Annotated in this window: 414 protein-coding genes, 2 tRNA genes, 1 pseudogene and 2 riboswitches (2 of these 419 running past the window's edge); of the genes and pseudogenes, 204 read left to right on the forward strand and 213 right to left on the reverse strand. The window is 63.2% G+C overall.

What is annotated here, in order from left to right; all coding sequences use genetic code 11:
• On the forward strand, positions 1–431 hold the final stretch of the coding sequence (locus MesoLj_RS27790) for a TIGR03808 family TAT-translocated repetitive protein (protein ID WP_202323266.1). The gene continues 946 nt to the left of window position 1, outside the view; only the last 431 of its 1,377 coding nucleotides appear in the window; the start codon falls outside the window, past its left edge; its stop codon occupies positions 429–431.
• 9 nt (positions 432–440) lie between these two features.
• On the opposite strand, the gene MesoLj_RS27795 is transcribed toward MesoLj_RS27790, so the two are convergent.
• Together MesoLj_RS27795 and MesoLj_RS27800 are read right to left on the reverse strand one after the other, a co-directional pair.
• Entirely contained in the window at positions 441–1,445 is a 1,005-nt protein-coding gene (locus tag MesoLj_RS27795) for an asparaginase (protein WP_202323267.1), read from the reverse strand.
• 28 nt (positions 1,446–1,473) lie between these two features.
• Positions 1,474–2,640: an acetyl-CoA acetyltransferase gene (locus tag MesoLj_RS27800; protein ID WP_202323268.1), complete on the reverse strand. Its 1,167-nt coding sequence runs from the start codon at positions 2,638–2,640 to the stop codon at positions 1,474–1,476.
• A 201-nt stretch (positions 2,641–2,841) separates the two neighbouring features.
• Here MesoLj_RS27800 and betI point away from each other — a divergent pair, with 201 nt between their 5' ends.
• From betI to betB, 6 genes are all read left to right on the forward strand, one after another.
• Positions 2,842–3,432, forward strand: a complete 591-nt coding sequence (betI, locus tag MesoLj_RS27805; RefSeq protein WP_140768712.1) for a choline-binding transcriptional repressor BetI — start codon at positions 2,842–2,844, stop codon at positions 3,430–3,432.
• The gene (gene betC, locus MesoLj_RS27810; protein WP_202323269.1) at positions 3,429–4,958 is read left to right on the forward strand and encodes a choline-sulfatase; all 1,530 of its coding nucleotides are present in this window, start codon (positions 3,429–3,431) and stop codon (positions 4,956–4,958) included. The genes betI and betC overlap by 4 nt, the downstream gene beginning before the upstream one ends.
• Positions 4,959–5,960 carry a threonine/serine dehydratase gene (locus tag MesoLj_RS27815; protein WP_202323270.1) on the forward strand — a complete coding sequence of 334 codons (1,002 nt, stop codon included), beginning with the start codon at positions 4,959–4,961 and terminating at the stop codon, positions 5,958–5,960.
• A 31-nt stretch (positions 5,961–5,991) separates the two neighbouring features.
• On the forward strand, positions 5,992–6,459 hold the full coding sequence (locus MesoLj_RS27820) for a hypothetical protein (RefSeq protein ID WP_202323271.1): 468 nt from the start codon (positions 5,992–5,994) through the stop codon (positions 6,457–6,459).
• Positions 6,452–8,104 carry a choline dehydrogenase gene (betA, locus tag MesoLj_RS27825; RefSeq protein ID WP_202323272.1) on the forward strand — a complete coding sequence of 551 codons (1,653 nt, stop codon included), beginning with the start codon at positions 6,452–6,454 and terminating at the stop codon, positions 8,102–8,104. Before MesoLj_RS27820 ends, betA begins: the two co-directional genes overlap by 8 nt.
• Positions 8,105–8,166: 62 nt before the next feature.
• Positions 8,167–9,630 carry a betaine-aldehyde dehydrogenase gene (gene betB, locus MesoLj_RS27830; RefSeq protein WP_202323273.1) on the forward strand — a complete coding sequence of 488 codons (1,464 nt, stop codon included), beginning with the start codon at positions 8,167–8,169 and terminating at the stop codon, positions 9,628–9,630.
• A gap of 6 nt (positions 9,631–9,636) precedes the next feature.
• On the opposite strand, the gene MesoLj_RS27835 is transcribed toward betB, so the two are convergent.
• Genes MesoLj_RS27835 through MesoLj_RS27845 form a run of 3 tightly spaced genes read right to left on the reverse strand, consistent with a single transcriptional unit; the run spans position 9,637 to position 13,430 of the window.
• Entirely contained in the window at positions 9,637–10,245 is a 609-nt protein-coding gene (locus tag MesoLj_RS27835) for a hypothetical protein (RefSeq protein ID WP_202323274.1), read from the reverse strand.
• A 4-nt stretch (positions 10,246–10,249) separates the two neighbouring features.
• Positions 10,250–12,487 (reverse strand): AGE family epimerase/isomerase, encoded by a 2,238-nt coding sequence (locus tag MesoLj_RS27840; protein ID WP_202323275.1) that lies wholly within the window; start codon positions 12,485–12,487, stop codon positions 10,250–10,252.
• A 43-nt stretch (positions 12,488–12,530) separates the two neighbouring features.
• Positions 12,531–13,430 (reverse strand): LysR family transcriptional regulator, encoded by a 900-nt coding sequence (locus tag MesoLj_RS27845; protein ID WP_202327495.1) that lies wholly within the window; start codon positions 13,428–13,430, stop codon positions 12,531–12,533.
• A gap of 99 nt (positions 13,431–13,529) precedes the next feature.
• Between MesoLj_RS27845 and MesoLj_RS27850 the strand changes: the two genes are divergently transcribed.
• The 6 genes from MesoLj_RS27850 (at position 13,530) to MesoLj_RS27875 (ending at position 17,804) form a co-directional block, all read left to right on the forward strand.
• Positions 13,530–14,414, forward strand: a complete 885-nt coding sequence (locus MesoLj_RS27850) for an NmrA/HSCARG family protein (RefSeq protein WP_202323276.1) — start codon at positions 13,530–13,532, stop codon at positions 14,412–14,414.
• A gap of 75 nt (positions 14,415–14,489) precedes the next feature.
• Positions 14,490–14,566 (forward strand) — tRNA-Pro (locus MesoLj_RS27855).
• A 703-nt stretch (positions 14,567–15,269) separates the two neighbouring features.
• Positions 15,270–15,557 (forward strand): hypothetical protein, encoded by a 288-nt coding sequence (locus MesoLj_RS27860; RefSeq protein WP_140768728.1) that lies wholly within the window; start codon positions 15,270–15,272, stop codon positions 15,555–15,557.
• Between the two features lie 1,065 nt (positions 15,558–16,622).
• The gene (locus tag MesoLj_RS27865; RefSeq protein ID WP_202327497.1) at positions 16,623–16,838 is read left to right on the forward strand and encodes a hypothetical protein; all 216 of its coding nucleotides are present in this window, start codon (positions 16,623–16,625) and stop codon (positions 16,836–16,838) included.
• Between the two features lie 4 nt (positions 16,839–16,842).
• Positions 16,843–17,280 (forward strand): hypothetical protein, encoded by a 438-nt coding sequence (locus MesoLj_RS27870; protein WP_202323277.1) that lies wholly within the window; start codon positions 16,843–16,845, stop codon positions 17,278–17,280.
• 179 nt (positions 17,281–17,459) lie between these two features.
• The gene (locus MesoLj_RS27875) at positions 17,460–17,804 is read left to right on the forward strand and encodes a hypothetical protein (protein WP_202323278.1); all 345 of its coding nucleotides are present in this window, start codon (positions 17,460–17,462) and stop codon (positions 17,802–17,804) included.
• A gap of 46 nt (positions 17,805–17,850) precedes the next feature.
• Here MesoLj_RS27875 and MesoLj_RS27880 read toward each other — a convergent pair whose 3' ends face one another.
• The 4 genes from MesoLj_RS27880 to MesoLj_RS27895 all read right to left on the reverse strand — a co-directional run bounded on the left by MesoLj_RS27880 (position 17,851) and on the right by MesoLj_RS27895 (position 23,296).
• Positions 17,851–19,470 (reverse strand): ABC transporter ATP-binding protein, encoded by a 1,620-nt coding sequence (locus tag MesoLj_RS27880; RefSeq protein ID WP_202323279.1) that lies wholly within the window; start codon positions 19,468–19,470, stop codon positions 17,851–17,853.
• A 32-nt stretch (positions 19,471–19,502) separates the two neighbouring features.
• Positions 19,503–20,624: an ABC transporter permease gene (locus tag MesoLj_RS27885; protein WP_202323280.1), complete on the reverse strand. Its 1,122-nt coding sequence runs from the start codon at positions 20,622–20,624 to the stop codon at positions 19,503–19,505.
• The gene (locus MesoLj_RS27890) at positions 20,617–21,540 is read right to left on the reverse strand and encodes an ABC transporter permease subunit (protein WP_140768736.1); all 924 of its coding nucleotides are present in this window, start codon (positions 21,538–21,540) and stop codon (positions 20,617–20,619) included. Before MesoLj_RS27890 ends, MesoLj_RS27885 begins: the two co-directional genes overlap by 8 nt.
• A gap of 163 nt (positions 21,541–21,703) precedes the next feature.
• Entirely contained in the window at positions 21,704–23,296 is a 1,593-nt protein-coding gene (locus MesoLj_RS27895) for a peptide ABC transporter substrate-binding protein (RefSeq protein ID WP_140769727.1), read from the reverse strand.
• Between the two features lie 283 nt (positions 23,297–23,579).
• Between MesoLj_RS27895 and MesoLj_RS27900 the strand changes: the two genes are divergently transcribed.
• Both MesoLj_RS27900 and MesoLj_RS27905 read left to right on the forward strand, forming a co-directional pair.
• Entirely contained in the window at positions 23,580–24,026 is a 447-nt protein-coding gene (locus MesoLj_RS27900) for a TadE/TadG family type IV pilus assembly protein (RefSeq protein ID WP_140769729.1), read from the forward strand.
• Positions 24,027–25,796, forward strand: a complete 1,770-nt coding sequence (locus MesoLj_RS27905; protein ID WP_140768738.1) for a TadG family pilus assembly protein — start codon at positions 24,027–24,029, stop codon at positions 25,794–25,796.
• A gap of 48 nt (positions 25,797–25,844) precedes the next feature.
• Here MesoLj_RS27905 and bglA read toward each other — a convergent pair whose 3' ends face one another.
• From bglA to MesoLj_RS27955, 10 genes are all read right to left on the reverse strand, one after another.
• Positions 25,845–27,470 (reverse strand): beta-galactosidase BglA, encoded by a 1,626-nt coding sequence (gene bglA / locus MesoLj_RS27910; RefSeq protein WP_202323281.1) that lies wholly within the window; start codon positions 27,468–27,470, stop codon positions 25,845–25,847.
• Positions 27,470–29,470, reverse strand: a complete 2,001-nt coding sequence (glgX, locus tag MesoLj_RS27915) for a glycogen debranching protein GlgX (protein ID WP_202323282.1) — start codon at positions 29,468–29,470, stop codon at positions 27,470–27,472. The genes bglA and glgX overlap by 1 nt, the downstream gene beginning before the upstream one ends.
• Before the next feature lie 199 nt (positions 29,471–29,669).
• Positions 29,670–31,298: an alpha-D-glucose phosphate-specific phosphoglucomutase gene (locus tag MesoLj_RS27920; protein ID WP_202323283.1), complete on the reverse strand. Its 1,629-nt coding sequence runs from the start codon at positions 31,296–31,298 to the stop codon at positions 29,670–29,672.
• Between the two features lie 3 nt (positions 31,299–31,301).
• Complete coding sequence (gene glgA / locus MesoLj_RS27925; protein ID WP_140768744.1) at positions 31,302–32,747, reverse strand: glycogen synthase GlgA; 1,446 nt, start codon at positions 32,745–32,747, stop codon at positions 31,302–31,304.
• A gap of 69 nt (positions 32,748–32,816) precedes the next feature.
• A complete protein-coding gene (glgC, locus tag MesoLj_RS27930) occupies positions 32,817–34,082 on the reverse strand; it encodes a glucose-1-phosphate adenylyltransferase (protein WP_140768746.1) in 1,266 nt (421 codons plus the stop codon).
• 48 nt (positions 34,083–34,130) lie between these two features.
• Positions 34,131–36,344 (reverse strand): 1,4-alpha-glucan branching protein GlgB, encoded by a 2,214-nt coding sequence (glgB, locus tag MesoLj_RS27935; RefSeq protein ID WP_140768748.1) that lies wholly within the window; start codon positions 36,342–36,344, stop codon positions 34,131–34,133.
• A gap of 106 nt (positions 36,345–36,450) precedes the next feature.
• Complete coding sequence (locus MesoLj_RS27940) at positions 36,451–38,919, reverse strand: glycogen/starch/alpha-glucan phosphorylase (protein WP_202323284.1); 2,469 nt, start codon at positions 38,917–38,919, stop codon at positions 36,451–36,453.
• 131 nt (positions 38,920–39,050) lie between these two features.
• Complete coding sequence (locus MesoLj_RS27945; protein WP_244493895.1) at positions 39,051–39,860, reverse strand: ATP-binding cassette domain-containing protein; 810 nt, start codon at positions 39,858–39,860, stop codon at positions 39,051–39,053.
• Positions 39,836–40,897, reverse strand: a complete 1,062-nt coding sequence (locus MesoLj_RS27950; RefSeq protein WP_140768752.1) for an ABC transporter permease — start codon at positions 40,895–40,897, stop codon at positions 39,836–39,838. The genes MesoLj_RS27945 and MesoLj_RS27950 overlap by 25 nt, the downstream gene beginning before the upstream one ends.
• 160 nt (positions 40,898–41,057) lie before the next feature.
• Positions 41,058–42,035, reverse strand: coding sequence for a sugar ABC transporter substrate-binding protein (locus MesoLj_RS27955; protein WP_394811859.1), 978 nt, complete (start codon positions 42,033–42,035; stop codon positions 41,058–41,060).
• A gap of 268 nt (positions 42,036–42,303) precedes the next feature.
• Here MesoLj_RS27955 and MesoLj_RS27960 point away from each other — a divergent pair, with 268 nt between their 5' ends.
• The 4 genes from MesoLj_RS27960 (at position 42,304) to MesoLj_RS27975 (ending at position 46,302) form a co-directional block, all read left to right on the forward strand.
• The gene (locus MesoLj_RS27960) at positions 42,304–43,530 is read left to right on the forward strand and encodes an ROK family transcriptional regulator (protein WP_140768754.1); all 1,227 of its coding nucleotides are present in this window, start codon (positions 42,304–42,306) and stop codon (positions 43,528–43,530) included.
• On the forward strand, positions 43,531–43,977 hold the full coding sequence (locus tag MesoLj_RS27965; protein ID WP_140768756.1) for an RbsD/FucU family protein: 447 nt from the start codon (positions 43,531–43,533) through the stop codon (positions 43,975–43,977).
• On the forward strand, positions 43,974–44,897 hold the full coding sequence (locus MesoLj_RS27970) for a carbohydrate kinase family protein (RefSeq protein ID WP_202323285.1): 924 nt from the start codon (positions 43,974–43,976) through the stop codon (positions 44,895–44,897). Before MesoLj_RS27965 ends, MesoLj_RS27970 begins: the two co-directional genes overlap by 4 nt.
• Before the next feature lie 262 nt (positions 44,898–45,159).
• On the forward strand, positions 45,160–46,302 hold the full coding sequence (locus tag MesoLj_RS27975; protein ID WP_202323286.1) for a DegT/DnrJ/EryC1/StrS family aminotransferase: 1,143 nt from the start codon (positions 45,160–45,162) through the stop codon (positions 46,300–46,302).
• Between the two features lie 93 nt (positions 46,303–46,395).
• Here the strand turns inward: MesoLj_RS27975 and MesoLj_RS27980 are convergent, their stop codons facing one another.
• The 4 genes from MesoLj_RS27980 to cysD are packed head-to-tail and all read right to left on the reverse strand — an operon-like array spanning position 46,396 to position 51,380.
• Positions 46,396–47,661: an O-antigen ligase family protein gene (locus MesoLj_RS27980; protein WP_202323287.1), complete on the reverse strand. Its 1,266-nt coding sequence runs from the start codon at positions 47,659–47,661 to the stop codon at positions 46,396–46,398.
• Between the two features lie 38 nt (positions 47,662–47,699).
• Positions 47,700–48,524 carry a 3'(2'),5'-bisphosphate nucleotidase CysQ gene (cysQ, locus tag MesoLj_RS27985; RefSeq protein WP_202327499.1) on the reverse strand — a complete coding sequence of 275 codons (825 nt, stop codon included), beginning with the start codon at positions 48,522–48,524 and terminating at the stop codon, positions 47,700–47,702.
• A 10-nt stretch (positions 48,525–48,534) separates the two neighbouring features.
• Positions 48,535–50,472, reverse strand: coding sequence for a sulfate adenylyltransferase subunit CysN (cysN, locus tag MesoLj_RS27990; RefSeq protein WP_202323288.1), 1,938 nt, complete (start codon positions 50,470–50,472; stop codon positions 48,535–48,537).
• A 2-nt stretch (positions 50,473–50,474) separates the two neighbouring features.
• The gene (cysD, locus tag MesoLj_RS27995) at positions 50,475–51,380 is read right to left on the reverse strand and encodes a sulfate adenylyltransferase subunit CysD (RefSeq protein WP_140768766.1); all 906 of its coding nucleotides are present in this window, start codon (positions 51,378–51,380) and stop codon (positions 50,475–50,477) included.
• Between the two features lie 494 nt (positions 51,381–51,874).
• On the opposite strand from cysD, the gene MesoLj_RS28000 reads away from it, so the two are divergent.
• Positions 51,875–53,206 carry an O-antigen ligase family protein gene (locus MesoLj_RS28000; protein ID WP_202323289.1) on the forward strand — a complete coding sequence of 444 codons (1,332 nt, stop codon included), beginning with the start codon at positions 51,875–51,877 and terminating at the stop codon, positions 53,204–53,206.
• An 18-nt stretch (positions 53,207–53,224) separates the two neighbouring features.
• Positions 53,225–54,178 (forward strand): NAD-dependent epimerase/dehydratase family protein, encoded by a 954-nt coding sequence (locus MesoLj_RS28005; protein WP_202323290.1) that lies wholly within the window; start codon positions 53,225–53,227, stop codon positions 54,176–54,178.
• Here MesoLj_RS28005 and MesoLj_RS28010 read toward each other — a convergent pair.
• Positions 54,157–54,705 carry a sugar transferase gene (locus tag MesoLj_RS28010; RefSeq protein WP_202323291.1) on the reverse strand — a complete coding sequence of 183 codons (549 nt, stop codon included), beginning with the start codon at positions 54,703–54,705 and terminating at the stop codon, positions 54,157–54,159. The genes MesoLj_RS28005 and MesoLj_RS28010 overlap by 22 nt on opposite strands.
• A gap of 225 nt (positions 54,706–54,930) precedes the next feature.
• On the reverse strand, positions 54,931–56,919 hold the full coding sequence (locus MesoLj_RS28015) for a nucleoside-diphosphate sugar epimerase/dehydratase (RefSeq protein WP_181179577.1): 1,989 nt from the start codon (positions 56,917–56,919) through the stop codon (positions 54,931–54,933).
• Positions 56,920–57,326: 407 nt separating this feature from the next.
• Here MesoLj_RS28015 and MesoLj_RS28020 point away from each other — a divergent pair, with 407 nt between their 5' ends.
• The 10 genes from MesoLj_RS28020 (at position 57,327) to MesoLj_RS28065 (ending at position 69,148) form a co-directional block, all read left to right on the forward strand.
• Positions 57,327–58,757 (forward strand): phosphomannomutase, encoded by a 1,431-nt coding sequence (locus MesoLj_RS28020; protein ID WP_202323292.1) that lies wholly within the window; start codon positions 57,327–57,329, stop codon positions 58,755–58,757.
• The gene (locus MesoLj_RS28025) at positions 58,757–60,172 is read left to right on the forward strand and encodes a mannose-1-phosphate guanylyltransferase/mannose-6-phosphate isomerase (protein WP_202323293.1); all 1,416 of its coding nucleotides are present in this window, start codon (positions 58,757–58,759) and stop codon (positions 60,170–60,172) included. The genes MesoLj_RS28020 and MesoLj_RS28025 overlap by 1 nt, the downstream gene beginning before the upstream one ends.
• A 57-nt stretch (positions 60,173–60,229) precedes the next feature.
• Complete coding sequence (gene gmd / locus MesoLj_RS28030; RefSeq protein WP_202323294.1) at positions 60,230–61,216, forward strand: GDP-mannose 4,6-dehydratase; 987 nt, start codon at positions 60,230–60,232, stop codon at positions 61,214–61,216.
• Positions 61,217–61,254: 38 nt separating this feature from the next.
• Positions 61,255–62,199, forward strand: a complete 945-nt coding sequence (locus MesoLj_RS28035) for a GDP-mannose 4,6-dehydratase (RefSeq protein WP_244735178.1) — start codon at positions 61,255–61,257, stop codon at positions 62,197–62,199.
• Positions 62,200–62,232: 33 nt separating this feature from the next.
• A complete protein-coding gene (locus MesoLj_RS28040; RefSeq protein WP_202323296.1) occupies positions 62,233–63,018 on the forward strand; it encodes an ABC transporter permease in 786 nt (261 codons plus the stop codon).
• A gap of 2 nt (positions 63,019–63,020) precedes the next feature.
• A complete protein-coding gene (locus MesoLj_RS28045; protein WP_140768784.1) occupies positions 63,021–64,247 on the forward strand; it encodes an ABC transporter ATP-binding protein in 1,227 nt (408 codons plus the stop codon).
• Complete coding sequence (locus tag MesoLj_RS28050) at positions 64,244–65,290, forward strand: class I SAM-dependent methyltransferase (RefSeq protein ID WP_202323297.1); 1,047 nt, start codon at positions 64,244–64,246, stop codon at positions 65,288–65,290. The genes MesoLj_RS28045 and MesoLj_RS28050 overlap by 4 nt, the downstream gene beginning before the upstream one ends.
• Positions 65,291–65,328: 38 nt before the next feature.
• Complete coding sequence (locus tag MesoLj_RS28055; protein WP_202323298.1) at positions 65,329–66,918, forward strand: glycosyltransferase; 1,590 nt, start codon at positions 65,329–65,331, stop codon at positions 66,916–66,918.
• Positions 66,919–66,933: 15 nt separating this feature from the next.
• Positions 66,934–68,097, forward strand: a complete 1,164-nt coding sequence (locus MesoLj_RS28060; RefSeq protein WP_202323299.1) for a glycosyltransferase — start codon at positions 66,934–66,936, stop codon at positions 68,095–68,097.
• A 346-nt stretch (positions 68,098–68,443) separates the two neighbouring features.
• Positions 68,444–69,148, forward strand: a complete 705-nt coding sequence (locus tag MesoLj_RS28065) for a methyltransferase domain-containing protein (protein WP_202323300.1) — start codon at positions 68,444–68,446, stop codon at positions 69,146–69,148.
• 2 nt (positions 69,149–69,150) lie between these two features.
• Here the strand turns inward: MesoLj_RS28065 and MesoLj_RS28070 are convergent, their stop codons facing one another.
• From MesoLj_RS28070 to MesoLj_RS28080, 3 genes are read right to left on the reverse strand one after another with little or no spacing between them, the layout of a single operon-like run.
• Positions 69,151–71,397 (reverse strand): DUF7024 domain-containing protein, encoded by a 2,247-nt coding sequence (locus tag MesoLj_RS28070; RefSeq protein WP_202323301.1) that lies wholly within the window; start codon positions 71,395–71,397, stop codon positions 69,151–69,153.
• On the reverse strand, positions 71,384–72,295 hold the full coding sequence (locus MesoLj_RS28075) for a hypothetical protein (RefSeq protein ID WP_244735179.1): 912 nt from the start codon (positions 72,293–72,295) through the stop codon (positions 71,384–71,386). The genes MesoLj_RS28070 and MesoLj_RS28075 overlap by 14 nt, the downstream gene beginning before the upstream one ends.
• 4 nt (positions 72,296–72,299) lie before the next feature.
• Positions 72,300–73,283: a glycosyltransferase family 2 protein gene (locus tag MesoLj_RS28080; protein ID WP_202327503.1), complete on the reverse strand. Its 984-nt coding sequence runs from the start codon at positions 73,281–73,283 to the stop codon at positions 72,300–72,302.
• A gap of 341 nt (positions 73,284–73,624) precedes the next feature.
• Here MesoLj_RS28080 and MesoLj_RS28085 point away from each other — a divergent pair, with 341 nt between their 5' ends.
• Entirely contained in the window at positions 73,625–75,730 is a 2,106-nt protein-coding gene (locus MesoLj_RS28085) for a DUF7024 domain-containing protein (RefSeq protein ID WP_202323302.1), read from the forward strand.
• Positions 75,731–75,821: 91 nt separating this feature from the next.
• Here MesoLj_RS28085 and MesoLj_RS28090 read toward each other — a convergent pair whose 3' ends face one another.
• The 3 genes from MesoLj_RS28090 to MesoLj_RS28100 form a co-directional block, all read right to left on the reverse strand.
• Complete coding sequence (locus MesoLj_RS28090; RefSeq protein WP_202323303.1) at positions 75,822–76,193, reverse strand: EamA family transporter; 372 nt, start codon at positions 76,191–76,193, stop codon at positions 75,822–75,824.
• A complete protein-coding gene (locus MesoLj_RS28095) occupies positions 76,186–76,965 on the reverse strand; it encodes a class I SAM-dependent methyltransferase (RefSeq protein ID WP_202323304.1) in 780 nt (259 codons plus the stop codon). Before MesoLj_RS28095 ends, MesoLj_RS28090 begins: the two co-directional genes overlap by 8 nt.
• Positions 76,966–77,078: 113 nt before the next feature.
• On the reverse strand, positions 77,079–78,140 hold the full coding sequence (locus MesoLj_RS28100; protein WP_244735180.1) for a glycosyltransferase family 2 protein: 1,062 nt from the start codon (positions 78,138–78,140) through the stop codon (positions 77,079–77,081).
• A 353-nt stretch (positions 78,141–78,493) separates the two neighbouring features.
• Here MesoLj_RS28100 and MesoLj_RS28105 point away from each other — a divergent pair, with 353 nt between their 5' ends.
• Positions 78,494–79,618, forward strand: a complete 1,125-nt coding sequence (locus MesoLj_RS28105) for a glycosyltransferase family 4 protein (RefSeq protein WP_202323306.1) — start codon at positions 78,494–78,496, stop codon at positions 79,616–79,618.
• Positions 79,615–80,733 (forward strand): glycosyltransferase family 4 protein, encoded by a 1,119-nt coding sequence (locus tag MesoLj_RS28110; protein ID WP_202323307.1) that lies wholly within the window; start codon positions 79,615–79,617, stop codon positions 80,731–80,733. The genes MesoLj_RS28105 and MesoLj_RS28110 overlap by 4 nt, the downstream gene beginning before the upstream one ends.
• 57 nt (positions 80,734–80,790) lie before the next feature.
• On the opposite strand, the gene rfbD is transcribed toward MesoLj_RS28110, so the two are convergent.
• The 6 genes from rfbD to MesoLj_RS28140 all read right to left on the reverse strand — a co-directional run bounded on the left by rfbD (position 80,791) and on the right by MesoLj_RS28140 (position 85,980).
• Complete coding sequence (gene rfbD, locus MesoLj_RS28115; protein WP_202323308.1) at positions 80,791–81,690, reverse strand: dTDP-4-dehydrorhamnose reductase; 900 nt, start codon at positions 81,688–81,690, stop codon at positions 80,791–80,793.
• Positions 81,687–82,757 carry a dTDP-glucose 4,6-dehydratase gene (rfbB, locus tag MesoLj_RS28120; RefSeq protein WP_202323309.1) on the reverse strand — a complete coding sequence of 357 codons (1,071 nt, stop codon included), beginning with the start codon at positions 82,755–82,757 and terminating at the stop codon, positions 81,687–81,689. The genes rfbD and rfbB overlap by 4 nt, the downstream gene beginning before the upstream one ends.
• Positions 82,758–82,770: 13 nt before the next feature.
• Positions 82,771–83,322: a dTDP-4-dehydrorhamnose 3,5-epimerase gene (gene rfbC / locus MesoLj_RS28125; RefSeq protein ID WP_202323310.1), complete on the reverse strand. Its 552-nt coding sequence runs from the start codon at positions 83,320–83,322 to the stop codon at positions 82,771–82,773.
• Between the two features lie 3 nt (positions 83,323–83,325).
• Positions 83,326–84,207: a glucose-1-phosphate thymidylyltransferase RfbA gene (rfbA, locus tag MesoLj_RS28130; protein WP_202323311.1), complete on the reverse strand. Its 882-nt coding sequence runs from the start codon at positions 84,205–84,207 to the stop codon at positions 83,326–83,328.
• Positions 84,208–84,257: 50 nt separating this feature from the next.
• Positions 84,258–85,325, reverse strand: a complete 1,068-nt coding sequence (locus MesoLj_RS28135; RefSeq protein WP_202323312.1) for an NAD-dependent epimerase — start codon at positions 85,323–85,325, stop codon at positions 84,258–84,260.
• A 64-nt stretch (positions 85,326–85,389) separates the two neighbouring features.
• Complete coding sequence (locus MesoLj_RS28140; protein WP_202323313.1) at positions 85,390–85,980, reverse strand: biotin transporter BioY; 591 nt, start codon at positions 85,978–85,980, stop codon at positions 85,390–85,392.
• A gap of 114 nt (positions 85,981–86,094) precedes the next feature.
• Here MesoLj_RS28140 and MesoLj_RS28145 point away from each other — a divergent pair, with 114 nt between their 5' ends.
• On the forward strand, positions 86,095–87,000 hold the full coding sequence (locus tag MesoLj_RS28145; RefSeq protein ID WP_202323314.1) for an MBL fold metallo-hydrolase: 906 nt from the start codon (positions 86,095–86,097) through the stop codon (positions 86,998–87,000).
• A 55-nt stretch (positions 87,001–87,055) separates the two neighbouring features.
• Here the strand turns inward: MesoLj_RS28145 and MesoLj_RS28150 are convergent, their stop codons facing one another.
• Both MesoLj_RS28150 and MesoLj_RS28155 read right to left on the reverse strand, forming a co-directional pair.
• Complete coding sequence (locus MesoLj_RS28150) at positions 87,056–87,841, reverse strand: DUF1499 domain-containing protein (RefSeq protein ID WP_202323315.1); 786 nt, start codon at positions 87,839–87,841, stop codon at positions 87,056–87,058.
• A gap of 80 nt (positions 87,842–87,921) precedes the next feature.
• A complete protein-coding gene (locus MesoLj_RS28155) occupies positions 87,922–89,550 on the reverse strand; it encodes a fatty-acid--CoA ligase (protein WP_202323316.1) in 1,629 nt (542 codons plus the stop codon).
• A 321-nt stretch (positions 89,551–89,871) separates the two neighbouring features.
• On the opposite strand from MesoLj_RS28155, the gene MesoLj_RS28160 reads away from it, so the two are divergent.
• Positions 89,872–90,228, forward strand: coding sequence for a hypothetical protein (locus MesoLj_RS28160; RefSeq protein WP_140768824.1), 357 nt, complete (start codon positions 89,872–89,874; stop codon positions 90,226–90,228).
• 132 nt (positions 90,229–90,360) lie between these two features.
• Positions 90,361–90,750: a DUF427 domain-containing protein gene (locus MesoLj_RS28165; protein ID WP_202323317.1), complete on the forward strand. Its 390-nt coding sequence runs from the start codon at positions 90,361–90,363 to the stop codon at positions 90,748–90,750.
• 74 nt (positions 90,751–90,824) lie between these two features.
• Here MesoLj_RS28165 and MesoLj_RS28170 read toward each other — a convergent pair whose 3' ends face one another.
• The 3 genes from MesoLj_RS28170 to ppdK all read right to left on the reverse strand — a co-directional run bounded on the left by MesoLj_RS28170 (position 90,825) and on the right by ppdK (position 95,670).
• Positions 90,825–91,565 carry a polysaccharide deacetylase family protein gene (locus MesoLj_RS28170; protein WP_202323318.1) on the reverse strand — a complete coding sequence of 247 codons (741 nt, stop codon included), beginning with the start codon at positions 91,563–91,565 and terminating at the stop codon, positions 90,825–90,827.
• 203 nt (positions 91,566–91,768) lie between these two features.
• A complete protein-coding gene (locus MesoLj_RS28175) occupies positions 91,769–92,872 on the reverse strand; it encodes a glycosyltransferase family 9 protein (RefSeq protein ID WP_202323319.1) in 1,104 nt (367 codons plus the stop codon).
• A gap of 119 nt (positions 92,873–92,991) precedes the next feature.
• Complete coding sequence (gene ppdK / locus MesoLj_RS28180; protein ID WP_202323320.1) at positions 92,992–95,670, reverse strand: pyruvate, phosphate dikinase; 2,679 nt, start codon at positions 95,668–95,670, stop codon at positions 92,992–92,994.
• Positions 95,671–95,895: 225 nt separating this feature from the next.
• On the opposite strand from ppdK, the gene MesoLj_RS28185 reads away from it, so the two are divergent.
• From MesoLj_RS28185 to MesoLj_RS28195, 3 genes are all read left to right on the forward strand, one after another.
• Positions 95,896–96,240 carry a VOC family protein gene (locus MesoLj_RS28185; protein WP_056563877.1) on the forward strand — a complete coding sequence of 115 codons (345 nt, stop codon included), beginning with the start codon at positions 95,896–95,898 and terminating at the stop codon, positions 96,238–96,240.
• A 139-nt stretch (positions 96,241–96,379) separates the two neighbouring features.
• Positions 96,380–96,454 (forward strand) — tRNA-Gln (locus MesoLj_RS28190).
• A 349-nt stretch (positions 96,455–96,803) separates the two neighbouring features.
• Positions 96,804–97,676 (forward strand): phytanoyl-CoA dioxygenase family protein, encoded by an 873-nt coding sequence (locus tag MesoLj_RS28195; protein ID WP_202323321.1) that lies wholly within the window; start codon positions 96,804–96,806, stop codon positions 97,674–97,676.
• 86 nt (positions 97,677–97,762) lie between these two features.
• On the opposite strand, the gene MesoLj_RS28200 is transcribed toward MesoLj_RS28195, so the two are convergent.
• Positions 97,763–98,662, reverse strand: coding sequence for a LysR family transcriptional regulator (locus MesoLj_RS28200; RefSeq protein WP_202323322.1), 900 nt, complete (start codon positions 98,660–98,662; stop codon positions 97,763–97,765).
• A 128-nt stretch (positions 98,663–98,790) separates the two neighbouring features.
• Here MesoLj_RS28200 and MesoLj_RS28205 point away from each other — a divergent pair, with 128 nt between their 5' ends.
• Together MesoLj_RS28205 and MesoLj_RS28210 are read left to right on the forward strand one after the other, a co-directional pair.
• The gene (locus tag MesoLj_RS28205) at positions 98,791–100,428 is read left to right on the forward strand and encodes an ABC transporter substrate-binding protein (protein ID WP_202323323.1); all 1,638 of its coding nucleotides are present in this window, start codon (positions 98,791–98,793) and stop codon (positions 100,426–100,428) included.
• 508 nt (positions 100,429–100,936) lie between these two features.
• Entirely contained in the window at positions 100,937–101,284 is a 348-nt protein-coding gene (locus tag MesoLj_RS28210) for a hypothetical protein (RefSeq protein ID WP_244735181.1), read from the forward strand.
• A gap of 51 nt (positions 101,285–101,335) precedes the next feature.
• On the opposite strand, the gene MesoLj_RS28215 is transcribed toward MesoLj_RS28210, so the two are convergent.
• The 3 genes from MesoLj_RS28215 to MesoLj_RS28225 all read right to left on the reverse strand — a co-directional run bounded on the left by MesoLj_RS28215 (position 101,336) and on the right by MesoLj_RS28225 (position 106,259).
• Positions 101,336–104,794, reverse strand: a complete 3,459-nt coding sequence (locus MesoLj_RS28215; RefSeq protein WP_202323324.1) for a chromosome segregation SMC family protein — start codon at positions 104,792–104,794, stop codon at positions 101,336–101,338.
• Positions 104,795–104,851: 57 nt separating this feature from the next.
• Positions 104,852–105,595 (reverse strand): DsbA family protein, encoded by a 744-nt coding sequence (locus tag MesoLj_RS28220; RefSeq protein ID WP_140768844.1) that lies wholly within the window; start codon positions 105,593–105,595, stop codon positions 104,852–104,854.
• 154 nt (positions 105,596–105,749) lie between these two features.
• Positions 105,750–106,259: a DUF721 domain-containing protein gene (locus tag MesoLj_RS28225; RefSeq protein WP_056563897.1), complete on the reverse strand. Its 510-nt coding sequence runs from the start codon at positions 106,257–106,259 to the stop codon at positions 105,750–105,752.
• 54 nt (positions 106,260–106,313) lie between these two features.
• On the opposite strand from MesoLj_RS28225, the gene mutY reads away from it, so the two are divergent.
• Together mutY and MesoLj_RS28235 are read left to right on the forward strand one after the other, a co-directional pair.
• Entirely contained in the window at positions 106,314–107,453 is a 1,140-nt protein-coding gene (mutY, locus tag MesoLj_RS28230; RefSeq protein ID WP_202323325.1) for an A/G-specific adenine glycosylase, read from the forward strand.
• Positions 107,446–108,057: an HAD family hydrolase gene (locus tag MesoLj_RS28235; protein ID WP_140768848.1), complete on the forward strand. Its 612-nt coding sequence runs from the start codon at positions 107,446–107,448 to the stop codon at positions 108,055–108,057. The genes mutY and MesoLj_RS28235 overlap by 8 nt, the downstream gene beginning before the upstream one ends.
• 65 nt (positions 108,058–108,122) lie before the next feature.
• On the opposite strand, the gene MesoLj_RS28240 is transcribed toward MesoLj_RS28235, so the two are convergent.
• Complete coding sequence (locus tag MesoLj_RS28240; RefSeq protein WP_140768850.1) at positions 108,123–109,256, reverse strand: site-specific DNA-methyltransferase; 1,134 nt, start codon at positions 109,254–109,256, stop codon at positions 108,123–108,125.
• A 178-nt stretch (positions 109,257–109,434) separates the two neighbouring features.
• Here MesoLj_RS28240 and MesoLj_RS28245 point away from each other — a divergent pair, with 178 nt between their 5' ends.
• Positions 109,435–110,124: an HAD family hydrolase gene (locus MesoLj_RS28245; protein WP_202323326.1), complete on the forward strand. Its 690-nt coding sequence runs from the start codon at positions 109,435–109,437 to the stop codon at positions 110,122–110,124.
• 42 nt (positions 110,125–110,166) lie between these two features.
• Here MesoLj_RS28245 and MesoLj_RS28250 read toward each other — a convergent pair whose 3' ends face one another.
• Complete coding sequence (locus tag MesoLj_RS28250) at positions 110,167–110,898, reverse strand: hypothetical protein (protein ID WP_140768854.1); 732 nt, start codon at positions 110,896–110,898, stop codon at positions 110,167–110,169.
• A 129-nt stretch (positions 110,899–111,027) separates the two neighbouring features.
• On the opposite strand from MesoLj_RS28250, the gene thrC reads away from it, so the two are divergent.
• Genes thrC through MesoLj_RS28270 form a run of 4 tightly spaced genes read left to right on the forward strand, consistent with a single transcriptional unit; the run spans position 111,028 to position 117,235 of the window.
• Positions 111,028–112,425 carry a threonine synthase gene (gene thrC, locus MesoLj_RS28255; protein WP_202323327.1) on the forward strand — a complete coding sequence of 466 codons (1,398 nt, stop codon included), beginning with the start codon at positions 111,028–111,030 and terminating at the stop codon, positions 112,423–112,425.
• Positions 112,426–112,439: 14 nt separating this feature from the next.
• The gene (locus MesoLj_RS28260) at positions 112,440–113,732 is read left to right on the forward strand and encodes a M16 family metallopeptidase (RefSeq protein ID WP_140768858.1); all 1,293 of its coding nucleotides are present in this window, start codon (positions 112,440–112,442) and stop codon (positions 113,730–113,732) included.
• Positions 113,733–113,746: 14 nt separating this feature from the next.
• A complete protein-coding gene (locus MesoLj_RS28265) occupies positions 113,747–114,343 on the forward strand; it encodes a GNAT family N-acetyltransferase (RefSeq protein WP_202323328.1) in 597 nt (198 codons plus the stop codon).
• A gap of 3 nt (positions 114,344–114,346) precedes the next feature.
• Positions 114,347–117,235: an EAL domain-containing protein gene (locus MesoLj_RS28270; RefSeq protein WP_056563918.1), complete on the forward strand. Its 2,889-nt coding sequence runs from the start codon at positions 114,347–114,349 to the stop codon at positions 117,233–117,235.
• 315 nt (positions 117,236–117,550) lie between these two features.
• Here MesoLj_RS28270 and MesoLj_RS28275 read toward each other — a convergent pair whose 3' ends face one another.
• Positions 117,551–118,159, reverse strand: coding sequence for a YqgE/AlgH family protein (locus MesoLj_RS28275; protein ID WP_056563921.1), 609 nt, complete (start codon positions 118,157–118,159; stop codon positions 117,551–117,553).
• A gap of 171 nt (positions 118,160–118,330) precedes the next feature.
• Here MesoLj_RS28275 and MesoLj_RS28280 point away from each other — a divergent pair, with 171 nt between their 5' ends.
• From MesoLj_RS28280 to MesoLj_RS28290, 3 genes are all read left to right on the forward strand, one after another.
• Positions 118,331–119,137 carry a protein-disulfide reductase DsbD domain-containing protein gene (locus MesoLj_RS28280; RefSeq protein ID WP_202323329.1) on the forward strand — a complete coding sequence of 269 codons (807 nt, stop codon included), beginning with the start codon at positions 118,331–118,333 and terminating at the stop codon, positions 119,135–119,137.
• Between the two features lie 76 nt (positions 119,138–119,213).
• Positions 119,214–119,696 carry a peroxiredoxin gene (locus MesoLj_RS28285; protein WP_056563927.1) on the forward strand — a complete coding sequence of 161 codons (483 nt, stop codon included), beginning with the start codon at positions 119,214–119,216 and terminating at the stop codon, positions 119,694–119,696.
• A gap of 92 nt (positions 119,697–119,788) precedes the next feature.
• Positions 119,789–120,265 (forward strand): DUF2938 domain-containing protein, encoded by a 477-nt coding sequence (locus tag MesoLj_RS28290; protein ID WP_202323330.1) that lies wholly within the window; start codon positions 119,789–119,791, stop codon positions 120,263–120,265.
• Positions 120,266–120,269: 4 nt separating this feature from the next.
• Here MesoLj_RS28290 and MesoLj_RS28295 read toward each other — a convergent pair whose 3' ends face one another.
• The 15 genes from MesoLj_RS28295 to coxB form a co-directional block, all read right to left on the reverse strand.
• Positions 120,270–120,581 carry a type II toxin-antitoxin system RelE/ParE family toxin gene (locus tag MesoLj_RS28295; protein ID WP_202323331.1) on the reverse strand — a complete coding sequence of 104 codons (312 nt, stop codon included), beginning with the start codon at positions 120,579–120,581 and terminating at the stop codon, positions 120,270–120,272.
• On the reverse strand, positions 120,571–120,852 hold the full coding sequence (locus MesoLj_RS28300; RefSeq protein ID WP_202323332.1) for a type II toxin-antitoxin system ParD family antitoxin: 282 nt from the start codon (positions 120,850–120,852) through the stop codon (positions 120,571–120,573). Before MesoLj_RS28300 ends, MesoLj_RS28295 begins: the two co-directional genes overlap by 11 nt.
• Before the next feature lie 121 nt (positions 120,853–120,973).
• Positions 120,974–121,552 carry a histidine phosphatase family protein gene (locus MesoLj_RS28305; RefSeq protein WP_202323333.1) on the reverse strand — a complete coding sequence of 193 codons (579 nt, stop codon included), beginning with the start codon at positions 121,550–121,552 and terminating at the stop codon, positions 120,974–120,976.
• Between the two features lie 40 nt (positions 121,553–121,592).
• Complete coding sequence (gene rnhA, locus MesoLj_RS28310; RefSeq protein WP_140768876.1) at positions 121,593–122,126, reverse strand: ribonuclease HI; 534 nt, start codon at positions 122,124–122,126, stop codon at positions 121,593–121,595.
• Positions 122,123–123,100 (reverse strand): homoserine kinase, encoded by a 978-nt coding sequence (locus MesoLj_RS28315; protein ID WP_202323334.1) that lies wholly within the window; start codon positions 123,098–123,100, stop codon positions 122,123–122,125. The genes rnhA and MesoLj_RS28315 overlap by 4 nt, the downstream gene beginning before the upstream one ends.
• 5 nt (positions 123,101–123,105) lie before the next feature.
• Complete coding sequence (gene ispH / locus MesoLj_RS28320; protein ID WP_202323335.1) at positions 123,106–124,116, reverse strand: 4-hydroxy-3-methylbut-2-enyl diphosphate reductase; 1,011 nt, start codon at positions 124,114–124,116, stop codon at positions 123,106–123,108.
• A 122-nt stretch (positions 124,117–124,238) separates the two neighbouring features.
• The gene (locus MesoLj_RS28325; RefSeq protein ID WP_202323336.1) at positions 124,239–124,994 is read right to left on the reverse strand and encodes an SURF1 family protein; all 756 of its coding nucleotides are present in this window, start codon (positions 124,992–124,994) and stop codon (positions 124,239–124,241) included.
• Positions 124,991–125,377: a DUF983 domain-containing protein gene (locus MesoLj_RS28330; protein WP_140768882.1), complete on the reverse strand. Its 387-nt coding sequence runs from the start codon at positions 125,375–125,377 to the stop codon at positions 124,991–124,993. Before MesoLj_RS28330 ends, MesoLj_RS28325 begins: the two co-directional genes overlap by 4 nt.
• Before the next feature lie 2 nt (positions 125,378–125,379).
• Positions 125,380–125,871, reverse strand: a complete 492-nt coding sequence (locus MesoLj_RS28335) for a L,D-transpeptidase family protein (protein ID WP_202323337.1) — start codon at positions 125,869–125,871, stop codon at positions 125,380–125,382.
• A gap of 91 nt (positions 125,872–125,962) precedes the next feature.
• Complete coding sequence (locus tag MesoLj_RS28340) at positions 125,963–126,841, reverse strand: cytochrome c oxidase subunit 3 (RefSeq protein WP_202323338.1); 879 nt, start codon at positions 126,839–126,841, stop codon at positions 125,963–125,965.
• A gap of 1 nt (position 126,842) precedes the next feature.
• Positions 126,843–127,475 carry a cytochrome c oxidase assembly protein gene (locus MesoLj_RS28345; protein ID WP_140768888.1) on the reverse strand — a complete coding sequence of 211 codons (633 nt, stop codon included), beginning with the start codon at positions 127,473–127,475 and terminating at the stop codon, positions 126,843–126,845.
• Positions 127,475–127,636: a hypothetical protein gene (locus MesoLj_RS28350; protein ID WP_140768890.1), complete on the reverse strand. Its 162-nt coding sequence runs from the start codon at positions 127,634–127,636 to the stop codon at positions 127,475–127,477. The genes MesoLj_RS28345 and MesoLj_RS28350 overlap by 1 nt, the downstream gene beginning before the upstream one ends.
• A gap of 2 nt (positions 127,637–127,638) precedes the next feature.
• Positions 127,639–128,583 (reverse strand): heme o synthase, encoded by a 945-nt coding sequence (locus MesoLj_RS28355; RefSeq protein ID WP_202323339.1) that lies wholly within the window; start codon positions 128,581–128,583, stop codon positions 127,639–127,641.
• 75 nt (positions 128,584–128,658) lie between these two features.
• Entirely contained in the window at positions 128,659–130,311 is a 1,653-nt protein-coding gene (ctaD, locus tag MesoLj_RS28360) for a cytochrome c oxidase subunit I (RefSeq protein WP_140768894.1), read from the reverse strand.
• A 38-nt stretch (positions 130,312–130,349) separates the two neighbouring features.
• Positions 130,350–131,366 (reverse strand): cytochrome c oxidase subunit II, encoded by a 1,017-nt coding sequence (gene coxB / locus MesoLj_RS28365; protein WP_181179586.1) that lies wholly within the window; start codon positions 131,364–131,366, stop codon positions 130,350–130,352.
• A gap of 259 nt (positions 131,367–131,625) precedes the next feature.
• Here coxB and MesoLj_RS28370 point away from each other — a divergent pair, with 259 nt between their 5' ends.
• The 4 genes from MesoLj_RS28370 to MesoLj_RS28385 all read left to right on the forward strand — a co-directional run bounded on the left by MesoLj_RS28370 (position 131,626) and on the right by MesoLj_RS28385 (position 135,034).
• A complete protein-coding gene (locus MesoLj_RS28370) occupies positions 131,626–132,186 on the forward strand; it encodes an invasion associated locus B family protein (protein WP_202323340.1) in 561 nt (186 codons plus the stop codon).
• Between the two features lie 76 nt (positions 132,187–132,262).
• Entirely contained in the window at positions 132,263–132,730 is a 468-nt protein-coding gene (locus MesoLj_RS28375) for a YbjN domain-containing protein (RefSeq protein WP_202323341.1), read from the forward strand.
• Positions 132,731–132,847: 117 nt separating this feature from the next.
• Entirely contained in the window at positions 132,848–134,260 is a 1,413-nt protein-coding gene (gene tldD / locus MesoLj_RS28380; protein WP_202323342.1) for a metalloprotease TldD, read from the forward strand.
• A gap of 66 nt (positions 134,261–134,326) precedes the next feature.
• Positions 134,327–135,034: an NAD-dependent deacylase gene (locus tag MesoLj_RS28385; RefSeq protein ID WP_202323343.1), complete on the forward strand. Its 708-nt coding sequence runs from the start codon at positions 134,327–134,329 to the stop codon at positions 135,032–135,034.
• Positions 135,035–135,091: 57 nt separating this feature from the next.
• Here the strand turns inward: MesoLj_RS28385 and MesoLj_RS36430 are convergent, their stop codons facing one another.
• Complete coding sequence (locus MesoLj_RS36430) at positions 135,092–135,289, reverse strand: hypothetical protein (protein WP_244735592.1); 198 nt, start codon at positions 135,287–135,289, stop codon at positions 135,092–135,094.
• On the opposite strand from MesoLj_RS36430, the gene MesoLj_RS28390 reads away from it, so the two are divergent.
• Positions 135,282–135,869: a transglutaminase-like cysteine peptidase gene (locus MesoLj_RS28390; RefSeq protein WP_446720340.1), complete on the forward strand. Its 588-nt coding sequence runs from the start codon at positions 135,282–135,284 to the stop codon at positions 135,867–135,869. The genes MesoLj_RS36430 and MesoLj_RS28390 overlap by 8 nt on opposite strands.
• Before the next feature lie 164 nt (positions 135,870–136,033).
• Here the strand turns inward: MesoLj_RS28390 and MesoLj_RS36680 are convergent, their stop codons facing one another.
• Positions 136,034–136,159, reverse strand: a complete 126-nt coding sequence (locus tag MesoLj_RS36680; protein ID WP_274534531.1) for a hypothetical protein — start codon at positions 136,157–136,159, stop codon at positions 136,034–136,036.
• Here MesoLj_RS36680 and MesoLj_RS36435 point away from each other — a divergent pair.
• Entirely contained in the window at positions 136,158–136,346 is a 189-nt protein-coding gene (locus MesoLj_RS36435) for a hypothetical protein (RefSeq protein WP_244735183.1), read from the forward strand. The genes MesoLj_RS36680 and MesoLj_RS36435 overlap by 2 nt on opposite strands.
• Positions 136,347–136,549: 203 nt before the next feature.
• On the opposite strand, the gene MesoLj_RS28400 is transcribed toward MesoLj_RS36435, so the two are convergent.
• The 3 genes from MesoLj_RS28400 to MesoLj_RS28410 form a co-directional block, all read right to left on the reverse strand.
• A complete protein-coding gene (locus MesoLj_RS28400) occupies positions 136,550–138,940 on the reverse strand; it encodes a caspase family protein (protein ID WP_202323346.1) in 2,391 nt (796 codons plus the stop codon).
• 136 nt (positions 138,941–139,076) lie between these two features.
• On the reverse strand, positions 139,077–140,321 hold the full coding sequence (locus MesoLj_RS28405) for a class I SAM-dependent RNA methyltransferase (RefSeq protein WP_202323347.1): 1,245 nt from the start codon (positions 140,319–140,321) through the stop codon (positions 139,077–139,079).
• Positions 140,318–141,082 carry a TlyA family RNA methyltransferase gene (locus tag MesoLj_RS28410; RefSeq protein WP_202323348.1) on the reverse strand — a complete coding sequence of 255 codons (765 nt, stop codon included), beginning with the start codon at positions 141,080–141,082 and terminating at the stop codon, positions 140,318–140,320. Before MesoLj_RS28410 ends, MesoLj_RS28405 begins: the two co-directional genes overlap by 4 nt.
• A 165-nt stretch (positions 141,083–141,247) precedes the next feature.
• On the opposite strand from MesoLj_RS28410, the gene MesoLj_RS28415 reads away from it, so the two are divergent.
• Positions 141,248–141,649 (forward strand): GFA family protein, encoded by a 402-nt coding sequence (locus tag MesoLj_RS28415; RefSeq protein WP_202323349.1) that lies wholly within the window; start codon positions 141,248–141,250, stop codon positions 141,647–141,649.
• On the opposite strand, the gene MesoLj_RS28420 is transcribed toward MesoLj_RS28415, so the two are convergent.
• From MesoLj_RS28420 to MesoLj_RS28445, 6 genes are all read right to left on the reverse strand, one after another.
• The gene (locus MesoLj_RS28420) at positions 141,646–141,939 is read right to left on the reverse strand and encodes a hypothetical protein (RefSeq protein ID WP_202323350.1); all 294 of its coding nucleotides are present in this window, start codon (positions 141,937–141,939) and stop codon (positions 141,646–141,648) included. The two genes, MesoLj_RS28415 and MesoLj_RS28420, sit on opposite strands and share 4 nt — an antisense overlap.
• Before the next feature lie 148 nt (positions 141,940–142,087).
• Positions 142,088–144,001 carry a 1-deoxy-D-xylulose-5-phosphate synthase gene (gene dxs / locus MesoLj_RS28425; RefSeq protein ID WP_202323351.1) on the reverse strand — a complete coding sequence of 638 codons (1,914 nt, stop codon included), beginning with the start codon at positions 143,999–144,001 and terminating at the stop codon, positions 142,088–142,090.
• 102 nt (positions 144,002–144,103) lie between these two features.
• Complete coding sequence (locus MesoLj_RS28430; protein ID WP_202323352.1) at positions 144,104–145,024, reverse strand: pirin family protein; 921 nt, start codon at positions 145,022–145,024, stop codon at positions 144,104–144,106.
• Between the two features lie 40 nt (positions 145,025–145,064).
• The gene (locus tag MesoLj_RS28435; protein ID WP_202323353.1) at positions 145,065–145,331 is read right to left on the reverse strand and encodes a DUF2277 domain-containing protein; all 267 of its coding nucleotides are present in this window, start codon (positions 145,329–145,331) and stop codon (positions 145,065–145,067) included.
• A 112-nt stretch (positions 145,332–145,443) separates the two neighbouring features.
• On the reverse strand, positions 145,444–145,695 hold the full coding sequence (locus MesoLj_RS28440; RefSeq protein WP_056565628.1) for an exodeoxyribonuclease VII small subunit: 252 nt from the start codon (positions 145,693–145,695) through the stop codon (positions 145,444–145,446).
• Positions 145,696–145,698: 3 nt separating this feature from the next.
• Positions 145,699–146,625, reverse strand: a complete 927-nt coding sequence (locus MesoLj_RS28445) for a histone deacetylase family protein (RefSeq protein ID WP_140768926.1) — start codon at positions 146,623–146,625, stop codon at positions 145,699–145,701.
• A gap of 164 nt (positions 146,626–146,789) precedes the next feature.
• Positions 146,790–146,985: riboswitch (cobalamin riboswitch) on the forward strand.
• Positions 146,986–147,032: 47 nt separating this feature from the next.
• Between MesoLj_RS28445 and bluB the strand changes: the two are divergent.
• Positions 147,033–147,692: pseudogene (gene bluB / locus MesoLj_RS36440) on the forward strand (5,6-dimethylbenzimidazole synthase); the annotation flags it as partial.
• A 92-nt stretch (positions 147,693–147,784) separates the two neighbouring features.
• On the opposite strand, the gene MesoLj_RS28455 reads toward bluB, so the two are convergent.
• Positions 147,785–148,768, reverse strand: coding sequence for a hypothetical protein (locus tag MesoLj_RS28455; RefSeq protein WP_244735184.1), 984 nt, complete (start codon positions 148,766–148,768; stop codon positions 147,785–147,787).
• 91 nt (positions 148,769–148,859) lie between these two features.
• Complete coding sequence (locus MesoLj_RS28460) at positions 148,860–149,468, reverse strand: TetR/AcrR family transcriptional regulator (protein WP_202323355.1); 609 nt, start codon at positions 149,466–149,468, stop codon at positions 148,860–148,862.
• A gap of 120 nt (positions 149,469–149,588) precedes the next feature.
• Between MesoLj_RS28460 and MesoLj_RS28465 the strand changes: the two genes are divergently transcribed.
• A complete protein-coding gene (locus tag MesoLj_RS28465) occupies positions 149,589–150,812 on the forward strand; it encodes an MFS transporter (RefSeq protein ID WP_202323356.1) in 1,224 nt (407 codons plus the stop codon).
• Between the two features lie 231 nt (positions 150,813–151,043).
• Here MesoLj_RS28465 and ribB read toward each other — a convergent pair whose 3' ends face one another.
• Entirely contained in the window at positions 151,044–152,144 is a 1,101-nt protein-coding gene (ribB, locus tag MesoLj_RS28470; protein ID WP_140768934.1) for a 3,4-dihydroxy-2-butanone-4-phosphate synthase, read from the reverse strand.
• Positions 152,145–152,260: 116 nt separating this feature from the next.
• Positions 152,261–153,367: a chorismate synthase gene (gene aroC / locus MesoLj_RS28475; protein WP_140768936.1), complete on the reverse strand. Its 1,107-nt coding sequence runs from the start codon at positions 153,365–153,367 to the stop codon at positions 152,261–152,263.
• 184 nt (positions 153,368–153,551) lie between these two features.
• Here aroC and MesoLj_RS28480 point away from each other — a divergent pair, with 184 nt between their 5' ends.
• Positions 153,552–153,812 carry a DUF1344 domain-containing protein gene (locus MesoLj_RS28480; RefSeq protein ID WP_056564015.1) on the forward strand — a complete coding sequence of 87 codons (261 nt, stop codon included), beginning with the start codon at positions 153,552–153,554 and terminating at the stop codon, positions 153,810–153,812.
• Positions 153,813–153,822: 10 nt separating this feature from the next.
• Here MesoLj_RS28480 and MesoLj_RS28485 read toward each other — a convergent pair whose 3' ends face one another.
• From MesoLj_RS28485 to MesoLj_RS28500, 4 genes are all read right to left on the reverse strand, one after another.
• Positions 153,823–154,410, reverse strand: coding sequence for a histidine phosphatase family protein (locus MesoLj_RS28485; RefSeq protein WP_202323357.1), 588 nt, complete (start codon positions 154,408–154,410; stop codon positions 153,823–153,825).
• Between the two features lie 52 nt (positions 154,411–154,462).
• The gene (gene fabI / locus MesoLj_RS28490; RefSeq protein WP_140768940.1) at positions 154,463–155,284 is read right to left on the reverse strand and encodes an enoyl-ACP reductase FabI; all 822 of its coding nucleotides are present in this window, start codon (positions 155,282–155,284) and stop codon (positions 154,463–154,465) included.
• A 105-nt stretch (positions 155,285–155,389) separates the two neighbouring features.
• Positions 155,390–156,316 carry a DnaJ C-terminal domain-containing protein gene (locus MesoLj_RS28495; protein ID WP_202323358.1) on the reverse strand — a complete coding sequence of 309 codons (927 nt, stop codon included), beginning with the start codon at positions 156,314–156,316 and terminating at the stop codon, positions 155,390–155,392.
• Between the two features lie 100 nt (positions 156,317–156,416).
• Positions 156,417–156,878, reverse strand: a complete 462-nt coding sequence (locus MesoLj_RS28500) for an RT0821/Lpp0805 family surface protein (protein WP_140768944.1) — start codon at positions 156,876–156,878, stop codon at positions 156,417–156,419.
• Between the two features lie 40 nt (positions 156,879–156,918).
• Between MesoLj_RS28500 and pdxH the strand changes: the two genes are divergently transcribed.
• On the forward strand, positions 156,919–157,536 hold the full coding sequence (pdxH, locus tag MesoLj_RS28505) for a pyridoxamine 5'-phosphate oxidase (protein WP_202323359.1): 618 nt from the start codon (positions 156,919–156,921) through the stop codon (positions 157,534–157,536).
• A 7-nt stretch (positions 157,537–157,543) separates the two neighbouring features.
• Here pdxH and MesoLj_RS28510 read toward each other — a convergent pair whose 3' ends face one another.
• A complete protein-coding gene (locus tag MesoLj_RS28510) occupies positions 157,544–158,293 on the reverse strand; it encodes a crotonase/enoyl-CoA hydratase family protein (RefSeq protein ID WP_202323360.1) in 750 nt (249 codons plus the stop codon).
• 19 nt (positions 158,294–158,312) lie between these two features.
• Complete coding sequence (locus MesoLj_RS28515) at positions 158,313–160,082, reverse strand: acyl-CoA dehydrogenase family protein (RefSeq protein WP_202323361.1); 1,770 nt, start codon at positions 160,080–160,082, stop codon at positions 158,313–158,315.
• 213 nt (positions 160,083–160,295) lie between these two features.
• Here MesoLj_RS28515 and MesoLj_RS28520 point away from each other — a divergent pair, with 213 nt between their 5' ends.
• A complete protein-coding gene (locus MesoLj_RS28520) occupies positions 160,296–160,532 on the forward strand; it encodes a hypothetical protein (protein WP_140768952.1) in 237 nt (78 codons plus the stop codon).
• A 65-nt stretch (positions 160,533–160,597) separates the two neighbouring features.
• Here the strand turns inward: MesoLj_RS28520 and MesoLj_RS28525 are convergent, their stop codons facing one another.
• Positions 160,598–161,698, reverse strand: coding sequence for an autotransporter domain-containing protein (locus MesoLj_RS28525; protein WP_244735185.1), 1,101 nt, complete (start codon positions 161,696–161,698; stop codon positions 160,598–160,600).
• A gap of 428 nt (positions 161,699–162,126) precedes the next feature.
• On the opposite strand from MesoLj_RS28525, the gene MesoLj_RS28530 reads away from it, so the two are divergent.
• On the forward strand, positions 162,127–163,569 hold the full coding sequence (locus tag MesoLj_RS28530; RefSeq protein ID WP_202323363.1) for a caspase family protein: 1,443 nt from the start codon (positions 162,127–162,129) through the stop codon (positions 163,567–163,569).
• 245 nt (positions 163,570–163,814) lie between these two features.
• A complete protein-coding gene (locus MesoLj_RS28535; RefSeq protein WP_202323364.1) occupies positions 163,815–164,912 on the forward strand; it encodes a glycoside hydrolase family 25 protein in 1,098 nt (365 codons plus the stop codon).
• 16 nt (positions 164,913–164,928) lie between these two features.
• On the opposite strand, the gene purD is transcribed toward MesoLj_RS28535, so the two are convergent.
• Positions 164,929–166,206, reverse strand: a complete 1,278-nt coding sequence (purD, locus tag MesoLj_RS28540; RefSeq protein ID WP_202323365.1) for a phosphoribosylamine--glycine ligase — start codon at positions 166,204–166,206, stop codon at positions 164,929–164,931.
• A gap of 152 nt (positions 166,207–166,358) precedes the next feature.
• Positions 166,359–167,180, reverse strand: coding sequence for a phytanoyl-CoA dioxygenase family protein (locus MesoLj_RS28545; RefSeq protein WP_202323366.1), 822 nt, complete (start codon positions 167,178–167,180; stop codon positions 166,359–166,361).
• 90 nt (positions 167,181–167,270) lie between these two features.
• Between MesoLj_RS28545 and MesoLj_RS28550 the strand changes: the two genes are divergently transcribed.
• Both MesoLj_RS28550 and ubiA read left to right on the forward strand, forming a co-directional pair.
• Positions 167,271–168,182 carry a LysR family transcriptional regulator gene (locus MesoLj_RS28550; RefSeq protein ID WP_202323367.1) on the forward strand — a complete coding sequence of 304 codons (912 nt, stop codon included), beginning with the start codon at positions 167,271–167,273 and terminating at the stop codon, positions 168,180–168,182.
• Positions 168,183–168,250: 68 nt separating this feature from the next.
• Complete coding sequence (gene ubiA, locus MesoLj_RS28555) at positions 168,251–169,234, forward strand: 4-hydroxybenzoate octaprenyltransferase (RefSeq protein ID WP_202327505.1); 984 nt, start codon at positions 168,251–168,253, stop codon at positions 169,232–169,234.
• A 96-nt stretch (positions 169,235–169,330) separates the two neighbouring features.
• Here ubiA and MesoLj_RS28560 read toward each other — a convergent pair whose 3' ends face one another.
• The 3 genes from MesoLj_RS28560 to MesoLj_RS28570 all read right to left on the reverse strand — a co-directional run bounded on the left by MesoLj_RS28560 (position 169,331) and on the right by MesoLj_RS28570 (position 172,496).
• Entirely contained in the window at positions 169,331–169,897 is a 567-nt protein-coding gene (locus tag MesoLj_RS28560) for a DUF6101 family protein (protein WP_140768968.1), read from the reverse strand.
• Positions 169,898–170,081: 184 nt separating this feature from the next.
• On the reverse strand, positions 170,082–171,512 hold the full coding sequence (locus MesoLj_RS28565; protein ID WP_202323368.1) for an FAD-binding oxidoreductase: 1,431 nt from the start codon (positions 171,510–171,512) through the stop codon (positions 170,082–170,084).
• 9 nt (positions 171,513–171,521) lie between these two features.
• Entirely contained in the window at positions 171,522–172,496 is a 975-nt protein-coding gene (locus tag MesoLj_RS28570; protein ID WP_202323369.1) for an L-threonylcarbamoyladenylate synthase, read from the reverse strand.
• A gap of 178 nt (positions 172,497–172,674) precedes the next feature.
• Here MesoLj_RS28570 and MesoLj_RS28575 point away from each other — a divergent pair, with 178 nt between their 5' ends.
• Positions 172,675–173,115, forward strand: coding sequence for a hypothetical protein (locus tag MesoLj_RS28575; protein ID WP_140768974.1), 441 nt, complete (start codon positions 172,675–172,677; stop codon positions 173,113–173,115).
• 178 nt (positions 173,116–173,293) lie between these two features.
• Complete coding sequence (locus tag MesoLj_RS28580) at positions 173,294–173,683, forward strand: hypothetical protein (RefSeq protein ID WP_172351411.1); 390 nt, start codon at positions 173,294–173,296, stop codon at positions 173,681–173,683.
• Positions 173,684–173,761: 78 nt separating this feature from the next.
• On the opposite strand, the gene MesoLj_RS28585 is transcribed toward MesoLj_RS28580, so the two are convergent.
• Both MesoLj_RS28585 and glyS read right to left on the reverse strand, forming a co-directional pair.
• The gene (locus tag MesoLj_RS28585; RefSeq protein ID WP_140768978.1) at positions 173,762–174,055 is read right to left on the reverse strand and encodes an ATPase; all 294 of its coding nucleotides are present in this window, start codon (positions 174,053–174,055) and stop codon (positions 173,762–173,764) included.
• Positions 174,056–174,165: 110 nt separating this feature from the next.
• Positions 174,166–176,544, reverse strand: a complete 2,379-nt coding sequence (glyS, locus tag MesoLj_RS28590; RefSeq protein ID WP_202323370.1) for a glycine--tRNA ligase subunit beta — start codon at positions 176,542–176,544, stop codon at positions 174,166–174,168.
• Between the two features lie 226 nt (positions 176,545–176,770).
• Between glyS and MesoLj_RS28595 the strand changes: the two genes are divergently transcribed.
• Positions 176,771–176,947: a hypothetical protein gene (locus MesoLj_RS28595; protein ID WP_202323371.1), complete on the forward strand. Its 177-nt coding sequence runs from the start codon at positions 176,771–176,773 to the stop codon at positions 176,945–176,947.
• A 1-nt stretch (position 176,948) separates the two neighbouring features.
• On the opposite strand, the gene MesoLj_RS28600 is transcribed toward MesoLj_RS28595, so the two are convergent.
• Positions 176,949–177,869, reverse strand: coding sequence for a glycine--tRNA ligase subunit alpha (locus MesoLj_RS28600; RefSeq protein WP_171883367.1), 921 nt, complete (start codon positions 177,867–177,869; stop codon positions 176,949–176,951).
• Between the two features lie 228 nt (positions 177,870–178,097).
• Between MesoLj_RS28600 and MesoLj_RS28605 the strand changes: the two genes are divergently transcribed.
• Complete coding sequence (locus tag MesoLj_RS28605) at positions 178,098–178,559, forward strand: GNAT family N-acetyltransferase (protein WP_202323372.1); 462 nt, start codon at positions 178,098–178,100, stop codon at positions 178,557–178,559.
• Between the two features lie 68 nt (positions 178,560–178,627).
• Here the strand turns inward: MesoLj_RS28605 and MesoLj_RS28610 are convergent, their stop codons facing one another.
• The 5 genes from MesoLj_RS28610 to MesoLj_RS28630 form a co-directional block, all read right to left on the reverse strand.
• Positions 178,628–180,403, reverse strand: coding sequence for a tetratricopeptide repeat protein (locus tag MesoLj_RS28610; RefSeq protein WP_202323373.1), 1,776 nt, complete (start codon positions 180,401–180,403; stop codon positions 178,628–178,630).
• A 183-nt stretch (positions 180,404–180,586) separates the two neighbouring features.
• Complete coding sequence (locus MesoLj_RS28615; RefSeq protein WP_202323374.1) at positions 180,587–181,024, reverse strand: DUF1284 domain-containing protein; 438 nt, start codon at positions 181,022–181,024, stop codon at positions 180,587–180,589.
• Positions 181,021–181,614: a biotin transporter BioY gene (locus tag MesoLj_RS28620; protein ID WP_202323375.1), complete on the reverse strand. Its 594-nt coding sequence runs from the start codon at positions 181,612–181,614 to the stop codon at positions 181,021–181,023. Before MesoLj_RS28620 ends, MesoLj_RS28615 begins: the two co-directional genes overlap by 4 nt.
• A gap of 189 nt (positions 181,615–181,803) precedes the next feature.
• A complete protein-coding gene (locus MesoLj_RS28625; RefSeq protein ID WP_140768994.1) occupies positions 181,804–182,472 on the reverse strand; it encodes a GntR family transcriptional regulator in 669 nt (222 codons plus the stop codon).
• Between the two features lie 107 nt (positions 182,473–182,579).
• Positions 182,580–183,596, reverse strand: a complete 1,017-nt coding sequence (locus MesoLj_RS28630) for a polyprenyl synthetase family protein (protein ID WP_140768996.1) — start codon at positions 183,594–183,596, stop codon at positions 182,580–182,582.
• Between the two features lie 199 nt (positions 183,597–183,795).
• On the opposite strand from MesoLj_RS28630, the gene MesoLj_RS28635 reads away from it, so the two are divergent.
• The 7 genes from MesoLj_RS28635 (at position 183,796) to MesoLj_RS28665 (ending at position 188,134) form a co-directional block, all read left to right on the forward strand.
• Positions 183,796–184,020 (forward strand): putative signal transducing protein, encoded by a 225-nt coding sequence (locus MesoLj_RS28635; protein WP_202323376.1) that lies wholly within the window; start codon positions 183,796–183,798, stop codon positions 184,018–184,020.
• Positions 184,020–184,835, forward strand: a complete 816-nt coding sequence (locus tag MesoLj_RS28640) for a tRNA1(Val) (adenine(37)-N6)-methyltransferase (protein ID WP_202323377.1) — start codon at positions 184,020–184,022, stop codon at positions 184,833–184,835. Before MesoLj_RS28635 ends, MesoLj_RS28640 begins: the two co-directional genes overlap by 1 nt.
• Positions 184,836–184,915: 80 nt before the next feature.
• A complete protein-coding gene (locus MesoLj_RS28645; protein WP_140769000.1) occupies positions 184,916–185,776 on the forward strand; it encodes a S49 family peptidase in 861 nt (286 codons plus the stop codon).
• A gap of 140 nt (positions 185,777–185,916) precedes the next feature.
• Complete coding sequence (locus MesoLj_RS28650; RefSeq protein ID WP_013896713.1) at positions 185,917–186,102, forward strand: membrane protein; 186 nt, start codon at positions 185,917–185,919, stop codon at positions 186,100–186,102.
• 26 nt (positions 186,103–186,128) lie between these two features.
• A complete protein-coding gene (locus MesoLj_RS28655) occupies positions 186,129–187,016 on the forward strand; it encodes a 4-(cytidine 5'-diphospho)-2-C-methyl-D-erythritol kinase (protein ID WP_202323378.1) in 888 nt (295 codons plus the stop codon).
• Between the two features lies 1 nt (position 187,017).
• Positions 187,018–187,572 carry a molybdenum cofactor biosynthesis protein B gene (gene moaB, locus MesoLj_RS28660; protein WP_202323379.1) on the forward strand — a complete coding sequence of 185 codons (555 nt, stop codon included), beginning with the start codon at positions 187,018–187,020 and terminating at the stop codon, positions 187,570–187,572.
• 142 nt (positions 187,573–187,714) lie between these two features.
• Entirely contained in the window at positions 187,715–188,134 is a 420-nt protein-coding gene (locus tag MesoLj_RS28665) for a GFA family protein (RefSeq protein ID WP_202323380.1), read from the forward strand.
• 6 nt (positions 188,135–188,140) lie between these two features.
• On the opposite strand, the gene MesoLj_RS28670 is transcribed toward MesoLj_RS28665, so the two are convergent.
• Together MesoLj_RS28670 and MesoLj_RS28675 are read right to left on the reverse strand one after the other, a co-directional pair.
• Positions 188,141–189,115 (reverse strand): hypothetical protein, encoded by a 975-nt coding sequence (locus tag MesoLj_RS28670; RefSeq protein ID WP_202323381.1) that lies wholly within the window; start codon positions 189,113–189,115, stop codon positions 188,141–188,143.
• A 144-nt stretch (positions 189,116–189,259) separates the two neighbouring features.
• Positions 189,260–189,787, reverse strand: a complete 528-nt coding sequence (locus MesoLj_RS28675) for a glycosyltransferase (RefSeq protein ID WP_202323382.1) — start codon at positions 189,785–189,787, stop codon at positions 189,260–189,262.
• A gap of 150 nt (positions 189,788–189,937) precedes the next feature.
• On the opposite strand from MesoLj_RS28675, the gene MesoLj_RS28680 reads away from it, so the two are divergent.
• Together MesoLj_RS28680 and MesoLj_RS28685 are read left to right on the forward strand one after the other, a co-directional pair.
• Complete coding sequence (locus MesoLj_RS28680; protein ID WP_140769737.1) at positions 189,938–191,092, forward strand: PA0069 family radical SAM protein; 1,155 nt, start codon at positions 189,938–189,940, stop codon at positions 191,090–191,092.
• A gap of 153 nt (positions 191,093–191,245) precedes the next feature.
• Complete coding sequence (locus MesoLj_RS28685) at positions 191,246–191,941, forward strand: ribonuclease HII (RefSeq protein WP_202323383.1); 696 nt, start codon at positions 191,246–191,248, stop codon at positions 191,939–191,941.
• Positions 191,942–192,223: 282 nt separating this feature from the next.
• Here the strand turns inward: MesoLj_RS28685 and MesoLj_RS28690 are convergent, their stop codons facing one another.
• The 7 genes from MesoLj_RS28690 to MesoLj_RS28720 form a co-directional block, all read right to left on the reverse strand.
• Positions 192,224–192,715 carry a F0F1 ATP synthase subunit B gene (locus tag MesoLj_RS28690; protein WP_140769016.1) on the reverse strand — a complete coding sequence of 164 codons (492 nt, stop codon included), beginning with the start codon at positions 192,713–192,715 and terminating at the stop codon, positions 192,224–192,226.
• A 10-nt stretch (positions 192,716–192,725) separates the two neighbouring features.
• A complete protein-coding gene (locus MesoLj_RS28695) occupies positions 192,726–193,328 on the reverse strand; it encodes a F0F1 ATP synthase subunit B (protein ID WP_056564126.1) in 603 nt (200 codons plus the stop codon).
• Positions 193,329–193,392: 64 nt separating this feature from the next.
• The gene (locus MesoLj_RS28700) at positions 193,393–193,617 is read right to left on the reverse strand and encodes a F0F1 ATP synthase subunit C (RefSeq protein ID WP_013896722.1); all 225 of its coding nucleotides are present in this window, start codon (positions 193,615–193,617) and stop codon (positions 193,393–193,395) included.
• Between the two features lie 84 nt (positions 193,618–193,701).
• Positions 193,702–194,460, reverse strand: coding sequence for a F0F1 ATP synthase subunit A (locus MesoLj_RS28705; RefSeq protein WP_019856924.1), 759 nt, complete (start codon positions 194,458–194,460; stop codon positions 193,702–193,704).
• Between the two features lie 84 nt (positions 194,461–194,544).
• Positions 194,545–194,952 (reverse strand): AtpZ/AtpI family protein, encoded by a 408-nt coding sequence (locus MesoLj_RS28710; RefSeq protein WP_140769018.1) that lies wholly within the window; start codon positions 194,950–194,952, stop codon positions 194,545–194,547.
• Between the two features lie 256 nt (positions 194,953–195,208).
• Positions 195,209–196,393 (reverse strand): cell wall hydrolase, encoded by a 1,185-nt coding sequence (locus MesoLj_RS28715; protein WP_140769019.1) that lies wholly within the window; start codon positions 196,391–196,393, stop codon positions 195,209–195,211.
• A gap of 145 nt (positions 196,394–196,538) precedes the next feature.
• Complete coding sequence (locus MesoLj_RS28720; protein ID WP_202323384.1) at positions 196,539–197,831, reverse strand: MFS transporter; 1,293 nt, start codon at positions 197,829–197,831, stop codon at positions 196,539–196,541.
• 119 nt (positions 197,832–197,950) lie between these two features.
• On the opposite strand from MesoLj_RS28720, the gene MesoLj_RS28725 reads away from it, so the two are divergent.
• The gene (locus MesoLj_RS28725) at positions 197,951–198,868 is read left to right on the forward strand and encodes a LysR substrate-binding domain-containing protein (protein ID WP_202323385.1); all 918 of its coding nucleotides are present in this window, start codon (positions 197,951–197,953) and stop codon (positions 198,866–198,868) included.
• Between the two features lie 17 nt (positions 198,869–198,885).
• On the opposite strand, the gene der is transcribed toward MesoLj_RS28725, so the two are convergent.
• Together der and MesoLj_RS28735 are read right to left on the reverse strand one after the other, a co-directional pair.
• Positions 198,886–200,325 carry a ribosome biogenesis GTPase Der gene (der, locus tag MesoLj_RS28730; RefSeq protein ID WP_140769024.1) on the reverse strand — a complete coding sequence of 480 codons (1,440 nt, stop codon included), beginning with the start codon at positions 200,323–200,325 and terminating at the stop codon, positions 198,886–198,888.
• Positions 200,326–200,388: 63 nt separating this feature from the next.
• A complete protein-coding gene (locus tag MesoLj_RS28735; RefSeq protein ID WP_140769025.1) occupies positions 200,389–201,054 on the reverse strand; it encodes a tetratricopeptide repeat protein in 666 nt (221 codons plus the stop codon).
• Positions 201,055–201,248: 194 nt separating this feature from the next.
• On the opposite strand from MesoLj_RS28735, the gene MesoLj_RS28740 reads away from it, so the two are divergent.
• Positions 201,249–202,256: a polysaccharide deacetylase family protein gene (locus tag MesoLj_RS28740; RefSeq protein ID WP_202323386.1), complete on the forward strand. Its 1,008-nt coding sequence runs from the start codon at positions 201,249–201,251 to the stop codon at positions 202,254–202,256.
• 33 nt (positions 202,257–202,289) lie between these two features.
• On the opposite strand, the gene sbmA is transcribed toward MesoLj_RS28740, so the two are convergent.
• From sbmA to MesoLj_RS36755, 3 genes are all read right to left on the reverse strand, one after another.
• The gene (gene sbmA, locus MesoLj_RS28745) at positions 202,290–203,549 is read right to left on the reverse strand and encodes a peptide antibiotic transporter SbmA (RefSeq protein ID WP_140769029.1); all 1,260 of its coding nucleotides are present in this window, start codon (positions 203,547–203,549) and stop codon (positions 202,290–202,292) included.
• A gap of 111 nt (positions 203,550–203,660) precedes the next feature.
• Positions 203,661–204,818: a YbfB/YjiJ family MFS transporter gene (locus tag MesoLj_RS28750; protein WP_244735186.1), complete on the reverse strand. Its 1,158-nt coding sequence runs from the start codon at positions 204,816–204,818 to the stop codon at positions 203,661–203,663.
• 119 nt (positions 204,819–204,937) lie between these two features.
• Positions 204,938–205,282, reverse strand: coding sequence for a hypothetical protein (locus tag MesoLj_RS36755; protein WP_342215802.1), 345 nt, complete (start codon positions 205,280–205,282; stop codon positions 204,938–204,940).
• Here MesoLj_RS36755 and MesoLj_RS28760 point away from each other — a divergent pair.
• The 3 genes from MesoLj_RS28760 to MesoLj_RS28770 are packed head-to-tail and all read left to right on the forward strand — an operon-like array spanning position 205,259 to position 207,886.
• Positions 205,259–206,251: a LysR substrate-binding domain-containing protein gene (locus MesoLj_RS28760; protein WP_202323387.1), complete on the forward strand. Its 993-nt coding sequence runs from the start codon at positions 205,259–205,261 to the stop codon at positions 206,249–206,251. The genes MesoLj_RS36755 and MesoLj_RS28760 overlap by 24 nt on opposite strands.
• A complete protein-coding gene (locus tag MesoLj_RS28765) occupies positions 206,248–207,504 on the forward strand; it encodes an aminopeptidase (RefSeq protein WP_140769033.1) in 1,257 nt (418 codons plus the stop codon). The genes MesoLj_RS28760 and MesoLj_RS28765 overlap by 4 nt, the downstream gene beginning before the upstream one ends.
• 25 nt (positions 207,505–207,529) lie before the next feature.
• Positions 207,530–207,886 carry a DUF488 domain-containing protein gene (locus tag MesoLj_RS28770; RefSeq protein ID WP_202323388.1) on the forward strand — a complete coding sequence of 119 codons (357 nt, stop codon included), beginning with the start codon at positions 207,530–207,532 and terminating at the stop codon, positions 207,884–207,886.
• 222 nt (positions 207,887–208,108) lie between these two features.
• Here MesoLj_RS28770 and MesoLj_RS28775 read toward each other — a convergent pair whose 3' ends face one another.
• Positions 208,109–208,459 (reverse strand): ArsC family reductase, encoded by a 351-nt coding sequence (locus MesoLj_RS28775; RefSeq protein WP_202323389.1) that lies wholly within the window; start codon positions 208,457–208,459, stop codon positions 208,109–208,111.
• Positions 208,460–208,628: 169 nt separating this feature from the next.
• On the opposite strand from MesoLj_RS28775, the gene MesoLj_RS28780 reads away from it, so the two are divergent.
• Positions 208,629–208,985 (forward strand): ArsR/SmtB family transcription factor, encoded by a 357-nt coding sequence (locus tag MesoLj_RS28780; RefSeq protein ID WP_202323390.1) that lies wholly within the window; start codon positions 208,629–208,631, stop codon positions 208,983–208,985.
• Positions 208,982–209,461 (forward strand): SRPBCC family protein, encoded by a 480-nt coding sequence (locus MesoLj_RS28785; RefSeq protein WP_202323391.1) that lies wholly within the window; start codon positions 208,982–208,984, stop codon positions 209,459–209,461. The genes MesoLj_RS28780 and MesoLj_RS28785 overlap by 4 nt, the downstream gene beginning before the upstream one ends.
• An 89-nt stretch (positions 209,462–209,550) precedes the next feature.
• Here MesoLj_RS28785 and MesoLj_RS28790 read toward each other — a convergent pair whose 3' ends face one another.
• The 7 genes from MesoLj_RS28790 to MesoLj_RS28820 all read right to left on the reverse strand — a co-directional run bounded on the left by MesoLj_RS28790 (position 209,551) and on the right by MesoLj_RS28820 (position 215,468).
• On the reverse strand, positions 209,551–209,904 hold the full coding sequence (locus tag MesoLj_RS28790) for a SnoaL-like domain-containing protein (protein WP_202323392.1): 354 nt from the start codon (positions 209,902–209,904) through the stop codon (positions 209,551–209,553).
• A gap of 129 nt (positions 209,905–210,033) precedes the next feature.
• Positions 210,034–210,672: a 2'-5' RNA ligase family protein gene (locus tag MesoLj_RS28795; protein WP_202323393.1), complete on the reverse strand. Its 639-nt coding sequence runs from the start codon at positions 210,670–210,672 to the stop codon at positions 210,034–210,036.
• A 139-nt stretch (positions 210,673–210,811) separates the two neighbouring features.
• Positions 210,812–211,897, reverse strand: a complete 1,086-nt coding sequence (locus MesoLj_RS28800; RefSeq protein ID WP_202323394.1) for an ABC transporter ATP-binding protein — start codon at positions 211,895–211,897, stop codon at positions 210,812–210,814.
• Positions 211,887–212,495, reverse strand: a complete 609-nt coding sequence (locus MesoLj_RS28805) for a cupin domain-containing protein (RefSeq protein WP_202323395.1) — start codon at positions 212,493–212,495, stop codon at positions 211,887–211,889. The genes MesoLj_RS28800 and MesoLj_RS28805 overlap by 11 nt, the downstream gene beginning before the upstream one ends.
• 176 nt (positions 212,496–212,671) lie before the next feature.
• Positions 212,672–213,739 carry an ABC transporter substrate-binding protein gene (locus MesoLj_RS28810; protein ID WP_140769055.1) on the reverse strand — a complete coding sequence of 356 codons (1,068 nt, stop codon included), beginning with the start codon at positions 213,737–213,739 and terminating at the stop codon, positions 212,672–212,674.
• A gap of 26 nt (positions 213,740–213,765) precedes the next feature.
• Positions 213,766–214,587, reverse strand: a complete 822-nt coding sequence (locus tag MesoLj_RS28815; RefSeq protein WP_202323396.1) for an ABC transporter permease — start codon at positions 214,585–214,587, stop codon at positions 213,766–213,768.
• Positions 214,584–215,468, reverse strand: a complete 885-nt coding sequence (locus MesoLj_RS28820) for an ABC transporter permease (protein ID WP_202323397.1) — start codon at positions 215,466–215,468, stop codon at positions 214,584–214,586. Before MesoLj_RS28820 ends, MesoLj_RS28815 begins: the two co-directional genes overlap by 4 nt.
• Positions 215,469–215,818: 350 nt before the next feature.
• Here MesoLj_RS28820 and MesoLj_RS28825 point away from each other — a divergent pair, with 350 nt between their 5' ends.
• From MesoLj_RS28825 to MesoLj_RS28850, 6 genes are all read left to right on the forward strand, one after another.
• Positions 215,819–216,976 carry a fumarylacetoacetate hydrolase family protein gene (locus MesoLj_RS28825; RefSeq protein ID WP_140769061.1) on the forward strand — a complete coding sequence of 386 codons (1,158 nt, stop codon included), beginning with the start codon at positions 215,819–215,821 and terminating at the stop codon, positions 216,974–216,976.
• 103 nt (positions 216,977–217,079) lie between these two features.
• Entirely contained in the window at positions 217,080–217,244 is a 165-nt protein-coding gene (locus tag MesoLj_RS28830) for an ATP-binding cassette domain-containing protein (protein WP_202323398.1), read from the forward strand.
• Between the two features lie 223 nt (positions 217,245–217,467).
• The gene (locus MesoLj_RS28835) at positions 217,468–218,403 is read left to right on the forward strand and encodes a substrate-binding domain-containing protein (protein ID WP_019856893.1); all 936 of its coding nucleotides are present in this window, start codon (positions 217,468–217,470) and stop codon (positions 218,401–218,403) included.
• 117 nt (positions 218,404–218,520) lie between these two features.
• Positions 218,521–219,507 carry an ABC transporter permease gene (locus tag MesoLj_RS28840; protein WP_202323399.1) on the forward strand — a complete coding sequence of 329 codons (987 nt, stop codon included), beginning with the start codon at positions 218,521–218,523 and terminating at the stop codon, positions 219,505–219,507.
• A 3-nt stretch (positions 219,508–219,510) separates the two neighbouring features.
• A complete protein-coding gene (locus MesoLj_RS28845; RefSeq protein WP_202323400.1) occupies positions 219,511–220,302 on the forward strand; it encodes an ATP-binding cassette domain-containing protein in 792 nt (263 codons plus the stop codon).
• Between the two features lie 137 nt (positions 220,303–220,439).
• Complete coding sequence (locus tag MesoLj_RS28850) at positions 220,440–221,462, forward strand: LacI family DNA-binding transcriptional regulator (RefSeq protein ID WP_140769071.1); 1,023 nt, start codon at positions 220,440–220,442, stop codon at positions 221,460–221,462.
• Positions 221,463–221,775: 313 nt separating this feature from the next.
• Here the strand turns inward: MesoLj_RS28850 and MesoLj_RS28855 are convergent, their stop codons facing one another.
• Entirely contained in the window at positions 221,776–222,366 is a 591-nt protein-coding gene (locus MesoLj_RS28855; protein ID WP_202323401.1) for a TetR/AcrR family transcriptional regulator, read from the reverse strand.
• A gap of 479 nt (positions 222,367–222,845) precedes the next feature.
• Here MesoLj_RS28855 and MesoLj_RS28860 point away from each other — a divergent pair, with 479 nt between their 5' ends.
• Both MesoLj_RS28860 and MesoLj_RS28865 read left to right on the forward strand, forming a co-directional pair.
• Positions 222,846–226,031, forward strand: coding sequence for an efflux RND transporter permease subunit (locus MesoLj_RS28860; protein ID WP_202323402.1), 3,186 nt, complete (start codon positions 222,846–222,848; stop codon positions 226,029–226,031).
• Positions 226,032–226,046: 15 nt separating this feature from the next.
• The gene (locus MesoLj_RS28865; protein WP_140769079.1) at positions 226,047–227,201 is read left to right on the forward strand and encodes an efflux RND transporter periplasmic adaptor subunit; all 1,155 of its coding nucleotides are present in this window, start codon (positions 226,047–226,049) and stop codon (positions 227,199–227,201) included.
• 44 nt (positions 227,202–227,245) lie between these two features.
• Here MesoLj_RS28865 and MesoLj_RS28870 read toward each other — a convergent pair whose 3' ends face one another.
• Complete coding sequence (locus tag MesoLj_RS28870; protein WP_140769081.1) at positions 227,246–228,154, reverse strand: LysR substrate-binding domain-containing protein; 909 nt, start codon at positions 228,152–228,154, stop codon at positions 227,246–227,248.
• Between the two features lie 101 nt (positions 228,155–228,255).
• On the opposite strand from MesoLj_RS28870, the gene MesoLj_RS28875 reads away from it, so the two are divergent.
• The 9 genes from MesoLj_RS28875 to MesoLj_RS28915 all read left to right on the forward strand — a co-directional run bounded on the left by MesoLj_RS28875 (position 228,256) and on the right by MesoLj_RS28915 (position 240,530).
• The gene (locus MesoLj_RS28875) at positions 228,256–229,044 is read left to right on the forward strand and encodes a HalD/BesD family halogenase (RefSeq protein ID WP_140769083.1); all 789 of its coding nucleotides are present in this window, start codon (positions 228,256–228,258) and stop codon (positions 229,042–229,044) included.
• 122 nt (positions 229,045–229,166) lie between these two features.
• Complete coding sequence (locus MesoLj_RS28880) at positions 229,167–229,892, forward strand: GntR family transcriptional regulator (protein ID WP_140769743.1); 726 nt, start codon at positions 229,167–229,169, stop codon at positions 229,890–229,892.
• Positions 229,893–229,948: 56 nt separating this feature from the next.
• Positions 229,949–231,052, forward strand: a complete 1,104-nt coding sequence (locus tag MesoLj_RS28885) for a mandelate racemase/muconate lactonizing enzyme family protein (RefSeq protein ID WP_202323403.1) — start codon at positions 229,949–229,951, stop codon at positions 231,050–231,052.
• A gap of 1 nt (position 231,053) precedes the next feature.
• Positions 231,054–232,238, forward strand: a complete 1,185-nt coding sequence (locus MesoLj_RS28890; RefSeq protein WP_202323404.1) for a mandelate racemase/muconate lactonizing enzyme family protein — start codon at positions 231,054–231,056, stop codon at positions 232,236–232,238.
• A gap of 266 nt (positions 232,239–232,504) precedes the next feature.
• On the forward strand, positions 232,505–234,169 hold the full coding sequence (locus MesoLj_RS28895; RefSeq protein WP_202323405.1) for an ABC transporter substrate-binding protein: 1,665 nt from the start codon (positions 232,505–232,507) through the stop codon (positions 234,167–234,169).
• 134 nt (positions 234,170–234,303) lie between these two features.
• Complete coding sequence (locus tag MesoLj_RS28900) at positions 234,304–236,664, forward strand: molybdopterin guanine dinucleotide-containing S/N-oxide reductase (RefSeq protein WP_202323406.1); 2,361 nt, start codon at positions 234,304–234,306, stop codon at positions 236,662–236,664.
• Positions 236,665–236,729: 65 nt separating this feature from the next.
• On the forward strand, positions 236,730–237,620 hold the full coding sequence (locus MesoLj_RS28905; protein ID WP_056565658.1) for an ABC transporter permease: 891 nt from the start codon (positions 236,730–236,732) through the stop codon (positions 237,618–237,620).
• Complete coding sequence (locus MesoLj_RS28910; protein WP_202323407.1) at positions 237,617–238,495, forward strand: ABC transporter permease; 879 nt, start codon at positions 237,617–237,619, stop codon at positions 238,493–238,495. Before MesoLj_RS28905 ends, MesoLj_RS28910 begins: the two co-directional genes overlap by 4 nt.
• Positions 238,488–240,530: a dipeptide ABC transporter ATP-binding protein gene (locus MesoLj_RS28915; protein ID WP_202323408.1), complete on the forward strand. Its 2,043-nt coding sequence runs from the start codon at positions 238,488–238,490 to the stop codon at positions 240,528–240,530. Before MesoLj_RS28910 ends, MesoLj_RS28915 begins: the two co-directional genes overlap by 8 nt.
• 37 nt (positions 240,531–240,567) lie before the next feature.
• On the opposite strand, the gene MesoLj_RS28920 is transcribed toward MesoLj_RS28915, so the two are convergent.
• Positions 240,568–241,470 (reverse strand): LysR family transcriptional regulator, encoded by a 903-nt coding sequence (locus MesoLj_RS28920; RefSeq protein ID WP_202323409.1) that lies wholly within the window; start codon positions 241,468–241,470, stop codon positions 240,568–240,570.
• Positions 241,471–241,585: 115 nt separating this feature from the next.
• On the opposite strand from MesoLj_RS28920, the gene MesoLj_RS28925 reads away from it, so the two are divergent.
• From MesoLj_RS28925 to MesoLj_RS28955, 7 genes are all read left to right on the forward strand, one after another.
• Complete coding sequence (locus MesoLj_RS28925) at positions 241,586–243,241, forward strand: ABC transporter substrate-binding protein (protein WP_202323410.1); 1,656 nt, start codon at positions 241,586–241,588, stop codon at positions 243,239–243,241.
• A gap of 171 nt (positions 243,242–243,412) precedes the next feature.
• Positions 243,413–244,282, forward strand: coding sequence for a DUF427 domain-containing protein (locus MesoLj_RS28930; RefSeq protein ID WP_140769100.1), 870 nt, complete (start codon positions 243,413–243,415; stop codon positions 244,280–244,282).
• A gap of 93 nt (positions 244,283–244,375) precedes the next feature.
• Positions 244,376–245,140: an SDR family oxidoreductase gene (locus MesoLj_RS28935; RefSeq protein ID WP_140769102.1), complete on the forward strand. Its 765-nt coding sequence runs from the start codon at positions 244,376–244,378 to the stop codon at positions 245,138–245,140.
• 250 nt (positions 245,141–245,390) lie between these two features.
• A complete protein-coding gene (locus tag MesoLj_RS28940; protein ID WP_181179603.1) occupies positions 245,391–245,546 on the forward strand; it encodes a hypothetical protein in 156 nt (51 codons plus the stop codon).
• Between the two features lie 27 nt (positions 245,547–245,573).
• Positions 245,574–246,548, forward strand: coding sequence for an ABC transporter substrate-binding protein (locus MesoLj_RS28945; RefSeq protein WP_140769103.1), 975 nt, complete (start codon positions 245,574–245,576; stop codon positions 246,546–246,548).
• Between the two features lie 78 nt (positions 246,549–246,626).
• Positions 246,627–247,706, forward strand: a complete 1,080-nt coding sequence (locus MesoLj_RS28950) for a quaternary amine ABC transporter ATP-binding protein (RefSeq protein WP_202323411.1) — start codon at positions 246,627–246,629, stop codon at positions 247,704–247,706.
• Complete coding sequence (locus tag MesoLj_RS28955; protein ID WP_202323412.1) at positions 247,703–249,682, forward strand: ABC transporter permease; 1,980 nt, start codon at positions 247,703–247,705, stop codon at positions 249,680–249,682. Before MesoLj_RS28950 ends, MesoLj_RS28955 begins: the two co-directional genes overlap by 4 nt.
• A 21-nt stretch (positions 249,683–249,703) precedes the next feature.
• On the opposite strand, the gene MesoLj_RS28960 is transcribed toward MesoLj_RS28955, so the two are convergent.
• Positions 249,704–251,062, reverse strand: a complete 1,359-nt coding sequence (locus MesoLj_RS28960; protein ID WP_202323413.1) for an NAD(P)-binding domain-containing protein — start codon at positions 251,060–251,062, stop codon at positions 249,704–249,706.
• 258 nt (positions 251,063–251,320) lie between these two features.
• Between MesoLj_RS28960 and MesoLj_RS28965 the strand changes: the two genes are divergently transcribed.
• On the forward strand, positions 251,321–252,040 hold the full coding sequence (locus MesoLj_RS28965; RefSeq protein ID WP_202323414.1) for a helix-turn-helix domain-containing protein: 720 nt from the start codon (positions 251,321–251,323) through the stop codon (positions 252,038–252,040).
• Between the two features lie 45 nt (positions 252,041–252,085).
• Here MesoLj_RS28965 and MesoLj_RS28970 read toward each other — a convergent pair whose 3' ends face one another.
• The 4 genes from MesoLj_RS28970 to MesoLj_RS28985 all read right to left on the reverse strand — a co-directional run bounded on the left by MesoLj_RS28970 (position 252,086) and on the right by MesoLj_RS28985 (position 255,948).
• Complete coding sequence (locus tag MesoLj_RS28970) at positions 252,086–253,126, reverse strand: heme-dependent oxidative N-demethylase family protein (protein WP_202323415.1); 1,041 nt, start codon at positions 253,124–253,126, stop codon at positions 252,086–252,088.
• Positions 253,127–253,135: 9 nt separating this feature from the next.
• Positions 253,136–254,101, reverse strand: a complete 966-nt coding sequence (locus tag MesoLj_RS28975) for a PDR/VanB family oxidoreductase (RefSeq protein ID WP_202323416.1) — start codon at positions 254,099–254,101, stop codon at positions 253,136–253,138.
• Positions 254,098–254,694: a dimethylamine monooxygenase subunit DmmA family protein gene (locus MesoLj_RS28980; RefSeq protein ID WP_202323417.1), complete on the reverse strand. Its 597-nt coding sequence runs from the start codon at positions 254,692–254,694 to the stop codon at positions 254,098–254,100. The genes MesoLj_RS28975 and MesoLj_RS28980 overlap by 4 nt, the downstream gene beginning before the upstream one ends.
• A 120-nt stretch (positions 254,695–254,814) precedes the next feature.
• On the reverse strand, positions 254,815–255,948 hold the full coding sequence (locus MesoLj_RS28985; RefSeq protein WP_143972480.1) for an aminomethyltransferase family protein: 1,134 nt from the start codon (positions 255,946–255,948) through the stop codon (positions 254,815–254,817).
• A gap of 286 nt (positions 255,949–256,234) precedes the next feature.
• Here MesoLj_RS28985 and MesoLj_RS28990 point away from each other — a divergent pair, with 286 nt between their 5' ends.
• The 16 genes from MesoLj_RS28990 to MesoLj_RS29065 all read left to right on the forward strand — a co-directional run bounded on the left by MesoLj_RS28990 (position 256,235) and on the right by MesoLj_RS29065 (position 273,906).
• On the forward strand, positions 256,235–256,522 hold the full coding sequence (locus MesoLj_RS28990; protein WP_056564288.1) for a hypothetical protein: 288 nt from the start codon (positions 256,235–256,237) through the stop codon (positions 256,520–256,522).
• 12 nt (positions 256,523–256,534) lie between these two features.
• Positions 256,535–256,912 (forward strand): hypothetical protein, encoded by a 378-nt coding sequence (locus tag MesoLj_RS28995; protein ID WP_140769120.1) that lies wholly within the window; start codon positions 256,535–256,537, stop codon positions 256,910–256,912.
• Between the two features lie 39 nt (positions 256,913–256,951).
• Positions 256,952–257,107, forward strand: a complete 156-nt coding sequence (locus MesoLj_RS29000) for a hypothetical protein (protein ID WP_202327623.1) — start codon at positions 256,952–256,954, stop codon at positions 257,105–257,107.
• Between the two features lie 14 nt (positions 257,108–257,121).
• Positions 257,122–258,525, forward strand: a complete 1,404-nt coding sequence (locus MesoLj_RS29005; protein ID WP_202323418.1) for an APC family permease — start codon at positions 257,122–257,124, stop codon at positions 258,523–258,525.
• Between the two features lie 44 nt (positions 258,526–258,569).
• A complete protein-coding gene (locus tag MesoLj_RS29010) occupies positions 258,570–259,259 on the forward strand; it encodes a hypothetical protein (RefSeq protein WP_202323419.1) in 690 nt (229 codons plus the stop codon).
• Positions 259,256–259,585, forward strand: coding sequence for a hypothetical protein (locus MesoLj_RS29015; protein WP_202323420.1), 330 nt, complete (start codon positions 259,256–259,258; stop codon positions 259,583–259,585). Before MesoLj_RS29010 ends, MesoLj_RS29015 begins: the two co-directional genes overlap by 4 nt.
• A gap of 103 nt (positions 259,586–259,688) precedes the next feature.
• Positions 259,689–260,585, forward strand: coding sequence for a class II glutamine amidotransferase (locus MesoLj_RS29020; protein WP_202323421.1), 897 nt, complete (start codon positions 259,689–259,691; stop codon positions 260,583–260,585).
• A gap of 4 nt (positions 260,586–260,589) precedes the next feature.
• The gene (locus tag MesoLj_RS29025) at positions 260,590–261,321 is read left to right on the forward strand and encodes a GltB/FmdC/FwdC-like GXGXG domain-containing protein (RefSeq protein WP_140769130.1); all 732 of its coding nucleotides are present in this window, start codon (positions 260,590–260,592) and stop codon (positions 261,319–261,321) included.
• A 6-nt stretch (positions 261,322–261,327) separates the two neighbouring features.
• Positions 261,328–262,656: an FMN-binding glutamate synthase family protein gene (locus tag MesoLj_RS29030; RefSeq protein WP_010914750.1), complete on the forward strand. Its 1,329-nt coding sequence runs from the start codon at positions 261,328–261,330 to the stop codon at positions 262,654–262,656.
• Positions 262,657–262,691: 35 nt separating this feature from the next.
• On the forward strand, positions 262,692–263,999 hold the full coding sequence (glnT, locus tag MesoLj_RS29035) for a type III glutamate--ammonia ligase (protein WP_140769132.1): 1,308 nt from the start codon (positions 262,692–262,694) through the stop codon (positions 263,997–263,999).
• A gap of 93 nt (positions 264,000–264,092) precedes the next feature.
• The gene (locus MesoLj_RS29040; protein ID WP_140769134.1) at positions 264,093–265,346 is read left to right on the forward strand and encodes a sarcosine oxidase subunit beta family protein; all 1,254 of its coding nucleotides are present in this window, start codon (positions 264,093–264,095) and stop codon (positions 265,344–265,346) included.
• Positions 265,347–265,362: 16 nt separating this feature from the next.
• Positions 265,363–265,638, forward strand: a complete 276-nt coding sequence (locus tag MesoLj_RS29045) for a sarcosine oxidase subunit delta (protein WP_140769136.1) — start codon at positions 265,363–265,365, stop codon at positions 265,636–265,638.
• On the forward strand, positions 265,638–268,619 hold the full coding sequence (locus MesoLj_RS29050; RefSeq protein ID WP_202323422.1) for a sarcosine oxidase subunit alpha: 2,982 nt from the start codon (positions 265,638–265,640) through the stop codon (positions 268,617–268,619). Before MesoLj_RS29045 ends, MesoLj_RS29050 begins: the two co-directional genes overlap by 1 nt.
• Entirely contained in the window at positions 268,612–269,235 is a 624-nt protein-coding gene (locus MesoLj_RS29055; protein WP_202323423.1) for a sarcosine oxidase subunit gamma, read from the forward strand. The genes MesoLj_RS29050 and MesoLj_RS29055 overlap by 8 nt, the downstream gene beginning before the upstream one ends.
• A 141-nt stretch (positions 269,236–269,376) precedes the next feature.
• Positions 269,377–271,746, forward strand: a complete 2,370-nt coding sequence (locus MesoLj_RS29060; RefSeq protein WP_202323424.1) for a DUF1989 domain-containing protein — start codon at positions 269,377–269,379, stop codon at positions 271,744–271,746.
• A gap of 450 nt (positions 271,747–272,196) precedes the next feature.
• Complete coding sequence (locus tag MesoLj_RS29065) at positions 272,197–273,906, forward strand: APC family permease (protein ID WP_202323425.1); 1,710 nt, start codon at positions 272,197–272,199, stop codon at positions 273,904–273,906.
• Between the two features lie 74 nt (positions 273,907–273,980).
• On the opposite strand, the gene MesoLj_RS29070 is transcribed toward MesoLj_RS29065, so the two are convergent.
• The 5 genes from MesoLj_RS29070 to MesoLj_RS29090 all read right to left on the reverse strand — a co-directional run bounded on the left by MesoLj_RS29070 (position 273,981) and on the right by MesoLj_RS29090 (position 282,795).
• Complete coding sequence (locus tag MesoLj_RS29070) at positions 273,981–275,336, reverse strand: LLM class flavin-dependent oxidoreductase (protein WP_202323426.1); 1,356 nt, start codon at positions 275,334–275,336, stop codon at positions 273,981–273,983.
• A 191-nt stretch (positions 275,337–275,527) separates the two neighbouring features.
• Positions 275,528–278,668 carry an efflux RND transporter permease subunit gene (locus MesoLj_RS29075; protein WP_202323427.1) on the reverse strand — a complete coding sequence of 1,047 codons (3,141 nt, stop codon included), beginning with the start codon at positions 278,666–278,668 and terminating at the stop codon, positions 275,528–275,530.
• A 243-nt stretch (positions 278,669–278,911) separates the two neighbouring features.
• Positions 278,912–280,054: an efflux RND transporter periplasmic adaptor subunit gene (locus tag MesoLj_RS29080; RefSeq protein WP_202323428.1), complete on the reverse strand. Its 1,143-nt coding sequence runs from the start codon at positions 280,052–280,054 to the stop codon at positions 278,912–278,914.
• Between the two features lie 48 nt (positions 280,055–280,102).
• A complete protein-coding gene (locus tag MesoLj_RS29085) occupies positions 280,103–280,708 on the reverse strand; it encodes a TetR family transcriptional regulator (RefSeq protein ID WP_140769152.1) in 606 nt (201 codons plus the stop codon).
• A 446-nt stretch (positions 280,709–281,154) separates the two neighbouring features.
• Positions 281,155–282,795 (reverse strand): acyl-CoA synthetase, encoded by a 1,641-nt coding sequence (locus MesoLj_RS29090; protein ID WP_202323429.1) that lies wholly within the window; start codon positions 282,793–282,795, stop codon positions 281,155–281,157.
• Between the two features lie 201 nt (positions 282,796–282,996).
• Here MesoLj_RS29090 and MesoLj_RS29095 point away from each other — a divergent pair, with 201 nt between their 5' ends.
• Positions 282,997–283,962 carry a sugar-binding transcriptional regulator gene (locus MesoLj_RS29095; protein WP_202323430.1) on the forward strand — a complete coding sequence of 322 codons (966 nt, stop codon included), beginning with the start codon at positions 282,997–282,999 and terminating at the stop codon, positions 283,960–283,962.
• Positions 283,963–284,049: 87 nt separating this feature from the next.
• Entirely contained in the window at positions 284,050–286,104 is a 2,055-nt protein-coding gene (locus MesoLj_RS29100; protein ID WP_202323431.1) for a bifunctional aldolase/short-chain dehydrogenase, read from the forward strand.
• A 67-nt stretch (positions 286,105–286,171) separates the two neighbouring features.
• On the opposite strand, the gene MesoLj_RS29105 is transcribed toward MesoLj_RS29100, so the two are convergent.
• The 3 genes from MesoLj_RS29105 to MesoLj_RS29115 form a co-directional block, all read right to left on the reverse strand.
• Positions 286,172–287,224: a substrate-binding domain-containing protein gene (locus tag MesoLj_RS29105; RefSeq protein ID WP_140769162.1), complete on the reverse strand. Its 1,053-nt coding sequence runs from the start codon at positions 287,222–287,224 to the stop codon at positions 286,172–286,174.
• 48 nt (positions 287,225–287,272) lie between these two features.
• Positions 287,273–288,268: an ABC transporter permease gene (locus MesoLj_RS29110; RefSeq protein WP_202323432.1), complete on the reverse strand. Its 996-nt coding sequence runs from the start codon at positions 288,266–288,268 to the stop codon at positions 287,273–287,275.
• Positions 288,269–288,349: 81 nt separating this feature from the next.
• Positions 288,350–289,861: a sugar ABC transporter ATP-binding protein gene (locus MesoLj_RS29115; RefSeq protein WP_202323433.1), complete on the reverse strand. Its 1,512-nt coding sequence runs from the start codon at positions 289,859–289,861 to the stop codon at positions 288,350–288,352.
• A gap of 137 nt (positions 289,862–289,998) precedes the next feature.
• On the opposite strand from MesoLj_RS29115, the gene mtnK reads away from it, so the two are divergent.
• Both mtnK and mtnA read left to right on the forward strand, forming a co-directional pair.
• On the forward strand, positions 289,999–291,273 hold the full coding sequence (gene mtnK / locus MesoLj_RS29120; protein ID WP_202323434.1) for an S-methyl-5-thioribose kinase: 1,275 nt from the start codon (positions 289,999–290,001) through the stop codon (positions 291,271–291,273).
• A complete protein-coding gene (gene mtnA / locus MesoLj_RS29125; protein ID WP_140769170.1) occupies positions 291,270–292,364 on the forward strand; it encodes an S-methyl-5-thioribose-1-phosphate isomerase in 1,095 nt (364 codons plus the stop codon). The genes mtnK and mtnA overlap by 4 nt, the downstream gene beginning before the upstream one ends.
• Before the next feature lie 10 nt (positions 292,365–292,374).
• On the opposite strand, the gene MesoLj_RS29130 is transcribed toward mtnA, so the two are convergent.
• Positions 292,375–292,914, reverse strand: coding sequence for an Lrp/AsnC family transcriptional regulator (locus MesoLj_RS29130; protein WP_202323435.1), 540 nt, complete (start codon positions 292,912–292,914; stop codon positions 292,375–292,377).
• 48 nt (positions 292,915–292,962) lie between these two features.
• On the opposite strand from MesoLj_RS29130, the gene MesoLj_RS29135 reads away from it, so the two are divergent.
• The 4 genes from MesoLj_RS29135 to dhaL all read left to right on the forward strand — a co-directional run bounded on the left by MesoLj_RS29135 (position 292,963) and on the right by dhaL (position 296,694).
• Complete coding sequence (locus MesoLj_RS29135; protein WP_202323436.1) at positions 292,963–294,138, forward strand: MFS transporter; 1,176 nt, start codon at positions 292,963–292,965, stop codon at positions 294,136–294,138.
• 102 nt (positions 294,139–294,240) lie between these two features.
• Positions 294,241–294,399, forward strand: a riboswitch (FMN riboswitch).
• A gap of 77 nt (positions 294,400–294,476) precedes the next feature.
• Positions 294,477–294,950 carry a 6,7-dimethyl-8-ribityllumazine synthase gene (locus tag MesoLj_RS29140; RefSeq protein ID WP_202323437.1) on the forward strand — a complete coding sequence of 158 codons (474 nt, stop codon included), beginning with the start codon at positions 294,477–294,479 and terminating at the stop codon, positions 294,948–294,950.
• A 70-nt stretch (positions 294,951–295,020) separates the two neighbouring features.
• Positions 295,021–296,034, forward strand: coding sequence for a dihydroxyacetone kinase subunit DhaK (locus MesoLj_RS29145; protein WP_181179608.1), 1,014 nt, complete (start codon positions 295,021–295,023; stop codon positions 296,032–296,034).
• Between the two features lie 15 nt (positions 296,035–296,049).
• Positions 296,050–296,694 (forward strand): dihydroxyacetone kinase subunit DhaL, encoded by a 645-nt coding sequence (gene dhaL, locus MesoLj_RS29150; protein WP_202323438.1) that lies wholly within the window; start codon positions 296,050–296,052, stop codon positions 296,692–296,694.
• Here the strand turns inward: dhaL and MesoLj_RS29155 are convergent.
• Positions 296,689–298,614 (reverse strand): autotransporter outer membrane beta-barrel domain-containing protein, encoded by a 1,926-nt coding sequence (locus MesoLj_RS29155; RefSeq protein WP_202323439.1) that lies wholly within the window; start codon positions 298,612–298,614, stop codon positions 296,689–296,691. The two genes, dhaL and MesoLj_RS29155, sit on opposite strands and share 6 nt — an antisense overlap.
• A gap of 251 nt (positions 298,615–298,865) precedes the next feature.
• On the opposite strand from MesoLj_RS29155, the gene MesoLj_RS29160 reads away from it, so the two are divergent.
• A complete protein-coding gene (locus tag MesoLj_RS29160) occupies positions 298,866–299,600 on the forward strand; it encodes a FadR/GntR family transcriptional regulator (protein WP_244735188.1) in 735 nt (244 codons plus the stop codon).
• 69 nt (positions 299,601–299,669) lie between these two features.
• Here the strand turns inward: MesoLj_RS29160 and derI are convergent, their stop codons facing one another.
• The 3 genes from derI to MesoLj_RS29175 form a co-directional block, all read right to left on the reverse strand.
• Positions 299,670–300,113, reverse strand: a complete 444-nt coding sequence (gene derI, locus MesoLj_RS29165; protein WP_202323441.1) for a D-erythrulose-4-phosphate isomerase — start codon at positions 300,111–300,113, stop codon at positions 299,670–299,672.
• Positions 300,114–300,140: 27 nt separating this feature from the next.
• Entirely contained in the window at positions 300,141–300,869 is a 729-nt protein-coding gene (locus MesoLj_RS29170; RefSeq protein WP_244735581.1) for a triose-phosphate isomerase, read from the reverse strand.
• A gap of 78 nt (positions 300,870–300,947) precedes the next feature.
• Positions 300,948–301,718, reverse strand: coding sequence for a DeoR/GlpR family DNA-binding transcription regulator (locus MesoLj_RS29175; protein ID WP_202323443.1), 771 nt, complete (start codon positions 301,716–301,718; stop codon positions 300,948–300,950).
• 270 nt (positions 301,719–301,988) lie between these two features.
• Between MesoLj_RS29175 and fba the strand changes: the two genes are divergently transcribed.
• Positions 301,989–303,053, forward strand: a complete 1,065-nt coding sequence (gene fba / locus MesoLj_RS29180) for a class II fructose-bisphosphate aldolase (RefSeq protein WP_202323444.1) — start codon at positions 301,989–301,991, stop codon at positions 303,051–303,053.
• A 64-nt stretch (positions 303,054–303,117) separates the two neighbouring features.
• Here fba and MesoLj_RS29185 read toward each other — a convergent pair whose 3' ends face one another.
• From MesoLj_RS29185 to MesoLj_RS29270, 18 genes are all read right to left on the reverse strand, one after another.
• Positions 303,118–304,059 (reverse strand): sugar phosphate isomerase/epimerase family protein, encoded by a 942-nt coding sequence (locus MesoLj_RS29185; protein ID WP_202323445.1) that lies wholly within the window; start codon positions 304,057–304,059, stop codon positions 303,118–303,120.
• Between the two features lie 45 nt (positions 304,060–304,104).
• Positions 304,105–305,193 (reverse strand): class II aldolase/adducin family protein, encoded by a 1,089-nt coding sequence (locus MesoLj_RS29190; protein ID WP_244735189.1) that lies wholly within the window; start codon positions 305,191–305,193, stop codon positions 304,105–304,107.
• Positions 305,163–306,680 carry a glycerol-3-phosphate dehydrogenase gene (locus MesoLj_RS29195; RefSeq protein ID WP_202323446.1) on the reverse strand — a complete coding sequence of 506 codons (1,518 nt, stop codon included), beginning with the start codon at positions 306,678–306,680 and terminating at the stop codon, positions 305,163–305,165. The genes MesoLj_RS29190 and MesoLj_RS29195 overlap by 31 nt, the downstream gene beginning before the upstream one ends.
• Positions 306,681–306,725: 45 nt before the next feature.
• Positions 306,726–307,766 (reverse strand): 2-hydroxyacid dehydrogenase, encoded by a 1,041-nt coding sequence (locus MesoLj_RS29200; protein WP_202323447.1) that lies wholly within the window; start codon positions 307,764–307,766, stop codon positions 306,726–306,728.
• Positions 307,767–307,776: 10 nt separating this feature from the next.
• On the reverse strand, positions 307,777–309,330 hold the full coding sequence (locus MesoLj_RS29205; protein ID WP_202323448.1) for an FGGY-family carbohydrate kinase: 1,554 nt from the start codon (positions 309,328–309,330) through the stop codon (positions 307,777–307,779).
• Positions 309,330–310,454 (reverse strand): ABC transporter ATP-binding protein, encoded by a 1,125-nt coding sequence (locus tag MesoLj_RS29210; protein WP_202323449.1) that lies wholly within the window; start codon positions 310,452–310,454, stop codon positions 309,330–309,332. Before MesoLj_RS29210 ends, MesoLj_RS29205 begins: the two co-directional genes overlap by 1 nt.
• Entirely contained in the window at positions 310,451–311,569 is a 1,119-nt protein-coding gene (locus tag MesoLj_RS29215; RefSeq protein WP_202323450.1) for an ABC transporter ATP-binding protein, read from the reverse strand. The genes MesoLj_RS29210 and MesoLj_RS29215 overlap by 4 nt, the downstream gene beginning before the upstream one ends.
• A gap of 2 nt (positions 311,570–311,571) precedes the next feature.
• Positions 311,572–312,429 carry a carbohydrate ABC transporter permease gene (locus MesoLj_RS29220; protein ID WP_056564414.1) on the reverse strand — a complete coding sequence of 286 codons (858 nt, stop codon included), beginning with the start codon at positions 312,427–312,429 and terminating at the stop codon, positions 311,572–311,574.
• A 9-nt stretch (positions 312,430–312,438) separates the two neighbouring features.
• The gene (locus tag MesoLj_RS29225) at positions 312,439–313,362 is read right to left on the reverse strand and encodes a carbohydrate ABC transporter permease (RefSeq protein ID WP_140769198.1); all 924 of its coding nucleotides are present in this window, start codon (positions 313,360–313,362) and stop codon (positions 312,439–312,441) included.
• 158 nt (positions 313,363–313,520) lie between these two features.
• Positions 313,521–314,966, reverse strand: a complete 1,446-nt coding sequence (locus tag MesoLj_RS29230) for an ABC transporter substrate-binding protein (protein WP_140769200.1) — start codon at positions 314,964–314,966, stop codon at positions 313,521–313,523.
• Between the two features lie 45 nt (positions 314,967–315,011).
• The gene (locus MesoLj_RS29235) at positions 315,012–315,986 is read right to left on the reverse strand and encodes a sugar-binding transcriptional regulator (protein WP_115143718.1); all 975 of its coding nucleotides are present in this window, start codon (positions 315,984–315,986) and stop codon (positions 315,012–315,014) included.
• 237 nt (positions 315,987–316,223) lie between these two features.
• Positions 316,224–317,459 carry a VWA domain-containing protein gene (locus MesoLj_RS29240; protein ID WP_202323451.1) on the reverse strand — a complete coding sequence of 412 codons (1,236 nt, stop codon included), beginning with the start codon at positions 317,457–317,459 and terminating at the stop codon, positions 316,224–316,226.
• Entirely contained in the window at positions 317,452–319,695 is a 2,244-nt protein-coding gene (locus MesoLj_RS29245; protein WP_202323452.1) for a DUF5682 family protein, read from the reverse strand. Before MesoLj_RS29245 ends, MesoLj_RS29240 begins: the two co-directional genes overlap by 8 nt.
• 4 nt (positions 319,696–319,699) lie before the next feature.
• A complete protein-coding gene (locus tag MesoLj_RS29250; RefSeq protein WP_202323453.1) occupies positions 319,700–320,779 on the reverse strand; it encodes an ATP-binding protein in 1,080 nt (359 codons plus the stop codon).
• Between the two features lie 31 nt (positions 320,780–320,810).
• On the reverse strand, positions 320,811–322,238 hold the full coding sequence (locus MesoLj_RS29255) for a DUF5691 domain-containing protein (RefSeq protein ID WP_202323454.1): 1,428 nt from the start codon (positions 322,236–322,238) through the stop codon (positions 320,811–320,813).
• On the reverse strand, positions 322,235–323,620 hold the full coding sequence (locus MesoLj_RS29260; protein ID WP_244735190.1) for an SWIM zinc finger family protein: 1,386 nt from the start codon (positions 323,618–323,620) through the stop codon (positions 322,235–322,237). Before MesoLj_RS29260 ends, MesoLj_RS29255 begins: the two co-directional genes overlap by 4 nt.
• A 205-nt stretch (positions 323,621–323,825) precedes the next feature.
• Positions 323,826–324,857, reverse strand: coding sequence for a cell division protein FtsZ (gene ftsZ, locus MesoLj_RS29265; RefSeq protein WP_202323456.1), 1,032 nt, complete (start codon positions 324,855–324,857; stop codon positions 323,826–323,828).
• 230 nt (positions 324,858–325,087) lie between these two features.
• The gene (locus MesoLj_RS29270) at positions 325,088–325,909 is read right to left on the reverse strand and encodes a LuxR C-terminal-related transcriptional regulator (protein ID WP_244735191.1); all 822 of its coding nucleotides are present in this window, start codon (positions 325,907–325,909) and stop codon (positions 325,088–325,090) included.
• Positions 325,910–326,052: 143 nt separating this feature from the next.
• Here MesoLj_RS29270 and MesoLj_RS29275 point away from each other — a divergent pair, with 143 nt between their 5' ends.
• The 11 genes from MesoLj_RS29275 to MesoLj_RS29325 all read left to right on the forward strand — a co-directional run bounded on the left by MesoLj_RS29275 (position 326,053) and on the right by MesoLj_RS29325 (position 338,437).
• Positions 326,053–328,158 (forward strand): N,N-dimethylformamidase beta subunit family domain-containing protein, encoded by a 2,106-nt coding sequence (locus MesoLj_RS29275; protein WP_202323457.1) that lies wholly within the window; start codon positions 326,053–326,055, stop codon positions 328,156–328,158.
• A 41-nt stretch (positions 328,159–328,199) separates the two neighbouring features.
• On the forward strand, positions 328,200–329,198 hold the full coding sequence (locus tag MesoLj_RS29280) for an ABC transporter substrate-binding protein (RefSeq protein WP_202323458.1): 999 nt from the start codon (positions 328,200–328,202) through the stop codon (positions 329,196–329,198).
• A gap of 64 nt (positions 329,199–329,262) precedes the next feature.
• Positions 329,263–330,147, forward strand: a complete 885-nt coding sequence (locus MesoLj_RS29285) for a polysaccharide deacetylase family protein (protein ID WP_202323459.1) — start codon at positions 329,263–329,265, stop codon at positions 330,145–330,147.
• Positions 330,144–330,857, forward strand: a complete 714-nt coding sequence (locus MesoLj_RS29290; protein WP_202323460.1) for an SDR family NAD(P)-dependent oxidoreductase — start codon at positions 330,144–330,146, stop codon at positions 330,855–330,857. Before MesoLj_RS29285 ends, MesoLj_RS29290 begins: the two co-directional genes overlap by 4 nt.
• 22 nt (positions 330,858–330,879) lie before the next feature.
• Positions 330,880–331,620 carry an SDR family NAD(P)-dependent oxidoreductase gene (locus MesoLj_RS29295; RefSeq protein ID WP_202323461.1) on the forward strand — a complete coding sequence of 247 codons (741 nt, stop codon included), beginning with the start codon at positions 330,880–330,882 and terminating at the stop codon, positions 331,618–331,620.
• 30 nt (positions 331,621–331,650) lie between these two features.
• Entirely contained in the window at positions 331,651–333,054 is a 1,404-nt protein-coding gene (gene hisD, locus MesoLj_RS29300) for a histidinol dehydrogenase (protein ID WP_202323462.1), read from the forward strand.
• A 35-nt stretch (positions 333,055–333,089) separates the two neighbouring features.
• Complete coding sequence (locus MesoLj_RS29305) at positions 333,090–333,893, forward strand: ABC transporter permease (RefSeq protein WP_140769217.1); 804 nt, start codon at positions 333,090–333,092, stop codon at positions 333,891–333,893.
• 1 nt (position 333,894) lies between these two features.
• Complete coding sequence (locus MesoLj_RS29310; RefSeq protein WP_244735192.1) at positions 333,895–334,680, forward strand: ABC transporter ATP-binding protein; 786 nt, start codon at positions 333,895–333,897, stop codon at positions 334,678–334,680.
• 158 nt (positions 334,681–334,838) lie between these two features.
• Positions 334,839–335,537 carry a GntR family transcriptional regulator gene (locus MesoLj_RS29315; protein ID WP_202323463.1) on the forward strand — a complete coding sequence of 233 codons (699 nt, stop codon included), beginning with the start codon at positions 334,839–334,841 and terminating at the stop codon, positions 335,535–335,537.
• A gap of 523 nt (positions 335,538–336,060) precedes the next feature.
• A complete protein-coding gene (locus tag MesoLj_RS29320) occupies positions 336,061–337,416 on the forward strand; it encodes a glutamine synthetase family protein (protein WP_202323464.1) in 1,356 nt (451 codons plus the stop codon).
• A gap of 136 nt (positions 337,417–337,552) precedes the next feature.
• Positions 337,553–338,437: a helix-turn-helix domain-containing protein gene (locus MesoLj_RS29325; RefSeq protein WP_202323465.1), complete on the forward strand. Its 885-nt coding sequence runs from the start codon at positions 337,553–337,555 to the stop codon at positions 338,435–338,437.
• Positions 338,438–338,470: 33 nt separating this feature from the next.
• Here MesoLj_RS29325 and MesoLj_RS29330 read toward each other — a convergent pair whose 3' ends face one another.
• The 3 genes from MesoLj_RS29330 to MesoLj_RS29340 form a co-directional block, all read right to left on the reverse strand.
• Positions 338,471–339,286 carry an aspartate/glutamate racemase family protein gene (locus MesoLj_RS29330; RefSeq protein ID WP_202323466.1) on the reverse strand — a complete coding sequence of 272 codons (816 nt, stop codon included), beginning with the start codon at positions 339,284–339,286 and terminating at the stop codon, positions 338,471–338,473.
• Positions 339,283–340,575 (reverse strand): dicarboxylate/amino acid:cation symporter, encoded by a 1,293-nt coding sequence (locus MesoLj_RS29335; RefSeq protein ID WP_244735193.1) that lies wholly within the window; start codon positions 340,573–340,575, stop codon positions 339,283–339,285. The genes MesoLj_RS29330 and MesoLj_RS29335 overlap by 4 nt, the downstream gene beginning before the upstream one ends.
• Positions 340,576–340,651: 76 nt before the next feature.
• Entirely contained in the window at positions 340,652–341,482 is an 831-nt protein-coding gene (locus MesoLj_RS29340; protein ID WP_202323468.1) for a substrate-binding periplasmic protein, read from the reverse strand.
• Positions 341,483–341,896: 414 nt separating this feature from the next.
• Here MesoLj_RS29340 and MesoLj_RS29345 point away from each other — a divergent pair, with 414 nt between their 5' ends.
• The 3 genes from MesoLj_RS29345 to fhuB are packed head-to-tail and all read left to right on the forward strand — an operon-like array spanning position 341,897 to position 347,014.
• Positions 341,897–344,110, forward strand: a complete 2,214-nt coding sequence (locus MesoLj_RS29345) for a TonB-dependent siderophore receptor (RefSeq protein ID WP_244735194.1) — start codon at positions 341,897–341,899, stop codon at positions 344,108–344,110.
• 25 nt (positions 344,111–344,135) lie between these two features.
• Entirely contained in the window at positions 344,136–345,011 is an 876-nt protein-coding gene (locus MesoLj_RS29350) for an ABC transporter substrate-binding protein (RefSeq protein ID WP_202327517.1), read from the forward strand.
• A complete protein-coding gene (gene fhuB, locus MesoLj_RS29355; protein ID WP_202323469.1) occupies positions 345,008–347,014 on the forward strand; it encodes a Fe(3+)-hydroxamate ABC transporter permease FhuB in 2,007 nt (668 codons plus the stop codon). The genes MesoLj_RS29350 and fhuB overlap by 4 nt, the downstream gene beginning before the upstream one ends.
• A 19-nt stretch (positions 347,015–347,033) precedes the next feature.
• Here fhuB and MesoLj_RS29360 read toward each other — a convergent pair whose 3' ends face one another.
• Complete coding sequence (locus tag MesoLj_RS29360; protein WP_202323470.1) at positions 347,034–347,885, reverse strand: MurR/RpiR family transcriptional regulator; 852 nt, start codon at positions 347,883–347,885, stop codon at positions 347,034–347,036.
• Positions 347,886–348,053: 168 nt separating this feature from the next.
• Between MesoLj_RS29360 and murA the strand changes: the two genes are divergently transcribed.
• From murA to MesoLj_RS29405, 9 genes are all read left to right on the forward strand, one after another.
• Entirely contained in the window at positions 348,054–349,310 is a 1,257-nt protein-coding gene (gene murA, locus MesoLj_RS29365) for a UDP-N-acetylglucosamine 1-carboxyvinyltransferase (protein ID WP_202323471.1), read from the forward strand.
• Complete coding sequence (locus MesoLj_RS29370) at positions 349,307–350,185, forward strand: N-acetylglucosamine kinase (protein WP_202323472.1); 879 nt, start codon at positions 349,307–349,309, stop codon at positions 350,183–350,185. Before murA ends, MesoLj_RS29370 begins: the two co-directional genes overlap by 4 nt.
• Before the next feature lie 170 nt (positions 350,186–350,355).
• Positions 350,356–351,279 (forward strand): N-acetylmuramic acid 6-phosphate etherase, encoded by a 924-nt coding sequence (gene murQ / locus MesoLj_RS29375; RefSeq protein ID WP_140769233.1) that lies wholly within the window; start codon positions 350,356–350,358, stop codon positions 351,277–351,279.
• A 226-nt stretch (positions 351,280–351,505) separates the two neighbouring features.
• Entirely contained in the window at positions 351,506–353,023 is a 1,518-nt protein-coding gene (locus MesoLj_RS29380) for an ABC transporter substrate-binding protein (protein ID WP_202323473.1), read from the forward strand.
• Positions 353,024–353,053: 30 nt separating this feature from the next.
• Positions 353,054–354,013: an ABC transporter permease gene (locus MesoLj_RS29385; protein ID WP_202323474.1), complete on the forward strand. Its 960-nt coding sequence runs from the start codon at positions 353,054–353,056 to the stop codon at positions 354,011–354,013.
• Positions 354,013–354,852, forward strand: a complete 840-nt coding sequence (locus MesoLj_RS29390) for an ABC transporter permease (protein ID WP_202323475.1) — start codon at positions 354,013–354,015, stop codon at positions 354,850–354,852. The genes MesoLj_RS29385 and MesoLj_RS29390 overlap by 1 nt, the downstream gene beginning before the upstream one ends.
• Complete coding sequence (locus MesoLj_RS29395) at positions 354,849–356,597, forward strand: ABC transporter ATP-binding protein (RefSeq protein WP_202323476.1); 1,749 nt, start codon at positions 354,849–354,851, stop codon at positions 356,595–356,597. The genes MesoLj_RS29390 and MesoLj_RS29395 overlap by 4 nt, the downstream gene beginning before the upstream one ends.
• A 223-nt stretch (positions 356,598–356,820) precedes the next feature.
• Positions 356,821–357,819, forward strand: coding sequence for a serine hydrolase domain-containing protein (locus MesoLj_RS29400; protein ID WP_202323477.1), 999 nt, complete (start codon positions 356,821–356,823; stop codon positions 357,817–357,819).
• A gap of 10 nt (positions 357,820–357,829) precedes the next feature.
• Positions 357,830–358,945, forward strand: coding sequence for an anhydro-N-acetylmuramic acid kinase (locus MesoLj_RS29405; RefSeq protein WP_202323478.1), 1,116 nt, complete (start codon positions 357,830–357,832; stop codon positions 358,943–358,945).
• Here the strand turns inward: MesoLj_RS29405 and MesoLj_RS29410 are convergent.
• The 3 genes from MesoLj_RS29410 to MesoLj_RS29420 all read right to left on the reverse strand — a co-directional run bounded on the left by MesoLj_RS29410 (position 358,942) and on the right by MesoLj_RS29420 (position 362,629).
• Positions 358,942–359,364, reverse strand: coding sequence for a GNAT family N-acetyltransferase (locus MesoLj_RS29410; RefSeq protein ID WP_202323479.1), 423 nt, complete (start codon positions 359,362–359,364; stop codon positions 358,942–358,944). The two genes, MesoLj_RS29405 and MesoLj_RS29410, sit on opposite strands and share 4 nt — an antisense overlap.
• A gap of 68 nt (positions 359,365–359,432) precedes the next feature.
• Entirely contained in the window at positions 359,433–360,815 is a 1,383-nt protein-coding gene (locus MesoLj_RS29415) for a sigma-54-dependent transcriptional regulator (RefSeq protein ID WP_202323480.1), read from the reverse strand.
• A complete protein-coding gene (locus tag MesoLj_RS29420; RefSeq protein ID WP_202327519.1) occupies positions 360,812–362,629 on the reverse strand; it encodes a sensor histidine kinase in 1,818 nt (605 codons plus the stop codon). The genes MesoLj_RS29415 and MesoLj_RS29420 overlap by 4 nt, the downstream gene beginning before the upstream one ends.
• 310 nt (positions 362,630–362,939) lie before the next feature.
• On the opposite strand from MesoLj_RS29420, the gene MesoLj_RS29425 reads away from it, so the two are divergent.
• Positions 362,940–364,268 carry a dicarboxylate/amino acid:cation symporter gene (locus MesoLj_RS29425; protein ID WP_202323481.1) on the forward strand — a complete coding sequence of 443 codons (1,329 nt, stop codon included), beginning with the start codon at positions 362,940–362,942 and terminating at the stop codon, positions 364,266–364,268.
• A 70-nt stretch (positions 364,269–364,338) separates the two neighbouring features.
• On the opposite strand, the gene MesoLj_RS29430 is transcribed toward MesoLj_RS29425, so the two are convergent.
• From MesoLj_RS29430 to MesoLj_RS29475, 10 genes are read right to left on the reverse strand one after another with little or no spacing between them, the layout of a single operon-like run.
• On the reverse strand, positions 364,339–365,439 hold the full coding sequence (locus MesoLj_RS29430) for an ABC transporter ATP-binding protein (RefSeq protein ID WP_202323482.1): 1,101 nt from the start codon (positions 365,437–365,439) through the stop codon (positions 364,339–364,341).
• Positions 365,432–366,454: an ROK family protein gene (locus tag MesoLj_RS29435; protein WP_202323483.1), complete on the reverse strand. Its 1,023-nt coding sequence runs from the start codon at positions 366,452–366,454 to the stop codon at positions 365,432–365,434. The genes MesoLj_RS29430 and MesoLj_RS29435 overlap by 8 nt, the downstream gene beginning before the upstream one ends.
• A complete protein-coding gene (locus MesoLj_RS29440; RefSeq protein WP_140769257.1) occupies positions 366,451–367,173 on the reverse strand; it encodes a ribulose-phosphate 3-epimerase in 723 nt (240 codons plus the stop codon). Before MesoLj_RS29440 ends, MesoLj_RS29435 begins: the two co-directional genes overlap by 4 nt.
• Positions 367,170–368,003: an alpha/beta fold hydrolase gene (locus MesoLj_RS29445; protein ID WP_202323484.1), complete on the reverse strand. Its 834-nt coding sequence runs from the start codon at positions 368,001–368,003 to the stop codon at positions 367,170–367,172. The genes MesoLj_RS29440 and MesoLj_RS29445 overlap by 4 nt, the downstream gene beginning before the upstream one ends.
• On the reverse strand, positions 368,003–368,821 hold the full coding sequence (locus MesoLj_RS29450; RefSeq protein ID WP_202323485.1) for a sugar phosphate isomerase/epimerase family protein: 819 nt from the start codon (positions 368,819–368,821) through the stop codon (positions 368,003–368,005). The genes MesoLj_RS29445 and MesoLj_RS29450 overlap by 1 nt, the downstream gene beginning before the upstream one ends.
• Positions 368,821–369,897, reverse strand: coding sequence for a Gfo/Idh/MocA family protein (locus tag MesoLj_RS29455; RefSeq protein ID WP_202323486.1), 1,077 nt, complete (start codon positions 369,895–369,897; stop codon positions 368,821–368,823). The genes MesoLj_RS29450 and MesoLj_RS29455 overlap by 1 nt, the downstream gene beginning before the upstream one ends.
• 11 nt (positions 369,898–369,908) lie before the next feature.
• The gene (locus tag MesoLj_RS29460) at positions 369,909–370,730 is read right to left on the reverse strand and encodes a sugar phosphate isomerase/epimerase family protein (protein WP_202323487.1); all 822 of its coding nucleotides are present in this window, start codon (positions 370,728–370,730) and stop codon (positions 369,909–369,911) included.
• 5 nt (positions 370,731–370,735) lie between these two features.
• Positions 370,736–371,572 (reverse strand): carbohydrate ABC transporter permease, encoded by an 837-nt coding sequence (locus MesoLj_RS29465; protein ID WP_202323488.1) that lies wholly within the window; start codon positions 371,570–371,572, stop codon positions 370,736–370,738.
• Positions 371,569–372,501, reverse strand: coding sequence for a carbohydrate ABC transporter permease (locus MesoLj_RS29470; RefSeq protein WP_140769268.1), 933 nt, complete (start codon positions 372,499–372,501; stop codon positions 371,569–371,571). Before MesoLj_RS29470 ends, MesoLj_RS29465 begins: the two co-directional genes overlap by 4 nt.
• Before the next feature lie 2 nt (positions 372,502–372,503).
• Positions 372,504–373,850 (reverse strand): ABC transporter substrate-binding protein, encoded by a 1,347-nt coding sequence (locus tag MesoLj_RS29475; RefSeq protein ID WP_202323489.1) that lies wholly within the window; start codon positions 373,848–373,850, stop codon positions 372,504–372,506.
• A gap of 175 nt (positions 373,851–374,025) precedes the next feature.
• Between MesoLj_RS29475 and MesoLj_RS29480 the strand changes: the two genes are divergently transcribed.
• Both MesoLj_RS29480 and MesoLj_RS29485 read left to right on the forward strand, forming a co-directional pair.
• Positions 374,026–375,174, forward strand: coding sequence for a Gfo/Idh/MocA family protein (locus MesoLj_RS29480; protein ID WP_202323490.1), 1,149 nt, complete (start codon positions 374,026–374,028; stop codon positions 375,172–375,174).
• A gap of 135 nt (positions 375,175–375,309) precedes the next feature.
• A complete protein-coding gene (locus MesoLj_RS29485; RefSeq protein ID WP_202323491.1) occupies positions 375,310–376,260 on the forward strand; it encodes an alpha/beta hydrolase in 951 nt (316 codons plus the stop codon).
• On the opposite strand, the gene MesoLj_RS29490 is transcribed toward MesoLj_RS29485, so the two are convergent.
• Positions 376,248–377,282 (reverse strand): LacI family DNA-binding transcriptional regulator, encoded by a 1,035-nt coding sequence (locus MesoLj_RS29490; RefSeq protein WP_202323492.1) that lies wholly within the window; start codon positions 377,280–377,282, stop codon positions 376,248–376,250. The two genes, MesoLj_RS29485 and MesoLj_RS29490, sit on opposite strands and share 13 nt — an antisense overlap.
• A 265-nt stretch (positions 377,283–377,547) precedes the next feature.
• Here MesoLj_RS29490 and MesoLj_RS29495 point away from each other — a divergent pair, with 265 nt between their 5' ends.
• Both MesoLj_RS29495 and MesoLj_RS29500 read left to right on the forward strand, forming a co-directional pair.
• Entirely contained in the window at positions 377,548–378,501 is a 954-nt protein-coding gene (locus MesoLj_RS29495; protein WP_202323493.1) for a sugar kinase, read from the forward strand.
• Entirely contained in the window at positions 378,498–379,781 is a 1,284-nt protein-coding gene (locus MesoLj_RS29500; RefSeq protein ID WP_202323494.1) for a D-tagatose-bisphosphate aldolase, class II, non-catalytic subunit, read from the forward strand. The genes MesoLj_RS29495 and MesoLj_RS29500 overlap by 4 nt, the downstream gene beginning before the upstream one ends.
• Before the next feature lie 71 nt (positions 379,782–379,852).
• Here MesoLj_RS29500 and MesoLj_RS29505 read toward each other — a convergent pair whose 3' ends face one another.
• From MesoLj_RS29505 to MesoLj_RS29555, 11 genes are all read right to left on the reverse strand, one after another.
• Positions 379,853–381,373 carry a zinc-binding dehydrogenase gene (locus tag MesoLj_RS29505; RefSeq protein WP_202323495.1) on the reverse strand — a complete coding sequence of 507 codons (1,521 nt, stop codon included), beginning with the start codon at positions 381,371–381,373 and terminating at the stop codon, positions 379,853–379,855.
• 9 nt (positions 381,374–381,382) lie between these two features.
• Positions 381,383–381,820 (reverse strand): SRPBCC family protein, encoded by a 438-nt coding sequence (locus tag MesoLj_RS29510; RefSeq protein ID WP_202323496.1) that lies wholly within the window; start codon positions 381,818–381,820, stop codon positions 381,383–381,385.
• A 41-nt stretch (positions 381,821–381,861) separates the two neighbouring features.
• Positions 381,862–384,048, reverse strand: coding sequence for a flotillin domain-containing protein (locus MesoLj_RS29515; RefSeq protein WP_202323497.1), 2,187 nt, complete (start codon positions 384,046–384,048; stop codon positions 381,862–381,864).
• 89 nt (positions 384,049–384,137) lie between these two features.
• Positions 384,138–386,354, reverse strand: coding sequence for an ABC transporter permease (locus MesoLj_RS29520; protein WP_202323498.1), 2,217 nt, complete (start codon positions 386,352–386,354; stop codon positions 384,138–384,140).
• Entirely contained in the window at positions 386,347–387,132 is a 786-nt protein-coding gene (locus MesoLj_RS29525) for an ABC transporter ATP-binding protein (RefSeq protein WP_202323499.1), read from the reverse strand. The genes MesoLj_RS29520 and MesoLj_RS29525 overlap by 8 nt, the downstream gene beginning before the upstream one ends.
• A 24-nt stretch (positions 387,133–387,156) precedes the next feature.
• Positions 387,157–388,404, reverse strand: a complete 1,248-nt coding sequence (locus MesoLj_RS29530) for an ABC transporter substrate-binding protein (RefSeq protein ID WP_140769287.1) — start codon at positions 388,402–388,404, stop codon at positions 387,157–387,159.
• A gap of 50 nt (positions 388,405–388,454) precedes the next feature.
• Positions 388,455–389,483: a branched-chain amino acid ABC transporter permease gene (locus tag MesoLj_RS29535; protein WP_202323500.1), complete on the reverse strand. Its 1,029-nt coding sequence runs from the start codon at positions 389,481–389,483 to the stop codon at positions 388,455–388,457.
• On the reverse strand, positions 389,480–390,529 hold the full coding sequence (locus tag MesoLj_RS29540) for a branched-chain amino acid ABC transporter permease (RefSeq protein WP_244735196.1): 1,050 nt from the start codon (positions 390,527–390,529) through the stop codon (positions 389,480–389,482). The genes MesoLj_RS29535 and MesoLj_RS29540 overlap by 4 nt, the downstream gene beginning before the upstream one ends.
• Positions 390,526–391,866 carry a metal-dependent hydrolase family protein gene (locus MesoLj_RS29545; RefSeq protein WP_202323501.1) on the reverse strand — a complete coding sequence of 447 codons (1,341 nt, stop codon included), beginning with the start codon at positions 391,864–391,866 and terminating at the stop codon, positions 390,526–390,528. The genes MesoLj_RS29540 and MesoLj_RS29545 overlap by 4 nt, the downstream gene beginning before the upstream one ends.
• A gap of 52 nt (positions 391,867–391,918) precedes the next feature.
• Entirely contained in the window at positions 391,919–392,698 is a 780-nt protein-coding gene (locus MesoLj_RS29550; protein WP_202323502.1) for an alpha/beta fold hydrolase, read from the reverse strand.
• Positions 392,695–393,573 carry a fumarylacetoacetate hydrolase family protein gene (locus MesoLj_RS29555; RefSeq protein ID WP_140769296.1) on the reverse strand — a complete coding sequence of 293 codons (879 nt, stop codon included), beginning with the start codon at positions 393,571–393,573 and terminating at the stop codon, positions 392,695–392,697. The genes MesoLj_RS29550 and MesoLj_RS29555 overlap by 4 nt, the downstream gene beginning before the upstream one ends.
• Positions 393,574–393,797: 224 nt before the next feature.
• On the opposite strand from MesoLj_RS29555, the gene MesoLj_RS29560 reads away from it, so the two are divergent.
• The gene (locus MesoLj_RS29560) at positions 393,798–394,469 is read left to right on the forward strand and encodes a FadR/GntR family transcriptional regulator (RefSeq protein ID WP_056564565.1); all 672 of its coding nucleotides are present in this window, start codon (positions 393,798–393,800) and stop codon (positions 394,467–394,469) included.
• 18 nt (positions 394,470–394,487) lie between these two features.
• On the opposite strand, the gene pobA is transcribed toward MesoLj_RS29560, so the two are convergent.
• Genes pobA through pcaD form a run of 6 tightly spaced genes read right to left on the reverse strand, consistent with a single transcriptional unit; the run spans position 394,488 to position 399,293 of the window.
• Positions 394,488–395,660, reverse strand: coding sequence for a 4-hydroxybenzoate 3-monooxygenase (gene pobA / locus MesoLj_RS29565; RefSeq protein WP_202323503.1), 1,173 nt, complete (start codon positions 395,658–395,660; stop codon positions 394,488–394,490).
• Positions 395,660–396,712, reverse strand: coding sequence for a 3-carboxy-cis,cis-muconate cycloisomerase (locus MesoLj_RS29570; protein WP_202323504.1), 1,053 nt, complete (start codon positions 396,710–396,712; stop codon positions 395,660–395,662). Before MesoLj_RS29570 ends, pobA begins: the two co-directional genes overlap by 1 nt.
• A 12-nt stretch (positions 396,713–396,724) precedes the next feature.
• Positions 396,725–397,339, reverse strand: a complete 615-nt coding sequence (gene pcaG / locus MesoLj_RS29575) for a protocatechuate 3,4-dioxygenase subunit alpha (protein ID WP_202323505.1) — start codon at positions 397,337–397,339, stop codon at positions 396,725–396,727.
• A complete protein-coding gene (gene pcaH / locus MesoLj_RS29580; RefSeq protein WP_202323506.1) occupies positions 397,339–398,094 on the reverse strand; it encodes a protocatechuate 3,4-dioxygenase subunit beta in 756 nt (251 codons plus the stop codon). The genes pcaG and pcaH overlap by 1 nt, the downstream gene beginning before the upstream one ends.
• Positions 398,084–398,491 carry a 4-carboxymuconolactone decarboxylase gene (gene pcaC, locus MesoLj_RS29585; protein WP_202323507.1) on the reverse strand — a complete coding sequence of 136 codons (408 nt, stop codon included), beginning with the start codon at positions 398,489–398,491 and terminating at the stop codon, positions 398,084–398,086. Before pcaC ends, pcaH begins: the two co-directional genes overlap by 11 nt.
• Positions 398,484–399,293 carry a 3-oxoadipate enol-lactonase gene (gene pcaD, locus MesoLj_RS29590; protein WP_202323508.1) on the reverse strand — a complete coding sequence of 270 codons (810 nt, stop codon included), beginning with the start codon at positions 399,291–399,293 and terminating at the stop codon, positions 398,484–398,486. Before pcaD ends, pcaC begins: the two co-directional genes overlap by 8 nt.
• A 93-nt stretch (positions 399,294–399,386) precedes the next feature.
• Here pcaD and pcaQ point away from each other — a divergent pair, with 93 nt between their 5' ends.
• Positions 399,387–400,304, forward strand: a complete 918-nt coding sequence (pcaQ, locus tag MesoLj_RS29595) for a pca operon transcription factor PcaQ (protein WP_140769311.1) — start codon at positions 399,387–399,389, stop codon at positions 400,302–400,304.
• A gap of 78 nt (positions 400,305–400,382) precedes the next feature.
• Here pcaQ and MesoLj_RS29600 read toward each other — a convergent pair whose 3' ends face one another.
• Complete coding sequence (locus tag MesoLj_RS29600) at positions 400,383–401,312, reverse strand: aldose 1-epimerase (protein ID WP_202323509.1); 930 nt, start codon at positions 401,310–401,312, stop codon at positions 400,383–400,385.
• A gap of 61 nt (positions 401,313–401,373) precedes the next feature.
• Here MesoLj_RS29600 and MesoLj_RS29605 point away from each other — a divergent pair, with 61 nt between their 5' ends.
• From MesoLj_RS29605 to MesoLj_RS29640, 8 genes are all read left to right on the forward strand, one after another.
• On the forward strand, positions 401,374–402,165 hold the full coding sequence (locus MesoLj_RS29605; RefSeq protein ID WP_202323510.1) for a FadR/GntR family transcriptional regulator: 792 nt from the start codon (positions 401,374–401,376) through the stop codon (positions 402,163–402,165).
• On the forward strand, positions 402,162–403,889 hold the full coding sequence (locus MesoLj_RS29610; protein WP_202323511.1) for an IlvD/Edd family dehydratase: 1,728 nt from the start codon (positions 402,162–402,164) through the stop codon (positions 403,887–403,889). Before MesoLj_RS29605 ends, MesoLj_RS29610 begins: the two co-directional genes overlap by 4 nt.
• Before the next feature lie 9 nt (positions 403,890–403,898).
• The gene (locus tag MesoLj_RS29615) at positions 403,899–404,678 is read left to right on the forward strand and encodes an SDR family NAD(P)-dependent oxidoreductase (RefSeq protein ID WP_202323512.1); all 780 of its coding nucleotides are present in this window, start codon (positions 403,899–403,901) and stop codon (positions 404,676–404,678) included.
• A 32-nt stretch (positions 404,679–404,710) separates the two neighbouring features.
• On the forward strand, positions 404,711–405,709 hold the full coding sequence (araD1, locus tag MesoLj_RS29620; RefSeq protein ID WP_140769319.1) for an AraD1 family protein: 999 nt from the start codon (positions 404,711–404,713) through the stop codon (positions 405,707–405,709).
• A gap of 52 nt (positions 405,710–405,761) precedes the next feature.
• Positions 405,762–406,787, forward strand: coding sequence for an ABC transporter substrate-binding protein (locus tag MesoLj_RS29625; protein WP_202323513.1), 1,026 nt, complete (start codon positions 405,762–405,764; stop codon positions 406,785–406,787).
• Between the two features lie 76 nt (positions 406,788–406,863).
• The gene (locus MesoLj_RS29630; protein WP_140769322.1) at positions 406,864–407,967 is read left to right on the forward strand and encodes an ABC transporter ATP-binding protein; all 1,104 of its coding nucleotides are present in this window, start codon (positions 406,864–406,866) and stop codon (positions 407,965–407,967) included.
• The gene (locus MesoLj_RS29635; protein ID WP_202323514.1) at positions 407,964–408,830 is read left to right on the forward strand and encodes an ABC transporter permease; all 867 of its coding nucleotides are present in this window, start codon (positions 407,964–407,966) and stop codon (positions 408,828–408,830) included. The genes MesoLj_RS29630 and MesoLj_RS29635 overlap by 4 nt, the downstream gene beginning before the upstream one ends.
• A complete protein-coding gene (locus tag MesoLj_RS29640) occupies positions 408,827–409,627 on the forward strand; it encodes an ABC transporter permease (protein ID WP_140769326.1) in 801 nt (266 codons plus the stop codon). Before MesoLj_RS29635 ends, MesoLj_RS29640 begins: the two co-directional genes overlap by 4 nt.
• Positions 409,628–409,642: 15 nt before the next feature.
• On the opposite strand, the gene MesoLj_RS29645 is transcribed toward MesoLj_RS29640, so the two are convergent.
• The 7 genes from MesoLj_RS29645 to MesoLj_RS29675 form a co-directional block, all read right to left on the reverse strand.
• Positions 409,643–411,046, reverse strand: a complete 1,404-nt coding sequence (locus MesoLj_RS29645; protein ID WP_202323515.1) for an FAD-binding oxidoreductase — start codon at positions 411,044–411,046, stop codon at positions 409,643–409,645.
• Positions 411,047–411,261: 215 nt separating this feature from the next.
• Entirely contained in the window at positions 411,262–412,521 is a 1,260-nt protein-coding gene (locus MesoLj_RS29650; protein ID WP_202323516.1) for an ABC transporter substrate-binding protein, read from the reverse strand.
• Positions 412,522–412,570: 49 nt separating this feature from the next.
• Positions 412,571–413,002, reverse strand: coding sequence for a DUF4440 domain-containing protein (locus tag MesoLj_RS29655; RefSeq protein WP_202323517.1), 432 nt, complete (start codon positions 413,000–413,002; stop codon positions 412,571–412,573).
• Positions 412,999–414,054 (reverse strand): aldo/keto reductase, encoded by a 1,056-nt coding sequence (locus tag MesoLj_RS29660; protein WP_202323518.1) that lies wholly within the window; start codon positions 414,052–414,054, stop codon positions 412,999–413,001. The genes MesoLj_RS29655 and MesoLj_RS29660 overlap by 4 nt, the downstream gene beginning before the upstream one ends.
• Entirely contained in the window at positions 414,051–414,404 is a 354-nt protein-coding gene (locus MesoLj_RS29665; RefSeq protein ID WP_056564617.1) for a TIGR04076 family protein, read from the reverse strand. The genes MesoLj_RS29660 and MesoLj_RS29665 overlap by 4 nt, the downstream gene beginning before the upstream one ends.
• Before the next feature lies 1 nt (position 414,405).
• Positions 414,406–414,888, reverse strand: coding sequence for a DUF3830 family protein (locus tag MesoLj_RS29670; protein ID WP_202323519.1), 483 nt, complete (start codon positions 414,886–414,888; stop codon positions 414,406–414,408).
• On the reverse strand, positions 414,885–415,619 hold the full coding sequence (locus MesoLj_RS29675) for a GntR family transcriptional regulator (protein WP_202323520.1): 735 nt from the start codon (positions 415,617–415,619) through the stop codon (positions 414,885–414,887). The genes MesoLj_RS29670 and MesoLj_RS29675 overlap by 4 nt, the downstream gene beginning before the upstream one ends.
• A gap of 126 nt (positions 415,620–415,745) precedes the next feature.
• Here MesoLj_RS29675 and MesoLj_RS29680 point away from each other — a divergent pair, with 126 nt between their 5' ends.
• From MesoLj_RS29680 to MesoLj_RS29700, 5 genes are read left to right on the forward strand one after another with little or no spacing between them, the layout of a single operon-like run.
• Positions 415,746–416,546: an ABC transporter ATP-binding protein gene (locus MesoLj_RS29680; protein WP_202323521.1), complete on the forward strand. Its 801-nt coding sequence runs from the start codon at positions 415,746–415,748 to the stop codon at positions 416,544–416,546.
• A complete protein-coding gene (locus MesoLj_RS29685; protein WP_202323522.1) occupies positions 416,543–417,292 on the forward strand; it encodes a branched-chain amino acid ABC transporter ATP-binding protein in 750 nt (249 codons plus the stop codon). The genes MesoLj_RS29680 and MesoLj_RS29685 overlap by 4 nt, the downstream gene beginning before the upstream one ends.
• Positions 417,289–418,197 carry a branched-chain amino acid ABC transporter permease gene (locus tag MesoLj_RS29690; protein ID WP_202323523.1) on the forward strand — a complete coding sequence of 303 codons (909 nt, stop codon included), beginning with the start codon at positions 417,289–417,291 and terminating at the stop codon, positions 418,195–418,197. The genes MesoLj_RS29685 and MesoLj_RS29690 overlap by 4 nt, the downstream gene beginning before the upstream one ends.
• Positions 418,194–419,177 (forward strand): branched-chain amino acid ABC transporter permease, encoded by a 984-nt coding sequence (locus tag MesoLj_RS29695; protein WP_181179614.1) that lies wholly within the window; start codon positions 418,194–418,196, stop codon positions 419,175–419,177. Before MesoLj_RS29690 ends, MesoLj_RS29695 begins: the two co-directional genes overlap by 4 nt.
• Entirely contained in the window at positions 419,174–420,478 is a 1,305-nt protein-coding gene (locus MesoLj_RS29700) for an NAD(P)/FAD-dependent oxidoreductase (protein WP_202323524.1), read from the forward strand. Before MesoLj_RS29695 ends, MesoLj_RS29700 begins: the two co-directional genes overlap by 4 nt.
• A 5-nt stretch (positions 420,479–420,483) precedes the next feature.
• Here MesoLj_RS29700 and MesoLj_RS29705 read toward each other — a convergent pair whose 3' ends face one another.
• From MesoLj_RS29705 to MesoLj_RS29720, 4 genes are read right to left on the reverse strand one after another with little or no spacing between them, the layout of a single operon-like run.
• Positions 420,484–421,161, reverse strand: coding sequence for a GntR family transcriptional regulator (locus MesoLj_RS29705; RefSeq protein ID WP_202323525.1), 678 nt, complete (start codon positions 421,159–421,161; stop codon positions 420,484–420,486).
• Between the two features lie 16 nt (positions 421,162–421,177).
• On the reverse strand, positions 421,178–422,488 hold the full coding sequence (locus MesoLj_RS29710; protein ID WP_202323526.1) for an aspartate aminotransferase family protein: 1,311 nt from the start codon (positions 422,486–422,488) through the stop codon (positions 421,178–421,180).
• Positions 422,489–423,547, reverse strand: a complete 1,059-nt coding sequence (locus MesoLj_RS29715; RefSeq protein ID WP_202323527.1) for a phosphotransferase — start codon at positions 423,545–423,547, stop codon at positions 422,489–422,491. It abuts the gene before it with no gap.
• Positions 423,544–424,845, reverse strand: coding sequence for an ArgE/DapE family deacylase (locus MesoLj_RS29720; RefSeq protein WP_181179617.1), 1,302 nt, complete (start codon positions 424,843–424,845; stop codon positions 423,544–423,546). Before MesoLj_RS29720 ends, MesoLj_RS29715 begins: the two co-directional genes overlap by 4 nt.
• A 177-nt stretch (positions 424,846–425,022) precedes the next feature.
• On the opposite strand from MesoLj_RS29720, the gene MesoLj_RS29725 reads away from it, so the two are divergent.
• From MesoLj_RS29725 to MesoLj_RS29760, 8 genes are all read left to right on the forward strand, one after another.
• Positions 425,023–425,670 carry a GNAT family N-acetyltransferase gene (locus tag MesoLj_RS29725; protein ID WP_244735197.1) on the forward strand — a complete coding sequence of 216 codons (648 nt, stop codon included), beginning with the start codon at positions 425,023–425,025 and terminating at the stop codon, positions 425,668–425,670.
• Complete coding sequence (locus MesoLj_RS29730) at positions 425,667–428,381, forward strand: LuxR C-terminal-related transcriptional regulator (RefSeq protein ID WP_202323529.1); 2,715 nt, start codon at positions 425,667–425,669, stop codon at positions 428,379–428,381. The genes MesoLj_RS29725 and MesoLj_RS29730 overlap by 4 nt, the downstream gene beginning before the upstream one ends.
• Positions 428,382–428,466: 85 nt before the next feature.
• A complete protein-coding gene (locus tag MesoLj_RS29735; protein ID WP_202323530.1) occupies positions 428,467–429,588 on the forward strand; it encodes a class II histone deacetylase in 1,122 nt (373 codons plus the stop codon).
• Between the two features lie 4 nt (positions 429,589–429,592).
• Positions 429,593–430,450, forward strand: coding sequence for an urea ABC transporter permease subunit UrtB (gene urtB / locus MesoLj_RS29740; RefSeq protein ID WP_140769356.1), 858 nt, complete (start codon positions 429,593–429,595; stop codon positions 430,448–430,450).
• On the forward strand, positions 430,447–431,433 hold the full coding sequence (locus MesoLj_RS29745; RefSeq protein ID WP_202323531.1) for a branched-chain amino acid ABC transporter permease: 987 nt from the start codon (positions 430,447–430,449) through the stop codon (positions 431,431–431,433). Before urtB ends, MesoLj_RS29745 begins: the two co-directional genes overlap by 4 nt.
• Positions 431,430–432,134, forward strand: a complete 705-nt coding sequence (locus MesoLj_RS29750) for an ATP-binding cassette domain-containing protein (RefSeq protein ID WP_202323532.1) — start codon at positions 431,430–431,432, stop codon at positions 432,132–432,134. The genes MesoLj_RS29745 and MesoLj_RS29750 overlap by 4 nt, the downstream gene beginning before the upstream one ends.
• 2 nt (positions 432,135–432,136) lie before the next feature.
• Positions 432,137–432,838 carry an ABC transporter ATP-binding protein gene (locus tag MesoLj_RS29755; protein WP_202323533.1) on the forward strand — a complete coding sequence of 234 codons (702 nt, stop codon included), beginning with the start codon at positions 432,137–432,139 and terminating at the stop codon, positions 432,836–432,838.
• A gap of 81 nt (positions 432,839–432,919) precedes the next feature.
• Positions 432,920–434,089: a substrate-binding protein gene (locus MesoLj_RS29760; RefSeq protein ID WP_202323534.1), complete on the forward strand. Its 1,170-nt coding sequence runs from the start codon at positions 432,920–432,922 to the stop codon at positions 434,087–434,089.
• A 44-nt stretch (positions 434,090–434,133) separates the two neighbouring features.
• Here the strand turns inward: MesoLj_RS29760 and MesoLj_RS29765 are convergent, their stop codons facing one another.
• Complete coding sequence (locus MesoLj_RS29765; protein ID WP_202323535.1) at positions 434,134–435,780, reverse strand: acetolactate synthase large subunit; 1,647 nt, start codon at positions 435,778–435,780, stop codon at positions 434,134–434,136.
• Positions 435,781–435,905: 125 nt separating this feature from the next.
• Entirely contained in the window at positions 435,906–437,240 is a 1,335-nt protein-coding gene (locus tag MesoLj_RS29770; protein ID WP_181179621.1) for an aromatic ring-hydroxylating oxygenase subunit alpha, read from the reverse strand.
• 134 nt (positions 437,241–437,374) lie between these two features.
• Here MesoLj_RS29770 and MesoLj_RS29775 point away from each other — a divergent pair, with 134 nt between their 5' ends.
• Entirely contained in the window at positions 437,375–438,268 is an 894-nt protein-coding gene (locus MesoLj_RS29775; RefSeq protein WP_202323536.1) for a LysR family transcriptional regulator, read from the forward strand.
• Positions 438,269–438,272: 4 nt separating this feature from the next.
• On the opposite strand, the gene MesoLj_RS29780 is transcribed toward MesoLj_RS29775, so the two are convergent.
• Both MesoLj_RS29780 and MesoLj_RS29785 read right to left on the reverse strand, forming a co-directional pair.
• Complete coding sequence (locus tag MesoLj_RS29780) at positions 438,273–439,544, reverse strand: NAD(P)/FAD-dependent oxidoreductase (RefSeq protein WP_202323537.1); 1,272 nt, start codon at positions 439,542–439,544, stop codon at positions 438,273–438,275.
• A gap of 20 nt (positions 439,545–439,564) precedes the next feature.
• Positions 439,565–441,544 (reverse strand): S9 family peptidase, encoded by a 1,980-nt coding sequence (locus MesoLj_RS29785; RefSeq protein WP_202323538.1) that lies wholly within the window; start codon positions 441,542–441,544, stop codon positions 439,565–439,567.
• Between the two features lie 220 nt (positions 441,545–441,764).
• Here MesoLj_RS29785 and MesoLj_RS29790 point away from each other — a divergent pair, with 220 nt between their 5' ends.
• The 7 genes from MesoLj_RS29790 to MesoLj_RS29820 all read left to right on the forward strand — a co-directional run bounded on the left by MesoLj_RS29790 (position 441,765) and on the right by MesoLj_RS29820 (position 450,501).
• The gene (locus tag MesoLj_RS29790) at positions 441,765–442,757 is read left to right on the forward strand and encodes a dipeptidase (protein ID WP_202323539.1); all 993 of its coding nucleotides are present in this window, start codon (positions 441,765–441,767) and stop codon (positions 442,755–442,757) included.
• A gap of 290 nt (positions 442,758–443,047) precedes the next feature.
• On the forward strand, positions 443,048–444,607 hold the full coding sequence (locus MesoLj_RS29795; RefSeq protein WP_140769377.1) for an ABC transporter substrate-binding protein: 1,560 nt from the start codon (positions 443,048–443,050) through the stop codon (positions 444,605–444,607).
• A gap of 52 nt (positions 444,608–444,659) precedes the next feature.
• Entirely contained in the window at positions 444,660–445,607 is a 948-nt protein-coding gene (locus MesoLj_RS29800; protein WP_202323540.1) for an ABC transporter permease, read from the forward strand.
• Positions 445,585–446,475 carry an ABC transporter permease gene (locus tag MesoLj_RS29805; RefSeq protein ID WP_244735198.1) on the forward strand — a complete coding sequence of 297 codons (891 nt, stop codon included), beginning with the start codon at positions 445,585–445,587 and terminating at the stop codon, positions 446,473–446,475. The genes MesoLj_RS29800 and MesoLj_RS29805 overlap by 23 nt, the downstream gene beginning before the upstream one ends.
• A complete protein-coding gene (locus MesoLj_RS29810) occupies positions 446,472–447,455 on the forward strand; it encodes an ABC transporter ATP-binding protein (RefSeq protein ID WP_202323541.1) in 984 nt (327 codons plus the stop codon). Before MesoLj_RS29805 ends, MesoLj_RS29810 begins: the two co-directional genes overlap by 4 nt.
• A complete protein-coding gene (locus tag MesoLj_RS29815) occupies positions 447,452–448,429 on the forward strand; it encodes an ABC transporter ATP-binding protein (RefSeq protein WP_140769381.1) in 978 nt (325 codons plus the stop codon). The genes MesoLj_RS29810 and MesoLj_RS29815 overlap by 4 nt, the downstream gene beginning before the upstream one ends.
• Positions 448,430–448,473: 44 nt before the next feature.
• Positions 448,474–450,501: a CocE/NonD family hydrolase gene (locus tag MesoLj_RS29820; RefSeq protein ID WP_202323542.1), complete on the forward strand. Its 2,028-nt coding sequence runs from the start codon at positions 448,474–448,476 to the stop codon at positions 450,499–450,501.
• A 20-nt stretch (positions 450,502–450,521) separates the two neighbouring features.
• On the opposite strand, the gene MesoLj_RS29825 is transcribed toward MesoLj_RS29820, so the two are convergent.
• Entirely contained in the window at positions 450,522–451,424 is a 903-nt protein-coding gene (locus tag MesoLj_RS29825) for a LysR family transcriptional regulator (protein WP_202323543.1), read from the reverse strand.
• Positions 451,425–451,526: 102 nt separating this feature from the next.
• Between MesoLj_RS29825 and MesoLj_RS29830 the strand changes: the two genes are divergently transcribed.
• From MesoLj_RS29830 to MesoLj_RS29840, 3 genes are all read left to right on the forward strand, one after another.
• Positions 451,527–452,516 (forward strand): zinc-dependent alcohol dehydrogenase family protein, encoded by a 990-nt coding sequence (locus tag MesoLj_RS29830; RefSeq protein ID WP_202323544.1) that lies wholly within the window; start codon positions 451,527–451,529, stop codon positions 452,514–452,516.
• Between the two features lie 229 nt (positions 452,517–452,745).
• The gene (locus MesoLj_RS29835) at positions 452,746–453,045 is read left to right on the forward strand and encodes a TFIIB-type zinc ribbon-containing protein (RefSeq protein WP_140769388.1); all 300 of its coding nucleotides are present in this window, start codon (positions 452,746–452,748) and stop codon (positions 453,043–453,045) included.
• Between the two features lie 75 nt (positions 453,046–453,120).
• Positions 453,121–454,104, forward strand: coding sequence for a Tim44 domain-containing protein (locus MesoLj_RS29840; protein WP_202323545.1), 984 nt, complete (start codon positions 453,121–453,123; stop codon positions 454,102–454,104).
• 35 nt (positions 454,105–454,139) lie between these two features.
• On the opposite strand, the gene MesoLj_RS29845 is transcribed toward MesoLj_RS29840, so the two are convergent.
• Positions 454,140–455,237, reverse strand: a complete 1,098-nt coding sequence (locus MesoLj_RS29845) for a lactonase family protein (RefSeq protein ID WP_202323546.1) — start codon at positions 455,235–455,237, stop codon at positions 454,140–454,142.
• A gap of 198 nt (positions 455,238–455,435) precedes the next feature.
• On the opposite strand from MesoLj_RS29845, the gene MesoLj_RS29850 reads away from it, so the two are divergent.
• The 3 genes in view from MesoLj_RS29850 to MesoLj_RS29860 are tightly spaced (at most 14 nt apart) and all read left to right on the forward strand, a layout consistent with a single transcriptional unit that may run on beyond the window.
• On the forward strand, positions 455,436–455,987 hold the full coding sequence (locus MesoLj_RS29850; RefSeq protein ID WP_172351616.1) for a MaoC family dehydratase: 552 nt from the start codon (positions 455,436–455,438) through the stop codon (positions 455,985–455,987).
• Between the two features lie 2 nt (positions 455,988–455,989).
• Positions 455,990–457,150 (forward strand): CaiB/BaiF CoA transferase family protein, encoded by a 1,161-nt coding sequence (locus tag MesoLj_RS29855; protein ID WP_202323547.1) that lies wholly within the window; start codon positions 455,990–455,992, stop codon positions 457,148–457,150.
• A gap of 14 nt (positions 457,151–457,164) precedes the next feature.
• Positions 457,165–458,160 carry the 5' portion of an extracellular solute-binding protein gene (locus MesoLj_RS29860; RefSeq protein ID WP_202327521.1) on the forward strand. It continues 150 nt past the right edge of the window, so the window shows 996 of its 1,146 coding nt (coding positions 1–996); the start codon lies at positions 457,165–457,167; its stop codon lies off the right edge, out of view.

The following is a 458,160-nucleotide window of genomic DNA, read 5'->3' on the forward strand; positions in this document are numbered from 1 at the left end:
CGATCGTCAACTTCAACGAAGGCGGCCGCATGGGTGTCTGCTCCGGCAACATCGTGCGCAATCTGTCGACCAGCGGTCCCTACACCGCCGATCCGCCCGGATTCGGCGTCGGCATTGCCGTCGAGGCCGACACCACCGTTTCCAACAATGTCATCGAAAACGCGCCGCTCTATGGCATGTCGATCGGCTGGGGCCCGTATCTGCGCAATGTGGTGGCCACTGGCAACATCATCCGCAAGGCAGGCACAGGTATCGTCGTCAGCGTGGTCGAGGGTGCCGGCACGGCCGTCATCTCCGACAACGTCATCGACGGCACGCTGAACGGCGCCGTCATCGGCCAGCGCTGGGCGCAGCCGGTGACGGCAGACCTGACCCAGTCAAGCAACAGCGGCTTTGCGCATCTGACCGTCGAGCGCAACCGCGTCAGTTGAGAGCAATCTTCAATTCAAAGCTGGGGTCGGCCTCAGCGCCCCGACCTTGGCGCCGATCCGGCTTTCGATCGGCGCATTAGCCAGTTCGAGCAGCTTCGCCGAAAGGGCTTCGTCGGCACGCAGCAGCCTGGCAAGCACTGCGGCGACCATGGCTTCACTGGCGCGGCCGGCGCCATCGTCGCATTTGATCGCTATGCCGAGGCCAAGTTCAGGTATCGCGCTGCAGTGGACGCCTTCGGCGCCGCCTTTCGCAAAGATCCGGCCAGGAGCTGCTTCCATCAGCGCGACGTCTTCGCGACCTGTGCCGGCGACAAAGAAGGGCTCCGCCATGCAGGCGGAAAGCAGGCGCTTCGCCGCCTTGGCTCGCTCGGGACCGAAACCATTCGTCGTCGCCATGCGGGCAAAGCCGAGGGCGAAACTCCTGAGCGGCACCGCATAGGTCGGGATCGAGCAGCCGTCGGTCGCTCGCTCATCCGCGCCGTGGACAGCGCCGGTGACAGCCTGCATGGCGTCGCGAACCATTTCCTGCAGGGCGTGCCCCGCCTTGACATAACCACGGTGCGCAATGCCGGAGTGCACGCAGGTGCAGAGGAACCCGGAATGCTTGCCCGAGCAGTTGTTGTGCAGCGCGTTGGGCAAATCGCCGGTGCGGGCGAGCGCAATCTCGGCGCTATGGTTCGAGGGCCAATGCGCGCCGCATTCGAGCGCCGACCCGTCCAGCCCGGCCCTGGCCAACATGGAGCGTGCCAGTTCGACATGCGCCGGCTCGCCCGAATGCGAGGCGCAGGCCAGCGCTAGTTCGCGGTTGCCGAAGCCATAGGCATCGGCAGCGCCGCTTTCGACGAGCGGCAGGGCCTGGATCGCCTTGACCGCCGAGCGCGGGAACACCGGCCTCGAGGTGTCGCCGATCTCCAGGACCGCTTTGCCGTCGGCATCGAAGACAGCGACAGCACCGCGATGCGCGCTCTCGACGATCGCGCCGCGCAGAACCTCGATCAGAACCGGATTTGTCATATGACCTCCCGCAAAATGCTGGGGCGGTTTATCTGATCCTGTCGAGAATGGAAACGTAGTTGGCGACCGCCGCTCCGCCCATGTTGAAGATACCGCCAAGCTTCGCGCCCGGCACCTGGATACCGCCGGCTTCGCCGACAAGCTGCATGGCGGTCAGCACATGCATCGAGACGCCAGTTGCACCGATCGGGTGGCCCTTGGCCTTCAGCCCGCCGGACGGATTGACCGGCAGGCGGCCGTCTTTCGCCGTCGTGCCGTCCAGCGCCAGCCTGGCGCCCTCGCCCGGCTTGGCCAGCCCCATCGCCTCGTATTCGATCAGTTCGGCGATGGTGAAGCAGTCGTGCGTCTCGACAAAGGACAGGTCGTCCAGCGTCACGCCGGCGTTCTTCAGCGCGCGGGTCCAGGCCTGTTCGCAGCCTTCGAAGGACAGGATGTCGCGCTTCGACATCGGCAGGAAGTCCTGCACATGTTCGTTGGCGCGGAAGGCGACGGCGCGGCGCATCTTCAGCGCCGTTGCCGTGTCGGCAAGGACAAGGGCGGCGGCACCGTCGGAGACCAGCGAGCAGTCGGTGCGCTTCAGCGGACCGGCGACGAAGGGGTTCTTCTCGCTCTCCTGCCGGCAGAACTCATAGCCGAAATCCTTGCGCATCTGCGCATAGGGATTGTCGACGCCATTCTTGTGGTTCTTGGCCGCGATCATCGCCAGCGCATCCGACTGGTCGCCATAACGTTGGAAATAGGCCTGCGCGATCTTGCCGAAGACACCGGCGAAGCCCGCGGGCGTCTCGCCGTCCTCCGGCAGATAGGACGCCTTAAGCAGGTTCTTGCCGATCTCGGGCCCGGGCGTCGTCGTCATCTGCTCGGCGCCGACCACCAGCACGATGCGGGCCGCGTTGGCATCGATGGCGCGGATGCCTTGCCTGACCGCCGCCGATCCCGTGGCGCAGGCATTCTCGACACGCGTTGCCGGCTTGAAACGCAGCCGGTCGTCCGCCTGAAGCACCAGGCTGGCGGTGAAATCCTGCGCCGAAAAGCCGGCGTTGAAATGGCCGAGCACGATCTCGTCGACCTCGTCCGGGCCGATGCCGGCATGGTCGAGCGCGTCCGTCGCGACCTTGACGATCAGGTTCTCGAGCGTCTCGCCCTCAAGCTTGCCGAAGCGCGAATGCGCCCAGCCGACGATGCATGCGGTCATGGCAATCTCCATCCTTGGCGCGAGCCCAGCATATGGGCTAACGGCACATCTTTCGCCTTTATTGTTCAAATATAAACATTCTCGCCCGAGCCGTGAAGGGCCGCAAGCAGACAATCGCTTGGTGCAGGTCGCGCCCATGTCGATTTTTTGTTGATTGACCCGTCAATAAAAAATAATCTCCCCGCAAAAATCGGGAACGACATGCCCAAAGTCGGAATGGAGCCACTGCGCCGCAAGGCGCTCATCGACGCGACGATCTCGGCGATCGGCGAGCGCGGTTCGCTTGACGTGACCATGTCCGAGATCGCCGGGCGGGCCGGCGTGTCCTCCGCGCTTGCCCATCACTATTTCGGCGCCAAGGACGAGCTGCTGCTGGCGACGATGCGGCATATCCTGGCCGAACTGACCATCGACATGCGCCGGGCCCTGCAATCCGCCGCCTCCCCGCGCGAACGCGTTTCGGCCGTGGTCGCCGTCAACTTCTCCGACATACAGTTCCAGCCGGAAACCATCGCCGCCTGGCTCGCCTTCTATGTCGAGGCGCAGAAATCATCCGCGCTGCGCCGGCTGCTCAGGGTCTATGCACGGCGGCTGCACTCGAACCTGATGAGCGGGCTGACCGGCATCCTGCCCAGGGCAGAGGCCGACCGCGCCGCCGAAGCGACGGCGGCGATGATCGACGGGCTCTACATCAGGCGGGCGCTGAAGGACGGCGTGCCCGACGCCGCGACCGCGATCGCGCTGGTCGAGGACTATCTCGAAACCAAACTCGGCGAGCGGCACAAACAGTGACAGTCAAGCGACCCAATTTCCTGATCGTCATGGTCGATCAGCTCAACGGGACTTTTTTCCCCGATGGGCCGGCCGCGTTTCTCCACGCGCCGCATCTGAAAGCGTTGGCGGCCCGCTCGGCGCGCTTCAGGAACAACTACACGGCCTCACCGCTCTGCGCGCCGGGCCGTGCCTCGTTCATGAGCGGCCAGTTGCCGTCGCGCACCGAGGTCTATGACAACGCCGCCGAATTCGCTTCGTCGATCCCGACCTTTGCCCATCACCTGCGCGCCGACGGCTATCACACCGTGCTTTCGGGCAAGATGCATTTCGTCGGCCCCGATCAGTTGCACGGCTTCGAGGAGCGGCTGACGACCGACATCTATCCCGCCGATTTCGGCTGGACGCCGGACTACCGCAAGCCCGGCGAGCGGATCGACTGGTGGTATCACAATCTGGGTTCGGTGACCGGCGCCGGCGTCGCCGAGATCTCGAACCAGATGGAATATGACGACGAGGTCGCCTTCCACGCGGTGCAGAAGCTCTATGACTTCGCCCGCGTCTCCGAGGATGCCGCGCACCGGCCCTGGTGCCTGACGGTCTCCTTCACCCATCCCCACGACCCCTATGTGGCACGGCGGCAGTACTGGGATCTCTACGAGGATTGCCCGGCGCTCGAACCAGAAGTGGGCTTCATCCCCTACGACGGCCAAGACCCGCATTCGCAGCGGCTCTACCAGGCTTCCGACTACGACAGTTTCGACATCACGGCAGAGCAGGTCCGCCGCTCGCGGCGGGGTTACTTCGCCAACATCTCCTATCTCGACGACAAGGTGGGCGAACTGATGTCGGTGCTCGAGCGCACGCGCATGCTCGACGACACGATCGTCCTGTTCTGCTCGGACCATGGCGACATGCTCGGCGAGCGCGGCCTGTGGTTCAAGATGTGCTTCTTCGAGGGCTCGGCGCGGGTGCCGCTGATGATCGCCGGCAAGGGCGTGCCGGCCGGGCTGATCGAGGCTCCGGTCTCCAATCTCGACGTGACGCCGACATTGTGCGATCTCGCCGGCATCGACATGAGCGCGATCGCGCCATGGACCGACGGCCAGTCGCTGCTGCCGCTGCTCGAAGGCAAGCCGCGAACGGCGCCGGTGCTGATGGAATATGCGGCCGAAGGCTCCAACGCGCCCTTGGTGGCGATCCGTGACGGCCGCTACAAGTTCGTCCACTGCGAGATCGATCCGCCGCAACTCCATGACATCGAAGCAGACCCACATGAATTGAGCAATCTCGCAACCGATCCGGCGCATGCGGATCTGGTGGCGGCTTTCATGGAAAAGGTCCGCGCACGCTGGGATACGGCGGCTTTCGACGCTGCCGTGCGGGCCAGCCAGGCGCGGCGCTGGGTGGTCTATCCGGCACTGCGCAACGGAACGCACTACCCCTGGGAGTTCCAGCCGCTGCAGAAGGCTTCGGAACGTTACATGCGCAACCACATGGATCTCAACGTGCTCGAAGAGCAGAAGCGGTTTCCGCGAGGCGAATAAATGGCAGACCTTCTCGTCCCCTCCCTTGACCATCTCAAGCAGGCCTACGCCGTCACCTCCAAGGCGACGCAGATCACGCCGCTGCTGGAATCGGCCGCACTCGCCAGGGAAACCGGTGCGGCCCGCGTCTTCATCAAGCCGGAATCACTGCAATGGGCGGGATCGTTCAAGATACGCGGCGCCTATTGGCGGTTGAAACGGCTTTCGTCCGACGAGGCGAGGAAGGGCGTCGTTGCCTATTCCTCCGGCAATTTCGCGCAAGGACTGGCCGCCGCCGGCCAGGCGCTCGGCATTCCCGTCACCATCGTCATGCCGATCGATGCACCGGCCGCCAAGCGTGACGCGACCGCCGGCTACGGCGCACGCGTCGTGCTGACCGACCATGGCGACCGCGCGCGTGAGGAAGTCGCCGCCGCCAAGGCGCGCGAGATCGCCGAGACGGAAGGGCTGGCACTGCTGCATCCGTTCGACGATCCCGAGATCATCGCCGGCCAGGCGGGCGCCGGCCTCGAAGCGCTCGACCAGCTTGCCGCCAAGGACGCCAGCGCCGACCTGTTGTTCTGCTCGGTCGGCGGCGGTGGACTGATCGGCGGCGTTTCGCTCGCCTTCCACTACCTGTCGCCCGCAACCGAGATCATCGGCGTCGAGCCGGAAGGTTTCAACGGCATGGGTTCGTCGCTGGCGCATGGCAGCATCGAGACGATGCCGATCGGTCCGAAGTCGATCTGCGACGGGCTGATGTCGCGACGGCCGGGCGATGCGCCGTTCGCCGCAGTCAAGGCCGCCGGCGTTCGCGGCATCACCGTCGACGATCAATCTGTGCGCCGCGCCATGCGGATCGCTTTCGAGCGCATGAAACTGGTGCTCGAACCGTCCGGGGCTGCATCACTGGCGGCACTGCTCGGCGGCAAGGTGGATGTGAAGGACAGAAACGTCCTTGTTGTGGCTACCGGCGGCAATGTCTCGCTCGCCGATTTTATGGCGCATATGAACCATGCTTGAAGTCTATCAAACGATTTGAGGCTGAGGAATGATGTCCAGTACCGATCCTAAAGTCGACGTCTTCGTGTTTTCATCCGACAGCATCACGAACATATGGGCCGGCTACGGAGCTAGAACGTGGGCCGTCCGGGCTGGTGATTCAGCCGGGACTAAAGCCAAAATCACAAAATCATCTCGCTTTGTCCCGGGGTCATTTGGATTGCTTTACTGCAAACCATGGAAGGCTTTTACCGTGCCTTTCGTCTCAACCACAGCTCCTGATACGCAGCGAGTTGAGAAGGAAATATGGCACGACGACTGGATATTGCCGTTCGCATTCGCACCCTTGTCCAGCCCGAAAGACAGCCTAATTGGCAACGATCTCTACGATCTTCTGGAAGGCGTAGGTAGTAACTACTCAAACTACCTGAGCGTTCAAGGTAATTTTGATTTTCAACCATCATCAATCTTGAGGAAAGATTGGGAACTTATTATTCGAAAGCTTTCCCCAAATGCTTGAAGCGGATTTCGTCATCATCGGCTCCGGCTCCGCCGGTTCGGCCATGGCCTATCGCCTGTCGGAGGACGGCAAGCATTCGGTCATCGTCATCGAATTCGGCGGCAGCGATATCGGGCCGCTGATCCAGATGCCCTCGGCTTTATCGATCCCGCTCAACATGAGCCTCTACGACTGGGGCTTTGCCAGCGAGCCGGAGCCGCATCTCGGTGGCCGCGTGCTGGCGACGCCGCGCGGCAAGGTCATCGGCGGCTCGTCCTCGATCAATGGCATGGTCTATGTGCGCGGGCACGCGCGCGATTTCGACCACTGGGCCGAGCAAGGGGCTACCGGATGGAGCTTTGCCGACGTGCTCCCCTATTTCAAGCGCATGGAAGACTCCGATGGCGGCGAGGATGGCTGGCGCGGCAAAAGCGGCCCGCTGCATGTCCAGCGCGGCTCGCGTAGAAATCCGCTCTATGGCGCCTTCGTCGAGGCGGGCCGCCAGGCGGGGTTCGAACTGACCGACGACTACAATGGCGCCAAGCAGGAAGGCTTCGGCCCAATGGAGCAGACCATTCGCGGCGGTCGCCGCTGGTCGGCGGCATCAGCCTATCTGAAGCCGGCGCTCAGGCGGAAAAACGTGAGTCTGGTCAAGGGCTTTGCGCGCCGGGTGATCATCGAGAATCAACGCGCCATCGGCGTGGAAATCGAAGCTCACAAACAGATTCAGGTCGTTAAGGCGCGACGCGAGGTAATCGTCGCCGCGTCGTCGATCAACTCGCCAAAGATCCTGATGCTGTCCGGCATCGGACCGGCTGAGCATTTGCGCGAAAACGGCATCGCCGTCGTCGCCGACCGCCCCGGCGTCGGCCGCAATCTGCAGGATCACCTGGAACTCTACATCCAGCAGGAATCGACCAAGCCGATCACCCTGAATTCGGTGCTCAACCCTTTTTCCAAGGCGATGATCGGCGCGCAATGGCTGTTCTTCAAGTCCGGCCTCGGCGCTACCAACCATTTCGAGGCGGCGGCCTTCGTGCGCTCCCAGGCCGGTGTCGACTATCCGGACATCCAGTACCATTTCATCCCCGCGGCGGTGCGCTATGACGGCAAGGCGGCGGCGAAGTCGCACGGCTTCCAGGCTCATGTCGGACCGATGCGGTCGAAGTCGCGCGGCTCGGTGACGCTGCGCTCGCCGGACCCGAAAGCGAAGCCGGTGATCCACTTCAACTACATGTCGCATCCGGACGATTGGGCGGAGTTCCGCCACTGTATCCGGCTGACACGCGAAATCTTCGGCCAGAAGGCCTTCGACGCCTATCGCGGCCAGGAGATCTCGCCGGGCAGCCATGTACAGTCGGACGACGATCTCGACGTCTTCATCCGCGACCACGCCGAAAGCGCCTACCACCCCTGCGGCACCTGCAAGATGGGCCGTGCCGACGACATCATGAGTGTCGTCGATGCGGAATGCCGGGTGATCGGCGTCGAGGGACTGCGGGTCGCCGACTCTTCGATCTTCCCGCGCGTCACCAACGGCAATCTCAATGCACCGTCGATCATGACCGGTGAAAAGGCGTCCGACCACATTCTTGGCCGCACGCCGCTGGCGCCATCCAACCAGGAACCATGGATCAATCCACGCTGGCAGGCGTCGGACAGATAGAGCATGATCCACCCATAGATTGAGCCGCCCACTTTCGCGGCGCCGGACCATTGGAGACTCCCATGCGCGCCCAGCCCACGGCATCGCACTATGTCAACGGCCGCTATATCGACGACGAGCAGGGCGCGCCGCTGCCCGTCATCTACCCGGCAACCGGCGAGACCATCGCCATGCTGCGCTCGGCGACGCCGAACGTCCTGGAACTCGCCATCGAGGCAGCGCGGGCCGCGCAGCCGGCCTGGGCGCGCCTGAAGCCGGTCGAGCGCGGACGCATCCTGCACCGCGCCGCCGACATTCTTCGCGCCCGCAACGCCGACCTCGCCCGCATCGAGACGCTCGACACCGGCAAGGCGATCCAGGAGACGCTGGTGGCGGACGCGCCTTCCGCCGCCGACTGCCTTGAATATTTCGGCGGCGCGGTCGCCGCCTATAATGGCGAGGCCGTCGATCTCGGCGGGCCTTTCGCCTACACGCGGCGCGAGGCGCTCGGCGTCTGTGTCGGCATCGGCGCATGGAACTACCCGATCCAGATCGCCGGCTGGAAATCGGCACCGGCGCTGGCCATGGGCAATGCCATGGTGTTCAAGCCGTCGGAGAACACGCCGCTTTCAGCACTGGCGCTGGCCGAGATTTACAGCGAGGCCGGCCTGCCCGACGGGCTGTTCAATGTGGTGCAGGGCTATGGGGATGTCGGCGCCGGACTGGTGGGGCACGATGTCGTCGCCAAGGTCTCGGTGACCGGCTCAGTGCCCACCGGCCGCAAGGTGCTGTCGCTCGCCGGCTCGAAGATGAAGCACGCGACGATGGAGCTCGGCGGCAAGTCGCCGCTGATCGTCTTCGACGACGCCGACATCGAAAACGCCATCGGCGGCGCCATGCTCGGCAATTTCTACTCGACCGGCCAGATCTGCTCCAACGGGACCCGCGTCTTCGTGCAGAGCGGCATTCACGACCGCTTTGTCGAGCGGCTGGTCGAGCGGACGAAGAAAATTCGCATCGGCGATCCGCTCGACCCCGAAACCCAGATGGGGCCTCTGGTATCGAAAGCACAGCATGAGAAGGTTGTCGGCTATATCGGTATCGGCAAGCAGGATGGCGCCACACTGGCCTGCGGCGGCAATGTCCCCTCGCTGCAAGGTTTTGACGGCGGCTTCTTCGTCGAGCCGACAGTCTTCACCGGTGTCACCGACACGATGCGCATCGCCCGCGAGGAGATCTTCGGGCCTGTCATGAGCGTGCTGAAATTCGACGGCGAGGACGAGGTGATCGATCGCGCCAACGACACCGAATTCGGCCTCGCCGCCGGTGTCTTTACCCGCGACCTGTCGCGCGCCCATCGTGTCATCGCCGAATTGCAGGCCGGCACCTGCTGGATCAATGCCTACAATCTGACGCCGGTCGAAATCCCCTTCGGCGGCTTCAAGCAGTCCGGCATCGGCCGCGAAAACTCGCTGGCGGCACTGGCGCTCTATTCGCAGCTCAAGTCGATCTATGTCGAGACGGGGGATGTGGCAAGCCCGTATTGATTTGCTTCAGGCTTCGCCCCTTCTAGCAAGGGCCACGATCGCCTTCTCAACGATTTCCTCGTCCTTCAAGTCTGAGAGCAATACGATTATATTTGACTTGAGCCCACTTCCTATCGCGCCGCCAATCCGGAACAGTCCACTTCTAACATACACAGGTTGCGCAAGTTTTAGGTGAACGACAACAGTATCCCTGACGGATTGAAACCTTATGTGCTCGACGTTGCTCCATGGCATCGGCTCGTCTAACTGACGCCTATCCCACAACGTTTGTCTGTCAAGAATGAGTAATGGGCGCGAACTCGCCGCGTCGAATATCATCCTTACAAGCATTCCCGCAAAGAGGACGCTGACAAAAAGGCACCCGACCACTCCAGCCACCCACGCTATTCGATCGAGTGAGTTGCCGGTCTCCCAATTTTGAACTGCGATCGAATAGAATCTTATTGAAGAGGACAGTGCCCACACGGCGGCGATTCCGAAGATCGGATAATACCAACGAAAACGGCCACGGGCCTCTAATGGAAGATCTATCCTCTGTGGCGGAATGTCCTGAGTCTTCCAGAGGGTTGTATCACCCGGAACGTCCACAAATTCGCTACCGCCCGCCTCACCCAACGTCTCACCCCTTCTCCGCCGTCCCGTCCAGATACTGCGTCAGCGCGCAGACCAGGTGATAAAAGATGCTGGCCGGAACATCCGACGCCAGCGAGCGGCCGCGTTCGTCGATGCGGTCTATCCACAGGCCGAGCGGCGCCGGGTCGATGTGCCAGCGGAACAGCCGGCCAACCCGTTCCTCGATCTCCGGCTTGAGATCGGGGCCGCCCGAACCATCCAGCGCAATCGCCGCCTTGACCGCTTCGGCCTGCGGCCAGCTGCGCGAGATCAGGTCCAGCGGCAGCCCCTGCCGCGAGACCGCGCCATAGGCAAGGCCGGTGGCACGGTTGAGGCCATTGGCGATGGCCGAGGCGTAGAGCTTCCTGGCGAAGCCGCTCAGTTCGGCCTGGCCGCTGCGTCCGGCGAAATCGACCAGCAGCGAAGCCCATTCGAAGTGATGGCCGGGCTCGGTCCACGCGCCCTTCTCACCGGCCGCCGGCCTCCATTCATCATCGAAATATTCGCCCAGCGTCCAGCTTTCCCGGTCGAAGAAATGGCTGCGGAACAGATCGATGATGCGCGCCGCGCGGCGCAGGTGAGCACGCTCGCCGGTTGCCTGATGCCAGGCCAGGAACGCCTCGAGCAGATGCATGTGCGGGTTGGAGCGCCGCTCGCCCTTCCCGTCCGATGTTTCGAGAAAACCGGTCATGCGATGATCCTCGAGATGCGCGTCGAGGAACGCGAAAGTTTCCTCGCCGAGCCGCAAGGCATCGGGATTGCCCGACATATGGGCATGGGCGAGCGCCAGAAGCACGCAGGAATGATCGTATGCATCCTCGGTGGCATCGGCGACGGAGCCGTCGACATGGAGCGTACGCACCCAGCCGCCTTTGTCGGTGCGGCCATTCCTGGCCATGAACTCGATACCGTGGCTGATCAGCCGGTCGGCCGGACCATGCCAGCCGCGCGCGCTGGCGACCGCGAAGGCATAGACCTGCCTGGCCTGGGTCCGCATGCGCTTGGGCTTCATGAGCGGGTTGGTGTCAAAGCCCAGCACTTCATGGAAACCGCCATGGCGCTCGTCGACGCCTGATGTCGACCACAGCGGCAATGTCTCCTGAAACAGCCAGTGGTGCACACGCCGCCGCCAGGCGCCGCTTTCGATGACGCGGTCATGCGCCGGCGTGAACCTGGTTTCCAGCCGGCCCGATTTCTCGAGCTGCTCGACGATCTTCTTGACGTGCTGGCTGTGACTGACCGGCGCGACGAAAGTCGCGTCGGCGGTCGAAACGATGGCTACATCCTTCATGGCGATCGCCGACAACAGGCGGCCGTCGCTGCGGATGTAGGAGTTCTCGCAATCGATGGCGACGACATCGCCGATGACGACATTGCCTTGCTCGTCGGCCGGACCGACATCGAGCAGCGACTGCCAGGAGCCGAGATCGTTCCAGCGGAAGTCGGCCGGCACCATGGCAATGCCTTGCGCCCGTTCCATGATGGCATAGTCGATCGAGATCGAAGGGATGGCTTCATAGAGCTCCAGCGGCATATAGAGGCCGGACAGGTCCGATGTCGCCGCATTGTAGGCAGCCGCGGTGGCCTGCCAGATGTCCGGCTGGAACGCCGCGAAGGCATCGCGCATGGCCTCGGCTCGAAACAGGAAGATGCCGGTGTTCCAGTAAAAGTTTTCCGCCCTGAGATAGCTCTGCGCCGTCGCAAGGTCCGGCTTTTCGACGAAGCGCGTGACGTCGAAGATGCCGCCCTGCGCACGTGCCACCTCGATATAGCCATAGCCGGTCTCGGGCTGTGTCGGCTTGATGCCGAACACCACGAGCCGGCCGGCGCGCGCCGCCTCGGCGCCGGCCTCGATGCTCTGCCAGAATTGCCCTGCGGTCGATATTTCGTGGTCCGATGGCACAACCAGGACCAGGCTGTCGCCGAATTCGGACAGAGTGCGCAGCGTTGCCAGTGCGATCACGGCGGCGGTGTTGCGCCCCGTGGGCTCGAACAGCGGACCGCCGCCCGCAAGGTCCAGCCCGGCCAGGTCGGCATGGACACGCTCGGCATGGCGCTCCGAGGCGATCAGGAAGATCGGCGTTTGGCCCGCGGGCCTTGCCGTCAGCCGGCGCAAGGTCTTGGCCAGCATGGAACCGTCGCCGGACAGGTCGTGAAACTGCTTGGGATTGTCCTCGCGCGACAGCGGCCAGAGCCGCGAACCGACGCCGCCGCTCATGACAAAACTGACGATGCGCTGGCTCATTCGGGTCTCGCTTAGAAGTTGGTCTGGGGTAGCAGGCATGCCTTTAAGCCGTGTTTACCCGATTGGAAATGCGCTCGACCGCCAGATCGATGAAGGCCTTGACCAGGGGGGAAAGGTGCCGGCTGCTGGGATAGAGAACGTGCAGGCCACCGGCCGGTGTCGTATAGCCGTCGAGGACGCGCCGCAACCGCCCCTCGTTGATCAATCCCTCCGCTATCGGCTGTGGCAATTGAGCGATGCCGAAGTCCGCGAGCGCGGCCGCCACCACCGCCTGCATCTCATTGGCGGCGAAGCGCCCGGCGACTACGACGGTTTCCTGGCCTTGTGGGCCATCCAGCACCCAATGAGCGCCTGAGGCCGACGGACCCGCGATGACGCATCGATGGCGGGCGAGATCGGCCGGGCTTTCCGGCATCCCGTATCGGGCGAGATAGGCGGGGCTGGCGCAGAGCAGCCTGTGCGTGGAACCGAGCTTGCGGGCAATCAGCGTCGAATCCTCCAGTCTCCCGGTACGGAAGGCGAGATCGATGCCATCCTCGACCAGATTGAGCTTTTCGTCGGTGAGGCGAAGTTCGACATTGGTCTTCGGGTACAGCGTCAGAAAGTCGACCACGGCGCGGATGAGGAAGTGCCCCCCAAAACCAACCGGAGCCGAGATTCGGACCGTGCCCGAAGGCTCCGCCCTCGCCTCGGCGAGGTGCAGATTGGCCTCTTCTATCGTCCGCAGCCCCTGGCTGCTCCGCTCATAGTAGAGACGCCCGGCATCCGTCAGGTTGAGGCTGCGCGTGGTGCGCTGCAGCAGACGCACGCCGACCTCGCGTTCGAGCGCGGCGACACGGCGGCTGACCGTCGTCTTGGGCATGGCGAGGAGGCGCGCCGCGGCGGTGAAGCTGCCGGCTTCGACGACGCGGGCAAACACGACAATATCGTTGAGGTCGATCATTGCACTCAAAATTGGGACAAAGTTTTCCAATTATATACAATTATGCATCAATGCGATAGGCCCTAGCTTTGCTCCAGACAAACATAAGGAGCAGATCAGATGACCAGCAAACGAAACATTCTTGTGACCGGTGCCACGGGCCAGCAAGGCGGTGCGGTGGCGCATGCCCTGCTGTCCAGGGGCCATCGCGTCAAGGCATTGACGCGCAAGCCGGACAGCGAAGCCGCGCGGCAACTGGCGGTGGCTGGCGCCGAGGTTGTCGCCGGCGATCTCGCCGACGCGGTCTCAGTCGTGAAGGCCGCAAAAGGCGCCGACACCATGTTCCTGATGGGCAACAGCTACGAGGCCGGCCTTGAGGAAGAGACCCGCCAGGGGATTCTAGCCGCCGATGCGGCAAAGGCCGCCGGCATCGGACACCTGATCTATTCATCCGTTGCCGACGCCGACAAGAAGACCGGCATTCCGCATTTCGAAAGCAAATACCTGGTCGAGCAGCATGTCAGGCAGCTCGGCATTCCCTATACGATCAGCGCGCCGGTCGCCTTCATGGAGAATGTCGTCGCACCGTGGTCGATCGGCGCGCTCAGCCAGGGCAGCCATGCCTTCGCCATGCCGCCGAAGCGTGTCCTCCAACTGGTCTCGCTGGCGGATATCGGCGCGTTCGTCGCCACTCTGGCCGAGCGGCGCGAACGCGTGTTCGGCAAGCGCTTCGATTTTGCAGGGGATGAATTGTCAGGTGAAGAGCAGGCAAGAATCCTGTCCGAGGCCATCGGCCACCCGATCCGCTATCAGGAGATCCCGATCGCGGCCGCCCGCCAGCAGAGCGAGGACGCGGCACTGATGTTCGAATGGTTCGACCGCGTCGGCTACGACGTCGACATCGCCGCCTTGCAAAGGGAGTTCCCCGAAGTGCGCTGGCACGGTTTTGCCGACTGGGCGCACGCATTTAACTGGAACATCAGCGGCCTGCGCGACGAAAGCTGATGAAATGCGACAGAAGTGCTGCCATTGCCGCTTGCAGGAATGAAGTGTGGCGGCTATAAGCCCGCCGTCTGGTCACGGAGTGTAGCGCAGCCTGGTAGCGCACCTCGTTCGGGACGAGGGGGTCGCAGGTTCAAATCCTGCCACTCCGACCAGAAAAACAACGTGTTAGCGCATCCCGACTTTGGCGCTTGATTGATATGCCACCTGACAACAGGGCGAGATTATACCCCTCCTCAGTTGAGTTGGCTGAGAGTCATATCCAACGCGCCATGCAGCAAAGAGGAGCGGTAAGCTCCCTGCCGTAATATTGGTTTGCGGCCGTCAGCCCATGGGCGCTTCCCAGCATTCGCTCGGCTGATCACGTGCCCACAAGAAGTGTCGACAAACCTTACTCCCGTCACACTTATCGGAGGCCAAAGAAGCTCAATATCGCCAACACGATGACTATCGCTCCAACGAGCCAGATGATGTTGTTCATGATCTCTCTCCTGTTGCCTGGGAAGCCCGCGCCTCTGGCGGAGGACGCGGACCGATCGGCCTTTGCCGGCCGATCTTCGGCAGACACCGAGGCGTCTGCCGCAGGGAGTAGAACTATTAGATAGACCTAATGTTCCGCCGAATGGCAGACCGAATGTCGCGAATTTTTGAGCGCAGATCGTCGCGCCGATTGAATGAGCGCAACCGGTGCATCGGACCACTTCGAAAGGCGCCCCCTTCTCTGCCTTGGGCAATGCGATCGCCCGACCTTCGACTTGCCCGCAGGCATCCCTACCGCCTTGGGAAAGCCCCGGAACCAAAGCGGCCAGCCGCAGTTGTATCCACCGAAGGGCTATTCCAGTCAGTGGAGAAATTATAATGAAAACAATGCTCATGTGCGCTTTGGCGCTTTCCGTGGGATTCCCGGTCGTGGCCTCGGCAGCCGAGGCCGATGTGGTTATCCGGACCCACCATCGACACCACCACCAGGTCAGGATCATCAACGAGGATGGACAACGACTGCATCACCGTCACCACGGCACGGTTGCTTTCTATGACCATGGCCGCCGGCATCATCACCATCGTCGCGATGCCCTCGTGGTTACGGGTTCCGTCTCCACACACCATCACCGCCATCCGGTGGTGATCGAGAACGGCGGCTACTGATAAAACGGCCGGCGGCCCGGCTTATTATCAGGAGTCGGGCCAACTCGGCCTTTGTCCCAGGTGAACATCCACATAGATGCGCTCGGAGAATGCGCCGGGGTACCCTGACTGGTGCTGGTCGATACCCTCGCCCCGTCATCGACGCGAGCTTGACTTACCCACAGGCTGGCCCGGCAAGAATTCAGACCAGAGTCAGGGATGTGATCGGCGGCGTCTTTCGAAGATGTCGATCTTGCGGCTGTATGTCATCCGAATTTGATTGTCACAACCTTCACAGGTCAGCGACTTGACGCTCTTTATCAGGCGACCTTTACGGATCATCATTCGGTTGCATCGAGGACATTGGATCATCATGTCATCATCATACCGGTCCGGTGAAAGTGCCATATTCGCCTCCCAATGACGCTGGCAAGCAACGTACGTGCCGCATGGATATCTCGGTTGTGATGTGTGGAGCGGCCAGCGTTAATCGAGCGTGATTTGTTGGTTCACGATCCGCGATTCCGGTCTGGCATTGGAGCCATGCGTAGCGGGTTGGTCGCGGAAGTCCGCGCAATCTCACCACTTGTTGTGGAAGTTCTGATCGTTCAGCCCAGGGCGTGACAAACCATTTGTTGCTGCGTTGCCGTCATTCAGCCCTTCTTCCGCTCTCCGATTTGAGACTGAGGGTTCGCCCGCCGCATGGAGGCGGCGGGCGAACCCTATCGGCGCAGGAAGGGACATAGCTGCGCCAATCTGCAAGACATTCGTGCGCGATCTCTCGGATGGTCAGCCAAGAGTTATTCCAATCGCCATGAAGGTGATGGCCACCGCGAAGGTCAGTGCGAGCAACCAGCGTGCTTGGCCAACACTCTTCTCCATCACTTCCTCCTGAACATGCAGCGGACAACGGCTGCGAACGGGGGCTGTTCCGGGCAGCAGCACGGATAGGACCATTGCAGTTGAGAGCCAGACTTAAGTCCGGCGCCATACCAGACCGAAGCCCAACCAGGGAACGATTGCGCTTCGACCCTGTTCGGTTGACTGGGCGCGAGGGCGATCAAGCGGAATTGGATGAAAGTCACCATGCCGAACAGTGAGGCCGCAAGATCCGATGCATTGGGGACGCGCGTAGCCGACCTCAAGGCCAGGATGCAGCAAGCCCGGATTACCATCAGCGAAATGAAGACATTCCAAAAGGTCGTGGCCATGATGGAGGACGGACAGGGCAGCATCGATGGCGACGATTTGATCGCCGCGTCCTTCGTGAACGACACGTTGCTCGACAAGGAAACGCCCTGAGACCATGCGGACTATCAGCAGGCTTTTTGATTCCCATGCCGAAGCGGGCCGGGTTGCCGGAGAACTGGTGGCGGCTGGTGTTCCTCACGTTCAGATTGCCATTATCGGACCCTACCAGGATGAAGTCGGAGTTCTGAAGTCTCCGGGCGTCATTCTCGGTTTGGTCGGTGCGGCGTTGGCGTGCCTTGGCGCCGTGGCCGTCTACGGTCTCAATTCCCTTCAGGCCGGATTACCGGCAATAGCCGTGATTTGCGCGGTCTGTGGCGGCGCTGGCGGGCTGCTCGGCTCATTCATCAAGACTGCAGCCAAACCCGACGATCGCAGCGTCGCCGAGGGGATCGTCCTGGTGACGGCGCATGTCGATGAGAACAAGAGCGATATCGCCCAGACAGTGCTGCGTGGTGATGCCCCCATGGCCGGACTAGTCGCCGAGACAGCGTGAGGATCCCAGGAGATGACAAGCCGACAAGCCGTGCGAACGAGCATGCGCCGGCATATGGCATCTCGTCACGCCCGGCGCGAATTGCGATCGGGCTCGACAGCAGGCGCAAACTTTGTCGAAATGGGCATCGGCTCTAGGCAATTCGATGAAAGCCGGTAAGCTGGCGACCGGATGCGGACATGAATTTTATCTCAACGACAGCTTCGACACCGGTTCTTGTGATTGCCGTGCTTCTCGTGGCCGGCTGCTCCTCGATCAGCAGAACGACAGATCCGGCGAAGTACGACAAGATGACCTGTATCGAGCTCAACAGCGCGCTGGGCGAAACCGCCAACGAAATCTCGCAAACCGCGATTACGCGCGGCAAGGTCGCCAACACCAGTGTTCCCCGCTGGCTGCTTGGTGGCTCACGCGTGAAAACCGCCGTCGCCAATCGGGAAACAGCCAGGATAGACCGGCTGAAACAGCAGCAGGATGCCATTGCCGCTGCGCGCGCACGCAAGTGCCCGAGGTCCGCGGACTGAGCGGACGGACGCCGCCACGATGATTGCCTTCAGTTGAAGCGCCGCCTCAGGCGCTCAGCCGAAAGCGCGTCACGTCGATCGCCGCGTTCATCAGCGTCTGCGTGTAAGGCGCTTGCGGGTTGCTGAAGATCGCCTCGGTCGGCCCCTCCTCGACAATCTTTCCCTGCTTCATGACGATGATGTAGTCGGCCATGGCGCGCACCACGGCAAGGTCGTGGCTGATGAAGAGGTAGGACAGTTCATGGTCGGCCTGCAGCTTGCGCAGCAGTTCGACGATCTGCTTTTGCACCGAGCGATCAAGCGCGGAGGTAGGCTCGTCCAGCACGACCATTTTGGGCTTCAGGATCATGGCGCGTGCAATGGCGATGCGCTGCCGCTGGCCGCCTGAGAATTCATGCGGGTAGCGGTTGCGGGCGTTGGGATCGAGCCCGACTTCGCGCAAGGCCTCGACCGCGCGCTGGTCACGCTGCTTGCTCGAAAGATCAGGCTCATGCACCAGAAGGCCTTCGGTGATGACCTGGCCGACGGTCATGCGCGGCGACAGCGAGCCGAACGGATCCTGGAAGACGAGTTGCATCTGGCGCCGCAGCGGCCGCATCGCCTGCCGGTCGGCCGCGGAAATGTCGCGATCGCCAAAACGGATCAAACCATCGCTCGGCAGCAGCCGCAGCAAGGCGCGGCCGAGTGTCGATTTGCCCGAACCGGATTCGCCGACGATGCCGATGGTCTGGTTGCGCTGAAGCCGGATCGAAATGTCATCGACAGCACGCAGCATCAGTGGCTCGCCGGCCAGAAACCCGCCGCCGATCCTGAACGTGACTTCGACATTCCTGCCTTCGAGCACCACGGGCGCATTGGCCGGCGGTGGTGCCTTGGTTCCGGTCGGCTCGGCCGCCAGCAGCATCTTGGTGTAGGTGTGCTGCGGGTTTGCGAAGATCGCTTCCGCCTCGCCTTCCTCGACCACCTCGCCCTGGCGCATGACATAGACACGGTCGGCGAAACGCCGGACGATGCCGAGGTCGTGGGTGATGAAGACGATCGCCATGCCGAGCTTGCGCTGCAGTTCGGCGAGCAACATCAGGATCTGCGCCTGGATGGTCACGTCGAGCGCCGTCGTCGGCTCGTCGGCGATCAGGATGTCGGGATCGTTGGCCAGCGCCATGGCGATCATCACGCGCTGGCGCTGGCCGCCGGACATTTCGTGCGGATAGGATTTCATCCGCCGCTCGGGATCTGGAATATGCACGAGCCGCAAGAGCCTGAGCGCCTCCTCGCGTGCCTCGGCGGCATTCAGGCCGCGATGCCGGCGGATCGGCTCGATCAGCTGGTTGCCGATCGAATAGAGCGGATCGAGCGAGGTCATCGGCTCCTGGAAGATCATGCTGATCTTGGCGCCGCGCACCTTGTTCAGGTCGGACTTGCTCAGTGTCAGCAGGTTGCGGCCGCGATAGTCGACATGGCCCGTGGCTTCGCCATTCGAGGCCAGCAGGCTCATCGCCGCCATCATGGTCTGGCTCTTGCCGGAACCGGACTCGCCGACCACGGCAACGGTCTCGCCGGCATTGACGTGGATGTTGATGCCCTTCACCGCCTCGACGGCGCCGTCGAGCGTGCGGAAGCGGACGCGCAGGTCCTTGACGGCGAGGATCGTTTCGGGAGTGGCCATGTCAGCGGTCCCCATCTCAGCGATCCCCCATCTCATCGATCCCTTGGGTCGAGCGCGTCGCGCAGGCCATCGCCGACGAAATTCAGGGCGAACAGCGTCGAGACGAGGAAGAAAGCGGGGAACAGGAGCAGCCAGTTGGCGGTGCCGATGTTCTTGGCGCCGACCGAAATCAGCACGCCCCAGCTGGTCATCGGCTCCTGTACGCCGAGGCCGAGGAACGACAGGAAACTCTCCAGGATGATGACCTGCGGCACCAGCAGCGTCATGTAGATCACCACCGGACCGAGCAGATTGGGGATGACATGGCGCAACAGGATGCCGCGCTGGCCGACGCCCATGGCTTCGGCAGCCTGGACATATTCCTGGCGGCGGATGGACAGCGCCTGGCCGCGCACGATGCGGGCCATGTCGAGCCACAGCACCGCGCCGACGGCCAGGAACATCAGCACGAAGTTGCGGCCGAAGAACACCACCAGCATGATGACGAAGAAGATGAACGGCAAGGAATAGAGCACATCGACGATGCGCATCATCACCTCGTCGATCTTGCCACCGGAAAAGCCGGCGGCGGCGCCATAGATCACGCCAATAACCACCGCCACGACGCCGGCGAGCAGGCCGATGGCCAGCGAGATGCGCCCGGCCATCAGCGTGCGCGACAGCAGATCGCGGCCGGTGTTGTCGGTCCCGAACAGGAAATATTGCTGCTTGACCGATGTGCTCATCGTCACTTCGAGCCCGTCGGGCGATTTGTTCTCGATCCTGGTGTCGTCAAAGGCATCGGAGCGGTCGAGATAGCGGATGTTGCGATCATCGATCGGTTTGGTCGAGGTGACCGTGACCGTGACGCGGCTGCCTTCCTGATGCCATTCCTTGAGGTCGACACGCATGCGCTTGATGGCGTCCGAGAGCGCGCCCTGGATCATGTCTGGCTTCGGGTAGGCCGACAGGCTTGGCGGCATGCGCACATAGTCGGCATAGATGGTCGTGTATTGATGCGGCACGAACCAGGGGCCGAACACGCTGACGATCCCGATCAAGGCGAGATAGTAGAGGCTGAACATGGCAGCGCGGTTGGCCTTGAGGCGCGCCCAGGCATCGCCCCAGAGCGAGCGGCCAACGATGGTGGGAGCCGTGGCTGCGATGTCAGTCATAGCGCACCCTCGGATCGACGACCGCGTACATGACGTCGACGATCAGGTTGAAGATGATGGTGAAGATGGCGATCACCACCACCGTCCCCATCACCAGCGTGTAGTCGCGGTTGAGCGCTGCATCGACGAAATAGCGGCCGACGCCTGGAATGGAAAAGATCGTCTCGACGATGACAGAACCGGTCAAAAGGGCCGCCGCCGCGGGGCCGGTAAACGATACGATCGGCAGGATGGCGCCGCGCAGGGCGTGCTTGACCACCACCGACCAGTCGGAAAGGCCGAGCGCGCGCGCCGTGCGGATATGGTGGGAGCGCAGAGATTCGATCATCGAGCCGCGCATCAGGCGGGCAACGATGGCGATCTGCGGCAAGGCAAGGGTGAGCACCGGACCGACCTTGTTGATGAAGGCGCCATCGCCCCAGCCGCCGATCGGCAGCAGCTTCCAGGTCAATCCGAAGAGGAGCTGGATCACCGGCGCGATGACGAAGGTCGGGATGGTGCTGCCGGCGGTCGCCAGTGCAATCACCGTATAGTCGCCAAGCTTGTTCTGGTTGAGTGCGGCGATGGTGCCGAGCAACGAACCCAGCAGCAGCGCCAGGATCAGCGCCGACGCACCGAGTTGCACCGAAATGGGCAGGCCCTTGGCGAACAGTTCGGTGACGGTGAAGTCCGGCATGTTGTAGCTCGGGCCGAAATTGCCGCGTAGCAGATTGCCCAGATAGTGGACATATTGCAGCCAGAGCGGGTCGTTGAGGCCGAATTGGGCTTCAAGGTTGGCCTTGATCTCGGGGCTCAGCCCCCGCTCCTGGTTGAATGGGCCGCCTGGCGCGACGCGCATCAGGAAAAACGCCATCGTCACGATGACGAACAGCGTCGGTATGGCGGTCAAAAGCCGCCGGAATACGTATCGCAGCATCGGTGCCCCGCTTGATCCGAAGCACCAACGTCCAGTTGGACGATTGCGCTCCAGCCTTCAAATCTTCGCACCGGATTTTCCGAAAATCGATTGCGCTTCCCGGGCCGATGCGATGGCAGACCAGCGCCGCCGCGCGAGGAGTGCGCGGCGGCTTGGCCAGGGATCAGTCCTTGCTGACGAAACGCGACGGATGGACGTCCATCACATTGTCGACGAAGCCATGCAGCTTCGAGGAAACGATGTCGTGGTAGCTATAGTAGAGAAGCGGAATCTGGCCGACGTCGTCGACAAGAATGCGCTCGGCCTCGGAGAGCTCCTTCATGCGCTCCTCGGGCTTGCCGCCGGCGGCGGCCGCCTTGTCCATGGCCGCTTCATAGGCCGGGCTGTTGTAGTTCGAGTAGTTGTTGCCGCTCGCCTTGCGCGAAATGCCGAGGAAGGTTTCCGGATCCTTGTAGTCGGCGATCCAGGCGGCACGCGCCACGTCATAGTCGCCCTTCTGCTCAAGGAAGGAGTAGTGCGTCTTGGTGTCGGTGTTGAGCAGCGTGACGTCGACGCCAAGCGGCTTCAACTGCTCCTGGATGGCAACCGCGGTGTTCTTGTGGTTCTCCGAGGTGTTGTAGCGGATTTCCATCTTCAGCGGATGTTCGGGCGTGTAGCCAAGCTTCTCGAGGATTTTCTTGGCGGCGTCCTCGCGATCGATCTGCGGCATGTCGGCGTATTTGGCCATTGCGGGCGTGTAGCCCTCGATGCCGGGAGGCACCATGGAATAGCCGGGCAGCATCGAGTTCTGCCAGACCTTTTCGGCGATGAAGTCGCGGTCGATCGCCATCGAAATGGCGTTGCGCAGTTCAGGGTTGTTCCACGGCGCCTTGTCGGTCTTGATCGCGTAGTAATAGGTGCCGAGATATGGGCCGACATGGATCTGGTCGCCGAACTTGGTCTTGAGGTCGGCGAGCTGTTCGGTCGGCAGATCGTCGTAGCTGTCGAGTTCGCCGGCTTCGAAGCGCTTCATGGCCGAGGAGCGATCTTCGGTCGGGATGTAGTTGACCACGTCGAACTTGACGGTCGCCGCGTCCCAGAATTTCGGATTCTTGACCAGTTTCATATGGTCGTTGGGGACCCATTCGGCCAGCGTATAGGCGCCGTTCGAAACAAGGTTGCCGGGCTTGATCCAGTCGGCGCCGAGCTTTTCGATCGAGGCCTTGCTGACCGGATAGGTCGCCTGATGGGTCAGCATCTCCAGGAAGTAAGGCGTCGGCGCCTTCAGCGTCACTTCCAGGGTGTTGGCGTCGATCGCCTTGACGCCCATGTCCTCGGGCTTGCCCTTCTTGGTGTTGACGTCCTCCGCACCCTTCACCGGATAGAGCATCGAGGCATATTCGGCGCCGGTCGCGGGGTCTTCCAGCCGATGGAAGGCGTAGACGAAATCGTCGGCCGTCACCGGGCTGCCGTCCGACCACATGCCGTCCTTGCGCAGCTTGAAGGTGTAGACGGTGCCGTCATCCGATACCGTCCAGCTTTCGGCGGCGCCCGGAATGAGGTTCGCCTTCTCGTCCTGCATGACCAGTCCCTGGAACAGGTCACGCAACACATTGGCTTCATAGACCGTCGAGGTCTTGTGCGGGTCGACCGATTCCGACTCAGCGGCGGTGCCCCTGTTATAGACGGTCTCCGCGAAAGCCGGCGTGTAGAACGCACCGGCGGCTACGGCCATGGTGGTGGCGAACACCGTCGCCTTCAGCATGTTTTTCAGCATGAAGTTCTCCCTGTCGGCGCTGCCGTCGGCGCGCCTTTTCGTGTTGACGCCCCGGGACCGATATCTGGTTCCTTCAAGCGTGCCACCGGTTCCCTCCGGCAGCTGGTGGCAGGAGACTAGACAGGAGGTAAGCTGTTTTCAACCGAGTACTGATTGACCCTAAGTCAATCCTCCCAACCGAAGAAGCAACGGCTAAATTAGAGCGGCTTTTTCAATTGTACGCACTCTCTGGTTGTACCCAGAGTTTTCGCTTTCTGCATGCGAATTTTGGCATGCTGTTATCATGGTTCAGAACCTCATTTCCAAGGCCCGAAAGCGCGCTTTCCGAACAGACAATTCGGGAACTTCAGCGGTTGAATTCGCTTTGCTGTCGCCGCTCTTTATCCTCATAATACTCGGAATGGTTGCGTACGGCATCTATTTTGGCGCCGCCAACTCGATCCAGCAGATCGCGGCCGACGCCGCCAGGACGGCCATTGCAGGATTGAACCAGACCGAGCGGCAAACGCTGGTGGCCTCCTTCCTCACCAACAATGCCGGCGGCTACCCCTTCGTGGACGTCAGTAAACTGACCTACCAGGCCAATGACAGCGTAGCCGATGGAAGCCAGTTCGTGGTGTCTATCTCCTACGATGCGCGCAACCTGCCGATCTGGAATCTCTTCCCGGGCATAGCCATGCCGGGGACCACCATCAAGCGCCAGTCAACGATCAGGGTCGGGGGTATCTGAATGCCGCAGCGTCGGGGCAAGGGCATCGGCCGGCTTGTACGGTCGATGCTGGGAGACAGGAATGCGAACTTTGCCGTCATGACGGCACTGAGCGCTCCGGTCGCGCTGGCGCTGGCCGCGGTGGCCATCGATGAAGCCTCCATCTATACCGAACGCCGCGAAGCCCAGGCGATGGTCGATCTGGCGGCGATCACCGCCGCCTCGAACATCAACAATGTCAACACGGCGGTCGTGACCACGCTCACCGACAACGGCATGCCGGGTGTCGTCGTTCAGGCCTCGGGCCAGACCATTCCCCCGGCCGTCGGAAAGACGGTGGTGACGGTCACAAAGGGCCGATATGCCTCATCGACCGCCAATGTCACCCAGCGCTTCCAGGCGGGTGTGACACCTTACAATGCAGTGCGTGTCACGCTGGCGAAAATCCCCGCCCGCTATTTCGCGAGCTCGCTCATCCCCACTCCGGTCATCGGCACCCAAGCCACGGCCAGCATGACGCCGCAGGCCGCATTCTCGGTCGGATCGAGGCTGCTCAGCGTCAACGGCGGCATCCTCAACGCGCTTCTAAGCGGACTTCTCGGCGGCAACATCTCGCTCAGCGTCATGGACTATAACGGGCTGATATCGGCCGACGTCAGCGTGCTCTCCTTTGTCAGTGCCCTGGCCACACAACTGAACATCACCGCCGGCACCTATTCAAACGTGCTGGCCTCGAAGGCGACTGTCGGCCAGATCGCCACAGCCATGGCCAACGTTCCTGGTCTCGGCAATACGGCCAAGGTCGCCCTGCAGACCGTCGCCACCAAGTCGACGAGCACGGTCAAGATCCCGCTCAGCAGTCTTATCGACCTTGGTTCCGTCGGCAGCCTGGGCCTCGGACAACAGCCGTCCGGCCTTGGGGTCGACGCAAGCGCCATGGGGATGCTGACCGCCGCCGCCGTGCTCGCCAACGGCACCAACCAGGCGGCGGTCGATCTCGGCGCCACCATCCCCGGGCTGCTCTCCACCAAGCTTAACATCGCCATTGGCGAGCCGGCGCAATCCTCGCCCTGGCTGGCGGTCGATGGCATCGGCACCGTCGTGCGGACCGCCCAGACGCGCATCAAGCTGACGGCCTCGGTCGGCATCGGCACACCCGGCCTCAGCGGCGGCATCAGCCTGCTGGCCGTCAATCTGCCGCTCAATGTGGAAGTCGCCTACGCCGAAGCCAAGCTGACCGACATAACCTGTCCGACAGGGCCTTCCAGCATCAGCGTTTCCATCGCCGCACATCCCGGTATTGCCCAGTTGAACCTGGCCAACAGCAACAACGCCTCCGGTTTCGCCGATTTCAGCCAGCCGCAGACCTTCACCGACGCCGAGATCGCCGATGTGAGCCTGAGGATCCTGCTAATCAACATCCCGCTGATCCAGGTGATGGGTTCGGCCGCGACCGCGATCACCAACAACAGCCCGCAGACCCTGACCTTCAACGCGACCGACATCGCCAACAAGACGATCAAGACCGTTTCGACGCGCAACATCTCGCAGTCGCTCACCACGTCGCTGGTCAACAATTTGTCGCTTTCGGTCAATGCGCTCGGTCTCGGCATCGATTTGACGGCCCTGCTCGGAACGGTCAAACCAGCAGTTGTGGCCCTGCTCAACACCGTGACGGCGCCCGTCGACGACTTGCTCTACAATGTGCTGTCGGCCCTGGGGGTCGGTGTCGGCCAGGCCGACGTGCGTGTCACCGGGGCGACGTGCGGACGCGCCGTGCTCGTTCAATGAGCTTTGTAGACAGGCGGTCGCCTGGCCGGGACGCGGTCGAACCGCCAGTCAGTCGAGCCGACCAAGGAAGCAACCGAGAGCCGGCAGCGAGAGCGCTTCTTCCCCGATAGCAGCTTCGCCATCCAAGACAGCCGCAATTGTTCCGATGTCCCCTGGCAATTGCCAATTCGCCGGCTCCGCGGCGAAATTGAAGACACAGAGCAGCCTCTGTCCGCCACCTTCGCGGATGAAGGCGAGCACATCACCCTCGGCGTCGAGAAAGCGGATCGAACCGCTGACCAGTGCTGGATGACGCCTGCGCAAGGCAAGCGTCGAACGGTAGGCGGACAGCACAGATTGGTCGTTGCCGTTCTGCACATCGGCGGCGCGGGCGCGATGGCTGGCCGGGACCGGCAGCCAGGGCCTGGCGGTCGAGAAACCCGCATTGTCGGCGCCGGCCTCCCAGACCATCGGCGTGCGGCAACCATCCCTGCCCTTCACGCCAGGCCAGAAGCGGATGCCGACGGGATCGCGCAGATCCTCGTAGGCCAACTCCGCCTCTTCCAGGCCGAGTTCCTCGCCCTGATAGAGGCAGATCGAGCCGCGCAGGCAAGCGAGCAGCGTTATCGAGAATCTGGCCACCGTGTCAGGATCGCCGTCCGGCCTTGTCCAGCGGCTGACATGGCGCACCACGTCATGATTGGAGAACGCCCAGCAGACCCAACCGTCGACGACCGCATGTTCGAAAGCCTCGACGCAGCCGCGCACATGCGCCGCCGAAAATTGCGAACCGAGCAGGTCGAAGGTGTAGCACATCTGCAGCTTGTCGCCGCCGGAAGTGTAGGCGGCCAGCGTCTGCAGCGAGCGGCCCTCGTCGCCGATTTCACCCACCGCGGCACGGCCCTCATACTCGTCCAGCAATGCCCGGAAACGTTTGAGGAAAGCCAGGTTTTCCGGCTGCGTCTTGTCGAACAGATGCTCCTGGTAAAGGTAGGTGTTGGTTTCGCCATTGGTGCCGGCGACACTCGACGCCAAGGGCGGATTGCTGCGTAGCCAGCGGTCGTGGACATAGTAATTGACGGTGTCGAGCCGGAAACCGTCGACGCCGCGCTCCAGCCAGAACCGAACCGTGTCCAGCAGTGCATCCTGGACCTCGCGATTGTGGAAATTCAGGTCGGGCTGCGAGGCGAGGAAATTGTGCATGTAATACTGCCGGCGGGTCGAATCCCACTCCCAGGCAGGGCCACCGAAGACGGACAGCCAGTTGTTGGGCGCATTGCCGTCGGGCTTCGCATCGGCCCAGACATACCAGTCGGCCTTGGGGTTGTCGCGGCTGGCGCGGCTTTCGATGAACCATTCATGCTTGTCGGATGAGTGCGACAGCACCTGGTCGATGACGACTTTCAGGCCCAGCCGGTGCGCTTCGGCGACCAGGGTGTCGAAATCCTCCAGCGAACCGAACATCGGATCAACGTCGCTATAGTCCGACACGTCGTAGCCCATGTCGGCCATCGGCGACTTGAAGAAGGGCGACAGCCAGACGGCATCGACGCCAAGCGAGGCGATGTGGGCGAGCCTTGCCGTGATACCCCTGAGATCGCCGCTGCCATCGCCGGTCGTGTCCTGGAAGGAACGCGGATAGACCTGGTAGATGACGCAGCCGCGCCACCACTCGTTGGCATCTTCATCGGCCATCACGACCCCTTCCCGGCGCCGCCCTTTTGAGTCAGGCGCTCGATCATGAAATTGACGCTGCGGCCCGGCATTGGCCGCGCAAGGTCGACCGCCTGCGTTTCGATCGCCGGCTGCCATCGGAACCCTTCCCTTTCGGGCAAGGTGAAGACGCATTGGCGGCGATCGCCATTGATGATGACGGCAAGGCGGCCGCCGCCTGCATCGCCCAATAGCATGACAAGGCGATGTCGGCCGGGATCGTTCCAGTCCGCCTCGGCCAGCGGCATGCCGGTCTCAGTCAACCAGACGACGTCGGGGATGCCTGAGGCCTCGGCCGATTGTCCCATCAGGAAACGCGTATCCGACAATGCCGGGACGGCGCGGCGGAGTGTGGCCAGCGCCGATGCGTAACGCTCCAGCACCTGGTCGCGGCCCGTCCAATCCAGCCAGGTGATGGTGTTGTCCTGCGCGTAGGCGTTGTTGTTGCCCTTCTGGGTGCGACCAAATTCGTCGCCCGCAGTCAGCATGATGGTGCCCCGCGAGGCAAATAGTGTGGCAAGCAGCGCGCACTGGTCTTCGAAGCGCGCTTTGCCGATCGCCGCGTTGTCCGTCTCGCCCTCGGCGCCATTGTTCCAGGACAAATTGTCGTTGTGGCCATCGCGGTTCTGCTCGCCATTGGCCGCGTTATGCTTACGCTCATAGGCGACGATATCGGCCAGCGTCATGCCATCATGCGCGGCGATGAAATTGACCGTTCGGCTGGCTGGTTGGCCTGCCTTGCCAAAAACATCGGATGAGCCGGCAAGCCGGGTCGCCAACGCTCCAACCGCGCCGACATCGCCACGCCAGAAGCGTCTGGCGTCGTCGCGATAGCGATCGTTCCATTCGAGGAAGCGCGCGGGGAAATTGCCGAGCTGATAGCCGTCCGGGCCGATGTCCCAGGGTTCGGCGACCAGCACGCGATCGGCAAGGACCGGATCGCCGGCGATAGCATCGAGCAAGGGCGCCGCCGGATCGAACACGCCATCGACGCGGCCCAGCACCGGTGCCAGATCGAAGCGAAAGCCGTCGACGCCGGCATGGCGGACAAAATGGCGAAGCGTGTCGAGCACCATGTCGCGCACCACCGGATGGTCGCACGCGACCGTGTTGCCAGTGCCGGTGTCATTGACCAGCCTGCCATCCGGCTGGTGCCGGTAGTAGGCTTGATTGTCGAGGCCGCGCAACGACAGCGTCGGCCCCAGCCTGTCGCTTTCGCCTGTGTGGTTGAAGACGAGATCGAGGATGGTGCCGATGCCGGCCTGGCGCAGCCTCGCGACGGTTTCGCGCAATTCGGCCGGACCGCCGGGCGCCAGCCGTGGATCGAGCGCCATGAAGGTGACGGGGTTATAGCCCCAGGCGTTGCTCAGGCCCAGCGGTGGCAGATGCCGCTCGTCGATCGACGCCGTCACCGGCATCAGTTCGACCGCGGACACACCGAGGCGCTTCAGATGCGCGATGATAGCGGGGTGGGCGAGCGCTGCGAGGGTACCGCGCTGTTCTTCCGGCACATCCGGGTGGAGCTTCGTGAAGGAGCGGACGTTCAGTTCGTAGATCAGGCCGCCCGGACTAAACAGCGGCTGCAGCACGGGCACTGCCTTGGGCAAGGCCCTTGCCACGGTCTTGGGCATCAACGGCGCGGTGTCCGCCCCCTCGTTACGCCGCGCGGCGAGCCGCCAGTGATAAGCATAAGGCCGGTCGATTTCCACGGCGTAGGGATCGGTCAGCAGCTTGTCGGGATCGAACCACAGCCCAAGCTCGGGCGCATAATCGCCGTCGGCACGGAAACCATATAGCGTGCCCGCGGCAAGGCCGGAAACGAAGAGCGCATGCACCCCCTCGCCTTCCGGCCTCAGTTCCAGCCGGTCGAGCTCGCGGCCTCCTTGCTGATCGAAGATCGAGACCCAAAGGCGACGGGCCGACGCGGACCATGCGGCAAAGCGGATGCCTTCGGGGGTGATTGTGGCACCGAGTTGGGTCATGCGAGCGCCTCCCCTTCTCCCCTTGTGGGAGAAGGTGGATCGGCGCGCAGCGCCGAGACGGATGAGGGGTGTGTGACGGAACGAGGCGTTGGCAATCTCGATCGAAGAACGCGCCAAGCTGGAGCACCCCTCATCCGACCTCGCTTCGCGAGGCCACCTTCTCCCACAAGGGGAGAAGGGAAAGCCCTCAACGCCACCCTCAAGTAATCACGCTCGGCTTGTTGCGGCCGGTGTGGCTCTTGATCCCGGCAATGTCGTCGGCGGCGGCGATGAGGTCGGCGAGTGCGACCTGGGTGTCGAGATCGTGCCGCGCCTTGTCCGGCTCGTAGCGCTCGATATAGACGCGCAAGGTGGCACCCGAAGTACCCGTGCCGGAGAGCCGGAAGACGACGCGAGAACCGCCTTCGAACAGCACCCTGATGCCCTGGTGCTCGCTGGTCGAGCCGTCGACCGGGTCATGATAGGCGAAGTCGTCGGCCTTGGTGATCTTCAGGCCGCGCACGCTGGTGCCGGGCAGCGAGCCGAGCTTGGCGCGCAGTTCGTCGACCAGCGCATTGGCGTGGTCGCTCTCGACCTCCTCATAGTCGTGGCGCGAATAGTAGTTGCGCCCGTAGGCCGCCCAGTGCTCGGTGACGACCTGCTTGCAGCTTTCGCCGCGCGCGGCGAGGATGTTGAGCCACAACAGCACCGCCCAAAGGCCGTCCTTCTCGCGGACATGGTTGGAGCCGGTGCCGGCACTTTCCTCGCCACAGATCGTCGCCATGCCGGCATCGAGCAGATTGCCGAAGAACTTCCAGCCTGTCGGGGTCTCATAGATGCCGATGCCGAGTTTTTCGGCGACCCGGTCGGCCGCGCCACTGGTCGGCATCGAGCGGGCAATGCCCTTCAGCCCGTCCTTGTAGCCGGGCGCCAGGCGGGCATTGGCGGCAAGCATGGCCACCGAATCCGACGGGGTGACGAAAATGCCCTTGCCGATGATCAGATTGCGGTCGCCGTCGCCGTCGGAAGCGGCACCAAAATCCGGCGCATCCGGACCCATCATCTCATCATAGAGGTGCTTGGCGTGGACCAGGTTCGGATCGGGATGATGGCCGCCGAAATCGGGCAGCGGCTTGAAGTTGCGGCAGGTGCCGTTGGGCGCGCCAAGCCGGTTTTCAAGGATCTCCTTGGCATAGGGGCCGGTCACCGCGTGCATGGCGTCGAAGCGCATGCGGAAGCCTGACTTGAACAGTTTGCGCAGCGCGTCGAAATCGAACAGGCTTTCCATCAGTTCGGCATAGTCGGCGACCGGATCGATGATCTCGACCGTCATGCCGGCGGCCTTGACCGTGCCGATCGTGTCGATGTCGATCGGATCGATGTCCGATGTCTTGAAGCTCGAAATCGCCTTGGTTTTCTCGAAGATCGCGTCGGTCAGCTTTTCCGGCGCCGGGCCACCATTGCCGGCATTGTACTTGATGCCGAAATCCTCGTGCGGGCCGCCCGGATTATGGCTGGCCGACAGGATGATGCCGCCGAAGGTCTTGTATTTGCGGATGACATGCGAGGCGGCGGGCGTCGACAGGATGCCGCCCTGCCCGACCATCACCTTGCCAAAGCCGTTGGCGGCGGCCATGGCGATCGCCTTCTGGATGACCTCGCGGTTGTAGAAGCGGCCGTCGCCACCGATCACCAGGGTCTTGCCCTTGAACCCGTCGAGCGCGTCGAAGATCGACTGGATGAAGTTCTCGGCATAATGCTCCTGCTGGAACACAGGCACCTTCTTGCGCAGGCCCGACGTGCCGGGCTTCTGGTCGGAGTAGGGTTTGGTGGGGACGGTGCGTATCATGCTTCAGGCGACCCTTTTCGAAAGCAGCAGGCGATAGAGTTCAACGTATTTTTCGGCGCTTCGATCCCACGACACATCGGTCTTCATGCCCTGACGCTGGATGGTTTCGAAGACCGCGGGGTTGGCGTAGGCTTCGGCCAGGCGGCTTATGGCGTGCAGCATCGCGCCGCCATTGTTGGGTGCGAACTGGAACCCTGTCGCCACGCCGGCCGCCATCGCCGCTTCGTTGGCGTCGATGATGGTGTCGGCGAGGCCGCCGGTGCGGGCAACCACCGGTACACAGCCGTAGCGCAGGCCGTAGAGCTGCGTCAGACCGCAGGGTTCGAAGCGTGATGGGATGACGATGGCGTCGCAGCCGCCCTGCATGGTGTGCGACAGCCCCTCATCATAGCCGACGACCACGCCGATGCGGCCACGGTGGCGTGCGGCGGCGGCAAGCAATGCGCCTTCCAGGCCGGCGTCGCCCGAGCCCAGTATGGCCAAGCGTACACCGGTCGCGACGACACCGTCGATCACCGTCGCCAATATGTCCATGCCCTTCTGCCAGGTCAGCCGGCTGATGACGCAGACGATGGGGCTATCGTCCCGGTCGAGGCCGAAGCGATCCTCCACGGCGGCCCTGTTCGGTGCCCGCGCCTTGAGCGTGGCGGCCGTATAGTTCGATACCAGATGCTTGTCTGTCTCCGGATCCCAGATGGCTGTGTCGATGCCATTGACGATGCCGTAGAGATCGCTGGAGCGCATGTTGATCAGTCCGTCGAGACCCATGCCAAACTCCGGCGAGCGGATCTCCTGCGCATAGGTCGGGCTGACGGTGGTGATCGCCCAGGCGGCCTGCAGGCCGGCCTTGAGGAAGCCGACGCCGCCATAATATTCGACGCCGTCAAGCGCCATCGCCGCCGCGGGCAGACCGAGCTCGCCGAAGATGCCGGCGCCGAACTGGCCCTGGAAGGCGAGATTATGCACGGTCATCATCGAAGGCGTGCCGACCGCCTTGCCGTAGCGCATATAGGCCAGCGTCATCGCAGACTGCCAGTCATGGGCATGGACGATGTCTGGCAGGTAGCCCGAGATGGCGCCGCCGGCGATATCGGCACCGGCCTGGCTCAGCGCCGCGAAGCGCCGCCAATTGTCCGGCCAATCCGCTCCCGAAGCATTGCCATAGGGACCACCGGGCCGGTCGAACAGATGCGGCGCGTCGAGCACGAAAAGATCGAGCCCGGCAAGCTCGACAGAGTGGATGGAGGCCTTGCCGCCTTGCAGCAACGGATACTGGTAGACGGCCTTCCTTTTCTTGAAGCCTTCCATCACCACGGGAAAGCCTGGAATGAGCGTGCGCATGGCCACGCCCTTGGCTGCCAGCGCGACGGGCAGCGCACCGGTCACATCGGCCAGTCCGCCGGTCTTGATCAGCGGGAAGATCTCGGGCGTGACCGACAGAACCTGCATGCGTCTATCCGATCCTGTTCTGAGCAATTCCCGTGGGAAAACCGTTCTCACACTTTTCCTGGAATTGCTCTAGAGCCCGAGTTTGTTGATCATGTCCTGTGTGACCAGGCAGATGCCCTTTTCCGAAACGCGGAAGCGCTTGGCGTCGAGCACGGGATCCTCGCCGATCACCAACCCTTCCGGTATCCTTACACCGTGGTCAATGACGACGCGTTTCAACTTTGCGTTCCGTCCGACATGAACGTCGGGCAGCATGACGACCTCTTCCAGCGTCGAATAGGAATTGATGCGCGCGCCGGTAAAGATCAGGCTTTTCTTCAGCGTCGCGCCGGAGACGATGCAATCGCCCGAGACCAGGGAGGAAACGGCCGAGCCGCGCCGGCCGTCCTCGTCATGGACGAATTTTGCCGGCGGCTTCAACTCGGCATAGGTCCAGATCGGCCAGTCGCGGTCGTAGAGGTCGAGCTCCGGCGTCACATCGGTCAAGTCGATATTGGCTTCCCAATAGGCGTCGACGGTTCCGACATCGCGCCAGTAGGCTTCGTTCTCCGCCGTCGAGCGTACGCAGGACTTGGTGAAGCGGTGCGCGATCGCCTTACCATGCTGGACGATATAGGGGATGATGTCCTTGCCGAAATCGCGGCTGGAGCCGGGCTCGGCGGCGTCGCGGCGCAGTTGCTCCATCAGGAACTTGGTCTTGAAGACGTAGATGCCCATCGAGGCCAGGGCGAATTCCGGGTTGCCCGGAATGCCTGGCGGATCGGCCGGCTTTTCGACGAAGGCGATGATGTTGTCCTTGGCATCGACATGCATGACGCCGAAGCCTGTCGCTTCCATGCGCGGCACTTCGAGGCAGCCGACCGTGACGTCGGCATTGGCGTCGACATGCTGGCGCAGCATCATCTCGTAGTCCATCTTGTAAATATGGTCGCCGGCGAGGATGACCATGTATTCCGGGCCATAGGCCTCGATGATGTCGATGTTCTGGTAGACGGCGTCCGCCGTGCCCTCATACCACTGCGTTTCCGACACACGCTGGCTGGCGGGAAGGATGTCGAAGCTTTCGTTTCGTTCCGGCCTCAGGAAGTTCCAGCCGCGCTGCAGGTGGCGGATCAGCGAATGCGCCTTGTACTGGGTGGCGACCCCAAGGCGGCGAATGCCCGAGTTGAGCGCATTGGAGAGCGCGAAGTCGATGATGCGCGTCTTGCCGCCGAAATAGACCGCCGGCTTGGCGCGACGGTCGGTCAGTTCCTTGAGGCGGCTGCCACGGCCGCCGGCCAGTACGTAGGCCATGGCATCGCGCGCCAGCGGCTGGGTCCGTTTCAAGTCTGCCATTTCTACCCTCCCAAGTTACTCAAGTCTCGCCATTTCGCCGCGACGGGCTCAGTCGACAACGAGTTCGAGCATGATCGTCGACAGCGGCGGCAGAAGCATCGTTGCCGAGATGCTCTTGCCTTCCGCCCTTGCCTCGACCATGCCGCCATTGCCCATGCCGGAGCCGCCATATTCGGATGCGTCGGTGTTGATGATCTCGCGCCACTTGCCGGCCTTCGGCAACGGCACGCGATAATTGTCGCGCGGCACTGGCGTGAAGTTGGAGATGACGGCCACCGGGCTGCCGCCAGGCGCGTTGCGCACCCAGGCGAAAACCGAATTCTGGCTGTCGTCGACGATCAGCCAGGAAAATCCCTCTGGTTCGCAGTCGCGGCCATGCAGCGCCGGGCGCGACCTGTAGAGATAGTTGAGATCGCGCACCGTCTGCCAGACGCCGCGATGCGGGCGGAAATCGAGCAGGTTCCAGTCGAGAGCGCGTGCCTCGCTCCATTCGCGGCGCTGCGCGAACTCCTGTCCCATGAACAACAGCTTCTTGCCGGGATAGCCCCACATGAAGCCGTAATAGGCACGCAAGGTCGCGAATTTCTGCCAGTCGTCGCCGGCCATCTTGCCCAGCAGCGTGCCTTTGCCGTGCACGACCTCGTCATGCGAGAGCGGCAACACGAAATTCTCCGAGAAGGCGTAGGTCAGGCCGAAGGTCAGGTCGTTGTGGTGGTGCTTGCGGAAGATCGGCTCCTTGGAAAAATACTCCAGCGTGTCGTGCATGAAGCCCATGTTCCACTTGAAGCCGAAACCCAGCCCGCCCTCATGCACCGGCGCGGAGACCTTCGGCCATGAGGTGGATTCCTCGGCGATGGTCATGACGCCCGGATGATGGCCGTAGACCTCCTTGTTCATCTTCTGCAGGAAAGAGACCGCTTCGAGGTTCTCGCGGCCGCCCTTCTCGTTGGGAATCCATTCGCCGGCCTTGCGCGAATAGTCGAGGTAGAGCATCGAGGCGACCGCATCGACGCGCAAACCGTCGACATGGTATTTCTCGGCCCAGAACAGCGCGTTGTTGACCAGGAAAGACACCACCTCGCGGCGACCGAAATTGTAGATCGCGGTGTTCCAGTCGGGATGAAAACCCTTGCGCGGGTCGGCATGTTCGTAGAGCGCGGTGCCGTCGAAATGGGCCAGGCCATGCGCGTCGACCGGAAAATGCGCCGGCACCCAGTCGAGGATGACGCCAACGCCGGCGCGGTGCGCCCCATCGACGAAACGGGCAAAACCGTCCGGGTCGCCGAAGCGGGCCGACGGCGCATAGAGGCCGGTCGTCTGATAACCCCAGGACGGGTCATAGGGATGTTCGGAGATCGGCATGAACTCGATGTGGGTGAAACCGGTCTCGACCACGTAGGGGATCAGCCGATCGGCCATTTCGTCCCATGACAGGAACGTGCCGTCGTCGCCAAGCTGCCAGGACCCGGCGTGGACTTCGTAGATCGAAATGGCTTCGCGCCGATGATCGGCATTGCGCCAGAAATTGCGGTGGGCCTCGTCGCCCCACTCATGCCCCGGCGGCACCGCAACGACCGAAGCCGTGGCCGGACGCAGTTCGGATTTGAACGCGAACGGGTCGGCCTTCAGCGGCAGTCTGACGCCATCGGGGCCGATGATCTCGTATTTGTAGGGTCGGCCGGCACCGATGTCGGGCACGAACAATTCCCAGATGCCGGTATCGCGGCGATCACGCATCGTGTGACGACGGCCATCCCAGTCGTTGAAATCGCCGACCACCGAGACGCGCCGCGCATTGGGAGCCCAGACGGCGAAATGCACGCCGGTGGCACCCTCGTGCTCGATGACATGCGCGCCAAGCTTGTCGAACAGCCTGAGGTGCGAACCCTCGGCGATATAGTAGTCGTCCATCGGCCCGAGCACCGGGCCGAACGAATAGGGATCGGTCAGCCACCAGTCGCCGCCGGCATTGCGCGCGTGGTAGCGCAGCGGTTGCCGCTTCCTGATCGACAGCTTGCCTTCGAAGAAGCCGGCATCATCACGCCTGGACAACTCACCGGCCTCGATGCCCGTCAGCGTATAGGCTGCGACGGTTTCGGCATGCGGAACGAAGCAGCGGGCAAACAAGCTCTTGCCGATCTCGTGGACGCCAAGGACTGCAAACGGATCCCCGTGCGTGCCGGCGACAATCGCCGCAACATCGCTGGCTGGCGCCAGTCCGTCCGGCCCGCTTGTCGCAGCGGTCGCGCGCGGCTTCCTCATCAGGCAGTGTCCCTCCCAGGGCACCAGGTGTTTGTTTCTGGTGATGTGAGTTGACATTCAACCCGCATCACCGGGACCACTTTGTTCGTGGCCTCATGCAATCACATCAGACAGGCACGTTCCAGATTTCTTTCGCGTATTGGCGGATCGTGCGATCGGAGGAAAACCAGCCGACGCGCGCGACATTGCGGATCGCCCGGGCATACCAATCCGGGCTGTTGCGCCAGACGGCGTCGACCTCGCGCTGGGCGGCGGTGTAGGCATCGAAATCGGCGGCGACCATGAACCAGTCGCTGTCGTAGAGGCCGTTGATGAGATCGCGGTAGCGGTCCGGGTCGTCCGGCGAGAAGACACCCGAGGATACGGCCGCGACCGCCTGCGCCAGTTCGGAGGACCCCTCGATCACGGCGCGCGGGTTGTAGCCATTGTTGCGCCGCTCGGCGACCTCGGCCGTTGTCAGGCCGAAGATGAAGATGTTGTCGTCGCCGACGCATTCCTTGATCTCGACATTGGCCCCGTCGAGCGTGCCGATGGTCAACGCGCCGTTGAGCGCGAACTTCATGTTGCCGGTGCCCGACGCCTCCATGCCGGCGGTCGATATCTGCTCGGACAGGTCGGCGGCCGGCATCATGATTTCGGCCAGGCTGACATTGTAATTCGGCACGAACACCACCTTCAGCAAACCGCGAACGGCCGGGTCGCGGTTGATGACCCTGGCGACGTCATTGGCGAGTTTGATGATCAGCTTGGCGTTGTGGTAGCTGGGCGCCGCCTTGCCTCCGAAAAACTTCACGCGGGGCATCCAGTCACGCTCGGGATGCGAGCGGATCTGGTCGTAAAGCGCAATCGCCTCGAGGATGTTGAGAAGCTGGCGCTTGTATTCGTGGATGCGCTTGACCTGGATGTCGAACAGCGCCGACGGATCGACCTTGATGCCGAGCCGGTCGGCGACGAGATTGGCCAGCCGCACCTTGTTCTGTCGCTTGACGCCCGCGAACTTCTCCCGGAACGCGCTGTCATCGGCAAAGCCGTCGAGCCCCTTGATGCCCTCGATGTCGTCCAGAAACCGGTCGCCGATCGCCTCGCGGGCGAGCGAGGTCAGTCCCGGGTTGCACTGGATCAGCCAGCGCCGCGGCGTGATGCCGTTGGTCTTGTTGTTGATGCGGTCGGGATAGAGCTTGTGCAGGTCGGCGAACACCGTTTCCTTCATCAGCTCGGTGTGCAGCGCCGAGACGCCATTGATGGAGTGCGAGCCGACAAAGGCCAGATTGCCCATGCGAACGCGGCGGTCGCCGTTTTCCTGGATCAGCGAGATGCGGCTGATCTGCTCGCCCGAGAACTGGTTGGTGGCGCGGGCCTCCAGAAGCACCTGCGCGTTGATGGCGTAGACGATCTGCATATGGCGCGGCAAAAGCCGTTCGAACAGCGGCACCGGCCAGCTTTCCAGCGCCTCGGGAAGGAGCGTGTGGTTGGTGTAGCCGAAGGTGCGCTTGGTGATATCCCAGGCGAGGTCGAAGTCCATGCCGTGGACATCCATCAGGAGCCGCATCAGCTCCGGCACCGCGATCGCCGGATGGGTGTCGTTCAAGTGGATCGCGGCCTTGTCGGGCAGCGATTTCAGGTCGCCATACTGGCTCAGATGCCGCTGCGCGATGTCCTGCAGCGAGGCGGTGGAGAAGAAATATTCCTGCCGCAGCCTGAGCTCCTGCCCGGCGACATGGGAATCGGCGGGATAGAGCACGCGCGACAACGCGTCGGCCTTGTTGCTCTCTGCCAGCGCGCCGATGTGGTCGCCCGCATTGAACTTGTCGAGCAGGATCGGATCGACCGGCATGCCCGACCACAGCCGCAGCGTGTTGACGCGGTTTGCCCGCCAGCCGACGACGGGCGTGTCGTAGGCAACGGCCAGGACATGCTCGGTCGGCTTCCAGACATGGCGCTCGAGCCGGCCATCCTTTGACGTGATGGACTCCACCGAGCCGCCGAAGCCGACTTCGAAGGAGCGTTCGCGCCGTTCGAATTCCCATGGGTTGCCGTGATCGAGCCAGGTTTCGGGCAGTTCGACCTGCCAGCCGTCATGGATTTCCTGGCGGAACATGCCGTTGGCGTAGCGGATGCCGTAGCCATGCGCGGGAATGTCGACGGTGGCCATGCTTTCCATGAAGCAGGCGGCGAGCCGGCCAAGGCCGCCATTGCCGAGCGCCGCATCGGGCTCGAGCGCCGCGATGAGATCGAGGTCGACGCCGAGAGACGACAGCGCCTCGCGCATATTGTCCATCAGGCCGAGATTGGAGAAGGCGTCGCGCATCAGGCGGCCGATGAGGAATTCCAGCGACAGATAATAGACGCGCTTTTCCTGCTGGTCGTAGGCCTCTTTGGTCGCCTGCATCCAGTGATCGACGATGCGATCGCGCACGACCTTGATCGAGGCGGTCAGCCAATCATATTGCGTCGCGACGGTGGTGTCCTTGCCGACCCTGTATTTGAGGGCCATCAAGACTTCCCTTGCGAGCGTCTTCGGATCTGGATTTTCGAGCAGTGGCGGAAGGGTTTCGGATGTCATCGCGCGCGTCATGCTACCTCTCGTGCGGTTGCAACGATCATACCGGCTTTCACCATTCATCCCAGCCCATGTTACCGCATCGCAACATATATTCAATCGATTTAGATGAAGGTCCGCCAGCTTACCCTGCGGCAATTTGGCGGTCAGGCGGCCAGCGCGGCCTCCGGAGGCGCCTTCGCGCCGGTCATGAAGGCGACCGCATCGGACATCGTATACTGCTTGGGATCGATGACGGCGAGACGACGACCGAGGCGGTGGATGTGGACACGGTCGGCCACCTCGAAGACATGCGGCATGTTGTGCGAGATCAGCACGATGGGCAGGCCGCGCTTCTTGACGTCGAGGATCAGTTCGAGCACGCGGCGGCTCTCCTTGACGCCAAGGGCGGCCGTCGGTTCGTCCATGATCACAACGCGGCTGCCGAAGGCAGCGGCGCGCGCCACCGCGACACCCTGGCGCTGGCCGCCCGAGAGCGTCTCCACCGCCTGACCGATGTTCTGGATGGTCATCAGGCCGAGTTCTGTCAGCTTGTCGCGGGCGCGCTTTTCCATCGCCGGACGGTCGAGCATGCGCAGCCATTGGCCGAGAAAGCCGGGTTTGCGGATCTCGCGGCCGAGGAACATGTTGTCGGCGATCGACAGTGCCGGCGACAGGGCCAGGTTCTGGTAGACGGTTTCGATGCCGGCTTCGCGGGCTTCCATTGGCGACTTGAAGGCAACGGTTTTGCCTTCGAGCCGTATTTCGCCTTCGTCTGGCACGACGGCGCCTGAAATCGCCTTGATGAGCGATGACTTGCCGGCACCGTTGTCGCCGATGACGGCGAGAATTTCGCCGGGGTAGAGGTCGAAGTCGGCATTGTCGAGGGCGGTGACGCGGCCATAGCGCTTGACCAAGCCACGCGCGGTGAGAATGGGTTCCTGGGTCATGACTATGCCGAAACCTTTCTGATCCATTGGTCGACCGCCACGGCGCCGATGATCAACACACCGGTGAGCAGCACTTTCCATTGCGGATCGGCGCCCAGCATGTTGAGTCCCATTGAGACGACGCCGACGATCATGGCGCCGAACAGCGTGCCCAGGATCGAGCCGCGCCCGCCGAAGAGGGAGATACCGCCGATCACCGTCGCGGTGATCGCCTGCAGATTGTAGTCGGTGACTGCCGCCGACGGCGAGATCGAACCATTACGGCCGATGGAGACCCAGGCGGCGAAAGCGGCGATCAGCCCGGCAAGGGTGTAGACCGTCACCAGCACCTTCTTGGTCTGGATGCCCGACAGCTTGGCCGCCTCCTGGTCGTCGCCGACGGCGTAGACATGGCGGCCCCAAGCGGTGTGGTTGAGCACGTACCAGAGCAGCAGCACCAGCGCGACCATGGCGATGACGCCGAGCGTCAGCACCGCGGTTCCGACCTTGAAGCTCAGGGCGAACAGATGCAGCAGCGGCGCCTGGGTGTCGACGTCGGTGTCACGGATGGTCTCGTTGGCCGAATAGATGAAGTTCGTGGCCATGACGATGTTCCAGGTGCCCAACGTCACGATGAAAGGCGGCAGCTTCATGTAGGCGACCAGCAACCCGTTGAGCAGTCCGCAGGCAGCACCGGCGGCAAGCCCGATCGCCACCGCGAGCACGCTCGGCAGGCCGTAGCTGACGGCGCAATTGCCCATGATCACGGCTGAAATCACCATGATGACGCCGATCGACAGGTCGATGCCGGCGGTCAGGATGACCAGCGTCTGCGCAGCGCCCAGAATGCCGACGATGGCAATCTGCTGCAGGATCAGCGTCAACGTGTAGGACGAGAAGAAGCGCCCGCCAATGGTGATGCCGAAGATCATGATCGACAGGACCAGCACGATCAGCGGCACCGCTGCCGGTGTCGAATGCAGGAAATGCTGGATGCGCCTGACTGCCGATTTGTGCTCGTCGAACGCAGCAACGCTGGTGTCGCTGCTCGAGAGAACTTTCTCGAATTCCTGAGCTTGAGACATGTTTCCTCCCCGTAGGGTGTCAGCCACGCGCCGACGCCCGTCCACGCCTTTCCGGTCTATCGCCGGGATTGTTCGCGGTCACGCGAGCCATCGTCCACCCGAAGCGGCCGGGGATCAAGCCCCGACCGCTCGAGTTCGGTAATTGCCGGTCAGACCAGCATCAGCCCCAGCACTTGGCGAGGCCTTCCTTGGTGTCGATGGACTTCACGCCCTTGGCCGGCTTGTCGGTCACCAGATTGACGCCGGTGTCGAAGAAATTCTTGCCTTCGGTCGGCTTCGGCTTGGTTCCATCCTTGGCGAAGGCGGCGATCGCCTCGATGCCGAGCGCTGCCATCTGCAGCGGGTATTGCTGCGACGTCGCGCCGATGACACCCTCTGTCACCGACTTCACGCCGGGGCAGCCGCCGTCGACGGAGACGATCAGCACCTGCTTTTCAAGGCCGACGGCCTTGAGCGCCTGGTAGGCGCCGACAGCGGCCGGCTCGTTGATGGTGTGGATGACGTTGATGGTGTTGTCCTTCTGCAGAAGGTTCTCCATCGCCTTGCGGCCGCCCTCCTCGTTGCCGTTGGTGACGTCGTGGCCGACGATGCGCGGATCGGTCTCATCGCCGATCTTGTTGGGATCCTTCACGTCGATGCCGTAGCCCATCATGAAGCCCTGGTCGCGCAGCACGTCCACCGTCGGCTGCGACGGCGTCAGGTCGAGGAAGCCGATCTTGGCGTCCTTGGCCTTGTCGCCGAGCGTCGCGGCGGCCCAGGCGCCGATCAGCTTGCCGGCTTCCAGATTGTCGGTCGCGAAGGTCGCGTCGGCCGCGTCGATCGGGTCGAGCGGTGTGTCGAGCGCGATCACCAGCAGGCCGGCGTCGCGGGCCTTCTTGACGGTCGGTACGATGCCCTTGGTGTCGGAGGCGGTGATCAGGATACCCTTGGCGCCGTCGGCGATGCAGCTTTCGATCGCGGCCACCTGGCTCTCACTGTCGCCGTCGATCTTGCCGGCATAGGTCTTGAGGTCGACGCCGAGTTCCTTGGCCTTGGCCGTGGCACCCTCCTTCATCTTGACGAAGAAGGGGTTGGTATCGGTCTTGGTGATCAGGCAAGCGCCGACACCGGCCGCGGATGCGGACGAGGCAAACGCCATCAGACCCAGGGCAGCCGCGGCAAACACGGTCGATTTCAACAGTTTTGTATTGGTCACGATCTTCCTCCCAGTGGAACCATTCCGGATGCCGGCCAACCGGCATCTACGGCGCATCCAACGAATTTCTCCCAGCGTGGACGCCTCTTCAACAGACACCAGACCGAGGGCCCTGTCAATAATTAAATCACTCTTATTTATTATTGACAGCCTTGCGTCCTTCACTCATTCTGGCCCAAAAGCATTGAGGGGAAACGACGGGAGGAACAGGGTGGAAACCGCCACTGCGAGGCACGGTTCGCCCGAAGCGAATGAGAGCCTGATTCACCGCGGCACCAACCAGAGCGGCATGCGCGACCACAACGAGCGGCTGGTGCTCTCGCTGGTGCGTCAGCATGGCAGCCTGGCGAAATCCGATATCGCGCGCATGACCGGACTGTCGGCGCAGACGGTTTCGGTCATCATGCGCGAGCTGGAGGAAGAAGGCCTGCTCGTGCGCCAGGCACCGCTGCGCGGCAAGATCGGCCAGCCCTCGATACCGATGGCGCTCAATCCGGAGGGCGCCTTCTTCATCGGCCTCAAGATCGGCCGCCGCAGCGCGGAACTGGTGCTGATCGATTTTCTCGGGAATGTGCGCTCTATGCTGCAGCACTCCTATCGCTATCCGGCACCGCGCGAGACGGTGGAATTCGTCACCGATGGCATGAAAAAGATGCGCGGCGAACTGACGCCGGCGCAGGACAAGCGCATTGCCGGGCTCGGCATCGCCATGCCGTTCGAATTGTGGAACTGGGCCGACACCGCCGGCGCGCCGCGCGACGTCATGGACGAATGGCGCCACCGCGACATCAGGGGCGATATCCAGGCGCAATGCGATTTTCCGGTCTATCTGCAAAACGACGCTACGTCGGCCTGCGGCGCGGAGCTCGTCTTCGGCCAGGCGGGCGGCGCGCGTGATTTCGTTTATTTCTACATCGGCGCCTTCGCCGGCGGCGGCATCGTACTCAACGGCCGGCTGTTCGGCGGCCCGACCGGCAATGCCGGCGCGCTTGGCTCCATGCCGGTGCCCGGACCGGACGGCAAGCCGACCCAGCTGATCGACGTGGCGTCGATCGCCATGCTGGAAAAAGCGCTCAATGCCCGCGGCGTCGAGGCTTCGCATCTGTGGACGTCACCCGAGGACTGGGGCGAGATCGGCTCCGAACTCGACGACTGGATCGCCAGCGCCTCACGGGCGCTTGCCTATGCCATCGTCGCGGCGTCCTCGGTCATCGATTTCGAGGCGGCGGTGGTCGACGGCTGGATGCCGCGGGCGGTGCGCCGTCGGCTGGTCAATGCCATTATCGCGGCCATCGCGACAATCGACGGCGAAGGCTTGAAACTGCCCGCCGTTCGCGAGGGAACCGTCGGCATCCATGCCCGGGCGCTCGGCGGCGCTAGCCTGCCGCTGTCCGAACGCTTCCTGATCGGTTCGACGACGATTTCCAGGAGCGCCTGAATGCTGATCGGAATCCCGGCGCTGCTCGGTCCGGACCTTCTGGCGACATTGCGCGCCATGGGTCATGGCGACGAGATCGCCCTGGTCGACGGAAATTATCCGGCAGAGGAGCAGGCAAGGCGCCTCATCCGGGCCGACGGTCATCCGCTCATTCCGGTGCTCGACGCGATCCTGAGTATCCTGCCGGTGGATGACGCGGTGCCGGAAGCGTTGTTCCGCGCATCCGTGAAAGGCGACCCGTCGCGCGCCGATCCGGTCCATCACGAGATAGAGGCGATCTGCGCCAAACGCGCGCCCGGCCGCAAGGTGGTTGCGCTGGCCGGCGCCGACTTCTATGCACGGGTCAAATCGGCGCATGCCATCGTCGCGACAAGCGAGCCGCGGCTTTACGCCAACATCATCATCCGCAAGGGCGTGATCTATCCGCCGGAGACGAGGAAACCATGATCCTTTGCTGCGGCGAAGCCCTGATCGACATGTTGCCGCGCACCACGACACAGGGTGAGCCTGCCTTTGCTCCCTATGTCGGTGGCGCGGTGTTCAACACGGCTATCGCGCTTGGACGGCTCGGCGCGCCGGCCGGCTTCTTTTCGGGCCTGTCGTCGGATCTTTTCGGCGGCCAGTTCAGGGACGCGCTGGGGGCGAGCAAGGTCAGTTCCACCTACGCCCATACCTCGCCCAGGCCGACGACGCTGGCCTTCGTGAAGCTCACCAACGGCCAGGCGACCTATACCTTCTACGACGAGAACACCGCCGGACGCCTGCTTACCATCGATGACCTGCCGGTGCTTGGAAACGAGATCGAGGCCATGCTGTTCGGCGCCATCAGCCTGATCTCGGAGCCTGCCGGCAGTGCCTATGAAGAGTTCATGCGGCGCGAGCACGCGAGCCGTGTCATGATGCTCGATCCCAACATCCGGCCGAACTTCATCCCGGACAAGGCCAAGCACCTCACGCGCATCCGGGAGATGATGGCGATGGCCGATATCGTGAAACTGTCGGACGAAGACCTCAACTGGTTCGGCGAAGCCGGTTCGCACGAGGACGTCGTGCGAAACTGGCTTGAGCGCGGCCCGAAACTGATCGTCGTTACGCATGGCAGCGAAGGTGCTGTCGGTTACACCAAGGACCACGCCGTCACCGTGATGCCGGAAAAGGTCGAGGTGGTCGACACGGTCGGTGCGGGCGATACATTCAATGCCGGCATCCTTGCCTCCCTGCATGAACAGGGCCTGCTGACGAAGGCGGCCATCGGCGACCTCACGCAAGACGCGATCCGCAAGGCACTGGCGCTTGGTGCCAAGGCAGCGGCGGTGACCGTATCACGCGCCGGCGCCAATCCACCGTGGCGGCACGAAATTGCCTGAGCAACGTTCAACATAAGTTGAGCCAGTCGATCACTTTATGTTTCGCAGGACAGATCCCCGGGGCTATAAAGGCCGGATCGCGCCCGACGAGGCCCGGATTTCCGGCATCTGGCCAGCATCCGCCGGAAGCAGTGGTAACAGACCGCAACAGCCGGGCAATCGGCGGCCCCGAGCGTCCGGCTTTCTCGGCAGGCGCAACTCTGGTACCAGCGGGCCGTTATCTGGCTAAACCGCCTTGTTAAAAACCGTTTTTGAGGCCGACATGCAGTTCATTGATCTTGGCGCGCAGCGCGAACGCATCCGCGACCGGCTGAAAGCCGCGATCGACCATGTTGTCGAGGACGGCCGCTACATCCTCGGGCCCCAGGTCGCGGAATTCGAGAAGAAGCTCGCCGCCTATGTCGGCACCAAGCATGTCGTGGCCTGCGCCAACGGCACCGATGCGCTGCTGCTGCCGCTGTTCGCGGCCGGCATCGGCCCGGGCGATGCCGTGTTCGTGCCGAGCTTCACCTTCGCCGCCACCGCCGAAGTGGTGGCGTTGGCCAAGGCGGAACCCGTCTTCGTCGATGTCGATCCCGCAACCTACAACATCGACATCGCCAGTCTCGAGGCGGCGATCACCATGATCAAGAAGGAAGGCCGGCTGAAGCCGAAGGCGATCATCCCGGTCGACCTGTTCGGCCTTGCCGCCGACTACGAGGCAATCATGGCCATTGCCGACCGCGAAGGACTGTTGGTGATCGAGGACGCCGCCCAGTCGATGGGCGGATCGCATGGCGGCAAGATGTGCGGTGCCTTCGGCCATGTCGGCTCGACCAGCTTCTACCCGGCCAAGCCGCTTGGCTGCTATGGCGACGGCGGCGCGATGTTCACCAACGATGACGCGCTGGCCGACAAGCTGCGTTCCTTTGCCTTCCACGGCAAGGGCGAGACCCAATACGACAATGTTCGCGTCGGCATCAATTCGCGGCTCGACACGCTGCAGGCGGCGATCCTCATCGAAAAGCTCGCCATCCTCGAAGACGAGATGGTCGCGCGCCAGGTGGTGGCAAATCGCTATGCCGAAGGGCTCGGCGACATCGTCACGGCTGCCCGCAATCTCGATGGCAGCCGGTCCGCCTGGGCCCAATACGCGATCGAGACGCCCAAGCGCGACGGTCTGAAGGCGCATCTCGGCGAGAAGGGTATTCCGTCCGTCATCTACTACGTCAAGCCGCTGCATGCCCAGGTCGCCTATCGCGACTACCCGCGCACGCCGACCGGCCTTGCCGTTTCGGAGGACCTGCCGAAGCGCATCCTGTGCCTACCGATGCACCCCTATCTCAGTGAAGCCGACCAGGACCGGATCATCGAGACGATCCGCAACTATATCGGCTCGAACTCGGCGCAGGCCGCGGCGGAGTAGCTTTCGGAACCACCAGGTTCCGGCACGCATCGCCCGCCTGCTTCAAAGGATGAATCGCAGGCTGGCGCGCGACGGCGGAGCTTGAGCATCAGTTCACCGTTTCACGGAAACCGCAGCGCCGCCTTTGGTCCGCTTGTCCGTTCCAGGCTGAGCAACGGAACGACAGTTCAGTATGCAGATGCTGGCCGTGAAGACCAAGGCGCCTAGAACCCATGACAGCCAGATCCTGTGGTCGACCGACAATTCGACCACAGCCACGATCAGACAGCTACCGGCCATGAAATGGCAAGGGCCCTTCAAACGGCCAATGGTCCTCATGATCGCGGCCAGCAGCAATCCGTAGACAGCGATACCCAATACTCCCAGTTCATACCACAAATCGAATACGATATTATGTGCGCTGGGGAGATCCACCAGCAGATAATATGTAGGGTTCACGACAACGCCGGCCGCGTTTCTCATCGTGTTCGCGCCATGACCAAGAATTGGTCTGTCCGCAATATGAGGAGAGATCATCTTCCAGAGATCAAGCCGCGCGGCAAAGGTCCCGGGATGGAAGGCCAGCCAGCCCCTCGCCTCGAGCAAGGCAAACAGGGGCGAGACAACGAACGGCGCAATCAAGGCGAGAAACAAATACACGGCAAGGAACACGACGAAAGCACATTGCCGGTATTTCGCGGGGATGGCGAAAATCAACGCCACGATGATTATCGCCACATCGACACCAGTCGATTGGCCATACAGCAAGGTCAGCACGGCAAAGATGGCTGCAATGCCCTTCCAGAGCGGCTTCGATTGGGCAAGCAGGATGACGGCAAAGAACGCTCCGTATACGGTGATCTTGTGGAGCGTGAAAATATTTCCCACAAATCGGGGATCCTCGGTACAGAACGCGAAATACAATTCCCGCCCCATCACGCACAACGTGCCAATCAGCAGGCCAGTCAATGATGACTTTGTCAGCCGGTCACGCTGAGCGTCCGTAAGTGCGAGGATGCACTGAAACAGCAATATGGCGGCAATCGAATAGCTAAAAACGTCTCTCGTCGCCACAAGGGAGCGGGTCTTGTCGTCCGACCACAGAACACTCGAAAAAATGAAACAGGACAAGGCACCGAGGGCTACGGCAAGGCTTTTCGTCCCCTCGGCAAAGCTCAAGCGCTTGGTCGAAAGGAAAAGAGCGCCGGCGAGAGCAGCGACGAATGCCACGACTGTCGGAGACATTTCAATGAAAACGAACAGGACAGGAGAGACAGCATAGACACCGATCAATGTCCTGAAGATTATTTCATCACGATCTCTCGTGGATGCCGGGAACCCGCCGAGGATGACGGCATGGCTTTTTTCAAGCAAGGACATTGAATTTCCGACTCAGCGAACTGTCGGTCCGGGATAGCTTATTTCCCCAGGCTTTTAACCCCCGAGCCCGTGGGCGCCCTTGCCGGCTCGAACCTGCCGGTGGCGATGAAATGCGGATTGGCGAAATCCTCGTCGTCGGCCTGATCGCGTTTGCCGTAGGCCAAGGGCTTGCCGTCCAGAGTGCGTGTCGTACCGCCCGCCGCGCGCAACACCGCGTCGCCCGCGGCGGTGTCCCACTCCATGGTGCGCCCGAAACGCGGATAGACGTCTGCCTCGGCACTCGCCAGAAGACAGAATTTCAAGGACGAACCGACCGAGACGATCTCGGCGGCGCCGAGGTCGCGAATATAGGCTTCGGTTTCCGGCGTGTTGTGCGACCGGCTGGCAACCACGGCCAGCGGGGCTGCTGCGGTCCTCACCGAAATCGGCCTGCGGCCGACGATCTGGTAGTCGCCGTCGATTTCCAGGGCTTCCGCCCTGCCCGGCCGGCCGGAAAAGAAACGGCCGGTGCAAGGCGCAAAGACGACACCGACTTCCGGCACACCATGGCGCACAAGCGCGATGTTGACGGTGAAGTCGGTGCGGCGATTGACGAATTCCTTGGTACCGTCGAGCGGATCGACGAGGAAGAAGGCGTCGCCAAGATCGGTCGGCATGACACCGGCCGCCGCCTCCTCCTCGGCCACGCAGGGAATCTCGGGAAATGCGGCGCGCAGGCCGGCGAGAATGATCTTCTCGCTCTCGCGGTCCGCCTCGGTCACCGGCGAGGAGTCTGATTTGCGGTCAACCGCGCAGCCGGCGTGGAAGACACGCATGACCTCGCGTCCGGCCGCCAGGGCCAGTTGCTCGAAGATGTCGAGCATCGACTTGTCGTCAGATACCGCCGCCGTTGTCATATTGGTCTTCGGCAATGTCACGCTCGTTCAGCCAGTGTTCCAGGGCATCTACCATCTCTTCAGCCGATCTGCCGAGCGTCTTGAGATGGATTTCCGGTTTTTCCGGCGCCTCGTAGGGGGAATCGACACCGGTGAAGTTCTTGATCTCGCCGTTCAGCGCCCGGGCATAGAGGCCCTTCGGATCGCGCCTGGCGCACTCCTCGAAAGGCGTGTCGACAAACACCTCGATGAACTCGCCATCGGCCATCAGTTCGCGCGCCATGCGCCGTTCGGCGCTGAACGGCGAAATGAACGAGACAATGACGATCAGCCCGGCATCGGCCATCAGCTTGGCCACTTCGGCCACGCGGCGGATGTTCTCGACCCGGTCGGCATCGGTGAATCCGAGATCGCGGTTGAGACCGTGACGGACATTGTCGCCGTCCAGGATATAGGTGTGCCGGCCGGTGGCGAACAGCTTCTTCTCGAATAGATTGGCGATGGTCGACTTGCCGGAGCCCGAAAGCCCGGTGAACCAGAACACAGCGGGCCGCTGGTTCTTCATGTCGGCGCGCACGCGCTTGCCGACATCGAGCGATTGCCAGTGGATGTTTTCGGCGCGACGCAGCGAGTGCACGATCATGCCGGCGCCGACGGTGGCGTTCGAGATGCGATCGATCAGGATGAAGGCGCCGGTGGTGCGGTTGTCGGCGAAGGGATCGAAGGCGATCGGCGCCCGCGTCGAGATGTTGCAGATGCCGACTTCGTTCATTTCAAGCGACTTGGCCGCTTCATGGGCGAAGTCGTTGACATTGATGCGGTATTTCAGGTCGGTGACGGTAGCGCTGGTCTGGTCGGTCTCGGTGCGCAGGATGTAGGAACGGCCCGGCAGCAGCGCATGCTCGTCAAACCAGACGATGTTGGCGGCGAACTGATCGGCAACCTGCGGCCTGGCGGCCGGCGACACCAGCATGTTGCCCCTGGAGACCTCGACCTCATCGTCAAGAACAAGCGTGATGGCCTGGCCGGCCACCGCCTGTTTGAGATCTCCGCCATGGGCGACAATGCGTTTGACATGCGAGGACTTGCCGGATTTGGCGACCACGACCTCGTCGCCCGGCGCAATAGCGCCGGACGCTATCGTGCCGGCAAAGCCGCGGAAGTCGAGATTGGGGCGGTTGACGTACTGCACCGGAAAACGAAACGGCTGCTCGACAGCCGCCTCTTCGACCGAAACGGTCTCGAGGTGCTCGATCAGCGTCGGGCCGGAATACCATTGCATATTGTCGGAGCGGCCGCTGACATTGTCGCCGTAGCGGGCCGACATCGGGATCGGCACGATGGTCTGGAAGCCGAGGTCACGCGAGAATTGTCCGTAGTCTTCGACGAGCCGGTCGAAAACCGCCTGGTCGAAATCGACGAGATCGATCTTGTTGACCGCCAGCACGATGTGGCGAATGCCGAGCAGCGAAGCGATGATCGAATGACGCCTTGTCTGGCGCAGCACCCCTTGCCGAGCATCGATCAGCACGATCGCCAGGTCGGCGGTCGAGGCGCCCGTCGCCATGTTGCGCGTATATTGTTCGTGGCCGGGCGTGTCGGCGACGATGAACTTGCGCTTCGGCGTGGCAAAGAAGCGGTAGGCGACGTCGATGGTGATGCCTTGCTCGCGCTCGGCCTCGAGGCCGTCGACCAGCAGCGCGAAATCGATGTCGTCGCCGGTGGTGCCGTGCTTGCGCGAATCGCGCTCGAGCGCGGCGAGCTGGTCCTCGAAGATCTGCTTGGTGTCGGACAACAAGCGTCCGATCAGCGTCGACTTGCCGTCGTCGACCGAACCGCAGGTCAGGAAGCGCAGCAGCGACTTCTTCTCCTGCGCGGCTAGATAATCACGGACGCTGTCGGTGGGAGCAAGGCTTTTTGCCATGATATGACGCATGGTCAGAAATACCCCTCGCGCTTCTTCTTTTCCATCGAGCCTGCCTCATCACGGTCGATCAGGCGACCTTGGCGTTCAGAGGTGCGCGCGGTCAGCATCTCGCCAACGATGGCTTCGAGCGTGTCGGCATCCGATTCTATGGCGCCGGTGAGCGGATAGCAGCCCAAAGTGCGGAACCGCACCAGCCGGTTCTCGACCGACTCGCCGGGGCGCAGTTTCATGCGGTCGTCGTCCTTGAGGATCAGCATGCCGTCGCGTTCCACCACCGGCCGTTCCTTGGCGAAATAGAGCGGCACGATCGGGATGTTCTCCTGCAGGATGTACTGCCAGATATCGAGTTCGGTCCAGTTCGACAGCGGGAAGACGCGGATCGATTCGCCCGATGCGATGCGGGTGTTGAAGATCTTCCACATTTCGGGGCGCTGGTTCTTCGGATCCCACACGTGCTGGGCGTTGCGGAACGAGAATATACGTTCCTTGGCGCGCGACTTCTCCTCGTCGCGGCGGGCGCCGCCAAAGGCGGCATCGAAACCGTATTTGTCGAGCGCCTGGCGCAGCGCCACGGTCTTCATCACATGGGTATGGGTGTTCGAGCCGTGGTCGAACGGATTGATGTTGTCGCGCACGCCGTCTTCGTTGACATGGACCAACAGGTCGAAGCCGAGTTTTTGCGCCATCTGATCGCGAAAAGCGATCATTTCGCGGAATTTCCAGGTGGTGTCGACGTGAAGAAATGGAAATGGCGGCTTGGCGGGATAGAACGCCTTCATCGCCAGATGCATCAGCACGGATGAATCCTTGCCGACCGAATAGAGCATGACCGGCTTGGTGAAGGCGGCCGCAACCTCGCGGAATATGTGGATGGACTCGGCTTCAAGCCGCTGCAGGTGCGTAAGCGCTATGGTCATGGACTGTGAGCGTTCTCTCGTGCCTTGCGACAGAAGACCTTGCGTCAAATCATCGAGCTTTTTGCGCCCGGTTCAAGCTTCGCTTCTGGACAAAGTGTTTTCGTGCGGGCGTTCTAGCAGATCGGCGCACGGCAGAACAATGCAAGACGAGCTTGGCGGCTGTCAGTTCGAGAATGAATTTTCCATGCTTTCGCCAGAACCCGGAAATTTCTGTTCGCAGGGCCTCCAATCGAGAAAAGGCAGGAAAAATATTGCCCGGGAGAACGTGACGGCAAACGCTTCCGGAACCCTTTCCCAATCGACGGGCGCCGGCCGCCGATTTTCGGTGACAACCAGCCCCGCCGCACTATCGAAAAATTAGCCCAGCCGCTATACAAGCCTCTCGAAGCGGGCAAGATGCATCATGAGGCATGGGCGATTTCGAGGCGAGCACATTCGGTTCCACTAAACGGGATGTGCCGCATAAAGCTACTCGAGAATAGCGAGCCCGAAACTTGGACCGGCTTTCGTCTGTAAGACAGCAATTCACGCCTTCGCGGATCAATATCTACTTTTCCATTCTTTGCTTCTTTTTTCCCCCGGTTCTGGGATCGGCGGTCAGCTTCGTGTTCAATGGTGGTGGCCTGTGGTCCATCCTTTTGATCGCCTTCAGGAAAAGACGCTTCAACATCGACCCGGCGATGATGGTGCTGACGGTCGCGATCTATGCCTATTGCGCGGCCAATCTCGTGGCTTCCATCGTCAACAACGCGATCACTCGGGACGCGTCGCACCTGATACCGCTCGTCACCTTCCTGTTTTTCCCCATCTCCTATTCGACCTGGAGCATTACGCGGAAAACGACGCTTGTGCGCATCATCGTGCTGAGCAGCATGGCGGCCTGTTTTGTGGCGCTGTTTCTGGCGGTCTTCCAGCAATATTGGCTTGGTAAGCGCGCCGAGGGCGGAGCCGGCAACGCAATCGTGTTCGCGGAGGTCCTGTGCCTTGGAGTGATGGTCTGTGTGGCCGGTGCCCTGTCGGGCATCGAGCGACGCCGGATCGCCCTCATCTGCGCGGCACTCGGTGGGACGATCGCCATCATCTACTCCCAAACACGCATTATCTGGCTGGCACTGCTGATCGCCGGCATCGCCGTTCTGCTGATCAACCAGCAGAAACTGAGAGGAAGAAATGCCGTGCGCCTGCTGTTGCTGTTGCTGGCGGTCGGCGTCGTGGTCGCTGCTGTCGGCTTCCACACCATATCCGGGCGGGTCGATTTTCTGCGCTCCGACTGGGATGCGCTTGCCACCCATGGCGACCACACGACACCCCTGGGATTGCGCGCCGCTCTGTGGGATATCGGCCTCAAGGCGTTTCATGAGATGCCATTGTTCGGACATGGAGTGGGTGCCACCCAGACCTTGATAAAACAGGGCTTCCAGGATCAGTTCGGCATGGACGCCGGCTTCAGTCATTTCCACAACGGCTTTCTGACCGCCCTGGTGCAGGCGGGAATACTGGGCGCCGTGACGCTGGCGGCGATCTTCGTGGTTGCCGCCAGGAATGCCGCCCTGGTGCTGCGCAACAGCACGGATCCAATCGAACGGTTCGGCGCTACCATGATCGTCATCGTTCTGATCACCTATCTGACCGCGGGGATGACGGGCATCCTGATCGGCCATGACATTCTGGATTCGGTTCTGATGGTGTTCCTGGTGTCGGGAACCTATCTTGCCTCCGGGCGTCAGGCTCCGTTGGCGGAAGGCCAGGCACTTTCGCTTGCGACGGAAGGTCAGATCCTTCCGTCAACGACGAAGGAGCAGGCGCTTCCGTCCGCCATCCAATAGCGGTTCCGGGCAAAGGCCATGAGAGTTCTGGTGACAGGCGCGACGGGCTTCATCGGCCGTCAGGTGGTGCACCGGCTCCGCGAGGCAGGCGCCGAGCTTCGCCTCGCGTCCCGCCACCCGGAGAGGCTCGGCCCCGGACATGACGCCATGCGGATGCCCGGTTTCGACGCTCCGGCCGCCGCCTTCCTGGCGCTTACCAGGGATGTCACGGATGTCGTCCATTGCGCGGGCCTGAACAATGATGAAGGCAACGCCACCGAAGCCGATTTCCGGGCGGCCAATGCGGAATTGAGCGCGCGGCTGGCGCAGGCCGCCGCCGAGCAGGCAAGCGGACGCTTCATCCAACTGTCCTCGATCCGGGCCGTGATCGGCGCACGCGTCAGCGCAATGATCAACGAGGACACGATGCCCGATCCGCGATGCGCCTATGGGCGCTCGAAGCGTGAAGCCGAAGTCAGGGTGCTGGACGCCTATGCGTCGCATGGCCGTTCCGACGCCACCGTATTGCGGCTGCCTCCAGTCTACGGAAGCGGCATGAAGGGAAACCTGGCAACGCTGATGCGCCTGGCCGACACGGCCCTGCCGCTGCCGACAGGTGCCCTGACGGCAACCCGTTCCCTGCTGTCATCACAATCAGCGGCGGGAGCGATATGGCATCTGCTGAGCCGTTCAGGGCCACTGCGCCCGATCTACATTGCCGGCGATGTGCCGCCGGTTTCGATCGCTGACATTGTGCGCGCCTTCCGCAGCGGTTTCGGACGGCCGACGCGCCTGATGGCCGTGCCGGCCGCGCCGTTGCGGGCAGCCGCGATCCTCTTGGGCAAGCGGATATTCTGGGACAATATGACCGCGACGCAGGTATGCGACCCTGCCATGCTGGTGTCCGAAGGCTGGCTGCCGGAAACCGGCACGCTGGAACGGCTGGCCGAGATGGCGCGGCTCGCAAACGCTCAATCGCCTCCGTTGCGATAGAGCGTTCCAAACAGGATACGAAGATCAAGCCAGAATGACGCCGTCCTGAGATAGGTGGCATCCGTTTCGGCCAGGAGCCGCGGATTCGACATGTCGATGCCCTTGATCTGGGCCATGCCCGTTATGCCTGGAAGTGCTGTCAAAACCCCCAGCTGCCTGCGATACTCGATCAATTCCGTCTGTGTCGGCAGGCAGGGACGCGGCCCGACCAGGCTCATCTCGCCCTTCAGGACATTCCAGAATTGCGGCAGTTCATCGAGCTTGAACTTCCGCAAGGTCCTTCCGACGGCAGTCACGGCATTCGCAGGCGCTTCATGCGAGGGCAAGGACGGCGTCCCCTGGACCATCGTCCTCAATTTGTGGCAGCGAAACAACGCGCCGTCGAGACCGACCCGTGTCTGGGAAAAAATTGCTGGACCGGGTGACGATGCCCGCACGGCAAGCATGGCGAGCAATAAAACAGGAGATGTGGCCACCAGCAGCAGGGCCGCGCCGGCAAGATCGAAGATTTTCTTGGCTGCCTTCATGAATGGCCGATCGTGCTCCCTGCCAAAAGCCCCGCGGGACAACACCGCTGATGAAGCCGTCATCCGGTCGACCTAGCACGTGGTCGCCTCTCGACCAAGCGCACCGCAGGCCATTCAAGGTTCAGTACATGGGGTGCCGGTTGGTCCCGGCGGAAAGCCGCCGATGGAGACAGTTTTTGCGTTTGCGCCGACCAGGTTTCAGGACTCAAAGGTCGGCCCGGCAGGTTAAGTCGCCTGCCCAGCCGTTTTCGGGATTGCCTGCAGGTCCGTGCTCCCCCTCGCCTTCTTGGCGCGGTCGAGACCCGCCAGCACGGCGAGCGACGCGGCCTTGCCCTGATTCTTCACCGATTGCTGAAGCGCAGCAAGTGCGACCTGGACATCCGACCACTCCACAACGTCCGTGCTCAAGCCAAAAATCTTCGAAATGCCGAGTTCGACGAGTTCCTCGTCTTCACCATGCAGCGTTTCATGGAGCTTTTCGCCAGGCCTGATGCCGGTAAAGCGGATTGGGATGTCCGTGTACGGGCTCTTTCCCGACATGCGGATCATCGTTTCGGCCACTTCGAGGATCGGCACCGGCTTGCCCATGTCGAGCATGTAGACGGCATAATCTTCGCCGCTTGGCCGCGATGCGGCATCGGCAGCCGACATGATGACGAGATCGACGGCTTCGGCCACTGTCATGAAATAGCGTGTCATGCGCCGGTCGGTGATGGTGACAGGTCCGCCAGCCTCGATCTGCGACTGGAATATGGTCGCCACGGAACCGTTGCTGCCAAAGACGTTGCCGAAACGGACCGCGATGAACTTGGTGGCGGGACGGCGCCCACCCGGATCGGTCGGGGGTGTCCCATGCAAGGCGCTGACGATCTGTTCCGCAGCCCGCTTCGTGATGCCAAGCACGGACGACGGATCCACGGCCTTGTCGCTCGACACCAGGACAAACTGCGCCACTCCGCATCTGGCGGCAACCTCCGCGCAGACGAGTGTCCCGAAAACATTGGTCTGGATGGCCGAGTCCCAATTCTCCTCGAGCAGCGGAACGTGCTTCAGCGCCGCCGCATGGAAGATGATATCCGGTTTGAATTCCGAGACGACCCGGGTTATCTGGCGCCGATCGGCGACGTCGGCAATGCGGACCTTGAGGCGGTCATGGTGCTGCTCGTCAATATATTGGCTCAACTGGAAGATGCCGAACTCGGAATTGTCGGCAACCAGGACTGCCTCGGCGCCAAGCTCCAGCGACCGTTTGACCAGGGTTCGGCCGATCGAACCGGCGCCACCCGTCACCAGAACCCGCTTACCGCCGACGAAGGCGCCGATGCGTTTGATATCGGAAGGCACCGTCGAGCGACGCAGGATCGTTTCCATCTCGACAGCGTCGAGAACGAGCTTTCCCTCCTGCCCCAGTTGCGAAAGCCCCGAGAACTGCACGACCGCTATGTCGCCATGCCGGGCGACCCGAACGAGTTCGGAATATTCTTCGATCTCATGCTCGGCACCGCTGCCGAAAATAAGCAGGTCGAGACTTGCCGTCCCCTTTGCGTATTCCTCGAGCGCCTCGACCAGACGAGGGCGAATGGCCACGACGGGTACGCCCTGGATACGGGTGCCCTCGGGAGCCCCGTTTTCGATCGCCAGGATTCCGACGATGGAATACTCGGCCGGCTGGGCTGTGCGGGTGAAACGGATGATCACGTCGGCCTCGCTCAATTTGCCGACGAACATCGCCCGCTTGATCGAGGCCTTGCCGGTGCCGCGGCTCAAGATGCGCCAACTCGCACCATCGCGAAGGAACCGATAGAAAATCCGAGGCGCGGAAATGATGGTGAAAGAAACCAGAAAGAAGACAATAAACTGGCGCTCGTTGAGGCCCGCCACAGGTTGAAAGGAACGGACAACGAGCGAAACGCAGTAAAGCGTGACAGTCAAGATTCCGCAACTCTTCAGGATGTTGAAGAAATCCGGCGTCGAGGCGAAACGCCACACGGTGTTGTAAAGGCCGCAATATCTAAACAGCAGGTGGCTGAGAACGATGATGCTCGCCCAGCAAGCAAAACCCGCTGAGGAAAAGGCTTCGAACGACAGTCTCGATTGCGATAAAGTCAGGCTGAGCGCCACCGCGATCAGGACCATCACGATATCCAGAACCATGATGATAGCGCGACGCACCTTCGGCCGAAGTCCGGATACGGCTTCTATGTGGGATGTCATCGGGCAGTACTGAACTCCGGGCGTGAGAACTTCGACACTAGTACGGAGCCAGATCGAATACCATTCGCCACCGGCCACCTGTTATTAGCGCCAAATCCTCGGCCCCCGCCTTCTCTATCGCATAGCGTGGACTTGAGGCCATCGCCAGAGATTTTTTCACAGGCGGTTTGATCAGGACCGGGCATATCGATCAGGACCGGGTGCAACAGCAAGTGCAAAAGTAGCTCTCGCTCATACAAGTCACGAGGCTCCCGGACCGATATTCACCAAGTGTCGTCGAAATCATTGCCGGTGCACTATTTTGAAGATCACAAGGGAAACGCTGGGCGGCTGGCCAAGCGATTTTCGGTTGACAGAGGAGCCTACTGCAATATGACGGCCTTTCCTTCACCAGCCAAAGCGAAGTGATGAAATTTGGATCGAGTGGCCTTCGAGGCCTGGCTTCGGAACTGCTCGGGAAGCCGAGTGGACTTTACACCGAGGCTTTCGCCTGGCGCCTGGCCGCCGGCGGGGGGCAACCGAAAGCCAGGGTGCTGGTAGGTCGCGACCTACGCGACAGCAGCCCCACCATTGCCGCCAACTGCATGGCGGCCCTGGCGGCAAACGGACTTCAGCCGATCGATTGCGGCGCCATTCCGACACCGGCTTTGGCGCTCTATGGCCTGCAGCATGGCATGGCGGCGCTCATGGTGACGGGTTCGCATATTCCTGCCGACCGCAACGGCATCAAATTCTACAGCCCGCATGGCGAGATCAGCAAAGCCGATGAAGCCGCCATGGCGCAGTATGCCGCTGAAAAGTCAGATTCCTATCGCTCGCCGCCATCCGCAGAAACCGCATTTCCGACACACCATGATCAGGCGATCGCCGCCTATCGCGCACGCGCTAAGGATATATTGAAGCCCGGCTCGCTTTCGGGTTTAAGGATCGGCGTCTATCAGCACAGCTCGGTCGCGGCGGATCTCCTGGTCGAGATTCTCCGATCCTTCGGCGCCAGCGTAACACCTGTCGGGAAATCCGATACTTTCGTGCCTGTTGACACGGAAGCTGTGAGCCCCGCCACAATTGCAAAATTCAGGGATTGGGCGCGAGAATTCAAACTCGATGCCATCGTGTCGACAGACGCCGATGCCGATCGTCCGCTCATCACCGACGAGAACGGCGACCTGTTTCGCGGCGACCTGATCGGCCTCGCCGTAGCCTTGTATTTGCGGGCAGATGTTGTCGTGACACCGGTGACGTCCAATTCAGGCATTTCGAAAACCTTCGGTTTTGAGGTGCTGAGGACGAAGGTCGGATCTCCGTTCGTCATCGAAGCCATGGAAGCTTCATACCGTGCCGGCAGCATCGTCCTCGGCTTTGAGGCCAATGGCGGCGTGCTCCTTGGGTCGGACTGTTCGCTGCACGGGAGGACATTGACGGCACTGCCGACGCGCGATGCGATGCTCCCTATCCTTGCCGTCCTTGGCACGGTTGCGTCGACAGGAAAAAAGCTGTCGCATCTGCGCGAACTTTGGAAGCTCCCGGCGTGTGCTAGCGAGCGCCTTGAAAATTTCCCGGTTGAAAGTTCGCGCAGCCTGATGCGTCGGCTCGCCGATCGGGAACAATTGCAGCGATTTCTGGCCCCTTTCGGGACTGTCGCCGAAGTCGATGAGACCGATGGCCTCAGGACACGAATGGCGACCGGCGAGATCATCCATCTGCGGCCTTCCGGCAACGCGCCGGAACTGCGGTGCTACTCGGAGGCCGCAAAACCGGACAGAGCGGCGGCGATCGTGGCGCTTACGCTTGAAAGGGCGCGGGCAATCACATCCACAGACGAAACAGAGGTCGTTTAATGAAAGTGGTTCCCGTCATCATCAGCGGGGGAGCCGGATCGCGGCTATGGCCTGCCTCGAGGCAATCGCACCCCAAGCCTTTCCTCAAAGTGGCAGACGGACACTCTCTTATTCAACACACCGTGTTGCGCGCTGCTTCGATCGAGGGCGTCGTGGAACTCGTTGCGGTGACGTCCGGTGACCACCTCTTCCTGACCAAGGACGACTTCGACCAGCTGGACTCAGTCGTGCTGCCACGCACATTTCTGCTTGAGCCGGAGGGCCGGGATACGGCCGCTGCCGTTGCCGCCGCCACGATCCACGCGAAGGCGACGCAGGGACCTGACGCAATCTTGTGCGTCTTTCCCGCGGATCACATGATCGGCAATCTGCCTGCGTTTCTGAATGTCATGGGCCGAGCCATCGATCACGCGAAGCAGGGCCGAATCGCAACCCTGGGCATAAATCCAACCAGGCCGGATACCGCGTTCGGTTACATCGAAGCCGATGGCGAAAAAGTTGTCCGTTTCGTTGAAAAGCCGGACCTCGAGACCGCTCAAGCCTATCTCGCATCCAAGCGTTTCTTCTGGAACGCCGGCATCTTCTGCTTCACCGCCCAAACCATGCTCACCGAAATGGCCGTGCATTGTCCCGCGGTCATCGAGGCCGTTTCCAGAAGCTATGAGAACGCCCGTTTCAGCGAAGGCGAAGGCTTTGCCAAAATCGAACTCGCGCCCGAGCATTTCGGCTCGGCTCCGCGTATCTCTCTCGACCACGCGGTCATGGAGAAGGCGGGCAATCTTGCCGTGATACCCTGCGACATGGATTGGAACGACATCGGATCCTGGAACGCGATGGCAGAATTGATCGCCCCCGACGAAAACGGAAACAGGATACGCGGCGATATTCACATGATCGGCACCGCCGGCAGCTATATCAGCTCCGACAGGCGGGTCATCGGCACCGTCGGCGTCAACGACCTGATAATCGTCGATTCCCCGGATGCGTTGCTTGTCGCATCCCGCGACCGCGTTCAGGACGTCAAAAAGCTGTTCGAAGGTCTCAAGGCTTCCGGACATGGGGCGCATCTCCTTCACAGCACGGTACACCGCCCCTGGGGAACCTATACGGTTCTGGAGGAAGGCGAGCGCTTCAAGATCAAACGCATCGAGGTCAAGCCTGGCAGGCGTTTGAGCCTGCAAATGCATTACCATCGATCGGAGCACTGGGTCGTGGTCAGCGGCTCCGCGAAAATCGTCAATGGCGACCAGGAGTTGTTCCTGGCAACCAACGAATCAACCTACATCCCCTGCGGCCATAAACATCGGCTGGAAAACCCCGGCAGAATTGACCTGGTGATCATTGAAGTGCAAAGCGGCGATTATCTCGGCGAAGATGATATCGTGCGCTTCGACGACATATATGGTCGCGCCTGACAATCCCCCGGCTCGCGATGCTTGGCGAGCAACCACCAGATACAATCGAGAACATTGATGACAAAGAAAGCTTTGATCACCGGCATTACCGGGCAGGATGGCGCATATTTGGCGCAGTTGCTGCTTTCCAAGGGCTACGAGGTCCACGGACTGGCGCGGCGATCGAGCACGGCTGACGTCAACACAACGCGCCTGAAATGGCTTGGCATCGAAAACGATGTCCGGATCGTTGATGGCAACCTGACGGATCTGTCCGGGCTGGCTCGAACCATGCGCGACGTTAAGCCCGACGAGGTCTACAACCTTGCCGCCCAATCCTTCGTCAAATCATCGTGGCAGCAGCCGATCCTGACGGGCAACGTCACCGGCATAGGCGTGACCAATGTGCTCGAGGCACTTCGCCTCGAATCGCCCGAAGCCCGTTTCTACCAGGCGTCGTCCTCGGAAATGTACGGTCTTATCCAGGAGCCCATGCAGTCGGAGACAACGCCCTTCCATCCGCGTTCGCCTTACGCGGTTGCGAAGCTCTATGGCCACTGGATTACCATCAATTATCGCGAAAGCTTCGGCCTGCATGCCTCGAGCGGCATCCTGTTCAATCATGAATCTCCGCTCCGCGGCATTGAGTTCGTCACCCGAAAAGTCACGGATGCGGTGGCGCGCATCAAGACAGGCCTGGCAAAGGAGTTGCGGCTCGGCAACATCGATGCCAAGCGCGATTGGGGTCACTCCAAGGACTATGTCCGTGCCATGTGGCTTATGGTGCAGCAGGACCAGCCGGACGATTACGTCGTCGCGACAGGCAGGACGACGACCGTGCGCGACATGTGCCGAATCGCGTTCGAGCATGTCGGGCTCAAGATCGACGATCACCTTGTGATCGACCCGGTCCTGTTCAGACCGGCCGAAGTCGAAATTCTGCTCGGAAACCCTGCGAAAGCAAAGCAGAAGCTGGGATGGGAGGCGACGATCTCGCTGGAAGACATGATCCGTGAAATGGTGGACGCCGATCTCGAACGTCACGCCAACTCCGCCAAGCGCTGAGTTGAGCGGAGAGCTTTTTTTGCGTTATGGTCGATAGGTTGACGCATCGCATCCTGATAACCGGGGCAACAGGGTTTGTCGGCACGGCACTGTTGCGGTTGCTGGAGCGGGAACATGCTGGCTGCAAGGTGTTCCCGCTTGGCCACGGCGCAGGCCAACGAAACGCGATCGACCTGCAGGACCGAAAGGGGATCGACGAGGTCGTCCGCGAAGTGCAGCCCACCGCGCTCATTCATCTGGCCGCGGTCGCCGCACCTTCCGATGCGCGCAACGCGCCACGGCATGCCTGGAACGTCAATTTCACGGGAACGATGAACCTCGCCCAATCCGTGCTGCACCACGCGCCGGATGCCCGGTTCGTCTATGTGGGCAGTTCCGAAGCCTATGGCGCTTCCTTCCGGAGCGCGACAGGTCCGGTGACGGAAGATGTGCCGCTTCGGCCGATGACGGTCTACGGCGCCACCAAGGCGGCCGCGGACCTGATGATCGGGCAAATGGCGTATGAAGGTTTGCGCGCTGTGCGCTTTCGTCCCTTCAACCACACCGGCCCCGGTCAGTCCGATGCCTATGTGGTTTCCGCCTTCGCACGCCAGGTCGCTGAGATCGTGTCCGGCAAAAGCGAACCGGTCATTCACGTTGGGAATCTCGAGGCGGAGCGCGATTTCCTCGATGTTCGCGACGTGGTGCGCGCGTATGCGAGTTCCGTGGTGCTGAATCTGGATGCCGCGCCGGACCAAGTCTACAACATCGCATCGGGACAACCCCGGAAAATCCGTGATATCCTGGATACGCTTGTTGCGCAGTCGGGCATCGACATCGAAGTACGCGCCGACCCTGAAAAACTCCGCCCGAACGAGATTCCCACCGCATCAGGTGATGCTTCAAAGGCACGCGCCGAGCTGAATTGGCAGCCTTTGGTGCCGTTCGAGCAGACAATAGCCGACGTTTTCGGGTATTGGCACCGGCTATGTGACGCCCGATGACGACATCACCGCAGCGCGCCAAAGGTTGAGCACATGTTTCGAAGCCTGTGGCAGTACCGCCATTTCATCATTTCCTCCATCAGGGGCGACCTGAAAGGGCGTTTCGTGCGGTCGCGCCTGGGCGGCCTGTGGTTCATCCTTCACCCGCTTGCGCAGGCACTCATCTTCTCGATCGTCCTTTCGGAAGTTCTCAAGGCAAGGCTCCCGGACACGGACAGCCCCGCGGCCTATCCGATCTATCTCCTGTCCGGCATGGCGGCCTGGACGCTGTTCAGCGAGATTCTGACACGCAGCATGACCGTCTTCATCGAGCAGGCACCCGTGATGAAGAAGATCGCCTTTCCGCGCTTGTGCCTGCCCGTCATCGTGGGGGGCACGGCACTCATCAACCACCTGCTGCTGCTCGTCGCCCTGTTTGTCATCTTCATCTTCCTCGGGCATATTCCGGGCCGCGCCCTTGTCTTGCTGCCGATCGGGATCATCCTGATTGCCGCGATCGGCTTCGGCCTTGGCGTGATCCTCGGCGTGATGAACGTGTTCATTCGCGATGTGGCGCAAGTCATGATGATCGTGCTGCAACTCTGGTACTGGCTGACGCCGATCGTCTATCCCGCCAATGTTCTGCCCGAAAAATATGCTTTTCTGATCGGCCTCAATCCGATCGCACCGCTGGTGGCGCTCTATCAGGACGCGTTGTTGTTCAACCGCTGGCCAAACCCTGAAAGCCTGATCGTGCCGGTTGTACTTGGAGTTGTGAGCATGGCTTTCGCAATGATCTTCTTTCGGCGCGCAAGCCCCGAACTCGTCGACGTGCTGTAGCCATGACCGTGCTTTCCGTCAGCCATCTGTCGAAACGCTATGCGAGCTATGCAAGCAATCTGGAAAGGTTTGCCGGCTGGTTCGGCGCGCCCGTCAAGCCCACGGAGGAATTCTGGCCGGTAAGGGACATCTCGTTCTCCCTGGCGGCCGGCGAGGCGTTGGGTCTCATCGGCCAGAATGGTGCCGGCAAGAGCACGCTTCTGAAGCTGATCACCGGCACCGTGCGGCCTACCGAAGGCACGGCAAGCGTTGGCGGGCGCATCAGCGCCATCCTCGAACTCGGGCTCGGCTTCAACCCCGAATTCACGGGGCGCCAGAACGCCTACCATGCCGGCGGGCTGATGGGGCTCTCGCAAACGCGGCTTGCCGAATTGATGCCGCACATCGAGGACTTTGCCGAGATCGGCGACTTCTTCGACCAGCCGCTGCGAACCTATTCGAGCGGCATGCAGGCGCGGCTGGCCTTCGCGCTGGCCACCGCTGAACGGCCCGAGGTGCTGATCGTCGACGAAGTGCTTTCGGTGGGCGACAGCTATTTCCAGCACAAGAGCTTCGACCGGATACGCAGTTTCAGGGCTGCCGGCACGTCGATCATTCTGGTCACTCACGGCATGGGCGACGTCAGATCCTTGTGTGACCGGGTGATTCTGCTGGACAAGGGACGTGTGCTGAAGGATGGGCCGCCCGACGAAGTGGTCGACTACTACAACGCCCTGATCGCGACCAAGGAGAACGCCAAGCTGACCATCGAGCAACGGCGCGAAAAGGACGATTGGCTTTACAGCAGGAGCGGGACCAAGGCGGCCGCGGTGGAATCCGTCGCGCTGATCGACGGCGAAAACGGGAAGCCGATCAAGACCGCCATCTCCGGACAGAGCGTGACAATTCGAGCCCGGATAGAAGCGAAGGAGGATATTCCGGAACTCGTCATCGGGTTCATGCTGAAAGACCGCGCCGGCCACACAGTTTGGGGAACCAACACTTGGCATACGGGCCAGGTGCTTTCTGGCATCAAAGCCGGAGACAAGGTGGAATGTAACCTGCGCCTTGCCTGCGCACTTGGGCAGGGTTCATACGGGCTTTCCATTTCGCTCCACACGGGAGACGTTCACATCGACAACAATTTCGACTGGATTGAAAACGTCGAGGTTTTCGACGTCATCAATTCAGACCGCCCGTTTTTTGTCGGGACGAGCCGCCTTGAACACGTGTTCGAAATCGTCAGATGAAAAAAACTTTCGATGATCTCTACAAGGCCTTCGAGGATCGCTTTCGCGGCTCGAGGGAACTCGTCAAGGATCGGCTGAAGATCTACCAGCCCTTGCTGGCGCAGGTACCGCGACAGGCTGAGGGACCGACCCTGGCGATCGATCTTGGCTGCGGACGCGGCGAATGGCTGGAAATACTCGCCGAGGCCGGGTTCGACGCCACGGGTGTGGATTTGAACGGAGGCATGGCGCAGGAGGCAGTCGAACGTGGACTAAACATCGAACTGCATGACGCCGTAGAATATCTAAAGAGGCAGCCGGACTGTAGCGCTGTTGTGATCTCGGCCTTCCATATGGTCGAGCACGTGCCAACCGAATATCTGATCGAGTTGCTGGACGAGTGCCATCGGGTGATGGCGAAGGACGGCCTGCTTATCCTAGAAACCCCCAATCCGGAAAATATATCGGTGGGCGTGAACACTTTCCATCTCGACCCGACGCATAAGAGTCCCCTGCCGCCGAGTCTTTTGGGATTTCTAGTAGAGCAGGCTGGGTTCCCTGAGACCGCCATTCTGAGGCTGAATGGCGAACCAATGATCGAAGCGGGGCCGATCGAGCGCAGCGTCCATGTTATGTTCGATATGGCGCGAGACTATGCGTGTCTAGCAAGAAAGCGAGATGAGCAATCTGGCGAAAAAGCTGAATCACTTGCCGAATTTGTGCAGGTCGAGTCACAGCAAGCCCCTAACGATATGACTAAAATAAAAAGCTGGCTTCATTCCGCTGACACCGAGATCGCCAGCAACTCGAATACGACTACGTTACAGGTAATTCCTAAAATTGACCATCTTCATCAGCTGATATCAAACCTTACCGCGCAGATAAAACTTTCACAAAATGACATTGACGAATTTCGCCATACCATTTCCCTTCTTGTACAACAAACCGAAGAGAATAATTCGAAGAATTATATAATTGAAAAAAGATTCGCAAAACTTGAGTCAACACTAATATACAAAATATTTAGATTTACCTCTACGCTGTTTTCCAAGGCTGACAAATAGGAATGGCCCACGCCAGTGAAAATCTCAGGACCGAATTCGTGACAGCTGTCATGCCAAAATCCGCAACAACCACCTCCAAACCTGGCTTCACTTCACCTTCACGAGGCCGCATCCTCGTCGATCTCAGCACCAGCTGGCGTCATCGGTCTTCCCCTCCTGTCGGCATAATCCGATGCGAACATGAGGTAGCGAGACATTTCCTCTCAGAGTCTCCGGGAAGCGTCATTTTTGGATTTTTCTCTGACGAGACTCAAGAATATAGCCAGATCCCGCAAGATATCGTTATGCAGATGATCACAAGCTCCGCGTCTTCGGGCAGCTCGCCTTCATCCAGCAAGGATACCCCAAGCGACCATAATTTGGTTGACGGCTCTTCTTCGAACAAGTCGCACTTCAAGACTTTCGTGGCCGGTTTATTATTCGCCAATTATATGGCAGGACGAGCTTCCGGCTTCAGCAACTGGCGCCTCAAAGGAGCAACACGAGCCAAGCAGTACGTAGCCGACCACCATGACGAGATTGATTTTGACACGTTGGGTAAATTGGCCAGATTCTGGTCCCCCGGCTCCTCAGTCGACCTGAGGGCACCACTTAGCGGTCTTCGCATGACCTTGGTTCACAGCGCACCACCGCCCGGCTCGTTACCGGTGCAGATGGACACCATCGGCGCAATACTACTGCCCGGAGTTTTCTGGGAGGGAAGCAAGGCGAAATGGCTTTGGAAAATAAAGTCACAGAAACATATTCACGTCAGCCTGCTTTTGTTCGACCTTATTCCGATTGTCGTTCGCCAGTTCTCGGAGTCCGGAGCCGCGCAGAATTTTGCCGCGTGCCTCCACTATCTGCTTTGGGCTTGCGACCATTTCTTCTGCATATCTGACAGCACGGCTTACGATCTGCGGCGGTATGCCGATGCATGCGGCTATCCCTCAATTCCGGACAGCAAAGCACAAATTTGTAGATTGGGCCCTGCGCGATTCGTAAACGAAACAACTCCTCATTTGACAGAATATCCACGTATACTTGAATCAAATGGGATCAATCCTGGAGAGTTTGTACTCTTTGTTAGCACGATTGAGTCTCGAAAAAACCATGACTTCGCGTATCATTTATGGCGGCGCCTTGCACTGAAGCACAGCGCAAAGCTATTACCCCTTGTCTTTGCCGGCAAGCAGGGTTGGGACACTGATAGCCTCATGAGGAAGATCGCTCAGGACCCTGCTATTGGTGGACGTCATATCGCCCACTTCGACAACGTTAGTGATGACCAGCTGCGCTGGTTGTACGCAAATTGCGCATTTACAATCTTTCCCTCTCACTACGAAGGCTTCGGCATGACCGTGGCCGAGAGCCTAGCTTTTGGAAAACCATGTATCGCATCGAAGGGGTCATCGATAGAGGAGGCAGGACAAGGGCTTGCAGATCATATCGATACTCTTGACGGCATCGGATGGATTGAGACCATTGAGAAATACATGTTTGACAAAAAGGCTCTTGATCTCAAGTCTGAGCACATAAAGAATAACTACAAATCCTATACCTGGGAAGAATTTACTACGCCGATCGTTCAACACATGCTTGATACCACAGGCTTAACGTCGAGTAATAAATTCGGTATTCGACAGTAGCCAAAGGAAGACGGCATGGATTATGACGTTTCGTACATCGGCGTGTACCCCATCAGCAAACCGTACCATGGAGGGCAGCGAAGAGTTCGAGCATTCGTTGACGCGCTGATCGAGAGTGGGATGCGTGTTGATTACTTGCCGATATTCTCAGCTATTTCTTATCCTGAATATGACCGAGGCGAAGGCGAGTTCGCTTTTGGCAGGGAGTTGCATACGGCGCTCGTTTCCGGCGGAGGAAAGTTAGACCTTCATGCGCACTCGATATTCGGCCTGGAGCCCGCATATAAACAGAGTCTCTTGGCCAGGATTAGGCGGTGCTCGCCAAAGGTAATCATCTTTGAACAGCCTTGGCACGCAGCGTTATTATCCGATCTTAGAGAACAAGGCCTAGACCGCGCGAAGATCGTCTATTCGAGTCAAAATGTTGAATCACAGCTTATGGCTTCTGCCCTCGACCGGAGCGAGGCAGAGAGGCTGGAGCGTGAGCTAGTCGAGGCGGCGGATCTGGTGGTTGCTTGCACGCAATACGATGCCAACGTCTACGCGGGATGGGGAGCGAAGAAGATTTGTGTGTTCGGCAATGGACATATACGCCGCAACGCATCTGAAAGTTTATTGCGCTCTTGGCGGCACGAACTTAGATACCGGAAAGTTGCAGTCTTTACCGGCAGTGCGCATCCACCTAATGCCGAAGGTTTTTTTGAATTGTTCCTTCCTGCTCCGGGATGCATTCCACCTGACGCTAGGCTTGTGGTTGTGGGGGGAGTTTGCGACCTGATTACATCGTCCCCCCTATACGCGTCGAATCGTTCGATATTCGCCGAGACAACAATGCTCATCGGGCGCCAGGAGGAGGATGCGCTGAACGCGTTATTCGAGTTGGCCGAAGTTGTAGTATTGCCGGTAACCTCTGGTGGTGGATCTAATTTGAAAACAGCCGAAGCTCTTCTTTCGTTGAAGCCAATCGTTGGTACCTCTAAGAGCTTCGTCGGATTTGAAGACTACAAGACGCTGGCAGGGGTTACAATTACCGACGACCCGGCGAAATTCAAACAAGCCATTAGAGACGTGTTTCTATTTGGAGGAAAATCCGCAAGGCGATTCGAAGAAGTGCGTAATTTGACCTGGGAAAATGTTTTGCGCGGCTATCCGTCCTACATAAAGAACCTTTCACTCTAATTTAAGGCGCCACCAAGTGGTACTTGCCCGAATGCGCATGGATTTTTCACTCACTCGCCCCAAGGGGCGGGCCGCCGATGAGGGCCAATGAAGAAATGGCATGGAAGATGGCAAGCGGCCGAAGTCGGGGCAACGAGCGAATTGGAATGTAAGACGAGTTTATGGGTTTTATCTAATCGTCATCCCCTTGGCCGTCAGGTCCACGAGGCTGTCGCTCCAGCCGCCTTTGAGCAAGATCACGAGAGCATAAGCACCTGCAGGAAATGGGATCCATAGAGCCTCTCGTTTTATGATGAGAAAGAGTTGCGTGTGCGGTTGGGTGGCGTTAGTTGAAAGGACGATATAGGTGGAGACTAACGTGCCAAACGCGTCTGCAAAAAAACAGTCGGAATTGTTCCATTATAAGAAGCTAAATTTAGGATGTGGCTGGGACATCCGAGAGGGCTTCCTTAATGTTGACCTTCATGACTTCCACAAGCCGGATTATGTTGCCGATATCCTGGATTTGCATGAATTACCGAGCGGCCACTACAACGTGATTGTCGCACAGGACGTGCTTGAGCATATCGAACGAGCAAAGCAGGTCCCGGCCCTGAAGGAATGGGCGAGGCTCTTGTCTGCCCACGGGCGACTGAAGATTCGGCTCCCGAGTCTGTTCGACATGTTGCGGACGGGCACCGGACCGGGATGGTTCTCTACCCATGCGCATGCGCATTTGGTCAATATGGTCTACGGCACCCAAGCGTACAATGGCGATTATCACCTCGCCGGGCACACTGCTTTGACCTTGGTGGATGCGGGAAAGCAGGTGGGTCTGGTTATAAGTCGCGCCGCGATCAAGGACGGCTGGCTTTTCGATGTGGAGTTCGCCAGGAATACCGAGGAACTCTCTAAGGAGGAATTCGTCCACAACGTCTATTTCGAGGAGCTCGGCCGCCCGGTCGATCCGTCCGGTCTCAAGATGAGTTTGGACATTTTGGCCCGCAAAGGCCGTGATATGCTCGTGGCGATCATCCGCGACTCTGCCGAGTGGAAGTCCCTTCGGGCTTAGTGTCAGAGCTTAAGACAAGGCTCGTCAGGCTTGGTTAGGCAGATAGCGGCTATACCCAAACCAAGAGTGCGAAGATCGCCTGACACTCCCGCATCCTTTGGGGATTTGGCGTTAGGAATGAAGAATTCTATATCCACGGCGCTGACGCCTTGCGGCAATTCAAGTCGCTCTATCTTGCGTGACGACTGGATCGTAAACTCCCATTCGTCGGACCTTTTGCCGTTGACGCTAATTCCAATCTTCTGATTTGCGAGGTTGCCGCCAACGAAGCCTCGAGCATCAAGCTCAAGAACTTTGCGTTCACCGTTGGCGGAGAGTTGATAATAGAGAGTCGCGTGGTTGCCGGCCGTCCAGCGCCCCCAAGCCTCGACGCCAGACCATCCGTTACCACAAACGGCGCTGGGGTCGGAGAACTTCAATCGAGACGACAAAGCAAGGGGAACTCCATCCTTGCAGATATACGCAGCGGCGAGCGCGGAAAGCCTGTCACTGGGCAAGCGACGCAGATCGGGCTTAAGTCGGAGAAAAGTGAAATTTTCAGCGCGAGTGACATCCACCATTCCCGATGATTGAATCTCATCTATGTAAGGTTGCATTTCGTCAGAGTACTCTGGGGCATGCGGCCATTCATGAGCTGCCCATAGTAGATCCATGTAGGGTATCGCCACGACATCCGCATCTTTTCGTGTGAGCAGCGAAAGAACTTTCTTCCCGAAATCAGGGCCAGTCTTACCGATCTCAAATGCACGCATCGTATCGGGCCAACTTCCTATCGCGGCGGTAAGATTCTTATCACCGCCAATGTTATAGGTCTTTATTCCTATTTTGCTCGCCATGTAATTTGCAAAGAAGTCGTTTCGAAATGGCAGAAAGGCAACTTTTTCCGCCGACCGAAAGCTCGGTTTCAGGCCCTCAACATAATCGTCAATATCCGCGATCTCCTGGCGAGAATGCGCGTTGGCGACCATTATTGCGCGCGTTGGAATATTGAAGGCGATGCCAGCTGATATGATTGCAATCGTGATGGCCGACTGTATACGATGACTTGCCACATGTAGCGCCAGCAGTGCCCACGCTCCGAACATGCCAAGCGCTACCCATCTGTAACTGGCGCGCATGTTGTTAAACCCAGGCAAATATGTCGAGAGAACTTCGGTTCCGGTCTGCCATGGGGCATATTGGAGCGGCATCAACGCATCGATACCCTCCGGCCTCAGTACATTTAATTTGAACGACGGCCCCAAGGCCATGTAGAAGCCACAGAGGCTGATAAACAGGAATGCGGCCTTCAATCTAGCGTCGAACGATCTCGTCACGACTGAGTAAATCCCTGCAATTATTAATATTAAAGCGAAAGAATCCTTAAATACCGACCCATCACCAAAATAATCACCATCCTGGCGAATTGCACTCCAGCCTATTAAATCAGCTATCCAAATGATTCCTTTCGTAGGAATAAAAAAGAATTCTAAATTTGCCCCGTATGCTCTAAATATATCCAAATTCTCTACATCAAATCTGCTTTTGCCTATATACAAAGCATACAAGGAATATGAAAATAAGAAAGAAACGAATATTATTGGAGATACACTATATAAAATATATTTTCGTGTCGTTGAATTACTTATTATTTCTACAAAAAATAATATTGCAGACCCAACTGCAAACATCATAAAAGTATATCCATCCATAAACACCGCCACAAAAGTGGCCCCAAAGAACAAAATGGATGAAGGCAAACGGCAATTTTCACGCATCAACCGCAATTGGGCGTAGAAGTACGAAGGCAAAAGTGCCATTCCAAGGGACACCATGGAATAGTCCGCGTGCTGCCATATAACGGGTAGAGTGAGCCACAGCAGAGCGCAGACGAGCGAGATTCCACCTTGGGCACCGATGAGGCGTACAAATCTGTATGCGCCGTAAAATGCAACAGTGAACCACAGTGCGAACGCCAACGCATATGCATCGGCAGGTGGGACGCCGATCTTTAGGAAAAGTGCGGTTGGCAAGGCCGCAGCAAGTCCGAATGATATGGCTGCCGGCTCCGGCAAACCAAAATTAGTCGCATAAATGGAGAAGCCATTGGCAAACGACTGCGCGAAACCCAATGTCCAGATGGCTTGACCTGTCGTAGGCACCATAAAGCCGGGCAATGCGCCGTTCACAAACAGGCCGATAAATAGAGCAACCGTCGCAAGCACAGCAAAACTGAATTTATAGAGCAGCGTTCCGTCAGTCTTGCCCATAGTTCATCCCATAGAATCTGCCGACAATCTGCCCGCCAGTAAAAAACAAAAGATCGCCCAGGACAGTAACTGTTCGACCGATCACCACCGCCAAAAGAATGACCGGGCCGGAACTAATCCCGCCAAGCATGAACAGCAGGACCGCCTCCCTCACGCCGAGTCCTGCGGGCGCACCAGGCGTAATGAGGCCCACGAGCCAGGCAATTACATAGGCGCCTGCTATTGCCGGATAGAGCATCAAATCACCTGAGCCCCCTGCAAGAACAAAAGCCGCGACAAATACCAAACCCGCAAGCGCGATGAAGGTGAGATAGAAGGCCACAGCCGCAGCGAAATCGGCACCGCCGGTGCGAGCGGCCAACCAAAGCGCGACCGCCAATACGGCGGCGAAAGAAACCCAGCCTAACCAACCGGGCACACCGGCTGCGACGAAAGGAACCACAAGTGGCGTAAACAGGATTCCGGCTGCGGCCTGAATCGCCAACTCGTAGACCGTTGACTTGGCCAGAGGTCCGTTGCCAATTCCCGCCGCCAAACCGATTGCCTGCCGCCCTGCGAACTGGAAAATATTACCGGGAACATACTTGGCCAGTTGCGAGATGGCGTAGGCATAGATTGCCCACGGTCGTGAGACTGTAACGTCGAGGTGACGGAGCAGACGCTGCCAGCCGAAAGCCATCAGTAAGTTCAGCACAGCGTACATGCCGGCCAGTGCAGTTGTTGCGATGTAACCGCCAACGCCAATCCGCTGGAAATTGATCTCGCCCGCATAACCGTGGAGCCTGATCCCTACGAAAACAATACCGGCCAGACCCAGTAAACCCCCGATGCGATTGAGCCAGGTTCTGGCATTCGGGCTGAGCGCTATCTCCTGGCTCTGGCCGCCAGCCCCATTCATCTGCCTATCCTGCCTTCTTGTTGTTCCGGGCGGAAGCATGGCCACCAGCCTCCCCTTGCGCCGCGCGCTGCGTATATCGGATGTCCTCCAGAAGCTTGCGATTGGCCGCGATCACGTCGGCCAGGAACGCAACCAGAAGTGCCTGGAAGCCCATCGACATCAGCACGCCCGCCAGGACCACCGACTGGACGTGACCGCTGCTTGCATCAACCAGGTAGAAGTAGAGGAAGCGAAGGCCGAGCAGGAAACCGAGGCCGAAGAGAACGGCTGCGACCGCGCCGAAGAACCGGGCCGGCTGGTAGATGACGAAGATGCGCACGATGGTGAAGATCGAGCGCTTGAGATACGACGGAATGCTCTTGACCAGCCGCGACGGTCGCAGATCACCGTTGACGCGGATCGGCACCGAGACCACGCGCATGTTCTTGCGGCCGGCCTGAATGATGGTCTCCAGCGTGTAGGTGTAGTTGTTGAAGACGATCAGGCGCTGGGCCGCGTTGCGCGAGATCGCGCGAAATCCGCTCGGTGCGTCCTGCACATCGGTGCCGCTGCTGACGCGAACCACCCAGCTGCCGAGCTTCTGCAGCAGCTTCTTCGACGGCGAGAAGTGCTCAATCTCCGATATCGGCCGAGCGCCGATGACCATGTCCGCGCGTCCCTCAAGAACCGGCCTTGTTAGGGCCGGCAGATCGGCCGCGTTGTACTGGTTGTCTGCATCGGTGTTGACGATGACATCGGCGCCTCGCGCGAGGCAGGCTTCGATGCCGGTCATGAAGGCATAGGCAAGGCCACGATTGCTGGTATGGCGTATGACGTGATCGACGCCGTTTTCCTCCGCGACCCTAGCTGTGGCGTCGCTGCTCCCGTCGTCGATGATCAACCACTCGACGCTGTCGAAACCAGCAACGGTCCGCGGCAGATCATTCAGCGCTATCGCGAGCGTTTCGGCTTCGTTATAGCAAGGAATCTGGATGATCAGTTTTGGCAGGGGCTTGCTCTCGAATTCGGGCTGAGATCAGTGCATCTACCATCCTCAGGCTGAGGCGCAAGCGGTTTTCCCGGGTAACGATGGTCTTTCCCTCGAACCGCGGAGTCGACGAAAATGTACATTAGCATTACTTCATGATGCCTTATGGCGTGACCATCCCTCGAACAACCCCCTCCCCCCTGCGGACACGGTAAGATGCAGAGAGGTTAGGGATCCCTGCCGTGGCTACTTACCGGGATTCGCCATCATTCTGCGAAATAGCGTGCGCATAATGGTTGAATGCCTGGTCAAAATAGTCGACAGGCGGTATCGGAAAATGTTTGGCTAAGGAAAGGCCGCCTGTGATTTTGGCATACGATAAGGTTGCTCGCTTTTCTTCCATTACCTGGACGAATTCCATCCAGCTGTACCGCAATAATTCGACAGCATTTCTGTCAGTTTTCTTGGTTTCGATAGGCATCGCTATCAGCATACGGAATCAAGGACTGTACGCGGTCGTTTTTGCCGACGAATATATCTACAGCAATTTTTCACGACTTAGCGCCATCGCCGGCGCACCTGTCCCATCCTACCTTTTTTTCTCTATCTATAAATACACCAGCTTTTGCGGAGATGGCTTTCTCGCATGCGCCCGCTACCTTAACACAATTTTCTTCATACTCGCTGTGCCATTTATTTTTTCTATATCCTCGCGAATCACCTCCAAGCCGGTCGCAACGCTAATTTCCATTCTGTCTGTCCTTGCGCCGATTAATACATATACCGCATACTATATGCCAGAATCTCTGTATTATTTATGCTTTTGGTTTTTTTCCTGGGGAATACTTAGCCTGGATAATAATTCACGTTATCTCAAATTTATTTTGGTAGCACTTATATTTTCCCTGACGACACTCGTTAAGCCACATTCATTATTTTTTCTGCCTGGAGTGGTCCTGTATTTTGCTTACCTAATCAGGCAAAGGCCGGAGCAGAATTGGATCGCCAGATGGCTCCAGGTCTCCACATTGTTTGTCGCCGTCGCCATCGCAGCCAAGATGGCGCTCGGCTTCGCCTTAGCCGGAAGTGCAGGCATTACCCTCTTCGGTCCCGTTTATGGCTCCATCGCCGGTCGAGCAGCCACGCACTATGTCGACCTCATCAAAGTGGCCGGCTTCAGCCTTGCCGGTCATTCCCTTGCTTTATCGATCCTGTTCGGCACGCCTTTGGCCACCGTCTTGTTCAGCCTCCGGAAGGCCCTGTCTCGCAACGAAGCCGGGAATGCTCCGCTTAATATCGCATTCTACGCATTTGCCATCTTTGCTACCCTGATACCTATAGTGGCACTGTTCACTGCCTCAGTTGCCACCGGCGCAGGTGGCGGCGACACACCATTTCGCCTGCACATGCGGTACTACAATTTCGCGTTCCCACTCTTACTAATGGCTATAGCAGGAAGCCTCCAGTCCGCAGAAAATCGTAAAATTACCGCTTATTCTTCAATTTTATTCGCCTCAATGCTAATTTTAGGAATAATTTGCATTTCTACCAGGATTATTCCGTACACCCCCAGCTATATTGACAGTCCAGAAATAAGAGGACTTACTTATAATAAGTATTACTTCTATATCTTGAGCGCCATAAGCACAATATCTCTTATTTTCTGGCTAAAAAACCGCAGAACAGGCGCAATAATATTCTTGTTTATCTTCACCCCGCTGTCAGTTGTTTTTACATCTTATTTTTCGAGCCTCGAACTCCGAAATCGGCTTCATCCGGATGCTTTTGACGAGGCAGGCATCTTCGCGCATCAGTATTTGGCTGGCAGTGATGCATCTCGCCTTGCGGCCATGGGTTCGAGTCCGGCGGGATTATTTCGGGCATTGTTCTATCTCGATAACCCTAGGGCTTCGATTGCTCAAATACCGGCAGGCGCTCCAGCGGATCTTTCGAAGGTCCCTCGCGACAAGGAATGGCTCCTTCTTATCGGTGATCACCCTCCCCCGCCTAGCTTTCGTTTCAAGCTGGATCTGAATGGTTTTTCAATCTTTCGGCTCGCGGGCTCAGACAGGATAGACTTCACGAGAAGATCCTGGCCCGAAATCCTGACCCGAGCCCAAGGCCTGTCGTTTATCGAAGCCTGGGGGAGATGGTCGGATGGTCCTATGGTCACACTGGAATTCGTAAAGCCGCTTCCAAAAAAATTCGTCCTGCACCTCACGGCAAATGCATTCGGCCCGAATGTCGGGCGACCTATTTCCGTGCACACAGGCTCTCAATCGGCGACGTTCGTGCTGTCGAGATCAGCGCAGGAGATTGCTATCCCATTTGAAAATTCGGAGGCATCGACTTCGATCTCCATTTCGATCCCAAACCCAATTTCACCGAAGGAGCTTGGTCTAAACCAGGATCGCCGAAAGCTTGGAATTGCATTCCGTCAAATGAGCGTGGAAGACTTGACGCAGTAAGTTGAGCAACTGCCCAAACTCGGCGCGGGCTCCTTAGTTCTCACGGGAAGGTGTGCCCTTTGCGCCCGAGGGTCATGCGATCACGACATGGTCAGGCTAGGACGCCTACCGCAATTCCGGCAATGATCAAAAGGCCACCGATTATCGTCCCGAGACTGATCCCTTCCCCCAGCAGCAGATTTGCCATCAGAGGCACAAATACGAAGGTCAGTGATACAAACAGGAAGGCCCGGTTGATCGGCAGGTTCTGCAGCACATAAAGCCATAGTGACGCCACGACGGCGTAGAGCAGCCCTACAGCAACACCAGGTACAGCGACATGGAGGAATTGCGACATATCGGTCAGAACTGCCCAGCCGCTCGTTGCCAGCCGCCCTGCAACGATTTTCAAGAGTATCTGCCCAAGCGAGAGCAAGGCCTGCACAGCGACCGCTGCGGAATAGACCCAAAGCCGATTATCCATCTTGTACCTTGGATTTTCTGAGGAAGACGATCGACGTGTCTCGGGGCAACAGTCCGAGGATAGGAAGAAGTGCCAGCGATCCGATGTAGGTGAGACCGTTCATCAGCTTCGATTGGCCCTGAACGTAGGAAACCCGTTGCCGCAGGCCTTTCGCCGTGATCGGCGCCAGACGAACGACCTCCCTTTGCTCAAAGCCCGCTCTCTTGCCCAGTTCAGCGAGGTGTTCGGCGCTGAAATACCATACATGGGGTGAAGGCAGTCCAAACTGCCACATTCGCAGGAACGGGCCACTAATGCCCAGACGATCCATGAAATTTGCAAGCCTGTAGAATATGCCATCCTTGTCCGGGCAGTTCAGCACCAGAACGCCACCAGGCAGCAAATGCAGGTGGCAAGCAGCTATAGCCTTCTCCACTTGCGGAATGTGCTCCAGCACATCATTGAAGGTGATGGCGTCGAATTGTTCCCCCTCATCGAGGGCGTCCGGAAAATAGCCGTGGCGGACGATAGCACCCGTTGCCGCGCGCGCGCCGTCGACGACATTGGCGTCTGGCTCGATCCCCTCGGCGCAAAAACCCGCGGCAAGCGCGTCTTTCAAGAATAACCCGTGACCGCATCCGACATCGAGCAACGCCCGCTGTGTCGGAGCCAAAATCCGGGACAACACCTCGAGAATGGCGACATTGCTGCGCCTGCGCGCCTCGTAAAGCCCCACTAGCCGCGCCTCTTCATCGAGGACCGTCTCTGTCTTTGCCTGTGGGATCGCCGGCAAGAGCGAAGATGCCAGCAGACCGCATCTGGCGCATCTGAAAAGCCACATCCGCCGCTGCCGAACAAACGCGCCGCTACAAACCGGACAAGGGAGAGTGATTGATGCTTTATCTGTCATACCTGACCACTATCCCTCGGCTCTGAAGGCGAACTCTCGTGTTGATGCTTCATGCTGTCCCTGTGTCTCAGCGCTCGCATCGGTTGGACGGAGGTCTTCAGTCGCAAGTGCAGTGTCGACCGCGGAACCGACTGGATATCGTAGTTGATGAAAGCAAGCAGGAGTTGGGTCGCAACGATGATCGGCAGCGCTGCGATCATCACGGTGCCGGCGGTGGCCGGAACGGACGTACCCCATTTCGACAGGCCGTACACAACGCCAAACAGCAAAAGCGCCAATCCCAACACAAGCTCCAACGACGCGATGCTGAAATTGCGGATGAAGTAGTTGTAAAAGATGCGCTTGCCGAAATTCCTCAGATGCGCGAGCGCAAATCGCGGAATTTCGCGATGCGGCTTCATATTGCTTACCTCGTCGGCGTAGTGTGAGTGCATAGGCACGTCGACCACGCGCGCGGTAAGGACGTTCAGGCGGAAAAGAAGATCCGATTCGAAGAAAAAACGCCTCGATATCTTTTCCAACGGCAGAAGACCGACCAGGCTGGCGTGGATTGCGAAGAACCCGTTTGTCGGATCGAAACTGTGCCAATATCCGGTCGACATCTTGGCGAGGAAGGAGAGGCCCGCATTACCGATCAGCCTGCCTAAAGGCATGGAAGCCACCCCTTCCGGATCGAAAAAGCGGTTGCCTTTCGCATAGTCCGCCTCACCGATAAGAATGACGCCGACGAAGCTCGGAATGAGGGCCGGGTCCATCTGGCCGTCGCCGTCGATCTTCACGATCACATCGGCCCCGTCGGCGGCAGCCTGCTTCATCCCCGCGAGGGTCGCCCCACCGACGCCGAGATTCTGGTCGTTCCACAGCACGTTTACACGGGGATCCGTGACATGCTCCTTGACGAAACGGCCAGTGTCCTCGGGACAGGCGTCGTCGACGACATAAATGGCAGTGACTTCAGAGCCGATCTGGCCGAGAACGGCGAGAATATGATTGCGCACCCGATAGCTCGGGATGACGACGGCGATGGCAGGCTTTTGTTGTGAGGGCAAAAAGCTCACCCGCAGCCATTCTGGTGGGCCATGTGGCATAGTCTTCCAGTTGCGCCGAGGGCTTTAGCTTAGCTTTATCTCCAGAGCAACCGAAGTCTATCGGCTTGCCGACGACGCATAAAGCTTCGACGCTACGGTGACGAGCGAGTTCCATGAGCCGGCGACGTCCAAGCGAATTCATGTCTCAGGCTGTGGAGCGGCTTTCGCTGCATGACGGCCAGCCCTGATGTTACCGATTCAGAGGATCTATGCTACAGGTGGTTCGTAATGCGCGGTCGAGCGACCACGCTTTCACGCACCTGCCCTGCTGCCGTCGTAAAAATGTCCGGAATCCTTTGCCCAGTTCATTTCCGGAGACAAGATTGAGGATCGGGATCGACGGCAGGAATCTTGGATCGGCTACCGACGGGATCGGCCGGTTCGTCCACAATGCCGTGAAGGCATTGGCGGCTCTCGGCGCCGATGTGGTTGTCTATGCGCCTGGCAGGATCAATCCGGATTACGACCTTCCGCCTGGCGTCTGCGTGCGGATCGCCAACTTCAAGGGGCCTGTCGGCCGCACGTTCTGGGGCCAGGCCGTGTTGCCCTCCTTGGCCCGGCGCGACCGCGTGGAGGTGTTTTGGGGGCCGTCGCACCGTCTGCCCTTTGTGCTGGGCGGCGGCATCGCACGGGTGGTCACGATTCACGACCTCGTCTGGTTGCACGCCGCGCGGACCATGCGGACCAGGACCTGGGTGGGCGACCGCCTGCTGATGAAGCCCGCGCTGCGGACCGCCGATGCCGTGGTTGCCGATTCGACCGCCACAGCCACAGCCTTGACGGCCGAATTCCCCTGGCTGAAATCGCCGGTCAGGACGGTCCACCCCGGCACGGTCGCCCTGCCGGCCCCTGGCGATGTTTCGAGCCTGCGGCCGCTCGGCATCGGCAAGCCCTATGCGCTCTTCGTCGGCACAGTCGAGCCCCGGAAGAACCTCGGCAATCTGATAGAGGCCTACGGTTTGCTGCCGGCCGATATCCGGTCCGGCTGCGATCTGGTCATCGTCGGCGGCACGGGGTGGAAACAGACGGGCCTTGCCGATAAGGTGCGCGCCGGCGGGCTGGAGGCGAATATCAAGTTTACCGGATTCGTCGACGACATGACGCTTGCCACGCTTTATGCGAATTGCCTGTTTCTGGCGATGCCATCTCTCTACGAGGGGTTCGGTTTTCCGATCGTCGAGGCACAGTCTTTCGGCAAGCCGGCGCTGACCTCGAACACGTCGTCAATGCCTGAGGTCGCGGGTGACAATGCCGTCCTCGTCGACCCGAACGACCCCGAGGCAATCGCCGCTGCATTCCACCGGTTGTGCGTCGATGCGGAATTCCGAAACGGCATCGCCGCGGGCGCGAAAAGGAATGCCGGACGCTTCACCTGGGAAAACCACGCCAGGAGCATGCTGCGGATTTTTGAACAGGCCATCGAGCAAAGACGGAAGGCCCGCGTTTGAAAGTCCTGCACTTCTTCAAAACCTACTGGCCGGATTCGTTTGGCGGGGTGGAGCGCACGATACAGGCCATTGCCCAAAGCACCGCGAGCCACGGCATCGAAACGGACGTGCTGTCATTGAGCCCCACTCCGGCCGAGAACACCCAATGGTTTGACGGCCACATGGCCCACAAGGCCAAGCTCGATTTCGAACTGGCCTCGACCGGATTCTCGCGCGCGGTTTTTCGGAAATTCGCGGAACTCGCCGGGAAAGCCGACCTGCTGCACTACCATTTTCCATGGCCGTTGATGGATATGGTGCATTTTCATTCCCGTCACGGCAAGCCGGCCGTCGTCACCTATCATTCCGACATCGTCAAACAGAGGCTGATACTGCCTTTCTATCGACCGCTGATGCTGCGTTTCCTGAAGAACGTGGACACGATCGTTGCGACATCCCCGGACTATTTGGGATCGAGCCCTGTCCTCAACGCCTTCAAGGCCAAATCGACGATCATTCCCATCGGCATCGATGAAACCGCTTACCCCGCGCCGACCTTATCCGACACTAACTGGCGCCGGTCGGCGGTGGCGGAGCCCTTCGTGCTCTTCGTCGGCGTTCTGCGCTACTACAAGGGACTTGATGTGCTGATCGAGGCCGCGGACAGGGTCCGCTGCAAGATTGTCATCGCCGGCTCGGGACCGATCGAGCAGCAACTCAAGCTGCAGGCCAGCACGTTGCGGCGCGACAATGTGATTTTCCTGGGCGAGGTTTCGGAGCCGCACAAAATGGCGCTCCTCCACGGCTGCCTCGGGTTCGTTTTTCCTTCGAACCAGAGGTCGGAAGCCTATGGGCTATCGCTGGTCGAGGCGGCAATGTGCGGCAAGCCGATGATTTCATGCGAGATCGGAACGGGAACCAGTTATGTGAACAAGGCCGGCGAAACCGGGCTGGTCGTTCCGCCTTCCGATCCGGCACGGCTTGCCGAAGCGATCAACCGGCTGGTCGATTCGCCTGACGAAGCAGCGAAGTGGGGGCGAGCAGCCCGAGAGCGCTATGCTAGGCTCTTTACATCGGACAGGATGGGAAAGGCTTATGCCGATCTCTATCACCAGATCGACAGCCGTCGACGCTGAGTGCCGCTGCAAGGCACGGCTTGTGAAATTCAGCGAGCCGCCCTCAAGGACGCTTGGTCATCCGGCCGGGGCCTGCCCGCGTTGGAGCCGACGGACCACCGCCTCCGTCGACTGCCGCCAGTCAGGCGCGCTCCACCCGAATACATCAGCGAACTTCGCGCTCGACAGCCGCGAATTGGCGGGGCGCCGCGCCTTGGTCGGATAGTCCTTGCTGGCAATGTCGCGCACTTGTGCCCAAGCACCGCCGGCCGCCCGGCTGGTGTCCAGGATGTGACGGGCAAAGCCGCTCCAGTTGGTCTCGCCGGTGCCGGCCAGATGATAGGTGCCGAACGCGCCGACGCTGTTGTCGCCATGCAGCACCGCCGCCGCATGCAGGATGGCGTCTGCCATATCGAGCGCGGAGGTGGGATTTCCCCATTGATCGGCCACCACCGAAATCTCGTCGCGGTCGGCGGCCAGCCGCAGCATGGTCTTCACGAAATTCCTGCCGAACGGGCTATAGACCCAGGCGGTGCGCAGGATCAGGTGGCGCGGGCCGGCGGCGGCCACGGCCTGTTCGCCGGCGAGCTTGGAGGCGCCGTAGACGCCGAGGGGCGCCGTCGCATCGGTCTCGACATAGGCGTGAGAAGCACTGCCGTCGAAGACATAGTCGGTCGAAAGATGGATGACGGGAGCGCCGAGCCGAGCCGCCGCTTCAGCCACCTTGCCGGCGCCGGTCGCGTTGACCGCAAAGGCGAGGTCGGGCTCGTCCTCGGCCTGATCCACCGCCGTGTAGGCGGCGGCCGAAACCACGATATCCGGCTTCGCGGCCGCAATGACGTCGATGATGGTCTCGGGTCTTGCCAGGTCGAGTTCCGGGCGGCCGATGGCGACGACCTCGATGCCGGCCTTCCCTTGGCATGCCTCCAGCAGGCTTGCCGCGACCTGGCCTTCGCGTCCGGTGACGACGAGCCTCACGCGCCAGCCTTGCGCGCTTCGCCCAGTCTTTCTCCGGCATAGCGCTGCTCGCGGATCGGGCCCCACCACCATTTGTTGTCGAGGAACCAGTCCACGGTTCTGGCCAGGCCGCTGTCGAAATTCTCGGTCGGCGTCCAGCCGAGTTCACGGCCGATCTTGGAGGCATCGATGGCGTAGCGGCGATCATGGCCGGGGCGGTCGGTGACGAAGGAAATCAGCTCGCGATAGCGCTTGCCGCCGGCCCTGGGACGCCTGGTGTCGAGCAGGTCGCAGATCGTCTCGACGACGGCGAGGTTCGTGCGCTCCGAATTGCCGCCGACATTGTAGCTCTCGCCCGGCGTGCCCTTGGTGGCGACGAGTTCCAGGGCCCGGGCGTGATCCTCGACGAACAGCCAGTCGCGCACATTGGCGCCGGCGCCATAGACAGGCAGCGGCTTTTCGTCGAGCGCGTTGAGGATGACCAGCGGGATCAGTTTCTCGGGAAAATGATAGGGGCCGTAATTGTTCGAACAGTTGGAGAGCACGACCGGCAGGCCGTAGGTCTCGTGCCAGGCGCGCACCAGATGGTCCGAGGCCGCCTTCGAGGCCGAATAGGGCGAGGACGGGGCGTAAGGCGTCTCCTCGACGAACATGCCGCCGTCGAAAGGCAGATCGCCGAACACCTCGTCGGTCGAGACATGGTGGAAGCGGAAGCGGGCCTTCCTGTCATCGGCAAGGCCACGCCAATATTCGAGTGCGGCATTGAGGATCCGGTAGGTGCCGACAATGTTGGTCTCGATGAAGGCGCCCGGTCCGTCGATCGAGCGATCGACATGGCTCTCGGCGGCGAGGTTCATGACGATGTCGATATCGTCACGGCGCAGGAGATCGAGCACTGTCCTCTCATCGCCGATATCGCCATGGGCGAAGCGATAATTATGCGCGCTCTCGATCGGCCGCAGCGAGGCCAGGTTGCCGGCATAGGTCAGCTTGTCGAGATTGGTCACGCGGTAGGCCGGATTGGCGCACAGATGACGGCACACCGCCGAACCGATGAAGCCGGCCCCGCCTGTCACCAGAAAATTCATGCTGCTGTCCTCATCAGGCAAACACCTCGGTGTCGGCGAGCATCGGCGCCTTGCTGTCCTTGTCCGAAAGCTGGAACCCGCCGGCCACCGAAGGCCATTCGATGCCGATCGCGGGATCGTCGAAGCGGATGGACCGGTCGTGCTCAGGCGAGTAGGTGTCGGTCACCTTGTAGAGGACCTCGGTGTCGGGCACGAGGGTCAGGAAGCCGTGGGCAAAGCCCTTGGGCACCAGAATCTGGTTGCCCTTTTCGGCCGAAATCTCGTGGCCGGTCCATTTCCCAAAGGTCTTCGAACCGCGGCGAATGTCGACACATACGTCCAGAATCCGGCCGCGTATAACGCGCAGCAACTTGTCCTGCGCCCGGGGCGCAAGCTGGTAATGGAGCCCGCGCAAGACACCTGCCTCGGCGGAATAAGAATGGTTGTCCTGCACGAAAAGCAATTTTATTCCAGCCTGCGCAAACCGCTCGGCATTGTAGGTTTCCATGAAGAAACCGCGCGCATCGCCGTGCCGCTTTGGAACGATTTCCAGCACGCCTTCAATGCCGAGGGACCTGATCTCCAACCTCTAGCCCTCCGACAGATCGGCGACGCGCCGGCGCAGATAGGCGGCATATTCATTTTTTCCCAACCGGGTTGCCCGCTGCAGCACTTGCTCCGCCGTCAGCCAACCCTGCTCGAAGGCGATCTCCTCAGGGCAAGCGACCTTGATGCCCTGTCGATGTTCGATCGTGCGCACGAAGGAAGACGCGTCATTCAGGCTGTCATGGGTCCCCGTGTCGAGCCAGGCATAGCCGCGCCCCAATCGGTGCACATGCAGCAGGCCGCGATCGAGATAGGCGTTGTTGACCGCCGTGATCTCCAGCTCGCCACGGGCCGAAGGTCGAATGGACGAGGCGATGTCGACAACAGTGTTGTCGTAGAAATACAGCCCTGTAACAGCCCAGTTGGATTTCGGCTTTTGCGGCTTTTCCTCGATCGTAATCGCGGTTCCGGTGACCTTGTCGAAGGACACGACACCATACCGTTCAGGATCATCCACGCGGTAGGCGAAAACCGAAGCGCCCGCCTCGCGCGAAGCGGCGGTGCGGCAAAGCTGCGACAGCCCATCGCCAAAATAGATATTGTCGCCCAGGATCATCGACACACTGTCCTTGCCGATGAACTCGCGGCCGATGATGAAAGCTTCCGCAAGCCCATTGGGGTGCGGCTGCTCCGCATAGGAAATGTCCAGACCGAACTCCGATCCGTCGCCGAGTAAATCGCGAAAAACGGGCAGGTCTCGCGGCGTCGAAATAACCAGAATCTCCCTGATATCCGCGAGCATCAGTACGCTCAGCGGATAATAGATCATCGGCTTGTCGTATACCGGAAGAATTTGTTTGGAGACTGCCAACGTCAGCGGATAAAGGCGTGTTCCACTACCCCCCGCAAGGATAATTCCTTTCAAGAAGCTCTCCCTGACATGCCCAAATCCCCTCGGCGGCAGTGGGAGCCATACTACACCCTGAAAAAGCTGCTGCCAGGGCCCGCTTTTACCGTAGAGTCGTTACCAAAATACGCCAGATACCACTCGACGAATCGCGCTACCCCTTCCGACACGGAGGTACCGGGGCGATATCCGACCGCCTCCTGCAATGATGAAATATCGGCGAAGGTGTCGGGCACGTCCCCCGCCTGCAGCGGCAAAAGCTCGATGATGGCCTTGCGGCCAAGCGCGTTTTCCAGCGCCTCGACATAGGCGGTCAGCCTCACCGGGTTATTGTTGCCGATGTTGAAGATACGCCAGGGGGCGCTGCTCGTTGCCGGGTCCGGATGGCCGGAATCCCAGCCAGGGTTTCCCGCGGCAGGGCTGTCGCTGGTCCGGATCACGCCCTCGGCGATATCATCGACATAGGTGAAGTCGCGTGTGTGGTTGCCATTGTTGAACAGCTTGATCGGTTCGCCGGCCAGGATGCTCCTGGTGAACATGAACAGCGCCATGTCGGGACGCCCCCAGGGGCCATACACGGTGAAAAAACGCAATCCGGTGGTCGGCAGCCCGAACAGATGACTGTAGCTGTGCGCCATCAGCTCGTTGGCGCGCTTGGTCGCCGCGTAGAACTGCAGCGGATGATCGGCCGGGCGATGCTCGGAAAACGGCATGTCGGTGTTGGCGCCGTAAACGCTCGAGGTGCTGGCATAGGTCAGGTGCGCTATGCCTCCGCCGCGGCAGGCCTCCAGCATGTTGGTGAAGGCGACGATGTTGCTTTCGACATAGGCGCGCGGGTTTTCAAGGCTGTAGCGGACCCCCGCCTGGGCGGCGAGGTGGATCACCCGGTCAAAGGCGTGGTCGGCAAAGCAGCTGTCGACGATGCCCCTGTCGGCAAGATTGCCGTGGATGAAATGATAACCGGAGTTGGTGCTTCGGCTTGCCTCGGCAAGCAGCCGCAGCCGCGCCTGCTTGATCGCCGGATCGTAGTACTCGTTGATGCTGTCGATACCGACAACCTCGTCGCCGCGCTCCAGGAGCCGCCTGGCGACATGATAGCCTATGAAGCCGGCGACGCCGGTGACCAGAACCTTCATCAGAAGCGCCCGTGCTCGGGAATGGACCCCTGACGTCTATGGCACGTCAAGCTTCCTGAAGACCTCAGGAGCGCTTCAGCAGCGACCAGACGGCCGGCACAAGGCTTGCCGCCAGGGCAACCTTGATCAGATCGCCGACGATGAACGGCACGACGCCGAACTGCCAGGATTTTTCCGGACCGATGAGCAGCGCCAGCCAGGCAAAGCCCATCGCCATCATGACGACTTCGGCGACCAGCATTGCGTTGAAAAGCTTTATCGGGTGGCGATCCCAACCGCGATCCGCGGCCCAGCCGACGATCGCCGCCATGACCACGAAGCCAGCGAGGTAGCCGCCGGTCGAGCCAAGCATGTAGGCGATGCCGATGCCCTTCTCCGGCGTGCCCTGGAAAACCGGGAAGCCCATGGCGCCTTCCGCCATGTAGAGCAGCAGCGTGGCAACGCCGAGGCGCATGCCGAAGGTGGCGGCGATCAGCAAGACGGCGAGCGTCTGCATCGAGATGTCGACGGGGCCCAGCACAACCTTGGTCTTGGCCGACAGGGTCAGCAGCAGCGTTCCGGCGATGGCCAGGAAAAGCTGTGTTGCCAGTCGCGCCGCGCCATCCAGCGGCAAGGCCAGAGAAACAAGCGGGCGCATCGTCGTTGCAGTTGCCATGGTCTTCCCCTATCCGATCTGTCGCGATCCGATAATCGCGGTCTAGCGTTTTCCTATATTGGCTTGCGTGCTATGCGGCAATCGGTTTTGCCGTTCCGGGAACAATGTGCCGATATGGCTCTCAAATTCGATACCAGCTTCGATCCGCATTACGGCCATGGCGTGAGCGTGGCACCGGACGTGCAGCGCGTCACGGTCCAAAATCCCAGCCCCTTCACTTTTCATGGCACCAACAGCTATGTCGTCGGGCGCGACACGCTGGCGGTGATCGATCCCGGGCCCGATGACGACGCTCATCTTCAGACCTTGCTCGACGTGATCGCCGGCAGGCCGGTCAGCCATATCTTCGTCAGCCATACGCATCGCGACCATTCCCCGCTGGCGGCCCGGCTGAAGCAGCGCACCGGTGCCTTGGTGATGGCGGAAGGGCCTCACCGGCCGGCAAGGCCACTGCATGTAGGCGAGACCAACGCGCTCGACGCCAGCGCCGACACCGCTTTCGTTCCCGACACCGCCCTGCCGGACGGCACGTTGGTCGCCGGCGACGGCTGGGCGATCCGCACGGTTCTGACCCCCGGCCACACCGCCAATCACGCGGCATTCGCGCTGGAAGGAACCGGCATCCTGTTTTCGGCCGATCATGTCATGGCGTGGGCGACGTCCATCGTCGCGCCGCCGGACGGAGCAATGGCCGACTACATGGCATCGCTGGACAGACTGATCGAGCGCGACGACCGCATGCTGCTGCCAGGCCATGGCGGGCCGGTAACGGCGCCGCGCGCTTTCATGCGCGGGTTGAAGACGCATCGCAAGATGCGCGAACGGGCCATTCTGGAGCGGGTCAGAGCCGGCGACCGGACGGTTCCCGACATGGTCAAGGCGATCTACCGGGATACAGATCCGCGGCTGCATGGTGCGGCCGGGCTTTCGGTGCTTGCCCATCTCGAGGATCTGGTGGCACGTGGCGTGGTGTCGACGGACGCGGCCCCCGCCATCGACGGCATTTTCACGCCGGCCTGATAGGCCTGCCCTGGTCCCTAGCCTCCCAGCAGGCATGGGATCGACGGAAAAATGGCTACTCGGCCGGAGCCGCCCCGACCTGGCCGGCGACTTCCTGGTCCAATTCCGCCAGGAAATCAGTGATGCGCGAGGCATTGTCGCCAAGGTCGTAGCGTCCGTAACGCGAGGCCGACCGCATGTCGACGATCACCGTATCGCCATCATCCGTCACGCGGATCGCCACATCGGCGGGAAGGCCGAGCACGAAACCCTTGGCGACAGCGGTAATGGTCACGTCGCTTTGCCCGGCGAGGTCGGGATAGGGTTCGGAAAGATCCCAGCCGCGCCGGTCGAGTACGGTCTCGACGGCATTGACGATGGTCTCGAATGGCAGGTCGTAGCTGCGCGCGGTGACCAGTGGATAGCTGTCTGTCTGCAGCCGCTGTTCGCCCGGCGTCGACGGCGAGAGCACGTTCATGTCCTTTGTCCGGTCGCTGATATCGAGCGCGGGCGGATCATCGAAATCGGTCGAGATGTCCCTGAGCGGCGGATAAATCGTCGCCCAGTAGGCGGCAACGCCGTAGGGAACGAGCACCAGCAGGGCCAGCAAGGCGCCGACGGTCAGGTCACGGCCGCCGCGATCACCAAATTTCCATAGTCTCGAAAAGGCAAAGGCGGCGAACAGCAGCGCCAGCGCAGCGAGCAGCGCGACGATGCCCAGCACCCATAGGAACACCGGCGTTTCGACGAGATCGAAGCGATGGCCGACGAAATTGGTCAGCAGAAGCACCGCTGAAAATGCGGCCGTGCGCCGCGACCAGCCGGCAGCCTTCGAGGTTCGCCGTTCGGGAATGCTAACCATTGTTCTCTGCGCTGCCCCAACCCGGACGGAGGTTTAGTGCCTTTTCGCGTCGGCTTGAAGCCGAAACACGCAACATCCCCTCAATCCGTCGGCAGGCGGTAGTCCCTGAACTGTTGGCGCAAGGTGATCTTCTGGATCTTGCCGGTGGCGGTATGGGGTATTTCGCCGACGAAAGCGACATCGTCCGGCATCCACCACTTGGCCACCTTGCCGTTCATGAAGCCGAGAATGTCAGCCTTGGTCGGCTCCTTGCCCGGCTTGGCGACCACGACCAGCAAGGGCCGCTCGCCCCATTTCGAATGATGGACGCCGATTGCCGCCGCCTCCGCCACGTCCGGATGGCCGACGGCCAGATTCTCGAGATCGATGGTCGAAATCCACTCGCCGCCGGACTTGATGACGTCCTTGGCTCGATCGGTGATCTGCATGTAGCCGCCGGCGTCGATGTGAGCGACGTCTCCAGTGTCGAACCAGCCGTCCTCATCGAACTGCTCGGCACCGGCGCCGCCGTAGTAGGCGCGGGCAACGGCCGGTCCACGCACTTTCAGCCGACCAAAGGTCTTGCCATCCCAGGGTTGCGCATTGTTCTCGTCATCGGTCACTTTCATTTCGACGCCGAAGGGCGGGTAACCCTGTTTCTGCTTGACGTCGAGCCGGGCCTCCCCCTCCAGGGCTGCATATTCCGGCTTCAAGGTGCACAGCGTGCCGAGCGGCGACATCTCGGTCATGCCCCAGGCGTGGATGACCTGGACGTCGTAATTGTCCTGGAACTTCGTCATGATCGCACGCGGGCAGGATGAGCCGCCGATGACGACCTTGTTCAGATAGGGCAGCTTCTTGCCGGTCTCCTCCAGATATTGCAGCAGCATCATCCAGACGGTCGGCACGGCGGCGCTGAAGGTCACCTTCTCGGTGTCGAGTAATTCATAGATCGAGGCGCCGTCCATCCTGCAGCCGGGCATGACCAGCTTGGCGCCGATCATCGGTCCGCTCTGGCCAAGGCCCCAGGCGTTGGCGTGGAACATCGGCACCACGGGCAGGATGGTGTCGCGTGACGACAGGCCCATGGCGTCGGGCATGGCGGCGATCATGGCGTGCAGCACGTTCGAGCGATGGCTGTAGACGACACCCTTGGGATCGCCTGTCGTGCCCGATGTGTAGCACATGCCGGCGGCGGTGCCTTCGTCGAAGGTCCTCCAGGCGAAATCGCCATCGACCTCGTCAAGCCAGTCCTCATAGGCGACGGCATTGGGCAGGGTCGTTTGCGGCATGTGCGCCTTGTCGGTCAGCACAATCACCTTTTTCAGCGATTTGACGGTACCGGCGATCTTCTCGAGCAGCGGTATGAAGGTAAGGTCGACGAAGACGGCCTTGTCCTCGGCATGGTTCATGATCCAGACGATCTGCTCGGGAAACAGGCGCGGGTTGAGCGTATGATAGATCCCGCCGATGCCCATGATGCCGTACCAGGCCTCGATATGGCGCGCCGTGTTCCAGGCCAACGTGGCGATGCGGTCGCCCAACCCATAGCCGTCACGCTCCAGCCTCTGGGCGACCTTGAGAGAACGACGATGGATCTCGGCATAAGTGGTGCGCACGATCGGTCCCTCGACCGAGCGTGACACGATCTCGCGCGCTCCATGCTGCCGTTCGGCGTTGTCGATAAGCTTGTGGCACAGCAGCGGCCATTCCTGCATCAGCCCCAGCATCCCGCTCCTCCTCCCTCGCGCATTTTGCGTCGTAGCTTCGAACCATTGTGAAGCGAACCGGCGGATTGTCCAGTCACCCGCTTGCGCGGCGAAGGAATTTCAGCGCCCGTTCCGCAACGGCAAGCGGTTGAATCTTGACATGTTTTGGACTTCCGTCTCCTGGCCACTCGTGCCACAGAGATGGCAAGAGGGTCGAAATCACCACAGTGGCGGCAGTGCCTTATCCGGCGAAATGACTTGAAAATCCGCCACAATCCGGCCATCGTCGGCGTTAAGTTTCGTTAACGGGCAAGGGGCGATTGGCGACTGAAAGAGGTTCGCATGGACGCGCAGCTCGACGACAAAGCCCTTGAGAGCACAATTGCGGAAAGCCTGGCCGATCTGGTGCCGGACGAAAAGACTGTTTCCGAAGACGAATTTGTTGAAGTTGTCGGCGGCGCGCTCGAAGCGGTCGGCGGCACGCTGCTGTTCAAGATGTGCGTCCAGAACGAAGGCGAAGGCCAGCACGTCGCGGCGGCATCCGTCGGCGATGGCGGCAACCGCCAGTTCCTGCTGCTCACCTTGCCAACCGTTGGTGGCTCGCTGAAAGTCGAAACCGTTTCGAGAAGCAGCAACCCGGTGGCGGGCATCGCAGCCGCCTATGCCGGACTGATGGACGCATTCAAGACCGCCGCCTGAGCTTCGGCGGATACTCGAAAGCGCTGCAGCGCCACGCCTCGGCGATTGGTGCGCCTGTTTTTGTGATGCAAACGGACCTTGCGCAACGGCTGTGCCCGCCACACCTTAGGGAGCCAGGCAAGGAGAACCAACATGGACAAGATCGCCAACCCGGCACCCGGCTTCCAGCGCAATCCCGACAAGATCATCACCATCGAGCCCTATGTCGGCACCGTCACGGTACGCGCCGGCGATACGGTTGTCGCATCGTCCACGAAGGCCAAGGTGCTGACGGAGGCTCCCTACCCCGCCGCCTTCTACATTCCGTTCGCCGACATCGATTTCGGCAAGCTGAGCGCTACCGAACACTCGACCCATTGCCCCTACAAGGGCGATGCCAGCTATTGGAGCGTGCTGCCTGCCGGCGAAACCGGTCAAAATGCAATGTGGGCTTACGAGCGGCCTTTCGACGAAATGACCGAAATCCGCGACCACGGCGCGTTCTACGCCAGCAAGGTCAGCATCGAAGCCAAGCCGGGCTGAACGCTTCGACTCTAAGGCCACCGGGGCGCGTTGATATTCAGGTCAGGCCGGCCTCACCTGAATATCAACGCCCCTCAGTCGGTAGTGCCGTGATTGCCGGTACCGTCGGCATCGTCCAGGCGCACGAAGGTCACGCCCTTGTCCTTGAGTGCCAGCAGGCCCTGCACCACGCCCTCACCAGCTGCATGGGTGGGCTGGTTGATATGGGCGATGATGACGTCACCGTCCTTGGCAGCGGCGATGCGCTTAGCGGTTTCCTTGGCGCCCAGCAGCGAGCCGCCATCGCCATTGATCGAGAAGCCGGCGATCTTGAAACCGAGCTTGCGGATCATCGCGATCGCCGAGGGGCTGTATTCGGCGGTTGCGCCGCGGAACCATTTCGGCGCGGGCTCCCCAGTCCTGGCAAGCGCCGCAGCCCCCGACTCGACCTCGGCCAGCACCGCATCCGGGCTGCCGGCGCTGCGTATGCCATAGATCTTCTGCGGCGTGTCGACCGCCGGAACATGGCGCCCGCCGTGATTTTCCAATTCGAAAAGGTCGCGATGCGCCCGCATGATCTCGACGGCCGCGGCATTGCGCTTCAGCCAGATGCCGGTGACAAAGATGGTGGCCGGTATCTTGTTCTCCACCAGCGCCGAGAGAATGCGTGTGTCGGTCTGTCCACCGCAGGCATCGAGCGTGAGCGCGACACGGCCCGCTCCGCTTGCCGCGGGCTTGATGTGCAGCGTGGGCTCGACCAACGGCGCGGCTTGGGCGCTGGATAGCGCCGCCAGCGACATGGCAATCATGCAGAGATGTCTTTGCAGCAGACGCATTAAATCGAATTCCCGACTGGAGCGGTTCACCGTTTCACGCAAACGGCAACCCGCCCTTTTTGGAGCATTTCCCAAGGGGCGATTTCAAGCCGCCATCCCAAGACCCGCATGAAGGCGGAAATCGGGACGATGGGTAGCAGAAAAATGCATGGCGCGGCAATTTGACCGCCGGCCTTGCGAATTATCCATCCGGCGACAGCCGTTCAGACAGCGCGTTCCCGCTTCATCTCGGTGCGCGCCAGCACCTCGCGCGCCGCCTCGACGACAGGCTTCACTTCCAGGCGCCAGACGCAGCACGCCTTGCGGGGGTCGGTCCGGCGGCACAAGCCCTTGGCCACGCAGTCGCACGGCATCGGCGGACGAAGCGCGATGCTGGGCACGCCGAGAGGCCCCCAGCGCGACGGGTTCGTCATACCGAAGAGGCCGACAACGGGTGTGCCCGCGGCCGCGGCCATATGCATCGGGCCGCTCTCGTTGCCGAGAAACAGCCGCGCCTGCTTGAGCACAGCCAACAAGTTCTCGAGCGACAGCGTCCCGACAAGGTCGACGACCGGCGTCGCCGTCCTGGCGATGATCCGCGCGGCGGTCCCCTGCTCCTCCGGCCCTCCGACCAGCACGAAGCCCAATCCGGTGTCGGTTGCAATCTCGTCGATCGCCTCGGCAAAGCGTTCGGGCTGCCATTGCCGGCCCTTGAAACTGGCTCCCGCGTGCACCGCGACGAAGCCGTTTGGGTCGAGACCATGCTTGCCCAGAAGCGCCAAGGCTTTCAGGGTCTCGAACGGCAGAGGCTGAATGCTTGGCACCGTCACGCGCAGATCGAGGCCGAGCGCTTCAATGGGCGAAAGATAGCGATAGACAAAATGCTGGCCGCCAAATCCGAACGGCTTGGCAAACACATTGGCGGGTTGCCGCTCCAGCAGCTTCAGAGGCCGTTCGGGAGGATTGTAGCCGACGCGGGTCTTGGCGTTGACGAACCCGCTGACGATGCGCGAGGTCTTTGAATCGGTCAGGTCGATCGTAAGGTCAAAGCGGAAGCCGCGTAGGGCCCGCACCATGGCATAGAGCTCTTTTCCACGCTCCAGCGCGGTGCCGCGCATGCGGGATCGCCTGAAGGTGACCACTTCCGAGGCGATACCATGCGCGACCACGAAGCTTTCGAACTGCGCCTCGCAGAGGAACACGATCCTGGCGCCGGGGAATTCGAGTTGAAGGTTCCTGGCGAGCGTCGAGGCGAGGACGATGTCGCCTATGAACTTCGTTTGAATGACCAGGATCGAGCGGAACGGCGCGGGTGATATCTGCAACATGTGATTCCCGGGACAATTGGCGGGCCGTCCGCAAATTGGGCAGGAACAATGTCGAGATTACGCAATGCCTTCAGCACGTTCGCGTGAGTTTTCATACAAAACCGTAAGCTTTGATCGTCCTATCCGCGCCCCGTCTTTGCTACCTGCACCGCGGCCTGCGCGGCCGCCAGCCTGGCGATCGGCACGCGATAGGGCGAGCACGACACATAGTCGAGACCGACCTCCTCGCAGAAACGGATCGACGAGGGATCGCCGCCATGTTCGCCGCAGATGCCGAGCTTGATCTCAGGCCGTGTCGCCCTGCCCTTTTGCGCGGCCATGCGCACCAGTTCGCCGACACCGTCGATGTCGAGCGAGACGAACGGATCCTGCTCGATGATGCCCTTCTGGCGATAAGTCTCCAGGAACGAGGCCGCATCGTCGCGAGAGATGCCGAAGGTGGTCTGGGTAAGGTCATTGGTGCCGAAGGAGAAGAACTCGGCCGACTCGGCGATCACATGGGCACGGATCGCCGCACGCGGCAGTTCGATCATCGTTCCAGTCAGATAGTCGATCTTGACGCCGCTCTCGTCCATGACGCTCTTGGCGACCGCATCGATGCGCGCCTTCACGTACTCGAGTTCCTTCACTAGGCCGACCAGCGGCACCATGATCTCGGGCACAACCAGCGCGCCCGCCTTCTTGCCGGCTTCGACGGCGGCCTCGAAAATGGCGCGTGCCTGCATCTCGGCGATCTCCGGATAGGAGACGGCCAGCCGGCAGCCGCGATGGCCAAGCATCGGGTTGAATTCGTGCAGGGCCTCGGTGCGCTGCCTGAGCTTGTCGGCCGATACATTCATGACGGCGGCGACCTCGGCGATTTCGGCCTCGGTCTTGGGCAGGAATTCGTGCAGCGGCGGATCGAGCAGGCGGATCGTCACCGGCAGGCCTGCCATGATCTCGAACAGTTCCAGGAAATCCGAGCGCTGCATGGGCAGAAGCTTGGCCAGGGCGGCGCGCCGGTCCTTCTCGGTGTCGGCCAGGATCATTTCGCGCATGGCGACGATGCGGTCGCCGTCGAAGAACATGTGTTCAGTACGGCAAAGCCCGATGCCTTCAGCGCCGAAGGAGCGCGCCATGCGGGCATCGAGCGGCGTTTCGGCATTGGTGCGCACCTTCATGCGGCGCACGGCGTCCGCCCATTCCATGATGGCGGCGAAATCGCCCGACAGTTCCGGCTGCAGCATGGCAACCGCGCCCTTCAGCACCTGGCCATTGCCGCCATCGATGGTGATGATGTCGCCCTTGCGGAAGGTCTGCCCCATCGAGATCAGCGTGCCCGCCTTGTAGTCGACGCGCAGCGACCCGGCGCCCGACACGCAAGGCTTGCCCATGCCGCGCGCGACAACGGCGGCATGGCTGGTCATGCCGCCGCGCGTGGTCAGGATGCCTTCCGCGGCATGCATGCCGTGGATGTCCTCGGGGCTGGTCTCGATGCGCACCAGGATCGCCTTGCGGCCTTGGGTCTTCAGATCCTCGGCCTCGCCGGAGGAAAAGACGATCTCGCCGGTGGCGGCGCCCGGCGAGGCCGGCAGACCGACGCCGATGACGTCACGCGCGGCTTTCGGATCGATGGTCGGATGCAGCAACTGGTCGAGCGAGCCCGGATCGATGCGAGCGACAGCCTCCTCCTTCGAGATCAGGCCGTCCCTGGACATCTCGACCGCAATCTTCAGCGCCGCCTTCGCGGTGCGCTTGCCGGAGCGAGTCTGCAGCATCCACAATTTGCCGCGCTCGATGGTGAATTCGAGATCCTGCATGTCGCGGTAATGCTTTTCCAGACTGTCGGAGATGGTGACGAAGGACTGGAAGGCGTCGGGCATCAGCTTTTGCAGCGACGGCTTGTCGGAACCGGCGGCGATGCGGGCCGCCTCGGTGATGTTCTGCGGCGTGCGGATGCCGGCGACGACATCCTCGCCCTGCGCGTTCACCAGGAACTCGCCATAGAGCTGCTTTTCGCCGGTCGACGGATTTCGGGTGAAGGCGACGCCGGTGGCCGAGGTCTCGCCCATATTGCCGAACACCATGGCTTGCACGTTGACCGCCGTGCCCCAGCTTTCGGGGATGTCATGCAGACGCCGGTATGTGATGGCGCGGTTGTTCATCCAGCTCGAGAACACGGCGCCGATGGCGCCCCAAAGCTGTTCTTGCGGATCCTGCGGGAACGGCCTGCCGAGCTCTTCCTCGACCTTGGCCTTGTAGAGCGCGATCACGCCTTGCCATTCGATGGCCGTCAGCTCGGTGTCGAGTTCATGGCCGAGGCCGGCCTTCTGGTCTTCCAGTATCTCCTCGAACACCTCGTGATCGAGGCCCATGACGACATCGGAATACATCTGGATGAAGCGGCGGTAGCTGTCATAGGCAAAGCGCGCATCGCCGGAATCGGCGGCCAACGCCTCGACGGTTTCGTCGTTGAGACCGAGATTGAGCACGGTGTCCATCATGCCCGGCATCGACGCGCGAGCCCCGGAGCGTACCGACACGAGCAGCAGCTTCGACGGATCGCCGAACTGCCGGCCGGTCAGCCGGCCAATGTGATCGAGTGCGATCGCGACATCGGCTTCCAACCCCGCCGGATAGGCGCGGCCATTGGCGTAATAGGCATTGCAGACCTCGGTGGTGATGGTGAAGCCCGGCGGCACCGGCAGGCCCAGGCTGCACATTTCGGCAAGGTTGGCGCCCTTGCCGCCCAGCAGATTCTTGTCGCCGGCACGGCCTTCCGCCGCACCATCGCCAAAGGTGAAAACCCATTTGGTCATGCTTTGCTCTCCGGTTGCAGGAGATTGGAAAGATTGGCGAAACGGAAAGTTCCGCCCTAGTCCGACTTTGGACCGATATGATGCTGCAGTGCGAAAGGCAAGCACCGGAAAAGCCGTTCCGCCGCTACAATCGATTAAGAAAAAGCCCGGCCCGGACATGCGGCAAAAAGACTTGCCACCTCACGGTTCGACAGCTAGAACATAAAGGGAACAAATAGGTGTCCCATGAAACTGACTGGAAAACTCGACTATCTGGAAATGCCGGCGACCGGCGGCACGCTGGATCGGCTGAAGGCTTTCTACAGTTCCGCCTTTGCCTGGTCGTTCACCGACTACGGGCCCACCTATTCGGCCTTCGCAGAGGGCCTGGATGGCGGTTTCCAGGCCGATGCCGCGGAAGCACCGGCCAAGCCGCTGCCCGTGCTCTACAGCGACGACCTCGAGGAAACGCTTGGCGCCGTCGAAAGCGCCGGCGGCACGATCGTCAAGCCGATCTTCGCATTTCCCGGCGGCCGACGCTTCCACTTCGTCGATCCGGCCGGCAATGAGCTGGCAGTGTGGTCCCAATAGCCTGTTCATGGACCATCTGGCGGCAAGGCGCCGCAGGCCAGCCGAGTGTTCTAGCGTCACTCATGAGCATTGTGCTTTGGCATTGTGCTTTTCGGCTGCTCTGCTAATAACGCGCCGCACAAGCGACTCTGACGGCTATTGGGGCGTCGCCAAGTGGTAAGGCATCGGTTTTTGGTACCGACATTCCCAGGTTCGAATCCTGGCGCCCCAGCCACCCCTACAGGTGCGTCCGGTTGTCATTGGGGCCGGTCTCACGGCTCGTTGGGATGACAAAAGGAATGGCAGGGTCAGGCGAGCGATGAATGCCTGATACGGCATGACATTCGCCGAAGCAGACTGTCATCATCCATCAAAGCGATTTTCCATATGGCACGCTGGATGCGCTGCGTCCGGGCCAGACGCCGCGATCTTTGCGAGCGGACACCCGGATCCGGATTCACGCTCGCGTTCGCCAGCGGTATTTTTCCGATATTCGGGAAAGTCGATGCCAGAATCCACGACTTATCGCCCGCAATCCCTTTGTTACGATCGCCACGGATCACCAGACAGGGGTTGTCAAAGACATGTTGACGGACAAGCAGGCACGCGAGGCGGTGGAGCAGTACCGCGAGGAAGGATATGCGATCGTTCGACAGTTCGTCGACGGCGACGAGATGGCCCGGCTGAAGAAGGAAACGGATGATGTCTACGCCGAAGGGCTCAAGCATCACGCCACCTACAGGCATGGCAATCTCAACTTCCAGATTCTACCCGAGTCGGATTTCGGCCAGCGTTACGTGCTGCAGGCCTACTGGTTTTCCTGGATCAATTCCTATTTCGAGCAATTCCGGCGCAGCCCGGACTATCTGAAACTGCTCGAGGGGCTGATTGGCCGCGACATCAGGCAAATCGCCCAGCAACTGCACTGGAAGCCGCCAGGCGCCAATGTCACGGGTTACCGCTTCCACCAGGACCTGCGTTTCCGCAACCAGGCCGCCTTCGACAATGTCGCCGACGCGACCGTGACCACCGGCCTCGCCGTCGACCGCGCGACGCTCGACAATGGCTGCCTCCAGGTCGTGCCCGGTAGCCACAAACTCGGCTATCTCGGCCTCTCGGACGAGGGAACCGGCGAGCTGATGAAGGGCCTGACCGCCGAGGAGGAGTTGCGCAAGGTCGGCATCGACCCGGCGACCATCGTTCCGCTGGTGCTGGAGCCGGGCGACCTTGCCATGTGGGGACTGCTTACCGTGCACGGCTCCTCGCCGAACAAGTCGCAGCACGACCGCGCCTTCGCCCTGTCGAGCTATGTGCGGGCGGACTCGACGCAGCGCGGCGAATGGGCGTTCCGGGATGGCGTCTCCGTGCCGCTCGGCGAGACGCCGACGCTGTGCAAATACGAAAAGCTCTTCGAGGAGCCGGGACCGATGTACGACACCACCGCCTGGTGGAAATGACATTGCCGCGCCGGGCGACGGGGGCAAAAGGGGCCTGGCGTTCGCGCCGGGCCCCTGGCTGCGTCCGCCAGCGGCCTCGCAAAGTCTCAGGCGGTGAAATCCGCCGACAGTTCGCGCATCAGGAAATCGACGAAGGCGCGCACCTTGGCGGCGATATAGGTGCGGTGCGGATAGAGCGCGTAGATCGGGCTGGAGCCCGGGCGAAACTCGTCAAGCTGCACCTCCAGACGGCCGTCCCGGATCGCGGCATCAACCAGAAGGCTCGGCAGGTTGCCGATGCCGAAGCCGGCGATGGTCATCTGATAGGCGGCCTCCACGCTGTTGGTCGAGATGCGCCCGCCAATGGCGGCGTCGAACGGCCCGTCGGGTCCTATGAACGGCCATGTGCCCAGCCGCTTGGCGAAGTTGCTCAACACGCAGGAATGGCTTGCCAGCTGGTCCGGATGGGTCGGCCGGCCATTTCTGTTCCAGTAGTCCGGCGTGGCGCAGACATAGTTGCGAACCTCGCCAAGGCGCCTCGCGATCAACGCGGAATCAGCCTGTCCGCCGAAACGGATGGCGACATCGTAGCCCTCCTCGACAATGCCGACGACGTAGCGCGCGGTCAGGTCGAACTCGATGCTGGTGAGCGGGTTCTCTTCCAGGAATTTCGGCACCAGCTTGGTGATGCGCGTGTGGCCAAGGACATTGGAGCAGGAAACCCGGATCAGCCCGCGCGTTTCCTTGTGCAGGCCGCGCGTCGAATCCTGCAGTTCCGAGATGTCGTCCAGCAGACTGCGGGCCCGGGGAGCATAGTCACGTCCCGCCTCGGTGAGGCTGAGGCGCCTTGTGGTGCGGTTGATGAGACGCACGCCAAGATCCTCCTCCAGATCCTTGATCATGCGGCTGACCGCCGTGGTCGACATGTTGAGATCGCGCGCCGCCGCCGAGAGGCTGCCCAGCAGGCAGACCCGGTCGAACACCCGCATGGCCGTCAGAAGATTCATCCTGGCTTCCCCTCGCCGCCGCGTCTGCTCCACCCTTCGCGGCTTCCGGCAGAAGACAGCGCCCGGCGATCGTGCGGCAAGGGCATTCCACCGAATTTGGACGTAAAATCAACAATGGGAGAAACGATATGACATCCAAGCCTCTTCATCCCGCGATCGACGCTTTTGCACGGGGTACAAGAAATGGCGCGCTCAGCCGCCGCGAATTCCTGGCGCTGGCCAGCGCCTTTGGCGCCAGCACGGCGGTCGCCTACGGCCTCATTGGGCAGCCGGTTCCGGCTCTGGCTGAAGAAGCGGCCCAACCCAGGAAGGGCGGTGTCGTACGCGTCGCCATGCAGGTGATGGAACTGGAGGATCCGCGCAGTTTCAAGATTTCGCAGATGGGCAACATCGCCATGCAATTTCTCGAACCGCTGGTGCGCTGGAAGCCGGATTTCACCTTCGAGCCGGTCCTGCTGCAGAGCTGGGAAATCAACACGGACGCCACGGAGTACGTGCTCAAGGTCCGCCCAGGCGTGAAATGGTCGAACGGCGACGATTTCACCGCCACGGATGTTGCCTTCAACATCACGCGATGGTGCGAGAAGGGTGCCGCCGGCAACTCCATGGCTGGGCGCATGAGTTCGCTGATCGATCCCGACACCAAGGTGGCGCGGGCCGGCGCGATCACGATCCGCGACGACCACACCGTGGCGCTGAAACTTTCGCAACCCGACATCACCATCATCCCGGCGATGACGGATTACCCGGCATTGATCGTGCATCGCAGCTTCAATCCGAAAGAGGCGGCCCTGTCGGCAAATCCCGTTTCCACGGGCCCGTTCGAACTCAAGAAGCTCGATGTCGGCGTCGCCGCCTCGGTGCGCAAGCGGCCGGAAGGCTCGTGGTGGGGCGGCGAGGTTTTCCTGGATGGCATCGATTGGATCGACTATGGCACCGACTCGGCCGCCACCGTCTCCGCTTTCGAATCGGGCGAGATCGATTTGAACGGCCAGACGCAGTCCTATGACGTCGCCATGCTCGACGGGCTGGGCCTGAAGAAGAGCGAGATCGTCACCGCCGCCACCATCGTCTCGCGCTGCAACGTCAACGCCAAACCCTACGACGACAAGCGCGTGCGCAATGCCATTCAGCTTGCGGTCGACAATGAGGCGGTGCTGCAGCTCGGCGCCAACGGCATGGGCATGGTGGCGCAGAACGATCACGTCGGACCGATGCACCCCGAACATGCCGACCTGCCGCCGATCAAGCGCGACCCGGTCCGGGCCAAGGCGCTGCTGGAGGAAGCCGGCCAGCTCGATTTCGAGTTCGATCTGATCTCTGTCGAAGCCGACTACCGCAAGGAAAGCTCCGACGTCGTCGCCCAGCAGATGCGCGACGCCGGCTTCAAGGTGAAGCGCACGGTCATCCCGGAATCGGCATTCTGGAACGATTGGACCAAGTATCCCTTCGCCACGACCAACTGGAATGCCCGCCCGCTCGGCATCCAGACCTATGCGCTTGCCTATCAGAGCGGCTCTGCATGGAACGAGACAGGGTTTGCCGATCCGGCGTTCGATGCCAAGGTTCACAAGGCCAATGCCATTGCCGATCCGGACCAGCGCCGCGCGGTGATGAAGGAATTGCAGCTGATGCTGCAGGAATCCGGCATCATCGTTCAGCCTTACTGGCGAAAGCTGTTCTGCCATATGAAACCTGCCTTGATGGGCTATCAGATGCATCAGGCGTATGAGCAGGATTTCACCAGGGCCTGGCTCGCCGCCTGATCATCAGGATGGCAGGGCGGCGCCTTCCGCGGCGCCCCCCTGCCATTTCTTTTCGCCTCACCGAGCATTTCGCCCCACGGCGACACTATCGAAAGCCGATGAGGAGCAGCTCAGGCTTCGCATCGGACACGTCGCGCAGATGCGTCCACACGTGCCTTGCCTCGATAGATCCGCTGGGATCCGTGGCCGTGTCGCCAGGTCCGCCGGACCATCAGGCATACGAGAAATCCCGGTTTCCGCGTCTGTCATCATCGAGAAGCTCCAGTTCACCAGGAGAGCTTATCTTTGCCGAAATGAAGCGGAACCCGCTTCGATAGTCAACGACCTTCCCGAAAAACGGGAAAATTCACCCTTCCATGCAGACAAACCTCGTTGCTTTTCCGACGATCCGATGCAATCGTGACGCTCTGCGCTTCTCCTGCCTGGTGCATCGGGTTCAGTCGGCAGGCTTCGACCTCAGGGCGGTCGAAATCGCTGTTGGGGCACAATGACATCCTGCTCAGTCGTCTTGCGAACCGCATTTGTCGTTACGTTCGTTGCGGTTCTTATCCTCGCGCTGCTGCCGGAGCCTTGGCTCGAGCAATTCGGGATCGATGTCGGTTTCAGCGATGACAAGCTCAATCACGCCAGCGCATTCGCCGTCCTGGCCGCGCTTGGCAGCCTGGGTTGGCCCAAGCGCAAGCTCTGGCTGGTCATTTTCCTGGCCGCGGTCGGAGCTGCGATCGAAGTCCTTCAGGGGACGTCGGAGATAGCCCGCGATTTCGATGTGTTCGACTGGGTTGCCGATTGTATCGGCATCGCGTTCGGGCTCGTGGCGGCGGGTTGTGCAAGCTGGCTCATGCGCCGTCGAGGCTGACCGCCAATCGCACATTGTGCTGACGGCCGGAGCGCTATCAGCCCGGACGTGTCAGCTCGCCTCGCGCATCGCTTCAGCGGCCTGCAGATCGACCGATACGAGTTGGCTCACGCCCTGCTCGGCCATGGTGACGCCGAACAGCCGGTCCATGCGGGCCATCGTGATCGGATTGTGCGTGATGATAACGAAGCGCGTCTCGGTGGTCTTGGCCATCTCGTCCATGAGATTGCAGAAGCGTTCCACATTGTGATCGTCGAGCGGCGCATCGACTTCGTCGAGGACGCAGATCGGCGCCGGATTGGTCAGGAAGACGGCGAAGATCAGCGACATCGCCGTCAGCGCCTGCTCACCGCCCGACAGCAGCGTCATGGTCTGCGGCTTCTTGCCCGGCGGGCGGGCAAGAATTTCGAGGCCTGCCTCGAGCGGATCCTCGGATTCGATCAGCTGCAATTCCGCCGTGCCGCCACCGAACAGGTGCGAGAACAGGCGCTGGAAATGGCTGTTGACCACGTCGAAGGCGGCGAGAAGCCGCTCGCGGCCTTCGCGATTGAGGCTCTGGATCGCTTGCCTGAGCTTGCGGATCGCTTCGATGATGTCCTCGCGCTCGGAAACGATCGCCTCCAGCCGGTCGGAGAGCTCCTTCTGCTCTTCCTCGGCGCGCAGATTGACGGCGCCGAGCCGTTCGCGCTCGATCTTCAAGCGGTCGAGCTGGCGTTCGATCTCGGCCATCTCGGGCATCGGAGCGTCGACTTCCAGGCCGGTATGGCGAATGACCAGATGCGGCGGCGTGTTCAGCGTTTCCTGGATGCGAGCCTCGACCTCAAGACGGCGCTCGTCGGCCGCCGTCAGCCTTTCCTCGGTACGGGCACGGGTCTCGCGCGCCTCGGCCAGCGACTGGATGGCTGATGTAGCCAGCTTGTCCAGTTCGGCCTGCCTGTTCTCCGCTTCCTGCAGGCGATCGGCGGCCGCCTTGCGCAAGGTCTCGGCCTCGGTGAGTTGCGACAGCAGCGCGCGCCGCTTGGCGTCGATCTCGTCGGGAGCATCAGCCAGGCGTTCGCGCTCGGCCTCGGCCTCGGCCTTGCGGTCGCCGAGCGAGGCAATCTGCGTCGAGGCGTTTTCGGCGCGCACCAGCCAGTTGCTGCGTTCGGCGCCGATGGCATCGAGCCGGCGTGCGCGCGCCTCGGCTTCACGCCGCAATCCCTCATGGACGGCGCGCGCATCGGCAAGCGTGGCGCGGTCGCGCGAGACATTGGCCGAGGACTGTTCGAGCTGCAATTGCAGGTCGCCGAGATCGGGCGCATCCTGCAGCAGCATTTCGGCCTCGACGAAAGCCGCCGAGGTTTCCTCATGGCTGTCGACGATGCGCGCGCGGGCCTCGTCGAGGGCCGCGCGCCGGCTCGACAGCTCGCCGCCCGCCTTTTCGGCGTCGGCCAGCGCATTGCGGGCAGCGTCCAGGCGGTGCTGGGCGTCGCGTCCGGCCTGGCGCGTGTTGCGTTCGGCCTCGCTTGCCTGGCGAAGCGCCTGTTCGGCCTGTGCCAGCGCCTCCTCGGCCTGACGCAGGACAAGCGTCGCCTGCACCGCTTCGGCATCTAGTTCGGCAAGCCGGTTCTTCTGCGCCAGCCGTTGGGCAGCGGCCGTCGGCGCATCGGCGCTGGCCGTGAGACCGTCCCAGCGCCAGAGCGCGCCTTCGCGGCTGACCAGCCTCTGGCCCGGCGCAAGCAGCGCCTGCAGCCGGCGGCCGTCGGCCACCTCGACGATCCCGATCTGCGCCAGTCGGCGAGCCAATTGCGCAGGGGCACGAACCACGCTGGCCAGACTCTTGATGCCGTCCGGCAGGGTCGCGTCGCCGGGCTCGATCGGGCTTTCGCCCCAATGCACCGGCGCGCTGCGGTCGAGCGGCACGTCGAGGTCTTCGCCAAGCGCCGCACCCAGCGCCGTCTCAAAGCCGCGCTCGACGCTGATCTGCTCAAGCACCGAAGGGAAGAGATCGCCGCTGGCGGCATTGAGTATCTTGGCCAGCGTGCGCGCTTCGGTCTCGATGCCCGCCAGCTCGGCCCTGGCGTCCTGAAGCGGCGGCCGGGCGGCGCTTTCGGCGGCACGGGCATCGATGACCGACTGCTCGGCCTGCGCCACCGCCGCCTCGGATTCTTCGAGCAGCGCCACGGCCTGTTCGACCAGCACCCGCTTTTCGGCCGGATCCGGCAGGCCAGCCACCTTGGAGAGGATGTCCGACAATTCGCGGTCGACCTCGGCGAGTTGCCGGGCGAAGCGGTCGCGGCGCTCAGCGGTTTCGCGCAGCGTCCGTTCGATCTGATGGCGCGAGGCGGCGGCCTCGGCCCGTTCGGCGGTCAGCGCTGCGAGCCTGGCTTCGCTCTGCGCCAGCGTCGACGCCGCCTGTTCGAACGCCGCGCGGGTGGTGGCCTCGCGTTCCGCGGCGCCGGCGTTCTCGGAATTCAGTACAGCCTCTTCGGTGCGCAGGCGTTCGAGAACATCGGCATTGTCGCGCACCATCCGCTCCTCGCGGGCGATGTCGCCGTCAAGCTGCTGCAACCGACGCTCGATTTCGGCCTGGCGGTTGCGGATGCGGCCGGCCTCCTCCTCGATCTGCGACTTGGCGATCGACAGGCGCTGGAAGGCGGCGGCGGCCGCGGCTTCCGCGTCGCGCAGGTCAGGCAGGCGGTGGGCGCCGATGCCTTGTTCCCTCGCGGCGGCCATCTGCGCGGCGGCGCGGTCGCCGACCAGGGCGGTGGCGGCAGCCAGCGCCGAACGCGCTTCGCCTTCCTGCGTCTTGGCCAGCGTCCAGCGCAGATGCAGCAATGTCGCTTCGGCCTTGCGGATATCGGCCGACAGGTTCTTGAAGCGTGACGCCTGGCGCGCCTGGCGCTTGAGGCTCTCGATCTGGCTCTCTAGCTCGCCGACGACATCGTCCAGGCGTTCGAGGTTCTGTTCGGCCGCCTTCAGCCGCAGTTCCGCCTCGTGGCGACGGGTGTGCAGGCCGGAAATGCCGGCTGCCTCTTCCAGCAGCGCACGGCGCGCCTGCGGCTTGGCCTGGATCAGTTCGCCGATACGGCCTTGCCCGACCATCGATGGCGAGCGCGCGCCGGTCGACTGGTCGGCAAACAGAAGCTGCACATCCTTGGCACGCGCTTCCTTGCCATTGATGCGATAGAGCGAGCCGGCCTCGCGCTCGATGCGGCGCGACACCTGCAATTCATCGGCATCGTTGAATGCGGCGGGCGCCGAGCGATCGGTATTGTCTAGGAAAAGCGTGACTTCGGCGGTATTGCGCGCGGGCCGCGTACCCGAGCCGGAAAAGATCACGTCGTCCATGCCGGACGCGCGCATGTTCTTGTAGGAGCTTTCGCCCATCACCCAGCGCAGCGCCTCGACAAGGTTCGACTTGCCGCAGCCGTTCGGCCCGACAATGCCAGTCAGGCCGCGTTCGATGACGAACTCGCCGGGCTCGACGAACGACTTGAAACCAAGGAGGCGAAGGCGCGAGAACTTCATTCACGCGCCCCATAAAGGCGAGCGCCGAAACGCTGCCGCTTCAGCGCTGACCTGATGTCAGAGCAGAGGGTCGATGATGGCCGACATTTCCTCAATCGACATCGCCCCTTTGTAGGTCTTACCGTTGATGAAGAAGGTCGGTGTCGAGTCGACCTTGAATTCATTGGCGCCGCGCTTCTGGACCGATCTCACATCGTCCAGAAGTTTCTGGTCCGTCAAGCAGGCCTCGAAGGACTCCTGTGTAAAACCGGCGAGCTTCGAGATTTGCAGCAGCGCATCCTTGGTGTTCGACACGCCAACCCAGTTCGCCTGCTGCCTGAACAGCACGTCCACCATCGGGAAATAGTTATCCTTGGCGCAGCGCGCCAGCATGAAACCGGCTTCCGCGCTCGGATCGAACGGGAATTCGCGCAGGATATAGCGCGCCTTGCCGGTGTCGATGTACTTGGTCTTCAGATCCGGGAAGGTGGTCTCGGCGAAATGCGCGCAATGCGGGCAGGTCATCGAGGCGTATTCGACGATGGTGACTTTCGCGTCATCCTTGCCGAGCTGCTTGTCGGGCAGCGCGCCCGGCTTCAGCAATTCGGCCATGTCGACGGTGCCCTGCGCTTCCGGCACCTGGACCGCGGCCGGTGTTGCCGGCTTTGCGGGTGCGGCCGGATCAGCAGGCTTCACATCCGCCGCCTTGGCCTCTTCGCCGGAGTCACTGCAGGCAGCGAGCAGGGCAACCGCCGGGATTGCGGCCAGCGATGACAGGACGTTTCTGCGAGACAGACTTTTGCCGAACGAAGGACGGTTCATACGAATCACCTGACAATGGTTGGATTTTGCAATGCAAAGGCACGAAAAGGCGAGAGTTGGCGCGAATTAAGGCATCTCCATCCCCAATCCAATCGCGGAACCTGACAAAGGCGATCACGAATGCGAGATGTTGACGACAAATCCATGACTGTCTTCAAGGGGTTTTTGACTTCCTTTCACCCAGGATGGTTGCGCCAAGCCTTTCCAGCGAGGCACGCAACCCTTCATCCTCGATCAGTTCGACCGTGCTGGACAATTTCGTCTTCTCCGCCGCCGTCAAGGGCCTGAAGCTGGGTTTAGGCCGTCCTTTGTCCGACGTCACCGGTTTTTGCACGATCCTGATGCGGCCTATTGCCGTAAAGCCGAGGAAGGCGTTGACCCGGTTGATGATCTCGCCGGTCTCATGCTGCAGATGAAGCGCCGCCATGCCCTCGCAGGCGATGACCAGCACCGCCGGCTCGAACGGATCGTCCTCGTGCAGGCGACGCGGCCACTGGATCTTCTCGGGCCGCGAGCGGCTGGCAAGGCGCGGTCCGGCGATCTCTTCCCAGGACTGGACGAGGCCGATCGAGATGCCTGCCCTTTTGCGCAGCACCGGATCGAGGATCTCGGTGGCGAGATCGCTCACCGGAACAGGATTGCCGAAGCGCCTTTTCCCTGCCATGTGCGTTCTCCAGCCACGACCTCACCCGATATCGGCCAGGCCAACACAAGATCAATGGCACCAGCAGACCAGACCCGCAAGGCCCAGACTCAGGGGGCAATGCCAGGCGATACCGCCTCTCGGCTGCTTGCCTGGTACGACGTGCACCACCGCGAACTGCCGTGGCGCGTGACGCCGCGCGAGCATGCACGCGGCGTGCGGCCGGATCCCTACCGCATCTGGCTGTCCGAAGTCATGCTGCAGCAGACCACCGTCGAGGCGGTGAAATCCTATTTCCGCGCTTTTGTCGAGAAATGGCCAGATGTCGAGGCGCTGGCCTCGGCACCAACCGAGGATGTCATGAAAGCCTGGGCGGGGCTCGGCTACTATTCCCGCGCACGCAATCTCAAGGCTTGCGCTGATCTGGTGGCGGCGCGCGGCGGCCGGTTTCCCGACACCGAGGCCGCCTTGAGGGACCTGCCCGGCATCGGCGCCTATACCTCGGCGGCCATCACGGCGATCGCCTTCGACCGCCCCGCTGCCGTTGTCGACGGCAATGTCGAACGCGTCATCTCGAGGCTGTTTTCGATCACGACACCTCTCAGCGAAGCCAAGGCAGAGATACGCGCCCATGTCGAGCGCCTGCTGCCGCGGACAAGACCGGGCGATTTCGCCCAGGCGATGATGGATCTTGGCGCCACGATCTGCACGCCGCGCCGGCCACGCTGCATGCTGTGCCCGCTGCGCGAGGACTGCAGCGCCGTCGTTTCAGGCGATCCCGAAAACTTCCCGGTGCGGCTGCCGAAAGCCGACAAGCCGCTGCGGCGCGGCGCTGCTTTCGTGGCCGTGCGTGAGGACGGTGCCATTCTTTTGCGCAAACGGCCCGAGAAAGGTTTGCTCGGCGGCATGACCGAGGTGCCGACCACGGCCTGGACGGCGCGGGTGGATGGGGCCACCACACCGGCGGCGGCGCCCTTTTCCGGCGACTGGCGGCGCGCCGGGACAATCACTCATGTCTTCACCCATTTCGCGCTCGAGCTCGACGTCTTTCGCGCCAACATAAAAGGTGATGCGCCGGCAGGGTGTTTCTGGTCACCCGCCCATGAGATTGCCGGAGAGGCGCTGCCCACTGTCATGAAAAAGGCAATCGAGGCTGCGATACCCGGCGCGACGAAAAAGCCGTCACCGCTCAGTGCAAAGAGGCCCCATGACTGAAATCCGCCACATCGTTTTCGACATCGGCCGTGTGCTGATCCACTACGATCCAAACATCCCGTTCAGTCGCCTCATTCCCGATGCCGAAGAGAGACAGTGGTTCTTCGACAATGTCTGCACGCATGACTGGAACATCGAGCAGGATCGCGGACGAAGCTGGGAAGAGGCCGAGGCGCTGCTGATCGCAGAGCACCCAGATCATTCGGAAAACATCCGCAATTTCCGCCGCCATTGGCACGAAATGGTGCCGCATGCCTATGACGACAGCGTCGCCATCATGCTCGGCCTGATCGAGCGCGGCCATGATGTGACCATGCTGACCAACTTCGCCTCCGACACTTTGGCCGAAGCCCGCGAACGCTTCGATTTCCTGGATCGTCCACGTGGGGTGACCATCTCCGGCGAGATCGGCAAGATCAAACCGGATCGCGACATTTACGACCATCACGTGGCTGCGTTCGGGCTCAAACCATCGGCGACGCTGTTCATCGACGACAGCCAGAAGAATGTCGACGGCGCCCGGGCGGCGGGCTGGCAATCGGTGCTGTTCACCGATGCCAAGACGCTTAAAGCGGATCTTGAACGCTTCGGAATCAAGGCGTGATCTGAATCGCTTGCGGCGATCCGCTCAGATCCTGAATCAACGTGAAAGCAGCAATTGGCAGGGGGTCAACCCCCTGCCCGCTCCATGCCGAGGCGGGCAATGCGGCGCAGTTCGTCGATCGGGGTGAGCCCGCCGCTGCGCTCATAGTGCCAGAAGGTCCAGCCGTTGCAGGCATCCAGTCCCTGCACTTCGGCGCCGATCTTGTGGATCGAGCCGGCGCTGTCGCCGATCGCCACCGTGCCGTCGGCACGCACCTTGGCCGCCCAGCGCTTCTTGGCGTCATAGAGCGTGGCGCCCGGCGTCACCAGCCCGGTGTCGATAAGGCTGACGAAGGCAACGCGCGGCTCGGCGCGCTTGCCGGTCAAGACCGTCAGATCGGCATCCTGCAGCGGCCGCACGGCATCGATGCGCTCATTGGCGGCGTCGATATAGGCCTGCTCGCGCTCGATGCCGACGAAATGGCGCCCGAGACGCTTGGCCACCGCGCCTGTCGTGCCGGAGCCGAAGAAAGGATCGAGCACGATGTCGCCCGGCTTGGTCGAGGCCATCATGATGCGGGCCAGCAGGGCTTCAGGCTTCTGTGTCGGGTGCAGCTTGTCGCCATTGTCGTTCTTCAGCCGCTCGCCGCCGGTGCAGATCGGGAACAGCCAGTCGGAGCGCATCTGGACATCGTCATTGGACGCCTTCAACGCTTCATAGTTGAAGGTGTAGCCCTTTCCCTTCTGGTCACGAGAAGCCCAGATCATCGTCTCGTGGGCGTTCTGGAAGCGGCGACCGCGGAAATTCGGCATCGGATTGGTCTTGCGCCAGACCACGTCGTTGAGGATCCAGAAGCCCAGATCCTGCATCTTGGCGCCGACCCGGAAGATGTTGTGGTAGGAGCCAATGACCCAGATCGTACCGTTGGGCTTCAGCACTCGCCGCGCTGCCAGCAACCAGGCGCGGGTGAAAGCGTCGTAGGCTTCAAAACTCTCGAACTGGTCCCACTCGTCGTCGACCGCGTTGACCTTGGACTGATCGGGGCGATGCAGATCGCCGTCGAGCTGCAGGTTGTAGGGCGGATCAGCGAAGATGACGTCGACGGATTTTTCCGGCAGGCGGTCAAGGGCCGCGACGCAGTCGCCTTTCAGGATCGTGTCCAGCCATTCGGATTGCTGGGGGGCAAGGGAAAGCTCGTCGAGAAGACGCACGGCAGACATTTTTACACCCAAGGCACGCGTTACTGTTTACTCCCCGTTATGGTTACCGATCAGCGTAAATATTCGGTGAAGGCCGGCGCCGATCGTCCGTCAGGTTTGCGAAGGCCGGGCCATTGGTGTATGCCGCGCCGCTTGAGCCCGAGAGGCTATTCCTCCACCCTCCTTGTTCCGGATCACCATGCCCCAGCCAGACCTTGTCATCTTCGATTGCGACGGCGTGCTCGTCGATTCCGAAATCATCGCCGCGCGGGTCGAGGCGGAGTTGATAACCCTGGCCGGATACGAAATCTCGGCGGAGGAGATCGCGGAGACCTATGCGGGGCTGACGTTCAAGGACATCCTGATGCGGATCGAGGAGAAGTCCAAGATCCCGTTCCAGGCGTCGCTGATCGATCGCGCCGAGGATCTGGTCGACCGCAAACTGCGAAGCGACGTCCGCGCCATCGAGGGCGTGCGCGAGGCGGTAGCCTCGGTCACGACACAGCGCTGCATCTGCTCCAACTCACGTTCGGAGCGGATCGAATTCATGCTGGAGAAGGTGCATCTGCTGCCGTTTTTCGCCGGCCGTATCTTCTCGGCGCTGGAGATACCGAGCAAAAAGACCAAGCCCGCGCCGGACGTGTTCCTGCTCGCGGCGGAAAAACTCGGCGCGAATCCGGCGAACACCTTCGTCATCGAGGATTCCGTGCACGGCGTCACCGGCGCCAGGGCTGCCGGCATGCGCGTGATCGGCTTCACCGGCGCCAGCCACAGCTATCCCGGCCATGCCGACGCGCTGACAGAGGCCGGCGCCGAGACGGTCATTCGCCGCTGGGCGGAGCTGAAAAGCGTGATCGCGGCCCTATCGGAATGGTCGGCTGACGCCTGAGACGCGGGCGCCAAGATGGACGCACGCTGTGTCCATGGCCGCTCAGTTCGTCGCGGCGGCCTTCTTCCTGTGGGTCTTCTTCGGCTTGTCGGTCGTCCCCTTCGGCGCGGTTTCGTCATAGCCGGCATAGGCCTGATAGTCCTGCGCCGTCGGCGCCGGCACCACGATATTGGAATCGGTGAAGACGAACTGGGTGGCGACCGAGGGATCGGTGACCTGGACCTGATACTGGTGGATCTGCGAGTAGAGCACGTCGGTGCCGTGCATCACCGCGGTGCGGATCGGCATGGTGATGGTGCCGGGCGAGAACTTGGGTCCCGGCACGATCTTGCCGGCGACCGCTATCTTCATCGTCATCTGCCCGTCGGATCGGCTGCAGTCGCGGGTCACGTCGGCAATCGACGCCTGGTAAATGATCCTCGCCGAATCGTCGGGCGGAGTGGCAGCAGCGGCGTCGGCAGCAGCCTGGGCAGCGGCATCCGCCGCGGCGTCGCCTGTCTTCTTGACTTTGGGCTTGGCCTTCTTGACCTCGTTGGCATAGGTGTTGAAGAAGGCCGTACCGTCGCGCACCGTCACCCTCGGGCAATAGGCGTTCAACTGGCTGGCCAGGACCTTGGGATCCTGCGGCGGCGGTGGCGCTGCCGGGTCCTTCTTCTTGCCGAAGCCGAGGTCAAGGATGCCATTGTCGCCCGATTGGCAGCCGGCGGCGGCGAGCATAAAGCCGGTGAGCGCAAGACCCGCCAAAAAGCGGCCACGTGATGTACGAAACGCCATGAAACTGCACTTCCCTCTCGTAAAGCTGGTGACGTATATCAACGGCGCGGCAAAAATGCGACTGGAGCCGGCACAGAAATTAACCACCTTGTGGTGAACGGAAGAGCCGAGCAGCAACGGGACTGAGACATGCAATATGTGAGTACGCGCGGCGAGGCGCCCGCGCTTGGATTTTCCGATGCCGTGCTGGCTGGCCTGGCCCGCGATGGCGGGCTCTACGTACCACGCGAGTGGCCGCATTTCTCGGCGGCCGACATCCGTGCCATGCGAGGCCTTGCCTATCCCGACCTTGCCATACGCGTGCTGACGCCGTTCCTTGGCGGCGAGATCGCAGCGCCGGTCTTCGAACGCCTGGTGCGTGAAGCCTATGCCACCTTCCGCCACGAAGCGGTCTGCCCGCTGGTCCAGACCGGCCCCAACACGTTTGTCCTCGAACTCTTCCATGGGCCGACGCTGGCGTTCAAGGACGTGGCAATGCAGTTGCTCGCCCGGCTGATGGACCATGTGCTTGCCGAACGCGACCAGCATGCCACCATCGTCGGCGCCACTTCAGGCGACACCGGCGGCGCGGCCATCGACGCCTTTGCCGGGCGCAGCCGGACCGACATCTTCATCCTTTTCCCGCATGGCCGCGTTTCGCCGGTGCAGCAGCGGCAGATGACGACGTCGAAGGCTGAAAACGTCCATGCGCTGGCGATCGAAGGCAATTTCGACGACTGCCAGGGCCTGCTCAAGGACATGTTCAACGACCACGCTTTCCGCGACCGGGTGGCGCTGTCGGGGGTCAACTCGATCAACTGGGCCCGCATCATGGCCCAGATCGTCTACTATTTCTCCTCGGCCCTGTCGCTCGGCGCACCGGACAGGCCGGTGTCGTTCACGGTGCCGACCGGCAATTTCGGCGATATCTTTGCCGGCTATGCCGCCAAGAAGATGGGCCTGCCGATCGAACGGCTGGTCATCGCCACCAACGACAACGACATCTTGGCCCGCACCTTCGCCACCGGCGAATACCGCACCAAGGGCGTCTTCGCCACCACCTCGCCATCGATGGATATCCAGGTGTCGTCGAATTTCGAACGCCTGCTGTTCGAGGCCTCGAACCGTGACGCGGCGACCGTGCGGCGCTACATGGATGGCCTGAAGCAGTCCGGCGCCTTCACTATTGAAGCCCGCGAAATCAATGGGATGCGGTCCGAATTCGACGCCGGCCGTGCCACAATGGACGAGGTCGCCGCCACCATCCGCTCGACGCTCGCGGCCAGCAACTATCTTCTGGATCCGCATACCGCGGCGGCCGTGCATGTCGCGGCCGGCAAAGCATCGGGCGCCGTGCCGATGGTGGTGCTGGGCACCGCCCATCCGGCAAAATTTCCGGCAGCCGTCGAGGCCGCCAGCGGCGTCTCGCCCGCCCTGCCCGCATGGCTAGGTGGATTGATGACATTTGAGGAAAAATACACGGTACTTCCATCCGACCTGAAAATGGTGGAAGATTACGTCAGTCGCCGCGCGCGGGCGGCGCGTTAGGGAGTACGAGCCATATGGGTGTTGAGGTAAGCCGTCTGTCGAACGGCCTGACAGTCGCCACCGAAACCCTTCCAAGTATCGAATCGGTTGCCTTGGGTGCCTGGGTCAAGTCCGGCGCCCGCAATGAACGCGACGAAGAGCATGGCATGGCCCATCTGCTCGAGCATATGGCGTTCAAGGGCACGAAGCGGCGGACGGCCTTCGAAATCGCTTCGGAAATCGAGGATGTCGGCGGCGAGATCAACGCCGCCACCAGCGTCGAGACCACGTCCTATTACGCCAGGGTGCTGTCCGACGACGTGCCGCTGGCGGTCGACATCCTTGCCGACATCCTGCAGGAGTCCGAATTCGACCCGCAGGAACTCGAACGCGAGCAGCATGTGATCCTGCAGGAGATCGGTGCCGCGCACGACACACCAGACGATATCGTCTTCGACCGTTTCACCGAGACGGCCTTTCGCCACCAGACAATCGGCCGCTCTATCCTGGGCACGCCGGAAACCGTCAAATCCTTCACTTCCAAGCAGTTGCACGATTTCATCGAACGCCAATACGGCGCCGAGCGGATGGTGATCGTGGCCGCAGGCGACATCAAGCACGACAATTTCGTGCGCGAGGTCGAGAAGCAGCTCGGCGGCTTTCGCAGCAAGGCCGACAGCACCATTCCGCAATATGCGCAGTATGTCGGCGGCGATTTCCGCGAAGACCGCGACCTGATGGACGCGCAGATCGTGCTGGGCTTCGAGGGCCGCGCCTACCATGTGCGCGACTTCTACGCCTCGCAGGTGCTGTCGATGATCCTCGGCGGCGGCATGTCGTCGCGCCTGTTCCAGGAAGTCCGCGAGAAGCGCGGCCTCTGCTACTCGGTCTATGCTTTCCACTGGGGCTTTTCCGACACCGGCATCTTCGGCGTCCACGCCGCGACCGGCCAGAGCGACATTGCTGAACTGGTACCAGTCATCATCGACGAACTGCAGAAGGCCGGAGAGAGCATCCTGCAGGAAGAGCTCGACCGGGCGCGCGCCCAGTATCGCGCCGGGCTGATCATGTCGGCGGAAAGCCCGGCCAGCCGTGCCTCGCAGATCGCGCGGCAACTGCTCTTGTTCGGCAGGCCGATCGCCAAGGAGGAATTGATGGAGCGCCTCTCGGCGCTGACGGTGGAGCGGCTGACCGACCTGTCGTCGCGAATGTTCTCGACCAAGCCGACGCTTACCGCTGTCGGGCCCGTGGGTACGCTGGCGCCATATGAGGCGATTCTCGATTCGCTTCCGGGCACCCAGACCACGGCCCGCAGGCTCGCCGTCTAAGTCCCCAAAGCGTCGTGTTCGCGCTCCCTTTCTTTCGCCGTGACCTGCCGGCGCTGAAGGGTAACCTCGTTACGCTTCGCGTTCCATACACCAATGACTACCGTGAATGGTCGACGTTGCGCGGCGAAAGCCGGGCATTCCTGGAGCCGTGGGAGCCGCGCTGGACGCCCGACGAACTCGACCGCACGGCATGGCGCCTGCGCATCTCCCGCTACCGCGAGGACTATGCGCAAGGGACCGCGATCGCCTTCTTCATCTTCGAGAAGTCGAGCGGCAAGCTGGCCGGCGGAATCACGCTCGGCAACATACGCCACGGTGTCTCGCAAAGCGGCCATGTCGGCTACTGGATCGGCGAGCGCTTCGGCGGTCGCGGGCTGATGACCGACGCGGTCAAGGTCGTGGCCCGCTTTGCCTTCGATACGCTGAGGTTGCACCGGATCGAAGCGGCCTGTATTCCCGACAATATCCGGTCGGTCCGCGTGCTTGAAAAAGCCGGATTCCGGCGCGAAGGACTCTTAAGATCCTATCTCAGGATCAACGGCATCTGGCAGGACCACTACCTCTACGCCCGGATCGCGGACGATCCGCCGAGCGCTGGAACGAAGGACTGATTTTTGACGAATTTCCTGCGCAACGGGCCGCTGTTCGCCTTTGTCCTCGCGGCAATCCTGACGCTGTGCGCGGCATCGTCGGCCTTTGCCGTCGAACCGATCAAGATTGCCCGCGACGACGTCGCGCTCGACCTGTCGCGCGCCTTCGAAATCTACCGCAACCAGGGTGAGAACTTCCAGGTGTCGACGGCCCCCGGGCCAGACGGCATCGTGCGGCGCATCGAGGTCGAGGCCAATGACGCGCGCTCGACCGGCGACTGGGCGGTGTTCGCGCTGGCCAACACCACCGACCAGCAGCTCGACAGGCTGATCGTGGCGCCGCATTTCCGCCTGGTCAATTCCGGCATCTTCTGGCCCGATCTTGGCGCCACCCGCATTGCCGCCATCACGCCCAGCGAGGGCTTCGCGCTCGACCGCCAGACCAGCCCCGACGCCGATGTGTTCCGGGTGACGCTGAACCCGGGAACGGTGATCACCTTCATCGCCGAGCTCGCCTCGCCCAAGCTGCCGCAGGTGTATCTCTGGGAGCCGGAAGCCTACAAGGACTCGGTCAACTCCTATACGCTGTTTCGCGGCATCGTCATCGGCATCGCCGGTCTGCTGGCACTGTTCCTGACCATCCTTTTCGTGGTCAAGGGGACCTCCATGTTCCCGGCGACCGCAGCCCTTGCCTGGGCGGTGCTTGCCTATATCTGCGTCGATTTCGGCTTCCTCAACAAGGTCATCGAGATTTCGCCCGGCAATGAGCAGATGTGGCGAGCTGGAACGGAGGTGGCGCTTGCGGCAACCTTCGTGGTGTTCCTGTTCGCCTATCTCAACCTCAACCGATGGCACGGCCATTTCAGCTATGGCGCCCTGGTCTGGATCCTTGGGCTGCTCTTGATCGCCGGTGTCGCCATCGTCGATCCGGCGGTCGCCGCCGGCATCGCCCGTATCTCCTTTGCCGCCACCGCGTTGACCGGGCTCGGGCTGATCATCTTCCTCGGGATACGCGGCTATGATCGCGCGATCATGCTGGTGCCCAGTTGGGTCATGGTGCTGTTGTGGCTATGCGGGTCGTGGATGGCGATCACTGGCATGCTCGACAACGACATCGCCCAGCCGGCGCTCGGCGGCGGGCTGATCCTGATCATCCTGTTGATCGGCTTCACCGTCATGCAGCACGCCTTTGCCGGCGGTGCGCTGCATCAGGGACTGTTCTCCGACCTCGAACGCCAGGCGCTGGCGGTTGCCGGGTCGGGCGACACGGTGTGGGACTGGGACGTTCTGCGCGACCGCGTGGTCACCAAGCCCGATGTCAGCATCCAGCTCGGCCTGGCGCCCAACAGCCTGGGGGGTGCGGCGCGCAACTGGCTGCCGGTGCTGCATGCCGACGACCGCGACACGTTCCGCACGACGCTCGACGTGGTGCTGGAGCATCGCCGTGGCCGGGTGGCGCAGAATTTCCGCCTGCGCGGGGCCGATGGACATTACCACTGGTTCGCCCTGCGCGCCCGCCCCGTCATCGGATCGGATGGCGAGGTCATACGCTGCGTCGGCACCATGGTCGACGTCACCGAGCAGAAGAAGTCCGAGGAGCGGCTGCTGCACGACGCCGTGCACGACAACCTGACCGGTCTGCCGAACCGCGAATTGTTCATGAACCGCCTGGAAGCGATCATCTCGATCGCCCGCACCGAAGAGAAAGTGCGTCCGACCGTCTTCGTCATCGACATCGACCGCTTCAAGCAGGTCAATGACGGGCTCGGCATCTCGGCCGGCGACACCATCCTGCTCACCATAGCGCGCCGCCTGCACCGGCTGCTCAAGCCGAAGGATTCACTGTCGCGCTTCGCCGGCGATCAGTTCGCGCTGATGCTTTTGTCCGAACAGGACCCTGCCCGCATCGCCGGTGTGGCCGATGCCATCAAGCATGCGATCAACAACCCGATCACCTTTGCCAAGCGCGAGATCGTGCTGACCGCCTCGATCGGCCTGATCACCTGGACATCGGCGCAGACCTCGGCTGAGGACATGGTCAAGGACGCCGAGCTTGCCATGCACCAGGCCAAGCGTTTTGGGGGCGACAGGATCGAGCCGTTCCGCCCGGCTTTCCGCACCGTCGGAACCGACCGGCTGCAATTCGAATCCGATTTGCGGCGTGCCATAGAACGGCGCGAATTCACGCTGGCCTACCAACCGATCGTGCGCCTGGAAGATGGCAGCGTTGCCGGCTTCGAAGCCTTGCTGCGCTGGGATCATCCGCGTCGCGGCATGATCCCGCCGGCGGACTTCATCCCAGTCGCCGAAAGCTGCGGGCTGATCGTGCAGCTTGGGCTGTTCGCCATGCAGCAGGCGGCCGAGGATCTCGCTGGATGGCAGAAGCAGATCGGCGATGCGCCGCTGTCGGTCTCGGTCAACCTGTCCAGCCGTCAGCTCATCCGCCGCGACCTGGTCAGCGATGTCCGCTCGGTCATCGCGCGGGCCAATCTGAAGCCGCGCTGCTTCCGGCTCGAACTCACCGAGTCCCTGGTCATGGACAATCCAGAGCAGACCGCCCATGTGCTGACCAAGCTGAAGCAACTCGGCATCGGCCTGTCGCTGGACGATTTCGGCACTGGCTATTCCTCGCTCGCCTATCTGACGCGTTTCCCGTTCGACACCATCAAGATCGACAAGAGCTTTGTCGACGACAACACGCCCAAGCGCGCTGTCCTGCTCAAATCCATGGTCAACATGGCGCATGAACTCGGCCTGTCGGTGGTTGCCGAAGGCATATCGGACGAGCGCGACGCGCTGGAACTGCGCCAGATGGGTTGCGAATACGTCCAGAGCTTCATGTTCGGCGCGCCGATGCCGGGCGACCAGGTGCTGAAGACGTTGAAGGAGCAGTATCCGCTGACGCAGGCGTGATGGGTTCAGGCCCCCCCTTGCATGTAGCGGAAGCCTCAGTGATTAGCGGAGATGCATACCGCTTCGTCATCCTAGGGCGAAGCAGGAGCGAAGCTCCGTCGTGAAGACCCTAGGATCCATTCCGTGAACTCGATCGTAGGGCGCAGCGGCGCAGAATTCTGTACCGTTTTCAACGCCTTGATGTCGCGGCATGGATCCTAGGGTCTGCGCCGCGTCGCTTCGCTCCTTGCTTCGCCCTAGGATGACGAAGTCGGGGAGGCCTCGGCTAATCTCGAAGGTTGCGAAGGTGAGGCTCAACTGGCGACGACGACGAACTCAGGCGTGTCCGGCGGCGAGGCTGAGGTGCGCCAGATCGATGCCGATCGAGGCGAGAATTCGATCGTATTTGCGCTCGATATCGGCGTCGAACAGAAGCCCAGGGCTGGCCGGGCAGGTCAGCCAGCCATTCTCGGCGATCTCGGTTTCCAGTTGGCCGGCGCCCCAGCCCGAATAACCCAGTGCCATCAGCGCATGGCGCGGGCCGCGGCCCGACGATATGGCGCGCAAAATGTCGACCGTCGCCGTCAGGCAGATATCGTCGGAAACGGTCAGCGACGATTCCACGCGATAGTCGCCGGAATGCAGCACGAAGCCCCGGCTGCGATCGACAGGGCCGCCATTGCGCACGACGAAATCGCGCGCCTGCGCCGGCAGGCGGATCGCCTCCTGCTCGTTCATGATGCCGAGTTGCACAAGAAGATCCGGAAACAGCATCTGCTGTGTCTGGTTGATGATCAGGCCCATCGCGCCTTCATCGCTGTGCGCGCAGATGTAGATGACCGAGCGCGTGAAACGGTCGTCCTTCATGCCGGGCATGGCAATCAGGAACTGATCGTCGAGGAAGCCGCGTCCAGCGGCCGTCTTCTTGTGGCGCAACAAATCCATGGCACGGAGGGTACCGTGTTTCCCGGGCGCCGAAAAGATGCGCCGCGCCGGATTCGACCAAAGCCCATGTTGCCGGTGGGGCCTGGCTTGCCATCGGGGGTCACGCAAATATGATGCCGGCAAGGCCATGAAATCATTGCACCGCCACGAACGGACGATCAAATCACCGCCATGCAAAGCTTGAAAATCCTGCTGCTCGGCGCCGCCATCGGATCGGCGACCGTCCTCCCCGCCTCCGCTTCCTCATCCGCCTGGTACAACAGCGAAGGCGGCAAGGTGCGGCTGGTGACATCAGGCAAGCCGGACGAAACCGGCCGCATCCAGGGCGTGCTCGACATAGCGCTCAAGCCCGGCTGGAAGACCTATTGGCGCGATCCGGGTGACGCCGGCGTGCCGCCGCAACTCGACGTTTCGGCCAGTACCAATATCGCCGATGCCACCCTCTCGTTTCCGGCACCCCAACGCCACGACGATGGTTATGGCAAATGGGCCGGTTACAATTATCCGGTTTCGCTGCCCGTGACATTCACGCTGGCGACGCCGAACCAACCGGCGGTCATCGACGCCGATATCTTTCTCGGCATTTGTGAAACGATCTGCATCCCCGTGCAGACACGGCTGACCGTCGACCCCACTTCCGATCCCGACAATGCCGACGACGCAGCCTTGGTGAAGGCGAGTTTCACGGCCCTGCCGGCGCCGGCAAAGCCTGATTTCGGCATCAACGTGCTGCCGGGCGATCACGAGACACTGGTTGTCGAGGCAAGCTTTCCCGGTGACCCGGAGGCGGCGGATTTCTTTGTCGCCGGTGAGCGGGACTATATGTTCGGCACCCCTTCCCGCAGCGAGAAGGACGGCAAGCTGATCTTCACCGTACCGATCCTCGACCGTCCTTCGACAACACCCACGGATGGCGGGCTTCACTATACGCTGACGAGTTCGGCGGGCGCGGTCGAAGGACTGCTGCCTTTCCCTTGATGCCTCGATGGTTGCAGGAAGCCGCCGAGTTCGCTACGCAAGCACGCACTCTTCCCATTCCCCAAGCGAGGAACTCATGACCATTTCCGTTGGCGACAAGCTGCCCGAGGCGACCTTCAAGACAATGACCGCCGATGGCGCCAAGGCGATCACGTCAGCCGAGATTTTCCCGGGCAAGAAGGTGGTTCTGTTCGGTGTTCCCGGCGCCTTCACGCCGACCTGCAGCAACAACCATCTGCCCGGCTATCTCGAAAACCATGACGCCATCCTGGCGCGTGGCGTCGACACCATCGCAGTCGTTTCGGTCAACGACGTTCATGTCATGGGTGCCTGGGCCCGTTTCACCGGCGGTGAGGGCAAGATCCTGTTCCTCGCCGACGGCAACGGCGATTTCGCCAAGGCGGTCGGCCTCGATGCCGATTATTCCGGTGGCGGCATGGGCCTGCGCTCGAAGCGGTTTTCGATGGTCGTCGACGACGGCAAGGTGACCGCGGTCAATGTCGAGACCAAGCCCGGCGTCGACGAATCCGGCGCGGCTCATATTCTCGGACAGCTCTGAGCTTCGACGATCGGTTCGGGCGAGGCCGCGACGGCTGGCCTCGCCCGAACCGCTTGCACTCCAGAACGGCGGATTTTCGGGGGATCCCAACAATGTTTGACGTCTTCTGGCGCGCAGTCGCGATTGGCATCGGCGCCACCGTCCTGATGGATGTCTGGGCCTTCTTCCTGCACAAGGCATTCGGCCAGCCGAAGCCGAATTGGGGACCGGTCGGGCGCTGGGTCTGGCATCTCGGTGACAAGGTCTTTCACGATGATATCGGCGATGCAGCGCCCTACGCGCACGAAGTGGCGCTGGGCTGGGCCTTCCATTATTTCGTCGGCATCGTCTACGGCATCATCCTGATCGTGGTGGCTGGTGCGGGCTGGCTTGCCGCGCCGACCTTCCTGCCGGCCTTCATCCTCGGCATCGTCACCGTCGGTGCCGGCTGGTTCCTGCTGGCGCCCGGCATGGGAGCGGGATGGGCAGCCTCGAAGCGACCCAATCCCATGCGGATCCGGGCGCTCAACCTGGTCTCGCACACAGTGTTCGCGCTCGGGCTTTGGGGCACCGCGCTGCTGATCCGCTAGACAGCTAGAACAGACGGTTCAGATCTCGCCGCCCGTCCACCACACGGACTATTTCAACCGACTCGACTGGGCCGTCATCAGTGTCCGGAATCGTTTCGTAAAGCAGTACAAAAGGCGCCTCCACCAGCATTCGTGCGGAAGGCCTGATGTCCGGTCGTCTAACACCCATTCGGGGCTGGTCTGCCAGTTGCATGGCCCGCGCTTCCAGCCGATCATAATATCGATCGGCCGCCCGTATGTTTTCGCTGCCTATCGTCACGTAGATGTCAATCAGGTCCGCCCTGGCCGCGGGTGACCAGAGCAGCCTAACGGCCATTCGGCGAGGCTTGCGTCAGCTTTTGCCGAGCTTCCTTCCGCAACGCGTCGAAATCCACAGGCTCCGATCTCCCGCTCGCCTTGCCTTCATCCCACAACCGCCTCAACTGGCGGATATCGTCATGACGCAGTTCGCGTTTTGCCAGCCAATCCCGCACCGCTTCACGCACAATTTCGCTTGCCGTGGCATACTCGCCCGCTTCCACAGCCTCTCGCATGAGGGCTGCCTGTTGCGGGGTTACAGCGACGCTCATTTTTTCAACGTTTGCCATTCTGCGTCCTTATGCATTGCTCCATGGTAGGAAATATTACTCCCATCCATATCCTCGATCAACGGCAACACCGCCAGAGGAGCCTAGCCTGGGCCCTATGCATACGCTCGCCGGGCGCCGGTCAAGGCAGCCTGTCGATCGGCCGCCATCCGTGGGCAATCTGACGCGCGCCGATATCGTAGGCAAAATAATTGCCGCCGCCCGCCGGCTGATCCGCGTCGCGGCTGATTTCCCGCCCACTGAGGGAGAGGAGGAGGAGCGTTCCCACGCCTCCATGGCCCACAATAGCAATGTCGCCAGCGTCATGGGTGCCGAGCACGGCGCGGACCTCGCTCACGATACGATGCTGCGCATCAATTGCCCGCTCCCACCCGCGAACGCTTTTATACGGATTGGCGAAGAACTCGTTGGCGACCGCTTCGAACTCCAGCGGCGGCAGGAAACCTGTCGCCGACCGGTCATTCTCATGCGTCCGTTCCCTCACCTCGACGGCAAGGCCGACATGGCTTGCGAGGATCTCAGCGGTTTCCATCGCCTTGCGTTCAGCGGAAGATACGATGCGCCGGATCGATCCGACCCACGGTTGATCGAGCATCACAATCGCTCGTGCACGGCCAAAATCGGATAGGCCCCATTCCGGCACGGGAACGGTGGCATCGACCTGAACCTGGGGATGCGTCACATAGTAGAGGATCGGCATGATCGAGGTTGCTGCCTGGGCACGGACCAGTTGCCGGAAATCAATAGCTCTGTGTCGAACGACGCGCTTTCGTGGCCGGCGGCTGTTTTGCCTGGACATCCGGCCTCGGCGCTGACCCCGCCGGCTTGAAGGAACCTTTCTTGAACGGCGCCATGCCTTCCCTGGCCAACTCGTCGGCGCGTTCGTTCTCGGTATGGCCGGCATGGCCCTTGACCCAGTTCCAGGTGACCTTGTGGCGCCGGTTGGCTTCGTCGAGCGCCTGCCACAGTTCACCGTTCTTGACCGGCTTCTTGTCGGCGGTCTTCCAGCCGTTCTTCTTCCAGCCATGGATCCATTTGGAAATGCCGTCCATGACATATTTGCTGTCGGTGTGAAGCTCGACCGTGCAAGGCTCCTTCAGCGCATTGAGCGCCGAGATGGCGGCCAGCAACTCCATGCGGTTGTTGGTCGTTTCGGCCTCGCCGCCCGAAAGTTCCTTGGTCGTGCCGTTGAAGCGCAAGATCGCACCCCATCCGCCAGGGCCAGGATTGCCCGAACAGGCGCCGTCGGTGAAGATTTCAACCTGTTTGCTCATGATACCCCGTATTCGGCCAACCCATATTCCGAAGCAGATTTGATCGCCCGATGGAAGCGCATCCGTCTGATGTATTCGGTCGGATCGCGCTTCATGACCAGGCCACCATCGGGAACGGTGAGCCAGTCGTAGAGCCGGGTCAACATGAACCGCAACGCCGAACCGCGCGCCAGCATTGGAAGTGCTGCTTTTTCCTGATCGCTCAGGGGCCGCACGCTCTGATAGCCGGCGAGCAATGCCTTGCCTTTGGTGAGATTGAAGGAAAAGTCCTTCTCGAAACACCAGGCGTTGAGGCAGGTGGCGACGTCGTAGGCGTAGAGATCGTCGCAGGCGAAATAGAAGTCGATCAGGCCGGAGAGCTTTTCGCCGAGGAAAAAGACATTGTCCGGAAACAGATCGGCATGGATGATGCCTGCCGGAAGACCCTTCGGCCAGTTCCCCTCGAAATCGGCGAAGTCGGCATCGACCTCGGCCGCCAAGCCCGGCTCAACCTCGTCGGCCCGGCCGCGCGCTGCGGTCCACAGCTTGCGCCAGCCGTCGATGGCGAGCGCGTTGGGACGGGTCATCGAAAAATCGGCACCGGCCACATGCAGGGCGGCCAGCGCCTTGCCGACCTCGGCGCAATGCGTGGCTGTCGGCCGTCGCAGCGAAAGCCCTTCCAGGAAAGTGATGATGACCGCCGGGCGGCCGGCAAGTGTGCCGATGACGCTGCCGTCATGCGCTGTCACCGGCAGCGGGCAGGACACCCCCTTGTTGGCGAGATGGCCCATCAGCCCAAGGAAGAACGGCAGGTCCGCCTTCTCGACGCGCTTCTCATAGAGCGTCAAAATGTAGGAGCCGGTGGAGGTGTGCAGCAGGAAGTTCGAATTCTCGGTGCCTTCGGCGATGCCCTTGTAGGACAGGAGATCGCCGACCGGGTAGTGCTTCAGGAAAGCGCCGAGTTCGCCCTCCGCAACATCGGTGTAGACCGCCATGTGCCTTACGCGGCTCCATTGACGAAGGCCATGTCGGCCGGCGTCAGTTCGACATCGCGCAATACCCGCATGACCGGAAAATCCTCTGTTTCGGTGGCCGTGATGGCCAGGTCGATGGTGACATCGAAGCGCTGGCGGAACGCGTCGATGATCTCGTCGACGATGATCTCCGGCGCCGATGCCCCCGCCGACAGGCCAAGGGTCGAAATGTTGCCGATGTCATTCCACGGAATCTCGGCGGCGCGCTGCACGAGAAGCGACATCCTGGCGCCGGCACGCTCGGCGACCTCGACAAGGCGGCGCGAATTGGAGGAATTCGGGGCGCCGACGATGAGGTAGAGATCAGCCCCGGGTGCGGTGTCCTTGACCGCTTCCTGGCGATTGGTGGTGGCGTAGCAGATCGACTCCGCCGCGGGCGCCTGAAGGTCGGGAAAACGGTCCTGCAGCGCACGGATGATGCCGGCGGTGTCCTCGACCGACAGCGTGGTCTGGGTGACGAAGCCAAGCGCCTTCGGATCGTTCGGCACAAGCCTGGCCGCATCGGCCTCGGTCTCGATCAGCGTAACCGCGCCCTCGGGCAATTGCCCCATCGTGCCGATCACCTCCGGGTGCCCGGCATGGCCGATCAACAGCACATGGCGGCCAAGCCGCTGATGGCGCATCGCCTGCTTGTGGACTTTCGAGACCAGCGGACAGGTGGCGTCGAGATAGAATAGGTTGCGCGCCTGCGCGTCCGCCGGCACCGATTTGGGCACGCCATGCGCCGAGAAGACGACCGGCGACTGCCGATGCTCGGGCGGGATTTCGGAAAGCTCCTCGATGAAGACGGCGCCAAGGCTTTGCAGTCCTTCGACGACGTAGCGGTTGTGCACGATCTCGTGGCGGACATAGACCGGCGCGCCATATTTCTTCAGCGCCAGCACGACGATCTGGATGGCACGGTCGACGCCGGCGCAGAAACCGCGAGGCTGGCAGAGCCGTATCGTCAGAGGAGGCTTGGCGATTGTCTGAAGCATTGAATCCTGGCCGGTTCGTCAGCGCCGAAATGAGGTGCCTACCCCTGCTCTGTCAAGGGCGTCGGTCGAAAGGGGGGCATCGGTAGAAAGGGGGCCTCGGTAGAAAAGGGCGTCGGTCGCGTTCATTCCTCTTTCGCGGGACGGCGAAGCCGCAGGATGAGCACGGCTGCGAGTGCCGCGGCAAGCCCATACCAGGTGACAGCATATTGCAGATGGCTGTTCGGCAGGTCGATGATGGTCACGCCTCCGATCGGCAGACCACCGGGATTCGGCGTCTTGTCCGCATCGATGAAGATCGGCACCAGCGTGAACCCGGCCGGCAGGCCGGCGCTCGCCGCCATGACGTCGCGGTCCTTCCAGTAGAAGATGTTCTTCGCCACGTCATTGTCGGGAAGCATCATCGACGGTTTTGCCGGCAGCGGATTGCGAGCGAGCCCGGTGATCGTGACCTTGCCGGTCACCTGTCCCTTGGCGCGCTTGGCGGCGTCCTTGAGGTCGTAGGGGATGAAGCCGCGATTGATCAGCACGAAGCGGCCGTCGTCGAGGGCCAGCGGCGTGTAGACGTTGAAGCCGGCCTCGCCTTCCCAGGTCGCGTAGAAATGCCGCTCGCCCGAATGCAGGAACGTGCCGGAGACCGTGACCGGCGTGTAGTCGACGTCGCCGGTCGAGGCGAATTCCTTCTCGACCTCTGCCAGCGGCACAGGCGCCGAGTGCGTGCGTCGATCGATGGTCTGCAGAAGGCCTTCCTTCCAGTGCAGGCGCTGGACCTGCCAGGTGCCGAGCGCCAGAAGGATCAAGAGCAGCAGCAGGCCAAGGCCGAGCAGCAACGCCGATCGTGGCCGCGAACGGCCGCGATCCTTGACGGAGGCCTCGCTCATTCGCTGTGGTCCAGCCGGCCTTCGGCCGCCTTGTTGGCATATTGCAGGGTGAGCAGCACACCCTTGATCAACCGCAGCGCCGTCAGGCACAGCACCAGGGCCAGCGGAATCCATATCAGCAGATGCAGCCAGAGCGGCGGGCTCAGCGTCACTTCGACCCAGAGAGCCAGGCCGACGATGATGAAGCCGATGATCAGGATGACGAAGACCGCCGGCCCGTCGCCCGCATCGGCGAAGGAATAGTCGAGGCCGCAGTTGATGCAGCGCTTGCCGACGGTGAGGAACCCGGAAAACAACCGCCCCTCGCCGCAGCGTGGGCAGCGGCCATGCAGGCCGGCCGAAATCGGATCGATCGGAGGCCATATCGCCTTGTCGTCATTCATGGTTATTTCTCGATCTCGATCGGTGTCCCATCGGTCACCATTGCCCAGATTTCGTCCATGTCGGAATCCGTAACGGCAATGCAGCCATCGGTCCAGTCGACCAATTGAAGCAGCCAGCCCCACCAGCCGAAGCCATTTGGCTGGCCATGGATTATGATCATGCCGCCAGCATCGACATTGCGCGCCTTCGCGGCCGCCAGATCCTCGGCATTGGGATAGGAGATGTGAATCGACTTGTGCGCGATGCTGTTGGGGTTGCGCCAGTCGAGAACATAGCGGCCCTCGGGCGTACGCTGATCGCCCTCCTGGCGTTTGTGGCCGAAGGGATCTCCACCGAGCGCGACGCCGTAGCTGCGCAGGACCTTGCCGTCACCGACCAGTTCGAGCCGCCGTTCCGCCTTGCGGACACGCACCAGATCGACCTTCTCGGCCGCGAGGACCGGGAATGCCAGGAGAATGAATGCACAAATCGCCCAGGGAACTGTCCGCCGCATCGGCAACCGATCGGCGATCATTGCGCCGAAAAGAAGAAGGCGGCCCGTCGCCGTGGCCGCCTTCCTGAAATCCAAATGCTGAAGGCCCGGCTCAGTGGCCTTCGATCACCGCGCCGACCGATCCCCAGACATAGATCGATGCAAACAGGAACAGCCAGACCACGTCGACGAAGTGCCAGTACCAAGCGGCCGCCTCGAAGCCGAAATGCTGCTTGGGGGTGAAGTCGCCCTTCATCGCCCGGATCAGGCAGACCAGCAGGAAGATGGTGCCGATGATGACATGGAAGCCGTGGAAGCCGGTCGCCATGAAGAAGGTCGCGCCGTAGATGGAATCCTTGAAGCCGAACGGAGCGTGCATGTACTCGTAGGCCTGGACCATGGTGAACAGCATGCCGAGGCCGACCGTCAACACCAGGCCGTTGATCAGCCCCTTGCGATCGCCATGGATGAGCGAATGATGCGCCCAGGTGACCGTGGTGCCGGACAGGAGCAGGATGATGGTGTTATAGAGCGGCAGGTGGAAGGGATCGAGAACCTCCATGCCCTTCGGCGGCCAGACCCCACCGGTAAATGCCTTGCGCGCGTAGTTCTGTGCCTCGCCGGCAAAAAGGCTGGCGTCGAAATAGGCCCAGAACCAGGCAACAAAGAACATCACCTCCGAGGCGATGAACATGATCATGCCGTAACGCAGGTGCAGCGACACGACCCGTGTGTGATGCCCCTCATGCGCTTCCTTGATCGTGTCCGACCACCAGGCGAACATGGTGTAGAGCACGATCACCAGGCCGATGAAGAACAGCCACGGATTGGCGATGTTGAAGCCGAAGATCGGGAAGGATCCACCCTTCAGATATTCCATCAGGGCGACACCGCCAAAGGCCATGACGAGCGCGCCAATCGAGCCCAGGAAAGGCCACGGGCTCGGGTCGACGAGATGATAGTCGTGATGTTTTGCGTGCGCGTCTGCCATATCAACCCCCGAGATTTGCTTCGGTATCTGAAACTGTCTTGCTGTTGCCCTTGGCCGGCTCCGAGGAGGCGACCGGCTTGTTCTTCTCGACCGGGAACATCGTGTAGGACAGCGTGATCGTCTTCACGTCCTTCAGTTCCGGCACATTCACGATATCGGGGTCCACATAGAACAGGACCGGCATGTCCAGCGTCTCGCCGGGCTTCAGCGACGTATCGGTGAAGCAGAAGCACTCGACCTTGTTGAAGTAAGGACCCGCCAGTTCCGGCTGCACGTTGAAGGTGGCGCGGCCGGTAACGGGGCGATCGAACTTGTTGGTCGCCTGATAGTGCGCCTGCACCGTCTCGCCGATCTTCATGGTTATCGAACGCTGGACCGGCTGGAACTCCCACGGCACGCCGGCAATATTGGCGTCGAAGCGGACGGTGATCTCACGGTCGAGCACGCGGCCGGCGTACTGCTTCTCGACACGTTGCGTCGTGCCGCCATAGCCAGTCGCCTGGCAGAACATCTTGTAGAGCGGCACGGCGGCATAGGCCATGCCGATCATGCCGGTGAAGAAGGCAAGGCAAACTGCCGCGACGATGCGGTTGCTGTTTTTGCCGGCCGTCTTTCTAGGCGTCTCGACGCTCATCACATCTTGCCCGACAAATTGTGGCCGAACTTCACGATCGTCGCGATGTAGAAAATGACGACCAGCACCGCCAGCGCAACGCCTATGGCGATGGATCGGCTGCGCTGGGCCTTCCTCTGGCGATCGGTCAAGGTGACAGTCTCGAGCTTTTCCTCGACCATGATCATGCTCCACCCATGGCAAGCGCGCGTTCGACAACGCTGTCGGCCAGGTAGGCAGCGAAGATGGCGAAGAGATAAAGCAGCGAATAGGCAAACAGCGCCTTGGCCGGCTTCATGGCGCGGTCATCGTCGGCCATGCCGAGCACTTTCCAGGCGTACCAGACAAAGCCGAGCCCGAGCAGTATGGCGGCCACGCCATAGAAGGGCGTGGTGTAGCCGAGCACCCACGGCAGCACGCCGACCGGGGCCAGCACCAGCGCATAGGCGAAGATCTGACGGCGGGTCGACGCCTGGCCGGCGACATTGGGCATCATCGGGATGCCGGCGCGCTCATAGTCCTCGGACTTGAACAGCGCGAGCGCCCAGAAATGCGGCGGCGTCCACAGGAAGATGATCAGGAACAGGATGATGCTTTCGAGGCTGACCGAGCCGGTCACCGCGGCCCAGCCTATGACCGGCGGGATCGCGCCGGCCGCGCCGCCGATGACGATGTTCTGCGGCGTCCAGCGCTTCAGCCACATCGTGTAGACGACGGCGTAGAAGAAGATGGTGAAGGCCAGCAGCGTCGCCGACAGCCAGTTGACCAGCACGCCGAGCGTCATCACCGACAGCACCGAGAGCACCAGGCCGAAGCTGAGCACCTCGTGCGGCTGGATGCGGCCGGACGGCACTGGACGGCTGGCCGTCCTGGTCATGACCGCGTCGATGTCCGCGTCGTACCACATGTTGAGCGCGCCAGAGGCGCCGGCACCGATGGCGATCGAAAGGATGGCGATCACCGCCAGCAGTGGATTGATGGTCACGGGTGCGGCGACCAGCCCGACGAAGGCTGTGAACACCACCAGCGACATGACGCGCGGCTTCAGCAGGGCGAAGAAATCGCCCGCCGTCGCTTCCGACATGCGGAAGCCCGCTTCGTCAATGCTGGTTTCGTCGACTAGGGCCATGCGTACTCAAGTCCATCATTCCGTTGGCCAAAACCGCCGGCGGGCCGGCGGTTTCGTGTTCGAGCGGGAGCCGCCTTACTTGATTTTCGGCAGCTGCTCCCACTGGTGGAACGGCGGCGGCGAAGGCAGCTGCCATTCGAGCGTGGTGGCGCCCTCACCCCATGGGTTGGCACCGGCGATCCGCTTCTTCTGGAAGGCTTCGAACACGCCGTAGAGGAAGATCACCACACCAACGGCCGAGATATAGGAGCCGATCGACGACACATAGTTCCAGCCGGCAAACGCGTCCGGATAGTCGATGGTGCGGCGCGGCATGCCAGCCAGGCCAAGGAAGTGCTGCGGGAAGAAGATCAGGTTCACGCCGACAAAGGTGACCCAGAAATGGGTGTTGGCGATGACAGGCGAATACATGTAGCCGGTCATCTTCGGGAACCAGTAGTACCAGCCGGCGAAGATCGCGAACACCGCGCCCAGCGACAGCACGTAGTGGAAGTGGGCGATGACGAAATAAGTGTCATGCAGCGAACGGTCGAGACCGGCATTGGCCAGCTGGACGCCGGTGACGCCACCGATGGTGAACAGGAAGATGAAGCCCAGTGCCCACAGCATCGGCGTCTTGAAGGAGATCGACCCACCCCACATCGTTGCGATCCAGGAGAAGATCTTCACGCCCGTCGGCACCGCGATGACCATGGTGGCGAAGACGAAGTAGCGCTGCGTGTCGAGCGACAGGCCGGTCGTATACATGTGGTGCGCCCACACGATGAAGCCGACGGCGCCGATCGCGACCATGGCATAGGCCATGCCGAGATAGCCGAACACCGGCTTCCTCGAGAAGGTCGAGACGATATGGCTGATGATGCCGAAGCCCGGCAGGATCAGGATGTACACTTCCGGATGGCCGAAGAACCAGAACAGATGCTGGAACAGCAGCGGATCGCCGCCATTGTCCGGCGCGAAGAAGGCCGTGCCGAAATTGCGGTCGGTGAGCAGCATGGTGATGCCGCCGGCCAGAACCGGCAGGGACAACAGCAGCAGGAAGGCGGTGACCAGCACCGACCAGGCAAACAGCGGCATCTTGTGCAGCGTCATGCCCGGAGCGCGCATGTTGAAGATGGTGGTGATGAAGTTGATGGCACCGAGGATCGACGAGGCACCAGCGATGTGGATCGACAGGATCGCCAGATCCATGGCCGGCCCGGGCTGACCCGAGGTCGACAGCGGCGGATAGAGCGTCCAGCCACCGCCGACACCGTAGGCGCCAGGCGCGCTCGGCACGAACATCGAGGTGAGCAGCAGGATGAAGGCCGGAGGCAACAGCCAGAAGGAGATGTTGTTCATGCGCGGGAACGCCATGTCGGGAGCGCCGATCATGATCGGCACCATCCAGTTGGCGAAGCCGCCGATCAGGGCCGGCATGACCATGAAGAAGATCATGATCAGCGCGTGCGCGGTGGCAAAGGCATTGTACATGCTCTTGCCGCCATCGATCGCGGCGTCACCGTTCATGCCGTAGACCATCTGCGCCAGACCGCTGAAGATCTGGATGCCAGGCTCCTGCAGTTCCATACGGATGGCAACCGACAGGGCGCCGCCGATAATGCCGGCCATGATCGCGAAGATCAGGTAGAGCGTACCGATGTCCTTGTGGTTGGTCGAATAAACCCAGCGCACCCAACCGTGATAAGGCTTGTGGTCGTGCCCGTCGTGAGCTGCAGCGTCTGCCATGTTCCGCTCCGTTCCCTAAATCTTGCTAACCCGCGGCATCAATTGCCGGCGGCCGCTACCTTGTTCTGGCCTTCGACCTCGGCCATGAGCGTCTTGTTGGCGCCGGGCAGGTCGGTCTTGGCTGCCGCCAGCCAGGTCTTGAACTGCGCATCCGAGACGACACGAATGGCGATCGGCATGAAGGCATGGTCCTTGCCGCAAAGCTGCGAGCACTGGCCATAATAGAGACCTTCCTTCTCGGCCTTGAACCAGGTCTCGTTGGTACGCCCCGGAATGGCGTCGATCTTGATGCCGAAGGACGGCATGGCGAAGGAGTGGATCACGTCGGTCGCGGTGACAAGCACGCGCGTCATCGTGTTGACCGGCACCACCAACTCATTGTCGACGGCGAGCAGCCGGGGATAGACCTTGCGATCCTCCTTGCCCGCCTTGGCGCGATCGCCATCCTGGAGAATGGCCGAATTGAAGGAAAGCGTGTTGTCGGTCTGGTACTCGTAATCCCAGTTCCACTGGTTGCCGGTCGCCTTGACGGTCAGCTTGGCTTCTTCCGGCGGAGTGTACTGCGCGGTCAAGAGCTGGAACGAGGGAATGGCAAGGCAGAGCAGGACCACGACCGGTCCAACAGTCCAGATCACCTCGATCAGCGTGTTGTGGCTGGTCTTGGAGGGGACCGGATTTGCGCTCGCGCGGAATTTCACGATGCAGTAGGCGAGGAGAAGCAGCACCAGAACGGTGATCGGGACGATGAACCACATCGTGTAGTTTCCGAACCACTCGATCTGCCGCATCATATCGGTCGCCGGCGCCTGGAAGGTCGTCTCCCACGCCACGGGCTGATCGGCATGGGCGGATGTGCCGGCAAAAATCGTGGCAGCGGCACAAGCACTCAGAAACTTGGCACTTGCTAGAAACCTGGCGCCAGCTAGGAAATTTCTCATCGCCCTCTTCGTCTCCCAGTTCCTCGCGGCTGCGCCAACGAGAATAACGAACAATGCCGGGACGGGAATCCCGACAGTCTCAAGGTGGTTCAAACCATACTCTTTTTCCCTCCGCAAGAAAGGAGCGGAGGAAACTGTGCGGCATTTTTGCGCGCAAGCTGGCACGGCTCTTCCGCGGCGGCGTGCGCGGCGGCGAATCGCGGATGTTCGGCGGGTCGCCCGCCTCATGCCGGCGGAACGCGCGAAGCGTCGTAATTCAGGCAAAATTGGCAGGGAAAAGCGCTGTATTGCCTGTTTCGGGACAGTTCGGACGCGGTCACGTCCTTTACTTGGCATTGGCGCGGCTTAAAGTGCCGTGATTCGCAATGGAGCCGTCATGAACTCTTGGCTTTCGAGACTGAGGCACACGAGACCGGGGCTTTCGACAGCCCTGGCGAAGGTCATGTTTCTCGCCGTCCTGTCCACAGCCGGTCTGTTCGTCGCGAATGAGGCCGATGCGGCCCAGCCGAGCGGCACGGTGCGCTCGACGCATGGCGCCTGGTCGATCATCTGCGACACGCCCGCCGGCGCGACCTCCGAGCAATGCGTCATGATGCAGAATGTCGTTGCCGAGGATCGTCCGGAGATGGGGCTGTCGGTGGTCGTGCTGCGCACCGCCGACAACAAGGCCGAGATCCTGCGCGTGCTGGCGCCGCTCGGCGTGCTGTTGCCCAACGGGCTCGGCCTCAACGTCGACGGCAAGGATATCGGCCGCGCCTATTTCGTGCGCTGCTTCCAGGACGGCTGCTACGCCGAGGTCATTCTGGAAAAGCCCCTCCTCGACACGCTGAAGACCGGCACGTCGGCGACGTTCATCGTCTTCCAGACACCTGAAGAAGGCATAGGCATCCCTGTCGATCTCAAGGGATTTGCCGAGGGTTTCGCCGCCCTTCCCTGAGAGCAGGACGCTTGCGAGGAAACCGGTCCTGACGCAGAATTCCCCAGGGATGAGGGTTTTGGCGGTGGGGGTAACAATGCGCTCGTTTTCCTGGCTTCTATCCACTGGTCTGGTTCTGACGGGCGCGGTTTCCGCTGCGTGGGCTGAAGATACCGAAATCATCACGTCGCCTGATCCGGCCGCAATTCTCGACATTGCCAAGGGTTACGGCTCGGCCAAGCTCGACAAGGACGACGGTGGCGACCCCATGGTCTCCGGCCGGCTCCAAGGCATGAAATATGTCATCTACTTCTATGGCTGCGAAAACCACGAGAAGTGCAAATCCATCCAGTTTTCCTCGGGATACACCGATGCCTTCACGGCCGAGCAAGCCAATGCCTGGAACAAGAAGTATCGCTGGGTCAAGGCGTTTTCGGGCGACGGATCCAACTTCAAGATGGATGTCAGCTTCATCGGCGGCATAACCAAAACCAATCTTGAAGAACAGTTCTCGAACTGGGATTCAATGACCACCAACATCAAGGACTTCATCAACCAGAAGTGACGCCGGCGGCCTGTCGGCGGCCGCATTTGCCCTCATGGCGCGTCGGGACGATTGTCTCGGCGCGGCTTCGCGCCTACATCGTGGGAAACAAGCTCTCTTCCCACGAATGGATGCGCCATGAACAGCCTGATCGGCCAATTCGACATTTCAGACGATCGTATCAAGCAGATCGTTGCCGACACCATAAACGGCGCCGACGACGGCGAACTGTTTCTCGAATACAGCGAGAGCGAAGCGCTGATGTTCGACAATGGCCGGTTGAAGACCGCCAACTTCAACACCGACCAGGGCTTTGGCCTGCGTGCGGTCGCCGGTGAAGCCAGTGGCTACGCTCATTCGAGCGACCTCTCCGAGGCCTCGCTGCTGCGCGCCGCTGCTGCCGTTGCGACCGTCAAGGGCGGCTATTCCGGCATGCTTGCCACTCCGCCCGCCCGCACCAACCGCCATCTCTACGGCGACGAGAACCCGATCCCCTCGCCTTCCTTCGAGGCCAAGGCAAAGCTGTTGCAGGAAATCGACGCCTGGCTGCGCGCCGAGGATCCGCGCGTGCGCCAGGTGACGGCCTCGCTCGCCGCGTCCTGGCAGCATGTCGAGATCGTACGCGCGGACGGTCAGGTGGTGCGCGATATCAGGCCTCTGGTCCGCATCAACGTCTCGGTCGTGGTTGGCGACGGCGACCGCCAGGAAAGCGGCTCCTACGGCATGGGCGGACGCAAGGCCTTTGGCGAATTCCTGATCGAGGACAGTTGGAAGCATGCCGCCAGGGAAGCGCTCCGTCAGGCGCTGGTCAATCTCGAGGCCATTCCCGCCCCGGCCGGTACATTCGACATCGTGCTGTCCAGCGGCTGGCCGGGCGTCATGCTGCACGAAGCCGTCGGGCACGGGCTGGAAGGCGACTTCAACCGCAAGAAGACTTCGGCCTTCGCCGGCCTTTTGGGCCAGCAAGTCGCCGCCAAGGGCGTCACCGTGGTTGACGACGGCACAATCCCGGAGCGGCGTGGCTCGCTCACCGTCGACGACGAAGGCACGCCGTCAGCCCGCAACGTGCTGATCGAGGACGGCAAGCTGGTCGGCTACATGCAGGACCGGCAGAATGCCCGGCTGATGGGCATGAAGGCCACCGGCAACGGAAGGCGCGAGGGCTACGCGCACCAGCCGATGCCGCGCATGACCAACACCTACATGACTTCTGGCGACATGGAGCCGGACGAGATCATCGCCTCGGTCAAGAACGGCATCTATGCCGTCTCCTTCGGCGGCGGCCAGGTCGACATCACTTCGGGCAAATTCGTGTTCGGCTGCACCGAGGCCTACATGATCGAGAACGGCAAGGTAACACAGCCGATCAAGGGGGCGATGCTGATCGGCAATGGGCCTGATGCCATGCACCGCGTCTCGATGGTCGGCAACGACATGAAGCTCGACAATGGCATTGGCATGTGCGGCAAGGCCGGACAGGGCGTGCCGGTCGGCGTCGGCCAGCCGCATCTCAGGATGAACCAGATGACGGTCGGCGGCACAAGGGTTTGAGGCCTTGGAGCCGTTTCGGTAACATCATCGGCCAAAGTGATGTTTCCGAATGCAGGCGGCCCGACTATGCCCAGATCAAGGATCGTCATCCTGACAGGTGCCGGCATTTCGGCGGAATCGGGCGTCGCGACCTTTCGCGATCCCGACGGTGTCTGGGCGAAATTCAACCTCGAAGACGTTGCGACGCCGGAAGGTTTTGCCCGCGATCCCGCCAAGGTGCAGGACTTCTACAACATGCGCCGGCGACAAATGGACAGCGTCGAGCCGAACGTGGCCCATGCGGCACTGGCGAGGCTGGAACGCGAAGTCCGAGGCGACATCCTCCTCGTCACCCAGAACATCGACGATCTGCATGAGCGCGCCGGCTCGCGAAACCTGATCCATATGCATGGAGAACTCGGCCGCGCGCTTTGCCAGGACTGCGGCGCAAGCAGCGTCTGGGCCGCCGACATCGCCGTTCAATCCGGATGCCCAGCCTGCGGTGCGAAGGGACGGTTGCGGCCTGATGTGGTCTGGTTCGGCGAGATGCCTTACCGCATGGAAGAGATCGGTGAGGCGTTGACGCGTTGCGATCTGTTCGTGGCGATCGGAACGAGCGGCAGTGTCTATCCGGCGGCGGGTTTTGTCGAAGAGGCGCGCGCCGCCGGCGCCTTGACGATCGAACTCAACCTGAAATGCGCCGGCTGGGCCTCCCGCTTCGACGACCAGATGGAAGGACGGGCGACGCAAGTGGTGCCTGCCTTCGTCGAACGTATTCTCTCGGCGACAGGCTGACGCTGACGTTTTCCGGCCTGAATCCTGGCCGGCACCTTGAAGTGAACACAATCCAAGTTAGGAAATTGTTAAGTGTTTAACTGCCTGGGCTGCATTTGCGCACGAACGCAGCACCAGTTCCCTCGTTGCGGTGGTGGTTTTGGCAATGCGGCATTCCTCCGTCCTGACCTCGTCTATCCTGCTTGGCTTCGTTTCGTTGATCGGTGCGACGTCGCTGCAAGTCAGCCCGGCGGCGGCGCAGTCGACCTTGTTCAAGCGAATATCGACGCGACCATCCACGGATGGGTCACTCTCCGCCGCCGTTGGCGGCTCCACCAGCGTCCCCTACGGTTGGATCGATTTCTGCCATCGCCGACCAAAGGAGTGCAAGGTGCCCGCTCTCCCGGCCGCCAGCGTCAAGCTGACCGCGCAGAACCTGCGCACCCTCGAGCGGATAAATCAGAAGGCGAACAGGTCCATCAAACCCGTCAGCAATTTCGACCACTGGGGCACGATGACGGACCACTGGGATTACCCGGTTGACGGCAAGGGCGACTGCAAGATCTACGCACTCTACAAGCGCAAGCTTCTTCAGGAGGCTGGATTTCCCCGGCAGGCGCTGCTGATGACGGTGGTGCACGACCTTGACAATGAAGGCCACACCATCCTGACTGTGAAAACCGACAAAGGCGATCTGGTCCTCGACAATCTGGTCGACGAGATCAGGCCCTGGAACGCAACAGGCTACTATTTCCTGAAACGGCAGTCGCAGCAGAACCCGAATGTCTGGGTGTCGATCAACCAGCGAGGTGGCACGCCGAAGGCCATCACGAATGTTGCCAAGCTCGTGAACTGAACAGCCTGGCGATCCGGCCATCCAGGCGTTTGGTGGGTTTCATCCGCCCTTGATCTGGCCCAGGCGAACAGATCTCAGACGGAAACCCGGTTCACATTTTCTGGAATTGCCGCCAGCCTTGCTGGCAGGCTGGCGGCGAAACCTTCACCCGCGAAGGCGGCTGATCAGCCGGCCTTGCCGCCGTTCTTCTTGCAGTCGGCCCGGAACTTCTCGCGTGCCTTGCCGTGCAGCTTCTGGGCATCGGCAAGCGCGGAACATTGCTTCGAAATCGCGGTTTTCTCAGGCGTCATGGCAGTCGTCTTTGCCTTCTTCGCGGGGGCGGTCGTTGTGGTGGCCGGCGCCGTCATGGTCGCTGCCGTCGTCGCTGCCGCGGCAGCTCCCGTCGCAATGAACCCGGCCAGGGCGATGGACGTCAGAACGCTTGCAATCCTCATTGTGGTCACTCCCTTTGGCACCCCACCCGACATCGACTGGTAACAGCGAGCCGAGGCACTGCGCAATCTTGGCCGTGGCCAACCACGCAGTTGTGATCTGATCGCAGGTCGCCGCCGCGGCCCGCCATGTTTTGCCGCCGGCCGGCAAAGCCGACTCGCCCCACACCACGCGACCAGCAACGCGCTTCAAGCCTTTGTCCTATGCATGTCCCGACCCAAGCGGATCACCTTTTGGGGGGACATGCGCTATTTCTTGCAAGCGGGCTCATTGGGATGCCCGCAAGACGGCTTCCTGGCAGCTGGCGGCTGCGGCGGCCTTGGCTGTGCCTGCCGCTGCACCTGCTGCTTCGGCTGGGCGTGGAACTCTGGCCTCTGCGGCCTGGGCTGCACCTGCTGCCTCGGCTGGGCGTGGAATTCCGGCCTCTGCGGCCTGGGCTGCCCCTGCACTTTCAGCTGCGGGTTGCCGTTGTTGACCTTGAATTTCTGCTGGACATTGCCACCACTGTTGCCGTTGGCAGGCAACTTGTGGAATTTGGGAGCCTTGCCATCGCCCTTGAGCCCATTGCCTTGCCCGTTGGCCTGGGCGTTCGTCTGGCCGCCGCCCTGATTGTGAAGTTTCCTGAACTTGCCGTTAGGCGGATTCTGGCCTGAATTCTGGCCATTGAGTGCCGATGGGTTGTTCGCTCGATTCGCCGCAGGCGTGCCGTTGACGCCCGGGATCTTGCGGAGCTTCTTGCCGGCACCGTTCTGGCCCTGCCCATTGCCCTGGCCATAGGTCCCGTTTTGCCCATTCACCACCGGGTTGCCGGTCACGGCGGCGTTTCCACCTGCCGTGACCTGCTTGTTCAGGAGCTTCCTGGACTTGTTGTTGGGCAGGTTCTGTCCATTCAGCACCGGCTTGCCATTGAGTAGCGGCAGGGTCTTGCCGTCAGCGCCGGGCAAGGCATGACCTGTCAGCTTGTCGGCAGGCAATGTCTTTGACAGCGGCCTGGCACCGCCCGGCTGTTGGCCACCCTGCCCCGGCTTCAGCGGCAGGCCACCGGGGTTCTGTTTGGACAGCACGGTTTCCTTTTTCTGCAGGAAAGCCGGCAACGCCACCTTGGTCGCCAGGGCGGCAGCACCCAGGCCCACGGCGCCAGCAGTCAGCTTCTGGCCGGTGGTGAGGCCACCACCCTGGTTGTTGGTCTCGTTGATCGTCGTGTTGTTGATGATCGTGGTGTTGTGGATGTTGTTGAAGATGACGTCGTTCGGCGGCGGGAAGATGTCGTGCGGCGGGTTGACCCAGGTAGGCACCGGCACAAAGACAGGCGTCGGCAGCACGAATATCCCCACCGGCGGCGGCGGTGGTGGCAATTCGATGAAGTCGCGCGGCCGCGGCGGCAGGAAGATCACCGCCACGGGCGGCGGCGGGTCGAAGTCGAATTCCGGATCGTCGAAATAGAGCACGGGCCGGTCGACATAGACGATCTCTTCCGGCGGTGGCGGCGGCACGTCATAGTCATAGACCGCGAAATTCTGCGGTGGCTCCAGGGCAGCGTCGAAATGCTCGAGCCTGCGGCGGGCGTCCCAGGCATGGGGGCCATGCGGATAGCGATCGAGATAGGACCAATAGGCTTCGGGCGTGTCCCTGAGCCAGGTCTGGCGCCAGGTGATCGCCTCGCGCCGCGCCGCCAGGATCGCGCGCACGCGCTTGGCCATCGGGTCATGCGGATAAGCGACGATGAAATCTTCGTAGCCGCGCATCGTGTCGCGATCCAGAGCCGCGATATAGGCATCATGCGCGTCGAAATCGCGTATCTCCTTGGTTCGGTTGGTACGCACCTCGGCGGCGGAGACCTGCGGCGCCGGAGCATCCGGGCCGCGGTCGAAGAAGACAAAGGGATCGGTGATCTTGGAGGCGTTCCAGGGCACCTCCGCGCCATCAGTCACTTCATTGACCCGCAGCCGCGTGCGGTCAAACACATCGCCCAGCTGCAGGCCACCATCCCTGATCATCTCGGCAAGCGCCTGGGCATAGGCCCCATAGGGTCCCTTGCCTTCCGGCGCGACCGTGCCCGGGGCTGCGTTGAAGGCAATCAGCATGTTCGGGTCGGGATCGACCAATGCGAGGCCCCCGGCCAGCGGCTGGTTCGACTTGGCGAAGGAATTTGGCCGCGCCGCATCGAGCACGACGATGTTGACCTTCGTCGGCAGCGCGGCGAGCGGCTTGGTGAGGTCGGAAACCCGCACCGCGGCCATCGGCACGTCAGCCGCATTGGCGATCTCGGCATCGACGGGCGCGAAATAGTTCTCGCCTTCGAACTGCAATCCCTGCCCGGCCAGATAGACAAACACCACCGCGTCGGGGCCGGCTGCGGTCACCTTGGCGAGGAAATCGCGATAGGCGCCACGCAGCGATTCCTGGTCGACGTCACGCGCGCCCACCACGTCGAACCCGGCCGCCTGCAATGTCTGGGCGATCAAGCCCGCATCATTGGCCGGCGTTGTCAGCGCGCTAGCGGGATAGGCGGCATTGCCGATGACGAAGGCAAGGCGCTTTTCGCCTTGCGCCAGCGCCCCGGCCGTCGAGCCGAATGCCAAAATGGAGAGGGCGAGGAAGAAAGCGAGGAATTTCAAGACCGTCCGCATTACGATCATCCGTCAGGTAAGATGCTTCCGCCCCAGAGCCCAGACTAGGCTTGCGCAAAAAGGCGGCTTTGCGGCGTTAATCCGGCGTCTTTCGGTATCGCGCGGTCGATTGCCCGGTTTCAACGAAACGTGATCATTGTCCGGCTCAGCCGCGCCTTTTCCTGGGCTTTTCCAGCAGGGCGACCGCCTCGACATGCGGCGACCACAGGAACTGGTCGATCGGCGTCACGCTTTTCAGGGTGTAGCCGCCGTCGAGGAGGATGCGCAGGTCGCGAGCCAGCGTCACCGGGTTGCAGGACACGGCGGCAACGAATGGAACATCCGAGCGGGCGATCTGCTTCGACTGGTCCTCGGCACCCGCTCGCGGCGGATCGAAGACAAGGCCGTCAAAGGCGTTCAATTCCTTGAAGGTCAAGGGTCGGCGGAACAGGTCGCGGCGTTCGCCCGTCACCCGCTTGATGCCAGTCGCGAAGCGCGATCCCCGGTCGAGCGCCGAAAGTGCCGCCGCATCGCCCTCCACCGCATGGACTTCCGACTTCGCCGCAAGCCGGAGCGCAAAGCTGCCACAGCCTGCGAAGAGATCGGCGATCTTCTTGGCGCGCTTCAGATGTCCGCCGACAATCTCGGCCATGGTCTGCTCGGCTGCTTCGGTTGCCTGCAGGAAGGCACCCGGCGGCACGGCGACAGCAACGCTGCCGAACATCACCACGGGCTTTCTCGGCTCGATGATGATCTCGTCATCGATGGACAGCCTGGCAAAGCCTTGCGCAAGGACAAAATTGGACGCGATGCGGCGCTGGTGTTCGCCGAGCTTGCCGGAGTCATGCACCGCGACATCAAGGCCGGACCCCGTCACGGTGACGGCCATCCGGAACGATTTGGTGGTGGCGCATATCAAGTCGGCGAGCGCCTTCAACTGGCCAAGCGCTCCGACGATTTCGGGCAGCGAGATCGGACATTCCGATATGGAAATGATTTCCGGCGACAGATGGCGATTGAAGCCGAGCAGCATGCCTGTATCGGTGCGACGCGCGGCAAGCACGACACGGCGTCGCGTCTGCGGCGCGCAGGCAACCAGCGCGTCGATGTCGCACTCGATGCCCTTGCCCTTCAGGGCGTGCACCACCTTCTCGCGTTTCCACTGGCGATAGGCTTCGGCCTCGAAATGCTGGAGGGCACAGCCTCCGCACTCCGTGAAATGGCGGCAGGCCGGCTCTATGCGCAGCGGCGAAACCTCCAGCACCGCCATCAACGTGGCGCGATCCCGCTCGCGCGCGGCGGTGACGGTCTCGCCGGGCAGCGTGAAGGGAATGAACAGATCGCCGCCTTCGGTCTCGGCAATGCCGTCGCCCTGGGCGCCAAGCTTTTTGATGGTGAAGCGCGCGCTCATCGATCCTTGATTCCACCGAGCAGGAATTCGCGATTGCCGTCGCCGCCTTCGATTGGCGACAGATGCAGGCCGAGCGAGCGCCAGCCGGGCACGGCGTCCAGCCAATCCTGCAGCAGGCCGGCGACCCGGGCGGCATCGAAGGGGTCTTTCAAGAGACCGCCCTTGCCGATGGCCTCGCGACCCGCCTCGAATTGCGGCTTGACCAGAAAGACCGCGGCGGCACCAGGCTTCGCAATGGCGAGCGCCGGCGGCAGCGCCAACTTCAGCGAGATAAAGCTGACGTCGGAGACGATGAAACCTGGAACACGGCCGGCAAGATCGGCGATGGTGAGATCGCGTGCATTCAGCCCCTCGATGACCGTCACGCGGGGATCGCCACCAACATCAGGATGTATCTGGCCGTGACCGACATCGATCGCCGTGACATGGGAGGCGCCGCGTTCGAGCAGCACCTGGGTAAACCCGCCGGTCGAGGCGCCGATGTCGAGCGCTTCGCAGCCTTCTGGGTCTAGGCTGAAGTGGTCGAGCCCGCCGATCAGCTTCAGCGCCGCGCGCGAGACATAGCCTTGCGCCGGATCATCGATGGCAACAAGGCATTGCGGCGAAACGTTCTGACCGGGCTTGCGGGCAATGGAGCCATCGACCGTCACCGTGCCACGCTCGACCGCGTCGCGGGCACGCGAGCGGCTGGCAAACAGTCCGCGCTGGACGAGCAGGTCGTCGAGCCGCTGGCGGGTGCTGGCTGGCAGAGGCGAGTTCATCGGCCTTCATGGCGAAAGCCGGCGGCGAAGGCAAGGACATTGGGCCGAACAAGCAAAGAGCGGCGAGCGCATCAGGCCGCGCCGCGGCTTGTGTGCATCGCATCGGGTTCGGCAAAATGGTAATCGAAGAGGAGAACCTCCATCGTCGGAACCCGGGGACAACGAATGCTGACGGGAACCTGCCACTGTGGCGCAACCCACTGGACCCTTGAGGGCGATCCCGGGCCGGTCACCGCCTGCAACTGCACGCTCTGCCGCCGCTATGGCGTGCTCTGGGCCTATGACTATGTCGATGAGCGCATTCGCGTCGCGGGGCCGATTGCCAGCTACACGCGCGCCGGAAAGGATACGCCTTCGCTCGAAATCCTGTTCTGCCCGACCTGCGCCTGCGTGCTCGCCTGGCGCGGGCTGCGCGCCGGTGCCTCCGGTCGAACACGCATCGCCGTCAATGTGCGGCTGGCGCCGCCCGAGGCCGTCGCCGATCTGCCGATCGACCATTTCGATGGGCTCGACACTTACGACGACCTGCCTCGCGATGGCCGCTGCGTGCGCGACATGTGGTTCTAGAAGATAGTGCGCGACACCTGGCGCTCGACGGCGGGAGACAAGCCGTCGTGCCGATCCCTTGAAGCTTGCTCACCTGGGTGCTCGGCGACAACCGCGGACGCCGGCACAGGGTCAGGCAGGACCACAAGTTGCGGCACCTGCTTGTAGGAAAAACCGCCACGGATATCGCCCATCTTGCCGGCGACGATGCCCACTGCCGCCCTTTCGAGATTGCGGTCGTAGCGCGTCTCGGCGGCGGCGGGTGCCGCGATGATGGCCAGAAAAACCACGCCGCACAGAAGCGTCTTCATTGTTATTATCTCCCTGCCTGACGTCGATCTAGCAGGGCGCCGTTGAAAAACGGCCAAGGGACACGGTAAGCAAAACGCCAAACGGCAGTGTTAACAATGCGTTATGAAATCAAGCCGGCAAATTGATTCAAGCGCTTGAGGTTTTGATTCAGGCGCGCTGGGCGCGGGCCGTATGCCCGAGCGCGGTGAAAACGGTGCGCACGATGCCGGCGGCATCGAGGCCAGCATCGGCATACATTTTTTCCGGCTTGGCGTGGTCGGCGAACACGTCGGGCAGCACCAGCGGGCGCACCTTCAGGCCGCTTTCCAGCAGTCCTTCATGGGCGAGGAACTGCAGCACGTGGCTGGCGAAGCCGCCAATGGCGCCCTCCTCCACCGTCACCAGAACCTCGTGCGAGCGAGCCAGCCGCCGGATAAGATCCTCGTCGAGCGGCTTGGCGAAGCGGGCATCGGCGACGGTGGTGGAAAGCCCGGCCGCGCCGAGTTCCTCGGCAGCGATCAGACAATCCTGCAAGCGCGTGCCGAAGGACAGCAGCGCCACCTTTGTGCCTTCCCTGACGATGCGGCCCTTGCCGAGTTCGAGAATCGAGCCGCGCTCCGGCATGTCGACGCCGACGCCATTCCCACGCGGATAGCGGAAGGCGATCGGGCCGTCATCATAACTTGCCGCGGTGCGCACCATGTGGCGAAGCTCCGCCTCGTCGGCAGCGGCCATCACGACAAAGCCCGGCAGGCTTGCCAGGAAGGTGGTGTCGAAAGCACCGCAATGAGTGGCGCCATCGGCGCCGACGAAGCCGGCGCGGTCGATGGGGAAACGAACCGGCAGTTTCTGGATCGCGACGTCGTGGACGACCTGGTCGTAGGCGCGCTGCAGGAAGGTCGAATAGATCGCCGCGAACGGCTTGTAGCCTTCGGTCGCCAGGCCCGCCGCGAAGGTGACCGCGTGCTGCTCGGCGATGCCGACATCGAAGGTCCTGGCCGGAAACACTTCGCCGAAGAGGTCGAGACCGGTGCCGCTCGGCATGGCGGCGGTGACCGCGACGATGCGATCGTCCTCACGAGCCTCCTGGATCAGGCTTTCGGCGAACACCTTGGTGTAGGCCGGCGCGTTGGCCGGCGCCTTGGCCTGCGCGCCGGTGATGACGTCGAACTTGTTAACACCGTGATATTTGTCGGCGGCGGCTTCCGCCGGCGCGTAGCCCTTGCCCTTCTGGGTGACGACATGGATCAGCACCGGGCCTTCGCCATTGTCGCGGACGTTTTTCAGGACCGGGATCAGATGTTCGAGATTGTGACCGTCGATCGGGCCGATATGGTAGAAGCCGAGCTCCTCGAACAAGGTGCCGCCGGTGACGTAGCCGCGCGCATGCTCGACCGCCCTTGTAATGGCACGATCGGCGCGCTTGCCGAGATAGGACGTCAATTTTTTGCCGAAGTCGCGCAGGCCGGCATAGGCCTTGCCCGACGCCAGCCGCGCCAGATAGGCGCTCATCGCACCGGTCGGCGGCGCGATCGACATGTCGTTGTCGTTGAGGATGACGATGAGCCGGGCATCGAGCGCGCCGGCATTGTTCATCGCCTCATAGGCCATGCCGGCCGACATGGCGCCGTCGCCGATGACGGCGATGACATTGTTGCGGCCGCCGGAGAGGTCGCGGGCAGCGGCCATGCCGAGGCCTGCCGATATCGACGTCGAGGAATGGGCGGCGCCGAAGGGATCGTATTCGCTCTCGGCGCGGCGGGTGAAGCCGGACAGGCCGCCTTCCTGGCGCAGCGTGCGGATGCGATCGCGGCGGCCGGTCAGAATCTTGTGCGGATAGGCCTGATGGCCGACATCCCAGATCAGCCGGTCGTCCGGGGTGTTGAAGACATAGTGCAGGGCGATCGTCAGTTCGACCACGCCAAGGCCGGCGCCAAGGTGACCACCGGTGCGGGACACCGCGTCGACCAGCTCGAGGCGAAGTTCTGATGCCAGTTGCGGCAGTTCGCTCTCGTCAAGCGCGCGCAAATCCGCCGGAATGCGGACCTTGTCGAGAAGCGGCGTATGCGGCGTTGCGTTCACGAGAGCTCGGGCTTTCTGTTCAACGGCGGGATAGGCCGCCAGCCTGCGAAAGTAAATGCGTGTCGGCGACGCGGATCAAGCAGGTCCCCTCGCCGATTTTCCTCAGCTCTCCGGCAGCGGAATAAACTCTTTCTCGTCCCCGGGAACGATATCGAAGCGGCCCGTCTTCCATTCCTGCTTGGCCTGTTCGATGCGCTCCTTGGAGGAAGAGACGAAATTCCACCAGATGTAGCGCTGCGAGCCGAGGGAGGCGCCGCCGAACAGCATGAAATGCGCACCGGTTTGCGACGACACGATGATCTCGTCGCCGGGCCGGAACACCAGCAGGCGTTCAGCCGGGAAGACGTCACCCGAAATCGTGACCTCGCCTTCCAGTGTGTAGATGGCGCGCTCCTCCGCATCGGCCGGAATCTTTATGCTGGCGCCGGGCGCCAGCCTGAGATCGGCGTAGAGCGTCTCGGCGTCGGCCCGTACCGGGGAACGCAGTCCCTGAAAGTCACCGATCACAACGCGGCCTTTGACGCCTTCGGCATCGATCTCGGGCAGCCGCAAGGCAGCGGTGTTCTCGAATACGGGCGCCAATTCCTCCTTGCCGTCCGGCAGTGCCAGCCATGTCTGCAGGCCGGAGATCGACATCGGCGCGCCGCGCAATTCCTCGGGCGTGCGCTCGGAGTGCACGATGCCACGGCCGGCGGTCATCAAATTCACGTCGCCGGGCTGGATGACCATTTCGGTACCGAGCGAATCGCGATGCCTGATCTTGCCGTCGAACAGATAGGTCACCGTCGACAGGCCGATATGCGGATGCGGACGGACGTCGAGCGCCTGGCCTGCACGCAGGATCGCCGGACCCATGCGATCGAAGAAGATGAACGGCCCCACCAGCCGCCTCCTGGCGGTCGGCAAGGCGCGACGGACCTCGAAGCCGCCAATGTCCTTGGCGTTCGGGATGACCATCAGTTCGATCTGGTCGCTGGCAAAGGCGTCGCCGGCCTCAGGGTCTTTCCCCGGGAAGAAGCTCATGAACTCTCCTTATCAGCGTTCGGTAACCGCTTTGGCGGCATCAGGCAAAGCGGATCGCCGCCTTTGCCCGCAGTTTGGCGGCCACTTCTTCGCGGTTGCGCGGATGCTGGTGGGTTTCGAGCGAATCGAGAAGTGCGCGCGCCGATGCCGCAATGGCCTCCACGGCGTGGTCGAACGCATGCTGGTTCTGTTTCGAAGGCCGCGTCGTTCCGCTCAGCTTGCGGACAAATTGAAGGGCTGCGTCACGCACTTCGTCATTGGTTGCAGGCGGATCAAAATTGAACAGGGTCTTGATGTTTCTGCACATCGCTTCCGTATCTCCTCTTGTCCTGGAGCTGTTTCAATCGGGACGAGTTTTATCCTCAATCATGATCGTGTCCAAAAACCGGTGAGGCAAGACCATGGTTCGCGGCCATGCCTCAGTCCGCGTCGAGCGGTTCCGTTCCAACCGGCTTGCCGTCGCGCGACAGCCTGATCTTCTCGACCTTGTCCTCGGCCGCCTTCAGCAGCCGGTCGCAATGCGCCTTCAGGGCCTCGCCGCGTTCATAGATGCGGATCGACTGGTCGAGCGGCACATCGCCGCGCTCCAGATCATCGACGATCTTCTCCAGCGCGTCGAGTGCCTGTTCGAAGCTCATCGCCTTGACGTCTTCGTTGGTCTCAGCAGCCATCATTCATCCTTTCATCAGTCGCCCGACATGGGCGGCGACCGAAAATGCCAGTCCCTGCAGATCGTAGCCGCCCTCAAGCAGGCTGACGAGCCGGTTGCCGCTGTGGCGGGCGGCGCGCTGCATCAGCTGGCCGGTCGCCCAGTCGAAATCGTCCTCGGTCAGGTTGATCTCGGCCAACGGATCACGGTGATGCGCGTCGAAACCGGCCGAAATGATGATGAGGTCGGGCGCGAAATTGTCGAGCGCCGGCAAGACGCGCGACAGGAAGGCATCGCGAAACACCTCGCTGCCTGTCTGCGGCGCCAGTGGTGCGTTGACGATGTTACCGGCGCCGGTCTCGCTCTTTGCGCCAGTGCCGGGATAAAGCGGCATCTGGTGCGTCGAGCAATAGAGCACCGAGGGATCGTCCCAGAAAATATCCTGCGTGCCATTGCCGTGGTGCACATCCCAGTCGACGACAGCGACACGCTCGACGCCGTGCTTCTTCTGCGCATAGCGGGCCGCGATCGCCGCCGTGTTGAAGAAGCAAAAGCCCATTGCGGTGGTCTTTTCGGCATGGTGGCCGGGTGGCCGGGCGGCGACGAAGACATTGTCGGCGCGGCCCGCGAAGACGTCGTCGACGGCCGCGTTGGCAGCGCCGATCGCGGTTATCACCGCCTGCCAGCTCTTCGGGCTGGCGGTGGTGTCGGCATCGATGCGGGCAATGCCCTCGTCAGGGATGGCGGCGCGCACGCGCGCGACGAAATCGGCCGGATGCGCGTAAAGGATGGTGGCCTCGTCGCCTTCAGGCGCCTTGACGCGGTCAAGCTCGGCAAAGGCTTCGTCGTCAAGCACGCGCTCGATGGCGCGCAAGCGGTCCGGCCGCTCGGGGTGACCAGGGGGCGTGATGTGCTCAAGGAAGATCGGATGCGTGTAGAGACGAGTGGCCATGGTCCCTATCTAGTGCCCCAACGCCGCGATGGCCATGCGTCGCGGCCCGATGGCTGGGGAAAATCGCTTCTGCGTCCATTGGCGTCGCTGTGGGGATTGGCGCCGCGAACGCTTCGGCATAAGGTCGCCGTCACTGCCTGGTGCCCGCCAGTCTGTTTGTCTAGCCGCATTCTGCGGCGCCAAGTGATTCCACTTGGCTGCAAATGCTCTGGCGGGAGAATCGGGAACACGGTTGAATTCCGTGGCGTGCCCAACGCTGTGAGGGGGACCGCGCCGGTAAATGCCACTGTCGATGACGGGAAGGCACCGGACGCGGGTTGATCCCGAGCCAGAAGACCGGCCTGGCAGGCACCGTCATCCGCATGGTCAGGCGGAGGACATGGTTTGCAATCGCAAGGGGACAAGCGATGCCGGATGCTATGACCGCTCCTGTCGGCGACGGATTTGACCAGATGGCGCGCGACGCGGTCTACCGTGCCATGTTCACGCGGCGCGATGTGCGCAGTCATTTCCTGCCTGCTCCTCTCGACGATGAGGTGCTGGCGCGGATGCTGCTTGCCGCCCATCACGCGCCGTCGGTCGGGTTCATGCAGCCGTGGAATTTCATCGTCGTCCGCGATGCCGCGCGACGGGAGAAGGTGCGCGATCTGTTCCTGGCCGCGCGAGAACAGGAACTGCCCGAAATCGAGGAAGAACGGCAGGCGCTTTACCGCAAGCTGAAGCTGGAAGGCATCTGCGAAAGCGCGCTCAACATCTGCATCACCTGCGACCGCCAGCGCTCGAAGGGCTCGCCACTGGGACGTTGGCACAATCCGGAGATGGACCTCTACAGCACGGTCTGCGCGGTGCAGAATTTCTGGCTGGCGGCACGCGCCGAAGGCGTCGGCGTCGGCTGGGTCAGCATCATCGAGGCGCAGGCACTGAAAAGCCTGCTGTCCATTCCCGACCATGTAACGCCGATCGCTTACCTCTGCGTCGGCCGGGTTTCCGCATTCGCGCCCAAACCGGACCTTGAAACGCACGGCTGGGGCCGGCGCCTGCCCCTGCCCGAACTGATCATGAGCGAGACCTTTTGCGGGCAAGGCGAGGCACCGCTCAAGTCAGCGGTGGCATGCCTGAACGCCGTCGATACCGCACAGGCGACCGCCTGCCCGGCCGATCAGCGCGTCGCGCCGGCCGCGCCCCAGCGCGAGCCGCCGAAGGAGGAAAGTGCCTTGTCCTTGAGCTCCCTGAACTTCGATGATGCCTCGGCCAGCCTGCTGTCCCAGGACGGATCAGGCACCTGGCCGGCGATGGTCTTGAAATAGACCTGCATCAGGCAGGCGATGGCGAAGGGTTCGATGAACGCCGCCTTGAAGGCCCAGGCAAAGATGATGGCCAGCACGAAGGCCCAGCCGGCGAGTTGTCCGGGCATCAGGAAGAGAATGGCGCCGGCCGGCGCCAGCATCAGCAGGAAGATCACGAACGACACGCCCCACATGATTACCGCCAGCCAGACGGCGTTCTTGACCATGGTCTTGCCGTTCTGGGCGTAGAGAACGACGCCTTGCCGCGCGGTCTCGAAGGGTGAGGACGAATTGATGCGGATGTTGTAGCCGAGGATGATCTCGTCGACATAGGTCAACGACAGGCGGATCACCGTGTTGATGAAGGAAACCAGGCCGCTCAGGCCCGGAATGGGCAGAAAGGCGGCGACGCCGCCGAGCAGGCCGGTGATGGCGCGGATGGCGCCCTTGACCAGCTGGTCGACGACGAAAAGGATGTTGGCTTCGGCGAAACGCTCGGTCACGACCTGCCGGGCATAGGCGATCTGGTTCTGGCCGTCAGGGACATCATGGCCGTCGATCAGGTGGACCATGACGGCGATATGGCCGGCCTTGACGACGTAGAGGATGTATTCGCGGATCCAGTAAACGGCGATAGAGACGATACCGAAACCGACCACCCCGCCCCACAGGGCAAAGGACAGCGGCCCATCGGGATCGGTGGAGATATGGCCGACGCCATAGCCGACCGAGGCGCCCGTGCCGGTCGCCATGATGTAGGCCAGCGTGATGCCGAAATAGACGATCATGCGAAAGACAATGAAAGGCCAGGTCCGCATCATGATGGACACCGACCTGCCGATATCGAAATCCCACATGCCCCGAATCTCCCCTCAGAGATGGCTGGGGAGGATGCGCTCTAACCGAAGATTGTCAATCATGGGCGGGCACCAGGCCGCAGACGGGACTTCAGCTCGATTGCGGACCCGGTTCCTTGAGCAGACCCTCAAGCAGTTGCTTGAACGCCGCCACCACCTTCCTCGACGTGGCTTCGGGGTCGTTTGAATTGGCGATCCGCTGCGACGCCTGGCTGCTCGCCCCGTTGATAAGCCGTGCGGCCGTTTCAGGGTCGACGCCCGGGACGACCACACCTTCCCCCTGCAGCGCGGTCAGATGATCGGTCATTGAGCCGACGCAGGCATTGGCATTCGACCATTGTGCCGGATCGCCCAGCACAGCAGGGCCATCCCGGAACATGATACGCTGGATTTCCGGCTCCAGCGCCATCTCGATATAGGTGGTGCATTCGTCGACGAAACGCTGCCAGCGGGTCGGCGCTCTCGACGCGACCTCGTTCACCCGAGCCGCCATCTCGCCGTCGATTTCGGCGATAACCGCCTCCAGCAGCCCCTTCTTGTCGCCGAAGTGATGATAGAGCGCGCCGCGCGTCAGTCCGGCGGATGCGGTGAAATCGTCCATCGACGCCTCGGCATATCCGATCGTCCCGAAGGCCTGGCGGGCCGCGGCGATCAGCTTGGCGCGCGTCTCGGCGATCATCTCCTTGCGGGGCCTGTGCATGCTTCTGGTCCTATTCACATACGTCTCGTATGCCAATTGACATACGTTGCGTATGGTCTATCTAGTTCTCATACGCTCCGTATGTAATTGTCGGAGCGCCTTTTGTCGAGGAACCGGATCATGCAGAACCCTTACTCAGAGATCTTTCGCGCCCCCGGAGCCAAGGGCTTCGCTGCCGCCGGTTTCCTGGCTCGCCTGCCGATCGCCATGGCGCCTATCGGCATCGTGGCGATGCTGTCGCAAACGCGTGGCGAATACTGGCTGGCCGGCGCTGTCTCGGCGACATTCGCATTGGCCAACGCTTTCCTGGCGCCGCAAATATCAAGACGGGTCGACCGCCTTGGCCAGACCCGGATCGTCGTGCCCACCACAATCATCTCCGTGCTCGCATTCCTGGCACTGATTGCATCGGCCAATCAGGACTGGCCGGTCTGGACGCTGTTCGTGTCGGCGTTGCTGGCCGCCGCAATGCCCAGCATGCCGGCAATGGTGCGCGCACGCTGGACCGAGATTTTCCGCGGCCGGCCCGAGATGAACACCGCCTTCGCCTTCGAGTCGGCGGCGGACGAGTTGGTCTACATCGCCGGTGCATCGCTGTCGGTGGGCTTGAGTGCCGCCCTGTTCCCGGAAGCGGGCATGCTGGCGAGCACGCTGTTCCTTGCCCTGGGCTCGACGGCGTTCATCCTGCAGCGATCGACCGAGCCGCAAGTGCGGCCGATGGGTCACGGCTCGAGCGGCTCCGCAATCCGCCTGCGCCCGGTACAGATCATCACATTCGCCCTGATCTTCATCGGCGCCACCTTCGCGACGACGGAAGTCAGCACCGTGGCAATCACCAAGGAACTCGGCCAACCCGGCGCCGCCAGCCTCGTCATTGGCGTCTACGCGCTGGGGTCGTTCGTGCTCGGCATCATTGTCGGCGCGCTCAATCTGAAAACACCGCTGCAACGCCAGTTGGCCATCGCGGTGGCCGTCATCGCGGTCAGCACGCTGCTGCCGCTCACGGCAGGCACCGTGCCGCTTCTGGCACTCACCGTCTTCATCAGCGGCGTGGCCATCTCGCCGACCTTCATCACGGCATTCGGCCTGATCGAGAGGCATGTGCCCGAAGCGATGCTGACGGAGGGCATCACCTGGGTGACCACGGGGATCGGTATCGGCATGGCGCTCGGCTCCTTCGCCGCCGGCGCCGTGGTGGACGCATTCGGCGCCCAGAACGGGTTCTGGGTTTCAGTGGCGGCAGGCACCATCGCGCTGATCACCGTGCTGCTTGGCCAGCGCAGCCTTGCCACCCACAAATGCGAGCTGGAGGGATGCGACGCCGCCGCCGTTCCGGCCGAGTGACACGGTCGGAATGGCTTAGCCAGCGCGACTTCGTCATCCACGGGCGGAGCGACGCGAAGCGGAGCGCAGACCCGAGGATCCATTCCGTGACCTTGATCATAGGGTGCAGCGGAGCAGAATCTCTGGACCGTTGCGACGCGTCGACGTCACGGCATGGATCCTCGGGTCTGCGCGCGTCGCTTCGCTCCTTGCTCCGCCCGTGGATGACGATATCGCGGAGGCTTCAGGTAGCTAGAGAATCTCGGTCTTCGCGATGTGGATGCCGAAGCCTTCAAGGCCGACATAGTGGCGCTCGCGCGAGGCGATCAGGTTGATCGACGAAATGCCGAGGTCCTTCAGGATTTGCGCGCCGAGGCCGATCTCGCGCCATTCGTTCTCGCGCCGGCGGGCCTCTTCATGATCCTCGCGGTCGCCGCTTGCCGGCCGTTTGCGTTCCTGATGCGCAACGCCGACGGACCCCTCGCGCAGATAGACGATGACGCCGCGCTTGCGCTCGCCCATCGCCTTCATGATGCCGTCCAGCCGATGGCTGGTGCCGAAGACGTCGGTCACCACATCCTCGGAATGCAGCCGCACCGGCACGTCCTCGCCATCGCGGATGTCGCCGAAAACGACAGCGACGTGATGCATCGTGTCCCACGGCAGCGTGTAGGTGAAGACCTGCGCCTTGCCGCCGAGCGTGTCGATATCGGAGCAGGCGACGCGCTCGACCAGCGTTTCCTTGCGCTGACGATAGGCTATGAGGTCGGCAACCGACACCTGTTTCAGGCCATGCTCTTCGGCGAAAGCCTGCACCTGCGGGCCGCGCTTGACGGTGCCGTCGTCATTGACGAGTTCGGAAATGACGCCGATCGGCGGCAAGCCGGCGAGCTTGCAGAGATCAACGGCGGCCTCGGTATGGCCCGAACGCATCAGGACCCCGCCTTCGCGCGCGATCAGCGGGAAGATGTGGCCGGGACGGACGAAATCGGAGGCGCCGACATTGCCATTGGCGAGGTTGCGCACGGTGAGCGTGCGGTCGTCGGCCGAAATGCCTGTCGTCGTGCCATGCTTGAAATCGACGCTGACGGTAAAGGCGGTGGTGTGGGCGGAATCATTGTCGGCGACCATCGGCTGCAGGTTGAGCCGCTTGGCCTCCTCGCGCGGCATCGGCGTGCACACGATGCCGGAGGTGTTGCGCACGATGAAGGCCATCTTTTCCGGCGTACAGTGAACAGCGGCGACGATCAGGTCGCCCTCGTTCTCGCGCCCGTCATCGTCCATGACGACGACGATCTCGCCACGTTCGAAGGCTCGGATGGCTTCGACAATCTTCTTCTGATCGTAAGGCATTGGCGCTCGCTTTGCTCGCAGGGCAGTAGGGGAATAGGGCAGTAAGGCAGTAGGGAAAAGGAAAATTGGGCTCTTTCGGCAGGCAGCGTAACATACTGCCCTACTGGCTTACTGCCCTATTCCCCTCCCTTCCCCGTCTGTCCTCGATGCCGCAGATAATGATCGGCGATCGCGCAGGCAACCATCGCCTCGCCGATCGGCACGGCGCGGATGCCGACGCAGGGGTCGTGGCGGCCCTTGGTCATTACCTCGACGTCGTTGCCGTCCTTGTCGATCGACTTTCGCGGCGTCAGGATCGACGAGGTCGGCTTGACGGCGAAGCGTGCAATGATCGCCTGGCCGGTCGAGATGCCGCCGAGGATGCCGCCGGCATTGTTGGACAGGAACACCGGCTTGCCGTCATTGCCCATGCGCATCTCGTCGGCATTCTGTTCGCCGGTGATACGGGCGGCCTCGAAGCCGTTGCCAATCTCGACGCCCTTGACGGCATTGATCGACATCAGTCCCGACGCGATGTCCTGGTCGAGCTTGGCGTAGATCGGCGCGCCGAGACCTGGCGGAACGCCGTCGGCGACGATCTCGATCACCGCGCCGACCGACGAACCGGCCTTGCGGATGCCGTCGAGGTACTGCGTGAAGACGGGAACCGAAGCAGGATCAGGCGTGAAGAACGGGTTTTCCGCGTCACCGATGAAATTCCAGTTCCAGTTGGCGCGATCGATCGACTTCTCGCCCATCGACACCAATGCGCCGCGCACCACCATGCCCGGCACGACCTTGCGGGCAAGCGCTCCGGCAGCAACGCGCGCGGCCGTCTCGCGGGCCGAGGAGCGGCCGCCGCCACGATAGTCGCGTATGCCGTATTTGACGTCATAGGTGTAGTCGGCATGGCCCGGCCGGTACTGGCGTGCGATCTCGCCATAGTCCTTCGAACGCTGGTCGACATTCTCTATCAGCATCGAGACCGGCGTGCCCGTGGTGATCATCGTCTGGCCGTCCCCGTCGAGGACGAAGCCGGACAGCACCTTCACCTCGTCCGGCTCGCGGCGCTGGGTGACGAAGCGCGACTGGCCCGGCCGGCGCTTGTCGAGTTCGGCCTGGATCTCGTCCCGCGTGAAGCGGATGCCGGGCGGGCAGCCGTCGACCACGCAGCCGAGCGCCGCCCCATGGCTTTCGCCCCAGGTGGTGACGCGGAAAAGATGGCCGAACGTGTTGTGAGACATGGAAAACTGCCCTGCCCGGCAGCCGAGCCGGTTGAAGCCTGCCTTCTATTGGCGTTTTTTGCGGTGGTCAAACTGTCATCCCCGCCGTTTAAGTTTTGACACATTCGGCTGGTTTCTGCTTTCTTCCATCCGCCGTTGAGGATCCGCCGCCACAGTGCCGGCGCAATGACCAAAGAGGACAATCATGCGTACCCTGATTGGCGCTGTTGCCGCCATGCTGCTTTGTTCCACCGCCGCCTTCGCCGGACAGACCGAAGGCCTGATCAAGAAGATCGACAAGGATGCGCTGACGCTGACGCTGGACGACGGCAAATCCTACAAGCTGAACGCCGAAACCGATCTCGACTCCCTGAAGCCGGGCATGGACATCGTCATCGCTTACGACGTGACCAATGGCGAGAATGTCGTGACCGATATGCAGTTGCCGGACAGCGACACGAACTAGCCCAGGCGGCTTAAAGCCACTCCAGGCTCTGCCCTTCAAGCTTGAGCACGCGATCCTGCGGTATCTCCAGGTTCGCGGCCTCGTCCTCGGCCATGTCAAGGACGAAGCGGAACAGGGTGCGCATGACGCCGCCATGCGTCACGCAGATCGTCCTGCGGCCGATCTCGTCGAAACAGGGTTTCACCCGTTCGAGCAGCATCTGGTAGCTTTCCGCCCCCTCGCCGGGCGGCTGAAAATTCCATTTGTCCAGGGCGCGTGACCGGCTTGCTCCGGGAGACTGCGTCTCGAGCTCGGCAAAAGTAAAGCTCTGCCAGTCGCCAAAATTGACCTCAACCAGCCTGACATCGGTTCGATAGGCGAGCGGATCGAGCTTCATCGCGGCGCGGATGCGTTCCATCGTTTCGCGCGTCCGCCGCATCGGGCTCGCGACGAAATCGAAATCCCTGACATCACCGACAAGTTCGGCCAGCCGATGCCCGTTTCCGGTCGCCTGTTCGCGGCCAAGGGCATTGAGATCGGTGTCGGCCTGGCCCTGAAGCCGGAACTCGGCGTTCCACGCAGTCTGGCCGTGGCGCACGATATAAACCAGCGGGTACATCAGGTCTTCCGGAGGTCGGGCAAGGGCCTGGGCGGAGGATGAGCGGAGGGAGTTAGTCCTTGACCGTCGAAATATCGGGCGCGTCGACCGCCTTCATGCCGACAACGTGATAGCCGGAATCGACATGATGCACTTCGCCGGTGACGCCACGCGACAGGTCGGACAGGAAATAGACGCCGGAATCGCCGACCTCTTCCTGCGTGACCGTCTGCTTCAGCGGCGAATTGTATTCGTTCCACTTAAGGATGTAACGGAAGTCGCCGATGCCGGAGGCGGCCAGGGTCTTGATCGGCCCGGCGGAGATGGCATTGACGCGGATCTTCTTGGCGCCAAGATCGACGGCGAGGTAACGCACGCTGGCCTCGAGCGCGGCCTTGGCGACGCCCATGACGTTGTAGTGCGGCATCACCTTCTCGGCGCCATAGTAGGTCAGGGTCAGCAGCGAGCCGCCATCGGTCATCAGCGCTTCGGCGCGCTTGGCTATGGTGGTGAAGGAATAGACCGAAATGTCCATGGTGCGCAGGAAGTTGTCGCGCGTCGTCTCGACATAGCGGCCGGTCAGTTCGTCCTTGTCGGAAAAAGCGATGGCGTGGACGAGGAAGTCGAGCTTGCCGCCCCAATGCTTGGCGACATTGGCGAAAACCTCGTCGAGGCTCGCCGGGTCGGTGACGTCGCAATGGCCGGCGACAAAGGCGCCGAGTTCCGCCGCCAGCGGCTCGACACGCTTCTTGAACGCCTCGCCCTGATAGGTCAGCGCGATTTCGGCACCATGATCAACGCAGGCCTTGGCGATGCCGTAGGCAATCGACCTGTTGTTCGCGACGCCAAGAATGAGGCCGCGCTTGCCGGCCATCAGGCCCTGTCCACCCGCCATGTGAGCGCTCTCCGCAAGGTTTGTGCTTTGTGGAGTGCCTATCGCACAGGCACACTGCCCCTTCAAGCGCTCAAACCGGACAGTTCGGGGGACAAAAGCGCTGGATCAGCCTTTTTGGTCGCGCAACAGCGTTTCCAGCGCGCTGTCGCCGCCTTCCGGCAGCATGATGCGCACATGGGCGTAGAGGTCGCCATGGCCGCCGGCCTTTTCCGGAAGACCCCGCCCTTTCAGGCGCAACACCTTGTCCGAACTCGACCAGGCGGGAACGTTGACCGCGAGCTTGCCGGTCGGTGTCTCGACCGGCACCTTGGCACCGAGCACCGCATCCGCCAGCGGCACCGGCAGATCGGCATGCAGGTCGCGGCCTTCGATGCGGTAGCGCGGGTGCCGGCGGATATGGATCTTGACCAGCGCGTCGCCGGGTTGGCCCGGCCCCTGCTCGCCTTGCCCCTTCAACCGGATGGTCTGACCATCCTCGACAAAGGCCGGCAGTTTGACCGCCACTTTTCGGCCATCGGGAAACATCGCCGTCACCTTTTCGGCGTTCGCGGCTTCCTCGATGGTGACGTCGAGCGTGACGTTCAGATCGGCCGCCGTCGCGGGCTGGCGGCGGTCGCCCTGGCCCGCGCCGCGCGCGCCGGAAAAGGCGTCGCCGAAAATCTGGCTGAAAATATCGCTGTTGCCGTCGAACGGATCGCCACCGGGACGCCCCGAGCGGAATTCGAATCGCGAGCCGCCTGCCCCTTGCTGGCGGCGAAAGCCGCCGAAGGGATCGCCGCCGCCGGCGCCTTCAAACCCCTGGAAGCGCGGCTTGCCGTCGGCGTCGATCTCGCCGCGATCGAAAGCCGCACGGTTCTTCTCGTCGCCGACGATCTCATAGGCCTGGTTGGCCGCGGAAAAACGGTCCTTCGCCTTGGGATCATTCGGATTCTGATCCGGATGATGTTTCTTGGCGAGTTTCCGGTACGCCGATTTTATGTCCTTGGCCGATGCGTTCTTTGCAACGCCCAGCACCTCATACGGGTCGCGCATGCGTTCTGCCCTGGAGAAGAGTTGAGTCCATACTTGCCCCCTATATGCGCTCGCATAGGAAGAAATTCCAGTAGCGGGGCGTCATATCAAAAGCGGAAAGTCAGAGCGCCTTGAAGCCCTGCATGCGCCAGCCGCCGGCGCCGGCGAGGCACAGTTCACCCTCGAACATGGCAACGCCGTCAAAGCTTTCGCGTGAGGCCCTGAAGCGGCGGCACGTCTGCCCCCTGTCCTTCAGCTCCGCCAGTTCGGTGATGGAGCCACGCGACCCGGTGCCGGCATTCGCCCACGGCACGGCCTGGCCGCCGAGTTGCTCGATATCGGCGGAGGACACCGCATTGCCGATCGTCGTCTGATCGGAGTCGCGATCCGAATCGGCGGGCGCGGATGAAGCCGAGGTGCTGCTGGTCAGGATCGAGCGGTCGACTTCGGCTTTTTCCAGGCTGAATCCGCCCGCGCCGCAGCCAACAAGTGGCAGGGCGATTGACACGATCGCCGCTTTCGCGCTGGCCGAAGCGATAACGCTCCATTGCCTGCTGTCAAAAGCTTGCGCAATACGCGACAATCGGCAACCTCCCCCGGTTCATGACAATTTGAGAAAAACTATGAGTGACACAGAGTTAACAAGCAGTGACTTTACCGAGGCGGCCGAGCCGTTTCGGCTCTTTGCCGCATGGCTGGACGACGCCACCAAGAGCGAAATCAATGATGCCAATGGCGTGGCGCTGGCTACCGTCGATGCCGAGGGCATGCCGGATGTGCGGATGGTGCTGCTCAAGGGATTCGATGAAGGCGGCTTTGTTTTCTACACGAATTTCGAGAGCGCGAAGGGCCAGGAGATTCTTGGCAGCATGAAGGCGGCGATGTGTTTCCATTGGAAATCGTTGCGCCGCCAGGTGCGCATTCGCGGCCCGGTGGAGATCGTCAGCGACGCCGAGGCCGATGCTTATTATGCGACGCGGCCGCGCGGCAGCCGCATCGGTGCCTGGGCCTCGAAACAGTCACGGCCGCTCGAAAGCCGCTTCGCGCTGGAGAAGGCGGTCGCCGAATACACGGCGCGTCATGCCATCGGCGAGATTCCGCGGCCGAAACACTGGTCGGGTTTCCGCATCGTTCCGAAGACGATCGAGTTCTGGCACGACAGGCCGTTCCGATTGCATGACCGGGTGGTCTTTTCACGCAGCGCCAAGGGCGGCTGGGACAAGACGCGGCTTTATCCCTGAGGAATTGCTACTTCTTCCTTGTCATGAACGCCGTGAGCGCCGCGCGCGCCTCGTCGGACTTCAGCCGCTCGCGGAAATGATCGCTTTCCTCGCCGATGCGCGCGACGAGATCGTCGCGTGAGCCGCGCATGAGGTCGCGCGCGATCTTCAGCGCCTGCGGCGGCTTGGCCGCGATCCGGCCGGCAGCCGCCAGCACCGAGGCCTCCAGCGCCCCCTCCTCGACCACATCGTAGATAAGGCCGGCGGCCTTCGCGCGCTCGGCGGAAAAGCCCTCGCCAAGGCCAAGCAGCGCGAACGCGCCTTGCTGCCCCAGGACCCGCGGCGCCAACAGACTCGATCCGGCCTCGGGCACCAGGCCAAGGTCAACGAAAGGCGTCCTGAACACGGTGCGCGGCGTGGCGAAGGTCAGGTCGCAATGCAGGTTGATCGTGGTGCCGATGCCGACGGCGATGCCGTCAACGCCGGAGACGATGGGTTTTTCGACCCTGGCCAGCGCCATCAGGAAATCCCAGACTTCGGTGCCGCCATCGCCACCAGTGGCCACGACCATGAAATCGGCAAGGTCGTTGCCCGAAGAGAACGCGCCAGGCACGCCGAGGAACACATGGACGCGGATCGTCGGATCGGCATCACCCTCGGCCAGGGTTTGCGACATCTTGCCGTACATGGCGCGCGTCAGCGCGTTCTTCTTGTCCGGGCGGTTCATACGGATGACCTGGATGGCGCCCTGGCGCTCGACGAGGATATGGTCAGTCACAGTGCTTTCCTTGTGAACGTCAGGCTGAGATCAGCGTTTTGCCGGCAGCCACGAGGCTTTCCGCGCCATCGACAACACGCGCTTTCAGGGCACCCGCCTCGCCGAGCAGGTTTTCGGCAAAGAAGCGGCAAAGGCCGATGCGGCCCTGATCGGCAAGAGCGCCCCGCGCCAGATAGGCGCCGCCGGCGGCAAGCGAGATCAGCCTGAGATAAGGCGTCGCACCCGCCAGCGCCTCCTCCGTCCGGCCGTCCGCCGACAGTTTTTGCAGGAAACGCGTCGCCTGCGTCAGATCGCCGAGTGCTGCGTCGAGCGCATCCGCGGTGCGACCGAAACCCTGCAGATTTGAGGTGCGCACGGCGTTGGTGGCCGCAGCCAGTTCGCCGATGAAGCCATGCACATGCTCGCCGCCGCCGAGCGGCAGCTTGCGGGTGACCAGGTCGATCGCCTGGATGCCGTTGGTGCCCTCGTAGATCGGCGCGATGCGCGCGTCGCGGTAGAGAGCCGCCGCGCCGGTCTCCTCGATGAAGCCCATGCCGCCATGCACCTGGAGGCCGAGCGAGGCCACTTCGACGCCGACATCGGTCGAAAACGCCTTGGCCAGCGGCGTCAAAAGATTGGCACGATCACGCCAATGCGCGGCCTGGTCACCGTCCGAGACCCGTGCCATGTCGATCGCATGGGCACAGGAATAGCTGATCGCCCGCGCCGTCTGCGTCAGCGCCTTCATGGTCAAGAGATTGCGTTGCACGTCGGGGTGGTGAACGATTGGCGCCATGCCGGCGCCGACGTAGTCCGCCGCCTTGCCCTGGCGGCGCTCATTGGCATAGGCGATCGCCTTCTGGGTGGCGGCTTCCGCGACGGCTACCCCCTGCATGCCGACGGCCAGGCGGGCATTGTTCATCATGGTGAACATGCAGGCGAGGCCCTTGTTCTCCTCGCCGATCAGCCAGCCAATGGCGCCGGGCTTGGCGCCCTGGAACCCGTCGCCATAGATCATGGTGCAGGTCGGCGAGGCATGTATGCCGAGCTTGTGCTCGAGGCCGGAACAGAAGACATCGTTGCGGGCGCCGAGCGAGCCGTCGTCGCCGACCAGGAATTTCGGCACCAGGAACAACGAGATGCCGCGCGTGCCGGCAGGCGCGTCGGGCAGCCGCGCCAGCACCAGATGGATGATGTTGTCGGTGAAATCGTGCTCGCCATAGGTGATGAAGATCTTCTGGCCGAAGATGCGGTAAGTGCCGTCGCCGGCAGGCTCGGCGCGGGCACGCAAGGCAGCGAGGTCCGAGCCCGCCTGCGGCTCGGTCAGGTTCATCGTGCCCATCCATTCTCCGGAGACGAGCTTTTCGAGATATTTTGCCTTGAGCTCATCCGAAGCATGCTTGTCTAGCGCTTCGACCGCGCCCATGGTCAGCGTCGGGCCGATGCCGAAGGCCATGGCGGCCGAATTCCACATTTCGAGCGCGGCGACGCCCAGCATGGTCGGCAGCGCCTGGCCGCCATACTCCTCGGGCCCGGACAGCGCGTTCCAGCCGCCATCAATCCAGCGGCGATAGAGCTCCTTCCAGCCGGGCGGCGTGGTGACGGCAGCGTCCTTCAGCACCGCACCGTGTTCGTCGCCGATCTTGTAAAGGGGAGCCACTTCCTCGGTGGCGAAACGGCCTGCTTCGCCAAGGACGGCATCGACCAGATCCTCGCTGAGATCGCCAAATGCGCCGGTATCGAGCCCCTGCTTGAGCCCAGCCACGTGCTTCAGCGTAAAGGCGATATCCTCGACCGGTGCCCGATACATGCCGCTCGATCCTCCTGATGCATCGGCCTCGCCGACCCTAGAGCCAGTGCCACCGCAAAACCACCCGCCTTTGGGCGGTCTCTCATCTTCTTTTTACGTAAACGTCAAATTTTGTCACGCGGATTTTGCAATCGCGCCGGCCTGTATTAAATTCTATCGAAGCCGGATCAAGTCGACCGGCGGCAGACCAGAACCAGCCGACCGGAACATCTCATGCTCGCCAGACCCGACGCCTACCGTTGCATCGAATGTGGCCTGCCCTATCGCGCTCCGGGGTTCTGGTACCATGAGGGCAGGCTGGAACATGGTGCGGCCTACTGGTCGGATCGCGGCATATTGTGCTCGCCGCAATGCTCGCTGGCGCACCACCGCAAGCGCGCCGCCGAAGGCACGCTGCAGCAGGAGCCCGCGCCCGACCCGTTTGAATTTCCGCCAAGCGTCCGGCGCTAGCAGATAATCGCCCGCCGAGCATCTTGCGTTGCCGGCGACGGAAATGACCATCGTGTCGTCTATGTTCAGAAGGCGATCTTTACGCCCAGCTTGCCACTGACGGTTGAACTGTCTTGGGACCATTTGCCCCGAATCTCGCTGCTGACGGTGGTCGATTGGGACATTTTCAGATTGAAGCCTGCCGACACCGCCGCCGAGAAGTCCGCATCTTCGAAGCTACTCTCGATACCGGACACGCTCGCGGTGTTTGAATAGCCGAAGCGCTGCTGCAGATCGGCTCGCGCGTAAGGGCTGATCACCATACCGTTTCCGAGTTGATAATCGGCATAAACTCCAGGTTCGAACTTGATCGCGCCAAATGACAGGCGGCTTTTTCCGTACGAAACGCCAGAGCTGTCCGTGTAGTCGTCGCCCGTGAAACTGACGCCAAGCAATCCGCCACGCAGATCGAAGCGCACCCGATCGGTCAAGTTGAAGATGTGGCCGATCGACCCCGTCACGGCGTAGCCTTGTGTGTCATACGTGCCGGAGCCGAGGCCTGTGCTTTCGACATCGGTGTTGCCGAGGAACGCCGATGCAGCCACCAGCATATAGCTGGTGCCGCGACGATAGAGCCCATAACCGCCGAACATGCCGCTTCTGTTGGTGGCTTCGCCGTTGGGAGGAAAGAAGCCGAGCGCATTGGCATCCACGTTGGCCGATGCATAACCGCCAAACAGCCCCAGGTTCAGACCGTGCTCATTGTCGAAACCGAAATGCTTTGCAGCGTTGAAGTCCACGCTGACCGCGGCGGAAAACTCGTCGACGTCGAAATCCGGTCCGGTGATCACGGTCGGTCCCTGTGAAATCGTGAAACCGTCGTGCTTCGTGTGCGCCAACTGGCCCGAAGCGAAGACGCCGAACGGCGTCGACAAAGCTTGCGGAGGTCCGTTCGCAAGGCCGACATCTGACTCGATTGCGTTATCGACAACGCCCAGAAGCGCATCCAGGGACGTGTCGACAACCGCGCCATTGGCTATGCCGTTGAGATAGCACTGCCCTGACAGAACAGTCCCCTCGCCAACGAAGACGCAGGCAGCGGCCTTCGAAGGCAGGAGGACGACCATAGCACCGATCGAGAGCGCAATCGCGTTGACCGGGTCAAAATGCCATTTCCTTGCTGTCATTGTCATTTCCCCTCTTTATTACAAGTAAGACAATAATAATCAGGGATGCAATTCGCCGACGATATTCAAAATATCCGTCCGGCTTCAGCGTGCGCGCTCGACATACTGCGACTTCACTATGACGACTATAACAGGTTATGCCCCGAGAAGATACGGTTTCGAATGTCGAATCGATTTCCGCTTGCCGGCACGGCTGCGGTCCTTGCCGAGCGGGTCTTTCGACGCGCGTGTAAAACGATCGTTCGGGCCGCCCCGCTCGACCGATCAAACGCGGGTCGCGAGACCCTCGCCCTTTCTTTGAGGCGGTTTGTGGTGTAAAATTCACTGGTCTTCGGAGATATGGGTTTCCGGCGTCCGAGGGGCGGCGCATCAGCAGGACGGACACTTCGACGGCGCGAACGTTGTCGCAGCTGAAACGAGCCCGTGACATGACCCACAGTTTCTTCCGGCACTTTGCTGCAATTCTGCTGGTCGTGTTTTTCGGTTCGATGGGGGCCCAAGCCGCGGTCGAGGAAGTGCTTGCGTCAAAGCCAAGCAAGCGGCTTGCCATCGTCATTGGCAATTCGAATTACCAAAGCGCGCGCCTTCAACATTTGACCAATGCGGTAAACGACGCCACGCAACTCTCCGAAAGTCTGAAAAGGCTGAATTTCGACGTGCTGACGGGGCTCGACCTTTCGTCGGACGGGTTTGCCAAGCTCTTTGACAGGGCCGACAGCAAACTCGCGACCGCCAGCGCCGTGGTGATCTTCTACGCCGGCCACGGCGTTCAGTTGCAGGGGGAGAACTATCTCCTGCCCGTCGATACACCCGATCCCGAAACCCTGGAAAAACTGACCGCGGGCGCGGTCAAGCTAAACGACGTGATCGCAAAGTTTTCCAACCGGGAGAGGCAGACGTTCATTTTTCTTGACGCTTGCCGCAACAACCCGGTCGGTAAAGGCACCAGCGTCATGGATGGCCTTGCCCAGGTCGAAGTGGGTGAAAACACGTTTGTCGCCTTCGCGACCCAGCCAGGCAACATCACGGCCGATGGCTCGGGAGACAACAGCCCCTTCACCACAGCCCTGTTGAGGAACGTTGAGATTCCCGGGCTCAGCATCTCGGATATGATGATCCGCGTTCGCAACGAGACCGAGGCACTCACCGCAGGTCGTCAGGTTCCATGGGACCAGTCGAATCTTCGCGAGCAGTTCTATTTCACCGAGCAACAAGAGCTCGACCCGGCTCAGTTGAGCGCCAGCCTGTCTCGCATTCTGTCGGACCCGGCCGCCAAGAAAAAACTGCAGGTCGAGCTTGCTTCCAACGACCTGCAGACCGCCGTGCTTATCGTGGGACAAACATTGCGATCAGCCGAGATTTCAGTCCCGCCCGGCGCTTCGCCGGAACCGGCGGGTACGCAGCTTGCCAGCCTTGAAGGAGCCCGGCAAAGCGTGGTTTCCGGTCTTGAAACATTGATCGTCGGCACGTCGGCCGGTGAGCCGGCCCCTGCGAAAGCGACCGACCTCGCACGCAACATCCAGACGGAATTGCGCCGCTTGGGCTGCTATCGCATGACGGTCGATGGAGATTGGGGCAAGCACTCGGTCCAAGCTCTCAACAGCTACTACAAGAACACCAAGCGGGTCGCCTCGGCGACCGAGCCAACGGTTGAACTTCTGGGCGATCTCTTCTTGCACTCCGGCCGCGTCTGCAAGGATCCGGTCATCATGAAGGCCAAGCCGGCGAAGGTCGCGTCGGACACGGCTCCGCTGCGCCAGAAGGGAGCGGCGAGCCGGAAGGCCTCCACGCCCTCACGCTCGCCATCGTCACGTCCAGCCGCTCCCCCTCCCGACATCAGTGGCGGAATTGGGATTGGCGGTGTGTTCTAACCTGGCACGGGGTGCCCCGGCATCGAGAAGCATTCCTTAACCATGACGGTTCAGGATTTGCCTTTGATCAACGGGGATTCCCTGTTTTGAAATTGCCAAGGCGTTTCCATCGCCGTTCAAAGAGCGCTGTGCCAACGCTCGTCAAACCCCTTTTCCCTGGGCATACAGCTTCTCTAAAACCTCTGTCTATTTTCTGGCGACACGCACTGACGCCTCTGGCTTTCGCGGCGACGGTGGCGCTGTCGATGGCGGCACAGGCTTCGGATTTCTCCGAGCCGTGGAAGAATGCCGACCGCGCCCTGGTGGTCGATGCCTACGAATACAATTCAATCGACTGGGCGCAACTTGCCACCGACAAGCGCATCGTCGGATTCATCAACAAGGCTTCCGACGGCATGCCGCCGCCCTATTTCTGTTTTGGCGGCGACACCGACGTGAAGCTCTGCAAGGCGCTGTGGAAACGCCATGCGGTGACGCGCGAACTGTTCCAGACGCGTCGGGTCGTGGCCAAGGCGCTCGGCATGAAATGGGGCGCCTATCACCTGGCCCGCCCCGGCAACCCGGTCGAGCAGGCCAACAATTTCCTCGATTTTGCCGATCCCGCGCCGGACGATCTCATGGTTCTCGACCTCGAGGGCAACGATCCCTCGCAATGGATGTCGCTCGAAGATGCCGAGGAGTTCGTACGCCAGGTGCATCGGCGCATGGGCCGCTTCCCGGTGCTCTATACCAACGGCAAGACGGCCCAGTACATCGCCGACAATCGCTACAAGTACCGGCTCCTGTCGCGGCTGCCGCTTTGGTACGCGCGCTACAAACCTGATATCGACGTGCATTTTCCGATGGGCAACTGGCAAGGCTATGCGCTCTGGCAATTTTCCGCGCAGGCCAATTGCGGCCGCTTCCGTTGCCCCTACAGGGTAGCCGGCACGCCTAACGATATCGACGTCAACGTCGCACCGACCGATGCCGCCACGCTGCGCCAGCAATGGCCCTTTGGCGGGCTGATCGACGTACCATCGGACTATCTTGCCAGCGTGCCGGTGCCGCTCTCGCGCGAGGCAGCGCTCGCCGGCAAGGCGACACTGACCTATGCGGATGTGGCGACGCCGCCGACGTTCGAGGAAATGGTCGCGGTGCTTGGGTCGCGCTGGTCGAAATTCCGCGACGGGTTCCGCATGCCTGTGGTGAAGACGGTGCCGCGCCGGCCAGGCTTCGGCATTGTGCAATATGTCGCCTGGAAGCGAACCGAACAGCGTTCGCCCGAGCAGCTCGACGCCGCCTTCGCCGGGGCCGATCCGGTCAGCACCGCTTCGACCGAAATCGGCCCCGGCCAGCAATAAGCCGCCGTGCCGTAACTCAGCTCGCCTGCTCGCGCGCCACGGCCTGCCAGCCGATGTCGCGACGGCAGAATCCGTCCGGCCAGTCGATCCGGTCGAGCGCGGCATAGGCCCGCGCCTGCGCCTCGCCGACCGTGGCTCCGGTCGCCGTGACATTGAGGACGCGGCCGCCATTGGCAACCAGAGCGCCGCCATTGATGGCGGTGCCGGCGTGGAAGATCTGGACGCCTTCGCCCGCCGCCTGCTCGACGCCGCGGATGACGGAGCCTTTTTCCGGCGTGCCTGGATAGCCCCGCGCGGCCATCACCACGGTGAGCGCCGCCTCGTCGCGCCAGCGTATGGAGGTGTGCGCCAACTGGCCGTCCACGGCGGCGTTGAGCAGCACCAGCAAATCGTCCTTCAGCCGCATCATCAGCACCTGGCATTCCGGATCGCCGAAACGGGTGTTGTATTCGATCAGCTTCGGCCCCTTGTCCGTGATCATCAGCCCGGCGAACAGAATGCCAGCGAAGGGCGCGCCAAGATCGGCCATTCCGCGCATCGTCGGCTCGATGATTTCGCGCATGGTGCGCTCGACCATCTCAGGCGTCATCACCGGCGCCGGCGAATAGGCGCCCATGCCGCCCGTGTTGGGGCCGACGTCGCCGTCGCCAACGCGCTTGTGATCCTGTGCCGTGCCAAAGGGCAGTGCGGTGGTGCCGTCGCAGAGGCAGAAGAAGCTCGCCTCCTCGCCGGTCATGAATTCCTCGATCACCACTTCCGCGCCGGCGGCTCCGAAGGAACCCTCGAAACAGGCATCGAGTGCCGCCAGCGCCTCGTCCAGCGTCATGGCGACGGTGACGCCCTTGCCGGCGGCGAGCCCGTCGGCCTTGATGACGATCGGCGCACCAGTCTTTTCGACATAGGCCTTGGCGGAGGCCAGGTCGCCGAAACGGCCGTAGGCGGCGGTCGGGATGTTATATCGCGCGCAGAGGTCCTTGGTGAAACCCTTCGAACCCTCCAGCCGCGCGGCGGCTTTCGACGGTCCAAAGACGCGGATGTTCTCTGCGCGCAGGTCGTCGGCAATGCCGGCGACGAGCGGCCCTTCCGGGCCGACCACGACGAGGTCGATTTTTTTCTCCCGGCAGAAGGCGGTCACGGCGGCATGATCGGTGATATCAAGCTTCACCAGTTCGGCCTCGCTGCCGATGCCCGGATTGCCGGGGGCCGCGTAGAGCTTGGTCAGCACCGGCGAGGCGGCGATCTTCCAGGCAAGCGCATGTTCGCGGCCGCCGGAGCCGAGAAGAAGAACGTTCATGGCCACCTCACAATGCAAACCCTGGAGAGCACCCGCTATTGCTCTCCGGGCGATGGGTCAAGGCATCAGGGTGTTTTGATCAAAATTGCACACGGGAACGTTATCCCAGCCGAAATCGGCGCCGGCCATCGTCGCCGATTTTCTGGCCCGCTTCAGGCGGGAAAAACCACCGGGAACCAGTCCTCGCGCAATTTCTGGCCCGGCTGCATGCCATGACCGTGATAGGGCGGCGATGTGCGGCCCGGCCGTTCGACATAATGGGCATCGTCGCCGACCCAGCGCAGTGACAGTGCCCGGCGCCGTGCCGCGGTAAGGTTGCCGCGCGCGCCATGCGCTGTACGGAAGTCGAACAGGATGGCATCGCCCGGCTCCATTTCCCATTCGAGAACCTTCATCGACGGATCGTTGTCGGGATCGGGGACCGGCAGATAGTCGCCCTCGCCGGCATAGAAATTGCTGTCGTCGAGCCAGCGCACCGGCAGGATCATCTTGTCCCATTTGTGCGAGCCGGCGATCAGGCGCAGCGTCGCCTCCTTTACCGGATCGATGGGAATCCAGAAGCTTACCGTCTGCTGGCCGTCGACGAAATAATAGGGGATGTCCTGATGCCAGGGCGTCGGCTTCTGCGTGCCGGGCTCCTTGACCAGAACGTGGTCATGGAAGAACTGCGCGGTGCGCGACTGCATCACCGCCGCCGCCAGTTCGGCGGCCGGCGATTCGCGCACCACCCTGACGAATTCGGGAATACGCTCCCAGTTGCAGTAGTCATCGAAGAAACTGCCGCGACCATTGGCGATGTCGGAAGCGGTGGCGCTGCGGTTTTGCATATTGCGCTCGATGCCGGCGGCAATCGTGTCGACCCAGCCCTTGAAGGCGCCGCGGATGCAGACCGCGCCGTCCCGCTGGTAGTCGGCGATTGTGTCCGCATCGATCAGGTCGGTGTCGATGGCGCGGATAGCAGTCTGGGAAGCCATGGTGTCCTCCTTTCAGGATCGACACGACTATCGCAATCCGTACTCATTCAGTAAAATAATAACTTCTCATCTGACACATAGAGTGAGACTATGAGCCTAAGCCTCACGCAGTTGCGTTATCTGGTCGCGGTTGCCCGCCACGGCAGCGTCACCGGCGCGGCCAGGACACTGAACATCTCCCAACCGTCGATTTCGGTGGCGATCGACGCGATCGAAAAGGATTTCGGGCAAAAGCTCTTCGTGCGCCAGCGTGGAAGCGGCGTTTCGTTGACCTCGTTCGGCCGTGTCGCCGTGGCGAAGGCAAAGCAGGTTCTTGCCGCGACGGACGAACTCATGAGCCTGGGCTCGGGCAACTCGGCCGTCGGCGGCGAGTTGGTGCTTGGATGCTTCGAGGATCTGGCGCCATATTTCGCGCCGGGTCTCATCCGCGCGTTTTCCGAGCGCCATCCAGACGTGGCTGTTGTCGTTCGCGACGAAACGTTCGAAACGCTCGGGCGGCGTGTGGCGGACGCCGCCATCGATCTTGGCCTCAGTTACGACCTCGGCCTGCCGTCGCATTTCGCCCGCATCCTGCTGCACGAACTGCGACCGCACGCGCTGTTGCCGGCAGGCCATGCTCTGGTGGATCGCCCCGAGGTCAGCCTGGCGGATCTGGCCGCATATCCGCTGATCACGACGGACCAGCCGCAGAGCTGGCAGCACATGCTCGATCTGTTCCGCAGCCGTGGTCTCGCGCCAGTGGCCGACAGGGCGACGAGTTCGTTTGAACTCCAGCGCAGCATGGTGGCGAACGGTTTTGGTGTCGCCGTCAGCTACACAAGGCCGCACGGGGACCGCAGTTATGACGGACTGCCGCTGATCTGCAAGCCGCTATCGGATCCGCTGCCGATGCAGCGCATCATCCTCACCTATGACACGCATCAGCGCGTATCGAATGCGGCACTCGCATTTGTCGAAACAGCGAAGGCCTGGTTTTCCACGCGCGACATCTTCACCTCCTGACGGGTTGACGGTCGTCCCTGTTCCGCTTGCCGCTTGACGGTTTCCACGCCTGCTGCCACTCCATGGACATGGAACCTATCCAGTCGAAAACGGCCCAGGGCCGTGTCGCCGATGCGCCGAATGGCCATTGGGTCTACCGCGTGCTGCCGCGCGCGGTTTGGCCCTACGCACAACTTGCGAGATGGGACAGGCCGATCGGCTGGCAATTGCTTCTGTGGCCGTGCTGGTGGTCGGCGGCGCTCGCGGCGAGCGCCTATCCGCGTCCCGGCGACCCGCTGCTCTCGCTGCTGCCGGCGCCATGGTATCTCGTGCTGTTCCTGGTCGGCGCCATCGCCATGCGCGGCGCCGGCTGCACCTACAACGACATCGTCGACGAAGGCATAGACAACCAGGTCGAACGCACCCGCTCGCGCCCGCTGCCGTCCGGCCAGACCACGCGTCGGCGGGCCTGGCTGTTCCTTGCGCTGCAGGCCCTGGTCGGCCTTGCCGTGCTCCTGCAGTTCAACAGCTTCGCCATTCTGCTCGGCGTCTGCTCGCTGGCGATCGTGGCCATCTATCCATTCATGAAGCGGATAACCAATTGGCCGCAACTGTTTCTCGGCCTTGCCTTTTCCTGGGGTGCGCTGATGGGATGGGCGGTCGAGTTCGGCGATCTCGATGGCCCCGCCATCATGCTCTATATCGGCTCGATCCTGTGGGTGATCGGCTACGACACGATCTATGCGCATCAGGACAAGGAAGACGACGCCATTGTCGGCGTACGCTCGACGGCACGGCTGTTCGGCGACAACACCAAGGCGTGGCTGGCAGGGCTTTATGGCGGCACGCTGGTCTGCTTCGCCATCGCCTTCGCCTCGGCGCAGGCACCGGTGGTGGCGCTGGCGGGATTGATCGCCGCCGGCGCCCACATGGCCCGCCAGATCGCGGTTCTGGATATCAACGATCCGGACCAATGCCTGCGGCTGTTCCGGTCGAACAACCAGGTCGGCTGGCTGATCTTCCTCGGCCTGATCGGCGGCGCATTGTGGGTGGCGCTAAAGCCGCTGGTGTAGCGGCTTTTCTTATGCCTTGGCCCTTCGCAGGCTCAGGGCGTTCGAAGCTCGAAAAGCCAAGCAATTGGCTTTTCGTTCGCCTGCGCGAACCGCTTCTCACTCCCTCGAAATAATCTCCTGGCCGCCGATGACCAGCCTGAGACCAAGGTTGCCGGCCCTGCGGCGGGCGAGGAAGCGCGGGCGGCGCGTGGTCGAAATGCGGCCCTTGCGGCGATCCTGCGGCGGCAGTGTCTTGATGGCGGCGCCGAGCGATTCTTCCAGCGTGCGGGCAACGCCGTCCGATTCGATCAGGAGCATCGGCAGCCGGTAGGCATCGGCCCAGGCGCGCCAGTCGGCGGCGACATCATCGAGGTCGTCGGCCACCAGCAGAGGCACCGACAGCATTGGATCGTTGTGCAGGAGTTCGAGGGTAACCGTGACATTGCCGTCCGGATCCTCCATCGCGCGGGCGGCAACGCCGCGGAACGCATTGGCGGGCAGTGCGATGATCGCCGGCACGCCGCTCATCTCCAGCATGCGACGGATCACGGCGCCGCGCTGGTCGATGGTGAAGGTCACGTCGCCATAGTCGTCGCGTGTGGCGTAGCTAACCACCTGCGGCAGGCGGAATGGGTCGAGGCGCATGTTGCGTCCCGCCCAGACTGGCTTCAGTCCAGTGTTCATAGAGTGCCTTCCTGTCTGTCTCCTGAGAGCCGGTGTCCGGTTCTCTCCGGGCCAGTTTTCCCGGCCTCGTTATGGGGAAACAGTAGCGTGGGCTCCTTACCGCCGCGCTTAAGAAAGTCGGTTAAATTTTGCTGATCTCAGGGATGGTTATCGGAATGCCACCGGGCACAAGATGTTGAAAGGATCAGATAACCTTACCGGGATTCATGATGCCGGCAGGGTCGAAGGCAGCCTTCACCCGGCGCATCAGATCAATGGCCATCGGCGGCGCGGTGGCGATCAGTTCGTCGCGCTTCAACTGGCCGATGCCGTGCTCGGCCGAGATCGATCCATGGAAGGACCGCACGACATCGTGCACGGCCTTGTTCATGGGATGGTAGAGGGCGAGAAACGCCTCGTCATCGCCGTCGAGCGGCCGCGAGATGTTATAATGGAGGTTGCCGTCGCCCATATGACCGAAGCAGACCACGCGGGCACCGGCACTGACCGAGGCCACCGCGCCGGCGGCCTCTTCGATAAAACGCGGGATCGATGCGATCGGCACCGAAATGTCGTGCTTGATCGAGGCGCCCTCCGGCTTCTGGCATTCCGGTAGCGTCTCGCGGAAATTCCAGAAAGCGTCGCCCTGGGCAAGACTTGCAGCGACCACCGCATCGCCAACGATGCCTTGCTCGAGACCATCCGCCAGCACCTCCTCGATCAACGCCTGGCCGTCGGCTTCCGAGCGGCCCGAGGAAACCTGCATCAAGACATACCAGGGCCAGTCATCGGCCAGCGGTCGCACGACACCTTGACCATGCTTGAGCGTGAAATCGTAAGGTCGCTTGCCGATCAGTTCGAAGGCGGTGAGCGATGCGCCGGAGCGGTCCATCGCCAGGCTGAACAGCGCCAGTGCCGCGTCGGGCGAAGACAGCCCGGCGAATGCGACCTCGCGCCCCTTCGGCTTCGGGAACAGTTTCAGCACGGCGGCGGTGATGACGCCGAGCGTGCCTTCGGCGCCGACGAACAGGTTCTTCAAATCGTAGCCGGTGTTGTCCTTCTTCAGCTTGCGCAAATCGTCGAACACCTCGCCCGTCGGCAGCACCACTTCGACCCCGAGGCACAGTTCGCGCGCATTGCCGTAGGCAAGCACGCCAGTGCCGCCGGCATTGGAAGACAGGTTGCCGCCGATCTGGCAGGAGCCCTGTGCGGCCAGCGACAGCGGAAACAGCCGGTCGGCGGCATCGGCCGCCTCCTGCAGCGTCTGCAGGATGACGCCGGCCTCCGCCGTGACCGTATTGGACAGGACATCGATCTCGCGGATGCGGTTCAGCCGTGAAAGCGACAGGATGATCTCGTGGCCGGATCTGTCCGGCACCTGGGCGCCGACCAGCCCGGTGTTGCCGCTTTGCGGCACGACCGGCGTTCCCGTCTCGGTCGCCAGCCGCATGATCCGGCTGACCTCGTCGACACTGCCCGGCCGCAGCACCAGCGATGTCGCGCCATGCCAGAGCCCGCGCCGCTCGATGAGATAGGGCTCGATGTCTTGTTCGTCGCGCAGCGCGTATTTTTCGCCAACGATCGCCGCGAAGCGGTCGATGAGAGCGGGATCGAGTTTTTGCGAAATGTCGGTCATGTGGGAAAACTACGGTGCGGGCTGTACATTGTCACGAGGGGCGGCGGCACGCGAGAGCCGGTCGTTGATGGCCTCGCCAAGACCATCGAAAGGAATCGTCTCGACGGCGATGGTGCGCGCGCCGCTGCGGTCGAGTTCCTGCATATAGGCGAAGAGATTGCTTGCCGCTTCGCGCAGGTCACCGGTTTCAGACAAATTGAGGAACGCTGCAGCATCACGCCAGCCTTCGGCCCGCTGATCCCCAAAGGCAAGCAGCGCTTCGCCTTCGCCGACCGTTCCTGCATTGAGCCGCACCCCGGCACCCGGCGCGTAGTGCGAGGCAAGCATGCCCGGCGCCTCGATGCCGGCGGCGCCGCCGCGCAACAGAGCCATGCCGATGGCCGCCTCGATTTCCTCGGCGGCGACGCCGCCGGGCCGCAGCAGCCGCAAGCTTCCCTCTTCGGCCTTGACGATGGTCGATTCCAGCCCGACCGGCGTCGCGCCCCCATCGACCACCAGCTTGATGCGCGTGCCGAGATCCGCCGCCACTGCTTGTGCGGTCGTCGCGCTGATCTTGCCGGATGAGTTCGCGCTGGGTGCGGCAAGTGGCCGGCCAAGTTTTGCGATGAGGTCACCGCCAAAGCCCCTCGGCATGCGCAAGGCAATGCTATCGAGCCCGGCCGTGACCAGCGGATGGATGCCGTTGCCGGGCCGCTGCGGCAACACCAGCGTCAGCGGACCTGGCCAGAACGCCTGCGCCAGTTTCCTCGACAGCGGATCGAATATTGCGATGCGCTCGGCCATCACCATGTCGGCGACATGGGCGATCAGCGGATTGAAACGCGGCCGCCCCTTGGCCTCGAAGATACGCGCCACGCCGATGCCGTTGGTGGCATCGCCGGCAAGCCCGTAGACGGTCTCCGTCGGGATGGCCACGACATCGCCCCCCTGAAGCAGAGCCAGCGCCCGCTCCAGCGCTTCGTCGACGGCAAGTATCTCAGCCACTCTCGTCACCTCGCAGATGCCGGCTGCGTAGTACGATGGCGGCTATTGGGCAAGCCGGCTGTTGGGCAAGAGAGGGTCTTGGCGATTTATCAATTCCTAAAATGCTACGTTTCCGCGAAAGCCGGTATCAATTCCGGTCCGCTACCGTGAGGGCCTGGGCAAAGGGGAGTGGTCAAACGTGTCTGTGCGTATCCTGCTGGGGATCACCCTGGCGGCGTTGAGCGGTGGAGCTCAAGCCTCGTCGCTTGTCTTTCCCGGCGCGCCGGCCGCGACGCCCTCTATCCTTGCCCTGAAGGCGGACGGCATCCGGGCAAGCGACGCGCTGTCCGTCGTTGTGCTCGGCGAACCAGACGTCACCTATGAAAAGGTGGCGGCGATCCCCAACGCGCCCGAGCCACGGCATGGTTTCATGCCAGGCCCGATGATCATTCGCGGCGGCGTGGTCGGCGGCGACTTCTCGACACCGACGCAAGTCAAGGCACCGGCCACGACCACCACCACCGCTCCCGCTCCAGCCCAGACTACCGCCTCGGCGGCTCCGGCGTCGGGCACGCAGAAGAAGCCGACCGCACGGGCAGCCGCATCGACGCCCGCTTCCGGGGCCGGCAAGGTCAAGTAGCGGCCACAAATTGCTGGGCTGGCCAGATCGTTGACAGCTTGACGGCGCCCTGCGCACCATTGCCGCGCGAGTTCGTCCTGGCGTATCTGGCCGCTCGAAGCCGCCTGGATTTGGTCAAGCGATTCAGGCTAAGGGGCGGCTCGGGCAGACGGGCTTCGCCGTTCAAAGGGGGTTGATCATGAGACTATCCAAGACCGTTACCGTGGCCGCGCTTTTGCTGGCATCGCTGCTGGGTGCCAGCGCGGCGCAAGCCGATGACATGCTGGGATCCTATGTGGCGCGTATTTCCGATCGGGATCATCAGGCGAGCGACGGCTATGCGCTGGACAGCGCCGCGCAGATGGTGCGGCAGGACCGCGCCAACTGGCACAAGTTCCATCGCCGCGACCGCGACGATGAGGGTGATGCCTGGTTCAGGACCAACGACCAGCGCGCCGATCTGCAGCGCATGCTGGAGCGTCCCGGCGCGATGAGTTCCTCGACCAAGCGCGCCATCGTCAATGGCGAACCGCTGATCCAGGTCGATGTCTACGAAAACAGTGTGCGGGTCAGCATCCTGGAGAACTGACAAGCATCCGGGACGACGGATAAAAAAGGGCGGCGCCGATGCGCCGCCCCTTCTTCCCGACAGAACCGGATTGAAATCTCAGGCCGCTTCTTCCTTGTCGTCGTCTTCCTCGGACTCGCCGTCTTCGGCGTCTTCTTCGTCCTCGGCGTCGTCGCCTTCGGCCTTCACGGCTTCATCGTCGTCTTCGTCAGACTCTTCGCCGTCTTCATCGTCGCCTTCTTCGTCATCGCCGTCCTCGTCGTCATCCGACAGATCGGCGGCTTCGACCGTGGCGGCGGCGGCGTGATCGATGGCGGTTTCGGAAGCGGATTCAAGCGCCTCGGCGGCGGCCGAGGTTTCTTCAGTCACTTCGATTTCGTGATCGGAATTCATGGAAGCCTCCGTTGGGTTGGGGAACATGTCCCTTCTGCCATGCAGAGATCATCGTCATATGACTGTAAGCCGGCTCGAACGGTCAGCTTACAGATATTTTTCCTGAGCGCTCAACCGGCGATTTTCGAGAAATCAGCGACCTGACCGGTGGCCGCGCGGATGCGCGTGAGAAGCGCCAGACGGTTGGCCCGCACCGCCAGGTCTTCATCATTCACGAGAACGCCTTCAAAGAATGAATCAACGGGTTCGCGCAACGCGCTAAGCGCCAGCATGGCAGCGGAAAAGTCTTCGTTTTGAATTGCTTCGCCGGCTTGCTTCTCGGCCTGATTCACCGCCGCAAACAGGGTTTTCTCGGCATTCTCCTTGAACAGAGCCGGCTCAACGGTCTCGGCGACCGCCGTTTTCTTCTTCTCCTCGGCAGCCAGGATGTTGGCCGCGCGCTTGGTGCCGGCCAGCAGGTTCTTGCCGTCCTCGGTGTCGAGGAAGGAGCCGAGCGCTTCGACGCGGCGGACGATCTGCAGGAGGTCGTCCGACTGCGGCGTGATGACGGCGTCGATAAGATCGTGACGGGCGCCTTGGTCGCGGAGGTAGACTTTGAGGCGGTCGTGGAAGAAGGCAACGAGGTCGGCGATGAATGGCGACAGCGATGCATTCAGCTCCATCAGACGCTGGCCATCGAAGAACTCACGCTCCTGATCGGCGGAGCCAAAAGTTTCTGCACTTGCGTTGGCAAGCCCGCCTTTCAACAAGTTGGAAATCAGGCCCGCTTCCGACAAGAGCTGACTTGTTCCCTTGTAATCGCGAATGCGGGAATCGAGCATCGCGACCACCCCACGACTCTCTGCGCCTTCGCCTTTTTGCTCGTATACAGCGAGAGCCGACGAGATCGCGGCAGCAATGGCGACGCCCAGCGAAAGCTTGAGCTTGTTTTCCAGAATGGTCCTTACCACACCCAGCGCGGCACGACGCAGCGCATACGGATCCTTCGAACCCGTTGGCTTTTCATCGATGGCCCAGAAGCCGACGAGCGTATCCAGCTTGTCGGCGAGCGCGACGGCGACCGATACCGGATCGCGCGGCACATAGTCGGACGGGCCCTGCGGCTTGTAGTGTTCCTCAATGGCCGCGGCCACGGATGAATGTTCGCCCTGCAGCAGCGCGTATTTGCGGCCCATGGCGCCCTGCAGTTCGGGGAACTCGCCGACTACTTCAGTAGTGAGATCAGCCTTGGCGAGAATGGCGGCGCGGGCGGCGAGCGCGGGATCGGCTCCGACGATCGGCGCCAGCTCTTGCGCCAATCGCACGATCCGCTCCACCCGCTCGCCTTGCGTACCGAGCTTGGCGTGGAAGGTGACGCCGAGATGGTCGAGCCGGGCCATGCGCTGGTCGAGCGGCTTTTTCAGATCGAGCCCAAACTTTTTCGCCGAGGCTTCGAGTTGGCCGAGATCCGGCAGATCGCCCTGGTCGGTCGTCCAGAAATAGAGCGCGTCGGAGAGGCGCGCGCGCACCACCTTGCCGTTGCCGTGGGCAATCTCCTTACCACCGTCCCTGGCCTCGATGTTGGAGGTGAGGATGAAGCGGTTGGACAGCGCGTCGCCTTCGCCTTGCGGCCGCGTGACAAAGCACTTCTGGTTGGCGCGGATGGTCAATCGGATCACCTCGGCCGGAATGGCGAGAAATGCCTCTTCGAACTCACCCATCAGCACAACAGGCCATTCGACCAGCCCGGACACTTCCTCCAACAGCCCATCGTCCTCGACCAGGTCGAGCCCGTTGGCAAAGGCGAGGTTGCGAGCGTCGGCGAGGATGATCTCCTTGCGCCGGTCGGCGTCGAGCACGACCTTCGCGGCCTCCAGCTTGCTCACATAATCGTCGAAGCGACGCACGGTGATTTCGCCGGGCGCCAGGAAGCGGTGGCCATAGGTGGTGTTGCCAGAGCGAATGCCGTCGATCTCGAAATCGACCACGACAGGCTCCTCGGTCTCCGGGCCGAAGGTGCACAGGATCGACTGCAGCGGCCGCACCCAGCGCAGCGAGCCCGGCTTGGCCGAGGCCGGCCCCCAACGCATCGATTTCGGCCAGGGAAAATTGCGGATGATGCCAGGCACTAGCTCGGCGATGATCTCTTCAGCCGCCCTGCCCGGCTTCGAAATGTGAGCGACATAGAAGTCGCCCTTCTTCGGATCGGAGTGGACATGCGCCTCGGCGACCGAAGACAGCCCGGCCTTGCGCAGGAACCCCTGGACCGCCGGCTCGGGGGCAGTGGTGGAAGGTCCCTTGATCTCTTCACTTATGTCCTTCGAGCGCGCCGTCAGCCCCCTGATGTCGAGCGTCAGTCGGCGCGGCGTCCAGTACTCGCGCGCCGCCTCATAGGTCAGCCCCGCCTCGACCAGACCGTCGGTCAGCATCTTCCTGAGATCACCCGCCGCCTTGCGCTGCATGCGGGCGGGAATCTCTTCCGAGCGGAGTTCTAGAAGCAGGTCAGGCATTGATTGGGGCTCACGCGGCAAAATGGTCCGGGCGGGGCATAGCAACTCGGCTGGCCGCTGTCACCCTTTCCGCGAGGTGATCGCCGACTTCGGCTGATTTCCAGAAATTTTGGCTGCCCTGTCGGGCCCCGGGGATCCGGCCCGTCCTTGGATCAAAGATTTCCATGAACCGAACGCAGCGCTGAAGCGACCCACGCTCAGGCAGGAAATTATTGGCTGAACGACGATGAAAACGGCATCCAGACTTCTGCAGATCCTCGCGCTCAGCGCCTGCTTCACCGCGCAGGTCCACGGCGCCTTCTCGATGCCGGGCGTGCGGCAGGCGCTGCGGACGATGGCCGGACAAAGCAGCCAGGTCCTGTCGCCGATCAACGCTTCACACGAAATGATAAGGGGTGCCTGACTCAGGCCGCCAAACCACCAGCCTGCGTCTTCAAGAACGCCTCGCCGCAGGCCTTCGCCAGATTGCGCACCCGCAGGATGTAGCTTTGCCGCTCGGTGACCGAGATCACGCCGCGCGCGTCGAGCAGGTTGAAGACGTGGCTGGCCTTGATGCACTGGTCGTAGGCCGGGAAGACCATCTTGTGCATCGGCAGATTGTCGTTCGACGCCGGTGCGCCGGCATCGAGCAGTGCCTTGCACTCGGCCTCGGCGTCCTCGAAATGCCTGAGCAGCATCGCCGTGTTGGCGTATTCGAAATTGTGGCGCGAATATTCCTGCTCGGCCTGCAGGAAGACGTCGCCATAGGTCACCTTGTCGGCGCCTTCGCGGCCGTTGAAATTGAGGTCGTAGACATTGTCGACGCCCTGCACATACATGGCCAGCCGCTCCAACCCATAGGTCAGTTCGCCGGCCACCGGCGCGCATTCGATGCCGCAGACCTGCTGGAAATAGGTGAATTGCGAGACTTCCATGCCATCACACCAGCATTCCCAGCCAAGGCCCCAGGCGCCCAGCGTCGGGCTTTCCCAGTCGTCCTCGACGAAGCGGATGTCATGCAGCAGCGGGTCGACGCCGATCGCCTGGAGCGAACCGAGATAGAGTTCCTGCAAGTTCGGCGGGTTAGGCTTCAGGATCACCTGGTACTGGTAGTAATGCTGCAGCCGGTTCGGGTTCTCGCCGTAGCGGCCATCCTTGGGACGGCGCGAGGGCTGGACGTAGGCGGCGTTCCAACGACGCGGCCCGAGCGCGCGCAGCGTCGTTGCCGGGTGAAACGTTCCGGCGCCGACCTCCATGTCGTAGGGCTGGAGGATGACGCAACCATAGGCGGCCCAGTAATTGTGCAAGGTCAGGATCAGCCCCTGGAACGAGCGGCTGGGATGCATATGGGCGGGAATTTCAATCGTCACGGGTGGCCTCGACAGCAAAGGCTAGCTTGCCGGCACGTCCTAGAGACACGACGGCGAAGCGTCAAGCAAGGCACGTCGGATGCGGACGCCGAACGGGTGCGACGCAACGTTGAAGGTTTGCCGGGAACTGGCCCATTGCCGACCTCGGGAGGCTGCGGTCTGCTTCGTCCCCTGCAGCCCACAACAATAACGACAGGTCCAATCATGCCTAGCCCCATCCTCGTCCGCCCGGTCACGCGGCAGGATTTCGACCGATGGCTACCGCTGTGGGACGGCTACAACGCGTTTTATGGCCGCTCGGGCGAGACAGCGCTGGCGAGCGAGATCACGGCGATGACATGGTCGCGCTTTTTCGACGCCTATGAGCCGGTCCATGCGCTGGTCGCCGAAAGCGAGGGACATCTCCTCGGCCTCGTGCACTATCTCTTTCATCGCAGCACGACGGCAATCGCACCGAACTGCTATTTGCAGGACCTTTTCACGACAGAGGCTTCGCGTGGAAAAGGCATCGGCCGGGCGCTGATCGAAGGCGTCTATGAGCGCGCCCAGGCCGCCGGCTCGGGCCGGGTGTACTGGCTGACGCACGAGACTAACCAAACGGCGATGAAGCTCTATGACAAGGTCGGCGAACGCTCCGGCTTCGTCGTCTACCGGAAGCTTTTTTAAGAACTGCGCACCGCTCCAAACGAAAACGGGGCCCTGAAAAGAGCCCCGTTCGCATTCAAAAGCCGACCTCACCCCTTCGGGGCGGGCACCGGCTCGGGTTTGACCTTCGGGGTTTCCTGCGCCGTGTTGGATTCGATCGGCGGCAAGCCCTTCATCAGCTTCTGCTGCAGCGTAGCCAGCACATCGGGATCGGGCTTCAGGTCGCGGGCCTGGTTCCACTGGAAGGTGGCTTCCAGCTTGCGGCCGACGCGCCAGTAGGCATCGCCGAGATGATCGTTGAGAACCGGATCCTCCGGCTTCAGCGATACTGCACGCTCCATCTCGCGCACCGCGTCATCGAACCTGCCGAGCCGGAAATAGGCCCAACCCAGCGAATCCACGATGTAGCCGTCGCTCGGCCGGAGGTCGACGGCCTTCTGGATCATCGCCAGGCCTTCCTTGAGGTTGGTGTTCATGTCGACCCAGGAATAGCCCAGATAGTTCAGCACCTGAGGCTGGTCGGGCTGCAATTCCAGCGCCTTGCGGAAATTCGGCTCGGCCTTTGGCCATTCCTTCAGGCGCTCATAGGCGATGCCGCGCTGGTAGAAGATGTTCCAGTTGGCCGCGGTCGGGGTCTTCAGCACCTCGACAGCCTTGTCGTAGAGATTGGCGGCCGAGCGGAAATCATCCTTGGAGGAATAGACGCCGCCGAGCGCCAGATAGGCGCGCATGTCGTTGGGATGGGCGTCGACGAAGGCCTTCAGGTGGGTGATCGCCTCGTCATGGCGGTCGAGATCGGCAAGGTTGAGGCCAAGCTGCAAGTCCGAAAGCTCTTTCAGCGGCGAAGAATCAGGGATGCGCCGATAGAGCGCGATGGCGCCCTCGCCGTCCTTCAACTGTTCGGCGACGGCGGCGAGCTGCACGAGGGCCGCGTCGCTGTCAGGCCGCAGAGCCAGGGCGTATTGCAGATAAAGGCGGACGAACGGCTCGCCGCCGCCACGGTTGAGCGCGGTGGCGAGATCGAGCAGGATTTCGGAAGCGCCGTCGGACGGACCTGAGACAAACGGCGCGATCTTGTCGCCCTTGGCGATCCTGTCGCGCAAGGTGACGATTTCGAGCTTGCCCGGCGAAAACGTTTCGGCCTGATCCAGCACCGATATCGCCTTGGCCTTCTCGCCCTTGCGGGCCAGGAACGAGGCATAGGCCTGGGCATTGCGCATCCAGGTTTCAGGCGCCGCGCCGCCGGCGGTCGTGTCCTGCATCGTCGCGGCGTAGATCGCCTCGGCCTTCTCGGGCATGTTGGAGGCATCGGCGATCAGCGCGCGGTGGAAGGACTTGAACAGGCCGAACCAATCCGGGCCCTGAAGCTTGTCGATGGAGGCCATTGCATCGCTGGCCTGGCCGGCACCCTGTTGAGCCCAACCGGACATGACGCCGGAGATCAGCCGGTCGAGGTCGGATTCCAGCGACAGCTTGAGCCAATACTGCGCCTTGGTGAAATCCTTCTTGTGGAAGGAATCGACAGCCAGCGCCAGGCGCGAGAAGCGCTCGACATCTGGCACTTCCTTGAGCTTGTCGGCATAGACCAGGGATTCATCGAAGCGGCCTTGCGCGATCAGCGACAGCATCAGGCTCTGTTGCAGGCCGGTGTCGCTCGGGTCGAAGGCCAGGGCCTGCTTGTAGTAGGCGATGGCGCTGTCGAGGTCGTTGTCGCCTTCGGCGATCCGGGCGGCCAGATAGGCACCCGAGAACGAGGAAATCTTGACCGGTTCGGTGGATTGCTTGGCATAGGCCGGCAAAGCCGAGATCGCCATGCCCGTCACAATTGCCAGCCTTGTCAGCCAGCGCGCACGTCCTTGCTGCATCGTATCCCTTTCAGCCAGGCGCCATCTCCGCGTCAGCGGGATCGACGTAGACTCGATCTTTCCGGGCAAAGCATGGCCTTTTTGGGGTCGCGCTTCAATCCGCCTAAAATTCACAATCGGGTCAGCCGATTAACAAACCATGGCTGGAGCGGATTTTCGACCGGGGAAAAGCCGGCGTCAAGGTCAGCGCGGTACGACGGACCGCTGCACCTTGGTGTCAGGAAAGCCGCCGGCCGCTATCGCGCCGCACAACTCGTTCCATTCGCAGCCGCCGCAAGCCTTGCGTACGCCACCAACGGAAAACGCCCGGCGCATCCGCGCCAGTGTTGCCGCATCGAGATCGAGGCGGACGCCGGGTTGGATTGGCAGGGCCAGCAAATCCTCGACATCGCGTGCCGCAAGCCGGTCCCGCTCGATGACGCTCTCGTTGAGACAATGCGGTTCCGGCCCGTCGAGCAACGGCGCGCAGACATCATCCGGACCCGAGACGAGGAGGATGTCCTCGCCCCGGCTCAGGCGCTGCGCGATCGCGTCGTAATTGACGGTGAAGGCGGGGCTGTATCCCTTGCCCACATAGGTCAGCACGCAAAGGAGGTGATGGGCGCGCAGCCTGATCGTCACGGATTGGCCGGCTTGGCCTTGCCGCCGCGCAGCGCCATGAGTGTCGCCGCACCGAGCGCCGACTTCAGCAATCCGCCGACGATGAACGGCAGGAAGCCGAAGGTTATGGCCTTCTCGGCGCCGATCATGACGGCAAGCCAAGCCGTGCCGAGAGCCAGGCAGGCCAGATTGCCGAGCAGCATGGCGGCGAAGGCAAGCACCACCCTGTTGCCGTTCCAGCCGCGCTCGGCCAGCCAGCCGACCAGCGCGCCGGTGACCGGGAAGGCGAAGAGATAGCCGCCGGTCGGCCCGACGAAATGCGCGGCACCGGCAGCGCCGCCGGCCAGGACCGGAAAACCGGCCGCGCCTTCGACAAGCCATGCGGCGATGGTGATTGCGCCTAGACGCCAGCCATAAAGCGCACCGATCAATGTCACCGCGAAAGTCTGCATGGTCACCGGCACCGGCACCATCGGCACTTCGATGTAGGATGACAGCGCCAGGAACAGCGTCCCGAGCACGACGGCTCCAACTTGCCAGGCGAGCGAGCGATCCTGGAGCCGAAGCGGGCTGAAGGACGGCTTGCGGGACGTGAATGCGATGTCTGTCATAGGGTTTCCTTCGACCGATTTGAAATTATAGATAATTTCTGTTTTCGATCTATTATCGAATCCACATTTCTCACGACATAGCAAGCCTTCCTACGACAAAGACCCGTCTGAACTGCGTCGCGACGCGCTTTGAGGTCATTGCTTTGTGGATGTCGCTCCAAATTGGGAGCCACTTTTGGGCGACATGCCTCAACCCACGATCGCGAAGGCTTCGCGCGTCGCGCCGGAGGCCGTCCTGACCGGCTTGCGGCCGATCCATTGGACATGGCGCCCCAGCGTTGCAGCGGCCGATTCGGTGTTTCCCTGCCGCAAGGCGGTCAGGATCGCCCGATGGTCCTGATCGGTGCGCGTCTCCCATTCCGATCGCCACGCCGCGAACAGGAAGCGGGCACTGGCAGCATGCAGATCGTCGATGGTGGCGAGCAGGCGGGGCATGGCGCATGGCGCCAGGATCAGCCGGTGAAAGGCGCGGTTGGCTTCCTCCCACGACCTGACGTCGCGGGACTTGTCGCCGGCCTTGGTCGCTTCCTCAGCGAGGTCGAGAATGGCCGAAGTCAGATGCGGCGCGGCGTGGCGTAGTGCCAGCACTTCGAGGGCCGCCCGCATTTCGGCGACCTCCTTGACCTCGCCAAGATCGAATGCGGCGACACGCACGCCGCGGCGCGGTTCGCTGACGGCCAGGCCTTGCGCCTCCAGGCGGCGGAAGGCCTCGCGCACGGGAACATGGCTGGTGTTGAATTCCTCGGCGACATGATCCTGCCGCAGCCTGGCCCCCGGCTCTATCGCACCCGAGATGATGCGGTCCGCCAGCACCTTGCTGATGCGCACCGCGATGGTGTCGTCCGTGCCCTTTGCCATGTTTTATAGATAATTTGCGGCAGGGCAGCTTGTCGAGACGGCGAGGCCGTATTCATCGGCGTTCTCCCCAGCACAGAGCCAAGGGAATTCCGATAGGGCCGGCCTTTTCAGTTCACCCGGCTGATGCAGAAATCGATGACGTCGATCAGCGCCGATTTCTGCGGCGTTTCTTCCAGCGGCGCCAGCGCGTCGCGGGCGATTTCACCGAAATGGCGGGCGCGGCCGATCGTGTCGGCGATGGCGCCATGGCGGGTCATCAGGCCGATCGCCTTTTCCAGGCCCGCGTCGTCGACGATATTGTCCTCGATGGCGCGTTTCCAGAAAGTCCGCTCGGCCTTGGTGCCGCGCCGGTAGGCGAGAATGACCGGCAGGGTCACCTTGCCCTCGCGGAAATCGTCACCGACATTCTTGCCCAGATCCTTGCTGGTGCCGCCATAGTCCAGCGCATCGTCGATCAACTGGAAGGCAAGGCCGAGATTCATGCCGTAGGAGCGCAGGGCCGCGCGATCGTTGCGGGTCGCCTGGGCAATGACGGGGCCGACTTCGGCGGCGGCCGAAAACAGCGCGGCGGTCTTGGCCTTGATGACGGCGAAATGCTCGTCCTCGGTGGTCTCCAGGTTCTTGGCGGCGGCAAGTTGCATGACCTCGCCCTCGGCGATGATCGAGGCAGCGCTCGACAGGATGTCGAGCGCCTCGAGCGAGCCGACATCGACCATCATGCGGAAGGCCTGGCCGAGCAGGAAGTCGCCGACGAGCACGCTCGCCTGGTTGCCCCAGATCATGCGGGCGGTCTTCTTGCCGCGCCGCATGCCGCTCTCGTCGACGACATCGTCGTGGAGAAGCGTGGCCGTGTGCATGAACTCGACCGAGGTGGCGAGCTTGACGTGGCCCTCGCCGGCATAGCCGAACATCTGCGCGGCGGCGAGCGTCAGCATCGGCCTGAGCCGCTTGCCGCCGGACGAGATCAGATGGTTGGCGACCTCGGGAATCATCTCGACGTCAGAGCCGGCCTTGGACAGGATCAATTCGTTCACGCGCCCCATATCGGCGGCCGTCAGATCGATGAGATCCTTGATGGAGGCGGGTTCCCGCTTCCCGTTTTCGATGTTGAGAACGACACCCACGACAATCACTCCCGTCTTGGTATAACGCGTGCGACGGCACCCTTAGTCCCGGCATGGACTCTAGGGCGGCGGACACGGCCACGGCAAGTGGCGAATTGGCGCGGCGTCGGTAACAGCCTGTCAACCGCTGGAGGAGCGAGGTTCGGCCAGGGAATCTCCGCCCGTTTACATCAATAGCGCAAACTGCGAGTTTCATCGGATGATAGAACTTGTCCGCACAAACGATGCCGTGATCATCTCCTTCGTCGAATCGCTGATGCGCGACGCCGGCATCGCCTGCTTTGTCGCCGATCAGAATATGAGCATTCTCGAAGGGTCGATCGGTCTTTTGCCGAAGCGCGTCATGGTCGACGCCGACCAGGTCGATGCCGCGCGGCGTATCCTGACGGACGCCGGCATCGCCAACGAGATCCGCACAAAATAATGTCGGCCGCGCCAGCCGCCCCTGCCCTTGATACCCTTGGCCCGGACACGCCGGCCCATACGGTCGACGCCTTCCATCGCGGCCGGTTCTGGCTGGTGCAGCCCAAGCATGGCGGCCATCGCGCCGGCATGGATGCGATGATGCTGGCTGCGTCCGTACCATCCGCCTTTGGCGGACGCCTCGCCGATTTCGGCGCCGGCGCCGGCGCCGCCGGCCTGGCCGTGCTGTCGCGATGCCCCGCGGCCCAGGCCGTGCTGGTCGAACGCGCGCCGGAAATGGCGGCCTTTGCCGCGGCCACCCTTGCTCATCCCGGCAATGCCCATCTCAGCGATCGTGCATCCGTGCTCGTCGCCGATGTCGCGGTATCCGGCCAGGCCCGGGCGGCGGCAGGTCTGGCCGACAATGATTTCGACTACGTCATCATGAACCCGCCCTTCAACGCCGCCCGGGACCGCGCCACGCCTGACCGGCTGCGAAAGGAAGCCCATGTCATGGAGGACGGGCTGTTCGAAAGCTGGATCCGCAGTGCGGCGGCGGTGGTCAGGCCGCGCGGCGGGTTGGCCGTCATCGCGCGGTCCGAACAGCTCGGCGCCATCCTCGACGCGATCGCGGGCCGTTTCGGCGATGCCGAGATGCTCGCCGTGCACCCTCGCCCCGACGCAGCGGCGATCCGCATCGTCGTGCGCGCGGCGCTGGGAGCCCGCGGAAAGCTCGCCATCCGCCCGCCCCTGATGCTGCACGCGCAATCGGGCAATGGCCCCGACGAGCGCAGCGAAATGATCACCAACGGTCTCGCCTCGCTGTTTGGAGATTGAGCTATTCCTGACCGCCACATTGCCGTTGGCCGGGAAATCCCTACATGCCTGCAACGCAATCGACCGGAGACCGCGTCCTCGTGAAACGTCTTTTCAACCGCCTGCTGCCGAAATCCTGGCGCTCCACCGTCGTCACCATTCCGGTCATCCGGCTGCACGGCACCATCATGTCGGGCGGCCAGTTCCGGCAGAACCTGTCGCTGGCCTCCACCGCCGGCCTCATCGAAAAGGCCTTTTCCTTCGACGCGCCGGCGGTCGCCGTCTCGATCAATTCGCCCGGTGGCTCGCCTGTGCAGTCGCGGCTGATCTTCAAGCGCATCCGCGACCTGGCGAACGAGAAGAACAAGAAGGTCCTGGTTTTCGTCGAGGACGTCGCCGCCTCCGGCGGCTACATGATCGCGGTCGCCGGTGACGAGATTTTTGCCGATCCCTCCTCCATCGTCGGCTCCATCGGCGTGGTCTCGGCGTCGTTCGGCTTTCCTGAACTGATGAAGAAGATCGGCGTCGAGCGCCGTGTCCACACCGCCGGCCAGAACAAGGCGGTGCTCGATCCGTTCAAGCCCGAGAAGAAGGAGGACGTCGAGCGGCTGAAAGCACTGCAGCTTGAGGTCCACGACACCTTCATCGATCTGGTCAAGGAGCGGCGTGGCACGAAACTGAAGGACGACCCGGACCTGTTCACCGGCCTGTTCTGGACCGGCAAGAAAGGCCTGGAACTCGGCCTGGTCGATGCGCTCGGCGACATGCGCACCGTGCTGAAGACCCGCTTCGGGGCGAAGACCCAGCTCAGGCTGGTCTCGGCGCCGCGCGGCTTCCTCAGCCGCTTCGGCCTGTTCGGCTCGAGCAAGGGCTTTTCGGCGCCCGATATCGCCGGCGCTGCCGCCAGCGGCATCATCGATGCGGCGGAAGAGCGCGCGCTGTGGGCTCGCTTCGGGCTTTGAAAAGCGGGCGAAACCGTCTAGCATGAGCGCTTGTAGTCTTGTGCATGTCGTTTTCCCAAAACCGGACACAGTTTTGGGCAACATGCATCAACCGACCCGACCGGCCGCCTTCGCCGGCCCAGCGTGGGAGGAGTTTTGACATGCCGCAGATCATTTTCTTCACCGTCGTTGGCGTCGCCGCCTATTTCGGCTACCGCACTTTCGTCCGGGAAGCCGAGCGCGTGACGGCCAAGGTGCGGCGGACTGAAAAGCAGGCGGCCAACGGCGCCATGGGTACGCTGGTCAAGGATCCGAAGACCGGCGAATACCGGCTGGCCAAGGACTGAGCATCATCCCCCACACGACTGACGCCGTGGACACCGAGATCGGTTCGCGCACCTGGCCCGCGCATGCCAAGATCAATCTGGCGCTACATGTCACCGGCAGGCGACCTGACGGCTATCACCTGATTGAAAGCCTGGCGGTGTTCACGCGTTTTGGCGACCGGGTCGAAATCGCGCTCGCCGGCAGCGACGATTTCACCGTGTCCGGCCGCTATGCGCCTGCGGTTCCCCTCGACGCCAGCAATCTCGTGCTGAGGGCGCGCGACGCCTTGCGAAGGGAGGCTGGCTCCGAGCGAACTCCGCCCGTCGCCATAAAACTCGAAAAGAACCTGCCGGTCGCCTCCGGCGTCGGCGGCGGATCGAGTGACGCGGCGGCCGTATTGCGCGGGCTGGTACAGACATGGGACCTGGCCATCGACGATGCCGGGCTGGCACGGATCGGCCTCTCGCTTGGCGCCGACGTCCCGATGTGCCTGGCGGCAAAGCCGCTGGTGGCGCGCGGCATTGGTGACGAGCTGTCGATGGTGCCGGATTTTTCGGCGCTTGGACTGGTGCTGGTCAATCCGGGCACGCCGGTCTCGACGGCGGAAATCTTCGCAGCGCTCTCCCGCCGCGACAATGGACCACTGGCGCCACTGCCGCGCAGCATCGATTTTCACAGCCTGCGCAACTGGCTGGAGGTCACCCGCAACGATCTCGAACCGGTAGCCGTGGCGCTGCAGCCCGCCATAGGACGGGCGCTGTCGTGGCTTGATAAGGCCGGATCGGGGTTTTCACGCATGTCCGGATCGGGCGCGACATGCTTCGGCCTGTTCGAGACCGGCAATGTCGCCAAGCGGGCGGCAGCCGAAATACGCGGCCGCCAGCCCGACTGGTTCGTCGCAGCGACGCGCAGCATCGCATCGGAGGCTGAGTGATATGGCTGGGACTAACGAGAGCCGTTCGTTCATTCCGGTTCGCATCGCGGTGCTGACCGTATCCGACACGCGCAGCCTTGCCGACGACAAATCCGGCCAGACATTGGCCGATCGCATCACCGAGGCCGGCCATATCCTGGCCGCCCGCGATATCGTCACCGATGACCGCGACAAGATCCGCGACACGGTCCTGGCGTGGTCGCGGGACAAGAATATCGATGTCGTCATCACCACCGGCGGCACCGGCTTCACCGGGCGCGACGTGACGCCGGAGGCGCTGGAGCCGATCTTCGAAAAGCGCATGGACGGCTTTTCCGAAGTGTTCCACCGCATCTCCTACGACAAGATCGGCACATCGACGATCCAGAGCCGGGCGACCGGCGGCGTCGTCAACGCCACTTTCGTCTTCGTGCTGCCGGGCTCGCCCGGCGCCTGCAAGGACGCATGGGACGGCATCCTGAAGGCGCAGCTCGACTACCGCCACATGCCGTGCAACTTCGTCGAGATCATGCCGCGCCTGGACGAACATCTGCGGCGCGGCAAGTCGGCTCCGTAAAAGCCGAGGGCAAGCCCCGGTTTCACGCCGCGTTTGCCAGGCAGAACGGCGCCGGCGCCTTCGAAACGCCATTCCAAACCCGATGCCGGAGAAAGTACCTTCTCGTGGAACGGCAACAGCCGATCCCGGCAAGGACGATGCGATGAACGAGTATACCGGCGGATGCCATTGCGGCAACATACGCCTGCGATTTTCAACCGAACTCGATCCATCGCAAATCGAAGTCCGCGCCTGCCAATGCTCGTTCTGTATCAAGCATGGCTCGCGCGCCGTCTCCGACCCCGACGGCAGGCTGAGCGTTTCTGTCAGGAATATCGAGCGGTTGCGCAGATACCGTTTCGGGTTGAGGACGGCCGACTATCTGATCTGCGCCGATTGCGGCGTCTATGTCGCCGCGATCACCGGAGACGATGCTAGAGCAATCGTCATCATCAATGCCCTGAACGACCCAAAGGCGTTCAGCCGCGAGCCTTTCCCCGTCGATTTCGACGGGGAAAGCAGAGAGCAACGCGAAGCCAGGCGTCGCCTCCGCTGGATGCCGGTCGAGATCAGCTTCGACTGATCCCGCTCAGCGGATGACCGGCTCTCCATGGAAGCGCCGGCGTGACGGGCGCGAAACACCGAAGCCCACCTCCATCATCAGCCTCGGCGTGCGCGCCGGCACGGTGCCCATGTGGAAGCCGAACGGGTCCTCGACGAAGCCGAGGCCAGCTTCGCCTGTCAGCGTCACCGGGCTTTGCTCGCCATAGACGTCCAGCACCTCCTGGGCGGGATGGCCGACCAACAGGGTCAACTGATGCTTTATGGCGCGGCGCCTATGGCTGCCCCTGACATAGACATGCGGACCGGTGTCGGCGTCGACAGGCCTGAGGTAGAAGAAGAATTTCAGCATGCGCCAGTCATCGAGGTCGAAATGATACTTGCCGAGCGAGGCAAGGTTCTTGTCGGCGTCGGAGGCCTCGCCGGTTGGAAAGCTCCACCAGACGCGTGTGGTGATCAGTTTCGCCTGGCCGCCGAGATAGTGCGCGGCTATGTCGAGCAGCAGCGGGTCGCGCTGTATGGCGAGTGCCGCCGGGCAGTCGAGGATGCGCTCGAAATAGTGTCCGCTGAGCAGCGAGCGAGCCAGGCGTTTCTCGGCTTGCGCATGCTCGCCCGGCATGAATTCGAGACGGCGGTCGAAATTGCCGAAGCAAGGCGTGCGGTCCGCGAAACGCGCGATCTCCTCATGAATTTCCCATGGCAGGACCAGGCCTGAAAACAGGCCGTCAGAGCGCAGCGCATCGACCACCGCCGCCCGCTCGACACCGGAAAACATCGTATCCCCAAGATTGTCGGCAGGACGGGCGCGTTTTGCACCCAGCCAATGCATTCGGCGCCCGGGCATTGTGCGCGCCAGCATGAACATCGGCAGCCAGGCAGGGTTTTCGCGCAGATCCGTGAGATAGGTCGGAATGCGCACGGCGATGCGCCGCAACAGGCCGCCATTGCGCGCAATGGCCTCGAGACTGGCGGCGCCGGATTTGTCTGGGGTTGAAAGGTTCATCGGGTCCTCGTCCGTGAGCGTGAACCCGATGCCGCATCGGTGCTCACCGCTCGTATGACCCAAACCCACTTCACCACCTCCGGGAGAGGTTAACCCCGCGTCACGTTTTGTGCAATGCACAATGGACAGAGCACATGCAAAAAATCACTTTGGCGATCGGTGCTGCTGCTTCGGCGGCGCCACCCAGATCTCGGCGTCGAGCCTCTTTGTCGCCAGGCCACGCGCCAGCGCCTCGGCGCTACCGGCGCTCTTCGACAAGGACGCGGCTTGCCGCTTGCTGATCACCAGCCCATCGGCGAGCGCACGGTTTCCCGAAAAGACCCGAGCCAGGAACGGTGTGCGGCTGCCCCGCGCGCGTGAGAATCGCGCCGCCATGGTTTGCCGCGCCGTGTGGGCGACAACCGCATCGATCCACCCCTCCACCAGCCGCGCGCCCGGCTCCAGCAGCAGCAGCCAGTCACCCTTGGCCTGCCGGATCCCCAAGGCAATGCCGCCGCTTGCCACGTACTGGCAGCCGGCATGCTCGGCGACATGATGCGTCTGGTCCGTGGAGCCGGTGTCGCAGACGACGACCTCGCGCACCACGCCCTCGACAGCGCCGCCAATCAGCGAGCTGAGCGTGCGGGCGAGAGCCTCCTCGTCATTGCGCGTTTCAATGAGAACACTGAGCATGTTTAGCCGAATAGCGGAAAGCAGCGCACAGCGCCAGTTTTTGCAGCGCAGCATAGAAAGTTCTTGATTTGTTCTCATCGAGAAAATAGGAATAATTTCATGAACCGAGCGATTCGAAACAAGATGGACAGTCCCTGGGAGCGGGCCAAGATGGAACCGATCGTGCGCGCCGACATTGCAGCCTTCGGAGCTGGACGAGCCGAGATGGCCAATGCGATGATCGAGCAGAGTGGCATGCGTATCCGTCCGGACCGCAATCGCGGCCGATCGGCGGGCATCAATCCGTCCGGCCGGTTCGAGCCGGTCAGCCGCCATGTCTTCGATGATGGCTGGGATTCGCTGGAGGAGCTGCCGCCCTTCAAGACCGAAGTGCAGGTTGAAAAGCCGCGCACCATCATCACCCGCAACGAATCGCCTGACATCTCCTTCGACCGGTCGATCAATCCCTATCGCGGCTGCGAACATGGCTGCGTTTATTGCTTCGCACGGCCGACACACGCCTTCATGGGCCTGTCGCCGGGCCTCGATTTCGAATCCAAGCTGTTCGCCAAGCCGGATGCGGCACGGTTGCTCGACAAGGAACTGTCGAAGGACGGCTACCAGCCGCGCACCATCGCCATCGGCACCAACACCGACCCTTACCAGCCGATCGAAAAGCAATACCGGATCATGCGCGAGATCCTCGAAGTGCTGGAAGCGCGTGGCCATCCGGTCGGCATCGTCACCAAGTCCGCATTGGTGACGCGCGATATCGACATCTTGTCGCGCATGGCCGAGCGCGGGCTCGCCAAGGTGGCGCTGTCGGTGACGACAATGGACCGCATGCTGGCGCGCACCATGGAACCCCGTGCGTCGACGCCGACCAAGCGGCTGGAGGCGATCCGGCAGCTTTCGGATGCCGGCATTCCGGCTTCGGTCATGGTGGCGCCGATCATCCCCGGCCTCACCGACCAGGAGATGGAACGGATCCTCGATTCGGCGCGCGCGGCGGGTGCGCGCGAGGCGGGCTACGTCGTTCTGCGCCTGCCTTTGGAGGTCAGCCCGATCTTCAAGGACTGGCTGCTGCGCCACTATCCCGACCGTTACCGCCACGTGATGTCGCTGATCCGTTCGATGCGCGACGGCAAGGACTACGATTCGGAATGGGGCAAGCGCATGAAGGGCGCCGGACCCTACGCCTGGCAGATCGGCCGCCGCTTCGAGATCACCGCCAAACGGCTCGGCCTCAACGCTGAGCGGCGCACGCTGCGCACCGACCAGTTCGTCGCGGCCGGAAAGGACCAGGAGCAGTTGATGCTGCTCTGAACGCCCCCTTCGCCGCCGCCGCTTCATTGCGGTCGCGGCAAAGAATCCCGTCCGGCCTGCCCCGGCCTGCAGACGGTGCCCTCCCGGTCCGGCGCCCCACCCGACCCGGAGGGACTTGCGGAGAATCGGAGCCGATGCGAACCTCGCCGCAACATGGCTCGCGCGCGTTCCGATTCTCCGCTTCTCTTCGAAATCGTCGAGAAACCCGATTTCTCCTTCGAGACGAAGGCGATGGCTGACGGGCTGTGGCCTGTCGCGGGGATGGATGAGGCCGGCCGCGGCCCGCTGGCCGGGCCGGTGGTCGCGGCCGCGGTGGTGCTCGACCCCGCCAACATCCCCGAAGGCCTCGACGATTCCAAACGTCTCAGTCATTTGCAGCGCGAGGCGCTGTTCCTGCGCATTCTTGGCTCCGCACAGGCGGTTTCGATGGCCTCGATCAGTGCCGAAGGCATCGATAGCAGCAACATCCTCAAGGCAAGCCTGGAGGCGATGCGGCGCGCGCTGGTCGGGCTGTCGGTCCGCCCGAAACTCGCGCTTGCCGACGGCCGCGATGTGCCGCCCGGACTGCCGTGCGACGGCCGAGCGTTGATCAAGGGCGATCAGCGCTCGCAGTCGATCGCCGCCGCCTCGATCGTCGCCAAGGTGATGCGCGATCGCATGATGTGCGGCTGCGGCAGCCATCACGACCGCTACGGCTTTGAAGTCCATATGGGCTACGCCACGGCCCGCCACCGCACGGCGATCGAGGCGCACGGCCCCGTCGCGCGGCTGCACCGCGTGTCGTTTGCGCCGTTCAGGCTGGGCGGGGCTGAAGTGCTTGAAGAAGAGAGCCTGGCCGGGCTGGATTGAGCTGACGGCGTTATTTCTTGGAGATTGCCGAGGGCAGCTGTGTAGGCCGATCTCCCCCCTCCCGCCGACATATCGATCGATCCCTCGCGACTTTCTGAACATGCCCAGACTAAGGCAAATTCTGAGTTGGCCAGAGGCACCAAGGCCGGCATTCTTTGGCGCCCCCTCTGCCCTGCAGGGCATCTCCCCCACGAGGGGGGAGATTGGCCGCTTCGGCGCATCGCCCAACAAAAAAGCCGCCAGGTTGCCCGGGCGGCTCTATGTCGGCGGTTCAAGAACCGCTCAGTTCAGCTTGGCCTTCACATCCGCGAGCGAAGCCTTGAACAGGTCGGCGCCGGCCTTGACATCGACCTTTGCGGCCAGCAGTGCGCGGGCGGCTTCGACGGCGATGTCGACGGCGCTGGCGCGCACCTCGGCGACCGCATCGCGTTCAGCCTGACCGATCTTCTGTTCGGCAAGAGCGGTGCGCCTGACAACGTAGTCCTCGGTCTTCTTGTGTGCGTCCGCGGCGAGCATTTCGGCCTCGCGCTTGGCGGCAGCGACGATGTCGGCAGCCTCCTGCTCGGCCTCCTTGCGCTTCTTCTGGTACTGGCCGAGCAGCTGCTGGGCCTCGTCGCGCAGCTTGCGCGCCTCGTCGAGCTCACTGCTGATCCTGGCGGCACGGGCATCGAGCGCCTTGGCGATCAGACCAGGCACCTTGATGTAGATGGCGACGCCCAGGAAGATGATCAGGGCTATCGTTGCCCAAAGCGTTGCGAGAGATGTGGCGTCCATGATGCGCTCCTCACCGAGCCACGGATTTGACCGCGGCCGCGATCTCGGTCTTGCTGGCCTTGCCGCCGCCAACCAGTGCCTCGACGATTGCCGAAGCTGTATCCTCGGCGATGCTGCCGACTTCCTTCATGGCATTGGCCTTGATGGAAGAAATGCGTGCTTCGGCCTCGCCAAGCTTCTCGTCGAGCGCGGCCTCGATCTTCTTGCGCGTGGTCTCGGCTTCCGCCTTGGCCGCATCGTTGGCCTGCTGGCCGATCGAGTTGGCGTTCTTCTTGGCCTCCGCCAGTTCCTGCTCGTAAGCGGCAACGGCGGCGTCGGCCTCGCCCTTCAACTTGCTCGCCTGATCGAGATCCTGGCTGATGCGGTCGTTGCGAACATCGATGATGCCGCCGACGCGCGGTACCACGACCCGCTTCAGGAAGAGGTAGAACAGCCCAAAAGTGATCGCCAGCCACAGAAGCTGCGACGGGAAGGTCGCAGGATCGAACGGCGGAAATGCGCCATGTGCCTCGGCAGGCACGCTGGTGCCGGAATGCGTGTCGCCTCCGGTCGCGGCATGGCTGGTATCGGCGGCAGGCGCTGACTCTTGCGCGAAGGCAGATGTCACGAACATGGACTATCCCCTGATATCAGGCCCGCCGCTTTCGCGGCCGGCCTGTCCAATCTTCCCAGTTGCTTCAGCCGAACAGGGCCAGAAGCGCGATGAGAAGCGAGAAGATGCCCAGAGCTTCGGTCACGGCGAAGCCGAAGATCAGGCGGCCGAACTGGCCATCAGCAGCCGACGGGTTGCGCAGCGCGCCCGAGAGGTAGCTGCCGAAGATGTTGCCCAGGCCAATGCCCGCGCCACCCATGCCCAGGCAAGCGATGCCGGCGCCGATGTACTTTGCTGCTTCTGCGTCCATTTGTTAACTCCTTTGGATCTGAAATTCCGTTGGTATTCCATCCGCGCCCAATGTTCGAAACTCTTGGGCCGGAAACTCTTTGGCTCAGTGCCCGGGATGCAGGGCGTCGTTGAGGTACATGCAGGTCAGCACCGCGAAGACGTAGGCCTGCAGGAAGGCAACCAGCAATTCAAGCGCCGTCAGCGCCACGGCCATCGCCAGCGGCAGGACAGAGCCCGCCACGCCGACCGCGCCAAGCGCGGAGAGGCTGACGACGAAGCCTGAGAACACTTTCAGCGTGATGTGGCCGGCAAGCATGTTGGCGAACAGACGAACCGAGAGGCTGACCGGGCGCGACACAAAGGAGATGACTTCGATCAGCACCACCAGCGGCAGCAGGAATACCGGCACGCCGTGCGGCACGAATAGTTTCAGGAAGCCGAGACCATGCTTCATGAAGCCGTAGACCACCACGGTTCCGATCACCAATGCAGCAAGGCCGAAGGTGACGATGATGTGGCTGGTGACGGTGAAGAAATAGGGGAACAGGCCGAGCAGATTGGCGACCAGCACGAACATGAACAGCGAGAACACGAACGGGAAGAACTTCATGCCCTGCGTGCCTGCGGCGTCGCGCAACATGTTGCCGACGAATTCGTAGGCCATCTCGGAGATCGACTGCAGCCGGCCGGGAACCAGGCTGCGGCTCGACGTCGTGAGGAACAGGAACGCGGCAGCCACCACCACGGTCGCGACCATGAACAGTGCCGAATTTGTGAAGGACAGGTCATAGCCGCCGATGTTAATCGGAACCAGCTTGATGATATGGAACTGGTGGATCGGATCGACCTTGTCAGCTGCCACGTTCTAACCCCGTCAATGCCGCGAACGGCCAAATTACCATTGCCGCACGAGGGCGGCTATTTCCAAATACCGCCTGAAGGGCGGTCATTTGCTGTCGTCCCGGTCAGAGCGCGATTTATTGCCCTGTCCGAATTCTGCCACAACGCCCGCGGAACGCATGACATTGAGCACGCCGGCGCCGAAACCAAGCAGCAGGAAAACGATCAGTCCCCATGGCGAGGTCCCCGCCATACGGTCGATGATCCAGCCGATGCCCGCGCCCACCACCACGCCAGCGATAAATTCACTGGAGAGTTTGACCGCCTGGCCATATCCGGCCGCACTGCCCGCTTTCGCGTCGTCTTTCCCCTCGAGCCGGTTCGGTAGCCTTGTCGCAAGCGATGCTTCAAGTTCACGCCGACGTCGCTCAAGATCGTCGTCGCGGATGCCGGTTTCATGCTGATTGCCGCGGCCGGTTTCTCCGGTTCCGTCTGGCCTGTTTTTCTCGGCCATCGCAACCCCCCTGCCCGGTCAGACCGTCACCGTCCGTCCGCTTCTAAAGTCGCCGGCAACATAGTTAGAGGGTTTGCGCCCGTCAAGCCACGGGCGGAAGATCATTGCCATGTATTTTTGGCAATGAAATCAAATAATTAGTGAGGTGCGACATCGTGCCCGCCGCGACGATGGGGATGCGTCGTGCGAATCCCCCGGGCAATGGCTCCCCAATCAAGCCCGTAGCCGGCGGAAAAGACCAGCGGCCGACAGCCCCTCAGCTCCACCCGCCGCCATAGGTGCGGTAGAAGATATGCAAGCCGATCTTGGTCATCTTCTGCATCGTGCGCGCCCAGCCCGGATGGACATATTGGGCATAGTAGTGCGTCGACGAGCCGACCTCCGGGATGAATATCTTGCCGGCGGTGACCGCCATGGCGATGTCCTGCGCGGTCTTGTAGGCGACGGGGCTGTCGATGCGCTTCTTCCTGCCGTCGCAAGCGAAGGAGAACTGGCAGCGGTTGAACCAGCTATCGTTCTGGTAAACGACGCCGCAGATCGAATTGGGATAGGCCGGATTGCGGACGCGGTTGAGGATGACCTGGGCAACGGCAGCCTGGCCGCGCACGGACTCGCTCCTCGCCTCGAAGTAGATGCCGTTGGCCAGGCATGCCTGCTCCTTCTTGGAGAAGACACTCTCAGGCAGCGGATTCTGTATCCACCAATGGTCACCCTTGGCCATCGGCGGAATGAAGCGGCCACTGTTGGGCTGCTCATCCTGAAGCAGGGCTTCGAAGGGCGAGGCCTTGGCATAGTCCGGCTCGGATTGCGCATAGGCCGTTGCCAGCACGTCCGGATGATCGTTGTTGACCAGGGCCGCAAGCATGGCCGGCACGCCGGGATCCGGCTTCTTGTCTTCACGCGCATGGAATTCCGCGGCGATCTGGATTTCCTTGCCTTTGATCTGGGGCTTGGCAAAGGCCATTTTCAGGTCGCTGTCCATGCTCGGCCGCATCAGGGAGGAGGTCCGCTGGAAGATCGAACCGGCGTTGAAATTCTTCGGCGGTGCAACGGGAGACACCTGGACGATGCGGCCCTTCTTGTCGGCGCGCATGACGCGATCCTCGTCGGGCGAGCCGCTGACCTTGCCGCCCTTGCCGCGAAACGAGACAGAGCCGACACCCGCCAGGTGAATGCCCGATCCGGAGATCGAGCCGGTGACATCGGAATCGACGAACGGCATCTCGGCCGCATGCACGGAACCGGCGACGGATCTCTCGACATAGGAATTCCAGCGCGCGGTCGGCGATTCGAGGCCGGAAACCAGGCTGGTCATGTCCTGGTAGGCGGCGACGGTCGGGAAACCGATCCAGATGCCGAGGCCGATGATGAGCGGAGACACAAAATTGCGCTTCTTCTCACCGGCGGCGGCAGCAAGCCGCTTCAAGACGCGTCGATGCACGGAACTCTCTCCAGGAACGCTACTGACCCCACTGGAGAGCAAAATGATGCATTAACCTTGATGGGACGTTAACGGGATCGATCGGGTTTTCCCGGTCGGCTCAAGGTCGTGGTTTCGAAGTCGGGCGGTTTTGCGGCAGGAGCGTTCAGGCCTGACGCAGGAAGATCGGCCATGCGATCAGCGCGCAGATGGCGGCCGACAGCCAGACGCCGGACCATGACCAGAGGTGCAGCAACCCGGGAATGGCCACCGGCACCAGGAAGAAGCCAACGAAAACAAAGGTGTTGGCTAGGCTGAGCGCGGTTCCGACATGGCCGGTGCCGGCAAGCGTGGCAAGCTCGGTATAGGCAACACCATGCCAGGCGGAGACCGAGATGCCTGCGGCAATCAGCACCAAGGGAAGAACAGGGATCAGGAAGGGCTGGCCGCCCGGCATGGCGGGGCTGGCCAGGACCAACACCCAGAGCACCGCGAAGGCAAGCGCGCTGAGCGCACTGCATCTGCGAAGAAACTGGCGACGATTGCCGTGGCGGTCGGTGAAGCGGCCGCTCCAGACGCGCATGACCATGGCGCCGATCTGCACGGCTGCGAGGCTCGCACTGATCGCGGCGGTTCCCAGCCTTGCGAAGTCGTGCAGAAACACAGACGCGAAAGTGAGCACCGCCACCTGCGGGAAGCAGAGCAAGCCGATGGCGGTCGCGATGCGCCAGACCTCGATGTTGCGCAGCGGCGCCGATCCGGCCGCGGCCGGCGAAACGCCGTGATCCACGGTCGGCGGCTCGTGCAGCCAACGCCAGGCGAACAGGGCGGAGAGAGCGGAGGTGCCGGCTAGGAGTCCGAACACCGCGGAAAAACCGAGAACCAGGGCGAGCGACGGCAGGACAAGCGCGCCCAGGCCACCGCCAAGCGGCACCGCCGTCTGACGGATGCTCATGGCAAAGCCACGTTCGTTTTCCCGGAACCAGCCCATGATGGCGCGGCCGCTCGAGCCGTTGACGCTGCCGCCCAATAACCCGGTGACGAGCAGGCTTGCCGACAGGAGCGTGACATCGGGAATGCCTGACCTCGTCGGTACAACGAGCATGGCCATGGCAAGCAGCCAGGCCGCCGTCGCGCCAAGCCCCATCAGAAGCACACGGCGATCGCCCCAGCGATCGGTGAGCAAGCCCCAGGGCAATTCGCTGAGCGCAACGCCCAGTCCGAGGAGGCCAAGCGCCAGGCCAAGTTCGGCATTGCTCAATTGGTAGCCCTGCCGAAGCACGACGGCCGTTGCCGGTATGCCGGAGAAGGTGGCCGAAAAACTGGCGTTCGCGGCGACACCGATGCCCAGGACCTTCCAACGATGGCCGGGGCTGAACACCCTTTCGGCGGAGCCGGCAGCCCTGTCTTGCAGGATTTGTGTTGGCTCTTGGTCGGCGCAGTCGGCGATGGCGGACATGATTTCGTTCCCATGAGGGTCCAGTCGCCTGGACCTTGACGCCATCTCTCTAGCGTCATAGTTTTGTCCTTAAAATCAGGAACTTTTTGACTATACATCCTGAAAAGCAGGACGTTTTCATGCAGCGCGTGACCTTCGACCTTGACGTACTGCGCAGTTTCGTCACCGGCATGGAGCTCGGCAGCTTTGCAAAGGCCGCCGACCGGCTTGGCCGCTCGACCTCGGCGGTCAGCGCGCAGTTGAAGAAACTGGAAGAGCAGGCAGCGACGCCGATCTTCCGCAAATCGGGGCGCGGCCTCGCCTTGACGGAGGCCGGCGAGACCATGCTGGGCTATGCGCGCCGGCTCCTCGAGTTGAATGACGAGGCGGCGGCCGCCATCCACGATGTCGAACTGGAAGGCTGGGTGCGGCTTGGCCTGCAGGAGGATTTTGGCGAGGCGGTGCTGCCCGACGTGCTCGGCCGCTTCACCCGTGCGCATCCCAAGGTCAAGATCGAGGCCAGGATCGCGCGGAGCTTCGAGCTGGCCGACAAGATCACGTCAGGCAGTCTCGATATCGCGCTTGCCTGGCACAATGGCACGATGCTGCCCTATAGCGAGCACGTCGCCGACGTTCCAATGCGCTGGGTTGGTCCGGCCAAGCGCATCGAGACCAGCCTGCGCAACGGCGAGCCACTGCCGCTGGTGGCACTCGAAGCACCGTGCCTGCTGCGCACGGTGGCGACGGAAACGCTCGACCGCGCCGGATTGCCCTGGCGCATGGCCTTTTCCAGCCCGAGCCTTGGCGGCATCTGGGCGGCCGTGGCCGCGGGGCTGGGGTTGACGATCCGCACCGACATCGGCCTTCCAGCCAGCGTCAGCGCGATCAAGCCGGAGATTGCCGGCCTGCCGGCGCTGCCCAAGATGGCGCTGTACCTGCATCGCCGGGATGCCGAACTCGAGCCGGTGGCGGCGCGGCTGGCGGACATATTGCTGGAGGCGGCGCGGCAGGCATTGCCCGACAATGCGCGGACTACCGGCTTGCGCGCCGTGGCCTGATCGGACGAGCGCTGGGCTCAGCCGCGTTTCTTCGCCCTACCCGCGAACGGGTTGTCCGAGGTGCGCAGCGCGATGCGGATCGGCACGCCCGGCATGTCGAACGCTTCGCGCAGGCTGTTGGAGAGATAACGCACATAGGATTGCGGCATCGCGTCCGGGCGCGAGCACTGGACCACGAAGCCCGGCGGCCGCGTCTTGGCCTGGGTGACGTATTTGACCTTCAGCCGGCGCCCGGCGACAGCGGGCGGCGGGTGATGCGCCAGTATGGCTTCGAGCCAGCGGTTGAGCTTGCCGGTCGAGACGCGGCTGTTCCAGACCTTGTGGGTCCTCAGCACCGCATCCATCAGCTTGTCGAGGCCGCGCCCTGTCTCGGCCGAGACTGGAACGGCCTGGATGCCGCGCACCTGCGGCAGCAGCCGCTCGGTCTTTTCGCGCAGTTCCGCCAGAAGCTCCTGCGGATGATCGATCAGATCCCATTTGTTGAAGGCGATCACCGGCGCCCTGCCCTCGCGGATGATCAGGTCGGCGATCTGCAGGTCCTGCTTCTCGAAGGGGATCGTGGCGTCGAGCACGATGATGACGATCTCGGCGAAACGGATGGCGCGCAAGCCATCCTGCACCGACATGACTTCCAGCTTTTCGTGGATCCTGGCCTTGCGGCGCATGCCTGCCGTGTCGAACAACTTCAGCCGACGGCCATGCCAGTCCCAGTCGACCGAGATCGAATCGCGGGTGATGCCGGCTTCCGGTCCGGTCAGCAGCCGCTCCTCGCCGATCAAAGCGTTGATCAGCGTCGACTTGCCGGCGTTCGGCCGGCCGACGACGGCGATGCGCATCGGCTTGGTGTCGTCGTAGGTGTTCACATCCTCGGCGTCGGGGTCGGCGATGTCCTCGCCGATCAGCACCTCACCGGCGGCGATCTCGTCGTCTTCGCCATCTTCGTCTTCACCGAAGGCGCGGGCTTCGCCAAGTGCCGCGATCACCGCATCGCGCAGATCGGGCATGCCCTGGCCATGTTCGGCCGAAACCGGGATCGGCTCGCCAAGGCCGAGTTCCCAGGCCTCCAGCATGCCGCCCTGGGCGCCTTTCGCCTCGGCCTTGTTGGCGACCAGAACGACCGGCTTGCCGGATTTGCGCACGATTTCCGCAAAGGTCCTGTCGTCCGGCAGCAGGCCGGATTTGGCATCGATGGTGAAGAAGATCAGATCGGCTTCGTGGATGGCGATCTCGGTCTGCGCGCGCATGCGGCCAGGCAAGGTCGAGGCGGCGGCATCCTCGAAACCGGCGGTATCGATGACATCGAAATGCAGGTCATAGAGCTTGGCGGCATGGACACGGCGATCGCGGGTAACGCCCGGCGTGTCGTCGACAAGCGCCAGCTTCCTTCCCACCAGCCGATTGAAAAGAGTCGATTTGCCGACGTTAGGTCTGCCGATAATGGCGACTTTGAAGGTCATACGGTCCTACAATCATGGATGTCGTTGTCCCAAAACCGCTGCACACTTTTGGGCGACATGCATTTACGAGGCATTGCCCGAGCCGCGGATCAGCTCGGACATCAGCGTTGCCCGCTCGCGGGTGTTGCGCGGGGCGCCATCATCGGCGGCGATCTGGTCGAACAGTTTCAGCGCGTCCTGGGTCTTGCCTTCCTTCCACGCGGCAAGGCCGAGCGCCTCGCGTGCTGTATGGCGTAGCGTGTTGGTGTCCGATGTCAGCGCCTCGACGCGGCTGGAAACGTCGGCGAAGGAGCCGTGGTCGACGAGCAGGAGCGCTGCCCGCAGCCGGGCCATGTCGCGAATGCCCTGGGGTATGGCGGTGTCGGCGGCGACTTCGTCGAAGTCCTTGACGGCGGCATCGGCGTCGCCCTTGCTGGCCTTGACGGTGGCGGCGCGCATGCGGGCAAGCAAGGGATAGGCGCCGTAGCCATCCTTCTCGAGTTGATCGAGCGCGGCCAGCGCCTCGTCGTTCTTGCCGTCATTGGCAAGCTTCAGCGCCTGCGAGAACGCATCGCCGGAGCGGTTGGCGCGCGTCTCGTCCCAATAGCGATAGCCGACGAAAGCGGCGGTGCCGAGCACCACGAGAACCGCAATGACAAGCAAGGCCGGGCCGAAACGGTCCCACAGCGCCTGTGCCTGTTCGCGACGGATCTCGTCATTGACTTCACGGATAAAACTGTCGTCGGACATCAATCAAAACCACTTTTGCCCCGGGCCGGGCGGTTCATGAGCCCGCGTTTTAGCGAAATTTTGTCGGCATGGAAGGGGTTCGGGCGGAAAATCGCCTATTCCCCAGGGCAAACAGACAAAATGACCCAATCGCACCCACGCCACATTTCGGGGATAGCCGGCTTGCTGACTGTCCGGAGCCTGTAAGTTTGCCGATGCCTTGTTTGTCTCGCGTTGTTGCGTTCGCGCTTGCCTCGCTCGCCACCACTGGCGCGGCTCTGGCCGACCCGCCCGCGCCGCCGATGCCGGCAAAGCCGAAGCAGGTCGTCATCATCTCCTTCGACAGCGCGCGCGACATCTCGCAATGGAAGCGCAGCCGGGCGCTGGCGCAGCGCACCGGCGCGCATTTCACCTATTTTCTCTCCTGCGTCTTCCTGCTGTCGCCGGAGACGCGCAAGGAATACACCGCACCCGGCAAGACATCAGGCAAATCCAACATCGGCTTTGCCGCCTCCAAACAGGAAGTGGCCGAACGGCTCGACCAGATCGGCCTTGCCGCGCATGAAGGCCACGACATTGCCAGCCATGCCTGCGGTCATTTCGACGGCAAGGACTGGAGCAAGGCCGACTGGCTGAAGGAGTTCGGCTCGTTCGAGCACATTCTCGAGAACGCCTATGCGATCAACGGCATTACGCCCGAACCGGATGGCTGGCGCGATTTCGCGCGACACGCCGTTGTCGGCTTCCGCGCGCCGTATCTGTCAACGAACAAGGCGCTTTACGAGGCCTTGCCCGCCGCCGGCTACCAGTTCGACGCCAGCGGCGTTTCACAAGGCCCTGCCCTGCCACCGACCGTCGGCGGCATCACCCGCTTTTCACTACCGCAAATCCCGGAAGGACCGAAATCCCGACCGGTGATCGCGATGGACTACAATCTCTATGTCAGGCATTCCGGCGGTTTCGAGCGGCCGAGCAAGGCGGGCGAATTCGCCGACCGGACCTATCAGGCGTTTCGAGCCGCTTTCGACACCCAGTATCAGGGCAAGCGTATTCCGCTGGAACTCGGCTTCCATTTCACGCTGATGAATGACGGCGCGTATTGGGACGCGCTGGAGCGCTTTGCCGGCGAGGTCTGCGTGAAGGCCGATGTCGAATGCATCAGTTTTCGCGATTATGTCGCGCGGCAAAGCGCTGGCCAGAGGCAGCCAACGGTCGGCGGCTGAGCCGCCAGCCCGCTCGGACCAAACCCGATCGTCTCAGGCCGGATCTTCGGCGCCATGCCTTGCCAGATAACGCTGGTCGATCTCGGGCAGCGGCTCGCCCAGGAGCGTGGCCTCGAAGGCGCGCAGGCGCTTGTGGACCGACTGGAGCTCGACGATGGTCGACCAGGAGGTGAGCAGAAACTGCAGCGAACCCGTCACCTTGCCAAAGGCGTTCGAGATCTGGTTCAGCGCGCCGAACGTTATCTTGTGGGCGACCAGCGACGGACCCAGGATCAGCAGGGAGAAGATATTGTCGGCCTGCAGGTAGGTGTACCGGACGACGTTGAAATAGATGTAGTGGAAATAGAGCCTGAAATAGTTGTGCCTGACATTGGCGAACAGCTCGGCGGTGGTGGCAGGCTGTGCACGGTCCGCATGATCCTCGCCGTAAACCAGTTCCTTGCGGTAAGCGGCCTCGACGCGCTGGTTACGGAACTGTAGCCCCGGAAGCTTCAGGCCGGCTATCATCACCGAGATCGTTCCGAACAGACACCAGGCGAGTGCCGCGACCACCAGGGGCTGGGGGATCGCGCCGATGATCGGCAACTCGCTGATATGGGCCTGCAACTGGATCATGACCGGCAGGAAGGCGATCAAGGTCATGATCGACTGCACGAAGCTGGAGCCGAGATCTTCCATGATCTGCGAGAACCGCATCGTGTCTTCCTGGATACGCTGCGAGGCACCTTCGATATGGCGCAGCCTGGCCCAGTTCTCGATGAAGTAGTTGTTCATCGCCGTGCGCCAGCGGAAGATCCAGTGGCTGACGATGAAGGCATTGACCACCTGCACATTCATGCCGACCAGCGCGAGCCATGAGAAATCGGCCAGTCCGGTATAGAATTCAGCGTTGGTCGATTTGCCGGTCCCTGACATCAGCCCTTGCACATAGTCAAAGAACGGTCCGTACCAGGCGTTGACGGCGACGCTGACCTGCACATTGAAATAGATGAAGAACAAGATGACCGCCGTCATCAGGATCGACCAGCGTTGCCAGGGATGCGGCGAATACCAGCTCCAGAACGCGTAGAAGATGGCCACGCACACCACGAAGTAGATGTAGAACCAGAGGAACGGCTTCGACACCAGGACGGCAATGCCGATGATCGGCGGCGCGTCGGCGGCCGCCGCCGGCAGGCCGAAGACGGCGCCCAATTGCTCACCACCGAAAAACCAGAACAGGATCGCCGCAAGGCTCCAGATGGCGGCCGAAGAAAAGAAGAGCTTCGGCTGCGGGAAGAAGGATACGAACACTGGGCGAATTCCTTGCTTTAGGCGCAAATCAGCTGACAACAGCGGGCATAAAGTCACACATTAGAGGGAAAGAAAATGCCTGCCCGATGCCCGGTGCCAGCAAGACCACAATCATGGCGATTTTGGCGCGGCCGACCAGGTGACGGCGCCGGAGACCACCAGCATGGCCGCGGCGAGGAGCGAAGCGAGGAAGAAATCACCTGATATCTGCGCCAAAAAACCGGCAACGATCGGGCCGATGATCTGGCCCAGGCCGAACGACGCCGTCATCAACGCAAAGATGCGCCGGGGCGCCCTTGGCGCCTGCTGGCGGGCGGCCTGCAAGCCAAGCGCGGTGATGGCAATGAAGGTGCCGCCGAGCAGTAGGCCGCCAAGCAGCGGCCCCGAATATCCGCCAAGCGCCACGCTGGCGGTGACGCCGATCACTTCTATGAAACATGCCAGCACATAGGCGGCGTAGAGGCCAATCCGCGCGGCGATCTTCTGCCAAAGCCACGTCGAGGGAAAACCGGCAAGGCCGGCGACCAGCCACACCATGGCCTCGAAGACGCGGCTGCCGCCGCCTTGGCGGACGATGGCGACCAGGAATGTCGCGGTCACCACATAGCCAAACCCGAACAGGCCGTAGGCGACGATGATCTTCATCAGCGACCGGGCTTTCGGCAAGGCCGGCTCACGGGCTGCTTCGCCGTTGACGAGCGGGCCTTCGTTCGCCAGCAGCGCCACGACGACCAAGCCGCAAGCCGAAATCAGAGCCGACCACAACCAGCCCGCCGCCCAGCCGGCATGTTCAGTGACCAGCACCGCCATCATCACCGCCGAGATCGCCATGCCGAGCCCGACACCGCCGAAATGCCAGGCCTGCAGGTCGCCACGACCGGCGGCATTGATATGGCTGAAAACGATGCTGGCCATGAAGACCATGACGAAGGCGCTGGCCAGACCCGCCAGAAAGCGGATGAGGAGAAAGGCAGGCATGGCGTCGGTCAGCCCCATCAGCGCGGCCAGGACAGTGCTGGCGCCGAGGCCCGCCAACATCAGCAGACGTTCGCGGCCATGCGCCCAACCACCGGCCGCGGCAAACGCGCCGACGAGATAGCCGAGATAATTGGCCGAAGCGATCCACCCCGCATTGGCCGGCGACAGATGCAGCTCTTCCATCATGCCGGGCAGGATCGGCGTGTAGACGAAGCGGCCGATGCCCATGGCGACGGCCAGCGCGATCATGCCGGCGACGGTGAAGCGAAGCTCTGCTGAGGTCGATTTCATTGCGGCGCACAATAAATGCCGACGTCGCTGAAACAACCCGCCTTTCGTTGGGCCAATACGACCGCCAATGCGCCACGCTCTGTCCGACATTTCCTCAAGCCGGACCGCGTGGCCTCGGCTCAGCGGCGTTCACCCAAACCGGCATGAGGTAAGCAGGTCTCGTGCTCGGTCCGCCGCGCCGTCAGCCTGAACGGCATGTCGCCGAGCTCGCGCTCCGACATGGTGTTCAGCACAGGATGTGAAAGCGGGTCTGTCAGCCATCCCTGCGCCTCGCTCCCAGAGCGAGGCGGGCACAAGGTATTCGTGGCGAACATGCCCCTCAGCAACGACACCATCCTCAACATTTCCGGCTCCGCGGGTCTGTCTCCCATCAACAAAGTCTGCCGTTCCGATGTGAGTTTCAATTGAGATTTCGGCCGGACCAGTTTAGAAAATCTCAAATGGCCATGCTCAATCGCGTTCATCTCAACGGCCTTCGGGCCGTCGAAACCGTTGCCCGTCTCGGCTCGCTTGCAGCGGCCGCCGGCGAGCTCAACGTTTCCGTCAGCGCCGTCAGCCAGCAGATAAGCCGCACGGAAAAGCAGCTCGGCCAGGCGCTGTTCGAGCGCACGGCCAGCGGTCTCGTGCTGACCGGATTCGGCGCCGTGTTCGCGACCCGCCTTGGTGCTGGATTTCGCGAGCTTACCCAGGCCGTGGCGCTGGCAGACGAAGCGACCCAATGCACGTTGGTGGTTTCGGTGGCGCCGGCCTTTGCCTCGAAATGGCTGCTGCCGCGACTGTCGCGTCACTTCGACCGACATCCCAATGTGCTGCTGCGCATCGACGCTTCGGTGCGGCTGGCCAATCTGGATCATTCCGACATCGACATCGCCATCCGGCTTGGCGACGGCAAATGGTCTGGCGGACGCGCGGAACTGCTTCTGGCGCAGGAGGTTTTCCCGGTCTGTGCTCCTGGCATCGCCAGGAAACTGAGCTCGATCGAGGACCTTGCCCAGACCTGCGCCATCACCGACGAGCGGGCGATGATCAACTGGGACAGCTGGTTCGCCGCCGCCGGTGTTGCACCCGTCACCTTCCAGAAGGGCGCCCGCTTCACCGATCCGATGCTCTGCCTGGAATCGGCGATTGCCGGTCATGGCGTGATGCTGGGCTGGCAGTTGCTGGCGGCGGATGCGCTGGCCGATGGACGGCTGGTGGCGCCGTTCGGAATCCGTGCACAGAGCGGGCTCGGTTACTGGCTGGTGACCTCGTCGACGAAGGCGGAAAGCCGCAAGGTCCGGGACTTCAAGATCTGGATCAAGGAAGAGATCGAGGCGACGATGGCGCAATTCGGATCGGCGACTACAGCTCCCGCCGGCTCGATCGCGGTGGAAAGCACCGCGTCACCGGTCTATGTAGAGTCGGATATCCAACTACGGCAGGCAGGATCATGACCACACATTCGCGCGGCGTTTCCGCAACGATCGACCCGGTGAAGCTCGACAGGCTGGCGGAAGTCGCCATCAAGGTCGGGCTGCAATTGCAGCCGGGACAGGATCTGGTGCTGACCTCGTCGATCGCGGCCCTGCCGCTGACCAGGCGCATCGTCGAACACGCCTACAAGGCCGGCGCCGGGCTGGTGACGCCGATCTTCAACGACGACGAGATGACGCTGGCGCGCTACCGCTTCGGCGCCGACGCCGGTTTCGACCACGCCGCCGGCTGGCTCTATGAAGGCATGGCCAAGGCCTTTTCCAACAATGCGGCCAGGCTTGCCGTGCGCGGCGAGGATCCCTCGCTGTTGTCGGCGCAGGACCCGGCGAAAGTGGCGCGCGCCAACAAGGCGAATTCCATGGCCTACCAGCCGGCGCTGGAAAAGATCACCGGCTTCGACATCAACTGGAACATCGTCGCCTATCCGGACCTCGCATGGGCCAAGCAGGTTTTTCCCGGCGATGCCGACGATGTCGCCGTGGTCAAGTTGGCCGATGCCATCTTCGCCGCCTCGCGGGTGGATGTGGAGGACCCGATCGGCAACTGGAAGGCGCACAATGCCGCTCTGCGCGGCCGCACCGAATGGCTGAACGGCCATAATTTCCATGCGCTGCATTTCACCGGGCCTGGCACCGACCTGACGGTCGGGCTGGCGGACGGCCATGAATGGATGGGCGGCGCCTCGACCGCTAAGAACGGCATCACCTGCAATCCCAACATCCCGACCGAAGAGGTCTTCACAACGCCGCATGCCAGGCGGGTCGAAGGCCACGTCTCCTCGACCAAGCCGCTGTCCTACCAGGGCACGCTGATCGATGACATCTCGGTGCGGTTCGAGGGCGGACGAATCGTCGAGGCCAAGGCTTCGAAGGGGGAGGATGTGCTGAAGAAGGTGCTCGACACAGACGAGGGATCGCGCCGTCTGGGCGAAGTCGCGCTGGTGCCGCATTCCTCGCCGATCTCGGCCAGCGGCCTGTTGTTCTTCAACACGCTGTTCGACGAGAACGCCGCCTGCCACATCGCGCTCGGCCAATGCTATTCGAAATGTTTCGTCAACGGCGCCTCGCTCAGCCAGGACGAGATCGCGGCCCGGGGCGGCAACAAGAGCTTCATCCACATCGACTGGATGATCGGTTCGGACAAGATCGACATAGACGGCGTCCACAAGGACGGCAGCCGCGTGGCGGTCATGCGCAAGGGCGAGTGGGCCTGACGGCTTGCCAGCCTGCGAGGGCAGGATGACTTTCGATATCGCGGTCAAGCGCATCTACGAAGCACCCGACGAGGCCGATGGCCAACGGGTGCTGGTCGATCGCATCTGGCCGCGCGGCGTCAGCAAGGAGCATGCCGCGCTGGCGCTGTGGCTGAAGGAGATCGCGCCGAGCGACGAGCTGCGCAAGTGGTTCGGACATGAGCCGGCGCGCTGGGCGGAGTTTCGGGAGCGGTATCGCGTTGAGCTGGATGGAAATGACGAGGCGGTGGCGCAACTGCGCGGTCTGCTTGGCGAGGGCAAGGTAACGCTGCTCTACGGCGCGCATGACGAGGCGCACAACAATGCGGTGGCGCTGGCGGGGTATTTGCGCGGGACGGGTTGAAGCGGCTGACATTTCTGAGGTCGGCGGGACAGCGCCCCCCTCTGTCCTGCCGGACATCTCCCCCACTTGGGGGGAGATCAGCAGCTTCGGCGCCGCAGATCCCTTGCAGCGTAACTGATTGGCGAAGGCCACGATGACATCCAATCTCCCCCCTCGTGGGGGAGATGTCCGGCAGGACAGAGGGGGGCGCCGGCCCGCGACGGGCGAAGGCGAAGGTCGCCCCTACTTCCCGACCGCCTGCTCATAAGCATCCGGCTTGAAGCCAACCAGAACCCGGTTGCCAACCTCAAGCACCGGCCGCTTGACCATCGTCGGCTTGGCCAGCATCAGCGCCTTGGCCTTCTTTTCGTCGAGCGACTGCTTGTCGGCGTCCGGCAGTTCGCGGAAGGTCGTGCTGCCCTTGTTGAGCAGCTTTTCCCAGCCGACCTTGCCGACCCAGCCATCCAGCCGCTTGGCGTCCAGCCCCTCCGCGCGAAAATCGTGGAAGCGATAGGCAACGTCGTGGCCCTCCAGCCAGACGCGCGCCTTCTTGACCGTGTCGCATGTGGTAATGCCGTAGATCGTAGTCGTCAAAGCGCGTTTCCCTTGGGCTGGCGGTCGAATCCGCCCCACAACTTAAAACCGCCCTTCCCGCATTGCCAGCGCCCAGGCCCGTAACCGCGGAATTTTTGGGGCTTGCCAATACTAAGGAATTTTCCTAAGTATTTTTAGGCCGCTTTTGACAGCGCCTCAGGATCGATCAATGACAAGCCTCCAGACAGCCAATCCGAGCCTCCCGCCGATCGACGGCATCTTCCGCGCGCTTGCCGATCCGACGCGGCGCCGTGTCGTCGAGCGGCTGAACCGCAGCCCGGCCTCGGTCAGCGAACTGGCGCAGCCTTTCGAGATGGCCCTGCCCTCCTTCATCGAACATCTCAAGGTGCTGGAAGGCTGCGGGCTGGTGCGATCGGAAAAGATCGGCCGCACCCGGACCTACCAACTGGCACCCGAGCCCCTGAAGCTCGCCGAAAACTGGCTGGCCGAACAGCGGACACTATGGGAACGCCGCCTCGACCAGTTCGACACCTATGTGATGACCCTCAAGGAGCAGGAAAAATGAGCTATCCCTTCAAGCCCGATCCCAAGCTGGACCTCGTGCTGGAGCGCGTCATCGATGCGCCGCGCGAACTGTTGTGGCGGGCGTGGACGAAGCCGGAGCATGTCAAGCAATGGTTCACGCCGAAGCCGTGGATGATCACCGACTGCGAGATCGATCTCAAGCTAGGCGGGTTGTTCAGGACACGCATGCAGTCGCCCGACGGAAAGGAGGTCAACGACCGCCGCTGCTGCTATCTCGACATCGTGCCGAACGAGCGGCTGGTGTGGACGGATGCGCTACTGCCGGGCTATCGGCCGTCAGGCGAACCCTTCATCACCGCGGTCATTTCGCTCCAGCCGGATGGCCGGGGCACGCGCTACACCGCCACCGCCATCCACCGCGACGAGGCGACCCGCAACAGCCATGAGGAGATGGGTTTCTTCGATGGCTGGGGCACGGTGGCGGACCAGCTTGCCGAGTATGTGAAGACGATTTGAGCGGCACATGGCGGCCAGGACGCCGTCCCGGCCGCCATGCTTGTATCTCGAAGCGAAGAGCAGGCTCCGAAGTCGGAGCACCTTCTGCGTCAGTAGTAAAAACGCTCTTCGGTAATCTTGCCGTTCTTGACCGTGTAGAGGCCAACCTCGTCCATGGTGACACGCTGGCCGGTGGCCTTGGGCGTGACGTCGAATGTGAAGCGCACCGCGAACTGGTCGCCGTTGACATAGGGTCCTTCTACCGAGCCTCCATGGACCTCATGGTTCTCCTGCCACCATTGGCTTTTCTGCCTGAGGGCCTCCCTCCCGTGGCTCACGGCCATCGGCCCCTCCATGGCTTCGTAGCTGGCGATATCATCGGCATTGTACTTTTCGGCGGCACCGTTGTGGTCTCCCTGCTTGAGGAGCTCGGTGAAATCCTTGGCAATTTCCGCGATGGTCATTTTTATGTCCTCCTGTTCAGACGCACTCGAAATAGGGAAGCGCTTGCCGGCGCGCCACCCTTGCCCGAATGACAGCTGACAAGGTGTGTCAGGACGAGGGATATAGCGCGGCTGTGTGACGACGATTTCTCACATACCGGCCAGGGAATCGTCCTGACCGGTCAATTGCCAACGTCCACACTCATCGTAGACGCCCTTGCCGATGAGACTGTGGATCAGCACAAAATCCCGCACCAACCAGTTGACTGGATCAATCGTCCGTTCGCGGATTTTGGGCACACGCGCTTCATCGCGAAGCAGCGTGACATGCGGTTCGATGGACTTTGTGAGAAAGCATTTCAACGGGCTGTCGGAAATCAGCGCAGTAAGCTTGCGCCAGAATTCTTGTAGCGCCGGATTGCTGCCACTGCCGCCGCGCAGAACAAGCGAACCACCGCCAAAAGCCGACAAGCGATCGAAGGAAACCTCGAAAGGTTTTGCAACGATCATCGAGCCTATACGGCAGGCGGTTTCGACCAACTCCTTCGGAAACCCGTCATGGTCGCCGAGACCGACGAGCGAGATATGGATGTGATTTTCCGGAACAAACCAGCCTTGCAGCCCCAGCTCGCGATCCAGGGCGACGGCCTTCCGCGCGAGAGGGGCGGCAATAGCGTTCTCGGCAAGGACGGCGAAGAATATCCGGTCGTCGAAATGTCGCTCGAACTCTTCCCATTGGAAAAAGGTCTGGCCGTTCCTGGCGGTTCCGAATGCAGGTTGCCCACTCATAACTGAACTCGACCGGCAAATTGTATCCGATCGGGAATTTTAGAACAAAAAGAGAACACGTCAAGCGAAAACGGATGGACACCGGTCCTTCCAGCATGTACCCGCGCAACTGTGCGGCGACCTTGCGAAGCCGATCAGGCTAGCCCGGCAACATTGGGCAGTTGGCGCCACGCCGCAGGCTGATATGCGCCACGTCGCCGACGCTGAATTGAAAACCCTCGGCCTGGCGCGGGGCATCGATGACAACAGGCGCGCCTTTTTCGAGTTCGGCATGCAGGCGCAGCGTGCGGCCGTGAAAGACGATGCTGTTGACACGTGCCGGCGCCGTGCCGGGAGCGGCCTCGGTCATCGCCAGCAGATCCTCCGGACGCACGCCGATGGTGCGCATTTCGCCTTCTCCGGGGGACTGGTCGGTTTCGGAAATGGCCTCCAGCGGCAAGGTGCCGGCGGTGAAACGCAGGCGATCGCCATCGCGGCCGACAAAACGTGATTGCAGGAGATTCATGGTGCCGATGAAGCTCGCCACGAACTTGGTTGCTGGCCGATCATAGAGGGTCGCCGGCGGCGCGATCTGCTCGATGCGGCCCTTGTTCATGACGACGATACGGTCGGAGATCGACAGCGCCTCGGTCTGGTCGTGGGTGACCATTACGAAGGTGGTACCAAGCCGCGACTGCAGCCGCTTCAACTCGACTTGCATCTGTTCGCGCAGATGCGCGTCCAACGCCGACAGCGGCTCGTCGAGCAGGAGCACGCGCGGCTCGCAGACGATGGCGCGGGCGAGCGCGACGCGCTGGCGCTGGCCGCCCGACAGTTCCAGGACGCGAGCGCGAAGCTTGTCGGCGAGACCGACCATCTCCAGGGCTTCGCCGACGCGCTTCGCCTGCTCGGCGCCCGACAGTTTTCGCAGGGACAGGCCGAAGCCGACATTTTCGGCGACGTTCATATGCGGAAACAGCGCATAGTCCTGGAACACGGTGTTGACCGGCCGGTCGAAGGGCCGAAGGGCAGTGATGTCACGACCGTCGAGCAAGACCTTGCCGCTCGACGGGCTTTCGAAGCCGGCAATGACACGCAGGCTGGTGGTCTTGCCACAGCCGGACGGCCCGAGCAGCGTGATGAATTCGCCGCTGATAATGTCGAGATCGACGGCATCGAGCCCGACGATGCCACCTGGAAAAACCTTGGAAACCGCCTGCAGCCGAACGAGTGGATCAGGCGCCATCGCGAACCTCGGACGGCTTCGTGGTGTTGACCCAGAGGATCTGGCATTGCTCGGCGCCGGGATTGCGGAAGGCATGCAACAGCGTGCTCTTGAAGGCAAAGCTATCGCCGGTCTTCAGCCCGTATTTTGTCGAATCCACCACCAGCTCTACCTCACCCGAAAGCACGTAGCCGAATTCATGGCCGGCATGGGCGTAGGCTTCCGCCGTGCCGCCACCGGCTTCCACCGTCACCAGCATGCCGGTCAGCGTCGCGCCGGGCGGCGATAGCAGTGCCTTGGCGATGCCTTCGGATTTCACCGGAATTGCGCGGCGGCTGTTGGCGCGCACGCAATAGAGATCGTTGACGGCCTCGTTGCCGTCGGCGATCAGCGCCGAAGGCTCGATGTCCAGCGCGGCGGCGAGCGGCCAGATTACCTTGACCCGCAACGAGGACATGCCGCGCTCGATCTGGCTGAGCGCGCCGATCGACACGCCTGCCCTTGCGGCCAGTTCGGCCAGCGACAGGCGGCGCTCGAGCCTGAGCGCCCGCACGCGCCGGCCGACCCGCACGTCGGCATCGTCCTTCGGCTTCTCCGCCGCTTCGTCAAGAACATCCATGCATTCGTCCTCGTTTGCTTCTTCCTTCTCCCCTTGTGGGAGAAGATGGATCGGCGCGTAGCGCCGAGACGGATGAGGGGTGGGTGACGGATCACCGTCGGCGCCAAGCTGGAGCACCCCTCATCCGTCGCCTTCGGCGACACCTTCTCCCACAAGGGGAGAAGGAAGAACCAGCGTCAGCCGCCAGCCTTCACTTTCTCGAACATCTTCGCCACATCGTCGTTCTGTTTCATCGGGCCGGTGAAGATGGTGCTCTTCAGCATCACCTCGGGGTCGGACGGCAGTTGCAGCTTCTCCAATTCGTCCTTCGCCACGCCGGCGAAAGCGGTGCTGAGCGAGCTGCCATAGCCATAGGACTGGATCAGGAATTTGCCGGAGTCGGCGTCGAGCCGGCTGTTGATGAAGTCGTAGGCGAGATCGACATTCTTGGCGTCCTTCAGCATGACGAAGCCGCAGGCCCAGGTCAGCATGCCTTCCTTCGGCTTCATGAACTCGACCGGCACGCCCTGCTTCTTCAGCGACGTGGCCGATGCGTTCCAGGTCATGGCGGCGACCAGCTGGCCGCTGGCCAGCGCCTGCTCGACCGAGGTCATGTCGGTGGTGTAGCTCGACAGCAACGGGCGCTGTTCGCGCAACTTTGCCGCGACCTTGTCCATCTCAGCCGGCGTCATGTCGAAGGGGTTCACGCCGGCCAGAAGTGCGGCGACGATGGGCGTGTCATGGACGGCGTCGATGGTCGCCATGCGGCCGGCATATTGCTTGTCCCAGAGCAGATTCCAGCTCGCCTCGGGATTCTTCACCAGGTCGGTGCGGTAAAGGATCGAGGTGTTGCCCCAGTCCCACGGCACCATCCAGACCTTGCCGTCGCCGGCCTGCAGATCGGGCAAGTTCTTGAACACCGGGAAGATCGAATCCCAGTTCTTGATGCGCTTGGTGTCGATCGGCTGCAGCAGGCCTTCCTTGTTCCAGCGCGCCACCTTGTCATAGCAGGGATGGGCGATGTCAGGACGGAAGCCGGCCTTGACCTTGGTGAAGGCATCGTCGTCGTCCCCGAAGATCGAGGCCTCGACGCCATCGGGATGCGCGGCAAGGAAGCTCTTGTTGAAGTCGGGCAGTTCGTAACCCGACCAGGTGAAGTATTGCAGCTTCTCGGCGGCCAGCGTCACGGTCGAAGACAATGCGAGCGCCAATGCCGCGAGGCCGGCCCGGGCCTTGTGTCCGGTTATCGATTTCAGGAATGCCATTTTCGTTCTCCTCTTGGTTGTTATGGTCAGGCTGGATTGCGGCGCGCCGCACCGAGCCCGCGATGGCGCAGGATCTCGGCGGTACCGGCGATGATGAAGGAAACGGCCAGGATCACCGTCCCCAGCGCCATGACGGTCGGCAGCGATCGGGGGAAGCGCAGTTGGCTCCAGATGTAGAGCGGTAGTGTCGGCTCGATTCCGGCGAGGAAGAAGACGACGATGAATTCGTCGAAGGAGATCAGGAAAGCAAGCATGAAGGCTGACAGTACGGCCGGCAGGCTGAGCGGCAGCATGACGCGCCGGAACGTGGTCCAGTCGGAAGCGCCAAGGTCGAGGGCCGCCTCGCGAACGGTCTTGGGGATGGCGGCGAAACGGCTGCGCATGATGACCACGGTGGTCGGCAGAGCCACCAGTATGTGGCCGAGAACGATGGCGATGCGCGATGGCCCGAGGCCGATCAGGTTGACAAGGATCAGCAGCGATATGCCGACGATGACGCCGGGGATGAGGATCGGCAGCCGTGCGATGGCGCTGATGGTGGCGGCCAAAGGGGAGCGGCCATAGAGATCCATATAAGACACGGTGATGCCGCACAGCGTGGCGCCCGAAGCCGCGACAACGCCGATGACGAGGCTGTTGGCGAGCGCGCCCGAAAGCGCCGGATTGCCGTAGAGCGTCGCATACCATTGCAGCGTGAAGCCCTGCAGGGGAAACGCCGCCTGGATGGAATCGTTGAAGGAAAACAGCGGGATCAGCAGGACCGGCAGATAGAGGAACACCAGATAGGCAAGTACGTAGAGGCCGAGCCAGCGGCCATCCCGTTTCGTGCCGGCGCGTTCGGCCCTCATGTGCGGCTGCCAAATCTGCGGTCGGCGCCGCGCGCGACCAGCACAACGAGGAGAATGACCAGCATGACGCAGACCGAAAGCGCCGCGCCGAACGGCCAGTCATTGGCCTTGCCGAACTGTGACTGGATCAGCGTGCCGATCATGGTGCTGGCCGGGCCGCCGACCATGGCCGGCGTGACATAGTCACCGACCGTCGGCACGAAGACGACAAGGGCCGCGGCCAGAACGCCGGGCATGGAGTTTGGCAAAACGACGCGGCGGAACGCGGTGAACGGCCGCGCGCCAAGATCGGAGGCGGCCTCGAGCAGCGATTTCGGGATCGTGTCCAGCGCCACATAGATGGGCAGGATGGCGAACGGCGCGTAGGCATGAGCAAGCGTGACGACCACCGCCGCCGGCGTGTTTAGGAAGGCCAGCGTGGGCTCGGACCAGATGCCGCTTTCGATCAGCGCCGAATTCAAGACGCCGTTATAGGCGAGCACGATCTTCCAGGCGAAGACGCGCAGGAGATAGCTGGTCCAGAACGGCAGCGTGACCAGGAAAAGCAGCAGGCCGCGCCGATGCCCGGCATGGAAGGCGAGGTAGTAGGCGACGGGATAGGCGGTGACGACGGTTGCCAGCGTCACCAGGCCGGCAATGACCAGCGAGCGCAGCGTCACCGTCCAGTAGAGCGGATCGGTTGCCACGGTGGCGAAGTTTTCGACGGTCAGCCCAACGCCGAGCAGCGAGCCGTCATTGCCGCGGAAGGCGAGGAACAGCACCAGGCCAAGCGCAAACAGGATCAGCAGGAACGTGACCAGTGCCCCCGGCAGCAGCATGGCGAGCCGGAAGCCCGACAAGGACCGGGACTCGGGCACTTCTGCTGCAACCAGGGTCGACATCGGCCTGCCCATCGAAATTTTGAAATTACCTGAGATTTTTTCATATTCGTGAAACTGTCAAGCAGAATTCCGCTGGCAGAAATGGCTGCGATCAGCGCCTAAATCCGCAGGGACCGCAGCAGCATGGGCTTACGTGTCCCTCATGAAAATCCATTGAGCGTTTCATGTTCTTGAAATAGCTCGTGGTTTTGTGGCGCCTAGCGCAGACCGGCTGTCCCGGATCCGGAGTTTCACAACCAAAGCCCGGCACCTTGGATCACCATCGATGGGATAGACCTTTGAGCGGAATCCGGTGAAAGTGCCGCGCCGATCCGGCAAGCCGCATTTTCGATGATCAGAGGATCCCACGCATGACAATCCCGACGCATCTGCCCACCGAGGGCCTTTTTGTCGGCCGCGCCAGGAGTGGCGATGTCTCGCATCCCATGGTGGTCACGGTGCGTGACGGGACCGTCTTCGACATCACGTCAAGCGCGGCGCCAACCGTGCGTGATGTCTGCGAGATGGCCGATCCGGCAGGGCATGTGCGCGCGGCCAGGGGCAAGCCGATCGGCTCGCTCGATGACATCGCCGCCAACAGTTTCGAGGCCGGGCGCGACCCGGCAAGACCGCATCTCCTCTCCCCTGTCGACCTGCAAGCGGTCAAGGCATCGGGCGTCACCTTCGTCGTCAGCCTGCTCGAGCGGGTGATCGAGGAACAGGCGCGCGGCTCCGCTGAAAAAGCCGATGCCATCCGCGCCGACATTGCCGGACTGATCGGCCATGATTTGTCGAAGCTCAAGCCCGGATCGCCGGAGGCCATGGAGATCAAGGCCAAGCTCATCGCGCGCGGCGCCTGGTCGCAATATCTGGAAGTGGGCATCGGCCCCGATGCCGAGATCTTCACCAAGTGCCAGCCCATGGCCTCGGTCGGCTTCGGCGCCGATGTCGGCCTGCACCCGGTGTCGACCTGGAACAATCCGGAACCGGAGATCGCCATGATCGCCGCCTCGAGCGGCAGGATCGTCGGCGCCACTATCGGCAACGATGTCAACCTGCGCGACGTCGAAGGGCGCTCCGCACTGCTGCTTGGCAAGGCCAAGGACAACAACGCCTCCGCATCGCTTGGCCCTTTCATCCGCCTGTTCGACGAGACGTTCTCGATCGACGATGTAAAGCAGGCCGTGGTGCGCCTGAAGGTCGAGGGCGAAGATGGGTTCTCGCTGGAGGGCGCAAGCTCGATGGCCGAGATCAGCCGTTCACCGGAAGAGCTGGTTGCCGCGGCCATGGGGCCGCACCACCAGTATCCGGATGGGCTGGCGCTCTATCTCGGCACCATGTTCGTGCCGTCGAAGGACCGCGGCGAAAAGGGCAAGGGCTTCACCCACAAGGTCGGCGACATCGTCACCATCTCGTCGGAAAAATTCGGCGCGCTGGTCAACCGGGTGCGGCTGTCGCCTGATTGCCCGCACTGGACCTATGGCGCCAGCCATTTGATGCGCGACCTGGCGAAAGCCGGTCTTATCTAGAATCTTTGCCCAAACGGCCGCAATCAACATGATTTTGTGCGGAACCGGATGAAGGCGGACGCAATCCGCTTCAAGATCGCGGTGCGGTCGGGAGGGCGCTCCGATGTCCAGTTCTCCGATCCTGTTCGTGCGCAACGTCGCCAGGTGCTTTGGCGGCACGGTCGTGCTCGAAGACATGAACCTTATGATCGAGCGCGGTTCGATCCACGCGCTGGTCGGTGAAAGCGGCGCCGGCAAATCGACGCCGACAAAGGTGCTGGCGGGCTGAGCCCTTCACCGATCATCCGGCTGCCCTGAAAAGTCACCGCAACTGATGCAATCTGATGGGTCTGCTGATGGCGGCGCGTCGGGCGGCAATTACACCTGCAGATGGAGGCTTGCCATTCGTCGAAAAAGGGAATGCTCTTAGGTATCCGAGCGGCGCTGGCAAAAGACGCAATCCGGCCGAGCCGGAACAAGGGACGGATCATCTTCAACCGGGAGGAAATGAAATGCTGACAAGACTGAGACTTGTGCTCTACGGCCTGCTGGTCGCGCTGACGGTCATTCCCGCCGCGGCGCAGGCCAAGACCTTCTACTGGATTTCACATGGCGGCCCGGCCGACCCGGTCTGGACCTACTTCCTGGCCGGCGCCAAGCAATGGGCGAAGGACACCGGCAATACCGTCAACACCTCGTTCCACAATGGCGATGTCGCCTCCCAGCAGGAAGCGGTTCGCGCCGCGCTGTCGGCCAAGGCCGACGGTATCGTCACCACCAGCCCCGATCCGGGCAGCCTTGTCGAGATCGTCAAGGAAGCCCGCGCCGCCAACATCCCGATCATCAACTTCAACACGCCCGATCCCAAGGCCAATTTCAATGCCTATGTCGGCGGCGACAACGTCACCTTCGGCAAGCATTGGGCCCAGTATCTGGTCGACAAGGGCCTGGTGAAGAAGGGCGACTTCGTCTGGATGCCGGTCGAGATTCCCGGCGCCACCTACGGCGTCCAGGAAGAAGAAGGCATCAAGAGCGTGTTCGGACCGCTCGGCATCACCTATGAAGTGACCGAGGCGACGCTCGACCAGGCCGAGGTGATCAACCGCATGGTCGACTACCTCACCGCCCACAAAGGCAAGGTGAACGCCATCATCGGCCTCGGCGACCTCGTCACCGGCTCGATCAAGCGGGTGTTCGACCAGGTCGGCGTAAAGCCGGGCGAAATTCCGGTCGTCGGCTGGGGCAATTCGCTCGACACCACGCAGGAAGTGCTGAACGGCTATGTCAATGCCGGCCAGTGGCAGGACCCGCAGGCGACCAGCTATGTCGCGCTGTCGCTCGCCAACATGGCCGCGTCAGGCATTCCTCCGGGCTTCAACGTCATCACCGGCGCGCTCTACGAAAAGGACACGGCCGGCATCTACGACAAGATCCTGTCCGGCAAATAACCGCGATCCTGGCGCCGCACCGTACTGGCACGCGGCGCCAGGTTTCCCTTGCGCCGCGACTGGCCCGCCCGATGCGGTGGAGATCGCGGCCCGTTCCAACCATGTCGCGGGTTCCCTGTGGAAAATCATTCGCTCATCCAACGCCTGATCGCGCGGCCTGAATTTGGTCCCTTCGTGCTGCTCGTCGTCGAGATCGGCGTTTTCTGGGGCTTCAACCACGACTTCCTGTCGCCGCAGAACATCTCCAACACGCTGGCCTTCACCGTCGAGCTCGGCCTGATCGCGCTGGCAATGACGTTGCTGATGACATCAGGCGAATTCGACCTTTCCGTCGGCTCCCTGTTCGGCTTTTCGCCGGTGCTGATGTGGACGCTGTTCAACAGTGGCGTCACCTCGCTGGAAATGGGCTTCGTCGTCGCGCTGGTGGTCGCCGCCTTGATCGGCCTGGTCAATGGCTGGTTCGTCACGCAGCTCAAGATCCCGTCCTTCCTGGTGACGCTCGGCATGCTGCTCGTGGTGCGCGGCAGCGCCCTTTTCATCACCGACGGTTTTCCGCAGCGCACCTGGAGCGCCGAAGGCAGCTGGCTGGCGGAAGCGCTGGTCGGCGACTTCTTCATCGGGCCGTTCCGCATCTACATGTCGCTGTTCTGGTTCATCGCCGCGGCGATCGCGCTCGGCTATGTGCTGACGCAGAGCCGGACCGGCAACTGGATCCAGGCGGCGGGCGGCAATCCCAACGCCGCGCGGGCCCGCGGCGTCAACGTCAACCGCGTCAAGATCGGCCTGTTCGTGCTCTCCTCGGTCATGGCTTCGCTGGCCGGCGTCATCTCCTCGCTGCGCACGTCCGCCGCCAATCCCAACAGCGGCACCGGCTACGAGCTCGAAGTCATCGCCATGGTGGTGATCGGCGGCACGGCGCTGACCGGCGGGCGCGGCACCATCATCGGCACCGTGCTCGGCATCCTGATCCTGCGCGTGATGCGCAACGGCATCGTGCTGATCGGCGTGCCGGGCCTCGCCTACAACATCTTCATCGGCGCAATCATCCTTGGCATGATGGCGCTCCACTCATGGCTGGAACGCCGGCATCAGGCAGGGACTTGAACCATGGCCGAGCCATTGATCCGCATGCAGAACATCCACAAGTCCTATGGCCGCGTGCAGGCGCTCGAGGACGCCAATTTCCATGTCAATGAGCGGGAGATCGTCGGCCTGCTCGGCGACAACGGCGCCGGCAAGTCGACGCTGATCAAGGTGCTCTCAGGCGCCGTGCCGCTGACCAGCGGCGACATCTTCATCCGCGGCAAGAAGGTGACCTTGCGCAGCACCAGCGACGCCATTGCCCAGGGCATCGAGACGATCTACCAGGACTCGGCACTGGTCACGCAACTGTCGATCGCCCGCAATTTGTTCCTCGGGCGAGAGCCGATCAAGCCGCCGCGTTTCCTCAACCGCATGGACCAGGAGGCGATGAACACTGTCGCCCGCGACCTGCTCAAACAGGTCGGCATCTCGAAGAACATCCCGCCGACGACGCCAATCGGCTCGCTGTCGGGCGGCGAGCGCCAGGCGGTGGCGATCGCGCGTGCCATGCATTTCGACAGCGACCTCATCATCCTCGACGAGCCGACCAACAATCTTGGCGTCGCCGAAACGCAGGGCGTGCTAAGCTTCGTGCGCAACGCCCGCGATTCCGGCCATTCCTGCATCTTCATCGCGCACAACATCCATCATGTCTTCCAGGTAGTCGACCGCATCGTCGTCATGCGCCGGGGCAAAGTGGTCGCCGACGACATCGACCCGAAGAAGACGACCGTGACGGAAGTCGAACGGATCATCACCGGCATGTCGGACAAGGAAATCCGCGACGCCGTCGCCGACGGCAAGCCGTCACACTGAGGACGGGCGGAAGCCGTCTTGTCGAGGCAGCCGAATGCGCATCGCGGTGATGGGTGTCGATCACCCGTCACTCATATCGCATCGGCCGCCAAATCGCTTGTCTGGCGCGCCACCGCATCGGCGCACAGGGTTACGGCATGAAGGCCACGGTCTCCGATATCGCCAGGAACTGCGGGCTCTCGACCGCGACGGTCGACAGGGTGCTCAACAATCGGCCGGGAGCAAGCGCCGCAAACCGGCAGCGCGTCATGGAGGCCGCCAAGCAGCTCGGCTATCTGCCGGTCGCCGATCAGGTGACGCTTCCCTCGAAACCTGCAAACCTCGAATTCTTCCTGCCGATCGGCAGCAATGCCTTCATGCAGGATCTGGCAAGACACATCGAGGACTATGCATCGCGCCTGCCGCTGGTCGCCTCCTGCCGGATCCACAACCTCGCCGGCATCGCGCCCAATGCGCTGCAGAGCGCCGTCGAGAACCTGTCGCTGAGGGCCAATGGCGTCGGTGTCATCGCCATCGACCATCCGCGAACCCGCAACATCCTGCGCGACATTGTCGACGCCGGCATCCGCCTGGTGACGCTGGTGTCCGATATTCCGGCCGCTCCCCGCTCGGCCTATGTCGGCATCGACAACCGCGTGGCGGGACGGACCGCCGCGCTCTTGATGGGACGCTTCCTCGGCGGCCGCGAGGGCCATCTTGCGATGGTCGTCGGCTCGCGGTCCTATCGCGGCCATGAGGAACGTGAAATGGGCTTTCGCTCCGTGCTTGGCGAGGAATTTCCCAACCTCACCGTGACCAGTGCCGTCGAGATCAACGATGAGCCGGATGCCAGCTATGCCGAAACCATGAAGGCGCTGCATAACGAACCGGAACTGCTCGGCATTTATTGTGTCGGGGCCGGACGCTCCGGCGTTGCAAAAGCCATCCGGGAAGCCAGGCCCAACCGCAAGCCGGTCTTCATCTGTCACGACCTGACGAGAGAAACGCGCGGCTACCTCGTCGACGACCTCGCCGATGTCGTCATCGACCAGAACGCCAGGCTGATCGCCGAGCAGTCGGTCATTCGCCTGCTTGGCTCCATTGCCTCATCGGCACCCTACCTGACGCGAAAGTTCATCGAGCCACGACTTATCTTCCGGGAAAACGTTCCGGTGCAATGAGAACGCATTTCCCCGCTTCTGCGGGCGGCACGGCAAATCTGCACAGCAGCTATGCACAATTCATTGTTGCCGAATCATTGGGCAACTCGTAGCTTCTGGTTGTCGGCCATCTACTCCTCCCAGATGCGATGCCGACGCTGAATGGGGTGCACCTCCTCCCGCACCACATTCGAAATCGAGCCCGCTGCCACCTCCTCCCGGCAGCGGGCTTTTTTCGTTCAGCCATCAGGAGTAGCGGCACAGCCGACGCCAAAGGGCGCACGGCATCGCCTCGGTCATATGACCGGCAAACGACCGACAGAGGCGGCGGAACTCAACCGGCGGCGGTGCCCCGGAAGGAAACGATCAGCCCTTCGGCCATGCGCACGAACTGCGTGCTCGGACCTTCGGCGCCCACCGTCTGCACGCTGACACGCGCACCCTCGAACAGCAGCGACAGCGTGTCGGCGAGCAGTTCGGCCTGACCAATGCCCGCATCCCGGCACAACGTCACGAGGCGCTCGCGCTGAGCCTCCTTGAGTTCCTTGATCACCAGCCTGGCTGGATGGTCCGGCTCGGTCAGCTCGGCGGCGGCATTGGCCATGTCGCAGCCACGGCCGTCAGCATTGAGCATCGCGGCCGCCTTACGCACCCAGGCATGCAACTGCGCGAGCTTGTCGCCAGGAAATTCGGCCTCGAACGCGTCCCACATGGCGCCGGCCTTGGCCGCGTTGGCGCGCAGGCACTCGACGATCAGCTCGTCCTTGGATTCGAAGTGACGATAGAGCGTCATCTTGTTCGTGCCGGCAGCTTCGGTAATGGCGTCGACGCCGACGCCCTTGATGCCGTGCTTGTGGAACATGTCGCGTGCCGTCTCCAGGATTCGATCCCGGGGACGAGAGCGCTCCACGACGCCGTCTGTCATCATGATCTCCTTTCGTTTCCAAAAAACCCTCGGCCACCTCTTGACTAGGGTGTTACCGGTCTGTAACTTCCAGCATGTTACTTACTGGTAACACCTATGTCGTCCGTCGTCAATAACAAGGCCGTGAACTGGTCCTGCCAGATGAGAGGGACGAGAAACTGCCAATCATGCGGCCTCGGCCGGTGAAGAAATGAAAACGGTTCGCGAGCATGGGCTGCGAATCGACAGACAAGGAGCCGGCCAATGCCACAGCGCCGCGATCTTACCATAGATGAGGCCGTCCGGGATCCGATGATCCGGCTGGTCATGAAAGCAGATGGGGTCGACCCCCGCGCTTTCGAGAAAATGCTTCGCTCGCTTGCCGATGGGCAGCGTCGCGAGGTGCCGTTGCTGCGTTCACGGGAATCTTCCCGTGACGGGCACGGCCAGTTGTCCAGGGTTGCCAGTGCCTTCGGGCGGGCAAGAGCAGCCGGCGAGGCATGTGTGTCGTGGTAAACTTTTTCATTCACCGTCCGATCTTCGCCTCGTCGATCGCCATCATCATGGTGCTCGCCGGGACGATTTGTTATTTCCTGCTGCCGGTCTCGCAGTTTCCCGACATCACACCGCCCCAGGTCGTGGTCAGCGCCCATTATCCGGGCGCCAGCGCGCAGGTGGTCGCCGATACGGTGACGACGCCGCTGGAGCAGCAGATCAACGGCGTCGAAGGCATGACCTACATGTCGTCGACGAGTTCCAATGACGGCTCCTCGACCATCACAATCACCTTCGATGTCGGCTATTCCCTGAGCACGGCCGCCGTCGACGTCCAGAACCGCGTCTCGCAGGCGGCCTCGTCGCTGCCGGCGATCGTCAACCAGGGCGGCGTGACGATCAAGAAGCAGAACCCGAATTTCGTTCTCATCGTCAACCTGACCTCGCCCGACAAATCGGTTGACCCGGTGGCGTTGAGCAACCTCGCCTATCTGCAGGTCGTCGATCCGCTGAAGCGTTTGCCCGGCGTCGGCGACGTGCAGATCTTCGGCGAGCGGCGCTATTCGATGCGTGTCTGGCTCGATCCCGACAAGCTCGCCAATCTCGGCATCACCGCGGTCGACGTCCAGAACGCCATCTCGGAGCAGAATGTCCAGGTCGCGGCCGGCAAGATCGGCCAGTCGCCGGCGCCGGCCGGCACCGCCTTCGAAATGCAGGTCAACGCCGTCGGCCGCCTGAGCGACCCTAAGGAGTTCGGCGACATCGTCGTGCGCGCCAACACCGACAGCGGCTCGCTGGTGCGGCTGCGCGACGTGGCCCGCATCGAACTCGGCGCCCTGCAATATTCGTCCTCGGCCTTCTTCGGCAAGGACCCGACGGTCGTGCTCGCCGTCTACCAGATGCCCGGTTCCAACGCGCTCGATCTTCAGCAGCACGTCAAGGACAAGATGCAGGAGCTGTCGGCACGTTTCCCCAAGGGCGTCTCATACGCCATGCATTACGACACGACGCGCTTCGTGTCGGCCTCGATGCATGACGTGCTGATCACGCTCGGCGAAGCCTTGGTGTTGGTCGTCGCCGTGGTGTTCGTCTTCCTGCAGAGCTGGCGCACAACGATCATCCCGACCATCGCCATTCCGGTGTCATTGGTGGCGACGATGGTCGTCATGGAGATGATGGGCTTCTCGCTCAACATGCTGTCCCTGCTCGGCATGGTGCTGGCCATCGGCCTCGTCGTCGACGACGCCATCGTGGTGGTCGAAAACGTCGAACGACAATTGGAGGCGGGCCTCAAACCGCTGGCGGCGACCAAGGCCGCGATGGCCGAGGTCACCGGACCGATCATCGCCACCACGGCGGTGCTGATGGCCGTCTTCGTGCCCGTCGCCTTCATTCCCGGCGTCTCCGGCAAGCTCTACAATCAGTTTGCGCTGACGGTGGCGATTTCGGTCGGCATCTCGGCCTTCAACTCACTGACGCTCAGTCCGGCCCTCAGTGCTGCCTTCCTGCGCCATCGCGGCGAGACGCAGTTCGCGCCATTCCGCTGGTTCAATACAGGCTTCGACAAGGCATCACATGCCTATGCCCACGGCGTGCGCATCCTCATCCGGCTGCGCTGGATCATGCTCGGCCTGTTCGCGGCCGGACTGGTGGCAACCTACTTCGTCTGGCAGAAGCTGCCGTCGACCTTCCTTCCGGTCGAGGACCAGGGCTACTTCTTCGTCGTCATCCAGCTGCCCGATGGTGCCTCGCTGGAGCGCACCGACGCGGTGGCCCAGAAAGCGCGCGACATATTGCAGGCGACACCCGGCGTCGACATCGTCGGCTCGATCAGCGGCCTGAACTTCCTGACCAGTGCGGCGCAATCGAACTCGGCGGTCGAATTCGCCATCCTGAAGCCATGGGAAGAGCGTGGCCCCGACCAGAGCGCGTCCAAGCTCGTCGCCGATGTACGTGGCAAGCTGATGCAGATTCCGGAAGCCTTTGCGCTGAGCTTCGATCCGCCTTCCATCCCGGGTATTGGTACCACGGGCGGCTTCGAATTCGTCGTCGAGGACCTCACCGGCCGCGGCAGCGCGGCCCTTAACGACGCGACGCAAGCCGTGATCGCCGAGGCGCGCAAGCAGCCGGAAATCAATCCGCAGCAGCTGTTCTCGCCGTTCTCGACCTCGACGCCGCAGTTCAACTACGACCTCGACCGGGCCAAGGCGAAGCTGCTCGGCCTCAACCTGCCCGACGTCTTCAACACGCTGCAGATCTATCTCGGCTCCCTCTACGTGAACGACTTCAACCTGTTCGGCCGCACTTTCCGGGTGACCATCCAGGCCGACAAGGATGCACGTGCGGGTGCCTCCGACATTTCACGGCTCTATGTGCGCAATGCCTCAGGCGGCATGGTGCCGCTCTCGACGTTGGGCAAGCTGGTGCCGTTCGTCGGCCCGGAAACCGTGCCGCACTACAACAACAACGCCTCGGCCACGATCAATGGCGGCGCTGCCCCCGGCTTCTCTTCAGGCCAGGCGGTCGCCGCAATGGAACGGGCCGCTGCCACCGCGCTGCCCAGGGATTTCGGTTTCGAATGGACCGGCATCACCTTCCAGGAGCTCAAGGCAGGATCGATCGCGTCGGTCGTCTTCGGCCTCGCCATCGTCTTCGTCTTCCTGATCCTGGCGATGCAGTATGAGAGCTGGGCGATGCCGTTCATGGTGCTGCTGGCGGTGCCACTGGCCCTGTTCGGCGCCTTCGTAGCCCTGTTGCTGCGCGGTATGCAGATCGACGTCTACTCGCAGATCGGCTTCGTCATGCTGATCGGCCTGGCGGCGAAGAACGCGATCCTGATCGTCGAGTTCGCAAGACGGCGGCGCGAAGAGGGCCTCAGCATCGTCGAGGCGGCGATGGAAGCCGCGCGGCTCAGGCTGCGGCCGATCCTGATGACGGCTTTCGCCTTCATCCTCGGCGTACTGCCGCTGATGTTCGCCACTGGCGCCGGTGCCGCGAGCCGTCAGTCGATCGGCACCACCGTGTTTGGCGGCATGGTCGCCGCGACCATCCTGTCGCTGGTGTTCGTGCCGGTCTTCTACGCGGTCATAGAACAACTGCGGGAGCGCCGCGAAAGCGGCGAGCCCGCCTCCAAGCACACTGAACCAACTGCCGAACCCGCCTTCCCTCCCCTGGCGGAAGCGGCCGAATAAGATTGGAGACTAATCATGCGTAAATGGAAAATCGCGTTAGGAACGGCTGTCGCACTGGGCGCGATCTCGGTGGCCAGCGTCCATCTGCTCGACATGGGTAACCTCAGGTTGAGCGGCGCCACGGCGGGAGCGGCGACGCCGGCTCCAGCGGCATTCGTCATGCCGGTGCCGGTGGCAAGCGTCGTCAAGAAGACGATCCCGATCTATCTCGACTATGCTGCCCGCATCGAGCCGATCCGCAGCATCACCCTGCAAGCGCGCGTGCCGGGCTATCTGCAGGAACAGACCGCGCAAGACGGCGCCGATGTGCGGCAGGGCGACCTCCTCTACAAGATCTCGCCCGACGACTTCCAGGCAGCTCTCGACCAGGCGAAAGCCCAGGTGCAGCGCGATACGGCGACGCTCGACTATGCGCGTTCCAATCTCGGCCGCGGCACCGAGCTCGCCAAGAGCGGTTACTTGGACAAGGACAGCTTCGACCAGCGCACAAGCACCTTGCGCGAAGCGCAGGCGTCGCTGGCGCTCAACCAGGCAGCGGTGCGCACGGCGGAGCTCAATCTGAGCTATGCCGAGATCCATGCGCCGTTCACCGGGCGCCTGGGCCGCAATCAGGCTTCGGTCGGAACGCTGGTCAGCGTCGCCGGCACGGTGCTCAACACGCTGGTGCAGCTAGACCCGATCTATGTCACCTTCAATCCGAGCGAGACGGATCTGGCGGAGATCGAGCAGGCCCGCGCGGCCGGCCCGATCGAGGTCGAGGTTCTGCTTCCGGGCGAGACCGAGACCAGCCAGAAGGGCGAACTGACCTTCATCGACAACACGGTCGACCATTCGACCGGAACCATCACCGCACGCGCCACCATCGGTAATGCGAAGTTCACGCTGATGCCTGGCCAGTATGTCCGCGTGCGGCTGCATATCAGGCAGCAGCCTGATGCGCTGATGGTGCCGCAGACCGCGCTGGGTTCGAGCCAGCTCGGCAAATATCTCTACGTCGTCGGCAAGGGCAACACGGTCGACCAGCGTCTGGTCTCTCTCGGCCCGACCAACGGCGATCTGGTGGCCATCCTGAGCGGCGTCGCCGAAGGCGACCAGATCATCACAGGCAATCTGCAGAAGATCGGACCCGGAATGCCGATCTCGCCACTGCCACAGAAACCGGCTACCTGAATCCCCCGCAGGCCCGGTTTCCGCGCGGCGCCCTCGACCTTTTCTCAGGTCGCGGGCGCCGTTTTCACGAGCAGGCCGACAAGAGCGGCCACATCGGCGCGATCGGCTTTGGCCGGCGGCATGAAGGCGCAATAGGGATGGCCGAGGCGCACTGAAACGGTGGAAAGCGCAATCAGGCGGCCCGCCTCCAGATCGGCTTGCGCCATCACCCGCTGGCCAAGGGCAATGCCCAGGCCGAGCCTCGCCGAGGCAATCGCCAGACTGGACAGGCCGACGCGACGCCCATGCGACGGGTCTGGCGAGCGGCTCGCGCCGCATGCCGCGAACCAGTCGGCCCAGGTTGGGTGCGAGGCATAGTTAGGACCCCAATTGGTGTGAATGAACAGGCTCTCATGCAGGTCCGTGAGCCCCGGATCGCCATTGCCGTGCCGGTGCCAGAATTCCGGGGCGCAGACCGGCAGCACATCGTCATGGACGAGGCGGATCATCCGCAAGCCGGGATAGTGATAGTCGCCATAGGAAATGCGCAGATCGACATTCTGGCGCATCAGATCAATCGGATCGTCTTCCGCGCGCACGTCGATCGCCATGTGCGGAAAGGCATCGAGAAGCGCAGCCAGCCTCGGCGCCAGCCATAGCTCTGCCAGCGAAAACGGCACGCTGACGACCAGACGCGTTCTCAGGCCGCCTTCCAGCATGCGCTGGCCGATGGCGGCGATGTCGCCAAGCGCACGCGCGGTCTGTGGGTAAATGGCGTGGCCGGCGTCGGTCAGCGTGATGCGGTTGCCGGTGCGCACGAACAGCTGCTTGCCGAACCAGGTTTCGAGATTGCGGATCTGCTGGCTGACCGCCGCCGAGGACACGCCAAGCTCGCTCGCGGCCAGGGTGAAGCTGCCGGCACGAGCGGCGACCTCGAAGGCCTTGATCGCGTTCAGCGGCGGCAGTCTTTCCATGCCAAGCTCCATAAGATTTTCTTGGTCGGTCGTAATAATTTTCCGCGTTGAGGGAAAGAATTTTTTGCCGTTCTCTGTGCCCAGCCCAAGGAGCACGCGACATGAAGGACATTCTCGATCTCGACCGTTATCCGCTCGACCGCGAAGGCAGCGGCGACTGGAAGCGCCTCGTCGAGCAGTCCGTCGCGGCGCTCAAAGCCGACGGCATGTTCAATCTCGAAGGTTTTTTGCGGCCCGGCGTCGCCGAACAGGCGGTGCGGGAAATCAAGCCGGTCATGGACACGCAGTCCCATGTCCACAAGCGCATGCACAATATCTATTTCAAGCCCAGCATCCCCGAACTGGCGCCCGACCATCCCGCCTTGCGCAAGGTCGAGACCATCAGCCACACTGTCTGTGCCGACCAGCTTCCCGGCAGCACCGTGCTTGCCATCTACGAATACGAGCCGCTTGTGCGTTTCCTGGCGGCGACGATGGGCAAGGCAGAACTGCATGTCATGCAGGATCCGCTGGCCCGCACCAATGTCATGGCCTATCGCGCCGGCGAGGCGCTGAACTGGCATTTCGACCGCTCGGAATTCACCACGACGCTTCTGCTGCAGCAGGCGCAGAGTGGCGGCGACCTCGAATACCGCACCGATCTGCGCTCGGACGACGATCCGAACTATGACGGTGTCGCCAGGTTGCTCGAAGGGCGAGACCCCGATGCAAAAATCCTGCGCATGAAGCCCGGTACGCTCAATGTCTTCCGCGGCAAGAACACCGCGCACCGTGTCACCACCGTCGAAGGCGAACGCGAGCGCATGATCGCGGTGTTCTCCTATTACGAGAAACCCGGCGTGATGTTCAGTGCCGAGGAACGGGTCGGCTTCTACGGCCGGGCGGCCTGAGCCGCCCTCCACCGATCCGGGGCGGGTTTTGCCTGGCGCCGAGAAAAAATCCGAAAATGAGACCTTGTTAGATTGTCGACAATCTGATTGTCTTGCGGTCTGTTCTCGCTGGAGTGGGCCGGATAGTGAAGACGGAGTTCAGCCCGATTGCCGACACCACGCGCCGTGCCGAGATCGTGGCGCTGCTTCGGCGCGCGATCCTGACCGGCCAACTGGAGCCCGGCCAGAAGCTCAACGAGCTCAGGATTTCCGAGCAGATGCGGGTCAGCCGCGCGCCATTGCGCGAGGCGATGCGCGAGCTGGTGCAGGAAGGTCTCCTCGCCAGCATTCCCTACGCCGGCACCTTCGTCGTCGACGTCACCGCCAAGGATATCGACGATGCCTATTCGTTGAACAAGGTTCTGGACGAATTCGCCATTGAGCGCACCTGGCCTCTGCGCGACCAGCGCTTCTTCGACGAGATCGACCGGCGCCATGAGGCGGTGAAGCAAGCGACGCGGGCTCTCGACACCACGCGTCAGATCGAGACCGCGCTGCAACTGCACGGACTGATTTACGAATGGGCCGACAATTCGGTGCTGCTGGAAACCTGGCAGCGGCTGACCAGCCGGCTGCAGATGTATTTCGCGCTCCATCTGCATGCCCGCAACGAGCCGGTGCCGGTCGAGGACATGCACGAGACCTATGTGCGGCTCATGAAAGGCAAGGATATGCGCGCCGCCCAGCGCTATGCCCGCGAACATATCGACATCGATTTCGAGGAACTGCTCGCCTATGCGCGCGGGCTGGAACAAAGGGAATCGAAGGGCGCCAAGGCCGATCGCGCCGGACGGAACAACAACGGCTGAGGGCTTCGCCGCCAAGGCGATGCTTTCCTGAAATCACTGACAACGGACAGACAATAGTGCAGATCAAATCCATCAAGGCCTACCATGTCGTTCAGCCCTTCGTGGACGGCCCCTACCGCATGTCAAAGGGGCGGGTCGCCGACTGCTTCGATGCGGTCATCGTCGCCATCACTTCCGATAGCGGCGTGACCGGCTGGGGCGAGATGGCGCCGCTCGGCAATTTCTATTCGGCCGCGTTTCCGGCAGGGACACGCGCTGGCGTGCCGGAGATCGCGCCGCATCTCATCGGCCAGGATCCGCGCGGGCTGGCCAGCATCGGCCGGCTGATGGACACGGTATTCAAAGGCCATCCCTACATTAAATCGGCGCTCGACATGGCCTGCTGGGACCTAGCCGCACGCGCCGCCGACGTGCCCCTGGTGACCATGCTCGGCGGCCGCGAGAGCGATATGGCGGAGACCTACCGGGTCGTCACCCACGGCACGCTCGACCAGATGGCGGAACTGGCAAAAAGGATCATCGCCGAGGGCTGTCGCCGTCTGCAGGTCAAGGTCGGCGGCAATGTGCACGACGACATCGAGCGGGTAACGACGGTCGCCTCTGCCGTGCCGAAAGGTACGGTGATTTTCTGCGACGCCAATGCCGGCTGGACACCCTATCAGGCACGGCAGTTCGCCGATGCCACGCGTGGCATAGACTACACGTTCGAGCAGCCCTGCACGACGATCGAGGAGAACATGTCGGTGCGCCGCATGCTGGACAAGCCGATGGTGCTCGACGAATCCGTTACGTCGCTGGAAGAGATGCTGGAGATCCACCGCCTGGGCGCGGCCGACGGGTTGACGCTGAAGATCTCGCGGCTGGGCGGCGTGACCAGGGCCCGGCAGATCCGCGACGTTGCCGTCGACCTCGGTTTCATGATCACGGTCGAGGACACAGGCGGCGCCGAGATCGACACGGCGGCGATGGCACATCTGTCGCTGTCTACACCGCAAGAGCGGCGATTGCATGCCATTGCCTTCCATGAATGGGTGACGGTGCGCACGGCCTTCAACGCCCCGCCGGTCACCGGCAGCCATATGGGCATTCCGGATGGGCCTGGCCTCGGCATCGACGTGGACCCGAGCCTGCTCGGCAAGCCTTTCTTCGAGATCGGCTGAGATGAAAATCCGCAGCATCAAGGCCACGCCGATCAATCTTCGCCTCGAAGCGCCCTATGGCTGGGTCTTTGGCGAGCTCGACGGCTTTTCGCAGACCATTGTCGAGGTCGAGACCGAGGATGGGCTGATCGGCCTCGGCGAAGCGCCGACGCCGGCGGCAGCCGCGATCATCAACGATGTTCTGGCCGAGCGCCTGGTCGGCCGCGATGCCTTCGACATCGCCGGCGCCGAATATGTCTGCCTGCCCTATTGGACCGGTGTGCAGTCGATCAACGATCGCACCCGCATCATGGCCTTCGGCGCCATCGAGATGGCGTTGTGGGATCTGCGCGGCAAGGCGTGGAAGCAGCCGCTCTACCAGCTGCTCGGCGGCGCGGTGCGCAAGGACATTCCGTTCACCGACTATTTTTCGCTGCGCGGCGACGGGCCCAAGGTGAAGGGCGAGACGACGCCTGAAGAAGTCGCCGACTATTGCGTCGAACTCAACGAGACGCACGGCACGACCTTCTTCGAAGGCAAATTCTCGACCGAGGACCCGAAAGTCTCGCTGAGAATGGTCGAGCTGATCCGCGAAAAACTCGGCGACGAGGCGATGATCCGCATCGATTCCAACCAGGCCTATTCGCTGGCCACCGCGCGGCGGCTGGCGCAGCCGCTCGAAGACCTCGGGGTGCGTAACTGGGAGGATCCGGTGGCGACGATGGAGGAGATGCGGCAGTTGCGGCAGCATTGCTCGATCCCGTTCTCGACCCACAACATCGATATCGCGCGCGCCGTGGATCTCAAGGTTCCCGACGCCTTCGTCGGCAATCCGACGGCGCATGGCGGCATCGGCCGCCTGCTGCGCTTCGTCGGCGCCTGCGAACATGCCGGCGTCGATTTCTGGTGCTACAGCGGCGACAGCGGCATCGGCAGCGCGGCCTATCTGCATCTGTGCGCGGCGCTCGGCTGGATCCGGGAGCCGAACCAGTCGCTGTTTCGCATGCAGCCGATGGACATCACCGAAGAAGGGCCGTTTTCGCCGAGGAACAATGTCGTGCGCGTGCCGGAAGGCCCCGGTCTCGGCGTTACCTTGTCGCGGAAAAACCTCGCGGCCTGCCATCGCGACTTCACCGAGAACGGCCCGTGCAACAAATATCACGACCCGGCAAAGCCCGGAACATACCGCCGCCTGCCGCTGAACTAGGAGACAGAGAAGGAAAGGAGACTAGCCGACAACAAGGGTCCGCCGCAGCGATTTGCATCGCCAAGGCAGCACCTGACGGGTGGAAGCATTTGCCTCAAGAAAATCTGCCCCCTGCGCCGCAAGGATCGGATGGACCAGAAAAGACAGCATGCTACAGTCCCGGTCGACCGACTTCGTTGATGGCCGGGACAGGAGAACTCCACGGAATTTCGTCAACCGCAAGTGCATTCTTCAGCCATAAGAAACAAGGGGAAAGGGTTAAACCCATGAGCAAGAACTACCGCATTCTCGACCTGATCCGGCGCAACCGCTCGCCGCTCGAAAATCACCTTATCGACGGTCTGGTCGACGGCCGCGTCAGCCGTCGCGACTTCATCCGCCACGGCAGCCTGCTCGGCCTGTCGCTGCCGCTCCTGGGCGGCATCACCACGGCCGCCGGCTTCAGTGGCATGCCGTCGCTCGCCCGCGCCCAAGGCGCGCCCGGCGCCACCATCCGCGTCGCCAGCAGCGTGCCGGCGGCAGCCATCGACCCGGTCACCATCGCCGACGCCGGCGGCCTGCTGGTCATGCAGCAGGTTGCCGAGTTCCTCTGCGTCGATGGCCCTGACCTCGTGCTCAAGCCGGCGCTGGCCGAAAGCTGGAAGCCGAACGACAACGGCTCAGTGTGGACCTTCAAGCTGCGCAAGGGCGTGAAATTCCATTCGGGCGGCGAGATGAAAGCCGAGGACGTGGTGGCCAGCATCGACCGCCTTGCCGACCCGGCAAACTCGTCCAACGCACTGTCGGTGTTCACCGGCATCCTGTCGAAAGGCGCCAGCAAGAAGGTCGACGACTACACGGTGGAATTCCACCTCGACGCGCCGAACGGCAACTTCCCCTACATGCTGTCATCGGACAATTACAACGCCGTCATCATCCCGGCGAGCTACAAGGGCGACTACGAGAAGAGCTTCGACGGCACCGGGCCGTTCAAGGTCGAGAAGTACACGCCGAAAGTCGGCGCATCCTTCGTTCGCAACGAGAATTATTGGGGCGAGAAGGCCCTGCCCGATCGCACGGAATTCACCTTCTTCACCGATGTGCAGCCGATGATCCTGGCCCTGCAAGGCGGCCAGGTCGACATCATCAACCAGATGCCGGTCCTGGCCGGCGTCGCTCTGCTCAGCGATCCGAGCGTCGACATCATCAGCCTGAAGTCCTCGGCGCATCAGCAGTTGCACCTGCGCTGCGACGACGGTCCGTTGAAGGACGCGCGCGTGCGCCGCGCCATCGCGCTCAGCATGGATCGCGACAAGCTGGTCGCCGGCCTGATGAAGGGTCGCGCCGTGGCGGGCAATGACAGCCCGTTCGCAGCGGTCTACCCGTCGACCGATACCGGCGTGCCGCAGCGCAAGCAGGACATCGCGCAGGCCAAGCAGCTGATGGAAGCGGCGGGCGTCGGCAAGGGCTTCAAGATCACGCTGACCACCGAGCGCTACCTCGAAATCCCCGAATATGCCCAGCTCATCCAGAACTGGGTCAAGGAGATCGGCATCGAGCTCGAGCTCAACATCCTCGACCAGAGCGCCTATTACGGCGACGCGGTGTTCGGCAAATCGAACTGGCTGGATTCTGTGATGGGCATTACCGACTATGGCCACCGCGGCGTGCCGAATGTCTATCTCGCTGCCCCGCTGAAGAGCGATGGCACCTGGAACGCGGCGCACTTCAAGAACAAGGACTACGACGCGCTGGCGACCAGCTACATCGCGGCGCTTGATCTCGAGGCGCAAAAGGCCGACGCCGGCAAGATCCAGAAGCTGCTGCTCGAGGAAACGCCCGTTATCTTCGGCTATTTCTACGACTACCTGACGGCGACGGCGAAAGGCGTGGCCGGCGTGCAGCCGACCGCCATGTCGCAGCTGTTCCTCGAAAAGGCGTCGAAGGCCTAAGCGGAGGCAGACAAGCCCATCCCGCGACCGCCAGCCCCCAGTGGGGGCTGGCGCTTTCGCTGCCAGGCCGAGGCAAGGCGCTGCGCGCCGGCCTGACGCGGAGCCTCGCGTTGCGGGACGATCGATCATTGCCCATGGAGTCCGAGACCCTGCTCACCACCATGCATTGGGGGACCTACGAAATCCGTGCCGAGAACGGCAGGCTCGTCGGCATCGAGCCATGGAGCGGCGACCCCGATCCATCGCCGATCGGCAAGTCCATGCTCGGCACCGTGCAGGGCGACCTGCGTGTCTCCCGTCCCGCCATCCGGCGCGGCTGGCTGGAGGGGAACAGGTCCGGCGGCAAGGACGGACGCGGCAGCGAGGCTTTTGTCGAAGTCTCCTGGGAAACAGCGCTGGACATCGTTGCGTCCGAACTGAACCGTGTTCGCGTCGCGCATGGCAACAGCGCCATCTATGCCGGCTCCTATGGCTGGGCGAGCGCGGGACGGTTCCACCATGCCCAGAGCCAGGTCCACCGCTTCCTCAACACGATCGGCGGCTATACGAGTTCGGTGCTCAGCTATTCCTACGGCGCGGCCGAGATCATCCTGCCGCATGTGCTTGGCGGGACCGATGGCCTGACGGGCAATCATTCCACCTGGGACGGGATCGAACGGCATAGCGAACTGATCATCGCTTTTGGCGGTCTGCCCTGGCGCAATGCGCAGATACAGGGCGGCGGCGCGGCCCGTCACGAAGCCGCCGCGGCCTTGCGCAATGCTGTTGCCAACGGCGCCCGGCTGGTCAATGTCTCGCCCGTGCGCGATGACGCACCGCGCGGCGTCGAGACCGAATGGCTGGCGCTGCGACCGAACAGTGACACCGCCTTGATGCTGGCCTTGTGCCATGTCCTCCTCAGCGAGCATCGTCATGACGAGGCATTCCTGGCGCGCTACTGCACCGGCTTCGAGGCTGTGCAGGCCTACGTCCTGGGAGAAACCGACGGCCAACCGAAAAGTCCGGCATGGGCTGCCGCCCTGAGCGGCGTGGCGCAGAACAGGATCGTCGCCCTGGCCAGGGAAATGGCCGCCAAGCGCACGATGTTGATGGTGAGCTGGTCGCTACAGCGCGCCGATCATGGCGAGCAGCCATACTGGACGGCGATCACGCTTGCCGCGCTGCTCGGCCAGATCGGACTGCCGGGCGGCGGCCTTGGCTTCGGCTATTCATCGACAAATGGCGCCGGAAGACCGGAGATGGGATTCCGGTGGCCATCCGTGCCGCAAGGCAGGAACCAGGTTACGGACTTCATCCCGGTCGCGCGGATGGCCGACATGCTGCTCAACCCGGGCGGTTCCTTCGAATTCAATGGCGCCGCGATGGCCTATCCCGACATAAGGCTGGTCTACTGGGCCGGCGGCAATCCGTTCCATCATCACCAGGACCTGAACCGGCTGGTCGAGGCTTGGCGGCGGCCTGAAACGATCATCGTCAACGAGCCCTTCTGGACGGCGACGGCGCGCCATGCCGACATCGTGCTGCCGGTCACCACGCCGCTGGAGCGAAACGACCTCGCCTTCTCGAACCGGGAAAACCTCGTCGTCGCCATGAAGCAAGCGATCGACCCGGTTGGGGAGGCGCGCGACGATTATCGGATCTTTGCCGACCTGTCGGCGCGGCTCGGTACCGCCGAGGCCTTCACAGAAGGGCGTGCAGCCAGCGACTGGATCCGGTTGCTTTACGAGCAGGCCAGGGACAATGCCAACGCGGCCGGCGTCGGGATGCCTCCCTTCGACCGTTTCTGGCATGACGGCCACGCCGACCTTGCCCGGCAGGTGACGTCGCAGACTCTGCTCGGTTCCTTCCGCGCCGATCCGGAGCGCCATCGGCTGGCGACGCCATCGGGCCGCATAGAGCTGTTCTCGCAGACGATCGACTCCTTCGGCTATGACGACTGTCCCGGTCATGCCGTGTGGCGCGAGCCCAGGGAATGGCTGGGCAGCGAGCTTGCCAGCCGGTTCCCGCTGCATCTCCTGTCACCGCAGCCCGCCGACAAGCTGCATAGCCAGTACGATCACGGCTCGGTCAGCCGGGCAGGCAAGGTGTCGGACCGCGCGCCGCTATGGATCAACCGGGCGGATGCCGCAGCGCGCGGTATCGTGGACGGAGCTGTCGTGCGCGTCTTCAACGATCGCGGAGCGTGCCTGGCAGGCGCCGTGCTGACGGATGGCCTGATCCCCGGCGTCGTCCAGTTGCCAACCGGTGCATGGTTTGACCCCTCCACGCCGGGACAGCCGCACAGTCTGGAAAAGCATGGCAATCCGAACGTGCTGACGCCCGACCGGGGGACGTCGCGCCTTGCCCAATCACCGACCTGCAATTCGACGCTGGTCGAGGTATCTCGATTTGACGGAGCCGTCCCCCCGGTGACAGCCTTCGATCCGCCTGCCACAGTGCATTTAGCCGATGTGCCCGGCCTGGCCGGACCGCAGCCCCATCACAAGGAGGCTTAGCCATTCTTTCCTTCTTTGCCCGGCGTGTTTCCCTGTCGCTTGTGACGCTGTTCCTGCTCAGCATCATGGTGTTCCTGGGCGGCCAGGTGCTGCCCGGCAATGTCGGGCGTGCGATCCTTGGACCGTTTGCCGACCAGCGCGCGGTCGACGCTCTCAATCATACGCTGGGCGTCGATCGCCCGCTGCTCACCCAATATGCGACCTGGATCTGGAATTTTGTCCGCGGCGACATGGGCACGTCCTACATCTTCCGCTCGCCGGTGGCGCCGTTCGTCATCGATGCCTTGGGCAATTCGATGAAGCTGGCGGCGGTCGCCTTCGTGCTGGTGGTGCCGATCGGCATTCTTGGCGGCGTCGTGGCCGCGCTCAACCTCAACCGCCCGCTCGACCGTATCATCAGCCTTGGCGGCCTGTCGGTGACCGTGCTGCCGGAGTTCGTCACCGGCATCATCCTGATCCTGATCTTCGGCGTGTGGCTGCGCTGGCTGCCGATCTCGGCGGCATGGCCCAAGGATGCCGGCTTCTTCACGCAGCTCTACTACCTGATCCTGCCGTCGCTGCCGCTGTTCCTGGTGCTGTTCGGCTATATCGCGCGCATGGCGCGTTCCGGCATGATCGAGGCGCTCGATTCCGACTATACAAGAACGGCGGTGCTCAAGGGCCTGCCCTGGCGCACGGTGATCTGGCGCCATGTGCTGCGCAATGCCTTGCTGCCGACCATCACCGTCATCGCCACCCAGACCGGCTATCTCATCGGCGGCCTGGTGGTGATCGAGACGCTGTTCCGTTACCAGGGCATCGGTTCGCTGATCTTCACCGCCGCGCGCGGCAAGGACTTTCCGATGCTGGAATCGGGCATCCTGACCATCGGCATCGTCTATGCCGTAGCGACATTGATCGCCGACTTCCTCTATTCCGTGCTCAATCCACGCATCCGGCTGGGGTCAGACCAATGAGCGCCGTGCAGACCACCTCTCCCCCACAAGACGGCACCCGCAGGCGCAGTCCCCTCGCGGAAGTCTTCTTCTCGCTCATGCGCTCGCGGACCTTCCTTGTCGGCCTTTTCATCGTGCTGTTCTGGGTTGCCTGTGCGCTGTTCGGCGAGCACTTCGCACCCTACGACCCGCTTGCCGACGACATCATCAACGCGCTGGCGCCGCCTTCGTCCGAACATTGGTTCGGCACCGACCAGATCGGCCGCGACGTCTTCTCGCGCGTCATTGTCGGCTCGCGCGACATCCTCACCGTCGCGCCACTGGCGACCTTGCTGGCGACGGTTGCCGGCACGGCACTCGGCCTGCTCACCGGTTATTTCCGCGGCATTGTCGACGATGTCGTCAGCCGCATCCTGGAAGCCTTCATGGCCATCCCCGTGGTCATTGTCGCGCTGCTGGCCATCGTCGCGCTCGGCACCTCCAAGGCCACCGTCATCGTCGTCATTGGCCTGAGCTTCGCACCGATCATCGCCCGCACCGTGCGCTCGGCGGTGCTGGCCGAGCGCGAACTCGATTACGTCGCCGCCGCGCAGCTGAGGCACGAGAGCGCCTTCCACACGATGTTCGTCGAGATCCTGCCCAACGTCATCCCGCCGATCCTGGTCGAGACCACCGTGCGGCTGGGCTACGCCATCTTCGCGGTCGCGACACTCTCCTTCATGGGTTTCGGCATCCAGCCGCCCTCACCCGACTGGGGGCTGTCGATCTCCAGCAATTACGGCATGATCGGCGGCGGCTTCTGGTGGACGGTGCTGTTCGATGCACTCGCCATCGCCTCGCTGGTGATCGGTGTCAACCTTGTGGCCGACGGCGTTCATGGAGCGCTCAATGACTAACTCCGCGAAAGCGCAAAACGCGCTCAAACTCACCGATCTGTCGGTCGCCTACCGGGTGGCGGGGCGCAACCGCGCCGTGCTGCGCAATCTCAGCCTCAACATCGGGCAAGGCGAGGCCTACGGGCTGGTCGGCGAATCCGGCTGCGGCAAATCCACCGTCGCGCTCACCGTCGTGCGCTATCTGCCAAGAAACGGCTCGATATCGGGCGGCGCGATTTCGCTCGACGGCCAGGACGTGATGAAGCTCGATGCCGAGGCCTTGCGGCGCGCGCGGGCCGAAAGCGTCTCCATGGTCTATCAGGATCCCGGCAAGGCGCTGAACCCGTCGATCCGCATCGGCCGTCAGTTGACCGAGATCTTCGAGCTTGGCGGCATAACGGGCCAGGCGGCCACCGATCGCGCCATCGCCATGCTGAACCGGGTGCGCATCTCCGATCCGCCGAGTGTCATGCAGCGCTATCCGCACCAGCTCTCCGGCGGCATGCAACAGCGCGTGGCAATCGCCATGGCGCTGGCCAACGATCCCTCGATGCTGATCCTCGACGAACCGACCACCGGCCTCGATGCGACGGTCGAGGCCGAGGTGCTCGACCTCATCGCGCAGCTCAGGCAGGAGCTGTCGGCCTCGATCCTGTTCATCAGCCACAACCTCGCCGTCGTGTCCAACATGTGCGACCGGGTCGGCGTGCTCTATGCCGGCATGCTGGTCGAGGAAGGACCGACCGATGTCGTCTTCAACGATCCGCGCCATCCCTATACGGTAGCACTCCTGCGCTGCCTGCCGCGCGGCGGCCAGCGCAAGGACCAGGGGCGGCTCGACACCATTCCGGGCTTCCTGCCGGGCATCGGCGCGGACATCAAGGGCTGTGCCTTCGCCGACCGCTGTGCCTTGGCGGACGACCGCTGCCGCACCGAATTGCCGCCGCTTTATGATTTGAGCGACGAGCGAGGCAAGCGCCTGTCGCGCTGCTTCCATCACGACAAGGCGCAAGCTTTGCCACGCGCCACACCAAGCGATGTGGCGGCAGCGCCCAAGCCGGCAACCGCACCGGTGCTGCGCGTCGCCGGGCTGAACAAGACTTATGCCAGCCACGGTCATCCCTTGCGCGCCGTGAAGGATGTCTCGCTCGATCTACGGCCCGGCGAGACGCTGGGGCTGGTCGGCGAATCCGGCAGCGGCAAGACCACCTTCGCCAGGCTGCTGCTCGGCCTTGTACCGCCTGACGAAGGCGGCAGCATCGAGCTCGAGGGCAAGGCGCTGGCGCCGAAGCTGGAGAACCGTGGCGACGACCAGGTCAAGGCGATGCAGATCGTCTTCCAGAACCCGGACTCGGCGCTCAACCGCTCGCATTCGATCCGCCATATCCTTAGCCGCGCCTTGAAGCGGCTGGCCGGCCTCTCAGGCAAGGCGCAAGAGACACGCCTTGACGACCTGGTCCGCTCGGTACGCCTCACCGATCGGCATCTGGCCGTCAAGCCGCGCCAGCTCTCAGGCGGGCTGAAGCAGCGCGTCGCCATTGCGCGTGCTTTCGCCGGCGATCCGCGCATCGTGGTCTGCGACGAGCCGACCTCCGCGCTCGACGTCTCCGTCCAGGCGGCGATCCTCAACCTGCTCGCCGATTTGCAGGCCAAGGAGGACGTCAGCTACATCTTCATCTCACACGACCTTGGTGTGGTGCGCTACCTCTCCGACAAGATCGCCGTGCTCTATCTCGGACGCATCATGGAGATCGGGCCATCGGAGGAAGTCTTCTCAGGGCCGCATCACCCCTATACGGAAGCGCTGCTGTCGGCCGTGCCCAAGCTTGACCAGACCGAGACGGCACGCATCCGGCTCGACGGCGAGATCCCAAGCGCCACCAACCCGCCCTCGGGATGTGTGTTCCACACGCGCTGCCCGCGCAAGATCGGCCCGATCTGCGAGCAGCAGGAGCCGCCACTGGCCGAGGCACAGCCCGGACATTCCATCCGCTGCCATATCCCCTATGCGGAGCTGGCAAGGCTGCAGAAGGGGCTCGTGGCCGAACCGGCGTAGCGTGACATCGCAGCAGATGACCGCATGGGCCGGCCGGCTACACCTGGCCGGCCATGCCGAGCGAACGGTCACCTTCCGAAAAGCCCTGGCCTTTGGCCCAATCCTTGGCCAACGCACGCAAACCCGTCAGTGCGACATCCAGCACATCAGACGAAACCGGGTTGGAAGGATAGGCAAGGTAGATCGGCCGCTGGAACACCGGCGCGTTGTCGATGCGCCGCATTTCCCCGCGTTCGACATGGCCGCTGACGGCGCTGAGCGGCAGATAGGCCGCCGCCTGCTGCGACAGCACGTGCTGAAGGCCGATGAAGACCAGCCCGGCTGAAATGGCCGGCTTGACCATACCGGCAAAGGCGCGGTCATGCTCGATGCGGAATTCGAGCCCCCAATCCATCAGTATGTAGTTTTCGGTCCATGGCTTCGTCCGCGCGGCGTGCTGGACAAGCACGACCTGATCGACGGCAAGCGTCTCATAGACGATGCCGGGATGCGGGCGCGGCAAATAGAGGATGCAGATGTCGAGCAGGCCTTCCGCCAGTTGGTCGATCGCCAGATCCGGAAAACTGCCTTCGAGCCGCAGCGCCACATTCGGCCGCCTGGCGCGCATCCACTCCACCCATGGCGAAGTGATGCGCTCCCACAGATAGGCGGGTGCTGTCAGCCGCAGCAGGCTGTCATAGCCATCGGGAACAGCGATATCCTGCCTCGATTGCTCCCAGGTGCGGGTGATGGAAGAGGCGTGCGGCAGGAACTGCCGGCCGGCCGGCGTCAGCGTGACGCCATCGCGGTCGCGCACGAAAAGCCGGCGCCCCAACTGCTCCTCCAGCCCCCTGATCCGCGCGCTGACGGTGGACTGCGCAAGGTTGAGCCGGCTGGCCGCGACGGTGAAGCTGCCATGTTCGGCGACTTCCAGGAAACTACGCAGGTTCTCGGTATCCATGGCCACACCTCGCATCGAAAATTTCGATGACCCCTATCAAAAAATATCGCTTTCCGGTCGCGGTCAACAATGACCTAAATGGCCGATCCCCCGAGGGCAAGCGAGGAATGCAGCCATGCCAAGGCCTTTCGTGACAATCGACGCCGCCCGCAAAAATCTGACGGCAATCGAAAATTCCGCCGTCGACGAATTGCTGGCCGGCAGGCTCGACCGCCGCGATTTCCTGCGCCATGGCAGCGTTCTCGGCCTTTCCCTGCCATTCCTGGGCAGCCTTGTCGCCGCTGCCGGCCTCGGCACGCAAAAGGCCCGCGCCGAGGGCAAACCGGGCGGCACGGTGCGCGCCGGCGTCGCCACGCCGGGCGGCGCCATCGATCCCGTCACCTATTATGACAGCGGCAGCTACCAGCTGGTCTTCCAGACCGCCGAATTTCTCTGCATCACGCAACCGGATCTCACCTTGAAGCCGGTGCTGGCGGAAAGCTGGTCGCCGAACGCGGATGGCAGTGTCTGGACCTTCAAGCTGCGCAAGGGCGTGAAATTTCACAATGGCGAAGACTTCAAGGCCGACGACGTGGTCGCGACCTTCGACCGGCTGGCCGATCCCAACGGTGCTTCGAACGCGCTTTCGGTGTTCAAGGGCCTGCTGTCGAAGGGCGGCACGCAGAAGGTCGACGACCACACCGTCGCCTTCCATCTCGATCAACCGAACGGCAGCTTTCCCTATTCGGTGTCGATCGACAATTACAACGCCGTCATCCTGCCGGCGAGCTACAAGGGCGACTACGAAAAGACCTTTGAAGGCACCGGCCCGTTCCGGCTGGAGAGCTACACGCCGAAGGTCGGCGCGACCTTCGTACGCAACGAGGACTATTGGGGCGAGAAGGCGCTGCCCGACCGGCTCGAATTCAAGTTCTACGGCGACGTGCAGCCGCGCATCCTTGCGCTGCAGGCCGGCGAAGTCGATGTCCTCGACGCGGTGCCGCTCGATGTCAGCCAGGTGGTGCTCAACAGCCCGGACATCACCGTGCTGCGCGTCGCCTCGACCGCGCACCGCCAGCTCCACATGCGCTGCGACACCGGCCCGTTCACCGACAAGCGCGTGCGCCAGGCGCTGGCGCTCAGCATCGACCGTTCCAAGCTGGTCGACGGCCTCTGCCGCGGCATGGCGGCGACAGGCAATGACAGCCCGTTCGCGCCGGCCTTTCCCGCCACCGACAAATCCGTGCCGCAACGCGTCCAGGATATCGCCAAGGCCAAGCAACTGCTCGAAGCGGCCGGCCTCGCCGGCGGCTTCGACATGACCCTGACGACGCTGCGCTATTCCGACATTCCGGGCTACGCGCAGCTGTTCCAGAACTTCGCCAAGGAGATCGGTGCCCGCATCGCGCTCAACATCGAGGACCAGGACAAATATTACGGCAAGGCGGTGTTCGGCCAGTCGGACTGGCTGGACAGCCCGCTCGGGATCACCGACTACGCGCACCGCAGCGTGCCCAACGTGTTCCTCAAGAGCCCGCTGGTCAGCGACGGCCCGTGGAACGCGGCGCATTTCAAGAGCCCGGCCTATGACGGCATGGTCACGAGCTATCTCAAGGCGCTCGACATCGGTGCGCAGCGCGCGGCGGCATCCGACATCCAGAAACTGCTGCTCGACGAGACGCCGGTGATCTTCAGCTATTTCCCGGATCTGCTGGTGCCGGTGCGCAAGAATGTCAGCGGCCTGCCGCCGATCGCCGCCGGGTTGCTGCTCGATCGCGTATCGCTGGGATAGAGGCCGGATTGGACAATTCTGCGTTTCGGGCGGTGAGGCTATGCCCTGGCAGGTTGCAAAGAGCGATGGGGGCCATCGCTCGAGCCGCTCGATGCAAGAGAAACCCGCCGCCCGGAAACCCTCCGACACCATGGCTCAATCCAGGTTCATCCCGCTTTGCGCCAACGCTCGATGACAAAAGAAAAGAAACGGGAGACTACCATTCGCAAGCCTCATTTGCGCGGTCGCGGACCGCATTTCCCCCTGCTCGACACTATCGTGCAGTATGAGTCGGAACCCGGCTATGTCGCTTTCACCATGCCGACGCAGAAGCGGCTGCGCGTGCAGGTGGGATCGATGATCGTCGCCGACACGACCAAGGCGCTGGTGCTCTACGAATCCGACCATCTGCCGGTCTATTACTTCCCGATGAGCGATGTGCGCGAGGAGTTCCTGCTGCCCAGCACGACGACGACCGAGAGCCCGTTCAAGGGCGTCGCCACGCATTATTCGCTGAACACCGGCATCACGCTGGTCGAGGATGCCGCCTGGCGCTATCTCGATCCGGTCAAGGGATCGCCTGACCTGTCGGACTACATGTCCTTCTATTGGCCCAAGATGACGCACTGGTATGAGGAGGACGAGGAGATTTTCGTCCATGCCCGCGATCCGTTCCGCCGGGTCGACTGCCTGCCGTCGTCGCGGCGGGTGCAGGTCATCCTCGACGGCGAGCAGGTCGCCGATTCACGCCGTGGCGTCTTCCTGTTCGAAACCGGCCACCCGGTGCGCCACTACTTGCCGATCTCCGACACGCGGCTCGATATGCTTACGCCCAGCCGGTACATTTCGCGCTGCCCCTACAAGGGCATCTCCAACTACTATCACGTGACGACGCCCAAGAAGCGGCACGAAAACCTCGTCTGGTACTATCCCGAGCCGGTCCACGAGGCCGAGCGCATCAAGGGCCTGGTCTGCTTCCACCACGAACTGGTCGACAAGATCCTGGTCGACGGCGTCGAAATCCCGAAGGAATTCACGGCTGCCTCGAGCGGCTATTTCTAGGCATCGCCCGCCCTCCCTTGTCGGCTTGCGCGCCGACCGCTTGATCGAAAGGCGGCTCCGCGCATACCTTCCCTATGGCAGGGAGGGCTATCGATGGATCTTTTCAAGCTGGACGGCGATGTCGCGCTGGTTACCGGCGCCGGCAGCGGCATTGGCCAGGCAATCGCGATCGGACTGGCTGAGGCAGGGGCCGACGTCGCCTGTTTCGGTCATGCATCGAAAGGCGGGCTGGAAGAAACCGCGCACCGGATCACGGCACTTGGGCGCAAGGCTTTGGTGCTGACCGGCACGGTCACCTCGCAGAGCGATCTGGCGGCGGCAATCGATCGCGTCGAGACCGAACTCGGTGCGCTGAGCGTCGCCGTCAACAATGCCGGCATCGCCGGTTCGGAACCGTCCGAGACCTTGTCGCTGGAGACATGGCAGAAGGTGCACGAGGTCAACGTCGCCGGCGTGTTCCTGTCCTGCCAGGCACAAGCCCGCAAGATGCTGGCGCGCCGCAAAGGCTCGATCATCAACATCGCCTCGATGTCCGGCACCATCGTCAACCGGGGGCTGACGCAGGCGCACTACAACTCCTCGAAAGCCGCCGTCATCCACATGTCGAAGAGCCTCGCCATGGAGTGGGCCGATCGCGGATTGCGCGTCAACGTCGTCAGTCCCGGCTACACGCTGACGCCGATGAACAAGCGGCCGGAGGTGGCTGAGGAGATCAAGATCTTCAAGCGCGACACGCCGATGGGGCGCATGGCCGCGCCGGAGGAAATGGTCGGGCCGACGGTGTTCCTGGCCAGCCGCGCGTCGAGCTTCGTCACCGGCCTCGATCTGATCGTCGATGGAGGCTACGTCTGCTGGTAGAACTATTCAACGGCCGCGTATCGGACTCGCCTTCGCCTGCAGTCTGAAATTGTGCATCAGCGAAGCGTTAGTCGTTGCGCGAGATGAACGTTGGTATATATAATTTCATCTTATGAAACGGTTGGCGAGACGGGGCTCGCCATGCCGGTAGCCGAGATCATGGGACCTTGATGGCTCGCACCTTGCAGGGCGCCGCAAGACTGGCAATTGATCCGCAGATGATCGCCGTCGTGGCGATGCATCGGCAGCCATGACGCTGACCTTCCCGGCATATTCCACCGTCACCGAAATTCAGCATCATTTCGCCTGCGCCGGCTTCAGCCGCGACGTGGCGGCAACGGTCTTGCGCAACGACCAGCCTTTCGGGAACAATCAAGAAAAGACGCAAGAAGGGAACGACCGATAACCGTCACAGCTTGAAGGAGAACAAGCAATGCCATTTCGCAGTGTGATTTCGAAACTCTCGATGGGAGCCCTGGCCCTTGCCGCGGCAAGCGCAATAAGTCCGATCGCCCAGGCCGCCGCACCGGAATCCAACGACCCGATCAAGATCGCGCTGTTCGACTGGACCAGCGTCAACCTGAACGCCAAGATCCTCGGCGGCATCCTGGAAAAGCTCGGCTATACCGTTGAATACCCGACCGCCGACTACCTCTCCAGCCTGACCACCGGCCTGACCAATGGCGACCTCGATGTCGGCCTGGAATTCTGGGACACCACCGCCGGCGAAGCCATGAAGGCCTCCGATGCGACCGGCCAGACCGAACGTCTCGGCAAGCTCGGACCGAAAGCCAAGGAAGAGTGGTGGTTTCCCGAATACATGAAGGAGAAATGCCCGGGCCTGCCCAACTGGGAAGCGCTGAAGGACCCGAAATGCGCCGAGGCCTTCTCGACGGCGGAGACTGCACCGAAGGGTCGCTATCTCGGCGGTCCGGTGACCTGGGAAGGCTTTGACGACGAGCGCGTAGCGGCGCTGAAACTGCCCTTCACCGTGATCCACGCCGGCACCGACGCGGCGATGTTCGCGGAACTCGATTCAGCCTATCAGCGCAAGGCGCCGATCATGCTGTGGATCTATTCGCCGCATTGGGCGCCGGCCAAATACAAGGGCGAATGGGTGCAATTCCCCGAATACACGCCCGAGTGCTACAACGATCCGAAATGGGGCGTGAACCCCGACGCCAAGTATGACTGCGGCAAGCCGCATGGCGAGATCTGGAAATATGCCTGGAACGGCATGAAGGACAAATGGCCGGTCGCCTACAAGGTTGCCAAGGCCTATACGATCGACACCGACGAACTCAACAAGATGAGCGGCGAGATCGACCTTGACGGCAAGACGCCGGAGGACGTCGCCGCCGCCTGGATCGCTGCGCACGAAGCCGACTGGAAAGCCTGGGCGCAGTAATCGTTTCGACTGGAAAAGCGAGACCCGGCTGTCTGATCGGTCGGGTCTCAAATCTTGATGTTCCAGAAGGACGATTGGATGACGGACAGGACTGAACAGGGGTCGGCTCGACCGGGCACGGATGACCGCCCGGTGAAACTTGCCTGCCGCAATGTGTGGAAGCTGTTCGGGGCGAACGCGGCCAGTTTCATCCGCGAGCACGACGGCAAGGCCAGCATGGCCGATGTCACGGCTGCCGGACTGGTCGGCGCGGTGCGGGCCGTCGACCTCGAAATCCGCCAGGGCGAAATCTTCATCATCATGGGCCTCTCGGGTTCCGGCAAATCGACGCTGGTGCGCTGCATGTCGAGGCTGGTCGAGCCGAGCCACGGCAAGGTCGAGTTCGAAGGCAAGGACCTGCTGAAGATTTCCGACGCGGCGCTGATCGAACTCAGGCGCCATCGCATGGGCATGGTGTTCCAGAACTTCGCGCTGCTGCCCCACCTCAACGTGCTGGACAACATCGCCTTTCCGCTCAGCATACAGGGGCAGGACCGGTCGACACGCGAGGCGCGCGCCCGCGAGGTCATCGAACTCGTCGGCCTGCGTGGCCGCGAACATTTCTATCCGCGCGAGCTTTCCGGCGGCCAGCAGCAGCGTGTCGGCATCGCCCGCAGCCTGGCGACAAAACCGGAGATCTGGTTCCTCGACGAGCCGTTCTCCGCGCTCGATCCGCTGATCCGCCGCGAGATGCAGGACGAGTTGATGCGGCTGCAGACCATGCTGCACAAGACCATCGTCTTCATCACCCATGATTTCGACGAGGCGATCAGGCTCGCCGACCGTATCGCCATCATGAAGGACGGCGAGGTCATCCAGACCGGCACGCCGGAGGAACTGGTGGTCAATCCGGCTACCGACTATGTCGCCGAATTCACCCGCGACGTCGACCGCGCCAAGGTGATCTCGGCGCGCAGCCTGATGCGCGCCTGCGACGGCACGGAGCATGGCGGGACGGTGGGGCCGGAGGCCAAGATCGCCAGTTTTTCCGCCAGCATCGTTTCCGCCGGCAGGCCGTTCGCGGTGGTCAACGGCACCGGCAAGCCAATCGGTGAAGTCACACCGCAAGCGGTGATCGACCTTTTGGCCGGCATCGAACATGCGAGAACCGGCGCATGACGGTGACGGCAAGCGCCAGCGAGCCGAGGCCACCGCTTCAGCGGTGGCTGCTGGTCTGGGCGGCGGCACTTGCGGCCGTGCTGGTGGTGTTCCTGCTGCAGGACAGCGTTCCCTGGGCTGTCGACTATCCGGCCAACGCGGTCGTCCCCGTCGCGGACTGGGTCTCCGCGCTGATGGGCTGGATCAAGTCGAACCTGTCGTGGTTGACCCGCTCGATCACCGCGGTGCTGGGCGTGCCGCTCGACTTCGCGCTCAATCTGCTCGCCAAGAACTTCAAGATCGGCCACGGCGCGGACGCCTTCACGCTGCCACGCCTGTCCTGGGTCGGTGTGTGTGCTGTCGCCTTCCTCGCCGGCCATGCCGTGGGCGGTCGCAAACTCAGCCTGCTGGTCGGCGGCTGCTTCCTCTACATCGCGCTGTTCGGCCAATGGACCAGCGCCATGCTGACGCTGGCGCTGATCTCCATCGCCGTGCCGTTCTGCATCGTCACCGGCCTGTTCGCCGGGATCTGGGCCTGGCGCAAGCCATGGGCGGAAAGGCTGATCGTCTCCCCTGCCCTCGACCTGATGCAGACCATCCCGACCTTCGCCTATCTCATCCCGATGCTGCTGCTGTTCGGCAACAGCCCGGTGTCGGCAATGATCGCCACCGCCATTTTCGCCACGCCGCCGATGGTGCGGGCGACGATGCTCGGCCTAACGCGGGTGCCGCTGGAGATCGGCGAATTCAGCGACATGGCCGGCTGCACGGCGCGGCAGAAACTGTGGCGGGTGCTGCTGCCATCGGCGCGGCCGACGCTGATGGTCGGCGTCAACCAGGTGATCATGCTGGCGCTGAACATGGTGATCATCGCCTCGATGATCGGCGCCGGCGGTCTCGGCTACGATGTGCTTCTGGCGCTGCGTGCGCTGAAGGTCGGCGAAGCCATGGAAGCCGGTCTCGCCATCGTCGCGCTGGCCATCGCGCTCGACCGGCTGAGCCAGGCCATCGCGCACAAGCAGGCAAAGGGCTATGTTCATCAGGCGGCGAACCCGAGCTTCTGGCGGCGCTACCCCAATCTGACGCTGGCCATCGCCATCCTTGCCGTCACCACGCTGCTCGGCCTGTTCGTGCCGGCTTTCGCGGCGGTGCCGAAGGCCATCACCTTCACCACCGCGCCGCTGTGGAAGGCGGCGGTGAACTGGGTGACGATCAACTTCTTCGATGCGATCGAAGCCTTTCGTGTGGCACTGATCCTCAACGTGCTGAACCCGCTGCGTGCCTTCTGCGAAGGCTTTCCATGGCTTGGGGCGGTGTTCCTGCTCGGCCTCGCCGGCTATCAGCTCTCAGGCCCGCGCCTGGCCGCCCTGGTCGCGGCACTGACCGCCTTCTGCGCCGTCACCGGGCTGTGGGAAAAAACCATGGCGACTGTCTATCTCTGCGGCATCTCGGCCTTCATCGCCTGCCTGATCGGCATCCCGATCGGGCTGATGGCGGCGCGCAGCGACCGCTTCGAGAAAATCGTCACCCCTATCATCGACACGCTGCAGGTGCTGCCGTCCTTCTGCTTCATCATTCCGGTGGTGATGTTGTTCAGGGTCGGCGACGTCACCGCCATGATCGCAACCATCGCCTTCGCCGTGGTGCCGGCCATCCGCTACACCAATCACGGCATCAGGCAGGTGTCGCCGGCATTGATCGAGGCGGCCAAGGTGTCGGGCTGCACGCCGCGCCAGACCTTCTTTCGCGTGCAATTGCCGCTGGCGCTGCCGGAGATCATGCTCGGCGTCAACCAGACCATCCTGATGGCGCTGGCGATGATCATCATCTGCGCCATGGTCGGCACACGCGATCTCGGCCAGGAGGTGTTCATCGCGCTGTCCAAGGCCGATTCCGGCCGTGGCATTGTCGCGGGCCTCGCAATAGCCTTCATCGGCATCGTCGCCGACCGGCTGTTCAACGCCTGGACGGCGAAAGCGCGGGCAAGGCTGGGATAGGGCAGGACGATGCGCCGCGGCCTACTCCGCCGCGACGCCCTTCACCTCGAGATAGCTCTCCATGGAATCGTCCAGCGCCTGCAGCCACGGCGTATGATGCAGCGGCGCCATGGTGCCGGTCATCAGCGAGCGATAGGCGTGATCACGGAAGCTCATGATGTCTTCCACCTTGTGGTGTTCCCATTCCATGAAGGTCTGGTTGACCGCCTCGACATCGAAGCCGGGATAGTCGGTCTGGTCCATCAGTTCCTTGGTGTAGTCGCCCTGGAACCAGATCATCTGCTCGGCGTCCTCCAGCGTCTCCTCCCGCGCCCGCCACTTGGCACTGTGTTCGGCCATCGCCTTGGCCGAGGGAAGCTTGATGCGGCCCATGATGACATCCCGCGCGAACCAGGCCTGCGCGTCGAACATGTTGAAAGTGTAGAACTGGTCCTGCATGCCGATATAGGACAGCTTCGGATTCTTCTCCCACACCACGCCTTCATAGAGGTCGAGCGGCCACATGCGGTTGGCGGTCTTGAGCTTCAGGTCGTCGGTGAGGAAGGGGAAGGAATGCAGATAACCGGTGCACAGGATGATGGCGTCGACATCCTTTGATGTGCCGTCCTTGAAGTGCGCGGTCTTGCCGACGACTTTCTGCAGCAACGGCACCTCTTTCCAATTCTCCGGCCATTTGAAGCCCATCGGCTTGGAGCGGTAGCTGGAGGTGATCGACTTGGCGCCGTATTTGTAGCATTGCGAGCCGATATCCTCGGCCGAATAGGAGCGGCCGATGATCAGGATATCCTTGCCCTTGAATTCCATCGCGTCGCGGAAATCATGGCTGTGCAGGATGCGGCCGTTGAAGGTCGAGAAACCCTCGAAGTACGGCACATTGGGCACCGAGAAATGCCCGGAGGCGACGACGACATTGTCGAATTCTTCGGAATAGGTGACGTCGTTGGTGCGGTCATGCGCGGTGACGGTGAATTTCCTGGTCTCGTCGGAGAAGGTGACCATGCGCACCGGGCTGTTGAAGCGCACCCATTTGCGCAGCCCCGATTTCTCGACCCGGCCCTTGATGTAGTCCCACAGCACGGCGCGCGGCGGGTAGGAGCCGATCGGCCGGCCGAAATGCTCCTCGAATGTATAGTCGGCGAATTCCAGGCATTCCTTGGGTCCGTTCGACCAGAGATAACGGTACATCGAACCGTGCACGGGATCGCCATGTTCGTCGAGGCCGGTGCGCCAGGTGTAGTTCCACAGGCCGCCCCAGTCGGACTGCTTTTCGAAGCAGACGATTTCGGGAATCTCGGCGCCCTTGTCGGCAGCCGACTTGAAGGCCCTGAGCTGTGCCAGGCCGGACGGTCCGGCTCCGATGACGGCAACGCGAGTTTTCATTTCCAGGCCTCCTTTTTTTGATTTCCCCAGCGAAACAAATTTCACTGGGAGTGACAGTAATTGGCCCTTCCGTGCTGTCAACAGACATCTGCTGGAACCGCATTTGCGCGCAACGGATTCCTGGCGAAAAACCTGCAGCGATTGCAATCGCCGAGCCGGCACATGCGACACAAGATGGCTTGCCGTCGAGGTTGCGCTCATGTATCGGCACCTGAGGTGTTCACCGTGAGTGAAATAAATCTGAGGTGCGGGGGCGAGATGGCAAAGACAATTTCCGATTCGAAGGCCGGTTCTGGTCCAGCAAAAGCCAAGCCGTTGACGAAGGTCTCCGCGGACGGAAAGACCATCCGCGCGCCGCTGACGCAGAACCCGCACGCCATCCGCGACACACGCGAGAAAGTGCTGGAGGTCGCGATCGGCCGCGAGGTGCGGGCGTTCCGCAAGAAGCTCGGCATCACCGTCGCCGATCTGGCGGTCGCCACCGACATTTCGCTGGGTATGCTGTCGAAGATCGAGAACGGCATCACCTCGCCGTCGCTGACCACCTTGCAGGCGCTGTCACGGGCGCTCGGCGTTCCCGTCACCGCCTTCTTCCGTCGCTTCGAGGAAGAGCGAAGTGCTGTCTTCGTCAAAGCCGGCGAAGGCCTTGATGTCGAGCGCCGCGGCACGCGTGCCGGTCACCAGTACAATCTGCTCGGCCATATCGGCTCCAACACCAGCGGCGTCGTCGTCGAGCCCTATCTGATCACCCTGACCGAGGACTCCGACGTGTTCCCGACCTTCCAGCATGAAGGCATGGAGTTCCTCTATATGCTGGAAGGCGAGGTCGTTTACCGGCACGGCAGCAACCTCTACCCGATGAAGCCCGGCGACAGCCTGTTCTTCGACGCCGATGCGCCGCACGGACCGGAGCAGCTGACGAAACTGCCGATGCGGTATCTGTCGATTATTTGCTACCCGCAGAACAGCGCGGGTTAGCTAATCTCCCCCCTTGTGGGGGAGATTAGCAGCTTCGCGGGCAGTTCAATCCGGCCCAAACCCCGGGCTGGTCGCACTCCCGTCATCCAGCTTCGACAGCCATTCGACCAACGTCGGCCTGTAGCGCGTCAGACCCTTGTAGGAGGCGAGTTCCTCGGGCAGGTCGCGGATCACCCGGTGGAGGCGCCGCGCCCATTTCGGCTGCGTCACCAACTCGTCCATCTTGATCAGGTAGCAGCGGATCGGAAAGACGATGCCGTTGGAGCGTGGTAGGCGCCAAAAACTTTGCAGCTCGACGCGCAGATGCACCTTGTCGCCGACATTCTCCGGCGTCACGGTTGTCCGGTCCGGACCCCATTTGTGATAATTCTCCGGGCTGGTGTCGAGGCGCGGATTGATGGTCATCGTCCAGTTGAGACGACGCGCCGGCTTGCCTTGCTGGATGTTGGTGAGGAACTTCAGCGCCCTGACGAAGATGCCCTTCTCATGCGCCAGCGGCACCGGCGCGTGCCATTCGAAGAAGTTCATGCCGATGTCGAAATCGAGCGACCAGTCGGCCTGGGTGGTGACCATGCCGGCATCCATCCACAGATTGCCGTCGCGCTGGTCGAGGATGCAGAAATCGCCCTGGCTCTGGCGGGTGATGTACTCCATCGGCCCGTAAGGCAGCGTCGAGGTGTCGCCGAAGGTGAAGGTATCGTCGATGCCGAGCGGCCGGTTGATCCAGCGCCAGCGGTCACCGTCGCGCGTCAGCGTGAAATGCTCGGGATAGCCGAGCGCCTGCTGCTCCATCAAAAGCTCAAGCAGGTCCCAGCCGGCCAGCGTCATGTGCGGCAGCGACTGGCAGCGCAGCGGATCCTCGGCCAGCACCAGTGCGCGATCCTGCATCTCCGCGACATAGTGCTCGTCGACGTCGATCAGGTTCTCGAGCACGCTACCCGTCGGGCCGACGACATGCGGCTCGATGTTGACGGCATACATGTAGGCGTCTTCATGGAACGGGAACGGGAACCGCCTGATATGCTCCGGGCTGTTCCTGAAGGTGAAATCGTCGCGGAACGTTTCCTTGCGAAAGGTGATGCCCATGATTTCCTCCTACCGCTCCAGCACCAGCGACCGGCCCTCGAAGCGCGACACGCACGGCATGATCTTGCAGCCGGAGCGATGGTCTTCCTCGCTCAGCCAGTGGTCGTTGTGGATGAACTTGCCATCGTAGGAGATGACGTTGGTCTCGCACTGGCCGCAGACGCCGCCGCGGCAGAGATAGGGCGGATCCACGCCGGCCGCCTCGATGGCCTCCAGCAGGCTCTGCTGTTCGCCGACGCGGATCGTCTTGCCGCTGACGGCCAGCGTCACGTCGAAGGGCAGTCCCGGCTGGGGTGCCGCGAAATGCTCGAAATGCACGGCCTCCGACGGCCAGCCCAGGCTTGCCGCGCGGTCGCGCACCCAGTTGATCATGCCGGCCGGGCCACAGACATAGAGATGCGTGCCGAGCGGCTGCGTCGATAGCAGCCGGTCGAGGTCGATGCGCTCGTCACGGTCGTCATGGTAGAGCCTGATGCGCCTGTCGTAACGCTCCCGCAGCACATCGGCATAGGTGCCGAGCGAGGCTGTGCGGCAGGTGTAGTGCAATTCGAAATTGCCGCCCTCTCCGGCCAGCTGCGCGGTCTGCGCCATGAAGGGCGTGATGCCGATGCCGCCGGCAAGCATCAGGTGTTTCTTTGCGCGCAGGTCGAGCGAGAACAGATTGACCGGGTAGCTGATTACCATCTCCAGCCCCGGCTTGACGCTCCGGTGCATGAACAGCGAGCCGCCGCGCCCGATATCGTCGCGGCGCACGGAGATCGTGTATTCGCGCGTGTCGAGCGGCGAGCCCATCAGCGAATAGGGATTGAGCCGGGTGCGATCGCCGTCGCGCATCTCGACCACGACATGGGCGCCGCCGGAAAAGGTCGGCAACATCTGCCCGTCGCGCCGGCGGAAATGGAAGCGGGTGACCAGTTCGTTGACCGGAACGACGTCGCTGACCACGACATTGAGCTTGGTGGTGCCGGTGCTCATGGGAAGGCCTCCTCCATCGGAGGAATCTCGGAGCGATCCTCGGCGTTGATGCACACGCCCTGGAAAGCGGCGAGGCGCCTGGAATAATGATCGCGCACCAGAAGCAGCAGCCCACAATGCGAACAGTTGGCGGGCTGCGTCGTCACGTTTTCGGTGATGCCTTTGCAGTGCACGCATTGCATGCGCCGTGCCAGGGAACCGCGATGCTCGGTCTGCATGGAGGTATGATCGATGCCGGCTTCGAGCGCGACCTGCATGGCCTGGCCGATCAGCCCTTCGGTGCCGGCGAGGTATAGGCGCAGGCCCATATGGGCATTGGCCAGCGTCTGCTTCAGCCGTGGCAGCAGGCTGGCGTAGGACGGTGCCTGATGAAACTGCGCCGGCTTCAGCGCTTCGAGGACGGCGACGTGCTTGCCGTCGGGTCCCGGGATGAAGACGATCTCGGCGCCGTCGAAGAAGCCGGGCGGAGCCGTCTTTGCCATATCAAGGATCGCCAGCGCACCTTCCGCATCGGCGATGAAAAGATGATGCTTGCCGGGCTGCGGAGACAGGGTTCCGTAAATGGGCCGGCTGATGATCGTCTTGGCTGCCATTCTCTCTAGATCAGTTGGAGCATGATCTTGGACAAACGAAACTGTTTGTCCGAGAAAACCGGTTCCCACTTTTCGGGATCATGCTCTAGTGCCTTAAAACCCCTCGCTGCTTATGATGCCTCAACCCTTGGCGGTGCGCTTGGTCTTTTTGGGATCGTCGAAAGGCAAGGGCTGCGCCGTCGCCTTGATCGATCCGCTCTTGTTGCGGATCTCGAGCTTGGTGTCCTTGACCGCACAGTCGACGTCGAGGCGGGCGATGCCCATCGATTTCTTGACCAGCGGCGAATACATGGCACATGTCACCACGCCGACCTTTTTGCCGTCGCGATAGACCGGTGCGCCTTCATCGGCGGGCTCCTTGCCGTCGAGCAGCACGCCATAGATCTTGAAGCGCTCCTTGCCCTTCAGCCGGTAGTGTTCCTCGGCCCCACGGAAGCCGGTCTTGCCGGGGCTGACCGTGAAGTCGAGGCCGAGCTCCCACAGCGTGTCGCCGGGGCCTTCGTTCTCGAATGGATATTTTTGCGAATTATCGTACGGGTAGAAAAGCAAGTAACTTTCGACACGCAGCATATCGAGCGTGGTGAAGCGACACGGAATGATGCCGGCGCTCTTGCCCTCATCGAGAATCCTGTCCCAGATCGTGCCGGCATCCTGGCCGCGGCAGAAGATCTCGTAGCCGCGTTCGCCGGTGTAACCGGTACGCGAGATCATGACCGGGAAACCGAACAGTTGCGTCTGCATATGATGGAAATAGTTGAGATCGCGGATACCGGGCACATGCTTGGCCAGATAATCGACCGCGGTCGGTCCCTGCAGCGACAGATCGTGCAGATTGTCGTCGAAGCGAAGCGAGACATCGCGGCCCATCGCGGCGCGCTGCAATTCCTCATGGCCGGTGCCCGAACCATGCACCACCATCCAGCTGTTCGGGCCGGTACGGTAGAGGATGCAGTCGTCGGTGAATTTTCCCGCCTCGTTCAGCATGCAGGCATAGGCCGACTTGCCCGGATAGATCTTTTCCACGTCGCGCGTGGTGGCGAGGTCGATGAGGTGCGAGGCATGCGGCCCCGTGATGTGAACCTTCTTCAGACCGGAAACGTCCATTAGGCCGGCCTTGGTGCGGATGGCGATGTACTCTTCGTCGGCGTCCTTGTCGTAGGTCCAGGCGGTCCCCATGCCGCTCCAGTCTTCGAGCTTCGAACCCAGCGCGCGGTGGCGATCCGCCAGGGTCGAAAATCTCCAGGATGCCGTCATCCGATCGTCCTCCGTTCAAAAATCCACTGTTCCCTGCTCCTTGGCGCGGAGGCCGGAGCTTTGGCTTGAATATTGACCGCAAACGCGGGAGAGCCGCAATCCCCTAAAAGCAAATAATTTCATTGTCAGGCAAAATTGGCCGTCCCGAGCAAATGGTTAACCCAACGTAAATTCATCTTGACAATTGCGGGAAACGGTCTGAATTTATGAAAAAAATTTCACTCTCTTGAAAGAGAGCGGCGCGCGGAGGATTCGGAACCGGGCGCCCGGAAAAGGGGAAAAACCGATGTCAGACCTGCAGCAGCGCATCGAAGCGCTGTACCGTTCCGACTTGCGCGGAGCCGCGTTGCTGATCATCTGCCTGTGGGCGACGATCCTCTTCGTGCTCTTCATGACATGGCCGTACATTCCGCACGACGGCATCAAGGCGGTCGTCGCGATTGCCGCCGCCGCCGTGCTGATCTTCAACACGGCCGCGATCCTGGCGATGGTCAAGCACTACAAGGAAGACAAGGACTTCATCTACGGTCTCGACATCAAGAACGCCGACGCGTCCCGCAACCGCAAGTCCTGAGGGGTACAACGCATGTCCCGCTATACACCGCCGGAGCAGAGCAAGGCCGGCCAGGTTTTCGACATCGTGGTCGTGGTGGTCGCCATTTTCGTGGCGCTGTGGCTGCCGCTGAAACTGGGCCTTGCCGGAGCCGCCAAATCCATCGACGCGCTCGACGCCAAGACTTGGGAAGCGCTTGGCCAGAACCCGACAATGGCCTCGATCTGGGAAAAGCTCGGCTACACGCCCGAGACCGCGCACGACATCATCCAGAACCGTTTCCACTATGTCATCGACTGGCCGACGCTGATCATCATGGCGGCGGTACTGATCGGCTATTTCGTCTTCCTGTTCCGTGCATCCGATCGCGAATATCGCGAAGTCATCAACGAGAAATTCGACGACAAGTAAAAGTTCTGGCGACGAGTCATCGGGGACACGATCATGTGGATGGCACTTTCTTACGCAAGCTGGGGCATCTCGATCTTGCTCGCGCTGTGGATGGTCTACGACTGGTTCAAGGTCGATACGACCTATTCCGAGGACGTTCTGACCTCGTCACGCGAAGGCGAGCTTGAAGCCGTTTCCGAAAAACACCGGATCTGAGTGGGGATTGAACGATGACGGTCGCGCTTGAAACGGCAGAAACGGTAGTGCATGGCGACAGGGTCTCGCTGCTCAGGGTGCTTGGCCCTTCCCATGTCTGGGCCCTCGGCGTGGGTATCGTTCTGGTGGGCGAATTCACCGGCTGGAATTTTGCCGCCGACAAGGGCGGCACGCTGGCGGCGCTAATCGTCTGCTGGATCGTCGGGCTGCTCTACACCTCGGTCGCCATGATCGATTCCGAGGTGACGTCGACAGTTGCCGCCGCCGGAGGCCAGTACGCGCAGGCAAAGCACATCGTCGGGCCGTTGATGGCATTCAACGTCGCGCTGTTCCTGGTCTTCGCCTACACCATGCTGGAGGTTTCGGACGCGATCCTGCTCGGCGATACGATCGTCGCCAAGGCGGGGGTCGAGGGGCTGAACCACAATGCCTTCATCGCCGCGACCATCGTCGTGCTGGCCTGGCTCAATTACCGCGGCGTGCTGATGACGCTCAACGTCAACTTCGTCATCACCGCCATCGCCTATGTCTCGATCGTCATCCTGTTCTTCTCGGTCAGCCCGTGGACGCAAGGTGCCGTGCTGAAGCTGAACGAACTGGTCACCCCCGCCAATGCGCTGCCCTATGGCTGGATCGGCGTCATCGCCGCCTTCCAGTTCGGCATCTGGTTCTATCTGGGCATCGAAGGCACCACACAGGCCGCCGAGGAAGTTCGCTCGCCGGCCCGCTCCCTGCCCTACGGCACCATGGCCGGCATGATCACGCTTTTGATCGCCGCCGCCATGACCTGGTATGTCTGTGCCTCGCTGATGCCCTGGGAGTATCTCGGGATCACCTACTACCCGCTGTGGGACGCCGGCAGGCTGACCGGCAGCCCGCTGCTCGAGAACCTGCTGTTCTTGGCCACGCTGCTCGCGGCCCTGGCATCGGCCAATGGCTGCATCAACGACGCGGCACGCGCCTGGTTCTCGCTCGGCCGCGACCGCTATCTGCCGAGCTGGTTCTCGGCCGTGCATCCCAGATACCGCACGCCTTACCGGTCGATCCTGTTCCTGCTGCCGATCGCGCTCGCCTTCGCCTTCATCGCCGACCTCAACCAGGCGATCACCTTCTCGATCCTGTCAGGCGTGCTGCAATACACTTTCATGAGCATCAATATCATGATGTTCCGCAAGAAGTGGCCGCTCGGCACGATCCGCCGCGGCTATACACATCCCTTCCATCCGCTGCCGGCAATCGTGCTGTTCTGCCTGTGCGTGGTGACTTTCTTCGCCATCTTCCTCGGCTTCGGTTCGCAGCTGAGCGCCATGGTCGCCTTCTACTTCCTGATCTCGCTTTGGTTCCACTTCTACCGCTACAAATTCGTGCGGCGTGGCGACCAGTTCACCATGCCCTGGCCGAAACCGCAGGGCTATTGATGGGAGTAGGCTCGCCCGGATCCGGGTGAGCCTGGCATGACAAAATGTCCGAAGTGACATCAGCACTGTTCGCCGGGGCCATTGTCCTGGCGCTTGTCCTCCATCTTGCGTGGCTGGCGCGTCGCGGCCGCAACAGGGTTTTGGCGGCGCTTGCCGCCGACGAGGCCGCCATCCGAACCGTAATCGCCGATGCGGCCAATGTTTCGGACGGCACCGCCGGTGTCATCACCTGGGAAGGATCGTGGAGCGGCCAGCGCGTTCAACTGCGCACCATCGTCGATACGCTGGCGACAAGAAAACTCCCGGCGCGCTGGCTCAGCGTTTCGATCACCGAAAAGGTGTCGGTGCAAGCCACGTTCGACATGATGATGCGGCCGGGCTCGCCGACGACCTTCTCCAATTTCGACCATCTCCAGCATACGCTGCCCAAAGCTCCGGGATTTCCAGCCGAGGCGGTGCTGCGGACCGACCGTCGAGGCACGCGTTTCCCGCAAGGCATCATCGCCGACCACCTGGAGCCCTTTTCGGAAGGGCGCGCCAAGGAACTGTTGATCACCCCTGGCGGCGTGCGCATCGTCTGGCTGCTGGCCGAGGCCGAGCGGGCACGCTACGGCGTTTTTCGGCAGGCCGCCTTCGGTAACGCACGGATCGATCCGACACTTGTTCAGCGGCTGCTCGTCTCCCTCTCGGAGCTGCGCGAGGCCATTAACCGCAGCGAACGGCAAGCCGCATGACCAGTTCCAACCCGAAGCCCGCGCCGGTGAACCCTTATCTCGTCCTGGGTTCGGCAATCGTGCTGCCGGCAAGCGGCCATGTCATTCTGGGCGTGCCGGTGCGCGGGCTGCAGTTTCTGTTCTTCATGGTGATCCTGGCCTGGGTGACCGTCAGGATCGCGCCGCCGGATGCCGGCTTCATCGGCCGTCATGCCGGTGGCTTCCTGATCTATGCCCTGTCGATCCTCGACGCCTACAAGCTCGCCCGCATCCGCCACGCCCGGTGGGTTCACAATGCCGTGCAGGACAGCGATAATTCGCATGGCGGCATTGCGCCGCATACGTAACTAGAGGAAAATTTTTTTCATATGATTGAATTCGAGCAACGCATTCGGTACATCATCTCTTAGCTACAAACGATCTCTTAGCTAGAAACGCCGGGAGGCTGACATGTGTGGAATTGTCGGACTGTTTTTGAAGGACAAGTCGCTGGAGCCGAAGCTCGGCGCGATGCTGTCGGAGATGCTGGTGTCGCTCAGCGATCGCGGGCCGGACAGTGCCGGCATCGCCATCTATGGCGCGCCCTCCAGGAATGAAGCCAAGATCACCATCCAGTCGGCAACTCCGGCGCGCGATTTTCGCGACCTCGATACCGAGCTTGCCAAAGCGATCGGTGTGCCGGTGAGCATCGCGGTGAAGTCGACCCATGCCGTCGTCAGGACAACGCCTGCCAAGATCGACGAGGCGCGCGAGGCGATCCAGGCGCTGCGCCCCGACATCCGCATCATGGGCGCCGGCGACGTGGTCGAGATCTACAAGGAAGTCGGTCTGCCGGAGGCGGTCGTCGATCGCTTCGATGTCCGCAAGATGGCAGGCACGCATGGCATCGGCCACACCCGCATGGCGACGGAATCGGCGGTGACGACGATGGGCGCGCATCCGTTCTCGACGGGCGCCGACCAGTGCCTGGTGCACAATGGTTCGCTCTCCAACCACAACAATGTCCGCCGCGAACTGGTTCGCGAAGGCATGAAATTCGAGACCGAGAACGATACCGAGGTCGCCGCCGCCTACCTCTCCTCGCAGATGGCGCATGGCAAGAATCTCGGCGAAGCGCTGGAAGGCACGCTTTCCGACCTCGACGGCTTCTTCACTTTCGTCGTCGGCACCAAGAATGGCTTCGGCGTGGTGCGCGACCCGATCGCCTGCAAGCCCGCCGTCATGGCCGAGACCGACCAGTATGTCGCCTTCGGCTCGGAATATCGCGCGCTGACCAAGCTGCCCGGCATAGACAATGCGAGGGTCTGGGAACCGGAACCCGCAACCGTCTATTTCTGGGAGCATTGAGTTCATGCCGGCAACCAAACTTTCGAAGGCAGCAACGCAAGACCACGCCTCCCGAATCTTCGATCTCGATGTGTCGTCGCTGCGCGAGCTCAACCAGGCGCTGCACAATCTGGCTCCGGGCTCGAATGAAACGGCATGGGAAGTGCTGCACCCGAAGGGCAGCCATTCGGTCGCCGTCGGGGTCGACCAGCCTGTTGCCATCGATGTGCGTGGCAGCGTCGGCTACTACTGCGGCGGCATGAATTCCGGCAGCACCATTACCGTGCATGGCTCGGCGGGACCCGGCGTCGGCGAGAACATGATGTCGGGTTCGATCATCGTGAAAGGCGATGCCAGCCAGTATGCCGGGGCAACCGGCAAGGGCGGCCTGCTGGTCATCGAGGGCAACGCGTCGTCGCGTTGCGGCATTTCGATGAAGGGCATCGACATCGTCGTGCACGGCAATATCGGCCACATGTCGGCCTTCATGGCGCAGTCCGGCAATCTGGTGGTGCTGGGCGATGCCGGCGATGCGCTGGGTGATTCCATCTACGAGGCGCGGCTGTTCGTGCGCGGCAAGGTCGACAGCCTGGGTGCCGACTGCATCGCCAAGGAGATGCGGCCCGAGCATCTCGAGTTGCTGCAAGGCCTGCTCGACCGCGCCGGCGTCACCGGTGTCAAGCCGTCGGAGTTCAAGCGCTACGGCTCGGCGCGCACGCTCTACAATTTCAATATCGACAACGCCGACGCGTATTGAGGCAGCATGACCTATCGCAACCCGCCGACGACGCCGCGCAAATCCGCGACCTTCGACGACTACACGCTTTCCGAAATCCGCCGTGCCGCGGCGACCGGCATCTATGACATCCGGGGCGCCGGCGCCAAGCGCAAGCTGCCGCATTTCGACGACCTCTTGTTCCTCGGCGCCTCGATCTCGCGCTATCCGCTCGAAGGCTATCGCGAGCGCTGCGACACCTCAGTCGTGCTCGGCTCGCGCCACGCCAAGAAGCCGATTGAGCTGAAGATCCCGATCACCATCGCCGGCATGAGCTTTGGTTCGCTGTCGGGCCCGGCCAAGGAAGCGCTTGGGCGCGGCGCGACGCTGTCAGGCACCTCGACCACGACGGGCGATGGCGGCATGACCGAGGAGGAGCGCGGCCATTCCAAGCAACTGGTCTACCAATATTTGCCGTCGCGCTATGGCATGAACCTGCGCGACCTGCGCCGCGCCGACGCCATCGAAGTCGTTGTCGGCCAGGGCGCCAAGCCGGGCGGCGGCGGCATGCTGCTCGGCCAGAAAATCTCCGACCGCGTCGCCGAGATGCGCACGCTGCCGAAAGGCATCGACCAGCGCTCGGCCTCGCGCCATCCCGACTGGACCGGCCCGGACGATCTCGAGATCAAGATCCTCGAACTGCGCGAGATCACCGACTGGGAAAAGCCGATCTACGTCAAGGTCGGCGGCGCCCGCCCCTATTACGACACGGCGCTCGCCGTGAAGGCCGGCGCCGATGTCGTCGTCGTCGACGGCATGCAGGGCGGCACGGCTGCAACGCAGGAAGTGTTCATCGAGAATGTCGGCCAGCCGACGCTTGCCTGCATCAGGCCGGCGGTGCAGGCACTCCAGGATCTCGGCATGCACCGCAAGGTGCAGTTGATCGTCTCCGGCGGCATCCGCAACGGCGCCGATGTCGCCAAGGCGCTGGCGCTCGGTGTCGATGCCGTCTCGATCGGCACGGCAGCCCTGGTCGCGCTCGGCGACAACGATCCCCGCTGGGAGGCGGAGTACAACGAACTCGGCACCACGGCCGGCGCCTATGACGACTGGCACGAGGGTCGCGACCCCGCCGGCATCACCACGCAGGATCCCGAACTGATGAAGCGGGTCGATCCGGTGGCCGCCGGCCGCCGGCTGGCCAACTACCTCAAGGTGATGACGCTCGAGGCGCAGACCATCGCCCGCGCCTGCGGCAAGAACAGCCTGCACAATCTCGAGCCCGAGGATCTCGTCGCGCTCACCATCGAAGCCGCCGCCATGGCTGGCGTACCGCTGGCCGGCACCAACTGGATACCGGGGAAGAACGGCTTCTAGCACATCACAAAATCCATAAGCGAGGGAACTACATAATGGGGAACGATCTCGCCGCATTCGCCAAGGAGAACGGCGTCAAATATTTCATGATCTCCTACACCGACCTGTTCGGTGGCCAGCGCGCCAAGCTGGTGCCGGCGCAAGCCATCGCCGATATGCAAAAGGACGGCGCCGGCTTCGCAGGGTTCGCCACCTGGCTCGATCTGACGCCGGCGCATCCGGATATGCTGGCGGTGCCGGATCCGGATTCGGTCATCCAGTTGCCATGGAAGCCTGACGTCGCCTGGGTCGCCGCCAACTGCATCATGGACGACAAGGAGGTCGACCAGGCACCACGCAACACGCTGAAGCGGCTGATCGCGGAGGCTGCCGGCGACGGCATGCATGTGAAGACCGGCGTCGAGGCCGAATTCTTCCTCATCTCCCCGGACGGCAGCGTTATCTCCGACAAGTACGACACGGCCTCAAAGCCCTGCTACGACCAGCAGGCCGTGATGCGCCGCTACGACGTCATCGCCGAGATCTGCGATCACATGCTGGCGCTGGGCTGGGGCCCCTACCAGAACGACCACGAGGATGCCAACGGCCAGTTCGAGATGAACTGGGCCTTCGACGATGCGCTCGCGACCGCCGACAAGCACTCGTTCTTCAAGTTCATGGTCAAGTCGGTGGCCGAGAAGCACGGCCTGCGCGCCACCTTCATGCCAAAACCCTTCCAGGGCCTGACCGGCAATGGCTGCCATGCTCATATCTCGGTGTGGGACAAATCGGGCAAGACCAATGTCTTTGCCGACAATTCGATGGAACTCGGCCTGTCGGCCAAGGGCAAGAATTTCCTCGGCGGCATCATGAAGCATGCCTCCGCGCTTGCCGCGATCACCAACCCGACGGTCAACTCCTACAAGCGCATCAACGCCCCGCGCACGATCTCCGGCGCGACCTGGGCGCCGAACACCGTCACCTGGACCGGCAACAACCGCACCCACATGGTGCGCGTGCCAGGCCCCGGGCGCTTCGAACTGCGCCTGCCGGACGGTGCGGCCAACCCTTATCTGTTGCAGGCCGTCATCATCGCCGCCGGCCTCGACGGCATCCGCTCGAAGGCCGATCCGGGCAAGCGCTACGACATCGACATGTACCAGTTCGGCCATACGGTGAAGGGCGCGCCGAAGCTGCCGCTCAACCTGCTCGACGCGCTGCGCGAGTTCGACAAGGACAAATCGCTGAAGACGGCGCTGGGTGAGGAATTCTCGTCGGCTTACCTAAAGCTGAAGCACCAGGAATGGAATTCCTATGCTTCGCACTTCACGCAATGGGAGCGCGACCACACGCTGGACATCTAGAAGCATCGGACCGAAAAGTGCGGAGCGGTTTTCGGGTGAATCCGATGCGTTAAGAAAAGGTCCCAGCGGTGCGAGCGGCCTCGGAATGAACTGATGAAATACTCGATCTTCTCGCTCGCACGTGCCGCCCTTTCCGGCCACAAGAACTGGCAGCGTACCTGGCGCGACGCCACGCCGAAGGATCGCTATGACGTGGTGATCGTCGGCGGTGGCGGCCATGGCCTGGCCACCGCCTGGTTCCTTGCCAGCGAATACGGCATCCGGAACGTCGCGGTGCTGGAAAAGGGCTGGATCGGATCCGGCAATGCCGGCCGCAACACCACCATCATCCGCTCCAATTATGGCCTGCCCGGCAATACCGGCTTCTACGAACTGTCGATGAAGCTGTGGGAGCGGATGGAGCAGGACCTCAACTACAATTCGATGGTCAGCCAGCGCGGCGTCATCAACCTCTACCATTCGGACGCGCAGCGCGACGCCTATGCGCGGCGCGGCAACACCATGCGCATCAACGGCATCGACGCCGAACTGCTCGACCTCGCGGCGGTCAAGAAGATGATGCCGTTCCTGAATTTCGACAATGCGCGCTTTCCCGTGCAAGGCGGGCTGTTGCAGCGGCGTGGCGGCACGGCGCGGCACGACGCCGTGGTCTGGGGCTACGCGCATGCGGCGAGCGGGCTCGGCGTCGACATCATCCAGAATTGCGAGGTGACAGGCTTTGTCAGGGACGCCAACGGCAAGGTAACCGGCGTCGAGACCTCGCGCGGCAGGATCGGCGCCGGCAAGGTCGGCATGGCGGTCGCCGGCTCCTCGTCGCGCGTCGCTGCGATGGCGGGCCTGCGCCTGCCGATCGAAAGCCATGTACTGCAAGCCTTCGTCTCCGAGGCGATCAAGCCGCTGATCCCAAACGTCATGACCTTCGGCGCCGGCCATTTCTACGTCAGCCAGTCGGACAAGGGCGGGCTGGTCTTCGGCGGCGACATTGACGGCTACAACTCGTATGCCCAGCGCGGCAATCTGCCCGTGATGGAAGACGTCTGCGAGGGCGGCATGGCACTGATGCCGATGATCGGCCGCGTGCGCCTGCTGCGCCAGTGGGGCGGCATCATGGACATGTCCATGGACGGCTCACCCATCATCGACAAGACGCCGGTCGACGGCCTCTACTTGAACGCCGGCTGGTGCTATGGCGGCTTCAAGGCAACGCCAGGATCGGGCTTTGTCTTTGCCCATCTGCTGGCCCGCGACACGCCGCATGAGGAAGCCGCACGGTTCCGCCTCGACCGGTTCCGGACCGGCGCCATGATCGACGAAAAGGGCCAGGGCGCCCAACCGAACCTGCACTGAGGACGGCCAGAAAATCATGCGTATTGTCTGTCCCTTCTGCGGCGAACGCGAACTCGGCGAGTTCACCTATCTCGGCGATGCCAAACCGGTGCGGCCGGCGGCGGATGCTGGCGAGGACGCCGTCTTCGACTATGTCTATCTGCGCGACAACATCGCGGGCGTGATGAGCGAGAACTGGTACCATGGCGGCGGGTGCCGGGCCTGGCTGAAGGTCACGCGCAACACGCTGACGCATGAGATTTCCGCGGTCGAACCGGCGGCGGGCGCCGGTGCCGCGAAGGTTGGCGCGTGATGGCCGGCGCGCAGACAAACCGGCTGGACAATGGCGGTCTCATCGACCGTTCGGCGCCGCTCAACTTCCGCTTCGACGGCAAGAGCTTTTCCGGCTTCCAGGGCGACACTCTGGCGTCGGCGCTCGTTGCCAATGGCGTCAAGCTGGTCGGCCGCTCGTTCAAATACCATCGCCCGCGCGGCATCCTGACATCAGGCTCGGAAGAGCCCAACGCGCTGGTTGAACTGCGCACCGGCGCCAGGCGAGAGCCTAACACCAAGGCAACGACGGCCGAGCTCTATGAAGGGCTTGAGGCCGCCAGCCAGAACCGCTGGCCGTCGCTGCGCTTCGACGTCATGTCGGTCAACCAGCTGTTCGCGCCGATCTTCGTCGCCGGCTTCTACTACAAGACCTTCATGTGGCCGGCGAAGTTCTGGGAAGCGATCTACGAGCCGGCGATCCGCCGCGCCGCGGGCCTTGGGCGCGCCGCCGGTGTTGCCGATCCCGACCACTACGACAAGGCCTGGGCACATTGCGATGTGCTGATCGCAGGCTCCGGTCCGGCTGGCCTTGCGGCGGCACTTGCCGCCGGCCGCAGCGGCGCCCGCGTCATCCTGTGCGAAGAGGATTTCGCGCTCGGCGGCCGCCTGCTCTCGGATGGCGGCACAATCGATGGCCTGCCGGCCGCCGAATGGCTGTCGCGGACCGTGGCTGAGCTCACGGCAATGCCCGATGTCCGCATCATGACCCGCACGACGCTGTTCGGCGTCTATGATGGCGGCACCTATGGCGCGCTGGAGCGGGTCAACGACCACCTGCCCTCGCCGCCCGAACACCAGGTGCGTCAGCGGATGTGGCGGATCGTTGCGAAGCGCTGTGTCGTCGCGGCGGGCGCCATCGAACGGCCGATCGTCTTTGCCGGCAATGACACGCCCGGTGTGATGATGGCCTCGGCGATGCGCACCTATGTCAAGCGCTACGCCGCCACTCCCGCAAAACGCGTCGCGCTGTTCACCAACAATGAGGATGGCTGGCGCACGGTCGAGACCGCACTCGCAGCCGGGCTGCAGATCGCCGCGGTCATCGACGCACGGGCCGACGTCTCCCCCGCCCATCGCTCGCTTGCCTCCAAGGGCGGCTTTCCGGTGCTGCACGGCGCTGTCAGCGGCGTTGACGGCGGTAAGGATGGTGGGAGGAAAATCGCCGTGTCGCTGACCGGTGGCGCACGCGCCGAGGTCGAGGCCGACGGGCTTGCCGTTTCCGGTGGCTGGAATCCGGCGGTCGGGCTCACCTCGTATCATCGCGGCCGGCCAAAATGGCGCGACGACATCGCCGCCTTCGTCCCCGACGGCGCACCTCCCGGCATGGTCGCGGCGGGTGCGGCCAACGGGGATTTCGGCCTTAGCACCTGTCTGAGCCAGGGCTTTGCCGCCGGCGCGGCGGCGGCGCGTGATACAGGACATGAAGGCAAGGCAGGCACCGCGCCCGGCGCCGACGACGAGGCGTTCTCATTAACGCCGCTCTGGCATGTCGCCGGCAAGGGCAAGGCCTTTGTCGACTACCAGCACGATGTCACCGCCTCCGACATCGAACTGGCGCAGCGCGAGGGTTTTGAATCGGTCGAGCATCTGAAGCGTTACACGACGCTCGGCATGGCGACCGACCAGGGCAAGACCTCGAATGTCGCCGGCCTCGCCATCATGGCTGATGTGAGCGGCCGCTCCATTCCCGATACCGGCACGACGATCTACCGGCCGCCTTATGTGCCGGTCGCCATCGGTGCTTTTGCCGGCCATCATCGCGACGAGACTTTCCACGCCACAAGGCTGACGCCGTCGCATCACTGGGCAGCCGAACAGGGGGCCGTTTTCGTCGACACCGGCCTGTGGAAACGCGCGCAATGGTATCCGCGCGCCGGTGAGAAGGACTGGCTGGAATCGGTGACCCGCGAAGTCAAGGCGGTGCGCGGTGGCGTCGGCTTCTGCGATGTCTCGACGCTTGGCAAGATCGACGTGCACGGCCCGGATGCTGGCGCTTTCCTCGACCGCGTCTACATCAACACTTTCTCCAACCTCGCCGTCGGCAAGGCGCGCTACGGGCTGATGCTGCGCGAGGACGGTATCGTCTATGACGACGGCACGACGTCGCGGTTGGCCGAGGACCACTATTTCCTCACCACCACCACCGCCAAGGCCGGACTGGTGATGCAGCATCTCGAATATTGCCGGCAAGTGCTGTTCCCGGAACTCGACGTCCAGTTGACCTCGGTCTCCGACCAGTGGGCGCAGTTCTCCATTGCCGGACCGAAAACCCGCGATCTGCTGAAGGAGATCGTCGACCCGGCGGAAGACCTGTCGAATGAAGGTTTTCCGTTCATGGGCGCGCGCGAAGTCGCCTTGCGCGGCGGTATCAAGGCACGGCTGTTCCGCATCTCCTTCTCCGGCGAGATGGCGTTCGAGATTTCCGTGCCGGCACGCTACGGCGAAGCGATGGCGCGCAATCTGATGCTGGCCGGCAAACAATTCGGCGTCACGCCTTACGGCACCGAGGCGCTTGGCGTGATGCGCATCGAGAAGGGTCACGTCGCCGGACCGGAACTGAGCGGCACGACGACGGCCGCCGACCTTGGCCTCGGCAAGATGATGTCCACCAAGAAAGATTTCATCGGCCGTGTCATGGCCGGGCGCGAGGCGCTTGTCGCGCCGGACCGTCAGGTCGTCGTCGGCGTCAAGCCCACGGACAGAGCGCGCCGGCTGCGCTCCGGTGCGCACATTATCCCGAAGGGGCAAACGCCCGGGCCAGGCAACGACCAAGGCTATATCACCTCGGTCTGCTTCTCGCCCACATCAGACCAGTGGATCGGGCTGGCGCTTGTCGAGCGCGGCCGCGAACGCATTGGCGAGATCGTCCATGCGCATGACCCGATACGCGGCGAAGACTATGATGTCGAACTGTGCAATCCCGTCTTCTACGATCCGGATGGAGGGCGCCAGCGTGGCTGAGTTTTCCTGGGACATCCGCAGCCCGCTCCACCGCGCGCTCGTGTCGGGTGCTTATGGCGCACGTGGCGATGCCGGCGTGTTGCTGACCGAGATCCGCAATTTCGACCTCGTCCAGGTGATGGCGCGGCGCGGCAAGGCAGCCGACATGGCCAAGGCCGCGAAGAGCAGGTTCGGCGTTGCCGCTCCGGAAACGCCGAACGCGATCGCGGCGGACGCAACACTGATCTGGTCGGGACCGGATCAGTTTTTCATCCTGTCGCAGGGCAGCAGGCATGGGACGGGAGCGCTTGCGCCTGCCTTTGCCGCATCGACGTCGCTGTCCGACCAATCGCATGCGCGCGTGCTGATCAGCATCTCCGGCGCCAAGGCACGCGCAATGCTGGCCAAGCTGTCTTCGATCGATCTGCATCCCGATACGTTCGCGGTTGGGGCGGCTGCCGCGACCTCGATGGATCACACCAGCGTCACGCTCTGGCGCGGCAATGACCGGGCGGATGGGTCGGCGGTGTTCAACGTTCTTGTGTTTGCGACTTTTGCCGAAAGCCTGTGGCACACGATGCTGGATTCGGCTGCGGAATATGGCGTCAATATCGAGCATTCCGAGGAACTGACTTAGCGCTTGTACGCGCCCTTCCCTTCTCCCCTTGTGGGGAAGCAAGAAGAGCAGCCGCCTTGCCAAACGCAACCGCGCTGCTATTCTTGCTGCTAAAATAATTTCACACACAGGCAAACTTGTTTCTCGAACCGCAAGGCTGAGATGAGCCAGTCGCCCTACCCCACGGTCACAGCAGGACCGCCGCGCCCAAGCCTCATCCTGAGGCCTGGGCAGATCGCGCTGCCGCCGGGCATGGAGCGCTACACGATCCAGGGCAATGGCGCGGTGCTGATCGAGGTCGAGGCCGGTGATACGATCACGGTCCGCAATGTCGAGGGTGGCCAGGCCTGCGAACTGCTGGCCTGGGACGCGACAGGCGTCACCGATGCCGCCATCCTCGGCGAAAGATCCAACAGCAACGCCGCCGGCATCAAGGCGTTGCTGACCGAGGGCGATGACAGTCTCGCTGCCCTGCGGCGGGGCATCGCGCGCCGGCAAGTTCAGCTTGACCAAGCCAAGGCAGTCCGCGTCTTCGGCAGTGCCACGCCTGCAGGCGCTGAACAGGGTTTTACCATCGCTCGCGACGGCTCGATGATCATCGCTGCCCCCGGCGGCCCGATGCTGGTCGATGGTCACGACACCGCCACACCGCTTACGGTTGTCGTGCGCCGCGCCACGATCCGCCTCAAACCAAAATCGCAGTTGGCCGATCCGCTCGCCGATCCGGTGCTCGACCTCAGGGTGCACTCGGCAACAGCCGAATCCTATTTCGTCAAGGCGGGCGACTATCTGCAGATCATCGATGTCGATGGGCGCCAGTGCACCGACTTCCAGTGCTTTTCGGCGCGCAAGCTGGACAAGGGCCTCGACCATCCGCTCGACGTGACCACGACGCGCACGCTGATGGGATCGAGCTATCCGATGCCTGGCCTGCATTCGAAATACTACGACCAGGACATGGAACCGCTGGTCGAGGTGGTGCAGGATACATGCGGCCGGCATGACGCCTTCGCGCTCGCCTGCGCGGCGAAATACTATGACGACATCGGCTATCCCGGCCACACCAACTGTTCGGAGAATTTCAACGGCGCCCTGGCCGGCAAGGGCGTCAATCCCCGCGCCGGTTGGATGGCGATCAACTTCTTCTTCAACACCGCAATCGACGCGCATGGTGTCATGGTCTCGGACGAGCCGTGGTCGCGCCCCGGCGACTATGTGCTGCTTCGCGCGCTGACCGACGTCGTCTGCGTCTCCTCGGCCTGCCCCGATGACACGACGCCGGCCAATGGCTGGGACCTGACCGACATCCACGTGCGGACCTATTCCGGCCAGCACAAATTCTCGCGAGCGATCGCCAGACGCATGACGCCCGATTCGGAACCGAAAATGACCCGCGAGACAGCCTTTCATTCGAGCTTTGCCAAGCACACCCGCAACTTCGCCGAGTACAGGGGCTATTGGCTGGCCAACTCCTTCGCCAAGGATGGGCCGATAGCCGAGTACTGGGCATGCCGGCAGGACGCGGTGATCATGGACCTGTCGCCGCTGCGCAAGTTCGAGGTCACCGGTCCGGATTCCGAAGCGCTGCTGCAATACACGCTGACCCGCGATGTGAAGAAACTCGGCGTCGGCCAGGTCGTCTACTCCGCCATGTGCTACGAGCATGGCGGCATGATCGACGACGGCACGCTGCTGCGTCTCGGCAAGGACAATTTCCGTTGGGTCGGGGGCGACGATCTTTCCGGCGAATGGCTGCGCGAGACGGCAAAAAAGCTCGACCTCAACGTGCTGGTGCGCTCGTCGACCGACCAGATGCACAATGTCGCCGTGCAGGGCCCAAAAAGCCGCGACATCCTCAGAGAAGTGATCTGGACTTCACCGTTGCAGCCATCGATCGATGAGCTCGAATGGTTCCGCTTCGCCGTCGCCCGCATCGGCGGCGGCAACGGCGTACCGATCGTCGTCTCGCGCACCGGCTATACCGGCGAACTCGGCTACGAGATATGGTGCCATCCGCGCGACGCCGAAAAGGTGTTCGACGCCATATGGGAAGCCGGCCAGCCGCATGGGTTGAAACCAATGGGCCTGCAGGCGCTCGACATGGTGCGCATCGAGGCCGGACTGATCTTCGCCGGTTACGAATTCTCGGACCAGACCGACCCGTTCGAGGCCGGCATCGGCTTCACCGTGCCGCTGAAGAGCAAGACCGATGATTTCATTGGCCGCGAGGCGCTGATCCGGCGCAAGGAAAACCCGCAGAACAGACTGGTCGGTCTCGACATCGACGCCAATGTCGCTGTCGGCCATGGCGATTGCGTCCATGTCGGCCGTGCCCAGATCGGTGTCGTCACCTCGGGCATGCGTTCGCCGGTCCTGAACAAGAACATCGCGCTGGCGCGGCTCGACGTCACCCATGCGGCCATCGGCACCGAGGTCGAGATCGGCAAGCTCGACGGCCATGCCAAAAGGCTGCCGGCGCGTGTCGTCGCCTTCGCCCACTACGATCCACAGAAGACCAGACCCCGTTCCTGAGCTCTGTGACCCTTGCCTTCTCCCCTCGTGGGGTGAGCAGCCGGTTCGCCGAAGGCGAATTCGTCGTGCCAGTGGCACGATGAAAGGCTAGCGAACGCCGGGACGCTGCGAAGCAGCGGGGACCCGGCAGGTGGATCGGCCCCCCCCCCCCGGCCCTTCGCAGGCTCAGGGCGCTCGAAGCTCGAAAAGCCAAGCAATTGGCTTTTCGTCCGCTACGCGAACCGCTTCTCACCCCACAAGGAGAGAAGGGAAGAGCGTGCGCGCGCAACCGTGATGTGCACGGTTTCACAAAACGCTTGACCTGAAAGCGCGTCGGATCAATCTTCACTCTTAAGAAAAAAATACGACTGAGTGGAAACATTGGAGTCGTGACGTCATGGGCCGGGGAGCAAGCTTCGCAAAGTCGAGGCATCGCCGGCGGGGAACATCGAAAAAGGGGAAGTCACTGACATGAGCACCATAAGTACGGCCCTGGAGCAGCCTGCCGAGAGCAAGCTGCTCAGGCATATCGACTGGCGCGGCGCCTTCTGGGTGGCAAGCGGCGTTCCGGCACTGGTTCTGTTTTCGATCGGCGGCATTGCCGGCACGACCGGGACGCTGGCCTTCCTGATCTGGACGGTGTCCATGATCATGGGTTTCCTGCAATCCTTCACCTATGCCGAGATCGCCGGCCTGTTCCCGAACAAGTCCGGCGGCGCCTCGATCTACGGCGCCACGGCCTGGCTGCGCTATTCCAAGTTCATCGCGCCGCTGTCGGTATGGTGCAACTGGTTCGCCTGGTCGCCAGTGCTGTCGCTCGGCTGCTCGATCGCGGCCGCCTATATCCTCAATGCGCTGGCGCCGGTGCCACTGTTTACCGAGACCTCGGCGGAAGTCGTCGCCTATATCGCGGCGCATGCCGGAACGGCGCCCGCCGACGCGATTGCAGCGGTGACGACCGCCGCGACGCCGGCAATCCGCAACTGGACGCTGTATAGCCACACGCTGGGTCCCGTCTCCTTCACCTTCAATGCGACCTTCTTCATCGGCGCGGTGCTGATGCTGATCATCTTCTCGATCCAGCATCGCGGCATCCTCGGCACCGCCAATGTGCAGAAATATATCGGCCTGCTGGTCATCGTCCCGATGCTGATCGTCGGCGTCGTGCCGATCTTCACCGGGCAGATCAACTGGGCCAACTTCTCGCCGCTCGTGCCGCTGGCCGCCGCCTATGCGCCAGACCCGGGCGCATGGAACACCGCCGGCTGGACACTGGTGCTCGGCGGCATGTTCATTGCCGCCTGGTCGACCTACGGCTTCGAGACCGCCGTCTGCTACACCTCCGAATTCAAGAATCCCGGCACCGACACCTTCAAGGCCATCTTCTATTCCGGCCTGCTCTGCATGTTGCTGTTCATCTTGGTGCCCTTCACCTTCCAGGGCGTGCTGGGCCTCAACGGCATGCTGGCAACGCCGATCGTAGACGGCTCCGGCGTCGCTGACGCGCTTGCCGGCATGGTCGGCGGCGGCAAGCTCATCCACAGCCTGCTGGTTATGCTGATGATCCTGGCGCTGGTGCTGTGCATCATGACGGCGATGGCCGGCTCGTCGCGCACGCTCTACCAGGGCTCGGTTGACGGCTGGCTGCCGCGCTATCTCAGCCACGTCAACGAGCATGGCGCGCCGACCCGTGCCATGTGGACCGACCTCTGCTTCAACCTGATCGTACTGGCCATCGCCTCGGCCGATGCGACGAGCTTCTTCTTCATCCTCGCCGTGTCGAACTGCGGCTACATCATCTTCAATTTCCTCAACCTCAATGCCGGCTGGATCCACCGCATCGACAACGGCCATATCGCGCGGCCATGGAAGGCGCCGACTTGGCTGCTCGGGATCGGAGCGATCTTCGCCTATGTCAACGCGATCTTCATGGGCGCCGGCGCCAAGGTGTGGAACCCGATGGCGCTGTGGGCCGGGCTGATCACCGCGGCGCTGATCATTCCGGTGTTCTGCTTCCGCCACTACATCCAGGACAAGGGCAAGTTCCCCGACCACATGCTGGCCGATCTCGGCATGACGGGAACTGACCTCTCGGTGAAGAAGGCAGGCATGCTGCCCTATCTGACGCTGGTCGCCGGCGTGGTGGTGATGCTGATCGCCAACTGGATATTCGTCATCTGACAGGGGCAACTTGAAAAGTGTCGGGCGCGCTTCGGCGCGCCCGACACTTTTCGGCCACCAGCCGGGGCTTCACCTCACCCAGCCTTGCGGACCGACGCTTCCGGATCTTCGAAGAACCGATTGGCCGGCCGCTTCAGGCCGAGATTCTCGCGCAGCGTCGAGCCCTCATACTGCCGCCTGAAGATGCCGCGCCGCTGCAGCTCGGGCACCACCTTCTCGACGAAGTCATCGAGCCCTGCGGGCAGATAGGGAAACATGATGTTGAAGCCGTCCGATCCCTCGGCGACCAGCCATTCCTCCATCTCGTCGGCAATGGTTTTCGGCGTGCCGACGAAAGCAAGGCCGGAATAGCCGCCCAGTCTCTGGGCAAGCTGGCGTACAGTCAGGTTTTCATCCCGGGCCAGTTCAATGACGCGCTCGCGGCTGCTCTTCGAGGCATTGGTCTCCGGTATTTCCGGCAGAGCGGCGTCGGGATCAAAGGCCGACGCGTCGTGTCCAAGAGCGATCGACAACGAGGCAATGCCGCTCTCGTAGTAGACCAGGCTGTCGAGCTTCGCTCGCTTGGCCCGCGCCTCCTCGACACTGTCGCCGACAATGACGAAAACGCCAGGCAGGATCTTGATATCGTCGCGGGAGCGGCCAAGTTTCTGCGCCCTGCTTTTGACATCGGCGAAGAAGCGTTGGCCCGACGCGAGATCACCATGGGCGGCGAAAATGACTTCCGCCGTTTCCGCGGCCAGCTGCCGCCCGGCTTCCGACGCGCCGGCTTGCACGATGACCGGCCAGCCCTGTACCGGCCGCGCGATGTTGAGCGGCCCGCGCACCGACACGTGCTCGCCTTTGTGGTCCAGCACATGCAATTTGGCGGGGTCGAAATAGAGCCCGCTTTCGGCATCGCGGATGAAGGCGTCGTCGGCAAAGCTGTCCCAGAGGCCGGTGACGACATCGTAGAATTCGCGCGCCCGGTGATAGCGCTCGTCATGCTCGACATGTTCGTCCAGCCCGAAATTCAACGCCGCATCGGGATTGGACGTCGTCACGATGTTCCAGCCGGCGCGTCCGCCGCTGATATGGTCGAGTGACGCGAATCGACGGGCGATATGATAGGGCGCGTCAAAGGTCGTCGATGCGGTGGCGACCAGCCCGATGTGATCGGTGACGGCGGCCAGCGCCGACAACAAGGTGAACGGCTCGAACGAGGTCACCGTGTGGCTGCGCCGAAGCGCCTCGATCGGCATATTCAGCACAGCCAGATGATCGGCCATGAAGAACGCGTCGAATTTCGCCGCCTCCAGCGTCTGAGCGAAACGCTTCAGATGCGCGAAGTTGAAGTTAGCGTCGGGATAGGCGCCCGGATAGCGCCAGGCGCCGGTGTGCAAACTGACGGGACGCATGAAGGCGCCGAGCCGCAATTGCTTCTTTTCTGCCATGGGAAGACACCCTGATAAGGACGAGCGTGGCCGCTCCGGTGCCGCTCAGCATGGTACCGCTTGGCCGCACTGGGAAGGAATTCTGTTTTGCAGAATCGGCGCCAGGGAGCATTTTAATCGGCGTGATGGGATCAGCCGTCGCGCCGGACCATCGCCATCGACATCAGCGATGGCGGATGGTCAGCGCCGCTCTATTCGGCTGCCAACGCCAGTTGCGGCCTTTCCGGCTGTTCCGTCGCGGATGCTTCCGCAGCGTCGACACCACGCTTCTTCAGCTCGCGGCCAAAGAACAGGGCATAGCCGGCGGGCAGCACCAGGATGGTCAGCACGGTGGCGACCACGATGCCGCCCATCATCGCATAGGCGAGCGGCCCCCAGAAGACGGCGCGCGAGATCGGGATCAGCGCCAGCACCGCCGTCATCGCAGTCAGGACGATCGGCCGGAAACGGCGCACGGCCGAACCGATGATGGCCTCCGAGCGCTCCATGCCTCTGGCGATGTCCTGGTCGATCTGATCGACCAGGATGATCGAGTTGCGCATGATGATGCCGAGCAGCGCGATGACGCCGAGGATGGCGACGAAGCCGAACGGCGCGCCGCTGATCAAAAGGGCCGCGGCCGCACCGATGATGCCGAGCGGACCGGTGGCCAGCACCAGCATCGCCTTGCCGAAGTTCTGCAGCTGGATCATCAAGAGCACGACGATGATGGCCAGCATGATCGGCGCCTTGGCGGCGATGGAAGCCTGGCTTTCGGCCGAATCCTCGGCACCGCCCTGGATTTCGATCTTGTAGCCGGGCGCTAGGCCGTCGCGCAGGCCCTGGATGTCCTTGTACATCTTGGTGACGACGTCGTTGGACTGCACGCCGTCGGGCAGCGTCGCCCGCACGCTGATCGTCGGCAGGCGGTCGCGGCGCCACTCGATGCCTTGCTCCAGCACCGGAACCACCTTGGCCACCTGTGACAGCGGCACGAAGCCGCCGAAATCGGTTGGGATATAGACCGAGTCGACCGAGGACAGCAGGCTGCGGCTGGCGTCCGGCTCGCGGGCGACGATGGAGACCGTCTCCTCGCCGTCGCGGAAATTGTCGAGCGGCGCGCCGGACATGGTTGCCTGCAGCATCTGGCGGATGCGCTGCGAGGTGACGCCGAGCGCACGGGCACGGTCCTGGTCGATCACCAGCTTCATCGCCGGCACCGGTTCGAGCCAGTCGTCATGGACCGCGCCGAGCAACGGATTCTCGCGGAACTTCGCCTTCACCTGGTCGGCGATGCGGCGCACCTCCTGGCGATCCGGGCCCATGACACGCATCTGCACCGGCCAGCCGGTTGGCGGTCCGAGGAACAGGCGGTCCACCTTGGCACGGATCGAGGGGAAGTCCTCGGCCAGAACCGTGCGCAGCTTGACGATCAGCCGCTCGCGGGCCGGCTCGTCATTGGCCATCACCAGCATCTGGGCGAAGTTCGGATTGCTGAGCTGTTGGTCGAGCGGCAGGAAGAAGCGCGGCGCGCCTTCGCCGATATAGGTGGCGATGAAGCGCTTGTCCTTGTCGTCCATCATCTTGGCCTCAAGCGCCTTGGCCTGCGCTTCGACCTCCTTGATGCTGGTGCCTTCCGGCAGCCACAGGTCGACGAGGATTTCCGGCCGCGATGATTGCGGGAAGAAGTTCTGCGGAATGAACTGGAACGCCCACAGGCTGGTACCGAAGGTCACCAGCGTCATCACAAGCACAATGATGCGATGGCGCACCGCCCAACCAACGGTCGAGCGAAGCCGGCGGTAGAAGCGCGTGTCGAAGGCGTCGTGATGGGTCCCGGCATGCTTGCGCTGCTTGAGGATCATATGCCCAAGCCACGGCGTGAAATAGACCGCGACAAACCACGACACGACCAGTGCGATGCCGACGACATAAAACAGCGTGCGCACATATTCGCCCGCCGTGGAGGCGGCGAAGCCGACCGGAATGAAGCCGGCGGTGGTGATCAGCGTGCCGGTCAGCATCGGGAAAGCGGTCGATGTATAGGCGAAGCTCGCCGCCTCGATCTTGACCAAGCCCTCCTCCAGCTTTCGCTCCATCATCTCGACGACGATCATGGCGTCGTCGACTAGCAGGCCGAGTGCAATGATCAGGGCGCCCAGCGAAATGCGCTGCAGGTCGATGCCGAGCTCGTACATGATGGCGAAAGTGGCTGCGAGCACCAGCGGAATGGCGATGGCGATGACCAGGCCGGAACGCCAGCCGATCGACAGGAACGAGACGACAAGCACGATCAGCAGCGCTTCGCCGAGCGCGTGCATGAATTCGGCCACCGCATCCGTGACGACGCCCGGCTGGTCGGAGATCTGGTCGACCGACACGCCATAGGGCAACGCCTCCTCGAAGCGCTTGTAGGTCGCCTCGACATCCTTGCCGACATCGGTGACCTTGAAGCCCTTGGCCATGACGACGCCAAGCTGCACGCTTTCGTGACCGTTGAAGCGGTATTTGCGCTGGAAGGGATCTTCGAGCCCCGAGGTCACGGTGGCGATGTCGCCGAGCCTGGTGACCTGGCCGCCGGCGCGCAGGCGCAGTTCCCTGATATCGGCGGCCTTGGTGACGTCGCCTTCGACCGAGATGCGCACCGAATTGACGCCGGTGTCGACGGCACCGGCCGGATCGACATTGTTCTGGCCCTTGATGGCGTTCTGCAGGTCGGTCAGCGTCAGGCCGCGTTCGGCCAGCGCCTTGGACGAGACGTCGATGTAGAGCTTTTCCGGCTGGTCGCCGATGATGACGGCCTTTTCGACGCCGGGCGTGGTCAACAGCATGTCGCGCGCCTGGATGGCGAATTTCTTCAGCTCTGGATAGGAGAAGCCATCGCCGCTGATCGAATGCAGGGTGATGAAGGTGTCGCCGAATTCGTCGTTGAAATAGGGGCCGAGCAGGCCTTGCGGCAGGTCGCCTGATATGTCGCTGACCTTCTTGCGCACCTGATAGAAGGCGTCCGTCACCTCGGCGGCGTTGGTGTCGCCCTTGATCTGCACCGTGATGATGGCGCTGCCGGCGCGGGTGAAGGAGCGCACGAAGTCGAGATGCGGCGTTTCCTGCAGCTTGCGCTCGATCTTGTTGACGACCTGGTCCTCCATCTCCTGGATCGAGGAACCCGGCCAGATCGCCTGCACGACCATGACGCGGAAGGTGAAGTCGGGATCTTCTTTCTGGCCCATGCGCATAAGGCCGAGCGCACCGGCGATGATGATCAGCCCAAACAGGAACCGCGCTATGGAGGGGTGGCCGATGGCCCAGCGCGAAAGGTTGAAGGGCCGCTTTTCTTCAGTGGAGGTTGTCATCGGTGCTGTCCACTTTGCTGTTTGCCGGCGCCTGGTGCTTCGAAGAAGCGCGGCGCGCGAAAACGAAATCATTTGCGTTCGATACTGGCTTCCGGGCGGCGAGGCTTTCCGAGCGGAGAGACACTCATCGCGGTGGGACGCTAGGGTCGATGCGGGGGTACATCGGCCTTGACGTCTCGACCTTCGGGCGCACGCCGCCCGGAAACCTGCGGCCGCGGGAACGCGCGGCCGACCTGTCTGTCGTCAGCGCAGCCGGCTGGCGTCGTCGCCATCGGCCGAGGCGGACTGCTGCGCGATGCCGCCGGCGAGTTTCACCTTCAGATTCTCGGTCATGAACTGTGTGCCGGCGGCGACCACGATATCGCCGGGATTCAACCCTTCGGCGACACGCACGCCATCGGCGGCGAACTTGGCAACCTTCACTGGACGGGCATGGACGGTGTCGGCGCCACGATCGACGGTCCAGACGATCGACTGGCTATCTTTCTCAGCCAACGCGCTCAGCGGGATCGATACGAGTTGCTTCTCATTGGCCGCCGACGCCTCGATATTGGCAGTCATGCCGAGAAGCACGCGTTGGTCGTTGGGCAGGCTGACGCGGACGGCGAAGGTGCGCGACTGCGGATCGGCGCTGCCGGCAACCTCGCGGACCTTGCCGTCGAGCGTCAGTGTGTTGTCGGACCAGAAGCCGGCCTTGACTGGCTTGCCCGGCTTGAACTCGGCGATCTCCATTTCGGGGACCGCGATCAGCACTTCCTTCTCGCCGTCGACGGCGACGGTGACCACCGGCGCACCGGAGCCGACCACCTGGCCGACATCGGCGTTCACCGCCGTGACGATGCCGTCCTTGTCGGCCTTGAGGTCGGTATAGCCGACCTGGTTCTTGGCCTGTGCAAGCGACGAACGGGCGGAGTCGCGCGTGGCGACCGCCTGGTCATAGGTCAGCGTCGCCTGTTCGAGCTGCGATTTCGGCGAAAAGTTCTTGGCGAAAAGCTGCTCGGCGCGCTTGCGCGCAAGCTCTGTCGTCTCGACCTGCCGTTCGGCGGCATCGAGGGCTGCCTGCGCGCTCTTCACCGAAAGGTCGTAGTCGGTGGGATCGATGCGGGCGAGCACATCGCCCGGCGCCACGTGCTGGCCGATGTCGACAAGGCGCTCGGTGATCTTGCCGTTGACACGGAAAGCCAGCGCGCTTTCGGTGCGGGCCCGCACCGAACCGGAATAGGAGAGCGTACGGGTGTCGTGCGCCTGGGCAATCTCGACGACCTTGACCGGGCGGATGCTCTCCTTGACCTCGGCCTTCTCCTGGCTGCAGCCGGCAAGCGTGAGCCCTGCAACGACCAAGCCCGCGACCGGCAACCGGCGGATGATGAAATTGGACAAAGACATCGTGGTACTCCCGACTAAAGGCGGACTGTCGACACCGGCGACCGGCGGCTATTTCAAGGCTCTGATGGCGTAGTCGATAAGTTCGTCGGGCATTGCCCGGTTGGTCTTGGCAAGGCACTGCGCCACCATCTGCGGGTGGCAGAGGATGACGGTGGCGGCGCCAAAGCAGCGCGAGGCGGCTTCGGGATCCTGCTCCCTGAACTCGCCGGTCTCGACGCCCTCGCGGATCACCTCGGCGAACAGGTCGTGAATGCTGTTGACGTGCTTGTCGATGACGCTCCAGTCGCGCTCGAGCGCGACGATGACCATCTCATGGACCTTCTGCTCGTCGAGCATGGTCTCGAGCGTCATCTTGTACTGGGCGTGAATGTAGCGACGCAGCCGCTCCTCCGCGCTGATCGGCAGGTGCATGATCTCGTAGGCCATCTTGTAGCTGGCGCCGAGCATTCGGCCGCAGACGGCTTGGTGGATTTCAACCTTGGAGGCGAAGAAACGGTATATGTTGGCCGGCGACATGCCGAGTTCGCGGGCGATGTCCGCGACATTCGTCTTGCCGTAGCCATAGTGCCGGAACAGGCGCTCGGCGCAGTCGAGAATGCGTGTCACATTCTCCTGCCTGGCGGCATCGACCATGATGTTGGCGGCTTCGGACATGGATCCCTGTCGTTTTACGAGTGACGAATTTCAATTTTCGTCAGTCGTAAATTGAAGAGAGGGCGATGTCAACGCGAAATCGACGTACGCGTATAATTGGTGACAGATGGTGACAGTGGGCGGACGCGACAACCGGCGCGCTCGCGATTGGCAACGCCGCCGCAGAATTCGTCATGCTAGGGCGGAGCAAGGAGCGAAGCGACGCGGCGCAAACCCTAGGATCCATTCCGGGGCGTCGGTCAAAAAATGCTACGGATCAATATGTTACATCAAAAGGCGAACTGTTGCCCGCAGCAGTCATTCACGACCGTTGGAGCACGGCCGCTAGGCCACGGAATGGATCCCAGGGTTTCCGCAACGTCGCTTCGCGACTGCTCCACCCTAGGATGACGAAGCCGCCTAGGTCCGCGGCAAATCGTCGAGACCTAGCAAAAATGACGGTGCGCTCACGCCACCTTGGCCATCTCCCGCAGCCGGAACTTCTGGATCTTGCCCGTCGACGTCTTCGGGATTTCGGCGAAAATCACCGCTTTCGGCACTTTGAAGCGGGCAAGCAGCGCACGGCAGTGCTCGATGATCTCCGCTTCGGTCGCGGTCTTGCCGGGCTTCAGTTCGACATAGGCCACGGGCACTTCGCCCCACTTGTCATCATGGCGCGCCACCACGCCACAAGAGGCAACGGATGGGTGTTTGTAGAGTGCATCCTCGACCTCAATAGAGGAAATGTTCTCGCCACCCGAGATGATGATGTCCTTGGAACGGTCCTTGAGCTGGATGTAGCCGTCGGGATGCATGACGCCGAGATCGCCGGAGTGGAACCAGCCGCCGGCGAAGGCTTCGTCGCTTGCCTTGCGGTTCTTCAGATAACCCTTCATGACGATATTGCCGCGGAACATCACCTCGCCGATCGTCTCGCCGTCGGGCGGTGTCGTCTGCATCGTCTCGGGATCCATGACGGTCAGGCCTTCAAGCGCTGCGTAGCGGACGCCCTGCCTTGCCTTCTTGGCGCTGCGCTCGCCTTTTGCCAGACCGTCCCATTCACCGTGCCATTCGTTGACCACGGCCGGACCATAGGTCTCGGTCAGGCCGTAGAGGTGGGTGACGGCAAAGCCGGCATCGGCCATGCCCGACAGCACGGCTTCCGGCGGCGGAGCGGCCGCGGTGTTGAACGTCACGATCTGCGGGAACTCACGCTTGTCCTCGTCCCGGGCATTGATCAGCACCGACATGACGACCGGCGCGCCGCAAAGATGGGTGACGCCGTGATCGGCGATGGCGTCGTAGATCGGCTTCGGCCGCACCCAGCGCAGGCAGACATGGGTGCCGGCCTGGACGGCCAGCGTCCACGGAAAGCACCAGCCATTGCAATGGAACATCGGCAGCGTCCAGAGATAGACGGCGTGCTTGGCCATGCCGGCATGGATGGTGTTGGTATAGGCCATCAGGGCGGCACCACGATGGTGGTAGACGACGCCCTTCGGATTGCCTGTCGTGCCTGAGGTGTAGTTGAGCGAGATGGCGTCCCATTCATCGTCGGGCATCGACCAGGCGAAATCCTCGTCACCGCCGGCGACAAAATCCTCATAGTCCGATGCGCCGATCCGTTCGCCTTTCGGATAGGGCGCGTCGGCGGCGTATTCGGGATCATCGTAGTCGATGACCAGCGGCTTGACCTTGGCCAGATCAAGCGCCTGCCGGACGACACCTGAGAATTCACGGTCGACGATCAGCACCTTGGTCTCGGCATGGTCGAGTTGGAAGGCGATGACCGCGGCGTCGAGGCGGGTGTTGAGCGAATGCAGTACCGCCTTGGTCATCGGCACGCCGAAATGCGCCTCCAGCATTGGCGGCGTGTTGGACAGCATGACGGTGACCGTGTCGCCCTTGCCGATGCCGCGCTTCCGAAGCGCCGATGCGAGTTTCAGCGAGCGGCGCCAGAAATCACGATAGGAGATGCGCAGGCCGCCGTGGATGATGGCAACGTGGTCGGGATAGGTCTTTGCAGCGCGCTCCAGATAGGTGAGCGGCGTCAGCGGCTGGTGGTTGGCCGCGTTCCTGTCGAGATCCTGTTCGTAGGGATTGCCCATCCCGTCCTCCCCAAAGTTCTTTTCGAGCTTTCTAACCTTAGGACTCTCGTCAGGCCATCCCCCGGATGGCCGAAAATGCTATGCTATCCAGGCTTTGTAGAACGGCGATCCCGGATGAACCTTGCCGAGAGACGATCGTGTCCCCGCATCCGAATTTGACTTTTGTCGAGAGCCGTGACTAATGTCAGCCGAGGAGACGGCATGGCGATCCGACCGGCAGAACAGCTCATTCACAAGGCCGCCTGGCTCTACTACGCGCATGGTTTGCGGCAGGACCAGGTTGCGAGCCAGCTTAACATTTCCCGTGCTTCGGTGGCCATGTATCTACGCAAGGCGCGCGAGACCGGCATCGTCAACATCTCGACCTCGACCCAGTTGTTCACCGACGATGTCATGGCGCGCAAGCTCGAGGACGCGTTGGGCCTCGACGCAGTCTGGATCGCGCCGGAGAACGGCCATATCCCGGACCCTTCGACTGACATCGCCGTGCTGGCGGCGAGCGTCTTTCTGGAACTGGTCAAGAAGGGCGACCGCATCGGCGTCGCCTGGGGTCGCACCGTCTACATGATCGCCGACATCATGTCCTATGCCGACCTGCAGGATGTCACGGTGGTGCAGCTCTGCGGCAATCTCGGCGCGCCCTACTCCTATCGGCCCGACCAGTGCACCATGGAAATCGCGCGGCGGCTCAACGCCAAGGGGTTGAATTTCTATGCGCCGCTGGTGCTGTCGACGGAAGAGCTGGCGCGCGCGCTGCGGGACGAACCGGTGATCCGCGAGCAGTTGTCGGGAATCAAGGACTGCGATCTCGCTCTCTACTCGGTCGGCGCGGTCGACGCCGAGAGCCATCTGGTCAAATGCGGCGCGCTGACACCGGGCGAGATGGCGGAGTTGCGCAGCCGAGGTGCCGCTGGCGTCATTGCCGGGCAGATCATCGACGCCCAGGGCAAGGTGCTCGACTGCAGTTACAACCGCCGGGTGATCTCCGCCGAGCTTGCCTCGTTGCGCGCCATCGCCAGGCGCCTGATGGTGGTGCAGGAGGACAGCAAGTTCGAACCGCTGCTCGCGGCTATCACCGGCGGGCTTTGCACGCATCTGGTGGTCGGCGCGCATATGGCGCAGCGGCTGCTCGATCATGCCGGAGCGGCAACCCAAAGGGCATCCTGAATAAGCAACCATTCGCCGGCGCATTGTCATCAAGGCGTCGCGGCATTCCTGTTTCACCACACAAGACAGCAACTGGACGAAGCGAACATGAAGAATCTGTGGAACGACGAAGCGGCCGAGAAACTTGTTGCCGACTATGCCAAGAAGGGCGTCGGCCGCGATCTGGCCTTGCGCGTCTACACCACGCGGCTGCTGGGTGGCGTGCCGCAGCTGGTCTTGCATGGCGGCGGCAACACCTCCTGCAAGATCAAGGCGACCGACCTCGTCGGCGATGAATGGGACGTGCTCTGCGTCAAGGGCAGCGGCTGGGACATGGCCGTCATCGAGCCGCAAGGCCTGCCGGCGGTCAAGATGGGCGCCCTGCTCAAGGCGCGCGCGCTGGACAAGCTCTCCGACGAGGACATGGTGGCGCTGCAGCGGGCGAACCTGATCGATCCGTCCTCACCCAATCCCTCGGTCGAAACGTTGCTGCATGCCTTCCTGCCGCACAAATTCGTCGACCACACCCATTCGACCGCGATCCTGGCAATCGTCGACCAGGAAGACTCGAAACCGCTGGTGACGACGGTCTTTGGCAGCAAGATGGGCTACGTGCCCTACATCATGCCAGGCTTCGACCTTGCCAAGGCGGCCGCCGACGTCTTCGATGCCGACCCGACCGTTGAAGGCCTGATCCTCGACAAGCACGGCATCTTCACCTTCGGCGACGACGCCAGGCAGGCCTATGACCGGATGATCCACTATGTGAACGTCGCCGAGGACTATGTGGCCAAGCACGCCAAGCCGACGGCGGCAAAGGCCGCACTGCCGGCAAGGCTCGCGACACCGGCCTCCATTGCTCCGATGCTGCGCGGCGCCGTCGCGGTGTCGCGCGGCGAAGGCCGCTTCGACCGCATGATCTCTGACTTCCGCACCTCGGACGCGATCGTCGATTTCATCAACTCGGCCGCGATCGCCGACTATGCCGGACGCGGCGTGTCGACACCGGATCTGTCGATCCGCATCAAGACAGGCCCGATGGCGGTGCCGGCGCCCGATGCCGACAAGGCCGGCGACTACAAGGCCGTCATCAAGAGCCATGTCGACGCGTTCGCCAAGGATTATCGCGCCTATTTCGAGACCAATGATGCGCTCGACGACGTCAAGCGCATCATGCTCGACCCGATGCCGCGCCTGACGCTGGTGCCGGGGCTGGGCATGTTCGGCCATGGCCGCACGCTGAAGGATGCCAAAATCGCTTCCGACGTCGGCGAAATGTGGATCGAGGCGGTGCGCGGCGCGGAAGCGGTCGGACGGTTCCATCCGCTGTCCAAGGCTGATCTGTTCCCGCTGGAATACTGGTCGCTCGAACAGGCCAAGCTTGCCTCCAACAAGCCGAAGCCGCTGACCGGCCAGGTGGTGCTGATCACCGGCGGCGCCGGTGCGATCGGGGCGGCAACGGCAAAACTGTTCGCCGACAATGGCGCCCATGCCGTGGTCGTCGATCTCGACGCCGAAAAAGCCGCTGATGCCGCCAAGAAGGCCGGCAACAATTCGATCGGCGTCGCCGCCGACATCACCGATCCGGCCCAGGTGCGTGCCGCCTTCGACAAAGCGGTTGCCGTCTTCGGCGGCGTCGACATCCTGGTCTCCAATGCGGGGGCTGCCTGGGAAGGCCGGATCGGCGAACTCGATGATGCGCTTCTGCGCAAGAGCTTCGAACTCAATTTCTTCGCCCACCAATCGGCGGCGCAGAACGCGGTGCGGATCATGCTCGAACAGGGCACAGGCGGGGCGCTTTTGTTCAACACCTCCAAGCAGGCGGTCAATCCCGGCCCGAAATTCGGCGCCTATGGCGTACCGAAGGCGGCGACTTTGTTCCTGTCCAGGCAATATGCGCTCGACTACGGCGCCCATGGCATCCGCTCCAATGCCGTCAACGCTGATCGCATCCGGTCCGGCCTTCTGACCGACGCCATGATCGCCAGCCGCTCCGGCGCGCGCGGCGTCTCGGAGAAGGAGTACATGTCCGGCAATCTGCTCGGCCAGGAAGTGACCGCACAGGACGTGGCTCAGGCCTTCCTGCATCACGCGCTGGCCGAACGCACCACCGCTGACGTGACGACCGTCGACGGCGGCAACATCGCGGCGGCGCTGCGGTAGGCATTTACGGCTGACAACAAAAAGGGCGGCTCACGGGCCGCCCCTTTCATATCTGTCGTGACGACCCTTACTTGGCGTTCGGGTTCGGCATCCAGGCCGGCATGGCGACATCAGCATGGGCGAATTGCGGCAGCTTGGCCGACAGGTCTTCCATGTTCTTGATGTCCTTGTCGATCAGTTCCTTCTGGGTGATCAGCGTCGGCGGCACGATGACGTTGTGGCCGGGGTCCTCACCGGCGAGCAGCTGTGCCAGAGCGCGCACCGAGACCTGGCCGACAACGGCCGGGTTGGTCGCCGCGGTCGCTGCCCAGGCGCTGTCGGGCTCGCGCATCGCCGCGATATCCGAAGTCGAGATATCGGCCGAATAGATCTTGATGCCCTTGTTGAGACCCGCTTCGTCGACGGCGATCTTCACGCCCTTGGCGAATTCGTCATAGGGGGCGAACATCACCTTGATGTCGGGATGAGCCGACAGCACCGAACGCGCCTGGTTGGCGACGGAGTTGGCGATCGGGTTGTCGAGTGTGCCGAACATGGCCACTTCCTTGATGCCCGCATATTTCTTCTTCACATCGACCCAGGTCTCGTTGCGGCGGTCGAGCGGCGCGATGCCGGCGACATAGACATAGCCGGCATTCCAGCTTTCGCCATTGTCCTTGACCGCCTGCTCGAGCGCGAGGCGGGCGAGGTCCTTGTCCGACTGTTCGATCTGCGGGATCTTGGGGTTTTCGACGTTGACGTCGAAAGCCACCACCTTGATGCCGGCATCGACAGCGCGCTGGGCGGCGTCCTTCATCGATTCCGTCAGGCCGTGCTGGATGATGATGCCCTGCACGCCGAGCGCGATCGCCTGGTCGACCATGTCGGACTGGAGGGCGGCGTCCTGGCGGCTGTCGAGCACGCGCAGGTCGATGCCGAGCGCTTTCGACTGCGCTTCGACGCCCGAGAGATAGGCCTGGAAGAAGTCGCCGGTCGAGAGATAGCGCACCAGCGCGATCTTGACGCCGGGCTTGTCGAACGGCGCCGGCTTGTCCGCGGCAAGAGCCGGGACCTGCATCAGCATGGTTGCGCCGGCCAGCCCGAGCGCGACCTTCCCCAGAAGTCTTCTTGTGATGTTCACCTTGTTTTCCTCCACTCTTGTTGAGCCCAAAAACCTATCCGGCCGAAACTATCTCCGGCCCCTGCCCGACAAGGCAAAGGTGAAGACAAGGGCGACGACCAGAACCACGCCCTTGACGAAATCCTGCGTGTAGTAAGGCGCGTTCATCATCGTCAGGCCTTGCAGCAGGATGCCGACGAACAGCGCGCCGACGGCGGTGCCGAAGGCGTTCGGCTTGGCGGCGCCAAGCACCGCGTAACCGATCAGCGCCGCGGCGACCGCATCGAGCAGCAAATTATTACCCGAGGCGATATCGCCGCGTCCAAGCCGAGCCGCGAGCAAAATGCCGCCGATCGAGGCAAAAACTCCTGAAATAACGTAGGCCCAGATCTTGTATGCCTTGACAGGCGCGCCGGCGAGTTCAGCGGCGCGCTCATTGCTGCCGACCGCATACATCATCCGCCCGAAGCGCGTGTATTCGAGGAAGAACCAGATCAGCACGGCAAGCACCAGCAGCACGACCACCGACACCGGAATGAGGTTCGGGATGAAGAAATCGAAGCGGTGGCGGCCGAGCGCAAGGAAGGCGTCGGAGAATTTGCCGTTGGCGACCGAACCGTCGGGCATGGTCATGCCTGTGGCGATCGAGCGGCCCTCGGTCGGGATGCGCTGCAAACCGACAAGCAGGAACATCATGCCGAGCGTGGCGAGCAGGTCCGGCACGCGCATGTAGACGATCAGCCAGCCATTGATCAGGCCGACAATGGCACCGATGAGCAGGCAGACGACCACGGCGACGAGGGCATTCTGCTCCAGCACCACCATGACATAGGCAGCCGCCATCATGGCCGATGTGGCGACCGAGCCGATCGACAGGTCGAAGCCGCCGACGACCAGCGTGGCGGTGACGCCGAGCGCCAGCACGCCGGTGATGGCGACGGACTGGAAGATGAAGACGGCACTTTGCGGCGAGACGAAACCGTCGGCCGCGATCGCGAAATAGGCGACGAGCCCGACCAGCAGGACGATGAACCCGTAGCGGATTGCGTAGTCGCGCAGCGTCATTCAGCGCACCCCGGCGCCGCTGCCCACTTTACCCAACTCGAACCCATGGTCTCTCCATTCCAATTCTACCGACCGCCACGCTCAGGCAGCGCTGTGCAGCGGCCCGCCGGCGACCTCGGCCAGCAGGCGATCGAGATCGACTTCGGCGTTGCGGTGTTCGCCGACGATCGTGTGTTCCGACATCACCAGGATGCGGTCGGCCGTCTCCAGCGCCTCGTCGAGTTCGGTGACGAACAAAAGCGTCGCGCGGCCAGGGGCGCTTGCCCTGAGCTTGGCGGCGATGTCGCGCCTGGCCGAGATATCGACGCCCTGAAACGGCTCGTCGAGGATGAACAGCGAGGCGTTCTGCGCCATCCAGCGGGCGACCATCACCTTCTGCTGGTTGCCGCCCGACAGTGCCGACATTTCGTCCTTCTCGGAGCGGCAGACGATGCTGAGTTCCTCGATCTGCCGGCGCGCGGTCGTGCGTTCGAGCCGGCGCTTGAGCACGCTCAGATTCGACATCCGCTTCAGGAACGGCAGGCTGACATTACGCTCGATGTTGAAGCCGCCGACAATGCCGCTTGTGGCGCGGTCCTTGGCGACGAGGAACACGCCGGCCGCGATCGCATCGCCGGCAGATCGCGGCGCGTAGGGCCTGCCGTTCATCGTCATCGTACCCGACAGCGGCTTGCGCACACCGAACAGCGTTTCGGCAAAAGCGGTCTTGCCGACACCGACGAGGCCGGTGATGGCGACGACTTCGCCATCACCAAGCGTCAGCGAGATCGGCCTGGCGCCCTGCCCTATACGCAGGCCTTCAACGGTCAGGACCGGCTTGGCGGAACTTCTGGCAACGATCTGGTCGAGATGGATCTTGCGGCCGAGCATGGCATTGACCGCGCCTTCATAATCGAGCGGCTTGGTGTCGAAGACACCTGAAACGATGCCGTCGCGCATGGAGACGATGCGATCGGCAAGCCGCCTGATGTCAGACATGCGGTGCGAGATATAGAGGATCGCCACACCCTGCTCGCGCAGCCTGTCGACCAGGGCGAACAACCTTTCGGCTTCGGCGCTGGAGAGCGAGGAGGTCGGCTCGTCGAGGATCAGCACCTTCGGCTGGTGCGCCAGGGCGCGTGCGATCGCCACCATCTGGCGATCGGCCAGCGAAAGGTCGTTGACGCGGGCCTTGAGATCGATGGCCAACCCCATGCGGTCCGCGACGGCCTTGGCCTCGCGGCGTACCCGGGCCGGATTGAACAGGGTCGGCGCGCCCTTGCCGCTCAGCCTGTCGAGCGTCAGGTTGGTGGCGACATCGAGGTCGGCCACGACACCGTCATTGATGTTCTGATGCACGGTGACGACGCCGGAGCGGATCGCTTCCGCCGGCGTGTTCGGCGCAAAGTCCTGCCCGGCAAGCGTCATGGTGCCGCCGCCACGCTCGTAGACGCCGCTGATGATCTTGACGAGGGTGGATTTGCCGGCGCCGTTGGCGCCCATCAGCACGGTGACTTCGCCGGAATGCAGCTCAAGCGCGATGCCGCCAAGCACCTCGTTGCGGCCAAAGGATTTCCTCAGTCCCTCTACGCGGAACACGGCATTGCCGACCATGCGTTCCTCCCTGACCTCGACGCTATGGTCAATATCGGCAATTGTCAACACGATTGACAATTGCCAGACAGCTTCCTAGCTTGGCCCCGCCGCTAAGGCTCCGTTATGATCGGAGCGCACAGGCGGGAGGGAGACGAATGACTGGGAAATTGCCGTTCGAAGCACTGTCGGTGGAGACGCTTGCTACGCGCCTCGGCACGAACGAGGCGCTGTGCGCGAAGATCGGCAAGGACACGACGCAATGGAAGGTTCGCGAAGTCGGCGACGGCAATCTGAACCTGGTGTTCATCGTCGAGGGCGCCGGCGGCGGCGCCATCGTCAAGCAGGCCCTGCCCTATGTCCGGCTGGTCGGCGACAGCTGGCCGCTGCCGCTGAAGCGCTCCTTCTTCGAGTATCACGCGCTGACCCGCCAGGAGGCGCGCGCGCCGGGCTCGGTGCCGGCGATCTATCATTTCGATGAAGGCCAGGCGCTGATCATCATGGAGTATCTGGCGCCGCCACACACCATTCTCAGGCGCGCCCTGATCGACGGGCGCCAGTTGCCCAACATTGCCAGGGATATCGGCCTGTTCATGGCCCGTACGCTGTTTCGCGGGTCCGACCTGTCGATGGTGACCAGGGATCGCAAGGCCGATCTGGCGCTGTTCGCCGACAATGTCGACCTCTGCGACATCACCGAGAACCTGGTGTTCTCCGATCCCTATTTCGACGCCAAGTTGAACCGGCATACCTCGCCGCAACTCGACGGTCTGGTCGCAGACCTGCGTGCCGACCGCGACCTCAAGGTCGAGGCGCAACGGCTGAAGCACATCTTCGCCGCCAATGCCGAGACGCTGCTGCATGGCGATTTGCATTCCGGCTCGATCATGGTCACGGACACGCAGACCCGGATGATCGATCCGGAGTTCGCCTTCTACGGGCCGATGGCCTTCGATGTCGGCATGCTGCTCGCCAATTTCTGGATGTCCTTCTTCTCGCAGCGCGGGCATGAGCAGAACGGCAAGCGCGACGCCATGCGCACCTATCTGCTCGGGGTCACCGCACAGACATGGGCGGTGTTCCGCGCCGAGTTCTCGCATCTGTGGCGCACCGAGCGCACCGGGATGCTCTATCAAAAAAGCCTGTTCGAGGATCAGGGCGACATACTCGCCGCGGAGCAGGCGCTCGATCACGTGCTGCACCAGATCTGGACCGATCTTCTCGGCTTTGCCGGCATCGAGGTGCACAGGCGCATCCTCGGCCTCGCCCACAATGCCGATTTCGAGACCATTGCCGACGAGGATCTGCGCGCCTCCTGCGAAGCGAAGGCGCTCAGATTCGGCCGTCACATCGCCGTCAACCGGCGCCAGATACATAGCATCGACGAGGTCAACAATCTGGCCGCGCTGATCGAACAGGAGAGCAGCATTTGAACGTCGGCGAGCGCCACTATCGCACCATCTGGCTGAGCGACGACGGACGTTCGGTTGACATTATCGACCAGCGCTGGCTGCCACATGATTTCCGCATCGAGACGATCGGCACGGTTTCCGGCATCGCCACCGCCATCCGCGACATGTGGGTGCGCGGCGCGCCGCTGATCGGCGTCACCGCCGCCTACGGTGTTGCCCTGCAGATGGCCGACGACCCGTCCGACGAAGCGCTCGATGCCGTATGGGAGACGCTGCACGAGACGCGCCCGACGGCGATCAACCTGCGTTGGGCGCTCGACGAGATGCGGCGCTTCCTCAAGCCACTGCCAAAAGAACAACGCGCCGAAGCCGCCTATCGACGCGCCGGTGAGATCGCCGACGAGGATGTCGGCCTGAACCGCGCCATCGGCGAGAACGGTCTTGCCGTTATCAAGGCGATCGCGGCGCGCAAGCAGCCGGGTGAGACGGTCAACATCCTGACGCATTGCAATGCCGGCTGGCTGGCGACAGTCGACTACGGCACCGCCACCGCGCCGATCTATCTGGCAACCGAAGCCGGTATTCCGGTCCACGTCTATGTCGACGAGACCCGCCCGCGCAACCAGGGCGCCCAGCTTACCGCCTGGGAGATGGCAGGCCACGGCGTACCGCACACACTGATCGTCGACAATGCCGGCGGCCATCTGATGCAGCGCGGCGCGATCGACATGGTCATCGTCGGCACCGACCGGACCACCGCCGACGGCGATGTCTGCAACAAGATCGGCACTTATCTGAAGGCGCTCGCCGCCGCCGACAACAACGTGCCGTTCTATGTCGCGCTGCCCTCGCCGACCATCGACTGGACGGTGCATGATGGGCTGAACGAGATTCCGATCGAGCAGCGCTCGGCCGACGAGGTCTCGCTGGTCTGGGGCAAGACCGCCGGCGGCGAGATCGCCCAGGTGCGCATCTCACCCGAAGCGACGCCCGCGGCGAACCCGGCCTTCGACGTGACCCCGGCGCGGCTGGTGACGGGCTTGATCACCGAACGCGGCATCGCCAAGGCATCGCGCGAAGGCTTGAAAGCGATGTTCCCGGAGCGGGCGTAGCCGTAGCCGATTAATACAGCGGCTTGCTCATGTGGTTGGGCGTTGGCCATTGCGCGGTGACGCCAGGCTGCACCGGGCGCTCGAGATAGGTCGACAGCACCACATAGCTGCGGGTCGAGGTGACGCCGGGCGTTTCGTAGAGGCGAGCGAGCAGGCCTTCCAGCGCCCTCGTATCTTCGGTGCGGACCTTCAGCAACATGCAGGTGTCGCCGGCGACGGTGTGAATCTCCTCGACTTCCGGATATTGCGAAACCGCCATCAGTTCCGGGGTCTTGCCCCAGCCCCTGGTGTCGATATGCACGAAGGCCAGCAGCGGCTTCTTCACCGCCTTGGGGTCGATGATCGCGGCCGTGCCACGAATGGCGCCGCTGCGCCGAAGGCGCTTGACCCGCTCATGCGCGGCTGGCGGCGAAAGCCCGACCCGATCGCCGAGTTCCGCATAACTGACCGTGGCATCGTCGACGAGAACGCCTAATATCTTTCGGTCAATTGCGTCGACATCGCGGGGCGCCGGCATGTTCCGCGGAATGGTATCTGTTTCTTCATCCATATCGACAATCCCGATTGCCACAGAATTTAATACGGCCATTATGGCTATATGTCGAACAGCAATCAAGCTACGGCCCTGCCAACAGATACCAGGCCACCGATCCCGGCCCTCGCCTATCTGTTGACTGGATGCATCGCCGTGATCGGCTCGAATTCGCTGGTCCTGGGCCCGATAGCCCCGGCCGTGGCGGCCTCCTTCGCCAGCAGCGTCCCGACCGTGATGATCGCAGCGGCCGCCTTTGGCCTCGGGACCTCGGCGAGCGCCCTGTTCCTGGCCCGCTATATCGACCGGCTCGGCGCCCGCCGGATGCTGCAGGGGGCATTGCTGTTGCTGGCCATAGCCCTGGTTGCCAGCGCGGCCGCACCGATACTGATCATGCTGGTCGCGGCCCAACTCGTCGCCGGTATTGCCGCCGGCGTCGCCATGCCGGCGATCTATGCGAGTTCGGCGGCGATCGCGCCGCCCGGCCGCGAAAGCGGGACCATCGGCGTCGTGCTGACCGGATGGACGCTCAGCATGGTGGCCGGCGTTTCGCTCTCGGCCGTGCTTGCCGATCTCGTACATTGGCGCGCCGTCTTCGCGGTCGTCGCGGTGCTGGCAATGCTGGCGCTGGCCAGTCTCACGATGACCTCGCTGAGCGGCACAAGGAAAAGCGGCCCGGTCCCGACACCGCTGGCGGCGCTCAGCATTCCCGGCATCGTGCCGCTTCTCGTCGCCTGCGCCGCCTTCATGACCGCCTTCTACGGTGTCTATGGCTATCTCGGCGACCACTTGCACAGTGGACTGGGCAAACCGGTGAGCGCCAATGGATGGGCAGCCCTTGCCTATGGCATCGGCTTCGGCATGGCTGCTCTCCTCGACGGGGTGATCGATCGCCTGGGCGCTCGCCGCGTCATGCCATTCGCCTATCTTCTTGTCGCCATCGTCTATGTCGCGATCGCAGCGAGCAGCAACAGTTTCGGCCTGACGCTCGCCATGGTGGCGGTGTGGGGGCTTGCCAATCATTTCGGCCTGAATGTCCTGGTGATGAGCCTTTCGGCGCTCGATCCCTCACGGCGCGGCACGATCATGGGCCTGAACAGCTCGGTAACCTATCTGGCGGTATTTGTCGGCACCACCGGTTTCGGGCCGCTCTATTCCAGCTTCGGCTTTGCGGTCTGCGCGATGGTTGCGGCATTGCTGATGCTGGTTGCCGCAGCGGCGGCCGCGTGGCGCACGCGATAGAACGCTTCTTTTGCGTGATTGCTCCAGTCGGCAGAACGTGATTGGCCACCGGCCTGTCGCCCGGTTGACAGTGGCACCCCTGCCCCTCCATACAAAGCCCGTTAATGTTCTCCGGGCGGGGTGAAAGTCCCCACCGGCGGTAAGGACTCTCGGTTGCACGGGACCCAAGCCCGCGAGCGCTTTCCAATACAATTGGAAAGGTCAGCAGATCCGGTGTGATTCCGGAGCCGACGGTTAGAGTCCGGATGAAAGAGGACGAAACGGAAAACGGACCGCATCGGCGGGCCGGATTTCGTATCGTGCGTCCTGATTCTGGTTCGAAACGGAAGGATGGACCCATGAATCAGCATTCCCACAAAGACTATGAAACAACCCGCATCGCCGTTATCCGGGCGCGCTGGCACGCCGACATCGTCGACCAGTGCGTAAGCGCTTTCGAGTCGGAACTGGCCAGCATCGGAGGCGACCGCTTCGCCATCGATGTCTTCGACGTGCCCGGCGCCTACGAGATCCCGCTGCACGCCAAGACCTTGGCCGGGACCGGCCGCTATGCCGCGATCCTCGGCACGGCCTTCGTCGTCAATGGCGGCATCTACCGGCACGAATTCGTCGCCAGCGCCGTCATCGACGGCATGATGAATGTGCAGCTGTCGACCGGCGTGCCGGTGCTTTCGGCGGTGCTGACGCCGCACAATTATCATGACAGCGCCGAACACCACCGCTTCTTCTTCGAGCACTTCACCGTCAAGGGCAAGGAAGCGGCCAACGCCTGCGTGCAGATTCTCGCCGCGCGGGAAAAGATCGCGGCATGAAATCTTCCCGGCCGGGTGGAAATCGCGATAACACCCGGTAGTATTTGCGAAAATGCCGAGTTCGGGGAGGATGCCGGTGCAGACCAAGAAGATCATCAATGACGGCAACCGCGCCGTCGACGAGATGCTCGAAGGGATCCTCGCCGCGCATCCTCGCCACCTTGTGAGCGCGGACGGCAGCCCGCGCTCGATCATCGCCCGCGACGGGCCGCGGCCCGGCAAGGTCGGGCTGGTCATCGGCGGCGGCTCCGGCCACGAGCCGACCTTTCTCGGCTTTGTCGGCAAGGGACTGGCGGACGCGGCGGCCATCGGCAATGTCTTTGCATCGCCGCCGCCCGATCCGATCCTGGAATGCGCCAAGGCGGTGAGCGGCGGCGCCGGCGTCCTGTTCATGTACGGCAACTATGCCGGCGACGTGATGAATTTCGACATGGCCGCCGAGATGGCCGCGATGGACGATATCGAGGTACGCACGGTGCTGACCACCGATGACGTCGCCTCGGCACCGCGCGACCAGCGGCAGAAGCGCCGCGGCGTCGCCGGCAACTTCTTCATCTTCAAGGCGGCCGGTGCGGCCTGCGACCTCATGCTCTCCCTGGACGAGGTCGAGCGCGTCGCGCGCAAGGCCAACGACCACACCTTCACCATGGGCGTGGCGCTGTCACCCTGCTCGCTGCCGCAGACAAGGCGGCCGAATTTCGAGATCGGCGCCGACGAAATGGAGATCGGCATGGGCATCCACGGCGAACCCGGCATCGCCCGCGGCAAGCTTGGGAGCGCCGACGAAATCACCGACGAGATGCTGGACAGGATTTTCGCCGAGATGGCGCCGAAGCGCGGCGACAAGGTCGCGGTGCTGGTCAACTCGCTCGGCTCGACGCCGCTGATGGAACTCTACATCATGAACCGGCGGGTCAAGCAGCGGCTCGACGACATCGGCGTTTCGATCCACGCGACCTGGGTCGGCAATTACTGCACGTCGCTCGAAATGGCCGGCGCCTCGGTGACGCTTTTCCATCTCGATGAGGAATTGCAGACCATGCTCGACCATCCCTGCGACTGCGCCATGTTCCGTGCCGGCTGACGAAAGAGCGTTCCCGTGACCATCGATGCTGCCGATCTGAAAAGAATGTTCGATACGATCGCGGTGGCGATCGAAGCCGACAGGGACAGGCTCTGCCAGCTCGACGGCGTGATCGGCGACGCCGACCACGGCATTGCCATGGCGCTCGGCTTCGGCGCGGTGCGCGATGCGCTGGCCACGCTCGACCTTGCGGCAGTGGAACCAACGGCGCTGCTCAACACTGCGGCGAAATCATTCCTGAATGCCGTCGGCGCTTCCTCGGGCCCGCTCTATGCGACGGCCTTCATGCGCGCCGCCGCCACCGTCAAGGGCAAGGCGACGCTGGCGGAGGTGGATTTCATCGCCCTGTTCCAGGCCATGGCGCAAGGCATCAAGGATCGCGGCAAGGCGGAGCCGGGCGAGAAGACGATGGTCGATGCCTGGCAGCCGGCGGCCGAAGCCGCCGCCGAGGCCAATCTTGCCGGCAAGAACGTGGCCGAGAGCCTCGGGGCAGCACTTGCTGCCGCCGAGTCTGGTGCTGAAGCGACCAAGAACATGATCGCCGCCAAGGGCCGCTCCTCCAGGCTCGGCGAGCGATCGCTCGGGCATATCGACCCGGGCGCCGCATCGGCCGTTACAGTGATCGGCGCGATACGCAAGAGCCTGACATCGACCCTATAGTTTCAGATCGAAGCTGACCTTGAAGGCATGTCCCTGAGCGTCCTTCGCGATCTGGCCGGAATAGGATGCGCCAAGCATTGCATTGGGCGACAGGAGAACATCGAAGCCGGCTTCGACCGCCAGCGCATCCCGGGCGATCGGCACGCCGGAAATGGTAAAGGATGCTCCGGTGTTGAAGGCCAGATCGGAGGTCGGACCAACGTTGCCATAGGCGTGTTGCCAGCCCAGCATGCCATGCAGGGCGGCCTTGGTCGCCCCCGTGTCGAACTGGGTCGAAGCACGGACGCCAAATGTCGAGAAGGTGTTTTCGGTCGTCGTCTTCTGTGCCGTCAGCGCCGAAGTCGTGCCGCCGGTCTCAGCGAAACCATCGGTCTTCAGATTGACGTAGGCGAGATTGGCGAAGGGTTCGAAGGCATTGCGCCCGATATCGAAGCGGTAGGCCAGTTCGCTGAAAGCCTGCGCCGTCGCGGCATTGTAGTCGGCGGAGAGCTGTTCGCTGAAGGCGGGGAAGACCACGTTGCGCCTGGTCTCGATGTCATGCCAGCCATAGATCGCGCCGGCTCGGAAACCGAACTGTCCCAGTTGCGTGCCGGCATAGAGGCCGAGATTGTAATTGTCGCTCGAGCCGGATGAAGCGCGGTCGGTGACATCGAATCTCGAATGGCTGTAACCGCCGAGCACGCCGAGCCGCCAGCTTCCAACCGGTGCGTCGGCACCGCCGATGAATCCCGCCGTGTTGCGGCCGAAGGCAGCGGCATCGCCGGAGCCGTTCGTATCGCCCGTCATTGCAAGTGCCTGACTCCAGATCACGATGCCATCGGCATTGGCGGGTGCGGCGCGCACGCCGTCGGTGTCGATGCTGGCGGTCGTAAGAACCGGTGCGGAGACCCCATCGAAGGCGGACCGAATTCGGCTGTTCGCGGCGTCCCGCGCGAAACGGCTGTCCTCCACCAGCGCGCCACTGATATCGGCGTGGATCTCGCCGGAGAGCGCGTTTCCAAAGGGGCGCAGATATTGATAAAAGGCGACGGTCTTGCCCTCGTTCGGCCCGTCCAGATGTTCCCGGTTGAGGACATGGAGTTTCCAGCCGTCCTTGGTCATCTTGAAGGCAAGGCCCTCGGTTTCCTGTCCGTCCGGAGACTGCAGATTGCCCAGTTTCTCGACTTCTCCAGTCTTGAGGTTTGCCCGGTATATTCCGTTGGTTTCGTCATTCGCGGAAAAATACATCCAGCCGTCGAGGAGCTTGCCGCCTTGTGCCGCGTCGACGGTCTGCGACAGGGGGATGTATTCCTTGAAGCTCCAGTCCGCGAGATTGTAGACCGCCAGTTCCGTGGCGTTGTTGTACGCCATGCCGTAGCCGAGGCCATTCTTGGCATCGACTGCCACCCAACTGGCAATGTCAATGGTGCCGTTGGGCGGATTAAGCGCAAAGGCCTTCCCAGTATAACTCAGGTCACTTGCGTTGTAGATCGCAAAAACGGGATTGTTGTATCTGTATCCGGTGACAGGGTCCGCGACGCTTGAATCCAGCGAAATATACAGAAGCCCGTCTGCATAGTCGATGTCGCCGATGTGGTTGAGGCCTGCGTCGGAGAATTGGGACGGAATCTCCAGAACATGTGGAATGCCGGGCGCCGCAAGCAGGTTGCGGTTGTAGTTTCCATCTGTGCGTTCGAGAATATTGGTACCGGAGAAATACCAATTCGTTCCGTCTGTCGTCACTCCCTGTTTCTTCGATGTTGTGGCATCGCCGGTAAAGACCGTCTTCTCGACCATGATCCAGGGCTCGACGGCGAGTGCCGGCACCGATGTCATGGCAAGCGCGCTGGACAGAACGATGCAGGAGGTTATGGTTTTCGGAAGGCAGGCCGTTCCCTTCAGGGTGGCTCTGCTGGCGTGATCGGTCATCTTGGAAGACATTTCTGGCGCGTTCCTGTTGGTGTTTTATGATCGACGGCCCGACGCGCACGACATCGACCAACGACGGTGGCGGCCGTCGGCGATGGCAAGACTCGAGGTTTTTGTGGCTCTTCGGGTGCTATTTGCGCCGCGGTTCGTCGATCGCTCTGGCGGAGAGTTCAACGACGTGCTCACTAGGGTGGGCACGTGACAATCGTATGAATAATGGGAATAGTATGAAGAATTCAGCTAGCGCGCCCCGGGCGTCCCGCATGACGTCGCGCATTGCCGGTTCATCGCATTCCGGCCTGCACGCCAGGCTTCTCAACGAAATCGGTCTCAGCATCGTGCGCGGCGAATTGATTCCGGGCGACCAGTTGCCGAATGGCGACGATTGGAGCGCCTCCTATGGCGCAAGCCGCACCGGCCTGCGGGAAGTCGTCAAAGTGCTGGCGGGCAAGGGCATGGTGGAAATGCGCCCCCGGACCGGGACCAGGGTGCGCCCGCGCAGGGATTGGAATTTCCTGGACCCTGATGTGCTCTTGTGGCGTTTCGGCTCGAGGACGACTGCCGAGGAGGCGCGTTCGCTGTTCGAACTGCGCCGCGCGATCGAGCCGACGGCCGGGGCCCTGGCGGCGGAGCGCGCCAGTCCGGAGCAGATCGCCGAGTTGAGGGCAATCCTGGAAGAGATGGAACAGGCCGGCGATGACGGCGAACGTTTCTCGGGGCCGGATCTGGCTTTCCACCAAGCGATCCTGCACATGTCGGGCAACGAGTTGATCGGCTCACTCGCCGCTTTGATCGAGACCGCGCTGGTGATCAGCTTCCGGCTTTCGGACGACAACCCAGCCGGTCAGCGCCATTCACTCACCCTGCATCGGCAGATTGTCGAGAACATCGAAATGCGCGACCCGGCCGCCACCAGCAAGGTGCTGATCGACCTTCTGGACGGAGCGGAAGAGGACGTACGGCGTTCCCTCGCCGCCAGGCTCGGCAGGCAGAAATAGACCGGCATCGCCGCATACACAGCACCTGCGCGCCGGGAACCCGCCCAGCCCGTGCCGCGGGCCTGCCGATCATGCAGGCTTCGCCGCATCGAGCCTGTTGATCGCCTCGACATTGCCGGCCGACGGCCCCTTCTCGTCGAACTCGGAGGCAAGCCACGTGTCGACGATGGCCTTGGCCAATTCCGGGCCAATGACGCGGGCGCCCATGGTGATGATCTGCGCGTTGTTGGATTTCGCGGCGCGCTCGGCCGAATAGGTATCGTGGGTAAGTGCGGCGCGGATCCCCGGCACCTTGTTGGCCGAGATCGACACGCCGATGCCGGTGCCGCAGAACAGAATACCGCGATCGTTCTCGCCGTCGATGATGGTCTGGGCGAGTTTTTGCGAGAGGTCGGCATAGTAGCCGGCCTGGCTGAGATCGCTGACCTTCAGGCCGGATTTGGTGGCAAGGTGCGCGGCGATGACATCGAGCAGCGGCTTGCCGGCGCTATCGGCTCCAATGGCTATTTTCATGGTTTTCCCTTTCGTATTTGGATGATTTCAGATCGCCGCCGAAGCGCGGCCGAGGATGTCGATGTAGCCATCCACCTGCCAGGCGGAACGGCCGATGAAGAGGCCATCGATATTGGGCTGGCCGATCAGCTCCGCGGTATTGCCGGGGTTGACGGAGCCGCCATAGAGCACCGGCGGCACGGACGGCAGCAGGCCGCCGGCGACCTTCTTGATTAGCGCCTGCTGCTTGTCGGCATAGTCGGAGCTGGCCGGAATGCCCTTGTCGCCGATCGCCCAGACAGGCTCATAGGCGAACAGGATTTTTGCGCCCTTCGCCTCGCCTTCGAGGAATTGCAGAGCGCCCTCGACCTGGGCGCTCAACACCGCATCGGCCTTGCCGCCTTCGCGCTCGGCCAGCGTCTCGCCGACGCAGATGAGCGGTATCAATCCGTGCTTCACGGCGGCCGCCGTCTTGAGGCCGACGGTGCGGTCGGTCTCGCCGAAATGCTCGCGCCGCTCGCTGTGGCCGAGCTCAACCAGATCGAGCCCGCAGTCGGTCAGCATCAGCGGCGAAATCTCGCCGGTCCAGGCGCCGGCATCGGCCCAATGCATGTTCTGAGCGCCGACCTTGACGCACGTCGACGACAGCGCTTGGCTGACCTCGCGCACCGCCGTGAAAGGCGGGATGACGAAAGGCTGGATGCGGTCATCGAAGCCTGGGATGAAACCGGCCAGGCGCTCAGCGAAAGCCAGTGCCTCGGCGAGCGTCTTGTTCATCTTCCAGCTTGTACCGACCCAGTAAACCACGCGTACTGCTCCTTACTTTTGTCAAGCGATCAGCGCCCGCCTTGGGGATCATGATCCCTTGTCGATCACCGTCAGCGACACGCCGGCGGCATCCAGCGCAGCGCGCATCGCCGGTTCGGGCGCGCGGCCGGTGAAGACCGTGTCGAACGCGCTGAGATCGGTGAGGAAGTGCAGCGCCGTGCGGCCGAATTTGCCGTGATCGACCAGCAGATATTTGCGGGTCGCCGCCGCCATCATCAGCCGCTTGGTCTGCACCACCTCCTGGTCCTGGTGGAAGGCGGAAGCGCCGTGAATGGCGGAGGAGGACAGGAAGGCAACGTCAGCGCGCAGCGATTTGAGCGACGCCTCGGCCAGCAGGCCGAAGAAGCCGTGGAACTTCTTGCTGTACTGACCGCCGAGCGCGATCAGGCTGATGCCGCCTGCGCCGGCCAGATCCTGGATGACGTCCAGATTGTTGGTGATCACGGTCAGCGGCCGCAGATCGGCGAGATGCCGCGCAATGCCGCCCGCCGTCGAGCCATCGTCGATCATCACGGTCTGGCCGGGCTCGATCATGCCCACGGCGGCAGCCGCCAGGCGCTGCTTTTCCTCGATCGCCTGCTTCTGACGGTAGCGGAAATCGCTTTCGAACAGACCGCTCGGCTGGATCGAAGCGCCGCCGCGCACCTTGCGCAAGAAGCCGCTTTCCTCGAGCTCGTCGAGGTCGCGGTGCACGGTCATCTTGGAGACGCCAAAGAGCAAGGCCAGGTCGTCGACGCCGGCCTGACCGGCGTCCATCAGAAACTCCATGATGCCTTGACGCCTGATATCGCTCTTCATTGCCGCTGACCGCCAACGCCGAGCGTGGCTCCCTGATCGAACCCAAATGATAACAGATATCATCGCAAAAGTAGCAAATATTTTGTGATATTGGGACAATTTTTGGGATATTCCGCTTGCCCTGATCGCGGCGCTGTAACAAGAATTGCGGCCGGGACGGTCTGTCACGGTTGCGGTTGCGCCGAAATCCGGCCAGAAGCATCGGTGGGCTGGACGATGCGCGGACAGTCCGCAACCACAGGTTCGAAACCAGATACGGGAGACTATTCGTTGGCTCGCATCACACTGAGACAATTGCTCGATCACGCCGCCGAATACGGCTACGGCGTGCCGGCCTTCAACATGAACAACATGGAACAGGGCCTCGCCATCATGGAGGCGGCGGAAGAGACCAAATCGCCTGTCATCCTGCAGGCAAGCCGCGGTGCGCGCGCCTATGCCAATGACGTGGTGCTGGCCAAGCTGATCGACGCGCTGGTCGAAATCCACCCCGACATCCCGGTCTGCATGCATCTCGACCATGGCAACAATGAAGCCACCTGCGTCACCGCGATTCAGTACGGCTTCACCTCGGTGATGATGGATGGCTCACTCAAGGAGGACGGCAAGTCGCCGGCCGACTACGCCTATAACTCAGGCATCACCAAGCGCGTCGTCGACATGGCGCATTGGGGCGGCGTCTCGGTCGAAGGCGAGATCGGCGTGCTGGGCTCATTGGAGAGCGGCGGCGGCGAGCAGGAAGACGGCCACGGCGTCGAAGGCGCGATCAGCCACGACCAGCTTTTGACCGATCCCGAGCAGGCGGTGCAGTTCGTCAAGGACACCCATGTCGATGCGCTGGCGGTGGCCATGGGCACCAGCCATGGCGCCTACAAATTCTCGCGCAAGCCGGACGGCGCGGTGCTGGCGATGAATGTCATCGAGGAGATCCACCGCCGCCTGCCCAACATGCATCTGGTCATGCACGGCTCGTCCTCCGTGCCGGAGGACCTGCAGGAGATCATCAACAAATATGGCGGCCAGATGAAGCCGACCTGGGGCGTGCCGGTGGAAGAAATCCAGCGCGGCATCAAGCACGGCGTGCGCAAGATCAACCTCGACACCGACAACCGCATGGCGCTGACCGGCGCGATCCGCAAGGTGCTGACCGAGAACCCGAGCGAGTTCGACCCGCGCAAATATCTGACGCCGGCAATGGCGGCGATGCGCAAGCTCTGCAAGGAGCGCTTCGAGCAGTTCGGCACGGCCGGCAACGCGCCGAAGATCAAGCCGCTGCCGGTCTCGGAAATGGCCAAGCGCTACAAATCGGGCAGCCTCGACCCGAAATTCGGCTGAGTCCGGCCGACCGAAAATCCGGCTGCATCTCCGGGCAGGAGCCGCACAGGCTCCTGCCCGATCTCTATTCGGCCCTTGGCAAAAGGCTGGGCCTGCCTGTCTCGATGAACGGCGCCCAATAGTCGACGGACTCGCGGATCATGGCGACCACCTGATGGTCGACCGGCTCACGCTCACGGAACGACAGTTCGAGGCAGATCTCGTTGTCGGTGCCGCCGCCACGCCGCACCGTCTCCAGCAGCTTTTCCGGCGTGATGCGGCCGTCCCTGTTGTAGGCTGATGTGAACGGCCAATGGCCTCCCTTGTTCATCGACGACTGCTTGATGTGGATGATCGGCGACTTCCTGGGAAAGGCCCCGGCCCAGGCATAAGGGTCGATGTCGGCGGGATTGCTTGATGTGACGTCGCCGTGGTCGATGTCGACCATCATCTCGAGCGGAATGGCCATGCTTGCGGCGTCGATCGCGTCCTGCAACTGCCGGCAATTCTCGATGGTGTGGCCGAACTCGCGGCCGACCGACATCGGCTCCCAGAACAGGTAGGTCAGGCCGGCCGCACGAGCATGCTCGGCGACCTCATGCCAGCAGTCCAGCGCGATGTCGAACAGCTGGGCGCGGCGCTCGAGGTCGTCAAAGTCGCGATGGGTGAAGATGGCGAATTGCGTGCCCATGCCGCTGGCGCCAAGCTCGGCCGAGATGTCGGCGAAGGTCTTGAACCAGTCGACATAGTAGCGGCGCACATCCGCGTCGGGGTGGCCGAAATGATTGAGCCGGCCGTAAGGGCCGGTCATGCCGGAGGTGACACGCACGCCGGTGCGGGCGAGTGCGCCGCGAAACAGGCGGACGAATTTGACGATCGTCGCCGCCGGCCAGCCCGGATTGACGAATTCATGCGTGAGCTGCACATCCCGGATGCCAATGCCGTAGGCGATGGTGTCGATCAGATCAGCCGGATCGGCAAAACGGTTGACCAGCGGATTGGTGTTGAGGGAGAGCGTGAAGGCCAAGGCGCGCTTCCCTCTTTCAGCGTTGGCTGGTGGCTAAAACTGCCGTCATTGCAGCGTCGCCCCCTCGCGGTTGAGTTGCTGGCGGTACTTTTCAGCGTCCCAGTTCAACAGTTCGGCATTCTCCTTCGGGCTCAGATAGTTGACGCGCGCCGCGCCATCGACGCGGGCGACGACGTCGGCCAGGCAACGCGCCATCGCTTCGGCGCCGGCATTGGCATCCCTGCGCATCAGCACGCCCTTGCCTGGAAACAGGATGGATGTCGGCGCTACGGTGGTGCGAGCGACGACCGCCGCCGCGTTCTCGCCGGGGCCGGCTATCACCGAGCCGACGCCAAGGAAGATGACATGATCCGGGTAGAGGCTGCCGGAAGCCGCGATGCGGCAACTGGCGAGGTCGGTCGCGACGGCATGCGCGGCAGCCGAGGCCGGCAATCGGTAGTCGCTGCCGGCGGCAAGCCTCAGCAGCGCGTCGAGATCGGGGGCTGGGGCCGGCCGCGGCGGCCGTGCGAGCAGCCCGGTCACCCGTTGCAGAAGCAAGGCCGCTTCGGCGACCGTGTCGGCCGCGACCACCAGCCCGTGATTGCCGAGCACGAGCACGTTGGTCGCGGGCTTCAGCCGCTCGGCGATCCCTTGCGCCAGCGGCAGGCCGGGCCGGCGATAGGGCACGAAGGCCCAATCGAGGCCGCGCAGGCGCTCCTCCAGGAGGGCTTCGGCATTGGCCTGCACGGCGATTGAGATCGTCTCGACGCAATGGACGTGGACGACGATCTTCTGCGGCAGCAGAGCATGTACCGTCGTCTCGATGGAGGGCCGCAGCTGGCGAGGATTGAGGTCCGCCAGCGCGAACTGCCCGGCCGCCTCCGCCGCCGGGCTGCGATGCGCCACGGCATCGAGCAGCGGCGCCAGCGCGACCGGCACCATGATCTCATCGTCGCGCGCGTTCTTCAGCCAGGTGCCCGAGGCTTTGATCCACAGCACGCCGGCCTGCTTGATGGAGGTGTTGCCGCCGGCGCCCTGGACCAGCAGCGGATCGGCGCCGATGCTGGCCGACAAGGAGCGCAGCATGCGGAATTCGGTGGTGCCGGTATCGACGGGATGGACCATCAGCCTGCCTTCGCCAACCGGTTCGCGCACCAGTGCTCGAAGGCCGCCCTCTCCTCGGCGGACAGATGCAGGCCATGCTTGGTGCGCCGCTGCAGGATATCGGCCGACGTCAAAGCCCATTCTCGGTCGAAGAGATAATTGGCCTCGCGCTCAAAGAAATCCTTGCCGAAGCAGCGTCCGAGGTCATCGAGCGAACGGGCCGCGCCAACCAAAGCCCGTGTCCTGGTGCCGTAGAGTCGACCATAATGCTTGAGCAGCGATGCCGGCATCCACGGATACTCGAGTCCGAGATCGCCAAGAAACTGTTCGAAATCGGCATTGGCGATGTCACCGCCGGGCAGATGCGCCTTCGCGGTCCATGGCTTGCCCATTTTGGGGAAGAACGGAGCGATCCTGTCCAGCGCATGCTCGGCCAGTTTGCGGAAGGTGGTGATCTTGCCGCCGAAGACGGAGAGCAGCGGCGCCTGCCCGTCCGATGCGTCGAGCTCGAAAATGTAATCGCGGGTGACGGCGCTGGGGTTGTCGGCATTGTCGTCGTAGAGCGGCCTGACGCCGGAGAACGAATAGACGACATCGCCGCGCGCAAGTCCGCGCTTGAAATAGCGGTTGACCACCCTGATCAGGTAGTCGATCTCACTCCCATCCGCCGCCACATCCTCAGGCCGGCCATCATAGGGGATGTCGGTGGTGCCGATCAGGGCGAGATCGTTCTGATAGGGATTGATGAAGATCACACGCTTGTCGCTGTTCTGGATGAGATAGGCCTGACGCCCCTCCCAGAATTTCGGCACGACGATGTGGCTGCCCTTGACCAGGCGGACATTGCGCCTCGAGTTCTGGCCGGCAACGCGGTTGACGATGTCGTTGACCCAGGGGCCGGCGGCATTGATCAGCGCGCGGGCCCGAACCATCGTCCTGATGCCCGTCCTGCCGTCCTGCATCTCGACGACCCACAGGCCGTTCTCGCGGCGGGCGGCGGTGCAGGCGGTGCGGGTGAAAACCATGGCGCCGCGCTCGGCGGCGTCGAGCGCGTTGATGACGACGAGGCGGGCGTCGTCGACCCAGCAGTCGGAATATTCGAAGCCGCGCCGGAAGGCGTCCTTGATCGGGGCGCCCTCGGGCGCGGTGCGCAAATTGAGCGTGCGTGTCGCCGGCAGCCGCTTGCGGCCGCCGAGATGGTCGTAGAGGAACAGGCCGAGCCGCACCAGCCAGGCCGGCCGGTCGTCCGGGCTGTGCGGCAGCACGAAGCGCATCGGCCAGATGATGTGCGGCGCCGATTCCAGGAGCACCTCGCGCTCGATCAGCGCTTCGCGCACCAGGCGGAATTCGTAATATTCGAGGTAGCGCAGGCCGCCATGGACGAGCTTGCCCGAGCGAGAGCTGGTGCCTTCGGCGAGGTCGTCCTTCTCGCACAGGATGACGGAAAGGCCGCGGCCAGCTGCATCGCGCGCAATGCCGGCGCCGTTGACGCCGCCGCCTATGACGAAGAGGTCGACGATTTCAGTGCCACCGCTCATGTCGCCATGGCCTCGATGCCGGTTTGATGCGTCATGGCCATTGCCTCAGCATGGATTGACCGGAGGCAGGCCGGCGAGGTAGCGGCGCACCTCTTCGGCGGCCTGTTCGGCGGCATAGGTGACGGTGCGCACCGAAGCGCCGGCGATATGCGGTGTCAGCGTCACAGTGGGAAGCTGCAGCAAAGGCCAGTCCGATGGCACCGGTTCGACCGCGAACGTCTCCAGCATGGCGCTGGCGATCTGGCCCGAAACCAGCGCCTCGTAGAGCGCATCATAGTCGACCAAAGGCCCGCGCGCGGTGTTGACGAAGATCACGCCAGGCTTCATCCGCGCGATGGTGTCCTTGCCGATCAGGCCGCGCGTCTCCTCGGTCACCCGCGAATGCAGCGTGACCACATCGGAGCGGGAGAGGAGATCGTCAAGCGCGACGAGTTCGACGCCGGCATTGCGGTCTTCGGCACTCAACTGCACATAGGGGTCGCTGACCAGGACGTGGCAGCCGAAGGCCCGCAGCAGGCGCACCACCTTGGTGCCGATATTGCCATAGCCGACGACGCCGACGGTCATTTCGTTGAGTTCGCGACCGGTGCGGTCGGCGCGGTAGAGATCGCCGCGCCATTCGCCCTTGCGCAAGGCCTCGTGGCCGACCCGGATCAGCCGCGTCTCGGCCAGGATGGCGCCGATGGTGAACTCGGCCACCGCGGTCGCGTTGCGGCCAGGCACATTGACCACGGTGATGCCGTGCGCCTTGGCCGCCGCCATGTCGATGTTGATCGGGCCACCGCGCGAAACCGCGACCAGCTTGAGACCCGGCAGGCGGCGCATCATGCCGTCCGACAGGGGCGCCAACTGGGTGACAAGGATCTCGGCATCGCCGATGAAATCGACGACCTCGTCGGGGTGGCCAAAATACTCCTTGATCTTGTCGAGGCCCAGCGCCGGATTGCCGAACTCCATCGGCTCGTCGGGCCAGGCCGTCTGCAATGTCCTGATATCGAGGTCGCCGCTCGCGACTTTCTCGATTTTGGCGCGAAACACCTCCGGAAGCATGAAGTTGTCGCCAATGATCGCTATTGTCTTACGCATACTCGATTTCTCAACTTGCCTGCACTGAAGCCATCGCGCGCCAGACCGGCCGCAATGCCTGGTGCGCCAACATGTAGGATGGGGTCATCTTGTCGTAGATCGCGGCGAGGTTCCGATCGCTCGGCTCGGCCTCGCCAAGCAGAGGTGTCACCCATTCGCCGACGCACGCATCCATGGACGGGTAGAGTCCGACACGGACAGCGGCGATCATCGCCGCGCCAGCCGCGCCTGCCTCTTCGCGCGCGCTGGTGCGAATATCGGCACCCACCGCCGCACCCAGGATCTTGCGCAGTGCCGGGCTTCTGGCCGCTCCGCCTGTCAGGCGGACTTCGCGCGGCAGCGGCCCCATGGCCGCGTAGCAATCCCGTGCAGCAAAGGCCAGGCCCTCGAAGACCGCGCGGACGAGGTCGGCATAGCCGTGCCGCGAGGAAATGCCGACGAAGCCCGCCCGCGCATTGGCATCGACGAACGGCCCCCGCTCCCCCGCCTCCGACACATAAGGTTGATAGAGCAGCGAGGCGGGCTGCGAGGCCGCTATCCAGGCATCGACCAGCGCGATCATCTCGCCATTGCTGCGCGAAATGCCTTGGGAGGCGAGGATGCCGGAGGCAAGGCCAAGCACCCAGTCGATGTTGAGCGTCGCCGCCATGTTCGACTGCATCTGCGCGAACACGCCGGGCGCCGGCATCGCCATGGTGTAGCCCGTCGCCGCGTCGTTCAGCTGTACATCGTCGGGGGTCTCGGCCAGCCGCATATGCATGCCGGTGGAGCCGATGATCGAGCAGCCGGGCTTGCGCTCGCGGTCGAGCAGGCCGGCACCAAGCGCGGTGCAGACGACGTCGACATAGCCGAGCACCACCGGCGTACCGGCCAGCATGCCGGTGGCGGCGGCCGCCGCCTGCGACAGCCCGGTGCCGTGCCTGGTGCCGTCGACGATCGGCGGCAGCAGATGCCTGAGATCGGCGACGCCGAGCACGTCGAGCACATCGTCGCAGTAGTCGCGGGTGTGGAAATCGCCGAAGGTGAAGGTTCCCTCGGAGGGATCGGTGGCGCGTTCGCCGGTCAGCTTGAAATAGAGCCAGTCCTTGCAGTGGAAGGCGGTTGCCGCCTTGCCGAGCATTTCAGGCATGGTGCGCTTCATGAAGACGAACTGCGAACCTTGCTGGCAGGCGGCAAGCCCGCTGCCGGTCTTTTCGAAGCGAAGCCGGTCCTCGGGCAGCGCGCGGATCTCCTCGACGACTGCCGCGGCGCGCGCGTCGAGCCAGAGCCAACCCTTGGCCACCGGCTCGCCCTTGGCATCGATCAGCCAGGTGCCATCGCCTTGTCCGGTCACCGCGATCGCCACCGTCCGGCTGGCGAGATCGGGCACCTTGTCGGCGAGCTGGCGCAATGTCGTGGCGGCATCGCTCCATGTGCGCGCCAAATCCTGTTCGGCGCCGCCGCCCGGGAGCGTTTCATAGTGGTTGGGCAGTGCTGCGGCTGCAATCTGCCGGCCGGCCGTGTCGAAGGCGATGGATTTGATGACGGAGGTACCGGCATCGATGCCGATCAGTATGTCGCCCATCACGCAAGCTCCATGCCGTGCGAAATCGCCTTGCCGCTGGCCTGATCGAAGACATGCAGGTTTTTCGGATCGATGCTGACATTGATCGGCGCACCAAGGTCCAGGTGGGTGCGATCATGCTCGACCAGCACCAGTGAGCCGCCGGCGAAGTCGGCGGCTATGTGCGTTTGGTCGCCGAGCCATTGGTTGGCCGAAACCCTGGCGGGAACTCCTTCCTTCGAGCGCCGGACCGCATAGGGCCTGATGCCGATGACAACCCGCTCGCGGCTGAGCAGTTGATCGCGAACCGGCGCGCTGAAGGCGTCCTTGTCGTAGTCGAGCGAAAGGCCGTCGGGCAGCTTGAGATTGATGCGGCCGGCGGTCGCGCCGACATAGGCCTCGAAGACGTTCATCGGCGGCTCGCCGACGAAGGTGCCGGTGAACAGGTTCGCCGGGCGCTCCTTGATCCGGTCCGGCGTGTCGAACTGCTGCAGCACGCCGCCCTCCATCACCGCAATGCGGTCGGCCAGCGCGTTGGCCTCGGTCTGGTCGTGGGTGACCAGGATCGCGGTCAGGCCGCGCTCCTTGATGAAATGCTTGATGCGGCCGCGCAGCACGGCGCGCAGTTGCGGTTCGAGCTGACCCATCGGCTCGTCGAGCAGATGGAGATCGGCCTCGCGGATCAATGCCCGGCCGAGGCTGGCGCGCTGCTGCTGGCCGCCGGAGATGGAGCTCGGATAGCGCTCCAATATATCTTCGATCTCGAGCAATTTGGCGATGCTGGCGACCTTGGCGTCGACCTCGTTCTTCGGCAGCCTTGCCGCCTTGAGCGCGAAGGCCATGTTTTCGCGTACGGTCAGCGGCGGGTAGAGCGAATAGCCTTCGAAGGCCATCGCCACATTGCGCTTGACCGGAGGCAAGGTGTGAACCTGGCGGCCGCCAACAGAGATTGCGCCGCGCGAGACCTCTTCGAACCCGGCGATCATGCGCAGCGTCGACGTCTTGCCGCAGCCGGACGAACCGAGCAGCGCCACGATCTCGCCCTTGGCGATTTCCATGGTCAGGTTCTTGACGGCGTGGACGCCGCGGTCGATCGGGCCATAGAATTTGTCGACGCCTGATATGGCGAGTGCGCTCTGGCTCATGCCGCTTCTCCATTGCGCAAAGTGACGACGTTCTTCGAGCCGATGCGCTCGCCGCTGGCGTGATCGAACAGCAAGGCGCTCTTGCCGTCGACGGCGATATGGGCCTTGCCTTCGCTGCGGCCCGGCGTTCCGGCCGGGCGCGAAACCAGGATCTCGCGGCCGCGCACGGTGCGCACCAGCGTGACGATCTTTTCGTTGAGCGGCGTCTCGGCCTCGACCGTCACGGGGATGGCGCCGGGGATGCCTTCCTCGACGAAGCTCAACGCTTCCGGCCGCAGGCCGATCACGCAATCGCGGCCGACCGCCGTCTCATAGGCGCCGGCCAGGTGCACCTGGACATTGGACAGGCCGACATAAATCCCCCTGGTATCCCGCGCGGGCTTGACGTCGAGCAGGTTGATGGTCGGGTCGCCGAACAGCCGCGCGATCTCGATATTGGCCGGCTCGCGATAGATCTGCTCGGGTGTGCCGAGCTGCCTGATGACGCCTTGCGACATGACGGCGATGCGGTCGCCGAGCGCCATGGCTTCCTTGTAGTCCTGCGTCACGTAGACGACGGTGGCGCCGCGGTCGGCGAGCAGGCGCGGCAGTTCGAGCCGCATCTCGAAGCGCAGCTTGGCGTCGACATTGCGCAAGGGATCGTCGAGCAGGAGAAGCGGCGGCGAGCCGACCAGTGCGCGGGCAAGTGCCGTGCGCTGCTTCTGGCCGTTGGAGAGCGCGCGCGGCTTGTGGGACAGCACATGGGCGATCTTCAACAGCTTGGCTACGCTTTCGACGCCGGCCTTGATCGCGCTTGGCGACGACCGCTTGGCCTCCAAGGGCGTCGCGATGTTGTCGAATGCGCTCATATGCGGAAACAGCGCGAAATTCTGGAACGCCATGCCGACGCCACGGAATTCCGCGTCGACATCGGTCATGTCGTCGCCGCCGATGAAGACCTTGCCTTCATCGGGATCGATGACGCCGGCAACCAGCCGCAGCAGCACCGTCTTGCCGGCCCCGGACGGACCGAACAGCACGAGGGTCTCGCCGTCGGCAACCGTCAGCGACAGATTGTCGAGGACAGTCTGGCTCTTGTAGCGCTTGACGACATTCCTGAGTTCAAGGCTGGCCATGTCTATCCTTTCACCGCACCGAGCGAGAGGCCTTCGACCAGGTAGCGCTGCGCATAGAGGGCGAGCGCCAGTGTCGGCGTGATCGAGAGCACGATGGCCGCCGAGATCTGGCCATATTGGATGCCCGAGGAGGTGATGAAGGCGAGCGCGCCGACCGTCACCGGCTGCTTGTCTGCGGAGGCGAGCACCAGCGCGAAGACGAAATTGTTCCAGGCAAAGATGAAGGCGAGCAGGCCGGCGGCGGCGATGCCGGGACCGGCGAGCGGCAGCGCAATCTTGCGGAAGGTGGCGAACCAGGAATGGCCACCGATGCGGTAGGCATATTCGATGTCGGCCGGGATATCCTCGAAATAACCGCGCACGATCCAAAGGATCAGCGGCAGGCAGATCAGCTGGTAGACCCAGATCAGCCCGATATAGGTGTTGGCGAGCCCGAGCTTCTGGAAATAGAGGGTGAGCGGCAGAAGCACCAGAAGCGCCGGCGCGAATTTGAACGACAGCAGCGTGAAGGCGATGTCCTCCGAGCCGCGGAACTTGTGGCGCGCGAAGGCGTAGGCCGCCGGCACGCCGAGCAGCAGCGAGACCGCAACCGAGGTCACCGACAGGAACACCGAATTCCAGAGGTTGCGCATGAAGGCGATGTCGAGCGTGCCCGCGGCGGTCATCAGCTTGCCGGTGATCAGCGCCGTGTAATTGGCGAGCGTCGGCTCGAACACGAGCTGCGGGGGTATCCGCAAGATGGTCTCGTTGGTCTGGAACGACATCATGAAGATCCAGACGATCGGAAACATGAAGAAGATCACGACCAGCGTCAGCGCTATGCCACGCAGGATGCGTTCGAGAAGCGAGGTATGTTCCATCCCGGCCTCCTATGCCTGGCCGCGGGCGCGTTCGCGCAGCCGCAGCCAGTTCTTGATGAAGATGTTGGAGAGCAAATAGGTGATCGCCCACAGGATGATCATCAGCGCCGCCGAGCGGCCGACATTGGTCGACTGGAAGAAGTTGAGATAGGCCTCGACCTGGAAGACGGTCAGCGTGTCGCCCGGGCCGCCTTGCGTCATGGCATAGATGATGTCGAACTGCTGGATGGAATCGAGCAGGCGAAACAACGTCGCCGTCAGTATGTAGGGCGTCAGCATCGGCAGCGTGATGCGGAAGAAGACGAAGCTTCTCGGCACGCCATCAAGCGCCGCCGCCTCGAAGGGCTGCGTCGGCAGGCTGCGCAAGCCCGCGAGCAGCAGGATCATGATGAAGGGCGTGTAGACCCAGATGTCGACGAGCACGACCGTGAACAGCGCCGTCGACGGCGACGAGGCCCAGCGGAAATCCTGCAGCCCGATGAGGCTGGCGAGATAGCTCAGCACGCCGAAGCCGGGATTGGTCATCAGCTTCCACATCAACGCAGCGAGCGCCGGCGCCGTCATCAGCGGCATCAGGAGCATAATCGAGATGAAGTTGTTCAGTGTCGACCGCTTCTGCAGCAGCAAGGCGATGGCGAGGCCGAGAAGCAGTTCCAGCACGACGGTGGTGCCGGCGTAGAGCAGCGAGACCTTGAGCGTGTTCCAGAATTTCGGGTCGGTGAAGAAGGAGATGTAGTTGTCGCCCCAGTTGAACTGCCGCGCCCAGGGTTGGCTCAGCCGATAGCGCTGGAACGAATACACGACCGAGGTCAGGAACGGGATCAGGATGCCGATACAGACAAGCAAGGCCGGCAGGCTGAGCACATAGGGCAGCACCCGCTTGCTGATCCTGAAGCCGGATGGCCCGGCCCTTTGGGTTGTTACGGCGGTCATCCGCTGCTCCGTGATCCCTGTTGCTTCGCCCTGCCGGCCGCCCGAGGGAGCCGGACGGCCGGTGGGCGAGTTGGCGGCAACCTCGCGGTGCCGCATCGCAGTCCTGAAATGGTAGGGCAGGACTGGCCTGCCGGAGCAGGCCAGTCTCCGGGGCCGGCCTAGCCGAGACCGGCTTCCTTGAGCTGGCCGTTGATGCTTTCGGCAAGCTTGTCGAGGCCCTCGTCGACCGGCACTTCCTTGGCCACCATCTTCTGCAGCGTCGCCGCCCATTCGGTGGTGAGGTCGAAGAACAGCGGCTGCGCCGTGAACTTGATCGAGGCGCCGGCCGCCGAGGCGTCGAACATCTCGACGTAACCCGGATAGCTCTTGTTCAGCTTCTCGCGGAACATTTCGTCCTTCCAGACCGACTGGCGGACCGGATCGACGAAATCCATCTTGGTGGCGCCGAACAGCCCGTGCTCGGGACCCGAGGCCCATTGCAGGAAGTACCAGGTCGCGTCCTTGTCTTTCGAGAAGTTGGACATCGCTAGCGACCAGATCCAGATGTTGGGCGTCGAGGCCTTGGCCTCAGGATTGGCGGTGAAGGCGGCATAGGCGAGCTTGCCGGCCATCTTGTTGTCGCCGCCATTCATGAAGTAGCCGAGGCAGTCGGCGTCGAAGATCATCGCCGAGGCGCCGGCGCCAAGGTCGGTGCCGACCTGGTACCAGGTGTAGGTCGACCAGTCCTTGGGGCCGCTCTCCTGGATCATCTGCACCCATTTGGCATGGAAGGCCTTGGAGCCGGCCGTGTTCATCGCGGCCGCGAGCTTGCCATCAGCGGAGACAGTCAGGTCCTTCTCGTTGAAGTTCGAGTAAGCCGACAGGAAGCCCGGATGGATCGTCGCCCAGGAGCGCGAGCCACGAACGCCTATGCCGTAGACCCCGCCGCCAATATCCTTCTGCAGCTTGGCAGCGGTGGTGATCATCTCATCCATATTGCCGGGAACGCCGACGCCGGCCTTGTCGAACATGCCCTTGTTGTAGGTGATGTTGTTCTGTTCGAAAGCCCACGGAATGCACCACTGCTTGGCGTCTTCGGAACCCAGCGCACCGCCCGGCTTGCCGTTCCAGGCGCAGGACGACTTCACGCCCGGCAGGATGTCGTCCCAGGCATAGTTCGGGTTGGTCTTGGCTGGATCCTTGATCCATTCGTTGAGGTCGGTGATCCAGCCGGCCGGGCCGTAGGTCCAGGTCATGTAGGCGCCGGTCATGAAGGCATCGTATTCGGGCGAGCTGGCCGAAAGTGCTGCCGTGACCTTGTCGAAATAGACGTCTTCGGGGAACACGTCATAGACGACGTTCATGCCGGTCAGTTTCTTGAAGTTCTCGAGGTCGGCGATCATCGCATCGGCATAGGGATGCTTGTTGAGCAGGAGCTTGATGGTCTTGCCCTTGTGCGCCTGCCAATCGAAATCGGCGGCAAGTGCGCGGGTCTGCCCCAGATTGAGCAGCGTGCCGGCGGTGCCGGCGGCAAGGCCCATCGCACCCAGGCCCTTGATCAGTCCGCGACGGTCGACCTGTCCACGCAGGAAGGCGTCTATGAGGTCTTTCTCTTTCTCATGCATTTCGTCTTCTCCTCCACAGGGTAGTTTCAACCAAACTGATGCCGGCTACCCGACCGGCGTCTCCTCCACGAGCGATCGCGCCGTCCGCTCGTCTGTTATCAGGCCCTTGAGATAGCGGCCTTCGAGCACCGACTTGATGGCGCGAACCTTGATCTTGCCGCCGGCGACGGCGACGATCCGGCGGCTGGCTATGTCCTCGCGCGTCAGCGCCAGCGCCCGGTTGGAAACGGTGGTCGCCACCGCCTTGCCGGCTTCATCGAAGAAATGACCGAGCAATTCGCCGACGCCGCCATTGCGGCGGATCTCCTCCATCTCGCCCTTTTCGATCATGCCGGTGGCAACCAGCGATGCCTCGCGCTCGGCGGTGCCGATGCCGGCAAACAAGAGGTCGGCGGACCGCGCGAGATCGAAAACCTCGCTGATGCCCTTCTGTCCGAGCAGAACGGTCCGGTCCTCGGCGGTGTTGGCGAACATCGGCACCGGCATCACATAGGCTTCGGCGCCGGTGCGCTCGGCCAGGCGGTGAATGACGTCGTGCGGGTTGGCCGAGAATTTCCGCGTCAGGCCGCCAAGCAACGAGACGAAGCGGATCTTGTCGGTCGAGGTGCGCGGCAGATACTCCACGCAGGCGGCCAGCGTGCGGCCATGGCCGACACCGATCAGCGCCTCCTCGCCGCGCTCGATCTCGCGCTTGAGGAACTGCGCGCCGGCAATGCCGAGCGCCTTGAGCGGCAGATCCTCGGAATCGAAGTCCGGAACCACCTCGCAATAATCGAGCCCGTAGCGGCGGGACAGTTCGTCCTCGAGCTCGACGCATTCGGAGACTTCGCCGTCGATATAGACCTTCACCAGCCCTTCCTGGTTGGCCTTGGTGATGAGCCGGTGGGCCTTGAGGCTGGTCAGCCCCAGCCGCTTGGCGACCTCGGACTGGGTAAGGCCGCCGGCATAGTGAAGCCACGCGGCGCGTGTCGCCATGCTGGTTTCGTCGTCGCGCAGGAGGCCGTTACCGAACCCTACCATTTCCGCCCTTTGATATTTTTATCAGTTGCTGCAAAATTTTTCACACGACTCGATCAGAGTCAAGCGGCCGCCGATGCAAAATCGCGACATGGCGGCCGAAACGGGCATCGGCCGGCCGTCTGGCGATGTCAGTGAATGACGATGCAAGCGGCCTGTTCGGGCGCGCAGGTCAGCATCGCCAGGCTGTTCAAGCTGGTTCTGGATTGCCAGTTTTTGATTGCGCCAGGTTGAGCGCGCTTACGCGTCGGCCGCCGGACTGTCGTCCTCGGCGCGAACCAGCTTGATGTCGGCGCCTGCCGCCCATGCGGCGACATCTTCCCGGCGCAAGGCCGCCGCCATCATGTCGGGAAACAGATCCGGCGTGCAGGCGAAGACCGGGATGCCAAGTGCCGCCACCGACCCTGCCATCTTCGGGTCATAGCCCGGCCTGCCCTGGTCGGTCAGCGCCAGAAGCACCACGACATTGACACCCGAACGGACAAGTGCCGCCAGCCGCTGCAGCAATTCCTGGCCGTTGCCGCCTTCATAAAGGTCGGTGATCAGCACCATATGCGACTTGGTCGGTCGCTCGATGCGGTCGGCGCAATAGGCGACAGCCTGATTGATGTCGGTGCCGCCGCCCAGTTGCACGCCGAACAGAACCTCGACCGGATCGCTGAGCTCCTCGGTCAGGTCGACGATCGCCGTATCGAAGCAGACGAGTTTTGTCCGCACCACCGGCAGGGAAGCCATCACCGCGGCGAAGATCGAGGCGTAGATCACCGAGCTTGCCATCGAGCCCGACTGGTCGACGCACAGCACGACCTCATCCAGGTCGACCAGCCTGCGCTGCTTGCGCATGAAGCCGACCAACTTCTCCGGCACGATGGTCTTGTGCTCGGCCTGGTAGTGGCGAAGGTTGGCCGAAATGGTGCGCGGCCAGTCGATGTCGCGCTGGCGCGGACGGTTGGTGCGTTGCGACCGGTCGAGCGCGCCACGGATCGCCTCGGCGGTCTTCTGCTCCAGCCGCTGCATCAGCTTGGCGACGATATCGGCGATGATGGTGCGCGCGATGTCCTTGGTCTTGGCCGGCATGACCGAGCGCAGCGAGATCAGGTCGGCGACGAGATTGACGTCGGCCTCGATCGCCTTGAGGAATTCCGGCTCCATCAGCATCTGCTTCAGATTGAGCCGCTCGAAGGCATCCTTCTGGACGATCTGCACGACCTGCGCGGGAAAGAACGACCTGATATCGCCCATCCACTGCGCCACCTTCGGCGCCGAGCGGCCGAGCCCGCCGCGACGCTTGCGCGGATCGGCCGCCGCATCGCCGGCACCATCGCCGTAAAGCGCATCGAGCGCCGCCGACAGCCGCTTGTCGGTATCGGACAGCGCTGACGAGGTTTCGTCATCGGCGCCGATCGCCAGGCGCCAGCGACGCTCCCGTCCGTCGCCGGCCGGCTCGGTGTCGTTGATGTCGGCCTCGTCACCCATGGTCGTTCCCGCCCGTCAGCAAGGGTCCAAGCCGTTCCAGATGCCGGCGCCAGGCCTCGTCGCCGTTGGGCGTCGGCGTCAGCCCGACCGGCAGGCGCCGGACACGGCCGAGCACCGCTTCGATCAGCCGGCGCCGCTCCATCGAGTCCAGATGCGAAAACACCCGGCGCAGCAGCGGCAAATGCGCGATGAAGGCATCCTCGTCGAGCGATTTGAGCCAGGTATCGACCGCGCCGCGCAGGTTTTCGTCATAGATCAGCCGCTGACCGGCAGTGCTGAAGAAGCCCTCGAAGAACCCCGCTGCCTCGGTGACCGGCGTGCCCGGCGACAAGCGTCTTTCGATCAGGCCGGCAGCGGCTTCGGCGGACAGGTGCCCGGCTTCGTAGAGCAGATGCGCGGCACAGCCGGCTACCAGTGCGGTCGATCGCGATCCGTCGAGCACGTCCGCCAGTCCATTACGCCAGGCGTCCAGCACTTCCTGTCCCGGCTCGACCAGCTTGATCGCCTCATCGGCCTTGCGCATGGCGCCGACCAGTGCGGTCGAAGCCTGGGCATCGAGATCACGCGCGGCGTAGGGGAGCGCTATGCCGCCTTCGACGATCAGCCGTTCCAGCAGACCGGACAAGCGGGCCGTTTCGGTCTTGCGGGCCTCGCCATAGCGGATGATGTCGGCCAGCGGCGGCACGGACGCCAGGATTTCCAGACATTCGCTGCTGCGCGCCGCGCGTTCCTCCAGTGCCGCCAGGCCGGCGGTCGAGGCCTCCGACAGATTGGCCGTGATGGCGCCCTGAACCAGCGCCGCCAGCGCGTCGAGCGATGTCGACGCGCCGATCATCTGGATCAGCCGGCCATTGGCGGCCTTTTCGATGGTCGGCCCGTGGACCAGGTTCTCGACCAGGCGAACGGCATATTCCGGCTCCCATGACAGCGTCCAGCGCTCGCGAAACGTGCCGCGGCTGCGGCCGCTGTCGGTCAGTTTGCCCCAGTGCACGCCAAGCACGTTCAAGCGATGCAGCAAGGTCGACCGGAACAGGCCGCTGTCGCTGCGCAGGTCGACCGACAATTCGCGCTCCAGCGCCTCGGGCTTCAGCCGCGCCGCCTTCTGGTTGCGCTGCAGATCCTCGATCAGCGGCGCCAGTGGCGTGTCGGGCGGAATCTCCCCGACATCGGCGCCCAGAAGCAGTTCGGCTTCGACCAGCGCCCACAGCACCGCTTCGCCGTTGAACAAAGCGGCGATCGCGGCATCGCGCAATTCCTCGAAGCCGGGCTTCGGCCGCTCGCGGATCGCCGCCAGCGTACGAGCCAGCCTTTCCGCCTCGATCAGCGAGGCGGTCGAAACCATGTGTCCCTTTGCCCGCAGCACCGCCGCGATCATGGCGAGCCACAGGGTCGCGGCATCATGCCGACCCCGTGTGCGCCACAGATGCTTGCACCAACCGGGGGCGACCACACCGGCGCCATAGCCGAAGCCGAGCGCCAGGCGCGGGCCTGTCCATGGCGCCCAGGTCATCGTGCTCTTGCGCCGGGCCAGCCCCTTGAGCAGCGCCTGATCCTCCTTCAGCGGACGCGTCGCCTGCAGCGCCGGCACATGGAAGGCGCCGCAGACGACAGCGATCGGCCCGTCGAATTCCTTGCGCGCGGCGGCGATTTCGAGCCGCATATGGGCTTCGCGTTTCGCCTCGAATTCGGCAAGCGGACCTTCGCCTTCGCGCAGCGTCGTCATCGCGTCGGCGATTGCCGCGAAGATCGGGCCCGGCTCAGGGTTCTGCTCGATGATGTCGGCCCACCAGCTCTCGCCATCCTCATAGCCGGCGGCCTGCGCCAGCGTGCCGATCGGGTCGCGCAGATGCGGCGCCATCTCAGCCTCGACGGTGACTTCCGTTCCATCAGTCTTTTCCGGAGCTTCAACCGGCGCGACCCGCGCCGAAGACGGCAGGTCGATGAACCGGACAGGCGCCTTGTTGGCGACGGCCCACAGCGTCGCCTGGTACTCCGGCGAGAACTCGGCGAAGGGCCAGAAACTCGTCGAGGCCGGATCGTCCTCGGGATAGCAGAGCAGCGCCACCGGCGGCTGCATTTCGGGGCGGGCGAGCAAGGGCAGCAGCGCCGACGCGTCGGCCGGTCCCTCGATCAGCACGGCGACGGGTTTCAACTCCTGCAACGCCTGCACCAGGCTGTCGGCGGAGCCGGGCCCGTGATGGCGTATGCCGAAATAGGAAACGTCGCCTGTTGCCATGGCGTCAGATCGCGGCGTTCAAGGCGGCGTAGTAGCCGGCATAATCCGGCCGCTTCTTGAGCACGGTTTCCAGATATTCCTCCAGCACGAGCTTGTCCTGCACCGGATCTTTTACGATCGCGCCGACAAGGCTGGCGGCAAGGCCTTCGGCGCCGAGCTTGCCGCTGTCGAACCAGGCCGCCTGGCTGAGGCCGCCAACCATGGTGGCGATCGCTTCGGCCGTGGACAACGAACCCGACGGCGTCTTCAACGTCACCTTGCCATCAGCTGTCGCGCCGGAGCGCAGCTCGCGGAAAATGGTCAGCACGCGAGCGATCTCCTCGCCGACATTCTTCGGCACCGGCAGGTCGAGGCCGCCGGCCATCTCGCCGACACGCTTGGAGACGATCGCCACTTCCTCCGCCATGTCTTCGGGCAAGGGCAGCACGACGACGTTGAAACGGCGTTTCAGCGCCGAGGACAATTCGTTGACGCCCTTATCGCGGTTGTTGGCGGTGGCGATGATGTTGAAGCCGCGCTGCGCGTAGATCGAGGTGTTGAGCTCGGGGATCGGCATTATCTTTTCCGACAGCACGGTGATCAGCGTGTCCTGCACGTCCGAGCCCATGCGCGTCAGTTCCTCGAGGCGGCAGAGCTTGCCGTCCTGCATGGCGCGGTAGAGCGGCGTCGGCACCAGCGCCTCCTGGCTTGGGCCCTTGGCCAGCAGCTGCGCGTAGTTCCAGCCATAGCGGATCTGGTTCTCGTCAGTGCCGGCCGTGCATTGCACGATCAGCGTCGAGTCACCCATGATGGCGGCGGCGAGATGTTCTGATACCCAGGATTTGGCGGTGCCGGGAACGCCGAGCAGCAACAGCGCGCGATCGGTGGCGAGTGTCGCCACGGCGGTTTCCATCAGCCGGCGGCGGCCGACATATTTCGGCGTTATCAGCGTGCCGTCGTCAGCCTTTCCGCCGAGGAGATAGGTCAGCACCGCCTTTGGCGACAGGCTCCAGCCGGCGGGCCTTTGCCGGTCGTCATTGCGAGCGAGCGCCTGCAATTCGCCGGCGTAGGCCTGCTCGACCGGAAGACGGATGGCTGCGTTCATTGGCTGTTCTCCGCATGGATCATGTGTTGGTTCAAGGCCCGGTAAGGGACGCGTTGAGGCGCAGAAGACCAAGCGAGGGTGCTGCCGGCGCCATGCCGGCCGCGACGACATCGCCGATCAATTTTTCCGCCGCCGCGGCGGTGGCAAGAAAGCCCAGCGTTTCCAGAATCTGGTCGACGCTTCGCTTCACGGCATCATCGTTTCCCGCGACGGCGGCACGCAGCGCCGGCAGCGTCTTGCCGTTGGTCAGGTCGGCCCAGTCCAGCCAGCCTGCCTCGACCCCATCCGCCAGACTGAGCGCGCCAAGATACTGCGTGTCCTTCAGGATCAGCCTGACCAGGACACGCTGCCGGCGACTGTCCAGGCGCGGCATCAAATGCAGGACGAAAAGCGTCGGTTTGCCGCCTTCAGCGACCAGCGTGTCGGCCATGTGCATCACCGCCACGTCACTGCCGGACGCGGCGACCATCCGGGCGACAAGGATATCGACATTGTTGTCGGCGCCGAACTGCCATGCGCCGATGAAATCAGCCTCGGACACGCCAAAACGCGCGGCAAGGTCGACCAAATTGCAGGTTTCGAAGAGTTCGGCGCGGCGCCTTTCCTGCGCCGGAGATTTCAGCTTGGCCGGCGCGTAGGTGGTGCGGCGGCGGATGAAGCCGGATTTGCCTTCCGTGATGAAGGCGGCGAGTTCGGATATCGGATCTTCCGGCCCGCTATCGCCTGGCTGGCCGTGCTCGCCCAACCGCGCCAGCAGCCGGCCCGCCAATTCGCGCACCTTGCCGAAACGATCGGCGGACAGGCTTTTCAGGAAGGGCACGTCATCAGGCCCCAGGCCGAAATGCATGAGCGCGATCAGCGCAAGCCTGATCTCGGCTGGTTCGCTTGATCCCTTGGCCTCGATCAGCTGCCGCGCCACCGCCGGCGCGGTGCGGCGCATGTCGGCCAGCGCATTGCGGCGTGCAGCGGGATAGAACTCGTCCCAATTCTGCGCCGTCAGTTGCTCACGTCTCGTGTGTTTTTCGCCGTCGACACCAGCCTGCCAGTCGATCCATGGCGCATAGACATCCGGACTGGTCTGATCCGACGCGGCCGGCATCCAGTCCATCGGATGCAGCACGAAGCCGCGGCTGGCGACAAGGGCAACCACGCGCGACTTGCCCCTTGCGTCGGCGGCCTGTTTCAGCGCCGCCCGCAACAGCGGCCGCAGCCGCTCCGGCAGCATCGGCAAAGCAAGCTCGGGCAGCGGCGGGCGACGCTTCAGCGTCTTTGGTGCTGCCGGCCGCAAGGCGATTTCGAGGGCTTGCGCGGCGATCGCCAGCAACCGGCGCTCACGCTCGTCGGGGCTGGCGCCAGCGGCGAACTCCTTCCATGTGGCTGGAGCCAACTCAAAGCTGGTTCCGCCGGTGATCCAGCAATCGCGCATGGTCGCAAGGCCCGTCTGCTCGATCTCGTTCACGACAGGTCAAGCCTCCCGAACCCGCTCTGCGCCGCCAGCAGATGAAGCCGGCTGCCGCTCCAAAGCGCTGCCGTTGCCGCGAGGTCGAGACCAAGCAGCGTGGGATTGACGGTATCTGCGATCGGCAAGGCGATGCCGTGCGGATCGTCAGCGGATTGCCACCAGGCATCGCCCCGATCGTCGAGCAGGATCGCGCCGGGCGGCAGCATGATGGGGCAATCGGTGAGCCAGGGAGCCATGTCCTGGTGAACGACATGGGCCGCGAGCGGATCGGCTGCGTCAAAGCCGAAATCCGGCCATTGCCCTGACGAGACATCACCCTTGCGCTCCACCACCAGCGCCCGCAACGGCTGGCGCGCGGGATAAAAGACCAGCCTCGCGTCGAAGCGATCGCCCGGCGTGAAGGCGTTGGACCGGCGACCGGCAGAGGCCGGGAAATAGTCGAGCAGGAGAGCAAATTGCGGGGCGGCGCTCTTCAGGTCGAGCAGCCAGGTAGAATGGCTGACAAGGCCGTCACGGCGCGTCTCGATCTTTTCGCCCAGCACCTCCCAGATGCTTTCGATATGGATCGCCTCGGGATTGGCGAGCACCTGATCGCGGCTTTCCGAAGTCGATACCAGTCGCCGCAGCTCGGCGTCATCGGGTGTGGAGCGCCAGGCCTTGGCCAGCAGCACGAGCTTGCCGAGTTCGCGGATCGTCGCGTCCGGGCGTTCCTCGCTGCGCAGACCCATCAGCCGTGACGGAATCTCGTCGATGCGGCCGGCAAGTGCCGTCGCCTTCATGTCGACCAGCCGTGCGGCAATCCGGCGGCAGCGATCGCTGCTGTTGTCGACAAAGCCAGCAAGCCCGAGCCGCAATTGATCCGATATCCATTGATCGAGCTCGTCCAAAGCCGCCGAGACCGAGGACCGCGTATCTTCGGCCCGCTTGCGCTGCGCGGCCTCGCGGCGTTCGATCGCGGCTGGATCCTCGACAGCAACGCTTTCGTCGTCAAGCGAGGCCTCGCCGATGCTCTTGCCCACCGCACCGGGCGCTGGTGCAGCCGGCTGCGAGGTGGTTTTCCGGCGCCGGCCGAGCCAGTCATTCACCCATTCCGGCGTCGAGCCCGCGGCGGTGAAACTCGCTGGCGTGGTGGCGGCGATCCACATCAGCGCCAGAGTGTGCTTGCAGGGGAATTTTCGTGACGGACAGGTGCATTTGTAGCCGTGGTCGCCGGTGTCCACGACGACGCGATAGGGGTTGGAGCCGGAGCCCTGGCATTCGCCCCAGATAAGCGCCTGCTGCTCGTTCTTTTCGAGGCGGGGCCAGTTCGATTGCTTGGTCAACTTGGAAGCGGAGCTCAGCGACGCCTGGTCGGGCGCGAGCGCTTCGATGGTTTTCAAGTCAAATTCCAAGCCGCGCCTCTCGTCGCTCGAACGAACGCCCACTGCCAGTATAGATGGCCTGATGTGACGGATTCTTGTAGCAGCAGAGGGATAGAAGTCGATACAGCCGACTGCAACAGTTGCGCCGACCGATCTGGCCCGCAGGCAGACAGCTGCTTTTCAGCGCTGTCTGCCGACAGAATGCTTGTGCGGCGGATATGGCTTATTGCAGCGTCCGCAATGGCGACTGGACAGCGCGGTCATGCGCGACACCGGCATCGGCATCGGCGATCGCCCTATCGAGACCGGTTGCCACCACCGAAACCCTGAAGCGGCCTTCCATGCTCTTGTCGAAGATGGCGCCGACGATGATGTCGGCGTCCTCATAGACCTCTTCGCGGATGCGGGTGGCGGCCTCGTCGACCTCGAACAGGGTCATGTCGCGGCCGCCCGATATCGACACCAGCACGCCCTTGGCGCCCTTCATCGACACTTCGTCGAGCAGCGGGTTGGCGATCGCGGCTTCGGCCGCCTTCATCGCCCGGCTTTCGCCTGACGCCTCGCCGGTTCCCATCATGGCGCGGCCCATGCCGCGCATGACCGATTTGACGTCGGCGAAGTCGAGATTGATCAGGCCTTCCTTGACGATGAGGTCGGTGATGCAGCTGACGCCGGAATAAAGCACCCGGTCGGCAATCACGAAGGCGTCGGCGAAGGTGGTCTTGGCGTCGGCGATGCGGAACAGGTTCTGGTTGGGGATGACGATCACCGTGTCGGCGGCTTCGCGCAGCCGCTCGATGCCCTCCTCGGCCATCTGCATGCGGCGCCGGCCCTCGAAGGTGAAGGGCTTGGTGACGACGCCGACGGTCAATATGCCGGCCTTGCGCGCCGCCTGCGCGATGACCGGGGCGGCGCCGGTGCCGGTGCCGCCGCCCATGCCGGCGGTGACGAAACACATATGCGTGCCGGCCAGATGATCCATGATCTCGTCGAGCGATTCCTCGGCCGCGGCGCGGCCGATCTCGGGCAGCGAGCCGGCGCCAAGGCCTTCGGTGACATGCGCGCCAAGCTGGATCAGCCGCGTCGCCTTCGACATGGTCAGCGCCTGGGCGTCAGTGTTGGCGGCGATGAATTCGGTTCCCTGAAGCTGTTCCGCGATCATGTTGTTGATGGCGTTGCCACCGCCGCCGCCGACGCCGATAACGGTGATCTTGGGTCTCATCTCGGAGATTTCCGGCTTCTTGAACTCGGCCATGCCTGCTTCTCCTTCGCCAATTGCGCGCTTCACGACCCACCCGCGGATTGCCTGCAAGACATTGCAATCGAGCGGCATGACGCGAATCAGTCCGTTCGGATGGGTGCCCCAAAAAGCCAGAGAGAGGCCGGACGTGCAAGTGCGGGCAAGCTCAAGATTTGTGATGAAGGGGCCGACCTCGTGCGACCGGCTGTCCGATCCCAGGCGATCGACCCGTGATCCGGCCTTCTTCAGGACGCCTTGCGCTCCGGAACCTGACTGGTCGCCCGCTCCAGGATCGGCATCATCAGCGCGAACAGCTCCGCCTGCGATGACAGGCTGCATTTGTTGTAGAGCTGCTTGCGGAAAACCTTCACCGTCTGCGGGCTGACGCCGAGGTTCAAACCGATCGATGGCGAGGAGTGCCCCTGCAAAATGAGGAGCGCCACTTCGGCCTGGCGCTTGCTCAACAGCACATTGTGATGCGTGCGCATCGCCGCGATCAGGCTGTCGGTGATCGACATCGGGCGCGGAGCGACCGCGGGCGGGGCTTCGGACGCAACCCAATGCGCACGCAGCAGCGACATGATCGCCGGCTCATGCGCGCGCAGGCAGTCCTCGGCCTTGGCCGCGAAAGCCTGGCCGGAAGAACCGTCCTTGCCCATCGAAATGGTGATGGTGGCATTCTCGCCGATCGGCAGCACGACCGATATTTCGTCGGTGATGCCGATCCGGCCGTAATACCACTTGAAATAGCGGCTGCGGCGAAACTGGTCAGGCGCCACGTCGAGAAGACGATAGAGCCCAGGCGCGCCACGCCTCAGGTGAAAATGATAGATCGGATCAAGCAGATAGGCGGCCGGCAGATATTGTTCGGCGAGATAGCGAAACACATCGGGACCATAGATCTTCTTGTAGAGCACGTTGGGCACAGCGGTACCCGAGAAAACGATGACGATGACATTGTCGTAGCTCAGGCAGCGCCGCAGATACTCGGTAACAGCCGGATAGAACTCGCGCTTGCCGATCGCATCGATGGCCAGCGCCAGGCCTTCAAAGATGGACTTTGTCACCAATCATACCCCAATGGGGGTATATACCCCCAAGAAACGATGCTCGTAGTGTAAATCAAAAAAAACAGGGGTACGAGAGAATTGTCCAGCATGCCATTCAAGAGAGCGCACAGGCCGGGGTCGCGGCGCGGATCTTTGCCGCGATGAAACGCCCCGTCGATCATGGCGCCATGGCCGTTTCGGGCTATACGGTTCCCTGGCATATAGCGGCCGGAGCGCCCGTGGCGCTTCATGTCTCCTCGTCCCGGCCGGTGCGCGACGTGCGGATCGTGCGGCTCGATACGCCCACGGCCGAGTTCATGGACTGGCGTGCCGAACCGACAGGCAGTGCCGCGTCGCATCGCGACTTCGACCATGGGTCCTTCCCTAGGATCGCGGCAACGGAACTGGCCAAGGCCACCGAGATCAGCGGCGTCGCCTTCGAAGTGTATTTGACCCGAAATGACGGCGCCCGCGTGCTCTTCGAATGCGGAAATCTGCGCCTTGGGTTGCAGGACGGACGCCTGACATCAACCTATGACGGCAAGCCGCAGGAAGTCGGCGAGGCCTTGCCGGCAAACACCTGGCTGACGGTCGAGATTTCGTCCGATGGCAACGCGACGATCCTGAAGATCGGCTCGGACGACCTCTTGTCGCCCTATCGCCTGCATCGTCAATTCGATCGGCCCTGGTCTCCCACCGGCGACATGGTCTTCGGCGCCGGTGCGGCGAACGATGTCAAAACGCTGAATGCCAAGTTCTCGGCGATCGCGCTGCAGACTGCGACCGGACACATTGCCTGGACGTTCCCTACCTTGCTGCCGAGCGGCCCGATCGCCTCGGCCGGCGGAGACAGCGTCCTCTTGCTGGAAACCGTCAACCAGCCGGCATTCTGCATGACCTCGCGGCGCTGGGATGGATCAAGTTTCGACCCCCGGCTGGTGCCGTCGCATTACGACGCGGTGCATTGCCATGACGACGACATGGGCGCATTGCAGTGGCCGGCCTCGTACCATCTGCATGTTCCCGACGAGGCTCCCGCGGGCGTCTATGCCTTCGAGGTCGGCCATGACGAAGGCGCGGAGCGCATCGTCTTCTTCATCACCTCGTCCGTGCGCCGTGCGCCGCTGCTGTTCCTGGTGCCGACGGCCACCTATCTCGCCTATGCGGATGAATTCCTGCCGGCGCATCTTTACGAATGGATGTGCGAGGATCGTGGCCATCGCTTCGCGATCGATAACAATCTGAAGTCGCTCTACGACTATCACAGCGACCTCAGCGGCGTGTCGATCGCTTCCTACAAAAAGCCGAAGGCGACGCTACGCGACGACTACAATTACCCGCTATGCGGCTGCCCGCACAATCTGCCGGTCGACCTGCATTTTCTGCGCTTCTGCCACAATAACGGCATCGCCTTCGATCTCATCACCGATCGCGACCTGCATGAGCGGGGCGTTGGGGGTTTGCAGGGCTATGAGGCGGTCATCACCGGCAGCCATCCCGAATACATGTCCGTCGAGATGGAGCACGGGCTGCGCCAGTTCGCCGCGACGGGCGGCGCCATCGCCTATCTCGGCGGCAATGGTTTTGCCGGCAAGGTGGCCTTCCAGGACGATCTGATGGAGCTGCGCCGTTCGCCGCTCGAGGCGGGCCGCACATGGGATGGCCCGATCGCCGAACAATCGCTTTCGATCACCAACCAGCCGGGCGGCCATCTGCGCGCCAGCGGGCGCGGCGAATTCTCGCTGACAGGCGTCGCCATCTCGCTGATGGGTTTCGATGGTGCACGGCCTTTCACGCGCACGCCGGACAGCCATCACCCTTCAGCCGCATGGCTGTTCGAGGGCGTCACCAACGAGACCTTCGGCGACGAAGGCATCGTGCTTGGCGGCGCGGCCGGCTACGAGGTCGATGCCACCGATCCGCATCTCGGCACCTCTCCCGATACGACAGTCATTGCGCGCGCAACCGGCTTTCCGGACAGCTTCGTCCATGACGCGACACGCTGGTACGAGGGCGGCGCGGACGAACGAGCATCGCGGCGCTGCGCGGAGATGACGTTGCGCCATCTGCCTTCGGGCGGTCTGATCTTTTGCGCGAGTTCGGTCGCCTGGTGCGGCGCGTTGCCGACCGGCGATGCCATGAACGACGTCGGCAGGATCACAAAGAATTTGCTGACGCATCTGGCGGCGGCAAAGAGCCGGACAAACCCGGATCGACGGCAACAGAGCGGGGACCAACCCGCCGCCCGATCGGGTTCGACGGCATAGCGACAGTTCAACATCACACTTTGGGAACAAGGACCAGGATCATGGGATTGAGAAAACACTTCATCGGGGCGGCCGCCCTGTTGGCACTCGCCACCGCAATGCCGTTCGCGACGCAAACGGCAAAGGCACAGGACCTGCCGGTCGAACCGGGCGTGTTCAAGCTCGCAATATCGCCCTGGCTCGGCTACGGCATGTGGTACATCGCCCAGGAAAAGGGCTTCTTCAAAGCCAACGGGCTGGAAGGCGTCGAGCTGACCAATTTCGTCGAAGACAAGGACATGGGCGCGGCTGTTGCCGCCGGACAGGTCGACGGCGACAATGAGTCCATTCAGCAACTGCTGGCCAAGGTGCAGGCCGGCATTCCGATCAAGGGCGTGCTGCTTCTCGATGCCAGCACAAAGGCCGATGCCATCCTGGTCAACAGCGACATCAAGACCGTGGCCGATCTCAAGGGCAAGCAGGTTGCCTTCGAGCGCGGCTCGACCAGCGATCTGCTGCTGAACTATGTGCTGCAGAAGAACGGCATGACCATCGACGACGTCAACGTCCTGCCTATGCCGGCCGCCAGCGCCGGCACGGCTATCATTTCCGGCACCGTGCCGGCGGCCGTGACCTATGAACCGTATATTTCGGCCGCCATCGGCGCCGACAAGAACATCAAGGTGCTGGCCGAGGCCGGCGAGGCGCCGGGATTGATCAGCGACGTGCTTTCCGTGCCGGAGGAGACGCTGAAGAAGAAGCCGGGCCAGGTGCAGGCCATGCTGAAGAGCTGGGACCAGGCGCTCGAATATTACCGTGCCCACACCGAGGAAGGCCGTGCGATCATCGCCAAGGGCGTCGGCGCCGAGCCGGCGGACCTCGCGACGGCCTTCGACGGCGTGTCGTATTATTCGGTCAGCGAAAGCCAGAAGGCACTGAACGGCGTGTTCAAGTCCGACACCTATCCCGGCATCGTCAAGGCGGCGATCGCCGCCAAGCTGATCGACAAGGATATCGCCTACGACGCAGCCATCGACTCGACCGTGGCGCATTCGAAGTAAGCGTTGCCAGACCGGCGGGCGAGCCAATGCGGCTCGCCTGTCAATGGCGGGAAGAAATCCAGACATGACCAGCACCGCCGTTCAAGTGGCCTTGACGTTCGATTTCGATGGCTATTCGACATGGATCGGCAGCCATCGGGCGACGTCACCGAGCATGCTCTCGCGCGGCGAGTTCGATCCGATCGGCGCGCGCCGCATCCTCAACGTGCTGGAGCAGGCCGGCATTCCGGCAACCTTCTTCGTGCCTGGCCATTCGGCGCTGGCCTTCCCGCCGGTGGTGCGCGCCTTCCGCGATGGCGGCCACGAGATCGGCCATCATGGCTGGGTCCATGAGAACCCCGTGCTGCTGACGCGCGAGGAAGAGCGCACCGTCCTGCTGAGAGGCCTGGAAGCACTGGACAAGGTCGCCGGCGTCAGGCCCTCCGGCTACCGGTCGCCGGCCTGGGACAATAGCCCGTCCACCGTCGAACTGCTGCTCGAATTCGGTTTCGAATACGAGAGCTCGATGATGGGCAACGATCACGAACCGTACTGGTGCCGGATCGGTGACGCGTGGTCGACCACGGAAGAATTCCGCTTCGGCCTGCCGGTCGAGCTCGTCGAAATGCCTGTCGCCTGGCATCTCGACGATTTCCCACAATTCGAATTCCTGGCGACCGACAAGGGCTATCTGCCAGGCGGCCGCGCGCCGTCGACGGCGCTTGAGATCTGGAAGGCCGAGTTCGACTTCCTCTACCAGCGGATCGGCAGCGGCGTGATGGTGGTGACCATGCACCCGCAGATCATGGGACGTGGCCACAGGCTGCTGATGCTGGAAGAATTCATCCGCCATGTCGCCTCGCATGAGCGCGCCGGCTTCACGACTTGCCAGGATTATGTGCGGCACTGGCGCAAGGGGCGTTCGCCTTCCCTGCCCGTGGATGCCGGCGACAACAGGCTGACCAGATGAAAACGGCAATCGTGACAGGGGCCGCCGGCGGGATCGGCGCGGCGATCGCGACGCTGTTCGCCTCGTCAGGCGCGACCGTGATCGCGCTCGACCGGTCGTTCACCGGCGTGAGCGAACAGGCCACTGGTGCCGGCCAGATCCTGTCGGCCTCCTTCGATGTCGCTGATGAAGCCGATTGGACTGCCATTTCCGACATGGTTTCCGAGCGGTTCGGTCATCTCGATGCGCTGGTCAACAATGCCGCCATCTTCAATCCGGTGCCGTTCCTGGAAGAAAGCGTCGCCGGTTTCCAGGCCGTTACCGACGTCAATCAGCTTGGCACGTTCCTCGGCATGCGCGCCGCCGCGGCGCTGATGCCGGCACAGGGCGGTTCGATCGTCAATGTCTGCTCGACGGGCGGGTTGAGGGGGTTCAGCGGCGCCTTCGCCTATTCGACATCGAAATGGGCGATCCGCGGCATGACCAAGGTCGCGGCGCGCGAACTTGCCGGCCGCAACATCCGCGTCAACGCGGTGCATCCGGGCCTTGTCGACACGCCGATGCTTGGCGAGAACACGGCCGAAAACCTGACCAGGATGGCTGCCTCGGTGCCGCTCAACCGGTTGGCGAAGCCAGAGGAAATCGCGCATCTCGTCGCGTTCCTGGCGTCGCCCGGCAGCGAATACATCACCGGCTCCGAATTCACGATCGACGGCGGGCAGACGATCTAGATCCGCCTGGGAAGGACTGGCAATGGAAAGGCGATTTCAGGGAAAGACCGCCGTGGTGACCGGCGCCGGCAACGGCATCGGCATGGCCACCGCCAGGCGCCTGCAGGCCGAAGGCGCGGATGTGCTTTCGGTCGACTGGAACGCGGACTATCTGGCGGATTGCGCGGAACCGAAACTGATGATCGATCTCGCCGAGGACGATGCCCCGGCGCGCATCGTGGCAACCGCCAAGGCGCGGTTCGGAACCGTCGACATGCTGATCAACAATGCCGGTGTCGCCGGGCCGAAGGCGCTTGCCGACAGCAGCGACGCATTGATCGACCATGTCATGGGCATCAACGTGCGCGCGGCGATGCGGCTGACACGCGACATGCTCCCGCATCTGGCGAGGCCGGGCGGCTGCATCGTCAATGTCTGCTCGGTGTTCGGCGAGATCGGATTTCCCAACACCGCTCCCTATGCCGCGTCCAAGGGCGCGCTTTCGCAACTGACGAGGCAGCTGTCCGCCGACCTGTCGGCCGACGGGATCCGCGTCAACGCCGTGGCGCCCGGCGTCATCAACACGCCGATCGTCGCCGAGCGCATCGCTTCGGACGCCTGGTACCGGCGCGCCATGATAGAAACCACGCCGATCCGGCGCGTCGGCACGGCCGAGGATGTCGCCGGCGGCATCCTGTTCCTGTGCGGCCCTGACGCCCAGTTCATCACCGGCCATATCCTGAACATCGACGGCGGCTGGCTGGCCGCGCGCGTCGCCCCGTGAGGGGCGTTTCGACAGCACGAAGGAAATAGAATGTCACCTGTAGCAATCCACGACCTGGCCAACATGTCCTCAGAGGCGCGCACACGCCTGCTCGAGCGGACCGAGGCCGATCTCACCGACACGATCAGCAAGGTCGAGCCGATCATCGCCGCCGTCAGGACCAGGGGTGACGATGCCCTGATCGAGCTCGCCGCCAAGTTTGACGGCGTGACGCTGGACCGCACGACGCTGAAAGTGTCCGCGAGCCAGATCGCCGGCGCCGAGAAGGAACTCGATCCCGAGATCGTCGCGGCGATCCGGCTCTCGGTGGCGCAGGTGAGGCGCTTCCATGAGGCGCAAATGCCCGACAATCTCTGGCTGAGCGAGGAAACCGAAGGCGCGCTGATCGGCGACCGCTGGACGTCGATCGATTCCGTCGCCTGCTACGTGCCGCGCGGCAAGGGTTTCTTTCCGTCGAGCGCGATCATGACCGCCGTACCGGCCAAGGTAGCCGGCGTGCCTAGGGTGGTCATCCTGACGCCGCCCGGGCCGGATGGTTCGGCCGACGCCGCCACGCGCTTCATCGCCTCCTTGATCGGCATCGAGGACATCTATCTCTGCGGCGGCGCCCAGGCGGTGGCGGCGGTTGCCTATGGCACCGAGACCGTGCCGAAATGCGCCAAGATCGTCGGCCCCGGCAGTCCATGGGTCAGCGCGGCACGCCAGCTTCTGTCGAACCGGATCGATCCGGGCAGCCCGGCCGGTCCGAGCGAGTTGCTGGTCTATGCCGACAGCTCGGTTCCAGCGGCACTTGCCGCATTGGAGCTGACGGTTGAATCGGAGCATGGCCCTGACTCATCCGCCTTTGTCGTGACGACCGATCGCGCCCTGGCGGAAGCCATCGCCGCCGCGGTGCCGCAGTTCTGGGAGGCAATGGGAGAGTACCGCGCCGATTTTTCCCGCACCGTGCTGAACGGCAGGAATGGCGGCATCGTGCTGGCGCCTTCGATCGAAGCGGCTTTCGACTTCATCAACGACTACGCGGCCGAGCATCTGGCCGTGCTGTCGACATCGGCCTTCGAGCTGCTGCCGAGGATCCGGAACGCCGGTGAGATCCTGCTCGGTCCGCATTCGGCAATTCCGATCGCAAACTTCGTGCTTGGACCGAGCCACGTCCTGCCCACGGGCGGGCGCGCCAACACCGCCTCGCCGCTCGCCGTCTTCGATTTCATGAAGCGCTCGTCGATCGCCTATTTGTCCCAGGCGGCCTATCAAAGGCTGGCTCCGGCGGCGCGCACCTTCGCCCAATATGAGGGCTTCATGGCGCATGCGAATTCGGTCTCGGAGATCCGCGACCGCATCCTGTCGAACAGCAGCCCTCTTTGTTTTGACGCAACTCCGGACGGAAAACCGTTTCACACTTTTCCTGGAATTGCTCTAGCGAGATCACGATGACCCTACAGACCGACACAGCCGTCCCGAAGCAGACCATGCAACGCCCCCAGCGCAAACCGTTGCTGAGCATGGCGGCGGAGATTTCCGGCTCGACCTATCTCTTCATTGCCGTCTGCGCCTTCCTGCTCTTCATCGCGGCGTGGTTCCTGGCGACCGGACTTGGCGTGGCGAAGCCGATCTTCCTGCCCTCGCCCGCCGCCGTCGTTGCCAAGCTTGGAAAGCTGGCCGCCGATGGAACGCTGGCCAGCGATGTCGGCAACAGCGTCTACCGCATCATGATCGGCTTCCTCATTGCCTCGGTGATGGCGCTGGCGACGGCCATCCTGATCGGCGCCTACCGCTTCTGGGAGGCGGCGATCGAACCGTTCCTCGACTTTGTCCGCTACATGCCGGTCGTGGCGTTCGTGCCGCTGACCATCCTGTGGAGCGGCACCGGCGACATCCAGAAGTTCCTGATCATCTGGATCGGCACCTATTTCCAGCAGGCGCTGATGTTCAAGGACAACATCAAGCGCGTTCCCACAGACTTCATCGGCTTCGGGCGGACACTGGGAATGAGCGATCTGCGTGTGCTGATGCGCATTGTCGTGCCCTCGGCGATGCCGCAGATCTGGGACACGCTGCGCATTTCGCTGGGCTGGGCATGGACCTGGGTAACGCTGGCCGAACTGGTCGCCGCCAATTCGGGGCTCGGCTACCGGATCACGGTTGCCCAGCGCTACCTGCAGACCGACATGGCGATCGGATACATTCTGGTGCTCGGCATACTGGGCCTGGCGACGGACCAGATCATGCGTTTCCTCGGTCGGCATTTCTTCAAATATGAGAGGAAGTCCTGACATGCAGGCGCATCCCAAGCTGAAGATCTCGCATCTGCAAAAGTCGTTCACGAACGGACGTTCGACGATCAAGGTGCTTGACGACATCAACCTCGAAGTCGGTGACAACGAGTTCGTTTCGCTGGTCGGCGCGTCGGGTTGCGGCAAGAGCACGCTGCTGTCGATCATCGCCGGCCTGCAGGACTATGAACAAGGCGAGATGCTGGTCGACGGCAGCCCGATCAACGGGCCGGGCCGCGACCGTGGCGTCGTCTTCCAGTCCTACACCTTGCTGCCATGGCTGACGGCACTGCAGAATGTCGAGTTCGCGCTGCGCGAGACTGGGCATGATGCCAAGGACATCCCCGAGGTGGCGCGCCAGCATCTCGACCTGGTGAAGCTTTCGCGCTTTGCCGACAGCTTTCCGAGCCAGCTTTCCGGCGGCATGAAGCAAAGGGTCGCCATTGCGCGCGCCCTCTCCTACCGGCCGAAGATGCTTCTGATGGACGAGCCTTTCGGCGCGCTCGACGCGCTCACCCGTGGCCAGATGCAGGAATTGCTGATGCAGATCTGGCAGGAGCATCGCCTGACCGTGATCTTCGTCACCCACGATGTCGAGGAGGCCGTCTATCTGTCCGATCGCATCTTCGTCATGGGCCTCAACCCTGGTCGCATCAAGGAGTGCATCACTGTGCCTTCCGTCAGGCCGAGACCGACCGGTATTCAGCATGACCGCGACGTCCTCGAACTTCAGGCGCAAGTGCTCAAATCCATTCGCGAAGAGACCCGCCGCGCCGAGTTCGATTGAACGTCATGCTACACGGGTTGCCGCGCAACGATTGAGGCGTCTACTATGCGCCGATAAATTGCCGGCTTCGGCGTCCCGCCATGCCCGGCCCGATCGGATTGTCTGCGGCTGTTGCCGTTAGGGTAGATTTCAGAACGAATGAAGTAGCGCCCCCGCCAATGGCCGACAGAACACAATTCGGGTTGAGCGCGGTCGACACCGTACCCCTGCATGAGAAGGTCTATCTGGAGCTTGTGCGGGCCCTGATGTCCGGTCAGTTCACGCCCGGGCAGAAGCTGACCTCGCGCAAGCTCGCCAAGGAACTCGGCACCAGCGACATGCCGGTGCGCAGCGCTTTCATGCGGCTGCAGGCGCTGCGGGCGCTGAGCCCGATGCCGAACGGCAGCGTCGAGGTGCCGGTGATCTCCGCCGACCGGTTCTCGCAGTTGACCGCCGTGCGCACAATCCTCGAAGGCTCTGCGACGGAGCTCGCGACAAAGCTTATCAACGGCAACAATCTGAGGACGATCCGCCGCCATTGCACGGAATTGACCCTGGCGGCGCGCAAGGGCGATATCGGTGACTATCTCAGGAAGAACTACGCTTTCAAATTCTCGATCTATCGTCATTGCGGCAACGAGCAGCTGATCTTCCTGGTCGAGACCGTGTGGATGCAGGTCGGCCCCTTCCTCAGGAATCTCGCCATGGGGTTCGAGGACGATCTCTCCCTGATCCTCGACATCGACTATCACGAGGAAGTCGTCGCGGCGATCGAAGCCCAGGACGCGGCGCGCGCCCGCACGGCCATCGTGCGCGACATCGACGAAGGCGCCGCGCACATCCTGCGGCAGGCCAGATTTCCGGACGTGAGAAGCTAGGATTGGGATCTGCGGCTACGTTCCTTCAGCGGACCGTCGCGGATCTTGGAGATTGGCTGAAGCCTCCCAACTTCGTCATCCTATGGCGGAGCAAGGAGCGCAGCGACGCGGCGCAGACCATAGGATCCATTCCGTGACCTTTGCCGAAGGGCGCAGCGGAGCAGAATTCTGAACCGTGGCAGCGCTCAGAAGTCCCGGCATGGATCCTCGGGTCTGCGCTGCGTCGCTACGCTCCTTGCTCCGCCCGTGGATGACGAAGCGGTGGATGTTTACGCCAATCGCTAGGAGGCAACGCGATCAATCAAAAGCCCCTTGGCTTTCCACCCTCTTGCCTCTATGTTGCGATCGCAGATCGCGCAATTGGTTTTGAAATGCCTCCCGACATCCCAGCTAGTGAATTGAAAAAATAAGGAAAAATACTCGGCAGCGGCCGGATATTTTTTCCGAAAACTCACAAGCATTTTTACCAGGGATAGCGCAGCCGGCACGGCTTGGGGCACCTTCGAAAACCAGAGGTTTTAAATTGAGCGATGCAATTGCGGACGTTCTGAGCTGGCTTGAAAGCAGAAACGACATCCAGAGCCTGAGGGCGGCGGTGTGCGACCTCAACGGCGTCATGCGGGGAAAACGCATACCCGTCGAGCAGGCCCGCAAGGCGCTGGAAGGCAAGCTGCGCATGCCCTACTCGCTGATCGGGCTCGACATCTGGGGCGAAGATATCGAAGGCAACACACTGGTTTTCTCGACCGGCGATGCCGACGGCCTTTGCCAATGGACGGGACGCGGCATCCTGCCAGTGGATTGGACCGCGCATCCGACGGCGCTTGTCCCGCTCTGGCTCGCCGACGAGAGCGGCGCGCCCTATCTCGGTGATCCCCGGCGAGCGCTGGCCCGTATCCTCGACCGCTACAAGGCGCTTGGCCTGACCCCGGTCGCGGCGACGGAACTTGAATTCTATCTGGTCGATCCGCAGTCGCAGCGGCCGGTCGGACCTGTCTCGCCGGTCACCGGACGGCGTCTCGATTCCGATGCGGCATTGTCGATCGACGAGATCGACGACTTCGAAGCCTTCATCCACGACGTCTACGAGGCCTGCCGGGCGCAAGGCATTCCCGTCGACACGGCGATTGCTGAAAACGGCGTCGGCCAGTTCGAGATCAACCTCAACCATGTCGCCGATGCCTTGCGGGCCGCCGACGACGCCGTGCTGTTCAAGCGCACGGTGAAGGGCATTGCCCGCAAGCACGGCTTTGCCGCTTGCTTCATGGCAAAACCCTATGGCGATCGGGCCGGCAACGGCTTTCACGTCCATTTCAGCCTGGTCGACGCCGAAGGCCTCAACGTGTTCGACGACGGCACCGATCAGGGTTCCGACACCATGCGCCACGCGGTCGGCGGGCTGCTGGCGGCGATGGCCGAGAGCACTTTGGTGTTCGCGCCGCACTTCAATTCCTATCGCAGGCTTCGCCCACGCTCTTATGCACCGACCGCGGTCGCCTGGGGCTACGAGAACCGCATGGTCGCGATCCGCATTCCCGGCGGCCCGACCGGGGCGCGCCGCATCGAGCATCGCGTGTCGGGAGCGGACGCCAATCCCTATCTGGTGCTTGCCGCGATATTGGGCGCGGCCCTGATCGGCATCGAAAGACAGATGTCGCCGGGCGAGCCGACCGGGAACGACGGACAAGGCGCAGCACCAGCCAAGCTGCCGCCGGACTGGGCCTCCGCGATCGCCACCTTCGAAAGCGGAACGCATGTGGCGGAAATCTTCCCGTCGATCCTGCGCGACTCCTTCGTCGCGTGCAAACGCCAGGAGTTGAACACCTTTGCCCTCAATGTCAGCGACTTCGAGATCGAGACCTATCTCGAAAGCGTTTAGACGCAACTGACCATCGGCATCGGCGCGGACGACCCTTCGAGCGGCAGTGTGACGCAAGGGGCTTGCGGCGCAGGTGCCAATCGGGCATAAAACATGATTATTTTTCTCATGTATTATACCCGGAGACAGACAGGACTTGACCTTCGTTGCGCGCATGGAAAGCCGGATCGAGGGCTTTTCCGTTATCGGCGACCTGAAATGGCACCTTTGGGACGGCGCGGTTGCCGACCTCTGGGATGTCGCGTGCGCTGACCGGGCCGAGGGTTACTATGTCTCTCCCGATCCCCGGCTGTTTGTCGCGCTCGACGTGGATGGCGACGGCGCCTTCTTCGTCGAAGGGGCCAAGGGCGAACTATCCCGCCACGATAGGGCCCTCTCCATGGCCTATATTCCAGCCGGCGTACCGATCCGTGGCCGGGTCGAGGGCTTGCGCCGCATCAGGCATCTCGATCTGCATTTCGACGTGGCGACGCTGACGCGCCGCTTCGGCCGCAGCCTCGACCGCGAAGCCTTGCAGATGTCGCGCTTCCAGTTCCGCGATGAGCGGATCGCGATGCTGGCCGGGCTGATCGCCGCCGAATGCGGCAGCGAGCAGCCTCTGCACGATCTCTATGGCGAGGGCCTGCTCAATGCGTTGTTCGCGAGCCTGTTCCAGATCGATCCGCCAGGTGCCGTCAGGCGTCGCTCGCCGCTGTCGCGCCGCAAGCTGCGCCTCGTCACCGACTACATCGACGCGCACTGCCTGGACAGGATCCGGCTCGCCGATCTCGCCGCGTTGACCGGCTTGTCCGAAACCGCGATGAGCCATGCCTTCAAGGCGGCAACGGGCGTGCCGCCGCACCGCTGGCAGATGCGGGCGCGGGTCGACAGGGCCAAGGCGATGATGGCACGTGACGCCGCCTCGCTTGCCGATATCGCCGAGGCGACCGGCTTCTTCGACCAGGCGCATCTGACGCGTGTGTTCAAGGCGGTTGTCGGGGTGACGCCCGGCATCTGGATGAAGAGCGCCGACAAGCAGTGACGTTTCCGCTTTCACGGAATCGAGCACCGATTCCTACAAGCGCGAACACGGCTGGGCTAGTGTGATCAAGCTGGCGCGCAGCGATCGGTCATGTCCCGGCAAACGCGATACGGTCGGCAGGCCCCGGGCGTCCTGCGCACTGAAACCCAACCATGTCAGGCAGGCTCGCGCCAGGGCCGCATTGCTGTCGATGATGACCAATCCACCGACATCGTTGAGGCTGGCGGCCACCACCGACAGTTCGGTGCAGCCGAGAAGAGCGGCATCGGCGCCAGTGGCTTGCGCTATATCAAGCGCGCGCTCGGTCTCGATCGCGGCATCCGCGATCGAACCGGCCTTGACCAGGCTGATCGCGCTGTCGACGCGCTCCTGAAACTCCGGGTTTGCGGGGAGGCAGAGCTCAAATCCCGCCGCTGACATCCTGTCCTGGTAGAAGCCCGAGACCAGCGTGCCTTGGGTGGCGAGAATCGCAACCCGGCCCCGGTCCAGGCTACGACGCGTTTGCGCCACCACCGCGGCGCCTATATGGATGATCTCCGCCTGCGAATTCGCCGTCAGTTGGTCGTACCAATGATGGGCGGTGTTGCACGGCATCGCGATGCAGGCAACGCCGAGCGCATTGAGCGTCGAGACCGCGGCTTTCAGAGGCGCCAGCGGTCCGTCATGGTTGCCGAGGATCGCTTCGGTCCTGTCGGGCAGTTGCGGTACGCTGAGGATGACGGCAGGCACATGTTCGCTGTCCCTGAGCGCCTGGGTCATCCGGGTCAGCTTGAAGTAGAAGTCAGCCGAAGCAAGCGGCCCGAGACCGCCGATAATGCCGAGCTGGGGACGGATACTGTCGTCGATCATCGGACGGGCTCTGCTTCGAGCTGTTCCGAGGCGGTTTCGACAGGCTGCGTCACCTCCATTTCCCTGTGGCTGGGAGCGATCATCGCCGTGCTCGCCGCGACAGTGCAAACGCTGGCCAGTGTCATGAACGTATCCACCGCCGCATCCACAGCGACGAACAGGGCGAACGCCGCTTCGAAGGGAAGCTTCAGGTAGCCGCAAACGATGGACATCTGGGACAGGATGAGCAGGCTGCCCATGCCGCCGGTCGTGAGCGCGAGAAGCGCGGAGGCGACGCCGACGAGCACGAGGTCCGGCACGCCGAGCGGATGGCCGTAGAGCTGAGCGATGAACAGGGTACCCGAGGTGTAGAGCAGCGCCGGGCCGACGCGCAGCAATGCCGCCTGCAGCGGCACGAGCAGTTCGACGACCACCAGGTTGAACCGCAGCCGTTCGGTCAACAGATTGATGACCCACGGCAGCGAGGCGACCGTGGAACGCGTGGTGATGGCTACCATGAGAAGTGGCTGGCAGGTCTTGATCGTGGTCCAGTAGCTTCGTCGTGAGCGGATGGCGATGACGGCAAATGCGCCGGCGAGGAATACGAGGCAGGAAAGCCCCATAACCAGCAGGTAACCGCCCATCAGCATGAGCGGCTTGGTTCCGGTCGACGCGGTCTGGTCCGCGATCAGGATGAAGGTTGCAAAGGGCAGCCCCCAGATGAACCAGTTGGTGAGGACCGTACAGGCCCGGTAGACCGCGTTGAGCGCCTGAGTCAGGCTCATGGACGAGGGCTGCGGGATCTTCCCCATCGCGAGCCCGAAGAGCAGGCAGAACAGCAGGACCTGGATGGTCTGGCCCGAGGCCAGCGCGTTGAAGACGTTGTTCGGCACCAGATCGAGCAGGATCGAATGCCCGCCGTCGGCACCCTCATTGGATGGCGGCTGGAACGGGAAGGCGAGATCGGTGGAAACGCTGCCCTGCGAATTGATGAACTCGCCAAGCTCGATGCGCGACTGAGGGTTCTCGATCTGGCCCGGCTGCAGGATCAGCGACAAGGTGCCGCTCACCAGAACGCCCAGGAACGACACGACCAGGACGGCCATGCCCACCTTGCCCAGGTAACGGACCGATTTGGGATCCTGGACCATCGCCGTGATGGAGAAGATGACCGACGAGACCAAATAGGGCAGGACGACCATCTTGAGGAAATTCAGGTAGATTTGTGCGGCAGGGCTGATCGCGTGGGCAAAGGCCGGATAGTAGAGACCGCATAGGATCCCTGCCCCGATCATCGCGAGCGTCGTCACGGGCGAGCGCAATATGCGCCTTGCCGCGAGGCGCCAATCGAAAGGCGTGGGTCCGGCTACGTCGGAGATGGCCATGTCAGGCTTTGCTCCCCAGGCGATAGCGGGCGATGATCTCGTCCGTGTTGAGAACCTGCTGACCCCGGGCGAGATCGAGATAAAGGTCGACAAAGGCCGCGAGATGCGGATTGTCCGGCCGCACGCCGACGGCGATGGTGTCGACCTTGTCCGTCAGCGTGATCGAGCGCGCAACGACCGTCATCGAAGGATCGTCGACCATCAGCTTCTTGATCTCGAAATCGTCGCGATAGGCTATGTCGATCGTCCCGTTGCGGATCGCATCGATGATCAAATCCCAGCTGGCGAAGCGGCGGATCTTTGCGTGCGGGAAGGTTGTCGGCGCATAGGTGGCGAATGAGGAGCCCTCGATCACGCCGAGATCGCCCGGGAAGTCGCGGATGATCTGCTCGGGCGGCTTGCCTTGCGCCATGCGCGCCAGGTTGAGACGGTTGGCAATCAGCCCCTGGCGCAGCATGGCATAGGGCCGGGAATAGACGATCGACCGACCGCGCTGGAGCGTCCGGCTGAGTTTGCCGATCGCCAGGTCCGCCTGACCTGAACTCACCAGGTTCACCATGGCGTCGAACGTTGCAGCGGACCGGTCGAACACCGGCTCCACGCCAAGCTGCGCGGCGATGCCGTTGGCCAGTTCCATGTCTATGCCATTGTCGCCCTGCCCGTCGGCCGGGAAGAATGGATTGGAGGCGAAGGCCGGCATCGCGATACGCAACGGATCGCCGCTCGCGACGGGCTTTGGGGCGTTCTGCGCCTGGGTGCCGGCCGCCTGAGCCTGCGAGATCAGCAACCCACCGCTTCCGGCCATAAGCAGCGTACGACGCGTAACCGACATGCACATTCTCAATTCGTGCAGGAGAGCAAGACAAACAAGTCTTCCCGGCTCGCAGTATGCACGCGGAGGTTAAGTAAGCGTGTATTTTATATTGTTATCTTTCTATATAGTGGCCAAGGTATCGCAACATCGCGCGATATAAGCACTTCCTGATGTATAAAGATCGCGAAGTGGGCGCGTCATTGCACGTTTGAGGGCAGTCACGGACTGACGCGCCGGTTCAAGTCGTCGGTTGGACCAACGCCCCGCGCATGGGTGAGGAGCAGCGGTCACCAGTGACATTTCCGCAACATGACGCCGCGATGTCCCTCGTTTGGACAAGAATGGACAAGCCGCCCAAATCCGTCCAATGACCCATCTATAAGTTGAGGTAAATGATCAAGTATCTCAACGACGACAGGCGGGGCTTTCCTGATGAGCAGACTTTACCGGATGAAGGCGCTTCTGGCGGGCGGCGTCGCTGCCGTCGCGATGATCCCGCCGATGGCCGCTTTCGCGCAAACGGCGCCTGCCAGCACCCAGCTTGAACCGGTAGTGGTCGAGGGCGAGGCCGGCGGCAGCGCCACCGGCCCAGTCAACGGCGTCGTCGCCAAGAAGACCCGCACCGGCTCCAAGACTGCGACCGACATCAAGGAGATCCCGCAATCCGTCTCGGTGGTCGGCCGGCAGGAGATCGACGACCAGGGCGCGCAGAAGGCGGATGAGGCCCTGCGCTACACAGCCGGCGTCTTCGCCCAGCCGTTTGGTCCCGACAGCGATACCAACTGGCTCTTCATTCGCGGTTTCCAGGCGACGGCGACCGGCACCTACATGGATGGCCTGCAGCTGTTCAGCTACGGTTTTGGCGGCTTCTACGTCGACAGCTTCGGGCTCGAGCGCATCGAGGTGCTGAAAGGCCCGGCCTCGGTGCTCTATGGCGGCAGCAATCCCGGCGGTCTGGTCAACTATGTCAGCAAGCGACCGGAGTTCGAACGCAAGCGCTATGTCGAAACCGGCGTCAACGATGCCGGCAATGTCTATCTCGGCTTCGACATTGGCGACGTGGCCAACAACGGCACGGTCAGCTACCGTATCAATGGCAAGGTCGCCGGCGGCGATACCTACAGCGACCTGCAGAATGGCTGGCGCGGCTTCATCTCTCCCAGCATCACCTGGAAGCCGGACGAAGCCACCACGCTGACCATCCTGGCCAACTACAGCCACATCGACGAGAACCATAATGGCGGCAGCTTCCTGCCCTATGACGGCACGGTGACGGACCACATTGTCGGCGGCGTGAATTACGGCCGCATCGACCCCAACGCGAATTTCACCGAGCCGAGCATCGATCTCTACAAGCGCGAACAGGGATCGATCGGCTACGAGTTCGAGCATGATTTCGACAATGAGTGGACGGTGCGCTCAAACGCCCGCTTCACCGCCGCCAATATCAACGAGGTCAGCGTCTACCCGAACGGCTGGTCAACCATCGGAGGGCCTACCGATCTCGCCCGCATCAATTTCGACCACGACACCACGGCAAAGACCTTCCTTCTCGACAACCAGATCGAAGGCAAGGTGACGACGGGTCCGATCGAACATACGATCCTCGCCGGCCTGGATTTCAAATATTACAATATCGACCAGGTCCAGTCGTCCGGCCTCTATGATGAGAACTATGACAACCCCATCGACGCGTTCCATCCGGTCTACGGCTCGCCGCTGACGCCGCGCGTCAGCTATCTCAACCAGAACCTGACCCAGAAGCAGCTTGGCTTCTATGCGCAGGACCAGTTACGCTTCGGCGATGGCTGGCTGGTGACATTGAATGGCCGTTATGACCGGGGCTGGCTCGACGCCGACAATCGTCCCACCTACTACTCGGCAAGTTCCAGCACGCAGACGAGCACGGTCGGCGATTTCTCCGGCCGCGCCGGTATCGCCTATGAATTCGCCAACGGCGTAACCCCGTATGCCAGCATCGCCACCTTCTTCAACCCGATCATCGGCACCGACGCGCTGGGCAATCTGTTCAAGCCGGAGGAAGGCACGCAGTATGAAGTCGGCGTGAAGTATGTGCCGACCTTTATCGATGGATTGTTCACCCTGTCGTTGTTTGACCTCACTCGCCAGAACGTGCCCTCGAACGTAACTCTCTTCACGCAGATGCAGACCGGCGAAGTGCGTTCGCGTGGCATCGAACTTGAGGGCAAGGTAAACATCACCGACGATTTCCGGGTGACCGGCGCCTTCACCGCCTATGACATCAAGATCACCAAGGACGATGACTACAATCACAGGGTAAATGGCGGGATTTCGGTGATCGGCAAGACGCCCTTCATCGTGCCGGAAGTGATGGCCTCGGCCTCCGCCGATTATACATTTCGCGGGGACTGGTACGACGGCATCTCGATTGGAGGCGGTCTTCGCTATATCGGCTCCTCGTGGGCCGACAATGAGAACACGGCGAAGGTGCCGGCCGTGACACTGGCCGACCTGAAGCTCGGCTATGAGAAGGATAATTGGGGGGTCGATCTCAACGTCACCAACCTCTTCGACAAGACCTATGTTTCCAGTTGCCAGACGACGCTGACCTGCTCCTACGGCGAAGGCCGCTCGTTCAAGCTGAAGGTGCACACGACGTGGTAGCCGCGACTTGCCAACCCCGCCGGCGATGATCCATCTGCCCAACAGACGGCAGGTGCTTGCGCTGGCGGCCGCCGCCTTGCTGCCGCCGGCCACCGCCAAGGCAGCGGCGACACGCATTGCCGCGATCGACTGGGGCATGCTTGAGACGTTGCTGGCGCTCGGCGTCGAACCGGTGGCGGCGACGGAGTTGATCCAGTTCCGCAAGATCGCGGTCGAGCCGGCCGTCCCTCAATCGGTAACCGACGCCGGGCTGCGTGGCGCCCCCAATTACGAACTGCTGCGCATCATCGCCCCGGATCTGATCGTCATCTCCAATTTCTACGAATACCAGCGCCCGATGCTCGAACGCATCGCACCTGTGTTCGCGCAACCGGTCTACGAGGCCGGCGTACCACCGTACGCGCTCGCCGAGGCAGCGACGCTGGCCCTCGGCGAGAGGCTCGGCCGGCAGGCGCAGGCCAAGCGTTGCGTGGACGAGGCATCAGCCGAAATCGCCAGACTTCGCGCCACCTTGCCGCCATCGTCCGGGCAGCCGGTCTTCGTCATCAGCCTGGGCGATAGCAGGCATTTTCGCGCCTTCGGCCGCGACGCCATGTTCGGTGATGTGCTGTCCCGTCTCGGCATCGAAAATGCGTGGACCGACGAGACGAGCTACAGCGCGGCCGCACCCGTCGGCCTGGAAGCGCTGGCCCGCGTGCCCGAAGCGTCGATCCTGATCGTCTCGCCACTGCCCGCGGATGTCGGGCGCGCGCTTCCAACGAACGCCTTGTGGAACGCTCTGCCGGCAGTGCGCCAGAGCCGCGTCGCGGTGCTGGAACCGATCAATCATTTCGGCTGCCTGCCGTCGGCACGCCGCTTCGCGCGCCTCGCGACGGCAGCGCTTGCGGGGCATGCTTCATGACCGACCGCGCCGCGACCCGTTACGCGGGGGCCGGCCGTGCCCCGTCGCCCCTGGCCGTGTGGGGTGCCCTGGCGGCGGCGGCCGCTTTCCTGTTCGCATGGCGGGTTGGGATGCAGTGGCTTGCAATGCCGCCGGCGGAGGGTGCCGACCTCGATCGCATCATCCTCCTCTACAGCACGTTGCCGCGCGCCGTGGTAGCGGTGGTGGCGGGCGCGGTGCTCGGCCTGTCCGGCCTCCTCCTGCAACATGTGCTGCGCAACCCGCTGGCCGAGCCGTCGACGCTCGGCATTTCGGCCGGTGCGCAACTGGCCATGACAACAGCCTCGCTCTACGCGCCCTTGCTGATCGGGTGGTCGCAGGGTTTGGTCGCGTTTGCCGGTGGCACCGCGGCTGTGCTGCTCGTGCTGGCATTGACCTGGCGGCGCGGGCTCGAGCCGGTATCCGTCGTACTGGCCGGAATGATGGTGGCACTGACCGCCAGCTCGGTCAGTGCCGCCCTGATCCTCGCCAATGGCGAATACCTTTTCTCGCTGTTCATCTGGGGCGGCGGATCCCTGGTCCAGCAGGATTGGGGGCCGGCCGTCGCGCTGACGACAAGGCTGGCGGCCGGGGCCGTTGCGGCGCTGATGCTGCTGCGGCCGCTGACCATCCTCGGCCTCGACGACGCCTCGGCGCGTGGTCTGGGCGTTGCCCGTCATACCAGCCGCTTTCTCATCATCGCGCTTGCCGTTTGGATGGCGACGACCGTTACGGCCGAAGTCGGCGTCATCGGTTTCGTCGGCCTCGCCGCGCCCGCGCTCGCCGCACTTTCCGGCGCACGCACCTTGCGGCAAAAGTTGGTGGCCGCACCGCTGGTCGGCGCCGTCCTGCTGTGGCTGACGGATGGGCTGGTGCAGTTCGCCGCCGGTTCCGGTGGAGAGCGCATTCCGACCGGTGCGGGGACAGCGCTTCTGGGCGGTCCGCTGCTGTTGTGGCTGTTGCCGAGGCTGCGCATATTCGAATGGCCGCATCTTGGCCCAAGCGGCGCCGCACCGCGCAAAGCCAACCGACCATGGCTCGTCACCATGCTCTTGGCCGTGCTCACCCTTGTCGCCGTCGCGATGGCGCTCATCGTCGGGCGCGGCCCCACGGGCTGGTCATTCGCCAGCGGTGATTTGCTGGCCGATCTCACGGCCTGGCGCGCGCCACGCATCGGCGTGGCGGCTGCCTCCGGTGCCATGCTCGCCGCGGCGGGCGTCGTCATCCAGCGGGTCACCGGAAATCCGCTGGCGAGCCCGGAAGTGCTCGGCGTCGGCACCGGCGCCGGCGCCGGCCTGACAGCGGTGCTGATGGTCAGCGCCACGGCCGGGCTTGGCTGGCAGCTCGCCGGCTCGGCCCTGGGTTCGCTGGCGGCACTGATCGCCATGCTCGCGATCGCCGCGCGGGCGAAATTCGGCGCGGAACGATTGCTGCTCGCCGGCATCGCCATGAGCGCATTGTGCAGCGCCGTGATCACCGCGACGATCGCGATGGGCAACGCGCAGTCCTATATTCTGCTGCGCTGGCTGAGCGGCTCGACCGGCCAGGCGACCATGCTGGACGCATCGATTGCGCTGGCCTGCCTGTTGCCGCTGACGCTGCCGCTGTTTCTCGCGGCGCGCTGGCTCGACATCCTGCCGCTCGGGCCCGACACCGCGCGCGGCCTGGGCGTGCCGGTCGCCGGCGGACGGCTGATGCTGATCATCGCCGCTGCGCTGCTGACCGCGCTCTCGGCCATGATCGTCGGGCCGTTGAGCTTCGTCGGCCTGATCGCGCCGCACCTTGCCCGGCTCGTCGGCTTTTCGCGCGCACAGCTTCACCTCGCCGGCGCGATGCTTCTGGGCGCGTTGCTGATGATCGTCTCGGATTGGCTGTCGCGCATGGCGGCCTTTCCCTACGAACTGCCTGCCGGTCTGTTCGCCTCACTGCTCGGCGGCCCGTATCTTGTCTACCTGCTTGCCAGGGGCGTGCCGCGCCAAGGCTGACCGTCTCGAACTCCCGGGATCATTCGGCCTTCAGCACCGAGACCGCCGCCTCGCTGTTGTGGACATAGTCGTTGGCGTCCGGCTGCTTCTGCACCAACAGGATGAACAACAGGTCGGTCAGCGTCAGCTGCGCGTCGCGCGCGGTGATGGAGGAGGAGCGCGCTCGCTCCTCGTCGGCGATGGTGTAGAGGCGGATGTCGGCGACACGGCTCAGCGGATTGTCGTGCAGGCCGGTAACGGCGATCACCATCGCGCCGCGCTTGCGGGCAAGCTCGGCGATGCGCAAGGTTTCGATGCTGGCGCCGGAATAGGAAAGCGCGAACAGCACGTCGCCAGGCCCGAGCGTCGCGGCATTGGCCATCTGGATGTGGCTGTCGCTGTCGTGCAGCACATTGCGGCCGAGCTTCATCAGCTTGTAGGAGAAGTCGCGCGCCACCAGCGAGGAGGCGCCGACGCCGACCAGATGGATGCGGCGCGCGCCATCCAGCAGCTCCAGCGTGCGGGAAATGATGCGCTCGCTGTTGGTGGCGACGGTCTGCTGCATCGACAGCAGCTTGCTGCCGATCAGTTTCTTCAGGATGACCGGATAGGTGTCGCCGACCTCGATCGAACCATGGATGACACCGGCCGGCACCTGCCAGTCCTGCGCCTTGGCCTCGCTGACGGCGAGCTTGAGTTCCTGGTAGCTGGCATAGCCGAGTTTCTGGCTGAACTTGACGACACTCGACTGGCTGCGGCCGATCTCGGCCGCAAGGGCGGCCGTCGACAGGCGCAGCATCTGGTCGGGATTGTCGACGATGTACTGGCCGATCTCGCGATCACCTGGCGCCATGCCGTCGAGCTTCGCATTGATCGTCTTTAGAACGGACATGAACCCTCTGGAGCGTTTCGCTGCTCGGAGGAATAAAATATTCCAATTTCGATTGACAGCCAAGAATGCAGAATTAATTCTCGAACCGGACCGGCCAGGTTCGGAATCGGATGGACCTTCCGGAGAGACCGGACCCGCCGCCCGGCTTCGCCATACAAGGGTTCAGCCATGGACAGATTGCGGATCGTCGGCGGACGAAGACTGGAAGGCGCGGTCACCATATCCGGCGCCAAGAACGCCGCTCTGCCGCAGATCGCGGCGGCCCTGCTCAGTCCCTACCCGCTCGAACTGACCAACCTGCCCGATGTAACCGATGTCGAAAACATGCTCGGCGTGGTGCGGCTTCACGGCGCCGACGTGACACGGTCGGCCCACGCCGCGACGATCGATACGAGTGCTGCCGTTTCGAAGGAAACGTCGTATGACACGGTGCGCAAAATGCGCGCGACGGTGCTGGTTCTCGCACCGCTTCTGGCCCGTTTCGGCCATGCGCGGGTTTCGCTGCCTGGCGGCTGCGCGATCGGCGCGCGGCCGGTCGACATGCATGTCGCGGCGCTCGCGGCACTGGGCGCCAAGATCGCCATCGAGAACGGCCTGATCGTCGCCTCTACGCCGAACGGGCTTCTCGGCACGCGCATCGTGCTCAGCTCGCCATCGGTCGGGGCAACCGAAACCGCCATGATGGCGGCGACCACGGCCAAGGGCGAAACCGAGATCCTCAACGCGGCGCGCGAGCCGGAAGTGGCTGATCTCGCCGCTTGCCTCAACGCGATGGGCGCGCGCATCGAGGGCGCCGGCACGCACCGCATCCTGATCTCCGGCAGCACCAGATGGCACGCGGCCCGGCACGATATCATCCCGGACCGTATCGAGGCCGGCACCTATGCGATTGCCGCGGCGATCACCGGCGGCCAGCTTGAGCTCACCCATGCCCGGCTCGAACACATGGCTTCTGTCGTGCAATTGCTGGAGGCCACCGGTGTCAGCGTCTGGCCTGGAGATCGCGGACTGATCGTGTCTCGCGACCGGCCGCTCAAGGCCGCCGACCTCACGACGGAACCCTATCCGGGTTTTCCGACCGACCTGCAGGCGCAGTTCATGGCGCTGATGTGTTGCGCCGACGGCGCCTCGCTGCTGCGCGAGACCATCTTCGAGAACCGTTTCATGCATGTGCCCGAACTGATGCGGCTCGGCGCCAACATCAAGCTGCAAGGCACGATGGCTTTGGTTCGCGGCGGCGAGAAACTGCGTGGCGCGCAGGTGATGGCCACCGACCTGCGCGCCTCGGTGTCGCTGGTGCTGGCGGCGCTGGTCAGCGAGGGCGAAACGATCATCAACCGCGTCTATCACCTCGACCGCGGCTATGAGCAGCTGGACCGCAAGCTGCGTCTCTGCGGCGCCGACATCGAGCGGCTGAGCCCATGAGCGGCCCCGACTATTTTCTCGGCGTCGACGGCGGCGGCACCGGCTGCCGGGCTCGCATCGAGGATGCGGAAGGCAACGTGCTGGGACAAGGCCTGTCCGGGCCGGCGACGACGCGGCTCGGCATCGACGCGGCCTGGGCTTCCATTGCCAAGGCCTTTGGCGCGGCGATCGAGGAGACAGGATTCGGGCCGGCGGAGACCGCAAGGATTCGCGCCGGTATCGGCCTTGCCGGCATCGGCCGCAAGGGCGCGCTGGAAGCGTTGCGGGCGATCGCGCATCCCTTTGCCAGCATCGACTTCGTCAGCGATGGTGTCGGCGCCTGCCTGGGCGCGCATTCCGGCCAGGACGGCGCCATCGTCATTGCCGGGACGGGCTCGATCGGGCTCGGCTTTGTCGAGGGGCGCGACCTGCGTGTCGGTGGTTACGGCTTTCCGATCTCCGACGAAGGCAGCGGCGCCCATCTGGGACTGAAGGCCGTGCAGCTGGCGTTGCGCGCCCATGATGGCCGGCACGAGCGGACGGCGCTGTTGGCGGAGGTGATGCAGCGCTTCGAGGGGGATCCCACGGAAGCGGTCGCCTGGATGGACCGCGCCAGCGCCACGGATTACGCGGCCCTGGCGCCCATGGTGATGCGCCACGCCGACCAGGGCGATCCGGCCGGACGGCGCATCGTGCAAAGTGCCGCCGAGCAGATCGACACGCTGGTGCGGGTGCTGTTCGAGAAAGGCGCGCCGCGTATAACCCTGCTGGGCGGCCTCGCCAGCCCGCTCGAACCCTGGCTTGCGCCCGATGTCCGGCGCCGGCTGAAACCCGCCGACGGTGACGCCGTATCGGGCGCGGTCATCCTGGCCAAACGATCGCTCTGCGCACGGTAAACCTTGCGGGAGAAGGAATAAAATATTCCAAATATTTGTTGACGGTATGAATATCCAATTCTAAAAAGTTAACGAAGAAAACTGATCGGGCCGGATCGTCCGTGGGCGCTGGCGCCGATTGGATCCGTGCTCGACGCCGGTCGTGCGGCAGGACTTTTGAAAGCATTGGAATGACCGAACAAGGGTTGATGTCTGAGCTCGACCGGCTGGTTTCCGAAGGCCGCAACCCGCGGACCGTCGATATCGACCTGCTGCCGACCATCGATGTCCTGCGCAAGATCAATGACGAGGACAGAGCCGTCCCCGCGGCTGTCGAAAAGGTGCTGCCGGAAATCGCAACCGCGGTCGACCGCATCGTGCTTGCCTTCCAGAAAGGCGCGCGGCTGATCTATATCGGCGCCGGCACCAGCGGCCGGCTCGGCGTTCTCGACGCTTCGGAATGCCCGCCCACTTTCGGGGTGCCTGAAGACATGGTGATCGGCCTGATCGCCGGCGGACCCGATGCATTGGTGCGGTCGACGGAAGGCGCGGAGGACGATCCGAGGATGGGCGTGCGGGCGTTGCAAGATATTGGGCTCACCGCCAACGACGTGGTCGTCGGAATCGCGGTCAGCGGGCGCACGCCCTATGTCATCGGCGGGTTGACCTATGCGAAGCAAGTGGGCGCAACGACGGTTGCCCTGTCGTGCAATCCGGCGTCGACCATTGCCGGCATCGCCGACATCGCCATTTCGCCGGTCGTTGGCCCCGAAGTCCTCACCGGCTCGACCCGGCTGAAGTCCGGAACCGCGCAGAAACTGGTGCTCAACATGCTGACCACGGCCTCGATGATCCGCATCGGCAAGAGTTTTCAGAACCTGATGGTCGATCTCAACCCGTCCAACAAGAAATTGGTGGCCAGGGCAACCAGGATGGTCATGCAGACCACGGGCTGCACGGCGCAGCGGGCCAAACAGGCACTTCATCAGACCGGCAACGATGTGAAACTGGCGATCCTGGTGACGATCACCGGCATGGATGTCGAGGCGGCGCGGGCTGCCCTCGCGAAGGCCGGAGGTTTCCTGAGAAGGGCGATCAGCGAGAGCGCGGTGTGACACCGCTTGAGACAAGACGGCGCGAAGCCGCATAGAGCAATTCCAGCAAAAGTGCGCGGCGGTTTTGCGTCTGGAATTGCGTAAAAACAAAGAGATAGAGCATTTGGGGCGATCCTATTTTCGCCGGAAATGCTCTAAACTGGGCCGATACTCCAAAGCATGTGTGTCTTGGAAGCGGCTCGCGGAAACTGCAAGGCATCAAGTCAAATCATAATGGGAGACGAAAATGATAGGGCATCTCACAAGAACGCTGCTGTCGGGTATCACCCTGGCAGCGATGCTCGGCATCGCGACGGTTTCGACGCAGGCGGCGACGTTGCACATGGCCTGGTCGCAAGACGCCACCGGACTTGATCCCCACAAGCAGACGGCGTTCTCGTCGCTGCGGCTTTTGGAACTGATCTATGAGCCGCTGGTGCGGGTCGACGCCAGCCTGCAGATCATCCCGGCCATCGCCACGTCCTGGGAATTCTCCAAGGACGGCAAGGAACTGACCTTCAAGCTCGACCCCAAGGCGAAATTCCAGGACGGCACGGCCGTCACCTCAGCCGATGTCAAGGCCTCCTTCGAGCGCATCCTCGACGAGAAGACTGGGGCGGCGGCCCGCGCCAACTTCCTGTCGATCGCCGGCATCGACACGCCGGATGCAGCCACCGTCGTGTTCCATCTGTCACAACCAGACGTGCCGATCCTGACGGCGATGAGCGACGTCAACGCGGCCATCGTTCCGGCGGCCGAGATCAAGGCCGGCTCGATCGGCACCAAGGCGGTTGGTTCCGGCCCGTTCAAGCTCGATAAGTGGGACCCCAACGCCAAGGAAGTGCTCAGCGCCAACAAGGGCTGGGCCGGCGGCGCGACCGGCGTCGACGGCATCGAGATCAGCGTGCTTCCGGACGAGGCCGCAATCCTTGCCGCCATGCGCACCAAGCAGATCGATTTCGCGCTGCTCAACGACCCGCTGGTCGCCACGCTGGTGCCGAAGGAAGCCAGCCTGCAGCTGAACCGCGCGCCGGTGCTCGCTTACCACGTGCTGCAGCTCAACCCTTCGCGCAAGCCGATGACCGAACTCAAGGTGCGCCAGGCGATCTCCTGCGCCATCGACCGGCAGGAGGTGCTGGACACCGCCTCGCTCGGCGAGGGCAAGGTCACCGGACCGCTGACCATCCCGGCGCTGGCGACCGATCCGAGCCAGCTGTTCTGCTACAAGCGCGATGTGGAAAAGGCCAAGAAGCTGATGGCCGAGGCCGGTTTTGCCGACGGCTTCTCGGCGACCGTGATCGGCGCCACCGGCGAGCCGCCGACGGCCGCGGCGGAAGCGCAGGTCATCCAGTCGCAGCTGGCTGAAATCGGCGTCAAGCTCGACATCAAGATGATGGAGCTCAACGTCTATGTCGATGCCTGGCTGAAGGGCGATTTCGACATGGCAATCGCGCTCAATGGCGGCCGCGCCGACCCCTACACCATGTACAACCGCTACTGGACCAAGGCAGGCAATCTGCAGAAGGTGGCCAACTACATCGACGATACGCTGGACAGCCAGATGCAGCAGGGCCGCGCCGAAACCGACCCGGCCAAACGCAAGGCGATCTTCGCCGCGTTCGAGAAGCACCTCGCCGAAATGTCGCCCTGGATCTGGCTCTACACGTCCTACAGCTACACGGCCCAGCAGAAGAACATCGCCGGCTTCGTGCCCACGCCGACCGGCACGCTGTTCAGCCTGAGCAAGGTTACCATCCAGCAGTAACCGCAAGCCTGGACGAGAGGTATCCTTCGCGTGAACTATCTGATGCGACGACTGGCGACGTTTCCTCTCGTCCTGCTTGGCGTGTCCATCCTGGTCTTCGTGGCGATCCGGATGGTGCCGGGCGATTCAATCACGGCGATGCTCGGCACCGAGGCCGGCCTGCTGACGCCGGCACAGCGGGATTCGCTCGCCGCCTATTTCGGCATCGACCAGCCCTGGTTCGTCCAGTACTGGCGCTGGATCGGCGGCATCCTGCACGGCAATTTCGGCATTTCCGTCACCTATGGCAGGCCGGTGCTCGACGTCATCCTCGAGCGCTTCCCGCTGACGCTGGAACTGGCTCTGCTGTCGATGATCATCGCGCTTGCCGTCGGCATGCCGGCCGGCATCTACGCCGCCACGCATAATGAGAAGGCCTCCGATCTGGGAGTGCGCATCGTCGCCATGATCGGCCAGTCGACGCCGAGTTTCGTGCTTGGCCTCCTGATCATCTACACGCTGTCGGCCGGTTTCGGCGTGCTGCCGGCGATGGGCGAATTCGCGCCGCTCTGGCAGGATCCCTTGCGCAATCTCAGCCAGTTGATCCTGCCCTCCATTACGCTGGGCTTTGCGTTCGCCGCCTCGGTCACGCGCATATCGCGCTCGGCTATGCTCGACGTGCTGAGCGACGACTATGTGCGCACCGCCCGCAGCAAGGGCGCGTCGGCGCGCAGCGTCATCTGGCGGCATGCCCTGCCCAACGCGCTCATCCCGGTGGTGACGCTGAGCGGCATCGAGTTCGGCTATCTCCTGGGCGGCGCCGTCATCGTCGAACAGATCTACGCCCTGCCTGGCCTCGGCCGCATGGTGCTCGACGCCATCCTGCAGCGCGACTACGCGCTGGTGCAGGGCAGCGTGCTGTTCATTGCCTTCAACTTCATGATCGTCAACCTCCTGGTCGACCTCGCCTATGTCGGGCTCGATCCCCGCATCCGGCTGGGAGAGCAGTGATGCGCATCCTGCGCGCCATTTTCGGCCATGGCAGCGGCCGCATCGGCGGCGTCATCGTCGGCGTCTATCTCATGATCGCCATCCTCGGCCTGGCCGGGCTGACGCCGCACAACCCGATCACGCAGTTCCGCGTCGACCGGCGGCATGCGCCCAATGGCGCCTACTGGATGGGCACCGATTTGTTCGGCCGCGACGTGGCCAGCCGGCTGATGGCAGGCATCGGCCAGTCCTTCACGGTCGCCTTCTTCTCCGTGGCCTTCGCCACTCTTGCCGGCACAGTGCTCGGGCTCGCGGCAGCCTGGCTCGGGCGCCGCTGGGACGGCGTGGTGATGCGCATCATGGACGTGCTGCTGGCCTTCCCGGCGATCCTTCTGGCGCTGCTCATCGTCACCGTCGCCGGGCCGGGCACATGGACCAGCGTCGTCGCCATCGGCATCGTCTACACGCCGATCTTCACCCGCGTGGTGCGCGGCCCTGCCCTTTCGCTCAAGGCGCGCGAATTCGTCGACGCGGCGCGCACCTTCGGCAGCAGTTCGAGCTACATCGTCACGCGCCATCTGCTGCTCAATCTGGTGGCGCCGCTGACCGTGCAGGTGACGCTGGCGCTGGCCTGGGCGCTGCTCACCGAAGCCGGCCTGAGTTTCCTCGGCCTCGGCACGCAGCCGCCCGCCGCCTCGCTCGGCCTGATGCTGAGCGACAGCCGCAATCTGATGGAGACCGCGCCCTGGCTGATGATCTTTCCGGGGCTGACCATCATGATCAGCATCCTCGGCTTCAATCTGCTGGGTGATGCCTTGCGCGATATCCTCGACCCCAGGATGCGGAGGGCGCCGGCATGAGCCCGCTGCTGTCCGTCCGCGATCTGCGCGTCGGCTTCGGCCGCGACCGCCAGGCCAATGAGGTGGTGCGCGGCGTCAGCTTCGACCTCGCAGATGGCGAAACACTGGCCATTGTCGGCGAAAGCGGCTCCGGTAAATCCGTCACCGCACTGTCGATCAACCGGCTGATCGATTTCGGCGGCGGCCGCATCATTGGCGGCTCGATGACGCTGAAGCGTGCCGACGGCAGTCTCTTCAACCTGATGGCTGCCACCGAGGCGCAGCTGACCGGCATTCGCGGCGCCGAGATCGGCATGATCTTCCAGGAGCCGATGACTTCGCTCAATCCGGTGCTGACCATCGGTTCGCAGATCGAGGAATCGTTTCGCCTGCACCGAGGCCTGACCGGCAGGCAAGCCACGGCCGCGGCCAAGGATGCGCTCGACCGCGTGCGCATCCCCGACGCCGCGCGGCGGCTGAAATACACGCCCAACCAGTTGTCCGGCGGCATGCTGCAAAGGGTGATGATCGCCATTGCTTTGGCCTGCAATCCGCGCCTGCTGATCGCCGACGAGCCGACGACCGCGCTCGACGTCACCGTGCAGGCGCAGATCATGGCGCTGCTTGCCGAGCTGAAGCGCGAAACCGGCATGTCTGTCATCTTCATCACCCATGATATCGGCCTGGTTGCCGGCATCGCCGACAAGGTGATGGTCATGCAGAACGGGCAGGCCGTGGAGCAAGGCGAGCTGAACCAGATTCTTGACAGGCCGCAGCACCCCTACACACAGCATCTGCTGCAGGACGTGCCGCATTTCGCCAACGGAAGCGCGACGCGCTCGGACGGACAGCGTGCCAAGGACGCACACGCAGAACCGGCCTTGAAGGTCGACGGACTGGTGGTGCGGTTCCCCCTCAAGAGCAATTTCTTCAGCCGCGCCACCGGCGCTGTGCACGCCGTCGACGGCGTTGATTTCGACCTGATGCCGGGCGAGACCTTGGCCATCGTCGGTGAGAGCGGTTCTGGCAAATCGACCACCGCGAAGGCGGTTCTCGGGCTGGTGCGCACGACACGCGGCAGCTTCTCGGTCGGCACCCGAGCGGCTGCCGCCGAGCGCGGCACCAAGCCCGTGCAGATGGTGTTCCAGAACCCCTATGCCTCACTTAACCCGAGGCTGACCATCGAGAGCATCCTGGCCGAACCGGTGATCGCCACCGGCGGCCGGGTGACTGCGGAAGCGCTGGCGAGGATGGCGACCCTGCTGGAACGCGTCGGCCTGCCCAGGAACAGTCTTGAGCGCTATCCACATGAATTCTCCGGCGGCCAGCGGCAGAGGCTGTGCATTGCCCGCGCGCTGATGCTCAATCCCTCGGTCGTCGTTCTCGATGAAGCGGTGTCGGCGCTGGACGTCTCGGTGCAAGCTAAGGTGCTGGAGTTGCTGGTCGACCTGCAGCGCGAGTTCGGGCTGGCTTATCTCTTCATCTCGCACGACATGGCGGTGGTCGAGCGGATCGCTCATCGCATCGCCGTCATCTATGCCGGCCAGATCGTCGAGATCGGCGACGCGGCCTCGGTGCTGTCGAAGCCCAAGCATTCCTATACGAAGAAGCTGATCGCCGCCGTTCCGACCATCGAGCGGCGGCGTGAGCATTTCGAACTGGACACACGCCAGGTGCCTTCGCTTGTGCGCCCGGAGGGGTTTGAACCGGCGCCGGCGCGGTGGGAGCGGTTTGGCGGGGATCATATGGCGAGGGTGGAAGGGTGATGGCTCTGGGATATCAGAGGTTGGCGGGCCAGCGCCCCCCTCTGCCCTGCCGGGCATCTCCCCCACTAGGGGGGAGATTGGCAGCGTCGCCCGCACCGCCTTTTCTGCAACTCTGGCGATTGGCGAAGGCCGTGACGCATCCAATCTCCCCCCTAGTGGGGGAGATGGCCGGCAGGCCAGAGGGGGGCGCCAAGGATCGCGGCCTTTCAGATGGAGGCTGCCTTTGAGCACCCTCACCCAACTCTTCGACCGCGCATTTCAACCACTGGAAGCGGCTGTAGCAGAGGGTCGTATCCCCGGCGGCGTGCTCGGCATTGTCGACAACCATGGCCGCCGCATCGTCAGGGCAATCGGCTCGGCGCAACTTGTGCCCAAGCAGCGGCCGATGACCGCCGAAACCTGGTTCGACCTGGCGTCCCTGACCAAAATCATCTTCACCACGCCGCGCATCCTGGCGCTGGCGGAGGACGGCGTCGTCGATCTCGACGCGCCGCTGATCTCGGTTCTCCCGGACCTTCGCCAGTATGACGCAGGGGCCTGGGAGCGGAAGGTGACGTTTCGCCAATGCCTCGGCCACCGGACGCCGTTTCCGGCCGTCGAGCCGATCTACACTTACGGGCGTGACCCCGACCTGCTGCGCGCCTTCATCCTGCAGCGCGAATGGCGCGCCCGTGACCCCGTCTATTCCGACATCAATTTCATCCTGCTCGGCTTTGCGCTGGAACGGCTTTTGGGCAAGGCCATCCGCGACTTGGATCCCGGCCCCGGATTCGCCTGGTCCGCGGAACCGGATGCGTCAGCCGCGACCGAGGATTGCACCTGGCGTCATCGCGTGCTGTCCGGCGAAGTCCATGACGACAATTGCTCGGCCCTGCAGGGCGCCGGTCATGCCGGGCTGTTCGGAACGGCCGCCTCGGTGCTGGATTTCGCGCAGGAGCTGCTGACCGGCGCTTCCAAGAATTCGATCGCGCTGATGCGCACGCCCTTGTCCGCCACCCGCACCCATGGCTGGGAGCGCCCTTATGAGGGCTGGTCCGGCGGGGCCTCGTGCAGTCCCGGAACAATCGGCCATACCGGCTTCACCGGCACCGGACTGTGGATCGATTTCGACAAGGGCAAGGCCTGGACCTTGCTCACCAACCGGATCCATCCGACACGTCATTTCGACAGCGGCATTGTTTCGCTTCGGCAGACGGTCGGCGATCTCGTCAATGGACTTTAGGAGCTAGATGATGGAACCAATCTGGGCCGTCGGCCTGATGACCGGCACCGTGCTTGACGGCAATATCGACGTCGCGCTGATCAAGACCGATGGCGAGCGGATCGACGATTTCGGCACCTACCGGCTGATGCCCTACCCCCAATCGATCCGCTCGCTGCTGGAAGAGACGCTGACGGCTGCACGGGCCTGGAACTTTGTCGGACCGGAACCGGCGATCTTCCGCACAGCCGAGGAAGCGCTGACGCGTGCCCAGTCGGCGGCGGTGAAGGAATTGGTCGAGGGCTACGGCATGACGATGGCCGATATCGGCGTCGTCGGCTTCCACGGCCAGACCGTGCTGCATCGCGCGCCGCAGGTCGGACGGCTCGGCCAGACCCGGCAATTGGGTGACGGCGAGCTGATGCACGCCATTTTGGGCACCAAGGTCGCCTATGATTTCCGTTCGGCCGACATGCGCGCCGGCGGGCAAGGCGCACCCCTGGCCGCGGCCTATCACACCGCTTTGATGCGCAGCGCCGGGGCGAGCGGCGAGGTCGCCGTGCTCAACCTCGGCGGCGTCGCCAACATCACCTGGTGGGATGGTGCCGACAATGTCGTCGCCTTCGACACCGGACCCGCCAATGCGCCGCTCAACGATTTCATCAAATCGAAGGGGCTCGGGGAAATGGACCGCGACGGCGCGCTTGGCCGGGCGGGGACGGTCGACGAAGCAAGGCTGGCCAAGCTGTTGCAGCATCCCTATCTCGGCAAGCCTTACCCTAAATCGCTGGACCGCTTCGACTTCGGCGCCGCCATGGCTGATGGCCTCGATGCCGAGGATGGCGCCGCCCTGCTCACTGCCTTCACCGCCGGCGCGGTCGGCAAGGCGCTCGACCTCTTGCCACACCGGCCGAAGAAGCTGGTGGTCAGCGGTGGCGGGCGCCACAATCCGACGATGATGGCCATGCTCGCCAGCCGCGCCGGCGTCGAGGTGGTGCTGGCCGAAAGCCTCGGCTGGAGCGGCGACGCTGTCGAGGCCGAGTGTTTCGCCTTCCTCGCGGTGCGCGTGCTGCGCGGCCTGCCGATCAGTTTTCCGAGCACCACGGGCGCGCCGCAGCCGATGCGCGGCGGGCGGCTGGCCGGTTAAACCAGTTTCTTCTGCAGGAAGATGCGGCTGCGCCCGACGGGGAAATCGGCCAGCGCGCCGAAGGGCTGATAGCCCTGGCGCTGGTAGACCTTGTCGGCGTTCGGGTTGAAGGTGTCGATCAACGCGCCGTGACAGCCGCGCGCCACGGCTTCCTGCTCGGCCGCGTCCAGCATCTTGCCGGCCATGTGCTGGCCGCGCAACCTTTCGTCAACCCACAGCCATTGCACGTAAAGCCAGCCCCAGGCCGTGTAGCCCGAAATGCCGGCGACAACCGCGCCATCCTCATCGCGTACGAACACAGCCAGCGCTTTCCTTTCGGACGCGCCGACATCGCCGTCGTTGAACGCCGTCAGGCGCTCGCCGAGAAAGGCCAGTTCTTCCGGCAAGGGGTTTGCCGTTGTTTCAAGATTCGTCTTCATGGCTCTTTCCGGAAAGCTCTGCTGGATGGGAGTGGAGCGTTACGAGGCGCAAGGCCCTGGCGCAATGTCTATGTCGGCTCTCGAACAGGTTGCGGATCTCCGCCATTGCGGAATTCGGATGCGGCGATGCCGTAGCGCTTGAGCTTGTCGTAGAATGTCTTGCGCGGCACGCCGAGCGCATCGATGGCCCCGCGCACATCGCCACCATGGTCGCGCAGCGCGTCGCGGATGAGCTGTGCCTCATATTGCCCGACCCGCTCCGGCAACGCCGCCGAGGGTTCGGGCTGCCGCGCGGGCGCCTCGGCTTGGTCGTCCGGGCCGAGACCGAGCGCGACGCGATCGGCAAAATGCGCGAGCTCGCGGACATTACCCGGCCAGGCATGCGACTGGAGATGGTCGCTGACCGCGGCATTCACCTTGGCGACCGGCCGGCCGAAGCGTTCGGCGGCCTTGCCGAGGAAGTGGCCGAACAGCATCGGGATGTCGCTGCGCCGCTCGCGCAGCGGCGGAATGCGCAGCGTCACCACGTTGAGGCGGAAATAGAGGTCCTCGCGAAAATCGCCGCGCTGGTCCGGCCGGCCGAGATCGACCTTGGTTGCCGCCACGACCCGCAAATCGAGGCGCCGGATCTCGTTCGATCCAAGCGGCGTGAGGCTACGCGTCTCCAGCACCCGCAGCAGCTTGACCTGCAGGGCCGGCGGCATGGATTCGATCTCGTCGAGGAACAGCGTGCCGCCGCTGGAATGTTCGACGCGGCCTATCCGCCGCCGCTGCGCGCCGGTGAAGGCGCCGGCCTCGTGGCCGAACAGTTCGCTTTCGATGACGGTCTCCGGCAAGGCACCGCAATTCAGCGCCACGAAGGGTTTTGCCCGGCGCCGGCCCCAGCGGTGCAAGAGGTCGGCCACCACTTCCTTGCCGGTTCCGGTCTCGCCTTCCACCAGCACGTCGACATCCATGTCGGCGATCTGGCGCAAGGTTTCGCGCAGGCGGCGGATGGCGGACGCCTCGCCGATCAGCGGCAGGCCGTCGGCGGCGAGTGCTGCAGCCTCGCGCAGCCGCCGGTTCTCCATCACCAGCCGCCGCTTCTCGCTCGCCCGTTTCAGGGCCTCGACAAGGCGGTCGCCGGCATAGGGTTTCGAGATGAAATCGTAGACGCCGTCCTTGAGCGCGGCCACCGCAAGATCGACATCGCCATGCCCGGTGACCAGGATCACGGGTATATCGGGGTCGATCGCCTTGATGCGGTCGAACAGCTGCAGGCCGTTCATGCCCGGCATGCGGATATCGCTGACGACCACGCCGTCGAAATCCCTGTCGACGACGGCAAGTGCCGCCTCGGCGGCATCGCGCGCCACCACCGTGAAGCCGGCAAGCTCGAGCAATTGCGTCGTGGCGTGCAGCAGGTCGGCATCGTCGTCGACGAGCGCCACCCGCCCTGATTTGTCGGTCATTCAATTCGCCTCAGATCGATGGTGAAGGACGCGCCTCTGGCGCTGCCGGGATCGAGCCGCAAGGTGCCGCCCAATTCCTGGGCGATCTCCTGCGAGATCACCAGCCCGAGGCCGAGCCCCTTCTCCTTGGTGGTCTGGAACGGCATGAACAGATTGCCGGCCGCTTCCGGCCCGAGGCCGGGGCCATTGTCGCGCACCGAGATCAGCACCCGGTCATCCCGCTCGGCGAGGTCGATCTCGATGCGGGGATCGGGCTGGTCCTTCATGGCGTCGAGCGCATTCTGCAGCAAATTGACCAGGATCTGCTCCAGCCGGATGCGGCTTGCCATCACCATCGGCGATGCGTTGCCGCGTGGCTTGACGATGGTGACGCCGGAATCGCGGATGCGCCCGGACAGCAGCGACAGCGCGCCGTCGATCGCCTCACGCACCGGCAGCGGCGAAGCGGCGACGTTCGCGCGGCGGGCGAAAGTCCGCAATGTGCTGGTGATGGCGCCAATGCGTTCGGTCATCGAGACGATCGAGGTCAGATTGCCGCTTGCCGGTTCGGTCTTACCGCCTTCGAGAAAGCGGCCGGCATTCTCGGCATAGGTGCGGATGGCGGCCACCGGCTGGTTGATTTCGTGCGCGACGCCGGCGGCGATCTGGCCGAGGATGGAAAGCCGGTTGGCCTGGGCGAGATCGTCGCGCAGCCGGCGGACCTTGGCTTCGGCGCTCTCGCGCTCTGCGATCTCGCCGGCGAGTGCGGCGTTGGAGCGTGTCAGTTCGGCGGTTCGCGAGGATACCCGGCTTTCGAGCTCGGCATTCATGCGCGCCAGCGCCTCCTGCCGCAGCCGGCGTGTGCGGCGGCGCCTTGTGAGCACATAGGCAAGCAGGCCGGTAAGCAGCAGCCCGAGCAGCGTCGTCAGGCGCGCCGTGTTGGCGGCGGACGAGAGGGCGGCGTCGGCCGGCGTCAGCAGCCAGAGGCGCCAGCCGGGGACCGCACCGGGCAGGTCCTGCACCACCTCGACGAACTGGCGCGGCTTTCCCGAGCTCTCGATCGTCGCCAGGCCGTCGCCGGCACCGCGCCGCATCGGCAGCGGTTCGAAGGCGGCATCGGCCAGTTGCAGCTGCTCATGGGCAGCGGCGGCATCTTGGGCGGAGAGCGGCGCCAGCACATGAAACCGCCATTCGGGCTGGCTGGTGGCCAGAACGACGCCGCGTTCGTCGGTGACGAAAACGAGGAACCCGCTGGAGCGCCAATTGGCCTCGACGCCATCGAGTTCGACCTTCAACACCACGACGCCCAGCGGCTTGCCGTTGTCGTCGACGCGACTCGAAAGATAGAGGCCCGGCCGGCCGCTGATCGTGCCCAGGCCATACTGGCTGGCGGAGCCCTTCGCCATTGCCTCGTTGAAATAGTGACGAAAATTATAATCGATGCCGACAAAGCTGGCCGGCTCGCCGGCATTGCTGGCTGATATAGCGATGCCCGCCGTGTCGATGACGTAGATGGCGGAGGCCGAGGCATCGCCGGCGATCGCCTTGAGCTTGTCGTTGAGGGCCGCTTCCTGCATGGTCCCGGCCCGGCGCAGCGCCCCGCGCACGGCATCGTCGCGAGCCAGCACCAAGGGAACCAGGCGCTGCTTCTCGATTTCGCCTGTCAGCGTCCCCGCCGCCAGCGGCAGGGCGGCAAGTGCCGTGTCGCGCAGGTCACTGGTCGCCTGGCCGGTGGCGATGCGCCCCGCGATGGCGATCGCGCCGGCCAGGATCGCAAGGGCGATAAGGACGACAAGCCAGCGGCCATCGCGCAGCCGGCCAACCGCCTCGCGCAGCGGTTCGCCGCCGGCAAACCCGGCTGAGCCGCTATCAGTGCGTGCCTGCGGCGTCTGCCCTCTCCCTTTTCTCGCGGCCTTGCGGCCACACTCTAATGCGAAATTCCGCCCAGGCAATCGCCTCCTGTGCGGAAATCCGCACACACCCCCATCGAAGGCAGCTGAAGAACGCCCGGAATCCCGGGATTCCGGGCCTCCCCCGGTCTGGCACAGCGCTTGCAAAACTCCCTTCCAGCGGCGGGCGACCGGAACGCCGCGATGGGAGAAGTCACGCAGGGCGGGTTCCGTCCATCCGGCCAGGGAGAGTTCGATGCACATCGCAGACCAATCGGGCGCGGCCGCCGCGCAGCGCAAGCCCCTCTATGCCCAACTCTACGTGCAGGTGCTGGTGGCGATCACCGTCGGCATCCTGCTCGGCCATTACTATCCGTCGATCGGCGAGAGCATGAAGCCGCTCGGCGACGCCTTCATCAAGCTGGTCAAGATGATCATCGCCCCGGTCATCTTCCTGACGGTGGCGACCGGCATCGCCGGCATGAGCGACCTGCAGAAGGTCGGCCGCGTCGCCGGCAAGGCGATGCTCTACTTCCTCACCTTCTCGACGCTGGCGCTCATCATCGGCCTCATCGTGGCCAATGTCGTGCAGCCGGGCGCCGGCTTCAACATCGACCCGGCAACGCTCGACGCCTCGACCGTCAACACCTATGCCGCCAAGGCGCATGACCAGTCGGTCACCGGCTTCCTGATGAACATTATTCCCGGCACGATTGTCGGCGCCTTCGCCGATGGCGACATATTGCAGGTGCTGTTCTTCTCGGTGCTGTTCGGCATCGCGCTGGCGCTGGTCGGCGACCGGGGCGCACCGGTGCTCAACTTCCTGCAGGCGCTGATGGCGCCGATGTTCAAGCTGGTCAGCGTTTTGATGAAGGCAGCCCCCATCGGCGCTTTCGGCGCCATGGCGTTCACCATCGGCAAATACGGCATCGGCTCGGTCATCAACCTCGCCATGCTGGTCGGCACATTCTACGCGACGTCGCTGCTGTTCGTGTTCGTCGTGCTGGGCGCGGTCTGCCGTTACAACGGGTTCTCCATCCTGTCGCTGCTCCGCTACATCAAGGAAGAGCTGCTTTTGGTGCTGGGCACTTCCTCGTCCGAAGCGGCGCTGCCCTCGCTGATGGAGAAGATGGAGAAGGCCGGCGCCAAGCGTTCGGTGGTCGGCCTGGTCATCCCGACCGGCTATTCCTTCAACCTCGACGGCACCAACATCTACATGACGCTTGCCGCGCTGTTCATCGCGCAGGCGACGAACATCCATCTCTCGATCGCCGACCAGATCCTGCTGCTGCTGGTGGCGATGCTCTCGTCCAAGGGCGCCGCCGGCATCACCGGGGCGGGCTTCATCACGCTCGCCGCGACGCTTTCGGTCGTCCCCTCCGTGCCGGTCGCCGGCATGGCGCTGATCCTCGGCGTCGACCGCTTCATGTCGGAGTGCCGGGCGCTGACCAACTTCGTCGGCAATGCCGTCGCCACGCTGGTGGTCGCGCGCTGGGAAGGCGAACTCGACGAGGCCAAGCTGGCGAGAGCCCTGGCTGGTACGGCCGACGACAGCCTGCCGGCGGACATCGTTCCCGCCGAGTGATCCGCAGGAGCGCACGATAGCGAATGGCCGGAGGCATCACCGCCTCCGGCCATTTCATGCCGCGAAGACGTCAGGCGGCGCGCGTTCTGCCAAGTGGCGCCAGCGCTCTGCCATCGGCGGCGAACAGATGGCAGTGGGACGGATCGACCTGCATCGCGATGGGGCTGTGCAGCGGGGTGGTGTCGGTGCCTTCGGTCTGCACGACAAGCCTGGCCGTCTCGCCGATATCGGCATGCAGGATGGTCAGGCCGCCGAGCCGTTCGGCCAGCACCGCCTCGCCCTTGAACTGACCGGCATCGGCGATGCGGATATGCTCCGGCCGGATACCAAGCAGCAGTTCGCTGTCCGGCGCGAGCGCGCCCGCCGCGGCCGGAACAACCAGGCTGGCCTCGCCCGGCAAGGCAACCACAACGCCGTTCCCATCGGCCGAGACAACCCGCACCGGCAGCATGTTCATCTTCGGCGAGCCGATGAAGCCGGCGACGAAGACATTGGCAGGGCGGTTATAGAGATCGAGCGGGGAGCCGACCTGCTCGATCGTGCCGCCATTGAGGACGACGATCTTGTCGGCCATGGTCATCGCCTCGGTCTGGTCGTGCGTGACATAGACGATGGTGGCGGCGAGCCGCTCGTGCAGTTGCATCAGTTCCAGCCGCATGTTGACGCGCAGTGCCGCATCAAGGTTCGACAGCGGCTCGTCGAACAGGAAGACTTTCGGTTGGCGCACGATGGCGCGGCCGATGGCGACGCGCTGGCGCTGGCCGCCGGACAGTTCCTTGGGCCGCCGGCCGAGCAGATGCGACAGCTGCAGCACGTCGGCGGCGGCCTTGACCTTGGCGTCTCGCTCGGCCACCGGCAGGCCGGCGATCTTCAGCGCGAAGCCCATATTCTCGGCGACCGTCATATGCGGATAGAGCGCGTAGGACTGGAACACCATGGCAAGGCCGCGTTCGGAGGGATCGACCTCGTTGATGCGGGCGCCGTCGAGCATAAGCTCGCCCGCAGTGATCTTCTCCAGGCCCGCGATCATGCGCAGCAGCGTCGACTTCCCGCAGCCGGACGGGCCGACGAAGACGACGAACTCGCGGTCGCCGACATCGAGATCGACGCCCTTGATGACCTCGGCATTGCCATAGGACTTGCGCACGCCGCGCAGCTTGAGTTCAGCCATTGAAGTCCCTCCTCTTGTCCGGGTAGGTGCTTGGACCGACAGGCATGCGGGCCGCCAACGCACCCAAATCATCAAACAGCACAAGGCTGGCGGCGCCGACCAGCCCAGCATGGCGGCCGAGTTGCGCCTGGACCACCGGTACGTCACGATAGGCGCGCATGGCGCGTTGCCGGATAGTCGCCTCGATGACCGGATGCATCAGGTCGAGGCCATTGCCGATGCCGCCGCCGACGACCAGCACGTCGGGCGAATAAAGATGCAGAAGATTGGTGAAGCCGACGCCCAGCCAGCGCGCTTCCTCCTCAAGCAGGGCCAAAGCGAGATCGTCCTGCAGCCGCGCCGCCTCGACCACGTGGCGCCCCGTAACCTCGGCATTGGCCGAGAGGCGACGCAGCGTCGAGCCATCGAATGCCGACGTCGCGGCGTTGGCGCGGCGGCCAAGTGCCGTGCCCGAAGCAACGGCCTCGAAGCAGCCGACGACGCCGCACATGCAGCGCTCGCCTTCATTGGTGATCGTCATATGGCCGATCTCCGCGGCAAGGCCGCGGCGGCCGTGCAGGATGCGCCCATCGGCGACGACACCGCCGCCGATGCCGGTCGAGACCGTGATGAAGACCAGCGAGCGTGCGCCATGGCCGGCGCCGAAGCGCCATTCGCCAAGTGCCGCCGCGTTGGCGTCGTTCTCCAGCCGCACCGGCAGGCCAAGCCGCCGCTCGAGGATGTCGGCCAGCGGAACGTCCTGCCAGCCGACCAGCGTCGGCGGCCCGACGGCGATGCCGGCCAGCGGATCGAGCGGTCCAGGCGCGCCGACGCCGACGCCGACAATGGCGATCGCAGGCGCCTCGGCATGGACGGTGGCCGCGAGCGCCTCGATCTGGCCGATCACCACCTCGGGGCCAGCCTGCGCCTGTGTCGGCACGGCGGCGAAGGCCAGGATCTTGCCGTCACGGTCGACCAGCGCGGCACGAAGCTCGGTGCCGCCAAGATCGATCGCGAGGGCGGCTTCAGTGCTCATGCCGCGACCTTCAGCCCATGCAGCCAGCCGATGCGGCCGCCCAGATCCTTGTCGCCAAAGGCAAGCGAACCAAGCACCACGGTCTCGGCGCCGGCGGCACGCAGCAGCGGCACGGTCTCGTGGCGGATACCGCCATCGGCGGCAAGAACGACGGCAGCCTCGCGACCAGCCTCCCGCAGGATGGCGCGGGCAGCACCCAGCCTGTCGCAGGCTGTCTCCGACAGGCCCTGGCCCTTGACACCGATCGCGGTGCCCAGCAGCGTGACGAAGGCGACCTCGGAGACGAAAGGCTTCACCGCCTCGACCGGTGTCTCCAGCCGCAGCACCACGCCGGCTTCGGCGCCGAGCTCACGGGCCAGTCGAACGGCGCGCAACCCCGCTTCGCCGTTTTCGGCATGGACGCTGATCATGTCGGCGCCGGCCTCGATGAACTGGCGTGTCTGCGCCTCGACGATCGCCGCATCGACCATCAGATGGACGTGGATGGGCTTGGCCGTCAGGCCGGCAATGCGGGCGACGAGATCGGGGAAGAACAGGAAGGACGGGGCGAAGTGGCCGTCCGCTACATCGATGTGATGCAGATCGACATAGGGCTCGATGCGCTTCAAGTCGCTCTCGAAATTGGCGAGATTGGCCGACCAGAGCGAGAATTCGGCGATCAAGCGATCGCGCGGTAATGCGGCGATGGCGGCCGGGCCTGACAGAGGCTTTGAAGTCATGATTGGTCCTGGTTGTTGAAATTTCTGTCGAGAAAGCCGCCGATGGCGGCGCGGATTTCGGCGAAATGGCGATCCTTGTCGGAGGCCTTTGGCGTGACCTCGGCGAAGACCGCATTGGGGATGGTCTCGGCAAGTTCGCGTGCGGTCACCAGGGGATGGACGAGGTCGATGCCGCTGCCGATGATGAGCGTGGGTATTACGAAGCTGGCGGCTTGCGCCCGCGTCACGCCAGGCCCGTCATTGGCGATCGCCTGCATCACCTCGGCAAAGACATCAGCGTTTTCGCGCTGGAAGAAGCCGAGCAGCGAGGCGAGATTGTCCGGCGCCTCTGAGCGAAAGCGGGCTGATGTCGCGGAGGACGCGAAAGCGTCGCGGGCCTCAGCCAGTGGACGTCGGCGGATGAGGTCCGCAACTTCCGTGTAAGGGCACATGTTTTGCGGCGCCGCAGCAAAGGCCCAGGCGGGACGCACCAGCACCAGGCCAAGCACGCGGTCCGGGTGGTAGGCGGCAAGCCGCAACGCGATCGCTGCCCCCATCGAGATGCCACCGGCGATGAAGCGGTCAAGCCCGGCCGCATCGGCGGCGGCCAACACGTCATCGGCGAACATCGCGATCGAGAACGGACGCTTGCTGCCAGCACCGGAGCCGCCCTGCGCACGGCACTCGACGGTGAGCCGGCGGCGTGACGGGCTGTCAGGAAAATTCTGCGCCACCTGATTGGCATCGCCGCCGAGGCCATGCTGGAAGACGACGGGAAGCCTGCCCTGCTCCGTGTCGAAGACACGAAGGGCGGCATCGTCGCGACGCATGACGGTAGGCACGGCGCTCATCAGAGCAGTCCCCGCAGGAAGGCGGCGACATCAGGCGCCTCATCAGCGGACAGGCCGTGGGTGACGAGCGCACCGTCGAAACCCACTCCCTTCAGCCGCGCGACGAGATCGGAGAAATCGACAATGCCTTGCCCTGCCGTGGCGAAGCGGCCGTCGCCATGCCGGTCCTTGGCGTGCGCCATGGCGATGTGGCCGGCGGCCTCCTCGATCGCGTCCGCAACGATCGCACGCGCTTCGTCCGGCGTCGCGTGCTCGAACAGGTTCGCCGGATCGAGCACGATCTTGAGATGGCTGGAGCCCATGTCGGCGATCAGGCGCGTCGCATCGGTAGCGGAGGTGACGATGTTGGCCTGCTCGGGCTCGATGCCGAGATCGACGCCGGCTTCTTCCGCCAACGCCAGCGCCTTCGCCATCTCGGCAGCCATGTCGGACCAGGCGGCCGGTGTGGCATTGTCGGGATGATAAGCCCATTGATCGGCGGCATTGCGCGAGCCGGTGCAGAGCGTGACCAAGGGAATATCCAGGGCAGAAGCCGTCTTGATGACGACGGCAAGGCGCCGCAGGCCATCGTCGCGCACGGCCTTGTCGGGATGCGCCATATTGTAGGTGCCCGACAGCGCTGCGACCGAAACGCCTGATGATTGCGCGGCAGCACGGATGGAAGCGATAGCATCCGCTGGTACCGCATCCGGCATCGACGGCAGGCCGGCGCAGGCGAGATTGAACTGCGTCGTCTCGTATCCGGCCTGCTTCACCGCAGCCAGCACAGCGGCCGGGTCGCTGCCCGTAAAAGTCTTGGCGAAGATGCCGAGGCGCATCAGACCGTACCCGAAACCGAGGTGAGCTCGACCCGCTCGCCGGATACAACCGAGCGCGCAATCGCCACCATGGCGCGGATCGAGGCGATGCCGTCCTCGACATTGGCGCCGCGCATCGGCGCGCCGTTCAGTACGGTATCGGCAAGACCTTCCAGCTGGCGGCGGAAGAAGTGGCCGTCGGCGCCGAGCGGTTTGCGCGAGGTCGCGTCCTTCTCATGAAAGATGTCGACCTCGCTGGCGCGGAAGTACCAGGGGTTGAATGTCTTGGCGATGACCGAACCGTTCTCGCCATAAAGCTGAAACCCTTCGTGCCAGTCCATGCGTACAGCCACCGTAAGATCGAGATGGCCGAGCGCGCCGCTGGCGAATTCGGTTTCGACGAACCAGCAATAGGCGCCGAAGCGCTCGTTGAGGCGGGCGCGCACGGCGGTGATCTCGCCGCACAGGAAGCGCGCGGTATCGACGAGATGCGAGCCGTGCGCGAGCATGAAGTACTGCCGCAAGTCGGCCTTTGGATTGCCCGAAGGTTTCCTCGCCAGCTTGCTGGTGACGGGCAGCGGCTGAATGGCGTCGGTGTTGGTGTAGCGATGGGTGGAATCGCAATACCAGGCCTTCAGCGCCAGCACCTCGCCCATCTCGTCGCGGACGAAGTCGCGGGCCGCCTCCAGTGCCGGGTCGAAGCGCTTCATGTGACCGACCTGCAGCACCTTGCCGGAGCGTTTCACCGCTGCCGCGAGAGCCTCGCCTTCCTCGACAGAGGTGCCGATCGGCTTTTCGCACAGAACATGCTTGCCGGCGTCGAGCGCCTTGATCGACATCGGCACGTGATAGGCGTCAGACGTCGCCACGATCACCGCCTCCAGCTCGGGATCGGCGAGCATCGCGTCATAGTCGGCATACATCTTCCGGGGCTCGTAGGTGGCGCCCATGCGGGCGAGCAGATCGGGCGCCGCGTCGCAGATGGCGTAGAGGTCGGCGTTTCCGGCCTTCGCGCAGGACTGCAGATGCGCGAACTGCGCGATGGGGCCGCAGCCGAGCACACCGACTCGCAGGCGTCTGTCTTGTTTCTTGATCATCGTCTCGTTCTTCAGGCGCCGTAGCCGCGCATTGTCTGGCGATTGGTTTTCACCGCGCCGGCGGGATCGGCGGCGGCCGTTTCGGATTCCTCTTCCAGCACCAGCCAGCCGTTGAACTTTGGCGCGGTGTTCGCGATCTCGATGACCGCCTGGGTGTCGCAGACGCCTTCGCCCAGCATCGCCCAGGTACCGTTGGCGTCGACGTCCTTCAAATGGATATAGCGGATGCGGTCGCGATAGGTGCGCAGCGTGTCGGCCATGTCCTTGTGGCCGCGCAATATGTGGCCGGTGTCCGGCACCCAGCCGACCAGGGCGGGGTCGAGCAAGGCAAAGATCCTGTCGTAATCGGCGCGGTCGAACAGCAGCGTGTTGTGGTGCGAGCTCGGATGCACCGCCACCTGGACGCCAGCCTTGCGGCCAAGCTCGCCGGCCTTGTTGTAAACCTCGGCGGCGATGGCGAACTTGTCGTCGCGCGGCCCCTCGGACACCACGGTTGCCGACCCCATCGACACCAGCGCGCCGGGAAAGGCGGAAGCGAAATCGATCCAGCGCTGCGCCGCCTCGAGGTCGGCGCCGATCTCCTCCTTGAGCGTGAAACCGCTCTTCGAACCGAAGGCGAAGGAGACGAGCGTCAGGCCGGAGGATTTCAGCGCGGCGGCGAACTCCGACGGCCGGTCGGCGTAGCGGCCGATCATGGTGTCGGTGATCTCGATGCCGGCATAGCCGCCATCGGCGATCGCCTTCAACAGATCGTCGGGGCCGCCGGTCCAGGCTTTTCCAAGCATTTCCCAGGTAAAGGTCTGGCAGCCGACCTTGAGCTTCGTCTGTGTCATGTCGTTCATTCCTTGACGCCGCCCTGGGTCAATCCCTCGATGATGTGGCGCTGGAAGAACAGCACCAGAAGGATCAAGGGCACCGTCACCACGGCGGAGGCCGCGGCGATGTCACCCCAGGGGACGTAATAGAGGTTGGTGAAGTTGGCGATGCCGACCGGGATCGTCTGCCGGTCGATGTTGGAGGTGAAGGCGAGCGCGAACAGGAATTCGTTCCACGCGGTGATGAAGGCAAGCAGGCCTGTCGTCACCAGGCTCGGCAGCGACATCGGCAGGATGATGCGCCAGAGCAGGCCAGGGACGCTGACGCCATCCATGCGCGCCGCCTCGTCGATCTCGCGCGGCAGCGTCTCGAAATAGCCGAACAGCACCCAGGTGACGAGCGGCAGGCCGAGCGCCAGGTACGTGATGATCAGCGCCGTGTAGGTATCGAGCAGGCCGAGATTGGTGGCGACGAGATAGAGCGGGCCGACCAGCGCGATCTGCGGGAACATCGACACCGACAGGATGACCATAAGGACGCCGAAGCGGCCCTTTATGTTGAGTCGCGAAAGCGCGAAGGCGGCAAGCGAGCCGACAAACAGGCACAGGAAGGTCGTTGCCAGCGAGACCACCAGCGAGTTCCAGACGTAGCGGTGAAGCTGCTTCTCGAAAAAGGCGTTGTAATAATGCTCCAGCGTGAAGGGATGCGGGATCAGTGACGGCGATCCCGAGGTCAGCATCTTGTCGAGTTGGAACGACGTCGAGAACTGCCAGAGGAACGGTCCGCCCGACCAGACGAGGATCAGCACGGCGCCGGCATAGATGAAGAACGTCTGCAGCGGTGAGCGCGTATCGTTCATCCCGCCCTCCTGATCTGGCGGACGAGATAGACGACGAAGACCAGCGCGATGAGACCCTCGGTGATGAACATCGCTGTCGACACGGCCGAGCCGTAGCCGAACTGCAGCGTCGAGAAGAGTACCTTGTAGGACAGCGTCGACAGCGTTTCGGTGGAATCGGCGGGGCCGCCGCCGGTCAGCACATAGACGAGGTCGAAAACGCGGAAGGCATCGAGCGCGCGGAACAGGCCGGCGATCAGCAAGGTCGGCATCAGGAGCGGCAAGCGGATATGCCAGAAGGTGATCCAGCCCTTGGCGCCGTCCATGCGCGCTGCCTCGATCAGCGAATTGGGCACCGTCTGCAGGCCGGTCAGAAGCAGCAGCGCCATGAACGGCGTCGTCTTCCAGACATCGGCAATGATGATGGTGATCATCGCCGTGTCGGGTGAGCCGTACCAGTTGATGTTCTGGTCGATCAGCCCGGCATGCAGGAGGATGTAGTTGACGATGCCGTTTTGGCCGTCGAACAGCCAGCCGAACATCTTTGAGGTGACTACGGTAGGCATCGCCCAGGGCACCAGCATGGCCGCGCGGACGAGCCCTCGCCCCTTGAAGGCTTCGCACAGGATCAGCGCCATGCCGAGCCCGATCACCGTCTCCAGCACTGTCGAGGCGGCAGTGAACCACATTGTGTGCCACCAGGCGTTCCAGAACTGCGGGTCGCCCCACAGCTGCACATAGTTGGAAAAGCCGATGAAATCCTGATCCTGCGTGATCAGCGAGGTGTTGGTGAGCGAAAGATAGAGCCCGTTGACGATCGGGTAGAAGGAGACTGACGCCAGCGACACGAAGGCCGGCGTCAGCAGGATGAGGGCCCAGAAGGCGCTGGGGAGCGCTCTGCCAAGCCGCCGCGGCCGGCCAGCGCCTGGAATGGTGGCGGCCGCGGTCATGGTCAGGCGACGATCTTGTTGATCTGGTCGGCGAGCGCGTCCATCTCGGCCTGGACCTTGCCGGAAACCAGCGCCTTGGAGATGCCGGACTGCAAGGCGAGCGTCACCTTGGCGTATTGCGGCGTGATCGGCCGCGCCGTGGCGCCGGTGAACACTTTCTCCAGGCTCGCCATGAAGGGCTGTTCCTTCTTGATCTGCTCGTCCTGGAACAGCGCCGGCCGTGTCGGCGCCAGGCCGAAATTCAGCGCGATGCGGTGCTGGGTCTCGGTCGACGACAGCCAGCTGAGCAGCTCGATCGCGGCCTCACGCTGCTTGGAGTTGGCATTGACGCCAAGCTGGTAACCGCCGAGGCAGGCAGAGCTCTTGCCGCCGGGGAACGACGGCAGCGGTGCCACGCCAACCTTGTCGACGACCTGCGAAGCCTTGGCGTCCTGCGCGATCGGGTAGACATAGGACCAGTTGCGCATGAACATCGCCTTGCCCGAGGTGAAGGGCTGGCGCGACGGCTCCTCGTCCCAGGACAGCACGTCCTGCGGGCTGATCTTGGTGGTTGCGATGGTGTCGTGCAGGAACTGGATCGCCTCGACCGCACCCTTCTGGTTGATCAGCGACGACTTGCCGTCGGGCGCCAGGATCGCACCATTGTTGGAGGTGATGATCTCGACGGCGTCGCAGACCAGGACCTCGGCCTGCTTGCCCTGCCAGAGATAGCCGAAGTCGACATCACCGGCCTTTTGCGCCGCAGCGGCGATGGTGGCCATGTCGGCCCAGTTTTCCGGCACCTTGCCGCCGTGCTTTTCCAGCACATCCTTGCGGTAATAGAACATGCCCGAATCCATGAACCAGGGAAGGGCCGTGAGCTTGCCGCCATAGGTACAGGCGTTGAGGGTTCCGGTGAAGTAGGCGCTGCGCTTGTCAGCCGGGAAATACTCGTCCAATGGCAGCGCCCATCCGGCGGCGGCAAAGCCGGCGATCCAGATCACGTCCTGGCTGAAGACATCGGGCGTGCCGTTGCGGCGGGCGAGCTGCTGCACCAGACCCTGGTAGACTTCGGTCGAAGAGCTCGGCGGCGGCAGCTCGATGTTCTTGACCAGGATGCGGTCCTGCGATTCGTTGAAGGCCTTGATCAGGTCGCCGAAGGTCTCCTTGCCGAAGAAGGCCGCGCTGGCGAAGCTGATTTCGGCGCGCGACTGGGCACGGGCGCGGCCAATGCCGAGGGACGTCCCCGCCCCGAATGCGGCCGCGCCGAGCAGGCCGGCGGAACCGATGAGAAACTGGCGACGATCGGCGATCGTCACATGCCCCACAGGCTTAGGTGCGGCGGTCGGCCGTTTTTTCATATCTGTCATTTTCTCTCCTCCTAGGGCTGGCAGCCTCCCGATGTCGCGCCAGCATTTCCGCATGGTCTATAAAAATTTTACGCGCGTCAATATTTAAAATGTTGTATAGCGTTTTTCGAAGGCGATCCATTGTCAGGGCAGTGGATTCGACAAAGCATGACCATGTTGGGAGGACCGATCGAAAATGCAGGCAGAATCAAAGGCAAAGCTCGCAATCGGCGTTATCGGATGCGGCAACATCTCGATGACCTACCTGCGCAATGCCGCCCTTTTCGGCGGAATCGAGTTGCGGGCCTGCGCCGATATCTCCGCCGATATGGCGGCGTTGCGGGCGAAGGAATATGGCATCGAGGCGCTTGGCGTCGATGCGCTGCTGGCCGACCCCGAGATCGATCTTGTGCTTAACCTGACCATTCCCGCCGCGCATTTCGACATTTCGTTTTCGGCTCTTTCAGCGGGAAAACACGTCTTCACCGAAAAGCCGCTGGCGACGTCGGCCAGCGACGGGCGGCGGCTGGTGGCGGAAGCGGCCAAGCGGGGCGTCCTGCTCGGCTCGGCGCCTGATACGTTCCTCGGCGCCGCCGGCCGCCGGGCACGGCGCCTGATGGATGAGGGCGCCATCGGCCGCCCGGTCACCGGCACCGCCTTCATGATGGGGCGCGGCATGGAGCACTGGCATCCCAACCCGCAATTCTACTACCAGCCGGGCGGCGGGCCGGTGTTCGACATGGGGCCTTATTATCTGACCATGCTGGTCAATCTGCTTGGCCCCGTCGCGCGCGTCATGGCGATGGCGACGCGCGGCCAGGAGGAACGCCTGATCACTGCAGAGGGACCGTTCAAAAACACCACCTTCAAGGTCGGCACGCCGACCAACGTTTTGTCGCTGCTTGAATTCCGCTCCGGCGCCACTGTAACTTTCGGCGCTTCATGGGACGTCTTCAAGCATTCCAACCATCCGATCGAACTGCATGGCACGGAAGGCTCGTTGCGCCTGCCCGATCCCGACACGTTTGGCGGCACCGTCTCGCTGTCCGAACGCGGCGCGGAGTGGAAGGATTTCGCCAGCGAAAGCGAACTCTACGGCGCCCGCAACTGGCCCTATGCGGCACCTGACCGCGCCAACTACCGCATGCTCGGCGTCGCCGATCTGGTGCGCTCGCTGAAGACCGGGGCAACGCCTCGCGCCTCCGGCAATCTGGCGCTGCATGTGCTGGAGATCATGGAAGCGATCCTGCGCTCAGGCGAAACCAAAAGCTCGGTCGCCATTGCCGGTGACGTCGTCCAGCCGGCGCTGCTGACCGAGGACGAGGCAAGCAGCCTGCTCGCCTAGAGTCGGATGATTTCAGGTCGAATCGAGCCGAAATCATCTCGGCTTTGAATCAGAGAGATAGAGCATGATGTCGTCCGAAAACCGCTTCACACTTTTCGGCATCATGCTCTAGGCACGGCCATGATGGAGATGGCGATGACGCTCGATCCTGATGCCTTGCGCGCCCTCGAAATCGGCCGTGCGGCCGGCGGCGAGCCGTTCGAGAACGGCAGCGTGACGGCGGCACGTGCCGCCTACAGCGCTTCCTTCCCGACGCAGCAGGGCGAGCACGAACCGGTCGCGGCAACCTCGCAGCGGCAGATCGACGGGCCGAATGGCCCGGTCACTATCCGTGTCCATCGCGGCATCGGCGCACCGCGAACCCGGGCACGTGCCGTACTCTATCTGCATGGCGGTGGCTGGGTCATCGGCAATCTCTGCTCGCATGACGAGATCTGCCGCTGGCTGGCCAATCTGGCTAACGCCGTCATCGTCTGCCCCGATTATCGGCTGGCGCCGGAGCACAAGTTTCCTGCCGGGCTCGAGGATTGCACGGCAGCGCTCCGCTTCATGGCGGAAAACGCCAGAGAGCTCGGCATCGACTCGGCGCGCATCGCCGTTGCAGGCGACAGCGCCGGCGGCAACCTTGCCGCCGTTCTGGCGTTGCTCGCCCGGGACAGGCTGGCGCCGCCGCTTGCCGCCCAGATCCTGATCTATCCCAACACCGATGCGCGCCAGACGGCGGACAGCTACCGGCGCTTCGGCGACGGCTTCGGGCTCACGGCCGCCACCATGGCCTGGTTTCGCGACCACTATGTGCGAACGCCGGACGACATCACGGACTGGCGCGTCTCGCCGCTGCTTGCATCAAGCTTGGCTGGTGCTGCACCAGCGTTTGTCATGGTCGCCGGCCACGACATCCTTGCAGACGAAGGGACGGCTTATGCCGAACGCCTGCGCGTCGAAGGGGTGCCGCTGGTCCTGCGGCACTGGCCAGGTCAGATCCACGGCTTCGTCTCGATGGGGCGCCACATTCTGGCGGCGCGGCAAGCGGTGAGCGAGGCGGCGGCCTGGCTGCAGTTGCAGACGCGCGCTCAGGCCGATTGACGCATCACCAGCGTCGCGCCGAGCTTGACGTTGCGCGCCATCTCCTGCCCGGAGGAATCCGCCTCGTCCAGCAAGGCCAGCAGCATCTCGACGCTGCGGCCGGCCATGGCGGCAAAATCCTGCGCCATGGTGGTCAGCGCCGGACAGGTGTAGCGGCTCAGCGGATGATCGTCATGGGCGGCGACACGGAAATCGCAATCGGCCCTACGGCCGATCTTCAGCCCGCGCGAAAAAGCGGCAGACATGACGCCAAAGGCGAGACGGTCGTTCGCGCACAACAGTGTGCGGGCCGGCAGGCCGCCCTTCTCGAGTGTCCTCTCCATCCATTCATGGCCGATGCGCTCGAAATCCCAGCTGTAGTCGCCGGCCGCCTTGAGAACGACGGGTTCCAGGCCGGCGGACTGCATCGTTTCAATATAGCTCCGCAGGCGTTCGCCCGAATTATGGTTGACGTGCGGAATGTCGACATAGACCGGCGGCTCGCCCGACCGGCAGAGATAGTCGACGATGGTCGACGTGCTCTGATGGTTGTCATTGCCGACGAAAGGCGTGTCGCCCTCGATGTAGGTGTCGAAATAGACGATCGGAATATCCTCGCTCATCCGCTCGAAGACGCCGGGTTCGGAGACCAGCCCCAGCGGAGCGACGATGGCGCCGGCAACCTTCAGCGACATCAGCGTCTTGACCGATTCCGCCTCCAGTTTCGGCGAACCGTGCGAGGAGATGACGATCGGCCAGAAACCCTCGTCGCGGCAGCGCAGTTCGATGCGGCTGACCATCTCGGCATAGAACGGATCGGTGAGCGCCGGCACGACAATGCCGACATTGCGGGTGCGCTTGCGGTTGAGATTACGCGCGAAAACATTCGGCTGATAATCCGATGAACGCAGTGCGGCCTCGATGCGCGCCCGGGTCGCCGGCTTCACGCTCGCCGGATCGTCGAAATATTTCGACAGGGTCGGCCGTGATACGCCGGATGCCCTGGCGAAATCATCCATCGTGCGGTGGGTCTTCTCCGCCATCGATATTTCCAGCCCCTTTGCCCCGCGCCCGCCGAAAACTTTCCGGCCGGGCCAGAATCAGTCCTGCGACCGTTGCCGTCAGGCAGCATTGCTTGACCGAATTTGTTCAGTCAAATTTTCGCGTTTCCAGTACAATGCAAAAGCATTGCGCACGTCAAATTATTTATTGACGCTCTGAAAACGGCAACCTAGGCTTTGGACCTGTACGGACGTGGAGAAGGCGCTCGGCAACCGGCCGCGGGGCAGTCTGGTGAATGGTGAGAACATGAAGAAACTGGTTTGCGCCGGCGAGATCCTGGTCGAGATCATGGCCGAGCGGATCGGCCAGAGTTTCCTTGCCCCCGGCCCTTTGGTCGGCCCGTTTCCCTCCGGCGCGCCGGCGATCTTCATCGACCAGGCGGCGCGGCTTGGCCAGCCGGCGGGCCTGATCGCAGCCGTCGGCGATGACGATTTCGGCCATTTGAACATCGAGCGCCTGCGCGCCGACGGGGCCGACATCTCAGCCATCAAGGTCCACCGGGGCGCCGCCACGGGTACCGCTTTTGTGACCTATGAGACCGATGGCAGCCGGCACTTCGTCTACAACATCAAGCACAGTGCGGCCGGCCTGATCGAGATCGGCGCCGAGGCACATGCGTTGCTGGCCGGTGCCGACCATTTTCACGTCATGGGCACCTCGCTGTTCTCGCCCGAGGTGATCGAGGTGGCGCGCAACGGGATCGAAGCGGTCAAGGCGCGCGGCGGCACAGTGTCCTTCGACCCCAACATCCGCAAGGAGATGCTCGATCTGCCGGGCCTGCGCGACGCGCTGCATTTCGTGCTGTCGAAGACCGATGTCTTCCTGCCGAGCGGTCCGGAACTGTTCATCTTCGCCAAGGCGACCGACGAGGAGAGCGCGGCGCGTGAAATGCTGGATCGCGGTATCTCCACTGTGGTCGTCAAGAAAGGCGCGCAAGGCGCCGTTCATTACGACAAGACCGGACGGACCGCGGCGCCGGGCTTCATCGTCGACGAAATCGACCCGACCGGTGCCGGCGACTGTTTTGCAGCGGCCTTCGTCTCCCTCTGGCTGCGTGGAGAAGCACCCGAGAAGGCGCTGCGCATCGCCAATGGCTGCGGCGCGCTGGCGGTGACGAAGAAGGGACCGATGGAGGGCATCGCCTCGCTTGCCGCCGTCGAAGCCTTCCTTGCGACCGCCAAGGCCGGAGCGCCTGTATGAGCCGGGCTACGGACAGGCTGGCGGCCATAGCGGCGCGCCGAGCGGCGGGCGAACGCTGCGGCATCACCTCGATCTGCTCCGCTCATCCGCTGGTGATCGAAGCGGCGCTGCGCCATGGCAAGGCGCGCGACGCTGATGTGCTGATCGAGGCCACCTGCAACCAGGTGAACCACGAGGGTGGTTATACCGGCATGACGCCAGGGGATTTCCGCCGCTTCGTCGAGACGATCGCCGGCAAGGTCGGCTTTTCCCTCGACAGGCTGGTGCTCGGCGGCGACCATCTCGGCCCCAATCCGTGGAAACACCTGCCGGCACCAGAAGCCATGGCGAAAGCCGCGCGCATGGTCGACGCCTATGCCATGGCCGGTTTCACCAAGATCCACCTCGACGCCAGCATGGGCTGTGCCGGCGAAGGTGCCGCACCTCCCGATGCGACGATCGCCGCGCGCGCCGCCGAACTGGCGGAAGTGGCCGAGGCCGCGACCGAACGCACCGGCGGCACCAAGCCGGTCTATGTCATCGGCACCGAAGTGCCGGTGCCGGGCGGCGCGCTGGAAGCAATGGACCATCTGGCGGTGACGACGCCGGAGGCCGCGCGTGAAACCGTGCGCATCCACCGCGATGCCTTCAGCCGGCGCGGCCTCGACCAGGCCTTTTCGCGGGCGCTCGGTGTCGTCGTGCAGCCGGGCGTCGAATTCGGCAACGCCGAGGTGATCACCTATGAACCGGAACACGCCCGTGCATTGGCCGGCACGTTGCGGGATCTGCCTCAATTCGTCTTCGAGGCGCATTCGACCGACTACCAGCCGGTCTCGGCACTGACCGCGCTGGTCGATGACGGCTTCGCCATTCTCAAGGTCGGGCCGTGGCTGACCTTCGCGCTGCGCGAGGCGCTGTACGGCTTGAGCCATATCGCCGAGATTCTGGTTTCCGACCCGGCGCGCGAAACCCTGCCGGCGGCGATGGAGCGCGTCATGCTGGCGGCCCCGGACAATTGGAAGAATTACTATCATGGCTCCGAGGCTGAACAGCGGATCGAACGCCATTTCTCCTACAGCGACCGCATCCGCTATTACTGGCCGGCACCGGCAGCCCGGCAGGCCGTGGATGCGCTTATGCAGGCGCTCGGCGACCGCGACATCCCCCTACCCCTCATCAGCCAGTATCTCGGCCGCCTCGACGCCGCGGTGGCGAACCGGTCCGTGGTGCCAAAAGCCGGAGAATTGCTGATCGCCAGCGTGACGGACGTTCTCGATATTTACGCCGGCGCAACCGGCTGACCACAGCTCTATCTCTTTGTTTTTGACGCAATTCCGGACGGAAAACCGCTCACACTTTTCCTGGAATTGCTCTAAGGCAGCAGGACCAGCGCGCCCGTCGTGCGGCGCGATTCCAGATCGCGGTGCGCATCGGCGGCGTTGGCGAGATCGTAGCGCGTCGGCGCCTCGACCCTGACCACACCCTGGCGAAGCGCCTGAAAAAACCTGGCGACGTGCGGCGCGAGTTTTTCCGGCGTGTCGGTGAAATGGCCATAGTTGGGTCGCGAAATGGTCAGCGACTTCGACGCGAAGCGGCCGATATCCCAATTGCCGATCGGCCCGGAGGCCTGGCCGAAGCTGACGAGATGGCCGCGCACGGCAAGGGCCGCGAGCGAGCCGGCGAAGGTGTCGTTGCCGACCGCGTCATAGGCGACATCGGCGCCCCTGCCCGCTGTCAACCGCATGACGGCGTCGGCGAAATCCTCGCGGGAATAGACGATGACATGGTGCGCACCGAGACGCTCGACGATGCGGGCCTTGTCGTCGCTCGACACGGTCGCGACCACCGTCGCGCCGAGATGACGTGCCCATTGCACCAGCAACTGGCCGATGCCGCCGGCCGCCGCATGGATGAGGACGATTTCGCCCGGCTTCACGACATGAACGTCATGCAGCAGGAAGCTCGCGCTGACGCCCTTGAGCAGGCCGGCGGCGGCGATCTCATCCGTGATGTCGTCCGAAAGATGAACCAGCAGTTCAGGCGCCATGTTGCGCCGCTCGCTGTAGGCGCCGACCGGCGGACAGGCATAGGCGACGCGGTCGCCGGCCGAAAAGCCGGACACCGCCGAGCCGACTGCCTCGATCATACCGGCCGCTTCCATGCCGGGCACGCCGGGCGGCTTCAAAAGGTCGAAAAACCCGGTGCGGCAATAGACGTCGATGAAATTGACGCCGATCACCGTGTGACGTATCCGCACTTCGTTCGACGGCAGCGGCGGCAGTTCGATATCCCTGAGTTGCAACTCCTCCGGTCCACCGTAACGCTCGACAAGGATCGCACGGGTCGTTGCGGTCTGGCCAGGCGCGATCCTTGGCGCCGCCTGCGGCATGTCGATGGGCGGGCCCGGCGCAACAATTGCCTGGGGCGGTCTCGTCTCGGCTGGCGAGCCCACGCTCCGGCGCTTCAGAAGATTGCGCACCGCCGCGAAGCCGGCCCGATAGATGCCTTCGGTGACCAGCCTGACCAGTTCGTCGCGGCGATGCGCCGGCGGCTGGAATTCAGAGCGCCATTCCCAGAAGGTGGCATTGCCGTCGGTCACCGGCTTCAGCCGGATCGAGGCGACATAGCCCATCAGAGGCAGCGGCGCTTCGAGCAGGCAATAGCTCAGCCGGCGGTCCTTGTCGGATAGTGCCAGCAATTGCTCGCGCAGTTCGCCGCCGTCATTCAGCCGGAAGTGGCGCACGGCGCCAACAGCATCGACCGGTTCGCCACCTTCGATTTCGCTGAAGGCGATGGCAGGATGCCAGCGGTCATGGCCGTTGAAATCGCGCAGGATCGCCCAGACCTCGTCAACCGGTGCCTCGATGATCGTGCTCTGGCAAACCTTGACCATCGGCCGGCGTCAGCGCCCGAACCGGTGTTTCAGCGCGCTCAGGGCGGTCTGGAAGACACGATTGCCGATCTGATGCATCAAGGCCGCCTCGCGATCGGGCGCGCAGTCGAACTCCGCCTGCCACTCGGCGAGCGTCAGATTGCCGTCGGTGATCGGCGTCAGCGACAGGGTGGCGACATAGTTCTCCACCGCCATCGGGCTTTCGAGGATCGCGTAGCTGCACGACAGGTCGTAGTCGGACAGCGCCAGCAGCCTTTCGCGGATGCGGCCGCCGTCCTTGAGCGTGAAATTCCTGATGCAGCCGATCTGGTCGGCCTGCGCGTTCTGCTCGATGCGGCTCTCGGCGACGAACGGCGCCCAGCTTGGCAATGCGTTGAAGTTGCGGACGATCTTCCAGACTTCCGCGGCCGGAGCCGGAATGACCGAAGAGACGTAGACTTTGGTCATTCTAGGCAACCATCGATATCTGCAGCCGCACGATCATCCCGTCAGTGATCGCGGTCGTCATCGTCGTCCTTGGCGGCCTTGCCCTTGCCCTTCTTGTCGCGGGTCAGGCTGGAAATGTCCTTGGCGTCGCGCAGCACGTCGGTCATGCGGCCGAGCGAGCCGCCCTCGATGCCGATCTCCTTCATCAGATTGTCGATCATCGGCGCCTGCACCCGGTAGCGCAGCGCGGAGTCGATGACCTCGTCGGTGACGTTGCGGTTGCCACCCGTACCGCCATTGATGCCGTCGACATGCAGGATCTTGATGCCGTCGATCTTCTCCATCGGCTTGACGCTTTCGCGGATGATGCCTTCCATGTGGTCGAGCAGCTTGCCGCGCAGTCGGCCGGCGCGCGCTGCCTCGGAAAGGATGTTCTCGGCCTCGTTGAGCTGGCGATGACCTGACGCGTCGACCTCGTAGCGCTGGGCCGCGGCAAGGGCGTGGATCTTCTCCGCTTCCGCCGAAGCGACCGCGGCGATCTTCTGCGCTTCCGCCAGGCTTTTCGCCGCCTTCATCTCGGCATCCGCGGCGGAAGTGATGCGCAGCGCCTCGCGCTCTGCCTCGCGCTGCGCTCCGATCAGGTCGGTCAGTTTGCGGCGCTCGGCGATCTCGCGTTCGCGGGCGGTGAAGGCCTGTTCCTCGGCCTGGACGGCCTTGGCGCGTACCGCTTCGGAAGCCGCGATCGCCGAGGACCGTTCCTGCGTCTTCTTCGCGATGTCGATCGCCTTCTGGATCTCCGCGATCTCGATCTTCTGGTCGCGATCGACGCCCAGTTGGCGGATATCGCGATCCTTGATCAGCCGCGCTTCCTCGATGCCGCGCTCGGTGGTGATGCGGGCGCGCTCGACCTCTTCACTGGCCGAAATCTCAGCCTCCTCGAACGCCTGGCGCTTGGCGATCTGCAGTGCTTCCAGATGCCGCTCGCGTTCGATGCGGATCTCGTCCACCACCCGTTCCTGCGCGATCCGTGCCGTCTCGGTGGCCTGGTTCTCGACGATCTCGGCGCGGCGTTTTTCCGCCTCGGCCCTGGTGACTTCCAGCGCCTTTTCGGCAAGCGCGATCTGGCGTTCCAGTTCAGCGACTTCGAGCAGTTTCTTGCGCTCGATCTCGAGCTTGCTTTGCGCGCCCTCACGCTCGATGCGGGCCTTCTCCAGCGACAGTTCGAGCGCGATCTGCTCGCGCTCGGTCAATTCGCGCATCTTCATCTCGGTCTCGTCGAGCGAACGGCGGCGCGCGATCTCGCGGCGTTGCGTGTCTTCCTCGCTCTTGATGCGCTCCTCGGTGATGTTGCGCTCCTGGTTGAGCCGCGATTTTTCGACGGCCTCGCGCGACGAGAGCTGTGCCTGTTCGGATTCCTGGTCACGCAACGCACGCTCAATGGCCAATTCAGACCGCTGCGCGGCGCGACGGATCTCGACCTCGCGCTCCTGTTCGAGGCGCGCATATTCTGTGTCGCGGTCGATCTCCAGCACCTTGCGCTGTGTGTCGAGGTTCTGGTTGCGGATGTCGACCAGCGTGCGCTGTTCGATCTCGTTGCGCATGCGGCGGCGGGTCTCGATCGATTCCGTCAGCTGCGTCAGACCCTCGGCGTCGAAGGCGTTGGAGGGATCGAAATATTCGAGGCTGGTCTGGTCGAGGTCGACGATGGCGACGCTCTCCAACTCGAGCCCGTTGGCCGCGAGCGACTCCTCGGCCAGCCTGCGCACCTTGGCGGCATAGTCGCCGCGCAACTCATGCATCTCTTCCAGCGTCATCTGCGCGGCGACGGTGCGCAGCGCGCCGGCGAACTTGCCTTCCAGCAATTCGCGCAGGCTGTCGGGCTGCAGGGTGCGGCGGCCAAGCGTCTGCGCGGCAGCGGCCACCAGTTCACGGCTGGCGCCAACGCGCACGAAGAACTCGGCGATCAGGTCGACGCGCATGCGGTTGCGGGTGATCAGCGCCAGCGCATCCTCGCGGCGCACCTCGATGCGCAGCACGTTCATGTTGACCGGAGTGATCTCGTGCAGGACCGGGATGACGAAGGCACCACCATTCACCACCACCTTCTCGCCCATGAAGCCGGTGCGCACGAACGCCGTCTCCTTGGTCGAGCGGCGATAGAGCCAGCGCAAGATGTAGACGGCGATCACCACGACGACCGCGGCAATGATCAGCCACAACAGGAAAGCGCCAAAAGTCTGCGCGTCCATGATCTATCCTCCCCAAGACAATGCGGTCGGCACGGGGCGACCGGCGATATTTTCAAACATCCACCCGCAGGGTGGCGAAGTCCAATTCTTCATGCCCGCCTCTGCAGCTTGGGCGTGACCGCGTGGAAAGCGGCGATCACCGCGTCGACGAAAGGCGCGTCGTTGATGTTGGCCCGCACCCGCTCGACATGGCGCAAGGGCGTGCGGCGCACCGTCTTCTCGATCGCCTCGAACAAAGCGTTGTCGGCTTCCGGGTCATGAAAGGGCTGACCAGGCGCGTCGAGCATCGAGACGCCGCCCTCCGGCAGCAGGAAGCGCACCGGACCGTTCATGGCGTTGAGCCGCGTGCCGATCCATTCACCGAAGGCGCGGTTCTCGTCGCGCGTGGTACGCATCAGCGTGACGTTGGGGTTGTGGATGACGAATTTGCGGCTGCGGAATTTCTCCGGCACGCTGTCGCGCGGGCCGAAATTGACCATGTCGAGCGCGCCGGTCGAGCCGACATAAGGCAGCCCGGTGCGGATCGCCGCGCCGAAGCGATCCTCCGTCGCCGGGAACACGCCGCCGACGATCATGTCGGCCACCTCAGTGGTGGTGAGGTCGAGGAAGGCCGACAGCAGCCGGGAATCGCCGAGGTTTTCCATCGCCCGCCCGCCAATGCCGGTGGCATGGAAGACGAGGCAGTCGTAGTCGGCTTCGAGACGTCTGGTCACCGCTTGCACCAAGGGCGTAGTGACGCCGAACATGGTGATGCCGACGGCCGGCCGCGCCAGCTTGCGTCTTGTTTCCCAAGCCTCGGCATTGGGCAGTTGCGCGACCATGCCGGCCATGGCGTGCGCGGCGTTGGACAACACCTGTTCGGTGATCGAGTTCAGCCCCTGAACATCGGCCACCGAATGGAACATCATGATGTCGGCGCCGCCGACATATTTGGCGACATCGCCGGCCGCCACCGTCGAGACCATCAGCTTGGGGATGCCGACCGGCAGCACGCGCATGCCTGCCGTCGCCAGCGTGGTGCCGCCGGAACCGCCCGCCGAGATGACGCCGCCGATGCGCGGCTCGCGCTCGATCCAGCGTGCGAAAGCTTCCGCCATGGCGCTGACCGAGCCGCCGCGATCATTGGTGAAGACGGCGGAGGATCCCCGCACGTGCATCCCGGCCACCTGCATGGCGGGCACATCGGCGCTGGTCGGCTTTCCCGATGTCGACAGGTCGACGGTGCGCACGGGCAGACCAAGCGACTTCAGCCGGTCGGCAACGAAGCGCAATTCCTTGCCCTTGGTGTCGAATGTGCCGACGACCAGCACCGTCCTGCCGATGCGTTCGGCGAAGGGGATGGCGAAGACCTTCTTCAGGTCGTCCTGCGGTGCCGTCTTGTCGACCGCGGCCTGTCGCAATTCGGTGACCGGCACGTTCCAGCGATTGGGCAGTTCGGTGACCGGTCGATAGACGCCGCTCTGCGGCATCGGTTCGGTCGAGGCTGCGCCAGCCCTGTCGACGCGATAGACTTCCGCCAACTGTTCCCGGGCCTGCGCGGCTTCCGCCGGCGTGACCGGTGCTTCCTCGGCATGGCGGCCGACGCCGAGCAGCCGCTGCTGCAACTCACGGTCGGCGGCGAGCGCCTTGGCATCCATCAGCCGGTTGATGCGGCCATTGACCATGATGGCGACCTGGTTCGATACCGCGGTCGCCACACCGATATTCTGCTCGATGACCAGCACCGCCATCTCGCCTTCGGCGGCGAGGTCAACCAGCATGCGCTCGACCTGGTCGACGATGACCGGCGCCAAGCCTTCGGTCGGCTCGTCCATGACCAGCAGTTTGGGATCGCTGAGCAGCGCACGCGAAATCGCCAGCATCTGCTGTTCGCCGCCCGACAACTGCGAGCCGCCATTGGCACGGCGTTCGGCGAGCCGCGGAAAGGTCTGGTAGACGCGCTCGACCGTCCAGCTGGCATCGCGCCTGTTGCCGGCGGCCAGACGCAGATGCTCGTCGACGGTCAGGCTCGGCCAGACACGGCGCCCTTGCGGGACATAGCCGACGCCGAGGCGGTGGATTTCGTGCGGCTCAAGAGAGGTGATCTCCCGGCCATCGATGCGGATCGAACCGGACTTCGCCCGTTTCAGCCCAACGATGGTGTTGCAGAGCGTCGACTTGCCCATGCCGTTGCGGCCGACCACCGACAGCACGCCGCTTTCCAGCGTCAGCGACACGCCCTGCAGCGCATGGCTTTCACCGTAGAAGACCTGCAGGTCGTCGATGCGCAGCATTGCCTTGGCGATCTTTCCGGGACGCTCAGCCATGCTTGCCCCCGAGATAGATCTCCTGGACTTCCGGGTCGGCTTCGATCTCCTGCGGCGTGCCTTCCTTGAACAGGCGGCCATTGTGCATCATCGACACATATTCCGAGACGCGCAGCGCGACATCGAGATCATGCTCGATGATGATGTAGCCGATATGCTTCGGCAGCGCGTTGAGGATGGCGACGAGGTCGCGACGCTCGGTCGGCGACAGGCCGGCCGCCGGCTCGTCGAACAGGATGAAGCGCGGCGCGCCCGCCAGGGCCAGCGCGATCTCCAACTGCCGCTGCTGGCCATGGCTCAGCGTCGCCACCAGCGTGTCGCGATAGGCTTCGAGGTGCACGGCGTTGAGGATCGATTCCGCCTGCACCATGTTGACGTCGGTCGTTGCCGGACGCAGCAGCGAAAACCGCCGACGCGAGACGCCGCGACAGGCGAGAAAGATGGAATCGAGGACCGACAGCCCCTTGAACAGTTGCGAAATCTGATAGGTGCGGCGCAGGCCGCGCCGGATGCGCTCATGCGGCGGCAGGTCGGTGATGTCCTCGCCGAAGAAACGGATGCGCCCCGCCGTCGGCAGGAAATCGCCAGTGACGGCGTTGAACAGGGTCGTCTTGCCGGCGCCGTTGGAGCCGAGGACCGCGCGCCGTTCGCCGGCCGCGATCCTCATATTGATGCCCGAGAGTGCCACCAGCGCCCCGAAATGCCGCGCCACGCCGTCAAGCTCCAGCGCATAGGCGCCGGTGCTCTGGAGACGGTTTGCTGCGAAGCTTTCGGTCACTGGCGGCTGCACTCAAGCGTGGGGTTACGGGCAGCTCGGATTGTCGCGGTTGACCGCGCCGAGCTTCATGAACTCGTCTTCGGGAATGCCGAGCGTCTGGTTGACCTGCGGCACGACCTTGACCAGCTTGTTGAGGAGATTGCCGTCGGCGCCTTCGGTGACCTCGGTCAGGAAAATGTCGGCGATGGCGTTGCGGTTCTTGTCGAGCGACACCTTGCCCGTCGGCGTGTCGAAGGACAGCTTCGACAGCGCGTCGCGCAACTTCTTGCCGCCATCGGAGACATCGCCGCCGACCTGGTCGAGACCAAGCAGCGTCGCCTTCATGTCGACATAGTAGCCATGGGCGAAGAGCGAGGGTGACGGAAACGCGCCCGGCTGCTTCTTGTAGGCCTCGACGAAGGCCTTCCAGGCCGGCGCGTCGTTGGTGTCGGCGGTCGGGCCAGCGGATGGAGTGCCCTTCAGCACGTCCTTCAGCTTGCCTTTCGACGTCAGCACGGTCTGGTCGACAGTGATCGAGCCGCCGATCAGCGGCGCGGTGCCGCCGCCCTGCTGGTACTGGGTCAGGAAGTTGACCGCGTCGGCGCCGCCGAGCGCGACGTAGATTGCGTCGACATCCTCAGGAATGGCGGCGATGACCGAGGAAAAGTCCTTGTTGCCGATCGGCACCCAGGATTTCGACGGCACATGGCCGCCGGCCTTGCAGAATTCGGCCATGAAGCCGAACACCTGCGTGTAGGGGAAGGAATAATCCTCGGCGACGGTGGCGACCTTCTTGTAGCCCTTGTCCTTGAAGGCATAGGTGCCGAGGCCGGCCATCCACTGCGCGCCATCGGTCGAGAAACGGAAGAAGTTCTCAGCCGGATCGCGCAACGTGGTGTCCTGCGCGGCCGATGTGCCGTTGATGAAGGTCACGTTCGGTTGCGTCTTGGCGTAATCCTTGACGGCGATGCCTTCGTCACCCGAAAGCGGACCGACCAGCACCTTGACGCCGTCCTGCTCGACCAGCTTGCGCGCCGCGCGCACGGCGCTGTCGGGCGAAGCATCGGACGAGCCCTTGACGATCTCGATCTTCTTGCCGGCGACGGTGCCGTTCATCTCGGCAACGGCGGTCATGGCGCCGCGCTCGCCGTCCTCGCCGAGCACCGTGAACGGGCCCTCGAAGGTGGCGAGCAGGCCGATCTTGATGGTGTCGTCGGCAGCCAGTGCCATCGAAGGCGCGGTCAGCCCGGTGAATACCGCCAGCGCCAGCAATGTCCGTCTATGCATTCTCATCATTTTCCTCCCTTTGATTTGGTTTTGCAGTGGTTCATCCATCCCGGCTCCTATGGACCTGGACGCAAGGACTCCTGGGCAAGATGTGGCTTGATCCTCCCCCACAACCCAAGAATTCCATCCGGTGAGACGAAGACGATCACCAGGAACACCAGGCCGATCAGCGTGTTGAAGCGCTCGGCGCCGACAATGTCGATGGCGAAGGTCTGCATCAGGACGACGACGACCGCGCCGAGGAACGGCCCGATCGGGTGGCGCAGGCCGCCGATGACGGCAATGATCAGCACGTCGATCGCGGCATCGACGCCGATGGTACCGGGCGAGACGCGGCCGTTGAACCAGACCAGCAGCACACCCGCCAGTCCGGCGATGACACCGGCGAGCAGCCAGGCGAAGACCTTGTGCGCGGTGACATGGTATCCCAGCGCGCGCATGCGGCGCGGATTGTCACGGATCGCCTGCAAGGTCATGCCGAAGGTCGAGCGCGAGCCGTAAAGCACCGCCGCATAGGACAGCGCCGCCAGGCCGAGGCAGAGATAGTAGAATGGCCTGGGATCGCGCCAGTTGACGCTCCAGAAGACCGGCGCACGAATGCCGGCGTAGCCGGAATGGCCGTTGAAGATGGCGTAGTTCTGCTGCGCGAAGTAGAAGGTCGCGGTGGCGATCGCCAGCGTGATCATGATGGTGTAGATGCCCTCGGTGCGCACCGAGATCCAGCCGATCAGCGCCGACGCCAAGGCCGCAGCGAGAACCGCGAACGGAACCGCGAGCCACCACGGCCAGCCGAGACCGAGAATGCTGGAGTTGTTGTTGCCAAGGATGGCGATGGCATAGGCCGCTATGCCGGCGACGGTGATCTGCGCCAGGCTGACCATGCCGCCATAGCCGGCGAGCAGCATCAGCGACAGGCCCAGCATGCCGAAGATCAGCGAATAGCCGCCGATCTGCGTCAGGAAGAAATCGGACGCCACCAATGGATAAAGCACCAGTGCGATGGCAAGGATGATGTGGCCGGCGCCGAGCCTCTCCAGCCAGTTCTGCTGCGGCGTGGCGCCGGTGGTGGCGACGGCCAGGCTCATCGTGCCTTCCCCATGATGCCTTGCGGCCGCACCGCCAGCGTCACCACCATGATGACGAAGGTCAGCACGATGCCATAGGTCGGGAAGTAGACGAGGCCGATCTGCTCGGCCAGGCCGATCAGCAGCGCGCCGATGGCGGCGCCCGTGATCGAGCCCATGCCGCCGACGATGACGACCACCAGCGAGGCCAGGAGATAGCGGACATCCTCGCCTGGCGCGACCGACAGCGCCGAGCCACCGACGACGCCGGCAAAGCCGGCAAGGCCGGCGCCGACGGCAAAGACGATGGCGAAGACCGCATGCACGTTGACGCCCGAGGCCTGCAACATGGCGCGGTCGTCGACGCCGGCGCGGATCATCATGCCGACGCGGGTCTTGTGCAGCATCAGCCAAAGACCGACGCCGATAACGATCGCCGCCGCCAGCACCACGACGCGGTAGAGCGGATAGGTGAGGAAGACCGAGGCGCCGTTGGAGCGCACCGCCGTGATGACGGGCAAGGTCAATGCGCCGTCGAGCCATTCGGGCGTGGTGATCTGGTAAGTGCCGCCGGCCCACACCGCCAGCATCAGGTCGGCGGCCACGATCGAGATGCCGATCGAGACCAGGGTCTGGCGAAGATCGTCGCCCTCCAGCCGACGGAAAACGAAGACCTGCATGACGACACCGACGATGGCCAGCACCGCGAAGCCGGCGGCGACGCCGAGCAGCCAGTAGCCGGTGCGGTTGGTGACTTCGTAGCCGATATAGGCGCCAAGCAGATAGAGCGAGCCATGTGCCAGATTGACGTTCCGCATCAGGCCGAAGATCAGCGTGAAGCCGCTGGCAACGAGGAAATAGAGGCCGGCCAGGGTGATGCCGTTGAGGATGGCGCTGACGAAGGCCTTCTTCGAGATAAGGATCGCGTTCAGCCAATCCGGCCAGACCGCGAAGACCAGCCATGCGACGACAGCGGCGGCGAGCAGGCCAACGAGGCCCCATGCCTGCCGGCCGGTGATGCCGCGGCTCTCGGAGAGCGTCTGAGATGGCTGGTCGAGCAAGCTCATGCCGTCAGCCGCCGGCGCTGCTCGTTCATGCGCGGCGCCTTGTGGAACTTGCCGTCCTTCATGATGGCGAGAATGCGGTTCTTGTCCTGCAGGATGCGCACGTCAGAGATCGGATCGCCGTCGATCAAGAGAAGGTCGGCAAGATAGCCTTCCTTGATCAGGCCGAGTTCGTCGCCCATGTTCATAATCTGACCGCCATATTTGGTGCCGGCCTGGATCGCCTCCATCGGCGAGAAGCCCAGCATCTCGACGAAGGTCTGGATGTCCTTGGCGTTGGTCCCTTGCGGTGTCCAGGCAAAGCCGTAGTCGCCGCCGATGCAGACGCGGATGCCGCGCCGGTGCATCTTCTTCATCGTCTCGATGCACATTTCGAGTTCGCGCTCGTATTCCAGCGACAACGGCGAGCCCGGCTTGATGCCCCACTGCTCGGCGTGACGTGCCGTGTTGATCAGCCAGGCGATGCCCGGCGCGACGAAGTGCTTGTCCTTGGCCGCTTCGAGCATGTCGAGCGCTTCCTCGTCGGCGAAGGAGGCATGGTAGATGTTCTGGATGCCGTGGCGGATGCACTGTTTGACCGAGCCCGACGAACGCGCATGCGCCGACAGCACCTTGTTGCGGCAGCGCGCCTCGGAGGCGGCCATGGCGACCTCCTCTTCCGACATCGGCGTCTCCTCAGCGCCCATGCCGGTGATGCTCTCGCCGGACAGGTTGAGTTTTATCGAATCGACGCCGTATTTGATCAGCTGGCGCACGGTGCGACGGATTTCCTCCGGTCCCGAGACGACGAGGCCAAGGTTCAGCCCCTCATGTGGGATGTGCGACGGCGCGGAATCGCCGAGGCCGCCGACCGTGGTGATTTCCGGACCCGCCGCCAGGTAGCGTGGTCCCGGAAAACGGCCCTGGTTGATGAATTTCTTGGCGACGACATCGAGACGCGGCTTTGCGGCGGCCGCCCCCCGGCCGGCGGTGAAGCCGGCGTCGAGCACCAGCTTGGCCATCTCCATGGTGACCAGCATGTGCTCTTCGATTTCCATCATCTGGATGGGGTCGATGCCGGGCGCGTTGTTCCAGGACAGATGCAGATGCGCATCGATCATGCCCGGCATCAGTGTCGCGCCCATACCGTCGATGACGGTTGCACCTCCTGCCGCGCCACCGCTGTAGGAGGACGACGAGGATGAGCTGAAGCGCGATGAGCCCTTGGTGATCTGCTTGATGCGGTTGCCCTGCACCAGCACCTCACCGGTGTATGGATATTCACCTGATGCGTCGAGCACACGCACATTGGTGAACAGCGTGCTGCCCGAACCGTTGCCGTTCCAGCTGTCGTCTGCCATCACAAGCCTCCCAACTTGCCGAGCGCATGAGTTTACGCCCGATCAGAAATCCTCACCTATCAACCCGTCTCAAAAAATCGGCGAGCTTCTGGCTGCTTTCGCGGGGGTTTTCCACCGTGGCCCAGTGCCCGCACCGATCCAGCGACGAGAATACGGCGCCCTTGATCTTGTCGGCAAGCGCCTGGGCCACCCCTTGCGGATTGACCGTGTCGGCATCGCCGGTGACCAGCAATGTCGGCGCCGAGATACGGCGCGCATCGACGGCGGTCGCCTTGGCCAGAGCCTCGCAGGTACGGGCGTAGGATTCGGGATCCTGACGCGTGATCGATTCCCGCACGAAGGCCACGGCCGCCGGCGAGGTTTCCCTTGTGTGGGCGGAAATCGCGTTGGCGACGATCTGGTCGGCGATATCGGCAATGCCGCCCGAGCGCGCCAGACGCGCCCGGTTGGCGAGCCCTTGCCGCGTTGCTTCCGCCGGTTCCGCCAGGGCGCCGAACAGCGCCAGCGATGTAACCAGCGATGGCTGCGCCGCGGCGATCTGCTGGCAAACGATAGTGCCCATCGAATGGCCGACGAAGTGCGCGGCAGCAACCCCCATACCGGCCATGGCGCGGATCACGGCCTCGCTCATCCCTTCGACGGTCAGCGGCTCGATCGGGCGCGGCGAGCGGCCGGAGCCCGGCAGGTCGAGCCGGATGACGCGATAGGCGGAAAGCGCCGCCATCTGCGGCTGAAACATGTTCGAGGTGCCGCCAAGGCCATGGATCATCACCACGGCAGCGCCCTCGCCGACAACTTCCGCAACCACCTGACCAACCGTGACCGTGGTCATTGCGCGTGCTCCGCGAAGCGGTTTTCCAGCGTGCCGATGCCATCGATCTCGATGCGCACGACGTCACCGGCCTTGAGGTATTTCGGCGGGTCGAAACCGATGCCGACGCCGACCGGCGTGCCGGTGGCGATGATGTCGCCGGGCTTCAGCGTGATGCCTTGCGACAGTGTGGCGATGATGGTCGGGATGTCGAAGATGAGCAGCGATATGCGGGAATTCTGGCGCAGATCCTCGTTGACGAAACACCGGATGCCGGCGGTTGCCAGGTCGAGTTCGTCCCTGGTCACCGCCCATGGCCCCATGGGGCAGAACGTGTCTTGCGACTTGCCGATCAGCCACTGGCTGTATCTGCCCTGCAGATCGCGGGCCGTGACGTCGTTGACGATCGTGTAACCCCAGACATGGTCGAGCGCATTCTCCTTCGATATGCCGCGCCCGCTCTTGCCGATGATGACAGCCAGTTCCGCCTCATAGTCGATGGCGGTCGAGACCGATGGATCGATCAACACGCTGGCATGGTTGGCGACGACCGATTCAGGAACCTTGGAAAAGATGATCGGATGCTTCGGGATCGCGCCGGCGCCGGCGCTGGAATCAAAGCCGCTGCGGGCGAATTCATGCGCGTGCTCGTGATAGTTCTTGCCGACGCAGAAGATGTTGCGGCGCGGTTGCGGGATGGGCGCTTCGATTTCCACCTGCGCCAGCGGGATGGGCGACAGGGTACGCGGCATGCCGGCGCCGTTGCGCTCGATCAAAGCCAGAATGCCTGATTTGGCCTGGTCGACGGAAAAATCAAAAGGCGCGATTGTCTGGGCGTCGAGATCGACAAGCCCCACGCGACGTTCGCCGGCGATCGAAAAAGTCGCGACCCGCATCCAGATCCTCCCTGAACCAATATTGAGCCAATTATTCGCTCTTTTGTTACACGCTATCGCCGATTGGTTTAGCCCGCAAGAGGAATCTGGGTTGGTCGTACCAAAAAGGATTTGATTGCCAACCCCATCTCTTCACAGGATATCGACCGCTGCCATGCGATGGACGGCGGTACCTGAAGCTGCTATCAATGGTTCAGTATCGGATCAGATAAAAGTGACCGGACATGCCCAAGCTTGTCGCCAGCGATATCGCCACCGCGCTGAAGAAGCGGATTTCTTCCGGCGAATGGATCGAGAATGGCCGCATGCCGCCGGAACGCGACCTGGCGAGCGAATTCGGCGTGGCGCGCAACACGGTGCGCCGTGCCGTCTCCTTCCTTGAGGACGATGGCACCGTGGTGCGGCATGTCGGACGCGGCACATTCCTGACCGCCACCAATCCTGGTTCGATGGCGGCGGTTGTCGGCCGGATGGAAGGCACCAGCCCGGCCGACATGATGGAGATCAGGCAGCTGCTTGAGCCGGCGGCGGCGGCCTTCGCCGCCACCAATGCCAGCGCCATGGAACTCAACGCGGTGCGCGAGGCGCACAAGATCGCTTCGGAGTCGCAGGACATGCCGACCTTCGAGCATTGGGATGCGGAATTTCACCACCGCATCTTCGCCTGCTCGCGCAACGACTTCCTCAAGGAGATCCATAATCTGATGCGCATCCTGCGCAATCAGGCGCCATGGTTCGAAATGAAAAAGCGTTCCTTTTCCGAAGAGCGCCGCGGCATCTATTGCAGCGAGCACCAGATCGTTCTCGATGCGCTGCTGCGCCGCGACCCGGAGAGCGCCAGCCAGGCCATGCTGGCGCATCTGAGAACCGTCGAGCGCAACCTGCTGGGTCGGTAAATCCGCGCACCGCTATCCTCAATAGGGCAGGCCGACATAGTTCTCGGCGAGCGCGGTCGACGCGGCACGCGAGTGCACGAGGTAGTCGAGTTCGGCCTCCTGGATGCGCTGGCCGAAGTCGCCGGTATCGGGAAAGCGGTGCAGCATGGTCGTCATCCACCAGGAAAAGCGCACCGCCTTCCAGACCCGCGCCAGAGCCTTGGCGGAATAGACATCGAGACCCGCTTCGGACTTCCCTTGATAGAAGTCCCGGAACCCGTTGAAGAGATAGCGCACGTCGCTGGCGGCGAGGTTGAGGCCCTTGGCACCGGTCGGCGGCACGATGTGAGCAGCATCGCCGACCAGGAACAGCCGGCCGAAGCGCATCGGCTCGGCAACGAAAGAGCGCAGCGGCGCGATCGACTTTTCGAAGGAAGGCCCGGTGGTGACGCTGGCCGCCGTCTGTTCCGGCAAGCGGCGGCGCAGCTCGTCCCAGAAGCGATCGTCCGACCAGGCTTCGACACGGTCACCCTCGGGGCACTGCACGTAGTAGCGGCTTCGATGCGTCGAGCGCATCGAGCACAGTGCAAAGCCCCGCTCGTGATTGGCGTAGACCAGTTCGCGATCTGCCGGCGGCACTTCGGCCAGCACGCCGAGCCAGCCGAACGGATATTGCCGCTCGAACGTTTTCAGCGCCCGCTCCGGCACCGATCCGCGGCTGACGCCATGATAGCCATCGCAGCCGGCAATGAAGTCGCAATCCATGCGATGCGTAATGCCGTCCTTGTCGTAGGTGACGAATGGTGCGGCACCGCCGAAATCATGCAGCGCCACATCCGACGCCTCGTAGACGGTGACCAGGCCGGCCGCGTCGCGCCTGTCCATCAAATCATGCGTCACCTCGGTCTGGCCGTAGACCGTGACATGCCTGCCGCCGGTGAGTCCGGCGAGATCGATGCGGTGCAGGCGCCCGTCGAAGGCGAGCGAGATGCCGGAATGCGGCAAGCCTTCGGCATGCAGCCTTGCGGCAGCACCGGCTTCCCCGAGCAGATCGACCGTGCCCTGTTCGAGCACCCCTGCCCGCACGCGGCCAAGCACATGGTCCCGGCTCGAGCGTTCCAGGATGACGGTCTCGACACCGATGCCGGCCAGAAGTTGCCCAAGCAGCAGGCCGGAGGGTCCCGAGCCGACGATGACGACCTGCGTGCGCATCAGTGGCCGAGACTTTCGATCCGTGCGGCGAGTTCGGCGGCAAGGCGCAGCGATGCCGCGGTTGCGACCACCATCTGCGGCAGCAGCAGCCATTCCAGCGTCCATGCCGCGCCCGAACGTTCCTGCTCATGCACCAGAGCCTGATGCATGCCGGAAAGCTGGGTGGCGTTGAAGCGGGCCAGCGCCACCAACGCTTCGGCCTTCACCGGGTTCTGCTTGTGCGGCATGGCCGACGAGCCGCCACCGCCGGAAAGCGCGATGTCAGCGCCGCCCTGCGCCATCAGGGCGATGTCCTGGCCGAACTTGCCGAGGCTGCCGGTCAGCAGCGACAGCCAGCCGGCGAAATCGCCGAGCGCGTCGCGCTGGCTGTGCCATTGCGGCGCATCGCCAAGGCCGAGTTTTGCGGCAAGCGCCGCGCGCACTGCCGGCCCCTTCTCGCCAAGCTTTTCCAGCGTGCCGGCGGCGCCGCCGAACTGCACGACCAGCAAACGTCTCGACTGTTCAGACAATCTTCCCCGGTGCCGCTGCAGCGTCCCGCGCCAGGCGTTCACGCGATCAGCTACTTGAATAGGGATCGCGGGCTGCATGCGGGTCATGCCGGTCAGCGCCCTGCCCCCAAAGCGCTCCTCGAGCGACGTGAGGCGCAAAACGGTCTCGGTCAGGAGCAGGCTGAGATGGTCTACGACGGATTTCAGTCGAAGCACCAAGCCCGTGTCGATGACATCCTGGCTTGTGGCACCGAAATGCACCTTGTCGCCATGCGGCTCGCCAACCGCCACTCTGAGCTGACGCACCAATTCCGGCACGATGACGCCGTCCCTGGCGGCAGCGGCGCGCAGCAAGGTCGTGTCCGGCCGGAACGAGGCCAGCACCACCCCAATGGCCACCGCCGCGTCCCTGGTAATGATTCCGTGTGCGGCCTCGGCTTGCGCCAGCGCGTTCTCAAACGACAGCATCGCCTCTATCTCAGCCTCGACAGAGAAATGCCTCGCCGCCTCCTCGTCGCCGAGAAAGGCGGAAAGCAATGGATGGTCGAAGGGCGATATGGTCATATCGCGGATCTCCTAGCTGTCGAAGAAGACCGTTTCCTTCTCCCCCTGGAGATGGACATCGAAGACGTAGGTGTCGCCCTGGCGCTCGGCGATCAGCGTCGGCACGCGGACGCGGTGCTCGATACGCGCCAGGATCGGATCGCCGGCATTGGCTTCTTCCTCATCGGAGAAATACAGCCTTGTGTGCAGACCGAGATTGATGCCGCGCGCGACCATCCACAGCGTGATGTGCGGCGCCATCAGGCGGCCATCGCGGAACGGCACGCGGCCGGGCTTGATCGTCTCGAATGCGCAGACGCCGGTGTCCATGTCGGTCGGGCAACGGCCCCAGCCGAAGAAGTTCGGATCGGCGGCACCGCGCAATTCGGCCGGCGAATTGTAGAGCCCGTCCGCGTCCGCCTGCCAGATCTCGATCAGAGCGTCCTTGAGCGGCGTCCCGGTGCCGTCAAGCACCCGGATGCGCAGGCCGATGCGCTCGCCTTTTGTCTTGTCGTTGACCATGGTCGCGCCGAGATCGGTCGCATAGACGCCACCTATGCCGCAGAAATTCGGCGTCAGCCCGATATGGACGTAGGGTCCGGCTGTCTGCGAAGGGCTCTCCTTCAGCCTGTCGAGCGACTGGGTCATCAATTGCCCTCCAGCCGGTTTTCGAACAGCGACGAGCGGCGCCCGCGCAGCACGATATCGAACTTGTAGGCGAGCGCATCCATCGGGATCGTCGCCTGCGTGTCGAGGACGGCCGTCAGCGCCTCGATGGCCGCCTTGTCGGCGATGCCGCGAACGATCGGGCATTTCCAGATCAGCGGATCGCCCTCGAAATACATCTGCGTGATCAGCCGCTGGGCAAAGCCATGGCCAAAAACCGAGAAATGGATATGCGCCGGGCGCCAGTCATTGGGGCCGTTCGGCCAGGGATAGGGCCCGGGCTTGACGGTGCGGAAGGCATAGAAGCCATCCTCGCCTGTGATGGTGCGGCCGCAGCCGCCAAAATTCGGATCGAGCGGCGCCAGGTAGCCATCCCTATTGTGGCGGTAGCGGCCGCCGGCATTGGCCTGCCAGAATTCCAGCAGCACGCCGGGCACACCAATGCCGCGTTCGTCAAGCACGCGCCCGTGGACGATGATGCGCTCGCCGATGGCGCTCTCGCCCGGCCTGGCGAAATTATGGATCAGGTCGGCGTCGAACTCGCCCAGCATGGCGTGGCCGAAGACAGGTCCCGCTATTTCCGACAGCGTGTTGTCGAAGGACAAAAGCGCCTTCTGCGGCGACCGCAGCACCGAACTCTTGTAGCCCGGCGTCAGCGCCGGCGGGTGCCATGTCCGGTCGCGCTGGAAGAAGGCGCCGGTCTCGGGCCTCCGGTTCGAGCCGGACTCAGCGGGCATTGTTGGCTCCGTCCATCTCCGAAAACACGTCCTTGGCGATCTTGAAGGCACGGTTGGCGGCCGGCACGCCGGCATAGATGGCGACATGCAGGAACGCCTCGCAAATATCGTCGCGCGTCGCACCGGTGTTGGCGGTGGCGCGCACATGCAGCGCGACCTCCTCATCATGGCCGAGTGCGGCCAGCAGCGCCAGCGTGACGATCGAGCGCTCGCGCTTGCTGAGGCCGGGCCGTGCCCATACCGTCCCCCAGGCGGCCTCGGTGATCAGTTCCTGAAACGGCCGGTCGAAATCGGTGGCTGCGACCTCGGCCCGATCGACGTGGCGGTCGCCGAGCACCGACCGTCGGATGGCAAGGCCTGTCCGATATCTTGCCGTGTTGCCGGGGACTTCATCCATGGGTTTCTCCAGGGGCAAGCGATGCGACAAAACCGCGGATCAGCGCGACCAGCGCCTCCGGCTGCTCGATGCACGGAATGTGTCCGGCATTGCGGATGATTTCGAAACGTGCGCCGGGGATCAGATCCGCCAGAGAGCGGACAAGATCGGGGGGCGTCGAGCCGTCCTGGTCGCCGACAACGCAGAGCGTCGGTACAGCAATGCGGCGCGCGCTCTCGGTGAAATCGGCGTCGCGGACAGCCTTGCATGTCCCGATATAGCCCGGCAGCGCCTGCCTGGTCAGCATGTTGCGGCAACCGGCAAGGTCGGCGGGGCGCCCGACATGGAAATCCGGCGTGAACCACACTTTCATCACGCCATCGGCGATCGCCTCGATGCCGTAGCGCTCCACGACCGCAATGCGGCTGTTCCAGCTTTCGGCGGTACCGATCTTGTGGGCGGTGTCGCTAAGGATCAGGCCCTCGATGCTTTCAGGACGGCGGATATGCAGTCCCTGCGCCACCATGCCGCCGACCGACAGGCCAAACAGCACGACCTTGTTGAAACCGAAGTGGTCGATGAGGGCGTTCAGATCGTCGACATGGTCGTTCATCGAGTGGACGCCGGTGCCGATGTCGGAGAGGCCGTGGCCGCGCTTGTCATAGGCGAGCAGCGGCATCTCGCCGGCCAGAAGCGCAACGACCTCATCCCAGATCCGCAGATCTGTGCCCAGCGAATTGATGAACACAACCGGGGGCGTCTTGCCGTCCGCCTCGACATATCGGTGGTGCAGCGTGATGCCGCCAACAGTGACGAATGGCACGATTTCGATCCTCCATCTCCACATTGCACGCCGCATTTGGTTCGGTAAAATGATATTTTGCGCCGTTTCATTAACTCAGGGGTTATCAAATTCATGCCCGGCAGCCGCATCAGGTTCCGTCACCTGCAAGCATTCCTGGAAGTCGCCCGGCAGGGCAGCGTGGCCCGCGCCGCCGACCTCCTGCATGTCAGCGCGCCGGCGGTGACCAAGACCCTGCGTGAACTGGAAGAGGCGCTCGGCATCGCCGTGGTCGAGCGCGACGGGCGCGGCATCCGGGTCACCAGGCTTGGCGAAATCTTCCTGGACCATGCCGGCTCGGCGATATCGGCGTTGAAGCGCGGCATCGATTCCGTTCGCCAGGACGGCACCATCAATCGCCACCCGATCCGCATCGGCGCGCTGCCGACGGTTTCAGCGAAGGTCATGCCGCAAGCCATGAGCCTGTTCCTCAAGGAGAACACCGGGGCTGCGATCAAGATCGTCACCGGCGAGAACGCCGTGCTGCTCGAGCAGTTGCGCACCGGCGCGCTCGATCTCGTCGTCGGTCGGTTGGCGGCGCCCGAAAACATGACCGGTTTCTTCTTCGAGCACCTCTACTCGGAACAGGTGCTGTTCGTCGTGCGGGCCGGGCATCCGCTGCTGGAACCGGGAGCGGATATCTTCGCCAGGCTCGACGAATTCCCGGTGCTGATGCCGACCCGGGAATCCGTCATCCGTCCCTTTGTCGATCGCCTCTTCATCACCAATGGCATGACCGCGCCGGCAACCGAGATCGAGACGGTCTCGGATTCCTTCGGCCGTTCCTTCATGCGGCAGAGCAATGCGGTGTGGATCATCTCGGCCGGCGTGGTCGCCAACGAGCTCGCGAGCCGTGCCTTCGTCGCCTTGCCGGTTGACACCGCGGAAACCAAGGGGCCGGTCGGCCTGACGATGCGCACCGATACCGCGCCCTCGCCCGCCTTCACGATGCTGTTGCAGACCATTCGCGAAGCCGCAAGGCCGGGCGCCTGACCTTCGGCGCGTTCACGCATCGACCGAGCGGCATCCGCGCGGCCATGTCGTGCCGGGCTCGCAAGGCCGGCGGCAAGGTCAGACAGCCAGTGACGGTGTGAAGCGAACGCTGGCGGATCTCGTCTGCCCAGATGCCAGCATCATGCAGCCGGTGCTGTTGTCCTCGTCGTTCACGCGGTTGAAGGCATCGGTGATGTTGCTGACCGGCTCGGCGCAAAAGAACGGCTCACCCGGCGGCGTGTAGAGGACGAGGAAATCGAGCGGTGCCTCGGCCTCCATGTCCAGTTGCCGCCCATGCTCCGGCCAGGAGATCCGGGCACGGCGCGTCCATCCGGTGAAAACCGTGTCGAACTCCACCTCCGATACATCAAAGCCGATCGACGGATCGGCCCCCGCCGGCGGCGGGACGTGACGGACAGGCAGGATCTCCGCGTCGGTTTCCCACATGCCGGACACCGACGCCTGGACATGCGCCCAACGTGTCGACGGGAAATAGGGATGGAGGCCGAAGCCAGCCGGCATCGGCGCGTCCGACAGGTTGCGCACGGCAATGGTCATGCAAAGCGCACCGTCAGCCAGCGTGATCTCCTGCTCGGCTTCATAGCTCCATGGCCAGGAATCGGCGGCGTGGCGATAGCGCAGGACGATCGTGCTGGCTTCGTGCCTCACGACCGTCCAAGGGTGGCGCCAGCCATGGCCGTGCTCATGGTGCGGGTCCTCCGGCCGACTAGGCAGTTGGACGGTGCGGCCCGCGAATTCGAAACGGCCGCCCTTTATACGATTGGAATAGGGGACGAGCGGGAAGCAGGCCATGGCGCCTGCATCGCGACGGCTGATCGCCAGCGGATCCGCCGGGCGTAGCCAATCCACGACAAAGCCATCTTGCCACCACCGATACGACGCCACGGCGCCGCCGGCAGCAGGAGCAATGTCGACAGTCGCGATGCCGTCACTGATCGAGACCAGTTCGGTGTGCTGCGCGGCAACAGCAGCGGAATTCTTTGTCATCGGCACTCCCCCATCCCTTGACTCCGATCGCCATGGCTATAAGACATATCATATGAATAGTATGAAGAATAAGAAATCTTTCAGCACGGCGCGCACGTCACGGGTTGCCGTCGCGGTTTCCAGTGGTTCCACCGCGCTGCACGCGACCGTCGTCGAGCAGATCGGCTTGCGCATCGTCCAGGGCGACTTCCTGCCCGGCGAGGCCCTGCCCAATGCGGATGATTCCAGCGAGATGCTCGGTGTCAGCCGCACGGTATTGCGTGAAGCGATCAAGGTGCTGGCCGGCAAGGGGCTGGTCGAATCGCGGCCGAAGACCGGCACGCGCGTGCGTCCCCGCTCCGACTGGAATTTCCTCGACCCCGACGTGCTGTCATGGCGCTATGCCGGCGGCATCAGCACCGACGATGTGCGCGCGCTGTTCGAATTGCGCCGCGCCATCGAGCCGATGTCGGCCGCACTCGCCGCCCAGCGCGCCAACCCGGCGCAGATCGCCGAAATCCAGGCGGCACTCGCCGAAATGGAAGCGTTGAGCGACGATGGCGACCGCTTCGCCAAGCCCGATCTGGTGTTCCATCAGACCATCCTGCGCATGACCGGCAATGAGCTGATCGGCTCGCTGGCCGCACTGGTCGAAACCGCGTTGGTGATGAGCTTTCGCCTCTCCAACGACAATCCGGATGGACAGCGCCACTCCTTGCCGCTGCATCGCGAGGTCGCCGAGAAGATCGCCGCCGGCGACGCGCTCGGTGCGCAGAAGGCGCTGCTGGTGCTCATCGACAATGCCGAGGACGACGTGCGCCGCAGCGTCGAGAACCGCAACAAACGCCGCAACGACCGAGGCCAGCAATCGTGACCGATACCAAACGCAAACTGCGGTCCGAAGCCTGGTTCGGCGGTGAAGGCAAGAACGCCTTCATGCACCGCAGCTGGATGAAGAACCAAGGCATCCCGGCAGACGCCTTCGATGGCCGCCCGGTGATCGGCATCTGCAACACCTGGTCGGAATTGACCCCGTGCAACGCGCATCTGCGCGCCTTGGCCGACCACGTCAAGCGCGGCGTCTATGAGGCCGGCGGGCTGCCGCTGGAGTTTCCGGTGATGTCGCTGGGCGAGAGTAACATGCGCCCGACCGCCATGCTGTTTCGCAATCTGGTGAGCATGGATGTCGAAGAATCCATTCGCGGCAATCCCATCGACGGCGTGATCCTGCTGGTCGGTTGCGACAAGACCACGCCGGCGCTGCTGATGGGGGCTGCCTCATGCAACCTGCCGACCATCACCGTCTCCGGCGGGCCTATGCTCAACGGCAAGTTTCGCGGGCAAGACATCGGCTCCGGCACGCATGTGTGGAAATTCGCCGAGGAGGTCAAGGCCGGCCGCATGCCGGTCGCCGACTTCCTCGCCGCCGAGCAAGGCCAGAGCCGGTCGGCGGGCAGCTGCATGACGATGGGCACGGCCTCGACCATGGCCAGCATGGTGGAAGCACTCGGCATCGGCATGCCGGACAATGCCGCAATTCCGGCGGTGGATTCGCGCCGCGGCGTGCTTGCCCAACTGGCCGGACGCCAGATCGTCGAGCTCGTTCGCCGCGACGTGACGATAGCGCAGATCCTCACCAGGCAAGCGTTCGAGAATGCCATCCGCGTCAATGGCGCGATCGGCGGTTCGACCAATGCGGTGCTGCACCTGATCGCCATCGCCAACCGGGTTGGCGTCGATCTCAGCCTCGAGGACTGGGACCGTCTTGGCCGCGACGTTCCGACGATTGTCGATCTGATGCCGTCGGGCCGATTCCTGATGGAAGACTTCTACTATGCCGGGGGGCTAGCTGCGGTCATGGCGTCGCTTGATGAAGTGGGGCTTCTTCATCGCGACGTCATGACCGTCAGCGACAAGACGATCGGTGAATTGATCGACGGCGCGCCCAACTACAACCGCGAGGTCATCCGTCCGCTGAGCGAGCCGCTGACCGAACAGGGCGGTATCTCGATCCTGCGCGGCAATCTGGCGCCCAACGGGGCGGTCATCAAGCCGTCCGCGGCGACGCCCGAGCTGATGCAGCATCGGGGCAAGGCTGTCGTCTTCGAGAACATCGAGCACTACTACGCCCGCATCGACGATCCGGAACTGGATATCGACGCCTCTTCGGTGATGGTGCTGAAGAACTGCGGACCGCGCGGCTATCCCGGCATGGCCGAGGTCGGCAACATGCCACTGCCGGCCAAGCTGCTCAAGCAGGGCGTCTCCGACATGGTGCGCATTTCGGACGCACGCATGAGCGGCACGGCCTACGGCACCGTCGTGCTGCATGTGGCGCCTGAAGCGGCGGCAGGTGGCGCACTGGCACTGGTGCGCGACGGCGATCTCATCGAACTCGACGTTGCCGGCCGCCGTCTGGAATTGCTGGTATCGGACGAGGAACTGGCGATCCGCCGCCGCGACTGGAAGCCACCGGCGCCGCCCGAAGGCGGCTACCAGAGCCTCTATGTCGAGCGCGTTCTGCAGGCCGACAAGGGCTGCGATTTCGACTTTCTCGTCGGCCGGCGCGATGCCGGCATTCCCCGGCATTCCCACTAGAGGCGCGCGATGACGGATCCAATCGGCAGCTACGCGACCTATCCAAGCCTCAAGGGCCGCAGCGTCTTCATCACCGGCGGCGGCAGCGGCATCGGCGAAAGCCTGGTGCGCCATTTCTGCGCGCAAGGCAGCGGTGTGGCTTTCGTCGACCTGGCCGAGGAACCGTCCCGGCGGCTCGTCGATGCGATCGCGGCCGAAGGACATGACGCGCCGCTGTTCATTCGGTGCGACCTGCGCAATGTCGAAGAGCTGCAGGCGGCCACCGTGCAGGCAGCGCGGCACAATGGCCCGATCCAGGCGCTTTGCAACAATGCCGGCAATGACGACCGGCATCAGACCAAGGACGTCACGGTCGCCTATTGGGACGACCGCATGGCGGTCAATCTGCGCCACCAGTTCTTCGCGGCGCAGGCGGTGCGCCCGCAGATGAGTGCGCAGGGCGGCGGCTCGATCATCAATTTCGGCTCCATCACCTGGATGGTCGGCGATCCCGATTGCCCGGCCTATGTCACCGCCAAAGCCGCTGTCTACGGCATGACGCGGGCGCTGGCCCGTGAACTCGGCCCCGAGCGCATCCGCGTCAACTGCATGGTGCCTGGCTGGGTCATGACCGAGCGCCAGATGCGGCTGTGGCTGAATCCGGCTGGCGAGCGCCAGATCGCGGAAAGGCAGTGCCTGCCGGACCGGCTGCAGCCCTCCGATATCGCGCGCATGGCGCTGTTCCTCGCCGCCGACGACAGCCGCATGTGCACGAGCCAGCAGTTCATCGTCGATGCGGGTTGGGTGTAACCCGCACGGCTCCAAGGGAAGAAGGGTATTTCATGCGTCTTGTTCAGTTCAGAATGCCGGATGGCAGCAGGCGGGTCGGTCGTGTCTCCGATGACGGCAATCACCTGCATCCGCTCGAAAAGACCGCCAGCGTGCTTGACCTCGCCGAAGCGGCGATCGCCGAGGGTGCGTCCATTGCCTCGCTGGTCGAAAAGCGGACGGGCACCGCGACAATCGACTATGACGAGCTGTTGCGCGATGGGCGCGTGCTCGCCCCGCTGGACCACCCGGAGCCGGCGCGGTTCCTGGTCACCGGCACCGGCCTGACCCATACCGGAAGTGCCGCCGCGCGCAACCAGATGCATGTTCTGACCCATGGCGAAGGTGCCGAGGAATCCGATTCCTTGAAAATCTTCCGCATGGGGTTGGAGGGCGGCAAGCCCGGCGCCGGCAAGATCGGCATCCAGCCCGAGTGGTTCTTCAAGGGCGTCGGCACCTGCATTGTGCCGCCCGGTGCTGAGCTGCCGATGCCGGCATTCGCGAAAGCCGGAGCAGAGGAAGCCGAGATTGTCGGGCTTTACCTGAATGGTCCGGACGGCCATCCCCACCGCATCGGCTATGCGCTCGGAAACGAATATTCCGACCACGTGACGGAGGGCGAGAACTATCTCTACCTCGCGCATTCCAAGCTGCGCTCCTGCTCGATCGGCCCGGAACTGCTGATCGGCGAGCTGCCGAACGAAGTGCGCGGCTATTCCCGCATCCTGCGCGACGGCACCGTCATCTGGGAGCAGGAATTCCTGTCGGGCGAGGCGCACATGTCGCACTCGATCGCCAACCTCGAACATTTCCATTTCCGCTACCCGATGCACCGCAGGCCGGGCGACCTGCACGCCTATTTCTTCGGGGCGGCGGTGATGAGCTACGCCTCCGGCGTCAAGACGGCCTCCGGCGACGAGTACGAAATCCAGGCACAGACATTCGGCAAGCCGCTCCGCAACCGAATGGTGTCGGTGCCGGACGAGGGGCTGGTCACCGTCACCCAGCTGTGACGGCAAAAGTCCGACAATTACGGTCCACCAGAACGACAATGGGAGATTAAAAATGGGACTGAAGAAAGCGTTTCTAAAACTGGCGACAATCGGGCTCGGCATCGGCCTGATGACATCGGCCGCACTGGCCGCGAACCTGCGGGTTCTGGCCTGGGACGGCTACGCCGACCCGGACTGGGTGAAGGACTTCACGGCCGCCACCGGCATCGGTGTCGATGTCGTCTTCATCGGCAGCGACGACGAGATCTGGGCCAAGATCAAGGGCAGCGAAGGGCAGGATTTCGATGTCTTCGCCGTCAACACCGCCCAGCTGCAGCGCTACATCAAGGCCGATCTGGTGTCGCCGATCGACATCACCAAGCTGCCCAACCAGAAAGAAGTGCTGCCGCGCTTCCGTGATCTGTCGCAGGTCAGCGGCGTCACCAAGGACGGCAAGGTCTACGGCATTCCCTTCTGCTTCGATTCCATCGGACTGATCTACGACACCGACAAGGTCAAGCCGGCGCCGACTTCGATGTCGGTGCTCTGGGATCCGGCCTACAAGGGCAAAATCCTGGCCTATGACAATGGCGAACACAATTTCTCGTTCACCGCACTGACGCTCGGCTACAAGGATCCGTTCAACCTCAATGAGGAGCAGATGGCGGCGGTCAAGGCCAAGCTGGTCGAGCTCAAGCGCAATGTGCTGAGCTTCTACACCACCGCCGACGAGGCGCAGCAGATCTACCAGAACAATGATGTTGCCCTGATCTGGGCCAATTACGGCCAGCAGCAGGTCAAGGCACTCCAGAAGATCGGCGCCCACGTCGCCTACATCAATCCAAGCGAGGGCGCGCTGGCCTGGCTGGACAACTGGGTGATCTCCAAGGGCGTCCGCGACAATGCGGCGGCCGAGAAGTGGATCGACTTCATGCTGACCAAGAAGGTCAGCGGCGAGCTTTCCGAGCGCACCGGCTTCGGCAACACCGTGGTCGAGTCGAGCAGCGCCGGCAGCAACGACAAACTGGTCTGGCTCAACAATGTCGAAGACCCGCTCAAGCGCTCGGATCTGTGGAACGAGGTCAAGGCGACGCCCTGATCCTTTCCGCGCCTGATTTCGAAGGACCCGGCGGTCCGGACGTTCCGGACCGCCGCAGCGTATGCGAGACCATATCATGAACCAGAACACCGACCTGCTGACGCTGAGGTCCGTCTCGAAATCCTACGGCACGGTTCCCGTGCTGCACGACATCGACCTGTCGATCAAGGACGGTGAGTTCCTGACCGTGCTCGGGCCTTCGGGTTCAGGCAAGACGACCGTCCTGCGGCTGATCGGCGGGCTGGAGCCGCTGACGTCGGGCGAGATCCGCCTCGACGGCCAGGACATCAGCCGCATGCCGATCAACAAGCGGCCGTTCAACACCGTGTTCCAGGATTATGCGCTGTTCCCGCACATGACCGTTTCCGGCAATGTCGGCTACGGGCTTTCGGTGCGCCATATCCAGCGCACGGAGATTGCACGCCGTGTCGCCGAGGCGCTGGAACTGGTGCAGCTTGGTCGTTTCGCCGACCGCTTCCCGGCACAACTTTCCGGGGGCCAGCGCCAGCGCGTCGCCCTCGCCCGCGCGCTGATCTGCCAGCCGCGCCTGATCCTGCTCGACGAGCCGCTCGCGGCACTCGACCTCGAATTGCGCCGGCAGATGCAGGAGTTCCTGAAATCCATCCAGCGCGAGATCAAGACCACCTTCCTGTTCGTCACCCATGACCAGGAGGAGGCGATCGGCATGGCCGACCGGATCTGCGTCATGCAGGCGGGGCATATCCGCCAGCTCGGCACGCCGCACGACCTCTACTACAAGCCGAATTGCGAGTTCGTGGCGCGCTTCTTCGGCGAGAACAATCTGGTGGCGGGGAAACTCGGTCCCGTCCAGGGCGACCTGCGATCGATCGAGACCGCGCTTGGGCGCCTTGTCTGTTCGATCAGCGGTCAGCCGCATTTGCAAGCCGCGCCAGATGGCGCCGCCGCCTTCGCGGCGTTCCGTCCCGAAGCCTTGCATCTTGCCGACGCCAAGGACAGTGGCAACCGCTTTTCCGGCACCATCGCGGACCTGGCCTTTGCCGGCTCGTCAACCGTCGCCACGATCACCTCGGGTGCCGACAATGCCGCGCAACGCCTGCGGCTGCGCCTGCCGAGCCGGATCGGCGGCAGCGCGCTGAAATCCGGCGAAACGGTCTCGCTCTGCTTTGCGCCGCATGAAGGCCATCTGGTGCTGGCATGAGCGCGGCCGCCTCGACCCCGGAAAGGCGTTTGTCGCTGCTGGTGACGGTGCTGGCCTTCGCCTTGCCTGTCATCTTCGTGCTCGTGCCGCTGGCGATCTTCCTGGTCTACAGCTTCTTCAGCGTCGACCAGGGCACGATCGTCTACGCGCCGACGCTCGGCAATTATGTCAGGTTCTTCACCGACCCGATCTTTCTGCCGGTGTTCTGGAACACCATCGTGCTGTGTTTGTCGGTGGCCATCATCTGCATCCTGCTCGCCTATCCCGCCGCTTATTTCCTGACGACCCTTAGAGGGCGGTGGCGCTACGCCTTGCTGATGCTGCTGCTGGTGCCGCTGCTGATGAGCTACGTCATCAAGATCTACGCGATCCGCAGCATCCTCGGCCTCAACGGTTTCCTCAACAAGGCGCTGGTGGCGCTCGGCATATTGCAGCAGCCGTCGACGCTTTTCGTATTCAACATGAACGCCATCCTGTTGACGCTGAGCCTGCTATTGATCCCCTTCGCCATCCTGCCGATCTTCCTGTCGCTGGAGCGTATCCCCCAGACCTTGCTGCGTGCCTCCGACGATCTTGGCGCGAGCGGCTTGCAGACCTTCCTGCGCATCACCTTGCCGCTCAGCCTGCCCGGCGTCGCCTCGGCGGCGAGCTTCGTCTTCGTGCTGGCGATCGGCGACTTCCTGACGCCGCAAATGGTCGGCGGGATCAGCGGCTTCACATTCGGGCGCATCCTCTACAGCCAGTTCGGCACGGCCTATAACTGGCCGTTCGGGGCGGCACTGTCGGTGGCGCTGGCAATCGTGGTGATCTGCGCCATACTCATGGGCGAACGGTTCGGACGCAACCGGGGGACGTCGATATGAGCGCCCTGCCCCGGCCCTCCACCATCTTCCTGGCCGCGATCACGACGCTGGTCGCGGTGTTGCTCTACAGCCCGCTGTTCGTGCCGATCGTGTCGTCTTTCTTCACCATCTCGCATGGCGATGTCGACTGGTCGTCGCCCACCCTCTCGACCTATCGGGCGCTGGCCGGGAACGACGACATCCTGGCTGCCCTGCGCACCACGTTGATCGTCGGCGTCTGTACCGTCATCCTCTCGGTGGTCAGCGGAACGCTGCTGGCGCTGTACTATCACGGCCGCCGTTCGGGACGCTCGGTCCTGCAGTTCATCATCTTCCTGCCCTTCCTGATGCCGCCGATCATCAGCGGCCTGGCGCTGCTGATCTTCTTCCGCGAGATCGGCCTCGAGCGCTCGCTGCTGACCGTCGTCATCGGCCATACGGTCTTCGTGCTGGCGATCGTCTACCGCACCGTGCTGATGCGCCTGCAGTCGATGAGCCGCACGCTGGTCGAAGCGTCCTACGACCTCGGCGCCACCGGTTGGCAGACCTTCTGGCGCATCATCCTGCCGAACCTGTCGAGCGCGATGGTCGGCGGCGCCATCCTGGCCTTCGCGCTATCCTTCGACGAGACAATGATCACCATCCTGGTCACCGGCACGCAAAGCACGCTGCCGGTCAGGCTGTGGGCGATGATGCGGCTTGGCTTCTCACCCGACATCAATGCGCTGGTGGCGCTGATCCTGATGTTCACCGTGCTGCTCTGCGTGCTCGCCGCCCGCTTCCTGATCCCCAGGCAGATGGCGACGGAACGGACCTGAGTTATCGAACACGCATCATCGTGCGAAGGCCGTCGGATCGAGATCGAAGACACGCCCCCGGTTGAGAATATTCTTCGGATCGAGCGCCATCTTCAGCCGCCGCATCGTGGCGATCTCGGTGTCGCTGCGAACCAGATGCAGCCACTGCTTCTTGTCGAGGCCGATGCCGTGCTCGGCCGAAACGCCACCGCCCGCCACCGCCACGCCGCAATAGACGATGCCGTAGGCCGCCGCCGGATCGACAGTGCGCACCTGATAATGCAGATTGCCATCGCCGAGATGGCCGAAGACATAGATGTCGGCGTTGGGGTCAAAGGCGCGGATCGCGGTCTCCGCTTCTTGCAGGAACGCCCCCATCCGTGCCAGCGGGATGCTGATGTCGACGCCGATCAGGCCTCTGATCGAAAACAGGACGCGATTGGCGTCCTCCCGCACGTCCCATAGCGCCCGGAATTCGCGCGGCGACTGAGAGACCACGACATCGTCGACCACGCCGTCCTCGACCGCCTGCATCAGCACTTCAGCGAAGCGCTCGCTGTCGCGTTCGGGCTCGCTGCCCTGGATCTCGGCCAGCACATAGACCGGTGAGCCGGCCGGCAACGGCGCCGACATCGCCATGCTGCCAACCATGACGTCATAGAGCGGCGCGAAGTTGACCTCATAGGCGGACAATAAAGGGCCGAGCTTTTGCCGCAGCAGCCCAAGCAGGGCGATCGCCGCATCGAGCGAAGCGAGCGCGCAGAAGGCGTTCACCTCGGAGGCCGGCTTCGGGTGCAGCCTGAGCGCGGCGCGGGTGACGACGCCGAGCGTCCCTTCCGCGCCGATGAAGAGCTGGCCGAGGTCGTAGCCGGAATTGTCCTTGGGCAGCCCCTTCAACGAGGACAGCACGCTGCCGTCGGCAAGCACGGCCTCCAGCCCCAGCACCTGCGCGCGGTACATGCCGTAGCGCAGCACACGGATGCCGCCGGCATTGGTGGCGATGTTGCCGCCGACCGTGGCCGAACCGCGCGCGCCGATATCGACGCCGAACATGAGCCCGGCACCATCGGCCGCCTCCTGCACCGCCTGCAGCGTGGCACCGGCTTCGGCGATGATGGTGGCGGCTTGAGCGTCCGGCGCGGCGAGGCCGCTCATGCGTTCCAGCGACAGCACGATCTCGCCCGGCTGGACACGCGTGCCGCCGGCCAGCCCGGTGCGTCCGCCCTGGACGACCACCGGCTGGCCGAGAGCGTTGCACCCGGCGAGTGCCGCCGCGACACCGACGGTGTCGCGCGGACGCAGCACCACTTCGGGCAGCACGCCAAGCTTGCCGTCTGGATCGTCGCGATAGCGTTGTTCGACATCGGAGCCGGCAAGCACGCCGCCCTCGCCCAGCCGATCGCCAAGCGCGGAGAGAAGTCGTTCCGTTTCAGGCGACATCGGGATCAGGCGCTTGCGTGGCGAAGCGCAGCGTCTGCATCCATTGATCGCACGGCCCGATGAGTCTTCGATCCGACACGCTCGCCATCCTTCAATTACCGCCAGCCGATCCTATTCTTGATCGCTTGCCGTGCAAGCGATATCGGCCTGCCCCCAGGCGATGCCGGCATCAAGTCGCGACAAGATGCGATTGATGCCGGAAGCAGTGTTTCAGCTTACTGGAGCTTGGCCTGCAGCGCGTTGACGTCGTCGGTGGTCATTTCGCCATCGGTCGTCACCTTGCCGTCGACGATCTTCCACAGCCGGAACGGGCCGGTGATGTCGCCATATTTGTCGAAGGCGACCGGGCCGATGACGCCTTCGTAGCGGATCGGCTTGCCGTCCTTGATCAGGCCGAGCGCCTTGGCGAACTCCTCCTTGCCGGCAAAGATCGGCGTGCCGGCCGGGTCGACCGCCTTGTACATGGCATCCTTGATCTTTGCCGGATCCTCGGAGCCGGCAATGGCGATGGCCAGCCCGACGATGGCGCCGGCATCATAGGAGCGGTCGGCCGCCGGATTCGACGGCTCGATGCCGGAGAATGCCTTGTAGTTCTTGGTGAAATATTCGGTCGATGCGGTCGGGCTGGTTCCCGACGACGTGCCATAGGCGTCCTTCAGATAGTCCGCGCCGACGGACTCGATGAAATCAGGGCTGTTCATGCCGTCATTGAGCAGGAATTTCTGCACGCCGCCCTGCGAAATCCAGGTGCGGGCTACGGTTGCGCCGTCGACCGGCGTGCTGACGAGATAGAGCCCGTCCGGCTCGCCGGCCATCGCCGCCGTCACTTCCGAGGCATAGCTCGACTGCTTCTCGTTGTAGGGCGTGTCGGAGACGATGGTGCCGCCGAGCGCTTTGTAGGCGCGCGAGAATTCGGCCACCATGTTGACGCCGAAGTCGTTGTTGACGTGGATGATCGACAGCTTCTTGAAACCCTTGTCGATGGCGTATTTGGCGGCGGCGACGCCCTGCAGCGCATCCGAGGTGATGGTGCGGAAGAAGATGCCGTTGGTCTTGCCGTCGCGGCCGAGCGCGGTCAGCGTCGGCGAAGAGGATGCCGGCGAAACCTGGACGATCTTGGCCGGTGCGGTCACCGAAGTCAGGATCGGGATCGACACCGAGGAGATGATACCGCCGATGATGACCGGCACTTTCTTGACTTGAACCAGCTGGGTTGCGGCGTCGACCGCGATATTGCCCTGGCTCTGGCTGTCGCGCGTATCGGTCGCGAGGTCGCAGCCGCGGACACCGCCGGCTTCGTTGATGTCGCGGAAGGCCATTTCGACCGACTTGGCACCGGCCTGTCCGTATTCGCCGGCCGGACCGGTCAACTCCATGACGAGGCCGACGGTGATCTTGCAATCGGCGGCCTGCGCGGCACCCGCGATTGTGACGAGAGCGAGCGCGGTGGTGAGTTGGAGTATCGTCTTTCTCATTGTTGTTCCCCTTGAGTTGTCAGGCAATAATTTGATCTCTGGAGCCTCTTCAGCGTTCCGGCACCTGCAGCCAGGTTTCATGCAGATGCCGCCATTCGACACCGTTGGGCGCCGATGAACTGGTGGTGAAGACGGCGCTCGACTGGCGGCGGCTGTGCTTGCCGCCACGCAACTGCGCCTCGACGTAGAAAACGACAATCGTGTTCGCATCCTGCCAACCGGGCCGGATGTCCTCGATCGAAATGGCGAAGCCGTCATCGCACGTGGCGCGGCTGGAGCGGACATGATCGACGACAGCAGCGCGATCAAGCACTTTGCCGTCCGGCGCGACCATGCTGAAGCCGTCGCCCATGGCACGCTCGAAGCGCGTGAAGTCCACGGTGTCCGCGCGCGCGGCGACGAACCAGTCGACGAAGAAGCGATGCAGACCGGTGACCTCGGCGCTGGCCTGCGAAAACAGCGTCGCGTTGGTGGCGCTCATGTGCGGCCTGCATTGAGATTGTAGTGCATGATCGAGCCGTGGCGGCCGTGGCGGTCACGCTCCAGCGTGTAGACGTCGCCCAGGGGGCCTCGGCCTTGCGCGATCACGGCCGCGATCTTGGCCCGGTCATCGACATCGAGCGCGACATCCATGATGCCCGCGTTGGCCAAGGCATGCGCCTGGTTACGGGCGCCGACGATAACCGCGGCGACTTGCGGCTGCTCCAGCACCCAGGCGCTGGCGATGGTGGCGATGTCGACACCGTGGCGATCCCCGACGGCCTTCAACGCCTGGAGCAGTTGCTGGAACAGGTCCCAGCCGCCGAAGTCGTCGATGATCAGCTTGTATTTGACAAGCGAGCGGTTTTCGAGCGGCGTGGCGGGTTCGGCAACGCCGAGCCACTTGTCGCTGAGAAAGCCACCCGCCACCGAGCCGTAGCAAAGGAAGTGGACGCCGTTTCTCTTCGCAAGCGCGGCGAGGCTGTGAGCGGGCCGCTGGTCAAGCACGGAATATTGCAGTTGCTGGCTGACCAGCGGAATGCCGGCGGCGAGAATTTCGGCGAGCCGTGGCGTGTCGAAATTGGTGGTGCCGAGATTGCGCACCTTGCCCTCCCGGCGAAGCTCGTCGAGCCAGCCCATCGCATCGACATAACGAGGCTGGTCATAATCCCACCAGTGAAACTGCACGAGATCGAGACGCTCGGTCTTCAGCCGCCGCAGCGACTGGTCGACGATACCCCTGATGTAATCCCGGCTGATGCCGGTCAGCCTTTCGAGGTCGGGCACCAGCTTGGTGTGTACCTTCATCCTGGCCGCGACATCGAGGCCGCGTTCGCTGGCCAGCCGCAAGCGGGCGGCGCCGATCAGTTCCTCGACGCCGGTGTAGATGTCGGCGCAGTCATAGGTCCAGATGCCGGCGTCGAAGGTGGCGATCAGATCGGTCACCGCCTGGCTGCGGTCGATGGCCCCATGCCCACCAGCCAGTTGCCAGCCGCCGCGAATGACGCGGGAGATCGTGTAGCCTGGGCCGAGTTCGAAGGTCTTGGCGGTCATGTCTGCTCATTCTCCTTCGGCAGCGGTACGGCCGTGGTCTCGGCATGGCTGAACCGCCGTTTGCCGGTCCTGACGATCCTCAGCCGGCTGGCGCAATTGGGATCGGGACAGGCGATCTCGGCGTCCGAGGTCATCCAGTCATTTGGATGGGTTGGCCGCTGCTTTGCCGCCAGCAGCGGAAGCACGGCGGCAAGCGAGTAGATCGAGAAACCCTGCCCCGCCGGCATCGACAGCATCTCGCCCTTGAGTTCGAAATAGTCTCCGGCCTTGGCGCCGCAATAGATCGGCTTGCCCTCGGGGATGACCGCCTCGACGCGAAGGTCGAAGAGTTCGAAACCGTCGTCGGCCATGTCAGGCCTCCACCAGGCTGAAGGTGATGTCGCAGGTGCCGTTACGGCGGATCAGCCCGCATGCGGCGGCGAACTGGTCGCGCTCTTCGGCGCGCACTTGCGCCACCACGCTGCCGGCCAGCCAGCCGATCGGGAACAGAAGCCGCGCGCCCTGCCCATAGAACAGACCGATGTCGAAGATGGCGTTGGGATTGCCGCCCCACATGCGCGGCGGCACATAGGACAGCACGATATCGCCGGGCTGCGGCGTCAGCGTCGCGTTCTCCGCCGGCAATGGCCTGGCATAGGCTTGCCCCTCTATATCGGCAGCGGGAACCGGGCAGGAAATTTCCGGTCCCGTCCACATGGCGTGGATGCCCGGAACGACACGCGGCGTGCCGAGATATGCCTTGAGGAAGGCAGCGTTTTCCGGCGCCTTTTCGGGCAGCAACAGCGCCGTGACGCCAAGCTTCGAGCGTGGCTCGGTGATTCTGATGGCGGTCATGTCTGATCTTTCGAGGCGGCCGATTGCAGCTTGCTGCGCAGGAAGGTGAAAGGCCGGCTGATGTCGGCGACCAGCGACTCGCGCGCTGTTTGTGCATCCTGCGTGGCCAGCGCTGTGACGATGCGGCGGTGATATTGGGCGGTGTCGACCTCGCCGGCCTCCGAGAATGCATAGATTGCGACGCGGATGCATGGCCCCGATTGCAGCCACAGGCTCTCGATCATCGGGATCAGCACCGCCGAGCCGCAGCAGCGATAGATCTCGAAATGAAAGCTCTGGTTGAGTGTCACTTCGCGATCGACATCCTTCTTGTGTTTCAGCGCCCGCATCTCGTCCCATTCGCCGAGAATGGTCTCGATGGTGGCGATCTGACGCGAACCCATGCGGGCGGCGGCCAGCGCGATCGCCTCACCCTCGATCAGGATACGGGCCCGAAGGAGATCGTCGAGCCGTTCCAATGTGATCGGCGGCACACGCACCGAGCGGTTGGGCAGCGCTTCGAGTGCCTTCTCCGTGATCAGCCGGCCAATCGCCTCGCGCACCGGCATGGTCGACGTGACCAGCGCATCGGCAAGCCCACGGATGGTCAGCACCTGGCTCGGTTCGAACAGGCCGCCGATCAGGGCGCGGCGCAATTCCGAATAGACACGGTCCTGCACGGTTTCGCGGCCGACCGGAGCAAGCTGGGCAGCGATCGCCTCGTTGTTCTTTTCGATGGCAGCCTTTTGCATGGAATCCCGTTCCCGGCCGGTTTTCGGCTTGCGGTCGAAATTAAAGCCGAATAGCGTGATCAACGCAAGTGTGATCACAAATCAAAAACCAGGGGGCGGCAACGACCGTCTTCGGCCAGAGGGTTGATGAGCGAGGCAGCGGAGCGCCAAGGGCAGGAGGCCCGTGCGTCGGTTCTGACAGCAAGCAACGTCGTCAGACGGTTCGGCGGCCTTGTCGCCGTCAACGATGTTTCGTTTGACGTCAAAGCGGGCGAGATCCTTGGCCTGATCGGACCGAACGGCGCCGGCAAGACAACGATGTTCGACCTGCTTGCCGGCAGTATTCTGCCTTCCAGTGGTGACATCCTTATCAACGGCGTGCGCGTCTCCGGCGAGGCCGCGCATCTGCGCATTGGCCGTGGCCTTGGCCGCACCTTCCAGATCCCGCGCCCGCTGCCCAATCTGACACTGATCGAAAACATCATGCTGGCCGCGCAGGGCCAGGCCGGCGAAAGGCTGCTCGCCAACTTCATCACGCCGTGGCGGGTGGCGGCGCAGGAAGAGGCGGCCAGGGCAAAGGCGCTGGACCTTTTGGAGCTCGTCACCCTCACCCATCTCGCGCATGAGCCGGCGCGTGTGCTGTCCGGTGGCCAGCGCAAGCTGCTGGAACTCGCCCGCGTCATGATGGCCGACCCGGCGATCATCCTGCTCGACGAACCGGCGGCCGGCGTCAACGCGACGCTGCTGGAAGTCATCATCGACCGCATCCGCGACATCAACGCGCGCGGCATCACCTTCCTGCTGATCGAACACAACATCGACATGGTGACGCGGCTTTGCCACCGCGTGCTGGTCATGGCGAGCGGCCAGTTGCTCAGCGAAGGCACGGCGGAAGAAGTCGCCCGCGACCCGCGTGTCATCGAGGCCTATCTCGGGGGCGCCGCATGAGCGAGATCGTCCTCGACGTGCGCGACCTCGAAGCCGGTTACGAACCTGGCGTGCCGATCGTGCGCGGCGCCTCGATCACTGTCCGCAAGGGCGAAATCGTCGTCGTCCTCGGCCCCAATGGCGCCGGCAAGTCGAGCTTCATCAAGGCGATCGCCGGCCTTGTCCCGATCACCGGTGGCACGGTGTTCCTGGACGGCAAGGACATCACCGCCGCGCCGGCCCACACCATGGTGCGGCTTGGCCTTGCCTTTGTGCCGCAGACGGAAAACATCTTTCCGCTGATGTCGGTCGAGGACAATCTCAGGGTTGCCTGCGGCATTCTCGAGAGGCGCGAAATCCCCGGCCGCATCGACGAGATGTATGCCGCCTTTCCCGACCTCGTCCGCCAGCGCCGCACCGCCGCCGGCAATCTCTCGGGCGGACAACGCCAGATGCTTGCAGTCGCCCGGGCGCTGATCGTCCATCCCAAAGTGCTGGTGCTGGACGAGCCGTCGGCCGGCCTGTCGCCCAAGTTTGTCTCGATGGTGTTCGAGATGCTGGCCGGCATCCGCAAGTCCGGCGTCACCATCCTCTTGGTCGAACAGAACGCCAAGGCAGCGCTTGCGATCGGCGACCGCGCCTATGTGCTGGTCGAAGGCAAGGACCGGCACCAGGGTGTTGCTTCCGAACTGTGGAACGATCCTGTGGTCGCCGAACTCTATCTCGGCCAGCGGCCCTCTCACGCCGGCAAGGGAGGCGCGGCATGAGCCTGCAATTTGTGGTCGACGGACTGCTGACCGGTTCGATGATCGGCCTTGGCGCCATCGGCGTGACGCTGACCTATTCGATCCTGCGCTTCTCGAATTTCGCCCATGGCGACTTCATGGCCTGGGGCACATATGCGACGCTGGCCGTCGTCAGCGCCATTGGTGTGACCTTCGGCAAGGTAGCACCCATCGCGCCGCTGTCCTTCGGCTGGCCGCTCCTGGTTGCGCTGGTCGTCGGCATGGCCTTCACTGCGCTGCTGGCGCTGCTGCTCGACAGGGTGTTGTTTTCGCGGCTGCGCTCGCAAGGCCAGGCCATCATCGTTGTGATGGCGAGCTTCGGCGCCTCGATGGCGCTCAGAAGCCTGCTCGAATTCACCTTCACCTCGCGGCCGACTTATTTCAGCCGGGCGATCCAGATCGCCATGCCGGTCGGCTTCGGCATCCGCATCACCCCCGACCAGATCGCGCTCTTGCTGCTGACCGCCATACTCGTGCTCGGCGTGCATCTGTTGATGACGCGCACGCAGACCGGCCGCTCCATGCAGGCATTGAGTCAGAACCCAGCATTGGCCCGCATCGTCGGTATCGACGTCGCCGGCGTGGTGCGCGTCACCTGGATCATTGGCGGGGCGCTGGCCTGCGTCGCCGGCGTGATGATCGGCATCCTGGTGCAGATCCGCCCGTTCATGGGCTTCGACATGCTGCTGCCCATGTTCGCCGCGGCCATCCTCGGCGGCATCGGCAGCATTCCGGGCGCCGTGCTCGGCGGCCTGATCATCGGGCTCGCCGAAGCCGGAGCGGTGCAATTGATCGGCGCCGAATGGCGCGCCGCCGTCTCCTTCATCATCCTGATGGCGGTGCTGTTCGTGCGGCCGATCGGCCTTTTCGGAGTTCGGGAAAGATGATCGATCTCATCGGTTACGGCGCCTTCTTCCTGACCACCGCACTGATCTTTTCGCTGGTCACGCTCGGGCTCAATCTGCAGTGGGGGCTGACCGGACTGTTCAATGTCGGCCTTGCCGGCTTCGTCGCCATCGGCGCCTACACCTCGGCCTTGCTGACCACACCGGATGATGCGGCACGGCTGGGTGGCTTCGGACTGCCGATCCTTGTCGGCTGGCTGGGGGCCATGGTTGTCGGCGGCATCGCCGCTGCCCTCACCGGCATGGCGACATTGCGGCTCAGATCCGACTATCTGGCGATCACCACATTCGGTGTCGCCGTCGTTGTGCAACTGGTCGCGCTCAACGCGCAGAAGCTCACCGGCGGGCCGTTCGGCATCGGCTTCATCCCGCGCCCCTTCGGCGGCCTTGCCGAGACGCCGCTGCTGTTCAACCTGTCGAACCTTGCCGTCGTCTGCGTCGTGACGCTGATCGCCTATCTCGCACTGGAGCATCTGTCGCGCAGCCCGTGGGGACGCGTGCTGAAGGCGCTGCGCGAGGACGAGCGAGCGGCGATTTCGCTCGGCAAGAGCGCGCGCTTCTACCGCGTCCAGGCCTTTGCCGTCGGCGGCGCCATCATGGCGCTGGCAGGCGCGTTGCAGGCGCATTTCACCGGCTTCATCGCGCCGGACAATTATTTGCCGATCCTGACCTTCCAGGTGTGGGTGATGCTGATCGTCGGCGGCTCGGGCAGCAATCTCGGCGCCGTCATCGGCAGCATCCTGGTGTGGGGGATATGGGCCGGATCGGGCACGCTGACCAGCGTTCTGTTTGCGCCCGAGCAGCAGGCGCGCGCCGCCTCACTGCAGATCGTCGCCATCGGCGTCATGCTCTGCGTCATCCTGCTGATCCGGCCGAACGGGCTGTTCGGCGACAGGCCACGGCGGCCGCGCCTGGACAAGCGGGCGAAGGCGGTCGCGACAAAGGGCAGTTCCGGCTCATGAACGCCGTGACCCGGCAGGAGGCACGGGGCATTTCGCTCTGGCACGCTGTCAGCCGCGACCGCCGCCAGCGGTCGCCATTACAGGGCGAGATCGATGCGGACCTTGCCATTGTCGGCGGCGGTTTTTCCGGCCTCTCGACCGCATTGCACGCCGCCGTGAAAGGGCTTTCCGTCGCCGTCCTGGAAGCCGAAATCATCGCCTGGGGCGCGACCGGCCGAAATGCCGGCTTCATCGTGCCCAACTTCGCCAAGATGGACCCGGACAGCATCCTTGCGCATCTCGGCCCCGAGCGTGGTGAACGCCTGATCGACTTTGCCGCCGGCAGCGCCGACCTCGTCTTCGGCCTGATCCGGCGGCACGGCATCGACTGCGACGCCGTGCAGAACGGCTGGATCCAGCCGGCGCATTCAGCGGCAGCTTTCGAGAAGGTCAAATCGCGCGCCGGGCAATGGGCACGGCGCGGCCGACCAGCCGTTACCCTGGATCGGCAGGACGTCGGGGCGCTGACGGGCGCGCGCGGCTATGTCGGCGGCTGGATGGATCGTTCGGGCGGCGTGCTCAATCCGGTTGCCTATGCACACGGGCTCGCCGATGCGGCGGAGAAGGCTGGCGCGAGGATCTTCGAACGGACGCGCGTCACCTCGATCGATCGCGTGGCCGATGGCTGGTCGCTGAAGACGCCATCAGGCTCGGTGCGTGCCGGCAAGGTGCTGGTCGCCACCAACGCCTATGGCGGGTCGCTCAATCGGTTGCTGCAACGGACCTATATTCCGCTGAAGGTCTTCCAGATCGCAACCGGGCCACTGCCGCGCGATGTGCGCATACGTCTGCTCCCCGACGGGCAAGGCGTCGGCGATACCAGGCGCAATCTCTTCACCTTCCGCTTCGATGCCGAGAACCGGTTGATCAGCGGCGGCATGCATATTCTGAACGCCGGCGCCGATACGCGCGTGCCGCGAGCGATCTGGCGGCGGCTCGCCCGACATCTCGATTTGCCGGACCTGCCGCCGCTAGCCTATGGCTGGTCTGGAATGGCCGCCGTCGAACCGGATTTCCTGCCGCACCTTGTGGATCTTGGACCAGGGCTGATCGCCGGTCGCGCCTGCAACGGACGTGGCATTGCCATGACGACGGCGATGGGCAAGGTGCTGGCCGACTGGGCCGCCGGAACCGAGGCGCCTGATCTGCCGCTGCCCTTTGCGCCGCCGGCACCGATCCCCTTCCATGCTTTGCTGCGGCACGCGCCCAGCATGTTGCTTGGCTGGAGCATGCTGCGCGACCGGCTGGACGAGGCCGGATAAGGCGATCATGTCCGGTCTGCGGACGATCGATCGGTCGTGCGAAGATTTTCGGCGAGAATCGCGGCCGCCACGGCGATGTCCTCTTCGAGGAATGCTCGAACGTCAGGGCCATTGCGCTGCTCCAATGCGGCAACAATCCTGCGATGCGCGTCGTTCGACTGCGGAATGTAGCGATCGGCCTGCATCAACAGCTTGAGATACGGCCCGACCCGGCCCCAGAGATCGCGGATCATGTTCAACAGGATCGGCGCACCGGCATGCCGGTAGATGGCGAAGTGAAACGCCTCGTTCAGCGCGAGATAGGCCCTGGCGTCGCCAGCCTCGATGGCGCCCTGCATGCCGGCGAGTGTGGCCTGTATGTCGGCCAGCCCGCCTTCGGCGATCCGCGACCCCGCCATCTCGCCCGCCAGCCCCTCGACGGCGATGCGGATGCGCGTCAGTTCCTCGAAGGCAGGCACGGATAGCAAGGGCACGATGACCGAGCGGTTGTTCTGCATCTCGAGCAGCCGCTCGGCGACCAGCCTTTGCAATGCCTCCCGGATGGGCGTCGTCGAAATGCCGAAGGTCTCGGCGAGCTTGCGGATGACCAGCGTCTGGCCTGGGCTGAAGCCGCCTGAAATCAATTCCTGTTTGAGCGCGCTGTAAGCGCGGTCATTGAGGGTTTGATGTTCGAGCTTCAGCATGCGCGCCGCGATCCGATCACCAGTTCGACAAAGCGCGATCGAGCGTCTCGGCCAGTTGCTCGGCATTGTCCCTGGCAAATGGTAGCGGCGGCCTGATCTTCAGCACATTGCCGCGCGGACCGCAGGACGAGATCAGCACACCATCCTCGCGCATGGCTTCGACGACCGCCGATGTCTTGCTGGCGGCCAGCGCGTCGTCGCCGTCGTCAGTCAGTTCGACGCCGAAATAGAGGCCGTTGTGCCTGACATCGCCAACCATGCCGTGCCGGCCCTGCAGCGCGCGCAACAGGTCGCCGGTGTAGGCGCCGACATTGCGTGCATTCTCGATCAAACCCTCGCCTTCGATCACCTCGAGCACGGCAATGCCGACGGCGGCCGCGACCGGATTGCCGCCGAAGGTGTTGAAGTAGCCGGTGTTGGAGCCGAAGGATGAAACAAGCCGCGGCCGCACTAGCACCGCGCCCATCGGATGGCCGTCGCCGATCGGCTTGCCCATGGTGACGATGTCGGGCTCGAGGCCGTAATTGGCAAAACCCCACATGCCCTGGCCAAGCCGGCCGAAGCCGGACTGCACCTCGTCGGCGATGACGATGCCGCCGGCGTTCCTGACGTGATCCGCCGCCTCGCGCATGACAGCCGCATCGGGGAAGAAAATACCATCGCTGGAGAAGGCCGAGTCGAGCAGCAGCGCCGCCGGACGAATGTTCTGCGCACGCATGTCCTCGATGGCGGCGGCGACATTCCTGGCGAAATCACGCGCGCCGCGGCCATGGTCGCGGAACGTGTCCGGCGCTGCCACGGTCCGGTGGTGCGCGGGCACGCCCTTCGCCCCGACCGCGGCAGGCGACAGCTGCGCGGTGGCGATCGTTGCACCGTGATAGGCGAAGTCGGTGATGATGACGCCGCTGTTGCCGGTGGAATGCTGGGCGATGCGGATCGCGAGATCATTGGCCTCGCTTCCGGTGCAGGTGAACATGGCGTGGCCAAGATGGGCCGGAACGGTGCCGAGCAGTTTTTCCGCGTAGTCGAGGATGATCTCGCTCAAGTAGCGCGTGTGCGTGTTGAGCGTGGCGGCCTGGCCCGACAGCGCCTCGACGACGCGCGGATGGCAGTGCCCGACCGAGGCGACATTGTTGTAGGCGTCGAGGAATTTGCGCCCCTGCGCATCGTAGAGCCAGACCCCGCTGCCACGCACCAGATGGATGGGGTTGCGGTAGAAGGCGCGGTAGGTCGGCCCAAGCAATCTGGCGCGGCGCTCGAGCAAAGCTTGCTCGGCTGCCGTCGGTACGGCATTTGCAGGATATGGCGAGGACTGGGACACGAGCATTTACTCCGGATTGGAATGATCTAGAAAAAAGCGGCGGGCATCCGCGGACGACAGCCCATCGAGCCGTTCGAGCGAGGCCCAGACCTCGGTGATGAGGCGCAGCACATAGTCGCGCTTGGCCGGGAACCGTTCGGCCTGCCAGCTGGCGATGTTGGCGATGAGCGCAAGGCGGGCACGGATCAGATCGAAAAGGATGCCGATCTCTTCGGCCTCCAATGGCTGGACCGACTGGTAGCCGGCGACGAAGCGCGCGGCGGGCGCCAGCGGATGCCCCTCCGCCGGCCAGCGGTAGACGGCGCCGATGGCAAGGTCACAGATCAGCGGCGAATGGATCATGTCGCCGAAATCGAGGATGCCGGTCACGACCTCCGGCCGCGAAGCGTCCATCACCACATTGTAGGAATTCATGTCGTTGTGGACGATCTGGGCGCGCAGGCTCGGGATGACCGGCGCCGCATGCGCCTCGAAGGCATCCATCACACGCTCGACCATGGCCCGATGGCCGGCATCGGCGATATGCGCCAGCATCGGCCGTGTCTTGGCGACCTTGCGAATATCCCAGAGCAGGTCACTGCCGGCTGCCGGATGGAAGAAGCCGCGCAGTGCCCGGCCAAGGCGGGCGAGGAAGATGCCGAGATTGCGATCCTGTGCCGCCGACGTTGGCGAACGCGACAGCAACTGGCCGGGCAGATAGGTGACCAGCCGGATGATGCGGGGCGCCGATCCGCCGACGCTGACCGTGAACTGCGCTTCGCCTTCCAGGCTCTTGCGCACCGAGGGAACCGGCAAGGTCGGGTCGACGGCAAGGATGTGGTCGAGTGCCCTGTTCTGGAAGTCCGTGAAGCCAGCCTCCTCGGCCGGGTGGGACACCTTCAGGACGAACTCGCCATCGCCTTCGGTCTGGATGTGGAAATTGTGGTCGCGCTCGCCCGGCAACGGACGCGCGCTGCCGATGAGGCCATAGTGCCGGCGCAAGATGGCAAGCGCGTCGGCGATCGAAACGTCAGGCGCGTCCTCGGCGAGCGTTTCACCGAAACCGTCGGGCACGGCTGCATTCATGCGCTCACCTCCGGATCGATGGGCTCGAGACCACACCAGTCGGCGATGAACAGCGCAATGGTCTGGGTAACCTTGCGCACCGAATCGAGATCGACGGCCTCGTCGTAACCATGCGGCATGCGGCAGATCGGGCCATAGACGATCGCCGGCGTGTCGGCATAGAGGCCGAAGAAGCGCGCATCTGTCGTCGCCGAGGTGACGTGTTCCGTCAGTGGCTCGCCCCACACGGCGACATGGCTGCGGCGCAGCACGGCTTCCATCTCGTCGGCGCCCTCCAGCACATAGCCCTCGGCCATGAAGCCGTTATAGGTCATCTTGGGCGGACGATTGGCCAGGAATGGATCGGCACGGGCCGCATCGGCGATGCAGGCTTCGAGCTCGGCCCTGGCATCTTCGAGCTTCTGCCCGGGATAGGTCGCGACTCGCATCTCGAAGACACAACGCGCCGGAACGCTCGATGTCCATTCGCCACCTTCGATCTTGCCGAGATTGAAGCGGATCGGATGCGGGTGATTGCAGAAATGCGGATCATCGACCTTGCGCGCATTCCAGACGATTTCGAGCTGCTTCAGTGCCTGGATGATGACGAAGGCTTTTTCGATGGCGTTGGCGCCGGCCGAGAAAGCGCCCGAGGCATGCTGCGGATCACCGTCGACCTCGACCCTGAACCAGATCGGTCCGACCTGCGCGCGCATCAATCGCGGTTCCAGCGGTTCGGGAATGAAGGCGGCATCGGCGCGGTAGCCGCGCTGCAGGCAGGCAAGCGCGCCATTGCCGGTGCACTCTTCCTCGACCACCGACTGCAGGAACACGTTCGCGGCCGGCTGATAGCCGAGGCTGCGCAAGGCGGCCAGCGCGTAAAGACAAGCCGACAGGCCGGCCTTCATGTCACCGGCGCCGCGGCCATGCATCCAGCCATCCTCGATGGCCGGATCGTAGGGATCGCGCACCCAGCGGTCGAGCGGCCCCGTCGGTACCACGTCTATATGGCCGTTGAGGATCAGCGAGCGGCCGGTGGCGTTTCTCGGCGTGTGGGTGGCAACGACATTGAAGGCGTCATCGTAGGACACCGCGACGGGAGAAAACCCGGGCAGGTCGCGGATAGCATCGACATCGACACGCCACATATCGACTGCATAACCATCGGCCTCATAGGCCGCCGCCATGAAGGATTGCGCCGCATGCTCCTCGCCGCGTTGGGAGGGAAAGCGCACGAGATCCGCCAGAAATGCGACCTGAAGCGCGAAGCCGTCATCGACCGCGCGCAAAATGGCTTCGTCGGCAATTCGCTCTGGCATGATATTCCGCTTTCTCGTGAATGGTGTATCATATCTCATATGCCATTTCCTGGAAAAGCAAAGAGACAGGTCGGGCCAAAACTATGGCCCAACCCGGGAACCTCTTGGCAGGCGGGCTCAGAGTTGGCATCAGCTTCCTGCATGCCTGCGAAACCGCATGGCAGAGATCGAGGACAGATGCTGGTCACCGAAGGCCCCTTGCCGGATGAAATCACCGATCTCTCGTCCGGCTACCGGCGCGTGCCGGCCGGCAAGATCGTCAATGCCGTGACATGGATGGAAGCCTACGCGCCAATGCCGGGTCTCGCCCAACCGCTGGCAATGACCCGGATCACCAAGCCCGACAGTGCTGCCTACCGCACGATCTTCCTCGAGATCGGCGCTCCCTGGCTCTGGGATCGCGCCGCCGAAATGTCGGATGCCGAAGTCGCCGCGCATTTTGCCGACCCGCGCCAGCATCTCTATTACGGCCATGATGAAAGTGGCGGCCATGTCGGCATGGCCGAATTCCGCGTGACGGACGGCAACGAGATCGAGATCACCTATTTCGGCCTGTTTCCTTCCTTGACCGGCCGAGGTCTCGGCAAGCGGCTGATGGCAGGAGCGCTCGACCAGGCATGGCGCCTCGGCCCCCGCCGCATCTGGCTGCACACCAGCAGCATAGACCATCACAGCGTCATCGGCTTCTACAGGGCTTGCGGGTTCGAACCCTTTGCGGCGGGGTTCGAAATCACCGATGATCCCCGGATCAAGGGAACCCTGCCGCGCGATGCGGCCCCGCAAATCCCGTTGATCGAAACGGAATGGGTGCCCGGCGCCAGATGAGATCGTCTTCGCAACCTGCCAGCCTTTCGTCATCTCACCATCGCCGGTGGGTACGGCGCGAAAGCATCCTGTCGAGGCTGGAGCGGCACATCGACACGCGCATCGTTCTGTTCGCCGCGCCCGCCGGTTTCGGCAAGTCGACGACGATGGCGCAGTGGGCGGCGGAAGTCGCGCGTCTGGAAAGACTAACCGCATGGTTCTCCTGCGAGGCGACGGACAATGACGAAGGCGCCTTCCTGGCGCATCTGGTGGGCGCGTTGCGCCATCTCGTCCAGAATCCGGCCGAACTCGACCTCGCCTTCCAGTCGAGCCCGATCCCGCAGCTCGACGTCGTGCTATCGGCTCTTGTAGCGGGTCTTGCGGCGCGCGACGCCGACATCACCCTGTTCTTCGACGACTACCACGCCATCGAGGCGCCGGTGGTGAAGCGGTTCATGGAGCGCCTGACGAGGCAGGCACCGGCCAACGTCGCCTTCGTCATCGGTTCGCGCAACCTGCCAGACCTGCAACTTGGCAAGCTCAGGGTGCTTGGCGACGTTTTCGAAATCGGCCCGGACGATCTGCGCTTCGCCTCGTCCGAGGCCGAGGCCTTCTTCAACGACAAGCTGGGCCTGAGTGTCAGCAGCGGCACGGTGGAAACCTTGTGTTCACGGACCGAAGGGTGGGCCGCCGGCCTGCAGCTCGCCTCGCTGTCGCTGAGCGCCGCGCATGCGCCAGAAACCGTCATCGGCAATTTCACCGGCGCCAACCGCAACGTCGCCGACTTCCTGATGGGGGAAGTGTTCCTGGAGCTGCCGCCGGCCCTGGCGAAGTTCCTGCTCCACAGTTCGATATTCGAACGCTTCAGCGCCGAGGCTTGCCGGGCGGTCTTGCGCGCGGTGGACGCCGAGGCCGACATCACCGAGATCGAGACCCGCAACCTGTTCCTGGTGCCGCTCGATGAGGAGCGGCGCTGGTTCCGCTATCATCATCTGTTCCACGACTTCCTCAGCCGCGAGATGGAACGGCGCGAACCGGAGATGATCGCTCCGCTGCACCTGGCCGCCGCCGAATGGTTCGGCGAACGCAAGATGCTCACCGAAGCCATCGGACATGCGCTCGCTGCCGGCGACCAGGCGCGCGCGGCGGTGTTCGTCGAAAACAATGCGCTCGAACTCATCGCCCAGTGCCAGCTGCTTTATGTCAGGCAGTTGCTGGCACTGTTGCCGAGGAAACTGGTCGACCAGCGCATCCGGCTGCAACTCATCGTGCTGTGGCTGGCGGTGCACTCGAGCCAGCCCGAGATTGCGCAGCAGACGCTCGCCAATGCGCGCAAGCTCGTCGAAACCGGGCCGGCCGACGGCAAGGATCCCGGAACACTGACCGGCACCACCATCGAGGCCGAGATCGCTGTCCTCGATGCCGCCGTGCACAGCACGCTAGAGCAGTTCGAGGCCGCGCGCGATACCGCGCTGTCCGCCCTGCGCATCATCGCGCCGGACGCCTGGTTCATGGAGGGCGCGACGGCCAACGTCATCGGCTACAACCTCTATGCGCTGGGCGATCTCGAAGGGGCTCGGGCGGCGGCGGACGCCGCGCGCAAGGCGCATGAGCGAAGCGGCAGCCTGCTCGGCGTCACCATCGCCAATTGCTACATGGCCGTCATCGAGCGCTCGGCCGGCCGCCTGCCCGCCGCCGAAAGGCTGCTGCGCAACACGATCATCGAGGCCAGGACGCGGATCGGCGCAAACTCATATGCCGAGGCGCTCGCCGGAACGCTGCTTGCCGAACTCGCCTATGAGACCAACGCATCCGGCGAGGCGCTGACGCTGGTCGAGAATCTCGGGCCGCTGATCGAGGGCGCCGCCGTCATCGTCTATCCGCTGGCCAGCGTGCCGACCTATGCCCGCGTGCTGCAGCTGACCGGTCGTGGCGACGCTGCACTCGACATGCTGGAGCGCGTCTACCAGCGTGTGCGCGGTTCCGTTTATCGCCGGCTCGCTTCGGTGCTGGTGCATGACCGCATCCGGCTGCTCATCGACCAGAGCCGCGTCGCCGAAGCACGCGCTCTGCTGAGCGAGCATCGCCGCGAAAGCACTGAGACCGCCCCTACTGTCGCCAATGAATTCGAGTTCTTCGCCGAAGGCAGGCTGCTGACGGCGGAGAAATCCCACGCAGCGGCGGCGGCGATTTTTGACACGTTGCTGGAGCGAACGAAAAGCAGCGGACGCATGCGTCGCCATATACTGGCGCTGATCCTGCGTGCCAGGAGCGCCGGCCACGACCAGCGCGAAGCTGATCGCTATCTTCTCGAAGCGTTGCGCCTTGCCCAACCTTCCGGCTTCATCCGCTCCTTCGTCGACGAGGGCAGGCCTGTCGTGGAAGGGTTGATGCGGCTGCGCGCCGCGCAAGCAAAGACCGAGCCGTCGCTGTCGGCCTATGCAACGCGCATCATCCATGCCGCGCAGACCATGCCTGTGCCAACGCGCAAGCCGGCCGCACCCGCACCCGAAAAGGAACAGCTCACCCAGCGCGAGTCCGAACTGCTGCGCTGCCTGTCGGAAGGCATGTCCAACCGCGATATCGCTGTCGCGCTGTCGGTGAGCGAAACGACGGTGAAATGGCATTTGAAGAACATTTTCGGCAAGCTCTCCGTATCGAACCGCGTCCAGGCCGTGCGCGCCGCGCAGGCGGCCGCCGACCTTCGGCCCCCTTCGAAAGGAGGGGCATAGACATCTGGCGCACCCCCCTCTTTCGGGTCGGGCCATGGTATAGTTAGCCTGCTAGCGTCATCCCGGATTGCAGAGGACGCTGCGCATGGCGACAGGTTACGTTTTTCACGAACAGCTGATGTGGCATGACACCGGCCCCAGCGCCGACATGATGCCTCCCGGCCGTTTCGTGGAACCCGGACGGCATCTGGAATCGCCAGGGTCGAAGCGCCGGCTCAACAATCTGATCCAGGTCAGCGGCCTGGGGCGCCATCTGGTGCCGATCATTCCCGAGCCGGTGACGGTCGAGGACCTGCTGCGCGTGCACACGCAGCGCCACGTCGACGATATCAGGACACTGAGCGAGCGCGGCTCGGGCTTCGCTGGCCCGCAGGCGCCGATCGGCCTCAACAGTTTCGACATCGCCCTCTTGTCCGCCGGCACCACCTATGCGGCGATGCGCGCCGTGCTTACCGGACGTGTCGACAACGCCTATGCGCTGGCGCGCCCGCCGGGTCACCATGCCGAGCCCGACCAGGCGATGGGCAACTGCCTGTTCTCCAACATCGGCGTCTCCGTGCGCCGGCTGCAGCATGAAGGCCTGCTCGGCCGCGCCGCGATAGTCGACTGGGACGTGCATCACGGCAACGGCACCGAGACGGTGTTTTATTCCGATCCATCGGTGCTGACGATTTCGCTCCACCAGGACAATCTCTACCCGACCGGGCGCGGCGCGCTGGCCGACAATGGCAAAGGCGAAGGCGAAGGCTACAACATCAACATCCCGCTGCCGGCCGGCAGCGGCACCGGCGCCTATGAAGCGACGTTCGACCGCATCGTCGCCCCGGCGCTGCGCGCCTTCAGGCCGGACCTCGTCATCGTGGCTTCCGGTTTCGATGCGTCCGGCTTCGATCCGCTCGGCCGCATGATGCTCAACAGCGAATGCTTCCGGCGCCTTGCCGCGCGCATGGTGGCGCTGGCCGCCGAGACGTCACAGGGACGCCTGATCATGACCCATGAAGGCGGCTATTCCGAAGGCTATGTGCCGTTCTGCGGACATGCCGTCATCGAGACGCTGGCAAACCATCGCACCGAAGTGGTCGATCCCCTGTCGGACCATATCGACGAGTGGGCCGGACAGGACCTGCAGCCGCATCAGGCCGCGGTGATCGATGCCGCCGAGGGCCTGCTCGCCGGCCTGCGCCAACGCCTCGCAAGTGCTGCCTGATACGATGGATTTTCTGATCACCACGCTCCTCAACGCGCTGACCCTGATCAGTATCCTGATGCTGGTCGGGCTCGGGCTGGCGATCAGCTTCGGCCTGATGAACGTGACCAATCTGGCGCATGGCGAGTTCGTCACCGTCGGCGCCTTCGCGGTCTATTTCGTGCAGAGCATCGGCGGCTCCTTCTGGCTGGGGCTGGCAGCTGCCCCCATCGCCGGCGCGGTGGTCGGCTGCATCCTGGAATTCGCCATCATCCGCCACCTCTATTCGCGGCCGGTCTCGACCGTGCTTGCCACCTGGGGCGTCAGCCTGATCCTGCAGCAAGGGCTGGAACTGACCTTCGGTCTCGGCGCCAAGCCGGTGACGCCGCCGATCGAGGGCACGTTCGACCTTTTCTTCACCGTCTATCCCGCCTACCGGCTGATCCTGATCGCCATCGCCATGCTGACCCTGCTCGGCGTCGTGCTGCTGATCAGCCGGACATCCTTCGGCCTCGATATCCGCACCGTCATCCAGAACCGCGAGATGGCGGAGGGCGTGGGCATCAACACGCGGCGCACCTATGCCATCGCCTTCACCTTCGGCGCGGCCATCGCCGGGCTCGCCGGCGGGCTGGTCGCGCCGCTGGCGATCGTGCTGCCGCAGATGGGCGTCAACTATCTCGCCAATGCCTTCTTCGTTGTCATTGTCGGCGGTGTCGGTTCGATCGGCGGCCTTGTCGCCGGCAGCGTCTTCGTCGGCGGCCTGACCAGCATCCTCAACTACCAGATCTCGCCATCCCTGGCGCAAGCGATCGTGCTGCTCGCGGCCATTGTCGCTGTGCGGCTGCGGCCCAACGGCCTGTTCAACGGGGCATCACGATGATCGCCCGGGACCGCAACTGGCTGCTGATCTTCGCCGTCTGCGCAGCACTCGCCGTCATCTATCCCTTCTTCGCCGACGGCTACCAGTTGACAGTGATCCGCGATGCACTGATCTTCGGCCTGTTTGCCGCCAGCCTCGACTTCTTCTGGGGCCGCACGGGCATATTGTGTTTCGGCCACGCCGCCTTCTTCGGCATCGGCGGCTACATCATGGCACTCATCACGCTCAATGATGCCATCCCCTTCGGCAGCCTGCTTGGCATCATGGGCGCGGTGGCTGGCGCCGCATTCGTCGCCGCCATCATCGGCTACTTCCTGTTCTTCGGCGGCATTCGGGGCAGCTATTTCACCATCGTCACGCTCGCCATGGGCGTCATCTGTCAGCAGGCCGCGATCTCCTGGAGCTCGGTCACCGGCGGCGACAGCGGCCTGATCGGCATCCCGCCGATCGAATTCGATCTTGGCGGGATGCATGTCGATCTCAGCCAGGACCTGCCCAGCTATATCTTTGTTGCATGCATCGTCGCGGTGGTCGTGCTGGCGCTGTGGTCGATCAGCCGTGGCCGCTGGGGCACGGTGCTGACCGCCATCCAGGACAACGAGGTCCGGGCTGCCGCGCTCGGACACAACGCACCCTTGCGGCTGCTCGTCACCTTCGTCCTGTCGGCCGCGATCGCCGGGCTCGCCGGCGCGCTTTATGTCTGCATGGCCGGGCTGGTGGCCCCCGACCTGTCCGGCCTGCTTCTGTCGACCGAAGTCATCGTCTGGGTGGCGGTCGGCGGGCGCGGCACGCTGCTCGGCCCGGTGCTGGGCGCCATCGCCATCCAGCGCGCGCAGCAGACAATCAGCAGCTTCAATCCGAGCCTGTGGCCGCTGCTGCTCGGCTGCGTCTTCGTCATCATCGTCTTCGTGCTGCCTGACGGCATCCTGTCGATCTACGCGCGGCTGAAAAGCCTGTTCAAAGGCAGGAGGCAGGCGCAATGAGCGACGTGCTGCTTCAAGCCGAGAATGTCGGCATCCGCTTCGGCGGGCTGCAGGCGCTGGAAGGGTTGAACCTGACGGTGCGCGACAAGGAACTCTGCTGCATCATCGGGCCTAACGGCGCCGGCAAGAGCACCTTCCTCAACGTGCTCACCGGCACGCTTCGCCCGTCCAGCGGCAGCGTGCGCTTCCTCGGCCACGACATTGCCGGCCTGCCGCTGCACCGCATCGCCAGGCTCGGCATCGCCCGCAAGTTCCAGATCCCGTCGGTCTTTCCGAACCTCTCGGTCGAAGACAATCTGAAGGTGGCACGGTGGGGTGCGCCCTCGCCGGTTCGCCCGGTCGGCGAATTGCTGGAGCTGGTGGCGCTCACCAATCGAGCCGCCACGCTGGCCGGCGAACTGGCGCATGGCCAGAAGCAATGGCTGGAGATCGGTATGGCGCTGGCGATCGAACCACGGCTGCTGCTGCTCGACGAGCCGACGGCCGGAATGACACCGCAGGAAACGATGGCGACCGCGCAGATGCTGCTGCGGCTCAAGGGCGAGTTCTCGATTGTCGCCGTCGAGCACGATATCCGCTTCGTGCGGGCGCTGAACTGCGAGACGCTGGTGCTGCACCAGGGGCGCCGGCTGCGCAGCGGTCCCTTCCACGACATCGAGGCCGACGAAATGGTCCGCGACGTCTATCTGGGGAGGCGCTGACCATGTTGCGGACATTTGCCGTGTCGGCAGGCTACGGCCCGCTCCCGGTGCTGAACGGCATCGACCTCGGCGTAGCGCCGGGCGAAGTCGTCGGCTTGCTCGGCCGCAATGGTGCCGGCAAGACGACGCTGCTGCGCGTGATCGCCGGCGCCTTGAGGGCCAGCGGCGGCGCCGTGGTTCTCGGCGGCCAAGATCTCACCAATGCAGCGGCCTTCCGCCGTGCGCGGGCGGGCATCGCGCATGTGCCGCAAGGCCGTGGCATCTTCAACCAACTCACCGTGCGGCAGAACCTGGAAGTCGGCACGCGTGCCGCCCGTGATCGCGGCGACGGCGGCATTCCGGCCGACATCTTCGGCTATTTTCCGATCCTGCGCGAACGCGAGGCCCAGATCGCCGGCACCCTCTCGGGCGGCCAGCAGCAGATGCTGGCGATCGGCCGCGCGCTGTGCGGCCTGCCGTCGGTGCTGCTGCTCGACGAGCCCTCGGAAGGCATCCAGCCGAACATCGTGCAGTCGATCGCCGAACTGGTGCCGCGGATCGCCCGCGAGCGCGGCATCGCGATCGTTCTGGTCGAGCAGAATCTCGATCTCGTTCTCAAGGCGGCCGACCGCTGCCTGGTGATGGAGAAAGGCAGGATCGTGCATGAAGGCACGCCGGAGGCGTTCGCCGACGAGAGCCTGCTGAAGGATTTGTTGGCCCTATAAGGCGCGGCTGAAGCGTGCCTGGGACCTGTTGGCTTTGTAAGGCGTGCATGGGGCGCGCCTGGACTGGAAGGGAACACAAAAATGATAAGCAGAAGAACTATCCTGAAATCCGGCGGCGCTGCCGCCGCCTTCGCCATGGTCGGCGCGCCGTCGATCCTGCGCGCCGCCGACACCGTCAAGGTCGGCCTGTCGATTCCAATTACCGGGCTGCAGGCGATCCTCGGCGAGACGCTGCTCAATTGCTACAAGCTCGCCGCGGCCGAACTCAACGCCGCCAACGGCATCGGCGGCCGCCAGGTCGAGCTGTTCATCGAGGACAACCAGACCACGACCAAGGGCTCGATCGACAAGGCACGCAAGCTCCTCAATGAGGACAAGGTCGACGTGATCATGGGCACGATCATCTCACCCGAGCGCAGTGCGACGCTGTCGGTGACCTCGAAGGCCAAGAAGCTGTTCTTCTACCCAACCAATTTCGAGGGCGGCGAATGCAACCGCTACTTCGTCGCCACCGGCCCGATCCCGATGCAGCAGGTCGACCCGATGATGCCGTGGGTGGCCGAGAACCTCGGCAAGACCATCTACATCATGGCCTCGGACTATGCCTGGCCGCAGAAGATGACCGAGGCGATCACGGCTGCCTACGAGAAGGCCGGCGGCAAGATCATCGGCGCCGACTACTATCCGTTCGGCACCACGGATTTCGGCCCGGCCTTCCAGAAGATCAAGTCGCTGAAGCCCGATGTCGTCTGGTCGATGGTGGTCGGCAACGACGCTGTCACCCAGCTCAAGCAGTATCGCAGCTTCGACATCAAGCAGCCGCTGATCGCGCCGCTCGACGAGGTCTTCAACAAGGACGCGCTGCCGCCCGGCGTCGCCGCCGGCACCTACGCGCCCCAGCCCTACTGGATGGCGCTCGACAATCCGGTGAACAAGAAGTTCATCTCGAGCTTCCGCGAAAAATTCGGCCAGGAAAAGATGGTCAACGGCATCGGCGAGGCCGGCTATAACGGCCTGCATCTCTATGCGCTGGCCGCCGAGAAGGCCGGATCGCTGAAGGACGACGATGTGCTCAAGGCGCTGCCGACCATCGAATTCGACGCACCGCAAGGCAAGATCCGCGTCGATGCCTCCAACAACCACACGCTCTGCCATTCCTATGTCGGCAAGGCGGCGGCCGACGGCATCAGCTACGAGATCGCCAAGGATTTCGGCACCATCGCGCCGGTCACGCCCTACTGCAAGGTGTAGGCCCTCGCACCCAACCAATCCTGACGGCGGCGTTGCCGCCGCCGTCAGGGCTTCTGTGGCGCCGGCAGCCGCTCGCGCAGTTCGTCGACAAGCACACGGGTGTTTTCGGAATAGTCGATGGGCACGACGACCAGATGCACGCCGCCGCCGGCAAAGGCCTGCTCCAGCGCCGGCCGCAATTGGGCGATCTCGCCGACCCTGGTTCCCCTGGCGCCATAGGCCTCGGCATATTTGACGAAATCGGGGTTGCCGAAGGTCATGCCGAAATCCGGGAAATCGTCTACCGCCTGCTTCCAGCGGATCATGCCATAGGCATGGTCTTCGAGCAGCAGAACGACAAGGTCTAGCTTGAGCCGAACGGCGGTCTCCAGTTCCTGGCTGTTCATCATGAAGCCGCCGTCGCCGCAAATGGCCATGACGCGGCGTTGGGGGTAGAGCAATGCCGCCATCATCGCCGACGGCAAGCCGGCGCCCATGGTGGCCAGCGCATTGTCGAGCAGCAGCGTGTTCGCCATGCGCGTGCGGTAATTGCGCGCGAACCAGATCTTGTACATGCCGTTGTCGAGGGCAAGGATCCCGTCCGCCGGCATCACGGCGCGCACGTCATGCACGATGCGCTGCGGCGTGAAGCGGTCTTCGGTGGCGCGCGCGGCGATGCGGCTCAAAATGCCTTCACGCAGCGGCAGCAAGGCCTGTGCATTGGGGATCTTGCCTTCGACGCGGTCGGCCAGCAGCGCCAGCGAGGGGCCAAGGTCGCCGACGATCTCGGCCTGCGGGAAATAGACCTGCTCGACATCGGCCGAGTGATAGCCGACATGGATCACCTTCGGCCCGTTGGTACCCATGATGAAGGGCGGTTTCTCGACCGTATCGTGGCCGATGGTGATGATCAGATCGGCCTGTTCTATGGCCTCGTGCACGTAGTCGCGCTCCGAGAGCGCCGCCGTCCCCATGTAGAGTTCGGTGCCGCCAGGCACGGTGCCCTTGCCCATCTGTGTGGTGAAATAGGGTATCTGTGTGCGCAGCACGAACTGAGCGATATCCGGGGTCACGCGCGGGCGCGACGCCGCCGCGCCGAACATCAACAGCGGACGCTTCGCCTCCATGATCATCCGGGCAGCCCGATCCAGCGCGTCCGCGCCGGCAATGGGCAGGTCGACCGGATGCGTCGGCACCAGCGCGACCGGATCGCACTGGGCCGCCGCTATGTCTTCCGGCAATTCCAGATGCATCGGACCCGGACGCTCCTCCTGCGCGACGCGGAAGGCCTCACGCACCAGCGAGGGGATCATCTTGGGCGAGACGATCTGGCGCGACAGCTTGGTCAGCGGCTTCATCGCCGCGACGATATCGACGATCTGGAAGCGCGCCTGCCGCGATGACAGGATGCCCTTCTGGCCGGTGATCATGATCATCGGCATCGCGCCGAGCAGCGCATAGGCAGCGCCGGTCGTCAGATTGAGCGCGCCGGGGCCAAGCGTGGTGATGCACACGCCCGGCTTGCCGGTGAGCCTGCCGTAGGTAGCGGCCATGAAGGCCGCCGCCTGCTCGTGGCGGGTCAGGATCAGCTGAATCGACGAGCGGCGAATAGATTCGACGATATCGAGGTTTTCCTCGCCCGGAATGCCGAAAATCCGCTCGACCCCTTCGTTTTCGAGGGCCGCCACGAACAGATCCGAACCCTTGGTCATGAACCGTCTCTCCTGCAATGCGCACATTCCGTCAGCCACCTTCATATGGCACCGGAACGCGACGCCTCAAAGACCTGAAGCGTGCACTCATTCTGCAGGAGAGACCCGAATCCGCGTCCTACCGGTCAAAGGCGCGTTGAGCAGGCCGCCTTGGGCGATGCAAAGAGCTGCGCCGGCGCAGACCACTGGCTGGCCGGTGCGCCGCGCGTGCCGGTGATCAGCGAGCGCAGTTCCGACAGATAGGTCTGCACGAAGAAGGAGGTCTGGCTTTCCAGCGGCGTATAGGGGCCCGGACGGTAGGCGCGCGAGAGGATGCCGTCGGCATTGTCCTCGGTGATCTTCTTGTCCTGCACGGTGGTCACGTCCCACATCCAGCTGATTGCGTCTGCATCGACGTCCTGATCGGCGTCCTTGTCGACGAGCCAGGTCAGGATGACGTCGGTCTCCATGGCATTGCGCGGTATCATCTGGAACAGCGTGACATAGTCGTTGGCAGCGCTGGCGAAGGACAGCCGCCCGAGGCGGAAGCCGCTTTCGCCGCCATCATAGGCATTGCGGCCGCCCATCAGGCACGAGACCCCCTCGCCGGTATTGGACAAGGTGTTGCGGCCCGAGCCGATCGGCTTGCGGTGCATGGCGAACGGCATGGTATCGAGGTCGCCCGGCTGCCATGCGCCCTTGTGGAATTCGGCATCGCCGATGACGCTGTGCCAGGCCTCGATTTCATTCTGCCATTCGACCGCCTTGTCGGCGTCGCGGGTCGCGGTGACTTTGACATGGCCGTTGACGCGGTAATATTCGGGATGCGCCGGCCGGCAATGGTAGCATTCGAGGAAGTTCTCAAGCACCAGCTTCCAGTTCGCCTTGGTCAGGTAGTTCTTGCGGGCGACAATGCGCGCCTGGTCGAGGCCATTTTCGCGCAACCCATCGGTCAGCCCCGCCGCGACAGGCTCGATGTCGGGCAAGGAATTGGCGTCCAGCCCACAGAACACCAGGCCGCCGAAACATTTCGAGGGCACGCGATGCAGTCCGAGCGCCTCCGGGTCCACGCTTGGCGGAAGATCCTGCCGCGACTGCAGTTCGCCGGTCAGCCTGAACGACCAGGCGTGATAGGGACAGACCAGAAGCTTGCCGCGGCCATCCTTGGTGCAGAGCCGCGAGCCGCGATGGGTACAGACGTTGTAATAGGCCGCGATGTCCTCCTCGCCGTCACCGAAGCGCACAACGATGATCTCCTCGTCGAACAGCTGACGCACGATGTAGCGCCCTTTCTCGGGCACTTCGCTGGCATGGGCGACAAGCACCCATTGGCGCGGGAACCACAGATCCCGCTCCAGCGCGAAGATGGCCGGATCCGTATAGAAAGCCTGTTCCAGCGACCAGTCCTGACGCTGCCGGTCAATCAGGCGGACAATCTCGTTTCGATCGATGGGCTGGCTGTTCGGTGTGTTGGCCTGCACGGCGAACACCTTTCTGCACGCTGGCGTTAGGATGATGTTTCGATAGAGTTTGCGATGCCGAAAAGCTTGCGGCAAATACAGAAATGGTAGACCTTCATATCGAAAAGGCATGAAGGCAGAACCGAGCCCCGATCGTGAAAACCCTCAAGACGTCACTTCCGCTTCTGAACGCCATGGTCGCCTTCGAGGCGGCCGCGCGGCATGGCGGCCTGACATCCGCCGCGCAGGAACTCAACATCGCGCAATCCGCGGTCAGCCGTCACGTCGCCAATCTCGAGAGGCAACTTTCGGTCGAACTGTTCACGCGTGAGGGCAACCGCGTCGCCATCACCGGAGCCGGCATGGCGCTGGCCGAAGCGATCCGCGAAGGGCTAACGACCATCAGGCAAGCGGTGGAGGAGTTGACCGAGCACGACAGCGACACACTCGTCGTCGGCTGCAGCCATGATCTGGCGCAAGCGTGGCTGATGCCCCGCTTCGGCCTGATCACTTCGCTTGTCGCCGATGGCCGCGTGCTGCTGCAGACATCCAACGACTACAGGGATTTCGACCAGCCTGAAGTGGCACTGTCGATCCGCTTCGGCGAACCCGAACAATGGCCTGATCTTGTTGCCGAAAAGCTGTTCGACGGAGAATGGTATCCCGTCTGCGCGCCCGCTTTCCTGGCCCGGCATCCGGCGCTTGCGACGGAAGAGCCGGAGGCTTTCCTTGACGTGCCTCTGCTGCATCAGGCCACGCCGCCCAGAGCGATCGACAGCTGGCAATCGTGGATCGGAACCGACCGCAAGCTCGAGGGTCCGAGGTTCACGAGCTATATGTCGATGATACACGAAACCATCGCCGGCCGCGGCGCGGCACTGGCCTGGGCCGGCTTCGCCGACGAGCAGCTTCGTCGCGGCCAGCTCATCCGTTTGACCAAGGCCTCGCGTCGCCACGCCGGCTCCTTCCACATCGTGATGCGGAAGAATGCCGGTCCGCTGGTCAGGTCGGTGGCGCAGGCACTGCTTGGCAGCGTCGGCACCACCTGAGGGATCAGGCTTCGCGGCCAAACCTTGAGGCGTCGTGGCGCGCCCCCCAGGCCGGCATGGCGGCCTCGACCTCGGCTTCGGACTTGAAGGCATCGGAGGCGTAACGGTCGACACGGAAGCGTCCGGGCGAGACGAACGGGGTCTGGCCGAGGGCGAGTTCACAGGCGAGCCGGCCAAGGCCCGGGCCATGGGTGACGCCGCTCTCATTGTCGCCGCCGGCGATCACGACGTTGTCGCTGCCCGGGATCTTGCCGACCACGAGGCTGTTGTCGGGTGTGTAGCACGGCACGCCTTGCGCCCAACTCGCGATCCTCGAGCCGCGCAGCGGCGGGAAGATCGTCTGCAATTCCGCAAGCTCTTGTTCGGACGTCGCCTGCATCAGTTCCAGATTATGCGGTTGACCGGGTTCGATGCCGCTGTCGGCCGTTTTGTAGAGAGGCTGATAGTGCCTGCCGGTGCCCCACATGACGGCGCCGAATGTTTCGCGCAGCCACAGCCGCAACTCGCGGCACTGGACTGTCGGGATCGTCGACGGCAATCCCCTGTTGTCGGTGACGATACGCGTCGCGACGACCCGCAGCAGCGGCAGCTGCCAGCCAAGGCCTGCGATCACCTGGTTGTTCCAGGCGCCGGCGGCAACGATCGCGCCATCGGCTTCAATTCTGCCCTGATCGGTTTCGATCGTCACCCGATCACCCGCGTCCTGGACGGCGGTAACGCGCGTCCCGCTGCGGAAGACGCCGCCAAGCTCGCCGATCTGGCCGGTGAGCACCTTCATCGCCAGGGTAGTATCCAGCTGGATGCCGTGCGGGTTGTAAGCCGCCGAGTGGACGCGCGCCGGATCGATCAGGCCCTGCATCTTCTGGCCGATCTGCGCGGCGTTCAGATCCTGCATCTCCGGCGGCGCGTAAGGAGAGTCCAGCACCGGACGCACGAAGCGCTCGCGTCCATCCTCGGTCAGCGCCATGATCAAGGTACCGTTCGGCCGGTAGCCGATCTCAACGCCGACCTCGTGCAGCCGGCGATAGAAATCGAGCCCATACTGCTGAAGCTGAAAACCTTCCTCGCCGAGCGGGATCATGCCCGCGGACCAATGCGAGACGAAACCCGCACCGGCGCCGGTGGTCGCCGCGCCCGGCTGACCCGCATCGATGATGGTCACCTGGCGCACGCCGGACCGCAGCAGATGCACGGCCGCGCTGCAGCCGATGATGCCACCGCCGATCACGGCGATATGTCGGTTGCTGCCTCCGGTGTGGTTGCCGTTTGTGCTCATCTCTTCTGTTCTCCCTTCACTCATGGCCCGGTCCCGCCGGCGGGGCCGATATGTCTTTCCAGCCACCACAGGATGCGCGCGGCACTGTCGATGTATTCGGGGTAGCCGCGCAGGCTGTGGCCAGCCTTCGGATAGATGACGAGAGCGCTCGGCGCTCCGGACCTCAGGGCCGCGAAATGGCATTCCTCGGCCTGTCCCGGCGGTGTGCTCTTGTCGATGGCGCCGGCCATGATCAGTGACGGCACGATCTTCTTCTGCCTGTGGAATGCGGGGCTGCGCGAAAAATACTCGCCGCCGGATTGCCAAGGCGACGTCGTCAGCATGATCTCGTCAAATTCAGGGATTTGCGACGTGCGATGCTGGCTATACCAGTCGCCAACCGGAGAGATCGGCACCGCCACAGCGAAGCGGTCGCTCTGCGAGGGCAGCCAGGCTGACATGAAGCCACCATAGCTGGTGCCGGTAACGGCGACACGCGTGCCATCGACCAGCCCGCGCGCGATCAGCGCGTCGACCCCGCTGATGATGTCCTGCGCGTCGGCGCCGCCCATGTCGCCCTTGACGGCACGGGCAAAGTCGTCGCCGCGCCCGGTGCTGCCACGCGGGTTCGGGAACAGGATCGTCCAGCCACGGCTGGCAAGGATGGCGCCGGCGCGCGAACGGCCAAGCCAGCGGTTGCGGTGCGCCGAAACCGGTCCGCCATGAACATCGACCAGGAGCGGCGTCGGGGCCGTCGCGCCAGACGGCCGCACCAGCCAGCCCTGGATGGTCAGCCCGTCCGGCGCCGGCCATTCGAAGGGTTCGACCATACCGCAGGCGGCCATCGCCTTGGCAGCACCGGGCGCGGCCAGCGAGGCCAGTTCAACAATGGAGCCATCCGTCTCTTCGGCCAGGAACGGCGCGCGCGACCAGGATTCGGCGATGAACAGCGAGCCCCTGTCTCCGATCGGGTGAGACGCGGGCACCCACTCGCCATGGGTGAGTTCGCGCGACGCCCAATGTTGCGTCGCGACCGCACGGTCGAGCGAGAAATCGCCGCTCACGGTTTCTGGGCCGCCGGCACCGGCAAAATGGATGACCGTTGCCGAACGCCATTCGACCGATGTCACATCGATGCCCGGCGTGTCGGCAATTACAACCGCGCCGGTTTTCAGATCGAGGATGGAAAGCAGGCCGGCAACCAGCCCGCGATCGCTGCAGAATGCCTGGACGAAGGCGACCTTGTCTCCGCCCGGACCGCCCCTGACGCAACCGATCTGGTCCTTTGGCGTATGGATCGTCCGCGCGGAGCCCGAGCCGGCGTCGACCAGCGCCAGATGCGCCCTATACCAGCTGCCCTCGCCATGATCGTCGCTGACCAGCGCGGCAATGCTGTCGTTGCCGGACCAGCTCGCCTCCCAGACGTTCAGCGGCGGGGCGGTGAGCGGGCGAGCGGCACCCTCGATGTCCCAGATCCATATGCGGCGCCAAAGGTCCTCGCCCTCGCCCAGCCGAACCTCGGGCAGCCAGGCGACGGCTTCCGCCTGTTGTTTCTGGGCATAGCCGCCGTGGATACCGGCAAGGTCGGCCGCGGTTCCGGCAACCACCAGAAGAAGTTTCCTGCCGTCCGGCGACCAGTCGACCTGTTCGATGCGCCCTTGCAGGACGGCGCTCGCGACAACGGCACTGTCGAACCATATCTCGATCAGGTCCGTCGCGGTGCCGTCACCCTGGCAGGCGAATGCGAGCCGTGACCCGTCAGGCGACAAACGGATCTGCCGCGCTTCCCTTTCGCTCAGCCGTTTGAGCGGACCGCCGCCGCGTGCGACCTGGTAGAGCCTGCTCGTGGGTCCATCCTCGATCGTTCCTTCGAAACTCTGGCCGATGAAATGGAGTTGTCCCGCGCCATGATGGCCGCACAGCGAGCGGCCGCCGAAGACGTGGCCGGGGGCGCCCAGAAGATCGCTGTAGAAGCCGTGGATGGCCTCGAATTCCGCCGAGGAGCGAAAATCCCGTTGCATCGGATACCCTCATAGTCAAGCGTTGCGGACCCCACGACGCAGAGCCGCGCCGCACTGTCCTGATGGCAACGACGGCGACCATACAGGCTCAATCGGAGCTGTCTAGACACATGTGTCTGTGGCCTGATAGTTGATAGGCACTGCATCTGGATCATGCGACCGGAACGCTGATTGATCCGGCATTCCGAGATGCTGGTACTGCCGAGAGAGCGAGGAAAAAGTGACCGTTTCGAATGCCGCCCGGGCAATTTTTGACAGTGAAATCATTTGGGACGCGCATTCCGGCTTCATGCCGGATCCGGCGGCCGACCTTAACAATCTGCAGATCTGGCGCGATGCCGGCATCGACTATCTGTCGATCGACGTCGGCTTCGATCTGTTGCCCTGGGAGCAGACTGTCAGGACGCTGGCGAATTTCCGCCACTGGATCCTTTCCAATTCCCAGCACTACACTCTGGTCTCCTCGGTCACGGAAATCCGCAAGGCCAAGGCCGAGGGCAAACTCGCGATCACCTTCGACATAGAGGGCATGAACGCGCTCGACGGCCGCATCGAGATGGTGGAGTTCTACCACCAGCTCGGCGTGCGCCAGATCCTGTTTGCGTACAACAGGAACAATCTGGCCGGCGGCGGCTGCCACGATGTCGAGACCAGCCTGACGGCGTTCGGCCGCGAGGTCATCGACGAGATGAACCGTCTCGGCATGTTTGTCGACGTCACACATACCGGCTACCGCACTTCGATGGAGGTCATGGAGTATTCCAACCGGCCGGTCATCTTCTCGCACTCCAACCCCAAGGCGCTTTGCGGCCACGGCCGCAACATCACCGACGATCAGATCAAAGCCTGCGCACGCACTGGCGGCATTGTCGCAATCGTCGGGCTCAATCGTTTCCTCGGTGAAGGCCGGACGGATTCGGAGAGGCTGGCCGACCATATCGAGTACCTCGTCGATCTGATCGGCCCGCGCCATGTCGGCATCGGGCTGGACTACGCCTTCCCGGTCGACGTCAAGGGCATCGACCGCATCATCTCCGACAACCCGCAATTCTGGCCCAAGAACGAATATCCGGAAGGTGCCACGACCTACTCGGCCCCTGGCCAGATGCGCGAACTGGCCGAGGTGCTGCTGCGCCGTGGCCAATCGGACCAGGCAGTGCGCGACGTCATGGGCGGCAATTTCATGCGGCTCGCGAGCGAGATCTGGAAGTAGGCGAGAACGCGGGCTGCGCTTCGGCTTTTGATCCAGCTTCCGCCGACCGGCTGACCAGCCTGCCCGGGGTGGGCCGATGGCATTTAGCCCCCGCCGGAGTGCCGGCAGGGGCGGATCGGATATCGGGATTTTGCGCAAGACCGGCCATATCCAAGATTCGAACATGCCAGCAAAATTTTCGCTAGACATACATGTCTATCCCTAGCAGTTTTAGCTGACCGATAAATTCGGCGCGGTTCGAAAAAGCCAGCAGATCAAGCACGACAATTAAAACAGCAGAGGGGTAGAGCATGTCCATTTTTACCGACACCAGGATTTCGCGACGCGGCCTGCTGGCTGGAGCCGGAGCCTTTGGTCTTGCCTCGATGGTCAATCCGAAAATCTCCTGGTCGGCCGATGGTCCGATCCTGAAGGTGCGCTCATACGCCGACATCCAGACGCTCGACCCCTGCTTCCGGCTGGCCGCGCCCGAAGGCGATATCACCAGCGTCATTTTCGCCGGGCTCGTCGTCACCACGCCTGGCGAGAGCTGGGGCTGGCGGCCGATGGCGGCGGAGACGATCACACAGCTCGACCCGCTGACCGTCGCCTTCAAACTGCGCGACAATATCGGCTTCACCGACGGCTATGGCCAGATGACGGCGGAGGACGTCAAATTCTCGATCGAGCGCATCGCCGACCCGGCCAACAAGAGCCCCTATTCCGGCGACTGGGCGACGCTCAAGGAAGTCGAGGTCAAGGACAAGCTCTCTGGCATCATCCATCTCAAGCAGGCCTTCGCGCCACTGTGGACATCCACCTTGCCGACGCCGTCCGGGACCATCCTGTCCAAGAAAGCCATCACCGAACTCGGCGGCAAGTTGGGCGTCAAGCCGGTTGCGCAGTCAGGCCCCTACATACTGAAGGAATGGCTGCCCAAGCAGCGCACCGTGCTGGTGCGCAACCCTGACTGGAAGTACGAGCCGGGCGGCTTTGCCGAAATCCACATCCATCCGATCGAGGACGAGAAGACGGGCGAACTCGGCTACGAGGCCGGCGATCTCGACTACACCTGGACCGCGGTCTCCTCGATCTCGCGGCTGAAACAGACGCCGCCGCCGAAGACCAAGGTCGTCGAGAAGCCGTCGCTGGCCTTTGTCTGGCTGGGCATGAACCAGGATGTCGCGCCGTTCAACAATCCGAACATGCGCCGCGCGGTGCAATATGCCGTGGACCGCAAGGCCGTCGTCGATGCCGCCTATTTCGGCGCGGCCGCCACCGCGACCGGCATCATCGCGCCCGGCCTGCCCGGCCACCGCGAGAAGAACCTTTTCGACTACGATCCGGACCGCGCCCGCGACATGATCGCCAAGGAGGGGCTCGCCGGCACCACGATCACGCTCGACATCCTCAACAAGACCGAGCGCCTCACCGCCGCTCAGGTGGTGCAGTCGAACCTGCAGGATGTCGGCCTCAACGTCGAGATCAAGCAGAACGACAGCGGCACCTTCTGGACGCTCGGCGCCAAGGAAGGCGACTACTGGAAGAAGCTGCAGATGGTCATCAGCCGCTTCTCCATGCAGCCGGATCCAAGCTGGGCCACCGCGTGGTTCACACGCGACCAGATCGGCGTCTGGAACTGGGAGCGTTTCTCCAGCGAGGAATTCGACAAGCTCAATGCCGAGGGCATGGTCGAACTCGATCCGGCCAAGCGCGATGTCATCTACAAGAAGCTGCAGGACCTGATGGAGGAAAACGGTAACTACGTCTTCCTCACCCATGAAGTCACCGGCGTCATGTATCGCGACTCGGTCGTGGCCGGCCTGAAGCCAAACGGTGAACCAGTGTTCACCGATTTCAAACCGGCATGACATCGACCCGCGGGGGCCTGCCCCCGCCGGAGACGTTCCGACGGGTAATGACATGATCCGCTACGCCCTCAAGCGTCTGTGGCTGGGCGCCATCATCATCAGCTTCGCGCTGATGATGATGTTCGCCATGGTTTACCTCATCCCCGGCGACCCGGCCTCGGTCGCGCTGGGACCACGCGCGACGCCGGAGATGAAGGAGGCGTTGCGCGAGCGCATGGGCCTGGATCAGCCCGTCTGGCGGCAATTCGTGAACTTCTATGGGTCGGCCTTGCATGGCGATCTCGGCACGGAAGTCTTGTCCGACCGGCCGGTGCTGAACGTGGTGATGGAGCAACTGCCGTTCACGCTGGCGCTCATCATCGGCGGCATCACCTGGTCGGTGGCGCTCGGCATTCCGCTTGGCTGCATCGCGGCGGTGCGGCGCGGAGGCTTCGTCGACCAAGTGATCGGCGTATTGTCGGTGGCGATGATCGCGGTGCCGTCCTTCGTCGTCGCCATCTATTCGCTACTGGTCTTTGCCGTTGCCCTGCAATGGCTGCCGGCAATCGGTGCCGGCGACCCCGGAAACCTCGCCAGCCAGCTTCAGCATCTCATCCTGCCGTCATTAGCGGTCGGCCTTGGCTGGATCGGCTATATCTCGCGCATGGTGCGCGCCTCGATGCTGGAGACGCTCGAGGCCAGCCATATCCGCACGGCGCGCGCCTTCGGCCTGCCGGAACATCGCATCATTTACACCTACGCGCTGCGCATCGCCGTGCTGCCGACCATCACCCTGCTCGGCGTCGGCATCGGCCATATGCTGTCGTCTTCGGTCTTCGCCGAAATCGTCTTTGCCCGCCCTGGCATCGGCAAGCTGGTCTATGAAGCGATTTCGGTGCGCAACTACCCCATCGTCTCGGGAGCCGTGCTGGTCACCACGGTCTTCTTCGTCCTCGTCAACGTAGTGGCAGACATACTGGTCGGCCTATTGGATCCCCGTGTCAGATCAAGTTTCAACTGAGCTGTCCTTTCGCGGCAGCCGCCTCGGCGGCGTGTGGCGCACCGTGCGCCGCATCATGCACGAGCCGCTCGGCGCCATCGGCCTGACGCTGGTGGCGGTGGTGGTGCTTTCGGCTGTGTTCGCCAGTGTCCTGACCAGCTATACGCCGAGCAAGATTTCGCCGGCCGAGCGCTTCGCCTCGCCCAGCCTTCTGCACCTGCTCGGCACCGACCATCTCGGCCGCGATCTCTTCACCCGGGTTCTCTACGGCGGACGCGTCGCGCTGATGATCGCGCTGGGCTCAACCCTGGTGTCGCTGATTGTCGGCGTGGTGCTGGGCCTGATCGCCGGCTATGGCCCACGATGGCTCGACAATGTGCTGCTGCTCATCTTCGACGCGGTGAAGAGTTTCCCGACCGTCATGCTGGCGCTGACGCTGGTCACCCTGTTCGGCCCCTCGCTCTACGCGGTGGTGCTGGTGGTGATGCTGGTCAACGTACCGGGCTATGCGCGCATCATCCGCACCCAGACGCTGGTGCTCAAATCCGCCGAACATGTCATGGCGGCACGCTCGATGGGCGCAAGCGCCGGCCGCATCCTGCGCGTCCATATCCTGCCCAACATCATCGGCCCGATCCTGATCCTGGTGTCGATGGACATCCCCGTGGTGGTGGCGATCGAGGCCGGCATGAGCTTCCTCGGGCTTGGCGTGCGGCCGCCGACGCCGAGCTGGGGCGCAATCCTCAATGACGGCTTCGCCAACATCCGCGATTCCTACTGGATCGTGATCGCCGGCGGCCTGCCGATCGTGCTGACCACGCTCGGCTTCACCTTCTTCGGCGAGACCTTGCGCGATCTCTTCGATCCCCGGCTGAAGGGGCGGTCATGACGGTTCTCGCGGTCAAGAATCTCAGCGTTGCCTTCCACACCGAGAGCGGCCGGCTGGAGGCGCTGAAAGACGTCAGCCTTTCCGTGCCCTCCAACCGCAGCGTCGGCGTGGTCGGCGAATCCGGCTGCGGGAAGTCGACGCTGATCAACGCCATACTCGGCCTGCTCGCCGACAATGGCGAGATCTCGTCGGGCGAGATCGTCTTCGAAGGCGACAAGGACCTCACCCGGCTTGACCCGACCGCGATGCGCGGGCTGCGTGGCCGCAGGATCGCCACCGTGTTCCAGGATCCGATGGGTGCGCTCAATCCCGTGCTTTCGGTGGGACGGCAGATGCGTGATATCCAGTATCGCTCAGGCCTGTCGAAGCGGGACAAGGACGCGCGCTCGGTCGCCATGCTGCGCAAGGTCCGCATTCCCGATCCGGAAAGCCGGCTGGCGCAGTTTCCGCACGAATTCTCCGGCGGCATGAAGCAGCGCATCGCCATCGCCATGGCACTGATGATGGAACCGGCACTGCTGATTGCCGACGAGCCGACCACCGCGCTCGACGCGACGCTGGAGGTGGCCACCATCGAGCTGCTCAAGGACCTGCAGCGCGAGATCGGCTGCTCGGTGCTTTTCATCTCGCATCACCTGGGGGTTATCGCCGAACTCTGCGACGAGATGATCGTCATGTATGCCGGCGAAGTGGTGGAGAGCGGCACGACCCGCGAGATCTTCCATGATGCGCGTCATCCCTATACGCAAAAGCTGCTCGCCTGCGATCCCGCGCGGCTGTCGCAACGGGTCGCCCGCCTGCCGACCATCGCCGGAACCTTGCCGGATCTGCGCCGGCGGCCGAGCGGCTGCGTCTTCCAGCCGCGTTGCGACCGCGCCGATGCGCAATGCCTCACGACACCTCCCAACGCTCCACTTGGCGGATCTCACATCGCCCGATGCTGGCACGCGGACGTTCCCCAGGGGGTGATGAGCGCATGAGCTCCGACGACCTGCTCCGCGTCAGCGATCTGCGCGTTTCGTTCCGGGTTGGTGGGCTGACCGCCAGGCTGGCTGGGCGCGCCACGGAGATCGAGGCGGTCTCCGGTGTCAGCTTCAACCTGCAGCGCGGCACCACTTTCGCGCTGGTCGGCGAATCCGGCTCTGGCAAGACCACTCTCGCACGCACGATCAATGGTCTTCAGCCCGTCAAATCGGGCACGATCCTGTTCGAAGGACAGGAGTTGCAGGGCCTGTCCAACGCCGCGATGAAGCCGGTGCGGCGGCGCATGCCGATGATGTTCCAGGATCCGATCGGGTCGCTGTCGCCACGGCTCAGCGTGCGGTCGCTGCTGTCGGAGCCCTTCGTCATCCATGGGCTCTCCAACCGTGATCTCAACGCCGAGGTCACACGGCTTCTGACGCTGGTCGGCCTGCCGCGCGAGTTCGCCGACCGCTATCCGCACCAGTTGTCCGGCGGCCAGGCACGCCGCGTCGGCGTCGCGCGGGCGATCGCGCTCGATCCCGTGCTGGTGGTTGCCGACGAGCCGACGGCCGGCCTCGATGTTTCCGTACAAGGCGAGGTGCTGAACCTGCTCAACGATCTGCGCGACCGCATGGGCCTGTCGATGCTGATCATCACCCACAATCTGCATGTCGTGCGCCAGATCGCCGACCGCATGGCGGTCATGTATCTCGGCCGCTTCGTCGAGCAGGGCGAGACCGAAGCGATCTTCCGCGCGCCGCATCATCCCTATACGGCGGCACTTCTATCGGCCAATCCGGAGCCCGACCCCGACAGGATGCACCAGCGCATCACGCTGCCGGCGGACGTACCGTCGCTGCTGGCGCGGCCCAAGGGCTGTGAATTCCATACACGCTGCCCGCAAGCACAGGACCGTTGCGCGGTCGATGCCCCTGTCCCGGCCGCTGTAGGCGACAGCCGTCTGACCTGCCATTTCCCGCTGAACACATAAGGACAGCCTCGGCACATATGGCCGGGGCGTCGAGAGGAGCCGCCATGCAAGATATCCGCGTCATCACCGATTTTCCGCGCAAGGTGCGCGAGATCGAGAACCTGTGGATTCCGATGCCGGACGGCGTCAAGCTGGCGGCGCGCGTCTGGCTGCCGGAAGATGCCGACGCCGATCCGGTGCCGGCGATCCTTGAATACCTGCCCTATCGCAAGCGCGACGGAACGGTGGAACGCGATGCGCTGACGCATCCCTATTTCGCCGGGCACGGCTATGCCGGCGTGCGTGTCGACATGCGCGGCTCGGGCGACAGCGAAGGGCTGTGTAAGGGCGAGTATCTGAAGCAGGAACAGGATGACTGCCTGGCGGTGATCGAATGGTTGGCCCGGCAACCCTGGTGCTCGGGCAGCGTCGGCATGATCGGCATCAGCTGGGGCGGCTTCAACGGGCTGCAGGTCGCCGCCCGGCGCCCGCCGGCGCTGAAGGCTGTCATCTCGCTGTGCTCGACCGACGACCGCTACAATGACGATGTGCATTACCTCGGCGGCGCCATGATGTGCGACAATCTGATGTGGGGAACGACTGCCTGGGCGATCGCCATGACGCCACCTGATCCGCTGATCGTCGGCGACCGCTGGCGCGATCTCTGGGAGCAGCGGCTGAACGGCAACGGCATATGGATGCAGGACTGGTTCGAACACCAGCGCCGCGACGATTTCTACAAGCATGGCTCGATCTGCGAGGACTACGCCGATGTCGAAATTCCGGTCTATGCCGTCGGCGGCTGGGCCGACGGCTATCCCAACCCGATCTTCCGCATGCTGGAAAACCTGCCGGGTCCCCGCAAGGGACTGATCGGCCCCTGGGGGCACAAATATCCCCACTTCGCCATGCCCGGCCCGCGCATGGGCTTCCTGCAGGAATGCCTGCGCTGGTGGGACCAGTATCTGAAGGGGATCGACACCGGCATTGCCGACGAGCCGATGCTGCGCGCCTGGATCCAGGATCCGGCGCGGCCGGCCGCGATCTATGATGAGCGGCCCGGCCGCTGGGTGGCCGAGCCGTCCTGGCCGGGACCGGGCGTCGGGCAAAAGGTGCTGAACCTTGCACCCCATGTGCTGAGCGAGGCCAGGGGCGATAACGCGATCCTGGAGATTTCATCGCCACAGACGGCCGGCCTGTCTTCAGGCGCCTGGTGTGGCTACGGCGTCATGCCGACCTTGCCGGTCGACCAGCGGACCGAGGAAGGCAACGCCCTGATCTTCGAGACGGCGCCGTTGACCGAAGCCGTCGAGATCCTCGGTTTCCCCGAATTCGAGGTCAAGCTCGCCTCAGACAAACCGGTCGCGCTCCTCTCCGCCACCCTGTCGCAGGTGTTCGCGGACGGGGCGGCCTCACGTGTCAGCTACGGTATCCTCAACCTCAGCCATCGCAACGGCGACCTGGAGATCGAGCCGCTGGTGCCAGGGCAAGCGGAGACAGTGCGCATCAAGCTGCGCTGCTGCGGGCAGCGTTTCGAGGCCGGCGAGCGCATCCGGCTGGCGCTGGCGACGTCGCACTGGCCGATCGTCTTCCCGACGGCCGAACAGGCGACGCTGTCGATCCATTGCGGCGACAGCCGGCTGATCCTGCCGGTGCGCGCAGCGCAGGAGCTGGATGACACGCTGGGAGCATTTCTCGGCCCGGAAAGCGCCAGCCCGATGGAGCAGGAGGTGCTGGCCAGGGGCGACGGCTTCCAGCGCTCGGTGTCGACCGACCAGGTCACCGGCGAGACCGTCTACCAGGTGATAAATGACGGCGGCACGGTGCGGCACCCGCATACGGGAATGACCCTTTCGGCAAGGCATGTCGATCGCTTCACCATCCACCCCGACGATCCGAACACGGCGGTCGGCACCTGTACATGGGAGAAATCCTACGGCAGGGGCGACTGGCAAGCGCGTGTTTCGGTCAAGGCGACGGTGCGCGCGCTGCGCGATGTCTGGCGGATCGAGACCCACATCACGGCGCATGATCGCAACGAGGTGGTCGTCGACCGAAGCGAGGTCAAGGAGTATCCGCGCGACCTCAATTGAGGGCCCGGCGCGGCTCGCGATCACGTCATCAATTTCGGCAAGGCGGCCGCCAGCGCATCGACGGCGAGCCGCACCTTGAGCGGCAGATGCGGCGTCCGCAGCCAAAGGGCGTGGCAGTCGTAGGGATAGCGCGGCTGATCTGGCAACAGCGCCACGAGCGCACCGGCCCGAATGCGCTCGCGAACCAGCCACCAGGGCAGCCACGCCAGCCCCATGCCTTCGACAGCAGCATCGGCGATGGCATCGAGATCGTCGAGCCGCAGCCGGCCGCTGGGCACGATCTCCCGCGCTGTCTGCCCTTCACGCGCAAACAGCCAGGGCTGAACGACCTGGCCAAGCCGGCGATAGACGATTGCATGATGATCGGCGAGGTCCTCGACCCGCCGCGGTTCGCCATGGCGTTGCAGATAGGAGGGCGCCGCGCAAACGATCATGCCCTGGCGCGCGACGCGGCGCGCGATGACGCCGGCCTTGTCGTCCAGATCGCCGGTCCGGATGGCGAAATCGTAGCCGTCCTCGGCAAGATCGGCGAAGCGGTCGCTGAGCGACAGGTCGAGTTCCAGCATCGGATATTGCCGTGCCAGTTGCAGCAGCACGGGGGTGACGCAGTGGCGACCGAAATGCGCCGGCATGGTGACGCGCAGTTTTCCGCGCGGTTCGGAGAGTTGGTCGGCAGCCAGCGCATCGGCGGCTTCCGCCTCGGCCAATACGACCCGGCAGCGTTCATAATAGGCGCGGCCGAAATCCGTCAGGCTCTGACGGCGCGTGGTGCGGTTGATGAGGCGCACACCCAGCCGTTCTTCGAGAAAGCGGACATGCTTGCCCACCATAGGTCCGGACAGGTCGAGCGCGACCGCGGCAGCCGCGAACGAGCCAAGGTCGGCCGCCTTGACGAAGACGGCCATGCTCTCAAGCCGATCCATATTCGAAACCTTCGGTTTCTACTGCTTTATCCCTACGCCCATTTATCCATGAAACCTTTATCCGCATAGCTCATTCGGTTCAGATAATTTGGAGTAACCCGAATGGCACGTATCGTCCGCTTCCACCAGCATGGCGGTCCCGAAGTCCTGCGCATCGAGGATATCGCCCCCCCGTCACCGGGCCCTGGCGAGGTTCAAATCCGCGTCAAGGCACTCGGGATCAATCGCGCCGAGGCGCTGCTGCGCGCCGGCACCTATGTCGAGACCGCTGCCCTGCCCTCCGGGCTTGGCCTTGAAGCGGCGGGGGTTGTCGAAACAGTGGGCGAAGGCGTGAAGGATTTCGTCCCGGGCGACGCTGTCAGCGCCATCCCTCCACAGTCGATGGTGCGCTGGCCGGCTTATGGCGAATTGGTCACCTATCCCGCCGCGCAGCTCGTCAAGCACCCACCGTCGCTTGACTGGAAAGGGGCGGCGGCGGTCTGGATGCAATATCTCACCGCCTATGGCGCGCTGATCGACATTGCCAAACTTGGCAGTGGGGATACCGTCGTCATCACCGCGGCGTCGAGCAGCGTCGGGCTTGCAGCCATCCAGATCGCCAACAAGGTTGGCGCAACGGCGATCGCGGTGACGCGGACATCGACGAAGAAACAGGCCTTGCTCGACACCGGAGCGGCTGAAGTCGTGATCCTGGCCGAAGAGGATCTCACCGCACGGCTGAACACGATCGCGGGAGCGAAAGGCGTTCGGGTCGTGCTGGATGCAATCGGCGGCCCGATCTTCGGGCCGCTGACGGCAGCGATGTCAAAGGGAGGCATTCTGATCGAATATGGCGGCCTCAGCAGCGAGCCGACGCCATTTCCCCTGGCTGCGGTGCTGGGCAAGACGCTGACGCTGCGTGGCTACCTCGTCCACGAGCTCACCGGCGACCCGACGAAATTGGAGGCAGCAAAGGCGTTCATCCTCGAAGGCCTGGAGACAGCTACGCTGAGGCCGATCATCGATAGGACCTTTGCCTTCGACCAGATCGTCGAAGCGCATCGCTATCTCGAATCGAACAACCAGTTCGGCAAGATCGTAGTGACGATCTGAGATCGTAGTGACGATCTGAGATCGTGGTGACGGTCTGAGCAACGGCAAACAAATCAGCCGTGCCGGCACTATCGCTCTTGAAGGCGCGGCTCCGCATTCCTAACTGTCTGGTGCGGGCCGGGCCCCTCTGACTGTCGCCAATGGTGACCGTGATGTCGGACCGCTTTAATGGGCCCGTTTCCATCCTTTTAGGTCAAGCGGGCTCAATCCTTTCGGTTTGGAGCCCCGTATGACATCTTCCCTCCTTGGTCTGGTTTGCCCCTCCTGCCGCGTCGCGCTCACAATGAGCGAACGCCAGGGTATCGAAATCGACTACTGTCCGCAGTGCCGCGGCGTCTGGCTTGATCGAGGCGAACTCGACAAGATCATCGAGCGTTCCGGCAGGGAGGCGTCGCCCGCGCCGCAGCCACAGCCGGCAGCCTTCTCGCAGCCGCAGCAAGGCCATGGCCGCGATGATGATTATTCGCGTTCGCAGGGTCACCGTTATCCCAAGCGGAAGAAATCATTCTTCGAAGAATTGTTCGATTGACCGGATGTCGCTCCGGTGCCCGGGCCGACGCTTGCTGAAAATTTCTAAAACCACATCGATAAAGGTTCATTTCCGATGATGTCTCGCACCAGCCGATTTGCAACCCTGTTTGCCGGACTGTTCCTCGCATTCTCCATGGTCGCGATCGATCATGCGGAGGCGCGGCGCGGCGGCAGTTTCGGCAGTCGCGGCACGCGCACGTTCCAGTCGGCGCCGCCGACCAGGACCGCACCGGCGCCGACCGCTCCGGTCGAGCGTTCGATGACGCCCAACACCGGTGTGAATTCTGCCGCCCGGCAGCCGCAGGCCGGCCCGCAGAGGCCGGGCTTCATGAGCGGCTTCGGCGGAACGATGATGCGCGGACTGCTGATCGGTGGGCTGATCGGGCTGCTCTTGGGCCAAGGCTTCGGCGGTCTGGCCGGCATGTTCGGCTTCCTGCTTCAGGCCCTGCTCATCGGTGGCGCGATCATGCTGGCCATCCGCTTCTTCCGCTCACAATCCGCGCGCGGCCCGGCGCCGGCGCTCGCTGGTGCCGGCGCCCAGGCGTCGCGATTTGAGAACCGCGCAACGGGACAGCAGACGGCGGGCTCGTTCTCAATCCCCGGTTTTGGTGGCGGTTCGGGCGGAGGCTCTCCGGCCGCTGCTGTCTCCGAGGAGATCACACTGGCTCAGAGCGACCTTGATGCGTTCCAGCAGTTGCTGACCGACGTCCAGGAAGCATTCGGGCGCGAAGACCATGCCGCCCTGCGCCGGGCGACGACACCTGAGATGGTATCCTATCTCTCGGAAGAACTGGCCGACAACGCCCAGAAAGGTCTCAGGAACGAGGTGTCCGACATCACCTTGCTGCAGGCCGACATCGCCGAAAGCTGGCGCGAGGATGACCGCGACTACGCCACGGCCGCGCTGCGCTACGAGTCTCGCGACGTGATGCGCGAACGGGCCAGCGGCAAGGTCGTCGAGGGTGACGAGGGCCATCCGACCGAGACGACCGAGCTGTGGACATTCACGCGTCAGAATGGCTCAAGCTGGAAGCTCTCGGCCATACAGCAGGCCTGAGCCCGGCCAGCTCATCCGAAGGTCGTTGCGGACGTTCAGCGCACGATCCTGACGCACATCGGCGTGCCGATCTCTATGGCGCGTCCGGTGTCGGTCAGCATGCCGCTCGCCGCGTCACGCGCGAAGATCGAGATGCGGTCGGCATTCTGGTTGGCGGAGAACAGATGGCTGCCGGAGGGCGTCAGCGCCAGGTTGCGTGGCGTGGCACCCCCGCAAGGGGCATAGCCGACGAGGCTCAGCACGCCGGTCTGCTGGTCGACAGCCATGATGACGACGCTGTCGTGACCACGGTTGGAGCCGTAGACAAAACGGCCATCCGGCGAGATCTGGATATCGGCGCAGTGATTGCTGTCGCGCGCCTCGGCCGGGACCGCCGGTTTGGCATCGATGATGGAGAGCTTGCCTGATGCCTCGTCCAGCGCCATCGACACGACGGTCGAATCCAGCTCATTCATGACGAAGACGAAGCGTCCGTTCGGATGCAGTGCGAGATGGCGAGGCCCCGCGCCCGGCGTCAGGGCGGACTCGGTGAGCTTCGTCAGCTTTCCATCCTGCCCGATCCGGTAGGATACCAGTTGGTCGATGCCGAGATCGGCGACGATGGCCGTTCCGCCGGCAATGGTTTCGGTGACGCTGTGGGCGTGCGAGCGTTCCTGCCGCGCCGCATTCGGACCACTGCCCCTGTGCGAGACACTGGCCAGCGGCGGCGTCAACGCGCCGTCCTTCTCAAAGCCGTAGACCGCCACCGCACGATCCGGACCGCCCTCCCCCATGCTATAATTGGCGACCAGCAGTTTGGTCCCATCGCGGGTGATGGTGTTGTGAGCGGTGATGCTGCCCAGCGATGGCTGCTTGTTCAGATAGGTGAGCGTGTTCGAACCACGGTCGAAGCGGTAGGCGGAAACCGTCCCCTCGCGCCAGGCGAATACTTCCGAATTGGCGTAGATGCGCGAACCATCCGGCGTCACCGACAAGAAGGTCGGATTGTCGACGTCGTTGGTCTCCGCCAGTTTTCGTATTTCCAGCGTTGCTTCGTCGAAGCTGTAGACGCCGAGCCCAACGCCGCGCGCGCCCTGAAAATAGGGCGCCTCGCGGTTCAGGCTGCCGACGAAGACCAGACAATCCTTGCTCATGATTTCCTCCCTGCCCGCCTGCGCCTGGGCGTGCGGGGCCGGGCAAAATTTCGCCTGTCCTCGCTTGCAACGCAACCCCATATGTGAAAATACTATTTACAAAAGAAGATTGACGGGAGGAGACGTCGTGCAACCACGCGCTTTCAGCGGTAGTCAAGCGGTTGCCCGGAGCCTCTTGCGAGACCGCCGGAGCCACACATGACCGACTTCGCCCCCACCGTCGGGGTCGCCTCGACGCACCCGAAGAACATGCCCGAGGAGCACGCAGCCTTGCCGGTGTGGAATGCCGAGAACTGGTTCTACGAAGACTGGCCGGTCGGGCAGAAAATCCGTTCCTTGCGGCGCACGATGGCCGAGGGCGACAGCCATCTGTTCAACACGCTTGTGCTCGACATCCACCCCTACGTGCAAGATCAGATGTTTGCCGAGAGCGAAGGCATTTTCGGCAAGCGGCTGATCGCCGGCGCTTTCGTCTTTTCGGCGGGCCTCGGGCTGGTCGCCACCAACTGCGTCAACGCCTTTTCCTACGGCTATGACAAGCTCCGCTTCATAAAGCCTGTCTTCATTGGCGACACGATCTATTCGATCCGCTCGAACCTCGACAAGAAGCCCCGCTACAAGGAGATGGGGCTGATCCGCGCCAGCTATGAGGTGTTCAAGGGCGAAGGCGAACTCGTTCTGTATTGCGAGCATCTGCAGACGGTGAAGTACCGCAACCCCGCCGATTTCGTCGGCAAGACGGAGAAATGAGGATGCCGGCAGCAGCCGAATTGCCGCTTGCCGGTCTCGTCGTCGTCGACATGAGCCAGTTCCTGTCCGGGCCCTATTGCTCGCTCCGGCTGCTCGACCTCGGCGCCCGCGTCATCAAGATCGAGCGTCCGGACGGCGGCGACCTGTCGCGCCGGCTCTATCTCAGCGACACCGAGATCGGCGGCGATTCCACCATCTTCCACGCCATCAACCGGGCCAAGGAAAGTCTCGCCATCGACCTCAAGAACGAAGCCGATCTCAAGACGTTGCGCGGGCTCCTGGGCAAGGCCGATGTGCTGATCCAGAATTTCCGGCCAGGCGTCATCGAGCGGCTCGGCTTCGACTATGAGGCGGTCCGCAAGATCAATCCAAGGCTCGTCTATGCCTCGATCAGCGGCTATGGCGAAGAGGGTCCATGGGTAAAGCGGCCCGGCCAGGATCTGCTGGCGCAGTCACGCTCCGGCGTGATGTGGCTGAATGGCGACGAGGACCAGGGACCGGTGCCGTTCGGGCTCGCGATCGGCGACATGCTGGCGGGTGCTGCCTGCGCTCAGGGCATTCTGGCGGCCTTGGTGCGGCGCGGCATCACCGGCCAGGGCAGCCATATCGAAACCAGCCTGCTCGAGGCGCTGGTCGACTTCCAGTTCGAGGTGCTGACGACGCATCTCAATGACGGCCGCCGCTTGCCGCGACGCTCGAGCTTTCGCAGCGCACATGCCTATCTCTCTGCGCCTTACGGCGTCTACCCGGCCAAGGACGGCTACCTCGCCATCGCCATGACGCCGATCCCGAAACTCGCGGATCTGCTATCGCTCAATGAGCTGGCGCCCTATCGCGACAAACCGGCCTCGTGGTTCACCGCGCGCGACGATATCAAAGCGATCATCGCGCAACGGATCGCCACCAAGACCATCGACGAATGGCTGGCCATTCTCGAACCAGCCGACATCTGGTGCGCCAAGGTGCTGACCTGGCCGGAGATGCTGGCAAGCGAGGGATTTCAGTCGCTCGACATGCTGCAGACGGTGACGCGCGAGGACGATGTCTCGATCCTCACCACCAGTTCGCCGCTCAGGGTCGACGGCATCAGGGCCAAGGTCGATCGCGCCGCTCCGCGCATCGGCGAACACAGCGCGGCGATCCGCGCGGAGTTCGGCCTGTGACCACGCTCAAGGGCATGACCTGGAGCCATCCGCGCGGCTATGATCCGATGGTTGCCTGCTCATCTCTCTGGCGGCAGAAAACCGGCGTCGCCATCGAATGGGACAAGCGCTCGCTGCAGGATTTCGAATCCTTCCCGGTCGAGGAACTGGCCCGCGCCTACGACCTGATCGTTATCGACCATCCACATGTCGGCCAGATCACGGCGGAAAGCTGCCTGGCGTCGCTGGATGTTGCCGGCCGCGAAGCGGAGCGCACCGCGCTCGCTTCGGGCAGCGTCGGCCAATCCTATCCGAGCTATAGCTGGCAAGGGCGGCAATGGGCCTTCCCGATCGATGCCGCCAGCCAGGTCCAGGCCTGGCGGCCGGATGCGCTCGATGCGCCGCCGGCTCGCTGGAGCGAGGTACTCGATCTCGCCCGGCACGGCCGCGTGCTTTTGCCGTTGCGGGCGCCGCATGTGCTGATGGTTTTCTACACGCTGGTCGGCAATCTCGGACACGCTTGCGCCACCGATCCTTCCGGTGATCTCATCGATATCGAGACCGGCGCCCAGGTTTTCGAAGCGATGCGCGAGATCGCCGCGCTGGTCGAGCCGGCCTGTCTCGAAATGGACCCGATCGCGGTTTCCGAACGTATGGCGGAGGCCAATTCCAAAATCGTCTGCGCGCCGCTGATCTATGGCTATGTCTCCTATGCGATATCAGGGTTTCGCGCGCACCGGCTGGCCTTCACCGACATCCCGGCCGTCGGCTCCAACGGCCCAATCGGCTCGGCGCTTGGTGGCACCGGCATAGCGGTGTCGGCCTTTTCCCAGGCAAAAGAAGCCGCGATCGATTTCGCCTACTGGGTCGCCAGCGGCGATGTCCAGCGCGGCCCGTATGCCGCCGCCGGCGGACAGCCGGGCCATGCCGCTGGCTGGGAAGACCAGGCCGTCAACGCCGCGACCGGCAATTTCTATCGCGATACACGCGCGACGCTCGAGGGCGCATGGGTGCGGCCGCGCCATGACGGC

Source organism: Mesorhizobium sp. 113-3-9 (assembly GCF_016756515.1).
Classification (GTDB): Bacteria; Pseudomonadota; Alphaproteobacteria; order Rhizobiales; family Rhizobiaceae; genus Mesorhizobium.

Coding starts and splice junctions, on each gene's coding strand:
- MesoLj_RS27845 (WP_202327495.1), bottom strand. CDS start 13,430: ATGATCGACCTCAACGATATTGTCGTGTTTGCCCGCGTCGTCGAAGCC.
- MesoLj_RS28725 (WP_202323385.1), top strand. CDS start 197,951: ATGCAGCGCGTGACCTTCGACCTTGACGTACTGCGCAGTTTCGTCACC.
- MesoLj_RS29295 (WP_202323461.1), top strand. CDS start 330,880: ATGGAAAGGCGATTTCAGGGAAAGACCGCCGTGGTGACCGGCGCCGGC.
- MesoLj_RS29530 (WP_140769287.1), bottom strand. CDS start 388,404: ATGAGAATGCATAGACGGACATTGCTGGCGCTGGCGGTATTCACCGGG.
- MesoLj_RS28735 (WP_140769025.1), bottom strand. CDS start 201,054: ATGTCCGACGACAGTTTTATCCGTGAAGTCAATGACGAGATCCGTCGC.
- MesoLj_RS28925 (WP_202323410.1), top strand. CDS start 241,586: ATGCCAAGGCCTTTCGTGACAATCGACGCCGCCCGCAAAAATCTGACG.
- MesoLj_RS28155 (WP_202323316.1), bottom strand. CDS start 89,550: ATGCTGGGGCTGATGCAGGAATGGCCGCTGCTGTGCCACAAGCTTATC.
- MesoLj_RS28015 (WP_181179577.1), bottom strand. CDS start 56,919: ATGACATCCCACATAGAAGCCGTATCCGGACTTCGGCCGAAGGTGCGT.
- MesoLj_RS29710 (WP_202323526.1), bottom strand. CDS start 422,488: ATGCTCGTGTCCCAGTCCTCGCCATATCCTGCAAATGCCGTACCGACG.
- MesoLj_RS28485 (WP_202323357.1), bottom strand. CDS start 154,410: ATGTACCCGCTGGTTTATATCGTGCGCCACGGCCAGACTGCGTGGAAC.
- MesoLj_RS29655 (WP_202323517.1), bottom strand. CDS start 413,002: ATGAGCGCCACCAACGCGACGCTGTTTTCGCAGGCCAGCGCCGAGGTC.
- MesoLj_RS28370 (WP_202323340.1), top strand. CDS start 131,626: ATGAACTCTTGGCTTTCGAGACTGAGGCACACGAGACCGGGGCTTTCG.
- MesoLj_RS29850 (WP_172351616.1), top strand. CDS start 455,436: ATGACCGACTTCGCCCCCACCGTCGGGGTCGCCTCGACGCACCCGAAG.
- MesoLj_RS29015 (WP_202323420.1), top strand. CDS start 259,256: ATGACCAGTTCCAACCCGAAGCCCGCGCCGGTGAACCCTTATCTCGTC.
- MesoLj_RS29630 (WP_140769322.1), top strand. CDS start 406,864: ATGAACCAGAACACCGACCTGCTGACGCTGAGGTCCGTCTCGAAATCC.
- MesoLj_RS29570 (WP_202323504.1), bottom strand. CDS start 396,712: ATGACCATATCGCCCTTCGACCATCCATTGCTTTCCGCCTTTCTCGGC.
- betI (WP_140768712.1), top strand. CDS start 2,842: ATGCCCAAAGTCGGAATGGAGCCACTGCGCCGCAAGGCGCTCATCGAC.
- MesoLj_RS27945 (WP_244493895.1), bottom strand. CDS start 39,860: ATGGATCAGAAAGGTTTCGGCATAGTCATGACCCAGGAACCCATTCTC.
- MesoLj_RS28970 (WP_202323415.1), bottom strand. CDS start 253,126: ATGGGCATCACCTTTCGCAAGGAAACGTTCCGCGACGATTTCACCTTC.
- MesoLj_RS29835 (WP_140769388.1), top strand. CDS start 452,746: ATGACATCTTCCCTCCTTGGTCTGGTTTGCCCCTCCTGCCGCGTCGCG.
- MesoLj_RS29140 (WP_202323437.1), top strand. CDS start 294,477: ATGAATCAGCATTCCCACAAAGACTATGAAACAACCCGCATCGCCGTT.
- MesoLj_RS29170 (WP_244735581.1), bottom strand. CDS start 300,869: ATGAACAAGACGCTCGCCGAGGCACTGGCTTTCGCTGAGCGCCTGGCC.
- MesoLj_RS28850 (WP_140769071.1), top strand. CDS start 220,440: ATGAAGGCCACGGTCTCCGATATCGCCAGGAACTGCGGGCTCTCGACC.
- MesoLj_RS28005 (WP_202323290.1), top strand. CDS start 53,225: ATGAGAGTTCTGGTGACAGGCGCGACGGGCTTCATCGGCCGTCAGGTG.
- MesoLj_RS28710 (WP_140769018.1), bottom strand. CDS start 194,952: ATGGCCGAGAAAAACAGGCCAGACGGAACCGGAGAAACCGGCCGCGGC.
- MesoLj_RS29305 (WP_140769217.1), top strand. CDS start 333,090: ATGCAACGCCCCCAGCGCAAACCGTTGCTGAGCATGGCGGCGGAGATT.
- MesoLj_RS29515 (WP_202323497.1), bottom strand. CDS start 384,048: ATGGACGCGCAGACTTTTGGCGCTTTCCTGTTGTGGCTGATCATTGCC.
- MesoLj_RS28690 (WP_140769016.1), bottom strand. CDS start 192,715: ATGGACGCCACATCTCTCGCAACGCTTTGGGCAACGATAGCCCTGATC.
- MesoLj_RS28530 (WP_202323363.1), top strand. CDS start 162,127: ATGACCCACAGTTTCTTCCGGCACTTTGCTGCAATTCTGCTGGTCGTG.
- MesoLj_RS28770 (WP_202323388.1), top strand. CDS start 207,530: ATGACTTTCGATATCGCGGTCAAGCGCATCTACGAAGCACCCGACGAG.
- MesoLj_RS29750 (WP_202323532.1), top strand. CDS start 431,430: ATGAGCGACGTGCTGCTTCAAGCCGAGAATGTCGGCATCCGCTTCGGC.
- pdxH (WP_202323359.1), top strand. CDS start 156,919: ATGAGTGACACAGAGTTAACAAGCAGTGACTTTACCGAGGCGGCCGAG.
- MesoLj_RS29460 (WP_202323487.1), bottom strand. CDS start 370,730: ATGACACAGACGAAGCTCAAGGTCGGCTGCCAGACCTTTACCTGGGAA.
- MesoLj_RS28780 (WP_202323390.1), top strand. CDS start 208,629: ATGACAAGCCTCCAGACAGCCAATCCGAGCCTCCCGCCGATCGACGGC.
- MesoLj_RS28740 (WP_202323386.1), top strand. CDS start 201,249: ATGCCTTGTTTGTCTCGCGTTGTTGCGTTCGCGCTTGCCTCGCTCGCC.
- MesoLj_RS29005 (WP_202323418.1), top strand. CDS start 257,122: ATGACGGTCGCGCTTGAAACGGCAGAAACGGTAGTGCATGGCGACAGG.
- MesoLj_RS28550 (WP_202323367.1), top strand. CDS start 167,271: ATGAGCCTAAGCCTCACGCAGTTGCGTTATCTGGTCGCGGTTGCCCGC.
- MesoLj_RS28260 (WP_140768858.1), top strand. CDS start 112,440: ATGGGTGTTGAGGTAAGCCGTCTGTCGAACGGCCTGACAGTCGCCACC.
- MesoLj_RS28895 (WP_202323405.1), top strand. CDS start 232,505: ATGAGCAAGAACTACCGCATTCTCGACCTGATCCGGCGCAACCGCTCG.
- MesoLj_RS28220 (WP_140768844.1), bottom strand. CDS start 105,595: ATGAACCGTCCTTCGTTCGGCAAAAGTCTGTCTCGCAGAAACGTCCTG.
- MesoLj_RS28480 (WP_056564015.1), top strand. CDS start 153,552: ATGCGTACCCTGATTGGCGCTGTTGCCGCCATGCTGCTTTGTTCCACC.
- glnT (WP_140769132.1), top strand. CDS start 262,692: ATGGGGAACGATCTCGCCGCATTCGCCAAGGAGAACGGCGTCAAATAT.
- MesoLj_RS28140 (WP_202323313.1), bottom strand. CDS start 85,980: ATGGCAACTGCAACGACGATGCGCCCGCTTGTTTCTCTGGCCTTGCCG.
- MesoLj_RS36435 (WP_244735183.1), top strand. CDS start 136,158: ATGGCAGTCGTCTTTGCCTTCTTCGCGGGGGCGGTCGTTGTGGTGGCC.
- MesoLj_RS28275 (WP_056563921.1), bottom strand. CDS start 118,159: ATGGATTTGTTGCGCCACAAGAAGACGGCCGCTGGACGCGGCTTCCTC.
- MesoLj_RS28455 (WP_244735184.1), bottom strand. CDS start 148,768: ATGTGGGATTTCGATATCGGCAGGTCGGTGTCCATCATGATGCGGACC.
- MesoLj_RS29220 (WP_056564414.1), bottom strand. CDS start 312,429: ATGGAACATACCTCGCTTCTCGAACGCATCCTGCGTGGCATAGCGCTG.
- MesoLj_RS28165 (WP_202323317.1), top strand. CDS start 90,361: ATGGACAAGATCGCCAACCCGGCACCCGGCTTCCAGCGCAATCCCGAC.
- MesoLj_RS29285 (WP_202323459.1), top strand. CDS start 329,263: ATGACCAGCACCGCCGTTCAAGTGGCCTTGACGTTCGATTTCGATGGC.
- MesoLj_RS28460 (WP_202323355.1), bottom strand. CDS start 149,468: ATGCACAGGCCCCGCAAGGAGATGATCGCCGAGACGCGCGCCAAGCTG.
- MesoLj_RS29855 (WP_202323547.1), top strand. CDS start 455,990: ATGCCGGCAGCAGCCGAATTGCCGCTTGCCGGTCTCGTCGTCGTCGAC.
- fhuB (WP_202323469.1), top strand. CDS start 345,008: ATGACCGACCGCGCCGCGACCCGTTACGCGGGGGCCGGCCGTGCCCCG.
- MesoLj_RS28620 (WP_202323375.1), bottom strand. CDS start 181,614: ATGACAGACATCGCATTCACGTCCCGCAAGCCGTCCTTCAGCCCGCTT.
- MesoLj_RS28545 (WP_202323366.1), bottom strand. CDS start 167,180: ATGGCTTCCCAGACTGCTATCCGCGCCATCGACACCGACCTGATCGAT.
- MesoLj_RS28420 (WP_202323350.1), bottom strand. CDS start 141,939: ATGAAGACGCTTCTGTGCGGCGTGGTTTTTCTGGCCATCATCGCGGCA.
- MesoLj_RS29545 (WP_202323501.1), bottom strand. CDS start 391,866: ATGGCAGACGACAGCTGGAACGGCAACGGTTCGGGCAGCACGCTGTTC.
- MesoLj_RS29350 (WP_202327517.1), top strand. CDS start 344,136: ATGATCCATCTGCCCAACAGACGGCAGGTGCTTGCGCTGGCGGCCGCC.
- MesoLj_RS28195 (WP_202323321.1), top strand. CDS start 96,804: ATGTTGACGGACAAGCAGGCACGCGAGGCGGTGGAGCAGTACCGCGAG.
- MesoLj_RS29340 (WP_202323468.1), bottom strand. CDS start 341,482: ATGTCGGTTACGCGTCGTACGCTGCTTATGGCCGGAAGCGGTGGGTTG.
- MesoLj_RS28720 (WP_202323384.1), bottom strand. CDS start 197,831: ATGTCCGCCATCGCCGACTGCGCCGACCAAGAGCCAACACAAATCCTG.
- MesoLj_RS27975 (WP_202323286.1), top strand. CDS start 45,160: ATGCAGTTCATTGATCTTGGCGCGCAGCGCGAACGCATCCGCGACCGG.
- cysQ (WP_202327499.1), bottom strand. CDS start 48,524: ATGCTCGACATCTTCGAGCAACTGGCCCTGGCGGCCGGACGCGAGGTC.
- MesoLj_RS28915 (WP_202323408.1), top strand. CDS start 238,488: ATGACTAACTCCGCGAAAGCGCAAAACGCGCTCAAACTCACCGATCTG.
- MesoLj_RS29085 (WP_140769152.1), bottom strand. CDS start 280,708: ATGTCCGAAGCCGCCAACATCATGGTCGATGCCGCCAGGCAGGAGAAT.
- MesoLj_RS27940 (WP_202323284.1), bottom strand. CDS start 38,919: ATGACGCGCGCGATGACATCCGAAACCCTTCCGCCACTGCTCGAAAAT.
- MesoLj_RS28430 (WP_202323352.1), bottom strand. CDS start 145,024: ATGAGCTTCTTCCCGGGGAAAGACCCTGAGGCCGGCGACGCCTTTGCC.
- MesoLj_RS27880 (WP_202323279.1), bottom strand. CDS start 19,470: ATGGCCACTCCCGAAACGATCCTCGCCGTCAAGGACCTGCGCGTCCGC.
- MesoLj_RS36755 (WP_342215802.1), bottom strand. CDS start 205,282: ATGAACGCGATTGAGCATGGCCATTTGAGATTTTCTAAACTGGTCCGG.
- MesoLj_RS28600 (WP_171883367.1), bottom strand. CDS start 177,869: ATGCATCCCAGCCGCTCGTTCCAGGGGCTGATCCTGACCTTGCACAAT.
- MesoLj_RS28350 (WP_140768890.1), bottom strand. CDS start 127,636: ATGGTCGAGGAAAAGCTCGAGACTGTCACCTTGACCGATCGCCAGAGG.
- glgB (WP_140768748.1), bottom strand. CDS start 36,344: ATGAGGAAGCCGCGCGCGACCGCTGCGACAAGCGGGCCGGACGGACTG.
- MesoLj_RS27955 (WP_394811859.1), bottom strand. CDS start 42,035: ATGGCGTTTGCCTCGTCCGCATCCGCGGCCGGTGTCGGCGCTTGCCTG.
- MesoLj_RS28565 (WP_202323368.1), bottom strand. CDS start 171,512: ATGACCGACATTTCGCAAAAACTCGATCCCGCTCTCATCGACCGCTTC.
- derI (WP_202323441.1), bottom strand. CDS start 300,113: ATGAAAATAGCCATTGGAGCCGATAGCGCCGGCAAGCCGCTGCTCGAT.
- MesoLj_RS28160 (WP_140768824.1), top strand. CDS start 89,872: ATGGACGCGCAGCTCGACGACAAAGCCCTTGAGAGCACAATTGCGGAA.
- MesoLj_RS29715 (WP_202323527.1), bottom strand. CDS start 423,547: ATGAATGCAGCCGTGCCCGACGGTTTCGGTGAAACGCTCGCCGAGGAC.
- MesoLj_RS28305 (WP_202323333.1), bottom strand. CDS start 121,552: ATGCCGATCCTCTACTATGTGACGCATCCCCAGGTTCAGGTCGATGCC.
- MesoLj_RS29145 (WP_181179608.1), top strand. CDS start 295,021: ATGCCGGTGCAGACCAAGAAGATCATCAATGACGGCAACCGCGCCGTC.
- MesoLj_RS29080 (WP_202323428.1), bottom strand. CDS start 280,054: ATGTCTTTGTCCAATTTCATCATCCGCCGGTTGCCGGTCGCGGGCTTG.
- MesoLj_RS28905 (WP_056565658.1), top strand. CDS start 236,730: ATGGTGTTCCTGGGCGGCCAGGTGCTGCCCGGCAATGTCGGGCGTGCG.
- MesoLj_RS29470 (WP_140769268.1), bottom strand. CDS start 372,501: ATGACCGCGGCCGCCACCATTCCAGGCGCTGGCCGGCCGCGGCGGCTT.
- MesoLj_RS29075 (WP_202323427.1), bottom strand. CDS start 278,668: ATGACAACCTCCACTGAAGAAAAGCGGCCCTTCAACCTTTCGCGCTGG.
- MesoLj_RS28050 (WP_202323297.1), top strand. CDS start 64,244: ATGAAAAAAACTTTCGATGATCTCTACAAGGCCTTCGAGGATCGCTTT.
- MesoLj_RS28585 (WP_140768978.1), bottom strand. CDS start 174,055: ATGAATTCCGATCACGAAATCGAAGTGACTGAAGAAACCTCGGCCGCC.
- MesoLj_RS28045 (WP_140768784.1), top strand. CDS start 63,021: ATGACCGTGCTTTCCGTCAGCCATCTGTCGAAACGCTATGCGAGCTAT.
- ppdK (WP_202323320.1), bottom strand. CDS start 95,670: ATGACCAAATGGGTTTTCACCTTTGGCGATGGTGCGGCGGAAGGCCGT.
- MesoLj_RS29010 (WP_202323419.1), top strand. CDS start 258,570: ATGTCCGAAGTGACATCAGCACTGTTCGCCGGGGCCATTGTCCTGGCG.
- pcaQ (WP_140769311.1), top strand. CDS start 399,387: ATGCCCGGCAGCCGCATCAGGTTCCGTCACCTGCAAGCATTCCTGGAA.
- MesoLj_RS29780 (WP_202323537.1), bottom strand. CDS start 439,544: ATGAGCACAAACGGCAACCACACCGGAGGCAGCAACCGACATATCGCC.
- betB (WP_202323273.1), top strand. CDS start 8,167: ATGCGCGCCCAGCCCACGGCATCGCACTATGTCAACGGCCGCTATATC.
- betA (WP_202323272.1), top strand. CDS start 6,452: ATGCTTGAAGCGGATTTCGTCATCATCGGCTCCGGCTCCGCCGGTTCG.
- MesoLj_RS28215 (WP_202323324.1), bottom strand. CDS start 104,794: ATGAAGTTCTCGCGCCTTCGCCTCCTTGGTTTCAAGTCGTTCGTCGAG.
- MesoLj_RS29695 (WP_181179614.1), top strand. CDS start 418,194: ATGATCGATCTCATCGGTTACGGCGCCTTCTTCCTGACCACCGCACTG.
- mtnK (WP_202323434.1), top strand. CDS start 289,999: ATGACTGGGAAATTGCCGTTCGAAGCACTGTCGGTGGAGACGCTTGCT.
- MesoLj_RS29830 (WP_202323544.1), top strand. CDS start 451,527: ATGGCACGTATCGTCCGCTTCCACCAGCATGGCGGTCCCGAAGTCCTG.
- MesoLj_RS29380 (WP_202323473.1), top strand. CDS start 351,506: ATGATAGGGCATCTCACAAGAACGCTGCTGTCGGGTATCACCCTGGCA.
- MesoLj_RS29020 (WP_202323421.1), top strand. CDS start 259,689: ATGTGTGGAATTGTCGGACTGTTTTTGAAGGACAAGTCGCTGGAGCCG.
- MesoLj_RS27860 (WP_140768728.1), top strand. CDS start 15,270: ATGAAAACAATGCTCATGTGCGCTTTGGCGCTTTCCGTGGGATTCCCG.
- MesoLj_RS29045 (WP_140769136.1), top strand. CDS start 265,363: ATGCGTATTGTCTGTCCCTTCTGCGGCGAACGCGAACTCGGCGAGTTC.
- glgA (WP_140768744.1), bottom strand. CDS start 32,747: ATGCAGGTTCTGTCGGTCACGCCCGAGATCTTCCCGCTGATCAAGACC.
- ftsZ (WP_202323456.1), bottom strand. CDS start 324,857: ATGGCCGAGTTCAAGAAGCCGGAAATCTCCGAGATGAGACCCAAGATC.
- MesoLj_RS28695 (WP_056564126.1), bottom strand. CDS start 193,328: ATGTTCGTGACATCTGCCTTCGCGCAAGAGTCAGCGCCTGCCGCCGAT.
- MesoLj_RS29810 (WP_202323541.1), top strand. CDS start 446,472: ATGACGGTTCTCGCGGTCAAGAATCTCAGCGTTGCCTTCCACACCGAG.
- MesoLj_RS27800 (WP_202323268.1), bottom strand. CDS start 2,640: ATGACCGCATGCATCGTCGGCTGGGCGCATTCGCGCTTCGGCAAGCTT.
- MesoLj_RS28960 (WP_202323413.1), bottom strand. CDS start 251,062: ATGAAAACTCGCGTTGCCGTCATCGGAGCCGGACCGTCCGGCCTGGCA.
- der (WP_140769024.1), bottom strand. CDS start 200,325: ATGACCTTCAAAGTCGCCATTATCGGCAGACCTAACGTCGGCAAATCG.
- MesoLj_RS28800 (WP_202323394.1), bottom strand. CDS start 211,897: ATGGCGCCTGATCCACTCGTTCGGCTGCAGGCGGTTTCCAAGGTTTTT.
- MesoLj_RS28865 (WP_140769079.1), top strand. CDS start 226,047: ATGCGTAAATGGAAAATCGCGTTAGGAACGGCTGTCGCACTGGGCGCG.
- MesoLj_RS29175 (WP_202323443.1), bottom strand. CDS start 301,718: ATGAAGAGCGATATCAGGCGTCAAGGCATCATGGAGTTTCTGATGGAC.
- MesoLj_RS29425 (WP_202323481.1), top strand. CDS start 362,940: ATGCACATCGCAGACCAATCGGGCGCGGCCGCCGCGCAGCGCAAGCCC.
- MesoLj_RS29390 (WP_202323475.1), top strand. CDS start 354,013: ATGCGCATCCTGCGCGCCATTTTCGGCCATGGCAGCGGCCGCATCGGC.
- MesoLj_RS27980 (WP_202323287.1), bottom strand. CDS start 47,661: ATGTCCTTGCTTGAAAAAAGCCATGCCGTCATCCTCGGCGGGTTCCCG.
- MesoLj_RS28985 (WP_143972480.1), bottom strand. CDS start 255,948: ATGACGGCATCCTGGAGATTTTCGACCCTGGCGGATCGCCACCGCGCG.
- MesoLj_RS27885 (WP_202323280.1), bottom strand. CDS start 20,624: ATGACTGACATCGCAGCCACGGCTCCCACCATCGTTGGCCGCTCGCTC.
- MesoLj_RS28435 (WP_202323353.1), bottom strand. CDS start 145,331: ATGTGCAGAAACATCAAGACCCTGTTCAATTTTGATCCGCCTGCAACC.
- MesoLj_RS29290 (WP_202323460.1), top strand. CDS start 330,144: ATGAAAACGGCAATCGTGACAGGGGCCGCCGGCGGGATCGGCGCGGCG.
- MesoLj_RS28060 (WP_202323299.1), top strand. CDS start 66,934: ATGGATTATGACGTTTCGTACATCGGCGTGTACCCCATCAGCAAACCG.
- MesoLj_RS27815 (WP_202323270.1), top strand. CDS start 4,959: ATGGCAGACCTTCTCGTCCCCTCCCTTGACCATCTCAAGCAGGCCTAC.
- MesoLj_RS29505 (WP_202323495.1), bottom strand. CDS start 381,373: ATGGTCAAGGTTTGCCAGAGCACGATCATCGAGGCACCGGTTGACGAG.
- MesoLj_RS27950 (WP_140768752.1), bottom strand. CDS start 40,897: ATGTCTCAAGCTCAGGAATTCGAGAAAGTTCTCTCGAGCAGCGACACC.
- MesoLj_RS29755 (WP_202323533.1), top strand. CDS start 432,137: ATGTTGCGGACATTTGCCGTGTCGGCAGGCTACGGCCCGCTCCCGGTG.
- MesoLj_RS28820 (WP_202323397.1), bottom strand. CDS start 215,468: ATGTCGACCCTGGTTGCAGCAGAAGTGCCCGAGTCCCGGTCCTTGTCG.
- MesoLj_RS28150 (WP_202323315.1), bottom strand. CDS start 87,841: ATGGTTAGCATTCCCGAACGGCGAACCTCGAAGGCTGCCGGCTGGTCG.
- MesoLj_RS28175 (WP_202323319.1), bottom strand. CDS start 92,872: ATGTTGCAGATATCACCCGCGCCGTTCCGCTCGATCCTGGTCATTCAA.
- MesoLj_RS27920 (WP_202323283.1), bottom strand. CDS start 31,298: ATGATACGCACCGTCCCCACCAAACCCTACTCCGACCAGAAGCCCGGC.
- MesoLj_RS29000 (WP_202327623.1), top strand. CDS start 256,952: ATGGCACTTTCTTACGCAAGCTGGGGCATCTCGATCTTGCTCGCGCTG.
- MesoLj_RS29100 (WP_202323431.1), top strand. CDS start 284,050: ATGAAGAATCTGTGGAACGACGAAGCGGCCGAGAAACTTGTTGCCGAC.
- MesoLj_RS28020 (WP_202323292.1), top strand. CDS start 57,327: ATGAAATTTGGATCGAGTGGCCTTCGAGGCCTGGCTTCGGAACTGCTC.
- moaB (WP_202323379.1), top strand. CDS start 187,018: ATGGCTGGGACTAACGAGAGCCGTTCGTTCATTCCGGTTCGCATCGCG.
- MesoLj_RS29760 (WP_202323534.1), top strand. CDS start 432,920: ATGATAAGCAGAAGAACTATCCTGAAATCCGGCGGCGCTGCCGCCGCC.
- MesoLj_RS29275 (WP_202323457.1), top strand. CDS start 326,053: ATGAAACGCCCCGTCGATCATGGCGCCATGGCCGTTTCGGGCTATACG.
- MesoLj_RS28330 (WP_140768882.1), bottom strand. CDS start 125,377: ATGAATGACGACAAGGCGATATGGCCTCCGATCGATCCGATTTCGGCC.
- murA (WP_202323471.1), top strand. CDS start 348,054: ATGGACAGATTGCGGATCGTCGGCGGACGAAGACTGGAAGGCGCGGTC.
- MesoLj_RS28790 (WP_202323392.1), bottom strand. CDS start 209,904: ATGACCATCGCGGAAATTGCCAAGGATTTCACCGAGCTCCTCAAGCAG.
- MesoLj_RS28240 (WP_140768850.1), bottom strand. CDS start 109,256: ATGTCTGCCGTGCGTCTTCTCGACGAGCTTTCCCTTGCCCCCCAGCAA.
- MesoLj_RS29510 (WP_202323496.1), bottom strand. CDS start 381,820: ATGACCAAAGTCTACGTCTCTTCGGTCATTCCGGCTCCGGCCGCGGAA.
- MesoLj_RS28685 (WP_202323383.1), top strand. CDS start 191,246: ATGGCTCGCGCGCGTTCCGATTCTCCGCTTCTCTTCGAAATCGTCGAG.
- MesoLj_RS29675 (WP_202323520.1), bottom strand. CDS start 415,619: ATGCAAAAGGCTGCCATCGAAAAGAACAACGAGGCGATCGCTGCCCAG.
- MesoLj_RS29785 (WP_202323538.1), bottom strand. CDS start 441,544: ATGCAACGGGATTTTCGCTCCTCGGCGGAATTCGAGGCCATCCACGGC.
- MesoLj_RS27905 (WP_140768738.1), top strand. CDS start 24,027: ATGCCGCAGCGTCGGGGCAAGGGCATCGGCCGGCTTGTACGGTCGATG.
- MesoLj_RS29455 (WP_202323486.1), bottom strand. CDS start 369,897: ATGATCAAGAAACAAGACAGACGCCTGCGAGTCGGTGTGCTCGGCTGC.
- MesoLj_RS29050 (WP_202323422.1), top strand. CDS start 265,638: ATGGCCGGCGCGCAGACAAACCGGCTGGACAATGGCGGTCTCATCGAC.
- MesoLj_RS28990 (WP_056564288.1), top strand. CDS start 256,235: ATGTCAGACCTGCAGCAGCGCATCGAAGCGCTGTACCGTTCCGACTTG.
- MesoLj_RS29225 (WP_140769198.1), bottom strand. CDS start 313,362: ATGACCGCCGTAACAACCCAAAGGGCCGGGCCATCCGGCTTCAGGATC.
- MesoLj_RS29330 (WP_202323466.1), bottom strand. CDS start 339,286: ATGATCGACGACAGTATCCGTCCCCAGCTCGGCATTATCGGCGGTCTC.
- MesoLj_RS28300 (WP_202323332.1), bottom strand. CDS start 120,852: ATGGCAAACGTTGAAAAAATGAGCGTCGCTGTAACCCCGCAACAGGCA.
- MesoLj_RS28285 (WP_056563927.1), top strand. CDS start 119,214: ATGACCATTTCCGTTGGCGACAAGCTGCCCGAGGCGACCTTCAAGACA.
- MesoLj_RS28595 (WP_202323371.1), top strand. CDS start 176,771: ATGAAAACGGCATCCAGACTTCTGCAGATCCTCGCGCTCAGCGCCTGC.
- MesoLj_RS29200 (WP_202323447.1), bottom strand. CDS start 307,766: ATGCGTAAGACAATAGCGATCATTGGCGACAACTTCATGCTTCCGGAG.
- MesoLj_RS29360 (WP_202323470.1), bottom strand. CDS start 347,885: ATGTCCGTTCTAAAGACGATCAATGCGAAGCTCGACGGCATGGCGCCA.
- MesoLj_RS29540 (WP_244735196.1), bottom strand. CDS start 390,529: ATGAGCTTGCTCGACCAGCCATCTCAGACGCTCTCCGAGAGCCGCGGC.
- MesoLj_RS29840 (WP_202323545.1), top strand. CDS start 453,121: ATGATGTCTCGCACCAGCCGATTTGCAACCCTGTTTGCCGGACTGTTC.
- MesoLj_RS28170 (WP_202323318.1), bottom strand. CDS start 91,565: ATGCGTCTGCTGCAAAGACATCTCTGCATGATTGCCATGTCGCTGGCG.
- MesoLj_RS29490 (WP_202323492.1), bottom strand. CDS start 377,282: ATGGCGGAGAAGACCCACCGCACGATGGATGATTTCGCCAGGGCATCC.
- MesoLj_RS29465 (WP_202323488.1), bottom strand. CDS start 371,572: ATGAACGATACGCGCTCACCGCTGCAGACGTTCTTCATCTATGCCGGC.
- MesoLj_RS29520 (WP_202323498.1), bottom strand. CDS start 386,354: ATGGCTGAGCGTCCCGGAAAGATCGCCAAGGCAATGCTGCGCATCGAC.
- MesoLj_RS28445 (WP_140768926.1), bottom strand. CDS start 146,625: ATGGCCACTCGTCTCTACACGCATCCGATCTTCCTTGAGCACATCACG.
- MesoLj_RS28665 (WP_202323380.1), top strand. CDS start 187,715: ATGAACGAGTATACCGGCGGATGCCATTGCGGCAACATACGCCTGCGA.
- MesoLj_RS29205 (WP_202323448.1), bottom strand. CDS start 309,330: ATGGGCGACATACTGATCGGCATCGATGCCGGTACCTCCGTCATCAAA.
- MesoLj_RS28520 (WP_140768952.1), top strand. CDS start 160,296: ATGCTCGCCAGACCCGACGCCTACCGTTGCATCGAATGTGGCCTGCCC.
- MesoLj_RS28920 (WP_202323409.1), bottom strand. CDS start 241,470: ATGGATACCGAGAACCTGCGTAGTTTCCTGGAAGTCGCCGAACATGGC.
- MesoLj_RS29495 (WP_202323493.1), top strand. CDS start 377,548: ATGAAGAAACTGGTTTGCGCCGGCGAGATCCTGGTCGAGATCATGGCC.
- rfbB (WP_202323309.1), bottom strand. CDS start 82,757: ATGAATTTTCTGGTGACAGGCGGGGCCGGCTTCATCGGTTCGGCGGTG.
- mutY (WP_202323325.1), top strand. CDS start 106,314: ATGGCACCAGCAGACCAGACCCGCAAGGCCCAGACTCAGGGGGCAATG.
- MesoLj_RS29535 (WP_202323500.1), bottom strand. CDS start 389,483: ATGAGCCTGGCCGTCGCCACCACCGGCGCCACGCCGCAGCAGAACTGG.
- MesoLj_RS28835 (WP_019856893.1), top strand. CDS start 217,468: ATGCTGACAAGACTGAGACTTGTGCTCTACGGCCTGCTGGTCGCGCTG.
- MesoLj_RS36680 (WP_274534531.1), bottom strand. CDS start 136,159: ATGACGCCTGAGAAAACCGCGATTTCGAAGCAATGTTCCGCGCTTGCC.
- MesoLj_RS28700 (WP_013896722.1), bottom strand. CDS start 193,617: ATGGACGCAGAAGCAGCAAAGTACATCGGCGCCGGCATCGCTTGCCTG.
- MesoLj_RS28335 (WP_202323337.1), bottom strand. CDS start 125,871: ATGCGGCGGACAGTTCCCTGGGCGATTTGTGCATTCATTCTCCTGGCA.
- MesoLj_RS28535 (WP_202323364.1), top strand. CDS start 163,815: ATGGCGGCACAGGCTTCGGATTTCTCCGAGCCGTGGAAGAATGCCGAC.
- MesoLj_RS28075 (WP_244735179.1), bottom strand. CDS start 72,295: ATGAATGGGGCTGGCGGCCAGAGCCAGGAGATAGCGCTCAGCCCGAAT.
- MesoLj_RS28785 (WP_202323391.1), top strand. CDS start 208,982: ATGAGCTATCCCTTCAAGCCCGATCCCAAGCTGGACCTCGTGCTGGAG.
- MesoLj_RS29665 (WP_056564617.1), bottom strand. CDS start 414,404: ATGGCCGACGACGGTTTCGAACTCTTCGACCTTCGCGTCGAGGCGGTC.
- MesoLj_RS29500 (WP_202323494.1), top strand. CDS start 378,498: ATGAGCCGGGCTACGGACAGGCTGGCGGCCATAGCGGCGCGCCGAGCG.
- MesoLj_RS28290 (WP_202323330.1), top strand. CDS start 119,789: ATGTTTGACGTCTTCTGGCGCGCAGTCGCGATTGGCATCGGCGCCACC.
- MesoLj_RS29815 (WP_140769381.1), top strand. CDS start 447,452: ATGAGCTCCGACGACCTGCTCCGCGTCAGCGATCTGCGCGTTTCGTTC.
- MesoLj_RS29615 (WP_202323512.1), top strand. CDS start 403,899: ATGACGGATCCAATCGGCAGCTACGCGACCTATCCAAGCCTCAAGGGC.
- MesoLj_RS28070 (WP_202323301.1), bottom strand. CDS start 71,397: ATGGGCAAGACTGACGGAACGCTGCTCTATAAATTCAGTTTTGCTGTG.
- pcaG (WP_202323505.1), bottom strand. CDS start 397,339: ATGACCCAGTCGCTCGACAGGCTGAAGGAGAGCCCTTCGCAGACAGCC.
- cysD (WP_140768766.1), bottom strand. CDS start 51,380: ATGACCATAGCGCTTACGCACCTGCAGCGGCTTGAAGCCGAGTCCATC.
- MesoLj_RS29480 (WP_202323490.1), top strand. CDS start 374,026: ATGCAGGCAGAATCAAAGGCAAAGCTCGCAATCGGCGTTATCGGATGC.
- MesoLj_RS28955 (WP_202323412.1), top strand. CDS start 247,703: ATGACGGTGACGGCAAGCGCCAGCGAGCCGAGGCCACCGCTTCAGCGG.
- MesoLj_RS28965 (WP_202323414.1), top strand. CDS start 251,321: ATGGCAAAGACAATTTCCGATTCGAAGGCCGGTTCTGGTCCAGCAAAA.
- MesoLj_RS28135 (WP_202323312.1), bottom strand. CDS start 85,325: ATGAAGGTTCTGGTCACCGGCGTCGCCGGCTTCATAGGCTATCATGTC.
- MesoLj_RS27890 (WP_140768736.1), bottom strand. CDS start 21,540: ATGCTGCGATACGTATTCCGGCGGCTTTTGACCGCCATACCGACGCTG.
- purD (WP_202323365.1), bottom strand. CDS start 166,206: ATGAACGTTCTTCTTCTCGGCTCCGGCGGCCGCGAACATGCGCTTGCC.
- gmd (WP_202323294.1), top strand. CDS start 60,230: ATGACAAAGAAAGCTTTGATCACCGGCATTACCGGGCAGGATGGCGCA.
- MesoLj_RS29315 (WP_202323463.1), top strand. CDS start 334,839: ATGGCCGACAGAACACAATTCGGGTTGAGCGCGGTCGACACCGTACCC.
- ispH (WP_202323335.1), bottom strand. CDS start 124,116: ATGCTTCAGACAATCGCCAAGCCTCCTCTGACGATACGGCTCTGCCAG.
- MesoLj_RS28675 (WP_202323382.1), bottom strand. CDS start 189,787: ATGCTCAGTGTTCTCATTGAAACGCGCAATGACGAGGAGGCTCTCGCC.
- MesoLj_RS28670 (WP_202323381.1), bottom strand. CDS start 189,115: ATGAACCTTTCAACCCCAGACAAATCCGGCGCCGCCAGTCTCGAGGCC.
- rnhA (WP_140768876.1), bottom strand. CDS start 122,126: ATGAGCAAACAGGTTGAAATCTTCACCGACGGCGCCTGTTCGGGCAAT.
- MesoLj_RS29210 (WP_202323449.1), bottom strand. CDS start 310,454: ATGAGCCAGAGCGCACTCGCCATATCAGGCGTCGACAAATTCTATGGC.
- MesoLj_RS29065 (WP_202323425.1), top strand. CDS start 272,197: ATGAGCACCATAAGTACGGCCCTGGAGCAGCCTGCCGAGAGCAAGCTG.
- MesoLj_RS29660 (WP_202323518.1), bottom strand. CDS start 414,054: ATGACCGCCAAGACCTTCGAACTCGGCCCAGGCTACACGATCTCCCGC.
- MesoLj_RS28625 (WP_140768994.1), bottom strand. CDS start 182,472: ATGGCAAAGGGCACGGACGACACCATCGCGGTGCGCATCAGCAAGGTG.
- MesoLj_RS28245 (WP_202323326.1), top strand. CDS start 109,435: ATGCCCCAGCCAGACCTTGTCATCTTCGATTGCGACGGCGTGCTCGTC.
- MesoLj_RS28185 (WP_056563877.1), top strand. CDS start 95,896: ATGAAACTGACTGGAAAACTCGACTATCTGGAAATGCCGGCGACCGGC.
- MesoLj_RS28765 (WP_140769033.1), top strand. CDS start 206,248: ATGACCACACATTCGCGCGGCGTTTCCGCAACGATCGACCCGGTGAAG.
- MesoLj_RS28145 (WP_202323314.1), top strand. CDS start 86,095: ATGGCTCTCAAATTCGATACCAGCTTCGATCCGCATTACGGCCATGGC.
- MesoLj_RS28795 (WP_202323393.1), bottom strand. CDS start 210,672: ATGAGTGGGCAACCTGCATTCGGAACCGCCAGGAACGGCCAGACCTTT.
- MesoLj_RS28890 (WP_202323404.1), top strand. CDS start 231,054: ATGAAAATCCGCAGCATCAAGGCCACGCCGATCAATCTTCGCCTCGAA.
- MesoLj_RS29635 (WP_202323514.1), top strand. CDS start 407,964: ATGAGCGCGGCCGCCTCGACCCCGGAAAGGCGTTTGTCGCTGCTGGTG.
- MesoLj_RS29280 (WP_202323458.1), top strand. CDS start 328,200: ATGGGATTGAGAAAACACTTCATCGGGGCGGCCGCCCTGTTGGCACTC.
- MesoLj_RS29155 (WP_202323439.1), bottom strand. CDS start 298,614: ATGTCTTCCAAGATGACCGATCACGCCAGCAGAGCCACCCTGAAGGGA.
- MesoLj_RS29090 (WP_202323429.1), bottom strand. CDS start 282,795: ATGGGCAATCCCTACGAACAGGATCTCGACAGGAACGCGGCCAACCAC.
- MesoLj_RS28345 (WP_140768888.1), bottom strand. CDS start 127,475: ATGAGCGTCGAGACGCCTAGAAAGACGGCCGGCAAAAACAGCAACCGC.
- MesoLj_RS29345 (WP_244735194.1), top strand. CDS start 341,897: ATGAGCAGACTTTACCGGATGAAGGCGCTTCTGGCGGGCGGCGTCGCT.
- MesoLj_RS29485 (WP_202323491.1), top strand. CDS start 375,310: ATGACGCTCGATCCTGATGCCTTGCGCGCCCTCGAAATCGGCCGTGCG.
- MesoLj_RS27965 (WP_140768756.1), top strand. CDS start 43,531: ATGCTGATCGGAATCCCGGCGCTGCTCGGTCCGGACCTTCTGGCGACA.
- MesoLj_RS28945 (WP_140769103.1), top strand. CDS start 245,574: ATGCCATTTCGCAGTGTGATTTCGAAACTCTCGATGGGAGCCCTGGCC.
- MesoLj_RS29160 (WP_244735188.1), top strand. CDS start 298,866: ATGACGTCGCGCATTGCCGGTTCATCGCATTCCGGCCTGCACGCCAGG.
- MesoLj_RS29685 (WP_202323522.1), top strand. CDS start 416,543: ATGAGCGAGATCGTCCTCGACGTGCGCGACCTCGAAGCCGGTTACGAA.
- MesoLj_RS29600 (WP_202323509.1), bottom strand. CDS start 401,312: ATGACAAAGAATTCCGCTGCTGTTGCCGCGCAGCACACCGAACTGGTC.
- MesoLj_RS29060 (WP_202323424.1), top strand. CDS start 269,377: ATGAGCCAGTCGCCCTACCCCACGGTCACAGCAGGACCGCCGCGCCCA.
- MesoLj_RS28650 (WP_013896713.1), top strand. CDS start 185,917: ATGCCGCAGATCATTTTCTTCACCGTCGTTGGCGTCGCCGCCTATTTC.
- MesoLj_RS28680 (WP_140769737.1), top strand. CDS start 189,938: ATGGAACCGATCGTGCGCGCCGACATTGCAGCCTTCGGAGCTGGACGA.
- MesoLj_RS28010 (WP_202323291.1), bottom strand. CDS start 54,705: ATGAAGGCAGCCAAGAAAATCTTCGATCTTGCCGGCGCGGCCCTGCTG.
- MesoLj_RS28825 (WP_140769061.1), top strand. CDS start 215,819: ATGACAATCCCGACGCATCTGCCCACCGAGGGCCTTTTTGTCGGCCGC.
- MesoLj_RS28405 (WP_202323347.1), bottom strand. CDS start 140,321: ATGAGCGCGCGCTTCACCATCAAAAAGCTTGGCGCCCAGGGCGACGGC.
- MesoLj_RS29820 (WP_202323542.1), top strand. CDS start 448,474: ATGCAAGATATCCGCGTCATCACCGATTTTCCGCGCAAGGTGCGCGAG.
- MesoLj_RS29795 (WP_140769377.1), top strand. CDS start 443,048: ATGTCCATTTTTACCGACACCAGGATTTCGCGACGCGGCCTGCTGGCT.
- MesoLj_RS28875 (WP_140769083.1), top strand. CDS start 228,256: ATGAAGGACATTCTCGATCTCGACCGTTATCCGCTCGACCGCGAAGGC.
- MesoLj_RS29640 (WP_140769326.1), top strand. CDS start 408,827: ATGAGCGCCCTGCCCCGGCCCTCCACCATCTTCCTGGCCGCGATCACG.
- MesoLj_RS28560 (WP_140768968.1), bottom strand. CDS start 169,897: ATGAACACTGGACTGAAGCCAGTCTGGGCGGGACGCAACATGCGCCTC.
- MesoLj_RS27840 (WP_202323275.1), bottom strand. CDS start 12,487: ATGAGCCAGCGCATCGTCAGTTTTGTCATGAGCGGCGGCGTCGGTTCG.
- MesoLj_RS29095 (WP_202323430.1), top strand. CDS start 282,997: ATGGCGATCCGACCGGCAGAACAGCTCATTCACAAGGCCGCCTGGCTC.
- MesoLj_RS29720 (WP_181179617.1), bottom strand. CDS start 424,845: ATGCCAGAGCGAATTGCCGACGAAGCCATTTTGCGCGCGGTCGATGAC.
- MesoLj_RS27820 (WP_202323271.1), top strand. CDS start 5,992: ATGTCCAGTACCGATCCTAAAGTCGACGTCTTCGTGTTTTCATCCGAC.
- tldD (WP_202323342.1), top strand. CDS start 132,848: ATGAACAGCCTGATCGGCCAATTCGACATTTCAGACGATCGTATCAAG.
- MesoLj_RS29250 (WP_202323453.1), bottom strand. CDS start 320,779: ATGAACGCAGCCATCCGTCTTCCGGTCGAGCAGGCCTACGCCGGCGAA.
- bglA (WP_202323281.1), bottom strand. CDS start 27,470: ATGGCCGATGAAGATGCCAACGAGTGGTGGCGCGGCTGCGTCATCTAC.
- MesoLj_RS29235 (WP_115143718.1), bottom strand. CDS start 315,986: ATGGTAGGGTTCGGTAACGGCCTCCTGCGCGACGACGAAACCAGCATG.
- MesoLj_RS28830 (WP_202323398.1), top strand. CDS start 217,080: ATGTCCAGTTCTCCGATCCTGTTCGTGCGCAACGTCGCCAGGTGCTTT.
- MesoLj_RS28340 (WP_202323338.1), bottom strand. CDS start 126,841: ATGGCAGACGCGCACGCAAAACATCACGACTATCATCTCGTCGACCCG.
- MesoLj_RS29735 (WP_202323530.1), top strand. CDS start 428,467: ATGGCGACAGGTTACGTTTTTCACGAACAGCTGATGTGGCATGACACC.
- MesoLj_RS28040 (WP_202323296.1), top strand. CDS start 62,233: ATGTTTCGAAGCCTGTGGCAGTACCGCCATTTCATCATTTCCTCCATC.
- MesoLj_RS29195 (WP_202323446.1), bottom strand. CDS start 306,680: ATGAGCGGTGGCACTGAAATCGTCGACCTCTTCGTCATAGGCGGCGGC.
- MesoLj_RS29240 (WP_202323451.1), bottom strand. CDS start 317,459: ATGGGTGACGAGGCCGACATCAACGACACCGAGCCGGCCGGCGACGGA.
- glyS (WP_202323370.1), bottom strand. CDS start 176,544: ATGCCTGACCTGCTTCTAGAACTCCGCTCGGAAGAGATTCCCGCCCGC.
- MesoLj_RS28940 (WP_181179603.1), top strand. CDS start 245,391: ATGACGCTGACCTTCCCGGCATATTCCACCGTCACCGAAATTCAGCAT.
- MesoLj_RS29110 (WP_202323432.1), bottom strand. CDS start 288,268: ATGACGCTGCGCGACTACGCAATCCGCTACGGGTTCATCGTCCTGCTG.
- MesoLj_RS29430 (WP_202323482.1), bottom strand. CDS start 365,439: ATGGCTGAACTCAAGCTGCGCGGCGTGCGCAAGTCCTATGGCAATGCC.
- MesoLj_RS28855 (WP_202323401.1), bottom strand. CDS start 222,366: ATGACAGACGGCGTCGTGGAGCGCTCTCGTCCCCGGGATCGAATCCTG.
- MesoLj_RS28580 (WP_172351411.1), top strand. CDS start 173,294: ATGAGACTATCCAAGACCGTTACCGTGGCCGCGCTTTTGCTGGCATCG.
- MesoLj_RS28605 (WP_202323372.1), top strand. CDS start 178,098: ATGCCTAGCCCCATCCTCGTCCGCCCGGTCACGCGGCAGGATTTCGAC.
- MesoLj_RS28465 (WP_202323356.1), top strand. CDS start 149,589: ATGCAGAACCCTTACTCAGAGATCTTTCGCGCCCCCGGAGCCAAGGGC.
- MesoLj_RS28250 (WP_140768854.1), bottom strand. CDS start 110,898: ATGGCGTTTCGTACATCACGTGGCCGCTTTTTGGCGGGTCTTGCGCTC.
- MesoLj_RS28205 (WP_202323323.1), top strand. CDS start 98,791: ATGACATCCAAGCCTCTTCATCCCGCGATCGACGCTTTTGCACGGGGT.
- MesoLj_RS29405 (WP_202323478.1), top strand. CDS start 357,830: ATGGAACCAATCTGGGCCGTCGGCCTGATGACCGGCACCGTGCTTGAC.
- MesoLj_RS29745 (WP_202323531.1), top strand. CDS start 430,447: ATGATCGCCCGGGACCGCAACTGGCTGCTGATCTTCGCCGTCTGCGCA.
- MesoLj_RS29725 (WP_244735197.1), top strand. CDS start 425,023: ATGCTGGTCACCGAAGGCCCCTTGCCGGATGAAATCACCGATCTCTCG.
- glgX (WP_202323282.1), bottom strand. CDS start 29,470: ATGACCCAACTCGGTGCCACAATCACCCCCGAAGGCATCCGCTTTGCC.
- urtB (WP_140769356.1), top strand. CDS start 429,593: ATGGATTTTCTGATCACCACGCTCCTCAACGCGCTGACCCTGATCAGT.
- MesoLj_RS28980 (WP_202323417.1), bottom strand. CDS start 254,694: ATGGCAGCCAAGACGATCATCAGCCGGCCCATTTACGGAACCCTGTCT.
- MesoLj_RS28410 (WP_202323348.1), bottom strand. CDS start 141,082: ATGAACTCGCCTCTGCCAGCCAGCACCCGCCAGCGGCTCGACGACCTG.
- MesoLj_RS28760 (WP_202323387.1), top strand. CDS start 205,259: ATGGCCATGCTCAATCGCGTTCATCTCAACGGCCTTCGGGCCGTCGAA.
- MesoLj_RS28930 (WP_140769100.1), top strand. CDS start 243,413: ATGACAAAAGAAAAGAAACGGGAGACTACCATTCGCAAGCCTCATTTG.
- MesoLj_RS27895 (WP_140769727.1), bottom strand. CDS start 23,296: ATGCTGAAAAACATGCTGAAGGCGACGGTGTTCGCCACCACCATGGCC.
- MesoLj_RS29550 (WP_202323502.1), bottom strand. CDS start 392,698: ATGACCACGGTCACGGTTGGTCAGGTGGTTGCGGAAGTTGTCGGCGAG.
- pcaC (WP_202323507.1), bottom strand. CDS start 398,491: ATGGATGAAGTCCCCGGCAACACGGCAAGATATCGGACAGGCCTTGCC.
- MesoLj_RS28810 (WP_140769055.1), bottom strand. CDS start 213,739: ATGGCATTCCTGAAATCGATAACCGGACACAAGGCCCGGGCCGGCCTC.
- MesoLj_RS29690 (WP_202323523.1), top strand. CDS start 417,289: ATGAGCCTGCAATTTGTGGTCGACGGACTGCTGACCGGTTCGATGATC.
- MesoLj_RS29650 (WP_202323516.1), bottom strand. CDS start 412,521: ATGAGAAAGACGATACTCCAACTCACCACCGCGCTCGCTCTCGTCACA.
- MesoLj_RS29560 (WP_056564565.1), top strand. CDS start 393,798: ATGCCCAAGCTTGTCGCCAGCGATATCGCCACCGCGCTGAAGAAGCGG.
- pcaH (WP_202323506.1), bottom strand. CDS start 398,094: ATGCCCGCTGAGTCCGGCTCGAACCGGAGGCCCGAGACCGGCGCCTTC.
- MesoLj_RS29670 (WP_202323519.1), bottom strand. CDS start 414,888: ATGACCGCCATCAGAATCACCGAGCCACGCTCGAAGCTTGGCGTCACG.
- MesoLj_RS28225 (WP_056563897.1), bottom strand. CDS start 106,259: ATGGCAGGGAAAAGGCGCTTCGGCAATCCTGTTCCGGTGAGCGATCTC.
- ubiA (WP_202327505.1), top strand. CDS start 168,251: ATGGAACCTATCCAGTCGAAAACGGCCCAGGGCCGTGTCGCCGATGCG.
- MesoLj_RS28280 (WP_202323329.1), top strand. CDS start 118,331: ATGCAAAGCTTGAAAATCCTGCTGCTCGGCGCCGCCATCGGATCGGCG.
- MesoLj_RS28400 (WP_202323346.1), bottom strand. CDS start 138,940: ATGATCGTAATGCGGACGGTCTTGAAATTCCTCGCTTTCTTCCTCGCC.
- aroC (WP_140768936.1), bottom strand. CDS start 153,367: ATGTCTCACAACACGTTCGGCCATCTTTTCCGCGTCACCACCTGGGGC.
- MesoLj_RS29370 (WP_202323472.1), top strand. CDS start 349,307: ATGAGCGGCCCCGACTATTTTCTCGGCGTCGACGGCGGCGGCACCGGC.
- MesoLj_RS28870 (WP_140769081.1), bottom strand. CDS start 228,154: ATGGAAAGACTGCCGCCGCTGAACGCGATCAAGGCCTTCGAGGTCGCC.
- glgC (WP_140768746.1), bottom strand. CDS start 34,082: ATGGCAGACTTGAAACGGACCCAGCCGCTGGCGCGCGATGCCATGGCC.
- MesoLj_RS29130 (WP_202323435.1), bottom strand. CDS start 292,914: ATGGATGAAGAAACAGATACCATTCCGCGGAACATGCCGGCGCCCCGC.
- MesoLj_RS28235 (WP_140768848.1), top strand. CDS start 107,446: ATGACTGAAATCCGCCACATCGTTTTCGACATCGGCCGTGTGCTGATC.
- MesoLj_RS28355 (WP_202323339.1), bottom strand. CDS start 128,583: ATGGCCCTAGTCGACGAAACCAGCATTGACGAAGCGGGCTTCCGCATG.
- MesoLj_RS29450 (WP_202323485.1), bottom strand. CDS start 368,821: ATGCGCCTCGGCATCTTCGCCAAGACTTTTACGGGCAGCGACCCGGCC.
- MesoLj_RS28315 (WP_202323334.1), bottom strand. CDS start 123,100: ATGGCGGTCTACACCGATGTTGCGGAGGGCGAACTCGGCGCTTTCCTG.
- MesoLj_RS28640 (WP_202323377.1), top strand. CDS start 184,020: ATGTCGGCCGCGCCAGCCGCCCCTGCCCTTGATACCCTTGGCCCGGAC.
- MesoLj_RS29415 (WP_202323480.1), bottom strand. CDS start 360,815: ATGACCGACAAATCAGGGCGGGTGGCGCTCGTCGACGACGATGCCGAC.
- MesoLj_RS29680 (WP_202323521.1), top strand. CDS start 415,746: ATGAGCGAGGCAGCGGAGCGCCAAGGGCAGGAGGCCCGTGCGTCGGTT.
- murQ (WP_140769233.1), top strand. CDS start 350,356: ATGACCGAACAAGGGTTGATGTCTGAGCTCGACCGGCTGGTTTCCGAA.
- cysN (WP_202323288.1), bottom strand. CDS start 50,472: ATGCGTCATATCATGGCAAAAAGCCTTGCTCCCACCGACAGCGTCCGT.
- MesoLj_RS28610 (WP_202323373.1), bottom strand. CDS start 180,403: ATGCAGCAAGGACGTGCGCGCTGGCTGACAAGGCTGGCAATTGTGACG.
- MesoLj_RS29730 (WP_202323529.1), top strand. CDS start 425,667: ATGAGATCGTCTTCGCAACCTGCCAGCCTTTCGTCATCTCACCATCGC.
- MesoLj_RS29070 (WP_202323426.1), bottom strand. CDS start 275,336: ATGGCAGAAAAGAAGCAATTGCGGCTCGGCGCCTTCATGCGTCCCGTC.
- MesoLj_RS28495 (WP_202323358.1), bottom strand. CDS start 156,316: ATGCGCGACCCGTATGAGGTGCTGGGCGTTGCAAAGAACGCATCGGCC.
- MesoLj_RS29445 (WP_202323484.1), bottom strand. CDS start 368,003: ATGAGCGCCGTGCCTACCGTCATGCGTCGCGACGATGCCGCCCTTCGT.
- MesoLj_RS29825 (WP_202323543.1), bottom strand. CDS start 451,424: ATGGATCGGCTTGAGAGCATGGCCGTCTTCGTCAAGGCGGCCGACCTT.
- MesoLj_RS27970 (WP_202323285.1), top strand. CDS start 43,974: ATGATCCTTTGCTGCGGCGAAGCCCTGATCGACATGTTGCCGCGCACC.
- MesoLj_RS29625 (WP_202323513.1), top strand. CDS start 405,762: ATGGGACTGAAGAAAGCGTTTCTAAAACTGGCGACAATCGGGCTCGGC.
- MesoLj_RS28805 (WP_202323395.1), bottom strand. CDS start 212,495: ATGGATGTTCTTGACGAAGCGGCGGAGAAGCCGAAGGACGATGCCGAC.
- MesoLj_RS29440 (WP_140769257.1), bottom strand. CDS start 367,173: ATGACTTCAAAGCCTCTGTCAGGCCCGGCCGCCATCGCCGCATTACCG.
- MesoLj_RS28910 (WP_202323407.1), top strand. CDS start 237,617: ATGAGCGCCGTGCAGACCACCTCTCCCCCACAAGACGGCACCCGCAGG.
- MesoLj_RS28415 (WP_202323349.1), top strand. CDS start 141,248: ATGCTGACGGGAACCTGCCACTGTGGCGCAACCCACTGGACCCTTGAG.
- MesoLj_RS27875 (WP_202323278.1), top strand. CDS start 17,460: ATGAATTTTATCTCAACGACAGCTTCGACACCGGTTCTTGTGATTGCC.
- MesoLj_RS28845 (WP_202323400.1), top strand. CDS start 219,511: ATGGCCGAGCCATTGATCCGCATGCAGAACATCCACAAGTCCTATGGC.
- MesoLj_RS27850 (WP_202323276.1), top strand. CDS start 13,530: ATGACCAGCAAACGAAACATTCTTGTGACCGGTGCCACGGGCCAGCAA.
- araD1 (WP_140769319.1), top strand. CDS start 404,711: ATGCGTCTTGTTCAGTTCAGAATGCCGGATGGCAGCAGGCGGGTCGGT.
- MesoLj_RS29025 (WP_140769130.1), top strand. CDS start 260,590: ATGCCGGCAACCAAACTTTCGAAGGCAGCAACGCAAGACCACGCCTCC.
- MesoLj_RS29410 (WP_202323479.1), bottom strand. CDS start 359,364: ATGAAGACGAATCTTGAAACAACGGCAAACCCCTTGCCGGAAGAACTG.
- MesoLj_RS28860 (WP_202323402.1), top strand. CDS start 222,846: ATGTGTGTCGTGGTAAACTTTTTCATTCACCGTCCGATCTTCGCCTCG.
- MesoLj_RS29435 (WP_202323483.1), bottom strand. CDS start 366,454: ATGAGCACTGAAGCCGCCCTCGCGATCGATCTTGGCGGCACCGAGCTT.
- thrC (WP_202323327.1), top strand. CDS start 111,028: ATGCAATATGTGAGTACGCGCGGCGAGGCGCCCGCGCTTGGATTTTCC.
- MesoLj_RS29135 (WP_202323436.1), top strand. CDS start 292,963: ATGTCGAACAGCAATCAAGCTACGGCCCTGCCAACAGATACCAGGCCA.
- ribB (WP_140768934.1), bottom strand. CDS start 152,144: ATGCCTTACGATCAGAAGAAGATTGTCGAAGCCATCCGAGCCTTCGAA.
- MesoLj_RS28950 (WP_202323411.1), top strand. CDS start 246,627: ATGACGGACAGGACTGAACAGGGGTCGGCTCGACCGGGCACGGATGAC.
- MesoLj_RS29845 (WP_202323546.1), bottom strand. CDS start 455,237: ATGAGCAAGGATTGTCTGGTCTTCGTCGGCAGCCTGAACCGCGAGGCG.
- MesoLj_RS29115 (WP_202323433.1), bottom strand. CDS start 289,861: ATGGTCGGCAATGCCGTGTTCCGCGTAGAGGGACTGAGGAAATCCTTT.
- MesoLj_RS28995 (WP_140769120.1), top strand. CDS start 256,535: ATGTCCCGCTATACACCGCCGGAGCAGAGCAAGGCCGGCCAGGTTTTC.
- MesoLj_RS29030 (WP_010914750.1), top strand. CDS start 261,328: ATGACCTATCGCAACCCGCCGACGACGCCGCGCAAATCCGCGACCTTC.
- MesoLj_RS29475 (WP_202323489.1), bottom strand. CDS start 373,850: ATGACAGATATGAAAAAACGGCCGACCGCCGCACCTAAGCCTGTGGGG.
- MesoLj_RS28515 (WP_202323361.1), bottom strand. CDS start 160,082: ATGTATCGGGCACCGGTCGAGGATATCGCCTTTACGCTGAAGCACGTG.
- MesoLj_RS28750 (WP_244735186.1), bottom strand. CDS start 204,818: ATGAAATCGACCTCAGCAGAGCTTCGCTTCACCGTCGCCGGCATGATC.
- MesoLj_RS27900 (WP_140769729.1), top strand. CDS start 23,580: ATGGTTCAGAACCTCATTTCCAAGGCCCGAAAGCGCGCTTTCCGAACA.
- MesoLj_RS29705 (WP_202323525.1), bottom strand. CDS start 421,161: ATGCTGAAGCTCGAACATCAAACCCTCAATGACCGCGCTTACAGCGCG.
- MesoLj_RS29555 (WP_140769296.1), bottom strand. CDS start 393,573: ATGCGGGTCGCGACTTTTTCGATCGCCGGCGAACGTCGCGTGGGGCTT.
- MesoLj_RS29230 (WP_140769200.1), bottom strand. CDS start 314,966: ATGCATGAGAAAGAGAAAGACCTCATAGACGCCTTCCTGCGTGGACAG.
- MesoLj_RS28295 (WP_202323331.1), bottom strand. CDS start 120,581: ATGGCCGTTAGGCTGCTCTGGTCACCCGCGGCCAGGGCGGACCTGATT.
- MesoLj_RS28525 (WP_244735185.1), bottom strand. CDS start 161,698: ATGACAGCAAGGAAATGGCATTTTGACCCGGTCAACGCGATTGCGCTC.
- pobA (WP_202323503.1), bottom strand. CDS start 395,660: ATGCGCACGCAGGTCGTCATCGTCGGCTCGGGACCCTCCGGCCTGCTG.
- MesoLj_RS29310 (WP_244735192.1), top strand. CDS start 333,895: ATGCAGGCGCATCCCAAGCTGAAGATCTCGCATCTGCAAAAGTCGTTC.
- MesoLj_RS29605 (WP_202323510.1), top strand. CDS start 401,374: ATGAAGAATAAGAAATCTTTCAGCACGGCGCGCACGTCACGGGTTGCC.
- MesoLj_RS28325 (WP_202323336.1), bottom strand. CDS start 124,994: ATGAGCGAGGCCTCCGTCAAGGATCGCGGCCGTTCGCGGCCACGATCG.
- ctaD (WP_140768894.1), bottom strand. CDS start 130,311: ATGGCAGACGCTGCAGCTCACGACGGGCACGACCACAAGCCTTATCAC.
- MesoLj_RS28935 (WP_140769102.1), top strand. CDS start 244,376: ATGGATCTTTTCAAGCTGGACGGCGATGTCGCGCTGGTTACCGGCGCC.
- MesoLj_RS29215 (WP_202323450.1), bottom strand. CDS start 311,569: ATGGCCAGCCTTGAACTCAGGAATGTCGTCAAGCGCTACAAGAGCCAG.
- MesoLj_RS28375 (WP_202323341.1), top strand. CDS start 132,263: ATGCGCTCGTTTTCCTGGCTTCTATCCACTGGTCTGGTTCTGACGGGC.
- MesoLj_RS29700 (WP_202323524.1), top strand. CDS start 419,174: ATGAACGCCGTGACCCGGCAGGAGGCACGGGGCATTTCGCTCTGGCAC.
- MesoLj_RS28440 (WP_056565628.1), bottom strand. CDS start 145,695: ATGGCTGCTGAGACCAACGAAGACGTCAAGGCGATGAGCTTCGAACAG.
- MesoLj_RS28815 (WP_202323396.1), bottom strand. CDS start 214,587: ATGAGGGCCGAACGCGCCGGCACGAAACGGGATGGCCGCTGGCTCGGC.
- MesoLj_RS27865 (WP_202327497.1), top strand. CDS start 16,623: ATGCCGAACAGTGAGGCCGCAAGATCCGATGCATTGGGGACGCGCGTA.
- MesoLj_RS28385 (WP_202323343.1), top strand. CDS start 134,327: ATGCCCAGATCAAGGATCGTCATCCTGACAGGTGCCGGCATTTCGGCG.
- MesoLj_RS27870 (WP_202323277.1), top strand. CDS start 16,843: ATGCGGACTATCAGCAGGCTTTTTGATTCCCATGCCGAAGCGGGCCGG.
- MesoLj_RS28635 (WP_202323376.1), top strand. CDS start 183,796: ATGATAGAACTTGTCCGCACAAACGATGCCGTGATCATCTCCTTCGTC.
- MesoLj_RS28200 (WP_202323322.1), bottom strand. CDS start 98,662: ATGAATCTTCTGACGGCCATGCGGGTGTTCGACCGGGTCTGCCTGCTG.
- MesoLj_RS29765 (WP_202323535.1), bottom strand. CDS start 435,780: ATGACCAAGGGTTCGGATCTGTTCGTGGCGGCCCTCGAAAACGAAGGG.
- MesoLj_RS27795 (WP_202323267.1), bottom strand. CDS start 1,445: ATGACAAATCCGGTTCTGATCGAGGTTCTGCGCGGCGCGATCGTCGAG.
- MesoLj_RS28025 (WP_202323293.1), top strand. CDS start 58,757: ATGAAAGTGGTTCCCGTCATCATCAGCGGGGGAGCCGGATCGCGGCTA.
- MesoLj_RS28975 (WP_202323416.1), bottom strand. CDS start 254,101: ATGAGCACCGGCACCACCAAGCTCAATGTCGTGGTCAGCGACGTCGTT.
- MesoLj_RS28900 (WP_202323406.1), top strand. CDS start 234,304: ATGGAGTCCGAGACCCTGCTCACCACCATGCATTGGGGGACCTACGAA.
- MesoLj_RS29040 (WP_140769134.1), top strand. CDS start 264,093: ATGAAATACTCGATCTTCTCGCTCGCACGTGCCGCCCTTTCCGGCCAC.
- MesoLj_RS29395 (WP_202323476.1), top strand. CDS start 354,849: ATGAGCCCGCTGCTGTCCGTCCGCGATCTGCGCGTCGGCTTCGGCCGC.
- hisD (WP_202323462.1), top strand. CDS start 331,651: ATGTCACCTGTAGCAATCCACGACCTGGCCAACATGTCCTCAGAGGCG.
- MesoLj_RS29645 (WP_202323515.1), bottom strand. CDS start 411,046: ATGTCGCCTGAAACGGAACGACTTCTCTCCGCGCTTGGCGATCGGCTG.
- fabI (WP_140768940.1), bottom strand. CDS start 155,284: ATGGCGGGTGGACAGGGCCTGATGGCCGGCAAGCGCGGCCTCATTCTT.
- MesoLj_RS29800 (WP_202323540.1), top strand. CDS start 444,660: ATGATCCGCTACGCCCTCAAGCGTCTGTGGCTGGGCGCCATCATCATC.
- MesoLj_RS28090 (WP_202323303.1), bottom strand. CDS start 76,193: ATGGATAATCGGCTTTGGGTCTATTCCGCAGCGGTCGCTGTGCAGGCC.
- MesoLj_RS29245 (WP_202323452.1), bottom strand. CDS start 319,695: ATGGCAACAGGCGACGTTTCCTATTTCGGCATACGCCATCACGGGCCC.